This window comes from Arthrobacter sp. alpha11c (assembly GCF_054149985.1).
In genome coordinates this window covers 1,144,973-1,606,345 of the sequence record NZ_CP196747.1, presented here as the reverse complement: position 1 = coordinate 1,606,345, position 461,373 = coordinate 1,144,973, and the positions used below count along the sequence as shown (strand labels likewise).

Below are 461,373 nucleotides of genomic sequence, written 5' to 3'. Positions count from 1 at the left end.
CGGAAGGAACGGTGAGACGTGCAAGTCAAGCGCGTGCTCAACAACAACGCGGTGCTGGCGGTCGATGACGACGGCAAGGACCTCGTGGTGATCGGCCGCGGCCTCGGGCACGGCCGCAGGCCAGGTGACGAGATCTCCCGCGAGGTGGCGGATCAGGTCTTCGTTGCGGCGGAGAACGCCAATCTGGAACGGCTCGCCCGCTTCCTGGATGACATCCCCCTGGACTGTCTGAATGCAGCCGGCGAGGTTGCGGAGCTGGCGCAGAAGCGGCTCGACCTGCGGGTCAGCCAAGCCCTGGTGGTGCCGCTCGCGGATCACCTCAGCTTCGCCGTCGAACGGTTGCAAGAGGGGATCCCTGCCCAGTTCCCGCTGGCGTGGGAGGTCTCCCAGCTTTACCCGAAGGAGCTGGCCACGGGACGCGAGGCGTTGGGCCTGGTGGAGGCGTCCTTGGGGGTGAGGCTGCATGACGACGAGGCGGTGGCCCTGGCCATGCACTTCGTGAACGCTCAGTTCGCCACGCCCGGCATGGAGAAGGCCATGCAGATGACCGGTGTCATCGCGCAGGCATTCGCGCTGGTGGATAAGACTTTCGGCTTCACCGTGGACCAGCAGTCCATGAACGCGGCACGCTTCGTCACCCATTTGAGATACCTGTTCAGCCGAGTCGCCTCGGGCAAACAGATCTCAGAGAAGTCCTCCGTGCTGGTGGACGCGATCATTCAGAGCCACCCGGATGCCGTGGTGTGCGCCGCCAAGATCCAGTACCTCCTTGAAATGGGACTGGACACCAGCCTCACCCGGGACGAGGTGGCATACCTGGCGTTGCACGTCGCACGCCTGGTAGCGGACGTGAGTGAATACCGCTAAAGCCCAGATGCGTCGTGCCCCGCGGCGGTTGAGCCGATACAGACGAAAGAGAACTTCGATGGAAGCCATGGCGCTGAAATTAGCAGGAACCACAAGGTTTCAGGGGGTCGGAGTCAATCCGGCATGGCGAAGCCATCGGCGCGTGAGTCGTGAAGTGAAGATTACATCCTCACCATGGATGAACAACAGGCCGCGTTCCTCAATGATCTGACACAACCGGCAGTCTGAACCAGAGACAGACTCATATTGTGCTTGAGCTGAAAAGCCGAGCAAATCTCCATTCCCTTAACCAAAAGAAACACAAGATCCTGAAGGAGAACCCTATGCCCGAACGCAAAGCAGTCGTCGCCAGCGCCTCCGGCCTGCACGCCCGTCCCGCCGCCGTCTTCGCCGAGGCCGCCGCGGACCTGGACATCGAGGTCACCATCGTCCTGGACGGCACCCCCGAAGACGAGGCCATGGACGCCTCCAGCATCCTCTCCCTCATGACCCTGGGTGCCAGCCACGGCGACATCGTGGTGCTCCGCGCCGAGAGTCCAGGAAGCGAGGAGGCCTTGGACAAGCTGGTAGCACTGGTCGAAACCGATCTCGACGGAGTGTTGCCGCCTGCCTAATTCATCTGGTCGCCCGACCAGCCGGGGCTGTTGCGTTCCCGGGGCGCGTATTCATTACTCACGCGGGCGCGAAAACGCTGGCCCCGGGCACGCGCTAGAGTTAACAAGCACGTCATTCACCCTAAGGAGGGCCGTTGGGACTCTTGGAAACCATCAAGGATCCACAGGACCTGGCCAAACTGTCCGGCCAAGAGCTGGAACAGCTGGCCGGCGAGATCAGGAACTTCCTGATCACCAACGTAGCCGCTACGGGTGGACACCTGGGTCCCAACCTCGGCGTCGTGGAGCTCACGCTTGCTGTGCATCGCATCTTCGAGTCGCCCCGGGACAGCATTGTCTTTGATACCGGGCACCAGTCCTATGTCCACAAGCTCCTCACGGGCAGGCAGGACTTCAGTACGCTGCGGCAACAGGGTGGCCTCTCCGGTTACCCCGACCGCGCTGAATCCGAACATGACATCGTCGAAAGCTCCCACGCTTCCTCGTCGTTGTCCTGGGCGGACGGCATCTCCCGCGCCCGGCAGCTGACCGGCGAAGGCGACCGGTTCGTCGTCGCGGTTGTGGGTGACGGTGCACTCACTGGTGGCATGACCTGGGAAGCCATCAATAATATTGCCGCTGATAAGCGGCGCCGCGTGGTGATTGTGGTCAACGACAACGGCCGCTCCTATGCACCGACCGTGGGCGGTTTTGCCGACTACCTGGCATCGCTTCGCCCCACCATCGACACTTTGCGGACGACGCCGGCCTATGAGCGGATGCTTGACTGGTGGAAGAAGAAGCTCCAGAACGGCGGTCCCGTAGGTCAGTTCACCTACAAGAGCCTGCACGCCATGAAGAAGGGCATCAAGGACTGGTGGGCGCCCCAGGGCATGTTTGAAGACCTGGGCATGAAGTACATCGGGCCGGTGGACGGACACAACCTCCAGGCCATGGAGCACGCCCTCACTACGGCCAAAGCCTACGGCGGCCCGGTGATCGTGCATGCGATGACCGAAAAGGGCCACGGATATGCTCCCGCCCTTGCCAACGAGGCCGATCAGTTCCACGCTGTGGGAATCATTGATCCAGAGACAGGTGAGCCGACCGAAAGGCCCGGCGCCAGATCCTGGACGTCGGTTTTCGCCGAGGAAATCGCCGACATCGCTGATGAGCGTCCTGACATTGTCGGTATCACCGGGGCAATGCTGATACCCGTCGGTCTGCACAAGTTCGCGGAGCGCCATCCTGAACGCGTTATCGACGTCGGTATCGCCGAACAGCATGCACTCACGTCTGCTGCGGGGATGGCCTACGGTGGCCTGCACCCAGTGGTGGCGGTTTATGCAACGTTCCTGAACCGTGCCTTCGATCAGCTACTGATGGATGTCGCACTCCACAAGGCAGGGGTCACCATTGTCCTGGACCGTGCAGGCGTTACAGGGCCTGACGGTCCCAGCCATCACGGCATGTGGGACATGGCGATGGTCCAGATTGTCCCGGGACTCCATTTAGCCGCCCCGCGCGACGCCACCCGGCTCCGGGAAGAACTGCGTGAGGCGGTCGCCATCAATGACGCCCCCACCGTGGTGCGGTTCTCCAAGGGCAGCGTTGGCTCTGAAGTGGAGGCCATTGAGCGGCTCCACGACGGCGTGGATATCCTGGCTCGCCGTCCCGAGGGTTCCACCGAAAACGACGTCCTCATCGTCAGCGTTGGCGCGATGTCCGAGCTCGCCCTTGATGTCGCCGGCCGTCTTGGTGCCCAGGGAATCAGCTCAACGGTGGTTGATCCCCGTTGGCTCCTGCCCGTCCGCAGGTCAATCATCGCCCTTGCCGCCCGGCACCGCCTGGTCATCTGTATCGAAGACGGCGTCCGCGCCGGCGGCGTGGGTTCACGCATCCGCCAGGAAATGCGCGCAGCCGGCGTTGATACGGCTTTGAACGAGGTGGGCTTGCCTGTTGAGTTCCTGGTGCACGGATCCAGGAGCCAGGTCCTGGAGCGCGTCGGGCTTACGGCCCAGAAAATAGCCCACGACGTCGTAGCCCAAGTCCTGGGGACAAAGGTCCCCTTTGCACGGCCCCTGCCAGGTCAGGAACACCCCACCACCGGCAGTCTGCCCAAGCTGTGAGTCCCGATCGCGAGCCGGGCTCCCTGCAGCCCGGTGACCTCGTGGTGGCGAGAAACAGGAAATGGAACGGCAAGGCGCACTGGGTTGTGCCCGGCCGCTACCTGGGTGAGGACATCCACGGGTGGTGGATTTTCCAGGGCGCGGGGGAGTTCTGTTCGCGTCCCGGTGCTGCCTTCTACACAGCCTCGGATGCCGTCCTGCTGGTACCGCGGACGGGCGAATTCGTAGCCACTTTCTATGACGACACGTACCCGGGTGACTTCCGGATCTACGTAGACCTCGCAACCGGTCATGGATGGAACACCATCAGGCCAGGCGTTACCGAGTTCCACATGATCGATATGGACCTGGACGTCATCCGCTCCACCCTTCACGGTGTGTTTGTCGATGACGAAGACGAGTTTGAGGACCACAGGGCAGGCATGGGATATCCCGCAGAAACCGTGGAAACCATGCGTGCGGAGTGCGCAGCCCTTCGTGAAGCAGTGGACGCCATGAAGGCTCCATTCGACGTCGAGGGCACCAGCAACACCAGTGCAGAGTGGTTCAGGAAAGGACGAACATGAGCGGCATTATCCGCGCATACAAACGCGACGATGAGGGAGTACTTCACTTCCGTGAAGCCTGGTACGACGACGACGACCACCAGTTCGTGATCAATCACGGCGTGGTGGGCCACCAAAGCAAGACGGATGAAACAGACGTCGACGACGATTCTTCCGTAGATGGTTTGATGGCGGCTTTCGCTGCCCAGTGTGAAGAGGACGGATTCGCCGAGATCCCCGAGTCCGAGCAGTTTTGGGTGGTGGCACAGTTCGCTCTGAAGACCAAGGACGGCACCGAACGTGACCGTCATTTTGAGCGCAAGGCAAAGGCCGCGCTCACGGGTGAACTGGCTTGGCGAGGACTGGGAATCGTGGATCGCACGGAGATCGGAAACTCGCGCCTGAACGTCTTTTGCCTTTGCCCGGACGTCAACAAGGCTGTCAATGCCATCAAGATCTGCGTTCGCAATCGAGGACCTTGATTTCACCAAACTCTCCATCGCGGCGGCTCCACACAGCGACCCCACCGCATTCCGCCTGAAGCACTCGCCCAAGCAAGGTGTGGGCTTTACCCTCTAAGTAGGACCTAACGCACTCAGGAGGGATGTTCCATGTCGTCCAAGAGCAATTGGCCCGGACATACGCCGCTACCCAAGGGCCTTGCGGCGCCGGCAAACGCGCCCTGGCCCACGAAGGCATCGAAACTTCGGAACAGCTGGCCGAGTTTGGCGAACAGAAGGCCTCCAAGCTCCACGGCATGGGGCCGGTAGCCATTGCCCAGCTCGAGGAAGCAATGGAGGAATCCGGCATCACTTTCGGCTCGCGCTAACGTCGGCCTTAGTCCCCGGAAGAGCGTTATAGGCTGGGATCCATGACTGAATATCGACGCCTTGGCCACTCCGGACTGACCGTCTCAGCTGTAGGGCTGGGTTGTAACAACCTGGGGCGCGCCAACACTCCCACGGAGTCGCAGGAAGGCACGGATGCCGTTGTTCACGCCGCGATCGATGCCGGGGTGACGTTCTTCGACGTCGCAGATGTGTACGGCCGGGAGCCTGGCCTCAGCGAGACCATGCTGGGCAAAGCGCTGAAGGGGCACCGCGACGACGTCGTTATCGGTACCAAGTTTGGTATGGATATGCACGGAGCCAATGGCAACGACTTTGGCGCGCGCGGGTCCCGGCGCTACATTCTCAAGGCGGTGGAAGCCTCACTGCGCAGGCTGGGCACGGAGTGGATCGACCTCTACCAGTTCCACACCCCGGACCCACAGACGCCCATCGAGGAAACCCTTGCAGCGTTGGATGTCCTGGTCACCAGCGGCAAGGTCCGCTACATCGGACACTCGAACTTCGCAGGGTGGCAGATCGCCGAAGCCGAGTACGTTGGGCGGCAGTCTGGCGGGGCTCGCTTCATTTCGACCCAGAACCACTACAACCTGCTGGACCGCCGCGCCGAGCTCGAGGTACTTCCGGCTGCAGGCGCCTTCTCGCTTGGCGTGCTTCCTTACTTCCCCCTGGCCAACGGCCTGCTCACCGGCAAGTACTCCGCAGGTCATGCCCCCGAGGGCTCCCGCCTGAGCCACACACGGACCAATCTGGTGCATGATGCCGACTGGCAGCAGCTGGGCCGCTTTGGCCAGTTCGCCAAGGAGCGGGGCATCACCGAACTCCAGCTGGCATTCTCGTGGTTGGCAGCCCAACCCGGCGTCGGCAGTGTCATCGCTGGCGCGACGCGTCCGGAGCAGGTTCGTGAGAACGCGGAAGCAGTGTGCTGGGTCCCGAGCCAGGAGGAGCGCGAGGAACTGGACGAGATCTTCCCGCGTGCTCCCAAGGTGGCACTCTTCTAGACCGCAAAGCCTCATTAATGGGGAAGGGCAGTGGCGCGGACTTTCGCTCCGGCCACTGCCCTTCTTTCTTGCCGCTTAGGCTGGGGCGGAGGCGACGCCCGGTGCCAGGAAACGCTTGCCATTGACGCGTTCAGAGGAGCCAACACGGTCCAGGTATGGAGTGATGCCGCCCAGGAACATGGGCCAACCCGCTCCCAAGATGACGCAGAGGTCGATGTCCTCAGGCCCGGCAACCACACCTTCTTCAAGCATCAATCCGATTTCTTCGGCCAGTGCATCCTGGGTTCGGCGCAGCACTTCCTCGCGTGTGGAGGGAGTGTTACCGAAGGACATGATGGCCAGGGTCTCAGCCGGGATGAGTGGCTTTCCATCCGGACCGGGGACCCAGAGGGACTTCACGCCGTTGTCGATGAGCTTCTGCAGGTTCTGTGAAACGGGGAAACGGGGTCCAAAGGCATTATGGAGGGACTCCTGCACATGCTGTGCCACCGGCAGCCCCACCATGGCGCTCAAGGTGAAGGGAGTCATCGGCAGCCCCATGGGCCGCAAAGCGGTGTCTGCAACCTCGGCGGGGGTGCCTTCGTCGAAGGCGGCGATAACTTCGCCCATGAGGCGGAGCAGGATGCGGTTCACGACGAACGCCGGCGCGTCCTTAACCAGGACGGCGGTCTTCTTCAGGCCCTTGGCGAGTTCAAAAGCCGTAGCAAGTACGGCGTCGTCAGTCTTTGGCGCCCTGACGATCTCCAGGAGAGGCATGACGGCAACAGGGTTAGAAGAAATGGAAGCCCACCAGCCGCTCCGGGTGCCGGAGGTCCTCGGCCATGGCCGTAACAGACAGCGAGGACGTATTGGTGGCGAGGATGCACTCGGGGGAGACGATCGCTTCCACTTCCGCGAAGACCTGCTTCTTGGTGTGCAGTTCTTCAAACACGGCCTCGATGACGAAGTCGGCATCAGCGAAGACTTCCTTGGATACCGAACCGGTGACGAGCGCCTTGGTTCGGTTGGCGGCGTCGGCCTTGATGCGCTTCTTTGCCAGCAATTTGTCGACTTCTGCGTGGACGTAGGCAACGCCCTTGTCCACCCTGGCCTGATCGATGTCTGTCATCACGACAGGTACCTTGAGTTGGCGGGCGAAAAGTAGCGCCAACTGGCTTGCCATGAGCCCCGCACCTACCACGCCCACCTTGGTGACCGGGCGGGCCAGCTTGCGGTCCGGTGCGCCTGCAGGCCGCTTGGAGCGCTTCTGGACGAGGTCCAGGAAGGCGTACACGGTGGAGCGGAACTCATCCGTCTGCATCAGGCTGGCAAGGGTTTCACATTCCAGTTCAGCCGATTCGCCCTGGCTCATGGTGCGGTTTGCTTCCATGATGTCCAGCACCTTGGCAGGCGCGGGAGAGGCATTGGAGGTCTTCGCCTCCACAAACGCGCGGCCCGCGGCGACCGCTGCAGCCCAGCGGCGGGCGACGCCCTCGTCCGAGGGGTCGACGGCGTTCTTCCGCGCTGGTGTTTCTTCGGCGGCAATGACACGGGCAGCCCATGCCAGGGACTGCTCCACGAAATCGGCAGGCTCGAAGATGGCATCGGCAATACCGAGCTCAAACGCCTCCGGGCCGGTGAGTGTGCGGTTGTTGCTGAGCGGGTTCTCGATCATTACCTTGACGGCGTTTTCGGGTCCGATCAAGCGGGGGACAATGTACACGCCGCCCCAGCCCGGAACAAGGCCAATAAACGCCTCAGGCAGTGCGAGGGCACCTGCGCCGGTGGAGACGGTCCGGTAGGTGGATTGCAGGGCGATCTCCAGTCCGCCGCCAAGCGCCAATCCATTGATGAAGGCGAAGCTGGGCACCCCGAGGTTGGCCAGGGTGGAGTACACCGCGTGTCCAAGCTGGGCCATCCACAACCCATGCTCGCGTTCCTTGAGGGTCTTCACGGCGGACAAGTCTGCGCCAGCAACCAGGAAGTATGGTTTGCCGGTGACGCCGACCCCGACGATTTCGCCCTTGGCGGCGCGCTCCTTGAGCCCTTCGAGGACTTCGCCCAATTCCACCAGGGTGTTTGGACCCAGGGTGGTGGGTTTGGAGTGGTCCAGTCCGTTGTCCAGGGTGATCAAGGCAAAGGTGCCTGCACCGCCTGGAAGCTGGATGTCCTGGACGTAGGAATGCGTCACGATCTCGTCGGGGAAGAGGGAGGCGAGCTTCTGGAATTCTGTGGCGCTCATGCGGCGGCTCCTTCTGTGGTGGTCTGGCCTGAAGTCTGGACGGAGGATTCGAAGTCAGCGTGGTTCGGGTTTTCCCAGATCACTGTGGCACCCATGCCCAGGCCGATGCACATGGTGGTGATGCCATAACGGACCGTCGGGTCTTCCTGGAACTGACGGGCCAGTTGGTTCATCAGCCGAACTCCCGAGGAAGCGAGCGGATGTCCGACGGCGATCGCCCCGCCGTAGCGGTTGACCCGGGGGTCGTCATCAGCGATGCCGAAGTGGTCAAGGAAGCTCAGGACCTGCACGGCGAAGGCTTCGTTGATCTCGAACAATCCGATGTCTTCGATGGCGAGGCCCGCGTTCTTGAGGGCCTTTTCCGTGGCTGGCACGGGACCGATTCCCATGACTTCAGGTTCCACTCCCGCGAAGGCATAGGAAACCAAGCGCATCTTCACTGGCAGGCCCAACTCTGCCGCGGCTTCTGCCGAAGCGAGTACCGCAGCTGTGGCGCCGTCGTTCAAGCCTGCTGCGTTGCCCGCCGTAACCCGCCCATGGGCCCGGAACGGGGTGCGCAGTTCGGCAAGATCCTGCACCGTGGTTCCTGGGCGGGGCGGCTCATCTGTGGTATGCAGTGCCCAACCCTGCCCTGGCTTCATGGTGGCCACCGGGACGAGGTCCTCCTGGATCTGCTGGCGGGAATAGGCTTCGGCCAGTTTCGCTTGCGACGCGGCCGCATAGGCGTCCGTTCGGTCCTTGGTGATGGCCGGGAAGCGGTCGTGCAAATTCTCGGCCGTGTTGCCCATATTCAGCGCTGCTGGATCCACGAGCCGCTCGGACATGAACCGCGGATTGGGATCAGCGCCTGAGCCCATGGGGTGGTTGCCCATGTGCTCCACGCCGCCGGCAATGACGACGTCGTACGCGCCGAAGCCGATGCCGCTCGCCGTCGTCGTTACTGCTGTCATTGCCCCGGCGCACATGCGGTCGATTGCGAAGCCGGGCACCGTGCGGGGAAGGCCTGCCAGGAGGGCAGCCGTCCTGCCAATGGTGAGACCTTGATCGCCTGTCTGGGTTGTCGCGGCGATGGCTACCTCGTCAATGCGGTCAGCGGGCAACGACGGATTGCGGCGCATCAGTTCCCGGATGCATTTCACGACGAGGTCATCAGCCCGCGTACCCGCATAGATGCCTTTCTCGCCGGCTTTACCGAAGGGTGTCCGTACACCATCCACAAACACGACGTCGCGGACGCTCCTCTGAGCACTGCGTGATGGACTCATGTGTTAACTCCTCGTTGAGACATGGTGCGGATTCCGTAGGGAGGATCTCCGTTGGCATTGGATGCAATGTTACTCATGAGTAACTTAGGGTGCAAGGTGTTGTGGTCGTCAAGCGTGTTCCTGGGACGCAAAAGGCCCGCTACCTCGAACTGAAGTTCGGGTAACGGGCCTAGAGGCGGGGCAGTGATTCAGTCGGAGTCCTTGGATTGCTGTGTTTCCCTCGACTTGGAATCCTTGCCGGGGAGTGGCTTCGGGTTCAGGCATGCCTCGGTCAAGATGGGTGCGGCGAAGGATACTTGCCATTCCCGCGCACCCAGCGTGCGTAGCTCATCGGCTATCGATTCCAGCGAAACGTCCGACGGCGGCCGCCACGCAACGCGCCGGAGGTAGTCCGGGGTGAGCAGGTTCTCGATAGGAAGCTTGAGCTCGTCAGCCTTTTCCTGGAGCGCGGGGCGGGCTGTGGCAAGACGTGCCGCAGCTGCCGGATCCCTGTCCACCCATACGCGCGGCGGGGGCGGGGCGTTGGTGACCAGGTGCAGGGGAGGCAAGTCTGTGAGCGTGCGGGCTATCGTTATGCAGCGCAGCCATCTCGGAGCTTCGCGCTGGGCTGACCTGCCGTGGAAGCCCTTGGTGGCCAGAAGCTGGGGAACGGTGGTGGGAAGCGCCTTGGCTGCAGCGACAAGAGCGGAATCCGGGATGAGCCGCCCGGGAGCGACATCACGCTTGCGGGCAAGCTGATCACGCTCCTGCCACAGTTCCCGAACGGCGGCCAGCTGGCGGCGGTCACGGATCTGGTGCAGCCCTGATGTCTTCCGCCATGGATCTACCCGGGGCGGTGCAACACCCGCAGCAAGGATCCCCGCGAATTCCTGCTCGGCGAATCCGAGCTTGCCGTCGGCCTCCAGAAGTTCGATGAGCTCCTCGCGCAGTTCAGCCAGGACTTCGACGTCGAGTGCTGCGTAGCGCAGCCAAGGTTCCGGTAACGGCCGGGTGGACCAGTCTGCGGCGGAATGTTCTTTGGCGAGACCGAACCCCAGGAGCTGTTCGATGACGGCAGCGAGCCCCACACGAGGGAGTCCGGCGAGACGGGCCGCGAGTTCGGTATCAAAGAGTTTGTCCGGCCACATGCCCAGCTCCGAAAGGCATGGAAGGTCCTGGGTGGCAGCGTGCAGGATCCATTCGACACCCCGCAGAGCGTCATTGACGATGTCCAGGTTGTCAAAAGGTTCGGGGTCGATCAACCAGGTGCCGGCTCCTTCGCGCCGGATTTGTACCAGGAAGGCGCGCTGGCCGTAGCGGAATCCGGAAGCGCGTTCGGCATCGACGCCGGCGGGACCGGTTCCGGCCGCAATGGCCGCGGCACATCGCTCCAGGCCTGCCAGGGTATCGATGACCAGGGGCACACCTTCGCGCGGGGTATCGAGATCGATGACTTCAGGGACGTGGCTGTCGAAGCCTTCAACTTTGATGTGGGTCGTGGGATCAGCAACCGGATCGCCGGCTGTGGTTTTATCCAGGTTTTCAGGGGTCATGGTGGCTTAAGCTTACCGATTCCTGCTGCTGCAGGCCCTTGCGAACGAATTCAGGGCAATCAATTGAGCCTCCTGTTGGGTAGTCCAGTCACGCCTGGCGGAAGGGGCGGCAGTCCGGCGAACGTACAAACCATGTCAGACCAGGCCTCCAGGTGCGCTTGCACATTGGCCGTGGCAGGTGTCCAGGACGCGCGCAATTCGATATCTATCGTGTCGGGGCGATCGGACAGGGTGCCGAAGCTCTCCGAGAGAATCCTCGTTGCAGTCCCTCCGGCAGCGCGGTACTGGGCAGCATGGTTTTCAAGGGCTTCCACCAGCCAGGTCCAGGCGACGGAACCCAGCATGGTGTCGTTTCCCATTTCGGCATCCATCTGGGCACGGATGTAGGTGACAATCCTGAATTCGCCTTCCCACACGGCTGATCCATCGGGATCGTACAGCAGGATGAAACGGCCCGTGGCCAGCTCCTCGTCTTCTTCATCCGGAGGGCCGGCTTTCTGCTTTTGGGCGAAGGCTTTGGCTGCAGGGCCATGGACCGGTACTTGCCGGGTAGCTGCCGTGGGGCTGAAGACTTCCGCTCCAAGGGCCACAGCATATGGTGCCAGACGGGCGGGCGCGGGGATTTCGTCCAACCGCAATTCGCTGCGGCATTGTGCTTTTCGTAGCGTTCCCAAGGCGAAAAGAAATTCCGAGGGAACCTGGGCGAGGGCGTTCACCATCGCAGATTATGCGTCCGGGGCGGCGAATCCCTGTAGGCTCGCCGCCCCGGACAATTCCTTGTTCACTTGTTAGCTGGCCGCCAAATCGGTGGCCAGCTCTCGCTTAATGGCGGCGACAAAGGCGTCGATATCTTCCTCCGTGGTATCGAAGGAACACATCCACCTGACTTCACCGCGGGCAGCGTCCCAATCATAAAAGGCGAAGGATGAGCGCAGGCGGTCGGCGACTCCGGCGGGCAGAATCGCGAATACGCCGTTCGACTGTGTGGCCTGGGTGGGCTCCACGCCGTCGATACCCTCGATGGCCGAGCGCAGGCGTGCTGCCATCGCGTTGGCGTGGGCAGCTGACCGCAGCCACAGGCCGTCCTCCAGCAAGGCGATGAACTGCGCCGAGATGAAGCGCATCTTCGAAGCCAGCTGCATGTTCATTTTGCGAAGGAATTTCAGGCCGTCGGCGGCTTCAGGGTTGAGGGCAACCACGACTTCACCAAAAAGCAGTCCATTCTTGGTTCCGCCGAACGACAGGATGTCCACACCGGCGTCGCGCGTGAACGTACGCAGGGGGACGCCAAGGTGTGCTGCAGCGTTTGCCAGCCGCGCTCCGTCCATGTGCAACTTCATGCCCTTGGCATGGGCGTGGTCGGCGATGGCGCGCACTTCTTCAGGCGTGTAGCACGTGCCCAACTCCGTGGTCTGGGTGATGGAGACAACCAGGGGCTGAGCGCGGTGCTCATCCCCCAGCCCCAGGCTTCACGGTCGATCAGCGCAGGCGTGAGCTTTCCGTCTTCCGTGGGTACCTGCAGGAGCTTGATTCCGCCAACCCGCTCGGGCGCACCATTCTCGTCCATGTTGATGTGTGCTGTGGAAGCACAAATAACGGCACCCCAGCGGGGGAGGAGCGATTGCAGGGACAGGACGTTGGCGCCTGTGCCATTGAAGACCGGGAAGGTTTCGATGCCGCTGCCGAACTGCTGTTCCAGGACCTCCTGGAGCCGGGCGGTGTAAACGTCCTCACCGTAGGAGACCTGGTGGCCTCCGTTGGCGGTAGCCAGAGCAGCGAGGACCTCAGGGTGGACTCCGGAATAATTGTCCGACGCAAAGCCTCGAACCGAGGGGTCGTGGAGTTGGCCGTGGCCGGTTGTGGCGGGGGCGCTATGGAGCGCCTCTGTTGTGCTCGTCACTTGTTCATTCACGCTTTCAAGTCTATTTGGCCAGCAGGATGCGCTGGCCGTTGAGGGTGTCCGCCGGTTCGCTAAAGAGTTCGACGACGGCAGCAGCCAGTTCTTCGACGTCCGTGTAGCCGGGGAAGCGCCGCTCCGGGTGCTCGCGCCGCATGGCGGCATCGACGAGGGATTTGACCACGAAAATCACAGCGGCACTGTGCTGAGGTGCGGGGGCTTGCTTGTTTCCTGACTGGTCTTGCCGGAAACCGTCGGCTACCGCAAGGGTCCAGGCTTCCGCCGCGGCCTTGGCAGCTGCGTAGCTGGCTGTCGCGGCGGTCGGCGCAGACGCGGTAGTGGATGAGACCATGGCAAAGCGGCCATGGGGTGACTCTTCCAACTGGCGATAGAAGACGCGCGAGACGTTGCGCAGGGTGGTAATCGCGCCCTCTTCAAGGGAAGCCCAGTCGTCGTCGGACTGGTCCTCGATGCCGGCCGCGCTGCGCCAGCCGCCCACAAGATGGACGACGCCGTCTACCCGCTCGCTGCCGAGCTGACGAATCGTCTCTGCAAGTTCGTGGACGGCTTCAAGGCTTGCGAGATCGCAAACCAGCGGAGTCACGCCATCTCCGGCCTCCAAGGCTGCGGTCTTGATGCGGACATCGTCTGAACCGATGGTGAAAACCCTGTGACCGGCGGCCGCCAAAGCGCGCGCTGCGGCGACGCCGGACGCGCTGCTGCCGCCGGTCACGAGGACTGTCAGTGGGCTCATCAGGCCGCCGTCGCGCCAGTGATGCCGGTGGTGGATTCGATAACAGGGCGCATTTTCTTCTCCAATGCTTCGTAGAACATGGACAACGGGAACTCATCGTCCAGGACTTGATCGGTAAGGCCGCGGGGGGCACCGTTCAAAGGCAGGGCTTCAGGGCCCTTGGCCCAGATCGACGCCGGGTGTGGAGTTACTGTACCGGAAATGAGTTCATAGGCAGCAAGCCAGTGGGCGGCCTTCGGGCGGTCAATGGAACGCCAGTACAGCTCTTCGATCCTGGCACCGAGCTCCACAACTACGTCGGCTGCTTCATCCCAGTCGATGCTGAGCTTGCTGTCCGTCCAGTGCAGCACGTGGTGTTGGTGCATCCACGCGAACAGGAGCTGACCACCAAGGCCGTCGTAATTGCGGACGCGGCTACCGGTGATGGCGAAGCGGAAGATCCGGTCAAAAATCACGGCGTACTGCACGAGCTTGGCGTGCTTGCGGGCATCAGGATCGGCGTTCTCGTCCTTTTCGATGCGTACAGAATCGCGGAAGGCAGTCAGGTCGCATCGCAGCTCTTCCAGGGAGTAGAGGAAGAACGGCATGCGCTGCTTGATCATGAACGGATCAAAGGGAAGGTCGCCACGCATGTGTGTGCGGTCGTGGATCAAATCCCACATGACGAAGGTGCGCTGGGTGAGTTCCTGGTCTTCAAGGAGCTCCGCGGCGTCCGCAGGGAGCTCAAGCGACGTGGTGGCAGCCGCAGCTTTGAGTACGCGGCGGAAGCGGGCAGCTTCGCGGTCTGCAAAGATGGCGCCCCACGTGAACGTCGGCGTCTGGCGGACAGCCACTGTCTCCGGGAAGAGGACTGCCGAGTTGGTGTCGTAGCCCGGTGTGAAATCAACAAAACGGATCGGAACAAACAGCTTGTTGGAGTACTCGCCGGCCTCCAGTCCGCCAATGAACTCCGGCCAAATGACCTCGATCAAGACAGCTTCGACCAGCCGGTTGGTGCTGCCGTTCTGGGTGTACATCGGGAAGACCACCAGATGCTGGAGTCCATCAACCCGCTGTTCCTGCGGCTGGAAGGCCTGGAGGGAGTCCAGGAAATCCGGAACTCCAAAGCCGCCCTGGACCCAGCGGCTGAAGTCTTCCACCAAGAGTTCAAGGTATCGGGCGTCATGCGGGAAGTGGGGGGCCAGCGTGTTGATGGCGTCCGAAATCGTTGCTACCAGTTGGGCGGCTTCATCGTGGGCGGCCGGATCCGTAATGGAACCGTCCTGCTCCTGGTATGCCTGGAGTGCGGTGGCAGCGGCCTTGAGCGCAGTCCACTCCGGGTTGTCGGCAGTGACACGCGGGAGGGCGGCGGTGGCGGTGATGGTCATTGATGCTCGTCCTTTCAGAAGTCGTTCATGCTTCTGATGTGAGCGTAGCAACCGAAAAGTTTAGCTAATCCAAAAAAGGGTTGAGCATAAGAAACTCTGGTGCAAAGGGTTGTTTCGAAGTGTCCGAGATGCAGCAGCTGCCTTTCCGGGACGGGCACCGCATGCGCGCCCGCCCCGGAAAGGGCCTACTTCCTCTCGGATTCAGCGGGCTCCTGGAACTCGGCTGGTTCCTTGGACCCAACTGGCTCCTTCGATTCCACAAGCCGCAGCGAGATCGAGTTAATGCAGAACCGCTGGTCCGTGGGAGTGCCGTAGCCCTCGCCTTCAAACACGTGACCCAAATGCGAGTCGCAGTTCGCACACCGGACTTCCACCCGGTCCATCCCCATCGTGCGGTCATGGAGATAACGCACAGTGCCCTCAGCCAACGGAGCCCAGAAGGACGGCCAACCGCAATGGGAATCAAACTTTTCGTGGCTGGTGAACAACTGGCTGCCACAAGCGCGGCACTGATAAACGCCTTCCGTATGAGTGTCCCAGTACTCGCCGGTGTAAGGCCGCTCAGTACCGGCCTGGCGCAGCACGCGGTACTCATCCGGAGTCAACTCTTCACGCCACTGGGCATCGGACTTCTCCATGGGCACGCCCGTGGTCTTGCTGATGTTCTCAGGAGTGTTCATGTCTTATGCAACGCTCACGAGTCGCCGATAAATCCCGAACCCGCATACAAGTGAAGAACGGGAAGCCCCAACTGGTCCTGCGCCTTATTGGCCCAATCCGTGTGGAAAGTATCCGCGATTGCGTGCGGACGCGTTACCACCACAGCTTGCGCGGCATCCAAGGCCCGGACCTTCGCTACCAAGCCGGCCACGGCACCGCCGTCGACGATCTCGCCTGTGACACCGCCGCCCAAACCTTCCAGCGCTGCCAACGAAGTGGCCAGGGTTTCCGACGCCTCCGCCCTCTCAACATCCGGGTTGGGGGACTGACCACCAAGTTCCCGGAACGCTTTGGCAATATCGAGCATGGAAAGGTTCTCCAGGAAATCAACCAGGAGATGTCGCTCGGTATTGGCCGGGACCAGGACAACCAAGGGTGCGTCGCCGCCGTCGACCAATTTGGCGATGTTGACGCGGTCGTCGGGACCAAGGGGCTCTTCTGTCAGGATGACGATGGGATCGCTCATGGCTACAGCGTAGTCCCGCCGAACAAGACGACGCAGATTTTCGGCAGTCAATTCCTGCCAGGGCTCTTCCCGGCAACCAATCCGCCGCGCGGCCTCCACGTGCATGGACCACGGCCACTGAACGGCGACAATGGAGCCATGGCATTGAATACCCGGTCAGCGAGCGACGCTGCAGAGAAGAAAATGTCCCTGCGCACAAAATGGGCCATCGCCGGAATCCTCACCGGAGGGACACTCGCAGGACTCGTCGGTGCCGGATCTTCCGCGCTCGCAGTGTATTTTGCCCGCCGCGTCATTACACCCGCGGCCCGTCATGAGGACCAGGAGGTCCTCGCCGTCATCCGCAGCGACAAGGGACTGCAGGTCATCCTTGCGGCAACCCCTGACACCACCATCGACGGCGTGTTCAGCCTCTTCTTCGAGGGCGGTAAAGGCCATGCCAGGATTGGCAGGATCGTGTCCTACTCACCAGCTGAACAAACGGTGCTGCGCGAGGTCGAAGAGGTTTACAGCGGCAACCTGGCTGAAGCCCGCCGGGGATGGTGGAGCGGCGCAACGTACCCGGATCCCGCGGCCATCGGGCTAGCCGCCGAGGATGTAGAGATTGACCTCGACGTCGGAAAGGCTCCAGCATGGCTGGTCCGGGCGGATCCAGCTATCCACGCACCCATCTGGGCGATCATGGTGCACGGACGCGGTGCCACCAGGCTTGAAGGCCTCAGGGCTGTTCGGACCGCGCGGGAGCTGGGACTGGACAGCCTGCTGATTTCGTACCGCAATGACGGGCTTGCGCCCTCGGCACTTGATGGGCGGTACGGCCTGGGCTCCACGGAGTGGCGGGACGTGGAAGCCGCGATCGAATACGCGACGGCACATGGTGCCCGGGAAGTGGTCCTGTTCGGCTGGTCCATGGGCGGCGCGATCAGCCTTCAAACAGCAGATCTGTCCAAGCACAGGCACCTGATCCGTGCTTTGGTGCTGGACGCGCCAGTGATCAATTGGGTCAACGTGATGGCCCACCATGCAGAGATGAACAGGATCCCCTACAACGTAGGCCGATACGGACAGTTGATGCTCGGACATCCACTGGGCCGCAGGCTCACAGGACTTTCCGCTCCCGTGGATTTCAAAGCGATGGACTGGGAAGCACGAGCCGTTGAGTTACGAACCCCAACCCTGCTGATCCACAGCGTCGACGACGACTACGTCCCCTTTGAGCCTTCTGCGAGCCTTGCCGAGAAGAACCCGGACATGGTGACGTTCGAACCGTTCCACGGTGCGCGGCACACGAAGGAGTGGAACGTTGACCCGGAGAAATGGGAACGGCTGGTTCGCTCATGGCTGCAGCGTCAGTTGGCTCCCCGGAACAATCCCGGACAATCAGAGGGTGCTGGACAATCAGAGGGTGCTGGGCAATCAGAGGGTAACGCGCAGGCTGGGTGACGCTAGCCTTTGGGTGACGTTAGCCCTTGGCGCCGATTGGCGCCGTCACGGCCTTGGTCAGCCGGACCAGGTCCCGTGGGGCAAGCTCGATGTCGAGCCCGCGGCGCCCGCCGGACACCAGTATGGTGTCAAAGGACAAAGCCGACTCGTCCAGGACGGTGGGGGAGGGTTGGCGCTGGCCCAAGGGGGAGATCCCGCCCAAGACATAGCCGGTCCGGCGCTCGGCCGCCTTGGGGTCGGCCATGGCTGCCTTCTTCGAACCCAGGGCTGCCGCCACGGACTTGAGGTCCAGGTTTCCTGAAACGGGGACGATGCCCACGGCGAGTTTGCCTTCGACTTCCACCATTAATGTCTTGAAAACCCGCTGCGGATCGACGCCCAGGACTTCGGCAGCTTCCAACCCATAACTTGCGGCCGAGGGATCATGGGAATACGGGTGCAGCACGAAGGGAACGCCGGCCGCAGCGAGTGCTGCAGTGGCCGGCGTTCCCTGTGATGCCATCTTCTTGGCCATGTGCCGGGACGCCTCTCAGCTTTGCCGTACAGAAAGTGGCTTTTCCTTGCAGAAACGGCTTAGTGTTCCAAGCGGTTTGCGGCCGCCACTTTCCGCTTGATACGGCCCAGCATGGCGGTCATGCCGCGCATGCGCAGGGGAGTGATGGCCCTGGTCAATCCCAGTAACTCCGGCATGTCATCCGGAACGTCCAGAATTTCCTGGGCCGTCAATCCATCGAGTCCTTCGTGCAGTACCCCGGCGAATCCACGCGTGGTGGGGGCCTCCGGAGGAGCTTTGAAGAACAACCGGTAGGCGCGGGGGCCCTCGGCGTCGTCCTTGTTTTTCTCCGATTCGATGGTGAGGAACAAAGGCGACTGGCACTCCACAACCTGCTCCAGCAACTCCGGGTGGTCCTTGAGGCGCTCCGGAAGTTCCGGTAGCCCCCGGGAGAACTCGAGCAGCAGTTGCAGGCGGTCAGGCTCCGTCAGTGCCTGGAAGTCATCGACGATCTCCGCCAGTGCGGCGGGCAAAGTGTTGGTACTCATCACTTCCAGCTTACGCACAACGGCCCTGATTGCATTGCTAGTTACGTTGTATCGCTAGTTACGGACCAAGGCTGCCGGCACGGAACCGCGCTCGGCGCCCTTGACGATGGGTACGCGGACCGCGTTGCCCCATTCGGTCCAGGAACCGTCGTAATTGCGGACGGTCTCAAAGCCCAGCAGGTACTTCAGCGCGAACCACGTGTGGCTGGATCGCTCGCCAATGCGGCAGTAGGCCACGACGTCGTCGCCCGCCGTCAGGCCGGCTTCGCCCAGGTAGAGGGCTTCCAGTTCCTCACGGGAACGGTAGGTGCCATCCTCAGCAGCAGCGCGGGCCCACGGAATCGAAGCGGCCGTGGGGATGTGACCGCCACGCAGTGCGCCTTCTTCCGGGTAGGCGGGCATGTGGGTGCGCTGGCCCGTGTACTCCTCGGGGGAGCGGACATCGATCAGGGGGTTGCCCAGGTGAGCAAGGACGTCCTCCTTGAAGGCCCGGATGGGGGCGTCGTTGCGCTCTACTTCGGGGTAGGTGCCCGGGGCCGGCGTCGGTACGTCGGTGGTCAATTCGCGGCCTTCAGCGATCCACTTGTCGCGGCCACCGTCCAGCAGGCGGACATCCTCGTGTCCGAACAGGGTGAACACCCAGAGGGCGTAGGCAGCCCACCAGTTGGACTTGTCGCCGTAGATCACGACGGTGGTGTCGCGGGAGATACCCTTGGACGCTGCAAGGGCGGCGAATGCGGCGCCGTCCACGTAGTCGCGGGTCACTTCATCGTTCAGGTCCGTGTGCCAGTCGATCTTTACGGCACCCGGAATGTGGCCGGTTTCGTACAGGAGGACGTCCTCATCGGACTCCACAACCACCAGCTTGCCGTCGGCGATAGCGCCTTCGGCAAGTGCTGCGGCAAGCCACTGCGTGGATACGAGTCGTTCAGGGTTCGCGTAGGACGCGAACTTTTCGTTTTGTTCAACGGGGTAGGACATGATGATGGCCTTTCACTGACAACGGGCGGAGCCAGGCCCTGGAAGCTGCATCAGTTGCCGGCCCGGCGTGCTCCAACACTAACCACGGGCCGCGAGGAATGCTTCCCCGCTGGTCATATGGTGAAACATGGCCTTGGTCACGTCGCCGTTTTCGGGACGCCGGATGCCGGTATTCTTGCTGGGGACCCAAATACTCTAAGAACGGACCACCGTGGTACAGATCGAACAACTGGCTGCCCGCACACCGGCAGTCTCCGTAGAGGAACTCCTCAAGGGTTTCTACCCGTCTCCGCGATTCGGAGAGGTATCGTTCGATAGCTACCGCCCGGACCCTGCCCAGCCCAGCCAGGCCAATGCGGTCAAGCTGCTGTCGGCTTTCGCTGACGGTGTTGGAGCCGATGACGGCGGTGGCCTGTTCAAGAAGTTGTTCGCCAAGAAGGCTCCCGCCACCCGGGCCGGCATTTACCTTGACGGTGGCTTCGGCGTCGGAAAGACCCACCTTCTGGCCTCCCTTTGGCACCGGTCTCCGGGTCCCAAGGCCTTTGGTACGTTCGTTGAATACACCAACCTCGTAGGCGCGCTCTCGTTCCGCAAAACCGTGGAAGCCCTCAGCAACTACAAGCTTGTCTGCATTGACGAATTCGAACTCGACGATCCCGGCGATACCGTGTTGATGTCCCGCCTGATGCGTGAACTGGCCGACGCCGGCGTAAAGCTGGCCGCAACTTCGAACACCCTGCCGGGTTCCTTGGGCGAAGGACGCTTCGCAGCCGTGGACTTCCAACGGGAAATCCAGGTCCTTGCCGACCAGTTTGATGTGGTCAGGATTGACGGCGAAGACTTCCGCCACCGTGGCCTGCCCGCAGCTCCGTCACCGTTGAAGACTGAAGATCTCAAGCACCGCATGCACGCCGAGTTCGACGGTCAAACAGTTGCCGTGGATGACTTCGGCACTCTCGTGCACCACCTCGCCGGCGTTCACCCCAGCCGCTACCGCCAGCTGATCTCAGGCATCGAAGCCGTGGTGTGGCGCGACGTCGAGACGATTACCGAGCAGGCAGTAGCGCTGCGCTTCGTGGTCCTCGCCGACCGGCTCTACGACAAAGATGTGCCGATTCTTGCCAGCGGCGTCCCGTTCGACAAACTCTTCACTGAAGAGATGATGACGGGCGGGTACATGAAGAAGTACTTCCGGGCCGTGTCCAGGCTTACGGCTCTTGCCCGTGAGGGACAGAACCACGAACCTGCCTGAATCGGTTCCGGCGCTACTTGTGTGAAGGCGTCAGCGGTTCCCGGTCTTTAAGCAACCAGCGGACCAGGATGCCTCCCGCCAAAGCCCAGAAGGCGGCACCCACTCCTGCGAAGCTGATCCCTGAGGCGGCAAGCAGGAAAGTGATGCACGCCGGTACGCGCTCTTCGGCGACTGCCAGTGCGGAGGAGATGGCTGAGGCCAAGGTGCCCAGCAAGGCCAGACCTGCCACCGCTTCAAGCAAACCCGCCGGTGCTGCAGCAACGACCGTGACAAGGGCCGCGGAGAACGCTGCCAGTATCAGGTAGGCCAAGCCAGCCACGAATGCCGCGATCCAGCGCCTGCCGTGGTCTTTCCCGGCTTCCTCGCCCGCGGCCAACGCCGCACTCAAAGCAGCAAGGTTGATGGCGTGGCCTCCGAACGGAGCGCCCGCGATGGTTCCGGCCCCCGTGACCACCATCGATGCCCGCCAGGGCGTTGTGTAGCCAAAGGATTTGAGCACGGCGACGCCGGGAATGTTCTGCGATGCCATCGTGACAATGAACAGGGGCAGAGCAAGCCCCACCGCTGCCTCCACAGTAAATGTTGGAGTAGTCCATTCGAGCCGCGGCAACAGGTCGTCTCCGGGAATCTGAACGCCGTTCGCCACGATATGGATGCCGATGACGGCGAGGGCGACCACGAGTGACGCCGGGACCGCCCAGCGGGCCGCGAACTTCATCATCACCAACCAGCAAAGGGCCACCGGGCCAACCAGTAAGGGCACTTCTCCCAGGGATTGGAAAGGTGCGAGGCACAGGGGGAGCAGCACGCCCGCCAGCATTGCCTGCGCAAGCGCTGTGGGTATCTTCGCCATGAGCCTGCCAAGGCTGGGCAGTAACCCCGTCAGGACGATCAGCACCCCGACGACGACGAACGCACCCACCGCTGCCGGCCAGCCGCCGTCGACCATTCCTGCCGAGGCGAGGAGCGCCGCACCCGGGGTGGACCAGGCCAAGGTGACTGGCATTTTCGACCTCCACGCCAGCCATAAGATGCCCAGTCCGAACGTCAGCGTGAGGGCCAGGAGGCCGCTGGAGGCTTGCGCCTGGTTGGCTCCCACAGCCCGGAGTCCGGCAAGGACCACAGCGAAGGAGGACGTGAAACCGACGAGGGCGGTGACGATGCCAGCCGTAATAGGTGGCCCCAACGTGTCCTGGCGGGAGGGGCGCTGGACTGCGTAAGAGGCTGATGGCATAAGGACCAAAATACCGGACGGGAAGCCGGTTGCCGGTTAAACGCCAAGGGCACCGGTGGCGCCTCTCGGCGGGACCGGTGCCCCCTTGACGTATCTGGTACGGCGGGCTCAGGCAGCTACAGCTGCTTAGGCTCATCCGCGACGGGAGCCTGTGCGGCGTCCCCGTCTGTTGTAGCCACGAAGTCGGAAGCGGCATTCTGAACCGCGTCAACCTGACCTGCGAACTTGCCGCCTGTCTTCTGGTCGACGAAGTCTCCGGCCTTTTCGATGCCATTCTGAATGGCTTCTTCGTTGCCCTGAATGAGACCCTGAGCCTTACCCTTCAGGTCGTCAATTAAACCCACGGGCACCTCCCTTCCTTCGCGGAGCCAGTTCGCTCCTCCGCGTCCGACCCTAACACCAGATTCAGGGTGTGCCAAGGATTCCAGATGCGCTACGCCAAGGGCTTACTGAGCTCAAGGTGACGTGGGCTGTCCGGATTCATGAGCGAGTGCTTACGGCCGTAGGAGAAGTAGATGATCAAGCCAACAATGAGCCAGACCACAAATCGTAGCCAGGTTTCCCAATGCAGCTGGGACATCAGGAATCCGGAAGCCAGTACGCCGAAGGCGGGAACTACGGGCATCCATGGCAAACGGAAGGTACGGGGAGCCTCAGGCCTCTTGTAGCGGAAGACGATGACGGAAATGCAGACCACAACGAACGCTGCCAGGATGCCGATGTTGGTGAGGTCGGCCACTTCCTTGATCGGGAAAACGCCGGCCAGGAACGCTGAGGCGATGCCCGCGATCCACGTCACCCGCTGCGGTGTGCCGTGACGGTCGGTACGGGCGAACCAGCCCGGCAGCAGGCCGTCGCGGCTCATGGAGAACCACACGCGGGTAACGCCCAGAAGGAACGTGAGCATAACCGTCAGGATGGACAGGACAGCGAAAACCGAAATGATGGTGGCGATGACAGGCAAGCCCACCCCGGTGAACGCGGATGCGAAGCCAGCCTTGGGATCGATGTCCTTGTAGTTCTGCATGCCGGTCAGGACGAGCGTAGCTGCCACGTACAGCAGCATGGCAATAATCAGGGACAGGACGATCGCCTTGGGCATGTGCTTCTTGCCGTCCTTGGCTTCTTCCGCGGCTGTACTCATGGCGTCGTAACCAAAGACAGCGAAGAACACCGTGGCTGCACCGGCGAAGACCGGGCCGAAGCCGCTGGGCATGAACGGATTGAAGTTCTCGGTGTTGACGTAGAAAATGCCCAACCCGATGATGAACAGGATCAGCACCACCTTGATGGCGACAGCCACCAACTCGAAGCGGCCGAAAGCCTTGGTTCCCCTGCTCAGGATCCAGGTCACCAAGAGGCACACCAGGATCGCCGGGAGGTTGATGATGCCGCCCTTTCCTTCATCCGCTGTGGACGTCATCCAGGTGGGCATGTGGATTCCGATGCCGGACAAGAAAGCATCGAAGTAGCCGGAGATGCCGATTGCCACAACGGCAACAATGGCGATGTATTCAAGCAGGAGATCCCAGCCGATAAACCAGCCGATGATCTCGCCCAAGGCCACATAGCCATAGGTGTAGGCGGAGCCGGCCCTGGGGATCATGCCGGCAAATTCGGCATAGGACAGAGCGGCTGCGCCGGAAGCAAGTCCGGCAATAAGGAACGAGACGAGCACTGCCGGGCCTACGCCCGGATTGTTTGCGTCGCCGTGGGCTACGAGGCCGGCCAGCGAGAAAATGCCGACGCCGATAATGCCGCCGACGCCGATGGCCGTCAGTTGCCAGAGGCCAAGACTCTTGAAGAGTCCACTGTGCTTGCTTTCTTCCTCGATGTCGTCGATGGGCTTGCGCCTCATGACGGATTGGGAAGCCGTCTGTTGATTCATGGGGGTACTCCTGCCAGTTGGCGTGGAACGGTGATGAGCTCGCATTACATTCTGCGAGACGAATCACATTAGATAAAGCGACTTTTTCTTAGGTGTATCAGTTACTTCAAATAATGAATGGCATTTGGCTCCGCGTGTGGGCATAAAAAAAGCAGCTCCGAGGAGCTGCCTTTTTTCGTTGGAGCGGACGACGAGATTCGAACTCGCGACATCCACCTTGGCAAGGTGGTGCTCTACCAGCTGAGCTACGTCCGCACATGTTGTCTGCCAGGCAGATGCCTGGCCTTCAACAACAAACAAGTTGCCTTGTTCTGGTGGGCGATACTGGGATCGAACCAGTGACCTCTTCCGTGTCAGGGAAGCGCGCTACCGCTGCGCCAATCGCCCGTTTCCGGGTCCTTATGAAAGGAGAGCGGACGACGAGATTCGAACTCGCGACATCCACCTTGGCAAGGTGGTGCTCTACCAGCTGAGCTACGTCCGCACATGTTGTCTGCCCGGCGAATGCCTGGCCTTCAACAACAAACAAGTTGCCTTGTTCTGGTGGGCGATACTGGGATCGAACCAGTGACCTCTTCCGTGTCAGGGAAGCGCGCTACCGCTGCGCCAATCGCCCATGCATCCAGCCGTGACTGGAAGACATGGTTTTCACCGAGGTGGGTACGGGATTCGAACCCGTGTATACGGCTTTGCAGGCCGCTGCCTCGCCTCTCGGCCAACCCACCGTGTAAGCAGATTCCGAGGAATTCTTGCCTTGACAGTGCCTTGCGAGCGGACGACGAGATTCGAACTCGCGACATCCACCTTGGCAAGGTGGTGCTCTACCAGCTGAGCTACGTCCGCAGTGCCGTTGCGCCGGCCTGCCCAGTAGGCATTCCGTCGCTTTCCGACGAGTAAAAACTCTATAGGAGGTTGCTTCAAACTCCAAATCGGTTGGTTGCTTTGGCTTCTTTAACGGGCTCGGATCCTTGAATTTACGGGGCTCTTGGGGAGTTTCATGGCTGTAATTCCGGCCTTGTGATTCGGCCGTTTGAGCGCGTTTTGCAATCCAGCCAGGGTGGGCTAGTCTTCTGTATGCATCAGCGAGTTGATGCAGGTTTCACCCGGGCGATTGGCGCAGTGGTAGCGCGCTTCGTTCACACCGAAGAGGTCACTGGTTCGAACCCAGTATCGCCCACCAAAAGAAACCCCCGGATTTTCCGGGGGTTTCTTCGTTTTGCGCCCAGAGCGTCGCATCGATCGCTATCGCACGTGGATCATGAACCCGGAGTGGGCGAGAAGCTCCGTATGTGACTGCGCTCACTGCTACATTGTTTCCGATGGGGGTGCAAAGGGTGCTTCCTGCACGCCGAGGAGTTCCGTATGAGCCTTCAGATTCCGCGCCCTGGCGACCTACCCACAGCGACGGCTGACGAGGACCCGAAGAAAAACCGCAAAGCCCGTACTTCCATTGGCATCGGCCTCATCGCTGTCGCCGTGATCAGCGCGGCGGCAATGATTTGGTTGTATTCGTTGTATGGGGCTGGGCTGGCAACCCTCACCGAGAGCGATAGGTCTGGACAAGCAGTCTTCGTGACGCTCAACATCTTCTACTTCATGGCGCTGGCTGCAGTTGGCATTTGGAATATCACTGCCAGGCTTAGTGCATCCAAGGTGCCGCTCATTGCTGCGCTTGTCATGTCGTGCCTCGCGCTGACGTTCACTGTTATCAACATCCTTGACTTCGCGACGACCAGCGGCAGGATTCCGAGTCTGTTTATGTTGTTCCTGAATGTGGGTATCTGCGTTCAGACAATCAGGCTCTTGCTCGTGAAGCCGCAGCTGGACAGGTCCTCCGTTCGCCCATAATGCCGCATCAAGTCAGCAATTAGACGTGCGCCGCGGAGGGCACCGCCGCCTCCGGGAAGTACCGCGCGACGTCGTAAGTACGTGCAGTCTGCCATCCGCGGAGGGCGACGGAGGGCGACGGGCAGGTCCGCCACAGCGTTCCCTTCAGGGCGTGCTGCGGGGATCCGGGGATGTGAGTTCTTGGGGGCTCAGTTTCAACGCGAGCTCACGCAGCTGGCGGGGCCGGAAGGGCTTGATCAGGTACGCAGTGGCGCCGGAGGCAATGCCATGGAGTTCATCGTCCCGTTCAGCGAAGGCTGTGATCATCAATATCGGGGCCTGGGAAACCGCGGAAATCAGGCGGGCGGCTTCGCGACCGTCCATGTCGGGCAGTCCCAGATCAAGGGCGATCAGTACTGGGTTCAGCCGTTCGACTGCGGTCATGCCTTCATGTGCTGTTTCGTAGGCATGGACTTCGAAGCCGGCGCCGGCGAGGATCAGTGCGATCAGGTCGCGGATGTCAGGATCGTCTTCGATGACGACGCATGTTCGCTGTGAATTCACGTGGGCCCCTTTCGGGACAAGCTTAGGGCGGGATCGATCGTCGCGGCCGAGATGCGCAGGACCTCTTTTGTGCCGCGGCGCGCCATCCTCGCAGGGGACTTCGCTTCTAGGATGGTGACACGACTAGGTCTGCAGGGGGTGGCATGGCGTTTGCACTGGTCTTCATGGCGATTGGATTGGTGTGGCTGCCATTCAGGAAACAGATCGCTCGCCAGCAGTACGCGATCGCCTCACAAATGCTCGGCCGGAGGACCCATGACGTCCTCGACGAGTCCGAGTCCCGGCCTGGAGCTGAACGGGAAGTGTATGAGCAAGTGGTACGGGGATTCGAGTTATTCGGCGTGTTCTTCAGCTCATTGCTGATCGTTGCGGGCCTGCTCATTCTGGTGCTGACGTTCAGCTTCAGGCCGCCATGGACGGGAGCCTAAATGGGCGGGTCCTTCCCAGGCATCGTCGCAGCTTTCCTGATACTCAGTGCCGTGGTGCTGTACCTGATGCGCAAGGTCATGGCGCGTGCCGGCGTCGACGGTTGGGCGTGGCTGCCTGAGGACTCGCAGTTCAAGACATACGAGCGTCAGCCGTGTGGTCGAAATTGACAGCGGGAATAGTGGCCATCGCCGGACTGGTGTTCCTGGGCCTCTTCCCGTGGCAGAGGTAGAGACGTGGGCTGTGAGGAGCAAAGCTTGATTGGATCAGGCAGGTCTGTACCGGCAGAGGAAGCGAATGTCCTGCACCGGGAGATCGAGGAAGGGGTCAAACGCTGGCACGACCGCGCTGCCGCCGCGGGGGAGGACCGCATTCTTGCCTGGACTACGGACGGTGATCTCCACAGCTACCGCCGGGATGAAATCACCCTCGGGCGGGAAGTATGTGCCGGTAGTGGAGCCATGGTGGTCCATGACAATATTCGCCGGAGTAATTGTCGTTTTGGTTCTCTTCTCGCTGGTCATGTCAGTCGTGTTCTCTGCATCAGACGGTCAATGGGTCCGGCTGTTCCTGCCAGGTAGTTTTGGTCTGTTCGCTTGGCTTCTTGTCTTCTGGGCGCGTCAGGACTGGGACGCTCGGGCCCGGCGACGGGAACGGGGTGTTCCCGAGCCAAAGACGGGAAAGAGGCCAGTCCAGATTGATTTTCGATGGCCACCGCCACGGATGCGAGGCCGCAACCAAGCTTCCCAGCAGTGAACGTCAGGGATTGACGCTGCGATGTGTGGACGGCCATAACTTCAGATGGCGAATTCGTCTGTCCGTTAGACCGGGAGCAGCAAATCCGAGCATATGGTGACCGGAAGCAGCACTACGTTGGATCCTCCAGATAAGAAGCGATCTGAACAGTGAGCGTTTCAACCATCGCCAAAATCTATCTCCGGCTAACCCGAGTGTTCCCACCTATTCCTCGTCCCACGTGAAGCTTCGAATGTGCCAAAGTGCTTTGCGACATGGAAACATTGTCGCTGACCGCAACCGGAAGCGTTTCAGAACCAACCAACTTGTTCGCCCGGTGGAGGATCCGTTACCGCGACGGAACGTAAGAGCCCGACTTTCACGGTGTCATCATGGTCTTTGTGACCAAACAAGGGCCTTACGACTGCTCTCCCTCCAATCTCCGTGTGCTCATACACACCTATTGGTCCACAGCAGGCTGGCACCAGCCCCCAGCGCTACCAGATGAAGAAACGTTCGAGAGGTTGAAAATTGCTGGCATAATGTTCGGCCCAGACACTCCTAGGGATCACGACGATTGGGTAACGCGGGCACGAGGCGCAGCGCAAGGTCTCACTCTCAGCGAGGTTCGCGATGCTTTTCTCGCTAGCCTAACCAGCCGCCGATTGGATCTTAGATCGGCGCTGAGTTCCTACATCATCGCTAGATCGCTGCCCGACCATCCATTTGATGGAACTGCCGCACAATTTCGCTGCCTGGTGTGCGACGCCGTAGCCCATTCCAGTGCGGACCTGAATATCCTCAGCTTTGAACGATTCAAATGGGGAGGGGTAAGGAAACTGGATATTGGCTATATCGCCTTCGACCTTGAACAATTCGAACGAGCGCCAAAACTCGAGCCGTCCAGGGCAGACAAGACCCTTGCTCGCGAGATCTCCGCCTTCATTCAGAGCTGTCCACCCTCCACCACCCCAACCCAGTTGGCCCCAGCACTCAAGATGCTGCCTGGAAACAAGGATGAACGCGCCTCGTTCATAGACGCCCTCGGAATTGTAGGCATCCTCAATGCGCCGGAACATCCTGGATTTCTAACGCGCTTCGTCACTTCCGCAGATAGGAATCTACCTAACCGTCACTATGTCGACGACGGATACCCGGTCTGCTGGTGGACTGCAGCGAACGGTGTTGACAACTTGGCACTCCTCGAAGTGCTAGCGCTTGAGAGCTAGATGTACTGTCCCGTGGGTGCGTGCCTGCGCGGCAACGCTTGTGTCACTTCAGAAGGCGATTGCATAGAACGCCAGGGGTCATCTTCACAAGCGCAAACGACTTAGATTTGATGGTCGGCAGCCGGCAAGAGGATGAAATTGCGGACGCGGCAATGTGCCGACGAGGACATTGTCGTCGACCTTGCGCCCATCGCCCAGGCAACCTGTGAGTTGGGAGGCAGGCTACCTGTCGACTGCGATCACGTGCAGTGCGCTATTCAATACATGGCAGCGCCAAACAGCTCCGGCCGCGGTTGAGGCGTTGTTTGCGATCTCGGACGGTGCTGGCATGATCCAGGGCAAGCTCATTGAGCCCGCTGGCTGGGCATTCACGTCTGGCGACGTGGCAACCTGTCAGTTCCGTTGCGCCAGCACCAGCTTCGACGTCACAGATCCGGTGTTCCATCTGGGTGTCCTCACCCAGGTCCAGCGATTCAAGCCCGATCGAATAACAGTCCGGCGGCGTGCGGACCCAAACAGCCTTCCCCAATGGCTTCTGAGATACCGGTGCTCTGCTTCCGGCTTGGGCCTGCAGATGATGTGTGCGGCCTGCCGTGGTCAAGTGCCCTTACGGTCGCGAGGAAGCCGACATTGAAGAGACAAATGAAGCCGGAAGAGTCAGTTTGAGGAGGCGCGGCCGGCAGCGCAACGACCGACTATCCACAAGCGGAAACTGAAAGAAATGTAACAAATCTTTCAAGACTAGTGACTTTGGTTTGTTTGTAACGCATCATGGAATCAGTCGATCCCGAGGACGCGAGCGGCACGAACAAGAAGGGAGCGCAGATGACGCGCTTTGTTGATGTACACAACATGATCAGCTGGGTCAGATCCCAGGGTCCGGAGACGATCATCAAAGATCTGATCCACTACATGGAGGAAGACTTCCGCCGATGGGCGCGGTTCGATAAGACGCCCCGGGTAGCCAGTCATACCCCGTATGGCGTCATAGAACTCATGCCCACCAGTGATCACGAGACCTACGGATTCAAATATGTGAACGGGCACCCTTCCAATCCTGCACGCGGCTACCAAACCGTCACGGCATTCGGCGTTCTGGCAGATGTCCACAACGGCTACCCAACGTTTCTTGCAGAAATGACAATCCTCACCGCGCTGCGCACCGCCGCCACCTCTGCAATGGTTGCGAAGGCCCTGGCCCGGCCCGGTTCCAGGGTCATGGCCATGATTGGAACCGGCAGCCAGGCAGAATTCCAGGCACTGGCCATGAGAACAGCATTGGGCGTGGCGAAGCTGCGGGTTTGGGACACCGATCCCGCCGCAGTGAAGAAGTTCATCCGCAACATGGTTCCGCTTGGATTCGAAATAGATGTTGCTGCATCTGCCCTGGAAGCGGTTCAGGGCGCCGACGTCATCACGACCTGCACGGCGGACAAAGCCCAGGCCACGATCCTCAGCGTTCAGCACATTGCTCCTGGCGTCCATCTCAACGCGATCGGTGGAGATTGCCCCGGAAAGACGGAACTGGATCCGTTGATCCTGGAGATCGGTGACGTTTTTGTCGAGTACGAGAGCCAGACGCGGATCGAAGGTGAAATCCAGCAGATGCCGGCTGACTTCGCCGTTACCGAATTCTGGAAGGTCCTCCTCGGCGCCGCACCTGGGCGCACCTCAGAAGATCAAATCACCATCTTCGATTCCGTCGGATTTGCCGTGGAAGACTTCTCAGCCCTGCGTTATGTGCGGGACTCCGTGGACGGTTCCGAGTTCTTTGAAGATATCGACCTCGTTGCCAATCCCGACGACCCCAAAGACCTGTTCGGTCTTGTCGGTGCATTATCGCCCGTCGGTTAGGCGACTGACTCCATCGTCTTCACCATCCAGCAAATGTATCCAGATATGACTCCCAAGCCCGGACCAAAATCCCCATCTCCCACGGAGCGCTATGCCCACCTCAATCAAGCCCCACCTACGTTCCTCCCTACTCCTTTCAGCCGCTACGCTCATGGCCATCTCGATGGTGAGCTGTACCGTTCCCACCGGCGAAGGTGGTGACTCCGGGGCATCAGGAGAGACCATCACGCTCGGTCTATTGGCCCCGCTAACAGGCGTAGCCGCTGCCGACGGCAAGCTCATGGAACAGGGTGCACGACTCGCGGTCGATGAAATCAATGCCAAGGGCGGCATCGATGGGAGGAAGGTTGAACTCAAAGCCCTGGACGTACGGGACCAGAAGTCAGATGCGGTCTCGGCCGCTGTGACACAACTGACCTCAGACCCCGATGTTGCGGCAGTGATCACCGGCTACGCCAGCACGACGAACTTCGAAATCGATCAGCTCGCAGAAGCCGGGATTCCGTACCTGCTCAGCGGCAACAGCGGCCAGACGCTGGAGATCATTTCCAAGAATCCCGAAAAGTACCCCGGTGTTTGGTCCCTTGCCCCTTCATACGAGGGGTATAGCACTGGAATTCCTGAACAATTGGATGCATGGAACGCCGATGGCACGTTCCCGCTCACTAACCGCCGGGTTTACATCATCTCCAGCGACAATGCATATTCCAATGGCATAGCGTCAGGTCTGGACAAGAACTTCAAGACAAAAGGCTGGGAAGTCACCGGTCCTGACACTGTTCCGTTTGGGGAAGTGGACGACTGGACCACGCAGATCGCCAAAATTCGGCAGGTCGATCCGGCTGTAATCATCAACCTCGACTACCTGACTGCAAATGCGTCAAAGTTCCTCACCCAATTCCGCCAGAACCCCACGCAGTCACTGGTGTTTTCGCAATACGCCCCCAGCGTCCCGGAGTTCACTGAGCTTGCAGGGAAGAACGCTGATGGCGTGCTTTACAACCTGCCGTTTGCCCCGTTGCCGGCATTGCCGGAAACCAAAGACCTTACCAGGAAGCTTACGGAGGCATACCAGAACGAACCGAGCCTTTATAGCTATGGCCTCTACGAACAGGTCCATTTGTGGGCCGACGCCGTCAAGGAAGTCGGGGATCCCGACAAACGAGAGGAAGTCGGAGCTGCATTGGGCAAGCTGGACAAACAAACCACCCTCGGGCGTGTCCATTTTGATCCAACAACCCATCTGGCGGTAGCCGGCAAGGACGGTATCCCGATGACGTACTACCAAATCCAAAACGGCAAACGCCTGAACATTGCTCCGGAAGAGTTCGCCGACGGCAAGTTCCAGAGACCCGAGTGGATGAAATGAGGATCGCCAAGTCACCAGTCCCCGCCCCGTCCACAGGGCACCTCCTGGAATTACGGCAGGTCAGTCGACACTTCGGGGGGTTCGTCGCAGTGGACGACGTCACGCTGAATGTTCATGAGGGGGAGATCCTGGGAATTGCCGGTCCCAATGGTGCGGGAAAAAGTACTCTCTTCAACCTGATCTCCGGGGTGCCGTTCGGCCCGACAGGCGGAGAGATCTTCTTTGACGGTACGCGGATTGACAGGCTTCCCGCGCACAGAATCGCTCGTTCGGGAATGCGTCGAACCTTCCAGGCAGAACAGCTGTTCCCGTCGTTGAGCGTTTCGGACAACATCGCCGTGGCCAACCACTACCTCGGCGGGCGGCGCACCAAAGGGGACGTGGAAACTGCCTTGGAGACAGTCGGAATCATCAAGTACAGAGATGATCCGGCGGGGGACATACCACTGCTTGCAAAAAAGAAGCTAATGATCGCCAGCGCCCTCGTCTCACAGCCGCGGCTCTTGATGCTGGACGAACCAGCCGGGGGCCTCAACGATGAGGATCAGGCTGAACTAATCCTGCTTTTGCGTGAACTTCAGAAGGGCGGCCTGACACTGCTGATCATTGAGCATGTACTCAGTCTTATCCGCGATCTGGCCAAAAGAATGGTCATCATGTCGTCCGGCGAAGTCCTGATTGAAGGAACCCCCGACGCCGTTCTTTCGGATCCGCGGGTCATGGAGGCATATCTGGGGAAGGCCGCAGCATGAACGCCGATCAGGAGACCGTCAGCCCACTGCTCCGCGTCAGTGACCTGGCGGCCGGATATGGACGCCTGCCTGTCGTCAGATCACTTTCCATGGAGGTCGCCCCGGGGGAAGCCCTGGCCTTGTTGGGTCCCAACGGTCATGGAAAAACGACCGCCCTGCGCGCCATCTCGGGCCTTGGCAGGATCTCTTCGGGTCAGATTGTCTTCGATGGCAGCGATATCACCGGGATGCCCGCCTATAAGGTAGTCAACCAGGGAATGATGCATGTGCCCCAAGGCAATCAGCTCTTTCCCAGGCTCACCGTCAGGGAGAACCTGACATTGGCAGGTGGGATCCCGGCAGCCAGGGGCCAGCGGGAAGAGACTCTTGAAATGGTCCAGGGACTGTTTCCCAAGCTCCTGCAACGTCGAGGGCAACTTGTGGGCACGCTGTCGGGAGGCGAACGCCAAATGGTGGCCATCGGAATGGGCCTTATGGCCAAGCCCAAACTTCTTGTGCTGGATGAACCAACTCTCGGGTTGGCACCCAAGATCCGGTACGAAATCCTTGAGACACTTCACGAAGTCCGACGACTGGGCCTATCCCTGATAGTCGCCGATGGCGATATTGAGTTCCTCTTCGAACTCGCGGACCGGTGGCATCTTGTGGAGCTCGGGCGGATCGTCTCCAGCGGGACCACCGACATCAAGCCCAGTCACGAGGAAGTCATGGATATGTACGTCGGCTCGCACCCGTCATCCGCTACCAACAACATTGAGGGAGACAAGCATGTCTGACGCGCTCCTTTCCATCCTCGTCTCAGCCCTCGTGCTCGGGTCGCTGTACTCATTGATGGCAAGCGGACTGTCCCTCATTTGGTCCACGCTGGGGGTCTTCAACTACGCTCACGGCGCGCTCCTGCTGCTGGGCGCGTACCTTATCTGGACGTTCTCAGAGAAGGTCGGGCTCCCGGTACTTCTCGCTTTCGCGGCTGCGATTCCCTTGCTGGCCTTACTGGGTATGCTCCTGGACCTCGTCGCGGTCCGGCCTTTCATCAGCAGGGCAAACGGAACTCTCTTGGTCATGGTTTCGACCCTCGCCATCGCCAACGCCGTCGAAGGTGCTGCACAACTAATCTGGGGACCGCAGAACAAGCAGATAAAGGCCGTGAGCACCTCAACATTTGCCTTGGGCGACGTAAAAATCGCAAGCTCCACCCTCATTGCCCTGGCCCTGGCATTAGTTCTAGTCGTAGGACTGATTACGTTGCTGCGCAAGACGAAGTGGGGGATGGCGGTCCGGGCAGTGGAACAAAACCGGGACATGGCAATGCTCGTCGGAATCAGGCCAGCGCGCATATACGCCGGCGTATTTGCGGTGGCGTCAATTCTGGCCTGCGCCGCTGCCTTCGTCTACGGAACGACCACCACCATTACGCCCACCAAGGGATTTGAACCCCTGCTGACGGCCTTTGTCGTCCTGGTCTTCGGCGGGTCGGCGACTTTGTGGGGAACCTTGGTCGGCGCCTTCACCATAGGCCTGTTGGAGGCGGGCACAACGTACTGGCTCGGTCTGCAATGGAGCCCTGTAGCCGTATTCCTCGTGCTGGTCCTCATCATGCTGGTCCGCCCCCAAGGTCTAGTGAAAGGACGTTCGTGATGAACATTCTTGGATCCCTCAAGCGCTTCGCGACGTGGCCGTTGCTCTTGCTTGCCGCCGCCTTGCTGCCGTATGTCGTCATCAGCGGCTCTGCACGCCTGCTGGCCGCGACAGCTCTCATTTACGCCCTGCTCGCGGCCAGCTGGAACCTGACGCTGGGTATCGGCGGTATCTTCAACTTCGCACACGTTGGCTTCTTCGGGGTAGGTGGCTACGCGATGGCCGTTGCCACAGTGACATGGGATATGAATCCATGGCTTGGGCTCATACTGGCAACCGTTGCCGGTGGGCTGGCTGGTGCCCTGGCCTATGTCCCGGTGATACGCATGCGAGGCATTTATATCGCACTGATCACCTTCGTCTTCGTTCAGCTCTGCTACTACCTGGTGTTGGCTATTCCCGGAATCACCGGCGGATCCAGTGGGCTGACAGGCGTACCGGCACTGAGCGTAGGAGATTTTTCCTTCGCAAAGTACGCGGGATTGGGTTACCTATGGTTGCTCGGCGGGGCAGTGGTCCTGCTCCTGGTTCTGCTCCGGACCACCCTTCGCAGCCCGTTCGGCAAGAGCCTCATCGCACTGCGCGACAATGAAAACCTTGCCGTGAGCCGCGGAATGAACCGCATAAGGCAGCATCTCCTTGCCTTCATCCTCAGCGGAGCAGTCGCCGGCGTCACAGGAGCCCTTTATGTTGCGTACTTCCGCGTTGCGGACGTCACACTCTTCAGTTTCGGATTCGTCACCCTTGGCTTGAGCATGATCTTCCTCGGCGGTACCGGCCACATCTGGGGTCCGGTCCTGGGGGCATTGATAGTCACCGTCATCGACCGCCAACTCACTGACCTTGGGCCTGTGCGTGCGATCATCATCGGCGTTGGAACCCTTCTGGTTCTCATTTTCCTTCCACGCGGCATTTCCGGGCTCTTCGAAGACGTATGGACCAGAGCGCGGAGGCTACTTCCGGGAAACCCGAACAAATCCGCCCATAGAGCACTCCAAAAACCCGCAAGCCGGACTATGGAAGTCGAGGAGACCACGCATGTCCATTGATTCCACTGCCCGGGCAGAGCAGAACCAACGAAAGGCGGTCCTGGACGCTGTGGATCGTCTGGCGCCCAGGATCGTGCAGTCTGTCGCCGACGCAGTCAGGATCCCGAGCATAAACCCTAAGTATCCCGGTCAGGACTACCAGAAGCTTGTGGGCGGTGAGGGTGAGGTGAGCGCGCTCATGAACGATCTTCATCGCGAAGCCGGAGCCTCCACGGAACTCGTCACAGTTGAGAAAGGCCGGGACAATGCTTGCGGGCGGATTGCCGGAACGGGCGGTGGCCGCTCGCTGCTGCTCAACGGGCACGTCGATGTTGTGCCGCCCAACCGGGAAGGTCTTTGGGATCACGCGCCGTTCTCCGGGTTGATTACCGATGACGCGGTTCATGGCAGGGGAGCTACGGATAACAAAGCCGGCACAGTCGCCACGGCATATGCTGCCATCGCATTAGCCACCGCAGGTATCCGGCTCAAAGGAGACCTCGTACTGCAGGCGGTCGTGGGAGAAGAAGTCGGTGACCACCTCTCGGGTACAACGGCAGCCTTACAGGCGGGATATGGGGCCGACGCCGCAATCGTCTGCGAACCGTCGAACTTCTCGGACGCAGCCCCCAATCTGGTTCCCACCACGCCGGGCCTGCTCTGGTTCTCGCTGTCCCTTGTCGGCAAAGCTGCGCACTCCGGACTGCGGGGTCTTACCATTCATCCAACCCTTGAGGGCGAAGCTTTGGGCGTCAATACCATCGATAAGTTCTGGATCATTTATCACGCCCTGCGGCAGTTGGAAGATACTTGGGCGCGGCGTGACAGGCACCCCCTCTTCCAGCCGGGCTACTTCAATCTCTTGCCCGGGGTGATCCGTGGAAACCCGGAGGGCGTCCTGGTCCCGTTCTTCCTCGCCGACACGCTCACAGTGGAATACTGCGTCTACCACCACCCTGAGCGAAGCAACGACGAAGTCATCGACGAGATCGAACGAACCGTGCGTCAAGCTTGTGCCAACGATCCCTGGCTAAGCACCAACCGACCTGAATTCGACTGGAAGCTCCTTTGGCCGCCGTACACCGCGCCGGCCAGCCATGAACTCATCCCCGCGGTCATGAAGGCCCACAGTGATTCCGTCGGCGGGTTTGACCTGGCCACCCCTCCTGAACAAGAGGGGTTCCTCGGTGTCTGTGATCTCACATGGATGGATGCCCAAGGTATCGACGGGCTCGTTTACGGTCCTGGGGTTGGCCGAACCGCGCACGCGGAAAACGAGTTCGTGCCAATCCACCAGATCATTACCGCAGTAAAGACGTACGCCCTATCTGCAATGGATTATTGCGGCGTCTCGGGTACTGAATCCAGCATCAATCCACCCACGACTGGCCGGAGGCGCCCGTGAACACCCCCGATATCTTCGTTGCTACCTGCGATCTCGCTGGTCAGGTCAAAGGACGAGGCGCACCCGGCGAAGCCTACGGCTCCGTCCTTCGCTCCGGTCTGGGCTGGGTGCCGGCCAACCTTGGCATTTCGGCTTTCGGCAGCATTGCGCCGGGCAGCGCCTTCGGTTCAACCGGCGACCTGCGCCTTATGCCGGACGAGGCCACGGAAATCACCGTTGCCGATGGCCCCAAAGAGGCCGGACTCAGGATTCTGCTCGCCGACCAAACACAACCCGACGGAACTGACTGGGACTGCTGTCCCAGGACCTTCCTGCGCCGAGCCATCAGCGACTTTCGAGAGCAAACGGGCCTGCGCGTTATCGCTACTTTTGAACACGAGTTCGTTGTGGAGGGCCTGCCTCAATCGGCTCCGTTTTCCTTGCGCAGGCACCTGGACGCCGATCCGTTCGGAATGGACCTGCTGCGTCTTTTGACGGATTGTGGTCTCGCACCCGAGAACTGGTTGCCCGAATACGGGGCGAACCAGTTTGAAATCACGGTGGAACCGAGCGACCCCCTCACTGCAGCAGACAGGGCGGTACTCTTGCGCGAACTGGTCCGCGATTTGGCCATCCGACGCGGCCTCAGGGCTTCCTTCGCACCGCTTCAGGAACCAAACGGTACCGGTACCGGCGTCCATGTCCACATCAGTTTGGTGGACGACGGCGGTACTCCGGTTCTCTTTGACGCCACCCGTCCGGGGCGCCTATCCGAGGTTGGATCAAGATTCAGCGCAGGAATCCTGCGTCACGCCGAAGCGCTGACGGCCTGGACAGCGCCAAGCCCCGTTTCCTTCATGCGCCTGGCCCCGGATCGATGGAGTGTAGGGGGCATATTCCTGGCGGAACGAAACAGGGAGGCTCTTCTCCGAATCTGTCCGACCAGTTCGGCAGGTGGATCTGCTCCGGACCACCAGTTCAATCTTGAGTACAGGGCAGCGGACGCAACCGCCAACCCGTGGCTCACGCTTGGTGTCCTGCTCCGGGCCGGTCTGGCCGGATTCGTAGGGGGCGACGAGTACCCCGAACCTGACATTTTCCCGGAGACGGCAGACCCGGCTGAATTGAACGACGTACCTCGACTGCCTCGTACACTCGAGGACGCACTCCTGGCATTGGAAAAGGACCAGAGCGTGACGTCGTGGTTCCATCCTGATCTGTTGGCAACGTATTTGGCGGTCAAGCGGCATGAGCTCGCCCATGTGGCCACTCTCGACGATGCTGCCCGAGTCAAAGCGGTATCTGATGTCTACTAATTCCGTAGAAGATCTCCTGACCACCATCGAGGAAATCCCCTTGGTGGACCACCATGTCCATGGAGCGTTGAAGGATGACGTTGACCGGTCCTCGCTGGAGGAACTGCTGACGGAGTCGGACAGGCCTATTCCTGAATGGATGACGCAATTCGATTCGCAGTTGGGATTCGCGATTCGTCGTTGGTGTGCGCCGTTGTTGGGCCTATCTGCACATGCGAGTGCCGACGCGTACTTTGAACGGCGTGTGGGGCTCGGGACGTCGGAAGTAACCTCTCGCCTGCTCCAGTCTGCGGGGATAGGTCATTTCCTGGTCGAAACCGGATATCGCGGTGATCAAATCCACGGCCTTTCGGGGATGGAGCGAATCAGCTCAGCCACCGTAGGTGAGGTTGTCAGACTCGAATCCGTAGCGGAGTCTTTGGCGTGGGAAGGCGTATCAGCCGCCGATTTCGCTAACGCCTATGCGGCCCGGCTAGCGCTGGCAACGGAGAACGCCGTGGGAGTCAAGAGCATCATCGCCTACCGACATGGGTTCGACTTTGATCCAATCCGGCCGTCCAAAGAAGAAGTGGTGAAGGCGGCTGCTTCCTGGCTCCGTCTGGTAGCAGCCGGCTACTCGCTTCGTGTTGCGGATCCTGTGCTTTTGCGCTTCTTTCTGTGGTCGGGCGTCGACCGTGGTCTGCCCATTCAAATGCACACTGGATACGGTGATCCCGACTTGCGTCTGGACCGCTGCGACCCGTTGCTGCTGGTTCCCTGGTTGAAGCTGATTGAATCATTGAAGGTGGACGTACTCCTTCTCCACTGCTACCCGTTCCATCGTCACGCGGGCTACCTTGCGCAGGTATTCCCGCATGTCTACTTCGATGTCGGGCTTGGGACCAACTACACAGGCGTTCAGTCTCTGGAACTGATCAAAGAGTCTTTCGAATTGGCACCTTTCTCCAAGATCCTGTTTTCAACGGATGCGTGGGGACCTCCGGAACTCCATTACCTCGGGGCGCGACTATGGCGCGAAGGAATGGGCAAGGTCCTGGGGGCTTGGGTTCGCGATGGGGACTGGGCTGAGGAGGATGCCATTCGAGTGGTTCACATGGTCGGAAGGGATAACGCAGTGCGCGTCTATGAGCTGGGGGAGAAGTGAACTCTGAACTGTTTGAGGTGCTCAGGAGACGCATTGACCAGGAAATTCCGCGCGCAATAGAACTGCGCCATAAATTGCATAGCTTGCCGGATTTATCCGGTTCCGAGGGGCCGACCCTTGATCTGGTCTTGAACGCATTGCCTGGCGACCTGCAAACCAGGTTTGTGGCCGGAACAGGGGCAGTACTGCGAATCGGCGGCCCGGGCAAGGCCATCGCCATCCGGGCTGAGCTGGATGCGCTGCCTGCCCTGGAAGAGTCCGGACTCGATTGGGCTTCCCAAAGGCCGGGTGTCATGCACGCTTGTGGGCATGATATCCATCTGGCTGCCGTCGTTGCCTTGGCCAGGGCTGTCCACTCAACACCGGGCGCAACTCCCATGGCACTGGTCTTGCAACCCAGGGAAGAAACGTACCCGTCCGGGGCAAAGGACATCTGCGCAGCAGGGATACTCACGGAGGAAGACGTGCGCGTCACAGTTGCGGCTCATGTTCAGCCGCTGTTACCCGGAGGGACAGTGGCGTGCACACCGGGGGCCGTGAATGCATCATCGGACGAGTTCACCATCAACATTAATGGAAGAGGCGGCCACGCCGCCTACCCGCACATTGCAGCGGATCCTGTCCTGGCGCTGTCCCACGTTGTGGTCTCTTTGCAAAACATCGTGAGCCGGAACGTGGATCCCATGGATTCGGTAGTCCTCACCATTGCTACCCTTCAGGCTGGTACCGCGGCCAACGTCATTCCGGGTACCGCCGCCGCCCGGGGAACTGTCCGCACTATGGCCACGCCAGTGAGGGAGGAAGTGCTGCGGCGTCTTGCAGAGACAGTCCGCCTGGTTGCAGCTGCGCACGGCTGCAGCGGCGAAGTCAGCGTCACCGAAGGTGAACCCGTCCTGGAAAATGATGCGCACGTCGTCAAGGCGACTGCCCCTCTACTGCTGGCTCTGGGCTTGGAAGTGGACAGTAATCTCAGGTCTGCGGGTTCCGATGATTTTTCGTATTTTTCGGAAAGGATGCCTTCTTTGATGATGTTCGTAGGTACCAGCGGAACCGGGGAACGGTTGCACTCAAGCACTTTCGTGCCCCATGACTCTCACGTCCATGATGTAGCGCATGCGCTCCTGGCTGGATACGTAGGCGCCGCCAGGACGTTACTGCCCGCTCACGGGCTGCCCCTGGTCGCTGCCCCAACAGGCTGACGGCAGGCTAGCGCTCAAGCCGTTCTGGGTTTCCTGATTGAATGGGGATAAAAGCGGTGGAGTTCACACTAACTTCCAGCTTTGCCGTCTATGCAAAAAAGGAACGCCATGACGCAGTCCGGACAATTTGAACAGTCTGAGAACCAATCTGCCCGGTTGACCCTGGCGGACCGAATCCGTCAAATTCAGGGTTCACTTTCCCCGGCAGAGCACAAGCTGTCCCGCGTGTTCCTCGCCAACTACCCGACGGCAGGGCTCGAGTCCACCATTGAATTTGCCAAGAAAGGAAATGTCAGTGCCCCCACGGTGCTCAGGTTCGTCAGCAGATTGGGCTTCAACAAGTACCGGGACTTCCAGGATGCCCTACGCGACGAAGTGCAGGCGCGGCGGGCATCGCCGCTGACCCTCCAAGGCAAAATACGAGTTGATTCAGCCGCTCCAGAATTGGCTCAGTCAGTGGCAGAGACGGCGGTCGAGGGCATCGAGAGCACGGTCGCCTCGCTTCCGGAGCATGAGTTCGACCGTGCCGTTGCGCTTCTATGCAATACGTCACTGGACATTACTTCGATCGGTGGCAGGTTCTCTCACCTCCTGGCCACCTACTTGGACTTGCACCTTCGCCTGATGCGACCCAACACCGTGGTGCACGCCCAGCATCCTAACAATGACTCCACGTTCATAGCTGACCTCAGCAAACGCGATGTCTGCGTCTTCTTCGATTTTCGCCGGTACCAGAAAGACACCGTTGACTTGGCAAAGGCAGCCCGTGAGAAGGGGGCAAAGATTGTCCTCATCACGGACCCGTGGCTCTCTCCCGTTTCATTTGTCGCGGACGTCGTTCTGCCGGCGCGGGTGGAGGCGGCGGGTTCCTTCGACAGCATCGTGCCGGCAACGGTGTTGGTGGAAGCCCTCATAGCAGCTGTTCACGTCAAGCTTGGGCCGACGGCCGATGACCGTATGCGCATTTTGGAAGCCAGCCATGGCGCAGTGCTGGCCGATTAGTCCCCAACGCAAGTTTCTATCGGCCGCCGGAACTGAAACCTTCAAGCATGGAAAGTCCAGCCTCTGGGTCACTTTATGGCCTTCGAGGATCTTTGCTTCGAGGGCCAGAACTCAGGTCCAGAATTCGTCCGCCTTGGCGGTGTCCTCGAAGAACTCCCGGCCCTCGACAACCTTTCCGTCGCGGAGCACGAACACGATGGCCGACGCCACGTCCAAAGTCTTCCCGTTGTTTTCCGCGTGGCTTTGCTGGATCCCCACGGTGTGGTTTTCCCCGCCGACGATGTCCTGGACATTCGCCTGGAACGACCCCTGGGAGCGTGAGCCCAGCTCACCAAAGTAGGCCAGGATGGCTTCGCGTCCTTCTTTCTTGCCTGACAGCACGCCGCTTCCTGCCGCGTACCAGACTGCGTCCTCCGCGAACAATTCGCCAAGGGTCGCCAAATCCCCGGTGTTGAAGGCTTCGTACCCCCGCCGAACGAGTTCAGCGTTTTCTGCAGCTCCCATTTCGAACACCCCGTCATCCTTGTCGGTATTTTTACAACGGCCTAAGCCGGTTGACCCAACCAGTATCCGCTTCGGTATCCGGACGCTCAAGAGGAAGCGCTCGGTCAGGTCACGTCATAGGAGCTTCCCGGCGCCCTACTCGTTGACACGAGAGAATGACATGAATTTGCGCGTGTCCAAAAGAGGTTACCGGAGCGTGGACTACGCGTGCGGTTGGCTGCTACAGACACTCCGTATCGGCGATTAGTGTCCCACGAATGTCCGGGTTCCAAGGAAATGGGACGCCGCGAAATTTGACCGGTCGTTTGGGTGCGCATGTTTAAACAGGCAGTTACTCTTAGCTCTACAAGACTCTGGGGGAGCAAGAGATGAAACCAATCACCGTCGACGGCGGCAAGGGCACAGTGGAACTCGACGCCCAAGGAATTCTCTACCTGGTGTGGCAACCGGGGACTGTTCTGGAGGCCGATGACGTACATGCGGCGATGGCAAAGGTCAATGAGGTTGCCGACGGTGCCGAGTACCCGATGCTGATCGACATAGCCAACACTCAAGCTGTGACCCTTCAGGCCAAGTCCGTTTTCAGCGTCAAGTGCGCCGCTTCACGAATTGCCCTGCTTGGCTCAAGCCCGCTCAATCGGGTCATTGCCAACTTCGCCATGGCACGGCGGAAACTCCCGTGTCCCACTCGGTATTTCACCTCCCGCGATGAGGCGATGTCCTGGCTTCTCCAGGCACCCGTTTCCTGACACCACCGTGCCCATATCCAACGAAATCGGACAAGACTGACCGTCTGGGTCCGTTCAGAAGCGGCATTTGCGACGAACTGGACGCCTTTGTCTGTTCATTCGGGTGCGAATATTCAAGCAGGCAGTTAGTCTTAGCTCCATAAGACTCTGGGGGAGAAAATGAAGCCAATCACCGTTGATGGCGGCAAGGGCACAGTGGAACTCGATGCCGAAGAAGTTCTCAACCTGGTGTGGCAACCGGGGACTGTTCTGGAGGCCGACGACGTACATGCGGCGATGGCAACGGTCAATGAGCTTGCCGCCGGTGCCGAGTACCCGATGTTGATCGACATAGCGAACACTCAGGCGGTGACCCGTCAGGCCAGGTCAGTTTTCAGCGTCAAGTGCGCCGCTTCACGGATTGCCCTGCTTGGCTCGAGTCCGGTCACTCGTGTCATTGCCAACTTCGCAATGGCACGGCGGACGCTCCCGTGCCCCACGCGGTTTTTCACCTCCCGCGATGAGGCCATGTCCTGGCTACTCCAGACGCACCTTCGGTAGCACTGGCCATGGCTGTTGGGAGCCGGGGGAGTGACCGCGAGATCGAAACGACGGTGCTTCAGCTTCCCGGGACAGCTCATCGACCAGCCGACCGAAGACGAAGGCTAGAAACTGGGGCGACGCGAAGTCCATGGGGTGACCCTACAGGTCAAGGCCAGCGAGGCGAGAAGTTCAGTGTTTCCTGGAGGAATGTCTGAATGGCCCGCCCTCGAGAGCCAAGTAGTCAGCCTCAGTAGGAGCTGGTGTTTGTTCCGTCGGCTGTTCGTTGCTTTGGTCAATCTCCACTTTAAGGGCATAGGCCACTGGCGCCGCACCGCAGTTTCATCCCATCCTGCCTACAAAACGATTGTGAGCCCGGGGGCTAGCGTATCGAGCGACCGCACGATCTCTGCAGGTGGTTGTTCGGACCGACCCGCAAAGTAGCCCAGCAGTATATTTACGGCAGTGGCTCCCTTGGGAGTCATTCTGGCCATGAGACAAACCGTAGGGTTCATCGTCCAGGGAAGGAAGTGGCGCACTTCTTCGTGATTTCACTTCGTGTTATCACCTGCAGATCAATCCCCGCCGTCCGAAGGCCATCCGTTCCTCTCCCGAAGATGTCAGAATCTGTGCATGCCCCTTCTTCAGGTTCTCAATGCATCCCCCGCCTCGACTGAAAAGAAGCGTCAGCTGCTGTCTGCACTAACTGCCACGTACGCTGAGGTCATGGAGATCCGTCCTGACACGATCCGGGTGATCTTGCAGGAGCTACCCCGCGAGAACTGGTCTGTAGCAGGTATAACCTTGGCGGAGTCAGGACAGAACGAATCCGTCTGAACCCGAACGGCCTCTTGCCCGCGCCGCGCCAGGTGAAGGATCCGTTACCGGGCACCGCTGTAGCCGCCCATCTTCCGGCCAGATGCTCACCGAGAGGAGTGCGAGCCAGCTAGGCCGACGCGTGCCTGGGTAATTGTGTTCGGCCAGTCTCGTAATTAAGGACGGCATCGTGTTGCAAGGTGAAAAATTTGTCGGGGACGTCCTGCCCCAAAGATTCGTCGCAGGACATGGCAAAGAAACGCGGCGACATGACATCAAAGATGAATCCAAGTTTGGCGAGTTCAGGCCAGCAGCTGCCCTTCGGACTACACCACTCCGGATAGGGCCACTCGGGAGGAGCCCACTTTAGACGGCCCCTACTTGGTTGTGATGAGGGAGGAAATAAGCGCAGCAAACCTTTCATCCGAAAGCTTTGATCCAAGCCCTCTTTCGAGGGAACTTGTCTCCAAGAGATCAACGGCCCTTGCATGGTACTTGCGTACAGCTTGAACGACAGCATGATGATTCTTCTGGGAAATGGCCCGTATTATGGCCTCCCTGTCTTCGTAAGCGTTCCCGGTTAAGGTCCGCCAGAACTGCGCGTCGTCCGGAAACAGGTCGCTCTCTATGCGATCCAGAAGCTGGATGAGAAACCCTCCGAAGACTCTCAGGAGTGGCTCGTGGGCGCATTCCAGCAGTGCAGTGAGGAAAGACACGACTCCGTCCAAAATCTCACGGGAAGTGGAACCGCGGGCCACTGCATTGTTTGCTTCGCTGAGCGCCTGGAGGTTCTCGGGAGTTGCTCGTTCCACGGCCCTGGAGGCGGCTTGCTCGTTGATGAGTGATAGAAGCCGAAGCACTTCACTGATTTGCACACCCTCCATTTGCATGGCGGTGACCAGCGATGACCTCACAAGGGCGCCGGTGTCTTCGACCACATAGGTGCCGCTTCCATGTCGAACCTCCACGAGGCCCATTACTGCCAGCGCGCGGATGGCCTCCCGAATAGTGGAGGGGCTTACGCCATAGGTGCCGGCCAGGTCCCGCTCAGTCGGCAAGCGCGCCCCTTGCTGATCTTCCCCGTTGCGATGAGCCCGCGCAGTTCCTCGACAATTCGTTCCGCGGTGTTGGTGCTTCTTAGGGTGCTGGCGCCTGACAGGCTGACAGCTGGTGGACGCGAGGCCGCTCTCGAGGTAGGCATGCTGCAAGAATAGCGCACCCAGTCACCCAGTGACTTAACCAACATGATCGAGTACCGTAGTTAGTCAAAGTCACCCAGTGACCTTGACTCCTTGATTATCCATGAGGATACTTGAGGCCAACTTGAAAAACACGATGGAGTGTGCATTTGATGAAAAATATGGTTCTTTCGACGTCCTTGGCCGCGTTGGCTCTTTTTGCAGTCTCGGCCTGCGGGGCAGGTCCGGCGCCGACCGCAACCCAGGCGGGGAGGCCCAACCTCCATTACGGTTGGGGTGAGCCCATCCACAGCTTCGGCAGCCGTATATCTTGCCGCTGAGCAGGAATTCAAGGAGCAGGGCCTCGAAGTCAAGACGGCCACTATCCAGTCCGGGGCTGAGGCAATTCCCCGTCTGCTGAACGGAGAGTTGGCCTTCGCCCTGGGGGACGCCGCCGGCACAATGACAGCGGCAGCAAACGGAGTAGGCATAGTGGCTTCCGGTGTTGCCACGACTTCGCCCTCCCATCCTGGCAAGGACTATTCAGGCATCGTCGCTGACGACCCTGCGATCACCAACGTAAAGGCCCTTGAGGGGAAGACGGTTGCGGTAAACCAGTTGAAAGGCATTTCCGAGCTCACGGCTCGTGCTGCCATAGACAACCAAGGTGGAAACTCGGCAGCTGTCCAATTCGTAGAATTGCCTTTTCCGCAGATGACCGAGGCCGTAGTTACAGGCAAGGTCAGCGCTGCACTCTTGGTTGAGCCCTTCTTGTCCGGAGCTAAGGCCAAAGGTCTCCACGTAGTCATAGCGCCGCAAGCATACGCAGTCGCCGACCTGCCGTCGACCATTTTCGTCTCGTCGTCGCAGTTCGCCTCGGCCCACCCCGAAGTTGTTAAGAAATTTCAGGCTGCCATGAGCAAGGCATCAACTCGAGCGAATGCTGACGCAGCTGACACACGCCGAATCACGGCCACTTACACCAAAATTGCCCCGGAAGTCCTGAATGTCATCACGCTGCCCATCTATGCCGAAGATGCAGCCGACACTTCGGGAATGCGGACACTGGCAGGGCTCATGAATAAGTACAAGCTTCTGGACAATCAGCCCGACCTCAACACTCTCCTGCTCGGCGGGAAATAGGGCTGGAGGCCAGGCATGGTTCTGAAGAATTCGAGTAGAACAAGGACATCCTTGTCCATGGAGCGCGGTCAGGGCGTCGATTGGAGAAGGCCCGTCCTGAGAGCTCTTGCATTCGCCCTCTTTATGGGTCTTTGGGAGGTGCAAGCCCTGAGGTTCGGGCCCGGGATTGTTCCTTCACCGGCGGAGGTCGGTACGGCTCTGGTCCGGCTCCTGCCCGAGCAGGATTTCTGGGCCGCCGTGTGGGCGACAATCAGTGGCTCCATTATTGGACTAGCTATTGCTGCAGTTCTGGCAGTTCCTCTCGGGATGTTGGTAGGCGCGAGTCCCTTCTTTGGGGCCAGCACACGCCTTTCCGTAGATTTTCTCCGGACAATCCCACCAGTCACACTCATTCCCCTGATCGTTCTCCTATATGGCCCAAGCACTTGGATGAAGATTGTCCTCATTGTTTTTGGCTGCATATGGCCGCTCTTTGTGCAAGCTACGTACGCCATACGCGAAGTGGACCCTGTTCTTCGTGATTTCGCGCGTGCTTTCCGCTTGCGGACACGGTTCCTGTGGCTGAATGTTCTGCTGCCCAGTTCGGCGCCGTTTCTGTTGACAGGGTTTCGAATTGCCAGCACGATCGCGCTGCTGCTGGCGGTCGCCGCTGAACTCATCGGGAATGCACCTGGAATCGGGCGTGAGATCACCTTGGCACAAATGGGCGCGCAAGTACCTACGGCTTACGCCTACGTCGTGATCGCCGCGCTTCTCGGTGTCGCGGTCAACCTTGGGACGGGCCTCGGTCAGCGCAAGGCTCTTTTTTGGCATCCGTCTGTACGTGGAAGGTGAGAGAACCATCATGACAAATAGGACAGAGCGAGGTTTTCTTAGGGCAATGAAGGGCCTATTGCTCGAGCTTTGGCTACCTGTGATCGCGGTGGCTCTCTGGCTGGCGATTAGTGCATCCAGCAAGTCGCCCTTCTTTCCGCCTTTGCAGACGATCCTAACGAAGGCAGTAAAAGTATGGATCACAGATTCACGCCTCACAAGTGACCTGGTCCCCAGCCTCCTGAATCTCCTGATGGGCTATGGGATCGCTGTCCTTGCAGGAGTCCTGATCGGCACAGCTTTAGGGCTGATGCCCATGGTTCTTGAAGCGATAGAACCCGAGCTGGAATTTCTGCGCGCGGTTCCTGCCGTTGCAATACTGCCGATCGCGATCATAGCTATGGGTCTCGGGGACGACATGAGAATTGCTGTCATCGCCTTCGGGGCGGTGTGGCCAGTCCTGCTCAATACCATCGCGGGCATCCGCGCGCTCGATCCCGTAGTGAAAGATATGAGCACAGCGTTCTCGCTTTCAGCTGCAACGAGACTGTTCGTCGTGCGCCTTCCGTCTGCTGCTCCGCAAATCTTCGCTGGTGCGCGAACAGCGCTCTCGATAGCAGTGGTTCTGATAGTCGTCAGCGAAATGACAGGGGCCCACCGCGGCGTCGGATACTTCATTTTGGCGGCCCAAAGGAACTACGCCATCACGGACATGTGGACCGGGATGCTGGTCCTCGGGATCCTCGGCTACTTGCTGAATCTTGCCTTCAGAATTCTTGAAGGCCGCCTGTTGCACTGGCACCCCAGCTATCGAACGCAAAACCAGTCGCGGGGAAAGGTTGTGTCGCCAAAGACTGCACTTAGCCAGCAGGCCACGACAGGAGCTGTCACCTTGTGAATCAGACAAAAGCTACCAGACCGATCGGAATTGAAGCCGTGAGTACATCGAACAGCACCAATGAGGCCGCTATTGTCAAAGCGGCGAAAACTGAGAGTAGGGATAGCGTCAACGCCGTCATCGAAGCTGTGAACCTTGGGCATTCCTACAATACTTCCGTGGGAAGCGCCGAAATCCTTGCCTCTGTTGAATTTTCAGTGCTGCCAGGGGAATTTGTTTGCATCGTCGGTCCATCGGGCGTGGGCAAAACAACTCTTTTGCGTTGCCTGTCGGGTCTGCAGCAACCGACGGCCGGCCACGTTGCGGTTGACGGCATCCCACTCGCTGGTCCATCGACAGCAATCAGTCTCGTCTTCCAGGACTACAGTCGCTCCCTGCTGCCCTGGCTGAGTGTTATCGACAACGTGACGCTTCCGCTGAAGGGCAGGGTCTCCAAGGGTGAACGGCGGGCAAGGGCGGAAAAAGCCCTGCGGGAAGTGGGGCTTCGGGAGGCCGCCAATCGCTACCCCTGGCAGCTTTCGGGGGGGATGCAACAGCGAGTAGCGATCGCCCGTGCCCTCGTATTCGAACCGAGAGTAATGCTCATGGATGAGCCCTTTGCCTCGGTTGACGCACAAACACGAGAAACTCTCGAAGACCTGGTACTTCGGATCAGGGAAGACCAGGGGCAGGCAGTTGTCCTGATAACGCATGACATCGACGAAGCAATCTACCTCGCTGATCGGGTGATCGTCTTGGGGGGCCGGCCTGCCAATGTTCGCGCCAATCTTTCGATTCCACTTGGCTCCTCCCGCACCCAGCTCCAAACCAAGGCCCGCCCCGAGTTCGCTGAACTCAGGGCCCATGTACACAGGCTCATCGGAGGCTAGATGCTGCATACGTCGAAAGTGGTGTATCCGGGGCACGCATAGCTAATTTGAGCCGAATGTTTAATGAAAGAGTGTGAATTCCCAATGAAGTTGGTTAAATACCTGCATAAGAACAAAATACGTCTGGGCGTCAGAGTCGATGATGGACTCGTTGCTGATAGCGGCTTCGCCGACCTCAGACAATTTCTGGAGACCCCTGCCGCGCGCAGGTCCGAAATCCTAACTGAGGCCTCAGGTCATGGCCGCCCTGTCCGTCCGGAAAAACTCCTCGCACCAGTGGCCGAACGCTGCCAGATCATTTACACCGGTGGAAACTACGCAAGCCATCTTGCGGAAGTCGCCCACCTTGTAACGCCCAAAGAACCGGTCTTCTTCCCCGGTCTCTGGTCCTCCGTAATAGGCCCAGGCGATCCCATCGCCATCCCAGAACCGGATAGCACCGTTGATTACGAGGTTGAACTCGCGTTTGTGATCTCGAAGACCGCCAGTAAGGTCAAAGCTTCCGAAGCATGGGACTACGTGTACGGCTACACTCTCGTAAATGACGTGAGCGCGCGAGACGTCATGCAGCGCGAGGCCATGCAAATCATGCTCTGCAAGAGTCCCGATACCTTTTGCCCGGTGGGCCCGGAAATAGTAAGTCGCGACGAGATCGCCGACGTTTATGGGCTTCGGATCACCTCCACGGTCAACGGCGTCCTAAAACAGGACTCGACAACCGGCACCATGCTCACGAGAATCCCGGAGTTGCTGGAATTCCTGTCCCGGACGGTCACTCTTCAACCCGGCGATGTCGTTACTACAGGAACACCTGGCGGAGCAGGTGCCTTCCGTAACCCGCCTGAGTTTATGTCCCCCGGAGACACTGTCACAGTCGCGGTCGAACAAATTGGTGAACTTACCAACCCGCTGGTAGCTGGGTGGCTCCAGGAAGAAGGCAACCGAGCCCAGGAACATGAAGCAGAAGGAATACACGCATGACCCCACGAACCCTGGCAGCAAGCCTTTCGAAGTATTTCGGTGAACGGTTCCTTACACCAGGGGACCGGCGCTACGACTCCGCGCGAAAAGTGTGGAACGGCATGGTCGATAAACGACCCCTTGGGCTGGTCAAGTGTGCCGACGGACGAGACGTATCAATAGCGCTGACCGAGTCCGTGGCAGCCGGAGTGCCCATTTCAATTCTCGCCGGAGGACATCAGATTGCCGGTGGCGCCGTTATAGAGGATGGCGTTGTCCTTGACCTTAGCGCCATGCGTTCGGTGAATGTAGACAGACAAAGTTCCAACGTTTCAGTGGGTGGAGGTGCACTGCTGGGCGACCTCGACCGTGCTGCATCCAGGTACGGTCTCGCCGTCCCGGCAGGCGTTGTCTCCCATACGGGAGTGGGGGGACTGACCCTGGGCGGGGGCATTGGATGGCTCTCGCGAAGTAGGGGACTCACCTGTGACCGGCTCCTCTCTGCTCGCGTCATTGACGGTACGGGCAGGGAGAGGTTGGCCAGCAGCACCGAGAATCCCGACCTCTTTTGGGCCATGCGGGGAGGCGGTGGGAACTTTGGTGTCGTCACAGAATTCACCTACGAAGCCGCGCCGATTGGGTGGGTGACGTTTGGAACGCGGACGGTGGGTCTGCAGCAGGCGCGAGCCGCGTTAATCGAATATGGGAGCCGCGCCGACACGCTGCCCCGACAACTTCAAGTCATGGTCAAAGTACAAAAAGCGCTGAGCCAGTCGGGTCCAAATCACCGGCGAGGTGAACCCGTGGTCACGTTTGAATGGATGTGGTCCGGGGACCCAGTTGACGCTTTCTCGGCGCAAGAATCGCTTGGGCTGGAGCACCTCGGGTCTGCCCAGGTGGCCCGCCAACGGTTTGCGGAAGTTCAAAGCCACCAAGACCACAGGTACCCCCATGGCTTCAGATACTTCCTCAAACCCGGTCACTTCAACGCGCTGACAGCCGAGGTTGCGGACGCCATGCTCAAAGCAGCCGAATCAATGCCGAGTGAAGACGCTCAAATTGAAGTTCTCCTTCTCGGAGGGGCAATTGACGATGTGCCTGAAAGCGAAACGGCCTACCCCAAACGGTCAGCACGCTTCGCCTACAACGTCACAGCCGGCTGGGAAAGTGACCTACTCGACCAGGAACATATCGGATGGTGCCGTTCAACACATCAATCCCTCAACCGTCTGGCAACTGAAGGCGCCTACATCAACTTCCTCGGTGCTGATGAAGTTGTAGATCTGTCAAGCATATTTGGGGCAGCGAAATATGCCCGGCTCCGCGAGGTCAAAGCACAATACGACCCCGGCCAGATCTTTCAACCGATGGTGCCAATACCCCCAGCTGATAGCCCCCTCGCCGCGACAAATTCAGGAACCAGGTAAATGATGACAAACGATATAAAAGCATCCGAAGTATCTCTTGCTGGTATCCACCACCTGAAAATTCCGGTTACCAATCTCCAGACGAGCTTGAAATGGTACGAGGAGATCCTGGGAGCTAAACGATGCGCAGAATTTGATCACTTCGACCGGGAAGGGAATCTCTTTGCCTACATCGTTACGATCCCGGGTATCGATACATACTTTGAACTTCGCTTGGCCCCCAAAATCGCGGAGCGCATGAAAGGGTTTGATCCGACAATCCTCAGCGTTGGGACCCTCGAGGAACTTGAACTGTGGGAACAGCACCTGAACCAACAAGGAGTAGCAAATTCGTCTGTCCTCCGCGGCATCGTCGGCTGGCTGCTCGTCTGTCATGATCCCGACGGGCTGGCTATCCGTTTCTACACTTTGGAAACCCATGAGTTCGACGCTGCAGGATCCGACATGGATTCTCCCTGGGTGGTCTACCCCGAATAAGGATCGGCGCCGTTCCACTCCGGACGCCATGTAAAAGCTGCCACGCGGTGGGGCGCTGTGCGCTCTCCGCGACCCTGGCCCCGCCGCCGCCCTATTCATCGGACCACGGTTCCGCCGGAAGCCCACAGCGAAGGCATCCCACCTTCAAAGGCAAGCGCCACGCATTCGCGGAGACTAACTCCGCCCCGACGGTTCACCCTGCAGCATCCGGTCGGCGCACCATTTCCACGTCAACACCACGGCGGACGACCACCACCCCAGACTCCTTAAGCGGTCACTGCGGCATTCGCAGCGCAGGCACTGCATATCCCTCTCTCACCGGGCCAAGGCCCACGATAGGAAACCGCATGACAACGCCCATCCCACCCACCGCCAGCCCGACGGTGTCCACAGCAATCGCGGACGTGGTGGCCGACCGCGCCGGCCATCTGTTCGGCCTAATGGGCAACGGGAACGCCCACCTCATCAGCCACCTCACCAGCCGGGGATTCCCCTTCACCTCTGGACGCCACGAGGCTGCCACTGTCGCGATGGCCGACGCGTACTACCGCGCCGGCGGCCAGATTGCGGCGGCGACCACGACCTACGGGGCCGGGTTCACCAACGCGTACACGGCGCTGGCCGAGGCTAGGCTCGCCCGAGTACCATTGGTGCTCATCGTCGGGGACGCGCCAAGCACCGGGCCGCGGTCGTTCGACATCGACCAAGTCACAGCGGCAGAAGCGGTAGGAGTCGTCACGCTCGTGGCGCACCCCACAAACGCGGTACTAATTGCTCACCGCGCCTTTGACCTCGCGCTGCGCACCGTCCAACCCGTGGTCCTCGCCATTCCGTACGACCTGGCCACCGAACCCTTGGAGGAGCAGGCCCACCTCGAACCTTTGCCAGCCAAGCCCGTCTGGAATGCGTCCGGGAAGGAGCTCGACCGGGTCGCCGCCATCCTGCGCAACGCTAAGCGACCGCTCCTGCTGGCCGGGCGAGGGGTGCTGCTCGGAGACGCCGTCGGCCCTTTCAAAGAGCTCGGGGACCGGTTGGGGGCCATGTTCATGACCTCCGTAATGGCCGTCAACATCGTCGACAGCCCATGGAACCTCGGCATCGCCGGAGGCTTCGCCCGCGAGCACCGCCTCGACCTCGCCCGGCAGGCCGACGTCGTGCTCGTCGCCGGCGCCTCCATGAACTCCTTCCAGCACCGCTACGGGACCCTCTTCGGACCCGACACGCGCGTCGTCCGCATCGACAACGAGCCCCCCAGTGATCACCCACACGTCGACAAGTACATCCGCGCCGACCTTGCACCCTTTCTCGAAGCACTGAGGGGCCGCATACCAACGGTCAACGAGCACCGGACGTGGCGACATGCCGCGACCGAGGTCGCGGGGGACGACTTCCGCTCGATCGGGCCCTACGAGGACCCGGAGGAGTTCGGCCCCGACGGACGCCTCAACCCCCGCACGGTGGTCGCTGCCCTGGAGCGCATCCTCCCCGCCGAGAGGTCAATCGTCATGGACGGCGGGCACTTCATGGGATGGGCCCCCATGTACCTCTCTGTCCCCGACCCCCAAGCAATGGTCCTGGTGGGAACCGCCTTCCAATCTATAGGCCTCGGATTCGCCTCCGCGCCCGGAGTTTCAATAGCCCACCCCGAACGGACCACCGTGTTCATCACCGGCGACGGCGGAGGTCTCATGGGACTGGCAGACTTCGAAACCTTCATCCGGACCACCCGCAGAGGCGTGGTCATCGCCCTCAACGACGCCGCTTACGGAGCCGAACTCCACCAGTACGCTTCCAAAGGCCTCGACCCGACCGCGATGCTAATCGATGAAGTCGACTTCTCCGCCATCGGCCGCGCTCTCGGCGCAGACGGCCAGAAGGCGATAACTCTCGCAGACCTGAAGATCCTCCAGGATTGGCTCGCAGAAGACGACAAAGGCGTGTTCGTGCTTGACGTCGCCATATCCCGGGAAATCGTCGTCGAATGGATGTCCGCCTCCCTCGCAGTCAAAAAGGTCCTCTAGACCCGGGGGCCGCAAGGCCAGCCTAGACGATATGGCTAGGAGGAACTCGGCCGCCCGTGGGCTCGGGTGCGGTTCCTTCTGAAGGCTATTTTCGCCTGGCCGGACACCGGTGCGCCCTGTTTGATCGGGCAGGGTTACGGTCCGGGGGATGGGGGCGCTCCGGGTCCGCGCCGGGGCGGTGATGGCCTCTGTCAGAAGGACCCGGGAAGTGTGTTCAAGGTGGGCTGGAACCTCCTTTTCAAAGCAAGACGTGGGTTGCCTGCCACACTTGGCGGACAAGTAGAGCCACATTTGAAGTTTGGAGGTTCCAGCTATGTTCGAGCGTACAAGCGTTGGACTGGATGTCCATGCCAGGAGTGTCGTAGCCTGCGCGTTGGATGGTCTGAGCGGGGAAGTTTTCCGGCACCGTCTGACGCCGGACCGGGATGAGATCCTCGCCTGGATCATCTCGCTGCCTCCGCCGGTCAAGGTCGTTTACGAGGCGGGTCCGACCGGTTTCGGCTTGGCCAGGTTCCTCCTCTCTTCCGGCATCGATACCGTTGTCGCGGCCCCGTCTAAGCTCCAGCGCCCCTCGGGTGATCGGGTCAAAACCGACGCGAAGGATGCCCTGCACCTGGCCCGGTTGCTCAAACTCGGTGAAATCACGGCAGTCCAGATTCCCTCGGTAGAGCAGGAAGCAGCTCGCGATTTGGTCCGCTCCCGTGAAGATGTCCGCGGTGATCTGATGCGATGCCGGCATCGGATCTCCAACCTCCTGTTACGCCAAGGCATCGTCTATTCCGGTGGGCAGGCGTGGACCGGAACGCATGACTTGTGGCTCGCCCGGCAGCGTTTCGATGCCCCCGCCCGGCAACTGACGTATGAGTCATCGCTCGAGGCGATGCATCAGATCTCGGACCGCCGCGACCGTCTTGATCAGGCAATCGCCGTCATGGCCTATGCAAGCGAATACATGACAAACGAGAACTACATATCAGCTGTACGGCGACCGGACTTTGATGAAGGATCATCCCCACCGGCGCCATGAGGGGGTCGGCGGGAGCCGCTGTGAAGTAAGAACTGGTCCTGGATGGCCTGGCGGTAGATGTCACCTCGCACTAACTGAGGGATTCAAGTTGCCACCGGTCAGCCAAGGGCTCGCGGCGCCGCGTGAACGTATGCAGCTTTCAGGGTCTGCCAGGAATTGCTCTTACCTCAGCCATCGCCCTCCTCGCCTCGCTGGCTCTTTTCCCCTTGAAGGTCCAAGCCTGCCATTGGCCTTCAGCCCGGCTACTGGAGCAAGGGCGAAACCCCCTGAGGAGCAGCATCGAGATAGATGGCCCCATTCCTTGGCTTGGTTTGTGGGTTTCTGTCCAGCTTGGTATCTGGGCACGATCTACGCCCGGTTTGGGTAGGGATCTCTCAGCAGCATGTGTGGCCCGAAGGCATTCAGCCGTCTGCGTTCATACGTCCGCTGGCTGCAAACAACGGATTCACAAACACATGGGCTTTCGCTGGTGTTGCGTGTTTTCCGTGATGTATAAATACGGATCAGAGAGGACGAGTATGTTCTGGAACCAGCGTCTCCCGGCAGCGGTTGTCACGTCCATACTGGCGCTTTGTAGTCTGGTGCTGATTGTGGTCGCGGCACTCCAACCTGGAGCCGGCCCCCTGAACGCCCTCTGGCTTGGGTTTTCGTTAATGGCGATCTACACGCTTGTACGAGCATGGCAGCTAGGTAGAAGACAGCACTCACCCCAGGTGCTTAGTACCAAGCCGTGGAAATGGCTGGTCTTCGTTGTGGCCCTTATCGGTTCAGGTGTTTTCGCGGCTTTTACCTTAGACACCCCACGAGTTTTTGACATCAGTGGCGTGCTCCTGCTGTTGATAGCGAACCTGATTCCAATGCTTCTTTTCGAGGCTGATACTGGGCCCGCTCAATAGACCGACGACGCGACGCACTTAGACCCTTCGGTCAGTGGATGGCGCTCACTAAAGACCCCAAACCCCGAACCAAAGCCACTGTTTTGTCGAGTCACCCTTGCATTCAAAACAACATCGAGGCTTTGCACAAGAGGACCCCGGCAGCCAAGGAAATGTGATCAGAGCCAAGGCCGAGTTCCCAAGTTTCTAGGGCTTACCGAAGGGGGGAGGGTACCTCCTCCCAACGCAACTCCGGTCTGGCACCTGGCGGAGTCCGTTATTCGGAACCGTAACTATTCCTCAAAATATTGCTCTCTAGTGCTCAAATCCGTCAGACTAACCTGCGCCTGCCTACGGGGGTATTCCGTGCTGCCGTGGAAGAGCAGGCGGGTAGGCAAGGTGTGGAAGCTGGGTAATTGCTCCTACCGACCTTTATTGGCCGACTCTTGGGTATGTTTTCCAGCGGGCGGTGTCCCGATGACTGGTATAGGCGCCGTGTCGAAGAATCGGTATTCCGTGTCCGGAATCCGGATGGTGCCAGCGGCCTCCGCTTTGTCCCGGAGGAAATCGTGATCATCGCGGGTAAGCACAACCTGCCCGTGCACGTCGTACTCGACGTCCTTGTATTCTTCGTTGCTGATCCTGCTCGATAGGGCTTGGGGCAGAACGAGGCTTGCCGGATTCTCCAAGAGCCATGTCCGGATCTCGGAGTCGAGCCGATTCCATTCGTGCTTAATGCTCATTGCCGTGGACGTCCCCTTCTGCTGGTTTTTGCCGGGTGGTAGTGAATTCCACTCAGATTACGCCTGCCGTTTAGCCGACGATAGAGCTGTGGGCCACCCGCTTCAGGGGTCTCCAGCCCAATTCTCATGCCGAACCCGCCCTTGGGGAGGCGGCCTCGCGGCGCAGCAACGAACGCCAGCACGCCCACAAGCGCACTCGCCAGGGATACGGTCGTGGAGATGGCGAAGGCATCTGCTGAGAACTGTTGAAGCCCAAATGAGAAGGGCAACCAAATGACAACCCACAAGAACACGTCAACAATGCTGCCCCAGCGCCTTCCGCGGCTTAATCCGATAAGGGCCACGACGGAGAGTCCTGCTATTCCAAGGCCGCCAGCCATGCCGACGAAGAACCCGCGTGTTACAGTCAGCGGATTTCGTCGCAAGCACACGCAGTACTGGTTCCAACGCAGTACCGCCCACTAAAAGAAACCCTCGGATTTCTTGGGTTTCTTCCTTTTGTCGGCGGGGCATCTCAGCCATCCGATCGCTTCCAACGAATGCGCCACGCTGGTTTCCGGCTGGCAGCAAAGCGCGGTCCAGACCAGTGCCTGACGGTAGGGTGGGTCGGCCAGGGCTGGAATGTTATGAACATGATCGTATGAGCTGCCTAAGCGAGCGGCACTAAAAACAGGGGAGTTTGCTATGGGAACTTGGTCGACCGGTAGCTTCGGAAATGACGAGGCCCTCGATTGGTTTGGGGATCTGCGGGAAGCCCCTGAAACAATGCCCTTCATTGAAGAGACTGTGGCTAACGGCTCGACCGAGAGCATTATTGCCGCCGGAGCGGTTTTGGCCGTGCTGAGCGGACACCTACATACAGACGTTCACCCGGATGTTATCGAATGGTGTGCTGGCGGACCGGCCCCGTCATCCGCCTTGAAACTGGCGGCAGCGGATGCGATCCAGGCCGTCATCGATGACCCGGAAGTTGACGGTCACGACGCATGGGCGGAGCTCGGCGAAGATGACGATGACTACGTTGGATGGATTGCAAACTTAGAGAGCATTCAGCCTCCTTGCCCGCGAGCTCCAGCTCCATGCGGATCCTGGACGGTCTGCCAGTGACCTCATAGTCAGCGAGGTCTGGCCGTCATCGTGTGAATGCTTTCGGCTTTGCAGGAGAACTGCTCAAGCCTCATTTCCGTCTCATCCCGCGACGTGATCCCTCATGGGCCCGTCAGTACTATTTTCCCCACGATGCTGTGAGGCTCTGCTGGTTTCGCTCAGCAGCTCCATCCACGGTCCGAGCTCTGGCGGCAGCCTTCCCGGCAGGAGCCTCGGGGCCTTTCTCTCAAAGAGTTTCGCTTTTTGCGACATGAACTTTTCCAATCACGCACTCCTTTGACTGGAGACCGACCTTGCCGGACGCAATCGGTCGGTCTCCGCAACATATGTTTGGCCGTCGGCTGTGGGGTCTGTCGGTCACTGTTCATTGGAGAGAATCCCTTGAAGTATCTGCTTGGGAAAATAACTGCCTTCGTTACCGTTTTAATGGTCGTTTTTGGCGCACTTTTATTGGGGGTGCTCCACCTGACTGCACCAGCTCAGGCCTACGAAGTAGCAACCAACCAGGCAAGCGTCACCGGTGGGGCGGCTATTTTGACGATGCCGGGATCCGGTCTAACCACCACGTATGACCAGTCGGGCTATACCGACCTCGTGGGGCAGACAACGATGGGCAGCCGTGGATATGTCGCCTCTGATTTCTCACAAAACGTAGGAACCGGGGCCCCGGCTGTTGAATTCGCAACCAACGCAATCAACGACTGCCCAGCGGTAGGCACCTGTACAGGCTTGGGGACCATCACTATCACTTTCAGTCAGCCGGTGAGGAATCCTGTGCTCAACATCGCTGGCGTCGGTGGAAACGTGAACTGGTACGAAAACAAGAAAGGACCTGTCGACAAGCAGTCCCAGCTCCACGCCGTGTTGAATCTCGCAACCACGGGGTTGACCATGACCAAGCTTTCCGGCGGAAACCTCAGCGTGTCGGGAAATGCAATCACGGCGACCAACGACAACGCGGGTACTCGGTGCGAGACGACTACCCAAACGAACGATCCTCAGCCCGTGAATGCACAGGCGACCGCAGCCTGTGGGTCTGTCCGTATCAACGGAGTCGTCACCTCTCTGGCTTTCGACATCAGCGCGGTCTTCGTGCAGGCCACCAGCGCGCTTCCGCCATACACCAACAACGACGTCCAGAATCCAAACCATAACGCGGACAACTACGTCATTGCGATGACCGTTCCTCAGGATTTCGGTGATGCGCCTGTTTCGTACGATCAAAACAACCTCGGCCAAAACGACGCGGCGCGGGCTGTTCTGTCGGATGTGACGCTTGGGCCGAACGTGACTGAGGATAACGCGACGGTGGCCAATGGCACCGCCTCGCCGAATGCGGGTCTGACGGCGGCCCAGGACCTGATGGACGACGGCGTGGTCCTGGCACCGATGGTGCAGGGTGCTACCAGCTACTCGACAACGGTGGCGATCAGCGGGGCCAGCAAGTCCGGCACGACCTGCGGCTGGATCGACTTCAACAAAGACGGACTGTTCAATAACACTGCCGAGCGGGCCTGCGCCTCCTTCCTCGCCGGTGCCACGACCGCCACGCTGACCTGGACGTCGATCGCTCCCGTGACTGCGGGGACGACGTATGCGCGGTTCCGGGTCGGTTACACCATCAGTCAGGTCCAGCTTCCGATCGGACCCTCCGATTCCGGCGAAGTGGAAGATTACATCTTCACGGTTGCTCCGGCGGCTGCTCCGGCCATCACGCTGGTGAAGACGGTGAACAAGACCATCCTGGTGGCCGGTGAAACGGCCACGTACACGTTCGTGGCGAAGAACACGGGAAACGTGACGCTGACCTCGGTGGTCATTACCGAGACCCAGTTCTCCGGAACGGGCACCATGTCCACGTTGTCGTATGCCTGGCCCGGTCTTCCGGGCATCCTTTTGCCGGGGCAGTCGGTGACGGCGACGGCGACGTATGTGGTCACGGCGACGGATGTGACCACGGGGTTGTTGACGAACACGGCGAAGGTCACCGGGAACCCGCCCCTGGGTTTGCCCGTCACGGCGGTCGATGATGCGCAGGTCACGGCCCCTGCTGCGTGGAAGATCAAGAAGACGGCGACGGTGAACGGGTCGGTTCCGGCGAATGGGTCCGTGAGCCCGGGGCAGACCATCGTGTACACGGTCACCGCGACCAGTATCAGCGGCACCATCACCGGGGTTGTGCTGAAGGACAACCTGGCGGAGGTCCTGGATGACGCGACGTTCGTGTCAGGGTCCGCGACCCTGGTCATCGGCACGGGAACACCTGTGGCGGTGGCCAACCCGGTGCCGCCCTCCACGCTGCTGGCCACCGCGGCGTTCACCCTGCCGGCCGGGCAGACCGCCACCTTGAGGTACAGCGTGCTGGTCAAAGCCGACGCCTGGAACGAACAGCTCGTGAACGTTGTGACGGGCACAGCGACCACCACCGCACCGCAGACCTGCGCACCAGGCTCCAGCGCCCCGGGTCCTGACTGCACCACCACCCACCGAACCCCGGCCAAGGTGTTGATCGAGAAGATCGGCGAGTCCTCCGGCGGCACGTGGGTGCCGATGGCCGGGTCCACCTGGGCGGTGCACGTCGATAACAACGGCGCACCCGGTACCGTGCTGGGAAGCCCGGCCGTGACCGCTGTGGCCGGGCAAACGGGTCGGTTCCAACTCGAAGGGATCCAGCCCGGAACGTACTGGCTTGAGGAAACCACGGCCCCGGCCGGGTTCAGCCTGCTGGCCGAACCGGTGAAATTCACCATCGCCGCCACCGGTGCCGTGACCCTGGGCCAGGGTTCCCAGGGACAGGGTGCGGGAGGTGGGGTGGTGACCAGCACGGACGCGGACGGTGACGGGATTTTCCTGCTCACGGTCCGGGACGTGCCGGCACTGGAGTTGCCTGAGTCCGGCGGCATCGGCTGGTGGCCCTTCACCACCACAGGATCGGTCTTGGTGCTGGCCGCCCTGGCCTTGGCCCTGGCCGCCAACCGCCGCCGCCAGCGGGAGCCAATTACTACCTGACACCGGCCCACTACTACCCGGCACGAGTCCGTCAGTATCTGACACGAGTCGGTCACTACCTAGAAGAAGAGTTCCCCCAATCCCCGCCGCGTGTGCGGGGTGGGGCGGTGCATGTCCATTTCCAAGTACCACCAGCATGAAAAACCATCACGATGAAAGAGGAAAACACAGTGAGTAATCACCACACCGGGCGGGTTTGGAAGACCGCCGCCGCCACGATCGCCGGGGCGGTGTTGGCGATGTCCTTCTCCGTGGCCCCGGCTTCGGCCGCACCGTTGGTTGACGGGGACCAGACCGGTTCCATCACGGTCCACAAGTTCGAACGCCCCTCCACCCCGACGGGCCTGCCGAACAACGGCACGTCCGTGGACACCACCGGCCTGACACCGTTGGCCGGTATCGAATTCACGATCCAGCAGGTCAACACCATCGACCTGTCCACCAACGCCGGCTGGGACGCAGCGCACAACCTCTCCAGCGTGTTCGCCCCGGCCAACGCCGCGGGCTCGATCACCGGTGCCGGCTACACCCTGGGCGCTGCCCAGGCGAAAACCACCGACGCCGCCGGGACCGCCGGTTTCACCGCGTTGCCTGTTGGCCTGTACCTGGTGACCGAAACGAACTACCCGGCCGGTGTGACACCCTCGGCCCCGTTCCTGGTCTCCGTGCCGTTGACGGACCCGGATAACAAGGACAACTGGATCTACGACGTCCACGTCTACCCGAAGAACTCCGTTGCCGGGGCCGAGAAGACCGTCACGGATGCCCCTGACGTCAAACTCGGGGACCAGATCGACTTCACCATCACCGGTGACATCCCGAACGAAGCCGTCATCGATGGCTACAAGATCGTGGACGTCCTGGACCCGAAACTGACCTACGTCGGCGCGTCCGCGACCCTCGTTGACGGCACGCCCATCACGGCCGGCACGGATTACACCGTGAGCTTCGACGCCGCGACCAACACCGTCTCGGTCATCTTCACCGCCGCCGGCCGGGCCAAACTCGCTGCACACACCGACACCCGGGTGCAGGTCATGGTCAACACCAAGGTCAACACCATTGGTGAGATCGAAAACGAAGCCCTCGTGTACCCGAACGCTGCCAGCTTCACCACCACCCCGGGCCAGCCCGGTGGCCCGGTCGTGACGCCCCCGGTCGTGACCAAGTGGGGCGAAATGACGCTGCAGAAGGTCAACGAGAACGGTGCAGCCCTTGCCGGTGCCGCGTTCTCCGTCTACACCAACGAAGCCGACGCGAAGGCCGGCACGAACCCGGTTGACCTCAACGGCCAGACGGTCTTCACCGTCGCCGCTGACGGCACCCTGACGATCTCGGGCCTGCGGTACTCGGACTGGGCCAACGGCGCAGCCGTGGCACCCGGAACCCCGGACTACCGCACGTACTACCTGGTAGAGACCACCGCCCCGGCAGGGTACGAACTGCTCGCCGAGCCGGTGTCCTTCCTGATCAACGGCACCAGCACCACGGTCGGTATCGACCTTGAAGTGAAGAACATCCCCTCCAACAGCGGCTTCCAACTGCCGCTGACCGGTGGCGTGGGAACCGGCATTCTCTACGCAGCCGGTGCCCTCCTCGTCGTCGGCGCGGCCCTGATGTTCCTCCGCAACCGCCGCACCAGCAACAACTAACACCAACACCAACCAACACCAGCAACAGCACCACAGCCGGTAAACAACACAACTGGTAAACAACACCGCAGGGGCCGCTACCCGCGGCCCCCGCAGTGACCCCAAGTGGGGAAGAACGCCAACCACGCGCTCTTCCCCACTTGCATTCCCCCTTTGCACTCTTCATTCCGCCGCCGCCTGGTTGATGGTCAACTGCTGCTCTACCTTTGCCTGGCCAGCGCCCGTACCAGGGCTTTTGTCATTGGGCAGCGCTGCCATGTCAACGACACTGTCGATTGTGCCGTCGATGCCCTGCAGACTGCCTTGAGTGCAAGTTTCGGCGGGAACGAAATCTTGCGAGCCACCATCGGTGAATACAGAGCATTCCGCGTCACAAAATTGCCCGCCCGTGCACAGCATCAGCATGAATGGATCAACAGAAGCCGAAGACCCCAAGGCATTCCTGGAAGACCTGGCCGCAACGTCGCCCATTCTTGCGGCAAAGCTCGCCCGCCTGCCGGCTGAACAGGCAGCCATGATTTTTGGGGAACGGCCCGCTGAAAGCGGTATAAGCACAGGCACGCCTGGCAGCTGAGGGGAATTCTGTCGGTGCTGTGTGTCAGAGTCTTTATATGACTGCTCCACTTCTTGCCCACGCTACCGACTACGGACGTATGTACGCCCGCTCCACAACAGAGCAATTCTCTGTCCCCTCAATCACCACGGTGATAGGGCAGCAGGCGCATTCGCTGGACGGTTGGTTCAGTTATATGGGAGCAAGCAGCTTGGCCGCAGATCCCGAACTTCCCGCCGTGCTTGGCAGCCCGGCAAGAATCCGGCAGGCGGTCAACAAGGCCTCCAAAGCTGCCGAGACCTACAGGGACCAAGCCGCGGCAAGAGGCGATCGCGTCCACAATTACTGCGAGCAGGTAGCCCTGCGCGCCCTGGGTCGTCCGCACCGGATGCAGGAATGCCGCGATGAGCTTGCCTCCCACGGTGAGCAGGCCTTCGCAGCCCGCTTCGACGAATGGTGGGAGCTGTACAGGGTGGAGCCGCTGGCTCCGGAAATCACTGTCTGGAACAAGACCGTTGGCTACGCCGGCACTCTGGACCTCGTTGCGCGGATTAACGGGCGCATCTGCCTGATCGATTACAAGACCAAGGGCACCACCCGCGACGGCACTGTTAAGGCACTCGACGACAAAGTCGTGATGCAACTCGTGGCGGGGATGAAGGCGGAAGAGAGCCTCGTGGACCCGGTAGCGGGGGAGTGGGAGCCATGGAAGTTTGGTGAGAACCCCATGTTGTTGGCGGTCGCCATCGGAGAAACCGAAGTAAGGCCCCAACGAGCCAATCCGGACGTCCTTAAGCACCATTGGTGGAAGTTCTGTGCCCTGAGGCGCGTCTGGGAGATGTCAGCCGATGTAACTGCGGCCGGGCAGGCACTCATGCCCGTCCCACCGCCGTCGTTCGTGTCGCCGTCGTTGGAGTCCGCGTCCCTGGTGCCTGCCGGCGCTGGGACTGCCGCTGCTGGGGCTGGGGACAACGGCAGCAGCCTGCACTCAACTAAACTGGCTTAGGCTCCGCAACAGCCGGACCAGAGTGTGACGATCGTGAGGACTGACAGCAGATGGCAATTTTGAGTATCCGAATCATTGGGGATCCGGTGTTGCGCACCGTAGCCGATCCCGTCACTGAATTCGGTCCCGAGCTCGCCAAGCTGCTAGCAGACATGATGGAAACCATGGAGGACGTGGAAGGCGCAGGCCTTGCCGCTCCCCAGGTGGGCGTCAGTAAGCGGGTCTTCACCTATCGCATTGGTGGTGTTGAGGGCCACATCATCAACCCGGTCCTGGAAAACAGCGAAGACTTCCAACCGGACGAAGTTGAGGGCTGCCTCTCCATCCCCGGCCTTGGTTTCCCCGTGCGCCGTCACCGGGCAACGCGCGCCACGGGTGTGGATCTCAATGGCAATCCCGTAGAGGTTGAGGCAGAAGGTATGTTGGCACGTTGCTTCCAGCACGAGACCGATCACCTTGACGGCGTCCTTTATACGGACAGGCTTGAGGGCGAAGACCGAAAAGCCGCGCTGCGTGCCATCAGAAACGCGAACTACCACGCTGTGACCGAGCAGACCACGTCCAAGCGGGCAAGCTCTGTTGGGTCCAGCTTCGGTGGCGGTAGTTTCGGGGCTCCCGAGTGAGGGTCCTCTTTGCAGGAACCCCCGCCGTTGCCGTCCCATCCTTGGACGCCTTGGTGAAGGCCGGTTTCGACGTCGTTGCAGTCCTGACCCGCCCGGACGCACCGTTGGGACGCAAACGCGTCCTGACGCCGTCGCCCGTTGCCGCCCGAGCAGAGGAACTTGGCATCGAGGTCATTCGCGCTGCCAAGGTGGATGCTGACACTACGGCTCGAATTGCTGAAATTGCTCCAGATGTAGCCGCCATCGTGGCTTATGGGGGGATCGTGCCTCGCCCTGCCCTGGGCGTTCCGCGGCATGGCTGGGTCAATCTCCACTTCTCGCTTCTGCCCGCTTGGCGTGGCGCCGCTCCAGTGCAGCGCTCCATCATCGCAGGTGACGACGTCACTGGGGCGGCTACCTTCCAACTGGAAGAAGGGCTGGATACCGGGCCGGTGTTTGGCACGCTAACCGAAACCGTGCGGACGGATGACACTGCTGGCGATCTTCTTGGGCGTCTTTCCCTCAGTGGCGCCGTCCTCCTCAGCCAGACGCTGTCCGCCATCGACGCCGGTCAGGCGGCACCGCAGCCGCAGACCGGCGAGGTGTCCCTGGCCCCCAAACTGTCGCTCGAGGACGGACGGTTGGACTGGCAGCAGCCGGCCCTTGCCCTGAATCGAAGGGCACGTGGCGTGACGCCCGAGCCGGGCGCGTGGACAACGCTGGAGGGTCAACGGATCAAGCTTGAACCCGTAGGGCTCCGGCCCGACGTCACGGATATTGCTCCCGGAGCCGTCCGCGTCGATGGAAAGTCAGTGCTGGTAGGCACTGGTTCCCATGCAGTGGAATTGGGGCGGATTCAACCCGCCGGCAAAAAGATGATGTCGCCGGCCGACTGGGCCCGCGGCTTGGCTGCACTTGAGAAAGTGGTATTCGAATGAGCGAGTCCGGCCGGCGAGGCCCCAACAACAGCGGGAGCCGGGACGGTGGCGGGCACGCCAATCGTGGAGGCCGCAGCGACAGCAAGCGCAATGCCCAAGGCAGGGAACGAAACAGGGGGCCCCAGAGGGGCTACTCCAACAATGCCCCATCCCAACGCACGCGCCGTGCTGATCCTGCGCGCTTGGTAGCTTACGAAGTCCTCCGCGCCGTCGCCTCGGAAGACGCGTACGCCAATCTTGTCCTTCCCGCCAGAATCCGGGAACACCGGCTGGACCGCCGCGACGCTGGTTTTGCCACCGAGCTGAGCTATGGTGCCTTGCGAGGTCAGGGCACGTATGATGCCATCCTGGCCCGCTGCGTGGACCGGCCCCTCGAGCAACTCGATCCGGCGATCCTTGATGCCCTACGCATCGGTGCCCATCAGCTGCTCTCCATGCGTGTCCCTGCACATGCTGCGCTGGACCAAACCGTTGGCCTGGCCCGCGCGGTCATCGGCGCCGGGCCGTCTGCGCTCATCAACGCCGTCCTGCGCAAAGTCACCGCGCACACCATGGCTGAGTGGCTGGACATCCTGCTGGAGCAGGAGACCGACGAGACCAAGATTGCTGCCCTGCGTCACGCTCACCCGGAATGGATCGTCCGCGCACTTCGCCAATCGTTGGTGAATCATGGGAGATCCAAAACCGAGATTGACGCCCTGCTGGAGGCCGACAACGCGGCGCCCGTAGTTAATCTGGTTGCCCTGCCAGGGTTGGGGAACCTTGATGAAGCTTTCGAGAACGGGGCTACAGCCGGAGAGCTGGTAGAGGACTCCGCGCTGTCAGCCGGAGGCGACCTTGGCCGGCTCGAGTCCGTCCGAAAGGGCACTACCCGCGTTCAGGATGTTGGCTCACAACTCGTAGCCCGCGCCGTTGCAGGCGTCGATCTAGGCACCCCTGCCCGGGAAGGAGAGCGCTGGCTGGACTTGTGCGCAGGTCCAGGAGGCAAAGCTGCCTTGCTTGCCGCCTTGGCTCACCGCGATGGCGCCACGTTGCTGGCCAACGAGCCTGCCCCGCACCGCGCCAAGCTGGTCCAGCAGGCGCTGTCTGCGGTGCCTGCGGAATCCTGGGCGGTGCGGACCGGTGATGGCCGGGAGGTTGGCGGCGAACAGCCCGACTCCTTTGACCGGGTGTTGGTGGACGTTCCCTGCAGTGGTCTTGGTGCCTTGCGCAGGCGTCCCGAATCACGGTGGCGTCGCGCACCCAAGGACATCGCGGACCTTGGTCCACTGCAGCGTGAACTGCTGGCGTCGGCGATCGACGCCGTCAAGCCCGGTGGCGTGGTGGCCTACGTGACGTGTTCACCCCACCCGGCGGAAACCACCGCCGTTGTGGGTGACGTCATGGGAAAGCGTGATGACCTTGAGATGCTCGACGCCGGACAGGCACTGGACGCTGTTAGCCTCACCGGAGGCCTTGGGGCCGGGCACGAGCTTACGGCCCAGCTTTGGCCGCACGTTCACCACACGGATGCTATGTTCATGGCGCTCATCCGTAAGAAGTCTTAGCTCCGCAAAAAAGTACTGGTTCCGCAGGAAGTCCTACCCAGCGGCCACCCTCGCTTGAACTCAATCGATAAAACAACTGACCCAAAGGGGCTGCCTTGTCTCAGTGCTGTATCAACCCGAGCATCCTGTCCGCAGACTTCGTCAACCTCGAGGCGGAGCTGCAGCGGATCGGCAATGCCGATGCCGTGCACGTGGATGTCATGGACAACCACTTCGTTCCCAACCTGACGCTTGGCCTGCCCGTGGTACAGCGGATCCAAGCTGTCAGCCCGGTTCCCTTGGACGCGCACCTGATGATTTCAGACGCTGACCGGTGGGCACCTGCCTACGCGGACGCCGGCGTCGCCTCGGTGACATTTCATGCCGAGGCTGCCATGGCGCCGGTCAAGCTTGCCCGTGAACTGCGGGCCCGGGGCTCAAAAGCCGGTATGGCATTGCGGCCCGCCACTCCGGTTGAGCCGTATTTGGACATGCTCAGCGAACTGGACATGCTCCTGATCATGACGGTTGAACCGGGCTTTGGTGGCCAGTCCTTCCTGGATATCACCTTGCCCAAGATCCGACGCGCCCGCACAGCCATTGACGGATCCGGAATCGGCGTGGCCATTCAGGTGGATGGCGGGATCACTGAAGAAACCATCCTGCGCGCAGCTGAAGCGGGCGCGAACGTGTTCGTGGCGGGCTCAGCCGTGTACGGGGATGAAAACCCCGCGGCGGCAATTGATCGGCTCCGCGCAGCCGGATCCAAGGCCGCAATGGCGGGCGGCTCGGCAAAACCGTGACGACCGTCATCAGATGTTACGAAGATTGCGGGGAATAGCTCAAGCATCTCCGCAGTTGTGGCAGAATAGCAACACACATACGTGCTCCGGGGTCGGTGTAAGTCCGAACCGGCGGTTATAGTCCGCGACCCGCGCGCCTTGGGATCCAAGTAATTGGAAACCGCTGGCAAACGGTTGAACCGGTGGAATTCCGGTACCGACAGTTAAAGTCTGGATGGGAGAAGCACGTACAGTCATGCTGTGTGCGTCCTTAGAGACGCCGCGCAGTGTGCTGTCGTACACCCCCGGAGCCATCGCGGCTTACTGGGAAGGAACGGCATGGACTTTCTGCGATGGCTCTTCGAAGCACAGATTCCCGTTGGAGGATCTGCGCTTGTCTTACGCGAAGTGCTTGGCAACATCTTTGGGCTCGCCAGCGCCCTCGGCGGAATGCGCCGCAAAGTCTGGGCGTGGCCTATAGGCATCGTGGGGAATATCCTCCTGCTGACGGTCTTCCTCGGCAACGTTTTCGGCGCAGCCGCTCCCGCAACCCTATGGGGACAGGCTGCACGGCAGATCATGTTCATAACCGTCGCCGTCTACGGCTGGTACCGCTGGCAGCAAGGCCGGCAGGCCAGCACCCAGGGGCGCGCAATCGTTCCGGGCTGGGCCAGTACCAAAGTCCGCATCGCCCTGATTGGGGCAATGGTGGCTGGAACGGCCGCGTTGACTCCGCTCTTCGACGCGCTGGGCTCCTACCCGCCCGTGTGGGCTGATGCCTGGACATTCACAGGTTCCCTGCTGGCCACGTACGGTATGGCCCGGGGATGGACGGAGTTCTGGCTCATCTGGGTAGCCGTTGACATAGTTGGCGTCCCACTCCTGTTTAGTGCCGGATACTACGCCAGCGCCGTCATGTACCTCTTCTATGGATTCTTTACGTTGACCGGTTTCTTCGTCTGGTGGCGGGCAGAGAAGCGCGAACGCGCCTCGGCTGGCCCCGTCCCGGCGGTTGTGGGAGTCGCTCCGTGACTCTGAACCCCAAATTCTTCAATACCGCAGAGTCTGCGGCCATGGACGTGGCCCTTTCAGCGGCTTTGGGCGGGCCGCGTGGAGCCAACCCGTTGGTGGGCGCCGTTGTGCTCAGTCCCGAGGGCGAACAGCTCGCCGTCGGCTACCATCGGGGAGCCGGCACGGCCCACGCTGAGGCAGATGCCATTGTGGAGGCACGTCGTCAGGGCGTGGACCTTGCGGGAACCACCATGGTCGTCACCCTGGAGCCCTGCAACCACGTGGGCCGTACCGGCCCCTGCGCACAGGCCATCATTGACGCCGGGATCTCAAGGGTGATTTACGCCATCGATGATCCCCACGATCCCGCCGCGGGAGGCGCCCGTACCCTGCAAGCAGCGGGAGTCGACGTCGAATCCGGTCTCGCCGCCGACAAGGCCTTTGACCTGAACCGCGAATGGTTCGACGCCGTCGCAACCAAACGTCCCTTCGTCACCTTGCACATTGCCCAGACGCTGGACAGTCGCATCTCCGCAGTGGACGGTACCAGCCAATGGATTTCCAGTCCTGAGTCCCTCGCGGACAACCACGGATTGCGGGGCCTCATCGATGCCATCCTGGTGGGCACTGGCACGGTCCTCATCGACAACCCCCGTCTGACGGCCCGGGCATCCGACGGCAGCCTGGCGCAGCGCCAGCCGCTCCGCGCCGTCATGGGTTTGAGGGAAGTTCCCGAAGATGCAGCGGTACGCGGAACCGATGGCCTCTTTGTGCACCTGCAAACCAGGGAGCCGGCGGAAGCGCTCGGCCAACTGTTCCACCAAGGTGTCAGGCACGTCATGGTGGAAGGCGGCTCCAGCATCCTCAGTACGTTCCTTGCTGCTGGATTGGTGGACGAACTGATCGTCTATCTTGCTCCAACCCTTTTGGGATCCGGAACGCCTGCGCTGAACGATCTCGGCATTACCACGTTGGCCGATGCCCAACACTGGGCCTGGGACGACGCCGGTGGCGGGGCCGTACAGAACCTCGGCAACGACCTTCGGCTGCATTTGCGGTCAATGAGATCAGCGGTCGCTACAGCAGCGGCCAACACAACCAAGAATTCCATTCCGCGCAGTGAAGCTGCGGAATACGTCACAGGAGGACACTGATGTTTACCGGAATCGTTGCCGAACAGGGCACCGTCCTGGGTATTGACCGCGACGGCGATGCCAGCGCGACGCTGCGGCTGAAAGCCCCGACGAGCACTGAGGGCCTAGCCTTGGGAGGTTCCATCGCAGTCAATGGAGTCTGCCTCACCGCAACTCAGATTGACGGGCAGGATTTCAGCGTCGACGTCATGGGGGAGACCCTGGTCCGCACCACCATCGGCGAGTTGGCCGCGGGCGATACCGTGAACCTTGAGCGCTGCGTCCCTGCCGGCGGGCGCCTGGACGGCCATGTGGTCCAAGGACATGTTGACGGCGTGGGTGAGCTGCTGGAACGGGAGCCGCTGGGCAACTGGGATCGTTTGCGGTTTGGCGTCCCTGGGCCGCTGGCACGCTACATTGCCGAGAAGGGTTCGATCGCCGTCGACGGTGTTTCTCTGACCGTGACGGCCGTGAGCGCCGCAGCTGAAGCGTCTCCATGGTTCGAAGTAGGCCTCATCCCTACGACTCTTGAGGAGACAGGACTCGGAGCTAAGCCGGTTGGTGCACGGGTGAACCTGGAAGTGGACGTACTTGCCAAGTACACCGAGAGGCTCCTTTCCTTCGCTCCGCAGGGCTCCCCGGCGCACCGCGCCAGCGCGGAAACGGCCAGCGAGGAAACGGCCAGCGAGTCAGCCGGAAACCAGGAGGCTGCGCGATGAGCACCCCGACCAAGACGGTCTCGGCGGCGACGGGCCGTACAGGCCTGGATCCCGTGGAAGCTGCGATTGCGGCGATGGCTGCCGGCCAAGCAGTCATCGTGGTGGACAACGAAGACCGCGAGAACGAAGGCGACATCATTTTCGCTGCCGAACACGCCACGCCCGCCCTCATGGGGTGGACCGTCCGGTATTCATCGGGCGTCATCTGCGTTCCGCTTGAAGCGGAACGTGCGGATGCCCTGGCGCTTCCGCCCATGGTGGCAGTCAATGAGGACGCCAAAGGCACTGCCTACACTGTTTCCTGCGATGCGGCCATCGGAGTGAGCACTGGTATCTCGGCCACGGACCGCGCGTTGACGGCCCGGATCCTCGCCGACCCGCAGAGCACTCCGGCGGCGATTACACGCCCCGGGCATATTTTCCCGCTTCGGGCGGTTAAAGGGGGAGTGCGTGAACGTCCGGGACACACGGAAGCAGCCGTGGACCTGTGTCGGCTTGCCGGGCTTGCTCCGGTGGGCGTGATCGCTGAGTTGGTACATGACGATGGTGAAATGATGCGCCTGGACAGCCTGCGCGATTTCGCCGCCCAACACGGATGCCCCCTCATCTCCATTGAGGATCTGGTGGCATACGTTGACGCGGTAGAGTCCCAGACGGCACACGTTTCAGTGGCAGACGAGGAGAAGCGATGACCGCACCGACAACGCGCAGCAGCGGCGACACCGAGCCCACGCCCCACCCGGTGAGCGGCGGCCCGATTGTCCAGCTGCCCACAGCCTTCGGGGACTTTGTAGCCCAGGCCTGGACGGACCACGTTACGGGCGTGGAACACCTTGCCGTGAGTTCCCCCAACCCGCCTAGGGATGGCCAGGCACCACTGGTGCGCCTGCACTCCGAATGCCTCACTGGCGACGTCTTCGGATCTTATCGCTGCGATTGCGGCGAGCAATTGGCCTTTGCCCTGGAACTCATCCACGCTGAGGGTGGAACGCTGTTGTACTTGCGCGGCCAGGAAGGGCGCGGCATTGGCCTCGCCAACAAGATCAAGGCCTACGCGCTGCAGGAAGCCGGTTTCGATACCGTCGAGGCCAACGAACAGCTGGGCCTGCCGGTAGACGCGCGCTCCTACAGTGCCGCGGGTCAGATCCTGGCCGAGATGGGTCTGCATGAAGTCCGGTTACTCAGCAACAATCCGGACAAGCAGAACCGCCTGGCCCAGGCTGGCGTCGCGGTGGTGGAAATGGTTCCCACCGAGGTTCCTTCGCGTGAACAGAACGTTCGCTATTTGCAGACCAAGAAAGACCGGATGGATCACCGTCTGACGCTCGAAACCGAGCCTGTCGGCAATGGAAAGACCCCGTCCCGAAGCCCCTTTGACAACGAACAAGACTGAACGGAATTCCAGCAAACAATGAGCGGACACGGCGCACCCACCATCGACCTCACCACCCTCAGGCCCGAGGAAACCTCGCAGCTCAAGCTCGCCATTGTGGCAGCAAGCTGGCATACCCAGATCATGGACGGACTGGTTGATGGTGCACTCCGCGCGGCCAAGGAAGCCGGCATCGCCGAGCCCACCCTGCTGCGCGTCCCCGGCAGCTTCGAACTCCCGGTTGCCGCGGCCCGGCTCGCACCGCACTTTGACGCCGTCGTGGCCCTCGGTGTTGTAATCCGCGGCGGAACGCCGCACTTTGAGTACGTATGCCAGGCCGCGACGTCGGGACTCACCGATGTCAGCGTCCGCACCGGCGTTCCGGTCGGGTTCGGCGTCCTGACCTGCGATACGGAGCAGCAGGGCTTGGACCGCGCAGGCCTCCCGGGCTCCAACGAAGACAAGGGACACGAGGCAGTGACTGCGGCCCTTGCCACGGCAGTGACGCTGAAACAGTACAGCTGACACCGAAGCGGCACAGCCGGCGCTGGGACAGCAGGCTTGAAGGGGATGTGGGTGTGTCTTCACTCACATCCCCTTCGTCATGCAACGCCCCAACAAGCGGTGCCAGCCCCGAAGCAAGTAGTCTGTAGGGCGTGAAGAATTTCGAGACGCTGTTCGCAGAACTGAGTGAGAAAGCAGCGACCCGCCCGGCAGGCTCGCGTACGGTTGCCGAACTGGACTCCGGAATCCACGGCATCGGTAAGAAAGTGGTCGAAGAGGCCGCCGAAGTCTGGATGGCCGCCGAGTACGAATCCGATGAAGCCGCTGCCGAGGAAATCTCCCAGTTGCTGTACCACCTGCAGGTCCTCATGCTCGCCAAGGGCCTCAACCTGGAAGACGTTTACAAGCATCTCTAGCCACGCCACTCCGCCTTCATTAAGCGGAGCCAGCTGCGTGGCCGAAGTGCCTGAAAACCTCCATTCCAAACAGAAAGTCTCACCATGCTCCGTGTAGCAGTCCCCAACAAGGGATCCCTGTCAGAAGCCGCCTCTGCAATGTTGTCCGAGGCTGGGTACCGCCAGCGCCGCGACACCCGCGAACTGGTCATGGTTGATCCCGACAATGACATTGAGTTCTTCTTCCTGCGCCCCCGCGACATCGCGGTGTATGTGGGCCAGGGAACCCTGGACGTCGGAATCACCGGACGCGACCTCCTGCTTGACGCAAAGGTGGAAGCCGAAGAACTCCTTCCCTTGGGCTTTGCCCCTTCCACCTTCCGTTTCGCTGGCCCCGTAGGTGACTTCACCGGCGTCGAGCAGCTCGAAGGCAAGCGCCTCGCCACCAGTTACGACGGGCTCCTGCGCGACTACCTGGCGGATCGGGGTGTGAACGCCAAGGTGGTCCGACTGGACGGTGCCGTCGAGTCATCGGTGCGGCTCGGCGTCGCCGACGCCATTGCCGATGTCGTCGAGACGGGCAATACGCTCAAAGCAGCCGGCATGGAAATTTTCGGCGATCCCATTCTTAAGTCCGAGGCCGTGCTGATCAGGCGCACGGGTCCCGGTGGTGCCGCGAACGGCACTGCCAAGGAAATCGACGTCCTCATCCGTCGCCTGCAGGGCGTCCTTGTAGCCCGCCAGTACGTGCTGATGGACTACGACATCCGCAAGGACCTGGTGGAGGACGCTGCTGCGCTCACCCCGGGCCTTGAATCACCCACCGTTTCTCCGCTGCGCGATTCGGAATGGGTGGCCGTGCGTTCCATGGTCCCCAAGAAGGAAACCAACCGCATCATGGATGAGCTGTACGATCTTGGCGCCCGCGCCATCCTGGTCAGCAGCATCCACGCCTGCCGTATCTGACCGGATCCCCTGAGCAGCGCACAGCAGAATTAGCGCACAGCAGAATTAAGGAGCAGCACATGGCTGTAGCCGTACGCGTCATTCCCTGCCTGGACGTCGACGCCGGCCGCGTGGTCAAAGGCGTCAACTTCGAAGGCCTGAGGGACGCCGGAGACCCGGTGGAACTGGCCCATCGCTACGACAATGGCGGTGCAGATGAACTGACGTTCCTGGACGTCACCGCGTCATCGGGCAACCGCGAAACCACGTTCGATGTTGTGCGCCGCACCGCCGAGGAAGTCTTCATTCCGCTGACTGTGGGCGGCGGCGTCCGCGGCGTGGCAGAGGTGGACAAACTTCTGCGCTTCGGTGCGGACAAGGCATCGATCAACACCGCCGCTGTTGCCCGGCCTGAGGTCATCGATGAAATCACGCGCCACTTCGGGTCCCAGGTCCTGGTGCTCTCCGTGGATGCGCGCCGAACCCGCGAAGGCGACGCCCCGACGTCGTCCGGTTTTGAAGTCACCACCCATGGTGGCAGGACCGGGACGGGAATCGACGCCATCGCCTGGGCCAAGGAAGCCGCAGATCGGGGCGTGGGAGAAATCCTGCTGAACTCGATCGACGCTGACGGCACCAAGGACGGATTCGATCTTGAACTGATCCGCCTTGTTCGTGGGGCCGTCAACATTCCGATCATCGCCTCCGGTGGTGCCGGGAAGCCTGCGCATTTCCCGCCAGCCGTGGAGGCCGGCGCAGACGCCGTGCTGGCAGCTTCGGTGTTCCACTTCGGTCCGGATGACATGATCGCCCAAGTCAAAGCGGCTATTCGCGAAGCTGGCTTCGAAGTCCGCTAAGTCTTAAGCAACGCGGGGTCACTTTTGGCCCATCTCCGCAAGGATGATGGGCCAAAAGTGACCCCGCGTTGCTTGTCTAAAGGCCGATGTCTGCAGTTTGCAAAAGCGCGACGGCGTCCGGCTGGCCTTCGAAGGTGACGAGCGCCTGGCTGGTGCGTCCATGGGCATGCATCAGCAACTCGCCGGGTTCGCCCACAATCGCTACCGAAACTGGAGCGCGTTTGGCCACGTGCCGGGGGCCGGAAGGCCGCACCAGAACGATGCCGAGGTCTACGCCGCGGTAAAGGAAAGCCGCCCGCTTGATCAGTTCATCCCACAATGCATCCGAGTACGCTTCGTCGAGGGCCCGAGGTGCCCAGCGGTCACCCGCGCGGCGAATGTCCTCGGTGTGGACGAAATATTCGATGAGATTCGACGTTTCGTCCAGCGCCTTGATCTTCAAAGGGGAAAGGGCTGGGGGACCCGCGCGGAACGTCTTGACGAGCTCCGCGTAGTCGTCAGTGGTCTTGAGCTTGGCGGCGAGTTTGGCCGTCGCTTTGTCTGAAGCCTTGCCGAGGCTGGGGATCAGGAGGCCAATCCCCACGGCCGCTTTACGCTCGCGCAGGTAAAGGTGCGCCGCAAGATCCCGGGTGAGCCACCCTTGGCAGAGCGTGGGGGAGTCAGGTCCGGCCGCCAGCAGGGTTTCGGCCAGTACTTCTCGGGAAGGATCGACGAAATGCATCACTTGTGAAACTAGCACGATCAGGGCAAGGTTGCGCAGTGGAACCGCCGCAGAATACGGCTCCCATCAAAGGCACTAGACTTGATCTGATGTCAGAGCAGTCCGCCCCCAGTCCAACTCCTGCCGTGGAGCTCTCCAGCGACCCCGCGGACACCCTGCCGCAGGAGATCGCCAGCGCCCTTAAACGCGACTCGGCAGGCCTTGTAGCCGCCATCATCCAGCAGCACGATACCCATGAGGTCCTCATGCTGGGCTGGATGGATGACGAGGCACTTCGCCGCACCATGACCACGGGGCGCGTGACCTTTTACTCGCGCTCCCGCCAGGAATACTGGCGCAAGGGCGACACTTCCGGGCACGTACAGTTCGTGAAGTCAGTCGCCCTTGACTGCGACGGCGATGCCCTCCTGGTCCGCGTGGACCAGATCGGCGCAGCCTGCCACACCGGTACCCGGACCTGCTTCGACGGGCGCGACTTTTCGGTCGTAACGGGCCACCGCGATTAAGGCATCCCCTAGTTTCCCTGACGCACCACCTAAGACCAAAGGCGGAGAACAATAGCCATGCAGGACCTTGGAATCATCAGCCCGGGCCTGGAAGAGTTCCGCGAACTCGCCGTCCACAGCCGTGTCATCCCTGTCCGACTCAAAGTCCTGGCCGACGCCGAGACTCCCATCGGCCTGTACCGTAAGCTCGCCAAGGGCCAGCCCGGAACATTCCTCCTTGAGTCGGCAGCGGTTGGCGGTGCCTGGTCGCGCTATTCCTTCATTGGCGCCAAGTCCCGCGCCACGCTGACCACCAAGGATGGCCAGGCACACTGGATAGGTGAGCCGCCAGTCGGCGTTCCCGTGGCCGGCAACCCGGTGGAAGCAGTCCGCGACACCATCGCCGCCCTGCAAACGGACCGTTTTGAAGGGCTGCCGCCCTTTACTTCCGGCCTCGTTGGGTTCCTGGGTTGGGAGGCCGTGCGCCATTGGGAGAAGCTGACGGCGCCGCCGGAAGACGACCTCCACCTGCCTGAAATGGCCCTGAACCTGGTCACCGACATGGCAGTTCATGACAATGTGGACGGCACTGTCCTCCTGATCGCCAACGCGATCAACTTCGACAACAGTTCCGAGCGTGTGGATGACGCCTGGCATGACGCCGTGGCGCGGGTTAAGGCGCTTCTGGACCAGGTCAGTACGCCTGTTGCCCAGCCGGTCTCGGTGCTGGAGCCAGCCGCATTGGATTTTGCGTCGAGCGTGCAGGAACGCTGGGACGAGGCCAAGTACCTGGAAGCCATCGATCGCGGCAAGGAAGCGATCGTCGATGGCGAGGTCTTCCAGGTAGTCATTTCGCGCCGCTTCGAGATGGAGTGCAAGGCCGACCCCCTGGACGTTTACCGCGTACTGCGCAACACCAACCCGAGCCCGTACATGTACATCTTCAGCCTCGAAGATGCGGACGGCCGCGAGTACTCGATCGTGGGTTCCTCGCCGGAGGCGTTGGTGACGGTAACCGGCGGCGAAGTCATCACGCACCCCATCGCCGGCTCGCGTCCCCGTGGCAAGACTGTTGAAGCTGACAAAGCCCTGGCCACGGAACTGTTGGCCGACCAGAAGGAACGGGCCGAGCACCTCATGTTGGTGGACCTGTCCCGTAACGACCTCTCCAAGGTCTGCGTTGCCGGCACGGTTGACGTCACCCAGTTCATGGAGGTGGAGCGGTTCAGCCACATCATGCACTTGGTGTCCACCGTGGTAGGCGAGTTGGCTCCGCATGCCAAGGCCTACGACGTCCTCAAGGCAACGTTCCCGGCAGGTACCCTTTCCGGTGCCCCGAAACCACGGGCGTTGCGCCTCCTGGACGAACTCGAACCCCACCGCCGCGGTATCTATGGTGGCGTTGTGGGTTACCTGGACTTTGCCGGTGATATGGACATGGCAATTGCCATCCGTTCTGCGTTGCTGCGGGAAGGCCGTGCCTACGTGCAGGCCGGAGGCGGGATCGTTGCTGACTCACACAAGCCGTCGGAAGCACTTGAAACTGTGAACAAGGCCGCTGCGCCGCTTCGGGCCGTGCACACGGCCGGATCGCTGCAGAATATTTCCGCCGAGTCAGTGCGGGACGCAGGAACCGTCGACGGCGGGACGCCCACCTCATGACCGCTGAAGCACCGGGACCGTCGGCGACCCCATCGCCGCGTTGGGCACGGAAGTCAACTCTTGTTCTTGCAACGGCACTCCTGGCACTCGCTGTTTTTGGAACCACCACGCAGACCTGGATCGAGGTCCGTCTTGATCCCACGGCCGCCTCCAGCAGCGACCTCCACGTTCAGGGCAGCAAGGCAGCCACAGCCGTTACCGCACTGGCACTTGTAGCACTTGCCGGTGGGTTGGCGGCCTCCATCGCGGGGCGGATCGCCCGCTGGATCATCGCGGCCCTCCTTGCCCTGTCCGCTGCCGGGATTATCCTGGCAGCCGCCACGGTCCTGTCCGATCCTCTCGGCGCAGCCCAGGGTTCCATCGCTGCGGCAACCGGCATCTCGGGAGGTCAGGCGAGCGTGGCCACAACGGTCTTCCCCGTGCTGGCAATCGTGGCGGGTGCCCTGCTTGCAGTCTGTGCAGTGGTCTTGCCGCTGGCGGGACGGTACTGGAAAACCCGCACCAAGTACGACGCCGCTGCCGTCAAGGAACGCGGTAGCGGACCTGTGGACGAGATCGACAGTTGGGACAGTCTTTCCCGCGGCGAAGACCCAACCTAGGCCGCCCAGCAATCTTTCGGGCCGGTACGGCGCAACATAAGCGTCAGCGCCGGTCCTGACGTCGGACGATGTCCCGGCCGCCGTCAATAAATGGCAGAATGTAAGCAGTATTCATCCTGAGGAGATTCCACATGAGCAAAACCACAGTGTCCGCAAACCAAGCTACCTCCACCATGGCCAGCCACGCTGATGCCATCGGCCACGGTAACAGCCCGGCTGCCTGGACCTGCGTGATTGTGATGCTGGTCGGTGCCCTGATTTCCTCCATTGCTTTCGTCATCGCCAGCACCCCCATCTTCATCGGTGGTGTTGTGGTCATGGTGGCCGGCCTCATCGTAGGTTGGGCCATGCGCAAGGCCGGCTACGGAGTGGGTGGCAGCAAGCTGCAGAACAACGGCCACTAATCGTGACCGTTCTTGACGACATCATCGTCGGCGTCAAGGAGGACATGGAGGCCCGCCGCCGGCTTGTGTCCCTCGTTGAGCTGAAGGACCGTGCTGCAGGCGCAGTACCCGCGCGTGACGCTTGGGCTGCCCTGGGTGGTCCTTCCTCGAACCGTGACGATCTCAAGGTCATCGCTGAAATCAAGCGTCGTAGCCCCTCCAAGGGCGATCTCGCACCCATTGATGACCCCGCCTCGCTCGCGGTGCAGTATGAGCATGGCGGAGCTTCGGTCATCAGCGTCCTTACCGAGAAGCGACGTTTCGGCGGGTCGCTGGCAGATCTCGATGCCGTACGTGCCGCCGTCGATATTCCCTTGCTGCGCAAGGACTTCACGGTGGACGAGTACCAGATCTGGGAAGCCCGCGCCCATGGTGCGGACCTCATTCTGCTGATCGTTGCGGCCTTGTCTGATTCGGAGCTGGCTGACTTCAGCGCCCTCAGCCATGAGCTTGGCATGAACGTGCTGGTGGAAACGCACACCGAAGAGGAAATTGAGCGTGCCGTCGCTGCGCAGGCCAAAATCATCGGCATTAACGTCCGCAACCTGAAGACGCTCGACGTCGACCGTTCAGTTTTCGGTTCACTGGCTGGTTTGATTCCGGCTGAGGCAGTGATTGTTGCGGAGTCCGGCGTGCGGACGGCCGAGGACGTCACGCACTATGCCGCGAGCGGCGCCAATGCCATTTTGGTGGGGGAGGCGCTGGTTAGCGACTCAACCCCCCGCGAACGCATCACCGAATTCAAGGCAGCTGGAGCTGCCGCCATCGCCGTCAGGAACTGAGGCAGTACCTGAAGCAAGGCGACAGCCATGAGGCAGCCCGGGCATGTGCCTGCGGCTGCCTTGTGGCACGTGGAACTACCCGATGAACTAACTGGAACAGGACGGTGAGACTGATGGTGGACGCGCCAACAGCCAGCTCGGAAGAGAATGCGGCCGACGCATTCCTGCAAGGCGGCCATTCGCTGCGCAACGCGAGCGGGCCGTACTTCGGTAACTACGGTGGCCGTTGGATGCCCGAGTCACTTATCGCCGCACTCGACGAAGTCCAGGACACGTTTGAGAAAGCCAAGGCCGATCCCGAGTTCCTCGCGGAGTTGAAGGACCTCAACAAGAACTATTCCGGGCGTCCGTCGCTGCTGACAGAGGCCAAGCGCTTCTCCAAGCACGCTGGTGGTGCGAGGATTTTCCTGAAGCGCGAAGACCTCAACCACACCGGTTCCCACAAGATCAACAACGTCCTGGGGCAAGCCCTCCTGGCCAAGCGCATGGGCAAGACCCGGGTTATTGCTGAAACCGGCGCAGGCCAGCACGGCGTTGCCAGTGCCACGGCAGCAGCCCTCCTGGGCCTGGAGTGCGTTGTCTACATGGGCGCGGAGGACTGCCGCCGCCAGGCGTTGAACGTTGCCCGCATGCAGCTGCTCGGCGCCACTGTTGTTCCCGTGACCAACGGTTCGCAGACCCTCAAGGACGCCATCAACGACGCCCTGCGGGATTGGGTTTCGAACGTGGAGACCACCCACTACCTGCTGGGTACCGCGGCCGGAGCCCACCCGTTCCCTGCCATGGTCCGCTTCTTCCACGAAGTGATCGGCGAGGAAGCCCGCGCCCAGATCCTGGATCAGACCGGCAAGCTGCCCGACGCCATCTGTGCCTGCATTGGTGGTGGCTCGAATGCCATCGGCCTGTTCCACAGCTTCCTGGACGACGCTTCCGTGAAGATCTACGGCTTTGAGGCAGGTGGCGAAGGCGTTGAGACCGGGCGTCACGCCGCAGCAATCTCCCTGGGACGTCCCGGTGTGCTGCACGGTGCCCGTTCTTACCTGATGCAGGACGAAGACGGCCAGACCATCGAATCACACTCGATCTCTGCCGGACTGGACTACCCCAGCGTGGGACCCGAGCACTCGTACCTCGCGGACATCGGACGCGTGACATACGAGCCCATCACGGACACCGAAGCCATGGACGCCTTCAGCCTCCTGTGCCGGACCGAGGGCATCATCCCCGCCATCGAGTCTGCGCACGCGCTTGCCGGTGCCATCAAAGTAGGCCAGCGCCTCACCGAGGGCAAAGAGGACCCCTCCGAGATCTCCGTGATCGTGAACCTGTCCGGTCGCGGGGACAAGGACGTGGAAACCGCAGCGGCTTGGTTCAACATGTTGGACGAAGAAGGTCACGTCAAGGGCACCACCCTGTCTACCCGCAAGCCTAAAGGTCCTGCAGAACGCACCTCCGAAGCAGCCGTGGACGTAAACGAGGACCAGAACTGATGACTGAACAATTCGCCAGCAAATCCGCTGCCGCCATCGACCGCGCCAAGGCCGAGGGCCGGGCAGCCCTTATCGGATACCTTCCGGCGGGCTACCCTACGGTCCAGGACAGCATCGAAGCAGGCATTGCCCTGGCACGGAACGGTGCCGACCTCATCGAGATCGGTATTCCCTACTCCGACCCCGTGATGGACGGACCTGTCATCCAGGCTGCTACCACCGAAGCCATCAACAACGGTTTCCGGGTCGCCAATGTCTTCGACGTCGTTGCGGGGATCACTGCCGCTACTGACGCCGCCGTGTTGGTCATGACCTATTGGAACCCCGTCATGCGCATGGGCGTGGATGAGTTCTCCCGCCGCTTGGCCGAATCCGGGGGAGCGGGCCTCATTACTCCGGACCTTATTCCGGATGAAGCCAGTGAGTGGTTCGAGGCCTCCGACAAGTACGGACTGGACAGGGTCTTCCTGGTGGCTCCGTCATCCACGCCCGAACGCCTGGATATGACTGTCAAGGCCAGCCGCGGCTTTGTGTATGCCGTCTCCATCATGGGTGTGACCGGTACACGCCAGTCGGTCAGCAGCACAGCCGAAGATGTGGTGGCACGTGCCCACGCTGCAGGTGCTGAACGAGTTTGCGTTGGCCTCGGTGTTTCCAACCCGGATCATGTCCGCGAGATAGCTGCCTACGCTGACGGCGTGATCGTCGGCACCGCGCTCGTGGCGGCCCTCCGCGACGGCGGCGTTGACGCCGTCGGCCAACTCACCAAGAACCTCAGCGCCGGCTTGGGCCGCGCAGCTGCAGACGCCTAGGAAAAGGAAACAGCGAAGCCCAATGCAGACCGTCCTCCACGCAGCGGCAATGGTTCCACTGAGCATCCCGAGCCCATCGTGGTCCGGTTTCGACATTCCGCTGCCGTGGGGGACGCTGCGTATCCACGCATACGCCCTCTGCATCCTGGCGGGCATCATCATCGGCCTATGGTTGACGTCGGCCCGATGGAAGCGCCGTGGAGCCCCCGACGGGAGCCTGTGGGATATCGCCATTTGGGCGATTCCTTTCGGCATCATCGGTGGCCGGCTTTACCACGTGTTTTCGTCCCCGGATGCGTACTTCGGCCCTGGGTTCGACGGCACAGGTGACCTCTCCCTGATTCCGCAGATACAGCGGGGCGGCCTGGGTATTTGGGGAGCCGTGCTGCTTGGCGCCGTGGGTGCCTGGATCGGTTGCCGTCGGGCGGGCGTCAAGCTCACGGCGTTCCTGGATGCCGCGGCTCCCGGATTGCTGCTTGCCCAGGCGATCGGACGTTGGGGCAACTGGTTCAACCAGGAACTCTTCGGTGCCCCCACAACGTTGCCGTGGGGCCTCCAGATTGACCCTGCCAACGCCAACTTCCCAGCGGGTATGCCTGCGGACACGCTCTTCCACCCGACGTTCCTCTATGAATTCCTGTGGAACATCCTGGGCGTCGCAATTCTGCTCCTGCTGGACCGGAAGTTCCACTTCCGCCGAGGACGCCTGTTCTGGCTCTACGCGATGTATTACACGCTTGGCCGCGTGTGGATCGAAGCGCTCAGGATTGACGACGCCGAGCAGATCAGCCTCTTCGGGATCACCACCAGGCTGAACGTGTGGACGAGCATATTCGTCTTTATTGCAGCGCTGGTTATCTTCCTTGTTCTCGGCAGGGGAGGACGGCCGCAGCCGGATACCCCTTATTTACCGGGCCGGGAACCTGAAGCGACGCCGTCCAAAGATGAGGCTTCCGTGACGAGCGTCACCAGTCATGATGTGGACCCATCTGTCTCGGATAGTGGTTCCCGTGGTAATCTCCCAGATAACCAAAGCGATCCGGGCCACGTTGACGAGCCGCAGGATGCAGCAGGAGATTCCGCAAAGGACACAACGTCCAAGGCGGAATCGGAATCTGCTGCGACTGCCGCAAGGAAGGCCCCCGGATCCTCGCTGGAAGCTGACGACACCAAGTAGTCGCTTCCGGCAAAGGGGCAACAGAGTCACCGCTCGTAGGGCCCAGTCCACAGCGTCGTGGCACCCCGGAAACCGGATCGCAGCATACCGATGTTCACTGGTCAAGCCGGGGCCAGTGGTCTGCGTAACTGTTAGTTGCGTTTGATTGGCTGGCCTACAATTCCAATAACTAGCGCTTTGTTGTGCCCATCACAAGGGCATGCAAGGTGGGGCCAACGTTGTCCCTTCCATACGCACGATCACGAGGAAGGACGTCTCCCATGACCCATCTTCATAACCCCGGTTGGTCCGAAAATATCGAACCGCAGGGTGCCATGTCTCCATTCAAGCGCTTTGCTGCGCTTCCGGAGGCCCGGGGTCTTTACAACCCGGACAAGGAGAAGGACGCCTGCGGCCTGGCAATTATCGCCACGCTCCGCGGGGAACCGGGATACGACATCGTGGAAGCGGCTCTGACTGCCCTCCGCAATCTCGAACACCGCGGCGCCGTGGGCGCCGATGAAGGTACTGGCGACGGTGCGGGCCTGCTCATGCAGGTTCCGGACGAGTTCTTCCGGGCCGTCACAGAATTCGAACTGCCCGGTCCGGGCCAGTATGTGGTGGGTACCGCCTTCCTTCCTGCTGAATCGCGCGAAGCAGCTACGGCCAAGGCCGGTATCGAAGCTCTTGCAGCGGATGAGGGCCTCACGGTCCTTGGCTGGCGTGAAGTTCCCGTGGTCGCAGACCTCGTGGGCGCCATGGCACGGGCCTGTATGCCGTACTTCTCGCAGCCCTTCTTTGCATCCGCTACCGGCGAGCAGCTTGAACGCAACGAACTTGACTCCCGCGCCTGGCGAATCCGCAAGCGGGCCCAGAACAAGTACGGCGTCTACTTCCCGTCGCTGTCCTCGCGCACCATTGTGTACAAGGGCATGCTGACGACAGCCCAGTTGGAGCCGTTCTACCCCGACCTTTCGGATCAGCGCTTCAAGACGAAGCTGGCCATTGTCCACTCACGCTTTTCCACGAACACGTTCCCGTCGTGGCCTCTGGCGCAGCCGTTCCGCACCATCGCCCACAACGGCGAAATCAACACGGTCAAGGGCAACCGCAACTGGATGCGTGCCCGCCAGTCCCAGTTGGCAAGCCCGCTGCTGGGCGACACCCCCGAAGAGCTGTACCCGATCTGCACCCCGGGTGCCTCGGACTCTGCTTCCTTCGACGAAGTAGCCGAGCTCCTTTGGCTCTCCGGCCGCCCGATCACGCACTCGATCATGATGATGATCCCGGAAGCGTGGGAGAACCACGCCACCATGGATCCGGCCCGCCGCGCCTTCTACGAGTACCACTCACTGCTCATGGAGCCGTGGGATGGTCCCGCCGCTGTGTCCTTCACTGACGGCAACCTCGTGGGCGCAACGCTGGACCGTAATGGCCTGCGTCCCGGACGCTACTGGATCACTGAAGACGGCCTGATCATTTTCGCCTCGGAAGTGGGCGTCATCGAGGTCGAGCCTTCCAACGTGGTCAAGAAGGGTCGCGTTGCCCCTGGCAAGATGTTCCTGGTGGACACCGAGGCCGGCCGCATCATCGACGACGCCGAGGTCAAGGCCGAGGTCGCTGCAGCCAACCCGTGGGCCGAATGGCTCAAGGACAACCTGATCGACATCAACGAGCTCCCCGAGCGCGAGCACGTACGCCACACCGCTGCATCGGTTAACATCCGCCAGCGGACCTTCGGTTACACCACTGAAGAACTGAAGATCCTGCTCGGCCCCATGTCCCGCACGGGCGCTGAGCCCCTGGGTGCCATGGGTTCCGATACCCCGGTTGCCGTACTGTCCAAGCGTCCGCGCTTGCTGTTCGACTACTTCGTGCAGTCCTTCGCCCAGGTCACCAACCCGCCGCTGGACGCCATCCGCGAAGAGCTGGTCACGTCACTGAAGTGCGCCATCGGACCCAACGGCAACCTTTTGGATGGCAAGCAGGTCCGCCAACCGCAGATCTCCCTGCCGTTCCCCGTGATCAACAACGATCAACTCGCCAAGATCTCGAACATCGAAAACGCCGACGGCGATCGCATCGCCATGAAGGTACGTGGCCTTTACCGCCCGGAGGGTGGGGAAGCGGCACTGCGTGCCCGTCTGACAGAGATCTGCGAGCAGGTTTCCGGCGCGATCAACCGTGGCGTGCAGTACGTTGTGCTGTCCGACCGCGACTCGAACGCGCAGTGGGCACCTATTCCGTCGCTCCTGCTGGTCAGCGCTGTCCACCACCACTTGCTCCGCAGTGCCAACCGCACCAAGACGGCACTCGTGGTTGAGGCCGGCGACGTCCGCGAGACGCACCACGTTGCCGTGCTTATTGGCTACGGCGCATCGGCAGTGAACCCGTACCTCGCCATGGAATCGGTTGAACAGTTGATCTCCAACGGCGACGTCGAGGGCGTGACTCCGGAAGACGGCGTTTACAACCTCATCAAGGGACTCGGCAAGGGTGTCCTGAAGATCATGTCCAAGATGGGCATCTCCACCGTTGCTTCGTACACCGGCGCCCAGACCTTTGAGGCACTGGGCCTGTCGCAGGAGCTCGTTGACGAATTCTTCTCGGGTACGCACTCCCAGCTGGGTGGCGTGGGCCTGGACGTCATTGCCGCGGAAGTTTCGGCACGCCACCAGATGGCGTACCCGGAGGGTGGCATCGAGCACCCGCACCAGCCGTTGCTCGGCGGCGGCGAATACCAGTGGCGCCGCGACGGCGAACCGCACCTCTTCAACCCGGAGACGGTGTTCCGCCTGCAGCACGCCACCCGCGAACGCCGCTACGACATCTTCAAGGCCTACACCAAGGGCGTTGACGATCAGTCCGAGAACCTGATGACCCTGCGTGGGTTGCTCAAGTTCAAGAGTGACGTCCGCCCGGCCGTGCCGCTTGAGGAAGTGGAGTCAGTCTCCAGCATCGTCAAGCGTTTCTCCACCGGCGCCATGAGCTACGGCTCCATCTCCAAGGAAGCCCACGAGACTCTTGCCATCGCCATGAACCGTTTGGGCGCCAAGTCCAATACGGGTGAAGGTGGCGAAGACGTTGACCGTCTGCTGGATCCGGAGCGCCGCTCTGCCATCAAGCAGATTGCTTCCGGCCGCTTCGGTGTCACCAGCCTGTACCTGACCAACGCTGACGACATCCAAATCAAGATGGCACAGGGCGCCAAACCCGGCGAGGGTGGCCAGTTGATGGCCCAGAAGGTCTACCCCTGGGTAGCCCGCACGCGCCACTCGACGCCCGGTGTCGGACTCATTTCCCCGCCTCCGCACCACGACATCTACTCGATCGAAGACCTCGCGCAGCTCATCTACGATGCCAAGCGCGCCAACCCTTCGGCCCGTGTACACGTGAAGTTGGTTTCGGAAGTCGGGATCGGCACTGTGGCCTCCGGCGTGACCAAGGCGAAGGCCGACGTCGTGCTTGTTTCAGGTCACGACGGCGGTACCGGCGCCTCGCCGCTGAACTCGCTGAAGCATGCAGGCGTGCCGTGGGAACTTGGCCTCGCCGAGACCCAGCAAACGCTCATGCTCAACGGTCTCCGCGACCGCGTGGTGGTGCAGGTGGACGGCCAGCTCAAGACCGGCCGTGACGTGGTCATTGCTGCCCTGCTGGGTGGCGAAGAGTTCGGTTTCGCAACGGCTCCGCTGGTTGTCTCCGGCTGCATCATGATGCGTGTCTGCCACTTGGACACTTGCCCCGTCGGTGTTGCTACCCAGAACCCGGAACTGCGTTCACGGTTCAACGGCAAGCCCGAGTTCGTGGTCAATTTCTTCGAGTTCCTCGCAGAAGAAGTCCGCGAAATCCTGGCAGAGCTCGGTTTCCGCAGCCTCGAAGAGGCGATCGGCCACGCCGAGGTACTGGACACCCGCGAAGCGATCGACCACTGGAAAGCCGAAGGGCTGGACCTGGATCCGATCCTGCACGGTCTTGAGTTTGACGACGACGTGCCGCTGCGCAACATGACCACCCAGAACCACGAGCTGGACAAGCACTTCGACCAGCGGCTCATCACCATGGCCGCCGAAGCGCTCAGTGACCGCATGCCTGTCAAGATCACCCTGGACGTCATCAACACGGACCGTTCCGTGGGCACGATGCTCGGCCACGTGGTGACCAAGACGTTCGGTACCGATGTGCTGGCGACGGACACCATCGACATCACGCTCAACGGCACCGCTGGCCAGTCACTTGGCGCCTTCCTGCCTGCCGGCATCACGCTGCGCATGTACGGAGACTCCAACGACTACGTGGGCAAGGGCCTCTCAGGCGGACGGATCATCGTCCGCCCGGACCGCACCAACGTGTTCCAGGCGGAGCGCAACGTCATTGCCGGCAACGTCATCGGTTACGGCGCAACGAGCGGCGAGATGTTCCTGCGTGGCCAGGTTGGTGAACGCTTCCTGGTGCGTAACTCGGGTGCGACCGCCGTCGTCGAAGGTATTGGCGATCACGGATGCGAGTACATGACCGGTGGCCAAACACTGATCATTGGCCGTACCGGACGCAACTTCGGTGCCGGCATGTCCGGTGGTACTGCTTACGTGCTGGACCTGCAGCACGAGAGGGTCAACAAGGATGCGCTGGACTCCGGTGAACTTCAGCTCCTTGAGCTGGACGCCGAGGACCGCGACATCGTCCACGGCCTGCTCACCAAGCACGCCGAGGAAACCGAATCCGTCCTGGCCGGCCGTCTGCTCGAGAACTTCGACGACACCGCCGCCCGCATCACCAAAGTACTGCCGCGCGACTACGCCGCAGTCCTGCAAACCCGTCTCGACGCCATCGAAGAGGGCCTTGACCCCGACGGCGAAGAAGTATGGTCTCGAATCCTGGAGGTAACCGGTGGCTGATCCACGCGGATTTCTGAAAGTCCGGCAGCGCGAGACGCAGCCACGCCGTCCCGTTCCGGTCCGCATCATGGACTGGAAGGAAGTGTATGAAGCCCAGGAAAAGGGTGTCCTGAAGAGCCAGGCAGGCCGCTGCATGGACTGTGGCGTACCGTTCTGCCACCAGGGCTGCCCGCTGGGCAACCTCATTCCCGAGTGGAACGACCTCGTGTGGCGGGACAAGGGTGAGGAAGCGATTGAACGCCTCCACGCCACGAACAACTTCCCGGAGTTCACCGGCCGTTTGTGCCCGGCACCCTGCGAAGCGTCCTGCGTGCTGGGTATCAACCAGCCTGCCGTGACCATCAAGCAGGTTGAGGTTTCCATCATCGATGAAGCCTTCGACAACGACTGGGTCCACCCCCTTCCGCCGACGCGCCTCACTGGCAAGACGGTTGCCGTGGTGGGGTCCGGTCCTGCAGGCCTCGCAGTTGCACAGCAGCTGACCCGCGTTGGTCACACGGTTGCCGTGTACGAACGCGACGACAAGATCGGCGGCCTGCTCCGCTACGGCATCCCCGACTTCAAAATGGAGAAGGAACAGGTTGACCGCCGCCTGGAGCAGATGAAGGCCGAAGGCACCCGCTTCCGCACCGGCGTCGCGGTCGGCACGGACGTGACTTGGGAGCAGCTGCGCCGCCGTTACGACGCCGTTGTGATCGCCACCGGGGCTACAGTTCCGCGCGATCTGCCCATTCCGGGCCGTGACCTTGAAGGTGTTCACTTTGCCATGGATTACCTGGTTCCTTCCAACCGCGTAGTAGCGGGGGAGAGCCCGGAAAATCACATCGATGCCCGTGGCAAGCATGTGGTCATCCTTGGTGGCGGCGATACCGGCGCGGACTGCATCGGTACAGCGCACCGTCACCAGGCGGCTTCTGTTACCACGCTGGCGATCGGCAAGCAGCCGCCTCTTGAGCGTGCAGGTCACCAGCCGTGGCCGACGTTCCCCACGCTCTTCGAGGTCGCCAGCGCCCACGAAGAAGGTGGCGAGCGTACGTACCTGGCCTCCACCGTGGAGTTTGTTGGCGAGAACGGCAAACTCACCGGGGTCAAGGTTGCCGAGACGGAGTTCGTGGATGGCAAGCGCCTCCCGAAGGCCGGGACGGAGCGGATCATTCCTGCTGACCTCGTCTTCCTGAGCCTCGGCTTCACCGGTGCTGAACCGGCCGGTATCACCGAGCAGGTCAGTGCAGAATTCGACGGTCGGGGCAACGTAGCCCGCGACGGCTACTACATGACGAACACCGAGGGTGTGTTTGTTGCCGGCGACGCCGGACGTGGCCAGTCCCTGATTGTGTGGGCCATTGCCGAAGGCCGTGCGTGTGCGGCAGCAGTGGACAAGTTCCTCATGGGAAGCACAATCCTTCCGGCACCGGTCGCCCCCACCGACCGGGCAATCGCGGTCTTATAGCGACGGCAGGAATGATCTTTAACTCAATCAGCAGCACACTACTTAGGGTAGGTATATGAGACGCGCGAAAATTGTGGCAACTTTCGGTCCGGCAATCTCCAGCTATGACAACACTCTTGCAGTGCTGGAAGCCGGCGTTGACGTTGCCCGCATGAACATGAGCCACGGCGACTACTCCGTGCATGACATCACCTACGAGAATGTCCGCAAGGCTGCGGCGCAACTGCACAAGCCCGTGGCCATCATGGCTGACCTCCAGGGTCCCAAGATCCGTCTTGGCCGCTTTGTTGACGGCCCGCACGAGCTGGCTGTTGGCGACATCTTCACCATCACCACCGAAGACGTCCCCGGCACCAAGGACATCTGCTCCACTACGCTTAAGAGCCTCACCGAAGACGTCAACGTGGGCGACGCCCTGTTGATCGACGACGGCAAGGTTGCCCTTCGCGCCATCGAAGTTGACGACGTCAAGGTTGTCGCCACCGTTACGGTCGGTGGCAAGGTGTCCAACAACAAGGGCATCAACCTGCCCGGTGTTGCCGTCAACGTCCCCGCACTGAGCGAAAAGGACGAGGACGACCTCCGTTGGGCCCTCAAGCGTGGCGTGGACCTGGTTGCCTTGTCCTTCGTCCGGGATGCCTCCGACATCAAGCGCGTCCACGAAATCATGGACGAAGAAGGCCGCCGCGTTCCGGTGATCGCCAAGATCGAAAAGCCCCAGGCCGTGGACCAGCTCCACGAAATCATCGATGCGTTCGACGCCATCATGGTTGCCCGTGGTGACCTCGGTGTTGAGCTCCCGCTCGAAGAGGTGCCGATCGTCCAGAAGCGCGCCATTGAACTGGCACGCCGCTGGGCCAAGCCGGTCATCGTGGCAACTCAGGTCCTGGAATCCATGATCGACAACCCGCGTCCGACGCGTGCCGAGGCTTCTGACTGCGCAAACGCAGTTCTCGACGGCGCCGACGCAGTCATGCTGTCCGGCGAAACCTCAGTGGGTCAGTACCCGATCGAAACCGTCAAGGTCATGGCCCGGATCATCGAGTCCACCGAAGAGCACGGCCTCGAGCGCGTCCCCCCGCTGGGCACCAAGCCCAAGACCCGCGGTGGCGCCATCACCCGTGCCGCCGTCGAAATCGCCGACCAACTGGACGCAAAGTACATCTGTACGTTCACCCAGTCCGGTGACTCGGCACGTCGCCTCTCGCGTCTGCGCCCGGTCAAGCCGGTCTTCGCTTTCACGCCGGTTGAACACGTCTGGAACCAGCTCGCCCTCACCTGGGGCATCCAGCCGGTACTGGTCCCCACCGTTGGCCACACCGACGAAATGACCGCACAGGTTGACCGCAGCCTCCTGGACATGAAGATCGTCGAGGAAGGTGACCTGGTGGTCATCGCTGCCGGTTCCCCTCCCGGACAGGCCGGTTCCACGAACTCGCTGAAGGTCCACAAGGTGGGCGACCTCGCCGACACGTCCTCCGTGGACGCGTCGCGCAAGGAGCCCGTTGGCCCGTGGCCTGAAAAGAAAAGCAAGACCAGGGCCTAGGTTCCTGGCTCAGGCTTGAGTGAAGCGGGTCCTGCCAACTTTTTGTTCGTGGGGCCCGCTTTGTTTTGCGTTCTTTTAGCCCTTGGGCGGGGTTCTGCCCTTGGGCGGGCACGACGGCGGCCGGCCACCTATCGCGTAGGTGACCGGCCGCCGTCGTTGACTGCTTGGTGCTAGTTGACCTGGTTGATGATCGTTTCGGCAACCTCACGCATGCTCAGGCGACGGTCCATGGACGTCTTCTGGATCCAGCGGAAGGCCTCCGGCTCCGTGAGGCCCATCTTGGTGGTCAGGAGGCTCTTGGCGCGCTCCACGAGCTTGCGGGTGGCGAACTGCTCCTGGAGATCGGAAACCTCGTTCTCGAGGGCCTTGATCTCCTCGTGGCGGGACAGAGCGATCTCGATGGCCGGGATGAGGTCCGCCGGCGTAAACGGCTTCACAACGTACGCCATGGCGCCGGCGTCGCGGGCACGCTCCACGAGTTCCTTCTGGCTGAAAGCAGTCAACAGGACAACGGGAGCGATGCGGGCCTTGACGATTTTCTCTGCCGCTGAGATGCCATCCATGACGGGCATCTTCACATCCATGAGGACGAGGTCCGGCTTCAGCTCTTCGGCCAACTGCACGGCCTTCTCGCCGTTGTCTGCCTCGCCGACGACGTCGTACCCTTCGCCCTTCAGGATCTCAATAATGTCCAAGCGGATGAGGGTCTCATCCTCGGCTACGACGACGCGTCGGGCCAGTTGGGCTGCGGGTGTGGACTCCGTCTGTTCGGTCACGGGATCTCCTTGAAAAGGTTCGGCGGGTTCATGTCCATCTTAGTGTGGACCGCTGCGGCACATGATTTTGTTGCACTCGCGCGCCCAGTTCTGAAAAACAGCCTATCTGCATGTAGAGTAGTTTCGCGTGCTGGGAAAGGATCGCGTTGCTCACAGCAATGAGAGCAGTCAGCGAGAATTAACTTCCCGGTAATCCGCGCCCGAGTGGCGGAATTGGCAGACGCGCCGCACTCAAAATGCGGTATCGAAAGGTGTGTGGGTTCGAGTCCCACCTCGGGCACGGCATACCCCCTCGTCAGAGGGGGTTTTTGCTTTAACGTGTTGACAGCTGTTGACAGGAGCCTCTGATGTGGTGCCGGCTGGTGCCTGGCCGCCGGTTGGCCTGTTCAGTTACGGGGGAGCGGGCTCAGGGTATTGGCGGGTTGACCCTCCGCTTGCTCTGAACTGGGTTTATGCGATCCTCTCTTTGGTGCGTCCGGTAGGTCGTGGTTGGCCTACACCTCTTCATGGGTAGGCCCGCGAAGCACAACATGATGTAGGGGAATCTTCGTCGGAAGTCGCTGAAGGCTCGTGTCTATCAGGACATTAGGCCCTCGTGTCCGACCGCTTGTGCGATCGGAGGTCCTGTGGATGCTGTACACAGCTGAATTGTTCGACTGCCCGCATCGCCAATGGCTTAGGAGGTCGACGATGGGGCGCCCTCCGTGAGCGCTCGAATCGCGCTGCAGATATCCGATTCGGTGCTCACCAAGTTTTTTTGATTGGGCGATGGGGACGGTGACGGCTTGGGCCACAGCACTTGTGAGAAAAAAGGGACCTCACGCTGGCTCGCCACCTGGCCGGGAAAGGCGCAGACGTGGATGCAGGAGAGAATGCTGTCGCCAACTGCGCCGCCGCTGGAAAGTACAGAGCGCTGTGAGGCACCTCGGGGTGAAGGAGCGCGGGGGATTATCCCTGCTTATGGTTCCGCCGACTTTGCAGTCTGTGCCACTGTCACGCTGATGTCGTCTCCAGCTCTGAGGGGTTGGCGGGCGAAGATCCCCTCGTGCGCCAGCACCGGCCGATTGTCTCCAGCAAGTTCGGTGTACTGTTCTTCGAGTTTTTCCCTTTTCTCGATGCTTCGTTGCCATGCGCGGACAGTCTCCGGGTCTCCACCGTTAGCCTGTTGCCAGCTGCGGGGACGGTCCTCTTTTGATGGCCCGGGATCGACTCGGCCACTCAGGCCTACACGTGGAGGTCTCCTTTTGGCTGCAGAAGAGCAGACGGGGCAGGCGGGATCGTTGGCAAACATCGAAGTGAGGCCTGCTTCGAAATCGTGTCCATTGGCGCAACGGAAGTCGTAGAGAATCACTGGTAGTGCCCTTGCTGTGCCCACCGGATCTGGCTGGTCTGCCCGGACTCGTGCCCGAAAATCATTTCGGCATTCGTCCGCTCTTGTATTCGCCGCAGCTTCTCTACTGATTCAAGCCAGAGGAGGTTGTTCCACACAACGGCGGCACCAACTGCTGGTGGGCCGAAGGAGTCCCGCAAGTAGACTGCGTCCGAGGTAAAGATCTTGGTCCCGTCCTCCGCCAGGTCGACCTGAAGCGACATTGTTCCCCAAGTGTGGCCGGGGGTGTCTATGACGGAAACCCCAGGGACAATTTCCGTATCGCCCTCGATGGCATCGATGTTGAGACCTTCGAAGTCCGCTTTTAGGTGTCCTCCCAGGTGCGAGCCCATTATTTCCTTGACTCCCTCCAGTTCCTTACGGTTCGCGACGATTTTGGTCTTGCCGTTGTCGAAGAGCCGCGCGTTACCTGCGTGATCAAGATGCAGGTGGGAAAGGATGAGTAAGTCTATGTCCGAGGGTTCAAGGCCGACCTGTGCGAGCGAAGAGTCCAGGAAACCAGATGCGCTGGATGCATCAGTCTTGACCGGAAAGAAATTGTCCATGCCGCTCTCTTGCCAGCGCGAACTCCAATCACGGGGGACGCCGGTGTCCCAGAGAATGCGTCCTTCGGGGTGTTCAATCAGGACTGCATGCGTTGGGATTTCGCCCCACTCACGCTGACGCTCCTTATTGTTGCGGTCCGCGATGATCCTTCCTGGCTTCAACAGGAGCCACGCCATGTCGGCTTCCATCACCCCGGTCTCCAGAACACGGACCTTCAACTGATCTGTCATCGCACTCCATTCCCTAATCAAGGTCACAGCAGTAGATCGCCATACTGTCAGACGATCGGCCGATCATCAAGACTGGCACTTGCACACAAAAGCTATTGCGCGTGACCTGCCTCATACCTATACTCATGGAACAGCTCGTTATGATTGTCATACATTCGTTCTTCATACAAACGAGTTGGTGCGTATCCGTCGCCGGCTGACGTTGAAGTGGCTGTCAGCCAACCTATAAGGAGTTCAGAATGGTCAAAGAAGACCACGATTGCGTTTCTTCTCCCGGCAGCGGGAAGAAACTGGCCAGGCGTGCGGGGTGGGCCTTTGCCGTGGCATCGGTCTTGGCGCTCACTGCCTGTGGCGGCGGCGGTAATGACTTTGGTCCGGCGGGTGGTTCTGGGACTTCAACGTCTTCCGAGTCAGCATTGTCATCCCTTCCGCCTGATGCACAGACCGCTTACCAGAATGCTGACGCGTTGACCGGAAAAACGCCGTACGGTGAATCATGGCAGCCCAAGGGGCCTGCACCATGGACCATTGGCTATACAAGTCCCTATGCGGGCAATTCCTGGCAGACAACGGCCATGGACCACCTGATGAAGGATGTAGTTCCGCGGTACCAGAAGGCTGGCCTCATCAAAGAGGTGATCGTCGCCCAATCGGGGGGCGACGACACGGTGCAAAACCAGCAGATCCGGCAACTCGTAGACCAAGGTGCCGACATCCTGATCGCTTGCTGCTCAGCAAAAACCGCCCTGAACCAGTCCATTGAGTACGCTCATGAAAAGGGTGTACCTTTCGTTGCATGGAGTGGGCATGTGGATTCACCTTATGCCGTCAGCGCCGTGACCAACTACCGTCAGGCCGGAAGCGTCTTTGCGAAGTCAGTCTTCGACAAGATCGGTGGCAAGGGCAACGTCCTGGATGTTCAGGGTGTGCCGGGAGCCACAAATGCCATCGATTTCGAAGCCGGGGTTCAAGATGCGCTGAAGGAATACCCCGAGGTTAAGCTTGTAGGCTCTGTAAACGGGATGTGGTCAGCGCCGGTGACAAAGACCGAGGTGCAGAAGTTTCTAGCGACCCACCCGGGCCAGCTCGACGGCATCGTCGCTCAGCCTGCCTCCGCTACCGGCGCCTTGCAGGCACTGCAGCAGTCTGGCCGTCCCGTGGTTCCGATTAACATCGGTGGCGAAACAGGAGCTGCGTGCTATTGGGTGAACCATCCGGAATTCGCTGACACTGGCTACAACATTTGGCCGCCCAAGGGTGAGATGGAACTTGGCATCGAGACCGCAGTCCGGATCCTTCAGCAGCAGGGGGCCGAAAATTCAATCCATCGTTCTCAGCGTGTCTCCCATAAGTTACGACGAAGCCAAGGAGGCGCTTGGGTCGAACTGTGACCCCAACGCCGACGGCTGGCTGGAACCCAAGGGCGGCTGGCTTACAGGAACCAAGCTTGACTCTTTCTTCGAGAAGCCAAGTGATCCTTTTGCTTGGAAGAAGCCGTAAGTCAGGCATTCGCCGCTCCTGAGGTAGCCGATCACCGGAAGCGGTAGTCAACAAAAAACAAACCCAAGAAGCTGTCAGATGCGCTGACAGACATCAAAGATGATGGATGGAGAATACGAGAAATGTCTGAGTATGATCTGGTCGTAATTGGTAGCGGTTTTGCCGGGGCCTCCGCGGCTCTGAGCTACTGCGAAAAAGCAGCCGACGAAGGACGGTCAGGCCGGGTAGCACTGGTCGAAGTTGGAGCAGAAGACGAACGGTCTGGAGGGTCCCGCTGGACCATGGCTTGGCTTCGCGTCTACGAAGACGGCAGGCTCGACGAATCCTGGAAGGACCGAGTGCAGGAAACTTCCAAGGGGCTGGCTGACCTGGAATACTGCCTTGCACTCGAGCGCGAAGTCCCCGGAACCATCAAGTACCTGGAAGCCCACGGGGTTGAGCTGTACCAGCATTGGGAAAACGACGTCGCTCTTGAATACGAAACGGACAAGAGCATCAAATGGCCGGTCGGAGGCGGCCTTCAAATCGTCAATAACCTCCTCGCGCATTTCAAGAAGTTCGATAATTCCGAAATCCTCTACGAAACCGAGGCAGTGAAGCTCAGCATCTCGGATGAAGGGCGTGTCAACGGCGTAGTGGTCCGCGGTAAGGACGGGCTTCTTCGAACGCTCAGCTCAAAGGCCGTCGTCATTGCATCGGGCGGGTTTGAAGGCAACCCCGAAATGTTGACGCAGTACCTTGGCAACAACGCCGTCGACATTAAGCCAATCGTTCCGGGGCTGCACCGCAACAAGGGCGCCGGGATCCGCATGGCCATGGACATCGGGGCCGACACCGCCGGACAGTTCGACATGTTCCACTCGGAGGTAGTCGACTCCCGGACCAGCCGCCCTGACTCTGTAATTTGGGGCCACAACTACGGCATCTGTGTCAACCAACAGGGCAAGCGCTTCTTCGATGAGGGCGAAGACTACTTGTTTGCCCACTTCGAACTGCTGGCATACGAAGTCTGGAAAAACCAGAACCAGAAGGCCTACTTCATCACTGATAAGCCAGTCATGGAACGCATGCGTCCAGGTTGGGTCTACGAGACCACCGATATGGAGCCTGAGGAGGGCGCGACGCTGGCTGAACTGGCGGGCAAGCTGGGTCTCAGCCCGGAAGCACTCGAAGCCACCGTTCAGGAATTCAACGCCGCCACCGCCGGCGGACCATTCCAACCAGAAATCCTTGACGGGTTGAGCACCCAAGGTCTCGTCCCGCCAAAGTCCAACTGGGCGAATCGGATCGAATCCGGGCCATACTACGGATATCCGCTTGAGGCGAGGATCACGTTCACCTTTGGTGGGCTCAAGACAGACACCGAGGCGAGGGTCATCTCCGGCGGGGGAGTGCCGATCCCAGGCCTCTACGCAGCGGGCGAAATCACGGGGTTGTTCTACCACGAGTACCCGCCGGCGACGTCGTCAATTCGCTCCATGACCTTTGGTCGAGTCGCAGGGGCAAACGCTGTGAGCTACCTGAACGAGCTGGAATCAAGCGACGCTTCCGTTTCGGGACCGGCGACTCCACCTGCCAGCCGTGCTGCTGAGGCGGCAGACAGCCAAGGCTCGGCCATCCCCGCAGTGCCGGAGTCCGAAGCTGCATCGAAGGCTGCTGAGGCAGCCGGAAGCAGACGGTAGCTGATGCAGGTGAGAGGCCTGCCGCGGGGCTACCTCGCCAAGTCCCCATGCGGGGTCAAAACTAGATAACAGGAGTTGGCACGCCCCGGGAATGGGGCGTGCCATTCCCTATTGGAGGAAAGAATGAGTCAACCACGTGTCTTCGACATGCCGCGTATCGAACGAGTCATCGAGGGCGGTGGTGCTATCCAACAAATTCCCGCTGAACTGGAGCGGCGAGGACTTTAAACGTGCTCTTCTCGTAGCAGGCAAGTCAATCAGCGCCACCCAACAATTCGATGATCTCGTCAGTGAGCTGGGAGCCAGAGCCGTCGCGGTTTATGGCAGGGTCGAGGCCCATAACCCAGTCAAGCGACTAGCTGAGCTTGTGGAGATTGCTCAGAACGCAAATGCCGACGTCGTGATAGGCGTCGGCGGAGGGTCCGCTGTTGACGCGGCAAAGCTCACCGCCTTGGGAGTGGGGGAGGGTATTCATTCGGAGCAGGACTTCCTGCGCTACAGCATTTCCCACGGGCTGCCGGAGCTGCAAGGTATCCCGCTTCCTGTCATCGCCGTGCCGACAACGTTATCGGCGGCAGAGTGGAATGGCGTTGCCGCCTTTGTCGACGACACGACCAACACCAAGGAACTGACCAGATACCTCGCCCTTACACCCAGGATTGTTGTGCTGGATCCGGAGCTGTGTGCCTTAACTCCCAGGAAATTGTGGATCACAACCGGTGTCAGGGCCATCGATCATGCGGTCGAAATTGCTTATGCCACGAATGCACATCCGTTCACCACCGCGCTGTGCACTGCGGCCCTCCGCACCCTGGCCGAGGATCTTCCTCTGACGGCGTCTGACCCTCATGACTACGAAGCGGCTCTGCGCTGCCAGCAGGCGGCCTGGATGTCACTGGTCGGAGTTCACAACGTACCAGTGGGGTTATCCCATGCTATAGGCCACCAGTTGGGTGCGGCCGGCGTTCCTCACGGCGTAACGTCCTGCATCACGCTGCCGCACGTTATGCGGTTCTACGCTGAAGCGACCGCAAGCCAACAGGCCATTATGGCCACCGCCATGGCGGCGGCAAGAGGAGCAACGAACGCGATGCCGGCTCCTGAGGAGCTGGAGCTACTCTTCGACAAGCTGGGAGTACCGCGGCAAATCCGTGAATTTGGTCTGAGCCCGGAGGCGTTGGAGAACGTTGTTCGCGCGACGATGGGCGAGGCGGAAGCCGTCATTCGTCAAGCACCGCGGCCGGTATCAGCCGATGATGTAAGGGAGCTCTTACAGAAGGCCTATTAGCGAGCGGCATATAAAGCTGAGAACACGTGGTTCTCATTCGTGCAGCGCAGCAGATGCCCAAGCTCGCAATCAGCGGTTCCTGTCGATCGTCGCGACACCCAAATAATTGGGGTCGCGGCGACCGACCTCTTTAACGTCGACAGGGTGGGTTGCATAAGCCGAAATACGGCCAAAACTGTCCGTTGCATAGCCGCTGCTTTGGCGCAACCCGCCTCAGTGCCCAAGCGACTTGAGGACTCAGCGTGAATCGCGCAAAGGGGCACGCAAAAGCCCGGCGGGGGTTCCCAGCCGGGCTTGAGCGCACTTTCGAACGCCGGCGATCATGTCATTGTGGGGGCCTAGATTGCCTTGATCTCGTCGGCGTCAGCCTCGGCGCCAGTGACTTCGTCGGCGCCGGCGGAGCGGGCAACTTCATTGAGCGTTTCCTGGACGACACGCATCGCTGCGAGCCCCGCAGGTGCGCCGCAATAGGCGGTGGCCTGCACGATTGACTCCACGATCTCGCTTGGTTTTAAACCGTTCCTTAGGCCGCCCCGGACATGTACAGAAAGTTCGTGGTGCTGGTTGAGCGCGACCAGCATGCCGATATTGAGGAGGCTACGACTTCGACGGTCCAGGCCGGGCCGCGTCCACACGGCACCCCACACTGTTTCGGTGATGTGGGTCTGCAGGGCTTCACTTTCGGTTCCGGCTGTGCGCTCGAGGGAACCAGCGACGTATGAATCCCCGAGAACCTCCCGGCGTACCTTGATTCCGGCATTCCATAGTTCGCTGTGTTCGTCTGCTTCATACTGGTTAGTCATTTCGGTCCTTCATGTATTCACTCGATCCCGGGTTGCGGCGCCACTGCCGGAGTTTCCCTTGGGCGGACAGTTGATGTGGATGTCTCGGGATTAGATTTGCTGTCTGATGTGGGGATTGCGCGCGTAGAAGCCGACGAGGGGCACGATCAGGAGGCCGAGTACAAATTGTTGTGCGTTGTTGTTCAACCCGTAGCCCACCAAGAGCGAGGTCAGGGCGATAAGGACGAGCACGCCGACCAGAGTGCTGCCATATCCTCCCCTGCCGCCAAGCAAGGAGGTTCCGCCCACGGCAACTGCGGCCACGGTGAGGAACAGGTAGGGATCGCCCACACGCACGAATGCTCCACCAGTGAAGCCGAGCAGGAGTATTCCTGTGGCTCCTGAGAAGAGGCCGCTGAGCGCGTAGACAGTGACCCACCGGCGCGGTTCGGAGATGAGCATGAGCCGTGCGGCTGAGCGGTTTCCACCCAAGGCGTATGTGCTCCGACCAAACCATGTTGAACGCATGATGAAGATCAGGGCAGCGGCGAGAACAAGCCAGATGAGGATGACTGGAGGTACAGGGAGACCCAACGTTTCTCCGCTCAGTGAGGAAATGTTGGCGAGCCAATCAGGTACCACTCCGCTCGTGCCCCCGGCATTCGATGCGCCGGCGCTGGTGAGAACCTGTGTTGCCCCTACCGTGGCGAATCCAACACCCAGCGTCACGATGAGAGCTTGATTCTGGAGATGGAGACTTATGAGGCCGTTTATCGTTCCGATAACGATGCCGAGAACAAGAGTTATCGCGATCGCCATGCCGGCCGGTACGCCAGAGCTGATCATGTAGAGGGTCCCGATGTTGGCCGAACCAATCAAGTAGGGAATGGAGAGGTCAAGCCCGACCGAGCAACGCGCAGAGAGTCTGCCCAACCGATGCCAGGCCAAGGAATGCGCCGAGTAGCAGCATGGAGCGAACATTCGAGCCGGAGAGGAAACCTTGTACTGTGGCGGCGCCGACGGCAAGTAAAGCCGCCAGCATGATGAGCCCGAGGATGACGTTCTTTTGCCCCGAGGCCTTGGACAGCAGCGGTACCCGGATGGTGCGTTGTTGCGCTTTGACGGTGGTCATGATGCTTTTACCTCCTGGCGCTTGCGCCACAGTGATGGAATTATCACGCTGATCAGGAGTGCTGCAACCAGGATAAGGCCGTACGAGAGCTGCACAACGAATGAAGCCAATGACCCCAGTGAGAACGTGGTCAGCGTGAATGAGATAAGCGTGACGGCGATGGCCCCGGGAATGGAGCCCAATACGCCGCCGCGGCCACCCGCAAGGCTGATACCTCCAAGCACCAGGGCCGTGATGGCTGCGAGTGTGTAGGTGCCTCCTTGGGTGGGGTTTCCCGACGCTATCTGACCGGTGTAGGCCAGGCCACCCGCACCAATCAGCAACCCGGAAATACCGTGAGCGACGACGCGGATCATTGTTACGGGTACTCCGCTGACAAACGCGGTGCGTTGGTTCGACCCGACGAGCCTTAGATTCGTGAACAGTTGGGTCCTGGTGAATGCCCACCAACCCAATATTGCCGTGATCAGAACGATCGTCATTGGGGCGAGTATCGACCTGCCGGACCCCCATTCAGCGAGCCACCTCGGAGCTTGTCCGCCAGGCTGTGCCAGAATAACCAGGTTGATGCCGGACAATGCCAGGAATGCACTCAGAGTCACGATCACAGGTTCGATGCGGGCGACCGTAATGACGACGGCCTGGATGATTTGTATCAAGACTCCAATGCTAAGTGCCCACGCGATGACAGCAACGGGTGACCCTATCTGTTGGTCGAAGAGGACTTTGACGAGGGTGACATTGACGAAGATCATCAGCGGACCAGCGGACAGATCGACACCGCTGCCCACCAGGGCCGTGACGGTAATTCCCATCACCACAAGGATCAGAGGTACGGCCGAGACCAGCAGCCCTCCGATTCCGCTGGCGGTGAAGAGGTAAGGCGCGCGTACTGCGCACACGATGAGAAGGACGGCAAGCAAACCCCACGCGGCGAATGCGTAGGCAGATTTGCTGGTGAATCTGCCGAATCGGCTTTGTTGTTTCATTGCTGCTCCACCAGTGCTTTCTCGACGTCGAAGTCTGCTTCAAGGTGACCGAACATTCCGGCAAGAACGCGGTCGGAGGTGATGTTGTCGCCGGTCACCCAACCAAGGAGTGCGCCGTCGCGGAAAACGGCCACACGGTCGCAGAGCCCGATGAGTTCATCGATCTCAGTAGAGAGATAAATGATTCCGGCCCCTTCCAAGGCGAGATGTTCCAACTGGGCATACAGTTCACGCTTTGTGCTGATGTCGACTCCCCGTGCGGGATCGTTGAGGGCAACAACCTGCGGATCTTGAGCCAGTTCCCGACCGATGAGGACCTTTTGTTGATTACCGCCGCTGAGGGAGGTGATGGGATTCGACGATGCGCCTGCCCGTAGCTTCAGGGTTTTGGACATGTCATCAAAGCGCGCGGAGATGGCCGTCCTGTCGATGACGCCGGCACGGCGGTCATGACGGTACAACGGCATTCCGAAATTCTCGAAAACGCTGAGGTTTGGGAAAATCCCCTCCTTGCGTCGATCGCCTGAAATATAGGAGACGTTCGCTGCTATAGCCCCTGCCAGGTTGCTGATTGGGTGCTCCGCGCCGGTCCTGGCAACGGCGGTAACTTCGCCGTTGATCGCCTGTCGAACGCCCGTGAGGGTTTGGAGGAACTCAGCCTGACCTTGACCATCCAGCCCGGCAAAGCCGACGATCTCCCCACTATGCAGCACAAAGTCCGAAGGCCGTGCTCCCTGCGTTGCCACGAGACCGGCGGCTTGAAGGACGATGTCTGCCGTTCCGCCCTTGGAGAGCCTGCGCGATTGAGTTGCCAGGCCGTTCCGCTCCTTGACGCCGGTCATGAGTTCAATGAGACGGGATTCGGTGATCTCGCTGCCTCTGAGGATCCCGACGTCGATTCCGTCGCGCAGAACAGTTGCACTGTCGGCGAAAGTCGTGAGCTCAGCGATACGGTGAGTAACAATCACGACGCAGACACCGTCGGAACGGAGCCTCTCCATTTGGGCGTAAAGCCGTGCGGCCCCCGATAGGTCGAGTGCCGCCGTGGACTCATCGAAGATCACTACTCTCGGGGAACGGACAAGGGCGCGCGCAATGGTGACCCATTGCCGGTCTGCCAGACTCAGGGTTTCCACCAATGCCGAGGCGTCGACGGGATGGCCCATAAGCTGCTCCAGCACATCGGTTGCACGTCGGTGCTGCTCGCTCCTGGACATGCGGGAGCGCCATACGCCCTGCGATCCGATGAAAACGTTGTCCGAAATACTGGCGCCTTCTGCGACGAGGACTTCCTGGAACACGGTCGCGACGCCTGTCTTGAGTGCCTCGGCGGGACTCGACACGTGGTGACCATGGATGTCCACGGATCCCTCGTCGGGGAGAACGATGCCGGACATGATTTTCGCCAGCGTGCTCTTCCCGCTGCCGTTCTCACCGACAATCGCGTGGATTTCCCCAGCACGCGCGGAGAAGCTGGCTCCTCGCAGGGCCTGTGTCTCCCCGAAGGACTTCTTCACGTCCTGGATTGCTACAGCTGTCTCGTGATTTTCGGCCGCCATTGCTCTCGGGGCCGAATCGAGGTTCAGGTCTTCATTGACCATTACTTTGTCCTTACGGTCGGTATCTGCTCCATCCCCTCCTCGGGAAGTGCAGATCACACCAAAACTGCTGAGTACGATTGTCTCAATGCATTTTTGTCATACAAAACAGTTCTTTGGATGAGTATAGGGGTGGGAGGGTGTCAGGGCAATAGACTTTTGGCGCGGTTTCGTCCGCCTTCTCGGGGGGGTGGCGTGTCGGACAATCGGATCGCCAGTCATTATGGCCGGTCTGGCCCTGCCCGTAGTACCCTAGGTCAAGGCATATTCACGACGGGGAGGGGAGGTTGTCATGGAGTCACCACTGGGTTTGAGGCTGCAGCGCGACGACATGTCGCTGCGGAAACTAGCCGAAAACACGCTGCGGGACGCTATCTTGTACGGCGCCTTCACACCCGGGCAAAAGCTTATAGAACGGGACCTCTGCGACAGGCTCGGTGTTAGTCGTACTCTCCTGAGGGAAGCGCTGAAGCAATTGGAGGCCGAAGGGCTGATAACCAACGTGGTCCACAAGGGCCCGTCAGTTGCGGTGATCACCGAGGAAGATGCCCGTGAAATTTATGAGGCCCGGGGGCTCATTGAAGGGCACCTCGCATATTGCTTCACGATTAAGGCGTCAGACGCCGAAATCGACAAGCTCGCCGCCTCTGTTCGAACTCTCCACGAGTCGGACATTGCGTCCAATCAGATAAACGTACTCCAGGCGAAGAACGGCTTCTATGAGGTTCTCTTGGCTGGGTCCGGAAACCACGTACTCGCGCAGATGCTCCAGCAGTTGAACAACCGTGTAACCATGCTGCGCAGGATGACCCTGTCCTCTCCGGGTCGATTTGACCAGACGGTGGCTGAGTTGGACGAGATCGTTCGGGCGGTCCGTAGCCGAGATGCGGATGAAGCCAGCAGGCTGTGCCGTGCCCACGTTAAGAACGCGGGTGACATTGCGCTTGCCAGTTTCACGAATGATGCCGAAAGTGCGCCCCACGGGCACACTGCCGTGGGGGCAAATTAGTTCGATCTGGGCACTGTCACTTCCCGCTTCGCTGCAGTGGGGGAGTAGTGGTAGGCCTTTCAGTCGCTCACCTCAATACCCGAATGTCCGTCCGGAAAGTCAATCCCCGGTGCGTTCCGTCGTCGTTGACGCGTCCGCCGACGACAGTAGTACGGCATCCAGCAGTCCCGGGAATCTCGCCTGAAGGTCGTCGTTGCGTAGTTTGCTGATCCGGGATGTCCCCCGGTAATGCTGTTGAATGACGCCAGCCTCCCGAAGCACGCGGAAGTGGTGCGTCGACGTGGATTTGCTCACGGGCAGCTCAAATGCGATGCATGCCATGTCGTCGTGCCCCATGGCCAGGTCGCCGACAATTTTCAGGCGAATGGGATCCGACAGTGCGTGTAGAACTGCCTCGAGTCGAATCTCTTCAGGCTCGGGGTGATCCAATAGTCGCGCCTCAGATGTAGCTGCGGCAGAGCGCATGGTGCCCCTTTCGTTGGTCAACATCAAAGGTACGACACTCATCGTAGTTTGACAACCGACATACTACGAGGCTTATCGTACTTGGGTCGGCTCGTGCACAACGCTGGCCGTCGTCCTCCACACAGAACCAAGAAGGAGATTTCCTTGAGTAGCCTTTTCGCTCCACTTAAGCTGCGGGATCTAACAATTCCGAACCGGGTTTGGATGTCCCCGATGTGCATGTACTCGGCCGCTGCCGAGGGCCCGGAAACCGGCGTCCCCACGGATTTCCATTTGACCCACTTGGCCAGTCGTGCGGCAGGCGGTGCCGGCCTGGTCATGGTCGAAGCAACCGGTGTGAGGCCCGATGGGCGCATCAGCCACTGGGATCTGGGGCTGTGGAATGACAAACAGCAAGAGTCTTTTGCTCGCATCGCGGCAGCAATCCGTTCTTTTGGGTCGGTGCCCGCTATCCAGTTAGCGCATGCGGGGCGAAAGGCGTCCGTTGACAAGCCCTGGATTTCTGATGGGTACTTGGGCGAACGCGACGGCGGCTGGACTGCGGTCGGCCCCAGCCCGGAAGCCTTCCAAGGACTGTCTCAGCCAACGGAGCTGTCCGTCGCCGAAATCAAGCAGCTTGTCACCGATTTCGCCGAATCCGCGAAGCGGGCTCTCAAAGCTGGGTTTGAGGTTGTCGAAGTCCACGGCGCTCACGGATACCTGATCCACTCCTTCTTGTCTCCGGCGTCCAACAAACGCACGGATGCCTATGGTGGAAGCTTCGAAAACAGGATGCGTTTTGCGCTCGAGGTAGTGGACGCCGTCAGGGCAGTCTGGCCTCAGGACCTCCCCGTCTTCTTCCGTACCTCAGCCACCGACTGGCTAAGCGAGAACGACGATGATCCCCGCGAGGGTTGGACCGCCGACGACACCGTCCGTCTGGCCAAAGAACTACAGGCTCACGGGGTTGACTTCCTTGACGTTTCCAGCGGAGGCATTGTTCGGGACGCCAAGATTCCGGTCGGTCCCAACTATCAGGTTCCCTTTGCGGGGCAAGCACGCGACCAAGCTGGAATTGCTACCGGTGCTGTGGGACTTATCACCGACGCCCACCAGGCTGAGGACATTTTGACGGCTGGACAGGCAGATGCCGTATTCCTGGGCCGCGAGCTGCTCCGCAACCCGTACTGGCCGCAGCAGGCTGCCAGTGAGCTCGGCATCGAACCCCAGTGGCCCGCACAATATGGCTACGCCGTACAACGTCGTAAGAAGTAGGAAGGTCTCTCCATGAATCACTTGCTCAACAAGACCATCATTGTCACCGGCGCGTCATCGGGCATCGGTGCCGCAGCAGCCAAGGCACTGGCAGCACATGGCGCGAAACTGGTGCTCGCTGCCCGGGACCAGAACCGCCTCGACGCCCTCGTTGAGGAGATTCGTGCCTCTGGGGGAACCGCGGCAGCGCGTGTCGCCGACGTTACGGATTCTGCAGATATGGAGGGTCTGGCCCTGTATGCCGTCGAGACCTTCGGCGGCATAGACATCTTGGTCAACAGCGCAGGGCTAATGCTATTTTCCGCTTGGAAAGATCTGGCTGTGAACGACTGGGGCCGGATGATCGATACGAACATCCGGGGGTATCTCAACGGTATCCAGGCCGTCCTGCCAATCATGCTAGAGCGTCAATCGGGCTACATCTTGAACATGGCGTCAGTGGCGGGTCATCAGATTGGTGAATCTGCCGGCGTATACAGCGCAACCAAGTTCTTCGTACGAGCCATCACCGAAAGCATGCGCAAGGAACTGGGAGTACAACACGGTATTCAGGCCAGCACTATCAGCCCCGGAGTCATAGACACCGGGTGGGCGGACAAGGTGGGCGACCCTGCGGGACGAGCAGCGGCCAAGGAGCTCAATGCACTGGCTATTACCCCGGAGGCCGTGGCCGACGCCGTGGTTTATGTCCTAAACCAACCAGCAAATACCACCGTCAACGATTTGGTGATCTCCCCAACCCGCCAGAATTGGTGACATCAGACCGGGAAAGGACCGTTCCTTGGGCCGGTCGCTTCCCGGTACAGTCAGTATCGCTGGTGAGGTGGTGTGCGTGTCCGCCCTGAGGCGAGCGTTAACCCCAGCAATGCTGCCGCACCGGTCGCCGATGGCAATAGATTGAGTGCACTCACAGGACCGGCTAGGTCCTCACCACTAAAAGCCAACGCCAGCAAACCGGATATCACGGCCCCGGTTGCTGCCACAGACAGCGACTCTGCGGCACTGGTACGACGACGGAGAGACGGAACGGACAGGACCACCGAAGCAACACCCGCACCTATCCCCAGGAAAATCATCACCGTCTGCATGGATCAGCCCCATATTCCTGGTCGAACTGAGCGACTTCCATCCGGTTAAAGCTGAATTCCGGTGTATTTGGTTTCTTGGTAGGCCTCGAGGCCTTCGGTTCCGCCCTCGCGTCCCAGGCCGGAGGCGTTGGTCCCTCCGAAGGGTGCGGACGGGTTGGAGACGAGACCCCGGTTGATCCCGGTCATACCGGCATCGATGGCGTCTGCGACACGCAGCGCACGGGCGAGGTTCTCCGTGAAGACGTAGGAGGCCAGTCCGTAGGGGGTGTTGTTGGCTTCGTGGATGGCTTCGGCTTCAGTAGCGAACTCGTATATTGCTGCGACGGGACCGAAGATTTCCTCGGTGCGGATGTCTGCGTTAGCTGGGATGTTAGTCAGGACCGTCGCCGGGTAGAAACAACCAGGGCCCTCGGGAATAGTTCCGCCCGTCAGGCAAACGGCGCCCTTGGCGATGGCGTCGGCCACCAATGCAGCCACCGTCTTTACTTGTTTTGCATCCACAAGCGGACCCAGATCCGTGTCGGGGTGTGCGCCGTCGCCGAGACGAGCAGCAGCCATCCGCTCGGTGAAACGGGCAGTGAATTCGACAGCAATGCCGTTTTGCACATAGATGCGGTTGGCGCCGACGCAGGATTGGCCGCCGTTGCGGAGTTTGGCGAGCATGGCGCCTTCGACAGCCTGCTCAAGGTCAGCGTCATCGAACACGATCAGTGGAGCGTTGCCCCCGAGCTCCATGGACGTGTTCATGACGTTCTCGGCTGCTTGGGCCAAGAGCGCTCGCCCAACCTGTGTCGATCCGGTAAAGGAGATCTTCCGGACTCGTGAGTCCTTCATAATTGCGGCGATAACGTCGCGGGAATTGGAGGTGGTGATGACGTTGACAACACCGGCAGGGGCGCCTGCTTCTTCAAGAACCCGCGCCAGTAACAGCGAAGTCAAGGGGGTCAGCTCGGCGGGCTTAAGAATCGTTGTACACCCTGCGGCGAGGGCCGGGGCGATCTTCCGTGCACCCATCGCGAGCGGGAAGTTCCAGGGCGTGATCAGCAGGGACGGTCCCACGGGGCGTTTGGAGACGGCGATCTGGTAGTTGCCTCCGGGTTCGACGCCGAACTGGCCTTCGGTGTGTATCCTGCCGGCGGATTCGGCGAACCAGCGGAAGAACCCGGCACCGTAATCGACTTCGGTCTGGGCTTCCGGGAGGGGCTTACCCATTTCCGCGGTGATCAGTGCCGCGAACTCGTCGCGACGGGTCAGGATTCCTTCGTAGGTGCGGAAGAGGATGTCGGCGCGTTCCCGGGCAGGGGTCGCAGCCCAGGCTGGCTGTGCGTCGACCGCGGCATCGACGGCAGACATGCCGTCCTGAACGGTTGCAGAGGGAACTTCCGCGATGGGTGCTCCAGTGGCTGGGTTGGCGACTGTGAGAGTTGCAGCGTTGCTCGAGGAGATCCATGAGCCGCCGATGGGCATAAGCTTCTCCGGAAATCCAAGCGGGGGAGCGGAGGCGGTGGTGGTCATTTCCATTGAAGTTCTCGTGCTTTCAGCAGATGGGCACTGCCGGGCCCGCTCGGGCCCGGCGAGTGTTTGATTGTTGGCTACTTTGACTCGGTGAGTTGTGGGGTGAGCCAGTTTTGGAAGCGGTTGCCGTGGGTGACGGGGTCGATGAGGAGGAGTTTGGTGCCTGGTTCGTTGCCGGGTTCGGTGCGGGTGTGGATGAACCAGGGTCCGTCCTGGGTGAGGGTTTGTTTCAGGGCGAGGGTGAGTTCTTCGGTGTTGTTGGCGCGCAGGACCTTGAGGTCGACGGATTCGGCGAAGCGTCCGAGGTCGATGGTGACGGCTTGGGTGGGGATGGAGGCGGTGGAGGCGTAGACGCCGTTGTCGAGGAGGATGATGACGAGGTTTTCGGGGGCGAGGTAGCCGGCGGTGATGGCTGAGCCGGGGTTCATCAGGAGGGATCCGTCGCCTTCGATGACGACGGCGCGGGTGAGGGGGGTGTTTTTGATGGCTTGGGCGATGCCGGTGCCGACGGAGATGGCCAGGCCCATGGCGTCCAGGAGGTAGAGGTGGTTGTCGCGGTCGGCGATGGAGGCCAGTTCGCGGGAGGTCGCGGCGCAGGTCGCGATCACGGGGACCTCGGCGGTGGTCTCAACAATGGCTCGGAGGGCTTCGATGCGTTTCATGCTTTTGCCTTTGCGTCTTTGGGGTCGAAGAATTCCATGAGGACCACGACGGGTCGGTAGGTCATGCGGGCGTGGTTGCCGGCTTCGGCGACGGTCGCGCCCCAGTCCTGGGCCGAATTGCGGCGGTCGATCTGGAAGACGGGGATGTTGGTGGAGGCCAGCAACGCGGGGACGGGCGCGGAGATGGTGTGGATCATGGAGTTGTACTCGCCGAGCCCGCCGCGGGTGTTCGCGACGATCAATAGGGGCAGGTGGTAGGACACGGCGAAGGTGGTCAATGCGGTCAGGGCGTTGCCGAAGCCGTTGTCCTGCATGATGATGACCCCGAATTTCCCGGCGAACGGGTAGGCGCCGACGACGCCGATGGCTTCCTCTTCGCGGGAGACGGGGTACACCAGGGGCAGGTCCCCGTTGGTTTGGGCGTCCAGGACGCCGTTGATGATCGGGGCGATGGACGCGGAGGGGACGTAGGCGACGCCGTCGGGGGCCAGGCGCACGATCGCGTCCACCACTTCGGTGTGGCGGTCCTGGGTAATAGTCGTAGTCATGGGTGGTCAGGCTCCCTTGGGGTGTGGTGTGGTCAGGGTCTGGACGATTCGTCGCAGGCCTTCAGTGAGGTCGTCGATGTGGCAGGCGTAAGAGATCCGGATGGAGTGGGTTCCACCGTCGGGGTCGAACGCGGTCCCTGGAACGACGGCGACGCGTTGTTCCTCGAGGAGTCGTAGCGCCAGTTGTTCGGCTGGTTCGGCGGTCTCCGGTGTGTAGGTGAGGTAGAAGTAGAAGGCGCCGTCGGGTTGGCTTACCGTGACGCCGGGAACGCCGGTGAGGATCTTGAGACCGGCTTTGCGTCGTTCCTGGAATTGCATGCGCATCGCTTCCGCCTCGGGGCCCGCGTGGCGGAGGGCTGCGGCCGCGCCGGGTTGGAGGAAGGTAGGGGCGCAGACGGTGGTGTACTGGCGGACTCTTAGTGCCGGTGTGATGAGTTCTTTGGGGCCGGCGAGCCAGCCGAGGCGCCAGCCGTCCATGGCGAAGGCTTTCGCAAAGCCGCCGATGACCAAGGTCCGTTCGCGAAGGTTCCCTACGGCGGCCGGGGACTGGTGGCGGATCTCGTCGTAGACGAGGTCGGCGTAGATTTCATCGGACATCAGCAGCGCGTCGGTCCGTTCCAGGACGCTGGCGAGTCTTTCGATTTCCTCGGCCGTTGCGACACCGCCGGTGGGGTTGTTCGGGGTGCAGAGGATGACCATGCGTGTCACGGGGGTGATTGCGGCGGCGATCGCGTCGATATCGAGACGGTAATCATTGTCCGCGTCGAGCCGGACAGGGACAGGGGTGGCGCCGGCCAGACGGATGCAGGACTCGTAGTGCGCCCAGGCCGGGACGGGGAAGATCACTTCATCGCCGGGGCCGCAGAAGGCCATCAATGCAAGGAACACCGCTTCGTTCGCGCCGATCGTGACGAGTACTTCGGTGCCCGGGTCATAGCCGGTCCCGCGGCGCTCTTGCAGATACCCGCTGATTGCCTGGCGAAGATCCATCGTTCCTGCGTTAGGGCCGTAGTGGACTTCCCCGCGGTCCAACGATGCAGCCGCTGCGTCCTTGGCTACCTGCGGGGTATCAAAATCCGGGCGTCCGATCTCGAAGTGATACACCTTCTCACCTGCAGCTTCCAACGCCGCAGCCTTATCAAAGATCGCCCGAATAGGCGACGGACCAATATCCCGCAACCGATCAGCAAACCGTCCAAACCGTGTAGTGGTAGCGGTACTCATAGGGATACTCCAATTTCAGGGGATACAGGTGGTGGAATCGAGCCTGCATCGAAAGCAGGCGGTCTTCTTGAATGCAGCATCCCGCGATCCGGACAGGTTCCGAATGGAGTGCTGGGATAGTGTGGTAGACGTGACCAGCAAGCCTCCAACTGCAAGAATGTTAACATTATGAAATCTGACACCACAGCAAATGTCAAGAACGGAACCCTTCGTGCACCCCTGAAACGTCGCGGTATGGCCCAGGATGTCGCGGACCGGATCCGTGACGCGATTCTGGCCGGTGAAATACCTCCCGGGGAGCGGATCAATGAAGTGGAGATGGCTGCGTCCTTATCCGTTAGTCGTGGACCAGTGAGGGATGCCATCGTTTTGCTGCGGCAGGAGGGCCTGCTTCAAGGCGACTGGCACCGGGGATCGCGGGTTACCGTCTTTACGCACAAAGACCTCGAAGAGATCTACTCGCTCCGGTACTCGATAGAGCTGCTCGCCGTTCAGCGGCTGATTGCACACCGCACCGAGAGGGATTTGGACCTACTTCAGGTGCGTGCCGAGGACATTGAACGGGCTGCCGCCCTGGGGGATAGGGGCGACATGCTCCAATCGGACATTGCGTTTCATGATGCGATCTACGCCTGTGCCGGTCACGAGAGATTGGAGCAGGTTTGGTTGGGCCTGCGTTCGCAAATCGCGCTGCTTCTCCTTAATCGACAGCAAGGCCATGATGACTACAGGACCCGCATCGGCCCTGAGCATTGGGAAATGTTCCGCGTGATCCGCGACAAGGATGGTGCGAAGGCCGAAGAGCTGGTGCGTGAGCACATCGAGACTGCGTTCGAAAGAATCAAAGCCGACCTCGACAGCAGGGAACACCTCGAAGGGGCGGGCTAGTCACATGTCCTTCTGAAAGTCCGCCGGTGGACGAAGCCCCGGTGCCGGCTTCGTCCAGGTTTGGAGCTCTCTCGGCGGACTTGCCCTCTCAGTGTCTTTGCAGTACAAATGTTAACATTCTTACTTTCGTAACTTAGGTCACATGGGAATTCAGGGAAGAAGCCTTGCACCTCCCGCCACGACCGTCGAGACGAAATATCCCCGAATGAATGGCGAACATGGAACTGCAAAAGTTTGTTGACAGCACTTCTGAAGCTGCTGGTGATGAGAAGAAGGCGATGATCTCCATCCGGGGGGTCAACAAGCATTTCGGACCTCTGCACGTCCTCCGTGATGTCAATCTTGAGGTTGCCCCGGGTCAGGTTGTGGTTGTCTTGGGTCCCTCTGGCTCGGGAAAATCGACTCTCTGCCGAACTATCAACAGGTTGGAGACCGTCGAAGCCGGCTCAGTCGCCGTCGACGGCAAGCCTCTTCCCAAGGAAGGCAAGGCGCTGACGCGCTACAGGGCCGACGTCGGAATGGTCTTTCAGTCATTCAACCTCTTTGCCCACAAAACCATTCTCGAAAACGTCATGCTTGCGCCACTCAAGGTGCGACGAATCGGAAAGGCCGAGGCTCAGACGCGGGCAATGACCCTGCTCGAGCGAGTAGGAATAGCAAATCAGGCGCATAAGCTCCCCGCCCAGCTTTCGGGTGGGCAGCAACAGCGTGTTGCCATTGCCAGGGCGTTGGCCATGGAGCCGAAGGTGATGCTTTTCGACGAACCTACCTCGGCTCTTGACCCGGAAATGGTCACCGAAGTACTGGATGTCATGACGTCGCTGGCACAAGGAGGCATGACGATGCTCGTAGTCACGCACGAGATGGGCTTCGCTCGACGCGCCGCCGACCGGGTGGTGTTCATGGCCGATGGTCAGATCCTCGAGGACACAACCCCTGACCGGTTTTTTGACAACCCAACCACCGAGCGGGCCAAAGAGTTCCTCGGCAAGATCCTCAGCCACTGACAAGCCACCCCAATCTAGAAAGCAGCACATCGTGAAGCTCAAGTTCCTGGCCATTCCGGCCGCAGCGCTGTTCCTTGCCAGCTCGATCGCCGGTTGCTCCGGTGCTTCCGACAAAGCGAAAACAGTTGAAGCAAGCGCTCAGTCGGGCCACCTCACCATCGGTATTTCCTTTGATCGCCCAGGGCTTGGAATCAAGACTCCGGACGGATCATTCAAGGGTTTCGATGTTGACGTTGCCAAGTACGTCGCCAAGAAGCTTGGCGTTGAGGAGTCTTCCATCACCTGGAAGGAAGCGACTCCGGCGCAGCGCGAGAGCCTGATCCAGAACGGGCAGGTGGATTATGTGGTGAATACCTACAGCATCAACGACGCCCGAAAGGAGAAGGTCGCCTTCGCGGGGCCTTACTTCCTGGCTGGCCAGTCGCTCCTGGTTCGTTCTGACTCCACGGATATCACGGGCCCGGAGTCCCTGAATGGGGGCAAAAAGTTGTGCTCGGTGACCGGTTCCACACCAGCACAGAACATCAAGAAGAACTACAGCAAGGACGCGCAGCTTCAGGAGTACGACACCCCTTCCGCATGCGTTGAAGCCCTGAAGAGCGGCGCCGTTGACGCAATGACCACGGATGATATTCAACTTGCCGGTTACGCAGCTGCCAATCAGGGAAAGCTGAAGCTTGTTGGCAGCACTTTCAGCAAGGAGAACTACGGCATCGGTCTGAAGAAAGATGACACCGCGGGCCGTGCCAAGATCAACGACGCCATTCAGTCCATGATCGACGACGGATCGTGGGCCAAAGCGTTTGAGAGCAACGTTGGACCGTCCGGTTATGCATTGCCCGCCACGCCAGTGGTAGACCGCTACTAGTCGAAGCAGCCAGACAAGAGACTGGATACTTAACATGAACATCCTCAACGAATACGGGGATCAGATCCTGGCGGCCTTCCTCATCACCCTGCAACTCACGGCGCTGTCTGCACTGGGCTCGTTGGTAATGGGCACTGTACTGACAGCCATGCGGGTTTCACCAATTTGGGCGATGCGGACGCTTGCTACCGGGTACGTGAACATCGTCCGGAATACCCCTCTGACCCTTGTGGTGCTTTTCGCATCGTTCGGGTTGGCGCAGCAACTCGGGATTACCTTGGCAGATCCAAAGTCACCCACATCCATCACAGACAGCTCGTTCAGGCTGGCCGTCCTGGCCTTCAGCCTGTACACGTCGACGTTCGTATCCGAAGCGCTAAGGGCCGGTATTAATACGGTCCCTCCCGGCCAGTCGGAAGCAGCCCGGTCGTTGGGCCTGAACTTCATGCAGGGATTGAGCCACGTCGTCTTGCCACAGGCGTTTCGGGCCGTCATTGCACCGCTGGGCAGCATCCTCATTGCGTTGACCAAGAACACAACGGTTGCCTCCGTCATAGGCGTGGCTGAAGCCGCTCTTCTGATGAAGGAAATGATCGAGAACACCTCCGCCCTCATCGTCGTTGGGTTGATCTTCGGGGCCGGCTTCATGTGCCTGACTCTTCCGACCGGCGCGGCTTTCGGATACCTAAGTAGGAAGTTTGAGGTCAAGCGATGAGCAACACTCGAGCGGCCATCAGCAATCTGTATGACGTGCCGGGCCCCAAGGGCCGAATTCTGAACATCGTCATCAGTGCTCTGTGCGTCGTTGGGCTGGCAGCGGCCGGATGGTTCGTCATGGCAGCCCTGGCAGAGAAGCGGCAACTGGCGCCGGAGAAGTGGCAGCCGTTTCTCACGCCTGAAATGTGGCAGACGTACCTTCTGCCCGGGATTGTGGGAACGCTGCAGGCTGCGGTGTTAGCCATCGTCCTCGCCATAATTCTGGGTATCCTGCTCGGCGTCGGACGTCTCGCCGACAATCGATTCGTGCGCTACGGGTGCGCCGCCGTGGTGGAGTTCTTCCGGGCGATTCCGCTGCTGATTCTGATGATTTTCTGCTTCCAGCTCTTCGCCGACTACGACCTGTTCCCGTCAACCGATCTTGCAGTGGCGGCAGTAGTTACAGGACTTGCCCTGAGCAACGGGGCCGTGATTGCAGAGATTGTGCGCGCAGGAATCAAAGCCATTCCGCGAGGCCAAGGGGAAGCTGCTGTGGCTCTTGGGCTGGGCAGTGGACAAACCCTCCGTATGATTCTTCTGCCCCAGGCAATCACGGCAATGCTCCCGGCAATCGTCGCTCAATTGGTTGTGGCGCTGAAGGACACTGCGCTTGGTTATCAAATCACCTACGTGGAAGCAGTGCGGCAAGGAATCCAGGCCGGCTCTGCGTATTCGAATTACATACCGGCGCTGGTAGTGATCGCGCTTGTGATGATTGTCATCAATCTGGGACTATCGCGACTGGCAACGTACATTGAGCTTCGACTCCGAAGCGGCCGCAAGGCCCCTGCCGAGTCAAAGGTTGGCGACGTCCTGGTTCCCCAGACCTAGATGCGGGCGATCATACGTCAGGATGCTCGTTGCCTCAGTCCGGAATTGCGTTCAGCCGCAATGACGACATTGAGCAAACCTGGAAACAGCGATTCCATAACGCCGGTCCGAAGCGTGTTGAGAATCGCCGTTCCCTGGTAGTGCTGCTCTATGATTCCCGCTTCGCGTAGCACGCGGAAGTGATGGGTGGACGTGGACTTGCTCACGGGCAACTCAAACGCGATGCACGCCTGGTCGTCATGGCCATCGGCCAGTTGGGTCACGATCCGACGCCGGATGGGATCGGCCAGCGCCGACAGCACGCCATCGATGTGAATCGCGTCGGGCGTAGGGTGGTCCAGAGTTCGCATGCTTCGATTATCCAAGAAGTTCGAGGACCTGGCGATTTACAAATCCTACGCTTGTCGTACTACGATGAATATCGAACTTAAAGTGAAGGGAGACGCACATGAAGGTGTTCCAAGTAGGCGCAGCCGGGGGAGTAGGCCGACGTCTGGCCCAGCGCCTGAGCGGCCGCGGTGACACCGTCACGGGAATGTTCAGGAATCCCGCTCAAGCTGACACCGTTGCCTCCAGTGGCGCGACACCCGTAGTGGGAGACCTGATTAAGGACTCCATTGAGGCGTTGGCCGGAAAGTTCAAGGGACACGATGCCGTCGTCTTCTCTGCGGGCGCCCATGGCACCGGGATGGACCAAACCACCCTCATCGACGGCAAGGGGTTGGAGAAGGCCGCCGATGCGGCCGCCCTCGCTGGAGTGTCCCGTTTTGTCCTGGTATCTGCCTTCCCGGAGTCAGGGCGGGGTGAATTGGTGAACGAACGTTTTGAGCACTATATGCGCACGAAGAAGACAGCAGACGTCTACCTCACGCGCACTGATCTGGATTGGCTGATAGTTCGCCCGGGGCTTCTGACCGACGCCCCAGGAGATGGGCGGGTAACGGCCGGTCCTGCGATTGAGTACGGAGACATTCGACGCGATAACGTCGCGGCGTTCATTGACGCTGCGCTCCATAACCCGCAGTTGAGCCGGACCATTGTCGAGCTAACCGATGGCGATACCGCGGTGGCAGAGGCTGTGTCCAGGCTGGTTGGCTAACAAGCAGACGAGCTTTTTGCAAGAACGGAGGGGAGGCATGCGAATCGCGCGCCTCCCCTCCGTCCTCGTGTTCATTCATGAATTCACGGGTGCCCAGGCTTACGGGTCGACTCCATGGCAATGAGTGCGGCTTCCGCGGCGTTGGATGCATGCACTTCACATGCTCGCCGGGCCGCCTCCGGATCTCTAGTGATGGCAGCTGACGTTGTGATGTCCGTCAGCTCGGACAACATGTGCGGACTCCGCCCAGGGGAACTCGTTGATAGGGCCCGAAGTACTTGAGTGCGGGCATTGATTTGCCGAAGCATGCCCGAGATTTCTTTGTTGCCAGCACCAGCCAGAAGCACTTCGTAATAGCTGTCTTTCGCGGCCAGCAACAGCTGCGCCCCGCCAGCTGACTCTGCTCTACGGATGTCAAAAAGTCTCGCAACGAGTTGCCCACGCTGAGCCTCTGTGGCTCGTTCAGCGAACAGGCTTCCAGCGAGCGATTCCAAAGCGCCGCGAACTTCATAGAGACTTCGGGCTTCGGTGGGTGTGAGGGTTGCAACTTCAGGACCCTTGTTCGGCACCGTCACTACCAGCCGCTCGGATTCCAGCTGCCGCAGTGCTTCACGAACCACTGTTCGGCTGACGGAGAACCTATCGCAAAGCGCAGTCTCGACCAGCCTCTCTCCAGGACTGTACTCGGAGGTAACGATCGCCCGGCGAAGGGCGGCGACCACCTCTTGGCGCAATGGCGCGGCTGTTCGCTGGATTGTTTCCGAAATCATTCTCGCCCCTCGCGTGCTGAATACCAGTACGAACGAAAAAACCGGGGGAGGCGGTGAGCCTCCCCCGGTTCTGTTCGACTAGGCCTCGTACTGGTGGTAAACCTTGGCGATGATCTTCCAATCGCCGTCCTGCTTCAGCAGGGTGTGGAAGTCGGTGTAGTCAGCACCAATGGCGTCATTTTCCATGTCAACCTTCACCACGGCAGTTGTCTGGGTGATGCCGATGATGTCCACGCGGGTCTTGACATCAGGAGCCGCGCCGTTGTCGGCGACGAAGTCGTACAAGTTCTTGATGGGGCCGCCCAGAAGCTGGCCGTTGGTAAAGCCGTACATGGTGGCGTCTTCATGGAAGGCTTCTGCAACGCCTTCGGGGCTGCCAACGCGCAGGCCTTCGACATACTTCTGAACTGTGGTGACGATCTGGTCATATTCGTCGGTCGGGACGACTTTGAGGTTCTTGGGCATGGTTTCTCCTTGTGAATGAGCGGGTCCTACTGCGGCACCCTGGGATGGTTTGGCTGAAGAAAAGCCGCTAGCGCTTTCGAATCACGACGGTTTTGTTGTTGGTATGCGAAGCCAGGCCTTCATCACCGTGTTCGACGCTCAGGCCGGACTGTTTGTGGCCGCCGAACGGCGCATGATCCGGGTGGCTCTGGCCTTGATTGACCCAGACGTTGCCGGAGTCGATGCGGTCCGCCACGGCCAGTGCCCGCTCTTCGTCTCGCCCCCAGATGGTGGCACCAAGGCCGAAGATTGTGGCGTTGGCGCGCTCGATGACGTCCTCGACGTCGTCGTACACGAGTACGGGTACGATCGGTCCAAAAGGTTCCTCCTGGACGATGCGGCTGTTTTCGGGAGGGTTGTTGACGATGGTGACTGGAACGAAGTTGCCGTCCAGGGACTCGTCGATGGTGCCTCCGACTGGGACGTCGTACCCATGGCGGCGAGTGTCTTCGAAGAGGTCACGAAGCTTGTCGTACTGCATGCGATTGTTGATGGGGCCAAGATCGCTGGTGGGATCCATGCCGTCGCCGACCTTTTGCGTTTTGGCATAGTCCACGAGCGCGTTGACGAAGTCTTCATGGAAGGAACGGTGTACGTAGATGCGCTTGGCCGCGATGCACCACTGACCCGAGTTACCAAAGGCGGCGTTGAATACCTGCGGCACGGCGTCCTGCCAGTCCGCGTCCGGGAGTAGGATCGCAGGATCATTTCCACCCAGTTCGAGAGTGACCCGCTTGATGGTGCCGGCGGCTGAAGCCATAATCTTGGTCCCGGTTTCCGTGGATCCCGTGAACGTGATCATCCCGACGTCGGGGCTCTCGGTGAGGATCTGCCCAAGTTCGTTGCCGCCTGTGACGATGTTGAAGACGCCGGGAGGGAAGACCTGGGCTGCCAGCTCCCCGATCCGCAATGCGCAGAGCGGGGTATAGGGAGAAGGCTTGAGAACTACGGTGTTGCCGGTGATCAGCGCGGGCACGGTCTTCCACAGAACGTGGAGGTAGGGATAGTTCCAGGGGATGATGGCCCCCACGACACCGAGCGGTGAGCGGCGAAGTTCTACGCGCTTCTCATCGTCCTCCACCAGAACCTTGTCCTCCAGCCTCGACTTGGCGGTGTTGGGGATCCAGGGGTTGGCAAGGTTAACTTCGAACGTCGCCTGATTGTGTCGTGGCTTGCCCTGCTCCAGTGAGAGCAAGGTAATGAACTCCTCTTTGTGGACCTCGAGGGCCTCGAAGAATTCGACGATGATCGCTTCGCGCTCGTCCGCGGTCAGCGCAGCCCACGCGGGGAAAGCCCGCTTGGCGGCGCCGATGGCGCGTTCCATGTGTTCCCGTGTGCCCTGGGGTGCGGATGCGAGGACCGAGTTTGTGGCTGGGTTGTAGACGTCAAAATGGTCCTCAGTCTGAACGATGTTGCCATCAATGAGCAGTCCGTAGGGTCCGTTGAAGTTCGGGGGCGTGATGGTACGCGCGCCCTCTGTGATGGAAACTCCCATGTGATCTCTCCTGTCGTGCGGCGGCTTGCCGTGGAGCGGTGAACGAATCGAATGCTGAAACAGATTCATGTTTCAGTTTAGGGGCAGGGGCTTGGGCTTGCAAGACCTTTTGCCAAATTCTGAAATGCGATATTGTTTCAGTTTAGGGTGTGATGATCGACACGATAGCAGTGCGACCTCCCCTGAAGTCCCTTACCAATGAAGCTCAAGGAGCAGACATGAAACTCGACGGACAGTGCCTTTGTGGTGAAGTCACCTACACGATTGACAGCGAGCCGAAGTTCACGGCCTTGTGTCATTGCACCGATTGCCAGCGTCAGACAGGTGGCGCGTACTCGCTGGTCATCGGAGTTGACGACGAAAAGCTGAAAATCACGGGCGAGGCGGTGAAGACGTTCATTACCGTCGGCTCTGAGCACGAGACCAACACTAACCGTTCGTTCTGTGGGGAATGCGGTTCGCCAATTGTTGGGCGCATTGACGCGATGCCTGGATTGGCCTTCGTCAAGGCGGGAACACTCAACGACACGTCATGGCTCAAGCCGACAGTGGAAGTCTGGTGCCGGTCCGCGCAGCCATGGGTTGAGGCCCTCCCGGGTGCGGAACGTTACGACGGCGACATCCCGGCCTGATTCGGGCCTGCGCGCGGAAGGGCGCGCAGCATCGGGGTTGGGTGGATCGCTTCTTGGAGGCGGGCCATCCAGCCCCCTCTTCTTTTCTCGAAAGGAACCAAGGAATATGACGTCCATCGCGATTTCCCTCGGCGCCAACAGCATCGCTGATCGGCAGGAAGGACCCCTCACAGTCGCTGCTGCCGAGGAGTGGATTCAGCGCTCCTGCTTCTCGACCGGTCCTGCCGGGCGCATCGGACTTGAACTTGAGTTGCTCATGGGGCGAATCGGAGACCCGTCCCTGCAGCGTCCGTTTGCAGACGACAACTACCGGCGTTTGTTCTCAGAACTGCGTCATCTGGACGTTCGCGGAAGCCTTACGCTCGAACCCGGTGGTCAGCTTGAGCTCAGCTCGCACCCCGAAGCCTCTTTGCAGGAGCTCATTTTGTCAGTGCATGGCAGCCTCAAATTGTTGCGGGCGCAGGCCGCCGATCTGGACGCAATCCTGGTGGGTGCCGGAGTATCACCCCATCTCGAACCCAGGCGGATCACTCAAGCCCCCCGCTACGCTGCCATGGAGCAGTATTTTGAACCGTGGGCGCCGGCGGGCACCACCATGATGTGTTCCACCGCGTCAGTGCAGGTCAACGTCGAAGCGGGCGCGGACGATGTCGAAATCCGTCATCGCTGGAACCTCCTGTATTCAATGGGGCCAGTGGTGGCAGCGACGTTCGCGAATTCCGGCTGGATCGGTGGCCGGCGAAGCGGTTGGAAGGGCACACGGCTCGCAGCGTGGCTCGCTCTGGACCCGGCCAGGACTGGCGTACCGCATTTCAGCGCGGCCCAGGATCCCGGGGTGTCCTACGCTCGGTGGGCCCTGGACGCCCCCCTGATGATGATTCGACGTGTAGCGGGGGAGTGGCATGCCCCCGCCGGTCTGACGTTCCGTGATTGGCTCCGTCTAGGGAGAGCGGTGGTACCGGACCGGCCGCCAGCAAACCTTGAAGATTTGCAGCAGCACTTGAGTACACTTTTCCCGCACGTTCGGCCCAAAGGGTATTTCGAAATCAGATACATCGATGCCCAGCCCGGCTGCTGGTGGGCTGTCCCCGCCGCCGTCGTTTCCGCGCTCATCTCCAATCCCGCTGTCTCAGACCAAGCCAGAGGCATCTGCGCCGGCTCCCCGGACTGGGAAGCCGCTGCCCGGATAGGACTCGACGATCCGGGAATCGCATCCCGGGCCGTGCAATTGATGGCGCTGGCTGCGGACCAGCTTCGGCTCGACACTTCCACGAGGGCCATTGCCAGCCAGGTTGAGGAATACGCTGAAAAGTGGACGCTCCGAGGTCTATCGCCTGCGGATGACGATCCGTCCGCTTGGTCGGACCGCGATCAGGGCTGCGCTCTGGATGGTGGCATTTCATTTGGGGGACCGGGAGCTGACGGCTCCACGTCCCACCTAGGGATTCCTCGAGTACTGACGAATTCCTGGGGCGGCTTTCGCGCCCCGGGACCCAACTGAAATTAATACGGCTTTCTGGATCGGCCCGGGCGTTCGCGTCCGGGCCGACGCGTTGACAGCTGTCTCGGCCGGCCGCGGGCGCGGGATCCTACGGCAGATATGTGGACAGATATTCGATGCTGGAGCGTTTCATTTCCTGCAGCAGCGCCTCGTTGCCTCGATCAGGCGACTCTCGGTACGCAAGGTCAAATCCCTTGTCCAGCATGCCGACAAAAATCTGGGTCACAACGCCCAGCGGAACCTGAGGCGCTTCGGGCTTGACGTTGGTAATGGTTCGGGCCAAAAAGGCTGCCAATTCGTCGTCGTGCATACGGTTGGCCCGGATCATGCGGCCGGTGAACTCTGTGGAGAACCAGATAGCACGGAAGGCCGGCGTCTCGTTGAAGAATTCGATATGGGCCTCTACGCCGGCTTCGGCCTTCTGTTTCCAGTCAGGTCCGCCCAGGTCGAAATCAACCTTGTCCAGACGGTTATCCAGGTCCTGCAGGCAAGATACAAGGATTTCCTCAAGCAAGGCCTCCCGGCCATCGAAGAAGTTGTAGAGCCAGCCCACAGATACACCTGCCCGCGCCGCTACGGTAGTAGTAGTGACGGCCTCAGGCCCGCCTTCGACGAGAAGATCGATTGCGGCATTCAGCACTGTCTCCATCTTCGACCGGCTCCGCTTCTGTACGGCCGTCCTATGAGCGCCGACCGTGGCGGATGCTTCGGTCAGCAGCTCGGACAGGGAGTGCGGTGGTCCCGACGTCGCCAAGGGATCGACCCCGTCAGGGCTTGGCAGAAGTCCGTCTACCTCGTGCTGTGCTGCCTGACTCATCTGGCGCCCCCTTCGGCCTGCCCAAATACGTAGATGTTTCACCTTTAACCTCAGCCCAGTCTAAGGCGTTCATTACGGATCATGCGTCGCTGCCGGAAATTGCCTATTGCATGAAGTGTGAGCCATGCCTCATACTTCAAATATGAAAGATGAATGTGTTTCATTCTTTCGGACTCTCGCTGGACGCAGCGATGTCCTGCCTGACTACGACTGATCTGCCACCCCTATGTGCGGTAAACCCTCCACAGGAGGTGGCAGAACGATGCGGTCCAACTCCGTCTCATGACAACGACGGTTCCGCATCCTCCCAATGTTCTTTGTCGTGCTCCCCAACAGTGCGCCAAAATTTGAAGAAGGACCCCCCATGGCAACTTCCAGTGCCCTTTCCGCGTCATCTGAACAGACAGAAGTCCATCGCCTCAAGTCCGGTTCCCTTGGGCTGGTAGGCATTCTTCTGCTGGCTTTCTCCAGTGCAGCGCCCTTGGTGGGCTGCTTGGGCAACATTCCGCTTGCGGTCGCATTCGGCAACGGGGTTGGAGCTCCAGCCGGATTCATCGTCGCAATGGGCGTACTCCTTTGCTTCGCCGTCGGCTATGTAGCAATGACACGGCGTCTCAGTGCGACCGGCGGCTTTTACAGCTTTATCAGCAACGGTCTGAGTAAACCGCTCGGGCTGGCATCAGGGCTATCCCTGATGCTGGGGTACCTGTGCGTCCAGGTGGCAGTGTTGGGGGCGATCGGTTACTTCGGCTCTGCCGCACTGAAGCAGTCCTTCGGGATGGACGTGTCTTGGCTTGTCATCGCAGGTATCGCACTGGTCCTGGCCGCTGTGGCATCGTACTTCGGAGTCGAACTCTCTGCTAAGGTTCTCGGCGTCCTGTTCATCGGGGAAATTATCATTCTTGCCATCGTCAATGGTGCCATCTTCATCAACGGTGGACCGGAGGGCGTAAGCCTTGAACCGGTCAACCCCATCAACGCCTTCGGAGGAATCGCCCCAGGCATCGGGATCTTCTTCGCCTTCTGGTCCTGGCTCGGATTCGAAGTGGTACCCAACTACGCTGAAGAATCCAAGAACCCCAAGAAACTTGTGCCGCTGGCAACCTACCTTGCAGTCATTGGCATCGGCCTGATTCTCTTCGTCACGGCTTGGGCAACAATCACGGGTTTCGGAACCGGCAAAGTAGTCGATGAAACAACCGGCCTGTTGGGCCAGTCCTACATCTCTCTCGCACAAACGTATGTTGGCGCCTGGGCAGCCGACTGCATCAACTGGCTTGTGATTACCGGTTGTTTCGCGTCTGTGCTGGCATTCCACCAAACTGTTTCACGCTATATCTACGCGATTGCACGTGAGGGTGTTCTGTTCCCGGGCAAGCTGGGCCACACACACGCGCGCTATGGAAGCCCCCACCACGCTGCCGTTGCGACGTTCTTTGGAGCGGCACTCATTCTGGCACTTTTCACGGCTTTCTACTTTGCGGCTCCTTCGGCCCAGGAATTCGCTGGCAACGACTTCAACACGGCCGCCTACTCCGAGGTCTTTGGTTGGTTCGCCATTGCATGTACTTTCTGGGTCATGCTCAATCAGATTCTGTGTTCCATTGCGACCATCCGGTACCACCGGCTGCCAGCGCACCGCATGCACGCGCACTGGTGGCGGACCATGCTGGCCCCCGGAATCGGAGCACTCGGTTTGGGTGGCGCTCTCTACCTGCTGTGGTCGAATCTCAGCTCCCTCGGGGGCGATATCATCTGGGTCAGTCTCATCCCGTGGTTCTGCATCGGCTGGTTTGTCTTCAGCCTCCTCATCGCATTCTGGCTGAAGGCCAAGCGCCCTGCGGCATACGAAGGACTCGGCCGCGTGCTCTCAACGACGGCGGACGACGCCTAGGATCGACGCCTACTCCCGCATAAGAAAAGTAAGCCGCCCCGGGCTGGGGCGGCTTACTTTTCTTAGTCGTTTGGCGGACTTACGCATCGATGGCTCGCGTCAGCCTCTCATCGTGAGGATCAGTTTCCCACCAACAGCGCGATTCTCTAAACGGTCCAGCGCGACGGCCATTTCATCCCATGGCAGGACTGCGGCAACGTGCGGGTCGAGTGCACCTTGCACCATGAGTTCCAGGAGCTTCGCCAGGTCCCGTCCGAAGGGAAGAGGATCGAAGAACAGTTCGAAACCCAGGATCCTGACCAAGGCCCCGTTGTAAACATCACGGACATTGAACGTACTTGGCTCGTCGGACGAATTACCAAAGGCAACCAGGCGGCCCCGTGGATCCAGCATGGAAAGTGTGCGGCCAAGCACGTGGCCGCCCACCGACTCAATGATCACGTCGAAAAGATCGTGGACTTGCTCGATGTTGGATACGACCTGTTTGGCGCCCATGGCCCTGATCGCCTCAGCGTCGGTGCCCTTCGAGACCAGAGCCGTAACCATGGCTCCTGCTCGCGCGGCGAGTTGAACAGCGAACTGGCCAACACCGCCGGAGGCGCCGGTGATCAGGACATGATCGCCGAGGCCCGTCTCGCCCAGCCGCAATGTGCGTAAGGCGGTGAGTGCGGCCGTCGGCAGGGCAGCGGCCTGAGCGAACGTCAGCTCATCAGGAATGGCTGCAATCGAGTCTCGCTGCACGGCGACCATCTCTGCCCAAGCGCCATGTTCCACTATTCCGAGAACCCTCGAACCAGCCGTCAGTTCGTCGCTGGCGTCCTCCATGAGGACACCAGCGAAGTCCCAGCCTGGGATGATGCCTGCGGCCGCAGCGCGAAGTGCACGCATCTCGCCTCGGTTTAGGGAAATGGCATGAACCTCAACCAGGACTTCTTCAGGCTGTACTGAAGGCATGGGGACGTCCTGGATGGCGATTCGGCCGGGCGCCTCAGGGCTGACGGCCAGTGCACGCATTGTTGACGTGGCGGGTGGTGAGTGTTTCACGGTCCTCCGGGGGTGCGTTCTGCGGCGGGTTAATGACTAGGCCGGGGAGACGATGACGCCTTCGCGGTAGTCGAAAGCCCTGCGCTGGTGGGTAGTGTCGGAGAATACCCAGATGACAGTGCAGTCTTCGGTGATCGCGTCTACTGTTGCCCGATACGGCTCGCCAACAGATTCACTTACCAGGACGTTCTGGGTAGGCCGAAGCCCGGACCAGTTCTGACTGGTCCGGGCTTCGGTGGTGGAGGCTGTTTCCATCCGCGTGCCTTCCTAAGGAGCTTCTGCGGGGCTATTGGCAGTGACATAGGTGGAAACGGTCCGCGCTTCCAGCTCGGGGATGATATGTACAGCCCCGATGGTGAGGAAGTGTTGCGTCTGCCGATGCAGATCGAAGTCCTCGGCAGTGTGATAGCTCTCAAGGATGACAATCTTCCGGTCATCCTCAACTCCACGGAAGAATTCGTAGGAGATGTTGCCGGGTTCGTCGCGGGTTTGGGCTGCCATTCTTCCCAGATGCCCAAGAACCTCATCCGTGGTTCCAGGCTTGGTTCTGTATCTGGCAACGACATTGAAAGTGCTGGTCATGATGTCTCCTATTGGTCTTGGTGGGATGCGCCGATGGCCACGCCGGCCCCGGCGGGGAGCTCTTGGCAGGCGCGGAAACGCGTGAGCACGTCTGGATCATGGCCCGCGACGACGGTAAGTCCGCGCTGCCGCACTTCTTCCCGGATGAAGGCAAAGGCCTCGTACATGGCTGGCAGGTCACTGATTGCCGTAAAAGGCATGTCCCGCTCAAGCTCCTCGTAGAAATGGACAGCATCTGAGGCCAGCAGCACTTCGCCCTCCGAGGTGGGGACGTAGACAACTGCCTGCCCCGGCGTGTGGCCGCCGACTTCCACGAGCCTGAGTCCCGGCGCCGGTGATGTTTCGCCCGAGAATAGTTTCAGGCGCCCCTGGGCTTCTGCCAGGCGGAGCTGATCAATCTCGACGTCTTCTGAATAGAAGGAGAACTGGATGTGCCCAGCTGTGGCGGACGTCCAGAACTTGTATTCTGCTTCCGCCATATGTATCCGCGCGTTCGGGAACAGATCCAGGTTGCCAATGTGGTCATAGTGACCGTGGGTCACGATGACGTCATCAACACCGGCCGGGGCGATGCCCAGCAGGTTAAGTGCCTCGGCAGGGTGCAACAGCAGAGTGCGGCCACGTCGGCGGCCGGCATCTTCGCCAAAGCCGGTGTCCACGACAACGGTTCCTTCCGACCCTTGAAGGACCCAGAAGTAGTAGTCCACCGTGGTCGGGCCGTCGTCTTCCCCGTACAAGCGGTAGTTAAGGTAGATGTCGCTGCGTTCTGTGGCCCGGGTCCCGACGCGAACGGCGACAACCCGGTAGCCGCCGTCGTTCTTAGCCGGCGCCATTGCCGCCCTCGTGAACGGCCACGGAGGGTTCGATTCCGTCAGCGCCGACCACTTCGCGCCAAGCCTCGAAACCAGCTTGGAATGCTACGACGCCGGCTTCGGGGAGCGAAATCTCGATCGCTTCGAGGATTTCGGTCGGCGTGAGGCCAAGGTCGAGCGCTACGCGGATGTGGGACTGGATGTGGCCCTTGGAAGCGCGCATGACCGTGAGGCTCACAATGAAGATGAGTTCCTTTGTCTTACGGTCAAGGGTGCGCTCATCCAAGTAGGCGGCGGAAACGACATGGTTCGCCGCCTGAAGTACGGGAAAATCGTGCTTGGCCATTACCTTGTGGTAATCGAGGACGTACCCACGTTTGCGCGCCATGTCATCGATGTAGGTTTGGGCCTCGGCGGTCTGGTCGTTGAGGTCAATGGTCATACTGGTGTCCTTTCGGATGGTGCGGCGATCAGCTGGCGCGCAGCGGTGTGCCGTTGAGTTTTTCGTAATATCGGGCAAATTCGGTGTGGTCCGGCTGGTCACTGTCCAGGAGCTCCCGCGCTTTCTCGGCGGTTTCCTGCGCGGTGAGCACGATCGGCGCTTCAGCGGACTGCTGGGAAATCAGGTTCCGGGCAATCCTGAGGTCCTTAAGCATCAGGTCCATCGCAAAACCGGAATCGAAGGTGCCGGTCAGGATATGGCGCGGGTACTTGAACTCCGAAGCCTGGCTGCGGCCCGTGGAACCATTGATGACTTCAAGCATCTTTTCCGGGGCAATCCCAGCTGTCGCGGCCACCGTGAGGATCTCCGCCGCGGCGGCGAGATTGGTGGCCGACAGCAGGTTGTTCAGTGCTTTTGCCGCGTGTCCGGTTCCTGGAGGCCCGACGTGAGTGATGGACTCGCCCAGGTTACGCAAGTGTCGTTTGGCCCGTTCGACGGCGGTGCTTTCCCCTCCAACCATGATGGCCAGCTTTCCGCTCAGGGCCTTTGCGACACCACCGGACACCGGTGCATCAACGTAGTCGATGCCAAGCGCAGCGGCTTCAGCGGCAAGGGCTGCGGTGCTTTCGGGCTCCGAGGAGCTCATATCGATGATCAAAGCTCCAGCTGCCAGATGCTTCAGGAGCCCCGGGCTCGTGCGTAGGACGGACTCAATGATCCTGCTGTTGGGAAGCATCAGGATGACGGTACCTATGTGGGACGGGATGTTCTCCAGGTCCGGCAGCGCCGTGCCGTTCGTCGCTGCAGCTACCTCAGCGGCGGCTGCAGGATTCGTATCGTAGACGAACAGTTCCCGGCCGGGGGAGTAGTTGATGGCCATCGGCCGGCCCATGTTGCCGAGTCCTACAAACAAGGAGGCGTGAGTGTCGGCGATTACCATGTGGATGTTCCTCCATCAATGGTGAGCACAGACCCCGTAGCGAAACTGGACTCCTTGGCGGCAAGCCATACGATGGCTTCCGCGACCTCTTCCGGCCGCCCCATACGATGCATTGGCGAACGGCCGTTGAGCTCGTCAACGAGCTTTTGCGGGTTCGCTGACTCGGTGATCATTTTGTCGAAGTAGGGCGAGTTGATTGTTCCCGGAGCCACAGCATTGACGCGAATACCTTGATCCACATGGTCAAGCGCCATGGCCCGCGTCAGCGCTGATACGCCACCCTTCGAGGCCACATATGCGGCGCGATCGCGGATGCCGACGCTCGCTGTGTAGGAGGAAGTGTTCACGATCCGTCCATCACCTGTTTTCGCAAGTTCCGGGATGGCGTACTTGGAGCAGAGATAAACGCCCTTGAGGTTAACGGACATGAGGCGGTCCCAGTTGTCCTCGTCGATTTCCAGGACGTTCCCGGGGAAGCCGAACCCTGCATTGTTACAGAGGACATCGATAGCCCCGAAGTTATTGACGACAGTCTTGATCATTGAGCGGACGCTTGCTGAGTCGCTAACGTCAACGGTTACGGCCAGGGCCTTGGCGCCCGCCTCATCGGCAACTTCCCGCGCTGCCGTTCCGTTCTTGTCGGCGATGACCACGTTCGCGCCAAGCTCCGCGAATCGGAGGGCGGCTGCCCTGCCAATACCGCTTCCGGCGCCCGTGACGATGACTGTTTGGTCGGTGAAGTTCACGAGCCGCTTCCTTTAAGGTCGATGATCTGGCGGATGACGTTGCCTTCGCGCAGGGCATCCATGGCATGGTTGATGTCATCCAGAGCGATGGTGCCGGAGATGAGCTTTTCTACAGGTAGAACCCCATCGAGGTACATCTGCGCGTACCGGGCAATGTCTTCGGACGGAATGCCCGAGCCCATGTATGAACCGATCAGCTGCCGGGCCTCAACTACCAAGCTGAGGGGCGAGATTTCGAGACGCGCATCCGGGCGTGGAAGTCCGACGGTCACAGTTCGACCTCCCGGCTTGGTCAGGTCGATGGCTCCGGAAAGCGCGGCAGGGTTTCCCACGCACTCGATAACGGCGTCGAACCTCAGGCCGGCGGCTGCTGCGTCGGCTGGTGTATATGCAGCAGTTGCACCGATTTCCAGGGATGTTTCCAGTTTCGAGGGGAGCATGTCGATGGCAACAACTTCACCGGCACCAGCGGCTATGGCCACAAGTGCCGCGGCCAGGCCCACGCCACCCATACCGACGATGGCGACGGACTCACCTGCCCGAACTTTCGCTGCATTGATGACTGCGCCTCCACCTGTGAGGACGGCACATCCAAGGAGGGCCCCGACGTCGGCTGGTACTCCTTCGGGCAGTGGGACCACCGAGTGCTTGTCCACGACGGCATACTCGGCAAACGCCGATACCCCGCCGTGGTGGTCAAGGGGCTTGCCGTTAATGCGGAGACGCCGGTCGCCATGAAGCAGCGTTCCTTCCGCGTTGGCCTTGGTGCCCTCAAGGCAGAGTGCCCAACCGCTGGAGGTGCATGCAGCGCATTCACCACAGCGCGGCATGAAAGTCATCGTGACCCGCTGCCCGACCTTCAGATCGTCGCAGTCTTCCCCAAGCTCTTCTATGATGCCCGAGCCTTCGTGACCCAGGACCATCGGTACTGCGCAGACGCGTACACCACTGACGCGCGAGAGGTCTGAGTGGCACACTCCCGCGGCTTCCATTCGAATGAGTACTTCACCGCGGCCCGGGGCATCAAGGGTCAATTCAGCAACGTTGATGGGGGTTGTTTCCTCCCAGGGCGTGGGCGCCCCGATGGTTTCCAGAACCGCTCCTCTGAACTTCATCGTTCTACTCCAGTCCCCGCCGTCGCCGGCGGCATATTTCTCATGAGCTGCACTTCGCGCTAATCCAGTATTACAGTAATACTTGCGAGTGTGTCCAGTCCCACTATCGGCGTTATCGCGTATGATGATGAAACCCTTTAGAAGGAATGCCATGACTATTGACGCTATCCGCAGGACAGCAGCGCCACTCCGTACGGAAGTGGTTAACGCGCTACGCCGCGCCATTGTTGCCCAGGAATTTGCTCCGGGCGACCGACTCGTTGAAACGGTAATGTGCGAGAAATACTCCGTGAGTCGGACCGTGATACGCGAAGCTCTAAGGCAGCTCGAGTCTGAGGGCCTCGTGACAATGGTTCCGAATCGGGGTCCCGAAGTTGCCACGCTCAGCATCCATGACGCGGAAAGTCTGTACGAAGTCCGCCGCGCCCTCGAATCCCTCGCTGGCAGTCTCTTCGCGGAGCGGGCAAGCGATTCGCAGTGCGCGGAGCTGGTCTCCCGATTGGGCGAAGTCAAAGCCGCAGTGGCTTCAGGAGACCCCGAAAAGCGTCTAGCCGCGAAGGATCGCTACTACGACGTTCTTCTGGACGGCACGGGAAATGCTGAGATCGCACGAATGTTGCGAAGCGTCAATGCGCGGACGCAGATGCTCCGAACGCTTTCCTTGGCGTCACCCGGCCGCGACGCCCGCACCATCGCTGAGATAACCCGGATCACGGCTGCGGCGGCCGTCAATCGCGATCCTGATGAAGCCCGTTCGGCGTGCGAAGAGCATGTTCGCAATGCTGCCGAAGCCGCCTTGGGGGAGATGCGTAAACTTCGGGCGAATTGATTCCGGCACCTTTCTGGCCCCGTTCCGTCCGATGGCGGAAGCGGGGCCTTTTTTGTTTCGTCGCGGTTGACGTGGGTCACACAGGGCCTCTAAGCTCATAAGACCGTAATACGGTCTTATGACCTCCAGCTCTAGCTGGTTCTCCAACTCTGCTTCGAAAGGTTGAGCGTAATGCGCGCATCATCCGCGACACTGGCGTCGCCGCCTTCACCGGCCAAGGTCGCCATGGCCAGCTTCATCGGCACCACTATTGAGTGGTATGACTACTACATCTTTGGTGCCGCCACAGTCTTGGTGCTGAACAGCCAGTTTTTCCCAACCTTGGACCCGTTCACAGGCACGCTTGCCTCATTTGCCACCTTTGCGGTCGCTTTCATCGCCCGCCCTTTCGGTGGCGCCTTCTTTGGACATTTTGGTGACAAGATCGGCCGGAAGAAGATGCTCGTTTGGTCGGTGCTGGCGATGGGACTTGGCACGTTGGTCGTTGGCTTGCTACCCAACTACGCGACCATCGGTATCTGGGCTCCGATCCTGCTCGTCGTCTGCCGCTTCCTTCAGGGCTTCGCTGTCGGCGGTGAATGGGGAGGCGCCGTACTGATGTCTTTGGAGCACGCCCCAGCCAACAAGCGTGCATTCTTTGCCAGCTTCCCCCAGGCCGGCGTCCCGGCCGGCACGGTTCTCTCCAGCGGCACCTTTGCTCTTATTGCCCTCATGCCTCAGGACCAGCTTCTGTCCTGGGGTTGGCGGATTCCCTTTGTTGCCTCCATCTTGCTGGTCATCATTGGCCTATGGATCCGGCTCAAAGTCACCGAGTCTCCTGAGTTCCTGGAAATCCAGGAAAAGAACGAAGTCCCCAAGGTACCGGCGTTCGAGGTCTTCAAGCACCACAAGCGCTCACTCATGCACGGTATTCTCTGCGGGTTCGCTCCGAACTTTACGTTCTACATCGCAACCGTGTTCCTGGTCAGCTATGGCCCCAAACAGCTCGGCATCCCGTCAGGCACGATCTTCGTTGCGCTGATGATCGCCGCCTCACTTCAGGTATTCACGTTGCCCTTCTTCGCCACCTTCGCGGATAAGTACAGCCAGAAGAAGGTCCTGCTGACCGGCTGCGTCCTGGTGGGATTGGGTGCCTTTCCGGTCTTCGCTCTCTTCAGCACGGGAACCTTTTGGGGGATCCTTTTGGCCCTCGTGATCGCGCTTCCCATCCTTCATGGGGTCTCGTATGGTGTGATCTCAGGTTTCACGGCAGAACTCTTCCCCACGGAAGTGCGTTACACAGGGACGTCCCTCGCATATCAGCTCGGTGGCATCGTCACTTCCGCACCAGTGCCGATCATCGCGACCCTCCTGATTCAGCAGTATCAGTCCAGCAACGCGGTCGCTTGGTACATGGTCATCTCGGCAGCGCTGGGTTTCATCGCCATCGTCACTGCAAAAACAATTCGTGACAGCAGGGCCAACTCCGCCGTCCGCGTGGACGAACTAAGCATCTGAGTCTTATCGCGGTTGCAGGGCCGGGGCTATTGTCCGGGCCTCCCAACCGAGCACTGTGAGTCCGTCCCCGAACGCAGAAAGATATTTCATGACTTCAACTACCGGCACACCCCCTGCCATTTCGGAATTGTGGTTCACCCATCTAGCCAATGCAGTGCACGGTGATCGGGAGCTTCAGGTCATCGGCAGATACAGCAACTTCTGGATTGACGCCGTTTCGCCAGGCCATTGGCGGGTTGCCCTGAACTTCCACGGTTCCAGCCTCATTCCCACGCCCTGGAAAGACTTGCCGCTTGACCACATTGTCATTTCGGCCACACCAGTTGGCTGGGGACAGATCTTCGACCCCCAACCTAAACCGTTGCTGCATGATCTACTTGCGCTCGGAAAGAACAGCCCGGATGTAACGCTAGGCGGTTCCGACGTCGAACTCGTCCGCAACTTGCGGGTCCTCTCACGCCTCGTGGACCTCGGAAAGGCTCTCCATGTCCAGCACTGAGATTTCAGCAGCCCGATTCGAAGATGTCGTTGGCCGCTACGTGAACCTGCGCTCGTCGGGCCGGGAGCAGCGCATTTACTTCGAAGAAGCCGGCACCGGACCTGTCCTGCTTTGCCTGCACACGGCGGGAGCGGATTCCCGACAGTTCCGGCACCTGCTTAATGATCCGGAGATCACCAGCCGATTCCGAGTGGTAGCGTTCGACCTTCCCTGGCACGGCCGGTCACTCCCACCCGAAGGGTGGTGGGAAGAAGAATATCTACTCACCGCCGATGCTTACGTCGCTATTGTCCGCGACTTTGCCGCCGCCCTGAACCTGGATCAACCGACAGTGATTGGTTGTTCCATGGCTGGGTCCCTCGTGCTCGAATTGGCTCGCAGGCACGCTGACGAAATCGGCGGAGTCATTGGCCTGTCAGGAGCGCTCAAGGTCAACGGGCGCTTCCAGGACTGGTCCCTGCGGCCGGATGTTAATGCCCAGCAATCTGTGCCCACCTGGACGTCGAGCCTCATGGCGCCGCAAAGCCCTGAGGTTTCCCGGCGAGAGGTTTGGTGGATCTACAGTCAAGGTGGCCCGGGGATTTACCGGGGTGACACCTACTTCTACTCTCAGGATCTGGACCTGAGGGGAAGGGGCCACGAGATCGACACCGAAGCCTGCCCCGTGTACCTTCTCACGGGCGAATACGATCACGCCTGCACTCCAGCCGACACCGCAGATGCCATCGCCGAAATTCCGGGGGCCAAGGGTGGCGCGATGAAGGACATCGGGCACTTCCCGATGGCCGAGAACTACCCGCTGTTCAAGACTCACCTGCTGCCGATCCTTGATGAGCTCCACCCAGAGGTCGTCAGTGATCTCGACCCATTTGCCTTGGAAGGAACCCACAATGTCTGAAACGGCCACTGTCACCCCCGAACTCGAGCGCCTTCTGCTCTCGACTGTTCCCACTGGATTGCTGATCAATGGCCAGTGGCGCGATGCCAGCGGTGGCGGTACGTTCGTCGTCGAAGACCCCGCAACCGGAAAGAAGCTTCTGGAGATCGCAGACGCCACCAGCGCCGATGCGATGGCAGCACTGGATGCTGCCGACGCCGTTCAAGCGTCCTGGGCACGGACCGCCCCTCGCGTCCGGGCGGAAATCCTGCGTCGCGGTTTTGAACTTGTCACCGAACGGGCCGAAGACTTTGCGCTGCTGATGACCCTGGAGATGGGTAAGCCTCTGGCTGAGGCACGCGGCGAAGTGACCTATGGCGCCGAGTTCCTGCGCTGGTTCTCAGAGGAGACCGTCCGCGATTACGGCCGGTACCTCACGTCCCCTGAGGGGAAGAACAAGATACTGGTCCAGCGCAAGCCCGTGGGGCCGTGCCTGCTGATCACACCGTGGAACTTCCCGCTGGCGATGGCCACTCGAAAGGTTGCTCCGGCCATTGCGGCCGGCTGCACCATGGTCCTCAAGCCAGCCAAGTTCACACCGCTGACGTCGCTGTTGTTCGCCAAGGTGATGCAGGAAGCAGGCCTGCCTGCCGGTGTGCTGAACGTCGTCGCTTCATCATCCGCGTCAGCGATCTCGGGGCCCCTGATGAAGGACTCGCGCCTTCGGAAGGTCTCCTTCACGGGTTCGACGCCGGTAGGCCGACGGTTACTTGCGGACGCGTCGCACAACGTGCTCCGCACCTCGATGGAGTTGGGCGGCAATGCTCCGTTCATCGTGTTCGAGGACGCCGACGTGGACAAGGCTGTACAAGGCGCGATGGCAGCGAAGATGCGCAACATGGGCGAAGCCTGCACCGCAGCCAACCGTTTCCTCGTCCACGAGACAGTGGCCGGCGAATTCACCTCGAAGTTCGTTGCGGCCATGGGCGCACTAACGCTGGGCCGCGGCACGGACCCGGGCACCGCCGTCGGGCCCATCATCGATGGTGGTGCCCGCAAGGACATCCACGCCCTGGTCACCGAAGCAGTAGAGCAAGGGGCCACTGTGGCAACCGGCGGCGCACCGCGCGACGGCGCGGGCTACTTCTATCCGCCCACCGTTCTGGCCAACGTCCCGCACGATGCAACGATTCTGGCCAGCGAAATTTTTGGCCCCGTTGCTCCGGTCACCACCTTCCGCACTGAGGAAGAAGCCATCCGCCTGGCAAATTCCTCCGAGTACGGACTGGCTTCCTACCTCTTCAGCCGCGACCACGCCCGAATGCTACGGGTCGCCGAGCAGATCGAGTTCGGCATGGTCGGATTCAACAGCGGCATGATCTCCAACGCTGCGGCTCCGTTCGGTGGCGTCAAGCAGTCCGGACTCGGCCGGGAAGGTGGCGCCGAAGGCCTCGCCGAATACACCACTGCGCAGTACATCGCCATCCCCGACCCGTACGCAGTCTAAACGCGATGTCCTCGCGCTGATAAGCGCTGATCGTCGCCCTCACGCTGGCCCCCGCCCTTTGCTCGCAACAGGGGCGGGGGCCATTCCATGCCTAAGAAAGTCGTCGGGAAGGCTTTGTTGGTGTCAGTGGCAGCCACAGGATGTACGCAGTACGAGTTCGCTGGGGAAGATCTTGGTTTGGGTTTCGCTTCCGGCCAGGAGGGCTTCCAGGGCGGTTTGTCCGAGGTCCTTTACGGGCCCGGCGACTGTACTAAGCCGGGGCCAGGTGTATTCGGATTCGGGTGAGCCATCAAAAGCGAAAACCGCGAGGTCTTCCAGTACTCGCAGGCCAGCTTTGTGGAGGCGCAGAACAGCACACTGCCTGTTGGTCCGAACTGACGAAGACGGCGGTGGGCCGCTCCGCGACCCACGTAGCCCAATCAGGGCGACCGCTGGATCAAAAGCACTCTCACCCACGTGCGGACGGGGGACCCCGCAACCAAGGCCGGAGAGGCGGACTGGAATGCCGATCAGGGGAACTGCGTCGCAGATATCGCCGAAATGTGCCCTTGAGCGAGGTGTCGACCGGTTAGCGTCGGTTTAAGGGAGTTAGGTATTAGGCGTGATCCAAATACCTTAGAAGAATGGCGGGTTTGTGAGGTGATGTCAAGCCGCTGCGCTCGGCCTTCGGCTCCGACACTTAGAAGCCCTTGACACCTGAAACTGTGTCATGTTTCATAGTTTGCAGGCCAATGGACCATATCTAGGACCATTACGCCAAGGATGGGCTATCTATTCACTGCGGTCTCTGTCGCACCTTTAGGCTGCCGTCCTTTCTCACTACTCTCCTTGGGAGCATCCAGATGAAGAAGCACTTCCTTGCCGCCGTCGCTGTGACGATCGGGGCTCTCGCCCTGACCGCATGTGGTGGCAACGCAAACTCGAGCTCGTCCAGCAGCGCCTCCGGCTTCGGAGACTGCAAAGTCAGTGGCCAGCCGGACAGCATCAAGCTCAAAACTCAAAAGCCCGATGTCCTGACGGTCGCCGTCGTTCTGCCAAACCCTGGATGGTCCAACGGCACTAGCCCCGATTCGGTCAAGAGCGGATTTGAATACTGCATGGCCGCAGATATCGCCCACCGTGCCGGCCTCAAATCAGTTCAACTGAAAAACTTTGCATGGGATCAGTTCATCTCCGGAACGGCATCCGGCTACGACATTGGACTGGCAACAGTGACAATTACCGATAAGCGCAAGGAAGTTTTTGACTTCTCACGGAGGTATTTTTCCTCAAACCTTGGCATAGCGACCAAGAAGGATTCAAAAGTCACGGCCGACACCCTCCGTGACTCGAAGATCGCAGTCCTCCAGGGCAACGTAGGCGCACAGTGGGTGGCAGAAGTGCTCAAGCCCACCAAGTCCGCAGCAGTCTTCCAATCCGCTGCGGACATCTTCACTGCGCTCAGTGCCGGACAGGTCGACGCAGTCGTTACCGACACAACAATCGCCCTGACCAGCGTGAAAGAGACAGGGGGTGCTCTCGCCGTAACGGGTCAGATAGCTCTCGATCAGGGCTACGGCGTTGTGCTTCCGCGCAACTCGGAGAATACCGCGGCTGTCGACAAGGCCGTCGGCGACCTGGATTCTGACGGGACACTGAAGTCTCTAGCCGCTGACTACCTTCAGCCCACGTTCGGAGTTGACCCTAATTCCGTCCCGTTCTGGGTCGTCAAGTGACGTCGATTGCTGCCTCGCCTCTAGCGGCGGCGCCACGTCTCAGCCCTCCGCCAAGGAGTCTCGTTCTTTCGGCGGCGGCTGCAGTTTTCGCCCTGTTCCTCGTACTTTCAGTCGCGGCACTCGGTGCCGCCGCGATGAATGGCTCCGAAGAAGGCACCACCACGTATGTTGTCGGCTGGCTTTTGAGTACTGTCGGCGTATTGTCGGCAGCTGCAGTGTTGTGGATCGCGGTGCGGTCCTTGCGCCGGTCTCTCCGTGCTTCCAAGGAAGTGCGTGAAGGACGGATTCTCGACGCCCGGGCGAGTGGCGCAGCATCCCTGCATGATGCGACCTTCACCTTCGGGCTCGGCATTGCGGTCCTCATCGTCATCACAGGTGCGGTGCTGCTCACCGTAAACGAAGCCATCATCCAGAGGACTTTCCTGCGCTGGGACTTCATGGCTGAAAGCGTAGGTGACATCTTCGCAGCCTTCGGCCTGAACATTTGGATTGCGGTCATCACCGAGATCTTCGTTCTTACTTTCGGTCTGCTGCTGGCAGTAGCTCGCCTTGCCCCCGGAAATGCCTGGCGGCCTGTTCGGGCCATTGCCATCGCCTACATCGATTGCCTGCGCGCAGTGCCGGCGATCATCGTCATCTACTTGGTAGGTTTCGGCTTGCCTCTGCTGCAGCTTCCAGTATTGTCCGATCTGCCGCCGGAATGGTTCGCGATCATCGCGCTGACTCTGACTTTCAGTGCCTATACCGCCGAGACCTATAGGGCGGGCATAGAAGCAATCCATCCGTCCCAGTGGTCCGCTTCCCGTTCGCTCGGCTTCTCGTTCGGCAAGACGCTCCGATTTGTTATCTTGCCCCAAGCCGTGCGGGGCGTGATCCCGCCGCTGCTTAGCTTGTTCATTTCTCTTCAGAAGGACACTTCGCTGGTAAACATTATTGGCACCATGGATGCGTTCAACCAGGCCAAATTCTATTCATCGGCGAACTTCAACCTCTCGTCAGTAACAGTTGTCGCCGTACTCTTCATTCTGATCACTATCCCGCAAACCCGCTTCGTTGATTGGATGCTGGCGCGAGGCGTTACCCGCCGCGGACGAAAGGGAGGTAAATAATGTCGTTCATTGAGTTGGCCGGCCTGCATAAAAGTTACGGCGCCCACACCGTGCTGCAAGGCATCGATCTCCAGGTCGAGCGCCATCAGGTCGTCACCTTGATTGGTGCCTCCGGATCGGGCAAATCGACCTTGCTGCGCTGCATTAATGCTCTGGAGCCGATAGATACAGGCGAGATCCGCATTGACGGAGACGTGGTCAGTGGCCCCGGGGTGAACGTCAATAGTCTGCGCCGGGCGGTAGGAATGGTATTCCAGTCCTTCAACCTCTTCCCGCACATGAGCGTATTGGATAACGTTGCCCTTGGTCCGATCAAGCTCCTGGGACTTCGCCCTGATGTAGCGCGTGAACGCGCCTACGCTCTCCTCGAGCGGGTCAACCTCGGAAACCGCTCGAGCTATTTCCCGGAACAACTTTCCGGGGGCCAGCAGCAGCGTGTAGCGATTATGCGAACACTCGCGATGGAGCCCAAAGCTGTGCTTCTGGACGAAATCACCTCCGCACTTGACCCAGAGCTAGTCGCTGAGGTTCTCAACATAGTTCGTGAGCTCGCGGCAGATGGGATGACCATGATGCTGGCGACACATGAAATGCACTTCGCGCGCGAAGTTTCTGACCTTGTCGTCTTTTTGGAACAAGGACGCCTCTTGGAACAAGGCCCTCCCGAACAGGTGTTCGGCGACCCCGTGCAGCCACGGACGCGCGAATTCCTTCGCCAGATTGTGGAGGCCGGGCGCCTCTAAACCCTGGATCGACCCACGACACACGCTTCAACCGGCCGGATGGTTAGTCCGGCACTCGCGGGAGAGCATTCCACAAGTTCCCAAGTCTTTCCATGACTCGAAAACTGAAACATAAAGCTGCCCGGCAGGCTTCCTCACAAGAGGAGGCCGGCCGGGCCATCTTCGTGAATTGGATGCAGAGGCCATGCTGGCTGATTGCAGCCAGCATGGCGTCAAGACCGTTACTGTTCGCCGCGTTGCTGCCAAAGTCGCGGCACGCACTCTATGGCAACTCTCACGGTTGTAAGGTCGTCCAGCTGCTCTGCACTTCCAAGCATGCTGCGGCGCCATTCTGCAGCGGCTGGCTCCTGCGCTGGCAAAGTTGCCGCCGGTCTCTCTGGCCGGACGACAATGTAGCCATAGCGGAGTTGCCTATTGGACTCCCGATGTGGCTGCAAATGATTGTGATGGCCTTGGTGGGAGTGGGAACCGGATCCTTCAGGAGCCGGCTAGTTGCCCTAGTCCACAGCGCGGCGCCTACCTGCCAGACGGGAGCATCGACGCCACAGCCAGCCTTGTCAGGCAGGTGCGCTCAGCAGGCGTGGGTGCCTCCATCCGCTTCCCTTCTCGAAGAAGAGTGCCGAGGCGATGATCGAAGATCGAAGGTTTCGTTTATTGCATCGTCCTCTTGAGGAGTCGTAGGAACATCAGGTCGGACGATGTGATTGAGACGCCGTTGCCTGCCATCATCATAAGGTGTATGGTACAAACCTAATACCTTGTCTAATTTTGCTAAACAGAGCGCACAACAATGCGGTCGGCCGGAGCGCGGAGTGGCTCCTCCCGGCTGGTGTCTTGCAGGTCCACCCGGAGAGCCGCTGTTGTGACAAACCGCCGCGTGCCGACAAAGGCACGTTGAAAGGACTTCAGTGGGAACGATCTATACGGCAGAAACGCTGATCACGGCTGACCAGGGAGGAGTCTCCATTGAGTCTTTCCACGGCTCAGGGATTCTTGTGGACGGCACCAAGATCATGGCGCTGGCGCCTCTGGGCGACCTGGTCAGCGAAGGCCATTCCTTACGCGATTTCGGGCCGGGCTCCACAATTCTTCCCGGGCTGATAGACACACACGTCCACTTGGCCTTGGATGGGAGTCCGGACCCGCTGACCGCATTTAACAATTCAGATGACCGTCAAAAATTCGCATGCATGTTGAAAAACGCCCGGGAGTTGCTCAGCGCTGGTGTGACGACGGCGCGTGATCTGGGCGCGCCTGATCTCTTGGACCAGGCAGCGAAGAGGACAATTGATTCAGGCTACGCTAGAGGGCCCCGCCTCTTGACGGTCACGGCTCCTCTGACCATCACGGGGGGTCATTGCTGGTTCTTCGGTGGTGAGTGTGAAGGTGTGGAGGAAGTCCGGCGCAAGGTCAGAGCCGCCCGGCGTGACGGAGCAGACTGCATTAAGATCATGTCGACCGGCGGAGACCTGACTCCCGGAACGATGCCCTCGCAGCCTCAGTTCACGCTTGAGGAGCTGCGGGCCATCGTCGAGGAAGCACATCGCTATGGCCTTATGGTCACGGCGCATGCCCACGGCGAAGAAGGCATCCGTCGCGCCATCGAAGCTGGAGTGGACAGCTTGGAGCATTTCAGCTTCCGGATGGCGGACGGATCGCGGCAGGAACGTCCCGAACTTATTCAGCTGGCGGCGAGCCGTGGCGTTTTCGTCTGCTCAACCCTGAACATCGCGTGGTTCACGGTCATGGATGGCAGCGAATTTGTGCCGTTCGACATGATGCGTAAGTTCGTGGACCAAGGCATTCGGATTGTTGCCGGTACGGATGCCGGTATCGGTCACGCGAGCCATCTTGAGTATGTGGCTGGCCTGGAGGGCATGGCGGCACTGGGCATGACCAACGATGAGGTGCTGCTGGCGGCCACGGCTTCTGCGGCGACTTCCTTGGGTTTGAAGGGTGTGACAGGGGCCTTGTCCCCGGGCCATGACGCGGATCTCGTTGCCATCATGGGTGATCCCCGCAGGAACCTTGCCTCTCTTCGAAACGTGATGGGGGTCGTGACAAGGGGCGCCGAGTATCATCCCGAATTTACGTCCACAAGGTCATGGAACGATGCGGTTGTTGCGCCGAAGTACCACCCGCACTCCTAGCGCATGGCCTGCCCGGTTACACGTCCCAGCTGAATCAGGGGGTTCAGTTGGGACACTTGCGTACCGCCATCTGCTGCCCGACAGTGGATTCTACGGCTCGTCATGAGTGAATCTGTTGGTCGAGACTGCCATCGTATTTAGGCGGTGGGGTAGAGGCGGGAAGTCTCGAAGCTGCATGGATCCATGCCTAGATGAATCCCTATGCTGTCTTGATCGAAGGATGGCAGCGGAGGACTGGTCAGAATCGTTCTAGACAGTAAGGCACTGCGATGGCGCTGCCAGGGTGGCGGCGGGCACTGCCCAGGACGGCTTAGCGCGGTTCCCCCTGCCCCGCTCTGCTACTCGATCAGGGGACGGTAGTGGAAACTATTTGCCTCCGCTTTCGATGACTCGGCGGATCTCTTGCCGTGTGTGCTCAATGTGATCCTGCATCGCTTGATGTGCGCGTGAGGGATCACCGTCCCGTATGGCTTCGAACACGAGCTTGTGTTGCAGTTGATCATCTTCCATTGGATCGGGGTGGTCCAACATGTCCGCGGGGCTGAATAATTCACTGCGGGCGTGCCGGACCGCGTTTTCCAGCCTTTTGCTCCCTGCCGCCTTGGCAACTGCATCGTGGAAGGAAGCATCCGCCAACCGGAACTCGGTGTGGTTGGTAGCGGCGGCTTGCTGGTGAATCGCGGCGAGCATAGCTTCCAAGTCGGCTGATGTCCGACGCGATGCTGCCAAGCTAGCCGCGTGGCACTCTACGGCAACTCTCATCGTTGTGAGATCGTCCAGCTCATCTTCGCGTTCGAGCATGTTCCGGCGCCATTCGGCGAGCGGTTGGCTTAGGGCCGTAACGAAGTTACCGCCGCTCTTGCCCCGGCGGGCCACGATGTAGCCCTCTTCCTGAAGCTGTTTGAAGGCCTCCCGCAAACTTACTCTTGCCACGCCGAGAGATTCTGCGAGCTGCCGCTCAGGAGGGAGCCTGTCACCCGGGCCCAGTTCGCCGCGATGTATCAAGCCTTTGACGTATTCGGCCACGCCTTGGGGAACAGAGACGGAAGTTACTTGATCGGACATAGGTCCCAGCTTAAGGCCAAAGGGTGTCCTTTTGGTGGAGGTAGCCCAGACTTCAGCAAATTTTTTGTTTGCCTGCAACTCGTTGAGATCGCCGAGCACCTCCTCCACGGATAGCCGGCGGCGGTCCGGCGTCGGCCCATCGTCCTTCCGGAAGGACCTCGGACCATGGATTGCAGCAGTGGTCACCTCGGTCTTGTGGATGCCATCCTCTCCCAGAGGGTCATGGAAAAGGCCAGTTGTGACCCTACTCACTGCTTCCGGCGATAGTGGTGGCGTCGATGACGAAACGGTATCGGACATCAGAATCGATGACTCGTCGGTAAGCGTCGTTGACGTCCCGGGCTGAGATAACCTCCACCTCCGCGCCGATGGCGTGTTCGGCGCAGAAGTCGAGCATTTCCTGGGTTTCAGAAATGCCCCCAATGGCCGAGCCGGCAAACGAGCGGCGGTTGCGGAGCAACGAAAAGACGTTGACGGGCAAGGGCTGAGCTGGGGCTCCTACGTTTACCAAAGTTCCCTTGAACGCCAGCATCCCGAGGTACGCGTCAATGTCGGTCGGTGCGCTGACGGTGTTGAGGATAAGGTCGAAGACTCCGCTTAGCTCTTTGAAGGTCTCCGGGTCGCTGGTTGCCTTGTAAGTGGTTGCTCCAAAACGATGCCCATCCTCTTGCTTGGCGAGTGACTGGGACAGGACTGTGACTTCGGCACCTAGGGCGGCCGCAATCTTGATGGCCACGTGCCCCAGGCCGCCCATGCCAACAACGGCCACTTTCCGCCCAGCGCCCGCTCCCCAGTGGCGCAACGGCGAGTATGTGGTGATGCCCGCACAGAGCAGTGGCGCAGCCACGTCAAGGGCTAGCGCGTCCGGGATTCGAAGTACGAATGCCTCTGTCACTACAACGTGAGTGGAGTAACCGCCCTGTGTGATACTCCCGTCGCGGTCAATGGAACCATACGTGCCGACGCCACCGTTCAGGCAGTACTGCTCCTGACCCGCGAGACAGTGCGCACATTCGCGGCAGGAATCGACCAAGCATCCGACGCCCACTCTGTCGCCGACGGCGTACCGGGTCACGTCGGAGCCCTTGCCCGCAACGATGCCGGCTATCTCGTGGCCGGGGCAGAGTGGATACTTCTGGGCTCCCCAGTCGCCCCGAACCGTGTGAATGTCCGAATGGCAAATGCCGGCGTACTTGATTTCGATCAGGACGTCGCTAGGCCCAGGCTCCCGTCGTTCCACAGTGGTGAGAATGAGTGGTTCGCCGGGGCCGGCGGCGGAATAAGCAGGTACGGTGTGCAAAGTGGCTCCAGTTCGGGGAGGATGGGGCGGGCTGGTTCTTAGAGCAGGATTCCGGTGTATTTGGTTTCCTGGCAGGCCTCGAGGCCGTCAGTGCCCCCGTGCCCGTGGAGTCCGGATTGGTTTTTTCCACCGAGGGGCGGAGGGGCCGGCTGCAAGCCGGCGGTGGTGCGGTCATGCCGGCGTCGAGAGCGTCTGCCACCCGTCTCGAAGGTGTAAATCCCTGCGACGGGGCCAAGATTTTTTCGGTGCGGACATCCGCATTGGCGGGGATATCGGTCAGGACGGTGGCCGGGTAGTAGTTGCCGGGCTCTCAATCTGCACGGAACGATTGAAGACGGCCGCGAATGGTCGAAGGCCGGACGCTGTCCAGTCGCTCTGCGGGGCGGATGAAGCCCGCAATCTTGCTCATGATGTTAGGCCTCCTGGCATTCGAAGTTGGGAGTCGTCAGGGGAAGGAGCGTTAGCTCCGCCTCCTTTTTCAGTGCGGTGAAGAGGGGTTGCCCCAGTTCGGCCTCAGGCAGGTTTGCCTCCGGGTGCCACTGGATACCAAGTACCCAGTTTTCTCCGGTGAGTTCGATGGCTTCGGCGAGTCCGTCGTCGGCGTGGGCTGTGACGCGCAGGCCGTCACCGAGGACATTGATGGCTTGATGGTGGAATGACGCGACCTTAATCCGGGCTGCGCCTACAAAGACGGCTGAAACCCGGCTTTCGGCCTCCAGTTCAGCCTCGTGAACCGCAAAATCCATGGTGTTGTTATGGCGCAATTCGTAGTGGGAGACGCTGCTGGGACGCAGGTCGGTGTGCAGGGAACCGCCACGGGCAACGTTCAATAACTGCATCCCGCGGCAGATGCCCAACACAGGCAGGCCGTTGTCGAGGCCGAATCGGATGGCAGCCATGTCAATGCGGTCTTGTTCCGGGTCGACCCCGAACAGGGTCGGATCATCGTCCGCCCCGCCGAATAGAACAGGGTTGACATCTCCGCCGCCAGGCAGAACGAATCCGTGGCAGCAGGCGAACCTCTCCATGAGTTCCTCGTCGGTTCCAGGGCCGATGATGACAGGTTCGGCGCCGGATTCGAGAATCAGGGCGACTACTGAGTCAAAAGCCTTTTCTGCCTCTTGCATGGCCGGGTCAGTCGACCCGCAACCCAAGCGGGAGAGCCGGGCTGTAATGCCGATTCTCGGGCGAGTTGGTTCTGTCATGGTCAAGGTGTTCTCCTCAGGCGTTTAGCGAGCAATGAATTGGCTGCAGTCTTCTTATACTTAGGGTATGAGGTCTACACCACATACCTTAAAGGATGATCCTCAACCAGAGCACATGTCAAGGCGGTTGCCATGTCTCCGGCGAGCGAGTCTCGAGCTTGACCTGCGATGGTGTTGTTGAGGGGATTTTCGGGCCCAAAGCTCCGCCGGCGTTCATCCAGGGCAGGGCTGATAGGGCGATCAAGGCTCTGACAGTTTCTGGCCAGGGCCCATCAGGGATGCGCCAGAACAGGTGGTTCGATGCCACCAACGGCATCAAACCACCTGCTCTCGTGGCCAAACCATGGATCATGGAGAAGAGGTTCAGCTACTAGCTGGGAATTGGTTTGAACGCAGTTTCTTTCATGGTTGCGTAAAAGATGACTGAGATGACCATCAAACCGGTGAGGTACCACGGGAACGCGAGGGGTGCTCCCCAAGCGACAAACTGAGTGCCGACCAGTGGAGTGGTGCCGCCCACGAGGCCTACAGTGGCGGCGTATGGGAAGCCCAGTCCTGCTGCGCGGAACTTCTTCGGGAACATTTCAGCGAATGTCGGTGCAGCCGTTACGGCGATCAGAGCGAGGGTAGTCATGGCGATCGTCTGAAGGATAACCAAGGTAATGAGCTGGTCGTTGAGCAGCGCCAGGGCGGGTACGGTGCCGGCGGTTAGTAGGACACCTGCTATCAGCAGAATGGGCTTACGGCCGAAACGGTCGGTCAGTCGGCCGATCCCGATGGAAGCGACGCCGACTATGGACACTGCTATTGCCAATGAAACGAGCCCGTACTTGGGGTCCAGGCCCTTGTAGGTCGCCGCGTAAGTCGGCATGTAGTTTCCCCATGCGTAGGTCATCGCCGTGTAGCCGATTGTCAGGCCAACGACCTTCAGGGTCGCTTTCGGATGCTGGCGGATGGCGTCGAAGATCCCCAGCGGCTCGTGCTTGGCAGGCTCGGTGTCGATTGTCTCTGCCATTCCGCGCCGAATCCAGATACCGGCAAAGGACAGCATGGCGCCGAAGATGAAGATGGCACGCCATCCCCAGCTGGTCATGTCTGCCGGTGAGAGCGTCCATGTCGCGAGGGCGACAAGAAGCGTGACCAGAATTTGACCGGCGCACGCGACGGCGTAGATCACGCCCGAAATGAATCCGCGGCGTCCTTCGGGAGCGACTTCCATGGAGAAAGCAGTCACCGCGCCGAACTCTCCACCGATGCAGATCCCTTGGACCACTCTGGCAAGAATCAGGATGATGGGCGCCATTATGCCGATCTGGGCGTACGTTGGGGTCAGCCCGATCACGAGGGCTGCGCCGCCCATGCCGTAAACGGTCAGCATGAGGGCAAATCTGCGTCCGAGGCGGTCCGCGATCTTTCCGATGACCAGACCCGAAATCGGACGCACAAGGAAGCCTATGGCCATGATTCCGAAAGTGGCAATCAAGGCAGCCATCGGATCCGTATCCGCTGGGAAAAATTGCTTTGCAAAGTAGACCGCCAGAAAGACGTACGCATTCCAGTCGAAGAACTCAATGAGGTTTCCGACGGCTGCGGCGGCGAGCTGCCGGCGCGGGATGGAGCCTGCAGTAACTGGTGGTATGGCCGCGGTTGATGGAGCTTGGGTCACGATGACTCCTATAGGGTGGAGAACTGCGTTTTAGAACGGAGAAAAGTCCCTGACATTTGGGACCAGCGGGTGAACGGGGACTGAGGGCCATCGGGTTTGCCCATTAGGCTTGTGGTTCACACCTAATACCTTTAGGCATTAGAAATATGACACAGCACACACCCTTTGGTTGTCAAGGTCTCAACCAAACGTGAAGCGGGTCGCTGGGCAGGATTTAGGCGCTAGCGGCTCCCAGGCGTGTGGCGAACCGTTCGCCCGAAAACCGCCGCGGTGGTAATGGCAGGTCCGCTCGCCGAGCGAATCGACTTCGGCATGGTCGGATCCAGCACCGGCATCTATTTCCAACGCAGCGGCTCCGTTCGTCGTCGTGAAGATGCTGATTTACTTCTGTAGGGCCCTTCCACGGTCGAATCGCCTGGTGGAGGTTTTGTGAGTCAACTCGCGGTCTGGTCCCGGAAGACAGAGAAGCGTAGCGTCTGATACGTCAATGAATAGGGTGGCCGCAGTCGGGCCGGAGCTCGCGTCAATGGCCGCATAAAAACCCTGTCGAAGGGATCGAACATGGTGGGATGGAATGCCGAAACTGCGGCAGGGTCTTTGGGGAGCGGGGCGGTCACATTAGTGGAAGGATCGTCCTTCTGCATCTCCTCTTCGAACGGAGACATCCTGCCGGGCTACCCTCAGGGAGTTTTTGTTCAGGACACGCGGATTCTGTCCAACTGGGGCCTGACTATCAACGGCCAATCGCTTGAGCCACTGTCAGCGGAGACGAAGGAACCCTACCGGGCACTTTTTATTGGCCGCGTTCCCCGTTCAGACGGCTATGCAGACAGCCCGCTAATTGTTGAGCGGCTACGCGAAGTAGGTGCTGGGCTCTTGGAGCAGATCACCGTTCGGAATTATTCGGCAAGTCCAGTCGAATGTCTGATCCGCCTCAGCGTTGAGGCTGATTTCGCCGATGTGTTCGAAGTGAAGGAAGCCAAGATCGAGAGGCGTTGGGACGAAAGTCGACGACCGAACAGTGATTCACTCACCATTCAGGCAGTCTGGGAGGAGGTCAGCAAAGGTGTTGTTATTACTGCCATTGGTGCTCAGGTGGAGCCGGGTGCTCTGACATACCGGACGGTGGTGGGACCAGCGAGCGAATGGAAAGCTGTACTGAGCGTAGTGCCGTCTGGTGACCGAGCCGATCATGTGGAACCGTTCATGCATCCGGACCTCCGCGGACCGTCACCCAGCGATCTGCGCCGCCGGGGGTGGGTGGCCAAAATCCCGGTGTTGCAGATGGGCAACCATTCCATCGAGCGGACCTTGCAACGCAGTTACGACGATTTGGGGGCCCTACAAATCGAGGATCCGGATCATCCGGAGCGTGTGGTCGTAGCCGCGGGGGCGCCATGGTTCATGGCATTGTTTGGCCGGGACTCGCTTTGGACGTCTCTAATGGCGCTTCCCGTTGACCCATCCCTGGCTTTGGGCACCCTGCAAACGCTAGCGGACCGCCAAGGCAGAGTGGTAGACCCCGTGACCGAGGAGGAGCCCGGCAAGATCCTCCACGAGGTCAGGCTTGATGTCTCCAGCGGGCTGGCTTTGGGTGGCAAGTCCGCCTACTACGGCAGCGTCGACGCGACGCCGCTGTTCGTGATGATGCTCGGGGCGGTGAGCCGCTGGGGGTTTTCCCCGGATACCACCGCTGCTCTGCTACCCCATGCCGACCGTGCGTTAGCTTGGATCCGGGACTACGGGGACAAAGACGGCGACGGATTCGTCGAGTACGCGCGCCTCAACGATCAGGGCCTAATCAACCAGGGTTGGAAGGATTCGTGGGATGGCATAAATTTTGCCGACGGTACCCTGGCGGAGCCGCCGATCGCTTTGTGCGAAGTGCAAGCTTATGTCTACGGCGCGTATGTTTCACGGGCCTGGATGGCGTACGACGTCGGTGACGAGTCGCTGGGGGCCGAACTCATGGGCCGAGCGGAGCGGCTAAAGAAACAGTTCAATGAGCAGTTCTGGCTGCCAGAGCGTGGCTACTACGCCATCGCACTGGACCGCGACAAGCGTCCGGTCGATGCGTGCGCGTCCAACATGGGTCACTGTCTTTGGTTTGGCATCGTCGATGACGACAAGGCGCCGCTGGTGGCTGAAAGACTAATGTCTCCAGAAATGTTCAGCGGTTGGGGAATCCGGACTCTGGCCAGCGACATGGGAGCCTATAACCCTGCGAGCTATCACAACGGTTCGGTCTGGCCCCATGACAACGCCATCATTGTCATGGGACTAGTACGTTACGGCTTCGTTGAGCAGGCGCAACGTATTGCCACCGCGTTGCTGGAGGGCGCCGAGTACTCCAACGGACGGCTGCCCGAGCTTTTCTGCGGCTTTGATAGGGGACAGGTGGCGCAGCCCGTGCCCTATCCCACTGCTTGTTCGCCGCAGGCATGGGCAGCAACTGCTCCAATCGCGCTGGTGACGAGCCTGATGAGATACGACGCGCACGTTTCCCGTGGCGGTCTGTGGCTGGATCCGGTGCTCCCGGAGTCCTTTGGCCAACTACATATCGCCAACGCCCCGACGGGCCGCGGACCAGTCACTATCGATGTCTTCGGGTCCGAATACACAGTGAGCGGACTGCCCGAGGGCTTGACGCTTTACCGTGGGCACCGGCCATGGATGACCGAGCTTGTGGATCAAGCCAGGCAGCACTCCAAACGGATGCCAGGGGCTAAGTAAGCGCAAGGAGCAGGTTCAGCGTGCCCACGAGGTTGTCGCGTTTGTACTTCAGGGTTTCGCGCTTGGAATCGCCGACGGCTTTGAGGCTGGCCCGGCCCATGAGCAACCAGTCCGGCGCCACGGCACTCGGAGTGACGCCTCGAATCCAAGAGAAGCCATTGGCGCTGTCGTGAATCGCTTTGCCTCCGATAGATGAACGTGGGCAACGGTCTGGCATGACAAGGTGGCGTTGCGATCAGTAGCCAGTAACCTTACGTAGGTGCGAGGTTCCTCATCATGGTCTTGTCTCGTCTTTCATGGGACGGGGCACTTCGTAGACGGCGTCTACGTTTGGCCAGCCGATCCCCGTGATGAGGCGCAGCGACGAAGCGAAATGACGACAAGCGCACCGAAAACTCCTAGCCGCCGGCGTCCCGATTGATTGCACGTCTTCGAAGCAATGCCTCATGCAAGCTTCGGGGGTCACACACTGGGGGATCTGGAATTACGAGCTGAAACATGCGGCTGGGTTCCTAGCTCCGGAGGCTTGTGCGGCTGAGAACTGCGGGAGCGCTGGGCCGGACGATGCATCCTTATAGGACCGACCTCCGCTGAACTCCACCTGGGCAAATCCTCACTCGATCCAGTGAACCCGCGGTTGGCTGACCAGCGCATCGGGCTTCCGATGTGGCACACGAGTTGCTGATCTCCGTCATGTACTTCAGGACGTGCGCGCCATGAAGGATATGAAAGGAGGTGAATCGATTTGATGGAAATTGCTGCGTTGTTGCCCATCGGGAACATGGTGCTTTCGCCCGAACTTTCATGGCCAGTTACGGCCTCGGGAGTGGTCGCGACAGGGCAAAAAAGAAGTGTGAACAATGTCCACACTTTCCGCCCCGGATTGGCCCGTACAGCCATCGGACTGGCCCGGATTCCGTATGTTTCCGCAACTTCCCAGAGTTCGCAAAGCCTGGAATCCCGTTCGAGTCCCACCTCGGGCACGGCATACCCCCTCGTCAGAGGGGGTATTTGCTTTAACGTGTGTACAAATTAGGTGGTCAGTTCCCTCTGACATTGACCGCGGGGTGTGCCTGGCGCCGCGGTTCGCCTGTTTTGTTGTGGGGGAGCGGGTTCAGGGTCGTGGCTGGTTGGCCCTCCGCGTGCTGTGAGCTGGGGTTATATGTTCCTCTCTTGGTTCGTTCGGTAGGTCGTGGTTGGCCTACACCTCTTCATGGGTAGGGGTACTGAGCGCGACATGACTTCGAGAGCCTGCGTCAAAGTTCTTCAGTTCTGGCTCATTGCCGGAGCGGAGAGCCTTAGCTGGGGACGGCTTTGTCAGGCCAAAGGGGGTGTGTACATTGTCCACACTTTAATCCGCTTTTTCGTAGCTGTTCGCAGCCATTTGCCTAGTCCTCCTTCGGCCCACATTCTGCTCATCGCATGCGCGTGCAATGACGACATGACGCCGGTCTTGAATTTCATTGCGTGCGCGGTTCCGTCGCTGAGCCGACCGAGGGCATTCAGGCCGGATTTATCCGTTTAGTCGATGCGGCACTACGAATGCAAGGGGGGCGGCGCGGGCTCTTAGTCGTTGGCAGGGGCTGTGGAGGTTTGCCGGATCACGCGCTTGACGGCCGAGCGTGCGGAAGCGGCCAGTCTGCCGATAAGTGCCCTGTCGTCAAGCTAAGGAAGAGGGGACCGTCAGGGGCGTTGATTTCTCAGACTCGCCTTGGAACTCGGCCGACAGGGAAACCCCGAGGACGAATGCGGCACCATCGAAGACGTTCGTTTCGACGACCGCGCCCAGGTTCGAGTCGGTGATAATGCGGACAAGCAGGATCACGAACACGACGGCGCTGAGGACCGCTACGATGTGGGAGAACTTATGGATGCAGCGGTAGCCGATGATCGCCAAGGTTGCCGACATGAGGGCAACGTCGAAGTACCCACGGGACACAGAGACCGGGAGCATTGACAGCACGCGGCGAGGTTCTTGATGAGGATTGCCGTCGAAAATGCACAAACCCACTAGTAGCAGGTTTGTCTTTTCAGCCGATTTGAACCGGGAGTTAGACTAGGAGCTGGCGGAGAAACAGAACCTGCTTTATCCAGTGGTGTTCCTGCCCTCCTTCATGGTTGTTGAACCTGTACACCTCCATCTCCTTCGTTGGGCCGGGACGGGACGCGTCAGAAGTGCCCGAGCCGTACGCGTTGAAGCTGGCGAAGACAGTAGAGGGCGGGCAGATGTCGTCACTTTGCGCTGCCGAGTAGAGCGCAGGCGCCGTAGCCCATCGTCCGAGGTTGACGCCGTCGAAATAGCGCAGGACGTCAAGTACTTGCTCATACCGGTCCCGATGACGGGCAAGGAAGGCGGCGATTTCCGGGTACGGGCCACGCGGGGCGATGTCGATAGCGCGCGGAAAATCCTGCAGGAACGGGACGTCGGGCAAAGCTGCCACGACGCCGTCGAGCCGACCGGCCACCAGCCCGGAGACAGCTACCACAATGCCGCCGCCCTGACTTCCGCCGGCGAGGACGACTCGTGCCGCATCCACCTCAGGGTGGGATTGTGCTGCCTCCACTGCCCGGAAGGCATCCGTGTACACCCGCCGGTAGTAGTAGTCTTCGCGGCTGCCGACGCCCCGGGTCATGAAGCCGGCATAACCCACGCCGCCAGCCGACGGATGGGGATCAGCAGTCTCACCCACAGCAAAACCGTAACCCTGGCCACGGGTGTCCATGATGAAATGCGCGTACCCCGCCTGCGCCCACCCTGTTTCCTGGTTCGCCAGTCCCCGCCCACCGGAGTAGCCGACGTAGTGGACCACCACAGGCAGCCTGGAACCTGAGTCCCTGGTGGCAGGGAGGTGCAGCCATCCCTTGATGGGTTCCCCACCGTACCCTGCGAAGGTCACGTCAAAGGTGTCGATCACAGAAAGGTAGTTCTCGACGGGCTCAAACCGGGCGTTCAGGGGGTAGGCTCTGGCATCCCCGATCGTGGCATCCCAGAATTCGCGAAGGTCTTCCGGCATCGTCACATCGGAGGTATAGCTGCGGAGCTGGGCCAACGGGAGGTCAAAAAGTGGCATCGCGTCCGATTCTGTTGTTTTCTGGAGGGGCTGGCTGGATCTGGCTTGGCATTTCCGTACCAGGAGCAGGTCCGAGGGCGGCTGCGGCGGAGAAGGCACCATCGATGGACCAGGAGTGGAGGACGGCGGCCACGTCCTGCCGCTTCTCGTCCCGGACAGCCTCTTCATAGGAACGTTCCAGTAGTGCGTCGATCTGCACCCGCCAGCCGGTGGCTGCGCTTTCGATGGCTGCTTCCACCATGGCCAGGCTGAGGATGTTCGCGTGAACCTGACCCATGGGCGGAGTTCCTGTTCGGAGCGCTGAAACGAACTCGTGCAAGGATCCGTGGACGTCCGGGCCCGGCTCCTCCACCACTCTCGGGCCCGGGTGAACGGGGGCATGCACCTGAACAGTATCCTCTACAGCAATGTCAGCAGCGGCGTCTGCGGGGGAGGATGGGGTCACGGTCGGGGGATTATCACCGTCCCACACGACAGTCCCGTTTTCGCCGCCGAGCCGCCAGGCTGCGTTCCAGGAGGTTTCCTGCCCGGGGCTGCACCAGCTTCCGTTGAACACGAACCGCTCGCCGCCGGACATTTCGAAGGACGCTACGGCTGCCGCGTCCCCTCGATACCAGCTCCAAGCAGGGTTGTATTCCTCGCAGAATACGGAGACGGGGTCCGCGTCCAGGAGGAAGCGCGCCATGTCGAACTGGTGGATGGCCATGTCCAGCAGTAGCGGGTGCTCCATCTGGTCGCGGTATCCGCCGAAATGCGGTGCCTTGAAGAAATCGGCGGACAGCGTGCCCAGCCGGCCGAGCCCGCCGGCGAGAGCCTTGCCGGCGAACAGGTCGCGGTTGTAGCGGCGGACTGGCTGACCATGAACAACTGGCCGGTGAGCTCGGCGGCAGCGACCAGGCTCAGGCCCTGAGCCACGGTGGACGCAACCGGCTTTTCGCCCAGCACGGGAAGCCCGGCGAAGAGCGCCTCGGCGGATACGGGGTGGTGGGCGGCCGGAACGGTGACGTTGATGACCGCCTGGGCGCCGACGTCGGACGCCAGTTGCGCTGTTCCCCTCCCCACTGGAAGGTCAGGTTTGCCGATCGAGGCGGCGCTGGCACGCGCGGCGTCCAGGTTAAGGTCAACGATGCCGCTGAGCTCCACGAGCGGCGAGGCCTCCACCGCCCCCAGCCAGGTGTGGCCCATGGCTCCGGCGCCGACCAGCAGCACTTTTAGCGGACCCCGATCGTCCTCAATTGTCGCGAACGGGCGGCTCATGCCGTGGTTTCCTCGTAGATCGCGGTGGCGCCCTTGTAGTCGGCGCCCTTGTAGAACTCATCGGTGTCATATTGCAGCAGTTCCGGAAGTTCCCGGCGCGACCGGTCGGTGAATGCCCACTGGACGGCGTTGGAGATGACCCGGCGGATGTCCTTGTGGTGATACACCGGGAAGTCCTGATCGCCGGGGCTGAAGTAGAAGATCTTGCCGTGGCCGCGTCGGAAAGTGCAGCCGGAGCGGAAGACTTCGCCGCCGCTGAACGAACTGATGAAGACCAGTTCCTCCGGCCCAGGGATGTCGAAGAATTCGCCGTACATTTCCTGCTCATCAATGATGATGGGGTGCGGAACGCCCTTGGCGATGGGGTGGGTGGGGTCCACGGTCCACACCAGCTCGCGGTCCTGCTCGCTCCGCCAGCGCAGGGTGCACGTGGTGCCCATGAGCTTGGTGAAGATCTTGGACCAGTGGCCTGAGTGGAGCACGATCAGCCCCATTCCCGAGAGCACGTGGCGGTGCACCCGCTCCACGATCTCGTCATCGACATCGGCGTGGGACATGTGCCCCCACCAGGTCAGGACGTCCGTGGTGGCCAGGACCTCTTCGGTAAGGCCGTGCTCCGGCTCGTCCAGGGTGGCGGTGCGGACGACGACGGCGGCACCCAGGTTCTCCTCGATACCCTCCTTCACTGCGCCGTGAATGCCGCGGGGGTAGAGTTTTGCCACCTGCTCGTGTTCCTGCTCATGCCGGTTTTCGTTCCAAACTGTGACCCGGATCGGGGTGCTTTTACTCATTGAAGCTCCTTGTACTTCTGTCATCGCCGGACTCCACGGGAAAGTAGACGGTGTAGTCGCCTTCAGTTAGGTCGGAAAGGGGTACGAATTGTATGTCAGGGGTGCGGATGGTGCGGTACGTGCCTGCATTCCACCAGTGATGCGTCCTGGTCTCATCCGGCGCGAGAATAGTGGTGGCGTCCCCGCCATGTGCGCGTTCGACTGGCACGCGCCGTGAGGTCAATCCAGCGAGAACATAGGGTCCGTCTTCGAAGGACAGTACGCCAGGGTTCTCGGGAGCCGGGATGGCGCGAACCCGGGTCGGGAATTCGACGCGTAGGAGATCTCCCGCCGACCAGTCGCGATCGACGAGAACCCACCCTTCTTCCTCGACGTAAGCAAGCTCATTCCCGTTGCAATACACGCGAAGTGGGGCACGGACCCAATCTGGTATTCGTAGTCGCAAGGTGAATCGCGTCGTTTGGTCTGGACGCACCTTGATATCGAAGACCATTCGGTCGGGGCGTTCGGTCGGCAGATCCGGCTCCAGACGTTGGATAGCGTTTAGACCGTCCAGGGTTTCAGTTTGTCCGAACACCACACCGTCGAGAGGATCCTGCTGAATCCGAATGGCGACGCTTGTGTCGGCGACATCGTCCCAACGTGTGTCCGAGGGTATGTATTGGCTGATGCGGAGACCATCCTCGTCCCGCTGCACGGCAGCCGTCGCGTGGTGAGAGTGCGCTTGCAGGAGGGTGCCGTGGCAGCACCAGAAGTCGTTGGTGCGCGAACCCCATTGTTTCTCACTGCCAGGCGCGAGGGGAAGAAAGTAGGTCACCATGCCTGTCCTCTGATTTTGCTGCGCAAAAATTCCGTTTACGAGGTTCCGTTCCCAGTAGTCCGCATAGCTCTTTTCGCCCGTCCAGCTATACAAGGTTTGCGCCAAACGCATCATGTTGTAAACAGTGCAATGCTCCTGCACGCGGTGCAAACGCGAAAGTACAATTTTCGAAGGTTGCCAGACCTCTCCCGATGTAGACCCACCCGTACAGTAAGTGCCACGGGAAGTAACGGCCTGAAACCAAAACGCTTCGACGATGTCACGCCAGCGCCGGTCTCCCGTAACCTCCCACGCTCGGGCAGCGCCCAGTATTTCAGGGATTTGCGTATTGGCGTGCCTGTTGGTCAACACGTCCTCACCGCTGAGCAGACGATCGAAGAAGCGTGGGCGGTCGTAGCGGCTCATCAACACTGAGTATTTATTCTCGCCCGTTTCGCCGTAGAGATTCGCCCAAATCTCCAGCATCCCCCCGGTCTCCACATCCAGAACATCGTCAAGCTGCCCGCGGCTCAAATGATCCGTCCACTGCACGAACCAATCAGCGAAGTTCGTGAGCAGCTTCAGCGCTGCGGCGCTGCCTCCGATCGCGTACATGTCCCACAGCCCCATGAGGATCTTGTGAACCGTATATTGGGGTGCCCACACCTCCTGACCCTGCACAACCCGGTCCATATATCCGCGCGGAATCCCAGCCACCCACTGACCGCCATTCGCCTCCTGGCATCTGACCAGCTCTTTGACAATGTGGTTGGCTCGCGCTCGTACTTCCTCGTCGTGTGTTGACAGGTAGGCTGCGGCCGACAACCAGTGACCGAGGATATGTCCGCGAAGGTCACTCGTGGGCGATTCCCATCCCCAGTGCCAGTTTTCGGGGCCGTCGGCTGCAGTTTCTCCGACAGTTGTCCCTACAGAGCCGGAGTATCGCCACAACCCCGCCTCCATGCGATAGGGGCGAAGTAAGTTCTCAGCGGTGAGACTCATCAAATATTCGCGATTCACCTGTGCTCTGGACAGCGCGGGACCCTCAAGTAGTTCAGCATCACGAGGTCCTACGAAGCCAACGGAAATTCTCTGATTCACAAGATCTCCCGATCAGTTCAAAAAAGGACACTAAGGAAAGGTCGCCCGGCTAAGCCACTGAGGCGATTGTTTTGTTTAGTTGGAATAGTCGTCATTTGGAGCTGGGACCCGGTAGATCCCGTTGGTTTCGGCCACGCATCGGATCGTAAGCCTCTCAAAGGTCAGTTCATTGGGCTGGTGAAACACCAGAAAGCGGCTATTTCGTGTTGTGAGCAGCATTGCGTGTCCGCCATCAGATCCAACGAGGGGTTGCGATTCGTGCACCCAAGGTCCGGTGATGAGTCCGGTGGAGCTGCGGGCCACTCCGACTGAATAGCCTCCTTCGCCGCCGCTGGACCAGAGGAGTGCAAGCCCCGCGTCATCGTGGATCACGAAGGGACCATCAGTGATGAACGCGATGTCGTCGTAACCCGTTTCCTCATTGCGAAAGGGTCGTGTCCAGGGCGCCTCGGAGGCCGTGAACAGGAGAATCGGATCCCCTCTCGAGGTTCGCAAGTCGTCACTGAGACGCTGCGCATAAATTGCGCCATCCCCTGCCTGAAGCCATTCATGACAGAAGACCAGCCATGGCGCACCGGAGCGATCCTGGTACAGGGTGCCATCAAGACACATCCATCCACTCGGTGTGACAGGTCCGTCACTCCATGGTTGGAACAGCCCATCTGGGGCTGCTGCTGCCAGCACCTGGGTGCCGCGGCGGCCCGCGCGGTCGGCGAAGGTCGCAAACATCCACCATGTGCCGTTGTAGTAATGCACTTCTGGCGCCCAAAATTGGGTCTCGCCCCAGAATCCAGGACCCGGACGAAAGGCAGGGAAGGGTCCACTCCACTGCTCGAGGTCATCGCTCTCGTAACGGTCGAACCCGGCCCCCGGCCCGTGCCAGGGGCTCGGATCCGTCGTCCCGAAGAGCAGGTAGCGGTCCTCGTACTCCACGATGTACGGGTCTCGGATGCGCAATTCGGACCGTTCGATCGTGGCGTGGCGTGGGTTCGTTGTTTGGAGAGCGGTTGCCTGTTGTAAGTTGTTGTTCGCCATTGTCAGGACTTCACGGCACCCATCGTGAGTCCGCTTACGATTTGCCGTTGCAAGAAGGCAAACACGATGAGTAGGGGCGCGACGCCGAGCAACGCGGCGGGGAAGAGCAAACTCGGGTCCAGGGTGTAGCTGCCAACAAGGGAGTAGGCATTCACCATCACCGTTTTCAACGATGGATCCTGCACGAAGACCAGCGGAATGAGCAGGTCATTCCAGACACTGAGAGTCAGGAACGTGGCAAGGGTCGCAGTGACGGGTCGGAGGAGAGGGAACAGCACAACGAAGAACGTGCGCACCGGTCCCGATCCATCGATCGCGGCCGCTTCCTCCAGCTCGATCGGAATCTGTCGGAAGAACGACGTGTAGAAGAAGATCGCGACCGGAAGGTTGATGGCGGTGTAGGCGAGAATGATTCCCGCGTAGCTGTTCAGAAGGCCAACGTCTCGAAGCAAGAGGTATAGCGGTGCGATTAGTACAAAGATCGGGACCGTCGAGCCCGCAAGGAAGAGGCGGTACACCCACGTCGTCCACGAACGGGTGATACGTGCAAGCGGGTACGCGGCAAGCGCTCCGACGATGATGGTCAAGATCAACGCGCCCGCCAAGACAATGGTCGAACTGAGCACCCCCTGGGTGTAGTTCATCTTCGAATAGGCGTTCGTGATGTTATCGATCGTCAGGCTCGTCGGCCAGCCCAGCGGATCGTTGATCACGTCGGAAGGCGGGCGCAAGGATGTCACGACTGTGTAGGCGAACGGGACGAAGATCAGGATGACGGACATGGCCAGGATCACGTCGCCGACCAGCGATAGGGGCCCGCGCCGACGTCGTGCCCCGGCTCGACGTTCCGCTCGACGTTCCCCTCGGAATGCTGTCGGGGGTGTTGGAGCTGCGGTGATCGTTGTGTTCTCCATGTTAGATTCGCTCCTCGCGACGTCGAAGAAGGGATTGGGTGGCCCCGGCAAACAGCACGACGACAACCAGAAGCAGGACGGCAATGGTCGTGCCATAGGCGAAACTTCCCTGTCCTCCGAAGATCTTTTGGAAGATCAGCATGGTCAGGGTCGTGGTTGAACCGGCTGGCCCACCGTTCGTCATCACGAAGGGGAGTTCGAAAACTTTGAGCGACCCCAGAAGGGAAAGGGTGACGCTTACGGTCGTGGCCGGGGCGAGAAGCGGCCACTCGACCGAGACAAATCTGCGCCAGCCTGTCGCTCCATCCACGCTCGATGCGTCGAGGAGTTCGGCCGGGAGGTTCATGTACCCGGCTAAAAAGATGGCAGCTGAATAGCCCGAAAACATCCAAATGTTGACCAGCGCGATCGCCCAGAGTGCCGTTGACGGATCGCCGAGCCACACATGTGTGAGCGTGTTCAAACCCAGCGATTTAAGGAGGGAGTTGACAGCTCCGTCTGGTGCCAGAAGCGAGTTCCAGACGAACGCGGCCATCACGGCTGACATGAGAGTGGGAACGAGAATGATTGTGCTGCCCAGCTGGCGGACGCGCGGGCGCATGAACAGAGCCCTGGCCAGGACCAGACCGATCGCATTCTGTGCGATGACCACCACGACCGCATACGCCACCGTGACGCCCAGTGCTCGTATGACGTCGCCGTCCTTTGCCATGGCGGCGTAATTCGCCGCTCCGACGAAGTCGCCGGCATTGCCAATCTTGCTGTCCGTGACGCTCAACACGAGCCCCTGCACCAGCGGGTACACAATAATGGCGAAGTACAACGCCAGGGCGGGGGCCATGAAAGCGACGGCTACGAGCGGTCTGCGGTGGATCATCGAAATTCCTTCAATTGAACTGAACGGCAGGGGCCGAGCTGGATGCCACACGGCCCCTGCCGCCGTTGCCTACTTCTTGGGCTTGAGCTTCTCGTCGAGGTTCTTGACCGTCTGATCGATGCTCTGCTGACCAAGCCAGAGGGCCTGGATCTGCTCCTGCAATGTCTTCTCGCCCGCGGCATCCGCCCACGTGTTGGAAGGAAGGATGCGGTACCTTCCCTCGTTCACCGCCGCAACGAAGGCCTTTGTCGCGGCTCCGGACGGGTTCTCGCCGTTGGTGAACGGCGACACTGCATTCTCGGCCTCCAGATAAGGAGAGGCGTTCTTGCTCTCAGACCAGAACTCGACATACTTCTCTGCCGCCGACTTGACCTTCGACTTGGCATTGACGCTGAACATCGTCCCGACAAACAGGTTCGCGTTCGAATCGGCCTTGCTGGTCGCCGGCCACGGGATCAACGAGTCATCCAGCCCGGCCTTCGTGAACGCTGACTGGTTCCACGCGCCCTGCACATAGAATGCGCTCTTGCCCGCCTGGAAGTCAGAGATCCCAGTGCTCCACTCATCAACGCCAAGCTCGCTCTTGAAATCAACAAACCCCTTCGACTGCAGATCCATCAGTTGCTGCAGCGACGACTTCCACGTAGAGAAAGACGCCTTTCCTTGCACGAAGTCCGCGTCGAACGTCGGGTTGTCTTTGTACACGAGCGTGGCAGCAATGGCGTTGATCGCCGCGTCTCCCGTCCACCCGCCCTTGTTGGGCAAGGAAATTGGAGTGATGCCGGCGTCCTTCGCCTTCTGAAGGGCCGCCTCGAACTCGGGCCACGTCGCGGGCGTCGACGTGATTCCTGCCTTCTGCAGCAGGGCGTTGTTGGCGAACAGCGAAATGCCAATAACCTCCATCGGCATCGCATAGGTCTTACCCTCGTTCTCAACGAACGGCTTGATCTCCTTGCGCACCCCGCCCACCCAGGGCTGCGACGACAGATCCTCGAGGTATCCCGAGGATCCCCAGTCCTGAACCTTGGCCGAGTCGGTCATGATGACGTCGGCGGTGTTTCCGGCGAGAAGTTCGGACTGCACACGCTGGGGATATGCAGCTGACGGGATGAATTCGTACTTGAGCGAAATATCAGGATTCGCCTTCTCGAAGGCGGCGTTGATTTCTTTCACGTTCGCCGGCTCGGCGTCGCCGCCTTTCCAGCCATACACCTTCAGGACAGTCTTGTCGCCGGTTCCGCTTGCGCCAGTCGACGAGCAACCCGTCATCAGGAGCGCGGACAGGGCGAGAACAGCTCCCACGACCAGGCGTCCGCGACGGCCTCTAGTGCTGTCTGAAGGAGCAACATCCCTGCGAACAGGTCGGGTGCTGTGATTCATGGTGTCCTCTCCATTGAGAATTTGTAACGCTCCAAATGGGCGCATCTACAGAATGATCTCGCACCATGGATTTGTCAAGTCAGCGCTTTCGACTTCTCAGAGATGCCCGGGAGCGGTGTTCGAGGAATCCTCTGTGAATGTCCCGTAGCGGCGGGCGCCGTCTGGCGCGCGCCGCTACGGCACGCTCCACCGGGGAGCTTTCAAAAAGCGAACGCAGTGACGTCACGAAGGCGATATCGACCCGCTACGCCCGCTTCAATCTGGCAGCGAGAAGCAGGTTCCGGAGGAGTTTGTGTGCGAGGACCGGCTGCATCGGGACCATGGACGGAAGGCCGTGCGGATAGCACCGGAGGCTGAGGGCCGTGCACCCGCGGGCGCCGCAGCGTCCGCCCTTCGGGGAGCCGGTGATGGAGGCTCTGCGGTTCTGCTGGGCAGGGCAGGGGGCAGTCGCTGCGCAGGTGCCGGCGACAACTGATGTGGTTTCCCCGGGGTCAGCGGGCTAAGCGGTTGATTCGCGCGCGACGAGGTGGAACGGAACGCTGAGTTGTTCGGGGACCGAGTCCGGGTCGGTGAGTTGCTTGGCTAGCAGCCGGATCGCCTCACGCGCCATCCACTCTTTGTCGATGAACATCGTGGAAAGCGTCGGTGAAGCAAACCGGCCGTCTTCGATGTCGTCGATTCCGATCACCGCGACGTCCTCCGGGACCTTCAGGCCGCGTCGCCGAAGCGCCGACATCGCGCCCAGTGCGAGCAGGTCGTTCGCGCAGAAAACCCCGTCAAACTCGACGCCGGCGTCGACGAGCTCTTCGATTGAGCGGGCTCCGTCGTCGCGAGTCCAATCCCGAACGGCCGTGACGGGCCCTGCTTCGCGCAGACCGGCCTCCTCCAGCGCCAGGTGAAAACCGGCTTCACGCTCCGACACCACGAATGGGTCACCGAACGTCTTGTCCCCGATCATCACCAGTCGCGACCGGCCCTGATCCAACAGGTGCTTGGTGGCAGTGTGTGAAATCGCCACCGAGTCAATGCCGACGCGATCAACGGACGACAACTTCGATCGCTCACCCAACAGCACGAGCGGTGCCCGGCCACGCCTCAGTTCGATCTCTTCGTCCTCGATCACCGATGGGCTGAAGATGAGACCATCCGCGGAGCCCAGATTCCACGAGTCCGCAGCTTCTCGTTCACGCTCCAGGAGATTATCGGTCTGCTGAACGATCAGGCGCATCCCGGCATCGTCGGCTGCGGCAACCGCGGCCCGCGCCAACTCGGCGAAGTAGGGCTGCGCAAAATTGGGGATCGCAAGACTCACGAGACCCGTCCGCCCTGAGACGAGATTCTGGCCAATGGCCTGGGGGCGGTAGCCGAGTTTTTCGATGGCCGCGTTGACGCGCTGGCGCATCGATTCCCTAACATTCGGATGGTTTCGGATCACGTTCGAAACGCTGCTCTTCGAGACGTGCGCCTCGGCGGCGACGTCTTCCAGTGTTACTTGCCGGCCCATTCCCGTCCTTCGATAATTAACTCGCCGCGCCTGAAGATCCATCGGCCGGCGGCCGATTTGGAGCGTAACAAAGACAGTAGCGTACGAAAGACAGTAGCGCGATGTGGCTGTGTCGGCGATTTGCCGACACAGCCACAGATTGAGTTGGTGACTAGCCCACCTCTTTCAGCGCGAGGTCATCGCATGCCCCGGCCGCCGATCCCGCGTTCTTGTAGCAATAGACGGTTGCTTGCGTGCTGGCAGTGCCCGTGGTGAACACCACTGCCGCGGGAGCGTATGTCGCCCCGGCCACCGCGTGGAATGACTCGGCAGCGCCGAATGACTTGACGCCGAGAGCAATCTCCTCGCCCGCCACCGCATGCAGCCACCCCGTGAGAACGTACGTCGTGCCGGGCCGGAGCCCGTTGATCGTTTGCTGAACCCCACTGTTCGCCGGTCCCGTCGCGAGCCCGAACGACCCGCTGTGGGCGGCACCAGCGTTGAGGCTGACGGGGACTGACGACGACGGCGTCCAGGGTGATGGAGAGCCGGTCTCGAACCCTCCGTTAGACACCAGGCTTCCTGGGTTGGTGAGCTTGACGATGCTGAAGTCGTCACAGAAGCCCGGGCCGGTCCCGGCGTTCTTGTAGCAGTAGATCGTCGCGGTCGTGTTGGTGGATCCGGTCGTGAATGCCACCGTATTGAGCGCCCAGGCCGTGTCGGTCGATTTGCTGAAGGTCTCCGTTCCGCCGTAGTTCTTGACTCCTATCGCGAGCTGCTCGCCGACGACACCCACCTTGACCCATGCCGAGAGGAGGTACGCGGTCGAGGGAGTGAGCCCGCTGACAGTGTTTTCGGCTCCGCTGTTCGCATTGCCGGTCTGCAGGGCAGAGGGGCCGTTCGACCACGTACTTGTCGTCACTGACGATCCTGACCCACTCAGCGTCCAGGGCGTGAGGGCTCCCGAATCAAAGCTGCCATTTGGAACAAGATTCGTGCTGGCTGTCTCATAGGCACCGATACTGGGTACAGCCGCAACCGGGTTGCCGACGAAATCCCGGCCGCCGTTCGAGGCGATGGGGACGCCAGCGCCCAAGGCGGGCGAGGACTCGCGCGGCTGATAGGCCGCCGCGCCGCCCGATGCCTGCGTCGCGGATTGCAGCGGACCGACCAACTGTGGCGACAGATAGATGGTCCCCGTCGTCGGCTCATTGTTATTGCGCGGCCCATACAGCAGGTTGTTGGCGAAGACGGAACCCGTCGTCTGCAGGTAGCCCTTGGATCCGAAGTTCAGCACCAGGTTGTTTCGGAGCTTGTAGGAACCTGACTGCGTATTGCCGGTTCGCGTTCCGATCACCGATGTCGCCCGTCCGGATGAGATATAGATCGTGTTGTTGTAGATGTCCGGAAGGGGCGCGGCTGAGCCGCTCTGGTTGGGGATGGCCCCGGGAAAGTCAAACACGTTGTGAGCTCGGTTGAAGTTGCTGGTAATCGGGCAACCGGCCGTGTTCGTATCGTCTTCGCTCACGTTGTAGCGGACGACCGTTCCGTCGCTTGGGGGTTCGCTCCCGATCTGCTGCATCATCAAGAGAAAGCCACCGGAGTTATTGCGCGAGTAGTTGTACTGGATCGTCGTATTGTGGTTGCCCCAGTCGACGTCGAACGCCATGCCGTCCTGCTGGTTGATCGTGCACGCCACTGTGTTGTTCTGGATCGTCGTGTCGCTGCTGCCGGCCACCCAGATTGAAGCTGCGGCCGTATTGCAGATGTTCCCGGAGGGCGGGCAGCCGGTCGTCGCTTTGACCCCGCCGTATGCCGCATCATTCCCGTCAATCAGCGCTCCAGCGCCGTTGACGACCAGGATGTCGTCGCCGCCGGAGTACCGGATGTTGTTGTTCAGGATGCGAACGTTCGTCGTCTGGCCCGTACCACGAGCGTTGCCGTCTGGTGTGACAGCAATGGCGATGCGGTCGACGTGGTCGAAGGTGTTGTTGGCGATCGTGATGTCGTTCCAGGTGGAGACGGACGCCGTCTGGTCGGTCTGGACGCCGATTCCCGCGTTCGACGAGTACCAGCCGCCTGACCATCCGGAGATATTGCGAACCGTCATGTTGGTAATGGAAATGCCCGAGAGCGTCGTCCCCGACGAGTTCTCGACCAGCACTCCGCTCCTGAACGCGGGGGACGCCGCGGCGTTACGGACCTCGAGACCCGAGAGTTGCCACTGCTGGACGTTGAGGAGCTTTGATCACCGCACCCACCACGCCGTTGCCATCGATGGTCGGGCTGGCACCAGATCCATAGCTTGTGATGACGGCGGGGCTGCCTGCCGCTCCCGACCCGGACGGTGTCAGCTGACCAACGCAGGTCGTTCCCGCCTTGAACAGGACTCGTTCGCCAGGGCCGAACTGCAGGGAGTTCACCGGTGCCAGCGAATTCCACGGACTCGCCTGAGTCCCAGGCCATTCGTGCTGGCCGAGCAATCAACGAAGTGGTCTGATCCTGCAGCGTTTGCCACCCCGGCGTTGCTTTGTGCCGCCACCGTGAGGAGTACGGCGGCGAGGAGGGAAAGCATGGCTCGGGGACGTTTCGGACTTTTCAGCATGGGATTTCCATTCCATTCTCCTTTGAACAGTCATATCCTTGGAGCGCTCCAAGTTGAGGTACACTGTCCTGCAGAACGCCCAATGCTGTCAACCTTCCAACAGGTCGGCTTGGCCCAAAAACCTCGATTCGATGACGCTCGTGAGAAGGATCCACAATGACGTTGCCCTTGATCAACCCTGACGACCTCCCCGTTCCGGTCGATGTTTCTGATAACACCGCGGCGTTGGCGGGCGTGAAGCAGGTCATCGATGCCGGGCCCTACGACTCGACCTGGGAGTCGCTACAGAGGTACCGGGCACCGCTGTGGTACCACGACGGCAAGTTCGGGATCTTCCTCCATTGGGGAGTGTTCTCCGTCCCTGCGTTTGAGGACGAGTGGTACTCCCGCTCCATGTACCTGCAGGGTACGAAGTCATTCGAGCATCACATCGCCACATACGGAGCGCAGCGCACATTCGGGTACAAGGACTTCATCCCAAGTTTCACCATGGACAAGTTCCAGCCCGACGACTGGACCGCGCTGTTCAAGGAGGCCGGGGCGCAGTTCGTGGTGCCGGTGGCCGAGCACCACGACGGTTTCGCCCTGTACGACACCGGCCGTTCGCGGTGGAGCGTGACGCAGATGGGCCCGCGCCAGGACGTGTTCCGGCAGCTCGGCGACGCAGTGGATCGTGCCTGGATGGTTCTCGGCGCGTCGAGTCATCGCGCAGAGCATTGGTTCTTCATGAACGGAGGTGCCCGGTTCGACTCCGACGTTCGCGATCCCGCTTACGCGGACTTCTATGGACCGGCCCAGCGTGAGGAGATCGCTCCGAATGAGCGCTTTCTCGAGGACTGGCTTCTGAGGTGTGTCGAGATCGTCGACAAATACCGGCCGCAGATCTTCTACTTCGATTGGTGGATCGAGTCGGCTGCGTTCGAGCCGTATCTGCGTCGCTTCGCTGCGTACTACTACAACCGCGCCGCCGAGTGGGGCCGTGAGGTCGTCATCAACTTCAAGTGGAATTCATTCGCGCCCGGGAGCGCTGTCTACGACATCGAACGCGGGACGATGGGCGGCATTCGCGACGACATTTGGCAGAATGACACGTCGGTGTCGCGAACATCGTGGAGCTGGGTCGAAGGACACGTGTACAAAGGCGCCGACGAGCTAATTGCCGAACTGGTTGACACCGTCTCAAAAAACGGCGTTCTCCTCCTGAACGTCGGACCGAAGCCCGACGGCACCATCCCGGAAAGGGAACGACAGCTCCTCAAAGCCATCGGGGAGTGGCTGACCCGAAACGGGGAAGCGATCTACGGCAGTCGACCGTGGATCATTCCCGGGGAAGGTCCAACGGTGGTCACGGCCGGCTCGTTCGTCGACACTTCCTCGCCTGATTACACCGGCGCCGATGTTCGTTTCACGACTCGGAACGATGTCACCGGCGACTACGTTTATGCGACATTGCTTGCACATCCGCAGGATGGAAAGGCCAGAATCCGATCGTTTGGAAGCGGCGCCGGGCTCCTTACCCGAGGAATCCGGGAGGTTCGAGTCCTCGGTTCTGCCGACGACGTTGCTTGGCAGCGTTCCGCTGAGTCGCTTGATGTGACGTTGCCGCCCCAATCGTCGACGGCGGCGGGTCCGGTCGTGCGGCTCTATCTCGAAGACGAGGCTCGCCCACCCCGTCAAGACTTCTTGCACGGATGAGGAGGATATCCGTGCTGGGAGACTGCAGGACAGTTAGGGCAGGCGGGGGAGCGCGGCCTTCGATGGGCACCTAAGCGTCGGGGTGCAAGCTGTCGTCCGGGGCTGTCGTTCGCCAGGACGTGAAGAGCACGGTGAGGTTAGGGCGCGAAGGGGCGCAGCAGTAGGGCCCTGCGGTGACGACAGCTTCCGGGTCAAGAGGCGCTACCCTTACCAGCTGCCATAGGTCGTCATCAACTCGGGCCCGGACGGTCAGGGCGTTGCCGGACCTACTGGCCCGGACAGTGACGTACCGGCCATCCCAGCCGGGAACCGGGGACAAAGACCAATCAGATACACCACGCGTCACCACCGCTCCGAGGCTTCCCTCGCCGTCGCTCCACTCGATGCCCGTCTTGATCCATGTCGTGTCATCGACACGGACGAAGATCCCGGCCTGGTCGAACTGGGCCGAGAAATCGAGATGGAAAGACACCTCCATGGCAGTGTCCTGCCCGAAAGGGGCGAGGAGGGCGTGTTCGGTGTCGTGAATGAATCCGTACGAAGTGACGCGCCAGGCGTCACTCTTCTCGACGGCGGTCACCAGCATGCCGTCTTCGGCAAACTCCACGTTCGCAGGTTCGGTCGTCCAAGTTCCCTCGGTCCAAGCAATTTCAGTCATTGTGTCAATTCCTTTTCGCCGCAGTCGGCGTCGGCGTGGCTGTCTTGCTGGCAGGCTTGGACACGGCGTCGCTCGACGTGCCGCTGCCTCCGCAAGCCGTCAAAGCGATGACGATCAGTGCCGAGCCCCAAATCCATGCAGAGCGTTCTCATTCATAGATTTCCCCAGGAAAGTCGAGTGGTACGACGGCAACGGCAGATGAGATAACACTACTGCCTGCCAGAGCGAGGAACGGTACTCGGCAGCCTGACGCGCATGCACGGGTATTCATGACCCGGGAATTGCCGGCACAACCGGCCTAGTCAAAGCCGCAATCAAACGCTGCCCAGACAAATTTGACGAAACTTCAAATACGATCAAAAACCTGTAGGTTTTCCTATACGATATGAGATAGCATGATTTACATCACAGCAACGTGGATCGAATGAGCCGCGTCCCCACAAGGAAGGACTTGAGATGGCCATCAGCGACAAGACCGAGAACGACACGCAGGAAGCCCAGGCAACCAAGGCCACTGAGCACCCCGGACGCCGCGGGCTCATTGCCGGCGCAGCCGCTGGTGCTGCCGTATTTGGCCTGACCCGCCTCATTCCGGGCGCCGACGGCGGTGCGAGCTCTGGGGGTGCCGGCGCGCCGGACAAAGAACCTTTGGTGGACAAGTGGCGTCGTACAAAGGAAGCCAACCTGGGCTGGGAGTTCTCCACCCCCTTGATGCAGTTCCGCAACTCCGCAGGGGAGCCGGACGGGTTCAGCGTTGAAATGATCAAGATGATGATGGCGGACCTGGACAAGGACATTAAGATCAACTTCACCGAGATGCCCTTCGCTCAGCTGGTCCCTGCGCTGGTGTCGGGCAAAGTCGAAATGCTCGAACCGGTGACGAACCTGCCGACTCGGGCAAACGAGGGCATGTTCGCGGATATCCCGGCGAACTATGCAGCCATCTACGCTCTTCGTAGGCCTGGCAGCACTCTTGAAAAGGACGCCCAACTGAACGATCCAGCCGTGAAGATCGCTGTGATCCAGGGATCCTCGCAGGCCATTATCGGCGCCCAACGATACCCCAGGGCAACGTTCGTTGCTTTGGCCGATGCAACTGTGGCTATCGCAGAGGTTGCTTCGGGCCGTGCGGACATCACGTTGGCATCGATCTTCAATGTCATGAACGGGCTCCGCAACAACCCGGGCCTGACGGTGTTGCCCGGCGATCCGCTGTACGTAGACGTCAACACCTTCCTTCTGCCCCAGGGCGACTTCAAGTCGCAGGTCTGGGTTTCAAACTGGCTTCGCCACCACGCTGGCCGTGGCACGATCGCGACACTGTGGAACAAATGGGTCGGAGATGCGCTCCGGACCGAATTCAAGCTCCCGGTCGTCACCGTCGGACCCGGCGGCGCCCTCATTGAGGTCTAACCGGGATAGCCTCCCCACAGCCACTTAGGAAATAATGCCTGATATGAATTGGGGCGAAGTCCTCAGCCGGTATGACCTCTTCCTTGCCGGGGCAGCAGTGGACATTTACATTGCCCTTGCAAGCTTTGTGCTAACAGTCGTCGTCGGCCTCTGCTTAGCCTCGATGTCCCGCGGAAACGGTTCTTTCAGAACGATTTCCTACATCCTCGTCCAGTTCGTGCGCGGCGCCCCGTTGTACGTTCTCCTTCTCTGGGTCTATTTCGGCGTATCGCAGGTCATCGGATTCAACATCCCGCCGGTGGCTGCCGTGATCGTCGCACTAGGCATTGCAACGTCCGGAGTCACGGCCGAGGTCTTCCGATCCTCATTCCTTGCCCTCGACAAGGGACAGGCGTTGGCGGCCAAATCCTTCGGAATGACACGCTGGCAGGCTTACAGTTCCGTGCTGTTTCCCCAAGCAATCCGAATTGCCCTACCCCAGCTGGGGAACGTCTTCGTCATGCAACTCAAAGGGGCCACCTACGCTGCCGTCATCGGAGTCGCTGAAGCCGTTTTCGTAGCACAGGACATGTCGACAAGCCTGTTCCTGCCGTTCGAGGCCTACGCAGGATTGGCAATAATCCTGATCCTGATGGCCTTCGCGGCGTCCTTTGCCTTCAACCTCGCCGAAAGGGGGCTACGGATCAAATGAGCGACTGGTTCGAAAAACTATGGGCCACCTGGGGACCTGTTCTGGGTTCCACCGGTGCTATCTCCGAGGGCATCTACGTCACACTCGCGGTGACCTTCGCGTCGTTCGGCCTTGCCTGCATCGGTGGGCTCATCCTGACCCTGATGCGTCTGAGCGGCCTCAAGTGGCTGGAAAAGACCGCATTTGCATTGACGCAGATTTTCCGGTCGCTCTCGGCCTTTGTTTACATCCTCTTTATCTACTTCGCGCTCCCTGCCGTCACCGGCATTCCGATCCCACCCATAGTGGCTGGAATTATCGGTCTCACCATTCTCAACAGCGCCTACATCGCAGAGATCCTGCGCTCGGCCTTGTCCAGCGTTGGAAGCGGCCAGCGGGAAGCGGCGGCCGTTTTGGGCATGTCGGCCACCCGCACCTACACCGACATCATCCTGCCGCAAGGAGTCCGGGTGGCCATCCCTTCGTTGGTCAGTCAGTGGACGATCATCCTCAAGGATTCCTCGATCATCGGTGTTATCGGCGTTGCCGACATCATGTACAGGGCAAGCCACACAGCCGCCAAGACTTTCCAATACTTCGAGTACTACACCCTTGTGGGACTCATGTATGTGGTGGTCGTTTTCATCATGACTATCTTCAGTTCATGGGTCGAGCGAAAGCTGCGAATTCCGTGATCCTTTCCCTCACTCGTGCTCCCCGGCGGCCTTCCACGGCCGCCGGGCAGCAGATCTTCAAGCCAGCACCCCTTGTACGCCAGGCAGATGGTGGACATCAACCCGGAAGGTTCCCATGCGTTTTCAATCAAAGGTAGTCCTCATCACTGGAGCTGCCGGCGGCTTGGGGGAGGCTTCCACCCGACGCTTTGCAGCTGAAGGCGCCTCACTGATCCTCACCGATCTGGACCAGGACAAAGTCGAGACTCTGGCGGCCAAGTGCCGTGCCGAGTTCGGGACAGCGGTCGTGACTATGGCCGGCGATGTCTCGGAGGAAGAGGTCGTGAACCGGGTGGTGGCGACCGGCCTGGAGGCGTTCGGGCGCATCGATGTGCTGTTCAATAACGCCGGAATCAATCCCACTGGAAACGTTGTTAACACCCCGCTGGACGTTTGGGATCTGACCATGAAAGTCAACCTCCGCTCAGCGTTCATGATGACTTCACGCGTGATCCCGTCGATGATCGAAGCCGGAGGCGGCGTCATCGTCAACACAGCCTCCATTGCCGCGTTCAAGGCCTCCACCAACGAAGCCGCCTACAGCGTCTCCAAGGCAGCGTTGCTCCAGCTGACCAAAGTGACGGCCCGAGACTTCGCCGACGCCAACATTCGGGTCAACGCAGTCTGCCCAGGAATTCTGGAAAATTTCATGGCAGACCGCAAGGTCATTTCCTCCGACGAAATGATGGAAAAGCGGCGCGCCAGGGTCCGGGAAATAGTTCCCTTCAAGAGGGAGGGGCGCTATGAAGAGATCGCTAACCTCGTTGCTTTCCTTGCCTGCGATGATTCGTCGTATGTCACCGGCGCTGCCTTCACGGCTGATGGCGGCCTCACAGTATGAAAGGGCCACAAGCCATGAACGATCCGCTAGTCGAAAACGGCGAAGAACTCATGACGCACGAGGATATAGCCGTTGGAGACATTGAAGATCTCCCTGACGCGGACCCCCAGCGCGACGAAACTGAACAGCGCGTACCGATTCTTGCACTTCGCAAAGTGTCCAAGACCTACAACGCCGGCACCGCCAAAGAGGTCAATGTACTCAAAGGCATTAATCTGGACGTCTACGCCGGCGAAGTAGTGGTCCTTGTCGGCCCCAGCGGCTGCGGCAAGAGCACACTGCTGCGGTCCATGAACCTCATTGCGCCCCCAGACACGGGATCCATCACCTTCAAGGGCAAGACCTGGACCAACAGTGAGATCGACTTCTTCGATTTCAGGGGTCGCCGGGCAGAAATGCAGGCGATGGCACAGTGGCGGATGTCCATGGGTATGGTTTTCCAGAGTTTCAATCTCTTTCCGCACAAGACAGTGCTTGAGAACGCCATGATAGGTCCGCTCAGGGCTAAGAACATTGATCGTGTCGAAGCTGAGAAACTTGCCCTTGCCGGGCTGCGCAAAGTCGGCATGGAACAGAAGAGAGACTTCTTCCCCAGTTCCCTCTCCGGAGGTCAGAAGCAACGCGTTGCCATTGCCCGTGCGCTTGCTATGCAGCCTGACGTCATGCTCTTTGACGAAGCAACCTCCGCTCTGGACCCTGAGTTGCGGGTCGACATACTTGAGGAAATGAAGCAGCTCGCATCCGAGGGAATGACCATGGTGGTCGTCACCCACGAACTTGCCTTCGCGCGGGAGGTCGGCAGCCGCGTCATTTTCATGGAAAGCGGTCAAATTGCCGAGGATGGGCCAGCCAAAGAAACCATCGACAACCCCACGCACCCACGGTTCATCGAGTTCCTCCGTGCACTTCACCACTGACACGCCGGCCGGCTTCGCCCCAAGTCGAGCCCACAGCAGTTACGCAAGCAAAGGACGCATCACATGATCACTGTTCAGGGCGTCTCCAAATCCTACGGGGCTGTGGAGGTTCTCAAAGATTGTTCCCTGCAGGTGGAGAAGGGGGAAGTCGTCATTATTTGCGGCCCATCCGGCTCCGGCAAGAGCACTTTCATCAAGACCCTCAACGGACTCGAACCGATCAACGCGGGACGAATTGACATCGCCGGGTTCAAGCTGGAGCCGGGCAAAAAGGTGCCACGCAAACTCCACTTCAATGTCGGCATGGTCTTTCAACACTTCGAACTCTTCCCGCATCTCACGGCCCTGCAGAATGTTGCATTGCCCCAGGTCAAGGTTCTTCGCCGAAGCAAGGCCAAAGCCATGGAACGGTCGAAACAACTACTGGCCCGTGTCGGGTTGGAAGCGCACGGGGACAAATACCCGCAAAACCTCTCTGGTGGGCAACAACAGCGGGTGGCCATCGCGCGCACCCTGGCCATGGACCCTGAGATCATGCTCTTCGACGAGCCGACATCCGCGCTGGACCCGGAAATGGTCAACGAAGTGCTCTCAGTCATGACTGGTCTGGCAAAGGAGGGCATGACAATGCTGTGTGTCACCCACGAAATGGGCTTCGCCAAAAGGGCCGCGGACCGGGTGGTTTTCATGGACCAGGGCAGGATCCTTGAAGACCTGCCCGTTGAAGAGTTTTTTCAGAACTCCACAACGCAACGTGCCAGGGATTTCCTCTCGAAGATTCTGGTGCTGTAGGGCCGACGGGTCCTTTGGGCATGAGGTCCACGACTCGGCTGAGTCCACCAGCGTACGGTTCACATCAAATCCTGGGACCCCGCCGTCCAGAAAATCTTCCCAAAAGCAATTTCACTATTAAAGGATCTCCTATAGGATTTCCAATAGCATCATTCGCGTCGCAGTAGGTGCCGCAGAGAACAATCCGTTTGCCCTAAGCAGCCCGGGAGGGAAGAACCACCGCCGATGAAACCCGCAACAAGCACCGACAGCAGACAATCCAGCGAAGCAACAAAAGTGGGGCAACACAGGCGATGAGCAGATTCTTTTGCGACGTGGCCGTGGTCGGTTCGGGCGGCGCTGCGCTCGTTGCCGCATGCGCCGCGGCCGACCACGGTTTGTCCGTCGCCGTCCTGGAGTCGACGAGTCTGCTTGGCGGGACAACAGCGCTCTCTGGTGGTCAGATGTGGATTCCAGGGTCTCCGGCCATGACTCGTGCCGGCGTCGAAGACTCCGCTGACGATGCCCTGCAGTACTTGCGGCGCACCACCCTCCGAACCACCTCGGAGGCATCCCTGCAGTCTTTCGTTGCCAACGCGCCACGCTTCATTGACTACCTTGAGAACGAACTGGACATGCCGGTGGTCAGTATTGACCGTCCGGACTACCACCCAGACTGGACGGGCGCCGCCTCCGGTCGTTCCCTCGAGCCGTTGCCGGTCTCCACGGAGGAACTTGGCCCCTGGCGTGATCGCACCCGGACATCGCCGATAAGGGGACCCATTACCGGCCCTGAAGGACGTACCGGGGTCCAGGAGTCTGTCCTTCGTGAGCGCTCCGCTGCCGACGTGCGTACACAAGGTTCCGGGCTTGTTGCGGGTCTGGTGAAGGCGGCCCTGCGGCGCGGCGTCGATCTGCAGATTAATGCGCGGGTCACGGCCATCACAAGGGCATCCGAACAGTTTGTTCTGGACACTGCCAAGGGCAAGATCAGTGCAGGAACCGTAGTATTGGCCGCCGGCGGTTTCGCCAGGAATGCGACCCTTCGCTCCGCCTTCCTGCCCCGTGTTGACATCGTCCCCACCGCGGCACCTGGATCCTTGGGGGATGGTCTGAAGCTGGGCACCTCCCTTGGCGGGTCTCTGAGGGGGATGAGCGAAGCGTGGTGGACCGCTGCGATATCCATCGGCGGCGAGTCCATAGACAATGCGCCCCTGCATCGCAACGTCGTCCGGGAACTCGCCTACCCGGGATCCATCCTCGTCAACGCGTCAGGGGAGAGGTTCGTCAATGAAGCAAGTTCTTACAACGACCTCGGCAAAGCGTTCTTTGCGTTTGATCCAGCCAGCCACCGGTTCCCTAACCAACCTGCTTGGCTGATCTTCGACGCCGACTTCCGCAGCACCCGAACGGTTGCCGGAGTGGCCCCCACGGCGAGCCTTCCAAACGAATTTATCCAGGAAGAGGACCTTGAGTCCCTGGCCGACCGCGCCGGTATCGACGCAACGTCGTTGATTCAAACCGTCACCCAAACCAACCAGATGGCTGCAACCGGCACTGATATCCAGTTCGGCCGGGGGAACAGCCCCCACGACCGGTTCAACGGCGACGAAACACACAAGCCCAACCCCTGCCTGGGTCCTATCGCGCAGCCGCCATTCTTCGCTGTCCCAGTCGTCCTTGGTGCCAACGGAACCAAAGGCGGCCTTGCTACGGACCACCTCTCACGAGTCCTGGATCACGACGGCGTACCGGTCGAAGGACTCTTCGCCGTCGGTGAGAACGCAGCGGCATTAATGGGCCCGGGATACGCAGGATCAGGAGCCTCCCTGGGCCCGGCCCTCACCGCGGCCTTCACGCTTGCCGAACACCTGGGCCGACCCCGAACCAACTCCCAGGCCAGCGACCACAAACACTCAATAGCCCCGCAGGTTAAACCCTCCTGACCCGGGTTGCACCACAGAAAGGAGGCCACACGTGGCCACCCAAACCAACAACCTACCCCGGCCTAAACCGAGGATTGTTCTCGCCGCATGCTTCGGTCACGCCGTTGAATGGTTCGAATTCGGCGTTTACGGATACCTGGCGACGGTGCTGGGAAAACTGTTCTTCCCAAGCGCAGATCCGGCAACCTCGATCCTGTCGGCATTGGCGGTATTTGGCGTAGCCTTCTTGGCCCGCCCCGTGGGTGCTGTGATCTTCGGCAATCTCGGAGACAAACTCGGCCGTCGGGCCGTCCTTTCCACCACGATCTTGCTTATGGGCGGCGCCACAACAGCCATCGGCCTGCTGCCTACCTACGAGGCCATTGGCGTCCTCGCGCCCGTTCTGCTGATCTCCCTTCGTCTTCTTCAAGGACTCTCCGCCGGTGGTGAGACATCCGGTGCAGCAGCGTTCCTTGCCGAGTCAGCTCCCGAAGGCCGGCGTGCGCTGTGGACTTCCAGCATCCAAGCAGTGGGAATCGTTGCGTTTGTCTGTGCGGCGTCCCTTGTAGCGGCCCTGACGGCCGTCCTTGGTGAAGAGGCATTGATCGCCTGGGGTTGGCGGATTCCCTTCCTGCTGTCGCTTCCGCTGGCCGGCATCGGGCTCTATCTCCGATTCAAAGTCGAAGAAACCCCTGCGTTCCAGGCAGCCGTAGCCAAGGAGGAGTCCGAACACCGGCCCGTGCCGATCAGGCAGCTGCTCGGTCACCACAAAAAAGCACTGCTGCTCCTGATCTGTATCGTCATGGTCGAAGCTGTCGCCTCCTACGTGGCCAAGACGTACGCCTCCACTTACCTCATCTCTACGATCGGTCTGAGTTCCAGCGCGGCTCTGCTGTCCACTTCGGTGACTTTGTTGCTGGCGGCGGCGTTGATTCCCTTCTACGCCCTGCTCAGCGACAGGATCGGTCGTAAGCCTCTTCTCATCGGCGGCACCCTGGGGCTCATGGTTCTCGCCGTCCCGGCCTTCCTGCTCATCGGATCCGGCAGCCTCGTAGGGGCCATCGTCGGGCAGATCATGGCCATCGTCCCGGGAACAGCCATTTCCGTAGCCGTGGTCGTGGCCCAAACCGAACTCTTCCCGACTGAGGTCCGCTACTCCGGAGCGTCACTGGGCTACAACGTCGCCTACGCACTGTTCGGCGGCACCGCCCCATATATGGCGGCGTTCCTCGTCGCCTCCACCGGGCTGAAACTCATGCCGGCGTTCTACCTGATCGTGATCGGCGCTATCGGGATGATCGCGATCTTGAAGCTGCCGGAGACCTATAAGAGGAACCTCACCGTCACATCGACCAGCCTGGCGCGCGTTCCCGTGCATTCACAGTGATCCCTCAAAGGAGTGCCACACATGAGCGAAACAAAGAACCCGGCACTGACGCCGCATGTCAACGAAGTTGTCGTGCTCGGCTCAGCCGGCGGTCCGACCCCTAAACCCGGTCGACGTCCCGTTTCCCATGCACTGGTGGTTGACCAGGACATCACCCTCGTCGACTGCGGCAACGGGACAGTCAGCCAGTTCGTTAGTGCCGGGTTGAACCTGGGCCGACTCCGCAGGATCCTGATTTCGCATCACCACATCGACCACGTCGCGGACGTGGCCATGCTGCTGCACTTGGCATGGTCGCAACTGAGCGCCCCTGTCCACGTCATCGGTCCACCGCCCTTGGCACGTCTGTTCGAGCTGCATTACCAGGCCTTCGACTTCGATATACGGTCGCGCATGAACGATGAAGGCCGCCCCCACCTGCGCGAATTCGTCCGTGTGCAGGAAATAACCGGCCCTGAGACCATCAATGACGGCTCCACCACAATCACCGCGGCATTGGTGGATCACCCACCGGTTGAACACGCCTTCGGCTACCGGATCGACCAGGGCAGCCTGAGTGTGTGCTTCTCCGGGGACACACGACCCAGCGGAGCGGTCGCCTCGCTGGCACGAGGCGCGGACCTTTTGATCCATGAGACGACATACCTGACCAACGCCACTGACTATCTAAGCGCTGAACGGGCCGCTCTTGTGCTTCCCCGCATGCGCAGCGTCCACAGCGACCCCCGGGGAGCCGCCCATGTTGCAGCCGAGGCTGGGTCCAGGGAGCTTCTGCTAAGCCCGGTAGGCGCCTTCGGCCCGGCGTCCGACGACGAAATCCTCGCCGAGGCGGCCGGCGAATTCACCGGCAGGACCCAGGTCGGCAGCGACTTCCTACGCATACCACTTTCATAACCAGGAGAGAACTAATTCCATGACCACTTACAACACCGGCGGCGAAGCCGTCGTCAACAGTCTCAAGGCCAACGGTCTGACCACTGTCTTCGGACTGCCCGGCGTCCAGAACGACTGGTTGTACAACGCGTTCTACGACGCCGGAGATGACATCCGCATCATCCACACCAGGCACGAGCAAGGCGCCGCCTACATGGCACTGGGTCACACCATGGCTACCGGAAAGCCCAGTGTGTGCAACGTCGTTCCGGGCCCCGGCGCATTGAATGCAGGAGCTGCCCTGGCCACCGCCTACGGCCTGAACGCCAAAATGCTGTTCCTTACCGGCCAGATTCCCCAGAAGCTAATCGGCCGTGAACTGGGAACCCTTCACGAAGTCCCGGACCAGCCTGGACTGCTGCGCTCACTGACCAAGCATTACGACCGTGTCACCCACCCTGCCGAAGCTGGTACCAAAATCGCCGACGCCATCCGCGCCCTCAACACAGGACGGCCCCGCCCCGCTGCCTTGGAAGTCCCCATGGACGTTCTGGAACAACGCGCTCCTGTCCCGGACCACGTCCCGGTGGCCGACACGGCCGAAGACATCATCGACGAAGAGGGCATCGAAAAGGCCCTGAGCATCCTGGCCAGCGCAAAGAACCCCATGATCTTCGTCGCCAACGGCGCCCAGGATGTTTCCGCCGAAGTCACCAGGCTCGCCGAAATCCTTCAGGCGCCCGTGGTCGGTTACCGCACCGGACGAGGCATTGTTGACAGCCGCCACCCACTGAGCTGCTTCCTGCCCGAAGCCAAGCCGCTGTGGGCCGAAACCGACGTCGTCATCGCTCTGGGCGGCAGTGCCCGGTCTGCCCTGCAGGGCTGGGGACGTGGCAACCGTAAACTCATCCGCATCGACGTCGACCAGACGGTCCACGGACGCTACGGCCAACCCGATGCCGCCATCACCGGACGCCTCGAATCGCACCTGCCTGCCCTGATCGAGGGACTGGAAAAACGCGGTGTCCAGAACGCCGACATCACCGAACAAATGACACTGGTGCACAAGGAATGGAAGGAACGCAGCGCGGTCCTGGACCAGCAGACAGCCTACCTCGCAGTGATCCGCGAAGCCCTGGGCGTGGACGGGATCTTCGTTGACGAACTGACCCAAATTGGTTTCGCAAGCCGCATCCTGCTCCCTGTCTACAAACCCCGCACCTTCATCTCCACCGGGTACATGGGCACACTTGGATACGGGTTCCCGACAGCGCTTGGTGCGAAAGTCGCAAAGCCGGACACGCGGGTGCTTTCCGTTACCGGAGACGGCGGATTCATGTTCGCTGCTACGGAACTGGCGACCGCAGCCCAGCACAACATTGGCCTCGTAACGGTCCTGTTCAACAACTCCCAATACGGCAACGTCCAACAAATGCAGCGCGATCTCTACGGCGGCAAGGTTATCGCCACGGACCTCGTCAACCCGAACTTTGAACAGTTCGTCACCTCGTTTGGTGCCTCCTATGGCCGGGCGGCATCCCCGCAGGAACTGGGGCCGGTACTTGAAGACGCATTCCGGTCCGGCAAGCCCACGGTAGTTGAAGTTGTGGTTGGAAACATGATCAGTGTGGATCAGTTCCGGTGAGCCAGACGCTGAAAAGGCCGCCGGCGCCATACCTGGAAGAACTTTGGGGCAAGCTGGACGAGCTACGCTGCGTCGTCATCGTCGGGCTGCCCGGGACCGGGAAAAGCCTGCTGGTGCGTGAACTCGCAGCAGCCGTGGAATCGACCGGACGAACCAGTACCGTCCTGCAATGGGATGTCTCACGGGAGTCCTGGGATTCCCACCCCACGGCGTCGGCGCTCTATCCCGAAGTTGACGGGATCACCAATGCGGGGATCAGGCTCGCCATGGGCACCTGGGTCCGTTCGGCGGTGGGAAAGTGGTTCGCAGAACACCCCGGCGGCGAAGAAATGCTGATCGTGGAAGCTCCTCATATCGGGGGCAGGTTCTCTGAGCTGTCCCACATCACCGGCGATGAGGCAGAACGGCCCCTGGCCGGGCCAGAGACACTTTTTGTCGTGGTAGCTCCTACCAAGGAACTGCAGCTCACTCTCAAACGCCAGCGGGCTAACGACATGGAATCCAGCGAAGGCTCCTACGAGAGCAACAACGCTTCCCCTGACCTTCTGGATGAACTGACCAACTCGCTCCGGGCTCCTGCAGTAGAGTTAGGGATCTCCGGAGCTACCTCAACCGGGTACGACCCGGAACTATACGCCGGTCTTATGGAGCACGTCCTGCGGCACCGGCAGGTCCTGCTGGTCCGTCCGGACGCGCTGATGACGGTCACTGGTTCGGTTTACACACTGGGTACCAGCTCGAATAGGCTGTGGGCCACGGAGCAAGAGGTCAGTGAATCACTGCACTCTTTGGCCTCTCTTTCTTCGACGGAACTCATGCAGCGCACTGCAACTTGGTTCAGGACGTAAAGACGGCAACAGAAGAGAGGTGGTACCGGCTCTGTGGCTGGTACCACCTCTCTTTTGTCTTTTGATTTGCGCTCGTGCGTCCGGCGCTTAGGCTGCGGGCCGGGAACTCAATTTTTCCTGCACGCGGCGGACCAGAACCAGGGTGTGCTCGCGGCTGATTTCTTCAAGGTTGGAGTCGGCCTCTCCGTTCTCGATGGCATCAAGAATCCGGGTGTGGAAGCCAATGGTTTCCTTGCCCGCAGAAAGCCCAAGGGTCTGAATGATGATGCCCCGTTCGCGCGCGAACACAAGGCTGCTGACCGTGTCTGTCCACTGGGACAGCCGCTGCAGTTCCTGGATCAGCAGGGCATTGGGGCAACGGTTATGGATCATCTCGTGGAAGCGCCGGTTCAGGCTGGTCCAAGATTCAAAATCGAACTCATCCAATGCGCCCATGAGGAGGCCGTTGGTCTCCCGCAGTGCCGCAATCTCTTCGGCGGTGAGCAGCGGCGCCGCCGCCCGGGTCGCGTAGGCCTCCATGACGGCCTTCATCTCCATCAGGTTGAACCAGTGCGTCTTGTCCAGCTGCACGATGGAAGGACCCGAGTTCGCCCCGTACTCGACCAAACCTTCAGCCTCGAGCCGGCGCAACGCCTCGCGGATCGGAGCCTGGCTGACTCCGATGTCCTTGACAAGATTGTCAATGATCAGACGCTGGCCCGCAGCGTACTGTGAGCCAACTATGCGATTGCGAAGGATTTCATGGGCAAAATCAACCTTGGACTGGGTAGCAGCGGCTGGTGTTGTAACTGTCATGTCTCCCCCTCGGAGCGGTAACGACGAAAACTCGGGCATTGGCAATGCCCTTTCCCGCGACGGTCAGGGGCAGCTCACGACAACCCAAAAGGGTCGTATAGCCAATCCTATGCGATCGTGTCCGGCTGCGACGGGATCCACTCGCAAAATCTCCGCTCTTATGTGCTGTGCTGTGCCGTGCTGAGGATGACGCGGCCCATGGCGGCGATGGTTGCCTTCACCTGTTCCGGTGTTCCAACGGTGATCCTGACACTCTCGGGATCCCCCATGGCGTTACCGGGGCGAACAATGATTCCCTCGCCTTCCAGGGCCTTGGTGAATGCCTTGGCGTCGCCGACTTTGACGTAGACGAAGTTCCCATGTGACTCCAGGGGCTCAAATTCGAGCTCGCGCAGGCCGGTGGTGAGGGCGTCACGGCCGTCCTTGTTCAGCCCGACGCGGCGGGTGAGTTCGGCTTCCTCGTGCAGGCTCGCCAGGGCTGCAGCCTGGGCGACGTTGGAAACTTCGTAGTTGCTTTGCACCTTCTGGACAGCGGCGATGAGTTCGCGGGACCCCACCAGGTAGGCCACGCGCAGCCCGGCCAAACCGTAGGCCTTGGAGAACGTCCGGAGAGTGACGAGGTTGCGGCGGTTGAATGCGGGTTCAGCAATCGTGTCGGTGTATTCAGGGGACTGGGCGTATTCGAAGTAGGCTTCGTCCACAACAATGGTGACGTACTCGGGGACAGTATCGATGAAGCGGAGCAGCTCTTCGCGGCCTACGATGCCGCCGGTGGGGTTGTTGGGGTTGCAGACGTAGACGATGCGGGTGTCTTCAGTGATCAGGCCCAGCATCGCCTCGAGGTCGTAGCTGCCATCTTCGCGCACGGGCGTGCTCAGCGTGGTTGCTCCCTGCTTCCGTGCGTCGAGGGCGTAGGCGTGGAAGGTGGGGGTTGAAACCACAATGTTAGTCCCCTCATCGAGGAGGGCAACGGACAAGTGGTGGATCAGTCCGATGCCGCCGGCGCCAACGGCGACCTCAGCGACGTCGACGTTTAGCATCCGGGCCAATTCTCCGCGCAGGGTGCGGAAACCGGACTCTGGGTACAGGTTGGCCTTTCCTACCTGCTCCAGTGCGGCCTTCGCGGCGGACGGGAACGGGCCGTAGGGGCCTTCATTGGCGGCCAACCCGAGGAGCTCCAGTACGGCGCCTTCCCCAGCGGCATCACGAACGCTCCTTCCCGCACTGTAGGGGGGAAGCCCATCGATCGCTGCCCGGATCCTGGGGCCGGCTCCGTTTTCATTTGCGGTGGTCTGCATATTTACCAATCCTAAGTTCTCCTATAGACTTTCCTATATGATTCTATACACGGTAGGGGAAAAGGACAATGGCTGAAACCGCAGTGTTGAAGGGGATCTTCGTCGGCAACCACTGGCGGCCGGCTACTGGCTCGAATGTTCTGGGTGTGTACAACCCGGCCAATGGACAGCTCATCGGAGAGGTGGCCGCGGCCAGCCAGACGGACGTCGACCTTGCCAGCCTGGCCGCTCTTGAGGCCTTTCCATCGTGGAGCACCACGTCAGTAGGGGATCGGGCCGCAATCATCGCCCGGATTGCTGACGGCCTTGAGGCAAGTGCGGAGGAATTGGCCGATGGCATTACCGCTGAAGTGGGCACGCCGCGGCACAAATGTGTGCGCATGCAGGTGGTTCCAGCCCTGCACAGCTTCCGCAGCGCGGCCCGGCTCGGTCCCGGAGTCCTGGTTCCCGAACAGTTGGACTCGACCCAAATCCACAAAGTTCCAGTCGGGGTGGTAGCGTGCATCACCCCGTGGAATTACCCGCTGTACCAGATTGCATCCAAGGTCGCAGCGGCCCTCGTGGCCGGTTGCACGATCGTGCTCAAGCCCAGCGAGGTGGCGCCGAGCAACGCAGCGATTTTGGCAGATGTCGCCGCCGATGCGGGACTACCCCCGGGGGTCTTCAATGTCGTGTTCGGCGAAGGCCCGACCACCGGTGAGGCACTGATCAGCCACGCCGCAATCGACTTCGTGTCCTTCACCGGATCGACCCGGGCTGGTGGGCGGATCGCCAGCGTCGCCGGCGGCCTCATCAAGCAGGTCTCGCTGGAACTCGGAGGAAAATCGGCAAGCCTCATTCTCCCCGGTACCGACCTCCCGCACGCGGTGGGCAAAACACTCGAGAAGAGTTTCCAGAACTCCGGGCAAACGTGCGCAGCCCTCACGCGGCTTCTGGTCCCGTCCGAGACGCTGGAACAGGTCTCCTCGGCACTGAAATCACAGGTGTCTGCTTTTGCCGTCGGCAGCCCTCAGGATACGGCCACTGTCCTGGGACCGGTCGCCACGGCCGCGCAGCGCGACAAGGTCCTCAACCTCACCACCGCAGCCCGTGCATCCGGAGCTGAAGTTCTGGCCTCCGGCCCTGTTTCAGGGGATCCGGAAGGCTATTACGTCCCGGCTCAAGCTTTTCTCACCGGCGCCAATGACGAACTGGCCCAAGAGGAAGTCTTCGGTCCAGTGCTGGCCGTCGTCCCATACGCCGACGTCGAGGAAGCGATCTTCATCGCCAACAACTCACCGTATGGCCTAAGTGGAGCTGTGTGGGGGCCAAGTCCGGAAGAAGCTGGCTTGGTGGCCACAAAGATCAGGACCGGAAGCGTTTCAGTGAATGGGGCGGCCACCCATCCGGATGCCCCATTTGGAGGTTTCCGGATGTCAGGGTTTGGCCGGGAACGAGGAGCCCACGGCATTGAAGAATTCCTCACTACTCAGTCAGTACATTTCCAAGAACCTCACCAAGCGGAACGCGCAACATGAAGAACCCCGATGAGAACTGGCCAAACCACAGCCGACCGCCTCCTACGGCCGGAGAGCAATGGCGGCGACGACGACTGCCATTCCTGCACCGGACCGGAAATTGACCGGCTTCGAGCGCTGCGATAGCTATTTCCGCATGGCTGCCCATGCGGAACAGGTCGGTGACTCAGTCAGGGAGTGGGTCGGCTGGTCCAATACGTGTTCGAAAACTGGCCGTGGGGGCTTTGCCTGTCGTACTCGATCGAATCGTCAGCCCCGGTTCGAGGAGCAGATGGAGCGCTTGGTCAGGGGGGTCGATGATCATCTTCACGAGTTCCTGGGCGATGCGGGTCGAAGGCTGACGTACTGACGTGATGCCGATGGCGCCCAATGACGTCAAGGATGTGTCATCGAACCCGGTCACGGCCACGTCAACGCCTGGAACGAGACCGTGTGCACGCACCGCGAAGATCGCTCCAACTGCAAGGTAATCAGACGCGCAGATGATGGCGTCTGGAGGCGACTCCGACTGGAGGAGCTGCATGGCTATTTCTTCCCCTGCGGCGATCTCATCGGTCGCGAGGGAAACGCGGTCCGCGACGACGGAGCGCTGAAGCCCGTGCTTCCGGCACGCCGCGACGTATCCCTCGAGACGCGCCGCGCTCCACACGGCATCGACCCCGAGGCCGATGAAGGCGAGCTGCCGGTGACCGCGTTCAACGACGTGCTCGACTGCCAGCTCAATTCCGCGTGCTTCGTCGATCTCCACCCAACTCCAAGGCGCCGATTTTCCTTCCAAGGTCTGGCCGTACCCGGCGAAGGGAATGGAACGCGATACCAGCTGCGCAGGGCGGGGATCATGGGGGGCGATACTGCCCATGATGATGCCTGCGGCTGAGCCTCCGAAGTAGAGCGCATCGCATGCACTGAGCCAATCCTCAGGGTCTGCTGCGGCGATGAGGGTCAGATGCATGCCCTTTGCCTGGCACGCGGCCGCGAGCGAGTATAGGAAGTCATCCATATACCCGTCACCGCTGCGCTGGGTGGAGGGAAGCGCGTATCCGATCTGAGTCGGCTTGGACAGGCGCAGGCTCGTGGCGGCAGTGCTTTTCCGGTAACGGAGCTCTCTCATCGACGCGAGGACCTTTGCTTTGGTCTTCTCGGAGACGATATCCGGGCGATTGATGACATTCGAGACCGTCATCACCGAAACGCCCGCGTGTGAGGCTACATCGTTCATGTTGGTATGACGCGGGGCGCCCCCCGGTTCGTTGTAGTCGGCTGCCATTTTGCCCTCCCTGCCTGCCAGCTCGTAGTGGAACGCGATTGGCCCCAACCCTGCTTATAGAGACGCATTTAACCCCGGCTCGGATTCGAGTTCGCGAGCATTCAGCCTCAAGCCGGGCTCAATCAGCGAACCGGTTGAGCCCGACCTGACTCACGCGGTGTCCCCAGGGTGCTGGCTCGGCGACGAGCGGCAGTATGGATGGGGAAAACGCAGCGAGGGGTGTCGTGGCCACTACGCACCCACGGTGGGTGCTGGATTTATTGTAACGTCAAAAATTTTCTCAAAAAAGAATTGTAACGTCATTAAATTGTGGGTACGATCTCTCCTAAGTCCTCCCTATCCCGGTCGACCCTCCGTACCCGGTTATCCCCTCCTTATCCTGGTCATTCTCCGTGCCCGGTCACACTCCGTATCCCGGTCGACGATGCCTGGCTGTATTCGCGGCAGGCTCAGAACGACGCGTTCAGCAGCTGTAATGGCGCACCTGATCGAGCCCAAACGTTGTACCGGACCCGCATCACATGAAAGAGGAACTACCAATGAAGCTAAAACCCTTCACCAGACGGCTTGCTGCCGTGTTCAGCATCGCCGCCCTCGCCGCAACGGCACTCGCGGGCTGCAGCTCGGGCGGGTCATCATCCGGCGACGGCAAGACTCTCAGCGTCTGGACATGGACGACGGCGGGTGCGCTTCTCAAACCGGCCGCGGACGCTTTTGAGAAAGCCAACCCGGGAACCAAAGTCGACATTGTCGATGTAGGAAACCCTGCCATCTGGGACAAAATCACTACCGGCCTCGCTGCTGGCGGCCAAGGACTCCCGGACATCATGAACACCGCCATCGACCAGCTGCCCGGCTACACCGACAAGTTCCCGAACGGCTTCGCGGACATGGGCCCCCTGGGGGCCAAGGATCTCGCTGGCGATTTCGTACCTAGCGCCTGGGGTGGAGGACTGGGCAAGGACGGGCAGGTATGGGGTATCCCGTTTGAGGTGAACACGGCCGGATTTGCTTACCGCAAGGACCTCTTGGATGCCGCAGGCATCGACATGGCATCCATCAAAACTTGGGACGAGCTCATCGACGCCGGTGTTACGCTGAAAGCCAAAACCGGAGCGAGTCTCTTCGAACTCAACAAGGCTGCAGCGAATACGAACGCAGCCGACTTTTGGCAGACACTTACGCAGCAGCAGAACGCGTTCTACTTCAACAAAGACGGCGACATCACGCTGAATGGCCCGGAAGGGGTCAAGTCGCTGACACTGCTCAAGAAGATGAATGACAAGGGAGTCCTCGCGGACTCTGCATCCTTTACAAGTAGCAATGGGCTTAGGTTCGCAGACGGGTCGGTGGCGATAAGCCCGAGTGCGTCATGGTGGCCCGGTTACATCGAGGCCAAGCAACCTCAGCTCAAAGGAAAAATGGCCACCGCACTGCGCCCGGTGGTAGACGCAGGAGGCTCAACTGCTGCCCTGGCGGGATCCACCTACCTTTCCATCGCAGGCAATAGCGCCAACAAGGACCTGGCGTGGAAATTTGTTCACTTTGCCCTGGGCACACTGGATGGTCAGCGGGTGATGCAGACCGCACAGCCCTTCACCCCCGGCTTCGTACCGATGTATAAGACTCCAGGCTTCACTGACAATAGCGGCTACTGGGTCGGCGACTCTCCAAGCAAGGTCTTCGTCGACTCGATCACTCAGCCCGACCTCGCCGTGTCGAACTACACAAGCGACTACGCTCGCGCAATCAGAATCTACACAGATGCCCAGACAAAAGTGATGCTCTCCGGAGCAGACCCGAAGGCCGCGCTCGACGAGGCTGCCAAGCTCCTCGCCGCTCAAACTGGCCGAAAGATCGCCAGCTGAAACACCGGCTGAAGCCGCTTTTCACCAAATCCGATAGAGCGTCTGGCCCCGCCCCACCAGGTAGGCGTGGCGGAGCCAGGCGCCACCGAGGGAGCACCACGGTCATGACCGATACGCACGTCCAATCGCCACAAGTTGAATCGCCGCCGGTGGCACGACGAGTACCCCCTTCCAGGCGGCCCTGGCTTACTCCGGGCAAGGTGCCATATGTCCTGCTCTCTCCGGTGATCATCCTTTTCGCCGCGTTCAAGGTCTACCCCGTCGGCTATGCTGCGTGGCTAAGTTTCACGACCAACCGTGGGGGAGTGCAGGGCTTCGCTGGGTTCGCGAACTACGAGCGCATTTTTAGCGACCCCCTGTTCTACAACGCTCTGGGCAATACCTTAATCATCTTGGTGATCCAAGTACCGGTGATGCTCATTTTGGCGCTCCTGCTGGCTGTGGCTCTCCATTCGACCCTCCTGAAGTTCCGTGCGGTCTTCCGTCTCGGTTACTTCGTTCCGGTCGTCATGGGTCTCGTCTCTTATGGTGTTGTCTTCAGCATGATGCTTGCCACGGACAACGGCATCGTGAACGTCGCGCTTCAGTCGGTTGGTCTACCGGCGATCCCTTGGCTTCAGGACGCGTTCTGGGCGAAAATTTCGCTCGGAATCGCGATGACGTGGCACTACACGGGGATCAACGCTGTCATTTATCTTGCCCAGCGGCAGAGCATCTCCGGGGACCTCTACGAAGCGGCCTCCATGGACGGCGCAGATACAGTCAAACAGTTCTTCAACGTAACCATCCCGGGGTTACGCCCGGCAATCCTCTTGACGGTCGTCACCTCAACCATCGGCACACTTCAGCTGTTCGATGAACCGTACATCCTGACCAACGGCGGTCCCGACAACGCAACCATGACGATCGGCATGTATCTCTACCAGAACGCCTTCAAGTTCTTTGATTTCGGCTATGCCTCAGCTATCGGCTTCGTCCTTGTCGGAATGGTTGTCATCGTCAGCCTGGTCCAGTTCCGGTTCATTCAGGAGAAGAAAAGTTGAGCACTTCAGTAGAGAAAATGCGTACTTCCGCGCGCATCCGGCACACCAAAGCTTCGAGCGCACTGCTCACGGCAGTCATCTTCCTAGGGTTCATCTTGATGGTGGCACCCTTCTATTGGCTGGTCATCGGCTCAACGCACAGCTCAGATGAAATCTTCGCCAACCCTCCAAATCTATTGCCGGGAGATCAGCTGTGGACAAACATTCAGGTCCTGTTCGGTGACCTCGGATTCGGGCGTGCAATCGCGAACTCCGCTGCTGTCTCGGTCATCTTCGTGATTCTTGGTGCGTTGATCTGCCTCTGTGGCGGATACGCCTTCGCGAAGTTTCAGTTCCGAGGCCGAACGCTACTTTTCGGCGTGGTTATTGCGACCCTCGCCATCCCGAGCCAGGTAACCCTGGTTCCCCTGTTCCAGACGATGGTGACACTCGGATGGCTCAACTCATATCAAGGCCTCATCCTCCCGGGACTGGCCTACCCGTTTGGACTATTCCTAATGCGGCAGGCCATGGAATCAGTACCTGACGAATTGATCCAGGCCGGCCGCATCGATGGCGCGGGCGAGTTCCGCATCCTGTTCCAGATCGTGCTCCCAACGATCCTCCCGGCAATGGCCGCTCTGGCGATTTTCCTCTTCCTGGCGATCTGGAACGAATTCGTCTGGCCCTTGGTGATCCTGCGCGCAGAATCTGCTTACACGGTGCCGGTGGCCCTGGCATCCTTCCGTGATGTCAATCTGACCGACTACGGCACCCTCATCACGGCAACAACCTTCTCCATCATCCCCGTATGTCTTGTATTCATCTTCCTGCAGCGCTATTTCGTTGCCGGTCTTCTGTCTGGAGCTGTCAAACAGTGACCATCGATTCAAATGTTAAATCCGCCTCCGTCGTGTCGTGGTCGATCATCGCCTCTGGGCCATCTCACACCGAAACCAGCCCGCTCTGGGAGCTGACCAACAACAGCACTCAGATGCGCCTCATTATCGCTGCGCCGGTCTTTGAAATCGATGGACGAGCTGTAACGTGCACAGTTCGCGAATTTAATCGCGAAGTCAAACGCCGTATCTTGACCAGCCGCGCTGAGGAATTCCTATTCGAGGGCGAGGTCGACGGCGAGCCCGGGCTCCAGCTCGCGATGCGGCTGCGTGTGACACCGGAAAGCCCAGTGGTGCGCTTCCGCTACGAATTGCGCAGTTCGACGCCTCGGCGGCTCACCAAAAGTGCTGGCAAGGAAGGGATTTCATACGTCGAGTTGCTCCGTCCCACCAGTGCCATCACTGAAGTGAGGATCTCCGATTTCGTCGAGCTTGGCCACTCTTTCATGCCCAACGAGGTCCCCATCGATTCTGCGGCTGCCAAGGCATTGTCGCCTTTGATCGGCCCCATTCTGGTAGGCGTTGAGGACGGGGCTTCTTGGCTGCTGGCCTACGAGCATGGAACCTCTGGCGGGGATCTGTTCTGCGGGTTCTGGGTCGATGGCGCCCGCGGCGTTCGAATTGGCTCAGTCAAGGGTGCCTACCTTAACGGTCAGCGGCTGGACACGGCCCAGGGATTCCGGACTCCCTGGCTTCTAGCGGCCGCTGTCGAAGGCAATCTGGACGACGTGGCGGCAGCGTTCCGTACGTTTCTGTTGAAGTACCAGTCCGAAAACGCGGAGTCCCGTCGACCGCAGATCTTCTACAACACATGGAACTTCCAGGAGCGTGAGCGCTACTGGCACGACAGGACCTACATCGATGGTCTGACTGAGGAGCGCGTGCTCGCCGAGATGGAAGTGGCAGCTCGGATGGGAATCGATACTTACGTGATCGACACCGGCTGGTACACCGCAACCGGAGACTGGGAGGTGAACCCGGAACGTTTCCCTGGCGCCCTGCTGAATGTCAGGCAACGAGCAGGCGAACTTGGCCTCCGCCTCGGGATCTGGTTCGATCCGACGTTGGCGGCATTCTCGAGCCGCGCTCTGGCCGCGCATCCCCGTGACATGAAGACGTGGCAAGGAGAACCCCTTCGGCCACGAGAAGTGTGGGAGACCGAGCCCAGCGCCCCCATGTGTTTAGTTAGTGACTGGTTCGAGACATTCGTGGGTCACCTCATCCGGATCAATCGCGAACTCGGCATTACATACTTCAAACTTGATGCGGTGAGCCAGTACGGCTGCGACAGCCCGGAACACCATCACGGAGACGACACCAACACCCCGAGCGAACGAGCGGACCGTTTCGCTTTCATGATGAGTGAGAGGATGACGGAGATCGCAGAGCGGTTGATGACCGCGGTGCCCGGTTCAATTGTCGATTTCGACGTGACCGAGAATCACCGATCTTTCGGCTTGAGCTTCCTTTCGGCTGGCAAGTACTTCCTCGTCAACAACGGACCGTACTACTCGGACTACGAGTTGCCCGCGGACTTGAACGGGGTGAACACCAATATGTTCTTCCACCCGGGTCGTTCACGCGGTTGGATATGCCGGGAACCATATGCCTTCGACCGATGGATCCCGTCCGTGCTGACCCTGGTCCATTATTTCCCGGACGACCCGCACGGCCACCAGCAGGAAAGCCTCGCAGCGATCATGCTCGGACACCACGGAATCTGGGGGGACCTGCTCACCATCTCTGAGGACGGCGTGGAGGGAATCCGCTCAACGCTTGACCGGTACCGGGCAGTCGCCATGGACTCGGCCCGGGCCAGCATGGTTACCATCGGGCTGGGTGCGGGAGCCGCAGAGATACGGGAGAAGATTCTCCCGCAAACTGGTCGTGGCATCGTGTCGTTGTTCCCTGCCCGCGGGCAATCGATCCAACACGTGACGGCAGTTCCGGTGGATTCAGGCTATTGGAGCGGCGACGGCGTTGAGGTTTCCTTAAACCCGGACGGCCGTGCTGTCATCCGCGCGACTCAGTCCGGGTCAGCGATTTTCGGGACCATCGGAGTCTGACCCATGTCCAGTCAGTGCTCTTCCACCCCCTCAACCGACCTTGCAATTGAGTACTCTGTGAATCCCTTTGACCTCGAACACCTCCCGTTCGCCACGGCTGGCTCGTACTTCGCCGTGACATCAGCCGTGAACACTGAAGACGCCGGGAAATGGGTGGAGCTGCGGACGGTCCGGGGCAGGGCGGCAACGCGTGCACTTCTGCGCATCGCGCCTCGCGACGGACTTCACGGCAAAGCAGCGTTCGATATCGACCACCTTGTGCTTCCCGCAGCGGCAGGTCACGTCAGCGTCGACTTCAACACACACCGCGTTCTCAGTGTTTCCGGCGCAGGCGTTGGCTTCGAGCTCATCATGGAGGCGGCAAGCAACTACGACACGCTGGTCCGTGTGGCCGAAGATGAATGGCGCTACCTCAGATTCTCCTCACAGGTAACGATTGCCATCCGCGTTCTCAGGGGCAGAGGCATAGAGGAATCGACGTGGGCTGGAGAACGTCACACCATGGCTACACTCCAGTTCGCGCCCGGCAGCGTCGTGCTCATTGAGGAGACGAATGATGCGACGCCGACCGCTCGGAAACCCTGGTCGCCACCGTCATTCGATGTATTCGCCGCCGCTATGCCCGAGGTAAAACCCGAGCATCAGGCGGCGAAACAGCTCGCCAGCTACATCATGTGGTCCTCGATAGTAGAGCCCTCCGGAGCAGTGCAACGGCCGGCGATGTACATGTCGAAGGGAACGATGACCAACGTTTGGAGCTGGGACAACTGCTTCAACGCAATCGCATTAGCACAGCTTCCCGAGCTCGCTGAAGACCAGTTCTTCGTGCCGTTTGACGCCCAAGCGACAAGCGGTCGGCTGCCGGACTCCGTCAACGACAAGGTCATCGATTACACCTTCACCAAGCCTCCAATTCACGGATGGGCTCTGATGGCGCTATTTAGGGCGGGCGCGGTCAACGACGAGTGGCTGCTTCGTGCCTATGATCCTCTCCAACGGTGGACGCAATGGTGGCTGACGGAACGAGTCGCCTCCGGACGCATTCTGCCGCACTACTTCCACGGGAATGACTCCGGGTGGGACAACAGCACGATCTTCGCCACAACGGTGCCTGTAGAGTCTCCTGATCTCGCGGCCTTCCTGGTCCTGCAGACAGAAGCGCTCAGTGAGATTGCCTCGCGACTGTCGCGTCCGGACGAAGCCAAGAAATGGGCAACCGTTTCATCCTCTCTCCTCAATTCGCTGCTCAAGGAAATGTGGGACGGTAGCCGATTCATCGCCCGCAAGCTCGACTCAACAGTCATCGAGTCCGCATCGCTCCTTCACCTCCTACCGGTAGTGCTCGGATCCCGTTTACCATCAGAGGTCTTCAACACACTTGTCAGTGACCTGGGGCGGTTCCGGACGGAATATGGTCTGGCAACCGAAGCCACGGATAGCCCGGCCTATATCGCCGATGGCTACTGGCGAGGTCCGATCTGGGCGCCGTGTACCGCTTTGATCATTGACGGTCTCATCGATGGCGGGGAAGAACAACTGGCCCTGGATCTCGCCGAAAGTTTGTGCGCAATGGCCTCTGCCTCGGGAATGGCCGAAAACTTTGACGCGGTCACCGGCGCCGGTCTGCGCGATCGAGCATACACGTGGACCTCCAGCGTCTTCCTGACTCTGGCAGGACTGCTAGCTGCTGAAGAGCGAACGAACGACCCCTGCGCAGGGGTCTAACGAAGACGGAGTCGGCTGCGTCCCACTCAAACGCCGACAACGGACGTTCCCTCAACCTCCGTCAGGTGACTGCACTGTGTCCTCTACATCAATCATCCGCTGCACCACTCTGCCGTCCATCCAGAGGTTAGTGCTGTTGGCGGACCAGCCCGAACGGGACGGCCGGATGTGCCCGCACCATGTATATGCCAGCGTCGATGCGCGATATAAGAATCCCTGTTTTGTGTTCCATTGCGGCGATCTTGACGACGCCGATTGCTTTCGTAAGGGCCTCGTCTACTTCGGAAGCATGTTTGGCATGTACTTCCAGCATGCCCGGCGTTTCTGTTTGCTGACGGTTAATGTCCATGATCTTCCTCACTATCCGTTGATGTTTTTGTTTAGACACTCCGCAGGCCTGGGCGGGGGTGATCTTTTTTCACGGGCGGAGGGGTGTGCATACCGGGCAGGGCTCATCCGCCCGCGGGTAGTGATCCTGGGCTGGTGGCCTAGGCGGTCGACCGCTCGATGATGTCGATGTGAAGCTCGGGAAGGGGTTGGTCCGACTGCTGCTCATCCAAACGGTTAAGCAGCGACTGCATCGAGAGCTGACTGACCTGAGTGGGGTCGTATCCCATCGTGGTCAGCGGGGGGATGGTCAGCTGCGACAATGGGGTGTTGTCCATTCCGATCAGAGCGATGTCTTCGGGGATGTTCCAGCTTTTCTCGTGGGCAGCGTGCAAAAGTGCGGTGGCGACGTCGTCGTTGTAGCAGGCCACGGCAAATCCTCGGTGTCCCAATTCTTCCAGCGCCTTTCGGGCGTCCACGGGTGTGATATCAAGATGCAGAACGTGGGGTTCGTCAAGGCCCTGCCTAAGACACTCTTCCCTGAAGGTGCGTTCGCGGGGGCCGCCGAACGGGTCGCTGCGCGCGTCCCGCAGGTGCGCGTACGCAAGCTGTTGATAGCCGCGTTCGATGAGGTATCGCGCCTGCAGTCTTCCGATTTGCGCGTTGATGCCGTGACTGCCGGATTCGTCGGTCTCCAGCAGCTTGACGCCCCGGCGTTCAAGCAGCGCGCGCTGTCCCTCGGAAAGGGCAGCCAGCGTCAGGACTGCACGTGGCTTCAGCCCGACGATGAGCCTGTCGAAATCAGCGTCAGTACGGCTCGATAGACGCAGGACAAGTGTCAGGCCTCGTGCAGCGAGTTCATCCGTGAGCAGACCGTAGATGTCTTGAAGGTTGCGTCCGAAGGTTGTGTCAGGAATCAGCGCGATCACGATATCGCTGGCGCCGCGGGCCAGCGTACGTCCTGCTGACGATGGCTCGTAGCCTAGCTCAGCCACAGCTTTGGCAACACGGTCCCGCGTCTCCTGCGAAAAGGCCTTTTTCCCGTTAAGGATCATGCTGACCGTGGAACGAGCCACCCCGGCACGGTTGGCGACATCCTGGCTGGTGGGTATCACGACCGCCCGCCTTCCGTTGTTCGAGGTCTAATTATCATAGCTTCGGCTTCAGGGCGGGCTGCCCATGGCGGCGTTCCCCCGGGCCTGTCAGGACCCGCTGAGCCTCGCGCCGCCGGAGCGGGCGATGTTTCCGAGCCATCCGAGGCTTTCTTTGGGTTTACGTTCAAAGGTGGTCCGGTCTACGGCGACGAGGCCGAATTTCGGTTCCCAATGGCCCCATTCGTAGTTATCCAACAGTGACCAGTGCAGGTAACCGCGGACGTCGACACCATCTTCCATGGCCGCGGCCAGGTGCTGCAGGGCCTCGCGGGTATAGGCGATGCGCCGTGTGTCATCCGGGGTGGCGATACCGTTCTCGGTGACAAGGATGGGCACGTTTGCCACTTGGGCGGCGTGCCTTACCGCCATAGCAAGCGCGTCCGGCCGGTATGCGGTACCGATCATGGTGTTGTCCGGATGGGCCGGATGCGGCACCAGACCATTGGCGTCTACCTGCTGGGAGGTGTAGGACTGAACACCGACGAAGTCATCACCCTTCGCGGCCTCAAGGTAAAGGTCTTCAAAGTTCCACCGGATCTGCAGGAGGCGTTCTTCTCCTCCCGGTGCTGCAGTGAAGGACTGGTTTGCCACGCTCCAGCCAACTTGGGCGTCCGTGCGCTGGCGCAGTGCCTCGCGCGCCAGATGGTGGGCTTCGACGACGTACTTCCCGTCGTCTGGCACCGGAACCGGCAGCGGAGGCTGCTTATATTCGGTCTCACCCTGGTTTTCGACAGTGGGGCTCTGCCACGAGTCCAGTTCACCACGGCTGGCTGCTGCTTCCAGATTGAGCATCATGGCGAGCATGTTGGGTTCGTTGATGGTGATGACGTGTCCGACGTCGCCCAGAATGGACGAAGCGGCCTCCACGTAGCGTGAGAAGCGTTCGGGTGCAGCGGGGGCACTCCATCCGCCTTCGTCTGCGAACCATCGCGGGGAGCTGAAGTGGTGGAGGGTGATGACCGGTTTGATGCCCAGCTCCAGGGCGGTGTCAATCATGTGACGGTAATGAGCCAGCAGTGCAGGGGAGAACACTCCGGGCCGGGGTTCGATGCGCGCCCACTCGATTCCGAACCGGTAGGAGTTCAAGCCAGCCTCGGCGAGGAGGGTCATGTCCTCCCGGTAACGGTGATAGCTGTCGTTCGCGTCACCGCTGAGCTCCATACCAGGGAAGAGCCCTTCCCGGGCCCACCAGTCACTGTTGATGTTGTTTCCCTCGATCTGGTGCGGCGCCGTCGAAGCACCCCAGAGGAAATCCGGGCCAAACGTTGTCATTGGTGTCCTTTCGATGGGGCGTGGTGTCATGTGCGGGGTGGGAATCTCAGTCATGGGTGTGTTTTCCGTGGGTTTCAGGCCGGTGGGCTAGGCGGGGGAGGAAGTAGCCTCAGCGGGCTGCTCAAGCAGGGAGACAAGCCAATCGCCGTCAATGGCACCGCCGAGGATGCTCAGGATCTGGTTCATGGGCATGGAGAGCACCATGCGGGTGCCGTCGCTGTCGTCGTCCAGCTGTTGGCCGGATGCCGCCATGATGGGGTTGAGTTCGTTCGCCAGTGCCGGCCCCGCCGTGGGGTGTGCGAGCCACTCCGCAACGTCGGATTGCAGCGACAGGAGGCGTGGCAGTTCGTCACCGTCAAGTGCCACGTCCTGCTCCAGCAGGACGTGTGAGGCATTGTCGGATACTTGCACGGTGTAGCAGCCCGGGGCGACAACCCAGCGGTCAAGGATAACGTCCCAGTACCGAAGGTTCCTGCGGTCCAGGAGGAAATGGACCTCCCGGGTTTCGCCCGGTTGAAGGAGGACTTTGGTGAAGGCGGCGAGGATCCGTTCCGGGCGCAGGACCGGCCCGGCGTCGGTTGAAAGGTAGATCTGTATGACGTGTTTTGCCGGGATCTTTCCGGTGTTGGTGATATTCGCCGTAACAGCGATTTCGTCATGGCCGCGCGCTTCGGCCCGGAGGTCCGTTGTTTCGAAGGTGGAGTAACTTAGCCCGTGCCCGAAAGGGTACCGGACGGGCCGCTGCACCGTTTCGTAGTAGCGGTAGCCGACCATGACGCCTTCGGTGTAACGGACGTGGCCCTGCTCGCCGGGGAAGGACAGGTAAGTGGGCGTGTCCTGCAGCCGGAAAGGAATGGATTCGGCCAAGCGTCCGGAGGGACTCGTCACACCGAACAGCAGGTCAGCGATCGCTCTACCGCCGCCCTGGCCGAGGAGGAAACCTTCCAGGATGCCGTCCACCTGGTCATGCCATTCTTCAAGGGAGACAACACCCCCGTTCGCCAGGACAACGACGGTACGGGGGGCGGCGGCCGCGACCGCCCGGATGAGCTCGACCTGCACAGCGGCGAGTTCCAGCCTCGTCCGGTCGAACCCTTCGGATTCCTCCTCTTCGGGGTTGCCCGCGAATATGACAGCGACGTCCACGGTGCGGGCCGCCTCCACGGCGTGGGCACGGAGTTCAGCATCGTTCTCGCCGGGTTGGAGAGAGAAGCCCTGCGAGTAGTGGACGCTGCCATCAGAGACAGCGGCCCCCGCCTTGAGTTCCTCCAGGGGTATGTCGATGAGTGTGGCGTTGACGTGTGAGCTGCCCCCGCCCTGGTACCTGGGGTTGGTGGCGAATTCTCCGACAACCAGAAGGGATGTTCCTGGTTTCAGGGGCAGTACGCCGTCCTGGTTTTTGAGCAGGACAGCGCACTCGGTGGCGAGCTCACGTGCCAGTTCATGGTGCGCTGCGGAATCGAACTCAGTTGGGGCGGTCCCGGTGATGCGGGGTTCGCTGTAGGCGGCAAGGTCCAGAACCCGTTCCACTGCCAGATCGATCGCCGACTCGTTCACGCTCCCGTTTTGGACGGCCTTGATGAGCGCTTCGGTGGCGTACTGCCCTGGTCCGGGCATTGCCAGATCCAAGCCGGCGTTCAGTGCTGCCGGCCGTGTGCGGACCGCGCCCCAGTCGGACACCACAACGCCGTTGAATCCCCATTCGCCGCGCAGTACATCAGTGAGAAGCCAGCGGTTTTCTGAGGCGTGGACGCCGTTGATCTTGTTGTATGAGCACATGACCGTCGCCGGTTGCGCTTCGGTGACGACTCGTTCGAAGGCTGACAGGTGCACTTCGCGGAGTGTGCGTTCGTCGACGTCGGAGCTGATGACCATGCGCTCGGTCTCCTGGTCATTGGCCGCCAAATGCTTCACGGATGCTCCCACACCGTGCTCCTGCAAAGCCTTGACGTAGGCGCTCCCAAGTACGCCGGACAACAGCGGGTCCTCGGAGTAGTACTCGAAGTTCCTGCCTCCCAGAGGTGAGCGTTTGATATTCACGCCCGGGCCGAGGAGGATGTCCACGCCATGGGCCTGTGATTCTTTGGCCAAGGCGGCGCCGACGCGTGCGGCGACGTCCTCGCTCCAGCTGCATCCGATTCCTACCGCAGGCGGAAAACACGTTGCGGGCTGACTGCGGTATAGCCCGAGGTGGTCAGTCCCATGCTTCTGCATGCGGACGCCGTGGGGTCCGTCCGCCATGGTCACGGCACCAATGTGATGGTCCTTGATGGCAGTGGTTGACCAAAAGGTATCTCCGATCAACAGGGACGCTTTTTGCTGCAGCGTCAGCTGGCTGACGTCGATGTTCTGCATGGAATTCCTCTGTAGTAGGGGTGGCCCGGTTGCACGCTTGTCTGCTGCATTCCGTGTCGGACCGCGGGATCAGCGGACGGCTTTGACCTTCAGGACGACGACGCCGCCGAGGATCGTGAAGGCTCCGGCCAGCAGGTAAAGCAGGGAGTAGTTTTTGTCTCCTCCAGCGGCTACACCAATGCCCAGGAAAAGCGGTGCGATCAGCGGGGCGGCTGACTGTGCCAGGGAGTTAGCGAGTCCATTGATGCCTATGAACCGTCCGGCGTCGGTGTCCCGCTCGGGCAGTACGTCCAGGACCAGAGCCTGGTCAACGGCGGAAAAGATGCCAAGGCCCAGGTTTGAGATGGCTGAACCGATGAGAAGCATGGGCAGGTTGTCACCGAAAGCCATGACTACTGCGCCGGCGGAGAACATGAAACCGGCGCTGAGCACGAAGGGCTTGCGCTTGCGCAGCTTGTCGGAAAGGAAGCCGCCTCCGATGGAGCCGATGATCACCGTGACGATACCGAGCATCCCGCCGATTGCCACGAGGGTGCCTATTTCGGTGATCTGAACCCCGAGCCGCTGTGCGAAGTAGAACGCAGTGAAGGTTGAGCTCATGGTGAGGCCGAAGTAGAAAAGGAATCGTCCGAGCCAGTTCCACGAAAAGTCGGGGTGCGTGCGGGGGTTGTACACGAATTTGGACAGGACCAGGCGAAGGTTCAGCCTGTCCTCGAAGTTGCGGGTGCGGCTGTCGTCCTCACGGATGACGAATGTGAACAGAACGGTAAGGACCAGGCCGAGCACCGCGGGGATCATAAAGAGCAGCAAGGCGTCTTTGGCGAGGCTGCCGGCGAGGATGGCGCCTGTCACCGGTGCTGCCATGGTGACGAAGCCGACCAGGCCGCCGACTTTTCCGCGCTGGGACTCCGGCAGGCGATCTGCCTGGGAGTTGGTCAAGTTTCCAATGACGGTGTTCCAGCCCAGCGTCGTGACAACCCACCCCACGGTAACCATGGGCACGTCCGGTGCGAGGGCGATAATGAGCAGGCCCAGGGTTCCGAGAAGGGAGCCGGCTACGAGCCAGGGGCGGCGGCGCCCGAAGCGGCTTCGGGTGCGGTCACTGAGCACCCCGATGATGGGACCGGAGACCAGCGAGACTACGGCGGCGGCGCCGATGACGAACCCCAGGTACTCCTCGTGATCCGGTGCAATTGCTTTGATCTTGATGGCCAGGGACAGGGCAATGGGTGTCACGAGGGCGATGTAGGTTCCGAACATGCCCAGCAGCAGGAGCCAAATGTACTTGGCGCTGACCTTGGGCAGGTCCACCTGCCCGGTGACAGGAGGAGCAAGAAGTATTTGCTCCTCCGCCACCTCGGCTGGTGTGCCCCCGATGGTGGCGGTGGCCGGAGGAAGGTTGTTGTTGTTTTTCACGGCAGGACTCCGTCGTCTTGATGTACGGGTGTTGGGGGATTGAGGTGAAGTAAACACAGTTGGAGCGGTGGTGCTTGTGCTAGGAGACGAGCTGACGTTCTCCCGTTGCTTCGGTTGCGTTGGCACCGATGGTGACGGTGGCCGGTTGGCATCCGGAGGCTGTCACGGTGACGGTGACAGGGCCTTGCCCGGTTGGGCGGATGATGGCCAGGGCCCGGCCGTCAAAGGTTGTATGTGAGCCTGCTGTGAAGGGCTCGTCTGTAGCGGGATTGGCGCTTCCGAGGCCTTGGAGGACCGCGGGTCCGTCCACCGTTACGGCGACCTCGCGGTCCCGGCCGTTGTGAAGAACGCCGCTTCCGTCCGTGAGTGCTATTCGCAGGAAGGCGAGGTCCCCGGTGCCGGCTGTGAGTAGGTCGACGTCGGAGCTCACGTCAAGGTGCAATCGGTCGCGTGCCGTGGATAGCTGCACACGGGAATGCTCCTGGCCGTCCTTATACGCGACAGCGGTCAAGTCACCGGGGGTGTAGATGATGTCGAAATCGGTACGGAAGGCCAGGTTTTCTCCTACCTTGGATCGTCCGACAGGCACCCCGTTGAGGAGCAGTTCGACGTCGTCGGCGTCCGAGTACACCTCCACCTGGATCGGCTGTCCCTCGAATCCCTCCCAGGTCCAGCTGCTGATCGCATCACTCCAGGACCAAGGCGTCATGAGCGGTGTGCGCCCATGAAACTGCGGGCGCTGGACCGCGATGTATGGCGTTGACCGGAGCCCGAAGACAATCTCCCGGTAGTAGGAGGCGGGGCGGCGCTCACCTGTGATGTCGATGTCGCCTGTCCACGCGGTAAGCCACGGGTAGGGACGTGCCACGCTTGCTGCTGCACCATGGCCGCCGTCGGCGTATCCCACCGAGCCCAAGCCGGCTTCTCCCAGGTAGTCCCACCCGGTCCAGGCGAAGTCGCCAATAACATGATCGTTGGCTTTGACGAGGTCCCAGTTTTTGGCGATCTGCCCCGGAAAAGTCTCAGTGCCGGCAATGACGCGGTTCGGAAAGAGCGTCTTATCCAGCAGGTAGCGTCCGTCACCGTAGTTCATTCCTGCCACGTCAAGCACCGAAAAGGATTCGGCGGTCCGTTCGCTGACCATTTCGGAGGCCGAGATATGGTTCATCATGTCTCCGACCTGGGTCATCATCCCGTTCACGCCCGCTCCGGTGTCGCCAGCTGCGCCCTGGTGCTGTTTCATGCCGGCCAGGACAATGTCCAGACTCGATACAAAACCGTTGATACCGTTGGTGATGGGCCGGGTCCCGTCCAGCGACCGCAGTTTTTCGGCAAGCCGGCGGCTCCACACCCCGCCATCAGCAGTTCCGGTTTCCGGAATCTCATTGCCGATGGAGTACATGATCACACTGGGGTGATTGATGTCCTTGGCCACAAGGGCCTCAAGATCACGTTCCCACCACTGCGCGAAATCAGTGGCGTAGTCGTAATCGGATTTACCCGAGGTCCAAACGTCGAACGCTTCATCGATGACGAGCATCCCGAGCCGGTCACAGGCATCCAGGAGTGCCGAGCTCGCGGGGTTGTGCGAACTCCTGATGGCGTTGAAACCGGCTTCCTTCAGGACCCGGACCCGGCGCTCCTCGGCCGCGGCAATAGTCGCCGCACCCAAAGGTCCATTGTCGTGATGAACGCAGGCACCGCGCAGTTTCACCGTCTCACCATTGAGCCTCAACCCTCTCTTGGCGTCGACCTGGATCCGACGGATCCCGAACGTGACGGATTCCCTGTCGATGACCGCGCCTGCGTCTCGCAGCAGCAGGACGCACGTGTACAAGGACGGCGAATCGAATCCCCACAAGGCAGGATTCTCGACCATCAGCCGATGGCGCACCACAGCCGAGGTGCCTGGAAGCAGTGTGACAGGGGACTCGTCGCTGGCGACCTCGGCGATGCCTTCTTCATTGACCGACGCTGCTAAGTTGACCGTGGTGGTCACGGCGGTGGTGTTGGTGATCCTTGCAGTCACCTCCACCATCGCGCGATTGCTGTCGATGTCAGCAGTGGTGACACGGACACCATCTACCCCGATGTGGATAGGCTCCTTAACAATCAGGTGCACGTCCCGGTAGATCCCGGCACCGGTGTACCAGCGACTGTCCTTATGCGCCCGGCAGACCACCCGGACCTCGTTCGCGGCACCGAACCGAAGGAACGGGTCAATGCGCACGGTAAAGCGCGAGTAGCCATAAGCGTCTTGGCCGGCCAGGGCACCGTTGACGTACACCATCGCGTCCCGGTAAACGCCGTCGAACTCGAGAGCGAACACCTTGCCGCGATCTGCCTCATCAACATCGAGCATCCTGCGGTATTCGAAAGCACCACTGGGAAAATATCCGCCAGCCGCGCCGGCAGGAGCATCACCGCTTCTGGTCTTCGAGATCAGCGCATCATGCGGAAGCATTACATCAACCCACTGTTCACTTGCTCCGCCCAGTTCAGCGAAAGCACTGACCCTCGTCCGGACGGCCCATCCTTCGTTGAATGGTTTCCTGGCCATTAGCACTCCTAGAAAAATCAATAGCGATTGTCAGTGACTCGTCACGGCTTAACCACGCGCTGGTGCACGTCAACGGATGGTTGATTCCCGCGGTTGAGCGTCGTCGTCTCTCATGAAGCTCATGCTGCTGCCCAGGAGGCTTCAAGGAATCGGCGCGCCTGCTCGATCTGTTCTCGATCCTCCGGAGCCTCTCCCATGAACATGCCGTGCGGGGCACCTTCCCAGACATGAAGTTCGGCGCGGACGCCGGCCTGAAGGAGTTTGCGGTGCAACCGCACGGTATCCGAGAGGAGGAAGTCGCGCGTCCCGGAGGTCAGCATGACAGGCGGGAAGTCTGCGGTATATGTGCCGAACAGAGGTGAGATGTAGGGGTGCTCGAGTGACTGATCACCGCGGTATAGCTCGAGCATGTTCTTCGGGTGCCATTCGCTGAGGCCAAACCCGAGGGTGGTGTACGTGTCGCCGGCAAGCGTGAAATCGACACAAGGAGAAATGAGGCAGGCGGCGGCTGGCATTGGCAGACCCTCGTCTCGGGCCCTAAGGAGAAGGGCTGCTGAGAGATTGCCGCCTCCGGATTGCCCGGCGATGGCGATCGTCTCCGGCCTATGGCTCTTCAGCAGTTCGCGGTATACCGTCATGCAGTCATCCAGGCCAGCCGGGAACGGGTTGTCCGGGAGTTGCCGGTAGTCCATTCCCCAGGTGCGCACGCCGATGTTGCCGGCGATGAGCTCGGTGGAGCGGCGCGCAGTGGGCCCGCCGCCCCAAAGGAAACCTCCGCCGTGGATGTACAGAAGGACCCGCTCGTCGTCAGCTGCGATGTCCGACGGCTCAGCCATAAAGAATTTCGCCCCATGAACCTCGCCGGCTTCTACTGCTACTGCAACGTCTGATGTCACGGCGCCAGTTGTCGCTCGCGCCATGGTTTCGACGAAGACAGGGTCTGAGGATTCGGCGGCCGCCGCCAGGGCACGCCAGACCTCGACATCCTCAGGGGCGGGATCAGGCTGCGGCGGCCTTCCGGCGGCCATGGCCAATACATTCTGTGCCTCGAGGCTGATGGTGGTTGGAACAGGGTATTCGGTCATCGTGGAACGTTCTCCTCTGCGGGGATCGATCGTGAACTATTCGTGAAGTCAGGCGCTCTCGCGGTTAGTCGCGACATCGTGGGTGACGCGCGTCACCGATCTAATCACGCGTGGGTGACACGCGTCAATAGGGGCTGAAATTTCCCGTTGGGAATGCAGTGCATTGAGCGGCCGCGGCGCACAGATGGGTGTCGGCTGCAGCAAAGCCCTTGAAGAGCCACTCCAGTGGATCGCACCAGCTCAAGCATCGAAATGCGAAGCAGTTGATCCTCCGGGCCAAACTTTGACCCTGGAGCGTACGTCATCCGTCCAAGATGGGGGCGAAGACCTGGTTAGCCCAGCTGGAGGACGGCAAGCGCCCGCCGAAGGTAGGGGGCAGGGTCAGTGTCATCATTAGCCGCCCATTGCAGCCAGGCTTCGAATAATGCGCCAGCAAGAGCGGCGCACAGGTACCGGGCAGTGTCTTCAGGAATGCCACGGGCGGTGAGGTAGGAGCGGGTCTGGTCGTTGCGAGTCCCTAAGAATTCCTGGCTGCGGCTCAGCAGCTCCGGGTGTTCGGCGATCAATCGGAGTCTCCCGCGGGTCACGGCGAGGTCCGGGAGGGCGGCAATACCCGTAAGCACGGCTTCCCGAAGTCCGTCCAGAATCGCCTGTCGGGACAGGGGATGTGCAGGGGCCGACTCCAAGGCGGCGGCGGAGGCTTCTATTACAGGTCCCATCCCGCCCCATACCAACTCTGCTTTATTGGCGAAATGGCGGTACAAAGTCTTCCGCCCAACGCGGGCCTCCCGCGCAATATCCTCCATCGAGGTCTGCTCATACCCCCGCTCGGCGAACATTTTGAGGGCAAGGGCGGCAACCGCTTCAGGGTCGATGCTCACCGGCCGCCCCGGCGACCGGTGGATAGTGATTGAATCGTTCGAAAGCATCTCACCAGTATTCACCCTTCCATTATGACACTGAGTGTCGTAATCTTGGCTGCGACATCATCAGCGTCTGGAAGGACATCATGGGCAGCGAAGCCTCGTGGCAGGAAACCATCACTAATGGCCGCTTTGCGGGACAAACCGTCGTCGTAACGGGTGCAGCGTCCGGCATAGGGCAGGCGACTGCCATGCGCATCGCCAAGGAGGGCGGCAAGGTTATCGCCGCGGACATCAGCAAGCAGCGCCTCGACGCTCTCGTTGAAGAGAATAAGAACCTGGACCTGGTGCCAGTGGCCGGTGACATCTCTACTGAGGAAACTATTGCCGCTGTGGTTTCTGCCGCCGGCGGGCGCATCGACGCCTTGGCGAACATTGCCGGAATCATGGATAACTTCGCACCAATCCATGAGGTGGACGATGACCTTTGGGACCGCGTTTTCCGGATCAACGTCACCGCCCTCATGCGTCTTACCCGCGCCGTTGTACCGCTGATGCTGGAAGCCGGGGCGGGGTCGGTAGTCAACGTTTCCTCAGAGGCCGGCATCCGCGGTTCGGCTGCCGGGGCTGCATACACTGCCTCCAAACATGCCGTTGTTGGCCTGACCAAGAACTCCGCCGTGATGTACGGCCCGAAGGGTCTTCGCTTCAATACCGTGGCTCCCGGGCCCACACTCACTGGCATCGAGGCAAACTTCGGCTCCCAACTGGCCACCGAACGGCTCATCCCACTCATGCAGGCCAATATCCCCACGCCCGCTAACGCCGCACAGTTGGCAGCCTCAATCACTTTCCTGCTCAGCGACGACGGCACCAACCTAAACGGCGCGGTTCTGGCCTCCGACGGCGGCTGGTCGGCGATTTAGCCGCCAAACAAAAAACCCTTCAAACAGGAGTTTCTTCTAATGTCAGAAAAGTTCTTTGAGGCAGTCTCCCAGATCCTTGGTCAAGATGCCGTTGACGTTTCGGATGCTGGCCGCGCCTCATACAGCAGCAACCGGCTCCCTGGCGGAGACCGTCAAACCGATGGGATTGTTTTTCCTTCTTCCACTGAAGACGTTTCCACCATTGTTCGCCTGGCCGCCGAGCATGGAGTGTCTTTGTGGCCGACCAGCACGGGCCATAACTGGGGCATGGGAGAGTTTTCCCCAGTCCGGGAAGGCCAGGTGGTTATGCACCTGGGCAAACGGATGAACCGCATCCTGGAAGTTGATGAACGACTCGGCTACGCCGTCATCGAACCGGGAGTAACCTTCCGACAGCTTCGGGCAAAAATGGCCGAACTCGGCGACAAGTTCATGATCAGCGGAACCTCCGGTCCGCCCGATGGCAGCATCATCGGCAATGCCCTCGACCGCGGTGCCGGCTACACCCCTCACTTCGATCACTTCGGCACGCTCTGCGGGATGGAAGTAGTTCTGCCCAACGGGGAAATCTTCAACACCGGAGACGGGTCCCTTCCCAATTCCAATAGCCGCTTTACTAATAAGTCGGGGTTCGGACCGCTCCTGGACGGCATCTTCACTCAATCCAACTTCGGCATTGTCACGCAGACTGCTGTCTGGCTGATGCCACGCCCGCCGGTCATTGTGGGATTTGCTTTCTCCTTCGCGGAGGACGAGGACCTTTCCGAGATCTTTGAAATGGTGCGCCCGCTGAAGCTCAACTCGGTGGTTCCTACCCTCATCAAGGTGACCTCCGGCGGTTACGGCTTCGCTACGGAGGATACCTACCCTTATAACCGCACCGACGGTCAGGTGCCACTGCCGGATGCCATCCGCCGGGAACTGCAGGAAAAGCATGGCACCGGAGCGTGGCTCGTGTCCGGCGCCCTGTATGGGCCTTCCGAGGAGGCGCTGCAGCCCACGCTCGGTAGGATCCGCGCCGTTTTCGAGGCATCAGGTAAGGCCACCTACATTTCCCACAAGGAAATGCTGGATAACCCCATCTACAAGATCCATCTCGACACCTACAGTGGTGAACCCACAGACAGTGAAGTCGACATGCTCAACTGGCGCCCTGGCGGTGGCGCGACCTGGTTCCTGCCCGCCACACCTATGATCGGCGAAGCTGCTGAGCTTCAGCACGAAACCTCACGCCGCGTCCTTGCCGAGCACGGGTTTGAGTACTTCGTCGAGTTCGTTTGCAGCACCAGGGCAGCACGCGGCCTGCACCTCATCATCTTCAACCGTCAGGACGCTGATGAGGTAGCCCGCATGAACGCCGCCGATGCTGCCTTGGTCGAAGCATACGACGAGATCGGCTACCCCATCGGACGAACCCCGACTGACTGGCAGGAACGGGCCATGGCCCGTCTGCCGGTACTGCAGCAGGTCACGCATCAAATTAAGGCGGCACTGGATCCCAAGGGAACCATCGCGCCGGGCAAGTACGGCATCTCATGAGTGCTGCAGCCATCAGCCTCGGTGGCCGTGTTCTTGAGCTGACAGCACCCTATGAGATGGATACTGTCGTACGCCCTGACCTAGGTCAGCCCGGCCCCGGTCAAGTCGTTGTCCGCATGGTCGCTCTGGGCCTGTGCGGCACAGACCTTCACATCTACTCCGGTCGGGGATCCATGTATCCATGGGTAACGGGGCATGACGGAGCCGGAATCATCCAATCGGTAGGGCCTGGAGTCGATCTCCAAGAGGGCCAACGCGTTGCCGTTGACCCCGTCGTCCGATGCGGGAAATGCGCGATGTGCCGGCAAGGCAAGGTGCAGCTCTGCGCGGACGGCGGATACCTCGGCATGCTCGGCCCAGGTTTGGCCGCTGAATATGTACAGCTTCCGGCGGCCCAACTCATTCCGCTGCCGGACGCGGTATCAGACCTGGCGGCCACCGTCTTGGAGCCCGTCGCCGTGGCCCTTCACACACTTCGCCGGGTGGCGCCCTTAATGCCCGGCCAGGGGGCCGCCGCCATCATTGGTGGAGGCCCGTTGGGCATCCTGCAGGCACAGGTATCCCAGCACTTTGGATGGGATTGCGTTGTCTTCGAGCCCCAGAAGCGACGCCGGGACCTGGGCAGCTCCCTTGGCGTGAAGATGTTCGATCCGGCGGAAGCTGAGGACATCGAGACACTTAAAGGCGGCCCGATACTGGTGATCGAGACATCCGCGGCCGGCGCGGGCGTCGACCTCGCCGAACGGATAGCAGCCCCGGGTTCCGTTGTTGCCATCGTGGGCCGTGGGCCGCATTCCCCGTCGCCAGCGAGCATCTTGCTCAAAGAGCTGTCGGTGCTGGGAATCAAGGGAGGCCCAGGCATGTACTCCGAGGCGGTGCGCTTGGTCCAGGAGGGCGTGGTTGATCCGGCATCAGTTATCACTGACCAGTTCCCTTGGTCGCAAGGTGCCAAGGCGTTTGCGCACACCGTTCAGAACCCCGAAACCGTGGTTCGCAGCGTCCTCCATGGGGCGTGGCAATGACAAAGCAAGTCATTAACTACGGAAAGCATCCTTCTCAGTTTGTCGAAGCCTGGTTTCCCGAGAACTGGTCACAGGACAGTGCTGTCGTGCTGCTCCATGGTGGCTGGTGGCGTGCTAAACACGACCTGCATCTGATGGATGAGCTGGCTGCTGATCTGCATCAGAGGGGGTATTTGGTTTGGAACGTAGAGTATCGAAGGATCGATGGCGACGACGGCGGTTGGCCTGGGACATTGGACGACGTCCTGGCAGCCATTCACCACCTGACCTCAGAGCCGCTGCGGGTAAACCCGTCATCCATTGCGGTCATTGGACATTCCGCCGGCGGACACCTGGCCCTGCTCGCGGCCAAGACAGCGCGACTGGCTGCTGTCGTTGCGCTCGCCCCGATCACGGATGTCGCCCGCTGCGCGGCTGAAGGACTGGGAGAGGGAGCGACGCCGGTCTTCCTCGAAAAGGCTGGTCTTACCAAGAAAGTCTTTGAAGAAGCTTCGCCTTTGGAGCAGGCACCGATCCGTGTTCCCCAATTGGTCGTCCACGGCTCGGATGATGTCCGGGTCCCCTTGAGCCACAGCAAGGCATACGTCTCCAGAGCCGCCGGGGTGGGGGACAATGTTGAACTTCGGGAAGTTCAGGGGGGCGACCACATGTTCGTCCTGCAGCCCGATCATTCGTATTGGCCCAAAGCGCTGGAGTGGCTGAACGACGTAACCGCCGACTCAGCGCCCGTACCTTCCGCCGGAGAAGACAAGCTCTCATTATGACGGGGAGCACAAAGATCCTCGGACCCGGAGAGGGCGAAACGCATACCAACCATGCGATTCGGGCTGCGCATTCTCCGGGTGATTCCGATCCGGGCGGCGATGGCATCGGCAGCGAAACGCGCATCCGCCTCCAACTCACTAGTTATCGTCTCGTCGATGCAGTCAGGGACTCCTGACATTCTGTCTCTGACGTGATTCGTCCTGGAAGAAAAGTGGGAAATTCTAGGGAAGGGATCCGAAATCTCACTCCAGTTTTTGGTGGCGCTCCCGGGAAATGTCTCTAGAGCTACCGTTTGATTGCTGAGCCGCGGCGGGGACTTGGCCCGCCAGAGGTTGCGGTTCGAGTTCGGATCCGGTGCCCTCGTGGCTGAGGCGAACGACGGCAACGTGACGCGGGCGAGTGCGCAGCACCACGCCCGACCGGTTCCTTACCTGATCCAAAGAGTCGTCAGATAGCAGCCCACTACTTTTAGGCCAGGTCTCGATCAACCACTTTCGAGCGGTGAGCATTCTGGTTCGGTGCCGCAAAGAAATACGAGGCCACGGCGTGGCCGATCTGCTGTTACTCCTGGTAGTAGTGCTGTTCGAGACCCTTGATGAGCAGTTCGGGCTCTCCGCTCATTGCGGCGTCGACCAGCAGCAGATGCCTGTCCGCCTGGCTGTCGGCGGTTCCCACGCCGCGCCGCATTATCGGCACCATCATGACGGCGAGAAGCGACTCCAGGCTCTGCCATGCCTCCACCAGTTTGGCCTTTGGCTGCTGATTCATCAGCGTTCCGTGGAACTCGCGGTCCAACCTCATGAGATCGTCTACGTCCTCTGGCAGACGAAGCCCCCGCATGCGTTCGGCGATGCGCCTCAGTTCTTTCTCAACGCTTTCGGACGGCGGAAGCACGGCGTGCATGGCAGCTCGTCCTTCGAGGGCTGCGAAGACTTCCCCGATCTCGGCGATGTCGCCGTCGCTGAAGTATCGAACCCGGTTACCTGAACCCGGCGAGAATTCGACGAGCCCGGTTGCGGCAAGGCGCGTCAGGGCCTCGCGGACTGTGCCGCGGCTCACAGACAGATCTTCAGCGAGCCTCTTTTCTACGAGATGCCGACCCGGATCGAGGGTTCCCAGGATGATTTCCCTCCTGATTCGGTGCGCCACTTGATCCACGAGCGTTGTTCGCTCCGCAACCCGAGGCGCAAGCGTTCTCGCGAGAGACGTCCTTGCTGGCTCAGAGGTAGGTTGACTCTCCATTGCGCTCACACCCCTATCGGCTAATGGCAGCCACCCGCGCTTTGGAGTGGGCCTTGACACTAGATCACCAAACGATAGTATCAAACAATCATGTCGGACACGATTGTCGGACACTATGGTCGGATAGGACATCAAAATGCATGATGGCTTCAGAAGCCAAGAGGCCGTGGTTCGCGGCCACTTCCACATCGCTGCTCTCCCTGGCGGCGGTTTGGATCTGCCGTACATCGAGATCCATGGCGGGGAGCCCGGGCCGCGGCTGACGATGCTCGCGGGCGTCCATGGCTGTGAGTATGCGGCCATGGCTGCTCTGCGGGAGTTTGTTGCAGAGGTCAATCCTGCGGAACTGAGGGGGATCATCACCGCGGTTCCCGTGGTAAACCTCCCGGCTTACCTGAGCCGGACGCCCTTCATCGTTCCAATGGACGGCAAGAATCTGAACAGGTGCTTTCCTGGCGACCCGAACGGCAGCTTTTCGGACGTACTGGCACACCATGTGTTCGAACGCTTCATCCGGGAAGCCGACTTCGTCGTCGACCTTCATTCCGGAGACGTACCGGAAGCTATCGAGCCGGTAGTTATCTACGACGAGTCACCGGTGGGTGAGGCTGCACGGCGGATCGCGGTGGCGTACGGAACACAGCACGTGATCAGGCAGCCTGCCGCCTCACGGGTTACCACCGGCACCACGAGTTCTGCGGCCGCGGATGCCGGTGTCCCGGCGATCACCGCTGAGGCAGGAGGCGGCGGCATCATCGATCGCAAGGCTGTCGCCATTCATGTCAGGGGCCTGCGGAATGTGGCGGCGACCCTGGGAATGCTCCCCTATGACGTTGAGCAGACCCCTGGCCAGGCGGAGCACGACCAAGGCTGGAGCTGGATTCATTCGCCGGTGGGCGGTTGGTGGCAACCGAGCGTCGAACTTGGCCAGCCTGTTTCCAAGGGGGAGCTTCTCGGACAGGTCAGTGACCTCTTCGGCGACGTCATCCACAAAGTCAAGGCAACGCACGCCGGAATACCCATGATCATCACCACGAGTCCCGCGATCGCCGCAGACGGACTCCTTATGGTTCTAACCCAGGAGGTTTCAGAGTGAGCACCACCAAGAAGCGAGTGGCCGTCATCGGTCTCGGAACGGCAGGCAGCATGTCTGCCTGGCGCCTGGCTTCACGGGGCATGGAGGTAGTCGGTTACGAGCAGTTCGGAATCGCCCACGACCGCAGCGCCCACGCGGGCGAGTCCCGTATCTTCCGCACCGCCTACTTCGAAGACCCCGAATACGTGCCATTGCTTCGCACCGCCAAGGCACTGTGGCAACAGCTCGAGGGCGAGACAGGCACCAATCTCCTTACCCTTGCCGGCAATCTCATGCTGGGGGAGGCATCATCGCAGATGGCCAACGTCAGTGACTCCATCGACAAGTTCGGGGTGGACGCCTCCATCATTCCGCTCGACGAGGCGCGCACCCGCTGGCCGCATCATCCGTTCCACGAGGGCGACGCCGTTGTCCTGGACCGTGAGGCTGGCTATCTTCGCCCTGAGCTCGCGGTGCTGAAGGCCGCCTACCGGGCCATGTCGCTGGGCGCCCAACTCCGCACCTACAGCCCAGTTGAAGGGGTCGAAGTCAAGGAGGGCGGGGTCTGGGTCAGCGCCCATGGCCGGAGCGAGCGATACGACCACGTTGTGATCACCACCGGCCCCTGGGCTGCCAAGCTGCTTCCGGAACTCGCGCCACTCGTGCAGGTTCGCAAGGCGGTATCGGCGTGGTTCGTCACGAAGGAACGCGGAGCATTTGATCCGGCCAACTTCCCATGCTTCATACGCACAACGCCCGAAGAGTTTTATGGACTGCCCGCGATGGACGGGAACGGGCTGAAACTAGGCCTGTCCGGCACCGTCAACCGTCTGGTCGATGACCCTGACGCCCTCGACCGGACGGTCCCCATCGACGAAATGAAGGCATTCAGGCAACTCGTGGCCGATTCCTTCCCGGCACTCTATCCGGATCCTGTCCGTGTGGCCGCCTACATGGAGGGCTACACCCAGGACGGGCACGGGATCGTTGGGCGGCTTGGCGGCGAGGACCGCATCACTGTCCTCACGGGCCTGTCCGGTCATGGGTTCAAGCTTGCGCCGGCGCTCGGCGAAATCGCCGCGGACTACGCCCTTCACGGTGCCAGTGACAGCACGATCCCGCTCCTGAGCCCCGACCGGTTCCTTACCGTCCAGACCTCGATGGCGAACCCGTGAGGTGACGCAAGGCCCGTCCCAGCCATTAACTACATCCATCTGGCACCACTACACGGCTTTTTCTGTAACCGCACCATCCCCAACCAAAATAAATTCCAAGGAAAACACCATGAAGACACAAAACAAGGTCCACGCCGCTGTGGCCTCACTGGCCCTCCTCATTGGCTTGAGCGCGTGCGGCAGCGCCGCCGGTAGTGAACCTTCGGCCAGCCCCACTGAACTGGGCCTCAGGGACATCTCTGAGGGTGTCCAGCCCGATCCGAAGGCTGTGAGCCTCCTGCCGAAGTCGTACAAGGACAAAGGTGAGCTCACGGTGGCCGCGGACCTGCACTACCCGCCGACCGTCTTCCTCGCCGAGGACAACAAAACCCCGATCGGCCTCAACCCGGATATCACCCGGCTTATTGCCAAGAAGCTTGGCGTCAAGGTGAAGTTCGAGGACACGAAGTTCGACACCATCATTCCGGGCCTTGACGGTGGCCGCTTCGACTTCACGGTTTCGACCATGGCCAAGACCGAGGACCGGCTCAAGGTCGTGGACATGATCGACTACTTCAAGGCCGGCAGCTCCATTGGGGTGACCGCCGGAAATCCGCAGAAACTCACCAACGAGACCCTATGTGGGAAGAGCATTGCCGTCACCCAGGGCTCCACCGGTCAGCTGCTGCGCCTTCCAGCCCTGAACGAGATGACCTGCACCTCCAAGGGACAGCCCGCAATCAATGCCGTGACGCTGCCCAACATCCAGGAAGCCCTGGTCCAGCTGCACTCCAAGCGCATCGACGGCATCCTCTACGACACCACGGCACTCGCCTGGGCGCAGACGCAGCAGCCGGGCTCCTTCCAGATGCTCACCCCTCCGCTGAACGTCGGCGGAACCGGAATCACGGCAGTTGCGCTGAAGAAGGGGTCGCCCCTGACCCCCGCCATTCAGGCAGCAGTCCAGTCGATCCTTGCGGACCCGGAGTACAAGGAGTCCCTCAAAACCTGGGGCCTGGAGTTTGGGGCCATTACCGACGCCAAGCTGAACTAGCAGGTGCCTGAATGACAACGGCTATCAGCAAAGGAAACAAAGTTGCCATGGGAAGCGTAGATGCAGCCCTCAAGCCACGGCTTCGGCTTCGGACCCGATCGGAATACGCGGGGTGGATCCTTAGCATCCTCGTCGGCGTCGGGATCCTCACCTCGGTCCTCACCAACTCCAACTTCAAGTGGGAGATCGTCGGGAAGTACTTCTTCGCTGAGACGATCCTGCGCGGGCTCATGCTCACGATCTTCCTCACGGTTGCGAGCATGGCCCTGGGAACCTTGCTCGGGCTTGCCCTCGCGATCATGCGGGCTTCGCACGTGAAGCCGGTCTCCATGACAGCCGGGCTCTACATCACCTTGTTCCGTGGCACCCCAGTGCTGGTGCAGCTGATCTTCTGGTTCAACATCTCCGCCCTTTACCCGAACCTGAGCATCGGGATCCCGTTCACCGACATCAGCACCGCCATCGACGTCAACACGATCATGGGCCCGATCACCGCAGCGCTTGTGGGCCTGACCCTCAACCAGGCCGCGTACATGGCCGAGATCATCCGCGGCGGCTTCTCCGCAGTAGGCAAGGGCCAGCTTGAGGCCGCCGACTCGCTCGGAATGAGCGCGTCCATGAGGATGCGCAAGGTCATCATCCCTCAGGCCATGCCGTCCATCATCCCGGCGACCGGCAATCAGTTCATCGGAATGTTCAAGGAAACCTCGCTGGTCAGCGTCCTCGGCGTGGCCGAGCTTCTGCAGAGCACCCAGTTGATCTACGCGCGCACCTTTGAGACCATCCCGCTGCTCATCGTGGCGAGCCTGTGGTACCTGGTCATGACCCTGCTGCTGAGCTACCCGCAGTCCAAGCTCGAACAGAAGTACTCCCGCGCAACAGCCCGGCTTCCGCGGAAGTCGAAATCCGTTGTGCTGACCGACCCGGAAGGTATCGCGCGATGAGCACCGACGGCACTATCCTTGCCCGGAAAATCCGAAAGTCCTTTGGACCCAAGACAGTCCTGAAGGACATCGACCTGGAGATTGCCAGCGGAGAGATCTGCTGCATCATCGGCCCCAGCGGCTCGGGAAAGTCCACCATCCTGCGCTGCATCAACGGCTTGGAGACCGTGGATTCCGGAATCCTGAAAGTCAACGGCGAGGACTTCGGCTACTACGAAACCGACAAGGCCTACCACGCCCTGCCTGCGAAGAAACTGGCCCAGCAGCGCACCAGGGTTGGCATGGTCTTCCAGTCCTTCAACCTGTTTCCAAACATGACCGCCCGGGAGAACGTCATGTCCGGACCGGTCCTGGTCAAGCGCGCGGACAAGAAGGAATCAGCCAAACGCGCCCAGGAACTGTTGACAAGCGTGGGCCTCGGCGCTTTCGGGGACCGCTACCCGGCCGAACTCTCCGGCGGGCAGCAGCAACGCGTCGCGATCGCGAGGTCCCTGGCCATGGATCCGGACATCATGCTCTTCGACGAACCGACATCTGCACTGGACCCCGAAAAGGTCGGTGAAGTCCTGACCGTTATGAAGGAGCTCGCCAAGAAGGGCATGACCATGGTGGTGGTCACCCACGAGATGGGCTTCGCCCGCGAAGTGGCCGATTCCCTGATCTTCATGGACGACGGCTACGTCGTCGAACGCGGCGACGCCCGCGAAGTGCTCCGCAACCCCCAAGAGTCCCGCACCCAGTCCTTCCTCGAGAAAGTGCTCTGAAATGACAGATGGAAAGTTGGCCGTCATCGGCCTCGGCACCATTGGCAGTATGGCCCTCTGGCAGGCCTCCCGGCTATCCGATTCCGTGGTCGGATTCGAAGCGCAGCTCCCTGCGCACGGACGCAGCGCCGTTGGCGGAGACACCCGCCTGTTCCGCATGCTCAACCTAAACCCGGGCTTCAATCCCATCCTGCAGAGCTCCCAACGTCTCTGGGCCGAGCTTGAGGACGAAACCGGACAGGACATCCTCCTGCGCTGCGGCGGAATCTACATTGGTACGGCGAACGGGGCGTACATCCCGCAGCTGCTCGAGTCGGCGCGGGCGACCGGCGTAGCGCACCAGATCCTCTCCCGGACGGAGATGGCCGAGCGGTATCCGCAGCACAACCTGCGTGCCGATGACATCGGTGTGTTCGACCCCAACGGCGGCGCACTCAGGACGGATCGGGCCGTCACGGCTGCGGTCTCCGCAGCCCAGGCCAACGGTGCGACAGTGCTCACCAACACCCCGGTAGACGGGATCCGGGAAACCGTAGACGGTGTAGTGGTGACCTCCGGGGACAAGTCCTGGACGTTCGAGAACGTCATCGTCGCCTCCGGCGGCTGGTCGCAGAAGCTCATGCCGGAGTCGCTCCAAGCGCACACCCAACCGAACAGGGTCTTCCTCACGTGGTTCGTCGCCAAAAATCCCGCGCTCTTCTCCCCAGAGCGGTTTCCTGTCTTCGTCCGGCTCTCCGGAGACCGGTCCATGTATGGTGCGCCCGCAGTTGATGGGGTCACCGTCAAGGCAACCCTGAATTTCCGGCCAACGCCTACCGGGAACCCCAGTGCGGTTCCGAGGGAACTTACTCCGGCAGAGATTGCCGAGACGACCGAGACGGTGAGCGAGTTCTTCCCCGGCCTGTATCCAAACATCGTCCGCTCGGACGCGTTCCCGGACCTCTTCACGACCGACCGCAACCCGCTGCTCGGCCGCCTCGACGCCGGTAGCAGGGTCTACTGCGCAACCGGGTTCTCCGGCGGCGGCTTCAAAATGGCCACCGGATACGGCGAGATCGCCGCCCGCGAAGCACTTGGCTTGCAAACATTCGAGGGGCTGGACTTCGTGCGTCCGGAACGGTTCATGAGCGTCCACACCACGCAGGCTGCCGCGGCCGGACAATCCTCTTCCCACAACCAGTGAAAGCGTTGATATGAGCCTTCCCTTTGCCCCCACCGATTCTCAAGTCGGGCTGGTCGCCAACGGCGTGTCCGGCTCGCCATCACACCGGCTCCGTGCCCTCGGCCTGGAGCTGCCCAGCCTCGCTGACAACCCGTACTACCTGCATCACCGCTCGGTGGACTCCAGCATTCACATCTCAGGCCAACTGCCGTACAAAGACGGCGAACTCCTGGGCACCGGCATCGTCGGCCGCGACGTGCAGCTTGAAACAGCGCAGGAGCTTGCCCGGCACGCCGCGCTTAACGCACTCGCTGCCGCCGTCCAAGCGGTGGGGGACCTGGACAAGGTGCGCATCGTGCAGATGCTCGTCTTCGTGGCGAGTACACCGGACTTCGGCCTGCAGTCGCAGGTGGCTAATGCAGCCAGTGACCTGCTCATTGGGGTGCTGGGTGACAACGGACGGCACGCCCGTACTGCGATCGGCGTAGCCGGGCTACCGCGCAGGAGCCCCGTCGAGATCCAGATGGTCTGCACGGAGGCGTAGGGCATGCACAATAAGGAGCACAGCGTGAACCGCATTCAGCAAGCACTCGAGGCACTCCACGGCCGGATCGACACGCCCTCACCCATCGTGCTGTCCGACGTGATGCAGGACAACATCGATCGGATGCAGGCCTTCGCCGATGCGCGGCATCTGGTTGTCAGGCCGCACGTCAAAACCCACAAATGCGTCGAAATCGGCCGCCGCCAGCTCAAAGCAGGTGCGGTCGGAATCACCGCCGGCAACGTCGGCGAGGCCGAGGTCTTCGCGGCAGCCGGCTTCGACAACATCTTCATCGCCTATCCGATCTGGCCTGCTGGAACCAAAGGCCCACGGATCCGAAAGCTGGCCGAGACAACCCGGCTCCGGGTCGGCGTCGACAACGTCGCAGCGATCGATGCCCTGGCCGATGCGATGGGATCAGAAGCGGAACTGCTGCAGGTCGTCATCGAGGTCGATTGTGGTGCGCGCCGTTCCGGGGCGGCTCCCGAGGCCGCCGGCCACCTCGCCCAAGCCGCCCGCAAGCGCGGCCTGATCCCGGCGGGCGTCTTCACCTATCCAGGCCACGGCAGCGCCAGACCGGACGCCCGCAAGCGAGCGGCGGAGGACCAAGATGCCGCACTCATCACCGCGGTACGGAGCCTCAGCGGAGTGGGGATCACCGCGGAGGTGGTCAGTGCCGGCTCCACGCCGACCGTGGAATTTGCCACCAACAGCGTCATCACCGAGATCAGGCCCGGCGAGTACGTGTTCAACGACCTGAACAACACCCGCCTCGGCGCTTGCACGGAGGATCAGATCGCACTTTTCCTCGCCGGCACAGTGGTCAGCGACTGGGTCCCCAATCAGGTTCTTTTGGACATCGGAACCAAAGCCCTCGGCCGTGAAGGAAACCCCGAGATTGGCTATGGCGGAATCGCAGGCACCGCGGCCGTCCTGTCCAAACTCAACGAATACCATGGCTTCCTCCCCCTTCCCGCGGGCTTCCGCCCCGCCGTCGGGACCGTCCTTCCCGTCGTACCCAACCACGTCTGCCCGGTAGTGGTCAATTTCGAGGAGTACATCGTCACCGACAGCACAGGAACCACCCTGGAACGGTGGCCTGTGGACGCCCGGGGATTCCTCAACTGACTGGAGTGCCGGGGGACTGGGCATCCGTCCCCCGGCATTCCCCAGTCCCTATCCCAAACAACCAACCTCACGATGGAGTGTCCGACTTGAGACTTGATAAAACCACGGCCGTCGTCACCGGAGCCAGCAGCGGAATCGGCGAGGCAGTGAGTTCCCATTTCCGCCACGAGGGAGCCCGTCTCCTCCTCACCGGTCGCAGGGAACAACTCAACAACACCCAAGCCGTGGAGCTGTACGTTCCCGGCGACCTCAACGACGAAGCATTCGTCGAAAGCCTGGCGCGACAGGCGGCAGAGTCCTTCGGAACAGTGGATGTAGTCGTCCTCAACCACGGACTGCAGGTCACCGGGCCTCTCACGGAAATGGCCTATGAGGATGCGAAGAACGTGCTGCACAGTAACCTGCTCAGCTCGTTCCTGATGATGAAGCACTTCGCGCCGCTGATGCCCGCCGCCGGGGGTTCGTTCGTGCTCGTCAGCTCACGGCTCGGCATGGTCGGCATGGCAGATCAAGTCCTGTACTCCGCGGCCAAGGGCGGCCTCATCATGCTGGCGAAGGGCGCCGCTATTGAATGGGCCTCACGAAACATCCGCGTCAACGTCGTCGCTCCAGGCCTGACCGCTACCCCAATCATTGAAGCCTCTATCCAGCGCAGGGACGACCCCGAAGCGTACCGTCTACAACGCGAAGGCCAGATCCCGCTCCAACGCCTCGCCACCCCCGAAGAGATCGCAGACGCCATTCTCTTCATGGCCTCACCGGAATCCTCCTACATCACCGGAGCGACGCTCCCGGTAGACGGCGGATACACCGCCTTCTAGCAGCGCATGATCCACAAAAACGGCGGGGGCCCGGTCAACCGCCGGGTCCCGCACCCTTCCCAACAAAGCCTGAAACTGGAGCAACGCCCATGAGTACTGGAACCACACTGGACCTCACCGAAACCCGGCTGTTCATCGGCGGGGAATGGAAACCATCCGGCACAGGAGCCACCATGCCGGTCATCAACCCGGCCACCGGCGAAGCGATCGCGCACGTTTCCGACGGCTCAGTCCAAGACGGAGCGGCGGCACTCGACGCCGCCTGCGCGGCCCAGGACGCTTGGGCAGCAACACCGGCAAGAGACCGCGCCGACATCCTCGCCCGCACCTACCAGGGCATCATCGCCCGCCGCGACGATTTCGCCCGCCTGATCGTTGATGAAATGGGCAAGCCCTGGGCCGAAGCCCAATCCGAAGTCGACTACGGCGCAGGCTTCTTCCGCTGGTTCGCAGAATCCGCCGGACGCATCCACACCGAAGGCCATTTCGGCGTCGAACCGGGCTCCAACTACCACATTGCAGTGTCAAAACGCCCGGTGGGCCCCTCCCTGCTGATCACCCCATGGAACTTCCCCCTTGCCATGGGCGCCCGCAAGATCGCACCGGCCTTGGCCGCTGGATGCACCACCATCCTCAAGCCTGCCGCCCAGACCCCGCTGACGTCCCTGCTGCTCGCCCAAGTCCTCCAGGAAGCGGGCGTGCCCGCCGGTGTGGTGAACGTCGTCGTGACGAGCAACTCCCGGGATCTGATCGGCCCCATCATGAGTGACGCACGGACCCGAAAGATCTCCTTCACCGGCTCCACCGAAGTCGGCCGGGTACTCCTGGCCCAAGCCGCGCAGAACGTCATGAACACCTCCATGGAACTCGGCGGGAATGCGCCATTGATTGTTTTCGACGACGCCGACGTCGACACCGCCATCGAAGGCACCTACCTTGCCAAGCTCCGCAACGGCGGTCAGTCCTGCGTTGCAGCCAACCGGATCTATGTCCAGGCCGGCATCGCGGCCGAGTTCACCAAACGCTTCACCGAACGCCTCGCCGCCGTCACCGTAGGGAACGGGCACGAACCCAACACGGGCCTCGGACCACTGATCGATGACAAGCAACGAGCAACCGTCCACAACCTCGTTATCGACGCCGTCGCCAAGGGCGCAACCTGCCTTACCGGCGGCCAAGTCATTGACGGCCCCGGCTACTACTACCCGCCCACCGTCCTGACCAACATTCCAACCAACGCCAACATCAGGGAAGAAGAAATCTTCGGCCCCGTCGCAGCCATCTACACCTTCGACATGGAAGAAGAAGCCATCGTCGAAGCGAATGCCACGCCGTACGGACTGGCCTCCTACATCTTCACTCAGGACCTTGGGCGGGCACTGCGCGTCGCCGACGCGATTGATGCCGGCATGACAGGCATCAACCGCGGACTCATCAGCAACCCGGCCGCACCCTTCGGCGGGACCAAACAATCAGGCCTCGGCCGCGAAGGTGGCATCGAAGGCCTCGAGGCCTACCAGGAAACCAAATACACCGGCATACAACTCTGACCTGACTGGTCATGTCCGCCCAAACGCTAGAGAAACCATGGACGATTTCGCGGAGTGGAAAAGGGCTCATACGGCTGCCCATCGAAATACGAAAGGCCGACCAGCGGAACCGTGGATGGCGCGAGGACGCAACGAGATAGCGGTTCAAGACCCTCGGCGTCCCAAAACGGTTGATGCCCACCCTTGGAATGTCACGGCAGGCCGAGATGAGCCGTCTGAAGTGGGTGCATCCGGGTGGCCTCGTCAGGCCGCCTCGAGCCACACCAGCTTCGTTCCCGTTAGGCCAAAGCCTGGGTTGCCCGGATGATTGGTCGTGGGTGTTCGATGAAGTGCTGCGAAGGTGCAGAGCCTTCTTGGGGCCCTGACATGGGAAAACGCGCAAAAGCACGCCGAGACGGGTTCTCTTACGTGTTTCTACTCGTCCCACTGCGGGCCGATAACCGATGTTCTGTCGTCGGGCTGACCCCATGGCGTTGTCATGTTCCTCGGTGCCGCCTCCGCCATGTTAACGATGGAGGAGGTGTTGCCACCGTGTTGGACGTTGGCCCGTCGTTCTGCCGGGCAGAATGTGGTCGGATTTTGGATTGTCAATCGGCCGGTGGAGGTCGTGGCTTGGAGGTCACGGCCTCATCCCGGCAGGTGGCTTCAGGAGGGCTGAAGGTGCCATCAGCAGGCAATCTGCAGAGGTGACAGCGCCTATTTCAAGGTGCCGCATACCAGTGCTCAGCGCGGCGGGTCCGTTCTACGGTGGGCAATCGGCCAAAAAAGAAGTGTGAACAATGTTCACACTTTTCGCTTCCGACCGGCCCATATTGCCCTCGGACTGGCCCGGTTTCCGCAGGTTTCCGCCTCTTCCCAGTGTTTCCAATGCCTGGAATCTCGTTCGAGTCCCACCTCGGGCACGGCAGACCCCCTCGTCAGAGGGGGTTTTTGTTTAATGTGTGTACATTCTGGTTGGTCAGGTCCCTCTGACACTGGCCGCGGGGTGTGCCTGGCGCCGCGGGTTGCCTGTGAAGTTGTGGGGGAGCGGGTTCAGGGTCTTGGCTGATGGGCCCTCCGCTTGCTCTGAACTGGGGCTATAGGTTCCTTTCTCGATCCGTCTGGTCGGCCGTGGTTGGCCTGCACCTCTTCATGGGTAGAAGGACTGGGCACAACATGACTTCAAGATCCTGCGTCTCGATCGCTTGGCTTAGGCTCGTTCCTATAGCGAGAAGGCCGGGCAAGCGAACGCTTTGTCAGGCCAAAGGAGGTGTGGACATTGTCCACACTTAAATCTGCCCTTTGGCCGGACAAGTATGCTTCGGATTTCTTACTTACACAGCTTCATTGATGGTCGCAATCACTACGACATGATTGGGTTTGAGGACAGGGACTCTGCAGCGGACGGTTGGCCCTGGCCGTAAGCGCGTCTACAGAGCAACCCGTGCCCAAATCCCCTGCCAGTGGGCCTCTCCTAGGGCGGGCGAGAACATGATCACGGCAACGCCCAGCAGGCAGACCAGGGAACCAATGATGTCCCAACGATCGTGACGGAAAACCGTCCAAGATCATGCCACATGCGAGTGATTCTGCGACGAGAAAGCCACCATAAGCGGCTAGGATCCTGCCAAGGTGCGCGTCGGGCTGCTGGGTGGCGACGAAACCATAGATCCCCGAGGCTATGATGCCGAGACCGGACCACCAGGCTTTGCCTTCCCGCACCGCTTGCCACAGCAGCCACGCGCCCCCGATTTCAGCCATAGCAGCGAGTGCGAACAACAACACGGACTTGGCAATTGGGCATGACCCATCCTGTCATTTGTGGGGACTGGTCATGATTCCAGACCTTGATGGAGGATAAAAGCAGTAGGAGAACCAGCAGCGGCATAAGAACGAGACAGGGAACGAGTCCCCACCGACGATGGTCCTCGTGATGGAGCCTAATGTCATCGTGACCAAGAAGGGCTTGTTCTGGCCCAGGACAGCGAAGCTCTTGTCTCTACTGAAGCGGACGAAGGCCCCGAGCATGGGCGGGCAGGGACACCGGCAGGGAGAGTCTGTCGGCGATTTTGATGTCGGTGCCCTTGGCACCATCGCCGACCATGACCGTGACCAAAGAGGCTGGCTCGAGGCGCGCTCAATAGTGCTGCCGCACCAAAGACACCGCGGTATCGATCCGGGGATGGTGGTGAAGCAGAAATGCGTCGGCTGTTCAAACGACTTCGTTCCAAGCTATTTTACGGCGATACGGTCATTTCGGTGAACACCAGCTTGCAACAGAAAGCCGGGGCATCTCATCCCGGGAAGTCTTGCCAGCCATGTGGCCTGCTCCATTCGCAGTCCGTCGGCGGCAGCGGTCGAACCAGTTGGCAGCGGTTTCACATGCTGCGCCGAAAGAGCTTTCAGCCGGTCACAGCGGAGCCCGGAAGTGAGGGCGGCTATGTCGACGACGGTGCTTGTGGCTGCATTGGTTATCAGGATGTCCTCAACCTGTCCGAGATTAACGCGGGTGCGCCGCGGCTATAGATGTTCTCCGCTCACATCGACCCCAGCCTACGATTCCTTTGGAAGCAGCGTAACGACGGCCTGTCCAGATACTAGCTGCCCCGACTGCACGAACTTCTCCGGGCGACCGGAGAGTTCGGCGATCAGGCTGGCTCGAAGTTTAGGAGCTGAGTCCGGCAATCGGGATCTTCACTGAGATTCCGGGTCTCCCCGGGGTCGTTGTGGAGGTCGAAAAGTTGCTCGTTTCCATTCTTCGAGAACCAGATGTACTTCCAGCTGCCTGCTCGCACCCACTGGATGGACTGGCCGAGGAGTACGTGCTCACCATGTAGGTACGGTCGCAATTCAACATTGCTGCCCTCTTCGTCAGCTTGCGTAAGGCCGAAGAGGCTAATGCCGTCGATGCTTCCCGGCACCGGAAGATGTGCCGCGTCGAGAAGAGTAGGCATCAAGTCACGAAGTTCAACGAGGGCATCGACCCGCTGGCCGCCACGTATGCCCGGGCCGGATATCAGTAACGGCACGCGAGATGAACCCTCGTACGGATATCCCTTACGCCAGAGGTCGTGATCACCCAACATTTCACCGTGATCGGAAGTGAAGACGATGTACGTGTCGTCCTTCAACCCGAACTCGCGTAGGACCTCCATAAAGCGGGCAATCTGGTGATCGATATGCGTGATGTTGCCGTAGTATCCGGCGCGGGCCCGGTTCAAAGTCTGCTGATCGTATGTAGCTACGTGGGCGTCTGGCCGATGATCGGTTCTGTAGTCCTCAAGGTCAGCAACCCAGTCGCCCACAGGTGGGTCATGATCAGGAAGGTTCAAATACTGTTCGAAGGCCCATGCTGGCGGATTGTATGGCGGGTGCGGGCGGTGGAAGGAGAGGTACAGGAAGAATGGAACGGTAGGGTCTCGGCGGTATAACCATGAGATTGCTTCTGTCACGACCCAGTTGGTTGGGTGAAGGGATTCCGAACGGGACCAGGGACGTGCGACAACCGAGTTGCAATTTATGCCGTCGTCAAAATAGTCCGAAACTGCGCTTTCTCCCGCTTGAGCTCGCAGCCAAACCAAATAGTCGTCGTACCAATCGACTTCGCGGCCGCGTTTCCTGGCAAAGTTTAGGTATCCGTCATGCAGAATAACGTTGTTAAACCCAATTCGTCCGCGTTCAGGATAGTAATGCATTTTGCCGATCGCCTGTGTTTGATATCCAGCCTTAGTGAACTCTCCCGGGAGGGTTACGGAATGGTCGAAGTCAATGCCGTCGGTATAGCCAACCCGTCTGTGGGAACGGGCGGTAAGGCCGGTCATCAGGGCCATGCGGGCAGGAACACAGGTCGGCGTGGATGAATAAGCATTCGAGAAATTTGCACCTTCCGCGGCAATTGCATCGAGATAAGGCGTCCTAACAATTGGATGACCGTTGATAGAGAGACAATCTCCTCTCCATTGATCGGTGCAGATGAGTACTACATTGGGAGTGCGCGCCGTCGAACTAGCTTGAGCCATTCAAATTCACCTATGCATTCCGCTTCGCTTCTTCAAAGCTCGTACCGTTTATGTTTCCTGCGCGATTACTAACGTCGCGTCCGGATACCCGTCAGCTCTGACTGTGATCGTCACGGGGCCTGGCTGGGCTCCGGCACGAACGACCGCGAGGGCTTGGCCGTGGTACGTCAATGACACATTTCCAAGGTAGTCGCAGGGGGCTTCAGGATTGGCCGATCCTAATCCTTGCAGTGTCGCCGGCCCTTGGACGGTGACGGCTACTTCCACGTCTGTGGTCGGATTGGGGCGGTTTTCCTCGTCCACCAACGTGATCTCTAAGTGCACGAGGTCAACAGTGTTGGCGGTGATCGCGGTCCGGTCGGCTGAAAGACTCAGTTTGGTTGGCTTGTTGGCCGTTCTTAGCTCCCGGCGGCCCAGTTCGGTGCCATCGCGGTACGAAATGACTTCCAGGACTCCGGGTTCGAATGGGAGAGCCACCTGTATAAGGTAATCGCGGTTCGCTCCGACCTTTTCGGTGGCCACGACTGCTCCGTTCAGGACGAACTGCACTTCATCACCGGAGGCATAGGCTTCGACGTGGATGGGAGTTCCTGGATCGACATCCCAGGTCCAGGACGGTATCACGTCTGACCAGGTCCAGGCTTTGGGTTCGATCACGTATCCGTCGTCGCGGGGTTTTCGTACGGCGATGTAGGGGACATCGGTCAGTCCAAAGACGATTTCGCGGTAGTAGGAGATGGGCTTGCGGTGGCCGATGAGGTCGATGTCTCCGCATACGGCGGCGATCCATGGGTACGGGGCGCGATGTTCCTGGGAATCTTCGGGGTATACGTGCCTGCCCGTACCGACCTCACCCAGGAAGTCCCACCCGGTCCAGGTGAAATCACCGACTACGTTGTTTCTGGCCAGAATCATCTTCCACAGCCGATCAATGTGTGTCGGAAATGATTCGGAGTTGAAGTAAATGCGACGGGGGAATTCGTCTTGGTCGACTTCGTAACGCGTGTCTCCATAATTCAGACCAACGATATCGAGCACGGATGCCGGCTCCAGCAGCCGCTCTCCGAGAAGTTCCGAGGCCATGACCCTGTTCATGAGGTGTGTTACCTGGCCCAGGTAGTCGTTGAGCCCGCGAATCGTGGAGCTGTCCTGGTCTACCTCGGCGCGGAGTTCCGGGACTTTGTCCCTGGCCATGTACATGCCCTGCAAAGCATGGGTCACGATCCGGGTTGGGTCCTGCTCACGGGTACGCTCTGCAAGCAACCGCCCCCACCGGGCGCCATGCCGGGTTCCCGCCTCAATAATTTCGTTTCCGATGGAGTACATGATGACGCTCGGATGATTGAAATCCTTCGCCACCATGGCGTCGATATCACGCTCCCACCACTGGGGGAATGATCGGGAGTAGTCATCTGTGGATTTGGACACCGCCCACATGTCGAACGCCTCGTCGAACACCAGCATGCCCAGCCGATCACAGGCGTCGAGCATCGCCACACTGATCGGATTGTGTGCCGAGCGTATCGCGTTGAAGCCCGCATCCTTCATCCGCTGAACCCGCCGCACAGCGGCGTCGGCGAATTCCGCTGCTCCGAGCACCCCATGATCGTGGTGGACCGCCGCGCCTCGGAGTTTGATGGTCTCTCCGTTCAGGCGGAGCCCGCGGATGGGGTCAACTGCGAGGCTCCGGATGCCAAACGTCGTTGATTCACGGTCGATGGGTCCGTTCTCGTCCTGGAGGGTAACGGTTGCGCGGTAAAGAGCGGGGTTATCCGGGCTCCACAGGGACGGATGCCGCACATACGTCCGCTGATGGGAAGTCAATGTTTCGTATGGCAGGAGCGTGACACGGGATTTTTCTGAGACCACTTCCGCACCTGTGTTGTCACAAAGTTCGAGCACAACATCGACGGTACGAGTAGTTGCCCCTTTATTGGCGATTGTTGATCTGACCACGACAGTGGCAAGCTCTTCATCAACGTCGGGGGTGGACACCCGCAATCCGGTGGGGATGATATGGACAAGTTCACCGATAAGAAGATGCACCGGGCGGTAGAGCCCTCCGCCTGGATACCAGCGTGAATCTTCATGGGAACGTGCGTCAACACGGATGGTGTTGGTCTCTCCGTAGTTCAGGAAGGGGTCTGCCTCGATGTGGAACGAGGAGTATCCGTTGCTCCACTGGCCAGCAAAAGCTCCGTTGAGGTAGACCATGGCGTCCCGGTGAACGCCCTCGAATTCAAAAGTGATGCGTTTGGTCGCCCAGTCGGAAGGGACATCGAATAGCTTCTCGTATGTCCAGGAGCCGCCGTCGAAGTAGCCGGTTGGTGCTCCGCCTGTCCCATCCGCCGTTCGGCCGCTGGCGAGCATTGCATCGTGCGGGAGGTCGACGAGATTGTCACTTGGCGGGGCTACCCGAATCGCTTCATGGACTGAAACTAGAGGGCCAAACTGCCACTCTCGGTTGAACGGGATGCGTTTCATCTACTGTTCCTTCATTTCATGGTTTGCCGTCTTTGTTCAGACGGCACTTATTTCACTCCGCCTGCGGCGAGGTCGGAGCGCCAGTAGCGCTGAAGGATGGAGAAAGCGATGAGCAGTGGAATCACGGCCAGGAGGGATCCTGTGATCGTGATGTGGTAAGAGATTCCCTCGTTCAGACGCTCACGCCAATTGACAAGACCAACTGACAGGGGCTGAAGGGTGTCGTTGTTGAGCATGAGCACGGGCAGGAGGTAGTTGCTCCAGATTGCGACGAACTGGTACAGGAAAACAGTCACCAGGGCGGGCGACATGATGGGCAGACCGATCCGCCAAAAAATCCGGGCTTCATTGGCACCGTCGATACGGGCTGCTTCGAGGAGTTCGTTGGGGATGGCTTGTTTTGCGTACGTGGCAGCGAGGAATACTCCGAAAGGGCTTACGAGACTGGGCAGGAGAACTGACCAGTAGGTGTTGACCAACTGGATTTCGCTGAGCATCAGATACAGGGGGAGCGCGAAGAGGATCGCGGGCACGAGAACGGCGGCCAGGATGATGTTGAAGACCAGCTTTCGGCCGGGGAACTGATACTTGCCCAGAGCATAGCCGGCCATAGCTGCGAACACGGTGGCGATGGCGGCACCTCCGACGCAGTAGAGCACCGTATTTCCCGTCCAGACGGCGAAGATACCGTTTTGCTGCGCGAAAACGTCAGCGATGTTTTCCCATAAATTGAAGTCGGAGAACAGCATGGGATTGGTCGTGAACATGTCCCCCCTGCTTTTCGTTGCGCTGACGATAAGCCACCAGAGGGGCACCAGGCTGTAGACCGCGAATGCGGCCATCACGACGAAGGAGAACGTGCGCGCCGAGAACGGGACGCGTTGTTGGCGCCATGGCATTCGACTGGTTCCGCGGGACTGCGTTGGGCGCCGGACTGTCGTGCGCGGGGGAGCGGTGGTCATGAGTCAGCTTCCTTTCGCTGAGTGAATTTGAGGAATCCGAACGACAGGACCAAAGCAACTAGGGCCAGGATGACCGATTGAGCGGCTGCCAGGTTGTAGTTGTTGGATGCGGCCTGTTGTTGCGCCGCCATGATCGGCGTGAACGTCGAGGAGATTCCTGGTGCCACTTTGGACAGGATCGCGGGATCGTTGTACAGCTGGACAGTGCCAATGATCGAGAAAACGGCGGTGAGGATGATGGCTGGCCGCACTGCGGGGATTTTGATGTGCCATGCGGTGGCCCACCATCCGGCCCCGTCCAGGCTCGCGGCTTCGGTCAGGTCTTCAGGAACTGCCCGTAGCGCCGAGTAGATGATCAGCATCTGGAAGCCTGTAAAGCCCCAGGTCATCATGTTCCCGATCGAGAAGAAGACCATGTTGTTGGCAAGGAAGTTGACGTCGATGCCGATGGCCCTCAGCCATCCGCTGAGAGGCCCGAGATCCGGCTGATACAGGAACGACCACATGATCGCCGCGATGACGCCGGGGAAAGCGTACGGCAGGAAGTAAATCAGTCGGAATCCGCGCCGGAAGGGTGAGAAGGCAGAGTCCAAAAGAAGCGCCAGGAATAACGCAATGGTCAGCATGAGAGGGACCTGCACGATCCCGATCAAAAATACGCGTCCGAAGGAGGCTATGAAGTCGCCGTTCTGCAGCGCGACCAGATAGTTCCCGAAGCCCGCGAAGATGCTCTTGGAACTCCCGACGCCAAGGCCGCTGCGTTCCGTTTTGAAGAAGCTCTGGTAAATCGCGTAGAAGATGGGAGCAACCTTCATGGATAAGAACATGATCGCGAACGGTACCAGGAAGAGCAGCGCAGACACCGTGGTCTTCCGGCTCAACCGTGATTTGCGGGGCTTAGCTGTTGTCGTTCCTGGTTGCACGGGCCGCTGTGCGGAGAGGGTGGGTGCCTTCATGGCTAATCCTTTTGGTGATGAATGGAGCCCGCGGCACCCAGCTGGCTTCACAACTGGGCGCCGCGGGTTGGGGCTTTACTCCTTGACGCTCAAACCCTGGCTTTTCAGGTCAGCGATCGTGGATTTCTGGAGTGTGTCAAGCAACTCAGAGATGGTTCCCTGTCCCGAGCCGATGACTTTCAGACCGTCATTCAACTTGGGTTGAAGGCTGGTCATGTTCGGACCCCACACCCACTGCTCCGGTATGTTGCTCGCGGCTGTGGAGAAAATTTCAGCGGTCTTGTCAGAATTAATGAAGAAGTCCGACCCTGCTGTTAGCGCAGGCAATTTCTGGCCACTGATGGCAGCCGGGTAGATGCCCGTATCATTGATCAGGCTTGTCACGCTCTCCGCGTTGGTCGTCATCCATACCGCGGCCTCAGTGGCTTCTTTCGGGTTCTTGCACCCCTTCAAAACAGAGACTGACCCGCCGCCGCGGTTGCCGGAAACCTTTTCGCCTTCCTTCCACTGAGGCATGGGGGCTACTGCCATCTTGCCTTTGAGTCCTGGAGCGTTCTTCTCCAAGAGGGCGCCGGTCCATGCAGCACTGACGTAGGAAAGTATCCGTCCGCTCTGGAGGTTGGTGTACCAGGCCTGGTCGAAGGCTGGCTCGGGGACAACGAGCTTCTTGTCAGCCAAACCCTGCCAGTACTTTGCCACCTTCTTTGACGGGTCATCGTTGAGGGACACCTTCCAGGCATCATCTGCTGTACTGAACCATTGGGCCCCGGCCTGTTGAGAAAGCGCGCCGAGGTCGTAGGTGTTCAGCGGGAAGGTGGCCAAGTAGGCAGCAGGATCCTTCGCCTTCACCTTTTCGGCATCAGCTTGGAATTCGTCCCAGGTTTTCGGAACTTCAATACCGTACTGCTGGAACAAATCTGCCCGGTAGTAGAGTGCCATGGGTCCCAGACCCACGGGAATGCCGTAGACGTTTCCGCCGAGGCTGGAAAGCTGCCATGCCACAGGTGAGTACTGGTCTTTGCTGCCTTCGGCGTACTTGGTGATGTCCTCAAGCGAACCCGACGCCGCAAAGCTGGGAATGGTGTCGAAGCTGATCTGGCCAAGGCACGGAGCGTTGCCGGCTTGGACAGCGTTCAGCATCTTTGAGTAGCCGCCGGCCGAACCCGCGGAAATCTGGGTGTACTTGATCTGGACATCCTTGTGTGCAGCGTTGAAGATCGCGACTGACTTCTCCTGGCCAATCGCAGCCCCCCAGTACTCGATGGTCACTGGTTCACCGGCAGGGCCAGTCTCGGCCGGGCTAGAGCTGCTTGAACAGCCCGTTAGAGCGGTTGCAGTCAAAATGGCAACGGCTGCCGCCGCGCATGTGTACCAACGTGGTGCCATTGAAACTCCTACTATCTATGTCCCCTATGGGATTGGTGAGTTATTCGTGTAGCAGCGCTTGCCCGGATCTGGTGCCTGGCGGCCCCTAATCAGCCGTTCGATAGCATCTGGGTCGTGGTTTCGCTTCGTGGCCACCCGGTCGGCGGTCAGGTTCTGGCCGCCGGGGCGGTCCCAGAGGTTGGGAGCCGGAACGAGTTGAGATCCAAAACCTGTCTCTCATTAAGACGAGTATGAAGCTGTCGACCGCTACAAGGTACTGACTTCATCACGGCCATTAATTGTGAGATGAATCTCGTAATTGGGAAAACTATCTCACTCCGGGAATGCCTTGTCAATGCCTTTAGGCCGCTTCGAGGTTGTGATTGCTAGCGTCAGACGCCCTGGGCTTGTTTCACGAAAAAGGAACCCCGCTCGCGACGTGGCCTATCGCCACGCCGCGCCTGGCGAACAGCAATATTGGCCGCGGAAACGACGGCAAGGAGTCGGCCGAGGCCCTCCCGCAGCAATGACGGCTCTCCTCAAGTCCGCGTCTCTGCGGTCTCAATCTCTCGGTTATGGACGAGGGCCCCGAAGGGTCTTCGGGCCTCGCAACGTCCGTGTGCGAGTCCCTGAAAGCGCGCAGCCTCGAAGCCCGGCCCTGGCACCAGCCCTGGAAGTGAACTCATGCTGGACTTTGCTGTGGAAATATTGTACTAATTGGTAAACTATTCCTACTTTCCGCACCCACACTATCGATCTGCGACTCAGCAGGAATCAGGATGACGACATGACTTCCGAGAAGACCTTTGTCAACTACGGCTCGAACAGCTCAGACTCTGCCCAGCGCATGCTCTCGGCCTCCCGGCGACCGGCGTCCTTGGGATCGACACCTGCTGGCGCCATTGCCTTGTCGATGGGAGAGCCTGACGCAGGGACACCAAGTCCCATCGTTGAGGCAGCGGTTAGGGCCTTGCGTAACGGCAGGACACGCTACACAAATCTCAGTGGAGCCCCCGAACTCCGCCGCTCCCTGGCTGAAAGGCTGACAGTTAGGTCCGGTCAGAATGTCTCGCCGGAGCAGATTGTGGTCACCCATGGAGGAAGCGCGGGCCTGGCAGCTTCGATACTTGCCCTGATCAACCCGGGAGATCAGGTTTTGATTCCGGAACCTACGTACTCGTTGTATGCGGACCATCTGGCCATGGTCGGTGCCGAGGCAATCTGGGTTTCCAACCGTGCCGACGGAACGCTGGATCTTGAACGGCTGGCCCGCGAAGCGGCTGATACGCGCATGATTATTCTGTGCAATCCAGGTAACCCAACAGGCCGGGTCTACAGCATGGCGGAACTGCGGGAACTGGCAGTAATTTTGGAGGCACATCCTCATCTTCTGCTTCTTTCCGATGAGGCCTATGCCGACATCGTCTTTGACGGCATGAAGTTCCTATCTGCCTTGGAACTCCCTGCCGTTGCAGATCAGGTCATCTGCTGCAGCACATTCTCCAAAACCTACGCCATGACAGGATGGCGGCTGGGCTACGTAGTCGCTTCACGCAGACTGTCGGAGAAGATCAATCTTCTCCACCGAACAATTAACGGTTCCATCAATACCTTCGTGCAGGACGCCGCCCTCATCGCTTTGGAAACACCTGCTGAACACCTCCGCGCAATGGCTGAGTCATACCAGGCACGCCGCGACATAGTCGTCGCCAAGCTTTCCGGTATCCCGGGACTCAGCATGCTCCCGCCCCAAGGTGCGTTCTATGCCTTCGTCAAAATCGATTCAGTTCTCACCTCCGATGAAATGACCGCCCGATTCGCAGCGGCCGGAGTAATCGTCCGTTCCGGCAGCGAGTTCGGGCCATCCGGGGAAGGACACGTTCGCCTCTCATTCGCCACCGACCCTGAAAACCTTGAACTCGGCTTGGACCGGTTCGTGGACGCCGCGCGGAACTTCATGTGAGAGGAACTGCCCGGCTTTCAACCTCCCACCACCAAACCTGTACGGCCCTACGGACCGTACTGGGAAGTCCACGAAGTTCAACGCAACTTGTCGATGGAGGGGGTTGGCTGGGGCGGAAGTCCGTACGGGAAACGCTTGCCGCTATTTCTTGCGCTGGACAAGCTCCCGGAGGCCTGCATCATTAGCATTGCTGAGGGCTTCCGTGACTTAGGTCCACGGGCACTTGCGGTATTCCGTAGACTTGCGGGAATGAGCACGCCGGCCTACCAGCGTTGCGGTTCTTTAGGAAAATAGTTCCGGAAGAGTTCCCGGGCGCGTTTGCCGCGGTAGGAAAGGTCTCGCTTGCGTCAGAGGCTTAGCGGAGGTTCCCAGAAGCGGGTTTGGGCGCTTCTAGCCGAGGCACGCGACGGCTGGCTGTGGCCTGATTCAAAGGATCGGAATCCAAGGCGCACTCCGGCTTACCGAAGGCCCTGGGCATCGTTACTGAGCAGATCTCCACCCGGTCCTTCACCCATGGCGTTCGCCCATCCTTGGAGAGACCCGGAAAGTGCTTCCAGAAGCTGGTTCGCAATTTGCTCCGGCTCCAACTTCTCCGTTTCACTGAGGTCGAGGATTTCGCGGGGGTCCGAGAGAGCGTTGTTCAGGAACAGTGCCTGCCGAAGCAGCGTGTCCGGCAGGCCGAGATCTTGGAGAAGTCCCCTCAGGGGCTGTTCCCAGATGGCTCGGGAGGCGGCGATGACCGGGTCGCCTCGATCCAGTCGATCGAGGTATCCAAAGCGAGAGCGTAGCTGGACCATGACTTTGCCGTGTTCCAGCACCAAGGTGATCCAACGTGACAGTACGGCGTTGTACAGTTCGCTCCCCGTCAGGGGGCATTCGTGGGCGAATTGGCGGAGTTCCTCAGTCGTGTTGATGGTGTACGCCTCGAGCAGCTCGTCCAGCGACGAGAAATAGCGGTAAGCGGTGGCGGTCCCGATGCCCGCACGAGCCGCAGCGCTTTGCATGGTCACACCGGCTGGATTCTGATCGATCTCTTCACCCACGGCGCGCATGAGACTTTTCATATTTCGACGTGTGTCACTTCGCAACTGACCGCCGCCTTTCCTTCGGTTCTCGGCCGTACCGCCGGCAATTCTCCAGGGAAACGTTCGAGGACGCCCGGTCTAAAGAAACTGTACCCGCGTCACTTCCGCGCAGCGATTCCCCTGGGTCTTCGGCGCCTGGAAACGTGCTGCAGACTAACATGCAGCTTTCTCTTTCATGTCGAGTGCGTGTTGGCTTGCCCAACACGAGGAACCGTGTCAGATCTCAGCCATGACTGGAGAAGCCGGGTCACGACGGGCAGCACCCAAACTGTCATGATCGGCGTAAGTATGGTTGTAGTTACCAAAACCCTTGCAGTTGTCCACAATCCGCTCCACGCGGGGTACAAGGCTTCAACCAGAAGAGCAAAAATCAGGCTGACAGGGAAGAAAGCAAGCCAGACACTCACCGCTTGCTTCCAGCGGGCAGGTCGGGGTGGGGGAGAGGGAAGACCTTTGTCGGACTGAGGGATGGAATCAAACCAACCCTCGATTCCAGTAAGTTTCTCCACGCTCCGTTCCTCGATTAGCCCGACTCCTTGATCAAGCCATCCTTTGCGGGAGCTGGAACTCTCCCACTCGCTGAGGCAGGAGGAGTCTGCAAACCGGTAAAGCATGTACCACTCGTCGCCGCGGGTTGAAGACCGGATCCATCCGGATCCAAGGAAGCCTGGCCAGCGGCTGGCCAGATTTACCCCAGACTGAATCCAAGCCGTCACGTCATCGGCGCGTAAAGGGTCTACTTTTCTCGTGACAGACACAGTCACCGAAGAAGATTGAACGTCTTTAGTTGAAGCCATGTTCCTCCATCCACCGGGACTCTCTTGTGTGGTGCACTCGTGCTTTGCCTCCCATGCGGACCATGGAGTAGGCGTGGGACCAGATACCGACATGAACGCTGGCCCGAGCATTGGCTTGGGCTACGGATGCTCTCTCAAGGATCTTGAGAATCAAGCGGTAATTACATCTCAAGTAAGACTATGTTATCTTTAGAAAAATGGCTACCGGATCGAGATTCACGGCCTTCTCGGTAGTACTCTCGCCGTAGGAAGCAAAATGACCCTTGAATGTAGCCTTCTGCTCAGTTGACGGGCGGGAATGGGAAGCCTCCGCTCTGGAAGCGGTACCATATTCGCGTTCCATCTGGTTGCGTTCCGGCCTCGTCTGCATCGGTTGCGGAGTGGCGGCACGATTTCAACCGGCGCGCAAATCGCGCGCCGCGACGTTTCTCGCCGACCACAATCCTGAATGCCCTGCTGTAGCCCCTACTCAGAGCGCGTTTCGATTTTTGCAGTAGAAGAGATGCGCTCACAAATGATGCACGCGTAGTTCAGTGGCAGGTTGAGTTCTTGGGCGCTTACAGCCGGTGATACAGCGGTGACTTATCCCAGGAGCTTACGGAGAAACAGCAACTGCCTTATCCAGTGGTGTTCCTGACCCCCTTCATGGTTGTTAAACCTGTACACCTCAATCTCCTTCGTTGGGCCGGCGCTGGACTCATCCGGAGTGGCTGAGCCGTAGTAATTGAAGCTGGCAAAGACAGTGGACGGCGGGCAGATATCGTCAGTTTGCGCTGCCGAATAGAGCGCCGGCGCCATTGCCCACCGTCCAAGGTTGACACCGTCGAAATAGCGGAGGACTTCAAGTACGGGCTCATACCGGTCCCGGTGGCGGGCCAGGAAGGCAGCGATTTCCGGGTATGGACCACGCGGAGTGATGTCAATGGCTCGAGGAAAATCCTGCAAGAACGGGACGTCGGGCAACGCGGCCACGACGCCGTTGAGCCGGCCGGACACGAGCCCGGCGACGGCCACAACTATGCCGCCTCCTTGGCTGAGGCCGGCAAGGATCACCCGTGCTGGGTCCACCTCTGGGTGGGATTGCGCTGCCTCCACTGCCCGGAAGGCATCCGTATACACCCGCCGGTAGTAGTAGTCTGCGCGGCTGCCCACGCCCCGGGTCATGAGACCGGCATAGCCCACACTGCCGGCGGACGGATGGGGATCGGCCGTGTCACCGAGAGCAAAGCCGTAGCCCTGGCCGCGGGTATCCATGATGAAATGCGCATACCCCGCCTGGGCCCACCTTGTTTCCTGGTTCACCAGACCCCGCCCGCCGGAGTAGCCGACATACTGGATCACGACAGGCAGCCTGGAACCTGGCTCCCTGGTGGCGGGCAGATGCAGCCAGCCCTTGATGGCGTCCCCGCCGAATCCTGCAAACGTCACGTCAAAACTGTCCATGACGGAAAGGTAGTTCTCCACCGGCTTAAACCGGGCGTCCAAAGGGTAAGTTCTGGCGTCCCTGATCGTGGCGTCCCAGAATTCGCGAAGGTCTTCCGGCATGGTCACATCGGAGGTGTAGCTGCGTAGCTGGGCCAACGGGAGGTCAAAGAGGGGCATATGCGCCTTTTCTGTTGTTTTTGAAGTTAATGGCCCCCAAAGGGAGGTGGATCTCCCATCTGTCCCGCCGCGGCCACGGAGCCAGGAACCCAGCTCGCCTGCTGGGTCGCTCGACGCGGCCGTGGCTGATGTGTCTGCCTATTTCAGCGGCGATATCGAGAGCTTCGCCGCGTCGATCGAGTTTCTGGTACGACCTCTGGCTAGAACCGCGGGACTAACGGGAACTGTCACAGGATCACTTCTTAAGTAGTTGGCCGATCCGGTAGGGAACGAGTTTCTTCAATAAAAGTGAAGTCATGGTCCGACGGATTCCTGGGCAGTTGCTGATCTCCTGGCCCACCCGAAATAGATCTTCCGCGTGCTGGGCTACTACGCGGAGAAGAAGGTCAGCGTCGCCGGCCATCGCGTGAACCTCTATGACTTCTGGGATTCCATGCAGCGCCTGTACTGCGACATCCAGCGATGACTGTTCGACTTCGGCCGTCACAAGGGCCATCATCGGTAACCCCAGCGCTTCAGGCGTGATCCTGGTGCTGTTAGGGAGAAGGCAATCATCCGTAAGCCTCCGCTCGAGGCGGCTCTGCACCGTGCCCCGAGCCAGTCCCAGTCTTCTGGCGAGAAAAAGCATAGGAACGCGAGGGTCATCATCAAGGGCGAGGAACATGGCCTTGTCAGTGCCATCAAATGCGTGCATACCGCTCCATTAGTGATCAGGCGGACAGTGGGGTAACGACCAATGGCCATCCGGAAACATAGTGTCAGGGGCCCAAGTAGAAGGTGCGAGCTCTGAACGCGGTTAGAAGAATCAGGCCTTATCGCTGCCAGCCGCAGTGGTCGCTGAGCGACCGCGTCCGATCACTATGTCTTATTGCCGCCCCATGCAGCCTGCAGTCTTTGGATTACAGACATCGTGCTGCGCCAGCCGAACGGCGAGACGGTGGAAGGGACCATTCAACGATCTGGCGCGTTTGCGTCGTCTTTCCATTTCAGGGCCGCCCTGGTCATTCGGTAGGACATCTTCCCATCCAGTTGGCGGGGTTCAACCCAGACTTCAACGCCGTCAGCGGCATCAAAGAGAGCTCTGGTGTCCGGCCCGTCAGCCGCCAGCCATATCAATGAGGAGTCAGACATGGCGTCATCGACTCTGCCTGACCTGATCAGATCTCCATTTTTGTAGGTTTCTACGATGGCACCGATGAGCAGATGCCACTGGTCGTGTCGGTAGTTGGTCATTTTCATTTCCACGGATGGCGACGGCGTAATGGGGAAGATTGATGCGGAATCCCAAAGGATCCAGAGCGACGTAGTGCCCTGATCCCTGGTCCGCCTGGGCCAGTTCACTCCCTTGTCACAGGCAGTCCTTCTGGCTTGTACGGAGGAACATGCTTTTGAGGTGAAGGTCGGTTCGTCCACTGATCCGTGGCTGTATTTCCCGTGGCTTTGACGGCGAAGGCAAGCGCCGGGCCCGAACTGCTTTGACGTTGCGAACCGATATGTCGGTCAGCATTCCTGGTTTGAACGAGAGCTCTGCTTTTCATCTTCGGTGTGTTTTTCTATGCGAGGCCAAGAACGCCCATTGGCGGTGTGCTGAAGGGCGGTATTGAATAGTCGGGCGGATCTTTACATCTGCCGTGCTCGAGCTCGGACGCGGTGGTGGGGCTCGGTGGACATGTGCCCAGCCGGACTGGTTGCAGAGGGTGGCGAAGCCGTCCCGGGGGGCCGTTGATTGATGTTCCGTCTTGGTTCTGTTTGCGTTGCCTCCAGGTTCTTACAGCGCAGCGGCAGGGTTTTTGACGGAGTTTCGGATCTTTGCGCGGAGCTCGCGTTCAAAAATGTTGATGTCCCGGAGCTTGTCGAGGACGGCCGCGGAGATGTCGGAAGGGACTACTGCAACTCCGTCACCGTCTGCAGAGACAAGATCGCCCGGATTGACTACGACGCCTCCGCAGGCTATCGGGACATTGACCGCCCCTGGCCCGTACTTGGTTGGACCCGCCGGCGACACGCCTCGGGCCCATACGGGCAGAGCCATCTCCTCAATGTCAGCCCGGTCCCTGATTAGTCCGTCGATGATGACAGCTGCGATGCCTGCAGCTAGGCAGATTTCAGCGAGGAGATCGCCGAATACTGCCCGTGTTGTTCCACCCAAGGCATTGATCACCAGAATATCGCCGGGCTCAGCGTCGTCGAGGGCTCGGTGGATAGCAAGGTTGTCACCTTCACGGGTGAGTACGGTCAGTGCGGGTCCCACGCAACGGCCGCTGGTCCACTGCGCTGCGATTCCGGAGTCCATGAGGTTGAGGCGGTTCATGGCATCGCCGACGTTAGCTGTTGGATATTGCATGAAAGTTCGGACAACCTCCAAGGGGCCGGTGGCCGGGCGCGGACCCACGGTCAAGGAGCTGGTAGGGGCGTCGATAAACATAGATCCCTCTCGTAGACTCATCCCAGTGAAATTATTGTACCAATTGGTAATTACTTCTTATTTTGCACCGTAGTCGAGCTCCAAGCAATAGCTAAAGGCAAGTTGGCTCCGGATCCCATGGGGCCCACGGGTTCCAGCCGGCACATGGCCTCGGATCGGATTTTGCGGCTGAAGCACCAGGCCTTGGAGCTGATAGCCGTGTGCGCCTCTCAGCGGAGAGGCCCTTGCGTCGGAGAAGCCGATTGAATAAGGAATCGCGCGAGGCCCCTCGCGACTCTCAGTTTCTGGCGTTGCCGAACGCCATTTTCGCTCCTCATGGATTTGCCAGGCTGCATTAACTGGCTGATCCCGTTGTCGCTGGAGGACGAGAGGACCAACGATGATTGAAGCAAGTCCCTTGACGCGGAGTACCGAGGTTCCGCGTGTCCGTCCCGACGCATTTTGGCCTCGGGGCACGTAAGCAAGGCTTACTGGGGGTGAGTGGCCCTTTGGTGGGGACGGAGGGAACCGCTGACGGCGGCTGCCACGAGAGTAGTGACCTGACTGGCTGACATTCCGTCGGTCTCATGGAGGTCAAGGATCTCGCGAGGATCCGTAAGCACATTACATAGGAAAAGCGCACGCCGCATCGACACGTCGGCCAGTTCCTGATCGTCTAGCAGGTTGGCCAACGGACGCTCCCAGATCTCTAGTGAGGTCTGGATGACCGGGTCTTGTCGGTCCAGGCGCTCCAAATAGCCCGAACGGGAGCGAAGCCGGACGAGAACTTTCCCATGTTCAAAGACCAGTTCGACCCAACGGGATAGCACGGCTTCGAACAGTCTGCGACCCGATAATGGAGAAGTCGCCGAGAATTCGGCGAGTTCCTCCATGAGCTGATGAAGATAAGCGGAGAGGAGTTGATCTAAAGACGCATAGTAGCGGTAAGCACTAGTGACGGCTACTTCGGCCCTCGCTGCAATGCTTTGCAAAGACAAGGGCCCAGGGTTCTCACTGACCTCTTCGGCCACGGCTCGCAAGAGCCGCTGCTTGTTTCTTCGGGTATCGCTACGCACAAATGGGTCCTTCAAGCGGGGCGGAACGGGCACTACCCATAGCTAAGCTCCGGGGCAGGGCAGCTCCGTCGGGTTTGCTGTCTAGCGGGCCAACCCTCTGGCGCGGCGGCCTGCAATGGAACACCGAAACTCACCATGCTCTCAAAACCCTGTGGAGCTCCCCGGACGAAACTGACTGAACCGTGAAGGACTAATTCATGCCCGTTTATGATTTAGGACCAGTTTAGCAATTGACACTTCAGTTTCAACGACCCTCCCACACCGACGGGTCCGCCCGCCTCCCGGTCCGGAATTGGGGCTGGCGGTTGTCATAGAGGGAACCCGCGGTGTTCAGGACTGTCCGTTCTCTGTGCATAGGGATCGGACACCATGACCAATGTCGTGCGAGACAGAGCGTCCCCTTCAGACACGGTGTTCAGTGCCGCAGAACCGTGTTGTCTCGCGCATGACCGCGTGAGTAGCGTCACAGCTGCAGGGCAAGGCAGCCCCGTGCAGCAGGACCCGCCGCAGATTCAGGTCGCGCTGGGCAGAAGAAAAGGGTGTGAACGTTGCGTACAGATGAGGCAAGCCATTCCGCAGATCAGCAGGACTCCGGATTAAGAGGGGACGGCGGCGTTATTCAGTTGGTTAGTCCTGAAGGTGATCTGGTAGGCGATCTGGACTTTGACCCGTGGGTTGAAGACGTCTCTGACGAGCAGCTGTCTTCGCTGTACGAAGACATGGTTGTCATCCGCAGGATCGACACTGAAGCCACCTACCTCCAGCGGCAAGGAGAACTCGCCTTGTGGCCACCTCTTCTCGGGCAGGAAGCTGCACAGATTGGATCAGCGCGGGCACTGCGCAGCGACGATTTCGTCTTCTCCAGCTACCGGGAGAATGGCGTCGCATACTGCAGGGGAGTTGATTACGGGGACATCGTCCGGGTGTGGCGTGGGAACGCCCACTCGGGGTGGGATCCCTATGAGCTGAATATGGCAACACCCCAGGTCATCATCGGCGCCCAAACCCTGCATGCCACCGGCTACGCCATGGGCATCAAGAACGACGGCGGCACTTCTGTCGCCGTCACCTACTTCGGCGACGGCGCGACAAGCGAGGGTGATGTCAACGAGGCACTGGTGTTCGCTGCCAGTTTCCAAGTGCCTGTGATCTTCTTCTGCCAGAACAACCAGTGGGCCATTTCGGAACCGGTGGGGCTTCAGTCCCAGATTTCCATAGCGTCCCGCGCAAAGGGGTTCGGTATCCCATCACTCCGGGTTGACGGCAACGACGTCCTGGCAGTTATGGCCGCCACACGTCTCGCTCTGCACCGTGCTCGAAACGGCGGCGGTCCGACATTTATCGAGGCAGTCACATATCGAATGGGCCCCCACACCACAGCAGATGACCCAAGCCGCTACCGGGACGCAAACGAACTCGAGATCTGGGCGGCCAAAGACCCTCTTGCCCGTGTGAGAGCACTTTTGGAGAACAAGGGGATTTTCACGCCGGAGCTTGAGGCTTCAGTGGCCGCCAAGACAGACGCCGTCGCCAAGGAAATGCGAGAGGCGTGCATCAACATGCCGGACCCATTACCCATGGACGTTTTTGCCCACGTTTACAGCACGCCGAACACCACATTGGAAACGCAAAAGGAACACTACCTCCGTTACCTCGACACGTTCGCGGGTGAGCGGAGTGAGGGGATAAGCCGATGAGCACCATGACGTTTGGCCGAGCCATCAACGCCGGACTGCGCAAGGCAATGGAGGACGACCCAAAGGTTGTACTCATGGGAGAGGACATCGGCAAACTGGGCGGCGTCTTTCGAGTCACCGACGGTTTGCAGAAAGACTTCGGACCTCATCGGGTCATCGATTCCCCACTTGCGGAAGCCGGAATCGTGGGCAGCGCCGTCGGCCTCGCCTACCGGGGTTACCGACCCGTTGTTGAAATTCAATTTGACGGGTTCATTTACCCAGCATTTGACCAGATCGTGTGCCAGGTAGCGAAGCTGCACTATCGGACGCAGGGCAAAGTCAGGATGCCGATCACCATCCGGGTGCCCTTCGGCGGAGGGATAGGCTCGCCGGAACATCATTCCGAATCCCCGGAGGCCTACTTCACTCATACCTCCGGCCTGCGGGTGGTCAGCGTGTCCAACCCCCAGGACGCCTATACAATGCTTCGGCAGGCCATTGCATCGGAAGACCCGGTACTCTATTTCGAGCCCAAACGCCGGTATCACGTCAAAGGCGAAGTCGAACAAAACATTGACCTTGGAGAAGCATTTCCACTTGGCAGCGCCAGCGTGCGCAACGCCGGCAGCGACGTCACCTTGGTCACGTATGGTCCCCTCGTAAAAACGGCTATGGACGCAGCATTAGCTGCAGCCGACGACGGAATTTCAGTTGAAGTCATAGACCTCCGCTCACTTGCACCGATCGATTTCGCACACGTTGAGGCTTCGGTGCGGAAGACCGGCCGGCTGGTTATTACTCACGAAGCCTCGCGGTCGGGCGGCCTGGGAGCCGAGATCGCCGCGACCATCACCGAACGTTGCTTCAACCACCTTGAGTCAGCGCCGGTCCGGATAACAGGCTTCGACATCCCCTACCCGCCGTCAAAGCTGGAATCACACCACCTGCCCGATCTGGACAGGATTCTTGACGGCGTAGACCGGGCCCTTGACCGACCGAACTCTCTGACTGGACTGGGAGGACGAAAGAGATGACCACAAGGGAATTTAGGCTCCCGGACCTGGGTGAAGGGCTGACCGAATCGGAGATCCTCCACTGGAAGGTCGCCGTCGGCGACGCCGTCGAACTGAATCAGGTGATCGCCGAGGTCGAGACAGCAAAGGCGGTAGTTGAACTCCCTTCGCCCTACGCCGGAATCATCGCCGTACTCCATGAGCAACCGGGCACCGTTGTTCAAGTTGGTACCCCCATCGTGTCATTCACGCTCCCGGGAGATTCTGACGGCGGCCCGCCCTCAGATATCGCCAACGACGGGCCAGCAAAACGGATCCCGACTCTCGTTGGTTACGGGGCCGAAATTGACAGTGCCGGGCGGCCAGCACGCAAACCCCGCAAGGCTTTTCACCCACACTCGAATGCCCAGACCGCTCCTATTACCCCCGAAACTCCAGCTCCGACTTCCTGGAGTTCGGACAGCCCAGCAGATCGACCCCGCTCCACACCGCCGGTCCGCAAGCTCGCACGAGATTTAGGCGTGGATCTGGCATCAATGGTTGGCACCGGGCCACAGGGCCTGATCACCCGGGCTGACATCGATGCCGCGGGCGGGATACGCCGCCCGGCAAGCAGCGGACAGTCAAACGGCCGATATCGAGGCATCTGGGGAAAAGGAACGGGAAACCAGAACGCCCATCAAAGGCGTACGCAAGCACACTGCCTCTGCGATGGTGTCGAGCGCATTTACCGCGCCGCATGTAACTGAGTTCCTGACTATTGATGTCACGACGAGCATGGAGTTGCTTGAGACGTTGAAGTCCAGCCGTGAGTTCGCCGGCTACAAGCTCACACCGTTGACGCTTGTGGCGAAAGCCGTGCTCGTCGCGTTGGGCCGCAATCCCTCGTTGAACTCCCGATGGGACGAAGCTCGCCAGGAGATCGTCCAGTTCAATTACGTCAACCTGGGCATCGCCGCCGCAACACCGCGTGGGCTCACTGTGCCGAACATCAAGGACGCGGACCGCATGGGACTTTTGGAACTCTCCGCCGCCTTGAATCAACTCGCCCAGACGGCCCGGTCAGGCAAGACGGCGCAGGCCGAGCTGTCGGGCGGCACGATCTCCATCACAAACATAGGCGTCTTCGGCATCGACGCCGGGACACCCATTCTGAACCCCGGAGAGGCGGCTATTTTGGCTATCGGCTCCGTCAGGCGCCGACCGTGGGAGCACGCCGGCGCTGTCGCAATTCGGAGTGTCATGACCCTCAGCCTCTCCTTTGACCACCGGCTGGTTGATGGCGAACAGGGCTCACGATTCCTTTCCGACGTCGGGGCCATCATGTCCAATCCGGCAGTGCTCATCACGATGGTTTAGCCCGCCCCGTTCTGAACTGCCGCCGCCACTGATTGCGCTGGATCTCGCGACCATCTCCGCACCTGCTACTCACAGGGCAGGAACACCCATGCACGTTGAAATGGAAAGCCTATGCACACGATAAAGAGCCTGGTGGACACTACCAGCGAGGTCTTTGAAGCCAACAACATCGCCCAACGGGTGCTGGCAGGAGAGCTTCAAAAACGTCTGGCCCAAACGGCGTTGGGTGGACCGGAGAAGTCGCGTGAACGCCACGTAGGCCGGGGCAAGCTGTTGCCGCGTGAGCGGATCGACCAGTTGCTGGATGAGGGCAGTCCGTTCCTGGAGATCGCTGCGCTGGCAGCCAACGGTATGTATGGCGGTGATTGTCCGGGTGCGGGAGTGATTGCCGGCATCGGCCTGATCCATGGCCGGCATGTGCTGGTGATCTCCAATGACGCCACGGTCAAGGGCGGCACCTACTATCCCATGACGATCAAGAAGCACCTTCGCGCCCAAGAGATCGCCCTGGAGAACCGGTTGCCCTGCATCTACCTGGTGGACTCGGGCGGGGCGTTTTTGCCGAAGCAGGATGAGGTCTTTCCGGATAAAGAGCATTTCGGGCGGATCTTCTTTAACCAGGCGCGGTTGTCGGCAGCGAAGGTCCCTCAGATCGCGTCCGTGATGGGCTCGTGCACCGCCGGCGGCGCCTACGTCCCGGCGATGAGTGATGAGACGGTGATCGTCCGGAACCAGGGAACCATCTTCCTGGGCGGTCCGCCGCTGGTGAAGGCTGCGATCGGCGAAGTAGTCACCGCGGAGGAACTCGGTGGCGGCGAAGTCCACTCGAGGATTTCCGGCGTCACGGACCACTTGGCCGAAAACGATGAGCACGCCCTGCAGATCATCCGCGACATTGTGGCCACCCTGCCCGGGCCGGAGGCCCCCGCCTGGGATGTGGAAACCGCCGTCGAACCCGTGGCCGATCCCGCCGGGCTGTACGGGGCCGTCCCTACGGATGTAAACGCGCAGTATGACGTGCGTGAGGTGATTGCCCGGCTGGTAGATGGCAGCAGGTTCCACGAGTTCAAGAAGGAGTACGGGACAACCCTGGTGACGGGCTTTGCGAGACTGCACGGACATCCGGTGGGGATTGTGGCCAATAACGGGGTGCTTTTCAGTGAGTCTTCGTTGAAGGGCGCGCATTTCATTGAGCTGTGTGACCAGCGCGGGATCCCGTTGGTCTTTTTGCAGAACATCTCCGGTTTTATGGTGGGGCGGGATTCGGAGCAGGGCGGGATCGCCAAGAACGGCGCAAAGATGGTCACGGCGGTCGCGACGGCGCGGGTGCCGAAGCTGACCGTGGTCATTGGCGGGTCCTTTGGTGCAGGAAACTACTCCATGTGCGGCCGGGCCTACTCACCGCGCTTCCTCTGGATGTGGCCTGCCAGCCGGATTTCGGTCATGGGCGGCAACCAGGCCTCCAGTGTGCTGGCCACTGTCAAGCGGGACCAGTACGAAGCCGCAGGCGAGGAATGGTCCGCCGCGGACGAGGAAGCGTTCAAGGCCCCGATCCGGCAGCAGTACGAGGACCAGGGCAGCCCGTACTACTCCACCGCCCGCCTCTGGGACGACGGTGTGATTGACCCGGCAGATACCCGTACCGTGCTGGGGCTGGCGCTCGACGTCGTCTCCCGCACCCCGCTGCCGGAAACCTCCTTCGGCCTCTTCAGGATGTGAGCCCAGCAATGACTGAAGCACCCCAACTGACTCAGCCGACCGTGAAGCCGGCACTGTTCGGTACCGTACTGGTAGCGAACCGGGGCGAGATCGCCTGCCGGGTGATCCGGACCCTGCGTGCCCTGGGCATCCGGTCGGTCGCCGTGTACAGCGATGCCGACGCCGATGCCCGGCACGTACGCGAAGCCGACGCGGCCATCCGGATCGGTCCCGCCGCGGCGGCAGAGAGCTACCTGAAGATCGAGGCGATCATCCGGGCGTGCCTGGAGACCGGCGCCCAGGCTGTCCACCCCGGCTACGGGTTCCTGAGTGAGAACGTCGGCTTCGCGCGTGCCCTCGAAGCCGCGGGAATCGCTTTCATTGGCCCGGGGGTGGAGTCCCTGAACGTTATGGGTGACAAGATCCGTTCCAAAAACCACGTGGCCGGCTACGGAGTCCCCGTCGTGCCGGGCATCGCCGAGCCGGGCATGACCGACGCCGAACTGGTCGAGGCCGCGGACGCCGTCGGGTTCCCGCTCCTGATCAAACCCTCCGCCGGCGGCGGAGGGAAAGGGATGCACATCGTGGAACGTCCCTTGGACCTGGCAGCCACCCTGGTCACCGCACGGCGGGTCGCCTCCAGCGCGTTCGGGGACGACACGCTGTTCCTGGAGCGGCTGATCCGCACGCCGCGGCACATCGAGGTCCAGGTCCTTGCGGACAACCACGGCAACGTCATCCATCTGGGCGAGCGTGAGTGTTCCCTGCAGCGCCGGCACCAAAAGGTCATCGAGGAGGCACCCTCTCCGCTACTGGAATCCCTTCCCGACGGCGACGCGGTGCGGGAACGGATCGGCAAAGCCGCGTGCCAGGCAGCCCGCAGCGTCCACTACAGCGGCGCGGGAACCGTGGAATTCCTCGTCTCCGACGACGCCCCCGACGAGTTCTTCTTTATGGAAATGAACACCCGCCTCCAGGTCGAACACCCCGTCACCGAAATGGTCACCGGCGTCGACCTCGTCGAATGGCAGGTCCGGATCGCCGCCGGTGAGGTACTCACCGTGGCCCAGGCCGACGTCGAACTAACCGGCCACGCTGTCGAAGCACGCGTCTACGCCGAAACCCCCGAAAAGAACTTCCTTCCCGCCACCGGTACGGTCCTGCTGCTTGACGAAAAACCTACTGGAGAGGCAGGCAAACGCGTCCGCGTGGACTCTGCGCTGCTGCAAGGACTCGAAATTTCCTCCAACTACGATCCCATGGTGTCAAAGGTCATCGCCTGGGGCGAGGACCGCAAAGCGGCGATCCAAACCTTGAATGAGGCCTTAGCGGATTACACCTTGCTGGGCGTAGACACCAACGTCGAATACCTGAGACTGCTGATGAATGACCACGACGTCTACGCAGGGCGCCTCGACACAGGTCTGATCGAACGGAAAATGCCCGGTTTCACCTTCAGGCTCGTCGACGACGCTGAGTTGGCGGCCGCTGCCGTCTACATCTGGGCTTTCACCCAAGCAGTTTCCGGATCGGAACGGGACAGGAACAGTGCGTGGGGCAAAACTGACGGCTGGAGGCTGGGCAGACAGGCGCCATGGCGGGTGACCATGAAGACACCCTCCGGCGAATTAGCATCCGTACAGATAACCGGTATCCGGCCGTCGGCTTCGGTCCTGGTGCGCGTCAACGATGGCCCCGAACGGACGGCCTCGTTGGCGGCACTGGCAGATGCCAGGCTTCAGCTCACCCTGGATGGCGACGCCTCCATCTACGCGATGGTTCCCGGATCCGGTCCCGGCGAGCCCCAAAGTACCTCATCGGGCAGGGCCCGCTCCTGGGAAACAAGCTCAGCGCTTCCTGGCGAAATGTTCCTTGGTAACGGGGGGTGGGGATGCCGTTTGGAGATCCTCAGCCGGGAATCTCGGCTCGCATACGTGCTTGCCGCCATTGAGAGGGACGAAGGCAGAGCAGATCCGCAGGTCCGCGCGCCCATGCCCGGAACTGTGGTTTCGGTAGCCGTCAGCAACGGAGCAATCGTCGCCGAAGGCCAGCTGCTGCTGGCCGTCGAAGCCATGAAGATGGAGCACCAACTCCTGGCACCGCTGGCTGGCACCGTCCACCTCACGATCCGCACCGGTGACCTCGTAAAAGCCGAGGAAGTGGTGGCAACAATTCATCCCCACGATTCCGTTCCGGCCGAGGACCAACCATCGCATCTGCCAGCGAACCAGACACAAAGAACAGATCCCAATAATGAAATGGAGCAACACCATGGCTGATTTTGACCTCAGCGAGGAGTACCAGGAACTCAGCAAGACAGTCCGAGAGTTCGCGGACGAGGTCGTTGCCCCGGCCGCCGCCAAGCACGATGAGGAACACAGCTTCCCCTACGAAGTGGTGTCCCAGATGGCCGAGATGGGCCTCTTCGGGTTGCCGTTCCCGGAGGAGTTCGGCGGAATGGGTGGGGATTACTTTGCGCTGGCACTGGCGTTGGAGCAGTTGGCCCGGGTGGACCAGTCGGTGGCCATCACCCTGGAGGCCGGGGTCTCCCTTGGCGCCATGCCGGTCTACCGCTTCGGTACTGACGCCCAGAAGGAGGAATGGTTACCACTGCTGGCCTCGGGGCAGGCCCTCGCCGGCTTCGGGCTGACGGAACCGGAAGCCGGGTCCGACGCGGGCGGCACCAAGACCCACGCACGGCGTGAGGCGGGGAACTGGGTGATTAACGGGAACAAGGAGTTCATCACCAATTCCGGGACGGACATCACCCGGCTGGTGACCGTCACGGCGGTGACGGGCCAGAAGGAGCGCAAGGACGGGAGCGTCAAGAAGGAGATCTCCACCATCCTGGTGCCCACGGACACGCCGGGATTCAAAGCCGAGAAGGCGTACAACAAGGTGGGCTGGAACGCCTCGGACACCCACCCGCTGACCCTGAAGGATGTCCGCGTCCCGGAGGAGAACCTCCTCGGTGAGGAGGGCCGCGGCTACGCGAACTTCCTATCCATCCTGGACGAGGGCCGAATCGCGATCGCTGCGCTGGCCACGGGGGCGGCGCAGGGCTGCGTTGACCTGTCGGTCAAATATGCCAAGGAACGCAGTGCTTTTGGGCACCATATCGGCAAGTACCAGGCCATCTCTTTCAAGATCGCCCGGATGCAGGCCAGGGCCCACACGGCCCGGCTGGCGTACTACGACGCGGCCGCCAGGATGCTGGCCGGTAAGCCGTTCAAGACGGAGGCGGCCATCGCCAAGATGGTCGCAGGCGAGGCAGCCATGGACAACGCGCGGGATGCCACCCAGGTATACGGCGGCTATGGCTTCATCAACGAATTCACCGTGGCACGCCACTATCGCGACTCCAAGATCCTTGAAGTGGGGGAAGGCACCACGGAAGTCCAGCTGATGCTGATCGCCCGCGAACTCGGCTTGTAGCTGAGAGTAGCCACACTCATGGATGAAAAGATCAAAAACCCCGCCACTGCCCCTTGCCCCAGCAAGCGCATCATTGAACAGCGGGGGCTGTATTTCGATGAACTCGAAGAAGGCGTCGTCTACGCGCACCGGCCCGGCAGGACAGTAACGGAAACGGATAACGTACTGTTCACGACCATGACCATGAACACTCAGGCCCTTCATCTGGATGCGGCATGGAGCGCTGGGCAGCCCTTTGGTCAGCGACTGATGAATTCTATGTTTACCCTGGCTGTGGTCGTCGGTCAGTCCGTGCCCCAGCTGACGCAAGGCACCATCATCGCCCAACTCGGACTGACGGACATCGCTTTCCCTCATCCGCTCCACCACGGTGACACGCTCTACACGGAGACGGTTATCAGTGAAAAGCGCCTCTCTGCGTCCCGACCCGGACAGGGAATCGTGACGATGAAACACGTGGGCCGCAACCAGGACGGGAAGGTGGTTGCCGTCGCGACGAGGAGCAGCCTGATGTGGACCAGAAGAGCGCACATTTTGCAGCAGGGGGAGTAACATTACGACGAATCTCGTACCGGGTCCGGCTTTATTGTTTTGCCCAGCTGACAGGCCCGAACGCTACCAGAAGGCAGCCGAACGGGCAGACGCCGTGATCCTGGATTTGGAGGACGCCGTGGCGCCGGGAGATAAAGAACTCGCCCGCCTGGCTATCCTGAGGCAGGCACCCGGCTCCGCGCTCGACCCACGCCGTACGATTGTCCGGATAAATCCAGCCGGAACGGAAGAACTCACCAAGGACCTCGAGTGTCTGGCTCAGACGCCGTACCGCACCATCATGCTGGCTAAGGCTGAACAGGCTTCCCAGTGCCGAAGTCTGCATGGCTACGCCGTCATCGCCCTTTGCGAGACAGCTGCCGGCATCGTCAATGCATCCCAGATTGCAGCTGAGCCCAACGTCGTTGCCCTGATGTGGGGCGCCGAAGATCTGGTTGCATCGCTGGGCGGAACGTCAAGCAGGACTGGTCGGGGCCGATATCGTGCTGTCGCAATGCACGCACGGTCAGCGGTGCTTCTTGCCGCTGGTGCGGCCGGCAAAGAAGTCATTGATTCCGTCTTTGTTGACATCGCGGACCTTCGTGGTTTGGCCTTAGAGGCCGCCGACGCTGTCGCCTCCGGGTTCGGATCGAAGGCATGTATCCACCCAAACCAGGTAAGTATCGTACGTGGGGCCTACGCACCCACTCCTGATGAAGTCTTAGCCGCATCCAAGCTCCTTGGGGCAGCAGCGAAGGCAGGCAACGGCGTCTTCAGCTTCAACGGAAAGATGGTTGACGGGCCGATCCTCAAGCACGCCCATGCAACCCTCATCAGGGCAAATCTCATGAAGTAGGCAGGGCCCTCGTCGAGTTACGGGGGCCCTTCGCTTCTCCAGTTAACCGGAAGCGGGGAGCCCGCATTGTTGCGCTGGAGAAGACAACCCCGACGGCTCTGTCGCCGTCGGGGTTGTCAATGGATGTTCTTAGCGGGTGACTGAGCCTGTCAGCGCGGCCACGGGACGCAGGAATAGGGGCTTGGTCAGGAACCAAGCGGCGACCATAACGATCAGCGAAGCGCCGAAGATCCAGAATCCGGTCCAGTTGTCCTCGTTGCTTGATGCGTACATGTGATTAAGGTTGCGCAAGGCGCCTGTGGCGAGCACCAGGGCCACATGAACGACGACGAACCCGACGAAGTAGATCATCACCGGAAAGTGGAGAGCCCGGGCGACTTCCATGGGGTATATCCGGTTGAGGTTGCCAAGTTGTTTTGGCCACAGCGGGGACATCCGCAGTCCGGTGAGAAAAGCCAGCGGGGCCGCGATGAAGACGGTGACGAAATAGGCGAGTAACTGCAGCGCGTTGTAGCTGACCCAGCCGTCCTCCGTCGGCCAATCCAGGGCAAGGTACTGCAGCCCCGCTGACAGTGCGTTGGGAACAATATCCCAACTTGTGGGAACGATTCGCTGCCAACGCCCTGTCGAGAACAACAGGACGATGAAGATGATCCCGTTCAGAATCCAAAATACATCCAGGCTCATGTGAAGCCACAAGTTGAGACTGATTTTGGTTGGTGCCCTTTTGGTTCGGATAAAGCCTCTGTTGTTCCGAGTCCAATTCCCCTTTGGGCGGGTGTCAGTCCGAATTTGCCAGCCGCTCCTGATGATCAGCACTAGAAAAAACATATTGAGAAAATGCTGCCAACCGAGCCAGGCGGGAAAGCCGGTCTGCGATCCTTCCGGAGGCTGCATGTGCCCGGGGAATTCTTGGAGGAACGAAGCTGTACTGTCAAGGGCCGTGAACCATTTCGCTGCCAGGACGGCCGCAACGAGCAGCAGCAGAGCCGATGCCGCGGTCACGACCAGTCGTGTCCATTTTGTCTTCGTCGTTTGCCGACTTTTCACTGAGGTTGCCATGGCCTAGCTGCGCCCCTGTGACCGTGACCGGATGGCGTCCATCAGCTGCGGTACTACGTTGAAAACGTCCCCAACGATTCCAAAGTCAGCCACATCGAAAATTGGTGCGTCCTTGTCGGAGTTGATGGCCACGATTGTTTTTGCCCCCTGCATCCCCGCCCTGTGCTGAATAGCTCCAGAAATTCCGAGGGCGACGTAAAGTTGCGGCGTTACAGTGACTCCGGTCTGCCCGACTTGGGAGCTTTGAGCAACGTAGCCGGCGTCTACGGCGGCACGAGAGGCGCCCACCGCCGCGTCGAGCACGTCGGCGAGTTCTTCAACCAAGGCGAAGTTTTCCTTGGAACCCATGCCCCGACCGCCGGACACAACCTTCTCAGCCGTGCGCAGATCGGGACGGGACGAGGCGAGGACGGGTGTGGTTCCTTCGATGACCCCGGATGCCTCCACGCTGAGGGTCAAGTGATGGATGGTGACTCCAGGGACCGCTTCAGGTGCCCTGCCTTCCAGGGCGCCGCGGTGGACTGTGATGATGGGCAACCCGGATTCGGCAGTGGATTCCACAAAATATGAGGCGCCGAAGACTGAATGAGTGGCCAGAATGCGTTCACCTTCGAGTCGAACCGCGACAGCGTTGGTAAGCAGGGCTCCATTCGTGCGTGCGGCCAGTCGAGCGGCTGCTTCACGACCGTCAATTGAGCTTGAGGCCAGCACAGCGGAGGGCTCGAACTGTTGAACAGCATGCCAGAGAGCTTCAACCTGGGGTGTCAGGAGCAGCGTCGGTTCCGGTTCGGTTTGGCCAAGGAAAATGTGCTGGGCTCCGAGGGAGCCCAGCTCCGCCACTATCTCAGCTGCCACACGGGGTGTGGCCAGAACGGCGACAGGGGTGCCCAGTGTTGAAGCCAGGCCGAGCAATTCGCCGGCACTTTGGGAGATCTTCCCTTCGGTGGAAAGTTCAACGAGCACTAGTACGTTTGACATTTTTGTCCTCCTTTAGAGCAGCTGGCGGGCGCCAAGGTATTCCGCAAGCTCAACACCGGCGGTACCACTGTCGATGATCTTCTTGCCTGATTGACGGGCCGGGCGTGCTGCAACGGAAACGACCACTGAGCGTGCTGCGGCTGAACATTCGGAGGGATCCAGATTCAGGTCCGCCAGGGACAAGGTCTTCACGGGTTTTCGCTTCGCCGTCAATATGCCTTTGAAGTTGGGAAAGCGCGCCTCTGCTGAACGCTCAGTAACCGTGATAACTGCCGGCAAGGAAGCGCGGACGCTGAGCGTGCCTGATTCAACTTCACGCTGGCCCGTGACCGAGGTGCCGTGAATGTCCACTGCCCTGATCGAACCGAGAAGGGGAAGTGCAAGGCGTTCAGCCACCATGGCCGGAACGGATCCAGAGCGCCCATCGGTCGACTCGTTTCCGGCCACGACGAGGTCAAAGGCAGTTGTTTTCAGAGCGGCCGAAAGCGCCTTCGATGTCCAAACAGCGTCCGCGCCTGAAAGGTCATCGTCCAGCACATGAATGGCTGAGTCAGCTCCCATGGACAAGGCCTTTCGAAGAGCTTGACTGGCGCCCTGTGGCCCCATGGACAAGGCCACGACTTCAGTTCCTTTGTGGGAATCCTTGTACTGGAGAGCCACTTCCAGGCCGCGCTCGTTGACTTCGTCGATCACGCCTTCGGTTGAGCTTCTGTCAAGAAGGCCGGTTGCAGAATCAAGGCGCCTGTCCTCGGACGTATCTGGCACCTGCTTAATCAGAACGATGATCTTCATTGAACAACTCCTTGTGGAACTGGGTCTGCCACGGCAGGCACGTAATGAAACAGCTGGGGGCCTGGGTTGCCCGCCACACTAGTAACCCGCTTTCCAACAGGCAACAGGGGCGAACGCAGCCGGTCACCGTGCGTGAAATTTAGGGTTTGGCGATGGCTGGGTTGTGCATCGTGTCAGGTCGACGCGAGGTGGCCGGATACAAGTAGGGGGCCTGAGCGGGAAAGATCAAGACGCCTGAAAGTCAGTTCCTCAACGGCCATTTGGGCTGGGCTGCCGACACGGTTCGGACCGACGTGGCTGCGAACTAAGCCATAGCAATGGGGCCCACTTGTTCCACGAGCTCCGTCATTGAGGGCCGGTGCCCGCGGTGAAAGACTATTCCTTTGGGCAGTCCTCGGATTGACGGTTTGTTTTTGGTCACGTCTATGGAGATTCGGCCGCCTGCCATGGGTGCATTGAGGATGTGCAGGTCCCCGTAGGACTTGGGCAGCGCGGGATCTATCCAGACGCCGCCAAGGGAAACGTGAGCGTCATACTGCATCAGGCTCGTTACGAGCAGGATCGGCGCTGTGGCCGCCCAGGCTTGCGGTGAGCATGCCTTTAGGTAGGGGACCGGTGCCTTGAATTGCTCACGGCCTGAACCACAGAACAATTCCGGCAATCGGCCATCGGAGAATTCCGCTGCCTCCAGCAGCGCGGTGGAGATTCGTTGCGCCTCGGTCACAAAGCCGTAGCGCATGAGTCCTTGGGCGATGATTGCGTTGTCATGGGGCCAGACCGAGCCGTTGTGATAGCTGGCCGGGTTATAGGCGCCCATGTTGGTGGCGAGGGTGCGCACACCCCAGCCGCTGAACATTTCGGGGGACATCAGCCGTTCGGCCACCAGGGGTGCCTTGTCCTCATCCACGAGACCGACCCATAGGCAGTGGCCCATGTTGGAGGCGCAGGCGTCGACCTGCCGCTTCTTCCCATCCAGGGCGATGGCGTAGTATCCGCGGTCAGGCATCCAGAACTGCTCGTTGAACTGTTTCTTGAACTTTGCCCCGCGGTCGGCGAGTTCGTCTCCCAAGGCCATATCGCCGTCGTCGTACGCCATCCATGCCCGGGACATATGTGCCTGGTAGACGTAGGCCTGTACTTCGCAGAGCGCGATTGGCGGCTCGGTCAGTGTGCCGCCGGCGAAGTTGATGCCGTCCCAGGAGTCTTTCCAGCCCTGATTGATGAGCCCTCGGGGTTGAGGCGGTTGTACTCGACGAACCCGTCGCCGTCTTTTGTCTCCGTAGTCGCGGATCCAGTTCATTGCCCGGTCCGCGTGCGGTAGCAGGGCGGCGATGGTCTCCTTGGCGAAACCCCACCGGCTGACTGTGCCCAAGACGCAAACGAAAAGGGGGGTGGCGTCGACGCTCCCGTAGTGGACGGACTTGCCGCCCAGGGAAAGCCCACTGGAGACATCGAGCCTTACTTCATGCAGGATCTTGCCCGGTTCCTCCTCGCTCACCGCGTCCACTACCGTACCTTGGCGGTCGGCCAGCGTCTGAAGTGTACCCAATGCCAGGGAGGGATCCACGGCGCGGCCATGTGCGAGGCCAGCAGGGAGTCCCGGCCGAACAGGGTCATGAACCAGGGCGCCCCTGCCGCCACCACTACACGGTCCGGATGGTTTGGATCTTCGATGCGAAGGGCACCGAGGTCGTCATAGCTCCGTCGCAGCGTCCGTTCAATCGAGCGGTTTCCCACGCGGACCACGGGAATTTTCGCCACCCATCCCTGTCGGCGGCGGTCACTTGCGGACATGCCTTCTGCATCAAGATGAATGAACGACGGCGGCGGCGGCGGACTTGTCGCCTCACTGCTCGGCACCGCAGTGATGACGGAACTCCACTGGCTATGCGGGGCAACCGTGACTCGATAGCCTAGGCCCTCCGGCGTGATGTCGGCTCCTGGTGCCTGGATGAGGATGCCCTTCCGAACGTCCTGCCAGGCAGCCCTGATTGTCAGGGTGTCGCCGTTTACGTGGCACGTTTGGTCCCAACGCCGCTGAATTCGGGCCTCCTTGACTTCGAAAAGGTCGGCGAAGTCGGCTTCGACTTTCAGGGAGACCACACATTCGGCAGGCTCGTTCGAGAAATTGCGAAGAGTGACCTGCTCTTGAATGCCTGCGCCCACTTCGCGCAGGCGCTCGACGATCAGCGGACTGTCCGTGTGGCCGTCCAAACGAGGCACCCGGCCGGCAAACAGCGCCCGATACGGTTCCTTCGTCTCCGCGGCCAGTGGTTCAATGGGCTGGCCATCGATGGTCATCATCCAGTGGGAGAGGATGCGAGTGTCCTGAAAAAGACGCCGTGCGGATGTTCGGGGCGGATATCCCCGTTCGGGTCAGAAATGCAGAAGGAGGATCCTTCCACCAAAGTGACCGTTCCGGCCCCAAGGGGACCAGCAGCCGTGTCAGCATTCCATCCAGCCATCCCGTCCCCTCTATGAGACTGACTCTGGTGAGCACGGGCGCCCGGGAAGTGAGCAGCTTCAGAGGCGCCATTTCTGCTATGGACGCTACTCTTGCTCGTTAAGGGGCGCCATTGCCGCTTGGACGGCCCGATGTCAACGTGGGCCTGCGCCGAGCTCCGCCCTGGTCTACGATCTCATTTGGATCCGCGCACTCTGAAGCGCGGATTTCCGAAGGCAGCACTTTTGTCAGGTACGTAGCCGACTGCCGATAATGGACATCTGCCGTCGGACCGGCCCAAACGTCTTGTCATGATGCTCGATATAGTTTCCGCCATGCTCTTAATGAAGGAGGTGCAGCCATTGAGTTGGATATTTCTTTGTTCCGGGGGGCGGAGTGCAGTCGGTTTTGGGTTGTTCGACAGGGTCGGAAAGGGTGCCAAGGAGCAGGCAATCTGCAGAACAGTCGGCTCCGATTTTCAGGTGCTGGATACGACTGCAGGGATGAGCTGGATCTTCTCTTTCGGTGCCCGACCGAGCAAAAAAGAAGTGTGGACAATGTCCACGCTTTCCACCTCGGACTGCCTCGTACGGCCATCGGACTGGCCCGGATTCCGCACGTTTCCGCCACTTCCCAGTGTTTACAAGGCCGGGAATCCCGTTCGAGTCCCACCTCGGGCACGGCATACCCCCTCGTCAGAGGGGGTTTTTGCTTTAACGTGTGTACAAATTAGCTGGTCAGGTCCCTCTGACACGGGCCGCGGGGTGTGCCTGGCGCCGCGGGTCGCCTGTTTGGTTGTGGGGGAGCGGGTTCAGGGCCTTGGCTGGTGGGCTCGCCGTTTGCCTTGTGCTGGTGTCACGCGTTCCTCTCGCAATTCGTCAGGTAGGTCGTGGTTGGCCTACACCTCTTCATGGGTAGGCGTGCAGGTCACAACATGACCTTGTGAACCACGCGGGGACCACATTTTCGACTGGATCGTCCTGTGAGGAAGGGCAAGGGCATCTTGGTCCTGCCTCATGGGGTGCGTGGAGACCTAAGTATTCCTCTTACTGAGCAGCATGGATTTAGCTCTGATTGCCTAAAACCCTTCTACTGCTTGGACTGAGCAAAATGATTGTCAGCGGCCCTGGATGACTGCTGTGTTGCCCCTCTGTGGGCGCCGGCCGGCTGGTGGCCAATGCTGGTAGCGGAGGACTGATGCGAGCGGAAATCGACTGCCGAGTAGTGGGGCTTCCCGAAGGTCGTTCGTCCCTGGTGAGCGCAGCTGATGTTTTGCCCGTTTTCTGGGGTGACGGGTGGTGTGCGGCGATGGCCGGACAGCGCTCCCCAGGGGTGCTGTCCGGCCCTTTGCTCGGTGGTTACTAGAGAGCACTTTGCGGCGTGACGCGTTAGACCGAAGAGATAGATGGCCTGTTCACTTCAGCTTGCTCGTCGGCGAGGGGGCTACGTGCTGTCTCCGCGCTCATCAGCAAGCCCACCAGGGACAGTACGCCGATGCCCATCAGGAAGAACGCCGGCGAGCTGGGGTTGCCTGTCGTGGCGATCAGCCAGGTGCCGATAAGCGGTGCGACGCCGCCGAAGAGCATGGCGCCGACGTTGAACGGCAACGCGAATCCGAGGTAGCGCGAGCGGGTGCCGAACAGTTCGGTGAAGAAAGAAGGAAATACTGCATCGTTCATGGCGAAGAACATGAGCGAGACGATGAGGACCGCGGAGGCGAGTACCACGCCTCCCAAGGAAAGCAGGGTCATGATCGGGTAGCTCAAGATGATGAAAGCGATGCTTGAGATCATCAGGGTGCGCTTACGTCCGATCCGGTCGGACAGGCGTGCGGCAAGGGGAATGAAGATGATGTGCGCCACGAGGCCAATCGTGACAACCAGTGTTGCGGTCGCCTCGCTCATCCCCGCTTCTTCGATGAGGAACGAGGGCGTGTAACTGAGCAGGAGGTAGTAGGCGCCGGCATTGAGCGACATGACGAGCAGTGCCTTGAGCATCGAAGGGAGGCTCTTGCGGGTCTCGGACCAGCGGTTTGCGGCCGGAGGCTGATCAACTGTGCTCTGGCGGTGCTTCTTTTCGAGTTCCAGCACCCGGCGGAACTGCGGGGTGTCTTCCAATCGCAGGCGAAGCCAGAGACCAACGATGCCGAGGGGGCCCGCGATGAGGAAGGGGATCCTCCAGCCCCACTCCTGCATGAATTCCGGTGAGGTGCTGGCGTAGAGGATGGTGGCCATGAGCGAGGCTGCCAGGAACCCGGCGGCAGCTGCGATGGGTACAACACTCGTGAGCAGTCCGCGCTTGGCGGCGGGGGCGTACTCGGCGACGAAGGTGCCTGCGCCGGCGTATTCGCCCGAGGCTGAGAAGCTTTGTGTTACACGGAGCAGCAGGAGCAGGATGGGTGCTGCGATGCCGATGGTGGCGTAGTTCGGTATGAACCCGATGAGGAAGGTGGCTCCGGACATGAGGATGATGGTCGTGGCGAGGATGCTCTTGCGGCCGATTTTGTCGCCTAGGCTGCCCCAGACGAAGGCTCCGAGCGGGCGTACGAGGAACGATAGCGCGAACACTGCGAAGGTGCTCATCAGGGCAACAGCGCGGTCCTCCGGGGGAAAGAAGACTATTGCGATGGTGGTCGCGAGGTAGCTGTAGCTGGCGTAGTCGAAGTACTCCAGCAAGGTGCCGAGCCCGCTGGCGATGATGACTCGGCGGAGTATGGATCGGGGGACGGATTCTGTGGTGGCTACGGTGGTGGGCATGATGTCGTTCCTCGTTTGAGTACCGGATCTTCGCGGTGGGTCCGCAGGATGTGACGACCATCATGGCAGCTAACGTCAGCCCGGAATATGGCCCCGCCGGCGAACCCCCACTGTTAGTTATGGCCCTGGAGGCGAAGCGCCTACGCTGTCGCGGAAGCCCCTGACTTTCAGGGCGAGCCAGAGCTCGGTCTGTGCATCGATGCCGTCCAGGTCGTGACCGGTGATCTGGACGATCCGCTGCATCCGGTTCCGCACTGTGTGCCGGTGGACTCCCATACGTTCGGCTGTCGCTTCGACGGATCGGCGCTCGAGAAGCCAGGTGTGCAGTGTTTTCAAGAGGGCTTCGCCTCCGCGCGAGTTCTCGATGGGGGCGAGGACTGCGCTGGAGAAGGCTTCCAGGTATTCGGATGGAGCGGCGTTGATCAGGAACTCGTGCGAGGCTCCGTCGACGTACTCGATGGGGGTGCCGGCCCGACGGCTGGTCTCCAATGCCAGGGTTGCCTGCCTGATGCTGCGGGCGGAGTTCTCGGGAGCGCCCCTGGTGCCGATCCCCGTGGGGACGTCGAGACCGTAGTCAGCCAGAGCCTGTCGGGGGTCGACTGTTGCCAGACATTCGACTATGCGGTGACGGTGCCGTATGAAGGGGGCGGCGAGGACGACCGCGAGGTCGTCGATGAGCACTTCGGCATGGGTCTCATTGCGCGCTTCGATGCTCACGCCCCGCAGCGGGCCTGAATCGATGCCGATGCTCCGGAGGAATGTCCGGGCGCTGCCCGGCTCCGTGAACGTCAGGAGGCGCGCGAACCGTTCGGCGCGTTTACGGCGCGCAGATTCGTCGAGGAACCACACGCGTTCGAATTCGAGTGCCAGGAGCGAACGAAGTGCTGGCGCGGCGAGCTCTGCCGTCTCCTGGCCTGTCGGGATACGGACGCAGAACCCCCGGACAGTGTCATTGCCTGCGAACGGGAAGACCTCGACCGTCTCTTCTACGTCGGCGGATGTTTCGTCGGGATAGGCGACCAGCTCGGTGGCTGACAGGAGGAGTTGTTCTCCAAGTCGTGGTGCTTCGCGGCCGGCGAGGCGTTCGCTCAAGGGCTCGAGCAGGATCGAAGGAAAGGCCGAGCTTCTGGCCATGACCCTCCCGAGACGGTCGAATGCAGCCACTGGCTCCTCGGTCCTTTGCTGCCAGCCGGACAGCAGGTCCCCGAAAGAGCCGCCGCGGGCCACAATTGCTGTGATCTCCATCTGCAGGTCGAGCGGCCGTCTGAGCGCTTCCCGTTGTCCTTCCGCGTGCAGGACGGCGATGGTGTGCGCGATCCGCCCGAAGTCGGCGATGTCGCCGGTCAGCAGTGGGAGGTCATACTCGCTTGCCAGAGCCAGCAACTGCGGCGGGAGGCTTTCGAATGCGGCCTCGGCGCCGAGGCCTATGATGAGCCCCGAGGCGCCGGCGCCCGTGGCTCCTGACAGGAAGTCCTTCCAGGCTGTCCAGTCTTCACCGAGGTGCAGCCCGCTGGTAAGCACCATTTCGCCGCCGCGGAGCCTCGGAAACGGTCCTTCTCGCTCGACCGCAAGGGGGAGACCGGCGGCTCGTTCAACACCAATTCCTCCGTGCGCCGTCATCAGCCCAAGCCCTGGGGTAGAAGCAAGCTTGGCCACCGTGAACGCCCTCAATTCAAGTGCCATGGCCCCATGTTAGCGACGATCAGGCGGGATTTCTGTACGCCACGGCCACTATTTGGTATGCAAAGAGTACGCCCCGGCGATGGTATGGGAAGGGTGACTTCAATAGTGTGGTTCGCAGCAGGCCGCACCAGCGAGCCGAAGACGCAACTGCGAACGGGAGCATGTCATGATCGGCCAGAACGAGTACTTCGAGGGACAAGTACGAAGCCTTGAATTCAAGAACGAGCAGGGAAACTTCACGGTCGGGGTGATGGAGCCCGGTGAATGGAAGTTCGAAGCTCCCGTCAAAGAATGGATGCACCTTGTCCGCGGAACCTGGGACGTGCAGCAACCCGCCGGTCAGGGGGAATGGACAACCTACAGGGAAGGCGAGCGGTTCGAGGTCCCGGGTGGCACCGACTTCACCGTCCGCATAAAAGACACCGTCGCCTACCTCTGCCCCTACACCGGTGAATTCCTCGGTCACCTGGACATGTAGCATTCCCAACTGCCTGAGTACTGACACAAGTGAATATGTGTTGGACTGACCTCAACAAAAGGAGCCTGGCGCCAAGCCGGGCTCCTTTTAGTTGCGCCCGTGCGGGCCATCACCTCCAGTGACGGTTATGTGTGTCCGTAGCGTGACTCGACGGTTCAGTGAGCAGTCCGCCAAGCCGCTAATCAGTCAAGGTCCGTTCCGCTTGTCTCGAGGTAGACCCTGACTGCACCGATCAGGTGGCCGATATGTTGAGGCCTCGGCTGGTCCGCCATAACTGCGGTCCCTCCGCACCTAGGCCGCTGCCAGTTCTTCATGGTCGTCCGCCTGTTCGAAGACGAACTGCTCGTCGGCCGCGCATGTCGAAGCCGATCAGTTTGCCGATAAACACCCACAAGTCGTGCTGTCAACGTGAGTGAGATATCCACTGCGCATGCCTTTCCCGCATGATGCCTGGTTTTCATGCACCGGGGCATCCATCGCCGCTACGTACTGGTGATGGCGCCGCCGTCGGGCTGTATGACCAGTGCTTTGTGAAGCTGGTGAGCCGGGGTGGCCGGCGGCGAGGATATGGCCTCTCGGAGGAGAGCAGCGGTTCGTTGCCCGAATTCGTAGGGCTGAAGATCCAGTCCGGCGATGTAGGACTCGTTCAGGTTGTCCTTGGAGCTGAGCAATGAGGCCAACTTCACCTTCCCAAGGCCATGGCCGATCCGCGTGAGTGCTGCCTCGGCTCGCTGGGCGACGTCCTGCCACCCGAAGAGCAGCGAATCAACGTCACCGCCGGATAATGCATCAACCAAGGATGCTTCAAGCTGGGCATTGGTGGGAAAGCTGCTGACCACTTCAATGACCGGCCGGACATTATTCCGGTCGCAGCTCTCGGGCATTCTGTGTCCGGTCCCACTCCGCATGGGAGTTTCGAAGTAGCTTCCGGGAGCCGGCGGAAGGCTTCGCCTGCATCCTGAATCAGGATCCGGCGCTTGGACTAACGTGTCGATCTAGACCGAACGCCATATTAAGGTGAAATTACTTCATGACGATGAACCATAACCGTGGAAGAACTACGAACGACAAGCCGGAGTTCGTCCTTCCGCCGGAACGCCCCTACTACTACGCATGGGGTGGCGACAAGCGGATGTACGCCTACACCCGGGATGAGTGGGGCATGGGAGGTTCCTTGCCTAACGGTGGCAACAACACGGTACGTTCATGGGTGGTGCAGTTCATTCTTGCGATCATCATGATCCCGGCCGCGATCATCAGCGTCATCGTCCTTATCGCGGCGATAGTCAGCTTGAACTGGATCGTGATGATCTTCGGCCTGGTCTGTACCCCCTTATTCGCTGCCGCTCCTTATGTAGGGTTCACAGCAGCCAGGGATGAACGGAAAGCGCGGAAGGCGCGCAAGCTGAAGGACCTACCGAAACCTCAGACTTCCGTGGATGACGAAGCAGCCAGGCGATACTTCATAAAACACCCGGAAGCAGGGGTAGAGATCACCCCAGTGAACTTCCCCGACGCCACGTGGTGAAGAAGTATTTGCTGACGCTTTCGCCGCGACATCAGCACCGGCTTTTGCGTCCGGCGAACGTCCGTTCTCGGGAAGTCCGTGTGCTCGCCTGGGGCTAGTTCCTGAGGCGTAGTTTGGCAGCGCGCGCCACACAGGCACGGGCGGGCTGGAATGAATGTCTCGAGTACATGTTCGCCTCCCTTGCCGAGTACGAACGTTCCCGATTGTCGGAACGGACCAGGGACGGCCTCCCAGCAGCTAAACCGCGAGGCAGATTGGGCGTCCGACCCCGCGCAATCACCCCTGGGAAGTGCGAAACTGTCAAGCAGCTGCGCGGTGAGGGGAACCCTAAAGGAAACGGCAGAGCGACTCAGCGTCCACAATTCGTCTTTGACACGGGCCCTCAGCGCTCTCCGGGACGGGGGAGCGGCAAGTGCAGTCCCTCGGGACTGGGGTCCCAGGCCTGGGAACGGTGATGGGACGTTGCTGTCAACCACATCCCCGACCCGTTTCGGAGGGGATCAATGCGGGAATTACCACGGTCAGAATCATCGGCATCCGGCCAGAACGGATCGCCAAAGGAAACGATGATATCCAAATCCCAAACGCTGTTGGGCTTTAGGGGCGTACGGAGCATTTTCCCATCTCGACCGGAGCCCAATGTGGGGACAGTCGCTCGGGAAATAATATGGAACGAAACAATCAGATGACTGCGTCGCTGCAGAAGAGTGCTCGGTCAGCAGTCACCGCCTTTGCTGCCGTTCTGACCTTGGGGATGCACTCCTCAAATGCCCGAGACCCATAGGGATGAACTCGTGGGCACTTGGACATACTCAGAGTCCGGGCTCCCGACTTCATTGATGGTGGGTGTCCGTTTCGGGATCGTTCATCAGGCATCATGAGAGACATTTAGTGTTGCGCAAGGCCGCCGTTTATCGTTGTTTGGGGTACATAGTGTCAAGACTTTCCGTGCAAGGAGTCGATAGCGTAGCTCGCTTGTTCGTAAGCGCAAAGATCGTCCGATACGCCGATAACCTGAAGACGTGAAGCCTGAAGGGCTAGAGTCATCGGAGCGCGCAGTAATCAATCAGAGAGGCTCCGGTATGGACCCGTATCAGCAGAATCAACCGCCGTACCCTCCGCACCAGCCTCGGCAGCCGTACCCGCCCCAAGGGCAACACCCACGGGGGCAGTTTCCGCATCAGCCATACTATGGTCCATCTCAGCCTCAGTGGCAGGGACCACCTCAGCCAAAGAAGAGTGAGAAGAAGTTTTGGTGGATACTCGGCAGCATCGTGGCTGCGGTGACTCTGCTCACCATTCTTGCCTCCGCTGGATGCTCCGCTCTCGCCCAGGAGCTCAACAACGGCGGAGGCTCTCAGGCGGAGAAGGCCAGTAAGATGGTTGCGCGCGTTGACAACGTGCCTGAGAGTGACTGGACTGAGACGTTCCGTCAGAACCCCAAGGTTGATCCTGGCTGTCTCTCCATTGACACATCTTGTCTGAAGCTCACTGCAGCATGGTCGGTCGATCACCAAGTCAGCCTCACCGAAGTGGCCAGGCGGTTTGGAATGGAGGGAGTGTCAGATGGAGCCCCCTCAGGCAACTCTACCGGCTGTCTCACGAGAGAAGATGAAGCTGTTAGCAAAGAATCTCTCTGCATCGATGAGTCGCCTGACGATCCGGGCACCTACCTCGTCACCATCAGGATGGAGCGCGACTAGCGTCCAACGTTGACCATCAAAAGCCCGTATCACCGGTCCCCCAGGCCTGGTGAATCCTGGCTATGGGAAGATCATGCTGCTGGCTACTGCAGGCCGGGAATGGGAACAATCTGAAGGAGCTGCGTGGCACAAGTTCCAACCTTCGATGGCCGGGCGGTAGCGCGGCGTGGACGTTAGGGAATCGCGCTGGGGTGACATGGAGGCCATAGGCGAGCTCCTTACTCCGTGGGACAGGACTCCGTGGGATAGGGACACTGGGCGGAAGTACTTGAAGCGGCGTGGCGGGTCAGCGAGCGGGAGTTCGTTGCCGAGGATGCTGAGATAGTCCTTTTCGACGTGCGGGAGGGACGTACAGAGATGAGGTGCAGGAGGGGCGGAGCAGGTAAAGCAGTTAGCTGGCTTTCCGGGCGAAGAGCCGCTGCAGCAGTATGAAGACGAGGAGCAGGCCGCCGATGACGATCTTGGTCCACCAGGAGCTGAGGGTGCCGTCGTCGGCGATGAAGGTCTGGACGATCCCCAGCACGAGGACGCCGACGACGTAGCCGGTGCCGCCGGTCACTAGGGTGCCGTCGATGACCACGGCCGCGATGGCGTCGAGCTCCTTGCCCTGGGCTGCGAGGCTGTAGCCGGAGAGGCTGTAGAAGGAGAACAGGATGCCGGCGATGGCGGAGCACAGGCCGCTGAGGGCGTGGAAAAGTGTCAGGGCCGGCTGCAGTTGCAACCGGCCCTGACCGCGGTTCAGTTGAACTTGTTACTTGAGGTCGAAGCGGTCCAGCTCCATGACCTTGGCCCACGCGGCCACGAAGTCGTTGACGAACTTCTCCCTGGCGTCTTCGCTGGCGTAGACCTCGGAAAGGGCGCGCAGCTGTGAGTTGGACCCGAAGACCAGGTCCACCGGGGTGGCCGTCCACTTCAGCTCGCCGGTGGCGGCGTCGTTGATCTCATAGACGTTCTCCTCCGACTCCGACGCCCTCCATTTGGTGCCCGGCAAGAGCAGGTTGACGAAGAAGTCGTTGCTCAGGACCTGTGGCTTGTCTGTCAACATGCCGTGGCTGGAACCGCCCAGGTTGGTGCCCAGAGCGCGCATGCCGCCTACCAGCGCCGTCATCTCCGGTGCGGTGAGGTCCAGCATGTAGGCCTTGTCCAGCAGGAGGCTCTCCGGCGGGAGCTTCGAGCCGGGCCGCAGGTAGTTGCGGAACCCGTCAGCTTTGGGCTGCAGGTACTGGAAAGATTCGACGTCGGTCTGCTCCTGGGCGGCATCGGTGCGTCCCGGCCGGAATGGCACGGTGATGGGGAATCCGGCGTCGGCAGCGGCCTTTTCCACCGCGGCGGCACCGCCGAGGACGATCAGGTCTGCAAGGGAGACCTTCTTGCCGCCAGCCTGCGCAGAGTTGAACTCCTCCTGCACCCGTTCGAGCACCGGAAGAACGGTTGCCAGCTGCTCCGGTTCGGAGGCTTCCCAGCTGCGCTGCGGCTCCAAGCGGATCCTTGCACCGTTGGCGCCGCCGCGCCGGTCTGTTTTGCGGTAGGTGGCCGCCGAGGCCCAGGCCGTACCCGCGAGCTGCGGGATGGTCAGGCCGGAGCCCAACAGCTTGGCCTTCAGCGAAGCGATGTCCTGCTCGTCGATCAGTTCATGGTCGACGGCGGGAACGGGATCCTGCCACAGCTGGGCTTCCGGAACCCACGGGCCCAGCATGTGGGGACCAACGGGTCCCATGTCGCGGTGCAGTAGCTTGTACCAGGCCTTGGCGAACGCCAGGGCGAACTCGTCCGGGTTCTTGAGGAAGCGGCGACCGATTTCCTCGTAGACGGGGTCGAAGCGCAGTGACAGGTCCGTCGTCAGCATCGTGGGTCGGTTCTTTTTCTCCGGGTCGTGCGCGTCCGGGATGATCTTCGGAGCATCCTTGGCAACCCATTGGTGAGCACCGCCAGGGCTCTTGACCAGTTCCCACTCGTACTCGAACAGGATCTCCAGGAAGCGGTTGCTCCACTGGGTCGGCATGTCCGTCCAGGTCACCTCGAGGCCCGAGGTGATGGTGTCCGCGCCTTTGCCACTGCCGTAGGTGCTGAGCCAGCCCAGGCCCTGCGCCTCCAGGTTGGCGGCCTCCGGTTCGGAGCCCACATGCGCATCGGCGGGGCCGGCGCCGTGGGTCTTGCCGAACGTGTGGCCGCCGGCGATGAGCGCGAAGGTCTCCTCGTCGTTCATCGCCATGCGCTTGAACGTCTCCCGGATGAAGGCGGCAGCAGCTACCGGGTCCGGGTTGCCCATGGGGCCTTCGGGATTGACGTAGATCAGGCCCATTTCAGTGGAACCGACGTCCTCGGACATCTGGCCTTCACCCACGTAACGCTCATCACCGAGCCAGGCGTCTTCAGGGCCCCAGAAGATCTGCTCGGGCTCCCACACGTCCTCGCGGCCAAAGGCAAAGCCGAAGGTCTCGAAGCCCATCGATTCCAAGGCGACGTTGCCGGCCAGGACCAGCAGGTCGGCCCAGGAGAGCTTCTGGCCGTACTTCTGCTTGACCGGCCACAGCAGTCGCCGAGCCTTGTCCAGGTTGGCGTTGTCCGGCCAGCTGTTGAGCGGCGCGAACCGCTGGCTGCCGTCTCCCGCTCCACCGCGGCCGTCATGGACGCGGTAGGTACCGGCCGCGTGCCAGCTCAGGCGGATCATCAGACCACCGTAGTGGCCGAAGTCCGCCGGCCACCAATCCTGCGAGGTAGTCAGGACCGCCGTGATGTCACGCTTCAGAGCCTCGAGGTCGAGCTTCTGGAATTCCTCCTGGTAGCTGAACGACGGGTCCAGCGGATTGCTTGACTTGCCGTGCGTGTGCAGCACGGAAAGGTCCAGCTGGTTGGGCCACCAGTCCTGGTTGGTCCGCGGTCGGTGGCCTTTGGGCTGGGGGGAATCGATCGCCGGGTTTTCACTTTCGCTGCCCTGGTCCGTGGCACTGCCGTGGGCCACCGGGCATCCGCCTTCCACCTTCTGGTTCAAGCCCTGCGCGCTCCCCGGAGTGGGGGCTGGGGGATGTTCTTGGGGATCGGTCATATTTTTCTTCCTTTCATCTGGCCGAGTTCGCCGTCGGCTCGGGCCGGTACAAAGTTTTCTATTGCGCCCTGAACGCCCGTCTGGGGAGAGCCCATCGGGAGGGACCGTCCCTTGCCTGCCGCACCGAGAAGTGTTGTGTGACAGTACCCCCACCCGCGTGCTGTTCCGCAATGATCATCAAGTCTCGCCTTAGCCAACAGCGTGGTGCTAGGGCTGGTTTGTTGTCAACATATTCTTTGCTCGTTACGGATCTCTCGTCGGAGAAAACGCCTGTGAGGAGATTCCGTGAACCCGGCCGGCACGCTGAACCAGGAAAAGCGATCCTCCGTCCTACGGGAGGGCGCCCGGCAGGCCGGGTACGCTGGCCGAAGGACTTTCGCTGCGCATCTGCTTGGAGCCCTCCAAAAATCGACCGACGCCTGGTTCGCTGGATCGCAAGGGAAGAAGCGCCGCACCTCTGAGCGATGCGAAAGGCTATTGCCAGTCATGGCCTCTAAGGCCGGGCCCCGGATAGCCAAAGGGTAGGCAGCTGTCGCTGCGAGGATGCTGCAAGCCTCTTACGGTTGTGGATGCTGCTTCCTAATCGGTCGGTCTCGGTTTAGCCGATCACAACGGTCAGCTCCACTGGGACAGCACGGCGGATCGCATCGTCAACGGGGGAGTGCTCGTCTGCCCATTGAACGATGTCGCGGAGAGCGGCCTCTTCGGTGTCATTGGCTGCTATGCGAACCACTGTGCGGACACCAAGGGGTCCTGCAGGAGTGTCCTTACCGATTCCCAGCAGACCGCGGTCATCAGATTCACTGTCAACATCGACTTCGAGCAGGTTTAGGCTCACTCCCTTTTCGGCGGCACGCATGGCGATGAGCGAGACCAAGCAGGCGGCGCTTGCCGAGCGAAGCGTCCATCCAGGAGTAGGCGCCGAACCCTTCCCGCCAACTCCTGGTCCCATGTCCGTCACCAAGGACCAGCTGTGGGGGCCGTCAACGCGGACCCGGAGCCCTTCTTCCAGCACGGCCGTGGCCGTTGAGTCGCGGGAGCGGGCTTTCTCCGGGCTTTCGTTCAAGTACTGCCGGGACCTGCTGATGGCTTGGGCTACTTCCGATTGCGACATCTCTGGCACTCCTTTTCCGGTGCGGACCGAATCGGGCAAGAATACACCTCTACGAGTCGGTCGTGGGTGTCTCATGGCAGCGAAGTGCGAATCTGATGCGGCCATGCTTTAGTAACAACGTTGTTCAGATACTAGCTTGAGCTGCTCACACAATAAGGTCTGGTCCCGGTTCAGTACGGTGAGATTCACCGGGGTGGCAGCGCCCACATCCGCTTCTGGGGACCTTTGACCTGAGGTGCGGCTTGTAGGGCTGGTGGGCCAGGGGTTCGGCAGCGCAGTCCTGTTCAGTGATGGCGACCCGTGGCGGCGGCCTTGGCCGCGCGAACCGGGAAAAGGGGCGTCCACTCCGCAAGCGCCGCGGCCGACAGGGCCCTGGCTTATGAGTCCGGGACCCTGAGGCCATCCCGGACAGCCTGGAGGCGTCAGGCTTGATGGTTCAGTCGTAGTCGATGCGCCCGGATGCCGCTGCTCAGGGGGCGGACTGCTTGCGCAGTGTGTTGTCCAGCAAGGGTTCTTGCGGGCCTGAAGGAACACTGAACAAGGGCATGAGCCACTGAATCAACGGTCCGATCAGAAACGCTTCGGCCATGGTCCCGATCCCGAGGGTCCCGCCCAGCAACCAGCCAGCTGCAGCTACCGTTACCTCGATCAATGTGCGGCAAGTACGGATCGACCAGCCGGTCCGTTTGGCCAGGCCCGTCATAAGCCCGTCTCGTGCACCCGGGCCGAAGGAGGCCCCAAGATAGCAGGCGCTGGCGACGGCCAGGAGCATCAGTCCGCCGGCGAGAAAGACGATTTGCCAGAGTAGCCCGTTGGCTTGTGGGATCAATGGCATCGACAAGTCGACGAAAGCGCCGATCAGCACGGCGTTCGCCAGAGTGCCCCAGCCCGGGCGCATCCTCAGTGGGATCCACAAGAGGAGCACGAGAAAACTGACCGCGATGATGACCATTCCGGTGCTGACCCCCGTCAGCCGGGCCAGACCTTGATGAAAGATGTCCCAAGGTGAGATTCCAAGCCCAGCCTTGATGAGGACCGCGATGGAAAAGCCGAAGAGCGACAGGCCTGCGAGCAATTGAGTGATTCTGCGTATCAACATCACATCAGCCTCGCAGCAAACTGGCCCTGAAATATGTAGCCAGTTTGAACCTCTGGCTGTCTTCCGGGTTCACGCCTCATTGGTGGATCTCATACGACACCCGTATACCTGTCTGCGGCTGAAATCTAGGGCGCCTGTCCACGCGACGTTCACGCGACCGATCCTTTGATGAGAGGGACGAGAGCATCGCTATGGGTCAGTTGCGGATGGTGCGCGGCGCCCGGTACCAAGATCAGCTCAACATTTGGAAGTGACTCGAGCTGCTCAGCCGCGCCTGGCGCGATTGGGTCCTCGCTTCCTGTGATGATGCGGACCGGGCCGCTGAATCGCCTAAGCGCTTCCTGGAGTTCGGCACGCCACTGCTTCGATCCTGTAAGGGCGAGCTGCTCGGCCACCCTCTTGGCAGTGCTTCGCTTGAGGTCTCTAAGACTGGACTCGAGAGCGGCCGTACTCGCTCCTGACCCGGTTAGTTGGTGTGACAGCCGCGCCGGGTCAGTGTGTCGCAAGTAAGTGCATACGAGCGGCTGCAGTCTGGCCGAAGCACCCATCGGGGCTTGGAGGAAGAACGGTGCGATCAGCGTGAGGGACTTGACCTGCACCGGGAGCCGGTCAGCCGCGACTACTGCTGCAGCCGCACCGATCGAATGGCCGATGAGGTCAGCGGGTTCCCCACCCAGTAGAGCGGGTAGCCACTGTTCCCAGTCCTGAACGCCTGTTCCGCCGCTGAGGCCGAGTCCGGGCAGGTCCACGACGCGCGCGCCGATGCCCGCCGCCACTTCGGCCCACGTGTCTGCGTTGACCGGCAAGCCGGGAAAGACCACCTTGCTGGACCTGGGTACGCCGAGCTCGAATGTCCTCAGACCGCCAACGTCGACGAACCGACGGCCTTCAGCCATCACGGCGCCGAACCGATGCGCGGCCAGGTGGTCGGCCCACCGTTCCAGGGACACCAGCACGTCGGGCATTGGGATCCTGTGTCTTTCGGCGAACTCGATGGCGGAATCTGTCGGATAGCGGTCGGCGGACATGAAGCTGAGCGTTTCGGGATCTGCCTTGGTGATCCGCTGCGGGAGTCGCTTGATGACACCGATCGGCATTCTGACCCGCGGAACCTTGACCCCGAGATGCCGGCCCACGTGCGTGAGCAGATCTGCCAGCGGCGGGGTGGCGTCGTCAAGAATCCAATAGGCCTTGCCTGCAGCAGCCGGATCGACCGCTGCTGCCGTCATGAAGGCTGCCAGATAGTCGACCGTGACGACCGGGAGGAACGTCGTCTGGTTTCCAGGCAGTGCGGCAACGGTACCGTCCCAGATCTGCTCGATGGTGGTGGCCAGCCCGATGAGCTGGTCGGACTCCCCGGTCACGCTGTCGCCGATCAGGCTGGACGGATTGACGATGGTCCAGGGGACTCCGCGTTCCAGGGCCCGGGCCTGGAAGATGGCGTCGGATTCCAGCTTTGAGGCTTCGTAGGCGCCAAGTTCCTTGTAGACCGCGGTGCGGTGGTCCTCTGACCACGGGACGGTCGTGGGGTCCTGTCCGCCGACGCGGTAGCCCGACACATGGACGACGCGCTGCAGGTTGGGGAGGTCTTCGGCGAAGTCGATCAGCTTCTCGACGATGCCGACGTTCGCGCTGCGTGCCTCTTGGGCGGTCATTCCGAATCGGTAGGACCCGGCGCAGTTGTGGATCTCGGTGATGGACGGGAATGCCGAGGGGCCGCCCGCGATGATCTCGGGAGCATCGAAGTCGACGATCGTCGTGCTGATGCCCCGTGTCAGGCCATGCTCCCTCACCCATCGCTCGACACGCGCTCCGGACTCGGCTGTCCGAACTGCCACTGTGACGTTCGCGCCGGCCTCGGCAAGGGCAAGGACGAGGTGACGGCCGACCATTCCCGAGGCCCCGAAGACCAGGGCGTGACGGGAGTCTTCTTGTGGTGTCATCGTGTCCTCCCACCGGTCTCGCAGCGCAGGTTGATGAGCTCCGCCACAACGTCAGCGGCCGAAACCAGGGGTTGGGTGCTCTGCATGGCGCGAGAGACGATCACCGCCCCCTCGATCGTCGACACCACGACAGTTGCCAAAGACCGCGCCTCCTCGGCGTCAACACCACTTGCCTCAAGCAACGAGGACGTCGGGGCGATCCACGCCTCGAAGGCACTGGCGCACGCCCGCCGCAGTCGCTCGCTCTCCGCGCCCATCTCCAGGGTGACGACGGAGACCGGGCAACCCAACCGGAAGTTGCTCTCGCTGACGATGGTCGTCAGGGCTTCAATCGCGGCGCGGGCAGCCTCAGCTGCGCTGCCCGCTGAAATTGCGGCCTCTGCAATCAGCAGCTCGAATTCCTTCGCGGCTAGCTCGACCGCTGCGAGGCCCAGGTCCTCCTTCCCGCCGGGGAAGTGGAAGTAGATCGACCCCTTTGGTGCTGCGGCGTGTTCGATCACAGCGTTCAGGCCCGTGCCGCTGTAGCCGCTGGTCTGGATGAGCTGGAGCATGGACTTTGTAAGCCGTGCCTTCGTCAGGTTTCCTTTGAATGCCATGAGGAAATAATAGACCGGTCTACATATTTTGCAAACCCGTGAAAAGCCATCAACAGCGTCATGGCCCTGTGGCACTGGAATTCTTCGGCGGCGCTTCGCCTATTTCTTTCGAAGACTTCCCGGAGGTTGCCCTGGCGGGAGGAGCCAACCGGCGTGATGGACAGCACCACCTGGGAGACTGCTGAACAACGTGGTTGTGGGGCGGGCGGATCAGGGGCGATCTGGCCCGAGGGATACCCGCTATCGCTGCCGATGGCTACCATCGGGTATGCCAGCTACTACACGGAGGAAAAACCGACATTTCTCTCAAACTGGCTGACGCGCCCCGGTAACTACCGCAAGCCAACCGCATGCCGGTGGAAGGAGGAAGGTGTCGTTCTTTCAGCTTTCGCTGATCGCCGCGGTCGCGCTACTGGGACCACTGCTGGCGCTTCCCCGGAAATGGCATTTTCCCGTGGTGCTGGGGCAGTTACTGGCTGGTATGGCCATCGGGCGTACGGGTTTGGGTCTGGTGGACTCCTCGGACGCCACGTTCACCTTTGTGGCCGACGTCGGGTTTGCCCTCGTCATGTTCGTCGCCGGAACGCATGTCCCAGTGCGGGACGAAGCTATCCGCCCGGCACTGGGCGCGGGTGCTCTGCGTGCCGGCATCGCCGCAGTGTTGGCGGCCGTCGTCGGAATCGGCATTGCCTTTGCCTTCGGCACCGGACATGCTCCCCTTTACATCGTTCTGCTCGCGTCCTCGTCGGCAGCCTTGGTCCTGCCGATCGTCGATTCGCTGCGGCTGAGGGGACCAAAGGTTTTGACGACGACGGCGCAAGTGGCGGTGGCGGACATCGCCTGCATTGTGGCGCTTCCGCTTGCTGTCGACCCATCCAATGCGACGAGGGCAGCTGCCGGGGCAGCCGTCGTCGCGGCCTGCGCTGCGGTTTTGTTCTTCGTGCTTCGCTGGCTGGAGCGCAACGGCACGCGCGGACGGGTGCATGAGGTGTCCGAGGACCGGAAGTTCGCCCTGGAGCTGAGGATCCAACTTGCCGTGCTGTTCGCGCTCTCCGGTCTTGCTGTGGCGGGTCACGTGTCCATCATGCTGGCCGGGTTCTCCTTCGGCCTGGTGGTCGCCGCGGTGGGCGAGCCCCGGCGATTGGCTCATCAGCTCTTCGCCGTCAGCGATGGCTTTCTGGGGCCAGTGTTCTTCGTCTGGCTGGGCGCATCGCTGGATCTGCGCGCCCTCGCCGGAAGCCCCAGAATGCTTCTCCTCGGGATCTGCCTTGGTCTGGGTGCCCTGCTGGTCCATGGAAGCCTGCGGCTACTGGGCCAGCCTCTGCCGCTTGCGGTGCTTGCAGCGTCCCAGTTGGGAGTTCCGGTTGCCGCCGCTACGATCGGCTCCCAATTGCATTTGTTGGCGGCGGGGGAAGCCGCGGCCATAATCCTCGGAGCCCTCATCACCATCGCGGCGAGCACCGCCGCAGGCTCACGGGCCGCCCGCACGTTGACGCAGCCCGGCCCGGCGCCGGCGGGCAACGCATCCGGGGGCGGCCCGACGTCGGCTGCGTAGTTCGTTTGGGCTGGCAACTTCCGCCAGTCCGTGAGTTCGGCGCTGTTGCCATAGCGTGAGGCGATCGTACGTCTGGTGCGGATTGAGTACCAGGGCATCATCAAGTGGGCCACCCTGTTTCGTCGTCAAATCATGCCACGGCCGTTTAGTTCTGTTCCTTCGGGGGCGTGACGCTGTATTCGGCAATGATCACGCCGGTGGTGGTGGGGATGCTGCGTTCCAACTTTAGGTCGGTACGGGGTCCCTCCGGGAAGAGGCGGGTTCCTGATCCGAGCACGATGGGGTGAATAAGAAGTGCGTATTGATCGATCAGGCCTGCGGCGTGTAGCTGGCGCACTAATTTACCGCTGCCCATGATCATGAGGTCGCGGGGGTAGTGGTTCTTGAGCGCGGCTACAGTCGACGCTGCATCTCCGACGAGGAGTTCGCTGTTGGGGTAGGTCAGCTTGACGTCAGGGTTGTGTGAGACGACAAACTTTTCTGAGCCCACCAGTACGTCGACGAATGGGTTGGGCCCCATGGAGGTCCAGTATCCGAGGACGTCGTGGTAGGTGCGGTGGCCAAACAGGAGGCCACCCCCAGCGCTCATGCCCTCGCTGGCGTACTTCATTGACACCTCGTCCTGGTATCCATCGGCCCACCCGCACGTGGGTGAACGCGTCTCGGGTGTCTTCATCGGTGCGGCCGGGTCCCTGCATGACGCCGTCGAGGGTGATGCTTTCGAAAACAGTGATTGTGGACATTGCGTTCTTCTCCTTCTGACCGGATGTGCCATACGCCACGGTACAACCGGATATTGTCGCTCCACGCCCATTTGCGCCGCACCGTACGTCACGCGGCAATTCCCCAGATTGCGCGGGCGCACGGGCGGAGGGTGGAGACTTTAGTGCATGAAGATGACTGCGGGACGACGACCAGCGCTGACGCAAGAGCCGGCTTCATCGGAGACGATGACGGCGGAGAGCAGCGCGTACGGCGAGGCAGTCCGGGCAGTCCGGGCGGGTGAGATCAACGCGGATGAAGCGGCGAACCAGCTGATCGACCGGATGACGGATAGGGAGATCCTCGGGCTGCTCGACGGCGACTCGCCCAGGTTGCTGCTCCCGTTCATCCCGATACTGCTCGGTAGGCGCCCGTTCGTAGCGGGGGCGGTCTCGCGGCTCGGCATACCAGGCATTCGGTTCAGCGATGGTGGCCGTGGCGTCGTGATCGGCGCCTCCACGGCTTTCCCCGTGACGATTGCGCGGGCAGCGACCTGGGATCCATCGTTGGAGGAACGTGTCGGGATCGCTATCGGTTTGGAAACCAGGGCACGGGGAGCGGACTACTCGGCCTCGGTCTGCGTAAATCTGCTTCGCCACCCTGGGTGGGGCCGGGCGCAGGAGTGCTACGGGGAGGATCCGGTGCTCACTGGCCGGATGGGATCAGCCCTTACGCGAGGCGTACGTATGCACGTCATGGCGTGCGTGAAGCACTTCGCGCTCAACTCGATGGAGAACGAGCGCTTCGAAGTCGACGTGGCGGTGGACGAACACGCCTTGCACGAGGTCTACCTGCCGCATTTCAAGGCCGTTGTGGAAGCCGGCGCGGACTCCGTTATGAGTTCCTATAACCGCGTGCGAGGCGAATACATGGACGTCAATCGTGCCCTGCTCACGACCGTGTTGAGAGATGAATGGAATTTCTCCGGGTTCGTGACGAGCGACTGGGTGTTTGGCACCCACGACGCGGTCGTCAGCCTGGAGGCGGGAATGGACGTGGAGATGCCGCTGCGGCTGCTGCGCGCCCGCGAACTGCCGGCCGCGCTGCGGAACGGTGACCTGGCCCGCGCGACAGTGCTGCAGTCTGCGCGACGCATCCTGCGCACTTGCGTGCAGCATGCCGCGACCCGGGAGCTAGCGGCCCCAACCGCCGCCCTCATCGCCTCTCCGGCGCACCGGGCGCTTGCCCGCCAGGTAGCCGCAGAGTCGATCGTCCTGCTGAAGAACGAAACCGTCGGCGAGGCGCCGCTACTGCCATTGAGTCCCACTACCCGACATCTCACGGTGATCGGACGGCTCGCGGCGCGACCGAACCTTGGCGATCATGGCTCCTCACGCGTCCGGCCTCCTTCCACTGTGTCACCGCTGCAGGGGCTGCGTGAGGCGTTTCCCGGGGTGCGGATCACCACCACCACCGGTCGGAACGAGCGCGCCGCGGCCGCGATGGCAGCCGCGGCGGAGACGGCGATCGTCGTCGTCGGGCTGGACCAGCACGATGAGGGCGAGTCCGTCGTCACGGGAGGCGTCGACGTCGGCGTGCTCGGTCGGACCTTTGGCTCAGGTCCACTCCGTCGTGTGCTCATCGGCCTGGCACACCTGGCCTCGCGCTTCGTCCGGGGTGGCGACCGCAGCTCGCTCAGCCTGCGCCCCTCTGATGAGCGCCTCATCCACGCGGTCGTCGCCGCGAACCCCCGGACCGTCGTCGTGCTGATCAGCGGCAGCGCGATCCTCACGGAGACATGGCGGGGCCGCGTGCCAGCGCTCCTCCTCGCCTGGTATGGCGGCATGGAAGGCGGTCGCGCGCTTGCGGGCGTGCTGACCGGCAGTGAGGAACCCGGCGGTCGTCTGCCGTTTGTGCTGCCAACGGACGCCGCGCATCTGCCATTGTTCGACCCCGCGGCAAAGTCCGTTGTCTATGACGATAAATGGGGTCAGCGCCGGTTGGACGGCGAGGGACATATCCCCGCGTTTCCGTTCGGATTCGGCTTGGGCTACACGACGATCGAACACAGGCTTCTGGACCACGGATTCGACGACACAGGCGGCAACGCGGACGTGCTCGTAACGAACAAAGGAGACCGCGAGGGCTCGACCGTTGTTCAGGTCTACGCTGCGGATGTGTCCCTCCGCAGACCTGTGGCTCAGCTACTGGGCTTCCGTAAAGTGACGCTGCAGCCGGGCGCGGAGACGATAGTGCGGGTCGCCCTGGATGCTGGGCCCACCCTGCAGCGCGATCCGACCACGAGGCACTGGTCGCCCCGGGCGGGGGACTGGGCCCTGCTCGCCAGCCAACACAGCCCGGTCAGCTGGGAGAACGCCGTCCCCTTGCGACGCCGGGAGGCGCCGATCGACGAGGAAGGCATCTCGGACGGTCAGCCGGCCTGATGCCGATAGGGGTCTCGCGGATCACCGGGGTAGGTCGCGAAAGGGTGCCGGCGGCCCTTCGACGCTGACAGGCAGCGCGTCGTCGCCCCGCAGCATGGCGCGGAGCAACCGACGTTCCTCCCAATGGAGCAATAGGGACGCCTTGCCGGGCCGCAGCACCAGGTCCCCGTTCGGAGTCGCATACCGCTTCTGCAGATCCGCCAGCTCCTCGGCTTGCAGCAGAGCAACTGTGCTGCCCGAAGCCCGGTCGACCAAGCGGAGTAATGAGGAGGGTCCCGTGAGATCGGTCGCGACGAAGCGCTGCTCGCTGGCCGCAAGAACTGTCCTTTGCGCCGCGCGGGTCACGACCAGCGGACGGGACGGCCCGCCCAGCAGGCTGCTCATTACATCCGCCGCGGCGTCAGGGCGTCCGGTTCTCCGCGCGGCCGCCTGCATCCGCTGTAAGCGGCCGGGCTCGCGCAGCACCTCATCGATCTTCCAGCCGATCGTCGCGGCTGCGTTGCAGCGGACGGCCGCCCCCTGCTCCATGAGGTAATCGCCGTTGCGTACCTCCTGGCCCGGGATGGGGTTCACAAGTACCATGGGCAGGCTGGCAGCCATGCACTCCGACGCCGAGAGCCCGCCCGGCTTTCCCACGAACAGATCCGCGCGCTGCAGTAGCTGTGGCATTTCGGTCGTGAAGCCGAGCACGCGGTAACGGTCGCCAGCTGACGCAACCAGCGCCTCGATGCGCTTCCGCAACTCATCGTTGTGTCCGCACACGACGGTGGCCGTGAACGCCGAGCGCATATGCATCGTCTGCCGCACCACCGAGACAGCGTAGTCCCCGCCGGTCGCGCCCGCCGAGATGAGCAGCAGCGGTGGCTTGTTGGTATCACGTACGGGCGCGGGATTGGGCTGTTTGGTGATCGGGATTCCTGTGGCAGCGACACGATCGGAAGGAAGACCGAGCGCCAGCAGCTCCACCCTCCCCTCCTCCCTGGCCACAAAGATCTTGTGGAACGCGCCCGAGAGCGACAAACCTTGGAAGTCGTAGTCGGTGGTTACGACGGCGGTCTTCGCGTCAACCACGCCACGAAGGAGCAGTGAGGCCAACAGCTGGGCAGGGAGGAAATGCGTGCACACAATCGCCGTCGGCCGGAACCGCTTGATGGCACTGACGACCGGACTGGCGTTCACCCGCGTCCAGGGGTCGATCGGGCCACGGCGCCGGTACGGCGGATTGCTTATGTCGTAGCCCCACTCGACCAGCCAGGGCAAGCCCTCCACCAGGACGAAGTAACCCTTGCCCAGCAGCGCGCGGTAGAGCACGCTGCTCACCTGCAGCACGTCAAGCACCTGCACCTCGGCGATGTCAGCGCGTGCGCCACATGCTTGCTGTACCGCCGCCGCTGCGCTGTTGTGCCCCGATCCCACGCCTGCGGACAGGATTAGTACGCGCTGTCCGCCGGCGGTGGCTTTGGTTCGTGCCGACGTTGTGCGCATGAGGAGAGGCTAGCAGGCTGCACTACCTATAAGGCGAAGGGTAGCCGTGCTCTGCTGGCAACCTGATCCGCAAGGCGAAGGACGACACATCCTGCAGGCCTGCTGCACTGCGGTCCAGGAAGGTTGTCTCCTTCAGGAACCCCTGATATTCGTGAGTTCCCGCAGGATCGCAAGCTGCTCACGGTTGATGGTGATCAGGAGTTCGATCTCTTCCTTTGCTTTCAGGTTGGTGTCGTAATCGTGCTGGGCCATCAGGTTGCCCGCGAGTAGGTAGGCACCCAACAGCCCAAAAGTGTGCCTTCTCATTGATGAACGCGACGGCGCCAGGGTCCACAAGATGCCGGCCGCCCATGCGCCGGCATTTTGATGGGCAGCGAAGACTCGCACCCTCCTCAACGTGACTTGGGGTCGCATCGGGCCAGCCTGCTTCCTTGGTCGGCTGGACGGGGAGAGAATGAATTGGATCGCATCGTTCAAGCGGGCAGGGCATGGGCCATGACTGTAGGGGAGAACGGAGACGTGGTGGTTGCTGACGAGGAGATGCCGCTGCACTCCAGGATCCCGACAATCAAGTACATCTTTGTTGAGAACACCCCCGGGGCATTTCACCGGCCGCAGGTTTGCCACGGGCCAGAACCTAGGCGGTGAAGGGCACTGTCTGGGTCTCCTCCTCCGGCGCGGTTTGACCGGATCGTGCTGATATTCAATCCCGCCAGCAGCCGGGATGCGGGCGTCTTGGCTGGACGGTTGTGCGATGAGTTGGCTCGCAGACTGCCGACGATGCCGGTCAGCCTGAGGCCGACCGGCTTCGCCGGGCACGGCAGGCAAATGGCACGCGAAATGGCCTCTCCTGGTCGGCCGTTGATTGTCTCGGTCAGTGGCGACGGCGGGTACAACGAGGTGATCAACGGTGTAATGGATGCCGGGGGCAATGCCGTTTGTGCGGTTATGGCCGGGGGCAACGCCAATGATCACCGGCGCAGCACCCGCCAGATGCCGCTGATCGAGGCCATCGTCGCCGGCGAAGTTCGCCGAATCGATCTCCTGCGGCTGCAGGTAGGGGAAGGGGCCGATGCTTGGACGCGGTACGCCCACTCGTACATCGGATTCGGGCTGACGCCGGCCATGGCCATCGGCATAGCAGCAGGTACGAAGGGAGCACTGTCTGAGCTCGTGTCCGTCGCCCGCACCCTGTCAAGCCTCACACCCTTGGAGATTGCCCGTGCGGACGGTGCCCGCGCCAAGGTCGACAGCCTGGTGCTGGCCAACATCCCCTACATGGCCAAATACGGCAGGGTCAGTGAAACAGGGGAACCCAACGATGGATTGTTCGAGGTCATCATGCTTCCCCATGCCAGTAAATGGCGCATGGCGTTGATGACTCTTCGGGCGGTTACCATCGGGCTTGGCGTGCAACAAAGCCTCAACCGCTACGAATTCATCACGCTCGATCCAATCCCACTTCAGATCGACGGTGAAATCATGCAGATCAACGCCCACACGTCCGTCCTGGTCGAAGCCCAACACCAGGTCTTGGCCACGCTCGGGTAGACCACGGGCCACACCGTCGCGGCAACGCTGCAAGCAGCGGCCCCGTCGTCCTGTGGAGCAGCGGCTAGCTACGTTTGTGGAGCATCCGTACCTTGCGGGCGTTGGAGCGGAGTTGGATGATTCGTGCTGCGCCGGCAACCGCTACGACTATTCCCCCTGCGACGCTCGCGATGAACAAGGCCATTCCCAGGGAGAGCGTGCCCTCGAGGCCGAGGAACATTACCCTGGCAGGTTCCTGGTTCTGCAGGATGAAAATGATCAGCAGCACCAGCAGAATAAGGGCCGTGACCACAGCCACCCAGACCACCCCGGACCGTGTTGGCTTCGGCCTTGTCTCAGCGGGAAGGGAACGGGCGGGCCCTGGGGTTGATCCGTTCGGGGGCGTCTGCTCAGGCGGCAGCCCTCCGGGCGTGACTGGTTCCGATGTCATGATTGATCAATTCCTCTCCGTGCACTTCAATTCTCCGCTTTTGCGGCCCGCTGCGCGTAACGGAGGTCCGGCTCAGCGGGGATGCTTCGCATGGGCAACGGTCCAGGCTGTCTCCGATTCCCTTGAAGACCGATACGACTACCTTAGAAGCTTCCTCCTCGCTGCCTGGCGTGGCTAAATGCTCTTGCTGTCATTGGGTGCTGCTGATTGCGGCGCGTCGTCTCGCCGAAGGGGAACGAACCAAACCGATATGGCCGCGCACTACTAGATACAGCCGGGCTCCGCAAAGGGATGACAGGTGCTGAGCTCGCCGATATCTCGGGATGTTGTCGCTAAACCATGTCGAGATTTTTCGCCACTATGGCTTCTGATCATGCATATTCATTTGCGTCTGACTATGAACCGGCGAGAGCGGAGGTGACCCCGGTGAATGAAAGCGAGCCTGCAATGGAGCTGGCAACGGATGCACCGGTGCTGGCTAGCGGATCGGCTATGCCTACGCGCAGGAGTTTGGGGGAAAATTGCACGCGTCCTCTATCGACACGAGTCTGCTGGAAACCGGCAAAAAGAAGTGGGGAAAAATGTCCACACTTTCCGCCCTCGTACTACCTCGTACAACTACCGGACTGGCCCGGATTCCGCATGTTTTCGAGATTTGCCAGTGTTACCAAGCCCTGAGATCGCCTTGGTCAGGTCCCCCGTCAGCTGGACACTGCGGCTTCGCTGCGGTAATTGGCATCAGGATGGTGCCAATGGTCTGCAAGGCAGCGTCCAGACGTTCAGCGTGCAGCAGCAGCCGTTGCCCGGGAGATATCAGCTTCCTGGGCAGGCCCGACTCGTCAGCGAGCAGTGACAGGGTGATCGTGGAGACGCTTCCAAGGCGCTCCGGCGTCGAACTCCCATAGACATCGAGGTGTCTGGTTAAACATTCGACAGTGCTTGCGATGCCCCGCTCTGCGATCCCCAGCCGGGCAACCTGTGGGACGTCCGAAACCCGCTCGACCAAGGCAGCGAGGCTTCGGGCGTGGTACCCACAAGCATCCAAGAGTCCGATCAGGGAGCGGGCACGGGCCCGCCGGCGGCGTTGCGGGTTGGCCGGGTGAGCCAGCGGCAGACAGGACCTGCGGAAGGCCTCCAGCGCTTGATCGAGTTCCCGCAGATCCTGGGACAGCCCCCGGGCAAGGTGCCTCTCGTCGAGGCTGCCAACAGCGTGACGGGTGACGCGGCCGAGTGCGCGCAGAAGCTCAACCAGGCGCTCGTTGCTCACTCGTTCAGCAGTGATAGGCAGGACAACGACCGCAGCGATTACGCCGCAGGCGACGCCGAGCGCAGTCTCTTCGATGCGCAGCACGAGCAAACTGGTCGTGAGGGTGTGGAGGAGCGAAATGAGCACGCTGAGCGCGCCGGTGATGAAGAAGGTCACAGCCCAGTAAGCGGCCGGAGGGGTGTAGAACATCCCGAAGAGGCACAGCAGGAGCAGGCACAGTCCGCTGGACGTGCCACTGCTGGCCAGGGCTGCGAGCCCGAAGCCGAACACCACGCCCAGGATTGTGCCCGCCAATCGCCTGGCGCCTTGAAGCAGGATTTCGGCCGTGCTCTCCATCCTGACGAAGACGACCCAAACTGTGGCCACGGCCCAGTACCACAAATCTGGTGAGAGCAACGTTCCACCGGCTGCGGCGAGTGCAGCAGCTACCGCGACCTGGAAGGATTGACGGGTGGATCGATGCTCTGCGCGGGCTCGCCGCGGCTTCCCGGTAGCCCCTGCTGCGCGAGCATCTGGGGCCGGGTGATGGCCGAACACGGCCAGAGCCAGCTCCCCTAATCCCTGATAGCTGTGTTGCAGTTCCGGAGGGGCGAATGGCGGATGCGCCGAGTAGTCCAGCAGCCGTTCGCGTACTCCTGGGCGTGACGCATCATCGGAGTTGGCCATGTAGTCGTACAGTGCCCGTATCTCGCGAACCAGATGCTCGCGGGTGTGGGCCTGCCCATCGCGGAGCGGCTGGGGCATACGCGTCAAGCGCATTGCAAGAACGGCAAGTCGGCGCGCAGCGCTTTCGGTACGCGCGATCCTCAACTGCGTGTCGGCGGTGGCTTTATCCAGATGGCATCGGTCCATGACGTCTTCAATCAACAGCGCGCACACGTGCAGGCGCTTGATGCTGCGTTCCAATGCCCGAACTCTCCGTGTTTCGTCGCGCCCCGTTGCCAGGAGTTCGATCGTCGCGTCCAGCACAGAGCCCAGACGGCTGTCGAACGCCCGCTGCAGGCGTCGCAGAATGCTTGGAACGGTGGTCGGAACGAGCGCGAAGCGCACCAGGGCGTCAGCTGTGATGGCCACGCCGAGAGCCCCTGCCAGTTCCGGTAGTTGCACGGGCGCTGCCTTGGTGACCTGCGTCAAGAAGAGCATCATGGCGCCGAAGATTCCCAGTCCCAGTCCGCGCGGGCCGAATTTTCGAGCATAGGCGGCCGCGAAGATCAGCAGTGGGAAGACTACAGCCGCCGCGGCGGGATGAGGTGCCAGCAGCGTTCCAACTGTGAGGCCGGCGAGAGAGGTGATCAGACCGCCCAGCAGGGTGAGCATCTGGTCACGGGGGCTGAGGTCGCTGGTGGCGAGCGAGGCGACCATGGCGCTGAATCCACCAGTCACTACCACCTGGACAGGCTGCGCCAGGGCAGTCAGCATCCCCAGCGTAAGGAGGACTGCCAGAGTTACCCGGAGAGCTGAGACCAGGCGCAGTAACCCGGGGTCGGAGGCCAGGAACCGGCTCCATAAAGTCGCTGCCGATCTTTCCCGCACGGTCGTCGTCCCTTTCATTGGCGACGGCGACCCGGCCGCCGTCGAGCCGGTCATGGTTTCGATCGGCCTCTGACAATTCTGGTCTGCCTAGCGCGCGGGGCGGTATGCGTCAGATGACTGCTCCGTCGGCCGGTGGGGCGCTTTCGAGGACATCGCGGAGCTGTGAGCGGGCGGTGATGCCGAGCTTGGGGAACGTGCGGTATAGGTGCGAGCCGACCGTTCGGGGTGACAGGAAGAGTTTCTCGCCGATCTCCCGGTTGCTGAGTCCGCGGGCTGCAAGCCGGATAATCTGCCACTGCTGGGGCGTGAGCTCGGCGAGTGCGTCGGGCGCGGCATCGACGACGTCAACGCCGGACGCGCGCAGTTCCGCCTGTGCGCGTTCGATCCATGGTCGGGCGCCGAGGCGGCGAAAAGTCTCCACCGCCGAGGTGAATCCCGGCCGTGCTTCGGCGATGCGGCGCCTGCGCCTCAGCCACTCAGCGTGCTCCAGGAGCGTCTGTGCTCGTTCGAAAGGCCACTGCTCAAGCGTAGTGTCCGCCAGGGCGGCGTGGAAGAAGGATTCGGCCTGCTCCGGGTCGGAGAGCAGCGCACGGCTTCGGTTCATCAGCGCCTTCAGACGCCCTGAAGCGCTGCTGCCGAGCTGCTGTCCGCAGCGCTCCACGATCGCAGCGGCCTCGCTGATGTGGCCGCTGCGCGCGGCAGCGGCGGCCAGCTCGGCGAGCGCTGCGTAGGATGCTTGATAATGCAGGGGGGAGCCGTCAGAGCGAAAAACCATTCGCAGCTGCTTATAGGCGGCACCATAATCGCCTTCGGTCGCCGCGACTGCTCCAAGCGCCCGCCGGGCGTATACGGCGACGGACCGGCTCTCAAGCGGGTCGATCAGTGCCAGGGCATTTTCAGCCAGCGTACGCGCTTGGGGAGTATCGCCTTGCAGAGCGCACACCATGGCTTCGACGGCGGACGCGCACGCGGCGGCGTGCTCCAGTCCGGTCACCGCGGCCACAGAGGCGACCTCCTCGCACACGGTGCGGGCCTGCGCCCACCGGCCCTGTTCCAGATAGGCCAGGGCGGCGGCGCAGCCCAGTCCGTTCGGGAGTGGCCCGTGGGTCTGCCACAGGTCGAAGGCCATGTCGAAGGTCCTTACCGCGAGGGGAGTCTCATCCAGCAGCCAGGCCGTGATGGCAAGGATCATCAGCCGGTCGGGCCTGTCCTTCTCCTGACGAATCAGCCCTGGCAGTTCCGGGACAATGTCTGCACCGCTGTCGATAGGATCCGCGAGGGCCCGCACCCACGCCCGCAGGGATGCGTCGGGCGGGTTCTCGGCGATGAGCGAGAGGATTTGCTGGATCTCGTACCTCTGCGATTCCTCGCCAGAGTAGAAATGGGCCACGGCGGCGTCGCCAAGGATGTCCAGTGCCGACTCCGGTGCCACGGTGGAGAGCTCCAATGCGGTACGCGTGAGCGCAGCGTAGGCAACGTTGTGATGCATAGTCAGGGTTATGAGTTTGGCGGCCTGGTGCGACGCGGCCGCCTGGAGTGCGGAGTCGTCGGTGAGGCCTCGGGCTTGGGACGTGAGTTCCTTCACCCATGCGAGTTGGCCCGTGAAGACAGCCGCGCCTGCGGCGGCTACCAGCAACCGCGCGCGCTCTTCACGCTCCGGGGCGAGCTCGGCAGCCCGTACCAGAGCTTTGGCCGCCGCTGCATAACCGCCGCGACGCCGGGCCCGGTCCGCAGTCTCCTCCAATGCGGCGGACACTTCAGCGTCCGGGTGGGCAGTAGCCGCGGCCAGGTGCCAGGCGCGCCGGTCAGGCTCCGCGCGCAGTGCTTCGGCCAGTCTCAGATGGGCATCTTGCCGTGCATCGAAGGACACTGCATGGTAGACGGCCGAGCGGATGAGGGGGTGCCGGAATCTGATCTGCCGGCCGACCTGCCTTACTAGGCCCGCGTGCTGCGCAGGCAGCCATGCCTTGTCTCCCAGATCGGGCAGTCCGAGGAACACGGCCGTCGCTGAGTCCGCCGCGTCCGCAGCTGCCAATAGCACCAGAGCACGCTCAGTTTCCTCGGGCAGCTCGTCCAGGTGTGCGGCATAGATCCGCTCCAGCCGCTCTGTGAGAGGCAGGGGACCGGCTGCCGTACTGGAAGACTGTTCCCGCCCGCGAGTTGCGGCACCTGCCAGCTCCATCAAGGCGAGTGGATTTCCCACCGCCTGGTCGAGGATCTCCGAGCGCATCTGACCGTCCAGGATCTGGGGCTGCGCCACGTCGAGCAAACGATTGGCCGCCGCTTCGTCGAGCGGGCCGAGCATGAGCGTCTGGTGCTCCCTAAACCCCGGAAGCAAGTCGCCATTCCGAACAGCCAACAGCAGGGTGATCGGTTCGTCGGCCAGCTGCCGGGCGACGAACGCCAGGACGTCCAGAGACGCCCGGTCGATCCATTGCGCATCGTCGACCACGACCAGAAGAGGCCCGCGGTCGGCCAGATCACACAACAGGGTCAGGACGGCTACGCCAAGGAGCATCATGTCCGGAATGTCTGGAGCGGGCTCGAGAGCGAACGCCCCGAGGAGAGCTGCGCGCTGGCGGACCGGCAGGCTCTCGGCCATGGTCAGGGCGGGCCGCAGAAGCTGGTACAGCCCGGAGAAAGCGAGATAGGTCTCCGTCTCGCTGCCGGTCGCCGTCAGCACCTGGTGGCCCGCCGTGCGTGCACGCCCCGCGGTGCCATCCAAGAGGATGCTCTTGCCCGTGCCCGGGTCCCCGATCAGTACCAGGACTTGGCTGCTGGACAGCATGGACTCCACCAGGCCGCCGAGGCGCGCGGCCTCAGTCGCTCGCCCGATAAGCGGGTGACTGAGACCGCACTCGGCTCCCGTGATCGCGCCGTGTTGGGTCACGCGCTCATTCACACGAGCCTCCAAGGAGCTGAAAGATTAGCACCTGTAATCATAGCCAGCTACGGCAGCGCTGCCCACGTTTCAGTCGGTCAGTACCGCCAAGGCATCGATCTCAACAAGCAGCCCCGGGGGCAGCTGCATGTAGACGGTGGTGCGGGCGGGATAGGGCTCGCCCACAGCCTCGGCATACGCCGCGTTCATCTCGGCCAGGTGGGCCGTATCAGTCAGATAGACACGCAGCATGACGACGTCTTTCATGCTGGCCCCTGCTGCCTTGAGCACTGCGGCGATGTTGCTTAGGACCTGGGTTGTCTGCTCTGCCACGGTTGTACCGACGACGGCGCCGGTGTGGAGGTCGAACGGAAGCTGGCCCGATATCTGGAGGATGGGCCCCTTGCGTACGCCCTGGGAAAGGGGCGCGCTGATAACCGGCGCATGTTTTGTGCTGACGATTGTCCTGCTCATAGCGTTTTTTCCTTGAATAGGGGTGAGTGGATCGAATGGCTGCTGGGCGATGGGTCTTGCCGCTGGGCGGAGCCACCGGGGTTCAGCGCCACGCCTTGCGTTCCTCGCTGCGCGGGTCTTCTTCTACAGCCCAAACACCGTCGTCGATGCGGAGGGTTGCCCGGCGGGCGGTGTCGTACCGGTCCCAGCCTGGATCGCCGGTGCTGGCGAATGCCACCCAGGCCGCGTGCATGCGGGCGGCCAGTTCTGCGGGCGGATCATCCGGACCCAGGAGGGCTTTGTGGCCTTGCAGCTGCGGCAGCCCGATGTTGTCAAAGACGAACGGTAGCTCCATGGCGTGTGTGGCGCCGAGCTCTCCCTCAAGGCTGTTGGATCGCCATGCGAACAAGTAGCTGTACGTGCCGGAGGCGTCGTGTTCGGCATGCGCGTCGGCGAGTCGCCAGCTGCCAGCGCCAAACAGAGCGTCTCCCATGATGGCGGAGCGCAGTTCGCCGAAGGAAGCTTGCGGCCGGGCTTTGCGATAGGTCTCCACCAGTCGGACTGGATCCCGGTGGGAGCGCACCGCGGCCGCGTCGACGTCTGCCTCGGTCGAAGTGGAGAAGTTCCCAAACGGAGCCAGATAAAGATTGCCTTCCTCCGCGTTGATCCCCACAAGAAGGTCGACGGCGCCGCCCCATCCGGCCGCGACCGCCTCCGCCGGCTGCTGGTCGAGTACGACGCTGAACGGGCTGAGGCCGATGAGCGGGTCATCAGCGGTCTCGGTCTGCAGGTCGATGCCCGACAGCTTGGGCATGATGTCGACGAGGTCCTCGTCGGGGATGTCCGCGAACGCCTCGACGCTGGGCTCCACCCCCAACGCCTCGGCTGCGGCGCGGGTGACCCGGGCGGCCTGCTCCGGTGTGAAGGCCCCCCAGCCACTGCCGCTCTGGACGATTGCCCGGCGGAACAGGCCCTCGGCCTCTGGATCTGCCAACACTGCGCCGACTATCGTGGCTCCCGCGGACTGGCCGAAGAGCGTGACGCTGGAGGGATCACCACCGAAGCTGGCGATATTCTCCTGCACCCAACGCAGTGCGGCCATCACATCGAGCAGACCCCGGTTGGCGGGCGCGCCGGGAAGATCGAGGAAACCAGGGATGCCCAGGCGGTAGTTCAGGGTCACCAGGACGATGCCGTCACGGGCAAATCCTGTGCCGTCATAGAGTTCCGAGCGGGTGGACCCCGCCACGAATCCGCCTCCATGGACGAAGACCATTACCGGCAGCCGCTCGCCCTCTGTGTCAGGCGTCCAGACATTTACGGTCAGGTAGTCCTCTCCGCGGACCCACCCAGGTCCGAAATAGGCGGACATGTCCACGTTGCCGAGTTTGCGTTCGGACTGGGGCGCATTCGGTCCCGGATTGGTGGCGTCCCGTACACCCAGCCAGGGCGCGTGCGGCTGCGGAGCTTGGAACCGGCCGATGCCTAGCGGGGCTGCGGCGTAGGGAATATTCAGGAAGGCGGTCGTTCCGTCGTGCCGAAAGCCCCGGACCGCACCGTTGGCAGTAACGACTGTGTTTTCGGCGTTTTTGGTGTCCTCGCCGTTGTCAGTATGGTGACTCATGGTTTTCTTTCTGTGGTCTCAGCCTTCGGAGTATGGTGCGAACGGAGCCCAGCCTTTGATGGAGAACTTGCTCCCTTCCCGGACCACCTCGGCGGCGCCCGAACCGCCCAGGTGTGCGGGAACGACCAAGGCATTGTTGTCGGCTGCCCAGCCGAGAACTTTGCGCCGTGTGGCCCTGGCGCCGGCGGGATCCTCGCAGAAGCAGCTGTTCGAGTCCGGCTCCAAGATCTGTACAGGACTGTGCAGCATGTCGCCGACGAACACCGCACGGTCAGAACCGGAGTCCAGGGTGAGGACTGAAGACCCGGGAGTGTGTCCCGGCGCCAGATCCAAGCGCAGGTTCTCGTCGATCGTGTAGCCGTCCTCCCAGAGCAACGTCAGCCCTGCTTCGTGTACGGGCGCGACGCTGTCCTCGAACACATTCTGATTTCCCCGACCGAGCAGCGGTTTGTAGCCGTTGGCGGGGTTCCAGAAGTCGAAATCGGTTTTAGGCATCAGATAGGTGGCGTTGGGGAAGGTCGGCACCCACGTGCGGCCGTCCAAGTACGTGTTCCACCCGACGTGGTCGATGTGGAGGTGCGTGTTCACCACGATGTCCACGTCTTCGGCCCGAACGCCCGCACGGGCGAGGTTACTCAGGAAATCTGTGTCGAGGTGGCTCCAGACCGGCGCGTAAGGCCGCTCCTTGTGGTTGCCGACTCCCGTGTCGATGAGAATGTTCTTTCCCCCGCTGCGCAGCAGCCAGGTCTGGATCGCTGAATTGACGATCTGCGTCTCGGAGTCCAGGAAGTGCGGCGCCAACCATGAGGAGTTTTCCTCCCATGCCTGCTGTGGGCTTTCCGGGAAGAATGTCTGTGGTGTCATGTCGACGGGTCCGTAGTATTCCCAGACCCGGGTAATGCTCACATCGCCCAGGGTAATCTGGTCCATGATTAGTCCTTAGTCCTTAGTTCTTGAAACGGTACCGTTTGTCGCCCGGGAGGCACCCGGCACAACCGAGCTAACGGTGTCCTTAAATCTTGAACCGCTGACGTGTGCGCGGGGTATCCGTCAAGTGACTGCATCGAGCACTAAGACCTCCTGCGGGACCCCGAAAAGTAGGAACCGGGTACAGCTTTAGCCCTTGCTGAAGATCAGGCTGACGTTCTGGCCGCCAAATCCGAACGAGTTGGAGAGCGCTGCGGGAGATGTTCCGCGGCGTTGTTCGGTGACAATGTCCAGCCCGAGCTCCGGGTCCACGTTTCCCTGGTGAAGATTGCGGGTGGGAGGGATGACTTCATGCGCGACGCTCCGGACTGTGATGATGGCTTCAACTGCGCCGGCGGCTCCGAAGAGATGCCCCAGGGAGGCCTTGGGGGCCGTCACCGGAATGGTGTCGCCGAAGATGGCCTTGATGGCTTTTGCTTCCGCCAGGTCCCCCAAGGAGGTGCCGGTCGCGTGGGCGTTGACGTGGCCCACCTCCGCTGGGCCCATGCCGGCGTCGTTGAGTGCTTTGGTGATGGCGGTGATCTGGCCTTCGCCGTCGTCTGCCGGCGCCGTCATGTGGAAGGCATCGGAGGCAATGCCCACGCCCCGCAGGACCGCGTGGACAGTGGCGCCGCGGGCAATGGCGTGCTCGGCACTTTCCAGCACCAGAATGCCTGCGCCTTCGCCCAGGACGAAGCCGTCGCGGTCTGAGGCAAAGGGGCGCGATGCAGAGGCGGGGTCCGCCGTAAGGGTTGAGAGAGCCCTCGTTTGCAGGAAGGCAGCGACGGTGAAGGGCGTTATCGCGGCTTCAGCACCGCCGGCAATGACCACATCAGCTTCGCCGGAACGGATCAATCTGGCGGCCAGGACAATTGCTTCGGCGCCCGAGGAGCACGCCGAGACCGGAGTGTATGAACCTGCCTTGGCGCCGTAGCGGATGCTGACCGCCGCGGCGGGTCCGTTGGCCATGAGCATCGGTACTGCCCGCGGGGAGACGCGGCGCTGGCCGCGGTTTTCCAAGGTGTCGTCCTCCCGGAGGAGCGTGCCGATTCCGCCCACGCCTGTTCCTACCGCCACGGCCAGTCGGGTGCCGTCGACCTGGGGCGAACCGGCATCTGCCCAAGCTTCTGCCGCGGCAATCAGGGCGGCTTGCTGGACCCGGTCCAGTCTTTTGGCTTCGACGGCGTCAAGTCCGGTGGCTGGGTCGGTGGCCATGGGTGCGGCGATGGTTACGGGGAGCCCGCTGCCCTGCAACATATCCGGCCCGACATCCCGCACGCCTGAACAGCCCTCAAGCAGGGCGGCCCAGGTCGTGTCGACGGTGCCTCCCAAAGGCGTTGTGGCGCCTATTCCTGTCACAGCGATATCTCGTGCCTTCATGGCAACTCCTTTTCTTGTATGACATACAAGATATACAGATAGTTGTATGGAGTACAATTTCTTGCATGGTCACAGAACGCAAGGGGAAACGTCTTCCGGGGGGTCCATCGCAAGCTCGTGGCCACTCGACCAGGGGCCGGATCCTGGATAGCGCGGTGAAGCTTTACCTGGCCAACACTTCGGGTGACGTGAGCGTGGCAGCGATCGCTGCCGATGCCGACGTATTTCCCAACCAGGTGACCTACTACTTCGGTTCCAAAGACTCGCTCTTCATCCATGCTGCCTTTCTGGCATTGCTCCACGATGCGGAACGCGTTGAGGCCATCGGTCTCAGCGCAGGGAGTCCCGAGTCATTTCGAAGGAACATGGCCCGCACGGTACTGATGCTCCCGTCCATGCCGCTTGTGGTGCGCGCCTTGGCAGTGGGAACATCCCGGCCTGCTCTGGCGGCTGTAGTGGATCAGCATCTGAATCTGCTGTTCCGCCAGTCTGAGCGCTATCTTGCCCGTCTTATGAAGCACAGGCACTGGGAAGTGCAACGTCCCATGCCGGTGGAAACCAGGACGTTTTGGAGCGCAGCCTTCGGAGCCACCCTCCTGTCACAGGCCGGCGCCACGGGATCGGGGAGCGACGTGGACCTGTCCGGCACGTTGACTGTTCGTGGTGGGAGTCCGGGGGAGGATCTCTAGCTAGTGGGCACGATAGTCGTGAACGACGCACTCGACGCCGCGGCGTCGTTGGCGTTCGTGATGTTCAGCCGGCGTAGCAGGCGGGCGATGACCAGTGTGTCTTTGTCGCGTTCACCGGCGATTTTCGTGGCCAGGAGTGTCCGGTTCGCCCGCACGCTGTTCGAGCAGGCGCTCAACCGCCAGGCGCAGCGGCTGTCCCTCGACGACGAACAAAGTCTCGATGCCCTCGATCGTGAGGCCGTAATGACGCTCACCGCGGACGACATCGCCGAGGCCGCGCTGGTCTTGGGTGAGGAGCCAGAGCCTGAGACGGACCCGACGCCGGAACGGGAACAGTCACGCTGGTGGCGCTGGCTGGTCTGAGCTCCGATTCCGACAATTCAACGACCAGTTTGCGTTCGGCTACACTTCCGTGTTCTTGCCGCCCCATATCGGAGACCTACTGCAGGACGTCCCCGAACTGAAGGAGTCCGGATCGGCGACCCGAAGGAAGGTGGCCCGACATTCTTGATGAACGCCTCACCGGAGGCGTCCACTCCCACCGTCATCTCAGCAGGCACCGTGAGGTTCCCAAACGGCATGGAGGAGGGGCCATCGGAATCCAGCCGCCGTCATCGTTCGTCCGCGGGATGGCTCGGTGGTGTGCTGGTCCAGCTCCGTTCGATCTCTGAACAAAGATCGTTCTCCGGCGATTTGGGGGAGTATTAGAGGACGACTAGTGGTGGACTCTATGTGGATGGAAGATATCCACCCGCGGCAGGTACTCAATGTCGGTAGACGCCAAACAGGGATCTGAACAATGAGAGTGGGACTGCGGCTACAGGGAACCAGCTGCCGGACCGTTGTATTGGACGGGCGGACTGTAGTTTCCGCCGCCCGGGAGGTGCACGCCGACAGCTTGCCCGAAGCACTGGAATCGTCCCTGTCCGCTATCCGTCGGGAGTTCGCGTCGGGCATCACGGAGATCACTGCCGACGTCGGACGGGTTCTGGCGGAGCGGAAGCTTGCCTGCGTCCTCGCCATCCGTATTTCGCCCCGCCCTCCCGCGGACCGCTTCCATATGACCGTGCTGCCACCCCTTATCGAGCCGGCTGTGACCCGCACGGTGCACGTCGGCGGGGGTCATGACTTGAGGGGACGGCCCCTGGCCCGGTTGGACTTGGAGGCGTTCGTGGCTGTTCTCCCTGGCATCATCGCCAGTGGCGTACGGAACGTGGCGATTACGTCCGTCGGTTCGACGGCGTCAAAGGCGCATGAAACGCGCGTAGCAGATGCCATCCTCAGCAACGACAGGGACATGCGGATCAGTATTTCCAGTGATTTCTATTCCAGCGTCTTCCGGGACCGCGATTACACGGCCATCCTTAACAGTGCCCTGATGGAGACGGGGGAAGAGTTGGCTGCCCTGCTTGAGGAGGCAGGCCGGAGCCATTTCCCTGCCGCTCTCCTGTCGTTTGGAAAGAACGACGGGGGTCGGGCGCCTTTGTCACGGCTGGCGTTGGCTCCTGTGCACGGGTTGTACGCGGAGCCCGGGATGGCAATCCTTGGTGCGGCCGCGTTGGCGGGAATCCCCGATGGGGAAGTCGTTCTCTGCATGGAGGCCGGAGCCACCGTTGGCCACACCCGGGCAGGCTTGCCTGCCGCCAGAAGCCTCATCCGCCAAGGATTTGACGCGAGCATCGCCAGCAACGCAGCCATTCTTGAGCCCTATACTGTCCGCCATCCGGTTCGCACGGACATCCCCTCCGTGATTGCCGATCTCCGCGAGCATCAGGAGACTGCGCTTCCGTTCGGGCTGGTGCCGACTCTGCCGGCGTCGCAGGACGCCGCGCTGGTAGGGTCTGCCGCGGCGCCGCTGACGGCGTGGATCGACAGGCTCGCGACCGTCAGCGGCCGGGACGACCTGCAACGCGCACAGAACCTCGCCGAAGAGGACGCCTACTCAGCGGCGGTCCAGTTGGGTGCCAGCCCCGGGCAGACCCGCATCATTGAATCGAACGTCTACGCCATGCCCTATGGCAACCCGGGAATCGTTCGAATCCGGGTCCAAGCGGCAGGAGAAACATACGCCCACGAGGAACACATGCTGCCCACAGCTGCCCTGGGAGCAACATCATGAGCACAGTACTCACAACCGAAGACGTCCGGAACCTCCGCACCGGGGCACACTTCCTGACCTGCACCATCGACCCGACGGCCATCTACATCTACGCAGAAATGATCCAGCGTGCGATGGAGGGCCGGTCATTGGAACTCATCACCGTTGACGAGCTTGCTCCCGACGACCTGGTGGTGGCGGTCGGAATGGTCACGCAGGGCCTTTTCATCGCCGACATGCCTCCCGTGGGAGATGAGTTCCTTGGCTGCATCCGTGCCATCGAGGCGAATCTTGGGCGCTCGGTGCGGGCAATCTATTCACTTGCCGCCGCCAATGTCAACGGAATCGTCCCCCTCATGGTTGGACTGCAGTCCTCGCTGCCCGTCATCGATTCCGACCCCATGGGCCGCGTTTTCCCCTTGATCAGCCAAACGACGTTGAATATTGGAAAGGTGGCGATAGGCCCTATCGCGCTCATGGGGGTGACCGGGGAACGGGCGGTGGTCGAGGTCGAAAGCCCGCAGCGGGCCGAAACGCTTGTTCGTGCACTGGTGACCGAACTGGGCGGCTGGGCAGCCACCGCCATGTACCCGTGTTCCGCCCAACAGCTGAAGGAGCACGGAGTCCACGGGTCCATCAGCCGGATGATCCGGATCGGGCAAATCCTCGACGCGAACACCCCCGTCGAGAGAAAGCTGTTGATGCTCAGCGAACTCCTCGGCACCACGCGCATCGCCCGGGCCCGCGTGAGCCACATCGAAAGCCTCTCGCGGCCAACGGACCTCGGCCTGCCGGCGCAGCCGTCCAGCGTAACGCTCGATGACGAGACCACGGGGCGCATCGTCCGTCTCGAAATCCAGAATGAGATCCTGCTTGTCCTCGTGGATGGCGAAGTAACAGCAGCTGTCCCAGACATGGTGACCCTGCTCAATTCCGAGCAGGGCACGGTGGTCAACATCGACGACATCCAGGTGGGCGACGTCATGGACATCATGAAGATTACGGCAGCCGCACAGTGGTACACAGAGGCGGGGCTTGATCTCACTGAGCCTAAGGCCTTCGGCATCCCGATAGTGCACCCAAGGCGGCGACATGCGTAGGTCGAAAAATGAAATCCGGCTCGATCTCGCCGGGCTGTTGGCGCACGGCTCACTCCGTGGCACAACGCCGTTGTATCTCACTCCATCGAGCGGGTTGGTGGAGAGCGTGGTTCTGGTCTCCCAGCTTGAGGAAATCCGACAGGTGCGTCCCAACACTGTGGTCGTCCTCTCCCCGGAGATGGGATCAGGTGGCTGGCTGGTTTCCGCGGCACTGCGACACGCTTGGGAGCGGCGGGCCAGTGCCGTCGTCGTGGCCGGCAGTACCTATGCAAGCGGAGCGGTCGGACTGGCGGAGCGGTTGGGCACCACCCTTCTGGCCGCTGACGGGGACCCAGCGGAATTGGCGTTGGCTCTGTCGGCCGAGATCGGAGCTGCCCTGTCGGTGGTCGATGCGGAACTGGCCCGGGTAGCCCGGGCGGTCGCAAGGGACACCACCCTCGGTGACGTTCTCAAGACCATTTCCAGGGAACTGGACGGGGTGGGAGTTTTGCTGGGGTACGACGGCGTGGTGCTGGCCTCCGCCGGAATACCTCCACGGGAGACTGACGAAGTCATCACCGTGGAAGTCGGCGAGGCCAATAGTGCCCTCCGCTTCACCCTCACGGCAAGCGTGCCCACATCCGGGGTCCACAACCTGCGTCTGGTGCGCTCAATCCTTGAGGTAGCCACCCCGGCGGTGAAGGCCGCTTGGTTGTTGGAAGACCTACACAGCTCTGCCCGTGCCATTCCCACGGCGGCGATCGCCGGATTGGATCAGGACCTTGATGCGTCAGGGGCGGAGTTCGAGGAAAAACACCGACATCTGCTGAACCAGCTGGGCTGGCGCGAAAGGGAGCATTACGTGGCTGTGTGGTTCCGAAGCGGGCGGGTGCAAGACCATCGGCCCGAACTGACGGCTGTGCTGCGCCTGCTCTGGCGCAAGGTCACAGCACGCAGTCCCTTGGCCGAGGTTCAAGGTGGTTGGCTAACCCTCGTGCCGGCTGGGGACCAGGACGCCTCGACGCAGCTCGAAACCCGAATCAGGACACGTCTGGGACCGGCCCTTGCCGAGCTTGGGCTGGTGGCCGGACTGTCCCGGTGGCAGGAGGACGGCCCCGCGCTGGCGTTGATCGTGCGTGAGGGCCGGCTGGCTGCTGAATCGTCCCGGTCGATGGGACCGGGTACGGTTCTCGGCCTCGCCGGCCTCGGGGTGGCGGCGGCCACGAGCTTCGTGGACGTGGACGCCGTCGAGCTCGTGGCCGAATTAACACTGCCGCGGCTGATGGCATCTCCTGACCGCGACGTGATTATTACGGCGGTGGCCGTCTTCCTGGATCACCGCAGCTCAGTCAGCCTCGCGGCGAAATCCCTCAATTTGCACCGGAACACCCTGCAGGCCCGGCTTAACCGGGCACGGGAACTCGGTGTCCGGCTGGATATCCCGTCCGAGCTGCTGTCCGTCCACCTCATTGCCAAAGTGCTGCAGCGCTCCCTGCAAGACTAGGCGAGCACGCGGGCATACCGTTCCGCCAGCAATCCGTGACCGCGGTCCATGCCCGGGAACGGTCCCTGGTCCGTGTCCTTCGAACTGTTCCATGGACAACTGTTCTGTGGACACGGTATCCAGGGACCGCAGGGCTAACCGATCTCGACAACAATCTTCCCTGACTGTTCGTTCGACTCCATGTAGCGGTAGGCGTCGAGCACCTGGTCGAAAGCAAAGACCCTGTCTACCCTGGGCCGCAGCGCGCCGGAGCCAATCCGCTCGAGGATGAAGTCGACACCTCGCTGCCGCTCATCGGCCCGTCCGACGTGGTTGAACATTGAGTAGGGATGGAACACCGATTGAGTCCTGCACATTGCTGCCATGGGGATGACGGGCTGCTGATCGCTCAGCGTTCCGTACCCGAAAATCACTGCATTGGGTGCCAGGTGATGGACGTAGGTGCCGAGGGACTCTCCTCCTACAGGATCGAAAGCGACCCGCACGCCTTTGCCGTCGGTGGTGCGGTCAATGACCTCGCCGAGATCGTCGACTCCCACAAGGGCAACTTCGTTTGCGCCTGCTTCGAGGAGGAGCGACCGCTTCTTCTCCGTCCGTGTCGTCGCGATCACCTTCGCCCCCAGTGCGCGCGCAACCTCGATGGCGCCAAGCCCGGCCGAACTGGCGGCGGCCGTGACGAGCACGGTGTCATCGGATCCGAGATTGGCTACCTCTGCAAAGGCGAAATAGGACGTGAGATATTGCATCCAAACAGAGCAGGCCTGGGCATCCGAAAGCTCGGGTGGAGCAAGGGTTAGGTAGTCTCCCGGAAGGACGGCTGTCGTTCCTTGCACGCCGTCAGTCGTGGTGTAGAAGGGAATACTCGTCACACGGTCGCCGATGTTGAAGGCCGTGATGTTCTTGCCGATCTCGGTCACCGTTCCCACTGCCTCGGAACCGATGCGCGAGGGGAACGCCGGGATGGTGTAGTGCTCCCCGTGGATGAACATCAGATCTGCCCGGTTGAGTGCAAATGCTGCGACGTCGATGCGGACATCGTTGTCGGCGACCGGACGTGGCGAAGCATCTTCGACGCTCAGCACTTCAGGGCCTCCCAGTTCGCGGAAGACAACCGCGGATTCCGGCCTGCTCATGGCCGGACCATCGAGAGTTCAGTCAACGCGGACGCCGGAGTCATTGACACCATGTGCTTTGGCTTGAGGGCCGGGAAAAACCGCGCACGTTCTTGTGCCGTGGGCCCGTCGTAGCCCAGGCGCTTGCTGTGCGTCCAACCGAAACGGCGGGCCGAGTCCACGAGCTGCTCAGCGTGTTTGAGCGGGGCCACAGTCGCGTCGATCACGGGTACGCCAATTTCCTCTTGAACCGTTCGGAAGAATCCGAATTCGGCCGTGCAACCGAGGATGACGACGTCTGCGCCGTCTTCCTCCACGGCCTTGCGGGCTTCGGCCATGATCCGTTTCTCCGTGAGAGCCGGGTCCGCCTGGAAGTCGTCGACGCCCATCTCAAGCACGCGCCACGAGGCAAGACGGTCTGACGCGCCGCAACGGTGGACGTTCTCGGCCATCTCGGGAATCCACTTTTTCCGTCCAACGAGGATGGAGAATCGCTCGCCCAGGCTGCCGGCGATGCTCAGCGCCGAATGCGCCGGGCCCACAACCACCATGCGATCGGTGATTTCGCGTGCCGCCCGCAGCGCCGGGTCGTAGAAACAACCGATGACGGCGGCGTCGTAGCCTTCTTCTTCCGCCCAGCGCACCGTGCGCAGCAGCTGCGGGAGCATGAGTGCCTCGAAGGCGTTGTACTCAATGTGGGAGGGGCCCACGCCATCAAGTGAGACGACATCAACTTCGGTGCCCGGACGGACAATCTGGCGGAAGGAGTCCGCCATTGCGCGGTTGTATAGATTGGTGAACAGCGGGTTGATCCACAGGATCCGGGCACTTTCCGGGAGAACGTCGAGGGTTTCGGTTGGGCTGATCATTCCAATTCACTTCCTTCGGTTTCGGGCAAGAACAGGCCGAGGACGACCGTGGCAAACAAGAACATGTTGATAAAGAGGATTGTCGAAGTAGTTTCGGTGGCTGAGGCCAGGAGGAGCCCGACAAGACTCGGTGCGACCGTATTTGCGACGCGCTGACCGAAAAGCCCGGACCCGTAACCTGAGCCACGAAGCACTGAGGGGTAGAGCTCACCCATCCACGTGTCCCAGACACCCCAGGCTCCCAGGGCGAAGAAAGCCAGGGAGAACATGCCTACATACATCTCGGTCTCTGTGGAGGCTGTCCCGAAGAAGAATCCGCCGGCTGCAGCGGCGAGGACGTAGATCGTGAAGATCCACTTGCGCCCGAAACGTCCGGTAAGGTACGAGGCCGACATATAGCCGGGGATCATGAGCGCCGCGCTCAGTGCGATGAAGCCAAAGCTTGATGAGGCGCTCAGTCCTCGCCCTTCAAGCAACGTGGGCATCCACGATTGAAGTCCCCAGTAGCCCCAGGAGAAGGTGAAGTTGATCAGGACCTGAATAACCGTGATCCGGCCCATCCTCCCCTTGAAGAGGTTCCAGAAGGACAGCTTTTTGCCGTCCGAGACCGTCAACATGGTGCTCCGGGAGATGCCTCGTGCACCCAGACGCTCGAGGACAGCGTGTGCCTCTTCATTCCGGCCCCGCCTCGCGAGCCAGTAGGGGGATTCCGGTACGACCTTGTACAGAACGATGCCCCAAAGGCTGGCAAGCGAGCTAACAGCAATAACCCAGCGCCAGCCGTGCCCTCCGATCAGGGCAGCGGTGCCGAGGGCGGCAAGGATGCCAATCGGCCACCCTGCAGCCAGATATACAGTGGCCTTTCCGCGGACCTTCACGGGGAGCAGCTCTTCAAAATAGGGGAAAGTCACAGTGAAGACGCCGGAGAACAAAAGCCCGGAGAGGAAGCGAGCCACCGAGAGGACCTCAAAGTTCGGTGCGAAGCAGCTCAGGAGCGTAAAGACGCCGTAACCGAAGAAGCTCCACGCACAGGTGGCCTTCCTGCCGATCCGGTCAGAGATGGGTCCCCAAACGAGTGACCCGGGAATCATGCCAAGGAAGAGCGCCGAAATGGCGATTCCTACCTGCGTCATACCGACCTGCAGGCTCGTCGCCAGATCACTGGCAACGTAGGTGAGCATGAGCATTTCCCAGGCTTCGATTGCGAAAGCAACGAAGAGGACCGCACAGATTTTGACGTGAATGAACCCGAAGGGCATGTCGCGGAACGCGTGCCCCACGGCCATGGAGAGAGGTGGACTCGCCGTCCCGGGCACTTGCCCTGAAACGAGTGGGTCGATATTGGACATGTCGTGACCTCCGATATTGCGAATGGGATAAGAAGGACAAACAGCGTTTCTGTGCACGGAGAACAGTCCGGATCTCAAGGAATGCACGGTGCACCTCGGAGCAGCTCATCCAAGCCTTCACTCGGAGCAGGCTGTCCAAGCCTCCCGCCGAGTGATTGCCCTCACAGTACAAACCGAGAACTCACAGATGGTGTTCAGCATGCACTTTTCTGGCATGCAGGTTTGGGCGCCAAGCCCTACCGCCCAAAACGTGCACCCGTCCGGGCGTGGCGTAACTGCCATCGCTTTTATGCAGTCTGCCCGTCCAGCTTGAGCACAAGGGTGCAGTATGCCCATCCCCATGGTTGGCCCCGTAGGTAGCGTGTTGCCACACACAAAGTGCCATTCCCAGAAACCATGAGGAGATAAACATGCCGAACTACAGGGTGTCGATGGATATCGGCGGAACCTTTACCGACATTGTGGCGTACGACCAGGACGCCGGAACCTACGCGGCAACGAAAGCGTCAACCACGCCGGGGAACCTGAGCGCCGGCGTCATCGCGGGCCTCGAATCGATAGTCGATGATCTCTCGGACATCGATTTCCTGGTCCACGGCACCACGCAGGGCCTGAACGCGTTCCTCGAACGCCGTGGTGTTCCCGTGCTGCTGCTGGCCACCGCCGGCATAGAGGACACTTATCACATCGCCCGCGGACCGCGTCTTGAGCTCTACAACGCTCGAGTACCGCAAGCCCGCCCCGCTGGTCGAGCGCAAGGATGTCATCGGCGTCGAAGGCAGGCTGGACAGCCAAGGCGGGGAACTTGTGCCCCTGGACGAACTGGCAGTCCGCCAAGCAGCGCGCCGGGCAAAAGAGGAGGGCTATGGCGCCGTCGCCGTTGCGTTCCTGTTTAGCTACAAGAACCCCTCGCACGAACTCAGGGCCCGCGAAATCCTCATAGAGGAACTCGGGGAAGATTTCACCGTCTCCCTTTCGCACGAAGCAGCCAAGGAATGGCGCGAATACGAGCGCACGTCCTCTGCCGTCGTCGAGGCCTACACGGGTCCAGTCGTACGCAACTACCTTTTGGACTTGGAAGACAAACTCGCCGACCGGGGAGTGGAAGCCCCACTGCACATCATGCAGTCCTCCGGCGGTGTACTCACCGCCGAATCCGCTCGTAAGCGCCCGCTGCAGACACTGCTTTCCGGCCCGGTCGGCGGAGCCATGGGCGATGTCGAACTGGCGGGTGTCTCGGGAAACCGCAACCTCATCGGTGTGGACATGGGCGGCACATCCTTTGACGTTTCCTTGGTGGTCGACGGCAAACCGGACGTCTCCACGGAGGCCCACCTCGAAGGTCTGCCGATGCTCATGAGCGTTGTCAACATCCACACCGTCGGCGCTGGCGGCGGCTCCGTCGCCTGGCTCGAAGCCGGCGGCCTGCGGGTCGGACCGCGTTCCGCAGGAGCCACCCCCGGACCGGCTTGCTACGGCCGCGGCGGGACGGAACCCACCGTCACCGATGCCAACCTGGTCCTCGGCCGTGTCGACCCCGACTGGTTCGCCGGCGGACAGGTCGCCTTGGACCGCGAAGCCGCGATAACAGCCCTGAAAACTGTCGGTGACCAGCTCGGCCTGGACCCCATTGCCATGGCGGAAGGCATCTGCGACGTAGCCAACTCGCAGATGGCCCAGGCGATCCGGACCATCACGATCTCCCGCGGCATCGAGCCCAGGGACTTCTCCCTCGTGGCCTTCGGCGGAGCCGGACCCATGCACGCAGTCTTCCTTGCCAAGGAACTGGGCATCCCGGAAACAGTCGTTCCCCGATTCCCCGGTGCCTTCTCCGCCTGGGGCATGCTGCAAACCAACATCCGCAAGGACTTTTCCGAACCCTACTTCTACCTCGACGAAGACATTGACGTGGCCGACATGGCCGGCATCCTGCGCTCCATGGAAGTCGAAGGCTTGTCATCACTGGTCTCGGAAGGGGTCCCGGAGGAAAGCCGCGCGACGAAGGCGTCCGTGGACGTCCGCTATCAGTCACAGGAGTTCTCGCTGAACGTTCCGCTGACGTCCGCTGACGAGCCCGAATCTCCCGACTTCGTCGCCAACCTCGCCCGCCGCTTCTCCGCGATGTACCACGAGCGCTACGGCCACTCCAACCTTGGTGCGCCGATCGAAATCGTTACGCTGCGAACGCAGGCTGTCGGTGACTTGGGGCGGCTGGAAGCTCCGAGCTACGTCACTGCACAGGGGCCGGAGTTCAAGCACGAAATCCGCCAAGTGGTCTTTGACCACGTAGAGCACAGCACCACCGTGGTCCGCCGGGACGACCTCGGAGCAGGCCACACTTTCGAAGGTCCCGCCATCATTGTTGAGCAGACCGCCACCACCGTGGTTCCCCCCGGGTTCAACGTCAAGGTCGACGAGTTCGGCTCCCTGGTCATCCGCACTGAAAACGTCGAAGAAAACTGAGGTACCAAAAATGACAATTGCAGCAGTCACAACCCTGGATCCGGTCACCGTGGAAATCATCCGCAATGCGCTCACCAGCGCGGCGGATGACATGAACGCCACCCTGATCCGTTCCGCCTACTCACCCATCCTTTACGAGGGCGGGGACTGCGTCGTGGCCCTACTGGACACCGAACACCGAGTGCTCGGACAGTCCGCAGGCCTGCCACTGTTCCTGGGCAACCTCGAAACGTGTTCGATCGCCGTGGAGGAAATGTACGGCCGCGCGGTCTGGCAGGAAGGGGACATCTGGATCCTCAACGATTCATACCTGGGTGGCACCCACCTGAACGATGTGACCATTTTTGCTCCGATCTTCGACGACGGCGCCGTGGTCGGATTCGCGGCCACCCGTGCGCACTGGATGGACATGGGATCCAAGGATGTTGGTGGCTCGATGGATTCGACCGACATCTTCCAGGAAGGCTTCAGGATGGGGCCGGTCAAGCTGGTCGAAGCCGGTATTGAGACTTCTGTCGTTGACCTGATCCGGACCAACGTGCGCTTCCCCTACCAGACCATTGGTGACATGCACGCGATGATCGCAGCCCTCCGGATGGGGACCACCCGCATGAAGGAGCTCGTGGCCAGGTACGGGATGGAGCAGTTGGATGCCGCCCGGGATGAGATCTTCCGCCAAACGGAGGAAATCGAGCGTGCGACCGTCCGCAATATCCCGGACGGCGTCTACGAAGCCGAGGGTTTCCTGGACAACGACGGCATCGATCTGGACACTCCCATTCCAATCAAGCTGCGGATTACGGTAGCGGACGACACCGTTGACTTCGACGTGACCGGATCGGCGGACCAGACCCTGGGGCCGGTCAACTGTGGTGCCGCCCAGGCCGTCTCGGCACTGCGCGTTGGCTACAAGCTCCTCGTCAGCCCGGAGTCCAACTCCAACGGTGGTTCCTTCCGGCCAATGACCACCCAGGTGCGGTCCGGCTCGGTTCTGGGCGCCGTGACGCCCGCCCCGTGCCAGTGGTACTTCTCCCATCTTGGGCTGCTGATTGACCTTGTCTCCAAGGCAATGGCCCCGGCCATGCCTGAACGGGTCGCCAGCGCCAGCCACGGTGACTCCATGATTATCACCGCCGCCGGTTTCGACACCCGCTTCGGCCGGAACTTCGTCACGATGGAAGCCACCCTGGGCGGCTGGGGCGCCTGGCAGGGCACGGACGGTGAATCAGCCATGATCAACAACGTCAACGGCTCACTCAAGGACCTGCCGATCGAAATGTTGGAGACCCGTTACCCATTCCGGATCAACGAGTACTCCATCCGCCCCAACTCCGGCGGACCCGGACAATACCGCGGCGGTAACGGCGTAGTGCGCGAATACGAATTCCTGGCCGACTGCGTGGTGGGGCTCTGGTTCGAACGGTCGAAGACCCCTGCTTGGGGACTCTTCGGCGGATCGGACGCCCAGGGCCCGGAAGTTGTGATCAACCCCGGACGCGCTGATGAGGTCCGCACCCTGAAGGCGAACGCCCGCAAGGTCAAAGCCGGCGACGTCGTCCGCCTCGCTGTGGGCGGTGGCGGCGGCTTCGGAGACGTCTCCAAGCGCTCCCGCGAGGACATCACCTACGACATCGTCAATGGATTCATCACCGAGGACTTCGCCAAGACGCACTACGGCTACTAAGCCCCACCAGCGGATGGGTTCCCATCCAGAAGGGAGGACTCCATGAGTTCCCAATATCAATCCTTCGACGACGTTTACGAAAACGCCCGGAAGGAAGTCGGCGTCACCCTCTTTACCGTCTCAGTCATCGCCGACGACGGCGCCAGCATGGCCCGCGTCTACACCACCCATCCGGATGTCTATCCGGTAGGCGGGAAGAAGACGCTCGCCGGCGACACGAACCGGGTGTGGCTTGAACAGGTTCTCAAGGGACAGCAGCCGTTCCTGGGGGCGGACAAGGAAGCGGTCCGCGCATTCTTCTTTGATTCGGAAACGATCGAGTCATTGGGCTGCGGGGCTATCGTGAACGTTCCGGTCGTGAGCAGCGGCCGGACTATCGGATCGATGAACTTCCTCGCCCCTGAGGGCAGCTATGACCGGGACTCAGTAGAGGCAGCCGTGGACGTCGCCCGCCGTTCAGTCCATCTCCTTGAAGAAGCCCTTACCACCGCCAACTAGTTCCTTCGCGGGCGGGTACCAATTGGGGGCCCGCCCGCGCTGGACCACAGGAAGGACCTACACGTGACCACTCCGGGAAGCCTGACAATACGGAATGCCCTGATCTTCGACGGTGAATCACCTGAGCTGATTGAGGGCTCGATCAGCATCCGGGAAGGCCGGATCACAGGGGCAGGGCAGGAGGTGGAAGAGGCCGGCGTCGTCCTTGACGCCGGCGGCCGTACCGTGATTCCAGGACTTATCGATGCGCATTTCCATGCTTACGCGCTCAGCCTGACGTCTGCCACGAACGAGACGGGGCCACTTAGCTATTCCGCACTTACTGGGGCAAGGCGCCTCGCGGCTGCATTGCTCCGTGGGTTCACAGCGGTTCGTGACGTGGCGGGCGGCGACGTTGGCCTTGCGAGCGCCATCGAGGAGGGTCTGTACCCTGGTCCACGCTACTTCTTCACGGGACCGGCGCTAAGCCAGACAGGCGGTCACGGCGATATCCGGGCCGCGAACGACGGAGGATGCTTCCATGGCGGGCACATGTGCGAAGTGGTGGACGGCGCCGATGACCTGCTGCGGGCCGTGCGCCACCGATTCCGGACCGGCGCCACCGCGATAAAGCTAATGACCTCCGGAGGGGTAGTTTCACCGGTCGATCCGATTCGGGTTCCACAGTACAGCGCGGAGGAAATCCGCGTCGTGACGGAGGAGGCTTCCCGGCGGGGCAGCTACGCCACGGCTCACGCATATTCGCCCGAGGCCATTCGCCATTCAGTACTTAATGGGGTCCGCTGCATCGAACACGGCAATCTGATGGATGCGGAAACCGCCCAGTTCATGGCTGATAACGACGTCTATCTAGTCCCCACCTTGGTGACCTACGAGGCCATGGAACGACGCGGAGAGGAAGTGGGCCTCACTAAAGTGGGAGCGGCCAAGAACCGGGAAGTTCTGGAGGCCGGGAGGAACGCGCTGGCACTGGCCCGGGACGCAGGGGTCCGGATCGGATTCGGAACAGACCTCATGGGTGAACTGGAGGACGAGCAACTGGCTGGACTCCGCCTGCAGTGTGAAGTGCTTGGCGTGTACGGTGCCCTCCGGTCGGCAACATCCACCAACGCCACCCTGCTTCGCCGCGCTGACCTGGGACGCATCACCGAAGGGGCCTGTGCGGACTTGGTTGTGCTGGACGGGAATCCCTTCCGTGACCCCTCGGTCCTCTGGGACGAAAGTAAGGCGCGCACTGTCATCAAGGACGGGCAGATCGTGTCTCCCGGTGCCCTTCGGGGCGCGGCGGACTTCGCGTTGGAGGTACCGGTCGGCTGAAGGTGGGGCATGGCTGCTGCAGCTGCCGGACGACTTCTTCGTTATCGCTGGAAGTCGTGGCTCACGAGGCTACAACGTCTATGAAGAGATCGGCGAGGCGGCTTCGCTGCCACCGGGCGTGGATCATCCACAGGGGGGCCATGATGTCATCTGGGTCAATGTCTACGGCCACGACTCCGGTGCGGGAGATGTTCGCATTCGAGCTGGACAGGAGGGCGATGCCTACGTTGGCCGCTGTGAGCGCCAGTTGCGTCTCCAGGCTAGTGGCGTATCCCTTAACCAATGGCTCGAAACCGGCGGACCTGCATGCAGAGACCAGCAGGTCGTAGTACGAAGGGTTGTACTCGCGCGGCAGGAAAACCATCGGCTGCTCACGGAGGTCTATCAGTTTGAGGCTGGTGCGTGCAGCGAGGGGATGTTCCTCGGGCAGAAATGCCTTAAACGATTCGTCAAGAAGGTGTGTGGACACCACCTTGTTGTCCATCGCGGCCGAGCGTACAAATCCGATGTCGATGTTCCCTGCTACAACTGCGCGAACTTGCGCCCCGGCATCGAGGAAGTGCTGAAGCTCAACCATGCACCCTGGTTCTTTCCCGAGAAGGCGACGGATAAGGTCCGGCACGGGGCCGTTGGCAGCTGCGCCGAGACATCCGATCACCAGGCGGCCAAAAAGACCGTCCCTTGCATCGAGCACGGTTTCCCGCGCACGCTCCGCCTCGGCAAGAGTTCGACGGCATGACTGGAGGAACAGCTCGCCGATCTGGGTCAGGCCGACAGCCCGGCTCGTCCGTGTGAGTAGTTGAACGTTCAGCTCGTCTTCGAGCTTGCGGATCTTCTGACTGAGCGCCGGCTGACTCATTTCGAGCTGCTGGGCGGCCCTGCCGAAGTGCAATTCATCCGCGAGTGTACGGAAGGCCAGCATGTCCTTAAGGTCCATAAGAACAGGTTATCGCATCAGAAGCTGTACCCCATCGACTTATTGATCGGGGAGTTTCAAACTGGAGTCATGTTAGAGAAAATCTCCCGCCGACATGGGCTGGAACCGACATTCTTCGGAGTGAAAGGTCCTGTTGGCGGCTCCCTCGCTGAGTCATTCGTTCAATTGGAAAGAGGTGCATCTGATGTTGTGGACCAAGGAGTTTGAAGCTCCTCAGCGGCGGGCCGTCACGGAGGCCGGTCCTTCCCGCTCGGCCTCAACGTCCTCATCTGCGGGTCGACACGTCGGGTCGTGGTTCATGCGGTTTGGCCCGACTATCGCGTTGATCGTCCTCGGCCTGCTGTTTTGGCAGTTCGTGCTCACCCGGGTCAATTTCCTGGGGATTCCTTCGAGATATCTGGGTTCTCCTAAGGGGATCATCGACGCACTCGTCACGCTCGTACAGTCCGGCTACACCGGAACCCCGTTGTGGCAGCATTTCCTGGCAAGTATCAGCAGGACACTTTTCGGGGTGGGGCTGGCTACCCTCATCGGGGTGCCGCTGGGACTGGGTATCGGCCTCAACCGGTTCCTCGACCGGCTGTTTAGCCCGCTCATCGGGTTCCTTCGGCCCATCCCGGCGCTTGCCTGGATTCCTATTGTCGTGATCTGGCTGGGGATCGGTGAACAGTCGAAGGTATTCGTCATCTTCATGACGGCGGTTCTGTTCGTGTCGACCGGCGCGGCTCTTGGTGTTCGCGCAGTACCTCAGGATTTCTACCTTGTAGCCCGCAATTATGGACTGAGCCGGTTGCAGTTCCTGAGGAAAGTCGTGCTTCCACCGGCACTCCCGCAGATCCTTGCGGGGTTGCGGACGGCCCTGACTGTCGGTTGGGCGGTTGTGGTCGCGGCGGAGCTGATCGGCGCATCGCAGGGCCTCGGCTACATGATTCGTAACTCATCCCAGGTTTTCGACGTCAACACGGGCTACGTGGGGATTCTCCTTATCGGTGTGGTTGGCGTTGCCTTCGAGTACGGGTTCCGTTACTTCGAGAATCGCCTGTTGCATTGGCAGGTCTCCCGATGAACCAGAAGAACATCCTCTCGTCCCATCCCATCAGAGAGCAGACCATGAACGGCATGGACAAAACGCCGGCCCGCGCGATCGGCGACACGAAAATCACCTTGGCCGGTGCAGCCCAGGCATACTCCGTTCGCGGCGGACACCGGGAAGTACTCACCGGGATTGACATTGAAATCAAGACAAACGAGAGCGTCGCTGTCATTGGACCGACCGGCGTCGGTAAGAGCACGCTGCTCCGTCTGATCGCAGGATTCGAGAGCCCGACCACTGGCGAAGTGAAGCTTTGGAATGACGGCAGGAGTAGCCTCGCGGCGCCAGCGGCGGACATCGGGTACCTCTTCCAGCAGCCGGCTTTGTTCCCCTGGATGACAGTAAAGGAGAACGTGCTGTTTGGGGCCAGGCACGCAAAGACGTACGGCACCGATAAGCAGGCCATGTTCTCCCAAGCCGCCTACTTCATGGACCGGGTCGGGCTTTCGGACGCGGCGGACCTCTTCCCGTATCAGATCTCGGGGGGCATGCGGGCCCGTACGGCTCTGGCAAGGGTCTTCCTCACCCGGCCGAAGGTGCTGCTCATGGACGAACCGTTCGGCGCACTGGATGCCCTGACCCGCCGTGAGATGTACGTGCTCCTGCGCGATCTCGTGTCAACGTCACCAGAGCTCACTACAGTCATGGTCACCCACGACGTCGACGAGGCGATCACGCTGTGCGGCACCATCATGATCATCTCGGGCATTCCGGGAACCATCACCTCTGTATATCGCAGCGGACTCGCAGCGATGGCGGAGTCGGCAGAGGACCTGCAGCGCGAGCCCGACTACGTCGAGCTCAAGGCGGCACTCCTCAAATCGCTTAACGCGCGCCGGAATGAAACCAGAACAACCACCGGCGCCCCATCCTAGCCAAACCCATCACATTACTTACGAATCAACGGAGATCGAAAATGTTTACCTTTCGTCTGCGTCGGTATGCCACTGCCCTGGCGGCGGCCCTGACGCTGTCCCTCGGACTTGCAGCCTGCTCTTCCCCGGTTCATCCGGCGGGGGAGGGGGCGAGACGCCCACCATTCGGGTTGCCTACGCGCAGGGCCTGCAGGCCAACTTCTACTATGCCCTCCAGCACGATCTCTTCGCGAAGCACGGAGTCAAGGTTGAAGGAACGAAGTTCGATTCCGGGCCTGCCCTCATCTCCGCCCTGGTGGGCGGCAGCGCAGATGTGGGCTACTTCGGAGTTCCTGCCATGGCTACAGCCAACGAGCAGGGCGCACAGCTCCAAGTCTTCAGCATCGCAAACAACGCCGGAGACATGGCTGCCCTATACGTCAAGCCGGACAGCGACATCCACTCCATTCAGGATCTTCGAGGCAAGAAGGTAGCGACCACCCAGAACACAGTGGCGCACATCTTCCTGCTGATCGCCCTGGAAAAAGCGGGCATGACTCCCAGCGATGTTCAGATTGAGTTCTACGACCCGGCTGGCCTGGTCGCCGGCTTCGACCGCGGGGACCTTAGTGCCGTGTTCATGTTCGCCTCAGTCGGCGCCAAGTTTATTTCCAGCGGGGCGCAGATCGTGAAAGGCACGACGTCGACCGACCTCGGCGTCCCGGATACCGGCAACTTCATCGCGTCGAAGGACTATATCAACAGCAACAAGGCTGCTTTGCAGAAGTTCCTGGCGGCCGTGGACGAGGCGACTCCCATCGTCAATCAGGACAAGGCCACTTACATCGACGCGCTCCAAAAGGGCATCGGCCTTGCCGGCGATCAGGCTCAGATCATCTACGACAACCAGCCCTCGCCTTGCCTGGTCTCTTCCACGCTTGCTGACCCTGGTTCGCCCGTTTCTCTGGCGCCGGGCGCCGGCTTCACCAAGATCACCCAAAAGATGATCAAAACGATGACCAAACTCGGCATCCTCAAGTCCGCTCCGAACGTCGCCGACTTCGTCACATCCTCCGTTGTGGAAGGCATGGGCAAATGACACAACCATCACATGCCCGACCCAATGTAGTGATCATCATCTGCGACGACCTCGGCTACGGTGACCTCGCGTGCAATGGCGGCACAGTCATCGCCACACCCCGGCTCGACGAGCTTGCAGCAGACGGAGTGCGTGCCACGGCCATGTACAGCGGGGGGCCCACGTGTTCACCGGCCCGGGCGGCGCTGCTCACGGGCCGGGTGGCAGCGCGCACCGGCGTAGGCAGGGTGCTGTTCCCGGACGAGGATACCGGTCTCCATAAGGACGAGATGACGATCGCGTCCTACCTGTCCAGAGCTGGTTATGCCACAGGAGCATTCGGCAAATGGCATGTGGGACAGATGCCCGCAAGGGGTCCGCTCCGTTTCGGCTTTGATCATTACTTCGGCCTGCCGTTCAGTAATGACACTCCACCGTACTTCCTGTATCGAAATGAGGAAGTGCTCGAGGACGGCCCGGATATGTCTTCCCTGACCCGCCGCTATGTCGAAGAAGCCATCGGGTTCATTGACAACGTTCCTGAGGGGCAGCCGTTTTTCACCTATGTCGCCTTCACCACTCCGCACTACCCTGTTGAGCCGGACCCCGAGTTTGAGGGCAGGTCTGCAGGAGGTCCCTACGGGGACACCGTTGAGAGCATCGATCATCACGTCGGAGTGCTTCGTGACGCCCTTGAAGAGCGAGGCATTCTTGAGGACACCATTTTCGTGTTCACCGCTGACCACGGCCCATGGTTCGAGGGGTCAACGGGCGGCATGCGAGGACGGAAGTTCGAGACGTGGGAAGGGGGCACGCGTGTCCCGTTCCTGGCGTCGTGGCCAAGGCAGCTTCCGCGGTCAGTGGTTGTGAACTCGCCTCTGGCGTCGGTTGACGTGCTGCCGACCATTTGCCACTACCTCGGGCTGGATCCCGATGGCAAGCCAGTGGACGGCCAGATCATTGCGGACACCCTTGAAGGCAAGGAATCCGCTGAACACGACCCCATCTGGTATTTCGACGGATATGAACTGAATGCGGTCCGCAAGGGGAAGTGGAAGCTGCACCGCCGTCGACAGACCTGGGGAGCGGAGCGATTCGCCACCATGTCCCTGCCACAGCTGTTCGATATCGAGGCCGATGCCGGGGAGTCCTACGACCTCAGCCGGAGGCATCCCGACGTCGTCGCCGAACTCAGCCGCCTGATGGACCAACAGGAGGGAACCATCGACAGGTCCGACGACGATGGCCGCCTTTGGTGGCTCGAAGGCAATGTCGACGCCCGATGAACCGAAAATCCCAAGAGAGGACTAAAACCATGTATGCGTACCAAGTCAATGCCTGGGGTGACGTTGTGGGCACGCCGGGAGCCGTCACTGATTTGGCTTCCGGACACTATCTCACCCCGGGAGATTTGGACCCCGCGCTTGAAGCCATAGCAACAGCAGGGTTTTCCGGCGTCGAAATCTTCGACGGCAACCTGTTGGCCATGGGTCACGATGCGCAAGCATTCGGACGCCGCCTGGAAACCCATGGCCTCACACTGGCAGGTGTCTACTCCGGCGGCCACTTCATCTATCCAGACGCACACGAGGAGGAATACCTGCGTTTCGAGCGCTCCATCAAGGTGGCCGCTGCCGTGGGTGCCCGCCACTTCGTTATCGGAGGAGGTGGAGTGAGGGTACGCGGCCGGCTCGATTCCGACTACCGGGTTATGGCGGAGCTGCTGGAGCGTGTAGCTGAATGCGCGACGGTGGAGGGTCTCATCCCCAGCTACCACCCCCATCTGGGCAGCCTCGCTGAAAACCCGGACCAGATCGACGCCCTCTTCGCCGCCTCATCCATTGGCCTGTGCGCCGACGTCGCCCATCTCGCCGCCGGTGGTGGCGATCCGATCAAGATCATGGACCGCTACGCTGACCGGCTCACGTACGTCCATCTTAAGAACTACATCGCAGCTTCGGGCACGTTTGTCCCTCTGGCAGATGGGGATCTCGACATTCGTGCCATCCTCGCTGCGATAACAACCCTCGGTTACTCCGATTGGATCGGAGTGGAACTCGACGGCTATCCGGGTGATCCGGGCGTTGCAGCCGTCGAAAATTACAAATTCCTTCAGGAGGCTACCAATGCGTGATGTAAACATCGCCCTCATCGGCGGAGGCTTCATGGGCAAAGCCCATTCTCTGGCCTACGCCGCAATGCCAATGTTCTTCTGCGCCGAGCACCGGCCCGCCCCATCCGAAAGGTGGTGGTCGACGCGACCGACGAACTGGCCCGGACCGCAGCCGATCGCTACGGCTGGGAGCGGCACTCCTCGTCCTGGCAGGAGATCGTCGAAGATCCCACGATTGACGTCGTCGACATCGCCACGCCCAATCATCTCCACGCCGAAATCGCAATTGCCGCTGCCAAGGCGGGCAAGCACGTCATTTGCGAGAAGCCCCTGGCACCAACGGCAGACGAAGCACGGCTCATGCTCGACGCAGTCGAAAGGGCCGGAGTGGTCAATGCTGTCGCCTTCAACTATCGGCGAACCCCTGCCGTGGTGCTGGCCAGGAAGTACATCGAGAACGGCGAGATTGGTGACATCCTCAACTTCCGCGGTACCTACTTGCAGGATTGGAGTGCGGACCCCAACTCGCCTCTGAGCTGGCGCTTCCAGAAAAAGATCGCAGGCTCCGGTGCAATAGGCGACATCGGCTCGCACGTCGTGGACCTCGCACGCTATCTCGTCGGAGAAATTGCCGAGGTAAATTCCGTCGTCTCGACCTGGATCAAGGAGCGTCCGCTGCAAACTGGCGGATTGGACCACCCTCGGCACCGCCAAGGTCTCCTCTGGGCCAAGGGGAACTGTCGACGTCGACGATGAGGCGGTGACTCTGGTCAGGTTCACCAACGGGGCAGTCGGGTCGCTGGAAGCCACGCGAAATGCCTGGGGCCGGAACAATTTCCTGACGTTTGAGATCCACGGCACCCGCGGTTCCCTGGTATTCAACTACGAGCGCCGGGACGAACTCCAGGTTGCATTCGCAGATGATCCTGCAGACCGGCGAGGCTTCCGCACTGTATATACCGGGCCGGCCACGCCGTACGGCGAAGCGCTCTGGCCCATTCCTGCACTCGGCATCGGATACGGCGAGACCAAGATCATCGAGGCTTATGAACTCATGAAGGCCATAGAAACGGGGGAGCGGATTCGGCCGGACTTCGCTGACGGCTACCAGGCGGCCCTCGTCGATGAAGCGATCGCGACATCAGGAGCGACGCGCGAGTGGGTAAAGGTCGAATCTGTGCAAACGGGAGCCCACGCCCCAGCGGTGACGGGGAGGTAAGAAAATGGGAGAAGCGTGAAGGTCGGCTGCTGTTCCACATCCATTAAGCCGGGAAGCGAGAACAAAAAGCGTCCTGTGCTTCAGGGCGAGAATCCAACTCCTCGCACCTGCCTGCCAGCGCATGACGAAGTGCTGCTTCCCGGAGGAGTGTTCTCCATGGGGGACGCATTCGATGAGGGCTACCGGGCCGACGGCGAGACACCGGTTCACAGGGTGCGGCTGGACGCCTTCCGAATCGACGCGACAGCGGTCACCAACAGCATGTTCGCGTCCTTTGTGAAGGAAACCGGGTATCGGACTGAGGCCGAGCGGATCACGGCACCTCCGCTGTGTTCCATCTGCTTGTCCGTGCCCCGGAGCGGGATATCGTCGGCACCGCGGCGGGGGCGCCGTGGTGGCTCAACGTTCGCGGTGCCGACTGGGCCCATCCTTTCGGCCCGGATTCCCACTGGAACGAGCTACCTGATCATCCGGTGGTGCAGGTTTCCCACTTCGACGCCCTGGCCTATTGCGCCTGGGCCGGTCGGCGGCTGCCCACGGAGGCGGAGTGGGAATGACGCCGCCCGCGGCGGACTAGAAGGCAAGCGGTACGCCTGGGGTGACGAGCTCACCCCAGGCGGGGAGCACTACTGCAACATCTGGCAAGGCGTCTTTCCCGGAGCAAACACGAGCGAAGACGGATATCTCGGAACCTCGCCTGTGAAGACCTTCCCTGCCAACGGCTACGGTCTCTACGAAATGGCCGGCAACATCTGGGAATGGTGCGCCGACTGGTTCTTGCCCAAGTACTACCGCACGTCACCCATGGACAATCCGCAGGGGCCCACGATCGGTGCTGGACGGGTCATGCGGGGCGGCTCCTACCTCTGCCATGACTCCTACTGCAACCGCTACCGCGTTGCCGCACGCACCTTCAACACGCCCGAGTCCTCCAGCGGCAACTGCGGCTTCCGGACCGTTAGGAACGCTTCATAAACCGGCGAAGCGTTCACCAGCATCATCGAACAAGGACATGGAGAATTGAGAATGAAAGCAGTCATCCTTCCCGGTGACGGGCGAGTCAGCGTGGAAGACCGGAAAATCCCGGACCTCGGCCCGCATGACGTACTGGTCCGCACCCGTGCCTCGGCCATTTGCCGCAGCGACATGAGCCTCTACCATGGGAGCCCGATTGTCGGTGGTGAAGGCGTCCGGCAAGGATCGGTCATCCCGGGACACGAAGCCGCGGGTGAAGTCGTCCGCATCGGCGATTCCGTCACCCACGTAAAGGAAGGTGATCGCGTAGCCGGGTACCTCGCTCTGGGCTGCAACTTCTGCGAATACTGCCTCAGCGGCTACATGATGCTATGCAATCAGTGGAAGTGTTGGGGATTCGATGTCCACGGAGGCGACGCCGACTACTTCGTCCTGCCTGAACGGAACTGCTTACATCTCCCCGACGAGCTCTCCTTCCGGGCCGGAGCAGTCATGACCGACATGTTCGGCAGCCAGTACCACGCGCAGAAGAAACTCGGAGTGGCAGGCGGCAAGACCGTCGCCGTCTTCGGCATGGGCCCCATGGGATTGGCCGCGGTACTTGTTGGGAAGGCGTTCGGCGCCCGTATCATCGCCGTCGATATCATTGCCGACCGTCTGGAACAGGCTAGCCGGCTCGGGGCAGATGTCGTCATCAACAGCGCGAACGACGACGTCCTCCAACGGGTCCGTGACCTCACCCAAGGCCGTGGTGCCGAGATCTGCATCGATTGCTCCGGCAATCCGGCCGGGCAAAACTCAGCCCTGGATGCTGCGGCGAAGCTGGGAGCCGTCGCCTTCGTCGGAGAATCCCGAGCAACGGAAATCAACCCAAGCGAGCAGATCATACGCAAGCTTCTCACCGTCGTCGGGGGCTGGTATTTCCCTCTCGGTGACTGGGAAGGAATCGTCCGCCTTGTCCTTGATCAGAAGGTCCCGGTTGAAGAGCTCATCAGCCACGAATTCTCCATCGATCAGGCCGAGGAAGCCTTCCAAGCCTTCGATCTTCGCGAAACCGAAAAAGCCCTCTTTATCTGGTAGTCCCAAAATCAGTTTCTTCGAAAGAAAAGTTCATGTTCAGATATGCCGCCGAACTGGTCCCGTTTCACGACTACGACTTCGAGGATTCGATCCGCGATCTCGCAGACATCGGCTTCAAGGAAGTCAACCTCTGGTCCTCAGCTGCACCGCTGGCTCATCACGTTAACCCGGGCGACGACCCGGGCGCCATCCGTGGATTGCTCGATAAGTACGGACTCACCCCGTGCGGGCTGACCGTCTACGGCAAGACCCAGGACGAAATCCTCGAACGCGTCGATTTCGCCGCTGACCTGGGCATCGACACCCTGATCTTTGACTGTGAGGCGAACTATTCCGACTTCGTCTCCACCTTCCTGCCTCCAATCGTCGAGGCCGGAGCCCGCAGGGGTGTGCGGATAGCTGTTGAGAACCACCTCACAGTGCCTTTCGCCGAGGACTTCGAATCCGGCGCCAACGAAGACAAACGGTGGCACGAAGGCGTAGACACCCTGGCCCAGATGAAGCGCCTGATCCGAGACATCGACCACCCCTATCTTGGAATATGCATTGCACCCCCGCACCTATGGGTTATGGAAGAAACCATCAGCGAGGCCATCACCTTCCTCGCCGAACGCAAACGGCTCTTCTATTACTACATCTGGGATATTGACCGGGCCTACCGTCACGGCATGGACGGCCTGAACTTCGGCCCCGCTGAGCAACAACTCCCGCGCTCCGATGGAACCCTGGACCACTACGTCATGCTGAGCGCTCTTCGCCGCGTCGGATATCAAGGCGTGGCAAGCCTTAACGTGCCACGGAACCGGGGGCTGGAGTTTTGAAAAGATCAGCAAACACCTCCGCGCCTCTGACGCCTACATCAAAGACTGCATGAAAAGAGACGAGCTCTTCCCAGCTTCCAATCCCAGACAGGAGACACCGCAGTGAAAGACAAACCGCTTGGCGTGGCCGCGATCGGCTATGCCTTCATGGGGAAGGCCCACTCGAATGCGTGGCGGAATGTGGCCAGCTTCTTCGACGTCCCGGCCTTCGAGCAGAAAGTCCTCGTCGGCCGGGATGCCGGTGCCGTCGCGGAAGCCGCTGCCAAGTACGGTTGGACCGAGTCCGCCACGGACTGGCGTTCCGTCATTGAACGGGACGACATCCATATCGTTGATATCTGCGCGCCGGGCTGGATGCATGCCGAGATCGCCATCGCCGCCCTCCAAGCGGGCAAGCACGTCCTGGTGGAGAAGCCGCTGGCGAATACGATCGCCGAGGCAGAAGCCATGACCGCGGCCGCAGCCAAAGCCCGTGCCCGCGGCATCCAGTCCATGATTGGATTCAACTACCGCCGCATCCCGGCCTTGGCGCTGGCCCGTGAACTCATCGCCGAAGGCAGGCTCGGCACCGTCCGGCACGTCCGGGCCGCATACCTGCAGGACTGGCTCGCCGACGCCCAGTCCCCCATGTCCTGGCGGCTCCGCAAGGAAACCGCGGGCTCAGGAGCGCTGGGTGACATCGCTTCCCACGCCATCGACCAGATCCAGTACCTGACCGGGCAAACCATCCTTGAAGCATCAGGTGTCCTGAAAACCTTCGTTACCCAGCGCCCGGGCGCAGGTGGTCCGGCACGCGGGCTCGAAGATGTCACGGTTGACGACGCGGTCTGGGCTACCTTTTGGCTCACGGGGGACATGGGTGCCTCCGTCGAAGCATCCCGGGTGGCGACCGGTCAGAAGAACAGCCTTCAGATTGAGGTCTACGGCACCGCAGGTTCCCTGACGTTCGACCTGGAAAATCTCAACGAGTTGAACTTCCTGGACGCCACCGCACCTGTGCGTGAGCAGGGCTTCCGCCGGATCCTCGTCAATGAACCCGAACACCCTTACCTCGAAGCGTGGTGGCCGCAGGGTCACATCATCGGCTGGGAACACACCTTCACCCACCAGATCCGGGACTTCCTGGTGGCCATTCGGGACGGAAGCCAGCCGTCGCCGTCGTTCGAAGAAGGCCTGCAGGTCCAACGCGTCCTGGCCGCCGTGGAAGCCTCAGCCAGCAACAGAAGCACCATCACCGCCGTCGAACACAAGACACTACTAACTGAGGGAGCCTGACCATGTCCCGCCCGTACACCCTGTTCACTGGCCAGTGGGCCGACCTCCCCTTCGAGGAAGTCGCGCGCCTTGCCTCGGGCTGGGGCTATGACGGCCTGGAAATCGCCGTCTCCGGAGACCACCTCGACGCCTGGCGCTGGGACGAACCCGGCTACGTCGAGTCCAAACTCGCCGTCCTGGAAAAGTACAACCTGAAGGTCTGGGCCATCTCCAACCACCTCAAAGGCCAGGCCGTGTGCGATGACCCCATCGACTTCCGCCACGAAGCAATCGTCGGGTCCCGCGTGTGGGGTGACGGGGAGCCCGAAGGCGTCCGCCAACGCGCCGCCGAAGAAATGAAACACACCGCCCGCCTCGCCAAAGCACTCGGCGTGGACACCGTGGTCGGGTTTACCGGGTCCTCCATCTGGCAATACGTCGCCATGTTCCCGCCCGTCCCCGAAAAGGTCATCGACGCCGGCTACCAGGACTTCGCGGACCGGTGGAACCCCATCCTGGACGTGTTCGATGAATGCGGGGTCCGCTTCGCCCACGAAGTCCACCCCAGTGAGATCGCCTACGACTACTGGACCACCGTGAGGACCCTGGAAGCGATCGGCCACCGGCCCGCGTTCGGCCTGAACTGGGACCCCTCCCACTTCATGTGGCAAGGCATCGACCCCGTCTCCTTCATCTGGGACTTCAAGGACCGGATTTACCACGTGGATTGCAAGGACACCAAGCTCCGGCCCACCGGCCGCAACACCGTGATGGGCTCCCACCTGCCATGGGGCGATCCACGGCGCGGCTGGGACTTCGTCTCCGCCGGACGCGGGGATGTGCCCTGGGAATCCTCCTTCCGGGCCCTGGCCGCGATCGGTTACAACGGCCCCATCAGCGTGGAATGGGAAGACGCCGGAATGGACCGCCTGCACGGCGCCCCCGAAGCCCTCGCCGCCCTGAAAAAGTACGACTTCCCGGCGTCGCAGACCTCCTTCGACGCCGCCTTCAGCAGCAAAGACTGATCAATGCGGCTCGCGAACTTTGACTGTTCGCCAAACGGGACATCCCGGCTTGAGCACACGCCGGTACGTGAAGTACCTCCACGTACCGGCGTGCGCTCGAAGACAGACTTAAGCACGGCGTCGGGGGCCGTCCCAAACCGACCCAAAACTCCGGCTCCCGAAGTGCCGTCCCCGAACGTGACCGAACTCAATCAGCCACGCGCGCCACTGCGCGGGGCTGACGCGACTGTGATGGCCTGCAGCGCGCGCTCGAGGACACCGCTGATGGAACCGGTGCCGTTGGCTTTGACCAGGATGCCGCGCTCGGAGTAGCGCGAGACGACCCGTTCGGTTTGCTGGTGGTAGAGCTCGAGCCGGTGCTTGATGACCTGTTCTGTGTCGTCGGTTCGTCCCGATTCGGTTGCACGGGCCAGCAGGCGGGATACGAGCTCGGCGTCGGGGACAACAAGCTGTAGAACGGCACTGATTCCCAGTTCGTCAGCGTTGAGGATGCCATCAAGGTAGTCAACTTGAGCCATTGTCCGCGGGTAACCGTCGAGGAGGAATCCTTGTTCAGCATCCTTTTCGCGCAGGCGGTCCCGGACCATCTCGTTCGTGATGGCGTCAGGCACGAAGTCCCCGCTATCCATGAATGTCTTGGCCTTTTGCCCTAACGGGGTCAGGTTCTTGACGTTCTCCCTGAAGATATCGCCGGTGGATATCGCGGGAACTCCCAACTTTTCCGAGATGCGGGCAGCCTGCGTGCCCTTCCCGGAGCCCGGGGCGCCAATAATCAACAATCTCATCTCAGTCGTCCTTAGAAGTGTGTGTGAGGGGATGCCCAGCTGTGTTCTGTTTCGGGACATCCCACTGGTAGCGGGCGAAGACCTCCCGGCTGCCTGACTTTTCGACCATTTCCCGGGGCCATGGCCCCTCGGCTGAAAGCCAAATGATCGAGTTGTCGGGCATCACGGCGTCCACGATGCCGCTTCTGACAAAGTTTCCGGCCTGGCGGATTTCCACATGTTGGCCCAAGAGTCGGCCCCAGTCCGGTTGTGGGTGCAAGTCCACGGGTTGGCTCCTCTTTTCTTCAAGGGCTCTGGCTGCAAGGGCAGCATCAAAAGCGGAGGTGGGGCACCGCAACGTTGCGATAGGTGTGATGATCCGGGTGATCATCCGGTGCCCCACCACCAGTTCAGGGGCTCAACGGCGGCATTAGAGTGAGCGTTGCTCCGCACCGTTGTATGCGCTCAGGGGTCGGATGAGCGAGTTCGATGCCAGCTGTTCCATGATGTGCGCAGTCCAGCCGGTGATGCGGCTGGCGACGAAGATCGGGGTGAATGTCGGGGTGTCGAAGCCCATGAGGTGGTAGGCGGGCCCGGCGGGGTAGTCGAGGTTGGGTTTGATGGCCTTGGCTTCGTCCATGGCTTGTTCGAGTCCGTTGTAGAGTCCCAGGAGTTCGGGCCGGCCGTAGTGGGCGATCATTTTGTCCAGGGCGGCTTTCATGGTGGGCACGCGGGAGTCGCCGTGCTTGTAGACGCGGTGTCCGAAGCCCATGATCTTCTTCTTCTGTGCCAGGGCGTCTTCCATCCATGCCCGGGCCCGGACTGCGGCTTCCTCGAGGGATTCTTCGCTGCGGATGCCGATTTCGTCGAACGTGTGCATGACGGCTTCGTTGGCGCCGCCGTGGAGCGGGCCTTTGAGGGCGCCGATGGCAGCGGTCACGGCCGAGTGCAGATCGGAGAGTGTGGACGTGACCACGCGGGCTGTGAACGTGGAGGCGTTGAAGGAGTGCTCCGCGTAGAGGATCATCGAGACGTTGAACGCCTCCACCACCTCGTCCACGGGCTCTTCGCCGAAGGTCATCCACAGGAAGTTTGCCGAGTAGTCCAGGTCTTCCCGCGGTTCCACCACGTCCTGGCCGCGGCGGCGGCGCTGGTCATAGGCCACTACCGCGGGCATGGCCGCCCAGAGGTCGATCGCCTTCTTCATGTTGGCATCGGGGGATGAATCTTCGGCCAGCTCATGCCGGGCTCCCAAGACGGAAGCAGCTGTACGGCAGACATCCATGGGGTGCGAAGTGGTGGGCAGACCATCCATGACCTCCCTGACTGCAGGATCCAAGGCGCGGCCCGCGCGCTCCACGGCAACGAGCGCCGCGAGTTGTTCGTCGTCGGGCAGTTCGCCGTTCCATAGCAGGTACGCGACCTCTTCGAAGCTGCATTTGGCGGCCAGTTCCTGAACGGGGTATCCCCGGTAGAGCAGGGAATTGGTGTCTGGGTTGACCTTCGAGACGGCGGTGTAGTCCACCACGACGCCGGCAAGGCCTTTGCGGATTTCTGATTCAGCCATGTTTGAACTCCTTTGTTCTGTATCGAGTGCGTTATCGGATGCCCGGTACGGCGAAGTTGAATACGCCGGTATCGAATTGGTTGTAGGCCTCGTAGTCGACGAGTTCGTAGAGGCGCGCACGCGTGAGCATCTGCGGTACACGAACTTCCTGGGTGCCCAGCCTCTTGATTGTTTCCAAGGTGGCCTCTGCAGCGCCCATGGCAATGCGCAGGAGGGTGACGGGGTAGATGACCATGTTTACCCCGACGCTTTGGAGTTGGTCCACGGTGAAGAGGTCGCTTTTGCCGAACTCTGTCATGTTGGCCAGGATGGGCACGTCCACGGCGTCCCGGATGGCCTGGAACTCGCTCAAATCGGCCATGGCTTCGGGGAAGATCGCGTCGGCGCCGGCGTCCACGAGGGCTTTGGCGCGGTCCTGGGCTGCTTGGATTCCGTCGGTGGCGCGGATGTCGGTGCGGGCCATGATGAGGAAGTTAGGGTCCCGGCGGGCGTCTGCTGCGGCGCGGATGCGTTTGGTGGCGGTGTCGAGGTCCACGACGTTTTTGCCGTCCAGGTGCCCGCAGCGTTTGGGGTTGAACTGGTCTTCGATGTGGCAGCCGGCGAGGCCGGCGTTTTCGAGTTCCTGGATGGTGCGGGCCACGTTCATGGGTTCACCGAAGCCGGTGTCCGCGTCCACGAGGGAGGGCAGGTCGGTCATGCGGGCGATCTGCCCGGCGCGGGTGGCTACTTCGGTGAGGGTGGTCAGGCCGATGTCGGGCAGGCCGAGGTCGTTGGCCAGCACGGCGCCGGAGATGTAGACCCCGGCGAAGCCCTTCTCCTCGATCAGCCGCGCTGAGAGGGGGTTGAACGCGCCGGGGAATTGGTGCACGGTCCCGGAAGCCAGCAGTTCCCGCAGTTTCACCCGTTTCTGTTCGGGGGTGACTTTGGAGTACAGCATTTAGAACAGTCCCTTCGGCGCGTTGCTGGGGTCGATGATGCCGGGGGCTGCGGTGATGTTCAGTTGGTCCAGTTCGCCGGGGCCGAGTTCGGTGACGCGTTCGACGGCGGTGAGGAACCGTTCGATCTCGGTCTCCTCCACGAGACCGGCGGCGAGGGTGCGGAACTTGGTGATGTACTGCTCCCGGGCGAACGGCCGGGCGCCGAGCGGGTGCGCGTCGGCCACGGCGATCTCATCGGTAATGACCGTTCCGTCCGTGAGGGTGATTTCCACCGAACCGCCGAAGGCTTTCTCGGCGATGTCCAGGGAGTGGTAGCGGCGGGTCCATTCCGGGTCTTCGACGGTGCTGACCTTGTGCCAGAGGTCCACGGTGTCCGGGCGGGCTGCGCGTTCGGGGGCGTAGGAATCCACGTGGTGCCAGGTACCGTCCTGCAACGCGACGGTGAAAATGTACGGGATGGAGTGGTCCAGGGTTTCCCGGGACGCGGACGGATCGTATTTTTGGGGGTCGTTCGCTCCCGAGCCGATCACGTAGTGCGTGTGGTGGCTGGTCTTGATCAGCACCGAGGCCACGTTGGCCGGGTCCGTGAGCTCCGGGTGCTCGCGGTGGAGTTTGCGGGCGAGGTCGATCCACGCCTGGGCCTGGTACTCGGCGGAGTGTTCCTTGGTGTAGGTGTCCAGGATCGCGCGCTTGGGCTCCCCGGGCAGCGGCAGGGGGACTTCGTAGGAGGCGTCCGGGCCGTCGAGCATCCAGGCGATCACGCCGTCTTCGCCTTCGTAGATCGGCACGGGGGAGGTCTGTCCGCGCATGGAGCGGTCCACGGCTTCGACGGCCATTTTGCCTGCGAAGGCGGGGGCGTGGGCTTTCCAGGTGGAGATTTCGCCTTTGCGGGACTGCCGGGTGGCGGTGGTGGTGTGCAGGGCCTGGCCCACGGACTGGAAGATCGTCTCAACATCCAGACCCAACAACGTGCCGATACCTGCGGCGGCGGAGGGGCCGAGGTGGGCGACGTGGTCGATTTTGTGCTGGTGCAGGCAGATGGCCTTGACCAGGTTCACCTGGATTTCATAGCCGGTGGCGATGGCCCGGACCAGGTCCTTGCCGTTGGAGCCGACGTGTTGGGCGACGGCGAGGATCGGCGGGATGTTATCGCCGGGGTGGGAGTAGTCCGCGGCCAGGAACGTGTCGTGGTAGTCCAGTTCGCGGACGGCCACCCCGTTGGCCCAGGCGGCCCATTCGGGGGAGACCCGCTCGCTGATGCCGAAGACGTGCCCGCCCGTGCCGTTGGCGGACGGGGCGTGGGTCAGGGCCTGGGCGCGTGCTGCGATGATGGGGGCGCGGTTCAGGGAGGCGATGGCCACCGAGGCGTTGTCGATGATCCGGTTGATCACCATATCCGTCACCTCCGGGGTGACGTCGACGGGGTCGGCGGCGACCACGGCGATTTTGTGCGCGAGCTGTTCCTCACGCGGGAGGTTCTCTTCGGACTTGTACACGCGGACGTGGTGGTTCTTGACCATGGTGCTCCTTCTACTGGGGGTTTTCAGCGGGCCACGTGAGCGGCCTTGACGTGGGTGAGGCTTCGGTGCAAATGAACGGTGGTGGCGGCCTCGGCCAGCCGCGGGTTGCCTGCGGCGATCGCTTCGGCAATCGCGGCGTGCTCGGCGGCCGCGGCACGGAGCCTGGCGGCGTCATCGGCTGCCAGCCGGCGCACCCGGACCAGGTGCACGCGCAGGCTCCGCATGGCCTGGGCAAGGTAGGAGTTGGAGACCGCGGCGTCGATGGCCTCATCCAGGCGGCCCACCAACGCGTAATACTCGTGCCGGGCAGGATCGGTATCGCGAAGCAGACCCGGGGCCCCCAGCAGTTGGGCGTGCAGTTCGGCGAAAACGCCCGGCTCTCCGCGCTGCGCGGCCAACGCCGCGGCCCTGACCTCCAGCGTTTCGCGCAATTCAAACAACTCATCGATGCTGTCCAGCGAAATATCGGTCACGACGACGCCACGCCCACCGGCCGCCGTCGTCAATCCCTCAGCGGTCAGCCGTCCCAGCGCCTCCCGCACCGGCGTGCGGGACACACCCAGACGCTCGGACTGCTCCACTTCCGCGAGGACGGTGCCCGGCCGAAGGCGCCACTCAATGATGTCTTCACGAAGAGCCGCATAGGCCCGATCACTGGCGCGCATAACCACAGTGTATACACAGCATTAGTCAGGCGGCAATAAACGCGCAGATTGGAAGCTCTGTGTATACATTCAAGCCTTGTCGGCAACTACCTCCTTTGGGAGGTAGTTGGATGTCCTCGCTTCTAGCTAGGGTGCTCTGCATCACATTGTGAGAAATACGAGCCGGACATCAAAGGAGATTCCCATGAGCTCAGCTTCATCCGTTGCCTATTCACCGCCTCACAGCCGCAAGACGCTCAGGAAAGTAGCGTTCGCCAGCGCGGCCGGCACCACCATCGAGTTCTACGACTTTTTCATCTACGGAACGGCAGCGGCCTTGGTCTTTCCGGTTGTCTTCTTTCCCGCCTTGGGTGCTGCCGCCGGAACTGTCGCATCTTTCGGCACCTTCGCCGTCGCGTTCATCGCCCGGCCGGTCGGGGCCATCATCTTCGGGCATTATGGCGACAGGATCGGACGCAAAAAGACCCTCATCACCACGCTGCTCATGATGGGCATCGCCACGGTGATGATCGGCCTGATACCGGATGCGAGCACCATCGGCGTTGCAGCACCGATCCTGCTGGTGGTCCTTCGGTTCGTACAGGGCCTGGCTGTCGGCGGGGAATGGGCGGGAGCCACCTTGCTGACAGCCGAATACGCACCCCCAGGAAAACGAGGACTGTTCGGCTCTTTCCCGCAGCTCGGTCCCTCGGTGGCCTTCGCGCTGGCCAGCGGCACGTTTCTGGTCACCAGCCTCACCCTGGGCGATAAGTCGGAAGCGTTTATCACTATCGGCTGGCGAGTGCCGTTTATTCTCAGCGCCGTCCTGGTTCTGGTGGGCTTCTGGGTGCGGACCAGCATCGAGGAGACGCCGGTGTTCAGGAATGCCAAGCGCCCCGAAACCACTGCCAAGCTTCCCATCGTGGAATCCATCAAGGGCCAACCCAAGGAAATCCTCTTGGCAGGCGGCTCCCTGACGCTCCTGTTTGCCCTCTTCTACATTGGAACGGCGTTCCTGACCAGCTACGCCACCAGTCCCACCGGTATGAAGTTGAGCCGTCCGGAGGTCCTTACCACTGGAATCATCGCGTCAGTCTTCGTTGCCGCCGCCACGCTGGCCTCCGGTATCCTTTCCGACCGCTTCGGTCGCAAGAAGGTCATCGCGGCGTCCTGCATTTTCGCTGTGCCGTGGTCCCTGGTGCTGTTCCCACTGCTGGGCATGGGTACGGTTCTGGCCTTCGGTATTGGCCTCACCGTCACTCTCGTGATTTTTGCGATCGCCTACGGTCCGGCAGGTGCGCTCCTTCCTGAGCTCTTTGAGACTAAGTACCGTTACACCGGTGCCGGCATGGGCTACAACCTCGCCGGGGTCCTGGGTGGTGGCATTGTTCCGCTCGTCGCGGCACAGCTGATTACCAGCACAGGAGGCTGGGGCATCGGCGTTCTGCTCGCCGCCATTGGATTGTTCAGCATCGCCTGCACCATGGCACTACCCAACCGGGAGAGGTCCGGACTTGAAGAACGTCCCGTAGAAGGCGGAACCATGAAGAAGGACCGCACGACGGCGGCATAGGACGGCCGCTGGAAGGTGCGGGGCTGTCGACTCATCGGCAGCCCCGCATCCGTGGCGCTGGGGTATCTCGCGTACGTCCTGGAGTACTTGCCGATCAAAAGCAAACACAAGAACGTCCTCCCGGAAATCCGGGAGGACGTTCTTACAGCGGTTTCTGAAGACTCACTACGGCAGAAGGCCGAGCCTCCGTGCGGCCGATACCGCTTCGAGCCGGTTATGTACCGAAAGCTTGGCCATGGCGTTTTGAAGATAACTCTTCACGGTGACAGGCTTCAGACTCAGCCTGTCTGCCGTTTCTGCATAGGAGCATCCCAAAGCAAACTGAGCAAGCACATCAAGTTCCCGGGGTGCCAGCCGTACAGCGGGCTGCACCCCGCTGGCGGGGGACGGGGCCAGACGCGCGCCGATGCCGTCGAGCTGCTGTGCGAGTTGGACGTCCGTGACCGTGCTAGCCAGGGACCGCAACTCAGCGTGTGCCTGCCGGACTTCCTCCAACCAGTTGTGGTCGTAGGCCATGGCTGGTTCCGGATGGACACGATGCAAGACGGCCACTCGCCGGTCTACCTCATCCCTGACGCGGAGTTCCGATGCGACGGTCGTCGCCGCAGCCATCGCATCTTCCATGGCCCGCTCACCCAAGGGGATGCCCTCCCGGCTTCCGACATAAAGTACGGAACGCGGCTCGCCCCGAACCAGGACCGGCACCGCGGTCAGCGATCTGATGCCCTCGTTTTTGACGGCAGCATCGTATTCGTGGGTAATCCGGTCGGAAGCGATGTAGTCAGTCACCAGATAGGGCTGGCACTGACTGAAAACCCGCCCACCCAGCCCAGCGCCAGGAAGGACACTGACGTTGCGGAGACTAGCCGTGGCCGTGCCGAGGAAATCCGAGAGCTGGAGGCTTTTCCCGGCTACCATCCCGCCAAACAACACTGCGGGGCGGAACCGTTGGGCCAGCTCACGCATCGCGGCGCGGAGCAACTCCCGGTCATCAGGGCGGTAGTAGACGTCAGGCTGCATGACCCTACACGCTACTGGTGAAGGAAGCTCGGTGGAAGCTTCTCGAAGTTTGATTCCGCCGTCTTGGCCCGAATGGCGTTGATGATGGCAGAAAAGTCCTGCGTTGCACCGCCGTCGTCGGAAAACGCGCGATACATGTCCGTCGCCCTTCCTCCCAGCCCAACGTCCTGCAGGCCGGCGAAAGCCAAGGCATCCGCTGCCAGGCCCAAATCTTTGGCCATGAGGGCACTCGCGAAACCAGGACGGAAGTCGTGATTCGCCGGGCTGCCAGGCACGGGACCCGGTACGGGGCAGTTGGAGGTCAGCGCCCAGCATTGCCCGGACGCATTTGAGGTCACATCGAACAGTGCGTCGTTGCTGACCCCAAGCTGCTCTCCCAAGACAAAGGCTTCGCTTACCGCGATCATGGTGATGCCCAGAATCATGTTGTTGCAAATTTTGGCTGCCTGGCCCGCACCAGGACCGCCGCAAAACACCTTTCGTTTGCCCATGGTATCCAGGAGCGGGCCGGCTTGGGAAAAGTCAGCGTCAAGCCCTCCAACCATGAACGTCAAGGTGCCCGCAGCGGCGCCGGCAACCCCGCCGGAAACCGGGGCCTCCAAAGACCTTTGGCCCGCCGAAGTCGCCAACGCGTGTGCGGAGAGCGCATCTGCCACGGCAATGGTGGAGCAGTCAATGAAGAGGGTCCCTGGGGAGGCTGCCGACAACAGCCCAACAGAATCAGCTGTTCCTGAGTACAGTTCCAGAACATGGCGGCCTGCTGGAAGCATCGTGATGACCACGTCGGCCCTCTCAACGGCCGCTACCGCAGATTCCGCAATCCTGATGCCGTTGTCTCGGGCCTGGTCAAGGGACGAGGCTGCCAGGTCAAACCCGGTTACCTCGTATCCGTGCTTTGCCAGGTTGGCTGCCATCGGACCACCCATGTGGCCGAGCCCGATAAAAGCGATTCGTGGTGTCATAAGTTGTCCTCGCGTTTCGATTGATTTCTTTGGACGCGCATTGGGGGCGGAGCCCTCGAACCACGGGACGAACCCGCGTGCTCGATCCAGTATTAATTGGCGCCTTTACCTTGAAGTATTGGACTAAGTGAAGTGAAGACTTCGGGATTTTCGATGGTCGCCGGCAGCGCTTCATCTCGCCCTTCGGCAATTGCCCGCATGCTGCGGCGCAGGATCTTCCCGGAGCGAGTCTTGGGGAGGCCGTCCACCACGTAGAGCTCGCGAAATGCGGCCACCGGCCCGACTTCTGTTCGGACAGAGGCGATGATCTGTTCCCGCAAGGTGTCCTCGGTGATGCTGGCCCCGGATTTCAAGACCACGAAGCCCCGAGCCACTTGCCCTTTCAATTCGTCCGGCACCCCGATGACCGCGCATTCCGCGACCGCCGGATGGGCAGCCAGCACCGCTTCCAAGACCCCGGTGGACAAACGGTGTCCGGCTACGTTGATGACGTCATCCGTGCGGCCCATGACAAACACGTATCCGTCCTCGTCGATCAGACCGCTGTCGCCAGTGAGGTAATACCCGTCGAACGTGCTCAGGTACGCCTTGCGATAGCGTTCCTTATCCTGCCAAAGCGTGCTCAGCATGCCTGGGGGCTGTGGCAATTTGATACAAAGCATCCCTTCGGTGCCGGCCTCCACCGGCTTGCCGTCCGAGGTGAGCACCCGAATGTCGAACCCGGGAACAGGAACCGAGGGCGAGCCAGGCTTGAGGGGCATCGGTTCCAGCCCTCGCAGGTTCGCGCAAGCAGGCCATCCGGTTTCCGTTTGCCACCAGTGATCAACCACCGGAACGCCCAAAAGGTTGCCAGCCCATGCGTAGGTGTCCGGATCAAGCCTTTCGCCTGCCAGGAACAGAGCCTCCAGGCTGCTGATGTCCAGCCCGTCCAAGCACGTGGCCTCAGGGTCAACCCGTTTGATCGCCCGCATGGCCGTCGGTGCGGTGAGCAGCACTTTGACGTTGTACTTCTCGATGATGCGCCAGAACGCACCGGCGTCGGGAGTTCCAACCGGCTTTCCCTCGAACATGACCGTAGTGGCACCGCCAATAAGTGGCCCGTACACCGTGTAAGTGTGGCCCACCTGCCACCCCACGTCTGAGGCCGCCCACATCGTTTCTCCGGGGTGAACGTCGTAGACGTTGGGCAGGGACCAGGCAAGGGCGACAGCATGGCCGCCGTTGTCACGGACTACACCTTTGGGTTTTCCGGTGGTTCCAGAGGTGTAAAGGATGTAGAGGGGATCGGTCGACATGACCGGTTCGCAGTCGGCGGGTTCGGCAGCGGAAATAACGTCATCCCAATCGAACTCGGCTTCTCCCAGTTCCGACACCGCCTGTTCACGCTGAAGGATGATGGTGGAATCGGGACGATGGCGGGTCTTTTCCAACGCCGCCCGGATGATCGGTGTGTATTCCACAACGCGGCCTGGCTCCAGACCACAGGATGCAGCCACGATGACTTTGGGCTCGGCGTCGTCGATTCGCGCGGCAAGTTCCGGGGCGGCGAATCCGCCAAAGACCACCGAATGAACCCCACCGAGCCGAGCACATGCCAGCATCGCGATGGCGGCTTCGGGAACCATGGGCATATAGATCAGCACGCGATCTCCGCGGCCGACGCCAAGGTCACGAAGAGCACCCGCGAACCGGCTGACTCGATCCAGGAGTTCGGTGTAGGTATACCGCTCCGTCCGATGTGCCATGGCCGATTCCCAGACGAGGGCCAGGCGGTCACCTTTCCCTTGGGCGACGTGCCGATCCAGCGCGTTGTAACAGGTGTTGAGTACTCCATCCGGGAACCATGTGAAGAACGGCGCCTCGGAGGTGTCGAGCGCGCGGTGGGGCTTTTCAAACCAGTCGATCGCGTCGGCGGCTTCGAGCCAGAACGATTGCGGGTCGGCCATACTGCGTGCGTAGGCGTCAGCGTATGCAGACATGGAATGCGTCACACTCCTGAAAAGGTTGAGAATTGGACAGTGGGTGGCTTCGGAGTCGTCAACCGATTGCCACGCCCTCGGCGAGCCCAAGCTCACGCCCGCCGAGGGAGGTGAAGCAATCCGCAACCATGCTGGTGGTCACGTCGGCCGCGGTGGCTGGGTTCGAGCGGGGACTACGGTCCTTATCGATGACCTGTGCGCGGATGCCCTCACGGAAGTCATGGCCGGCAAGAAACCGGAGACCGATGCGGTATTCCACGTCCAGGGCTTCTTCAAGAGTCAGGTCACGCGCCCGCGCACGTCGTAGTGCCTCAAGGGTGACTTTGAGCGCCGTGGGTGACTTCGCCTCGATGGAGTCCGCTGCTTGGGCTGCCTCCGGTACAGGTGTGGACCGTAGACGACGCACGATTTCCTCGACGTCGTCGGCGGCGTGGGCGTGGTCAATCCACGTCCGGTCAGCCGCGAGGCTCGAGGGCTGCGGCTCAACGACGAACTTCGCAATGGCCTCGTCCGCCGCTTCCTCTTCCAACGCCGTCGCAAGTGCGTCCAGGCTGTCGCTCCGAACGAAGTGGTCCGCGAGGCCCAGATGCAGGGCGTCGGCGCCGTCGAGGTGGGCGCCCGTCAGGGCCGCATGAGTCCCGGACTCACCAGTGGCTGCCGCGAGCAAGAAGGTACCGCCGACGTCGGGAACGAACCCGATCGTCGTCTCCGGCATGCCCATCCGTGTGCGCTCCGTGATGATTCGGTGGGATCCGTGGGCGGAGATGCCTACGCCGCCGCCGAGCACAAGGCCGTCCATAAACGCCACGTACGGCTTGGGATAGCGGCTGATCAGCGAGTTGAGACGGTACTCCCTGGCCCAGAACTGCGCGGTGGCGCTGCCGCCGTCGTCGATCATGTCCCGGTAGATCGCCACGATGTCGCCGCCGGCGCAGAGGCCGCGCTCGCCGGCGCCCCGCATCAGGACCGTCCTCACCGCATCGTCTTTGGCCCACTCGCCAAGTTTGGCGAGCATTGCTTCCACCATCTGTGGGGTTAGCGCGTTGATGTTTCGGGGCCGGTTGAGCACGATGACGCCAAGCCGGCCTCGACGTTCGAAGAGGACTTGGTCGGTGGGCATGATCAGCTTCCGGCAGGCATGACGAAGCTGGCGCCTCCGCGGATCCCCGACGGCCAGCGGCTGGTGACGGTCTTGGTTTTTGTGTAGAAGCGGAACGCATCCGCTCCGTGCTGGTTAAGGTCGCCGAAGCCGGATGCCTTCCAGCCGCCGAAGGTGTAGTACGCAATGGGAACCGGGAGTGGAACGTTGATGCCGACCATGCCGACTTCGACTCGGCTGGAAAAGTCGCGGGCCGCGTCGCCGTCGCGCGTGAAGATTGCGACGCCGTTGCCGAATTCGTGCTCGTTGCACAGGCGCAGTGCTTCGTCGTAGTCCTCGGCGCGGACGACGCTCAGCACGGGGCCAAAGATCTCTTCCTTGTAGATGCTCATTTCGGGCGTCACGTGGTCGAACAGGGTGGGGCCCACCCAGAATCCGCCCTCATAGCCCTCGACGGTTGGTTCACGCCCGTCCACCACGAGGGCGGCTCCTGAATCCTGGCCGGCGGCAATGTAGGACTCGATGCGTTCCTTCGCTGATGCAGCAATGACCGGACCGAAGTCGCTGGCCTTATTCAGGCTGTGGCCGACGGTGAGTTTGTTGATGCGCTCTTTGAGCTTGGCAACCAGCGCGTCGGCCGTCTTTTCGCCCACCGGCACAGCAACTGATATCGCCATGCAGCGTTCGCCCGCGGAGCCGTAAGCCGCGCCGATCAAGGCGTCAGCGGTCATATCCAGATCGGCGTCCGGAAGGATCACCATGTGGTTCTTGGCTCCGCCGAAGCACTGGGCACGCTTGCCCTGTGCGGCGGCCGTTGCGTAGATGTACTGAGCGATCGGCGTGGAGCCAACGAAGCCAATTGCTTTGACGCGCGGGTCCTCAAGGAGGGCGTCAACGGCTTCCTTGTCGCCGTTGATCACGTTGAACACACCGTCAGGCAACCCGGCTTCGGTGAGCAGCTCCGCCAAACGCAGGGGGACGGAGGGATCGCGTTCGGAGGGCTTGAGGACGAATGCATTGCCGGCAGCCAATGCGGGGCCGGCCTGCCACAGCGGGATCATGGCAGGAAAATTGAAGGGGCTGATGCCCGCGACGACGCCGAGCGGCTTGCGCAGGGAGTGGACGTCGATTCCCGTCCCGACGCTGTCGGAGAACTCACCTTTCAACAACTGCGCGGCCGCTCCGGCTGAGAATTCCACCACCTCAAGGCCGCGCTGGATGTCTCCCTTCGCATCGGCAAACGTCTTGCCGTGCTCGGATGAGAGCATTTCCGCGAGCTCGTCCAGATGTTCATTGACGAGTGCCACAAACTTCAGCAAGATCCGCCCGCGGCGCTGCGGGTTCATCGCTGACCATTCCGCGTGGCCCTTTTCGGCATTGGCTACAGACTCGCTTACCTCTGCGGGTGTGGCAAGCGGGACACGTGCCTGCACCTGTCCGGTGCAGGGGTCATAGACGTCGCTGAAGCGCTTGGACGTGCCCTCCGTGCGTGTTCCGCCGATGTAGTGCGTGAGTTCGTTGACCATGAAATGCTCCTTTGCTTCTGGATCACTGGCCTCGGTTCCGTGGCTGGGTGATCCATCATCTGGTCGAAGGTCTGGGGGATTCCAGCTTTCTGCTGGGCCGTTGATTCAGCGTCCCACCGCCTCAACGGTGCGAACAAGCGCAGTTAAAGCAGATGCCATGTGCATACGTGCACATGGCATCAGCGATGGGTCGCCTCTTGTTCCGACCTTTAAGCCATCAGCTCGTCTTGGCGGCTGCGGACTTCCGACAGAACGGCCTTGATGACGGCCTGCACGGCAGGGGAGCGAAGTGATTCTGGTCTGGCCGCGGCCCAGAAACTGAGCCGCCGTTCAAAACCATGCGGCAGTACGGGGACAAAACCGGGTAGTCCATAGACCATGAAGGAGGGCAGGAGGCCGATTCCGCCGTTATGTCGAACCGCCTCCAGCTGGGCAAAGAGGCTTGTTGCCTGAAAGTTTGCCGGACTCTCTGTCAGGGTTTGCGACCGGTGGCCTATTTCAACAACTTGAAGAACGGATTCCACGTAGGAGACGAAGCTATGGCTTTGGAGTTCTGGAAGCGTTTGGGGCGTCCCGCGCTCCTTCAGGTAATTTGGGCTGGCGTAAAGGCGGAGGACGTAGTCGGCCAGGAAGATTGTTTCCGTTCTCCCCGCCTCCACGGCGCCTGCAACAATCTCCAGATCCACGCCCGACCTGTTCCGGCTGAGCTTGCGTGTGGCGTTGAGCATTTCGACCCGCAGCAAAGGGTTTCTGCGCTGAAGCCGTACGAGTGCGGGCGTCACGAACATGGGTCCGAACACGTCGGGGGTGCTGATTCTCACCAAGCCCGAAAGGGATTCGGACGTGCGCTCCAAGCTGGCCGTGAGGCCTCCCAGGCTTCGCTCAACGCCCTCCGCCGCAGCGACCGCCTTTCGTCCCAACTCGGTAAGCTCCCATCCATAGGGCGTGCGTTCCAGGGTGCGGCCGCCCAGGCGCTTATCCAAGGCGAGGATCCGCCGCGAAATGGTGGTGTGTGTGGTGTCCAGCGCTTCAGCGACTGCGTTGAATCTGCCCAACCTGGCAACAGTGAGCAGGACGAGAAGATCGTCTGCGCTTGGAAGTCCCTTAAATTCCACATTCGCCTCCTGTGCATCAACGCACACTATGTCTGCCAATTCAGGCATCTACTAGGACTTCCTAGTATCTACTAGGAAGTCCTAGTATGTAGTCCCTGGTGCGTTTCTGCTGTCAGTAAGCCCAGCCACGCTACTCCTGTCAAGGATGAAGGGACACATGCTCGTGAAACTGGAAGAAAGTGTTCGCAACCGGCCCGACCCGGCAAGGCCTGCGATAGTGCCGCCTTTTCCTGATGCAGACCTGATGTATGTCTGGGATCTGCTCTCGCCCACCGAGCGTTCGCGGCTGTTGAACATCCGTAACTTCCTTCAGGAACACGTCCGGGAAGCTTCCATTGACTACTGGAACAGGGAGGAGTTCCCGTTCGAGCTACTGGCCATGCTTGGCGCCTACGGTCTTGGAGGTTTGCAAACCGACGGAACGTCAGTCCTGTTTAAGGGGCTCGTATATGTTGAGGTCGCACGAGCGGACGTCTCACTGTCAGCCCTGGTTGGCATCCACAATGAACTCATTGTGGGCATGATTGATGCCTTGGGGTCGCAGGACCAAAAAGACCGTTGGCTCCCTGGCCTGACCTCCTTCCGGCAGCTCGGTGCCTTTGCCCTCACCGAGCCGGACCATGGCTCGGATATCGCCGGCGGACTTGAGACTACCGCCCGCCTTCACGACGGCGAATGGGTCATCGATGGTGCCAAACGCTGGATAGGCTCGGGTACTGTTGCCGATTTCGCTCTGGTGTGGGCGAGGGATGTCGCGGATGGGCAGATTAAGGGCTTCATTGTTGAGACGGATCGTCCCGGATACTCAGCCACGAAGATCTGCAACAAGATCGGTTTGCGGATCATGCAAAACGCCCACATTGAGCTCCGCTCCGTCCGGATTCCCGAAGCAAATCTCCTGCCGGGAGCCACCGACTTCTCCAAGGCAAACGACCTGTTGCGGGATTCCCGGGCTTGGGTTGGCTGGCAGGCCGCTGGCATTCAACTTGCAGCATTTGATATCGCCCGCGCTTATTCCTTGGAGCGAAAGCAGTTCGGCCGGGAACTCGCAAAGTTCCAGCTGGTACAGCAGCAGTTGTCCGAGATCCTTGGAAATGCCACAGCATCCCTTGGATTAATGGCCCACCTCGCGAGGATCCAGACTGAGGGAAAGCTGGAGATGGCCCAGGCCGCCATGAGCAAGGCAACCACCACCCGGATGGCAAGGGCTTCGGTGGCCATGGGCAGGTCCCTGCTTGGCGGAAATGGCGTAAGCACCGAGTACGAAATGGGCAAACTGCTGGGGGATGCGGAGATCCTCTACACCTACGAGGGGACATACGAGATCAATTCCCTGATTGTCGGACGTGCCGTCACCGGCAAATCCGCCTTCGTCTGAACTCGACGTGTCACAGATCGGGCCCGGGCGGTGTCTTCATGTCGTAGGACCCAGAACCGACCCGTAGGAGGAGTCATGACCAGCAGGATCCCGACCGCAGAGATCACCGGTTTCTACGGCGCACTCATTAAGAAGTTCAGCGCGAAGATGTTCGGCAAAGTCCCTGAATCGCTGGGCGTCATGTGGCACAACCAGCCCGTTCTCAAGGCATCCATGGGCTTCGGACAGAAGCTGCAGAGGTGGAACAGCTGCGATGAGTCGCTGAAGTCCTACGCTCACATGGCCGTGGCCTCGTTCATCGGCTGCAGCTGGTGCCTGGACTACAACTACTTCATGGCGCACAACCACGGCCTGGACCTGGAGAAGGCTCGGCAGATCCCGTGCTGGCGTGAGTCCGACGTCTTCACGCCGCTGGAGCGGGACGTCCTGGAGTATGCCGAGGCCATGAGTGCCACGCCCGTCTCGGTGACCGACGAACTGTCGGCCCGGGTGCTCGGGCAATTGGGCGCGCCAGCGCTGATCGAACTGACCAGCGTCATCGGCTTCGCCAACCTCACCACCCGCAGCAACGTGGCCCTCGGCATCGAATCCGAGGGTTTCGCGGAGTCCTGTGAGCTGAAGCCGCTCGCAGCACGCAGCGGCCGCGGAGTAGCCTGAGCGGCATGAGCAACCTCCGCGCCACTGACAGGCAGGATCCATTCGTTACCCACCGCAGCCTGTTCTTCACTGTCGCCTACGAGATACTCGGCTCCGCCGCGGATGCGGAGGACGTAGTGCAGGAGGCCTGGCTCCGGTGGGCCGAACTGGGCCTCGACGTCCGCGCGGGCGTCCGCGACCCGCGGGCCTACCTCGTTCGCACCGTCACCCGGCAGGCGCTCAACCGCCTCCGCACGCTGTCACGACGGCGGGAGGATTACGTCGGGGAATGGCTGCCCGAGCCCCTGCTCACCGTGCCGGATGTAGCCGAGGACGTGGAACTGGCCGAAAGCGTCTCGATCGCCATGCTCACGGTTCTCGAATCGCTCACCCCTGTGGAGCGGGCAGCCTTCGTCTTGCGCGAGGTTTTCGACGTGCCCTACGAGGAGATTGCCGAGGCTGTGGGCAAGTCAGGGGCCGCCGTGCGCCAGCTCGTCAGCCGAGCGCGCTCTCATGTGGCCGCCCGGCGGCCCCGCATGCGCGTGGACCGCACCGAGCAGCAGGAAGTCGTCGAACGGTTCCTCGCGGCGGTCACCACCGGGGACGTGCAGGGCTTGATGGACGTGCTGGCCCCCGACGTCGTACTCATCGCTGACGGCGGCGGCATCGCCCAGGCGGTTCGGGTGCCGGTGTACGGCGCGAAGAAGGTGACAAATCTGCTGAGGTCCTTCCCGCAGGCAGCGCTCAACCCGAAAATCGCTCTGCTCTGGCTCAACGGCGGACTCGGCATCCGGATCGACGACGAAGCAGGCGGTCCGTCACTCATCAGCCTGGTGGTGGAGGACGGCAGGATCGCAAGGATCTTCGCCATGCGAAACCCTGACAAGCTCGGCTACTTGGAGGAGGAGACCCTGCTGGCGCGTTAGCTGCTCGGACCCACATTGTTCAAGCTGCTTTTGCCTTCACAGCGCGGATTGTGTGCTTGCTGCCGACCATTTCATGTCCGACAACTTCGATCACTGCGGACAGTGCAACCAGCCCGATAACAGTGACTAATGCGAGTACGTCGGAGGGGTTATCCGGATTGATGTGGGCCTCGGAGCCGGCGACGGCACCGAGGATGACTGCTGCGGCCAACGGAATGAGGGTGACAATCAGCAGTGGAAGGTGCGTGAGGTCAAAGGACTTGAGGAGAACACTCCAGGTAACAAATATCATGATGATGACGGCCGCTACCGGAACGACGAGCGCTACGGCGATCAGAAGTAGTGACAGGTGACTGTCTTCGACGGCCAAGGCAGCAATGTGTAGTCCGGCGCCCACGGCTGAGATCGCGCCAAAGAGGAGCAAATGAGCGTACCGCCAGGCAAAGGTGCGTTCGGGCCATTCTTCAAGGATCGTCCGTGACGGGATGAGAAAGTACGCCCACCATAGTGCCGAGGCAAGAATAATGCCCGACGCCGCAATGACCACAGCGGACAACGTCCACCCTTGCACCTGAGTGAGAGCTGCGACCGCCATTGTGGTGGCCGCTACGACCTCGCCGAGCGTAATGATAGTAAGAAGGGCGAAACGTTCCGCGATGTGCCCTGCATTCCAGGGGGCGAGGCCGAATTTCCGTTCGATCAACACAGGTGCCACCATTTCTGCTGCCGCCAAAATAATCAACGCTGTGATGGTTGTCCCGGCAGGAAGGGGCAAGATCGCGGTGAGCAGCCATCCAATCTGGGCAACTCCGATGGCGACGCTGTATGCAATAGCGGTACGCCGTCGTGCGGGGTCCTGTCGAGCGGCTCGGAGCCACAAGGCCATGAGTGGGACCCTCATGATGACATAGCCGATCACCATAAGCATGTTGTTGGGGCTTTCCCCATCGGCCGCCGCCGAGAAGCTAACGGGCAACCCGAAGGTCAGGATCAGGACGCCGATCATTTGGACGAAAGTGGCAATGCGGAACAGTGCATCATCATTGCTGTAAGCGGATGCAAACCAGTTAAAGTTCAGCCAGGCCCAGCTCACCGCCCAGATGGCAAAGGTATATGCACCCACTGCTGGCCATCCAGAGCCTTCAGCGACATAATGGGCCAGTTCTCCCGCGGCGAACCCAAAGGCTATGACGTAGATCAGGTCGTAGAAGAGTTCCAGCGGGATTGAGCCTCGACCGCGCTCTAGGGGGTCGTGCCCGGGCATGGGACGAAACCGATGATAAAGGTCCTCCATCAATTGGTTGTGTAACGGCGATTCAGCGCTGGTTGCCATCATGCCCCTTCCTTGTGCACTACGGTTCCACTTCGTTCACAACGCAATACCTACATGGAAGCGTCCCGGATTATTCCGGAAGGAAATGCGTGAATACCCGGTATCCATCGGATCTAAGAAAAATCCGTCGTGAAGAAGCTCCTTCCGATGAAACCCATAATAGGGAGTCGTCAGGCATGACGGCTTCGACAGTTCCTTTACGGACAAATTTTCCGTCCTTCCAGATTTCTATGCGCTGCCCAACGGCACGTTGCCAATCTGGTTGCAAATGCAGGTCCACTGTTGCTCCTCAAGTTGATGGGAAATTCCTACAGAGTTCAATGGCGCGGCCCAAGTTGAACAAAACAGCGGGTCCGGAGCTGTCACCGCTGGAGACCGCGGAGGTGCAGGCAGATCTCCTCGATGGCCCGCCTCGCCTGGGTGAAAGCGCCGGTCTCCGTGAGGAAGCCGTGGAAGACCCCGCGATACCTGATCAGCGAGGCGGGGACGCCCTCGCGCCGCAGGCGTGCCGCATACGCCTCGGCGTCACCTCGGATCGGGTCGACCTCCGCAGTCAGGATCATGGCCGGGGGAAGGCCTCGCAGCGATGCGGCACGCATGGGTGCCGCAAGTTGGTCGTCCGCCCGGTGTCCCGGGCCGACGTACTGACTCCAAAACCAGCGCGCGTCCGCGGTGCTTAGCAGCGGTGCATCGGCAAATTCCGTCCAGGATGGAGTGGTGAACGTCCCGTCGACGGCGGGGTAGGCGAGCACTTGTGTCACGGGCAGCGGGCTGCCCTCGTCGCGTCGATGGAGGCAGAGGGCGGCTGCCAGATTGCCACCAGCAGAGTCTCCGCCGACTGCGATTCGTGCGGGGTCGATCCCGAGCTCCGTTGCTGTCAGGGTCAGCCATGCGTAGGCGTCGAGGCAGTCTTGCAGTGCCGCGGGGTACGGACTTTCCGGAGCGAGCCGATAGTCGAGGGACACGACCGTCCACCCGGATCCGACGGCGATCGCGCGGCACAGCTCGTCTGCTCCCTCGATGGTTCCAAGAACGAAACCTCCGCCATGCAGATAGACCAAGGCGGGCCTTGGACTATCTGTAGCGCCCTCGGGCCGGTATAGGCGTGCCCGGATCGCGCCTGCCCGGGTCGGGACATTCAGTTGTTCAACATGGTCAAGCGGCGTCATCGGCGCAGTGCAGGGGCTCGTGTTCAGGAGCGCGCGGGCCTGCTTCGCCCCCAATTCACGGATGGGTTTCGGCAGAACATGGTTGATCATCCGGGCCGCGGACTTCGCTTCGTCGTCGAGCAGGTTCCACCATGCGGGAGGGGTGTCGTTCATCTCGGTTGCCTCGCAGTCATTGACAAAGAATTGATCTGTACCTCATCATCATAGTCACATGATCAAGTCATTTGACTACATTATTCATGTTCCACTGGGATCGACCGTTGACGCTGTGCCGTGCGTCGATCTCGTTGAATCGAAAGGACAGAAGGATGACCGAAACGACAATCGGCCACGCTGCACGCGAGGCCGACGTGGTCGGCGGGGTCTGCGTTCGGATCGAGGAGGACGCGAGTCCGATCGTCCGGCTGATCGGCCGCACGATCACCGATTCCATCCGCGCCAGCCGGGAAGCTTCCCTCGTGGAGGGGGTGGAAGGCACCATTGCGGTCCGCTCCCATGACACCCCCCAGGCCGCGACAATAAGCATCTCCAACGGGGTCATAGCAGTATCGAGCGGTGTATTCGTCGAGCCCGATGTAACGCTGGTCGTAGACCTGAATGGGCGGTTCGCCCCGGTTGGCGGGCCTGTAGTTGAAGGTCAACATCACTTAACCGCCACCGCATTTGAACTGTTGTCACCGCCGCTGCCTGACTGGCGGGTTGCCGCCGAGGAATTCTGGGCCGCCACACGATTGATACCGGGGATCCCGGACGTACTCGTCGCGGTCTCGGATGGGCCCGATGGGCTGTCCGAGCTGGTGGTCGGCGAGGGCGACACGCAGTATGTCATCGCCGGCTCCCCGGATGGGCTGGCCGGCATCTTCTCGGGCGCCGATGATCTGATCGCCGCCCTGTCCACCGGTCTGATCGGCGTGCGCGGCACGCTCTCCCAGCTGTCAGTTATGGTCGGAGCATCCTGGAAGGTCCGTTACGATGTCTGAAATTGTTACCAATCCAAATACCCGTGACGACGTCCATACAGTCCGGCTTGAGGCCACCAATCACGAGGGCTCATTCCTCGGAAAGAACCTTTCGCCCAAGAAGTTCACGACGAACGCAGGTTCGGGGTTCGCGTTCGCTGATCTCCTTTTCGGCCTCGACCTGGGCAATGCCCCGACATTCGGTTTCGCCTATCCGGGGTGGCGTGGGCACCTGGCCGATGTGCAGTTTCGCCCCGATATGGCGACGCTGGTTCAGTGGGAGCCCGGTCTGCAGTCCGTCATCGGTGATTTCTGGCAAGCGGACGGCACACCGGTGGGGATATGCCCTCGTAACCTGGCCCGCAAGCTGATCGATCGGCTCGATAGTCGAGGCTTCAAGGCCACTGTGGCGGTAGAGATAGAGGCGACACTTTTCCAAGAGTCCATCCACGAGGCCCGCATCAAGGGATACCGCGACCTCACTCCGCTGGGCGGTTCCGCCGGAACCGCGTACCACCTGGCGAAATCGAAGGACTGGGTTGACTACATGTCGGCAGTAGCCCGTCGCCTCGACGAGATCGGTATCGAGTGGGAGGCGTGGAGTGACGAGGATGCGGCTGGCCAAGTCGAGCTCAACCTGGCTCCCGGTGAACCCCTCTCGGTCTGCGACGATTGGGCCCGTACCCGGCAGGTGATGCGCGAGGTGGCCTTCGAACTAGGTCACACAGTAACCTTCATGGCCAAGCCGACGGCGGGGTACGGTCAGGCCTCGCACGTCAACCTGTCGTTGCAGCGCGACGGCGTCAACGCCTTTTACGCCGAAGAGGGGCCCTCGCCTACGATGCGGCATGCTATCGGTGGACTCCTCGCGACGATGCGGGGCGCGACGTCGATCATGCTCCCGCAGATCACCTCGTACCGCCGACTGGTGGACCTGAGCGGTCCGCCGACGACGGTGACCTGGGGCATCAGCAACAAGACCACCGCTGTTCGTGCCGTATGCGGGCATCCGGCGTACTCGCGGCTGGAATACCGTGTGCCCGGAGCCGATGCGAACCTGTATCTGGCGGTTGCGGCCATTCTCGCTGGCGTGATTGCCGGCCTCGACGCCGCGATCGAGCCGCCCGAGCCGGTCACGGATATGGCGTGGTGCGTACCGGACCTCGAGCGTTTGCCGGATACCGTCACCAAGGCGGCCACTGCTCTTGAAGCGGACCCGATTCTGCGCGAACAACTCGGGGACGAGTTCGTCGACTACTGGGTAGGTACGCGGCGGTGGGAGTGGATGCAGTTCCATACGGCAGGTGGCGATCCATTCGCAGAGCTTTCCGAATGGGAGTCGGCGCGCTACTTCGAACTCCCTTGAGCGCAGGGAAATCCATGCCAGACGCCATCCGCCCGATGATCGGCATCACCGGCCGTCGGTTCCGTTTGGGGCTGGTCGACGGAATGGACAAGCGCTACGGCCATCTGTTCGCTGATGCCTTCATGACCGACTTCTCGGACCGGATCGCCAAAGCTGGTGGGATTCCGGTGAACCTGCCCTACGACGCCGATCCTGAGGCACTCTGCCACTGGCTGGCGGCCGTGGTCATCACCGGAGGACAGGATGTTCATCCGGCCTGCTGGGGTGGCGACCTGTCCGTGGTCCGCGATGTGGATCCGCGAGATGATCCAACCGTCCACGATCCCGACAGGGATCAGTACGAAATCGCCTTGGTGCGTGCTGCGCTGGCCAGGGGTATCCCGATCCTGGGAGTATGCCGGGGCCTGCAGATCCTGAACGTTGCTCTGGGCGGCACTCTCATCGCCCACCTGCCGTCCAGTTCCGTTCAGCATCTGTCCGGTTCGCGGGCGCCCGCCGATGGTGCTGACGACCACAAGGTGACATTCGAGCCCGGCTCCATCGCAGAGCGGCTGTTCGGAGCAGGCGCTGTGACCAATTCGTGGCACCACCAAGCGGTCGATAGCTGCGGCACCGGCCTGGTAGTCACAGGCCGAGCGGCCGACGGCGTCGTTGAAGCGGTCGAGCTCCCCGGAGCTGCAGTCCTGGGTGTTCAGTGGCATCCCGAATGGATGGAGCGTGACGATCCGGCTTTGAGCTGGATCGTCGCAGAGGGCAGGCGGCGCATCTGACCTGCGCGAGGATTTGTTCGGTCGGCGCCGAAGTTCCCGGGGCCGGCCGAACAAACCCTTTTGCCTAGACCTTCGAAGGCCTGGAAGCGCCAAGACTGGTGGCCATCCACGCGTCGAGTACGCCGAGAGCGAGCTCGATTTGCCGCTCAGCTGCCGCTCTGTCAGCAAACACCAGCCAGTTGAGCGCGAATCCGTCGGACAATGTGGACACGATGTATGTCAGTTCGTCAATGATCGTTTCGTTGATCGACTGTCCTGAAGTTTTCGCGGCAGCCTCGAGGATGGACCGCATGGTGCCGAACGCGTCGTTGTACACCATTTCAGCTTGCTTGCCCTCCTGACGCTGAGCCCAGCTGATCAACTCAACGATTGCCGGACCGAAGTCGGGATTCGCCAGGTACCACTCCAACAGGCCACGCAAAAGCGTTCGCGCGGTGCTCTCCAGGTCGCCGTCGACCTCGTTGCTCGTCAGCACCTCCCGGTACTGCCCTGAGACGTACTCGAAAACCGCAGCAAACAGAACTTCCTTGCCTGCGAAGCAGTAGTGCAGGGTGGCTAGCGGAGCATTCGCCTCCTGCGCGATGCGGCGCGTCGTGGCGCCCTCCACCCCGTGGGCAGCGATCATTCGAACGGCCGCAGCTACAAGTTCGGCGCGACGTTCAGCGGCAGGCATGTGGGCCATTTATTCTTCCTGTCGAATTCTAGACGGACGACTGATCAAGTGTCTTCCACGCTATCAGATCAGACTCCGAGGGGTAGTGATACTTCTCGATCATACGTCTTGATCAAATGACCAACTAGCGATATCGTCATGACTGGCATCACATTTCACATGGCGTTTCAGGAGACCATGCTCCTGCTGCGAGACGGGTCTGCGCCGCTTGCACGTCCATTGACGAAACCCGCCCCACCACCGCCTAAGCCACCTTGAAGAGGACGAGATGACCGAAGTTGAATCTGTTAACCGGGAACGCGGAGTTGCCCTCGATCGCATGGCGAGGAACCCACCCATCGACACCCTCCTCGGCCTGCTGGAATACCAGGCCGCCGGTTTCCCCAACCGCGAGTTTGTCCGCTTCCCGGAAGGATCGTGGACCTTCTCGGAAGTGGACGACTGGACCTCGCGTCTGGCCCAGCGCTTTGTCTCAGAGGACAGGATCCGCCCCGGCGACCGGGTCGCGATCATGCTGCCCAATGTTGTGCAATGGCCGATCGCTTGGCTGGCGATACTCAAAGCCGGAGGTGTCGCCGTGCCGGTGAACTCTTCATATCGCCGTGCAGACCTGGAATTCGTGCTTCGTGACTCCGGCGCTCGGGTGATCGTCACTGACCCCGGTCACGCCCCTCTTGTTAAAGAGGTGCTCGATGCTAACGGCGATCTGTGTGATGTCCGGATGGTTGAAGCGGCGTCGCGCAGCGAGCTCGCGAAGTATCCGGCGGACAGTCCGGGGACCGCCATCTCGGCGGACACACTCGCCAACCTCCAGTACACCTCGGGAACCACCGGATTCCCGAAGGCGTGCATGCTCACCCACGACTATTGGGTTCGGCTGGGGTGGATATGCGCGGGTGCGGCGGATCTCGGAAGGGATGACGTGGTACTTACCTCGCAGCCGTTTTCGTACATGGACCCGCAGCGGAACACCTCCTTGTGCCTCACGATCGGCGCGCCGCTGGTGGTGCTGCCTCGATTCTCCGCCTCTGGTTTCATGGCGGATGTCCGCCGGCACAGGGCCACGTTCTGCTACGTGCTCGGCTCGATGCCCACGCTTCTGTTCAAGCAGATGCCGAGCCCGCAGGACCTGGACAACGACCTCCGCCTCGTGCTGTGCTCGGCGATCCCCTCTGCGCTGCACGAGCAACTCGAAGAGCGCTGGGGAGCGCCTTGGCGGGAGATCTTCGGGATGACCGAAAGCGGGACTGACCTGATTAGCCTCCCCGAAAGCACGGGTGACGTTGGCAGTGGGCGGCTGGGACAGCCTGTACCCACGAAGCAGGTCAGGGTGGTCGATCCATCCGGCCGGGAAGTTGCGGTGGGGGAGCCCGGCGAGCTGATCACATCCGGTAAGCCGATGATGCTCGGCTATTGGAACCGACGCGAAGACACCGCGAAGGTCCTTCGCGATGGATGGCTGCACACAGGCGATGTCGCGGTCCGTGAGGCGGACGGCTACCGCCTGGTAGGTCGGATTAAGGACATGGTCCGTCGTGGCGGGGAGAACATCGCAAGCGCTGAGGTCGAACGCGTCCTGGAGCGCGACGCCGCCGTCGTGGCCGCAGCGGTGGTCGGCGTCCCTGACGAGCTGTTTGGCGAGGAGGTCAAAGCCTTCGTGCAGCTGGCACACGGCGTTGGGGAAACCCGCGCGACCGCAGAACGAATCATGGAGGGTGCGGGAACCGAGCTGGCACGCTTCAAAGTTCCGCGCTACGTCGAGTTCGTCGCCGACTTCCCGCGTACCCCGTCCGAGCGCGTGTCGAAGCCGGCCCTCAAAGCACGCTCAAGCGAATATCCGGGCATCACCTACGACCTGCAACGACCGCGTGCTGCGGGCAGCGGTAACTGAGGAGCAGACATGACCGACAACTACCTGAACGTGCACATCGAGGGGGAGGTCGCGGTACTCACCTTGAACCGGCCAGACAAATTGAATGCGATGGACGCGTCAACGCGCGTTCGGCTCGCCCAGACGATCCGCCGGTTCGGAACGGGTGACGTCGTCCGCGGGATCGTACTTACGGGCACGGGCCGGGCATTCTCCGCCGGCGAAGACCTGCAGACGGTACCTACCACCTATCCGGAGATCCGCGACGCCTTCGCAACCTTCCACGACATCACCCGCGCCATTCTCGAAACCAGGGTTCCCGTAATCGCGGCGGTGAACGGAATCGCCGTCGGCGGAGCCTCAGAGATCACGCTGTGCTGCGACTTGCGGATCGCCACCCCCGCAGCTGAGTATTACCAGCCCGAAAATCACCGGGGAATCATCATCTCAAATGCCTCGAGCTTCCTCCTGGGCCGCCTGGTACGCAACAACGCCATGCGAATCATTTTGGGTTCTGAACGGATCGACGCCTATGAGGCCCTGAAGATCGGGCTTGTCGATGAGATCGTGCCCGCGGAAAGACTGTTCGGGCGTGCGGCTGAGGTGATCGGGCAGTGGAATCCGGACCCCCGCATCACCGCGTTGCATCTGGATCTGCTGCGGCCACGCATCGAAGACATCGAGGACGCATTCGCCCGCGAGGACAAAGCCGCCCGCGAGGCGTGGGCTTCCGGTGCGTTCACCGAGGGCATCGAGAGCTTTTGGATATCAAAAAACGCGGCGACTTCGCCCAGGACGAGCAATTGAGATCGGAGACCATGGTGATCACCACCGAAGCAGCACTTCTCACAGCGGTGAACGAGCCGCTGGCACTTACCAGGATCCGCGTTGACGCCCCGGAGCCCAACGAGGTCCGCGTCGCCGTCTCGCACGTGGGCCTGTGCCACAGTGACCTGCACTATATGACCGGTACTGTGCAAACAGGTTTTCCTGTGGTGGTTGGGCACGAGGTAGCGGGCATCGTCGAGTCAGTCGGCTCGGCTGTAACCTCCATGCGACCGGGCGACCGGGTCGTCGGCGCCCTCACACCCTCCTGCGGACTGTGCCGCAATTGCGAGGCAGGCCACCCGACACAATGTCAACGCGCAGCACGCATCCGACAGCGTCCCCGCCCGGCTTTCCAGCTGCCGGGAGGCCAAACCGTCGAGCGGCTGGGTGATATCGGCGCTTTCTCGCGCCACATCCTGATGCGGGAGAACTCGCTGGTGAAGATGCCGGACGAGGTAGGTCTGCACGTTGGGTGCCTGCTCTCGTGCTGCATAATCACCGGCGTCGGGGCCGTATTCCGCGGTGCCAAAGTACGCCCCGGCTCCACCGTGGCCGTCATCGGGTGCGGCGGTGTCGGCTCGGCAATCATCCAGGGGGCGCGGCTTGCCGGAGCCTCGGCGATTGTCGCAGTGGATCTCGACGACGCCCGGCTCGCCGCGGCACGCAAGTACGGTGCCACTCATGTCGTTAACGGCGCCACCGACGTCGCAACTGAGATTCGGAAGTTCCTGGGCGACGGCGTTGACTACTCGTTCGAGGCCGTCGGATCTGCGCGCACGGCGGCCAGCGCGCTGTCCGTGCTCCGAAGCAGAGGTACCGCATGCCTGGTGGGCATCGCACCGGATGGCACGGAGCTCACCCTTCCGGCGTCGGATTTCTTCTTCGGCGAGAAGCGCCTCATCGGCTCGTACATGGGCTCGGGCCAATCACACGAGGACATTGCCCAATTCGCCCGTCTGTACCTTCAGGGCCGCCTGCTGCTCGACGAGATGGTCACCGACATCATCCCGTTCCGCGAGATTAATGAGGGCTTCGAAGCCATGAAATCGGGCGAGGTCACCCGCATCGTCGCCGACCTCACCGTCTGATCACACCAATCCATCTACACACACCTATGCAACGAGGGAGGCCGCAGATGACGAACACGCAACTGCCGCTGCCAATCAATTACATCGCGGACGAATGGTCTGGGTGCCTGCTTGTCCCGGACGCCTGGAATCTCGACCCCAACACAGGGCAACCCATCCACCGCGCCGTCACCACGGGCGCGGACGACGTGGAGCGCGCCCTGCGGCATGCCGAGCGGTCGTACCGTGTGGACCACTGGGATGACGCAGCGAAAGAGGAACGCGCGGCTGTCATCGAGCGTGCTGCCGCCATAATCCAAACCCGAATTGAAGACATCGCCCGAACCGATGCCCTCACCAGCGGGGTCCCGATCGCCATGGCGCGGAGGATTGCGGAGTTCCTCCCATACAGGATGCGCTCGGCTGCCGCAGAACTTCGGGTCCTCCCGCGCCGTAAGGCCCTGGCGGCAGGCGGCCGCGACGTGCGGCTGTACAAAGTCCCGTGGGGCCCGGCGGCGATCCTCACTCCATGGAACGGCCCTAGTTTCATCCCCGCGGCGAAGACGGTGAGCGCCTTGGCGGCCGGTTGCCCAGTCATTCTCAAACCATCGGAACATGCACCAAGCAGCGCTCAAATTATCGTCGAGTGCTTCATCCAGGCCGGGTTGCCCAACGGAGCGCTGCAGCTCGTCCATGGCGCCGGGGACGTGGGCGCGGTCATCACCGGTGATCACCGCGTGAAGATCGTCGCGTTTACCGGCGGCACGAACGCTGGTCGCGCCATTGCCCGTGCGGCCGCGGAGGACTTCAAGGTGCTTCAGCTGGAGCTCGGCGGCAACAACCCTGCACTGGTGTTGGACGACGCCGACATCGACGTGGCCGCCGACGGGATCTTGGAAGGGATGACCAAGCTTAACGGCCAGTGGTGCGAGGGTCCCGGAAAGGTGTTGGCCCACAAGAAGCTGGTAGAACCGCTCGTGGACGCCTTGATCGATCGCATCTCCCGCATCAAGATCGGACACTCGCTCGACGAAAATACGCAACTGGGACCCATCTCGAACGCTCCGCATTTCGCCACGCTGCGGAGCCGGATCGAAGGGCTGCGCTCCCACGGCGCAACTATCCATCAGCCAGCACCACTCCCAGCCTTCGAAGGGTTCTTTCTTTCCCCCACAGTCGCTTCGGGAGTCGACGCGGGCGTCGCGACCGCCGAGCTGTTCGGGCCGCTCGTCAGCGTCCACTCCGTTGAGTCCAATGAAGAAGCACTGCGCGCAGCCAACGCCAATCCGTCGGGCCTCGACGCCTATGTATTCGGTAGTGATCTGGAGCGCGCCATCGACATCGGATCCCGCGTGCTGTCGGGCGAGGTGCGCGTGAACGGTGCCAAGATCGCCGATCTGGGGGAGGATTCGGCCCAGAGCTTTTGGGGCACTTCCGGAATCGGCGGCCACGCCCCCGGCGAGTCTATCCGAGTGTTCTGCGGGGATCGCGTGGTCGGCGTTGATTCGCCGGACCTCCCTATCTAACGGCTAAAACTACCTGACCAACACCCCTTGACTGTGATACAGGCCACTGGTCTACTTGTACTAGATCATCTGATTCAGTCAGATGATCATATAGATGAAAGCGGCAATGCCCATGAATATCCCCTCCACTTCCGACACCGAGATTTTCGATGTCATCGGCGTCGGGGCCGGCTTCTCCGGCCTCTACCTGGCCCACCGACTTACCACCGGCGGATGGACCTTTGCAGGTTTCGAGGCCGGACCCAGCGTCGGCGGTACCTGGTTCTGGAACACCTATCCCGGTGCCCGATGCGACGTCGAGAGCATTTACTACTCGTACTCGTTCGACAAGGCGCTCCAGCAGGAATGGACCTGGAGCCAGCGATTCGCGCCCCAGGCCGAGATCCTCAGCTACATCAATCACGTCGCCGACCGGTTCGACCTGCGAAAGCACTTCACCTTCAACACCCGAGTGGTCGGCGCGACGTGGAATGCAACTGACCGGCTATGGAAGGTGCAGCTGGACAACGGCGAAACGCGCTGCAGCCGCTACCTGGTCTCGGGCGCCGGGGGGCTTTCTACTCCCAAAGACTTCGATGTGCCAGGCCTCCAAAATTTTGAGGGGTTACATGTATCCACCAGCCGGTGGAACATCGAACTGGACGAGCTCGCCGGCAAACGCGTCGCCGTGATCGGAACCGGATCTTCGGGCGTGCAAGCCATCCCACTGATCGCCGAGGTTGCGGAGCACGTGACGGTGTTCCAGCGAACCCCCAACTACGTGATGCCAGCACGCAACACTGAGCTCACTCCAGAGCAGGTGGACTCCATCAAGGGTGACTACCATGCGATTCGAGAGGAGTGCAGGCACTCCCTCGGTGGCATCCCCGATCGTCCCACGCCTGACAAGGCATTCGACGTATCGGCTGAAGAGCGCCAGCGTCGCTACGAGCTGGCCTACGAGCGCAGTGGTTTCAACGGGGTGGGGGCGGAGTTCGCCGACTTGCTCACCGACGTCGAAGCGAACAAGACCGCGTCGGAATTTATCCACAACAAAATCCGGGAGATCGTCAAAGACCCGGCAACCGCCGAATTGCTGGTGCCCAAGTACCACCCTCTGGGCGCCAAACGAAGCTGCTTCGGAACTGACTACTACGAGACCTTCAACCGTCCCAACGTCTCTTTGGTGTCGCTGCGCGACGAACCGATCGAGACGATGACCGCCAACGCGATCGTCACCTCGAAGAGGGCGTACGAGGCGGACATCGTGGTGCTCGCCATCGGATTTGACGCATTCACCGGCCCACTGTACGGGCTCAATCTCACGGGTGCGTCCGGCCGGAAGCTGCAGGACGCCTGGCGCGATGGCGTTCGTACCTACCTGGGAATTATGGCTGCGGACCTCCCCAACTTCTTCATGGTGGCGGGCCCGCAGAGCCCGGCGCTCGCCAGCAACGTGGTCATGACCATCGAGCAGGCGGTGGACTGGATCGCGGATCTCATGGAATACGCCCGTGATTCCGGTGCTTCGGTCATAGAAGCAACTGTTGAGGGGCAGAACGACTGGGTGGACATTTCGGAGGAGACCGTCGCCGGGACCCTCTACGCCACTACCGATTCCTGGTACCGAGGCTCCAACGTCGCGGGCAAGCCCAACACATTTTTGGGCTACCTGGGTGGGGTCGGCAAATACCGGCGGATGTGCGCCGAGATCGCCAGGCGCGGCTATCCCGGCGTCGAGATTGACGGCGAGGCAAGCGTGCGTCACCTCGGCCGCATTCACCAGGAGATCTCATGAGCAAGGCAGTCCACCGGCGCTACGTTGCTTTCTCAGACGCGCACTATGCGGGCAATTTGGTCGACGGCGCCTTCGCGCTGAAGCTCTTCGGCGACGTCGGCACGAATCTCTCCATCGAGCAGGACGGCCACGAGGGCCTGTTCGCTGGCTACTCGTCCGTCGAGTTCCTCGCCGCCGTCCGCGGTGGCGATGTGGTCGAGGCGGAGGCCAAGTTGGTGAAGAAGGGCAACCGCAGCCGGACGGTTGACTTCGAACTACGCGTGATCTGCCGTGCGTCCGACGACACCGGCCGATCCCAAGTCCTGACACCGCCCTTGATAGCCGTGCGGGCACGTGGCACCGCCGTAATCCCTTCAGCCCGAAAGTAGAAACAATGAAACTAATTCACGAAACCGGCTGGGCGGATCCGCCCAGCACTGCCGAGCAGCACCTGACCGGTGACATCGATTGCGACGTCGTCGTGGTCGGCGGCGGCGGGGGCGGCATGTCAGCCGCACTCCGCCTGGCCGAGAAGGGCGTCGACGTCGTGCTCCTCGAGGGACAGACCCTGGGCTGGGGTGCCAGTTCCCGCAACGCTGGCTACATTACGAACTCGATCGCCGCTGATCCCGAGATGCTGGGCCTCATGCTCAAGCCCGAGCGGCTGCGCAATCTCTACCAGTTCGCCGAGAACGCGGTGCACTTCGCCACGGACGCCATCAGCCATCACGGGATCGACTGCGGCTACCAGCAGGAAGGAATCGTGATGGCTGCAGTGTCCAAGGGGCAGCTGCGGCACGCGCGCCGCAACGCGAAGGTGATGGCCGACGCCGGCTCGTCTGCCAAATTTGTCGAGGGTCGCGAGGCGGGCCTTCCGGAAGGCTTCTTGGGCGGAGTGCGCGAGGGCGTCGGTGGCACACTCAACCCTGGCGAGTTCACCCTGGGCCTGCGGGCCGCGACGATCGCGTCCGGTGTGCGCGTCTACGAGCACACCCCCGCCCTCGATCTCACCGACACTTGCGGCGAGGTCAGGGTAAAAACACCGAGCGGAAGGGTTCGGGCCCGCAAAGCGCTGTTGACCACCAACGCCTATAGCGCTGACCTTTCCAGCGCGCCGAGGAACCTCGCGACCCCCGTGTGGACCTCACTGGTCGAGACTGAACCTGTCGCCCCCGAGCGCCTTGATGACATCGGCTGGACCAGCCGGGCCCCGATGGTCACTCTGCACATGATCCTGGAGAGCTACCGCGTCACTCCACGGGGCACCATCGTGTTCGGTACCCGTCGTTTACAGACGGGACGGAACCCGTTGCCTCACCGCACTCCCGCACCAAACGTGGCCGACGACCTCGTCCGCGGATTCCGCGAGCGGTTTCCAGGCCTGCGAGACATCAAACCGCAGAAAGCCTGGGGTGGCTGGATCGGGATGAGCTCGACGTGGCTCCCCGTTGTTGGCGAAGCGTCCGACAACGTCCTGTACTCGCTCGCCTGTAACGGCCACGGGTTCGCCCAGGCACAGTACGTGGGCCATCTGCTGGCGGACCGGATCAGCGGTGCGCCACTGCATGAGGACCTGGCCGCCATCTGGCACGGACGAAAAGGCTTCTCGCCCAGCTTGGTTGGCGGCGCTGTGCTGCACGCGGCTTGGCTTGCGGACCGCGCCTCCGACCGCCTGGCTGCCCTCACAAAATGACCATTCATCTCCGACCGACTGCTCGGCTTCTTTGCCGGCCAGCCGACCGGCTGAAGTCACCTTTCAAGGAGAAATCATGTCTATCACAGAACTATTTTTCGCGGTCGCGGACATCTGGATGGTCGCCGTGGGATTCACCTACGGGATCAAGTTCATCCGGAACTATAAGAATTATCTGCTGGGCATCGAGTGGATCGTCGTCGCCACATCAGGCACAAACTTCCTGATCTATGGCCTCATCAAAGCTGGCCATGACAGCCCGATGTACGCCTTCGCGTACTTCCTCGACGCCTTCTCCCGGTCCACCGGCATCACGCTAATCCTGATCCTCGGACTGCTGAAGGTCACCCACCGGTACAAGCCGTCAGTGGTGGTGGACGTCGGTGCCTTTGCCCTCGCCGCGGTGGCGGGTTTCCTCCTCAGCCAGTTCGCCGAGGAGATCGGCACTCCGGGCAAGATCTTCTACATCGTCGTCAACGTGCTCACTACGATCTTCCTGATTTTCTTCGTCAAACGCCTATGGGATATCAATGAGCGCGGGCATGCCGTGTTGGCCGCCGTTGCCACCGCGTGCGGATTCGCCATTGCCTCGATTTACGACTTCGTTCCCATTCCGGGTGACGACGCGGAGCACACGATTTTCTACATCTTGGCGCTTTCCACATGGGGCTTGCAGATGTTCGCGTACTACCGCGCCTACCGGGCCTACGACGCGTACAACAAGCGCACTGAGGACCCGGCGATCAGCGGCAGTGCTGCTGTTACGGCTTGATACGCGCATCCTCTTAAGCAAACTTAGTCAGGAGTTGTGATGACATCGCTGGAATTGCAGGAAACGAACACTGAGGTGGTCGTCATCGGCGCCGGGATGGCAGGGCTGATTGCCGCGACCACGTTGTCGCCGGAAACCAACGTGGTAGTGCTCGAGTCCAGTGATCGCGCGGGCGGACGAGTCGAGACAGTCAGGCAAGGTGACTACTGGATCAATGTCGGCACCCAGTTCACTGAGGGCACGGGTACGCTCATCGACGCACTCCACAGGCATGGCATCAAGATGGGCTCACTCGCGGGCAAGAGCATAGCGCTGTACCTCAACGGCACGCTGGTCGACACGTCGAATCCCATAGCACTCATGTTCGGTACACGGATGACAATGGTGGACCGTCTCGGCATGGCCATCGTGGGTGCACGCATCCTCTCCGTCATGCCGTTCCTCGAGTCGAAGAACCGTCTTGCACAACGGGTGCGTGCGAAACTCGACACCAGGCTCGGGTCTTATCTACTTAAAGGAGTCCGGTCGGAACTGGTACACGCCCTCGTTCGGTCCTGGTCTGCGCAGTGGATGGGATGCGAGGTTGAGGAGACGGCAGCCACCCAGTTTGTCACGTCGGTGGGGCCTACCCTGGCCGACCCGGAGAAGATCCCAAACTTCTCGCTACCGGTAGGTGGCAACCAGACGTTGACGGATGTTCTGGTGGAGGATCTCGGTGACCGTATCCGGCTGAACTCGGCAGTGCAATCGGTGAGGCAGGACGGAGACGGTGTAGTGGTTGACTACCACGACGATGGCCGTCCGGCACGGCTGCACGCCAAGCGAGCGATCCTGACGGCGCCCGGCGATGTCGCCGCCCAGATCATCCCGAACCTCCCTCAGCAGCACCGGATCGCCTTCAACGACATCACGTACGGCCGCTACGTGGTGGTCGGATTCTTCACCGACGAAGTCGGACCCCAACGCTGGGACGACTACTTCGCCGTTTCGTCGCCGCAGCTTGCATTCCAAGCGCTGTTCAACCACGCAGCGGCGATGCGAAGCGATGGCACTCGAAAGTCGGGAGGAGCGCTGGCCTGCTTTGCCGGAGGCGCCAAGGCCGACGCGCTGTTCGATCTGCCCGACGAAGAGATCGTGTCGCTATTTACGAAGGACCTGTTAGCCATCTTCCCCGAGTTGGAGGGAAAACTGGGCGAGGGGATCGTGCGGCGGCACCGCCGGGTGGTGCCCTTCTGGGCTCCCGGGCGGAGAAACTCGCTTGCCACATTGCGTGATCCGCTCGGAACCATCCATTTCGCAGGCGACTATCAGCTCGACCTGCCGTCCCTTGCTGACGCTGCCACGTCGGGCGAGCGAGCGGCAAGGTCGGTGTTGGCGAGCCTGAACGGTCAGCGCTAGAGGAGGCCCACGCCGCCCTTGCTAGTACGCAGGCCCGGGATTCAACGTGGATCCCGGGCCTGCGAGCGTTTAAAGACTCATCAACCCATGCAGAGACCCGAATTTGGTCGCTTAATCAAGTCAAAGGTCTTGATCACATGACCCAGATCACATAGTCTATGAGATGAATCACAACCAGTCGGTGAACCGAGCAGGATCTTGTACCTGCGCCCCCGATGATTCCCCCCAAAAAATGATTACCCCGCGCCGGTTTTCCTGGCGCTGGTCTGACAGCAAGGAATCAGGCATGACAGAAATAAATGACATGACCCGCCTCGGTCGGGAGCTCAATGCTCGTCCCAGCCCCCGCAAGGCACCGCTCATCGGAGTTGGGGCTTTGCTGGTCACGCTGACCAACGCGGTCATCTTCGTCCTGCCGCCGCTACTGCCAATCATCCAAGCGCAGTACGGCCTCGCCACAGTTTCGGAGACGACCTGGCTGTACACCGCCCTCACACTGGCCGGGGGAGCGGGCTTCATTCTGCTGCCACGCGTCGCTGACGTGTACGGCGACCGCAAAGCGTCCGTGATTGCATCGGCTGTCCTCATGCTCGGCGCTCTGGTCTCTGCCCTGGGTGACTCATACGGGGCACTGCTGGTCGGCTGCGCCCTCATGGGATTCGGAGGAGCAGCCCAACTTCTGCCCCTTGGGTTCCTTCGCCGCAACCTGGCCGAAAACGGCATCACCGTGGGTGTCGCCGTTCTGGTCATCGCTACCGGAATCGGCATCGTCGTCGGCATGATCGGTGGCGGCTTGGTCGTTGAGTTTCTGTCGTTGCGCAGCCTCTTCTGGATCCTTTCGGCTGCATTCGCCGCGTCCACTCTGGTGTCATACGTCGTCATCCCGCGGACCCCGCCTGCCGAGCCTTCCGGCCGTATCGGTGCACTTGGGACGATCTGGATGGTGGCCTGGGTGGCAGCGATCCTGTTGGCACTGACCCAGGGACTGGTCTGGGGCAACGCGGCGCTTATCCCACTGGTCGCCGGTCTCGTTGGTGGCGTCGCATGGGTGCGCGTGGAACGACGGTCGAAATCAGCCGTCTTCGACGTCGCCCTGCTGAAGTCTCCGTTCGTCACCGCCGCGTGCGTTTGCATCGCCCTGTTCGCATCTGTCAACGCAGCGTTTCTGTTGCTGCTAAGCACCTACAGCCAGGTCCTCCCGGAGGCTCTCGCCCCAGCGGATGCCTACGGACTGGGTCTCAATGCCCTGCAGACGGGCCTGCTCATGCTGCCCTTCGCAGGGATGTTTTTGGTGGGCAGCGTCGTTGCTGACCGTCCGGTCTCCCGGGGCAAGGGCGGGACCGCTCTGATGGTGGGTGCGGCGATCTGTGCAGCGGGGCTCGCTTGGATGGCTGTGGCCCATGATCAGCAGTGGCACTACCTCGTGGGCGCTGCCTTGATGGGACTTGGCTGCAGTATCGGCTATGCCGCCGGCTTCACCATGGTCCAGCTCGCAGCGCCGGAAGAGAAGGCCGGGATGGCAGCAGGGGTGGCGGGGACAGCGATGGCTGTGGGATTCGCCATTGGTACTGCGTTGGTCTCGGGTGTCCTCAGCGCCACGGTCGTTCAGGTTCCAGGGACGGAGATTGTGGTTGCCACGGAGGACTTGTACGGCACTGGATATTGGATCGCCGGCGTCCTTGCTGCCTTGGTGCTGCTCACCGTTTTGGTCTCCCGAGCTCGTACGGCCCGCCGAAACCGGCAATCCAAACCGGTCCAGCCGGTCGTTTCACCGAAGTAAGGATCCGGCACCCAGGTTCTGTTGCCAACAGCATGGGAAAGCGGTCCCGGGCTAGCACTAGCCCGGGACCGCTTTCTCTTTGCGCTTGGGAAAGACGTAGGTCCGTAGACCTAACCGTGGAAGTTTCTGCCATTGACCCTTGTTGAGGCGCCTGTCCTGTCGAGGTAAGGGGTGATGCCGCCCAGATGCAAGGGCCAGCCAGCGCCCAGAATCATGCAGAGGTCAATGTCCTCCGGACCGGCCACAACGCCTTCTTCCAGCATCAGACCGATCTCTTGGGCGAGGGCGTCCTGCACGCGCACCAGCAGTTCTTTGGATGTGCTGGACGAGCTTCCGAAGCGAAGCAGTTCGAGGGTGGAGGAGGAGATGGTTCTTGTTCCATCCGAGGTGTCGGTCCAGATGGAAGGGACGTCGTTTCGGATCAGGTGCTGCAGGTTGGCCGAGATGCGGAAGCGCGTGCCAAAGGCGGCGTGCAGGGACTCCGTGACGTGTTGCGCCACCGGAATCCCGACCAGAGCCAGCAGGTCAAAGGGGGTCATGGGCAACCCCATGGGCCGCAGTGCGTCGTCAGCCACCTCGGCGGGCGTGCCGTCGTCGAACGCGGTGATGACCTCACCCATCAGGCGCAAGAGGATGCGGTTGACCACGAAGGCGGTCGAGTCCTGTACCAGAACCGGGGTCTTTCTCAGCCGTTGGGCCAGATCAAACGCTGTGGCCAGAACCTCGTCGCCTGTCTTTGGGGTTCTTACGATCTCGAGCAGCGGCATGGCGGCGACAGGATTGAAGAAGTGGAAGCCTATAACCCGTTCAGGGTGGCGCAGTTCAGCCGCCATGTCGGCCACGGACAGCGAGGAGGTGTTGGTGGCCAGGATGCACGCGGGCGATACAACGGCTTCCACCTCGGCGAGGACTTCTTTCTTGACCGACAGTTGCTCGAAGACCGCCTCGATAACGAAGTCTGCGTCTGCGAAAGCCGCCGTTGATGCTGTGCCGGACACCAAGGCTTTTGTGCGGCTGGCCGCTTCTTCGGTGATGCGCCGCTTGGCCAGTTGTGTATCCACTGCTGCGTGTACGTGTGCCACGCCCTTGTCAGCCCGAACCTGGTCGACGTCCTTCATGACGACTGGTACCTGCAGCCGGTGGGCGAAGAGCAGGGCGAGCTGGCTCGCCATCAGACCGGCCCCCACAATGCCGACTTTCGTCACCGAACGGGGGGATGAACCATCCGGCGCGCCTGCGGGATGTTTGGAACGCCGCTGGACCAGATCGAGGAAGGCGTAGACGGAGTCCTTGAACTCCGGGGTCTGCATGAGCTCCGCCAACGTTGCTGCCTCAACCTCCGCGGATTCGTGCTGGGAGAGATGCCGGCCTCTCTCCATCAGGTCCAGCACCTTGCCTGGAGCCGGAGCGGCATTGGCCGTCTTGACATCCACGAAGCTTCGCCCTCGGGCAACAGCGGCGTCCCAGTCGGTGTTGGTGAAGCCGGCGTTCCCGGCGCGTCGGCTCTTTACCCCGTTGATTGCGTCGGGACGGTTGGTGATGACCTTGGCCGCCCAGACCAGGGAATCCTCAAGGAAGGCTGCTTGGCTGAAAAGGGTGTCGGCGATGCCAAGGTTGAAGGCTTCGCGGCCCTCGAGTGCCTTGTTGTTGTTCAGCGGGTTTTCGATCATGATCTTTACTGCGTTTGTAGGCCCTATGAGGCGTGGCAGTCGGTAGACCCCGCCCCAGCCGGGCACCAGGCCGATGAATGCTTCCGGCAGGGAGATGCCCGACGCTGCTTCGGAGACGGTGCGGTAATCCGTCGCGAGGGCGAGTTCGAGGCCGCCGCCCATGGCGGTTCCATTGATGAAGGCGAAGGTAGGTAGGGGAAAGGATGCCAACGCCGCGTAGACTTCGTGGCCAAGTTCCGCCATCTTGTGTCCCATGGCTGGGTCCTTCAGGTTTCTCAACACCGAAAGGTCAGCCCCTGCCGCGAAGCAGCCGGGCTTGCCGGTAATACCGATGGCTGTAATCTCGCCGGAATCGGCCCGTTCCCGTAGCTTCTCAAGCAGGGTCCCCAGCGCGACCAAGGATTTTGGCCCCAGCGTTGTTGGTTTGCGGTCGATCCCGTTGTCTAGGGTGATCAGGGCGAAGGTTCCTGCTTCAGGTAGCGGGATCTCGCTCAGGTGGGGGTGGGTGGTCGTCTCGTAAGGGATGGCTTCGACCAGTTCCTGGTATTCGGTGTAGCTCATGTTGTTGTTGCCCTTTCCGGAATCACACCAGCGGCGGGGGAGTTTTCTGCATACTGGGCGGCTAGTTCCCGTTTGAGGACCTTGCCGCTGGGGCCAAGAGGCAGTTCGGTCATGAGTTCGATGACCCGGGGGTACTTGTAGGCGGCCAGCCGCGCCTTGGCAAAGGTGATCAATTCTTCGGCCGTGATGGTGCTGTCAGGCGTTGGAACGATTGCGGCGGCTATTTCCTGGCCTTGGATCTCATGGGGAACACCGAAGACGGCAGCACTGATGACGTTTGGGTGTTGGCTAAGGATCTCTTCAACTTCGCGTGGGTACACGTTGTAGCCGTTGCGGATGATCATGTCCTTCGTGCGATCCATGATCCGCAGGTAGCCGTCGTCGTCCTTGATGCCGAGGTCTCCGGTGCGGAACCAGCCTTCCACCACCGCTTCTGCGGTAGCGTCGGGTCGGTTCAGGTAACCCTTGAAAAGATTGTGCCCCGGACTATGAGTTCCCCGAGCTCGCCCCGGGGCAAGATCTCGATGCGCTCGGTGATCTCTGGACGGGCGATCTCAATTTCCACACCCCAGATGGGGGTGCCGATGGTTCCTGGTCTCGGACTGACGCCGACGTGGTTGAAGCTGGCCACAGGGGACGTTTCGGTCAGGCCGTAGCCTTCGTAAATGTCAGCACCGAAGGATTCACGGAATTTTTCGAGTACCGCGACCGGGAGGGAGGAGCCGCCGGAGATCCCGTAGCGCAGCCCGTCAGGGCGGGCTGGATTAGCCTTGGCGGCCTCCAGCAGAGCAACATACATGGTCGGTACGCCGAAGAAGACCGTGATCTTGTGTTTGTGCACCAGTTCCAAGGCAGCGGCCCCGGTGAATCTGGGACACATGACGATGGTGGCGCCGGCGCGCAGGCCGGCGTTGAGCACGCAGGTCTGGCCGAAGGTGTGGAACAGCGGCAGGCCGCCGAACACCCTATCGCCGGGTCTGAGATCGAAGGTGTCGGTCAGCAGTACATTTACCTGTTCCATCAGGGAGAAATGCGTGCCGAGGGCACCTTTGGGTTTCCCTGTTGTCCCGGACGTATAGAGGATGGTCGCGGTGTCTTGAGGCTTGCGCGGGACATAGCCATGAATCGGGGCGGCGGCGGCGGCTTCGGATTCCAGCCGGGCCGGACCATCAATAGTTTCAGGGGCCATCACGGTCAGCACGTCGACCTCTGCCGCTACGGCGCCCGGGGCGCCCTCTCCCATCAGCGGCGCAGCACAGATCAGCAGTCTGGCCCCGCTGTCTCGGAGTGCGTACTCAATTTCGCGGGCCTTCAGCAGTGCATGGACAGGAACCACGATTCCTCCGAGGGCCAGGACCGCGTAGTAGGCGCGGGCGAAGTCGGCCACGTTGGGGATGAGCAGCGCAACGGGGTCTCCAGGTCCTACGCCGCGGGCGCGCAGGGCCCCCGCGTAGGACCGGGTTTGTTCCCAGAGCTGCCCGTAGCTGGTTTCTTCGTCCCCGACGATGAGGGCGATCGCCTCAGGGCGGCGGGCGGCGGACTCGGCCAGTATGGCCGCGACGGAGATCGTGCCGAAGCCGTCATTGGCTGGCGTGTTTGTCATATTGCTTGTCCTTGGTTGATGAGGGGGAGCGCCGTTGGTTATGCCTTGAGAATCAGGGCGTCGCCTTGTCCGCCGCCGCCGCACAGGCCGACGACGCCTGTGCCGCCGCCGAGACGCTTCAGCGCCAGCGCCTGGTGGAGGACCAGCCGGGCACCGGAGGCGCCGACGGGATGTCCGAGCGCGATGGCCCCGCCCTCGGTGTTGATGCGGTCTGTGCTGATCCCCAGGTCCCTGGCGGATTGGATGATCACGGCCGCGAAGGCTTCATTGATTTCAATAAGGTCCAGGTCCTCTGCGGCAAGTCCTTCACGCTTGAGGGCGTGTTCGATGGCCCGCGAGGGCTGGGAGTGCAGGGAGGCATCGGGGCCGGCCGTCTGTCCGTGGGCTCCGATCTCCGCTATCCACTCCAGGCCGGCAGCTTGGGCGGCGGCCTTGCTGGCAATGATCACCGCTGCGGCCCCATCGGAGAGAGGAGACGAGGAACCGGCCGTAATGGTTGCTTCCTCGTGTGTCGAGAAGGCCGGTTTGAGCTGGGACAGTAGTTCCGCCGTCGTTCCTGGCCGGACGCTCTCATCGGAATCCAGTACCAGAGCTGGGCCTTTCCGTTGCGGGATCTCAAGTGGGGCGATTTCCTCAGAAAGAATGCCGGCCTGGCGGGCTGCTTCGGCACGCTGGTGAGAGCGTGCGGCGACCTCGTCCTGTTCTTGACGGCTGATGCCGCGGGTGGTGTTTCCGCTGTCCGTGGCAGTGCCCATCAGTTCTTGGCTGAAAGGATCCTGCAGGCCGTCATGGTTCAGGGAGTCCACCATAGGCGTGTCTCCGATGGTGACCCCCGACCGGAGGCCCTTAACCAGGTGTGGGGCGTTGGTCATGGATTCCTGACCTGCCGCCACGACAAAATCGGCTTCACCGGCCCGAATCATCCGGGCCGCGTCGATCACGGCGGTCAGACCGGAGAGGCAGAGTTTGTTGACCGTCACGGTGGGCACGTCCCAACCGATACCAGCGGCCAGGCTCGCCTGCCTTGCCGGGCCTTGACCTGCGCCGGCCTGGATGACCTGCCCTACGATGACTGCTTCGATATGCTGGGCGGCGACGCCGGAGCGTTCCAGCGCGGCGCGGATGGCGTGCGCGCCCAGCTCGCTGGCGGAGAGGGAGGCGAGGCCGCCTCGGAAACGGCCGAACGGGGTGCGGGCGCCGCCGAGGATTACGGGAACATGAGCGTCTGTGGTCATTACGTTACCTTTGAGTGGGGTTTGACAGTGGGGTGGAATGGAATCTGTGCGCCGTGCAGCGTGAGTCGCTCAGGCGAACGCTGAGATCCCGGTGATCGAGCGCCCGATGATCAGGGCCTGCATTGTTTCGGTACCTTCGTAGGTGTGAATTGCCTCGACGTCGGCCATGTGTCGGGCAACACGGTTGGCCAGCAGTATGCCGTTGCCGCCGAGGAGATCCCGGGCGTTGGCGGCAATGGTGCGGGCGGTCCGTGTGCAGGTGAACTTGGCCAGCGAGGCCTGGCTGGGAGTTAGCTGGCCGGCTTCGTCCAAGCGCGTCATTTGCATCACCATCAGTTGGATGGTGACCAGTTCGCTCTGCATTCTTGCCAGGCGTTCCTGGATGATCTGGGATGCGGCAAGGGGGCGCCCGAATTGTTTGCGCTGGGCCGCGTATTGCACGGCGGTTTCATAACACGCGGTCGCGTGTCCGACAGCAGACCAACCCACTCCGACGCGCGTTGCCAGCAGTACCTTGGCCGTGTCTTTGAAACTCCGTGCCAAGGGCAGAACGTTCGCGGTTGGGACGAAGACGTTCTCCAATCGGATGTGAGCCTGCCAGATCGCACGCAGTGCCAGCTTGCTCTGGATGGTGCTGGCAGTGTAGCCAGGGGAGTCCTGCGGGACCAGGAAGCCGTGTACCTGGCCATCGTCTGCCCGCGCCCACACCACGGTTACTCCGCCGATTGAACCGTTGCCGATCCACTTCTTCTCACCGTTGAGGACGAAGCCGCCCGGGGCACGCGTCGCGGTAGTTTCCAGTCCCACCGAATCTGAACCGTGCGTCGGTTCGGTCAGCGCGAACGCGCCGTACTCCTCGCCACGGGCCAGTGCCGGCAGCCAGCGCTGCTTCTGTTCTGGGGAGCCGCAATAGGCTATCGAGCGCAGAGCCAAACCTCCCTGCACCCCTACAACGGTGCCGATGGATCCGTCGCCGCGGCTGAGTTCCATGGTTACCAATCCTGCGGCCATCCTGCTCATGGGTTCGAAGCCATCAGCGTCGATGCCGTCCCGCAGCAGATCCAGGTCCCCAAGACGCTTGATCAGATGCAGCGGGTAGTCGGCCCGGTCCCAGTAATCGCTGATGATCGGCAGGATCTCTTCCTTGGCGAACGTCCTGGCGCGGTCCCGAAAGGCCTGGTCCTCGGCGCTTACGTTACTGAAGATCCGGGCCGGATCTGTCTCGACCTCGCCCGTCAGCACGTAGTCGGGTTCGTGGGTTCCTGCCGAAAGACTTTCCGCTAAGCGGGGATCCGTTGCGGCCGGTATTGACTGCGTCGTCATTGTGGGAATCCTCAGATCAACTAGGGCGTGCCCCGAGCCTCCAGAGGTGCGGGGTCTATTTCACGTCCATAATGAGTTGAAACTGAGTGCCATGTCAAGAGACTCGGTGCCACGCTCAAGGGATGGCACGGTTTATCGCCTCGAGAATGTCCTGCTTGTTTGCGCCCGATTCAAAGACTGTGACAATGACGGCAGGCGGCCGATCCCCATCTGAGCCGGATCCGTAAAGCTCGCGGCGAAACGTCTCGGCCAATGCTGCAAGTTCGCCCTTGAGCCTGCTTCTCAATTCGACGACGGGTACGGCATCCGGGCGCGTAACCACTGGCGTAGGAACGCGTTGTGGACCGCCACCATCGAAGCAGCAACGGCAATCGCACCGATCATGCCGCGCATTCTCCGGAAGCGCGGCTTGGAGATGCAAGCGGAAGGCCCGCTCGTAACTGTGGGAAGTCACCAGCTCGCGGTCCCGCAATGCGGGCACCTGCTGGAGCAGCTGATATCTGGCCAGGGCTGTTCTTCGGTGATGCAAATGGTGGTCGAAAGCCATGGCCGCGGCATCGGCTACAGCCTGCAGCGGATCGCCGGTGCTGTAGCGTCAAATGATCGTTGAGTTGCCGGAGGATGCGGTCATGGTCAGCGGAAACCATACCCTCCTTGGATCCGTACTTCCGGAAGAACGTACTGACGGCTGATGCCTGCTCGCATCGGCCAGTTCCTCCACGGAGGTGGCCTCATAGCCCTGCTGGATCAGTAGATCAAGTACCGCGGCCACAGCCATGGACGGGTCGGTGGGGGTAACGTTCGGCATGCCCGTGAATCTAACACGTCTACAGTTGATTGGCGGTTCGCGACGGTGCGGTTGCCATGGTTGGGAACCTGCTGCAGGCCCTGCCCGGGGCAGCTTAACTGCCTGGGGCTGAAGTGTGCCGGGCGGCGTCCGGCGAGCAGGCGAAGAACTGCGGCTGCTCAACCGCTGCGATTGGAACAACAAGCCACCGGCCGCCATAGAACTCGACATAAGAGTCGGAGGGGCACCGCGCGTAGGCTTCTTCCCGAGTCGATGTCTTCCCTCTCAATCGGAGATGAACTGGATCACATGACCAAGTCTGAGTGCGACTTGATCGTACGATCAAGTCAAATGTCCCGTTTGGTGAGCTTTTTAGGTGAGGCCATTTCGCGTCGAGGCCCTGACGTGGACAAGCCGTTTGTGCTTTAGTAAAGCCATGGCTGCTCCCATTGAGGACTATGCTCTGCTCTCGGATCTCCAAACCGGGCCCCTGATCTCCAGGAACGGGAGCGTTGACTGGCTGTGTTTCCCATGGTTCGACTCCCCGTCGTTGTTTAGTTCCCTCCTCGGCCTCGAGAGCCATGGCCGCTGGCTCCTTTCTCCTCACCAGTCCGGAGCGGTGGTAGTGAAGCGGCAGTACGTCGATTCAACATTTGTGTTGGAGACAGTATGGAAAACGCCGACCGGTTCGGCACAGGTGACGGACTTCATGCCGCTGGGGCATACGGGGTCGTCGATTCTGCGTCGGGTTACGGGGCTGGATGGGCGGGTCGAGATGCGCCAGGAACTGATTATCCGATCCGCGCTACGGCACCGTGGTGCCGTGGTCCAGCCGAATCCAGGACGCCGCGGTTCCTGGTCGAATGGTGTTGTTGGCCATGGCAGGCCCGGATGCCGTTGCGCTGCGGGCACCGTATCTGCCTGAGGCCCATGCGCGTGGGCACTCGGGCGAATTCCATATAGCAAGTGGAGAAGTTGCCGACTTTGAGCTGACGTGGTTTCCTTCACACCGGCCTGTCCCTCCAGCGGTCGACGTCGACGCTGCCCTTGAACAAGCCATCGGTTATTGGACGCGATGGGGCAGCCACTGCCGTTCGGATGGTCCTTACGGAAGTGCAGTGAAGCGTTCCTTGTTGGTACTGAGGGCGTTGACGAATTACGAGACGGGTGGCATCGTTGCCGCGCCAACGACCTCCCTGCCGGAGGAGTTCGGCGGACCGCGGAATTGGGACTACCGGTACTGCTGGCTGCGGGACGCGGCTTTGACGCTGGAAGCCATGCTGACCCACGGCTACGAAACCGAGGCCCTCCAGTGGCGCAACTGGTTGCTCCGGGCGCTGGCCGGCGAGCCCGAAGACCTGCAGATCATGTATGGCATCGGCGGCGAACGGGACTTGCCGGAGCAGGTCCTGGATCATCTGCCGGGCTACCAGAACTCACGGCCCGTGCGCGTTGGAAATGCTGCGGTCGCCCAGTTCCAGGCAGACGTTGTGGGAGAAGTGATGGTCGCGCTTGAAAGGCTCCGCATGGCCGGAGGCAGGGAAGATCCCTTCTCTTGGGCGCTTCAGCAGATCCTGCTGGGCTTTGTCGAGAAGCACATCGAGAATAGGGACTTTGGCCTGTGGGAGATGCGCGGAGAACCTCAGTTCTTTACACACTCCCGGGTCATGATGTGGGCCGCTTTCGACTGCGGCATCCGAGCCGTGCGGAACCACGGCCTGAAAGGACCGAGCTGACCATTGGGACCATCTGCGTCAGCGTCTACGCACGGAAATTATGAGTAAGGATTCGACCCGGACCTCAATTCCTTCACTCAAATTTACGGCGGAGGGCAAACCGACGCCTCCTGACTGGTCATGCCCCAGGTTGGCTTTCTTCCCGATAACGATGAGCGAATGGCCGGGACAGTCGCGCGTCTGGAGGAGGAGCTCCTCACTGAACAACGGTCTGATTGTTGCGATACCGCACCGAAAGCGGCGTAGACGGACTGGACCCGGGCATGAGCACCTCATTCCTCGCATGCTCCTTTTGGCTTGTTGAACAGTACGCAAGGACAGGCCGAATGTACGAGGCGAAAAACCTGATGGACAAACTCGTGGGGTTCGAGTAACGCAGCTCGGTCTACTGAGTGAAGAGATACGCAGCCAAGGAAATGCATATGGCCGGCAGTTTTCCCAGGCGTTCGCGCATCTGGCGCTAGTCCGTGCCGCCGATGCCATCCATGGTGTGGACCTGCTCAGCTTGGCCGCGAGATGGTTAGGACAAGCTGCGGAGTGACAGTTCGAGCTGTTCGAGCAGTATGTCGGCGTGCTCCTTACCGAATACAAGTGGCGGACGCATTTTCAGGACGTTGTCGTGGGGTCCCACACGACTGATGAGCACGCCGCGTTCACGCATGTCCTCGATGAGGATTTTCGTCAGGCCCGGGGCTGGGGTCCGGCTGCCGTCATCTTCTATGATGTCTATTCCGAAGAACAGTCCGCGCCCCCTTACCGAGCCAACATTGACGCTGCCTTGGGCGATGCGTTCGAGGCGGGCACGAATGTACTCGCCCAAGTGGCTGGCTTTGGCCATCAGGTCTTCCTGTTCCATGAAGCGCAGCACGGCCAGTCCGGCGGCGGAAGAGACAGGGCTTCCTGCAAAGGTGTTGAAGAACATGTTGTTCTGGCCGAATTCGTCGAGCAGTTCAGCCGTGGTGACTACGGCGCCGATAGGGTGTCCGTTGCCCATGGGCTTGCCCATCGTTACGAGTTCCGGCTCTATGCCGAACATTTGGTAGCCCCACATGCCGGATCCGGTGCGGCCGAAGCCCGATTGCACCTCGTCGGAGATGATGAGGCCTCGTGCGGCACGGACGCGGGCGGCGACACCCTCGATGTAGCCGGCGGGCAGCTGCAGAAGCCCCTCGGTGGAGAAGAGGGGGTCAAAAAGGAATGCAGAGACGCCGTGCCCCGTGGCTTGAAGTGATGCGATGGCGGCGTCAACGTCAGACAAGGTACTGCTTAAGCAATGCGGGCACGTCGGCCTCTTCAACGCCGTGAGTGTCGGGAATCCGGAGGGGCCGGACATGGGAACCGAGCGGTTCGCGCACCGTCAATCCCGTTGTCAGCTCGGCCAGACTGGTGGTGTTTCCGTGGTAGCTGAAATCTGAAACCAGCACGCCGGTGTTCCCCGTGTGTTGTCGCGCGATCCGCAGGGCGAGCTCGTTGGCTTCCGATCCGCTGTTGGTCAGGAACAGCCGTTCCAGAGCGCCGTCAAAGGTGCCGAGCAGGGCTTCTGCGTATTCCACTACACGGTTGTTCAGGTAGCGGGTGTGCAGGTTGATGGTGAGCAGCTGTTGGTAAATCGCGTCAGCCACGGCGGGGTTCGCATGGCCCACGTGTGGAACGTTGTTGTAACCATCAAGGTAGATCTTGCCTTGCGCGTCGGTCAGCCAAACGCCAGAGCCGGAGACCAGTTCCAGCGGCTTCTCGTAAAAGAGGGGGGAGTGCGGGCCAAGTGTGGCGTATCGGCGGGCCAACAGGTCCTTGCCTGGCTGCTGCACCTGGGACTCAGTCTTAGTTTCCGTAGTCATGGCTGTCTTTCTGGCGCCTGCCAGCCTTAGCCGGCCGCGTTCTGTTTGCGGTGAAGGTGGAGTGGGGATGACTGGTTCTATGCCGGTTTAGTGAGGAGGCCTTCGACGAGCAGTTTTACGGCGGCTATCTGTTGCTCGGCGGTTCCGGGTGTCACGGCGGCCCGGGCGCCGGAGGCTCGAATGGCTCCCGACAGGGCCGTGGCCAAGGCATCACTGTCGGAGCCTTGGCGCAACTGACCTGCAGCGAGGGCAGTGGAAAGGTCGAGTTTGATCAGTGCCTCAAACGACTCGGATGTCCGCCGCACACCGGAAAGAACAGGTGTGACGTCCGGCCCCATAAGGCCATAGAAGCGTCCTGAAGGACTACTGGTCATTTCCACGTAGGCCCGTGCCAAAGCTGATATGCGGCCTGCTGTGTCGCTTGCTTCATCGCGGAGCTCCAGGCCTCGGGCGTGCACGGCGTCTGCGACCCGCAGGTACACTTCCCGGACTACATCATCGCGTCCGCCGGGAAAATGCGCGTACACAGTCCCCCGGGAGAGCCCAGCCCGCTGGCTGACTTCTTCGAGGGCGAGCCCGGAGTAACCACCCTCGCCCAACATCTCTGCCGCAGCGTCGAGAATGTCTGATCGCGTCCGAAGCCGGTTGCGCTCACGCAGCGACAGTTGCTTGTCCGTTCTCAGGTCCATGCGGTTATCCAACCTTCCCAAGGCCATCTGTTGTCTTGCTTATTCAATAATGACACATGGCACACAAAAACTAAACACGCTGTACAGTTGCCAAACTGTGTGTTCAGGATTTAGCTTTAGGTATGACCCCGCTCACAACCGGGCTCAGGAAGCAGGAAATCAGCATGACGACACAAGCAGCAATCCGAACAGTCAGGGGAGCGCTGGAGCAGTATGGTTTTGATCCAACAGCCCCCATTGAATTGGTCAAGTACCGGGAGAACTACGTTTTCCGGCTCATATCTGACTCCGGGGACAGCTATGCCATCCGCCTGCATCGGGCCGGGTACAGGACTGACGCGGAGATCAATACCGAGCTTGCCTATCTGCATGCGCTGGCTGAGCACGGGCTAAGCGTGTCCCAGCCGGTTGCCACCCTCAAAGGTGACTTCGTGTGCGTAGTCACAGCTGAGGACGGCACCGTCTTCCAACTGGACGTCTTGCGTTGGGTGGAGGGTGGAGTGCCCTTGGGTGACATCACTGAAGCGATGGCGGGGGAAAGCTCACTTGATCCGGCAGTATTCCGCCAGTTGGGCGTCCTGACCGCTGAACTGCACACATGCACTTCCGCAATCGGCCGTGTCGAAGCGTTTCGGCGCCAGGCCTGGGATGCCGACGGGCTGGTAGGTGACTCGGCCCAGTGGGGTAACCCGTTGGCGCTTCAGAGCCTGGGTCCCGAGGGCGAATCAATCCTGGAATCCGGGGTGGAGAAGCTGCGGCAACACCTGGCTGCCCTTCCAAAGTCTGTCGATGTGTACGGGGTGATCCACGCGGATCTGACTCCCGAAAACGTTCTGGTCAGACACGACGGCCAGATGGTTTTGATCGACTTCGACGACTTCGGTGAGGGTTGGCACCTCTTCGACCTGGCAACAATCATGTTCTTCTTCCAGCCGCACCCCCTTTACGAGAACTACCGCGGAGCTCTGCTTGAGGGCTATGCCTCGGCCCGAGCCTTGCCGGACGGACTCCTCCAGTCCTGGGACTCCATGCTGCTCTCGCGGGGCTTGACCTACTTGGGCTGGGCATCCACGCGCAGAGGTGACGAAGCTGCAGAATTCATCGTCGAACGCGTTGTTCCGATGGTCCTTGGACTCGCCCGAAGCTACATCTCCAAAAGCTATACGTCCGCAGCCTCCTAACCATCCTTCCCGGGAAATCTCCGGTCAGGCGGCCTGTCTCCCCACGCCCGTGCAGCTTTCCGGCTCTCCGGCGGGTACCCAGTTGTACCAAAAAGCACGACCTTCGCTCGTTCATCTCCCAGGAGTAAACCCCGTGAAACCTCAATTCCCAGAGCAAGGCACCGCCGGCACCGAGCTCTCTTCCAATGCCTTGGGCGTAGGAGGCATCGTTTTTCTGGTTCTGGCAGCGGTAGCCCCGTTGACCGGCATCATCGTTATCGCAACACTAGGCATTGCCCTCGGCAACGGAGGGGGCATGCCCGGTGCGTTTCTCATCGCAACCCTGATTTTGCTGCTCTTCGCTGTCGGCTACGCACAAATGGCCAAGAAGCTGGTCAGTGCCGGAGGGTTTTACGCTTTCGTCGTCAAAGGCCTCGGCCGTCGCATGGGCCTTGTGGCAGGCAACATCGCCCTGCTCGGCTACAACTGCTTTGTGGCTGGAGCTATCGGCACGTCCGGCTTCTTCACCGCCACAGTCATCAAAGAACTGACAGGACTGGACCTGCCGTGGTTCGTCTGGAGTCTCATCACTGTGGTGCTGATCTTCTTGCTGACACGCCGAGGCATCGATTTCAGCGCAAAAGTGTTGGGCGTCTGCCTGGTCCTGGAGGTGTCCATCCTCCTGATCCTGGACTTCAACGTTCTGCTCACGCACGGGTTCTCATTTGAAGCGCTGATGCCCCAGGCAGTGTTCTCGGGATCACTGGGACTGGCCTTGCTCTTCGCAGCCAATTGCTTTGTCGGCTTCGAAGCAACGGGCTTGTTCAGCGAGGAAGCCCGGGATCCTCACCGCACGATCCCGAAAGCGACGTACATCGCCATCTTGTTCATTGGCGCTTTCGCTGCATTCACGACGTGGGCCATCGTCAGCGCCCTGGGCGTCGCCCAGGCACAGGACACCGCCATCGACCACTTGCCCACAGGTGACCTGATCTTCATGCTCTCTGATCAATACCTCGGCGACACCCTCACCAAGGTCATGATGGTCCTGCTTCTGGTCTCACTCTTCGCTGCGCTGCTGGCACTCCACAACTCGGCCGCCCGCTACATCTACGCCTACGGCCGCGTCGGAATTCTCCCGAGAGCACTGAGCCGCACACGAAGCTCCAACGGATCCCCCCAGAACGCCAGTGCCGCGCAGCTACTTTTCGGCACGCTGGTTGCGGGAATCTACTACGTGGCTGGTTTGGACCCCATTACCGCCCTGACCGCTTCAATGACGGGGTTCGGCACCTTGGGAATCCTGACCCTTCAAATGCTTGCCGCCGTGGCCGTTGTCGTCCACTTCCGCCGCAACAGGGACCCAAGGCTCTGGAAAACCCTGGTGGCCCCGAGCCTTGGAGCACTCGGGCTTGCCCTGATCGTGCTGCTGGCGGTTCTAAACTTCACCACACTGGCTGGTTCGGACAATCCCGTCATCGGCGCGCTGCCGTGGCTGCTCGTTGTTGCGGTTCTCACCGGACTCGCCACTGCGCAGTGGCTCAAGTCCCGCAGGCCTGAGATTTACCACGAGCTGCTCAGCGACATGGAGCACTACGACAAAGCGCATCGCGACCTCGCCGATGCCACCAGCACATCTGGACCCGGCGCATGGTAGACCTCCGACTAGAGGGCCGGCGAGTCCTGGTCACCGGCGGAACGTCGGGCATCGGGCTCGCAGTGGCCGATGCCTTCGCCGGAGAAGGGGCCAACGTAGGCATTGTCGGCAGATCGTCCCAACGGCTCTCGACGGCGGTGGACGACCTACGTGCAAGACATCCCCACGTAACCGTCGTCGGAGGCGTCTGTGACATGTCCGACGAGTCAGCTGTACAGTCTGCCACCAGTGACCTGGTGTCACAATTGGGCGGCTTGGATCACCTTGTCAGCAGCGCCGGCATCTCAGGATCCCTCGGCAGCCCTGTGGATCAGGTTCCGGCCGAGGAGTTCATGGAGGTCCAACGGACCAATGTGCTGGGCCCGTTCCTGGCCATCAAGACAGCGTTGCCCTATCTTCGCGAGGGGACAGGTGCGACATACACGCTCATCGGCAGTGACTCCGGCTTCGTCGCCGTGCCAGGCATGTTGGCTTACAACGCATCCAAGGGCGCAATCGTCCAGCTGACCCGTGCTTTGTCGACGGAACTCTACAATGACGGCATCCGCGTCAACAGCGTCTGCCCGTCAATCGTGGATACGCCAATGGCCCGCGAAGGCCTGGGCATTGACTCATTTGAGGACGCCGAATACCCCGTCAGTAAGCCTTCGGATGTTGCCTGGCTTGTGCTCAGTCTTGCATCCCCTCTCTCCGGCCCTGTCAACGGTGTCTCCCTCATGGCTGACTACGGCTACCACGCACGGTCGTCTTTTCCTGCCTGAACGACTACCGCAACCACCACGAAAGGATTTCATTTTGAACACCACAACAACGCCCGAGTTTATTTCCGTCGGCGCCCTGGGTGAAGGTTTCGCCGTTAACAACAACATTCTCGAAGTGAACGAGGGCCTGAACGGCCAGGATTTCACGCTCCATTTCCCGGGCGGACGCACTCACGAGTTCCGGATCTTGAACAGCCAGACACTGGTCTGGGACGGCCGGGAGCAGGACGCACGCGTCACCTCCGTCAGGGACGGCATCTACTTCGTTGATTTCCTCATGGGCGAGTCGGTCAAGAAGTCAGTGAGCCTCGTACTGGACAACAACAGCGGGCAAGTGACCCTGATAGACGGAGCACTCCCTGACGAGCAAGCCACTTCCATCAATGCCTACGACAGAGCACGCCAAGGCACGGAACTAACCGGAGTTGAAGCAGCCATTCTTCACGGCTCAGTGGGCGGGAAGCAAGGCGGAACCGCGCACGCCCCCACCGACGAACTGATCGGGCTAAGGAACCGCTACCACTACAGCCCCGAAGAGGTATACGAACACGTTTACCTGAACAACAACTTCTACACGTGGCACTGGCATCAAGGGCTCAGAAGCCGGTCTGGGTGACACCGAACGCTGTCACTACATCAAAATCGCTGAGGCTCTGTATCTTTTCGTCTGGCGTGAAAAGATCGTCCCCACCCTCGGCGTCATTCTCATCGATATGAACCGACTAAAAACAGACGGCAAGATCTTTGGGTACAACGGCTTCGACTTCTCCAGCTACACAAACTTCCCCGTGGGTGCCATCACGGAAGCAGTCAACGTCACCACTCACTAATTCCATACCCAACCGGGACACCGGACGCTGGTTGACCGGCAAGCAACCGTCAAGACTCAGATCCTTCCAGTAGCTCCAGCCTGCCTGTGACCGACAAAAGCAGGCAGGCTGAGAGCTGAGGAATTGGGTGAAGCTATAGCGATCGAGCATCTCTGATGTCGATGCGGACCCGGGGGTCCAGGCTCAGCGATCCAGGATCGACAGCTACCATTCCACCATCGACCGGGATGACGGCCGCGTTGATATAGGACGCGTGAGGGGAGAGCAGCCAAGCGACGACGTTGCCCACTTCCTTTGCCTCAGCAGGCCGTCGACCAGGGACAAATGCCGTGGCAGTCGAATAAGCGTTTTCGCGTTCGAGGCCCAGCTCCGCCCCGTATTCCTCCATCTCCATGTCGGCCATTTCCGTGCGGGTCCAGCCTGGGCAAATGGCGTTTGCGCGCACACCCAGATGGCCGTAATCAATAGCGACGGACTGCATGAGCATGGTCAAGTCCGGCCTTTGAGGCGTTGTATCCGGGGATGCCTCCTGTTGCCCTCAGTGCTGCCGCGGAAGCCACTCCTACGATGGATCCCGACGTCTCCATGAGGTATGGCATGGCTGCCTTGGTCAGGAGGAACGGACCGGTCAGGTTGGTTTGGATCATGGCATCCCAGTCTTGACCGTCTAGTTCCCCTACCTTGCCGGGCCGGACAACGCCGGCGTTCAGGACCAGGCCATTGATGGATCCGAATTTGGTTAGTGTTTCTCGCACGACCTTCTGCACGCCCTCTTCTGTTGAAGCGTCGGCCACAACGGGGATCGCGCCAGTTTGCGAGGCGGTGTCTTCCAGGGCGGCTGGTCGTCGGCCGCAGATGACGACATCCCATCCGTCCGAGCGCAGGGCGGCGGTTGCGGCGGCGCCTATGCCTGTGCCTCCGCCGGTCACGATGGCTACGGGCTTACTGGTGTTCTTCACTGCGTGCCTTTCTGTCCGATAGCGGTGTGTGTAGTTTCAACCACAGCGGGAGTCCGGCCACTGGCAAGGGGATGCACGCCCTGTACGGATGTGCATCCCCTCACCTCAGATGACTCGCCTCAGATGACTCGTGTCAGCCGTTGATGACCTGGGGGACGCCCAGGGCTTTGAGGCCTTCGACGCCGAATTCGAGTCCGTAGCCTGACTGTTTTGCACCGCCGAAGGGGATGCGTGGATCCACCGCTCCGTGCCTGTTGATCCAGACGGTCCCGGCTTCCAGCTTGGCCGCAACCTCGCGTGCGGCGGACAGGTCGGAGGACCACACTGAGGCGCCGAGTCCGACGTCGAGCGCGTTTGCTTTGGCGACGGCCTCGTCAACGGTGGTGTACCGGATGATCGGCAGGGCCGGACCAAATTGTTCCTCTGCCACCAGCGGGTTGTTGTTGTCGATGTCCGCTACCAGGGTTGTTGGGTAGAAGAAGCCAGGCTGCTCATGGTCGGGGTTACCGCCGATCAGTACGCGGGCCCCTGACGCTTTCGCTGCCTCCACGAGTTCGTCGACCACGTTGTACTGCGCTTTGTTTTGCAGGGGTCCCAGGACATTGTTTTCGTCCAGGCCGTTGCCCATGGGCATGGCCTTGGCAACGTTGGTCAGTTCTTCGCACACGGCGTCGTAAATGGAGTCGTGAACGTAGAGCCGCTTGAGGGCAGCACAGGTTTGTCCGGTGTTGATGAAGGCACCCCAGAAGAGGTCCTCGGCAATGGCTTTGGGGTCGGCGTCGGGCAGGACAATGCCGGCGTCGTTTCCGCCCAGTTCCATGGTGAGCCGCTTGACAGTATCGGCGGACGACTTGATGATCGCCCGTCCAGCTGCGGTGGAGCCGGTGAACATGAGCTTTCCGATGGCCGGGTGTTCGGTGAGGCGGGATCCGACTTCGCGACCGCTGCTCAGAACTGCGAGCAGCCCCTCGGGTAGCTCTTCGTTGATGACGGCAACCAATGCCAGGACGCTCAGCGGTGTGTTCTGGGAAGGCTTCACGACGACGGCATTGCCCATGCGAAGCGCCGGGGCAATCTGCCAGACCGCGATCATCATGGGCCAGTTCCAGGGGCCGATGGCACCAACGACGCCGATAGGGCGGTAGTGAAGTTCAGCCCGGGTTTCGCCGTCGTCTACCACGGTTTCAGGTTCCAGCGGCAGCGCTGCGGTGGCGCGAAGCCACGCGACGCAAGCGCCTACTTCAAAACGGGCATTGGGACCGTTCAGGGGCTTGCCCTGCTCGCGCGAGAGGAGTTGAGCGAGCTCTTCGGCGGAACGCTCGACGGCGTCGGCGGCCTTCATAAGGGCAGCGGACCTGGCGTCGTGGCCCAAGGCAGCCCAGGCCGGCTGCACGGCAACAGCGGCAGCTACGGCAGTCTCGAGGTCATCGATGGTGTGGATCGGGGCTTCTCCCACGGGTTTGCCGGTAGCCGGGTCAAAAATGGTTCGGCTGGCTTGGCCGTGCGCCGGTTCAATTCGGGAAAGCAGGGAGTCGTAGGTTTCCAATTGAATGCTCCTCTTGTTGGTAAAGGTGGTCTGCGGCTGAGCGTGGACGGTTATCTGTCAGCTGAAATCCAGCGCGGGCATCGCTGACCGTGCCGTGTAGCCAAAATCTGCCACCAAGGTTGTTCCGTTGACAGGCGCGCTGACCGGAGAGGCCAGGAAGACGGCATGACGTGCAATCTGATCGGGACGGATCACCGGCAGGTTTGAGCCTGTGAAACCTTCCGGCCGTGATAGGTCTGTCCTTGACATTGGGGTGTCCACAACCCCGGGGCACAGGCAATTGAACCTGATCAGGGGATGGTCTACGGCGAGGGATTTGGTCAGCATCAGCACTGCGCCCTTGGACGTGCTGTAGGGCGTCATCCCCTCGAAGGCAACCAGCGCGGAGTCCGACCCAAGGAGGACCATGGACGGCTCCGGGCTTTTGGATAGCAGTCCGACGGAGTGCTTGGCTACAAGGAAATTTCCACGGACATTGACGGCCATGACATGATCCCAGGCTTCAACTGACACCTGTGTCGCGTTGAGTCCGACCGGCCCTGACACTCCGGCGCATGCGATTACTGAATCCAATCGTCCGAAGATGCGCTCAACGGTCTTGAGGGCCGACTCGACGTCGGCCTCGTTGGACACGTCGGTCTGCACGGATTCCACATGGTGGCCTGCCGCCCGGAGCTGGGCGGCGGCTTCCTCGCCTTCGGTGTTCCGGTCGACGATCAGGACCTTGGCGCCTTCAGCAGTCAGGGCCTCCACGCAGGCACGGCCTATGCCGGATCCTCCTCCGGTGACCATGACTACGCGGTCGGTCAAATGCATGTCCATGAAAGTGCTCCATCGCCGAAGTTGTGCCCAGGGTGCCCATGGCTGGTTGGGCATCCCCGGGGTGTGGCTAGTGCTTGCGTGTGTCCTGGGGGTATTCGGTGGTGTTCAGGACCGTCAGTCGGGAGTTGAAGGGCAGGACTACCGGTTCTGCGGCAGGATCGTCCCATCCGAACATGCGGCCGATGGATCGTTCTTCCCGCAGGTCAACCAGTAGCACGGCTTCTACCGTCATGACCTTTTCGGTCCAGAAGAAGATGAACAGGTCTTCGGCGACGTCCCAGGTCATGCAACGATCGGTATCGGCAAGTCCGGCTTCGCCGCCGCGGACACAGTTCCAGGTAAAGGTGCCGGGGTTCAGGTAGATGTGTTCGTAGGTCTCGACGTCGCTGTAGCGGTAGAAGACCCGCTTGCCCACCAGTTTCGAGGATCGTTGGTGGAGGACGTCGGTGCCGTGGATGTTGGTCTGGCTGAATTCGGTGGTGCTGCGGGTCTTGCCGTCGACAACCCGGAAGGTGGACACGCCACTGGTTACGGCGCCGGTGTTCCTGTCCACAACAATGGTGACGTTCTCGGCGTCGCTGCCTTCCCCGCGGACGAAGTCAACGATGAAGATCTCCGGACGGGCCTCGATAGCCTTGTAACTTGCCGTGCCGCTGGTTTCGCTGTCCGGGCCGGAATTGATCCAGATAACCGTGGAGGAATCCTGGAAGGAATACTCCGCCGAACTGCCGCCTTGGGCAGGGATGCGGAGTGTGGTTCCTGACAATGCCGGAGATGCCGGCAGTGTCTGGTCTCCGAATCCGTCAAGCATTGTCGAGACGGGGGGCCATTCGTTCTCTGGGATGTAATCCTGAATTTCGGCGAAGTTCATAGGTGTTTCCTGTCGTATTAGTGATTTCGTTCGTGGGAGTGCAGGAATTTGCCGGGGACTCAGACAATTTCCGCGGCGTAGTCGATGGACGGCTTTCGCAGGCCACGGGCCCAACCGGCCACGAAGAGAAGCGGGATGCCCAGGAGCAGCCACTTTGCGATCCCTCCGGCGCCGCCGAGCAGGACATCGTAGTTGTCCAGGGTGAGATAGCCGACGACGACGAAGGCGAGGAAGGACAACGCGGGTGCGATGACCGTGACCCAGATGTTGTCCCGGGTTCCTTTCCGCGCGAAGTAGACGACGATGGCCGCGGATGTAACCAGCAGTATGGAGATGAATCCAGCGGTGCCCAACGCGACGAACCATGCAAACACCGTGGTGATGGGGTCCGCCCCGGCTAGCAGGAAGATACTGATGATCACCAGAACGACCACCGCGTTGATGAGTCCTGCGAATGAGGGGGCTCCAGTCTTGGAGACTGAGCTGAGTTTGGCTGGCAACGCGCCGGCCCGGCCCAGTGCAAACAAGTAGCGGGAGAACATGTTGGACAGGCCCAAAAGCATGGCGATAAAGCTCGTCACTACCAGGATCTGCATGGCGATACTAAGCCAGGTGCCCGCGCTGGATTCGGCCAGGTCGAAGATCATCCCTGAGGGGTTCTCCGTGGCAACGGTCTGGATGTTGTCGATGCCGATGGCTCCACTGATGGCCCAGGTGGACAGTGCGTAGAAGACACCAATGAAACCGATCACCAGGTAGGCCGCCCTGGGAATGGTGCGGTGGGGGTTTTTGGCTTCCTCGGCGAAGACCACCGTGGCTTCAAAGCTGGTGAAGCAGGCGAAGGCGAACAGGAGCGAGATGCCCAAACCAGGCCCAAAGATGCTGGAGCCGGTGAACCCCTCGAACGTGAAGACTCCGAATCCTTTTTGCACGATGAGTGAAACAACCAACGCGGCCACCACCAGGGTTTCGCCGAGGATCAGGACGCCGAGAACCTTCAGGCTCGCGTCGACGCCGCGCATCGTGAGGAAGGTGGTGATGGCAAGGATGGCAACAATCCAGAAATAGACGGGGAGGCCGAGGCCGGTCAGGCTTTCCACGAGCTGCTGCGCAAAGACGCCGAACTGCGACCATAGACCAACTTGGAGGCTGAGGTAGGTCAGAATGGCGATTCCGGCGCCTCCTGTTGCCCACTTGTTTCCCAGGCCCTTCGCGATATAGGCAACAAAACCACCCGCGTTGGTGATGTGACGGCTCATCCTGAGGTAGCCAACAGAAAACAAAGCAACCAACAACGCGGCGATTGCGTAGATAACCGGAGTCCCGGGTCCGCTCGCTGAGAACAGGACCGGGCTCGCGCCGACGACTGCAGCCATCGGCGCCGCGGCTGCAATGGCAAAAAAGGCAACGGCGATGACACCCAGTTTGTTGGCCTTCAGGCGGATGGGCGGAGTGGTTGATGCGTGCTCATCGAGTCCAAGACTTGCCGAGGTGCGGCTTGATTCTTGATTCATGGATTGGCTCTTTCATAATGCCCGGCGCAACGGGCCATGTGATGGGGAGATGGGGAGGCCTGCTCTGCGCGCCGATGCGCAGTGCGAGAAGGGAAGTCGATCGATGCTGTGTAGGACAGGCAGCCTTTTAGTGATCCTGCCCACAATCGAAACTATACAGATGTTTAGTTTGGAGTGTCAAGGGTTGATTTCGGGCATCCGTGGACCGCTAAGTTCGACGCATCAGAGAGGCGAATCGGTCAGCGTGGCCCGACGCGTTTGAACCCCTCAGGGTGCTGAATCTGCGGCCGTCGGTGACAGTCCCTGCCGCAGTAGCACCCCGTGGACTTCCTCAAGGGACGCTTGAATTAGCTGGCGCTCAACTCCGGAAAGGTACTGAAGGACCAATCCGTCGAGTGTCGCGAAAAGCATGCGGGCCACAACCCGGGAATTGTAGGACGCGCCCGAAGCGTCGAGGCCTTCAGTGAGCGCTTCGATGTAGCTTTCGTACAACGCCAGCACCCCGGCGCGGAGTTCCGGGCGCCGCCGCGACTCAAGGATCATTTCGTACTGAAAAATCTGAAGCTCGGGATCCTCCAGGAGTAGATCGAGCAGCGAGTCCGTGAAGGACTGCCCGGCGGTGACGGCTTCCCGCAGCTTGGAAGCGCTGATGGACCGATCTGATGCCCATTCCAGTGCGGCCGCTATCAAGGCGTCACGAGTCCCGAAGTGATGGGCTACCAGGGAGTTATTGACTCCTGCGCACTCTGCGACCGACCTAAAGGTCAATCCGCGCAGGCCCTTCTCTGACACCACCACTACAACAGCCCTGAGGAGTGCGTCCTTGCCGGTTCCATATTTTGTTGCGCCGCTTGGATTGCCCATAGCACTGATCCTATCCACGTGGGCGGTGGCCTTGACAGGAAACTAAGCAATTGCTTAGATCATGGTGAGTGATGCCAACCACACTTGTGGCCAAAGGCACCGATTTCCCAAGCTCAAGAGAGCTTCTTACACCCATTTCTGGAGTCAAAATGACCAACGCCGCCTTCACTGTTTCCGATGCCCTTGACCGGGGCAAGAATGAAGCGTTCGAACTTGGTTCCGTTCAATGGATCCGCAGATTTGGTGACGGGGAACGACCCGCGCTGGCATGTGGATTCTGGCATGTAACCCCTGAGGAAGCCCCTGAACCCTTCGATCTGCTCATTGAGGCTGATGAGACCATCACGATTCTGGAAGGACATCTCACCATCGACGTCGAGGGCGGACAGTCTTACGACCTCACTCCTGGCGGCGCGGCGTCCTTAAACAAGGGGGCCACGACCCGGTGGTCAGTCCACGAGCCCACCGTTGAGTTCTTCGTCTACTCCTAACCGCCGGAAAGGAACCCACAATGGAGACCACCGACGTCGACGTTGTCGTTATCGGAGCCGGATTCGCCGGGCTTACAGCTGCCCGCGAGCTCGCACGCCAGGGCCTTACAGTGCGAATCCTGGAGGCGCGTGACAGGATCGGTGGACGCACCTGGCTGGACTGGCGTTTGGGCCGGGATCTTGAAATCGGTGGAACCTGGGTCCACTGGACCCAGCCCTATATCTGGGCCGAGCTGAAACGTTACGGGTTGGCGACGACGCCCAGCCCACAACCGCAGAAAGCCATGTGGTGGGCGGAAGGAGCTCGCCACGAGGGAGACCCTGAGGAGCTGCTGAATCTCATTGGGTCGGGCAATGAAGAATTCGTTCGGGAAGCTCGACACTACTTCCCCGAACCTTTCACGCCACTGGCCACTGACGCGTTCCGCGAAGTGGACGATGTAACAGTCAAGGATCGGATCCGCTCGGAATTCCCCCCGGGAGCCAGCCGGGAATTACTGGAGTCCTTCTGGGCCTTGAATTTCAACGGACCCCTTGATGAGGCCGCGTTTACCCAAGCACTCCGATGGGTCGCTTTGACCAACGGCGACTGGGCTGTCTCCTTTGAAGCGTGCGCCACCTACAAAATCGCAGGCGGAACAGGCGCCTTGGCCCAGGCCATCCTCCAAGACTCATCCGCGGAAATTGACTTCGGATTCACGGTTGCTGAGATCCGCGAAGACGGAGGCATCGTGACTGTACTCGATCGAAACGGGGAATCCGTGACTGCCGCTGCTGCCATCGTGACAATACCGCTGCCCGTGTTGCAAAAGGTTGCATTCCATCCTGAGCTCCCGGCTGTTAAACAGGAAGCGATGGTACGTGGCCAGGTATCGAAGGGGACAAAAATTTGGATACGACTACAGGGGATCCATCAACCGTTTGTGGCCATGGGCGGAGCTGAGTGGCCCCTTAACTTTTTCCAGAGCGAGTACGAAGTGAATGGTGACACGGTCATAGTCGCGTTCGGTCCTGATGCCGGCAATATTGACTCTACTGATGTGTCCGCCGTCGAGCATCAGCTGCGACGGCTTCTTCCCGCCGCCGAAGTTCTCGACGTCGCCACTCATGACTGGGCCGGGGACGAATATTCGGGTGAGACGTGGCCCATGCACAAGACGGGGTTCTTGTCTCGTCACTTGGCCGGGATGCAGAAGCCGCATGGGCGCGTCCTTTTCGCCAGCTCCGACATAGCCAATGGTTGGGGTGGTTTCATCGATGGTGCCATCGAAAGCGGAATGGAGGCGGCCCAGCAAGCCGGGATCCTGCTGGAGTCTGTAGCCCTGTCTGCTCCCCGGTAGGATCAATCCATGACTTCCCAGCCTCGCAAATTGCCTTATGGCGATGGCCGTGACGCTTTGTTGGCCGCTGTCATCAGCGTCGTAGCCGAGAAAGGGCTCCGTGGGGTGACCTACCGTTCCGTTGGCTCCCGGGCGGGGGTTAACCACGCTTTGGTGACTCATCACTTTGGATCCCTCGATGGCCTGCTCGCGGCCACGATGGAGTGGGCCGTGCGTCGCTCCATCGAGGAGACGGGCCTGGAAGGTATTGCGGACTTCGACGAGAGTTTTGCAGACGCCCTGATCGGCTCGGTGGGCGCAGAACCTGAACTTCAGTTGTTTCAATTCGAGATGATCCTCGAATCCCGCCGCAATCCCGAGATCCGGGAAATGGTTAGTCGGCTGTATGAGAATTACGTGCGAACCGTGGAACAGGCTCTTGTTAAGAAAGGGATCGATACACATAATGAGGTCTCCCTCGCCGCTTTTGCCGCCCTGGACGGTCTCATGCTGCAATTCCTCACAATTAGCGATGTGACGAGAATAAGGCCTGCGGTTGTGGAAGTCGGTCGCATGCTCGCCAGGCTTCAGAAGCCGGGATAGTTTTGTGCCAGCGATACGGCGGGCCCGGCTTTTGCCGGGCCCGCCGTATCTTACGGTGCGTACGGGTCGGCGAGGCCGATGTACTGGGTGGTGGTGTATTCGTTGATGCCTTCGGAGCCGCCTTCGCGTCCGAGGCCGGATTGCTTGACTCCGCCGAAGGGTGCCGCGGCGTTGGAGATGACGCCGGCGTTGAAGCCGACCATGCCGAACTCGATCTGCTCAGCGACGCGGAGGAGGCGGTTGAAGTCGCGGCTGTAGAGGTAAGACGCGAGTCCGTACTCGGAGGCGTTGGCCAGGCGGATGGCGTCCTCTTCGGTGTCGAAGGTGGTGACGGGTGCGACGGGTCCGAAGATTTCCTGGCCCAGGATCGCTGCGTCGTTCGGGACGTTGGCCAGGACGGTGGGTTGGTAGAAGTATCCGGGTCCGTCCACGGGCGCGCCACCGGTGACGGCGGTAGCTCCGGCGTCGACGGCGGCACACACCAAGGCGTGCACATCCTCCCGGGCGCCGGCGTCGATCAGCGGCCCAACCTGGGTGGTGGGTTCGGTGCCGCGGCCGGTCACCAGCGCGCCCATGGCGGCAGCGAACTTGGCCGTGAACTCCGCAGCGACCGAGGAATGGACGAGGAACCGGTTGGCGGCGGTGCAGGCTTCGCCCATGTTCCGCATCTTCGCCGCCATGGCGCCTTCGACGGCGGCATCGAGGTCGGCGTCTTCGAACACGATGAACGGGGCGTTCCCGCCGAGTTCCATGGAGGTGCGGAGGACGTTCTGTGCGGCGTCGGCCATGAGCCGCTTCCCGACGGGGGTGGAGCCGGTGAAGGAGATCTTCCGCAGGCGGGAGTCCTTTAGGAGCGGCCCGGAGATGCCGGACGCGCTGGAGGAGGCGACGACGTTCAGGACTCCGGCGGGCAGGCCGGCGTCGAGCATGGTCTTGGCGAAGTACTGGGCCGTCAACGGTGTGAGTTTGGCGGGTTTGAGGACCATCGTGCAGCCTGCCGCGACGGCGGGGGCGACTTTGCGGGTGGCCATGGCCAGCGGGAAATTCCACGGGGTGATCAGCAGGCAAGGTCCGACGGGTTTGTGCTGGACCAGGATCTTGTTTTTGCCCTCGGGCGTGGTGAGGTACCGGCCGTAGTCGCGCACGGTTTCTTCGGAGAACCAGCGCAGGAACTCCGCCCCATAGGTGACTTCGCCGCGTGCTTCGGCCAGGGGCTTGCCCATTTCCAGGGTCATCAGCAAAGCGAAGTCCTCGGCCCGTTCGGTCACCAAATCGAACGCCCGCCGCAGGATCTCGGCCCGGGTCCGGGGCGCGGTCCGTGCCCAGGAGGCCTGGGCGGCGTCGGCGGCGTCCAGCGCGGCGATCGCGTCGGCGCTGGTCGCGGAGGCGAGGGTGGCGAGCACCTCCCCGGTGGCGGGATCGTGCACATCGAACGTCCCGCCGTCGGACGCATCCCGCCACTCACCGCCTATCAGGAGGCCGGTAGGCACGGTGGCCAACAATGCCTCTTCTTCGGCTGGGATGGCTGATGAACGCTCTGATGAAACTGTCATTGAAGATCCTTGGGTAGCAATTCGCTGGCGCTAAAGGCGCGGCAAGATGGTAGGAAGCAACGATTCGTGGAGTTGGGTGCTCTGGCTGCCGGGCCGCAGGGCACGGCAGCCAGACGGGGCTAGACCTGTGCTCCGAGTTTGAAGCCCTCGGCCGCCTCGCCGGAGGCGCCTTCGGGGCGGGTGTAGGAGAAGCCGTCCGCGCCGACGGTGACGGCCATTTCGGAAGCGTCAGTGCGTTCGATGACGGGTTGGGGGTTGCCGTCCAGGTCCAGGACCAGGGAGGCTTCGGTGTACCAGGACGGGACGACGGGGTTGCCCCACCAGTCGCGGCGCTGGTTGTCGTGGACGTCCCAGGTGACGGTGGGGTTGTCCGGATCGCCGGTGTAGTAGTCCTGGGTGTAGATCTCCACGCGGTGGCCGTCGGGGTCAAGGATGTAGAGGTAGAACGCGTTGGACACGCCGTGGCGTCCGGGGCCGCGTTCGATGCGGTCGCTGATGCGCAGGGCGCCCATTTTGTCGCAGATCTGGATGATGTTGTGCTTCTCGTGGGTGGAGAATGCGATGTGGTGCAGGCGGGGTCCGTTGCCGCCGGTCAGGGCGGTGTCGTGCACGGTTTGCTTGCGGTGCATCCACGCGGCGTAGGTGACGCCGTCGGAGTCCTTGATGTCTTCGGAGACGCGGAAGCCGAGGTCTTCGAGGTACTTGCGGCCGCGGGGCACGTCGGGGGTGACCTGGTTGAAGTGGTCCAGGCGGACCAGTTCGCCGGCGGAGTAGAGGTCGTAGCGCTGGGTGAGGCGTTCGACGTGTTCCACGTCGTAGAAGAATTCGTAGGGGAAGCCCAGCGGGTCTTCGACGCGGACCGAGTCGCCCACACCCTTGGTGAAGCCTTCCGTGCGGCGCTCCACCCGGCAACCAAGTTCACGGTAGTACGCCTCGGCGGCGTCCACCTCGGCCGGGGACTTCACCCGGTACGCGAACGCTGCAGCAGCGGCAACCGGGCCCTTGCGGAGGACGAGGTTGTGGTGGATGAACTCCTCAAAGGAGCGCAGGTAAATGGTGTTCTCGTCCTCCTCGGTGACGTGCAGACCGAGCAGGTCCACGTAGAACGCACGGGACTTTTCGAGGTCCGTGACCACGAGTTCCAGGTAGGCGCAGCGCACGATGTCTGGCGCCGGGACCGTGGGGGTGGGGATGGGACCGGTAAAGGGGTTGGTCATGGGATTCTCTCTTCGTTGAAAGGCCGAGGGTCTACTTGCCCGTACCGAAACGGGGGGAGTGGGCCTCATTGAGGTTGATCTGCACCGACTGCTGGGTGGTGTAGAAGTCGACGGAACGGTAGCCGCCTTCACGGCCGAGACCGGAAGCCTTGACTCCGCCGAACGGGGTGCGGAGATCGCGGACGTTGTTGGAGTTCAGCCACACCATGCCGGATTCGATACCGTCAGCGAAGTTATGTGCGCGCTTGAGGTTCTCGGTCCAGACGTAGGCGGCGAGCCCGTACTTGGTGTTGTTCGCCAAGGCGAGGGCTTCTTCATCGGTTTCGAACGGGGTGATGGCCACGACGGGTCCGAAGATTTCCTCCTGGAAGATCCGCGCGTCAGGCGCGACGTCGGCAAACACGGTGGGTGCGACGTAGTTCCCGGTGGGAAAGCCTTCGGCGCGGCCGCCGCCGGCGAGGAGGCGGCCTTCGGATTTGCCGATCTCGACGTAGCTCATGACCTTGTCGAAGTGGGTAGGGTGCACGAGCGAACCGACCTCGGTGGCGGGGTCGCTTGGGAGGCCCACCACGATGTTTTTGGCACGTTCGGCGAAGCGGGCCACGAAATCGTCGTAAATGTCGCGCTGGACAAGCACGCGGGAACCGGCGGTGCAGCGTTCTCCGTTGAGGCTGAAGACGCCGAACACAGTGGCGTCGAGGGCGGCTTCGATGTCGGCGTCGGCGAAGACTATGGCCGGGCTCTTACCGCCGAGCTCGAGTGAGAGGCTCTTGAACTGCGGCGCCGCCGCGGTGGAGATGGTGGCGCCGGTGGAGCTGTCACCGGTAAAGGAAATGATCGGGACGTCCGGGTGCTTGACCAGGTAGTCGCCAGCGACGCTGCCGGATCCGAAGATGAGGTTGAAGACGCCGTCGGGCAGGCCTGCTTCGCGGAAGATCTCCGGCCAGAGCACGGCCGAGAGCGGAGTGTAGCTTGCTGGTTTCAACACCACGGTGTTGCCGGTGGCGATGGCGGGGGCGAGTTTCCAGGACTCCTGCATGAAGGGAACGTTCCACGGGGTGATGAGGCCCGCGACGCCGATCGGCTTGCGGTTCACGTAGTTGATCTGGCGGCCCGGGACCTTGAACGCATTGTCTTCCTGGGACACGATCAGGTCCGCGAAGAATCGGAAGTTCTCGGCAGCACGCCGGGCCTGGCCCTTGGCCTGGGTGATCGGCAGGCCTGAGTCGAAGCTTTCCAGGAGGGCGAGCTCGTCATCGCGGGACTCGACGATGTCGGCGATTTTGTGCAGGACACGGGAACGTTCACGCGGAAGCATCTTGGGCCAGGGGCCTTCCTTGAAGGCACGCTTGGCGGCGGCGACAGCGCGGTCGACGTCTTCCGGTTGGGCAGCGGCGACCGTCGCGTAGTTCTGGTTCGAGACCGGCTCCTGCACGTCGAACGTTTTGCCGGAGACTGAATCCACAAACTCGCCGTCGATGAAGTGCTGGAGATGCGTGGGCAGGTTTTCCGGGATGGGGTGTCTGGCGGTTTCTACTGAGGTCGTCATCGTTGAGGTCCTTACTGCTGAGCGGGAACGGCTTGGATGGCCTCGGATAGGCCAGAACACGAGTTCAGATCAAGTACGAAATCGTATACGAAACTATGCATCGAGAACGTGGCATGCGTCAAGGGCTTGGTGGCAGCCCTTGTGGCGTCAGGGCGCAGTGATCTAAGCTTTTGCTCAATTATTCTTTTATAGAATCTTCTGTTCAACTATAGAACAACACAAAATTGAGACCCACAAAGAAGTGAGGAAAGCCCGTGCAGTTCCACCACCACGGTTACGTATCCGGTGACCCGCGAGTCGAGCCAGCCGCCGGCGTCGGAATCAACCGCCCGGCCGAGCTTCCCGATGAAGTTGACGTTCTGATCGTGGGCACCGGTCCTGCGGGGATGCTGACGGCGGCGCAATTGGCCCAGTTCCCGGACATCACCACACGTATTATTGAGCGTCGCCCCGGGCGTTTGGCCATTGGTCAGGCCGACGGGATCCAGGCCCGCAGCGTGGAGACCTTCCAGGCTTTCGGGTTCGCGGAGCGCATCACCGCGGAGGCCTACCGCATCACGGAGATGGCGTTCTGGAAGCCGGACCCCGTTGATCACTCGCGCATCGTCCGGGCTGCCCGGGCAGTGGATGACCCCACGGGCATCAGCGAATTCCCGCACCTGATCGTCAACCAGGCCCGTGTGCTGGATTACTTCGCGGAGTTCATGGCCAACTCCCCGACGCGCATGACGCCTGACTACGGCTACGAATTCCGCAGCCTCGAGGTCACTGGTGTTGGTGACTACCCGGTGGAGGTGACCCTTGGGCACACCTCCGGACCCAACGAAGGACAGGAACGGGTTATCCGTGCCAAGTACGTCGTCGGTGCCGATGGGGCGCGCAGCAAAGTCCGCGAGTCCATCGGGTGCCACCTGGCCGGGGATCAGGCCAACCATGCCTGGGGTGTCATGGACGTCCTGGCCGTCACGGACTTCCCGGACATCCGCACCAAATGCGCTATCCAGTCCGGTTCCGGTGGCAGTATCCTGCTGATTCCCCGCGAGGGCGGGCACCTGTTCCGCATGTACGTGGACCTGGGCGAGGTGAAACCCGAGGATCACGGCGCCGTGCGGAAAACGACCATCGAGCAGATCATCGGCAAGGCCAACGACATCCTGCACCCGTACACGCTGGATGTCCGCAACGTCGCCTGGCACAGCGTTTACGAGGTAGGCCACAGGCTCACGGACAGGTTCGACGACGTCCTGCCGGAGGACCGCGGCACACGGAGCCCACGGGTGTTCATCACAGGCGATGCCTGCCACACCCACTCCGCGAAAGCCGGGCAGGGCATGAACGTTTCCATGCAGGACGGCTTCAACATCGGCTGGAAACTCGGACACGTCCTGGAAGGCCGCAGCCCCGAGTCCCTGCTGGACACCTACTCTGCCGAGCGGCAAGTGGTGGCGAAGAACCTGATCGACTTCGACAAGCAGTGGTCCACGCTCATGGCCAAGAAACCCGAAGAGTTCGAAGACCCGGCAGAGCTGGAGACTTTCTACACCAGCACCGCGGAGTTCCCTGCCGGTTTCATGACCCAGTACGCCCCCTCGATGCTCGTGGCCGAAGCGCAGCACCAGGAGTTGGCCACCGGCTTCCCGATTGGCAAGCGCTTCAAATCAGCCCGGTCCAGCGGGTCTGCGACACGAACCCGATGCACCTCGGCCACCACGCGAAAGCAGACGGACGGTGGCGCATCTACGTCTTCGCCGACGCCGCCCCTGCAGACGCCGAAGGCCCGGTGGCGGACTTTGCCGAGTGGATCGCGACCTCGCCGGACTCGCCGCTGGCCGCGACGCCGTCGGACGCTGACCGCGACGCCTGGTTCGACGTGAAGGTGATCTACCAGCAGGACCACACCAACGTGGACATCAACGCCGTCCCCGCAGCGTTCAAACCCACCGTCGGACCGTTCAAGCTCACCTACCTCGAAAAGGTCTTCGGCACCGACCCCAACAAGGACATCTTCGAACTGCGCGGCCTCAACCGGAACGGCGTAGTGGTAGTCGTCCGCCCCGACCAGTACGTCGCAAACGTCCTGCCCCTGACCGCAACCGCGGAACTGAAAGAGTTTTTTTGCACCACTGTTCACGGGGCTGAGGCCTAAACGATAGAGGCGACGCCTGAAAACGGTCTAACTGCCGGGGGATCCTATGGATTCCCCGGCAAGACTCGGGGTTTAGAGGCGGAGCCCCAAAGCCCCATGTGTCAGGCGGGTCTCGGTGGGGCCCCGCCAGGCATTCTGCGCGGCCTGCCTATACTCAAATCATGACAACTGAGAGCGCCCCGAACACATCCTCTGCGGGGGACTCGTCTCCTCCGGAAAGTGGTCAGCAGGGCGCTCTGGAAGCCATCATCGCGCTGCAAGTACGGCGCCACAGAGTCGAAGCCGGCATGTCCGCCGCCGAACTTTCCATCCGCACCGGGCTTTCCAAGGCCATGGTTTCCAAGATCGAGTCAGCGAGCACTTCATGTTCGCTGACAACCCTTCAGCGGCTGGCGTTGGGGCTTAACGTCCCTGTCACCGCCCTTTTCCAGGGGGCTGATACCGAGCGCGAGGCCTCGCTCACTCGTGCCGGGGAAGGGAGCGTCACGGTACGGACCGGGACCCGGCACGGGCACGAGTATCGTTTGCTGGGCTCTCTTAAGCGGCGGGAGCATGCCGTCGAACCCACTCTGGTCACCCTTTCGAGTGCCTCTGATGTTTTCCCGCAGTTCCAGCACACGGGTACCGAATTCATCTACATGCTCGAAGGTCGAATGGTTTACAGTCACGGATCCTACGAGTATGAGCTCGCAGAAGGAGACTCGTTATTGTTTGAGGCTGAGGGACCGCATGGCCCACTTCGGCTGATGGAACTACCCATTCGTTTCCTGGCAGTTGCCTCGCATTAATTGCCAGTAGCTGAAAGCGGGAATGTGCCCCACGCCGGTTTGGCGGCGTGGGGCACACCTCTTTACTTATGGACCGCAATCACTGGGCGCGGCCCAGGTAGGAAGCGCTTGGGTTAGGCGAGAGCCGGGGTGTCCCAAAGGTTCAGGACGGTACCGATGTTCTTCTCCTCGGCAGCGTAGTAAAGATCGGTGGCCCAGGCGACGTCCTCAATGGGCATGCCGCCTACTGAGTACAGAATGACTTCCTCATCGTCGCGGCGGGCAGGGAGCTTGCCGGTGGCAATGTCCGCGATCTCCTCGATTTTCGAGGCCGGAATCTCTCCTTCCTCCAGTAGCCCGAACCAGTGTGATCCCGGAATGCCGAGGATTTGGTAGGCGGTGGGTCCATATTCTTCGAGCCACGCCTGGTAGAGGCCTTCGGCGTCGATGACCAAGCGGGCATCGCCCTGCAGGAAGTCGTCGTCGAAACGGGCAGCAGCGGGAAGGAGCAGCAGTGCACCGGGCTTGATGGCTGATTTCGGGAAGTACGGGAAGGCGTCGCTGCCGGCGGCATCGGTGGATGTGGTCGCCATAACCACATCGGCGTCGGCGATGGCGTCTTCGATGGTTTCAGTTGCGGTGACGTTGGTGAGTTGGGGGAAGGTTGCTTTCGCCCAATCCACAAAGGTGCCGGTGCTTCCTTCGCTGCGGCCCTTCACGTACAGGGTGTCGATCGAAGGGCGCAAAGCCAATGTGGTCGAAAGGACCGAGCGGGCGATGACACCGGGGCCAACCACTGCGGCGACTTTGGCGTCGGCCTTGGCCAGGTGCTTGACGCCGACGCCGGGAACGGCGCCTGTGCGGTATGCGCTCAGCAGGTTTGCGCTCATGATCGCGAGTGGTGCGCCAGTGTCGCTGTCGTTCAGGACGAACACGTGGATCGAGCGTGGAAGTCCCTTTTTGCGGTTTTCAGTGTTGGAGCCGTACCACTTCACGCCTGAGGTGCCGAAGCGGCCACCCAGGTAGGCGGGCATAGCCATGAAACGGCGATCCGGTCCATCCTTTGGCATGCCTTCGAACTCAGGAGCGGCGGGGAAGGTGATCATGGCGCCGTGGGAGTTGCCGTTCTCGCCGGCCATTCGATAGTCCCCTTGACGCAGTAGAACAAGGGCTTCCTCCATGACGTCCGTGCATCGGACGAGGTCGCCGACGCCGGCCTCAATCATGTCGGGCTCGCTGAGGTAACGGAAGTTGATCTGTGTGGACATGACACTCCTTAGTAATTGACCTTCATGAAACATGAATTACTGACAGTAAACTCGGTAGGGATTTCTGATGAGTCAAGCCAGTGTTTCCGGCTTGTTACTTCTTTCTCGGGGACAATCTTTTTAAGTCCGGGCGTTTTGGTGAACGCCTCAGTTCATGAGGCTCGCGAGTGCGTCGGCCAGGGCCTGCGCCCCGATTTCGGCGTCCTTGTCCACCACGTGTTCTTCGGGGGAGTGGGAGACGCCGCTGGGATTCCGGACGAACACCATGGCGGTGGGCACGAACGGTGAGAGGACCCCTGCGTCGTGGCCTGCTCCGGTGTCGAGGATGGGTGCATCCGGCAGCGCGTGCCGCAGTTGATTCTGCAGGCCTACGTCGAAGTGAACGGTGGGGCTGAGGGATTCTTCTGTCAGTTCTGCGGTGCAGCCTTCTTCAGCAGCGATCAACTGCGACTGGGTGTGGATTGATTGGACCAGGGCGGCGGTGATGGCGTCGTCCGGGTGCCGGACATCGAGCCAAAAGTCCACCTTGGAGGCGATGACGTTGGTTCCGCCCGGGATCGGCTGAAGCCGCCCGACAGTTGCCCGTGCGTGGGATTGGTTCTTCGCGGCGTCGCGGATGGCGACGACCATGCGTGAAGCGGCGACCATGGGGTCGTTGCGGTCGGCCATGAGCGTTGTCCCGGCGTGGTTGCCCTGTCCGTTGATGCTGAGCCGCCACCGGCCGTGCCCCAGGATGGAGGAGGCGATGGCGATGGGCCGGTCGAGATCTATGAGCCCGCGGCCTTGTTCCACATGGAGTTCAACGAAGGCCCCGATACTGCCAAGGAGCTGGTCATCCTTGCCGATGTAGCGGGGGTCCAGGCCGTTGGCGCGGGCGATGTCCGCAAAGGTGTTGCCGTCCGGATCCCGCAGGTTCCGGGCTTTGTTGGGGTCGATGGCCCCCGTCATCAGGCGTGAGCCAAGGCAGGCAACCCCGAAGCGGGAACCTTCTTCTTCCGGGAATACCGCGATGGCCAGTGCCCGGGCCGGAGCGGGGTTTCGGGCTTTGAGGATGTCGACGGCGACCAGGGCCGAGGCGACGCCGAGTGGTCCGTCAAACGGGCCTCCTCCGGGGACGGAGTCGAGGTGGCTGCCGGTGACAAGGCTGTTGCTTCGATCCCCGCCGGGGGTGTCCCACCAAGCCCAGATGGTGCCGTTTCGGTCCGTTTCCACGGACAGGCCGCGTTTGGTGGCTTGATCGATGAACCACGTCCGCAGGTCCAGTTCGGCGGTCGAATAGACGGGACGGGTGTAGCCTCCGCGCAGTGGATCGGTGCCAATGTCGGCGATGTCGGACAGCAACCCGGTGACGGTGGCCGCCGTCGTGCTTGTCTCGGCGGTGACAGGGGTGACGTGTTGCATTTAGTGGGCTCCTGCTGATGCGGCTGCGAGGCGGAACTGTTCCGGGACGGTTCCCGTGCCAGTGGCCAGGTCTGCGGCCAGTTGGCCGATAAGCGGCGCGAATTTCGCGCCGTGGCCCGAACAGGGGGAGAGGAGGGTGATGCCCTCCGCGCTGTCCAGGAGGAAGTCCTCGGTGGGCGTATTGGTGAAGAGGCACGTGGTCTCGGCGTACGGTTCGGGGACCAGCCCCGGGAGGTATTTCTCGACGTAGTCGATGACTCGACGGCGGTTTGCCGGGTGGATCTGTCCGTCCTGGTCCGCTGCGGAAGGCAGGACTTTGCCGCCGTTGTACTCGGCGACCTTTTGTCCGCGGAAGCCCGCATCGCGGCCGCCGGGCAGACCGTAGGCCTGCCAGCCTTCGCGTTTGTGGATGAACGTGGGCCACGGCGAGCTGCTGTCGGCGTAAGGGAAGTGGTATGCCTGCTCCTGCCGCACTTCAAGGGCAGGGATGCTTTTCAGGAATGAAGACGGCAAGGACAGGGAGCCCAGCAGCTGCGGGAGCCAACCGCCGACGGCGACGATCACCTTTGCGGCCATCATTGAACGGCCGTCTTCGGAAGTCAGCGTGTAGTGGCCGGCTGATCCTTTGATGGAGGCCACGGCCCAGTTGGTGTGAAGTGCTGCGCCCTGGGCCACTGCCTGGTCAACCATGGTGGCCACTGATTCGTGAGCGTCGATCACCCCGGCGCCGGGGTGCCACAGTACTTGGGTGTCGAAGGCAATCTGCGGCCATCGTGCCTGCGCTTCGTCGGGGGACAGGAGTTCATGGTCAATGCCGTGTGCGAACAAAGCCGCGGCAAGGCGTTCGGGTTCCCTGACGGTTCCGTAGTCGACGGCGCCGGTAGGTGTAATGAGCTGCTTCTCGCTCAGGCGGGCGAGCTCGTCCCAACCTGCCTTGGCTTCTTTTACCAGCCCGGTGTAGAAGGTGCCCGGATAGGCGTAGCGGAAAATCCGCGCCGATCCATGCGAACTGCCAGCGTCGTTGGCCGGAGTTGAGCGTTCCAGTACTGCTACCTCGTGGCCGCGGGCGGCAAGTTGCCAAGCCGTGGCCGCACCTGACAACCCTGCTCCGACGACGACGTATTCGATCGATTCCATGGACGGCTCCCGTACGTGGTTGTTGATGCGTTGTTTTGCTTCAACCAGTTACCCATCTCCCATTGGGGTGCGTCCAATATCATTTGTGTAGCAATTATTAGCGTCAATCGAAAGAATCATCATGGAACTGCGACAGCTCCGCTACTTCCTCGTGCTCGCGGAGGAGCTCCACTTTGGCCGGGCGGCAGAACGCCTGCACCTTACGCAGCCACCGCTAACTGTCGCCATCAGGCGACTGGAGCGTGAGCTCGGGGTTCAGTTGTTTGACCGGACCACACGACGCGTTGCGCTGACCCATGCTGGGGAAGCGTTCAAGCGGCGCGTTCAAGACGCAGTGACCGAACTCGATGAAGCGGCCGGTGACCTTGCCAGTGTCGCGGCGGGCCTCAGTGGCCGGATCAGGGTGGGCTTCGTCAGTTCGGCCAGCTACACCACCATCCCCGAAGCCATCAGGGCCTTCCGGCAGCAACGTCCCCGCGTGGAACTGATCCTGAGTCCGCTCACCAGCGGTGAACAGATCGAACAACTCCTTGACGGCGACCTGGACATAGGGCTTATCCGAGATCCCGGAGAAGTTCCGGGACTGACAATGGAGCTCGTGGGCACCGAAGACCTGGTTGCCGTCCTGCCTGAGGCGCACCCACTGGCTTTGCAGGAGGAAATCCGGCCCGCAGATTTGGAAGGGGAACCGATGATCCTGTTCCCGTACCGCCTGATGCCTGGATTCGTGACCCGGGTACACCGGTTGTTTGACGGATTGGACACTTCCCCGCAGGTTGTCCAGCAGACCATCCACCAGGAAACCGTCCTCGGACTGGTAGCTGCGGGTTTGGGAATCTCCATCCTTCCCGAATCCGTCCGGCGCTTCCAGATGCCCGGCGTCGTGAGCCGACCCATCGCCGGGAATCCGCAGACAGCTCTCTACGCGGCCAGGGGGCGTAGCCACTCGCCCACCGTGGACCATTTCTTGTCCGGCCTTCTGAATAGCGCGACGTTGCGGGGCTGAAACTTATGAACGAGGAGGTCGAAACTCTAAGGCCTGGGCGCAGGTGCTGTCGCCTTTGTACGCAGCAGAACCCGTAAACGATCTTCGAGGTCATCCTCGATCCGCTCGATGAGTACCGGAGCATCTACGCGGGCAGACATCGCCGCCAAGATGTCTGTTAAGATAGCGATCGCGACCGGGGCGTTGCGCCCACGCAGGATCGGACTCCTGGAGCCGGCTGCCCTCGAGCGCGGCGCGGAGAATGCTCATAGGCTCGTCCTAGCGGCCATCGCCAGCGGGAAGCGCGGTGTGTGTCTAGCTTCGCTCCTGCAACGCCAAGGATTCAGTCCTCTGTTTCAGGTCTGAGTGTAATAGCGGCGTCGAGTGCGTCGTCGACGACGATTAGGTAGTTCTCTCGCCTGGCGGCGAGGGGGATGGAGTGTTCGCCGTATTTGCTGTAGGCGAGGTCGACGGCGTCGTTGGCGTTCGTGATGTTCAGGAGTTGAGCCAGTCGGGTGCGAGGTCGAGCTCGGCTGCCATTTCAGTGACGACGTCGTCGACTTCGGCTTTGTCAGCGTAGCTGGCGTCGATGTCTGCAGTGGGGCGGTTTCCGATTCCTTGAAGGACAAGTGCAGCTCCGCCGACGAGTTTGATGTCGCCGTGGACCCCTTTGGCGTGCAGACGTCGGGCGAGTTCCTGGAGTAGAGCACGTATTTGCGCGCCGGTGAGTTCCCCGCCGCTCATGCGGTGGCCAGGCTGCGTTCGCGGATGTAGACGTTCATGGCCGCGAGCTCCTGTGGCGTTTCGGACATGGTGAGTTGCTTCATGGGTTCACGGACGTGACGGTAGGACTCGGCGGGCATCCATGGCTCGTTGAGGGGTTTGATGCGTTTGGTCCAGGATGGTGCAGGTTGGCCAAGACGGTGTGCGGTGTATTTTGTGATACCGGCGAGAGCGGCAGACCAGTGGGGCTCCTTCAGCCGCGGACTGCGCTGGAGCAGGGGCTTGCCGGCTTTAAGGGATGCCGTGGCGTAGTCGGCGAGCATTTTGATGGCGAACTCGAAGTCCCGATCCGCGAGAAGCCGTGTAAAAGTTTGGGCGTAGTCGCGCCGTTCGGGGTCGTGCGCACTGCCGCGGGGCAGAGCGTCTGTGGCTTCCATTGACAGGCCGAGGGCTGCCAGAATGGCCATGGATTTGCCGAGTTCGGCGCGGTCGTGGCCGGCTTCGAGCTCCATCAGGAACTTCCTTGAAACCCCTGCCTCGTCAGCAAGTGTCTGCTGTGACAGTCCGCGGTCCTGGCGTCGGGCTCGGATGATGGTGCCGAGTGCCGCAGGGGTGCGGATGCTGGTTCCTGATGCCATAACACCCTCCTTGTTCGTTCCAGTATGTCACCGAACGGTGACAAACGGCATATTCAATGTTCGGAGTTCTTGGGGGCGGAGTCGCCCATCGTCAGGTGCCTTCGGCCAGGTCCTGGACGTCGAAGGTCTCGCGCGCCTGTTCGATGTGGGGCATGTGCGCTGCGGCCCATTGCAGGAGCACGTCGATGGGGTGGCGGAGTGTCTTGCCTAATGGTGTGATGCGGTACTCGATCGCCACGGGGCGCGAGCTTAGCAACTCGCGTTCGATGATGCCGTTGCGTTCGAGGCGACGCAGGGTCGCCGTCAGGGACTTCTGCGACACCACTGGGATCGCGCGCCGCAGTTCGCTGAACCGGGATGGCCGCTCGCAGGGTTCGTTGAGCACGCTCAATGACCACTTGTCCAGAACTTGATCGAGCAATTCCCGGTGCGGGGTGCTGATCTCCAGAGGGTCAGCATGGCTGGTGGTATCCGGCATGAAACCTGGTCTCGTTGAAGTGTCCTGCATGTACCAGGTATCAAAGATATACCAAGTTCATTTCTTTTGTCAGGAGTCTCATGTCTGTTCAGCGTTTCAGCCCGGAAGGCTTGATGCAGCCCGCCCCGTACCACCACGTCGCTGTCGGCACCGGCACCCGTCACGTTCACGTCGCCGGCCAGATCTCGCGCCTGGCCGATGCCACGCCCGTCGCTCCGGGCGATCTGGCCGGCCAGGTCGCCCAGGCTCTGCGCAATACCGCGATCGGGCTCGCCGGAGCGGACGCGAGCTTCGACGACGTCGTGCGTTTGACGTTCTACGTCACTGCCTGGGCTCCGGAGAAGATCACCGCTTTCATGGAAGGTATTGAAAGTGCCGCCGCGGAGATTGGACTGCCCACGCCGATGCCGCCGACCTCGCTGATCGGCGTCGAGTCTCTGTTCGAGCCCGATGTGCTCGTTGAGGTCGAAGCAACCGCGGTACTGGATTAGCAACACCATCAGACCCGGCCCCTGCGCACAGAGTGCGCGGCAAAAATTGCCCCGGCCCCCGCTGGCTGCCATGCCGCTCTTAATGTGAGGTAGCGGGCATGCGGGGGACCCGGATGCAGAAGCATGCACCGCTGTCAGGGGTATGGGTGGGTTCTGCGGTGAGCGTGAGTCCCATGCGGGCTGCGAGCCGTGCTGCGATGGAGAGGCCGAGGCCGCTACCGGTGGGGCGTTGTCCGTTGTAGCGGTGGTAGAGGACGCCGCGGTCGAAAGCGACGGAGGTGTCGTCGGCCGTGAGGCCGGGACCGCTGTCGCGCACCTCGATGAGGATCATGCTGGCCGTGCCGGGAGACTGGTCCGCAGGTTGCCCCGGGCCGGCGGTTGTGGCTGGTTCTTCGACCTTGACACGGAGGGTGAGCGGTTTCCCGCGTGGGGTGATGCGCAGTGCGTTGCCCACGAGCCCGTCGATGATTTGGCGTAACCGCTGCGCGTCCGTGGTGGCCAGCAGGGGTTCACCGGTGGCTGCTTCGGGCAGCTGGAGGGTGAGTTCCACCCCGGCCTCCGTGGCTGCCCCTTGCCATGTCCGCTGTACTTGTTCCAGGAGGGCTGCGACGTCGACGGGTTGGAGGTCGAGGGTGAAATCGTCCGCTTCCAGTCGGGCCAGTGCGAGCAGGTCGCGGACAAAACCATCGAGACGGTCAGTCTCCGCGGACAGAGTTCGCCCGATCCGGGCGCTGTCCTCCGGGGGGATCAGCCCGTCTTCGAGGGCTTCGGCGTAGCCGCGCATGGCGGTGAGTGGCGTGCGGATCTCGTGGGAGATGGACAGCAGGAATTCACGTTGCCTGCCTTCGCTGGCCAGCAGGGCCTGATCGAGGGTGTTAATGGCTTCTCCAACGTCGCGGACCTCGGTAACCCCTGCTGGGTCAACGCGAACGGTCCGTTCGCCGGCAGCCATCCGCCGAGCGGCCGCTGCAGTCCTCACCAGGGGGCCGGAGAGGCGCCGGGCCAGCAGTGTTCCGGCCAGCACTGCGATCAGCAGCCCGGCCGCGAGGGCCAGCAGGGTGCGTTGGAGGAGCTGGGATGAGGCGGCATTCACGTCTTCGATGGACCTGCTCAGCACGATCCCGCCGCCCCTGGGGAGGGCCCTTGCCTCCACGAGGAGCTGGGCGCCGTCATGGGCAACTGTCGCGGACACCTTGTGCCCGGAAAGCACTTGTTGAATGTCGGTGGGACTCAGGAGCTGCGCGGCTGGCCCGCGGACGGTGCCAGTGGCGGTGACAGTGGACAGTTCGTAGGTGTCCGGTCCAAGAAGGTGCCTCTCGCGAAGATCCAGCGCCTGGGAGGCGACGGGGGCCGCGGCGAACGCGTCGGCTTGGCGGGAGAGCTGCTGTCTGGCCTGCTCAACCGCTGCAGAGCGGATCAGTGGGTAGGCGGTGCTTCCGGTGACCAGTACGGCCAGGACAGCCACCGCTGCGGTGACGAGCGTGATACGTCCTGCCAGTGAACGCAGCCAGCCCGTCGCGGGGTTCCTGCCGTTGTGGTCAGTGTGACGCGCAAGCTCCCCGTTGCCAGCGTCACGGGTTTTCACGTGCGGCCGCCATCGACAGAGTATCCAACACCCCGCAGGGTGCGGATGGGGTTGCTGCCGCCTAGTTTGGAGCGAAGCTGGGCGATGTGTACGTCCACGGTGCGCCCTGCCGTGTAGCTGGCCTGCCCCCAGACGGAAGACAGAAGCTGTTCGCGGCTGAACACCCTCCCCGGGCTGGCCATCAAATAGGCGAGCACGTCGAATTCCTTCGCGGTTAGCTCCACCGCTGAACCGTCCACGCTGACGGTGCGGTGGCCCTGGTCCAGGGTTACGGAACCAACCTGCAGGACGCCGCTGCTGGGGGCGCCCGCGCTTCGGCGGAGGACCGTCTTGAGCCTGGTAACCAGCTCCCGAGGTGAAAACGGTTTGGTCATGTAGTCGTCCGCGCCCAGCTCCAATCCCAGCAGCATGTCCACCTCTTCGTCGCGGGCCGTGACAAAAATGATCGGTGTCCAGTCCTCCTGGGTGCGCATCCGACGGCATACCTCGATTCCGTCGATGCCAGGCAGTCCGATGTCCAACACGACAGCGACAGGTCGAAGACTCCTGATCCGTTCCAGCGCGCCTTCACCGGTGGGTTCCACGTGCACGCCGAACCCCGCTTGGCTCAGATACAGCCGTTGCACGTCGGCGATCGCACGCTCATCTTCCACGATCATCACGAGACCACGTGACGGCGTCGCGGCGGGAGTCGACGGTTGTTCCATGTCTCCATTGAACGCTCTGTCGGGGTCGGTAACGCAGCAAGGACCCATACTTTACCTTCCCCTTACATTCCCCGAACGTGTCCCGGACGTGGGCAGGCGATAATGGAATGGTCACGGGCGATGCTGGCCCAATCCAATGGTGTCCCACCGGTCATTCAGGAGAAGTCATGGAAAAAAGGCAAATGCCAAGCGGCGACGTTATCCGTCGATGGCGGATTCGCGGCGCCTCCGTGGCGGCAGGAGCTGTCCTTCTCGGTGGAGCTGCAGTTGGGGCAACAGCTGCGTCGGCAGACGGTCAGAGCCCATCCCCTTCCCCAAGCGCGTCGTCCTCAGCCTCGACGGCGGGACCGGACAGCAGCGGTAGCCACGCCAAACATCCACTTGCCCGAGCACTCTCAGCGGTGCTGAGGGTCAGCATCCGGGCCGAGGCCGGTTTCGGGGATAAAGCCCACCAGGTCGCTTACCTCCTGATCTACCATCCCAAAGCGTTCAGCAACCTGCCCGCAAATCTGCAGACAGACTTGAAGACCTTGGAAGCAGCTCCGGCGTCAGAGCGCGACGCCGATGCGTCAAGAATCAAGGACACCGCCCTTAACGGAGGCTACGGCGAGCAGATACAGAAACAAGCAAAAAACATCCAGACGAAACTAGCCCAGACACCAGCCAAGCCCCAGTAGAGGGCTTAGGTCAGCGCAATCCAAAGGCTCAAGTACCGCAACGATGGAGCATGAAATGGCGACTGGTACGGTCAAATGGTTCAGCACGGAAAAGCGTTTCGGGTTCATTGCCCCCGACGACGGCTCAGATGAGGTTTTCGCCCACTACTCGGCGATCGTCAGCGGCGGGTACCGCTCCTTGGAAGGGAACCAGCGTGTCCAGTTCGATGTTGTACAGGGCTCCAAAGGACCCCAAGCGGACAATATCCGTCCAGTGGGGTGGCCGCGATAGCCAAGTTCCATCATTCCGGATGGCCCTACACGGTGCGCAGCGCTGGGGCCTTCGCCATCCCTCGTGGAGGACATACGCATAGACGCCCAATGGATCTCTTCGGGACCCTCAAGGCGACTGGAGGCGATGATCTTCTTTACATTGGCGGTTGGCTTGACCTGGGCATGGGGCCGCAGGTTCTGCACGCACCGGAGATGGCCGGCTGCTATTTCAGGGTACAGTTCACAGATCCGTCGACAAGCGCCAATTTTGCTTAGATCGGCAAACGGGCCACGGGAACCGAAGCCGCCGACTACGTTCTTGGGAACGACTAATTTTCCATGAGCCAGGACTTTGTTACTGGCGAGGCACACTTCACCCTGCTTGGAAATCGAGTACTACAGTTGATGTATGGCTGCCAGCCGCAATCCACTCGATGACCTGCGCGAAACCATCGGCCATCTGGCCAATCAGCTCAAGCTGCCCGGTTCGGAACGCGTCGACGACCTGGTGGGCGATCTCATCGGTGCGAGGCCCGGGCCGGCCCGGCCGCTGTCCGAGGTACAGGCCGAACTCGATGCGCTCGTTGGACTGGAGACCGTGAAGGAACAGGTGCGGGGTCTTGTTGCATTGCTCCAGGTTCAGGCCCGACGCAAGGCGCACGGCCTTCCGGAGGTTGCCACATCCCAGCACCTGGTGTTCCTCGGAAACCCGGGCACGGGCAAGACGACCGTGGCGCGGCTCCTGGCCGAGATGTACCGTGCGGTCGGTCTGCTGCAGAAAGGACACTTGGTCGAGGTCGACCGTTCGGGCCTGGTGGGGCAGTACGTCGGGGCGACCGCGATCAAGACGGACCGCGTGATCCGGCGTGCGCTGGACGGTGTCCTGTTCATTGACGAAGCCTATGCGCTGGCCCCGGAGGACGGCCGGATGGACTTCGGACCGGAGGCGATCGAGGTACTGCTCAAGCGGATGGAGGACCACCGCCACCGCCTGGTGGTGATCGTCGCCGGGTACCCGCGGTTGATGGAATCCTTCTTGCTCTCCAACCCCGGACTGCGCTCCCGGTTCGCCCGCGAGATCACGTTCCCCGACTACCCCGTCGACGAACTCCAGACGATCTTCCACCAGATGCTGGCCCAACACGAGTACACGCTGGAGCCGGGTGCGGACCAGATGCTGCGTCGTATCCTCACCGGGCTCCACGCGGGCGAGGACTCCGGCAATGCACGGTTCGCCCGGACGCTGTTCGAGCAGGCGCTCAACCGCCAGGCGCTGCGGCTCTCGCTCGACGAGGAACAAAGTCTCGACGCGCTGGATCGTGAGGCCGTCACGACGCTCACCGCGGACGACATCGTCGAGGCCGCGCTGGCCTTGGGTGAGGTGCCGGAGCCCGAACCGGAACCGACGCCGGAACGGGAACAGTCACGCTGGTGGCGCTGGCTGCTCTGACCGGATCTGTGGTGGCTGTCAAGCCGAATGCCCAGCACCCTGGACGCGCAACCATTCCAGCTCGACGCGAACCGGAAACTCGCCGATGTTGAGCTGTGCGCCTGTCAGTGGCTTGCCGTCAACGCGGATGGATGCGGTACGGGGGAGCCGCACCCGCGTCCCCGCCGCCGGTGCCAGCCAGTCGGCTCCAGGAAGTCGACGCACCGTGAAGGAGGCACCTTGCGTGTCCCAGTCAAGACGATCGACGGCGAGGCCTCCGCGTGCGCGAAGTCCCGTCACGGACCCGCGTGGCCATGCGGGTGGTACCGCCGGCAGTACTGACAGCGAGTCGGTGGTGGACCCGAGCAACATCGAGGCAACGAGTCCTGGAAGACCTCCGCTTGCGTCCAGGTTGAAAATCCTGCCCGCATCGTGCGTTGTTGTCAGCGTCGGGCTCCAGTGATCAATCGCGAGCCAGTTGACGCAGGTCTCGGCCGCCGCTGCATCCCCGAGCGCTGCAGCGGCCATCCCGAGCTGGACGAGGCCGAAGGCCATCTCCATGTGTCCAGGGGGAGACGTGGGCGCCTCAGCACGCCAAGCTATCTTGTTCCTCACGGTTCCAGAGGCGGCTGCCCGCAATCGCGTCGCTTCCTCGCCGTCGCCGTCAAAGGCGGGATCGATCTCGTACCACAGCGGATATAGCTGGGACGCGTGGCGATGTTCAATGTTCTCCGTCCACAGTGGGTCGAGCCATTCGGCGAGTGTGCCGTCGCCTGCGACGCGATAGGCCGGCAGGTGGTGCAGGACACGTGACCATCGTTCATCCAGGGAGTGGTCGCTGCGGGCTCGGCCAAGCAGCGCGGTCGCCCGGGCAGCATCGCGAAGAATCGCGACGTCGATGGTCGCGTCCGTCGCGAGGGGGATTCGCGCCGTTCCCGGTGTGTTCTCGGGTGAATAAGAAGGGACAATCCTGCGCACGCCGTCGACCTCAGGAAATGCGGTTTCAGCAAAACGGAGGACGCCTTCGGCCAGTTCCCACACTCTGTCATCCACGATTGATCGATCGCCGGTAGTGGCCACCGCATCGGCTACGATTCGCAGAACCCAGCCGCCGCACCCGGTCCAGAAAAGGTGGGGGTATTGCTCGTTGAAATGGTCTGCGCGGCCGTGTGTCGACATCCGCGAGGGCAACAACATTCCCTCGGCGCCGAAGACCAGTCGTGCATTATCGCGGTAGTCCTCGAGGTGCGGGAGTACGAGGTTGAGGAGTGACAGGGCAAGCTCCGGGGTGCCTGTTGGAGTCATACCTGCCATGGCGCCATTCTGTACGTTGCCGTTCAGGGTGTAGTCGGCCGACCAAGCAGGCCGCCAGGTTCCCTGCCAGACACCCTGGAGGGTCGGTGGCAGCTCGCCCGTGGAGGCGATGATGTTCGCCCGTCCGCTCAAGTACGCTGCCTCGACCACCCGGCGTCGCGCATTTTCGTCACCGATGCGGGCCTTTGCCCAAAGTTCCTCGGTTCGTGTCTCGGACGAGCCGGTTTGCAGATCGAGCATTGACGCGGCAGTGAGGGGATAACGCGCTTCCCGTTGCTCGTCCCGGACTTCATCCCACGACGTCGGCATGCCACCGGCCGCGTCAGCGTTTCGGGCGTTGGTCGGCAGCGTGATGTCGACACGGATCAGCCGCGGGACCTCGGGCCCCGTCTGTGCACCCGAGCGTGTAACGTCTCCATCGACCTCCCACGTCGTCCCCGTCACGGCAGTAATGTCAGCGCGGATGGCAGTCGGTCCATCGCCTGCATCAGCCACGAGTAAGCCACGGGCCCCACCTTCTAAACTCGCGGTGACCGCGGTGGAAGCGTCTGGAACCCCGGTGTCAAAGGACGTTGGCGCGCCGGCATCCAGACCTAGCTCGAGAATGCTGGTGCTTTGGCAGTCCGCCTCGAGCGCAAGCAGGACAGACTCGCTGCCGTGCGGGGCGATGAGCCGGAGTGCGTGCCGTCCACCTTCGAGATCGGTCCACTCGATGGCGACCTCGCCAAGAAGCGGATCGATGGTCCGCTGCGACTCAGAGACGCCGCCGGGGGTACGTATGGTCAGTGTCGCGCAGAGACCGAGGGGGTCGGTCCAGATCAGGCCGTCGCCGTACCCGCTTGCGCGGACGCCGTCACTGAGCGTGCTGCTTGCGGTGTCAGCATCACCAGAGAGGAGGGCGTCCCGCAGCCGCCCCCGCACAGGAGCGAGATCGGGTGCGTCAGGTCGCGGATTCACGGGGAGGAAGTAGTTCTCGTGCGCGAGGGAAATGGTGATGGCGTCGGCCGGACCGTACGCAACGGCACCGACCCGACCACTGCCGACGATAAGCCCTTCCTCCCAGGTAGGCGCGTTCGTGGCCGTCACGAAGACGAGTCCCTGGTTTGCGGTGGCAGCGGGAAGGCCAGTCATTAAGCCGACTCGCGCTGGACCAGGGAAGTGCTCAGAACTGGCCGTCGGTCGACGTCGCGCCCACGCAGGACCGCGAGTATGGTCTCGGCGGCGACGCGGCCCATATCCTCCAACGGCTGTCGAACTGTCGTGAGTGTGGGGTCCATGGTAGTCGCAATGGAGACGTCGTCGAAGCCGATCACGGCGACATCGGACGGGACCTGCCGACCCGCGGCCTGGAGGACCCGAACCGCGCCGCTCGCCATCAGGTCGGAGGACGCGAAGACGCCGTCGAGGTCCGGGTATCGCTTGAGGAGCCGCGCCATCGCGGCTGAACCGCTCATGAGGGTGAAGTCGCCATGCACGATCGGGCTGTGGTCGATGCCGAGCTCCGTGAGCTCGTCGCGCCAGCCCCTGATGCGCTCGCGGGCTGGCTCCATATCGTTCGGTCCTGCAATGATGCCCAGCCTTCGCCGTCCGGCGTCGGCCAGCGCACGGGCAGCGAGCCTTCCGCCACCGTAGTTGTCAGAGTCGATGACGATCGCGTCGGGAGCAAGTGGGACGCGGGGTTGCCCAACCCACGCGATCGGAATGGGGGAGTCGGTGAGCGCCTGCGCCAGATGCGTGATCTCGTGCTGAAGGATGACGATCGCACCGTCGATCGCCCCCGAGCGCAGAAACCGTGGGATACGGTCGCCATCGTCGTGGTCGGCCGGGACCAGGATGGGTTGAACCTCGCCGGCGTAGAGGCCCTTCGCAGCGCCCTTGAGTACCGAGGTGAAGAACGTGCCCGTTAGGCTGTCCAGCTCGTTGAAGGCGACGATGAGCGCGATGGCCCCCGCGCGCCCGCCGCGCAGCATGCGAGCTGCGCTGTTGGCTTCATAGCCCAACTCCTTGGCGGCGTGCTCGACTGCCGCGGCCATCGTGGCGTCGACGTTCATTTCACCCGCAAGCACCCGCGCGGCAGTGGCTCGGGACACGCCTGCGATTTTGGCAACATCCACCAGAGTGGGTCTTGGCATTGTGCATCCTTCTGAAGGTTGTCGACGGTAGGTCTTGGTTCATTGAAGCGCATCCCACTGGCGAAACTTTGTTATCCAACAGTATAGAGATCGATACCCCGACGATTGAAGTGTTGTCCCCAAAAGCTATTGCGTGGCGTGAAACCGCAAGCTACGGTTGGGCCAGAGATCGTTCTCTGACTCCAGACCGAACGCTCTGATATCACTTCCAAGGCCCCAACGAAGAGGAATTGTCGTGAAAAGAACCTCGACGGCGATAGCCGCCACTGCAGCAGCACTTGCCCTCGCTCTCGCCGGATGCTCCTCCGGTGGCGGCGGAAAATCAGCCGACCCGAATGCGGAGGTATCCTTCTGGTCCTTTACAGGGATCAACGCGAAGGACAGCGTCAATGAGTACGCAAAGAAGGTGCCCGGCGCGAAGGTCAAGCTGACTGAGGTCGGAAGCACCACCGAGACCGCAACTGCTCTCACCGCCGCGCTGGCCGGGGGCAAGGTCCCGGACCTCGTCATGATCCAGAATGACGACTTGCCCAAGTTCGTAGAGAACAGCTCCAACTTCCTGGACCTGCGCAGCCTGGGCGGTGACAACATCGCGCACGACTACCTCGGCTGGGCCGCCGGTGCTGCGACCGCGCCTGACGGCTCCGTCATTGGCATTCCGACGGATGTCGGAGGACTGGGTTTCGCCTACCGTGCGGATCTCTTCGAGCAGGCCGGTCTGCCGACGAACCCCGAAGAGGTCGCTGCCATGTGGAAGGACTGGCCCTCGTTCATCGAAATGGGGCGGAAGTACACGGCCGCCACGGGTAAGCCCTTCGTGGACAACATTGAGACCAGCGTCTTCTTCTCCACCGTTAACCAGGTCAGCGAGAAGTACTATTCGGACGACGGAAAGCTCGTCTACGACACGAACCCCCAAGTGAAAGACGCGTTCGACGTCGCAGTCAAAACCCACGACGCCGGCATCAGTGCAGGTATTGCGGCGTGGTCCTCGGGCTGGGCTCCAGGCCGTGCGAACGGTGCCTTTGCCGTCACCATTGCTCCCTCATGGATCCTCAAGGGCATCAAGACCGATGCCCCCGACACCGCAGGCAAGTGGCGCATAGCCAGCGTGCCCGGCGTCGGTGGCAACTGGGGTGGCAGCGTAATTGCCATCCCGGCCCGCGCGGAGCACCCCGAGGCCGCCTGGCAGTACATCAAGACAATGATGTCGGCTGAGGGTCAAACGGACCACTTCACGCAGTCGGGCACTTTCCCGGCGGCGACCTCCGCCGTCGCAAGCCAGTCAGTCCTGGACTACACCGACCCCTTCTTCGGAGACTCGAAGATCGGAAAGGTTATGGCCACCTCCGTCCAGCAGTTCCCGTCGTTCTATAACGGCCCCGACACGACCCCGATCAACGGTGCGCTCCTGAACACCCTCGTCCAGCTGGAAGCCGGCGGTGTCACTTCCGATAAAGCCTGGACGACCGCCCTCCAGACGGCCAAGCAGGCCATCGGCGGCTGATCGTCCCACCCACCCGAGTGGCTCGGCACGGACAGGGCCGGGCCACTCTTCGACGGAGGTACACCTATGTCATCGGCGACAGCCACTCTCTCCCGCAAACAGCGCAAAGCCCCGATTCAGAAGGCCAGGCGGATCCGTAACCCGCTCGCTGAGCGAATCGCCCCCTACGCGTACGTTGCACCCTTCTTCATCATTTTCATTGTCTTTGGGCTTTTCCCCCTCGTCTTCACCTTTTACGTCTCGCTTTTCGACTGGAATCCCATTGGAAAGCAGACCTTCGTCGGCTTTAAGAACTTTGAGCAGCTCTTCGCCGACGGACGGTTCTGGAATGCGCTACTGAACACGTTCGGGATCTTCCTGATCTCGACGATTCCGCAGCTGCTTCTAGCGCTTTTTCTCGCGCACCTGCTCAACCATGCGCGTCTTCGCTGGGCGAACTTCTTTCGCATGGCACTGCTGGTTCCTTACATCACCTCCGTCGCAGCGACCGCGATCGTCTTCGCTCAGATCTTCGACAAGAACTTTGGCCTCATCAACTGGTTCCTGGGGCTGTTCGGGCTCCCATCGGTGAACTTCCTTGCCACCAACTACGGCTCCTGGATCCTTATCTCGGCAATGGTCATGTGGCGTTGGTTCGGGTACAACACACTGCTTTACCTGGCTGGATTGCAATCGATGCCCCGGGAGATGTTCGAGGCGGCCTCCGTGGACGGCGCTTCGAGCTGGCAGCAATTCCGGCATCTGACGATCCCGTCGCTGCGCCCCATCATCGTGTTCAGTGTCATCATGTCAACCATCGGTGGGCTGCAGATCTTCACGGAGCCGCTTCTCGTATCGCCCGAATCCGGCCTCACCTGCGGGGCGGGGCGACAGTGTCAGACTCTATCCCTCTTTCTCTACGAGCAGGGCTTCGGCCTCTTCAAGTTTGGTTATGGTTCCGCAATCGGCGTCGTGCTGTTTGTGATCGTCGTTCTCGTCTCGCTCCTTAACTTCTTCCTGTCCACACGTACGAGAAAGGCCAGCTGATGTCCGATGTCATCGATGAGGTTATCCAGCAGCAGCTGCCCGCACCTGGAGTGAAGTCGGTCCGCCACCCCAGGCGACGCGGCAAGCGCGGAGTTAGCCGGCGCGTGTATGTGTTCCTCGCCCTCGCCGTCATCGTGTCGGTGTTCCCGTTGTACTACATGTTCGTCATCGCGTCTGCGGGAGCCACAGCTGTGACCTCAATCCCGCCGCGAATGTATCCGGGCACGCAGTTCTTCGACGTCGCCGCGAAGGTGTTCGACACCGTCCCGTTCTTCGCTTCGCTGATCAACAGCATTCTCGTCTCGCTCACAATCGCGATCGTTTCCGCGATCATGTGCGCGATGGCGGGCTTCGCGTTCGCCAAGCTTCAGTTCCCCGGCCGGAATTTGTTGTTCCTCATCGTCCTGTTGACGATGACTGTTCCTGCGCAGCTCAGTGTGATTCCGCAGTATCTGATCATTTCCGGACTTGATTGGGTGGACACGCTGCAAGCAATCATCGTGCCCGGGCTGGCCAGTGCGTTCGGTATCTTCTGGATGCGTCAACATATGGCTACCACGGTGAGTGACGAGCTTATCCAGTCAGCCCGAATTGACGGTGCCAATTCGTGGCAGATGTTCTGGGCGATCGCATTCCCGGTGGTGCGTCCGGCCGCGTTCGTGCTTGGACTGATTACGTTTACCAGCGTGTGGAACGACTTCATGTGGCCGTTCATTGTGCTGAAGTCCCCGGAGCTGTTCACTGTGCAGATCGCGCTGAAACAACTCCAGGCCAACCGTACGATTGACGTTGCGTTGGCCATGGGCGGCTCGTTCCTGGCTACGCTGCCCCTGCTGATCGTGTTCTTTTTTGTCGGTCGGCGCATGGTGTCCGGAATCATGGATGGGGCGTTCAAGGGCTGATGCTGCACAATATTTCCAGCGCAAATGCATGGCCCATCACCGGTTCTACTGATACCCCGATGCAGCAGGGCTGGCGGGATCGCTCTCTCCCTGCCTGGGAACGCGCTTGCTTGCTTACCGCCGAGCTGACCCTTGAAGAGAAAGCGGCCCAGCTAGGATCCGTTTGGCTTACCGATTCCGCAGACGATTTCGCGCCCAAGCTGGAGGGCGGTGTTGAGTCCGGCGCCGATCCGTTTGAGGGTGGACTCGGGCAGCTGACTCGCGTTTTCGGCACGGAACCGGTCACCGTCGCGGAGGGAGTTCGCCGCCTCCGCGAATTACAGGAGCGTGTCGTTGCCTCCAACCGCTTCGGCATTCCAGCCATCGCACACGAGGAGTGCCTCACCGGGCTTGCAGCCTATGGCGCCACTGCGTTCCCGACGCCCCTCGCCTGGGCGGCCACCTTCGACGAGGAACTGGTCCACCGGATGGCGGAAGCGATCGGCTCCGACATGCGCGCACTCGGCATCCACCAAGGTCTCGCTCCCGTGGTGGATGTGGTGAAGGACTACCGCTGGGGCCGCGTTGAAGAGACCCTCGGTGAAGACCCTTACCTCGTGTCGCAACTTGGTGCCGCGTACGTAGCCGGACTGGAGAGCACGGGGATCATTTCGACGCTGAAGCACTTCGCCGGCTACGCAGCATCCCGCGGTGCCCGCAACCACGGGCCTGTCAGCATGGGTTCGCGCGAGTTCGCTGACACTGTACTACCGCCATTTGAGGCCGCACTGCGCCAAGGAGGTGCCCGAAGTGTCATGACCTCCTATACGGATATCGACGGCGTGCCGAGCAGCTCAAACGGGCAACTCCTGACCACGTTGCTGCGGGAGCGTTGGGGCTTCGAAGGCACAGTGGTCGCCGACTACTGGGCCGTGCCGTTCCTCTCAGCGATGCATCACGTCGCGGTTGACACGGCTGACGCGGGCCGCCTTGCACTCAGCGCAGGAGTCGACGTCGAACTTCCGCAGACAGCGGCGTATGGTGAGTTGCCGCGCTTGATCCGAGAAGGCGTCGTCGACGAACACGACCTCGACCGCTCAGTCCAGCGACACCTCCGGCACAAGTTCGAGTTGGGGCTGCTGGACGACGTGCACCTGGTCCCGGTCGGTGCTGAAAGCGTCGATCTCGACAGCGACCACAATCGGGAGATTTCTTCGCGCATCGCAGAGGAGTCCATAGTGCTGCTGCGTGACGAGGACGCTCTTGCGCTTCTCGCTTCGGGGAACATCGCGGTCCTCGGCCCCGCGGCTGACCAATTCCGCAGCCTCATTGGGTGCTACGCATTCCCCAACCATGTGCTGTCGAAACACCCCGGCCACGATCTTGGCATCAAGATTCAGACTGTGCTGGCCGCTATTTGCGACGAGTTCGGAGCGGACCGGGTGCAATTCGAGGCTGGTGCTGAAATCACGTCCGAGGACTCCGACGCCCTCTCCGCAGCTGTTGCGCTTGCCCGCGACAGCGACGTAGCGATCGTGGTGGTTGGAGACATTGCCGGGCTGTTCGGCGACGGCACCTCAGGCGAAGGCTGCGACGCCGCGGACCTTCGGTTGCCCGGGGGACAGGACGCGCTCGTCGCTGCTGTCCTCGGCACTGGAGTGCCCACCGTCCTGGTTGTCTTGTCCGGCCGCCCTTACGCCCTTGGTGCCTACGGGAAGGCGCGTGCGATCGTCCAGGCATTCTTTCCCGGAGCCGATGGCGCCGCTGCAGTCGCCGGAGTGCTGTCCGGTCGCGTCCCGGCAACTGGACGCCTGCCCGTGCAGATCCCGCGCTATCCCTACGCCTCGACGACGTACCTGCAGCCAGCGCTCGGGCTGTCGAATCCCGGAATCACCGCACTGGACAACACGCCGCTGTATTCCTTCGGGTTCGGGCTCACCCGGGGCGCGATCGTCTACGAAACCATCACCGCCGCCGCGAACCTCAGCACTGATGGCTCACTCGTCGCGGACGTGACGATACGCAACGACGGCGATAACACCGTGGAGGTCGTCCAGCTCTACGCCGCGTTCCCGTCCGCCCCAGTGGTTCGCCCGGCCGTACAACTCATCGGATACGCCCGGATTCCGATCGGATCCTCTGAATCGCGGACAGTCTCCTTCCACGTAGATGCAGCCCGACTCGCGGTCACAGGTGTTGACGGGACGCTGGGCGTGGACCCCGGCCCGCTGCGGCTCATCGCCGGCCCCTCGGCTGCCGAGGCCGCAGTAACAGCTGAGGTGACCATCGTCGGCGAACGACGACTGCTGGCCGAGCGCGTCCTGCGCACACCATGGTCGATCGCCGCCGCGACTGGCTAGAGAGACGTCCGGCCCGACTCGGGCTGGAGTGTGTGGCAGGCTTCCGGAAAGCCTTCAGTCACGACAGTCGGGCCAGAGTTGGCGGCACGTTTCCTGAATGCCAGAGCCACAAGATTTGGGTCGCGGGTCTGTCTCGGAGGGAGTCCTGCACCCCGTCGTCGGATGTGCAGCTCCGCTCGACACTTTGACCGGTGAGCTTCCCTTGGGGGCTCCGCCAAAGTTAGGGGTGACTGTTATCCGCTTCATGGCTCCTCCTGCATCCTTGCTGGTTCAACCATGCTGCAGCTGGATCAAGAGTTCCCTTGGTTTTGCGCAGCTTCGGCGAAGTTTATGGACAGGAAAAAGGGGCAAGTCATAGGGGAGGGTCAGGGCGTAGCGTTGTAGCAACGCCATCTTGTTCTTCCGGCCTGCTAGATCCCGGACAAAGTGCTGACTGCGCAGATTGCTCCTTCGGCGCTGCGCGCCTCGGCGCCGTTGGCCAGGCCATCCGGCCCAGGGACGATCGAGAATGTCTGGGGCTTGGTCATCGGGGAGGCCAGCCGGTAGCTAAAGGTTTTACCCATCAGGCCGATTCCTTCACGACGCATGTGCTCGCCCATCATCAGAGCCAGAAGAGGCCCGTGGATCACCAGTCCGTCGTAGCCCTCATTCAGGCACCAGTCGAGGTCGTAGTGAATCCTGTGCGCGTTATACGTCAGTGCGGAGAATCGGAACAGCAGGCGTTCATCGGCGGCTTGCTCCAGCACAGCGCCCCCGGGTGGGGGCGGCGGTGTTTGCGGGTTGGGCAGTGAGCCGCTACCAGGGGCCCGGTAAACAATGTCCTGTTCTTCGCGGATCACCAGCTCGTCGGCTTGGAAGATCTCGTGGCGCACAGTGGTGAATGTCAGTGGCCCGGTGCGGCCCGCCTTCTCGACTGATCCGGCCACGGCAATGACTTTTGTGGCCGGGGTTCCGATCTTGAGTTGGCCGAAAGTGGAGACGCGACCCCCGGCAAACATCCTGCGCCGCCCGGGCCCAGGTGGGGCGGGAATACCCACAGTGGGATGACCATCCGGCCCCAGCTCGCTCTGCCGGTTGCGCTCCAGAAGGTAGAGCCAGTGCCAGAGCGGGGGGACTGTTGTGCCCTCGTCGAAGGGGACGTCTATGTCCAGTGCGGCCGCAAGGGATTCAACGGGTTCCGCGGCGATGAGTTCAGTGCGTTCGACCCGCTCGGTCAAGGTAGTTGTTGTCATAGTGAGTCTCACTCCAGATGGGTAGAGGGGTTGCGCTGAGGGCGTTGATCAGTTTGTCGAGGGTGGATGCTGAATCCAGGTTCTCCACCGCCTCGATTAGCTGCGCTGCGGCCTCGTTGCCATAGGGGCGCAGAAGGGCCTGTGCTTTGGCGACGACCTCAGCGTGGGTCATGGGGTTCTTTTCGGAGCCTTTGGCATCGGTGGGGTTTCCGGCGAGGAGCGTGATTTTTTCGCCGGACTTCAGGTCAAAATCGAGGCGGGGCCCGTCTTCCAGTTGGATCGAGGAGTCCAACACCATCGAGATCCTGGCGAAGGTCTCTTGGATCCGGGGTTCCGAAATGCGTGGTGGATCGAATTGCTCCAACCCTACTGAGCGGTTCTCCAGCGCCACGCTGATGGCGTAGGGCAAGCTGAACTGCGCATCAAACACGGTCTCAATGGGGTCAACATTGAGCATGTTGATCGCAGTTTCGCCCGCGGTCACGGTGATGGAGAGTACATCGGAGGGTTGGAGATCGCGTTCGGCGATCAGCTTCAGCACCGCGTCAACCGCTGAGTGGCTGCCTCGGCAACAGGCATAGGGCTTGAGATAGGACGTGGAGACGTTGAAGATCTCACCAAGACCTGCGGTGACCCGTTCCGGGAAGCCCCGGCCGTCCCCATAGGTGGCAAAAATCCCACCCCATGGAGCCTCGAAGAGCCGATGAGGGCCGGTAATGCCCGCTCGGGCCAAAAACGCTGCGTCGATTCCTGACTCGCCGGCTTTGCCTGGGTGCACCCGCTTGGTCCAGGCGCCATCTTCTATGAAGGCCCAGACCCCTCCAGTGAATGAGCCTGCAACGCCGAGTGCATTCGCGAAGGTGGCCGCGTCAAGATGCAGGATTTTTGCGGACGCCGCAGCCGCAGCAAAGGTGCCAAATGTGCCCGTAGAGTGCCAGCCCCGGTCGGTATGCGCGGCAAATCCGCCGATGCCCTGCAAGAGCCGATAACTGACGTCATAGCCCGCACAGGCGGCGACAATCAAGTCCTGGCCGCTTGCGCCGACCAGTTCTGCGGCAGCGATCGCGGCTGGCAAAGTTGCCGAGCCGGCGTGTCCTGGTCCGCCGCCGTCGTCGAAGTCCCGTGCGTGGGCCGAGGTTCCATTGGCAAGAGCCGCGTGGGCCGGGTTCAGCCGTTCCCGGGTGCCCCAGACGAGGCATGGACCACCGTTTGACATGCCGGAGAGGGCATTGCGGACACGGCGGGATTCCTCCGAGGGGATACCGGCCATAGCCACGGCCAGTGTGTCGAGGATGTGGTCTTTCATAGCGGAAACCACATCCCGTGGGAGGTCGTCGTAGGTGGTTCCGGCCCAGTATTCGGAGAGAACTTCTGTGATGGATGGTTCGGAGTGGGATTCAGGTGACATGAATGACCTCAGCTTCTGCCGCCAAGATCGACGGTTAGTTTCTTTATCGTCCACCGTCCGGCGGTCTGGCTTATTGCTGATTCGGATTCCACAACGCTGGCCTGGGGGTAATGGCGCGCGAGGTGTGAGACGACCTCTTCGATTTCCACCTTGGCCAGTCCTTGACCCAGGCAGTTGTGCGGGCCCGTGCTGAATGTGAGTGGCTGGTTTCGCTCGCGGCCCAGGACGAATTCGCCGGGGTTTTCGAACCGTTCAGGGTCTCGGTTGGCTGACCAGACGGCCACGTGCACATCGGCGCCGGCCGGGATGGTGATCCCGCCAACCTCCATGTCCTCAGTCGCAATCTTGCTGATAACGCCGGTCCGGGGATACAGGCGGAGCGCTTCGACCACTGCGCTAGGTATCCACGTAGGGTCGGCAACAATTTGATCCCAGACTTCCCGGTTGCGCAGCAAATTCCAGACGACGAGGCCGATCTGGTGGCCCGTGTTCACGGAACTTGCTTCAAGCATCGAGGTTGCCTCGTCGAACAGTTCCTGTGCGGTGAGCTTTCCCTCGTCTGCGAGTGCCATCAGGTGGGAGAGCATGTCGTCGCCAAGGCCCAGGCCACGCTTTCGCTCCATCAGATCGTTGAGGTACCGGAACAGTTCGTCGTAGGCCGCGAGGATGTCGGGTTTCAGACTGGGATCCCTCGCCAGAAGCGCCAATGTCCGTTCTGACAATTCCTGTACCTTGGGTGCGTCGGATTGCGGAGCTCCCGCTAAATGGCAGTAGACCAAGGAGGGGATTCTGCGATCAACCCCGGCATGGAAATCCACCGGCTTCGTGTCCTCGAGGTCGTTGAAGATGCCTGTCACGATGTCCGTGAGGACGTCGCGGGTGTTCTGCACTGTTGTCGGGCCCATGAAACGGGCAAGTGGAGTCCGTAAGCGCAGTTGCTGGGCTCCGTCTTGCATGATGATGCTGCGGGCTCGAAATCCGTGGACGGAGCCGTCGTTGATGCCGAACTCTTCCATCAGCCGCAATGCTGAGTTGGCAAACCGTGGATTGCGCAGCACCTCGGTGGAGAGTTGGTAGGACAGAACGGCGTAACCATCGGATCCTACCGCGATTCCTCCATCGGGAAGCGCGCCGCCCTGGTGGCCGGTGGCCTGTGGAGAGAACAGTTCGAATGCTGGCACTGTGGTTGTCATGACCGCGAAATCGCTCCCATCGGGCAGCAAAGGATGACTTCTTCAAGTTCGCTTTCGCGATCGTCTTCGACGTCGGAAGCCAGCTGTACCAGCGTGCCATCCTTCTCTATGTGGAACACGTCCGGCATTAAGGCTGCGCAGGTGCCGTTGGCATCGCAGCGCTGCAGGTCCACGTTGACTTTAATCATGGGGGTGCCCTTCCTCGGAATCATCGGGTCGGAGCAGCCCGGGTTTCCGGGCAAGGGGTGCGGCGACCATCTCGGTGTTTCAAGGTCTACCTTGCTGCCGCCCGCGACATTTCACAAATACCTAAATTCCGGGATACTCATCTATTTCGCATATACCTTCGATCGGAGTCGCATCGGCTCTAGACCGAAGGGCCGTTCTCTTACGCCGGGGTTTGATCGCCGGAAAACAGGGCTGTAAACCGCTCAGCTACCGGAGTTACTACGCCGTCGCGTCGCGTGACGATGGCAATTGGCACGTTGGGCCAGCCCCCAACCACAGGAATTTGTGCGACATCCGGATGGAGGCGGGCCATCTCCAAGCTGGAGAGGGATACTCCGACTCCGGCACCCACCAACTGCGCGGCAGTCATGACGGTCGGTACTTGGATCACCTCTGTCGGGTTTGCCCCCGAGGATGAGAACTTGTCGGCCCAGATTCGCCAGAGGATGCGCACTCCCGGAATTCGGGCGGGCAGGATCCAGGTGGCATCCGTCAGAGTCGCAACGTCCACTGGCGTGGTTTCCGAGAGACCCCAGGATCTGGGCGCGATGAGCGTCAGCGGCAGTTCGTCCACAACCGTGATGTCGAAATGCACTCCGTTGATGGGTTGCAGCGGCTCCTCGGCCACTATGGGCATGATCGCCAGGTCAAGGGTGCCATCGGCCAGCCGGTCCAGCTGCACTTTGGGATTGGCGTCTGTCAGGTCCAGGGTCACGTTTCGGTAGATCGAGAGGAACTCCGAGATTTTGGTACTGCCGATCCGCCATAGGCACATCGGTTCGCACCCGAGGTGGAGTTCGCCCGCAAGCCCCTGCCCCATGGCTTTGAGCGTGTCTGAGATTCTTCGCTCTTCAGCCAGAAGCCGGCGTCCGGCATGGTGCAGATACTCGCCCGCGGCGGTCAGTTCGATGCCTCGGGGCTTCCTGTCGAACAGGGTCACTCCGAGCTCTTTTTCGAGCTTCGCCATAGCCATGCTCAAGGGCGGCTGGGATATCCGCAAGGCTTGGGAAGCCTCGGTGATGGAACCGTTCTCCGCCACGGCGATGAAGTATCGAACATTCCTGAGATCCATGCATTCAGTATATGGAAACCTCTACTAATTGGTATTTGATGTATGGCCGGATGTGGACGACCGTTGGTTGAGGGCAGCGACGCTCACGTCATTTCGCAGGTTTACAACGGAGGCATCATGGAATACCAGCAGCAGGTAATTGTGGCCGGAGCCGGTCCTACTGGTCTGCTCAATGCACTGGGCCTGGCACAGCAGGGACTGGACGTTACCGTCGTCGAACGCTCAAGGGAGCCAAGTGACGCCCCGCGGGCGATTCTCTACCACTGGTCCACACTCGACGGCCTTGAACGTCTCGGACTTTTCGACGACGCTTCACGGGCCGGGTTCCTGAAGCAGGATTATGCCCATCACGTCCGGGACACCGGTGAAACCATCAATTACGGTTTGAAGGCGCTGGAGGGTCGCGTAACCCACCCCTACAACCTGCACCTCGGCCAGGGTGCGCTGGCCACGATCATTCTTCGCCACCTTGAGCAATTTCCCAACGTCCGCGTCCTCTGGGGACACCAGATCGCGGGGCTGACGCAGGATGAGGCAGCAGTGACAATCACGGCGGAGCACGAAGGGAATTCGGTCCAACTGCGGGCTCCCTGGCTCATAGGCGCCGACGGTGCGGGCTCTGCCGTAAGGAATGCCTTGAACCTGCCTTTTGAAGGTTTTACGTGGCCGGAGCGCTTTGTGGCTGCCAACATCCGTTTCCCCGACGACCGCAAGGGCTGGGCCCAAACGACGTTCTACGTCGACGATGTTCTCGGAGCAATCATCGTGAAGATCGATAACTCCGGGCCCCACGGGCTGTGGCGCTACACCTACATGGAGGATGCCGTTCTACCCGAAGCAGGCGTGGTGGACCGTCTGCCTCGGTTCCTGGAACAGATATTCGGCCCTGAGGTGGCTGCCAGCACCACCATGGATGCCATTGCGCCCTATCGTATGCACCAGCGGAGTGCTCCAACCTACCGGCTTGGCCGCGTTCTGCTTGCCGGTGATGCTGCGCACGCAACAAATCCGACAGGCGGCTTCGGGCTGACCATGGGGCTGTTCGACTCCTACCTGCTGAACGAGGCATTGGGCGCCGTGATCGCGGGAAATGCCGATGAGTCCGTTCTTGATGCCTACTCCGAACTACGACGCGCCGCTTTCATTGACAAGGCCAGTCCCCGCGCCACCGCAAATAAGCGGTTGATCTTTCACTCGTCAGACCCTGTTCAGAGGGATAAAGACCTGGAGCTGTTCCGGAGGATGGGCAACGATCCAGAACTGGCCGCAGAGGTCCTCTACTTCACCAAAACACTCGAGACACCCTCGCTTGTTGACGCATAGGCCGCCTTCGCGTCCGTCAACAAGCCGGCACTATCTACTTCAGGAGTTACCTCATGCTTCCTCTGAGCGGCATCACAGTCGTCTCGCTTGAGCAGGCGGTCGCAGCACCGTTTGCTACACGCCAACTCGCCGATTTGGGGGCCAGGGTCATCAAGATCGAGCGTCCAGACGTGGGAGACTTCGCCCGCGGGTACGACGAAACCGTCAAGGGCATGGCGAGCCACTTTGTTTGGCTGAACCGGTCCAAGGAGTCAGTCGCCTTGGACCTGAAGAGCCCGGAGGGTCACCATGCCGTGCACGAGTTGGTTCGCAATGCTGACATTTTCGTGCAGAACCTGGCCCCGGGTGCGGCAGAACGTCTCGGGCTGGGCGCCGATGCCTTGCGTGCTGAGCGTCCGGAGCTGATCCACGTCTCAATTTCCGGCTATGGTGCCGACGGCCCGTATTCGTCAAAGAAGGCTTATGACCTCCTGGTGCAGTGTGAAGCCGGTCTGGTGTCCATTACCGGCTCTGAAGAGACCCCCGCCAAAGTGGGGATTTCAATTGCGGATATCGCCTCCGGTATGTACGCGTACTCAGGCATCCTGACCGCGCTGCTTCAGCGCGGGCAGACCGGGGAGGGGGCAACCATCGAACTGTCGATGCTCGAGGCGCTCGGTGAATGGATGGGATACGCCATGAACTATGCGGTGTACGGCGGAACCGCACCAAAGCGGACAGGTTCATCACATGCAGCCATCGCCCCGTACGGTCCTTTCACGTGTGGTGACTCGCAGCAGGTGTTCCTGGGAATCCAGAACGAACGTGAATGGGCAACCTTTTGCGATCGGGTCCTTGGCCGTCCGATGGTCGCCATGGATGCACGCTTCGCGCGAAACTCCCTGCGTGTAAGGCACCGTGCGGAGCTCACGCTGGTGATAGAGGAGGGGCTCTCCCGGTACACGGCGGACGAGGTTGTGGACTTGCTTGAGAAGGCCGGGATAGCGAACGCACTGCTGCGTGACATGCAGGGCTTCGCTGACCACCCCCAGCTGGCGGCACGCAACAGATGGCGGGAATATGATTCACCGGTCGGGCCCTTACGTGGCCTGATTCCGCCGGCCACGTTCGTTGGGCAGGAGCCTGTGATGGGTCGCGTTCCCAACGTGGGAGAAGACACCGATCGCGTTCTGGCAGAGTTCAAAGTGCTGGAAACAAGATGAGCAAGGACTCTTTAGCGATGCTTCAGAGCGCTCGCTCGTTCCTGTTTGTCCCGGGCGACCGGCCTGAACGGTTCTCAAAGGCGCAAACTTCCGGGGCTGATGTGGTCATCCTCGATTTGGAAGACGCCGTCAGCGCTCGCAATAAGGATTCGGCCTTGCTGGCCGTCACCTCCTGGTTGTCAGGAACAGGTCAAGCCGTGGTTCGGATCGAGCGGGACCAGGAGGTTGCTTCTTTGAGGGGCATCCCCGGACTTATTGGGGTAATGGTGCCCAAGTCCGAAAACCCGGACCACGTGTCCAGAGTCCATCAAACGCTGGGATGCCCTGTCATAGCGCTCATTGAGTCAGCCTGCGGCGTTACGGCCGCCCACTCACTGGCGAGTGTTCCGGGCGTGGCCCGACTGGCTTTTGGCGAGCTCGATTTCGCGGCCGATATTGGTGCGCAGCCGAACCAGCGCGCAATGTTGCTGGCGCGTTCATCACTGGTCCTTGCCTCCCGCGCCCATGGCCTTCCAGGTCCCCTGGATGGCGTGACGCCAAAGTTCGACGACGACTCCGCGCTGACGCAGGACCTGCACGCCGCCCTCGAGTTGGGAATGTCGGGAAAACTCCTTATTCATCCCCGTCAGGTCGCCGTAACGCATCACGTCTTTCGTCCCAGCGACCACGAGGTCGCATGGGCGCACCGGATTGTGAAATCCATCAGCGATGGGGGAGCCGTGGTCAAGGTCGACAGTGCCATGGTGGACGCCCCTGTGCTGCGGCGCGCGCAAGCTATCCTCGCGTGTCTCGCGTCAGACGCAGGCGCGCTGGTCAATCACGGGGAAGTAAACGCCGGCGGCAGCCTGGCAGAGGAGGACAAATGACTCACCCTATGAATCATCGGCCTGTTGCCGTCATCACCGGCGGCGGCGGTGGCCTCGGAAATGACATCGCCGATCGCCTGGCGGACGACGGGTTCGACCTTGCGCTCCTTGACGTCTCGTCGTCGGCGCTACAGAGCGCGGCAGCCCGACTCTCGGAGAGATCGCCGAAGCTCAAAGTGCTGACATACGCGGGGAACCTGGCCGAGGAATCAGTGGTCGCCGAGACCTTCACCCGTATCGAGGAGGAGTTTGGGCGCATCGATGTCCTCGTCAGCGCGGCTGGAGGCAGTGGCACTGCCAAGGTCCGTGAACTGTCAGAACTGAGCGGCGAGGTGTGGCGTGCAGTCATCGAAAGCAACCTCACCAGCACGTTCCTGTGCGCGCGGCAGGCTGTCCCGATCATGCTCAAGCGCGGCTATGGACGGATCGTAAATTTCTCGTCGCTGGTTGCCGACGGTCTCGATGGGCCGTCAGGAACTGTAGGCGCCCGGCTGGCCTATGCTGCGTCCAAGGGAGGCATCGTAAGTCTCACCAAGCAGCTCGGCAAAGACCTCGGTGGCACCGGGATTACCGTGAACGCCGTAGCTCCTGGACTCATCCTCCCCACCACTGGGCGGGTCCGGGACACCTTCGAGGTGATGGGGGCGGAAGAGAAGGCCGCCACCTCTGCCGCCATACCCGTTGGCAGGCCAGGAACCGGCCGCGAGATTGCCGCCGCCGTGGCATACCTCGCCTCAGCGGCAGCTGCATTCACCTCAGGCACCGTCCTGCACGTCGACGGAGCAGCATCTTGACCACCAACCCCACTTGCAACGGAGACTTCAGATGACACACCCCCCGCTGATCATGCTTCCGGCTCGGGTGCCGACTCCCGGCTATGGCAGCCGGTGATTGACGAACTCGGGGCAGAGTTCGAATGCTCGGTGGTTCGTGGTGAGGGGCAGACGATCCAGGCCATGGCGGACCATGTGCTCTCAGCAGCCCCCAACGAATTTGTCCTGGTTGGAATTTCGATGGGAGGGTATGTCGCCCTTGAGATAGCGCTAAGGAAGACCGGAAGAGTCAAGGCTTTGGCGTTGTTCAACACCTCGGCCATTGCCGCGCCGCAGGATCGTCGGAAGAACTCCGAAGGCCTTATCTCGCTGGTGAATTCCGGGGGATTCCTGGAAGCGATCACCCGCACGGCCCCGGCCGTATCGCGGGGGATCCCCGAGGTCCAGCGGGTTGTGGAGGCGATGACCGAGGATCTGGGCGAGCACGTTTTCGTCGATCAGCAGCTCGCCGTGATGAATCGTTCGGACCGACGCGCGGAACTGGTCGCCATGGACTGCCGCACCCTGGTGGTGGGCGCTGCCGAAGACATCATCACGCCGCCGGCTTTGAGCGAGGATCTCGCTGGACGACTCCCTGATGCGCGCTTTGTCCTTATCCAGGAGAGCGGGCATTTCGTTCCACTGGAGCAACCACAGGCGGCCGCAGCCGCGCTGCAGGCTTTCCTTCGGAACCAGCCGGAAGGTTCGCCGCAGGAAGTCGGCAGGTGAGCATCACTTCCCTTCTTCCATCCTGAGATGGAAGACCACACCATTGAAAGGAAGTCCTCCATGAGCAAAGACCTAGGTCCGGAATCGCTCACTGAGGCTGTCATCGACAGTTTCAAAGACACTGCTGACCCGCGCCTTAAAGCCATTCTGGAAAGCCTCACCCGCAACCTTCACAACTTCGTTCGTCAGGTGAGTCCCAGCATTTCCGAATGGGAAGCGGCAATCAACTTCCTTACCGCCACAGGCCGGAAGTGCGATGACGTGCGCCAGGAGTTCATCCTGCTTTCGGACGTACTGGGAGTTTCCATGCTGGTGGAGACGATCAACGATCAGGAAACCCCGGATGCTACGGATTCGACCGTCCTCGGGCCCTTCCATATGGTCGAATCACCCGAACGGCATCTGGGCGACAACATCTCTTCCGAAAGCGAAGGTGACGTGTGCGTTGTCAGGGGGAGAGTCCTCTCAGTCACCGGGCTGCCTATCCCCAATGCCCGGATCGACGTGTGGCAGGCCAACACGACCGGCTTCTATGACGTCCAGCAGCCGGGCATTCAAAGCGTCGGCAACGGCAGGGGACTCTTCCGTACTGACGAAAACGGTCTGTTCCATTTCCGCAGCGTTGTACCGAGCTTCTATCCGATTCCAACCGATGGTCCGGTTGGAGGTCTGTTGAAGGCCAGCGGAAGGCACCCCTACCGTCCAGCCCATATCCACTTCATTGTCACCGCGGCGGGTTTCAAGGAGCTGACGACCCACATCTTCATTGGGGGAAGCGAATACATCGACTCGGATGCGGTCTTCGCTGTCAAGGAAAGCCTCATCAAATCCTTCACCCCCAACGAGGACCCTGTGGCGGCCGCAGAGTTTGGGGTGGATTCCCCATTCAACGAGGGAGTCATCGACATTCTGCTGCACCCGGAGAGCCAATCTCCCAGCTCAGGTTTCCAAGTATCCGAGGAGGTAGTCCGGTGAAGGAATTTCGTTATGAAGCCCTGCCGATGCGAGTAACTTTCGGCGCAGGGTCGCTCAAGACTCTTCCCGAGGAGGTCCGTGCGTTGGGCCTCAGGCGTGTACTGGTCCTGTCCACGCCGTTTCAGGAAGATCTGGCCAGGAACATATCCAGGCAATTGGGTGAACTGAGCGCCGGGGTGCATGCCGACGCCGAGATGCACGTCCCGATTGAATCAGCCCACAGGGCACGTGATGCGGCAAGGGCAGCTGATGCCGATGGTTATGTCGCGGTAGGGGGTGGATCCACTACGGGACTTGGGAAGGCAATAGCTTTGGAGTTTGGGGCGCCCATCATCGCTGTGCCCACCACTTACGCCGGATCGGAAATGACGCCGATCTGGGGGCTGACAGCCGACGGCGAAAAGAAGACCGGCCGTGACCCGCGAGTGTTGCCTACAAGCGTCATTTACGACCCCGATCTTACCCTGACCCTTCCTGTGGGCATGTCCGTCACCAGCGGTTTCAATGCGATAGCCCATGCAGTGGAGGCGCTCTACGCCCCTGACGGATCTCCTGTGATCTCGCTGATGGCAGAGGAAGGAGCGCGTGCAATGCTCAACGCCTTGCCGAAAATCGTCAAGGATCCAGCCCATGGGGAGGCCAGGTCAGATGCGCTGTACGGGGCATGGCTTTGTGGTGCCACTCTGGGAGCGACCACGATGTCGCTGCACCATAAGCTCTGCCACATCCTCGGCGGGACCTTCAATTTGCCCCACGCTGAAACCCATACTGTAGTGCTGCCCTATGCCCTGAACTACAACGCTGGGCATGCACCCGATGCCATGGCTGCATTGCAGCGGGCCACAGGGGCGGAGGATCCTGTCCGCCACATACGTGAACTCGCTGTGAACCTGGGCGGTCCGCGTTCTCTGCGTGAACTCGGTTTGAACGACGAAGACATCGACACGGTCGTCGAACTGGCAACCCACAATCAATATGCCAATCCCCGTCCATTGACGGCATCAGGCCTCCGCGGCCTCCTCACCGCCGCGCTTAACGGTGATGCCCTGACATCTCCCTAGGCATACATCAAATAGATGCCTAGCGGAATTAATTGGTATTTGTGCAATACCACCTGCGGTCACAGAGTAGAGGAAAGCAGTGATTCACGTCACGCAAACTCACAACAGAAAGACAGGCCATGGTCCAAACCACTACCGACATTGTGATTGTTGGGGGATCGACGGCGGCACTTAGGGCGGCTGAGACCGTCAGCCGCCGGGCACCGGGCTTGAAGGTCACGGTGGTCAGTGCCGAGCAGCATCTGCCCTATGAATTGCCCCCCTTGTCGAAGATCCCCTTGAAGGAATCCGTTGACATTGAAGCGTTGATCTACCCCTCTGCGCGCGCTCTGCAGGAGAGCGGCGTGGAGTTCCGACTCGGAGACACGGCCACGGCCCTTGACCCGCAACGTCAGGTGGTGACCACAGGCAGTGGCGATATCAAATACCGGGCAGCAATCATCACCACAGGATGTCAACCGATCATGCCTCCAATATTCGATGGGGAACGGGACGTGTTCGTCTTACGGCGCTTTGAAGACTCCGTAGGACTCCGCGAAGCCCTCAACGATCGCCGTCGCTCCGTGGCCATCGTGGGTGCAGGATTCATTGGTGGAGAATTCGCCTCGACCTTGATCGGGGACGGCCGCAAGATATCCCTGATCGATCTCTCCGAACACCCGCTTATCCGCTTCGGTGAAGAAGTTTCCAGGGTTTACGAGGACCTGCATCGAGGCAAGGGAGTGGAAACATTCTTTGGATTGGGCGCAACGGGCACCATCGAACGGAACGGCCGTCGATTCCTGAAGCTTAGTGATGGCCGTGAAGTTGCTGCTGATGTGATTGTGGTGGGAGTCGGGGTGCGGCCCGCCGTTTCCTGGTTGGCTTCTTCGGGTATCGAACTGGAAAACGGCATTCTTGCCGACGAATATCTGCAGAGTACCCGGGGCGTCTTCGCCGCAGGTGACGCCGTCCGGTGGCCCAATAAACGATTCGATGCAGCCATGCGCATTGAGCACTGGACCACCGCAGCCGAACAAGGGCGAGCAGCCGGACTGAACGCGGTGAACTATCTTGAGGGATCACCACTGGTGCCCTGCGCTACTGTTCCCTTCTTCTGGTCCGACCAACATGGTCAAAGGGTGCAGTGGGCCGGACATCAGTCCGGAGGGGAACAAGTGTATTCCAGCCAGAATGACAACGGATCACTTTTCCTCTTCCGTCAGGGAGGTTTCCTCGCCGGGGCCTTGGCCTTCGAACGGCGCCAGGAGTTCGTGCAATTGCGCGCAAAACTACGCCAGCCTCTCGCCTGGGAAGTAGCCATGGGCATGGTCCCGGGGCTCGAGCCCATGAGCAGCGCGGTCCTGGTGCCATGACTGTTAATCGGCGCCGCTATGTCTCATGCCCGTGCGGCATCCTCCTGGATGGGGTGGACGATGAGGAGCTGGTCATCGCGGTGCGTGCCCACTTGAACGAATCTCATCCAGGACTGGACTACACACGGGACCAGATCCTTCTCATGGCTTATTGACATCAAACAAAGGAGTTTCAATGTCTGTTAAAACACCTGGCCGAATGAAATCGGTACTCTTTTCAAGTTTCATGGGAACAGCCATCGAATTTTACGACTTTCTGCTCTATGGACTGGCTGTCAGCCTGGTTTTCGCTCCGCTCTACTTTGCCAATCTCTCACCCGCTTTGGGCATCGTGGCATCATTCGCGACCCTGGCAGTGGGGTACCTGGCGAGACCACTGGGTGGTCTGATCTTCGGCCACTTCGGTGATCGGATCGGACGAAAGCAGATGCTCGTCCTGACCATGCTCCTGATGGGTGGTGCAAGCTTCTGCATCGGTCTCCTCCCAACCCAGGCAGCAATCGGCCAGCTGGCGCCCCTGCTGTTGATTGTGCTCCGCGTGATTCAGGGCATCGCTGTCGGAGGCGAATGGGGTGGGGCTGCCCTTATGGCCATGGAACACTCGACGCCGGAGCGGCGGGGCTTCTCCGCCAGCTTCGCCAACATGGGTGGCCCTGCCGGCGCTGCCTTGGCAACGGTGGTCTTCAGTCTCTGCAGCATGATGCCTGAGGAACTGTTCATGACCTGGGGGTGGCGGTTGCCGTTCCTGTTCAGTGCAGTCCTGGTTGGAGTCGGACTCTTCGTGCGCCTCAAGGTCGCTGAATCGCCAGTCTTCCTTGAAACGCAGCGCAAGGAAGCTGCGTCGCAACACCGCAGGGTGCATCCGCTCCTGGAGGTAGTCCGGAAGTATCCGCGCGCCGTCGTGATCGCTTGCCTGGGTACGATCATGGCCTTTGCCATGCAGTCACTTCTCGCCACGTTTGCCATGCCGTATGCCGTTGCCGCCGGGCACAACCGCTCGGAAGTCCTGTGGATCAGCCTCGCAACGCAGCTAATCCATGTGTTCACGATCCCTATGTTTGCAGCCTTGTCAGACAGGGTAGGGCGACGCAAAGTGATGATGACCGGCGTAATCGGCATGATTCTGCTCATCCATCCCATCTGGTTGATGATCGCTGCAGACAACGTTGTGCTGTTGTTCGTGGCTTTCCTGATTGGAAATCCACTGCTCCAGGCCATGGTGTACGGACCCACAGCGGCCTATATCTCCGAGATGTTCGGCGCCGAATCCCGCTATACGGGCGCATCCTTGGCGTATCAGGTGTCCGCGACGTTGGGTGGCGGACTGGTTCCCCTTGCGGCAACCGCGTTGTTGGCAGCCCGCGGTGGAAACGACCCGGTCTACGTGTCGGGCCTGGTCATTGTCGTCGGCATTGTCAGCCTGTTGGCCTTGTTGGTAACCGGCCGTCGTCAGAACAAGGATCGGTTGCCGGCGGACACGGAGGCGTCGATTTCAGTGCAGTAATCGGAACAAACGAGAGGATCAAAATGATCTACGAACATGCCGATCTCCGGATCAATCCTGACACCGAGGAGAAATTTGTCAGGGACTTCAGTGCCGTCAGGAAATTACTGGTCGAGGCGGAAGGGTGCCATTCAGTTGAGTTGCTGGTTAGCGTGGACAGCCCTAATACATATCTTTTGCGGGTAGGTTGGGAGAATATTGAAGACCACACCGTAAGATTTCCAGGTACCTCGGAAGCAAACGAGCTACGCCGGGTCCTGATGGAACACTGCGTCACTCCGCCACAGGTTCTCCATTTCGATGGACAGGACGTTTTGATCTCACTGTGAGGCAGGTTTCTTCAGCTCAAATCCAAGCGTGTATGCATCGTTTTGCAGCTCTTTTCTGGCATATTCTCAACGTATGGCCCATCAATGAATATTGTATTTGTGCTCAAGGCGGATGAAGCACAGGCTGGACTTAGTCCCGCATTGTTGCGAGGCAATCACCACACTCAATGAGGAGTACAAATGGGTACCATCGGCATTTATCTTGGAACAATACTGAGCTTGCATTCCGTGTCACCCTCCAACCCGGGCCCCTCGTCCTGGAACGTGGGCCACCACGGGCCCTCGGGGCGCATAGTGGCCCATCCATGGGCAGGCTGGTTCATCGAGGACAGTGCCGAGGCAGAACCAGAAACCGACATCGTCGCGTAACGCGGAAGGATCCGGTCCGCTATTGCGCCGTGGTGCGACCGGCCAGCCAGGATGCGACTTGGGTTCGTGAAGTGAAACCAAGTTTGGACAATATTCGCTCGATGTGGCCACTGACCGTCCTTGGGGACAGAACCAGTTCGGCAGCGATTTCCTTGTTGCTGCGCCCTTGGGCGACAAGGGCCGCCACTTGCGTTTCCCGCTCGGTCAGCTGTGGCCCGCCGGGGCTGTATAGACCAACAAACTCCGCCTTGTTGGTACGACGCACTGCAGCACTGTGCCCGCTGTCAACGGCGTCTGCGCGGGGCGAAACATAGGAGCTTTTGGCCAGGTTCAATGCGATCTCAACAGCCTGGTCCTTGGACAGAGCCGGCCCGCCGTCGAGTATTGACCGGAACCGCGCCTCCCCGAGCTCCCGTCGAATCTGGCCCACAGTCTGCTTGAAATCTGTTTCCAGCGGACCGAAGGCAGAAACGGTGGTACCGATCCCTTTCCAAACCGATTGAGCTGCGTGAAGAAGTGCTGCTGCCGATTCAAACTGCCTGTTCGAAGCGGCTGTCCACGACATTTGCTCGATGGTCAGGGCAATGCAAAGCCCATCGTGAAAATCGCGTTGAATTTCCAGCGCGGAGATCTGGCATCGGCGGGCATCCTCGAGCTGACCAAGGTGCCAGTGGCAAAGGCCCATGACCGCGTGCCCATACGCACGGCTCCACCGCTCACCGTGCCTGCCGCTTTCAGTCAGTACCCGCTGGCAGGTCGCGAGGGCTTCCTCTATCCGCCCGGCATACATCTGTGCCCAGGCCAAAAGGAAAGTCGCCGTAAGTTCTGAAGCGCAGTCCTCCTGCAGCCGGTGGACGGCTGCTGCCCGGCTAAAGAGCCCTATAGCCTCTTCGAGCCGACCTCCGAGGACTTCGCTTAAAGCCTGCCAATGGTCGGCATGAGCTGCCAGCACCGGATCATCCAGGTCATGAGCGATTTCACGGCATTCGGCCAAGTACCCCTGTGCGGGTTCCGGATCGCCCTGAAGCAGGGCTACCCAAGCAGCTACCCATAGGACATTTCCACGTTCTCGCGTTCTGCCCGTAGCCAGACCAAGCATCCGCTCAAGCCACCGACGGCCATCTGAAAGGTTGCCCCCAGCGATCCAGTGGTACCTGAGAAGGGCCGCCAGATTCATTCCTGCCAGCTCCTCACCCGGAGTGGTTGCCGACCATTCCAACGCCGAGAGAATATTCGTATGATCCCGCCGCGCGGCAGCGAGGCGCGCTGATTGTTCCGGACCGCACCAGAGCGCAACAGTTTCGGACGCCTTTCCGAGATAGTGGTCGCGTTGGCGACGGCGGAGCTCGGAAGACTCGCCGTTGCGGTCAAGCAACGCCGCACCGTATTCCCTGAAGGTCATCAGTTGCCAGTACCGCCTTGGCTGGTCGCCCGCAGACATGACGTCAATGACGTTTTCTGCGACCACCAGAGACTTTGCGACGAGGTGATCCAGAAGGTCCAGGACATCCACTTTGTTGATCTCGCCGAATCCGCAGACCTCCTCCGCGGCCTCGACGTCGAAGCCGGCCGGGAAGACCGCAAGCCTGGCCCACAAAATCTGTTCCTCCCGGGTACAGAGTTCATAGCTCCAGTCCACCAGCGCCCGCAGCGTCTGCTGCCGGGGAATTGCTGCCCTGTTTCCGCCCTTAAGGATGTCAAAGCGCCGGTCCAGCCGTTCCACGAGTTGAACAACCGATAATGAGCGCAGTCGGGCAGCTGCAAGTTCAATGGCAAGAGGTATGCCATCCAACATCTGGCACAGTTGGGCAACAGCCTGACGGTTGCCATCGGTGATCTCAAATCCAGCGTTTATACTTTTCGCTCGATCAACCAACAACCGAACAGACTCAAAAGCCTCAATCGTTCCGGCTTCGATGTCGGACGACGAAGGGGCACTGAGCGGCGGAACTTGGTAGACCTGCTCACCGAAGATCCCCAGAGGTTCCCTGCTGGTCGCAATGACACGCAGCTCTGGTGCAATTTCCAGGAGCCTTGCCACCAAGGCCGGTATTGCATCCAGAAGATGTTCGCAGTTGTCCAGGACCAGGAGCAGCTGCCGTTCCTGGACGTAGTCCGCAATCCTCTCTGCGGGTGATCGGTTCGACTGGTCGGGCAGTCGGAGGGAAGCGGCAATCTGGGAAACAACCAAAGAGGCGTCTTCCAAGGCTGCAAGTTCAACTATCCAAACGCCATCGCGAAACGCCTTCCGGGTTCGTGTGGAAAGCTCCGCAGCGAGGCGCGTCTTACCAACGCCTCCGGGTCCGGCGAGCGTAAGGAGGCGGGAGCGTGACATCAGCTCCCTTGCTGCGCCGAGCTCATTGCGGCGTCCAATAAAGCTCGTTAGGTTATGGCCCCCCAAGGAGCCAATGGTCACTGCTTCGGTACTCATGACCCTCCTGTGATGCAGATAACAATACAGGTAGCGGATGGGGTCATTTGACCCGTCCGCTGCCAGTCGTAGCGGCGCACACTGAATGCAGTCAGAACGACTCTTTGGAGCAATCGGAAGGCAAGCGCGATGAGGCGCAGAGCAGCAAATCCAAGCACCTGCCGGAACGGCGGCAATGGATCAAGTCCAAGCACTGATCCAGCCACTGTACTTTCCGGTTTCTCCAAAGACGGCAGTCGTGCCAGCGCCGTTTCCAATCCGTGGGCGGCGGACAATTTCTGGCCGGACTGCGTTGACAGACACCCCCGCGAATTCCTACCTGTGTTCCCCACAGGATACAGCAGTAAGAAACGCTATCTCGATATCTGAGGGCTATTTCCTCAATCCTTAGGACAAAATGCGCGGCGTGAATTCGCCCGTGTTATTCCATGGTTTACCACAATTACCCAGCAATGAAAGAGGCGCCATGACAGCGACGTCAATCACCGAATTGTCAGATATCAACGTTCCGGATGCTGAATTGGTGGCCCGCGCTGCCAATTTGGTGCCGTTGGTCCGGGAGTTCGCAGCGCAGGGTTCCGAAGCCCGCCGCGTTGCCCCGGAAGTGGTATCGGCACTGGAAGGCGCCGGACTTTTCCGGATGTTGGTTCCGAAGCGATACGGGGGCATGGGTGCTTCATTGCGCACAGCCGTGGAAGTGACGAAGGAAATATCCCGCGGTGATGGTTCCACGGGGTGGGTCACCACGCTCATGATGGTGGGAACAGGTTTCGCCTCGACTTTTTCGGAGCAAGCCCAGGAAGAGGTCTTTGGAAGCAATCCCTTGGCGAAGGTGGCTGGCACGTTCAGCCCCGGAAGCAAGAGTGAACGCGTTGACGGTGGCTATCTGATCAGTGGCCGGTGGCCATATTCCTCCGGTTCCTTTGCTGCGGACTGGGCGACGCTTGGTGTGTTGCTTGATGGCGATGACCCGATGGCGCTGGCCCTCATCCCCGCCGAAGCGTGGACCATCGAGCCGACCTGGTTTGTCGCGGGTATGAAGGGCACAGGCAGTGACACGATCGTGGTGGAAGACCACTTCGTCCCGGAGCACCGGGTGCAGCGACTCAGCAACATGCTCACCTCGAATTTCCTGTCCCCGTACAAGGACGACCGCATGGCAAATGTGGCCTTCAACGCCGTGGCAGCCGCTATCCTCATTGCCCCGCAGATTGGCCTGGCACGGCACGCACTGGAAATCACCTTGGCCAAGCTGCCCGGCAAACCGGTGGCCTACACCATGTACAGCAACGCCAAAGATTCCCCCACCCATCAGTTGGCTGTTGCGAAGGCAGCTTCAAATCTGCATATCTCTGAGCTCCTGCTGAACAGGATGTGCCTGGACATAGACACAGCGGCCGACGCCGGTGAGAAATTGGACCTTCCCACAAGGGCCCGCATCCGCAACGACACTGGAGTTATCGCCGAATTGATCGGGCAGGCTATCGATGCGCTGATGACCGCCAACGGTGCAGGATCCTTTGCCGAAGCCAACGTCCTTAACCAGATCTGGCGCGATTCCGAAATTGCCGCACGGCATGCCTTTGTGACTCCTGAAATCGGTAAAGAAGCCTACGGCCGGGTCCTGATGGGCCTGGAACCCACCATCAACCTCTAAGGCAAGGTCAACATGTCCATTCCCACGATCCCCGAAGCGCCCGCTGAAGACCCCGCACGAACCTACCGGCACGTTCTCGGGCACGTCCCCACGAGCGTCGCGGTAGTAACAGCCGGCTTAAGGTCCGGGCCTGTCGGCATGACTGTGGGCTCCTTCACATCGGTGTCACTGGAACCACCCTTGGTGGCGTTTTTTGTAGACAAGTCGTCCAAAACGTGGCTTCGGCTCTATGAGGCAAGCCACTTTGGCGTCAATATCCTCGGCCAGGACCAGACCGAGCTCTGCAAGGCGTTTGCCCGCCGTTCGGAAGACCGCTTCAACGAAGTGGACTGGACGCCCTCCGAGCGTGGGGTGCCGCTGCTGAACGATGCCATAGTCACGCTTGAATGCACCCGTTACAAAATCGATCTCATTGGAGACCACTACCAAGTCGTTGGGCGGGTCGAGTCCCTGGAACTGCGAGCCACCAACCCACCCTTGATCTTCCTTCAAGGCAGCTTCCTCAACCTCTCGGTTTAGTGGCGAAGAACGCCGCCGGAAGGACCGCCCAGGCAATTTTGGGCAGCCCTTCGTCCCAACAACTTTTAGCAAGGAGAACGCATGTCTCTCATCGTTGAGAAGCCAAACGATCTGGACCGCAAGCATTTCTTTATCGACGGCCGTTGGGTCAAGCCCACAGGGGGTCGGACCCGAAACCAGGTGGAGGCAGCAACCGGAGAGGTCATCGGCATAGCCGCTATGGGTTCGGAAGCAGACATCGACGCCGCGGTCAGGGCAGCCCGGCGAGCCCTGGACGATGGGCCTTGGGGTAAAACCTCTCCCCAGGAACGCGCTGAGGTGATGCGACGATTTGCCCGTGAGCTCGACCTCCGATCCACCTACACATCCGAGCTGGTCTCTCGCGAGAATGGGATGCCAATCGGGTTGTCGCAGATGTTGAACGGCGGGGCGCCATCCGTCCTCCTGAATATCTATGCGGACGTCATCGAGAACCTCGCCTTGGAAGAGGTGCGCACCAGCCAGGCTGGCTCGACCATTGTCCGACGAGAGCCCGTCGGCGTGGTCGGTGCGATCGCGCCATGGAACTTTCCACAAGCGTTGGCCATGTTCAAGATTGCGCCAGCCCTTGCGGCCGGCTGCACGGTGGTGCTCAAGCCCTCGCCGGAAACAGCATTGGATTCTTATGTCTTTGCCGATGCTGCAAAGGCCGCCGGTCTGCCTGATGGCGTACTGAACATCGTCCTGGGTGATCGGGACGCAGGCGCAGCGCTCGTCTCGCACCCTCTGGTGGACAAAATCGCATTTACAGGTTCAACCGCAGCGGGCAGAATTATCGGCGCCGAGTGCGGGCGTTTGATCCGCCGTTGCACGCTTGAACTTGGCGGCAAATCCGCAGCCGTCTTCCTCGAAGACGGCGACGTCAACACCCTGCTGGCTGGCCTGGACAACGCCTCCTTCCTGAACAACAGCCAAACCTGCACCACCCAATCACGAATTCTCATCGCTCGATCCCGATACAACGAAGTCGTTGACGCGATCGGGAGCTTCGCCGACTCGTACAGGTTGGGGAACCCGCTCGATCCAACAGTGACCATGGGGCCAATGGCCACACATGAGCACCTGGAACGGGTGATGGAGTACATCGATATGGCAAAAGCCTCCAACGCCCGTTTGGTGACAGGAGGCAGCCGCCCTGATGGTCTTGATAGCGGGTGGTTCGTTCAGCCCACAGTCTTTGCCGACGTCGACAATAATGACCGCCTCGCACGTGAGGAAGTCTTTGGTCCCGTCATGGCACTGATTCCTTTTGACGATGACGACGACGCCGTTCGGATGGCAAACGACAGCAACTACGGTCTTGGAGGATCGGTGTGGAGCGCCGACGAAGACAGGGCCTTGTCCGTTGCGCGGCGGGTAAGGACCGGAACCATCGGACTCAATTACTACACGTTGGACCTGGGAGCGCCGTTCGGCGGATTCAAGGATTCCGGTGTCGGCAGGGAGCTGGGGCCCGAGGGTATTAACGCATACCTGGAATACAAGTCAATCTATGCCTCTGCCAGGTATCTCAGTGTCTGACCCCAAAAGCCAAGTAACAACGCCAGGCAACCTTCAACGGGTTGCAGTGGAAGGAGATCGAACCGCATGAGTAATTCAGCGGAGATTGTCGCAGCCTATTTCGACGGCGTGAAAGCGGGCGATGCGGATGCAGTGGCCGACCTGTTTGCCCCTGATGCGCAGTTGATCAATGCTGCGGGGATCCTCAAAGGGGCTGATGCCATCAGACGGATGTACCAAAACGGACTGACGCCCGGAGCGATGACGCCAAGCCCGCATCCGCCGGTGGTGACCGGAGAGCACGTAGCCGTCGAGATAGACCTGAATGCCAACGGAGCCAGCCTCAAACTCGGAGACTTCTTCACCATTCGCGATGGGAAGATCCACAGTCTGACCATTTATAGCCTCACCCCATCCGACGCGCGCCTCTTCGACGACGTCGGAGTAGACCCTGCGCGGTAGGGCCGGATCCATCCGCCAACCGCAGCCAGTCCAAGATCATGAAAATACCAGGAGAAAACATGAAAATAGCTGTCTTTGGCCCTCATCGTCGCGTGGGTGTCATCAAGGACGATAAGATCGTCGACGCCAATGGAGCCTACGCAAAGTTCCTGTCCGAAACGTCAGAGCTGACGCGCCCCCAGGCACAAGCCGACGCTGACGTCCCTTCGGAACTTGGGGCGTTTATCGCAGAGGGGGACCGGGCCCTGGAAGGCGCCCAAGCCGCCGTCGAGTACTTATGGGCCAAAGCCCAGGACGATCGTGGGCTCGCGGGGGAGCCGCTCTTCTTTGGCCTCGGTGAGACCGAACTGCATGCCCCGGTGGCCCAAGGTTCCCGGATCTTTTGCGCTTTGGCCAACTTCTTCGATCACATGGAAGCCGCCAGCAAGAACAGTGCAGGGAATGACACAGCTGAAGTCCTTGACCGGCTGGTCCAGGGTGGACCCAAATACTTCCTGAAGGACCACCGGGCAGTAGGAGCTGACGCCCAGCCGGTGCGTTACCCCGCAAGGACCCGTCGCTTGGATTACGAGGCCGAGGTGGCGATTATCGTCGGGAAACAAGGTCGCGATATCGGCCGCGACGATGCTCTTCCCTATATCTGGGGATACACATTGCATAACGACTGGTCGATCCGCGACAACGTGTCCTTCGGGCCGGACTTCATGCACTCCAAGAACTTCGATACGTCGGCAACCATTGGGCCCTGGATCGTTGTCAATGAAGGCATTGACCCGCAGGACATTCCCATTGAGTGCCGTGTCAACGGGGAGGTCCGGCAAAGCGGCAACACCAAATCAATGGTGCACGATTTCTCCGCCTTCATCCAACACCTCTCAGCTGACACCACCCTGTATCCGGGCGATCTCATCAGCAGCGGAACGCCAAAGGGAACCGCCGTCGATTCCAGCCGGCAACAAACTGATGGATCTCATCCGGACACGCTGTTCGTGAAGCCCGGCGACGTCGTCGAGGTGTCCTCGAGTCTCATCGGCACCATCCGGAACGAAGTTATCAGCCCCGCCACGTGAGATTTCAGATCAGCGTGAAGTCTTCAGCCATTGCTCCCCTTGGCACACATAAAGAAAGATGACCATGAGCGAACAGCAGCACAACGTGGGCGGTGTTCTCTACGACCGCCCCTTCAAAATCCGCCGGCTCAACCATTTTGGCATCAGCGTCGAAGATACAGGCGCGTCGCTGGCCTTCTACCGGGATCTCCTCGGATTCCAGGTGGCCGATGCCCTTGACCTGGAAAAGTATGACCCAGGGGTATGGCTTGATGGCCTCGCCGACAAACATATCTATTTCCTTCGCCACAACAGCGATCACCACACCTTCGTCCTGATGCCGAAGGCCTGGGTGGACCATATGGATTCCCCGGCCAGGGGTGACCTGACCATCAACCAGATCACGTGGCAAGTTGGAAGCCTTCGCGAGGTGGTCCAGGCACGGCTATGGCTTGAGTCCCTGGGTAACAAGATCGAACGCTATGGCCGGGACCCCGGATCCAATTGGCACACTTACTTCCCCGATCCCACAGGGCATACCAACGAACTGGAATATGGCATCGAACAGGTCGGTTGGGATGGCCGGAGCAAACCCGAAGTCTTGTGGCCATGGGCGAATGAGCATCCTTCGCTTCCCACGACGTCGGAGGGCAGCGAGCTGGCTGCCGCCGAGGCAGATGGTGTGGATCTCACCAGCGGTTACCGGTGGGTGGACGAGTTGCCGAAGACGTTCGATGTAGGCGGTGTGCTCCTTTCCCGCCCGTTCAAACCCGTTCGCATCGGCCCTGTCAGCATCTTCGTTGAGGACGTCGCCAGCGCAGAGGAGTTCTACACGCAGCGGCTTGGCCTGGTAAAGAGCGAGGAAACGGTGGTCCATGGTCACCGTGCCGTCTTCCTGAGGGCAAACACGGAACACCACAGCCTGGGACTCTTCCCGATGGAACTCCGGAAAAACCTGGGCGTCAGCGAACACACCACGTTGCTCTCCTTCGGCATCCAACTCTGCTCGTATGAACAGTTGCGAGCAGCGCGAAGCTACCTCGAAGAGCGCGGTGTCAAGCTCCTGGACCTGCCACAGGAGATCCACCCCGGTGTCGACTACACGCTTCACGCAGTCGATCCCGACGGCCACGTCATGGAGTTGTACTACTACATGGAACAGGTGGGATGGGACGGGACCGTGCGGACACCAGCACAACGACGCGTTATCGATCCCGAGGTTTGGCCCGAGGCGCTGTCTCCCATGTCCGATACGTACGGCGGCGAAACCTTCTGGGGTCCCCTCGGCTGACGCCGGATCACTTGCACCACCGTTCCCGCCAAAGAGGCCGGGAGCAAGAAACTACAAAAAGGAGGCCTGAAGTGGGCCGTATCATCATCAGTGGGGCGTCGGGGGATCTTGGGCGCAGAGTCACAGAACTGCTTCTGGCGGCTAACCCGGACATAGAACTAACGCTGGTATCACGTACGCCGGAAAAGCTGGACAAACACAAGAATCCGGGCATCCGCGTGATGCGTGGCGATTACCAGGAACCTGAATCCCTCAACGAGGCCTACATCGGCGGCGAAGTTCTGTTCCTCATCAGCGGACTCAATCTGGGCCGTCGGGTTTCCGAGACGAGGAACGCGATTGCCGCGGCACAGCATGCCGGTGTCCGGCACATTGTGTACACGTCCGTGGGCGGCATTCACCCTAACAACCCGGCTCTTTCAGCCAGGGACCACTATCAGAGCGAATTGGATCTCCGGAATTCGGGCTTGGCCTACACCTTCCTCCGCAACGCGCTGTACGCGGAGATCATCAGTAACATTCTTGTTGCTCCTGCGGTAGCCAGCGGAGTGATGGCACAGGCAACGGGTCATGGACGGCTGGCGCCGGCCGCCAAAGCCGATGTCGCCCGCAGCGCAGCCGCTGTATTGCTTGCTGCAGAAAGGCATGCCGGTGCTGTCTATGAGATCACCGGACCTGAACTGCTGACTTTTGAAGACATTGCGCGCATTGGTTCGAAGGTACACGGCGCGCCAATTGATTATCAGCCGATTTCCGATGATGAGCGGCTCGCCTTCTTCGATTCAATCGGTATCCCAAGGACTTACGACCCCTCCATGCCGCCGAGTGCCGACGGCCACATGTGGGCAAGTGATGAGTTGGTTACTGCTGAAGTCGCCATTGCCGAGGGGTATCAGACCGTTCTCTCAGGACACGTTCAGCTGATCACCGGGCGCAGTCCCGAACCGCTGCAATCGGTGATGGAAGCCGTCAAATCCGTGCCGTACGACCAAATCCCGGCACAGGTGTCCTAACTCTTTACTTCAGGCATGCGTTCCACAGGACGGCTTCGCTCATAGGGATATGGGCGAGGCCGTCTTTGCATTCCTGCCGGGCCCAGACCAGGCGAGTCGTCCCGGTAGCCCGGGTCTTGTGCAATACGATACGGTTCGTATAAGTTTGGTGTACTGGCATACAAGAGCGGGGCTTGACTTTAGGAAACCTGCGTTTTCAATCTCGTCCCTTCTCGGGCCAAGGGAGCAGCGGCCTGCCGGCGGTCCCCAATGAAAGGAAAGCATGATCGTGAAGACTGCCTTGGAGCCACGTGATGCTGTGGTGGTCGCCTACCGTCGAACACCGATTGGCCGGGCCCGTAAGGGTTCATTGGCCGCCGAGCGTCCCGAGGATCTGGCCCTCGCAGCCATTCGGGGAGCACTCGCTGCCGTTCCACAGCTGGGCTCTGACGCGTTCGCGGATGCCTATGTGGGGTGCGCTGTCCCACAGGGCGCACAGGGCGACAACATCGGACGTCGAATCATGGTGCTTGCAGGAATGGACACCGTCCCGGCGGTCACAGTAAACCGCTTCTGCGCCTCCTCGTTGCAGGCTACGGCAATGGCAGCACAGGCCGTGCGCGCGGGCGACGGCGATGCCTTCCTGGTTGCGGGTGTCGAATCGACCAGCGCAGTTCCTCCAGTGACTGATAACCCCCACCCGGCCTTTGCCGAGGCAGCGCGACGGGCCGATGCCAGCTTCGAAGCCGGTCAGCCGTGGGTCGACCCCCGGGATCGTGGCGAGCTGCCGGATGTGTATCTTTCGATGGGCAAGACTGCGGAGTTCGTAGCCCGTCTGACCGGAACCTCGCGCCGTGACCAGGACGAATGGGCTCTTGAGTCTCAACGCCGGGCGGAGCGGGCTGTCCAGTCCGGGTATTTTGCGCGAGAGATTGTCTCAGTGACCACGGCTTCCGGCATGGTGGTCAGCGCCGATGACGGCCCGCGACCGGGAACCACCATGGAAGCCCTGTCAGGTCTGAAGCCTGTGTTCCACGAGTCCGGAACTGTCACGGCGGGCAACGCCAGCCCGCTGAACGACGGCGCGTCGGCCTTGGTGGTAATGAGCACCCGCCGAGCCGGCGAACTTGGATTGCGGCCGTTGGCCCGGATTCTGGGCAGCGCCGCCAGCGGCCTTTCACCAGAGATCATGGGACTGGGACCGGTTGCTGCGTCCAGTCGTCTGCTTGATCGTTTGGGGCTCTCGATCGGTGACATTGACGTCGTCGAACTGAATGAAGCCTTCGCCGCCCAAGTGGTCCCAGTGGTCCGCAAGCTCGGGGCGGATCCGGAGCGCGTCAACCCCTTTGGCGGCGCAATCGCCCTGGGCCACCCCTTCGGTGCAACGGGTGCGAGGTTGGTTGGAACACTCATCAATGGTCTGCAAACCACTGACGGATCCCTCGGCCTGGCCACCCTGTGCGTGGGCGGCGGCCAGGGCATGGCCATGGTGCTGGAGAGGCTCTCATGAAACCGATAGCACTTATTGCAGACCCGGCCCGCTCAATGCTCGCCGCAGACCGCTCCTTGGAAGGCCTGGGTATTCAGGTGCTGAGTGCAAGTGACGGGCGGGCCACTGCAGTCCTGACCGTTACGCCACAGATGGCCAACGGGCATGGGATTGCCCACGGCGGCTTGGTCTTCGCTTTGGCAGACACGGCATTCGCCATGGCCGCAAACACGTTCGGCGCCGGAATCGCGACCGCCGAGGCTTCGATCTCCTATGTTTCCCCGGCCCGCATCTCCGAGGAGCTTGTTGCCTGCGCTGAAGTGACATTTCACGAGGGCCGCCGGATGATCGTCGATGTCATGGTGCGGGCGGGGGAGCGGACTGTTGCCATCTACCGCGGAACAGGCAGGGCGCTTCGCGCAGCGGACTAACTGTCGTGCACGGCGTCGGGGCCACGCGGTGGTCCATTCACGCACAAGGAAGCCCCTTGGATCACCGGGCAAAAAACAAAGTCGGCGATCCAAGGGGCTTTCCATGCCAGCTCACGGCCGGCACACTCTATGCGCTGACGCGTCCGCGGAGAAACTCGGAGTCAGGCGAGTCCGTGACGGGAAGGCCCGAAGCTTGCAGGCTGGCGCGTAGCTGCTTCATGAAGCGGTCGGGCAGCCTGACTGCCGGAGGACGCAGCGCGCCCCCATTAAATCCGGAGAGCCATTCCTGGTATTTCCACTGGGTGCGGTTGATGGAGCTCGTTCCCGGAGTGGAAGTGGACGACACCGCAATATTCGCGGCCCGGGCGGGCTGCACCTCCCAGTACCGTTCCATGGCCTCCTCCCACTTGCCCGTGCGCGCAAGCTCAAAGGCCTTCGGGTAGTAGTCACCCATCCAGTTAGTGTTCGCGGTACCGGAGAATTGAACGTCCAGGACCGACATGAGGGGGATCAACTCGGCCTCAATGGGGCAGGAGATCACTACTTCATCGCGGAAGTGATGGTACATCTCCATGACACCTGGAATGCCCGGGTATCCCTGTTCGGCCTTGATGGCAACAATGCTGGGCATGGCATCAAGGACGCGGCGCACGAAATCAACGCTCATGCCCGCGGGGTGAATTCTCGAACCCCCAAGCCGGCAGCGGGAACAACATGGTGGCAAGGTCGGTTTCGTCGGTAAAACGCTTGGTGTAGTCGAAAACCTCGTCGTATGAAGTGGGCCAGAACGAGGAAGGATAGGCCAGCAGGGCACGATCGGCGCCGGCCTTGGTCGCCAGGTTCGCGGCGTGGATGTTTTCTTCCAATGTCCCGAAAATGGCGTGGAAAAAGAGGCCGAAGTCTTCCCCGGCGGCCTCCCGGGCCACCTCGGTGATCCGGGCATTCTCCTCCGGAGTTATGTTGGCTTCGGCGATCAGCAGGGAACCCTTGTAGCCGCGTTCCTTGAGCAGGAGGATGTCGTGCCGGATTGCATTTTCGTTGATGCCGGAGAAATCCGGCGTGAAGGATGGGTGCGTGACGGCGACAGTGCCGACAAAGTTTTCCCGGGCCCAGGAACGTGCCTCGGATTTGGTGTAGTCCACCATGATGTACTCCTTGTTTTTTCAGTTGGTTCTGGACTGGGGCACCTATTTGCGGCTGGTGACGATGCCGACCGGCAGGACCGTGCCAACGCCCTCGGCACGGGCGCGATCCACGAGCATTTCGGCCACCACGATGTCCTGCAATCCGGAACCCGTTGACTTATATATCCGGATCCCGCGCTCCACATCGATCGGAGTTTCCCCGCTGAGGACCGCATTGAGCGTGACCACGAGCGAATCGACGTCGACGCCGTTTGCCCGGGCCGTGATCATGTCCCCGCTGCCGTGCACTACCTCGTCACGGGTGTCCACCACTACTGTTGTGGCCCGTGCGATCAGCTCCGCAGGCAGCTCCCGTTGGGCTGGGGTCGTGGAACCGATCGAGACTACCGCGGAGTCGGGGCCGACCCATTCGGCCTGCAGCGTGGGGGACTCGTCCCGGGAGCGGGCCGCGCACAAAATCAGATCAGCCCCTTCCGCAGCCTCGCGGGCGGAACCGACAGCGCGGACGGGGGCGCCAAAGGCGCCGTCGAACTCGGCGGCAAAGGCCTCGCGATTGGCGGCCGTTGGGCTGAACACGCGAACGTCCGCGAATTCAAGGACATGCGAAAACGCGGTCAGATGGGAACGTGCTTCAAAGCCGGAGCCGATCACCCCGACGCTCAGCGGCCGTGGCGGGACAATGCTGGAGGCGCCCACTGCTGTGGTTGCGGCGGTGCGCAGGGCGGTCACACGGTTTCCGTCCACCAGCGCCACAAGATCCGCGGTGTCTTTATCGAAGAGGGAAATCAAGTAGCTGACGCGGAGTCCATCCGCGAAGGACCCTGCGATGGATTTCGCGCCGAACAGTTGCCCGCTTGGTGGGACCGAGGGCATGACCCGCAGCCACTCCCGTGGCGTCTGGGCGAATATGCGTCCAGGCGTGCCGGCGTCGTCAGCGGGATTCTTATAAGCGGCGCGGATTGCTTGGATCGCCGCAGGCCAGTCCGAAATGCTGGCCACATCGGCGTCGGTAAGAAAGAGTGGAAGGTTCGTCGGTAGTTCACCGTCGGTGCTCACGGGCACTCCTTTGTGTCGTGCAGCCGAAGCGGCTGCTGGGTGGTCGGGATAAATCAGGAGAAACCTCGAGGATTGTGTCCGATACGCATCGTATCCTATAGTCGTGACGAAGAACACGTCTCGAGGAAGAGGACCCACGTATGGCAATCGCAACCGTCAACCCCACCACCGGTTTGACCGAATTGATCATTGAGGCGCACACCGCGGAGGAAGTCCAGGAGCGCATTGCGGAATCGGCCAAAGCAGCGCAAGTGCTGCGGGGGACAACCTTTGCCCAGCGTGCGCGGTGGATGCTCGCTGCGGCGGAAATTCTCGAGGATCAGGCGGAGGGCCTGGGGGAGCTGATCACCGTTGAGATGGGTAAGCCAATTGCGCAATCCATTGCCGAAGTGCACAAGTGCGTTAAGGCCATGCGCTTTTATGCCGCGCGGGCCGAGGAATTCCTTGCTGACGCTCCCTTGGACAACCCGTCATCGGTGGGCGCCAGCAGGGCGTGGACCCACTACGAACCGTTGGGGACCGTCCTGGCGGTCATGCCTTGGAACTATCCGTTGTGGCAGGTCATTCGTTTTGCGGCCCCGGCGCTCATGGCAGGAAACTCGGGCCTGCTCAAACACGCATCAAACGTGCCGCAGGCCGCGCTCTTTCTGGACACGCTCTTTGAGCGGGCGGGTTTCCCGATTGGCTCTTTCCGCATCCTGCTGATTGGCGGCTCTGCGGTGGCCTCCGTGCTGGCCGATGAGCGGGTCAAGGCCGTCACGCTGACCGGATCCGAGCCGGCAGGACGTTCGGTCGCTGCCATCGCCGCCGATCACGTAAAAAAATCCGTGCTGGAGCTTGGCGGCTCAGACCCCTTCATTGTCATGCCTTCGGCCGATGTTGCGGAGGCAGCAGCGACCGCCGTCCGTGCGCGTATCAGCAACAATGGCCAGTCATGCATTGCCGGCAAGCGCTTCATCGTGCACACCGAGGTCTACGACGCTTTCGCCGCCGAATTCGTGAAGCTGATGTCGGAGCTTTCCGTGGGGGACCCACTGGACCCCGCAACCCAGGTGGGACCGTTGGCGACCTTGTCCGGACGCGACGAGCTGGCTGAACTCGTCGAGGACGCACGCGCTTTGGGCGCCCAGGTGCTGACTGGCGGGACAGTTCCGGAAGGTCCGGGCTTCTTCTACGCCCCGACGGTGCTCGCTGGGCTCACTGAAGAGATGCGGATCATCCAGGAAGAGGCCTTCGGCCCAGTCGCGTCGCTGTACCGTGCCCATGATCGCGAGGATGCCTTGCGGATTGCGAACCAGACTACCTTTGGGCTTTCGAGTTCAGTCTGGACCGCCGATGTTCAGGAGGAGGAATGGTTCCTGGCGAATCTCGACGCGGGGGCGGTCTTTATCAACGGCATGACGGTTTCGTATCAGGAGCTTCCTTTCGGCGGAATCAAGCGCTCCGGCTTTGGTCGTGAGCTGGCTGCGGACGGCATCAGGGAGTTCTGCAACCTCAAGACAGTCTGGAAGGCCTAAGCCGGCAGGCGAGGTTTTAAGCGCTTCCGTGCACCCTTGTGCCCCTGCGTGATGCATGTTACTTTTTATTCGAAACGATACGTACTGAACTTGAAGGAGCGAGATGACTAACGTCAACGTCGACGTCGTAGTGATCGGGGGAGGGCCTGTTGGAGTCACTGCCTTGGCCTTGTTGGGGCGCGCGGGTCTGACCGCCGTCGGCGTGGAGCGGGATGCCCAGGTTTGGCCAACCGCCCGCGCAGTGCATTTTGATGGTGAAACGTTCCGTACCCTCCAGTCGCTGGGGGTAGCAGAGCGCTTTGCCGAAGCAACTTTGCCGATGTCCTCCTTCCACATTGAGAATGAGGAACGGGAAGTCCTCGTGTCCGTGCCCACTGGCCAATTCGGCACTCAGGGCTGGCATGATGACCTCACTTTTCACCAACCTGACATCGAAGTTCTGCTACGGGGCGTGGTGGAAGAACTTCCCGGTGTTGAGTTCCGACAAGGCGCCAACGTGATCTCAGTGCGCAACCAGGGAGGCGGCGTCGCGGTGGCGGTGCGGGACGCTGACGGCACGGAATCACTCATCCATGCCCGCTGGGCCATTGCTGCGGATGGGGCCCGTTCGTCAATCCGCCAGGCGTTGGGAATTGAGTGTGAAAAGCTGGGTGAAGATGCGCAGTGGCTGGTCGCAGACGGCATTTTGGAAGAAGGCCCTGGGTTGTCTTCCGACATGATCTTCCTGGGCCATCACACCCGGCCCTCCCTGTGGATCCGCCTGCCCGGCAAGCGTGTTCGCATGGAGTTCATGTTGATGCCGGGGGATGACCCCGAAGAAATTGCAACCCCCGCGGGCGTTGAAAGAATCAGCCACGGCGTCCTGCCGGCAGGGAAGTTTGTGGCAGACCGCCTCGCCACCTATACCTTCCGCGGCCGCATCGCGCAGCAGTGGCGGGCCGGCAACATATTCCTGGCAGGAGATGCAGCCCACCAGGCACCCCCGCTTTTTGGGCAGGGACTTTGCGCAGGAATGCGGGATGTGGCCAACCTCGTCTGGAAGCTTGGCGCTGTCAAGCGGGGCACGGCCAATGAAAGCCTGCTCGACACCTATGAGAGTGAACGCATGCCGCATGCACGGTTCTGGGTGGAGCAGGCAACAAGAGCGGCGGGTTTCATGCAAACAACCGACGCCGAGATCGCCAAGCAGCGTGACGCCTTCATTCGCGCAAACCCTGCTGCCTCCGCCCCGGTAGCCCCCGCACTGGGGCCGGGCCTGCACGAAGGTGGCGTCGATGAACGTGCCGGCAGGCTGGCCATTCAACCGATCCTCAGCGACGGAGTGCGTCTGGATGACATGGTGGGAAGCCGGTTCCTGGTGGCAACAACACACAAAATCTATTCCGCAATCCCATCCCAACTCCGCGAACAACTCGAGGATTCCGCCGACGTCGTGGTCCTGTTTGATCCGGCAAAAGTGGGCCAGATCCTTCAGGCCACCGGCGCCCAGGCTGTTGTCATCCGCCCCGACCGCTACATCCTGGGCTTAGGCGATACGCCTGAGGCCCTCGAGCGCCTCATCAGCAGAATCCCGGGCCTTGCCCGGGAAGTGCCGGCATCCCTCTAAAGCAAAATTCGACAGACCACACAAGGACAGGAACACAGGAGCGCATCATGGCATTCAGCCCGATCACACACCTCAGGCACTTCGACATCGCAGTGCCTGATTACCAAAAGCAGGTTGAGTTTTACAAGAACCACTGGGGACTCACGGAAATGGAGAACGACGGCGACGTGACGTACTTCGCCGCCGAAGGCTCACCGGAACAGTACTCGGTCCGTGTTCGTAAGGCCGAGGAAAAGCGGCTCGATATGGTCGCGTTCGGTGCAGCTGACAAGGCCTCAGTGGACCAACTCGCCTCGGACCTCATTGCCAAGGGCGTAAAGCTGATCGGCGAACCCGATGACGTCAAGACCCTTGGAGGTGGGTACGGCTTCCGGTTCTTCGACCTGGAGGGACGCACCATCGAGGTCTCCTCAGACGTAGATGTACGCAAGCACCGCAAGATTGAGGAACGCGAGGCGATCCCGGTACGGCTCTCCCACGTGGTGCTGAACTCTCCTGAACCCGAGAAAATGCGCGCCTGGTATGAGCAGATGCTTGGCTTCCGCCTCTCCGACACCCTGAAGCACCCGCACATGGGGGACCTCTTCTACTTCATGCGCTGCAATGCCCAACACCATTCCATAGCGATCTCCCGCGGCCCGCACGCTTCACTGCAGCACGCATCCTTCGAACTGCGCGGCATTGACGAGTACATGCGCGGCAGCGGCAAACTGCTGCGTTCGGGATTCAAGAAGATCTGGGGCCCTGGCCGCCACAAAGCCGGAGACAACACCTTCACCTACTTCCACGATCCCAACGGGAACACCATGGAGTACACCACCGAGCTGGACTCGGTGGACGAGGATACGTGGCATCCAAGCATCTTCGACACCCGCGATCCTGAGACGTCTGATCAGTGGGGAACCGGGGGCGACATGGACGAATTTATCGCCCGCGAGATGTTCAACGACAAAGACAAGGGCCTTTATGTCGCCCCGCCGGTATAACGGCACCAGATGATGGCCATTGGAGGATTCATGGAAGGAAAGCATGTGAACGGCTTCACGCTGGGCACTTTCGAAAAGGCCGGGGAGAGCTTCCCCGGTGCGGTCTTTGGAGACCGGGTAGTTGACCTGCGCATCGTGCTGCCGGGAATTTCACGCATCGGCGATCTCTTCGCCGATTGGGATGCACACCTGGATGCGCTCGGTTCCCTCGATGTGGCCGCCGCGGGTGCCCTCCCGCTCGAAGGACTGACCGTACAGGCGCCCGTCCAGCCGGTGGGCAGCATCATCGCTGCCGGAGCAAACTACCGCGAGCACGTCGTGCAAATGAGCGTCGCCCACAAGCTCGGCAAGGAAGGCGCGGACCCAGCGCAATTAGCAGCTGACGCGGCGGCCGAAATCGATGAGCGGGGCCGCTCGGGGGATCCGTATGTCTGGACGGGTATACCCTCGGCGGTGTGCGGAGCCTACGACGACGTACAACTTCCTGATGTGGGTGGCAACGTCGACTGGGAATTGGAGCTGGGAGTGGTCATCGGACGCAAGGCCCACCGGATCTCAGCCAAGGACGCTTTTGACTACGTGGCCGGATACACCATCGTCAATGACATCACCGCCCGCACGTTGGTCCCGCGCAACGACATCGCGATGATGGGTACGGATTGGTTTCGCGCGAAAAACCAGCCCACGTTCTTCCCTATGGGCCCCTACCTTGTGCCGAAGCGGTTCGTCCCGGATCCGGCAAAGCTGCGGATTCGCCTGAGCCTGAACGGCAATCCAATGCAGGATGCCCTGGCCGATGACCTGGTCTTCGACATCCCGAGCCTGATCGCCTACGCCTCCTCGGTAGCCGTCCTGTTGCCCGGCGATGTCCTCATCACCGGTTCCCCGGCCGGCAACGGTTCTCATTGGGGCCGTTTCTTGAGGGACGGCGACGTTATGGAGGCGGAAATCAGCGGACTGGGCACCCAACGGTCTACTGTTCGCGGGCCCAGCGGACAGTTGCCCCCCTGGTATGTGGATCGGCCGCTCGCCGTCGCTGCTGCTGGCGGAGCCGCCCAGTGACCCTGCGCCCGAGGACCCTGCGCCAGAGCCATTTTGTTCCGCCGGTGTCCTATCTGCTGGCGGAAGATCTTGGATTCCTGCGTGGATCAGATGTGGTGCTCACCCGCACCACCTCAAGCGCCGAACAGCTTCGAGCCCTGCTCGCAGGGGAACAGGACATGGTTGTCACGGCAATCGACAACCTGTTCGAGTGGGTCCTGGCCGGGGCCGACCTTCGCCTGGTGGCCCAGGTGGAGGCGACCACGCGGCTGGGCATCCATGCCCGCAGTGGCCTCGAGACGATAACGGATCTGGCTGGTTGCCGGTTCGCCGTTGACGCTCCCAACAACGGTTTCGCGCTCATCGCGAGGCGCCTGCTGCGGGACGCCGGCGTCGAGGTTGACTACAGGGTAGTAGGTGGTGTGCGCGAACGCCTGGATGCAATGCTCGACGGCGAAGTGGACGCGACGCTGCTCGGGGCGCCGTTTGACAAACTTGCGGAAAAGGCCGGATTCGCCCGCATCGTGGACATCAATGCATGGCTGCCGGAGCTGCCGGGTCAAGGGCTGGTGGTCCGTGCCGACGTCGTCGGATCCGTTGAACTGGAGCGCTACCTCAGGGCCTTGGCGCGCGGCGTGGAGGCAGGAGTTCCGATGTCCGATGCGCAGGGCATCGAATTACTTGAACGCTGCGGTTTCCAGGCCGGGGCTCCGAGCGCATGGGATTCACGGGCGCGGACGCTCACCGTGGACCAGCGCGGGCTGGAGCTTTTGACCGGGATCCGACGAAGCCTGGGTATGCTTCCGCCGGGCATCGGTCTGGAGGAGCTCTACAACGGCGAACCGCTCCTGCGGGCCAGCCGGTCCGCCCCTATCTGTAACTGAGCATGATCCCCACGAAGTTGCCTATTGCAACTCCACCAACCCGATACGATACTGTACGTATCGTATGTGAAATCTAAAGGAGCAACCATGAAATTGGGAAGAATTGCAGTGCCAACGCCTGATGGCGAACAAATTCGACTCGTCGCGGTCCAGCCCGAACAAGGCCGGGTAATTGACCTTGCCCGTGCCTACGCCCTGACACTTCAGCGCAAGGCCGCCGAGTCGGATCGTGCCCGTGCACTCGCGTTGGCGGTGCTTCCAGGAAGCCTGGCAGCGGGAATCGGAGGAGGCTCCATCTTCCTGGACGCCGCGCACGATGCGCTCGCTGCGGCAGACGACGCTTCCTACAACATCGACGACGTTTTGTGGCGCGCAGCTGTTGACGCCCCAGTCATCCGCGACGGGCTGACTTTCGAAAAGCACATCCAAAACTTCCACCGTATTGTCGCCAAGGCCCAGCCGGCACGCTCGATTTACGAGCGGCCGGGTTATTTCAAGGGAACCACGGCCATGTCCTACGGGCACAACGAGGAGCTGCCTTACCCCGACTTCACGGAGGCCCTGGACTGGGAACTTGAGGTCGGGTATGTGGTGGGCAAGTCGGGAAGCGACCTGACCCCTGACACGGCGATGGACCATCTCTTTGGCATCACCGTCTTCAACGACTTCAGCGCACGCGATGTCCAGAGCGCGGAAATGGCGATCGGCATGGGCCCGCAGAAGTGCAAGGACTTCGGTTACGGCATCGGCCCCTGGGTCACCACGATGGACGAAATCGATTCGATCGAGGGGCTGCGCGGCCAGGTCCGTGTCAACGGCGAGGTGCTCTCCGATACCAAGGTCGAGGACTTCGTCTACACCCCCGCGGAGTTGCTGGCCTACGTCTCGATCTCCGACCGCCTACAGCCAGGGGACATTATCGGGTCCGGCACCATGGGCTTCGGCGCCGGCGTGGAGATCGGAAAATTCCTAAAGCCCGGCGACGTTATTGAGTTGGAACTCGAGGGTGTGGGCACACTGCGCACCCCGATTTCCACTGAACGCCAAAAGGCCCCCTGGTGGCCCGAACCCCGCACCTACCCGCATGAAGAATGGGTGGCCTGATGACCCGGCCCGCAGTCCGCCGCATCGTCACCGGTCACGACGACGAGGGACGCGCCATCATCCTCTCGGATGGAGCGGCACCCAACAACTGGTCCTCGGACATGATTCCGGGATTTGGTGCCACAGTCCCCTGGGTGACCGAGGCAGGGGCGATCGATCATGTGAGCGACGAGGATCCGGCTGGCGCGGACGTCGAGATCCCCAGCTTCCCTGCCCCGGGCCAGACGATACTGCGCATCGCCGATTTTCCGCCGGACTCTGTGTACCCGGACGAGGCTGGCTCGGTCATCTTCAACGAGATCGACGGACACGAGGAGGCTGAAGCCGGGGCCGAGCACAGCGGTTCCAGGCATTTCTGGTTCCACCGCACTGACTCGCTGGACTATGCGGTCGTTCTTGAAGGTGAAATCACGCTGCTGGTTGACGAAGGTGAGGCAACCATGCGCGCCGGTGATGTGGCCGTGCAACGTGCCACGAGCCACGCCTGGTCCAACCGCACGGAGCAGACCGCCAGGGTCCTGTTCGTACTGATCGGAACCGAACCGCTGACCGCGGCACAGATTGCCGAGCAGCGCAGGAAGGCCTCCCGGCACTTGGAGAGGGCATGATTACCAACGCGCAGGCCGCAGATGGCGAATTGATCTGGCAACCTGATCTGGAACGGGCGCCCGAGACCGGCGTTGGCCGATTCGCCGAGTTCCTGGCCGGCCACAGCGTCGGGATTGGGGCGGGCTACGACGAACTGTGGCAGTGGTCAGTGGATGAGCCCGGGAAGTTCTGGGAGCTTTTCGCCGAGTTTGCCGGCGTCGATTTAGGTGGAACTCCGGGGCCGGTGTGCAGCAGCGACCCCATGCCACACACGCGCTGGTTCCCCGGCCGCACGCTCAACTTTGCAAAGCATCTGCTGCAGGGCCACGAGGGAGTCGCCCTCATCGGCATCGATGAGGATGGGAAGCGCGAGGAGGTCACATGGGCTGCTCTGAGGCGGGACGTTGCCTCCTTGGCTGCCCATCTTCGTAGTTGCGGCGTAGGCCAGGGGGACAGGGTTGTCGGAATACTTCCCAACGTTGCCGAGGCCGTCGTCGGGCTGCTTGCCAGTGCGTCCGTCGGCGCTATCTGGTCGGTCTGTGCCCCGGAGTTCGGCCCGGGTGCAATCGTTACACGCTTTGCCCAGCTCGAACCAAAGGTCATCCTTGCCGCGCCGGGCTACCGACTCGGCGGGAAGGACCGGGATCGTCGTGGTGAGCTGGTGGAAATCATCGCAAAGCTGCCTACGCTCGAGCACATCATCTGGGTGGGGCGGCATACTTCCATTCCAAGTATCCCCACCCAGATCCCGGGCACGGCTTGGGAGCAGGCCATCGCCGATCCAGCGGAGCTTGTCTTCACCGACCTCGAGTTCAGCCACCCCCTGTGGGTACTGTTTTCTTCGGGGACCACAGGGATTCCCAAGGGGATCGTTCACGGTCACGGCGGAGCGCTGCTTGAGGAGCTGAAAATGCTCCTTATACATTCCGACCTGCGCCCGGGGGATCGATACCTCAATGTTGCTTCAACGAGCTGGGTGTTGTGGAACTCGCTGGTCTCTGCGCTCGGAGTTGGTGCCACGGCGGTCCTGGTTGATGGAAACCCCACTTTCCCGTCCTTGGACCGGGTATGGCAGATCGCCGCAGCAGAGCAGATTGCTGTCCTGGGCGTGGGTGCTGGTTTCATCCACGCCTGCGCAAAGGCTTCCCTGGCACCGATGCGCGACCATGACCTGGCTGCCTTGAAATCCGTTCAGGTCACAGGTTCACCGCTCTCCGCTGACGGCTATCGCTGGGTTTACGGCAATGTGGGCGATGTCTGGTTGAACTCGATGAGTGGCGGTACTGACATCGCCTCGATTTTCGTAGGGGGATGTCCCACACTGCCCGTCCACGTCGGCTATATCCAGGCGCCTGCCCTTGGGGTACGTGTGGAGTCCTGGGATGAAGCCGGCAATCCCACGCGTGGCAAAGGCGAACTGGTGGTTACCCAAGCAATGCCATCGATGCCCCTGAGCTTCTGGGGTGACGACGGCAGCCGCTATCACGACAGCTACTTCGCGACTTATCCGGGGGTGTGGCGGCATGGGGATTTCATCGAGTTCACCCTCCACGGCATCCTCATCCACGGCCGCTCCGACTCAACCCTCAACCGCAATGGGCTGCGGCTCGGTTCGGCGGATATCTATGCCGTGGTTGAATCGCTGCAGGAGGTCGCCGAGGCCTTGGTTGTCGGTGCGGAACTGGGCGTTGATTATTACATGCCACTGTTTGTCCATTTGGCCAACGGAGTAGACCCAAGCATCGCCCGGGAAGCGATCACCAGATCCATTCGGGAGAACCTGTCCGTTCGGTACCTTCCCGACGACATTGTGTTCATGCCCGGAATTCCGCATACCCGCACTGGAAAGAAGCTGGAGGTCCCCGTAAAGCGGCTCTTGCAGGGTGCGCCACTGGAATCCGTCGCGGATCTCGGGTCAGTGGACAACGCCGCCCTGTTGGAAGAATATGCAAGGTTTGCCCTTAATCGGCAGACCGTATCACCGTAAGCGGCACTGCTTCAGCCTCGCCTCGGACAGGTTCAGCCCGCCGTGATGGGCGTTGGCTGCGGTCACTGCCCGCCATCATCGGCCGCTTCCCTTGCATGACCTGCGGCGGCCGCACGTGCAAAACGTGCGGCCGCCGCATCCACTAATGGAGCATGGACGAGCGTTTCCCGAGATTTTGGTGCTCCCGTCTCCGACTGGGACAGCGACGTTGCCAGGCAAGCAATTCGTGGCCGCTGCCAGTCCCTTCGGCGTGCGGTCGATGCGCAGTTCGCCTAGATCGTGATGCCATTACCAGTAGGATGCTGGCCGCTGTTTCTAGCCGGATCGAAGCGTGAGGCCGTTCAGCTCTGGAGCTGTGCTGCTCTGAGGGTGTTGCGGAGCAGTTCAGCGATGGTCATCGGACCTACCCCGCCGGGGACAGGGGTGATTTTTGAAGCGATCCTCCTGGCTGCGTCGAAGTCGACATCACCTATGAGCCTGTCGTCGGAGCGGTGGATGCCCACATCGATGACAACGGTTCCAGCCGAAATGTGCTCGGCGCCGATCAGATGTGGGACACCGGCGGCCGCAATCAGCACATGTGCGTGCCGCGTCACGGCAACCAGATTCTTCGTCTTCGAGTGCGCCACTGTTACAGTGGCGTCCCTTTGCAGAAGGAGTTGGGCCAGCGGCTTTCCAACGAGGTCGGAACGCCCGACAACAACGGCATTTGCGCCCTGAAGTTGGACCCCTTGGTCCTCCAGCAGAGAAATCACGCCAAGAGGGGTGCAGGGCAGCAGTCCCTCGACGTTACGGGCCAGCCGGCCAGCGCTGGTGGTCGTGAGACCGTCGACATCCTTGTCCCAAGGGATCCGGTCTATCAGCGCCTTGGCCTCCAAGTGGGCGGGCAGTGGAAGCTGGAGCAGAATGCCCGACACCGCAGGGTTGGCTGCCAGTTCATCGAGTGCGTGAGCTACATGTTCCTGGGTAGCGTCTTTGGGGAGGCGGCGGTGGTGGTCCTCAATTCCTGCCTGCTGGGATAGTCGGCGCTTACTGCCCACATAGACCTCGGAGGCCGGGTCGTCCCCAACAAGCACGGTCGCCAGGCCGATGGAGCGGCCAAAGGACTGTTTGAATTGCTCGACGTCAGTCCGGAGTTGTTCCCGGAGGCGGGCCGCAAGGGCATTGCCGTCAATAATCTGGGCTGCCATGTCAGAAGATGATCGTTGTGTTGCCGTCGCGCATGACTTTGTCCTGGCAGTGCCAGGTTACGGCCCGGGAGAGTACGCTTCGTTCAACGTCGGCGCCGGAGCGCATGAGTTCCGAGGTGGATTCACGGTGGGAGACCCGGATGACGTCCTGTTCGATGATCGGGCCCTCGTCGAGGTTCTCTGTCACGTAGTGGGCTGTCGCACCGATCAGTTTCACGCCGCGGTCCTTGGCCTTCTGGTAGGGGCCGGCACCGATGAACGCGGGCAGGAACGAGTGGTGGATATTGATCACGGGCACCTGGACATTGGCTAGGAAGTCAGCGGAGATGATCTGCATGTAGCGGGCCAGAACCACGAGATCTACATTGCCATTTAAGAGTTCCAGGTGCCTGCGTTCAGCGTCTTTCTTGTCTCCCGTAACGGGGACATAGAAGTAAGGGATGTCAAACGGGCGGACCTGGTCTGCAAGGTCGGGATGATTGGAGATGACCATGACGATGTCCATGGGGATTTCCCCGCGCCCCTGCCGCCAGAGCAGGTCCAGCAAGCAGTGGTCCGTCTTCGACGCGAAGATGGCGACGCGTTTACGCCTGGATGCGTCGGTGAGTTTCCATTCCATCCCGAGGGGCCTGGCGAGCTTGGCTTGGATTTCCGCTTCAAGGGTCTCACGCTTCGCGGCAAAGCCTGGAAGGTGGAATACCGTGCGCTGGTAAAATGTGCCCCCTTCGGCGCCGGTCGTGAACTGGTCTAGGGACACAATGTTTGCGCCGTGCTCTCCCAACAGCTGCGTCAATTGGGCGACGATGCCTGGCTTATCAGAGCAGCTGACTGTGAGTCGGCCGATTTCAGCGGTTCCACTAGCCGTAAGCGGCGTGGAGGGAAGGGTGGTGCTGGACGGTTGCAAGAAGATCACCTCGGGAAAACGATTGGTTGAGTAATGGGTTCCGCCGGACCAGGAAACTCCTGGTCCGGCGGGCGCGCACGGTTTACGGGCGGCCGGTGAGTGTCGAGGTCGCGCCGGCGCCTAGGTCGATTCCCTTAGGTTCTCTAACAAGAGCTGCGCCGATGTACGAGGCAACGCAGAGAATCATGATGTAGGCGGCGATGGAAAGCGAGCTCTGCGTGGCTCCGAGAAGCCACTCCGCTGCGAGGGGGGCGAAGGCTCCGCCCAGGATAGCGCCGATGGCGTACGCGATCGATATTCCCGAATAACGAATTTCTGCCGGAAACATCTCAGCGAACAGGGCTGATAGTGGCCCGTACGTCAGACCATTTCCGATAGTCATCCCCACCAGGGCCAGAAGGTAGAGCCACAGGTTCGCGGCATCTATCAGCAGGAACAGCGGGACCATCCAGACGAACATCAAGATATATCCGACCTTGACGGTCTTGATGCGTCCCCACCGATCGGAAAGATGGCCCCCTACCATCGTGAAGACAAGCCAGCTCACGCCCGCGACCGTGGAAGCCAAAAGTATTCCTGGCCTGTCCATCTTGTGAACTCGGATGGCGTAGGAGGAGAGGAAAGCAATCAAGAGGTAGCCGGCGGCGTTGCTACCGATGAAGACCAGCGCTGCCAAGGCGATCGCTTTGGGACTCCGCTTGATGAGTTCGTGCAGCGGAGAGGCCGTCTCACGTTTTTTGGCCACGAGTTCCTGGAATACAGGACTCTCGGAGACCGCCCGGCGGATGAAGTAACCAACAACAATCATCACGACGGAGAAAAGGAACGGTATTCGCCATCCCCAGGCAAGGAATTGTTCCGGAGTAGTTACCGACGTCATGATGAAGACGACAAGCGTTGCCAAAATCATGCCGGCCGGTACGCCGATCTGTGGGTAGGAACCGAATATGCCTCGCTTGCTAACAGGTGCGTGCTCGACAGCCATCAATGCGGCACCACCCCATTCGCCACCGGCGGAGATACCCTGAATGATGCGCAGGAGCACCAGCAGCAGCGGAGCGGCGATTCCGATCTGGGCATGCGCCGGCAGTACGCCGATAAGGGTTGTGGCAGCGCCCATCAGGACCAGTGTTGCGACCAGGACTTTCTTGCGTCCGAACCGATCGCCGAAGTGCCCGGCAATGACGGCACCCAGTGGTCGGAAAAGGAAGCTGATGCCCAGAGATGCCCAGGACACCATCTGGGCAAGGACGGACCCTTGACCTAGGGGTGCGAAGTACAGCTGAGCAAAGACCAATCCGGCTGCTTGGGCGTAGATGAAGAAGTCGTACCATTCGATTGTGGTGCCGATCATCGTGCCGGTAAGTACACGCCGGTCTTCGGTCGTCATTTTCTCTTTTGCCCCGGCTGGGACGAATACTGACATCTTGGGCTACTTGCTGCTGGTCATAGCGATACCGGAAGCGACGCTGGCCAACTCCGTGCGCCGGTTGTCCGGCTTGAACGGGTAGGTATGAACGGTGGCGCGGATCTTCTTCTGGCGATGTCCCGGATCACCCCACAGGACTTCTACCTCCGTGCCGGGTTCCGTGTAGGCCAAGTCGAGCACGCCGTGGGAGAGAACCTTGCGATAGTAGTAGCTGTAACCACGCGAGGTTGTTGAGCCGATAGTGGTTTCGCCGTCCAGCACGGTGCTGGTGTACATCGCGAACCACTGGCCGCGCGGCCAGTCCATGAAATCGTACGGTTCGCCGTCCTGGAAGAAGGAGTCGTAGACGTCCTTGACGTCCTCTTCATTCCAGACGAGCGTGACAATCCCGCGCTTGGGGTCGGCCGTCTCCCTCTCCAGAGCTGCCCGACCGTAGAATTCGTGATCGAACTTGACGTTCCTGGTCCAGCCAAGTTCTACCGGACTACGGAACCAGGCGCTGGCATCCTCGCCGTCAAAGCTTCCTTTGACCTTCATGCACCGCTCGAAGCTTTGGTACCACTCAGGGTTTCCGTCATCTGTCACCTTGACGTTGTACAGCTCGTAATACTCCCGTTCAGCTTCGCCGGTAATGGCGGGGAGATAGTCATGGGTTACGGTGGGGAAACCGGCCTCCAGATGGTTGACCATGGCTGTTCGGGCACCCATGCGGCGGATGTTGAACGCCTTCCCTGCTTCAAGCACGGCAGCCCGGATGACTTCGGCGATCGACCCGGACCCTGCAGCTCGAACCCGATTTCACCGGCCATTCCTTGGCGGAGCAGGCGTACCGGGTGTCCGGCGATTGTGGCTTCCCGGAAGTGCATAAACTTGATGTCCCGGAGAGACTCGTCGGTCAGGAGTTCGAGGAGTTCAAGGGACTTCGGTCCCGAGACCTGGAACTTGAACTCGCTGATTTGCAGTGACAGGTCCGCCTTGTAGGCGCCCTTCGTGAAGTTGTATTCGAGCCAGGTGCTGACTGGTCCGCGTGCGTTGAACAGGAAGTCGTCCTCTGCCCAGCGGGCCAGAATGCCCTCTCCGATGACTTTGCCGTCGAGATTGCAGAAGATGGCGTGCTTGGCTTGTCCGATAGCGAATTTGGCGAAGCTGTTGACCGCGAAGTCCGAAAACAACTGCAGGGCATCTGGTCCTGTGACGCGCAGTTCGTCCAAATAGGACCAGTCTCCGAGGTAGACGTCTTCCTTCCATGACATGTTCTCGTCCTGCCATCCCGAGTACTCGAGCCTGCCCCAGGACGCGGCAATGTCGAGCCCTGTACGTATGGTCTGAATGTTTGATCCCACGGTTTCTCCTTTGAATCTGGGTCTCGGCTCCGGCGATGCGTGGGTGCCGATGCAAATCACGTTAGAGGCCCGCAGTTCCTTTGAATAACGGAAAATAGTTGAGGTATTCAGAACTAAAAGTTCGGTATGACCGGTGCTACTCGCAAAATCCCCGAGTGAGGTCGGTCGAAACCAAACCGTGGCTATTCCTTCACCAAGCTTGCGGTCATCCTGTCGAAACCAACTAGCATTTCGGTATGCCGTCGTTCAACCTGGTCCAATTGCAGTATTTTTGTTCCGTGGCCGAGACCGGATCGTTTGCCGGGGCAAGCATCCGTGAAAATGTTTCGGCAACTGCCATCGCCACTTCCATCTCACAGCTGGAACGGGCCATGAAGACTCAGTTGTGTGTGCGGCGGCGGGCCCATGGAGTGGATCTCACTCCCAGCGGGCGCCTACTCCTTGACGAAGCGAGAGCGCTTCTGCGGGCAGCCGAGGAGGTTGACCTGACGGTAGCCGGTCAAGGCAGAGATTTTGTGGGCCCCATTACAGTGGGTTGCTACCCGACGTTTGCTCCGACTCTTATCCCTGCGCTCATCGACGGTTTCGCAGCCCTACATCCGCGCGTGGACGTCGACTTCCGGATCGCACCCCAGGGTGGGTTGATGGAGCTCCTCCGCGAGGGGCGGATAGACCTGATCCTGGTCTACGATCTGAACCTGCCTTTGGACCTGGAAGGAGTCGTCCTTTATGAAACGCCTGTCCACATCATTGTGGGAGCCCGTCATCGGCTGGCGGGGAAAGGATCCGTGGCACTTACAGAGTTGAAAGACGATCCGTATGTGTTCTTCGATTCCCCGCCGGCGAGCGACCACGCGCTGGAGATTTTCAAGGACTTCGGCATAACACCCAACATCCGGTACCGCAGCGAACAGTATGAGCTGACTCGTGCTTTGGTCGCTAGGAACCTCGGTTACTGCATGATGATTCACCGCTCCCGCTCCAAGTCGAGTTATGAGGGCTTGCCACTCGCAACGTTGGAGCTGGAACCGGCAATGCCGCTCGAACGCGTGCAGGTTGCTTGGCTCCGCCGGGCACCGTTGACGAGCAGGGCTGCTGCACTTACGGAGTTCGCTCGCGATTTTGTCGGTAAAGAACAGCAGCGCTGGTTCGACTCAGTTCGGGGTGTGGGCGGCAGAGGTTGAAATTAGGTCCATGGTGGACGTCTGCCGCAAGCGGGCGGACTTTCCGATTACCAGCGGTGCGATGTCGCCCTCATAGCCGAGGAGCTCGCAGGTGCGTCTACCTTTGGTCTTCATCTTCTGGCAACTCGCGGTCATTATCCGGGTTCAATGGCGTCCAGGACCTCGACAGCATATTGAGTGACGGCCAATGCCCGGGCAGTCAGCATCGTTTCTTTTGGCCAGACCGCGACGACGGAGGTCTGACCGGCGCGGGGGCGGAGGTGCCTGGTGACGAGACCTTTGCCTTCGCTCGAGACGGGGATCTGGTTGGGCCTTGACATCAGCAGACTATAGCCGAGTCCCCGCCCGACCATTGCCCGGACCAGATCGATTTGCGGTACTACGGCCCCGAGCTGTGGTTTGAGGCCGCGTTGGGCGAACATCAACTGCGTATATTCGGTGCTGGGTGCCGTGTTGAGCATGATGAGCGGCTTGCTAGCCAAAGCTTCCAGTTCAATGTCCTCTTCCTGGGCAAGGGGGTCGTCGGCGCCCAGGACTGCCATGACTTCGGTTTGGTAGATGACTTTGCGTTCCACGTCCGCGGGAAGGCCGATGTCATAGACGATCGCAGTGTCCAGGCTTCCGTCTTCCAGAGCGGGCAGCAGGTCGGCATGGTCTCCCACCGTGATGCTGATTTCCACTTTTGGGTGGCGTTTTGCCATGCCCTCGAGAACGGCGGGGAGCACGTTGCTTGCCAGGCCTGTGTAGCAGCCCAGTGACACAGGGCCTTTGAGCTCACCGCGGAGCTCACCCAACCCGTCTGCCAAAGCACTGGCTTCCCGAAGCAATTCCCGGGCGCGCTTTGCGAAGTGGCGTCCAGTGGGTGTCAGGTGCATTCCCTTGGCTTTCCTGCGGATGCACAGCTGTTCCCCCAGTGCTGCCTCCAGTTCACTGATGGCGTGGGAGAGCGCGGATTCGGAGATGTGCAGTTGTTGCGCCGCTGACCCCAAAGTGCTGTGTTCCGGGAGTGCGGCGAACAGTTCGAGTTGCCGAAACGTGAATTTTGGCACTTCCGCCTCTTTCCCTAAGAAATCGAATTACTTCCACTGATATCCGCAGTTTACTGGAGAATGTTTTCCCGTGACACTGATTACACGACGACGTACCAGCAGCACCGGTACACAATGACGTGCCAGTAGGAGAGCAAGCGATGACGACACAAGCGGGCGGGTGCCCGTTCCACGGGAACGCGGCGATTACCCAGACGACAGCAGCCCCGGTTCGCGGCAGCGGGGGAGAGGAGCCTGCAACCGTTTCACCGGATGCCGCTGACTACCCGGTGGCTGATTGGGTTGACGTAGCCGCCCTTGCAACTGATCCTTACCCGACTTATGCCCGGCTCCGGGCCGAGTCTCCAGTGGCGTGGGTTCCTCAGCTTAACAAGCTTCCTGGTGACGACTTACGCCGGTTGCCACACGGTTGAACAGGACCAGGAGCTGTTCAGCGCGAACGTTTCGGGTGCAACGATGACGCGGGCGATCGGCGCCCAGCCAATGTTGCGCAAGGACGACCCGGAGCACGCCGCAGACCGGGCGCCTGTAAATCCCGTTCTACGTCCCAAGTCCATCAAGGAAGTCTGGGGACCGGTTTTTGAGCGTAACGCCGAGACCTACCTTCAGAAAGTCGCCGAGCTGGGGCCGGAGGAAGCAGACCTGAACCGGGATTACGCAGCTCCCGTGGCATCGCAGAACCTTATTGACCTCCTGGGATTGAAGGACGTTTCCGTGGAGCAGGTGCGGCGCTGGTCTCACGACTTCATCGCTGGGATGGGAAATGTTCTGGATGATCAGTCGATCTGGGACCGGTGTGATGCTGCCACCGCCGAAGCCGACCGATTGCTGGAGGAGCTCATCCCCTATTACCGGCAGAATCCGGACGCCTCGATGGTGTCCGCTTTTGCCAACAGTGGACTCCCCACCGCCAATGTTGCAGCCAACGTCAAACTGACCATTTCCGGTGGCATGAACGAGCCGCAGCATATGGTCACCAACATGGTGTGGGCGCTGAGCAATCATGGGGACCAACGCGAGCAGGTCCTTGCTGATCCAGCTTTGTGGGCATCAGTGTTTGATGAGGCGGTCAGATGGCAGTCACCGATCGGAATGTACCCCCGGGAAACGACACGGGAAACTGTCCTCGAAGGCGTCCGTATACCTGCCGGCGCCGGTGTCGGCGTCGTCGTGGCATCTGCCAACCGCGACGCGGGCCACTTCGGCGCTTCAGCTGCAGAATTCGATATCAATCGGACCAAACGCCCCCACCTCGCCTTCGGCAGCGGCGTCCACCTCTGCGCCGGTCACTGGGCGGCGAAGACCTCCATTGGCCAGATCGCCGTGCCGATGGCCTACGAGCGCTTTCCGGGCCTGCGCGTGGACAAGCGACGGAGTGAAAGCTGGGATGGCTGGGTCTTCCGCGGACTGACCAGCCTGCCCGTCACCTGGAACTAACCCAACTACCCATTACCAAAAGGAGCAACGATGCCCAGCGTCACCTACACCCAGCCCAATGGCACCCAACAAACCCTCCAGGTCGAGTCAGGCACTACCCTGATGCGCGCCGCCGTCAACAATGGCATAGATGGGATCATCGGCGAATGTGGAGGCCAGGCCATGTGCGCCACCTGCCACGTCTACGTCCGCCCGGAATATGCGCAAGCGCTCCCGGACATCAGCGATGACGAAGACGAAATGCTTGACTGCGCCACGGCCGAGAGGACGGACAGCTCCCTGGCTCGCCTGCCAGATCCAACTCAACGCGGGAGCTCTCGGAGATTGTCGTGGACATCCCGGTCGGCCAACTCTAGAACGGGGACAGTGATATGAGCGTTGTCATCATTGGTGCCGGACAGGCCGGCCTGCAGCTCGCCGACTCTCTGCGGACAGAAGGATACGACGGCAAGATCGACGTGATAGGCGAGGAATTCGGTGTGCCCTATCAGCGCCCCCCTCTGTCAAAGGACTACCTCGCTCCGGGTAAGGAAGCAGCTCCCTTGCCGTTGCGCGGCCCATCGTTCTTCCTCGATAAGCACATCACGCTTCATGCAGGGGTTCGGGCACTGACTGTTGACCGGCCTGAACGCACGGTGAAAACCACTGAAGGGATGCTCGAATACGACCACCTCGTCTTCGCAACCGGCGCCAGAAACAGGATGCTGAGCTGCCCGGGCGCCCTCCTGCCCGGCGTCCATGGTCTAAAAACACTCTCGGATGCAGAGGCATTGCACATGGCGCTGCCCGCGGCCCGCAACATCGTGATCATCGGTGCCGGATTTATCGGACTCGAATTCGCGGCGGCGGCCTTGGCACACGGATGCAACGTCACAGTCCTGGAATTCGCTCCCCGTCCAATGGGACGGGCGCTGACTCCCGTCATGAGCGAATGGTTCGCAGGCGCCCTTCGCTCCCAAGGCATAAGCCTGCGCCTCGATGAAGGAATTGAGCGCTTCGAGCCTGGAACTGATGGCCGGGTAGCAGCCGCAATCTCCACCTCAGGGGCTTCCTACCCAGCAGATCTCGTCCTCGTCGGCATTGGCGTACAGCCCAACGACACCTTGGCTCGCGACAGCGGAATCGAAACAAGCAACGGAATCGTCGTCGATGAAACACTCCGCACAGCAGACCCCGCTATTCTGGCAATCGGCGACTGTGCGAATTTCCCCAGCGCGCATTCCTTGGGCAATTTGCGCCTGGAGTCCGTCCAAAACGCCACCGACCAGGGACGTCACGCGGCACGTACAATCCTGGGAACAGAAAGCCCCTACAACGCACTCCCGTGGTTTTGGTCCACCCAGGGCCCCTACAAGCTGCAGATGGCAGGCATTCCACAACCCAATGACGACATTCTCATCTTGGGCGACCAGAGCGAAGCAAAGTTCTCCGTCCTCTGCTTCAGGCAAGGCATCCTCGCAGCTGTGGAATCGGTCAACAACGCCGCGGACCATATGGCGGCCCGCAAACTACTCTCCGCAGGCACCGCCATCACCCGTACCCTAGTGGAAAGCGAGGGCTTCACCCTCAAGGCTGCCACCAGGGAGGTATCGCTTGTCAGCCCAGTCCCCTAATGGATGGACCCCCACCGGGATGGACCTGAATCTGTTGATGCCCCTGCGTGTGTTGCTGGAGGAGCGCAACGTCAGCGCGGCCGCTCTTCGGTTGAATGTCAGTCAGCCCACCGCTTCCACATTTCTTGCCAAGCTTCGTCGGTACTTTGATGACCCTCTGCTGGTGCGGGAAGGCAATATCTACAGATTGTCCCCTCTGGCAATGCGCTTGAAGGAAGAGCTACCGGGCGCCCTGCGGTCTCTCGAACAGATCATGAGGGCCAAATCGGAGTTCAATCCTTCCACCAGCGATCACGAATTCACCATTTTGGCCACGGACTATGCCAGTTGGCGCGTCGGCACCCAGCTGCTTCCCCGACTTGAGTCCTTGGCTCCGGGGATCAAGATCAGGTTCGACCATGTCCTTCCCGCCCACGTCGACGGCGCGCCCGAATCCCTCAAAGATGTGGATGGCATGCTGCTGCCGCACGGCTACCTCGCCCAACAGCCCTACTTGGACGTCCTCCTTGACGATTGGACATGCTTGGTCGCCAGCGACAACCCGCACTTGGGGGAGCGCCCTTCACGGGAAGAACTTCTGGCGATGCCCTGGATCATGACCATCAGTGGCAGGGGAGCGTTTACTCCCGCCGCACGGCAGTTTCAGATAGCCGGGATCGACCCAGTGGTAAGCACCATTACCCCAAATTTCTTCGTCATTCCTTCCCTGATTGAAGGATCCAACAAGGCCGCCTTGATGCCCGGGGCGTTAGCCCGGAGGGCAGTCCAAAGCTCAAGCCGACTCCGCCTTGTGGACCCTCCTATCCCTCTGTCTGCGCTTTCAGAGGCCTTCTGGTGGCACCGGGACCGAGAACACGAGCCCGCGCACCGCTGGTTCCGCCAGCAGTTGGAACTGGCCTGTGCGCCGCTGCTTCAAGCGCCCTCGAAAGAGTTTTAACACCGCACAAGGTAGACCTTCCACTATCTGGTATTCCAATAGCTCCTATTGGAAAATCCCGCTTCCCAATAGTTATGACCCAACTCACACTGAAATAGCCGGCAGATAACAAGCAATGGAAATTTGATACGGCTTTACAGAAAGGATCGACGATGATCCACCTCCTCTCACATCTTTCCCACATCGAGATTTTCGCGAGCGATCTCGAGGAATCCGTCCGCTATTACGAAGAGCAGGTTGGTCTTCGTGTCGTGGACCGTGCAAACGGCAAGGTGTATCTCCGTTGTTGGGGTGACTACTACGCGTACAGCGTGGTCTTGACTCCCGGAAATGAGCCTGGAATGGTCTCGATGGCCTGGCGCACGTCAAGCGACGAGGCACTTCAGGAAGCTGCCCGCCGGCTTGACGCCACCGAGTACGCCGGAAAATGGAAGGATGCAGGAGAAGGCCTCGGGCGCTCCTACGTCTTTACCGGACCGTACGGCCACACAATGCAGCTTTTCTGGGAAGTCGACCTGTACAAAGGCGAAGGCGAATTCGCTTCGACATACCCCGATCGGCCTTCGAAAAGAAGCAACCAAGGCATCGCGCCCCGCCAACTGGACCACGTCACGATCGCCGCTTCCGATGTTGAGGGATTTGCCACGTGGTACAACGAGACGCTGGGCTTCCGCATCATGGCCTTCGCAGGCTTGGAGCACCCGGACATCACTTTCTTTGGGGTCCTGACCACCAACGAGAAGTCACACGATCTGGGAATTCTGCTCGATGCTTCCGACCGTCCCGGTCGCATTCATCACTACGCCTTCTGGGTGGATAACCAGGCTGAGCTGGCCCGCGCGGCGGAGCTCCTCATCGAGAACGGCACACCTATGGAGTTCGGTCCAGGCATTCACGGTATCGGTGAGCAGGATTACCTGTACTTCCGGGAGGCTAGCGGCCTACGTATTGAGGTCAATACCGGCGGATACCGTAACTACGTGCCTGACTGGAAGCCAAACCGCTGGACCCCTGCCCTCGGGGCGAACGATCTCTACCGGAACAGGGAACTGCCGCAGTCGATGCTGGAGGCCTTCCCGCCCGCAGCCGCACCGGCCGCTACCGAGCAGGGTCTCGTTCCCGGCACCGAAGCCGAACTTATCGAACAAGCGGCGCTGCGAACAGAGAGGTTCATTGGATCATGACCGCATTCCCGGAATCAAAGCAGAGTTTGTCCTCTTTCACTGACTCCGTCGGCCTTACCTGGCGCCATTGGGCCTACTTCACACTCATTACGCTCGTCCTCCTGGCAGACGGGATGGAAGTTACGATTATCAGCCACACCTTCCCTTCGCTTGTGAAGGAGTGGGGTGTCTCTGTGGGCGGCGGTATCACCCTCATCGTGACTGCTGGCTTCATCACTATGGGAATCGGCGCGATCATCGCCGGACGTCTTGCTGATGTGCTGGGAAGAAAGACAGTGTTGACCAGCGCCGCCGGCCTCTTCTCCATCGCAACGACGCTAGGGGCAACATCCCCGGATTTCACCGCTTTCACCATGTGGCGGCTCGTGGCTTGCTTCGGCATCGGCGCCGTAATGCCAACCGGCGTCACTCTCCTTGCTGATCTGGTTCCAGCCAAGCGGCGCGGGGCAATGGTTGCGGCAGCATATGCGGGCGTAGGACTGGGAACGACGGTTGGTGCAGCACTCGCCGGCCTGCTGATACCCAGTGGCGGTTGGAGGGCGCTTCTCGTTGCAGGCGGCCTTGCCCCGGTGGTCATCATCATTGTGCTTGCATTCCTCGTGCCCGAACCGCCTGCTTTCCATGCCGCCCGTGGGGCGACTGAGAGAGCGAAACAGGGACTGGCGCGCCTTGTTCCGAAGGTTGATCTCGCACATGTCGATCTGACGCCACCGGCAAAGGGAGACACTAAGGAAGCCCTTAAAGTCGTTGTCTCCAAACGCTTTGCCGTCACGACCATACTCCTCTGGGTCTTCGGGTTCTTCTCCCTCGGTACGCAGTTGCTGATCGCCCAGTATCTTCCGACGCTCCTCCAGCAGCCCGTCCCCGGCCTCAACACAGTGCAGAGCAGCACCATCGTGGGTGCATATGGATTCTCCAGCGTTCTTGGTGGACTGGTCCTTGGGGCCATTTTGACCAAGGTATCCCGATACTTGACCATTGGCCTCGTCCTTGGAATGTCCGTAGCAATGACCCTGGTCATCGCTCTTGTACCGAGTCCCGGGTTTTCCACGTTGTTGCCGCTCTTCACGATCGCCGGCTTCATCCTGCCGACAGGCTTCGGTCCTACACGCAACATCCTCGCCACTGCTGCTTACCCGACGGCGGTCCGCGGCACCGGCGTCGGAATGACAGAACTCGGAGCACGCCTTGGTTCGGCCGCCGGAGGAGCGGCCGGCGGCACGCTGATAGGTGCCGGACTGAGTCTCTCGGCCATTTTCCTCGCGCTCCTTGTACCTCTCGCAGTCCTGCTTGGCGCTCTCGTCGTCTTGAGAGCCGAAGCGAAACGAACGGGAGAAACCGGGGCGGAGGCCTCCGAAGAAGTAGCCGGTCCGGTCCTTGCCGCACCTACCGTTGCCAACTGACGCCGACGTCGTTCCTCTGCCTTGGATTATTTGATGGCGCCTGCCCCGATTCCTTTGACGATGTGCCGCTGCGCCAGCAGATAGAAGACTATGACGGGAACAATCGATATCGCAGTTGCCGCCAGGAGGATCTGTTGTTGCGGTGTTTCTGCCGAATCGAAACTGGTCAGGCCTCGCTGTATGGGCATGAGTGAATTGTCGTCGAAGAGAACAAGGGCCATTAGATATTCGTTCCATGCAGCCAGTCCTTGGATTACAGCTACCGCCGCCAAGCCCGGCTTGGCCAAGGGGAGGATGACGCTGGCGAAGATCCTGAGGGAGGAAGCGCCATCAAGAGCCGCCGCTTCCTCGAGATCCTTGGGCTGGCTGGCGAAGAAGCTGCGCATGATCAACGTGGCCATGGGAACACCTGAAGTGATGAGGATCAGGACGTAACCTACCCGGCTGTTGGTGAGCCCGAGGTCGGTCAGTAGCCGGTATTGGGCGAGGAACATAGCCGGGGCCGGGATAATCATGACGGCGAGAATCACGACTGTGAAGATGCCCTTGCCGCGGAACTCCATGCGAGCAAGCGCGTAGCCGGCCATGCTCGATGCCACGAGAATCCCTGCGACTGCCGCCAACGTGTACGTAATGCTATTGAGCAGGTACATGCCCAGATCGCCCTGCACCCATGCCGTGACGTAATTTTCCCAATGCGCATCAAGGGGCACGAGGCTTTTTCCCGCAAGCAACTCCTCCAACGACTGGAGGGAGCCGGAAACCATCCACAGGAGGGGGAAGAGCGCTATGAGGGCTGCGACGATCAGCAGTCCGTACAGACCGATTTTGTCAGGCCGGATCCGACTCCTGCGAACGCGCACGTGCTGATCCTGGGGTGCAGCACCGGCGGGGATGCGAGCCCGATGTTCGGCGACTTCAGTGTTCTTCAATGACATCAGAGGCTTCTTTCGGATGATTGGTGTGTCCTCATGCCCGGGACCGCCTGGCTGAGACGGCAAGCTGAACCAGAGAGAGCAGCACGAGGGCACCGCCGAAGACAACCGACATGGCGGCAGCGCTGCCATACTCGTGGTTGGTAAAAGCTTCAGCATAAATTTGCAGGGTCGGAACCATCGTGTGATAGCCCGGTCCTCCGTTCGTCAGCACCTGGACGGTGCCAAAGACCTGCAGTGCCGCCAAGAGGGTGAGCAGGCTGACAATGGTGGTTACAGGCGCCAGCTGCGGCCAGGTGATGAACCGGAATTTCGACCACGCCCTGGCCCCGTCCAATTCAGCGGCTTCGTAAAGTTCCGAGGGAATGTCCTGGAGTCCTGCGAGGAAAAGCAGGAATCCGAAGCCCCAGTGGAACCAGATGAACACCGCAATGACCGATGGCAGCGCGAGGGCAGGATCGCCGAGCCAGTTTTGTTGGAAGGCGCCGAGTCCCACGATCTCGAGCATGCGATTGAGGACTCCGGATTGCGGTGAGAAGAGCGAGGTAAAGATCAAACCAACGACGACGACCGAGAGGACTCCGGGAAGATAGAAGACTGTCCGGAAGAAGGTTTTTCCTCGTACCACTTTGTTGACGGCCACGGCCATGGCGATCGCGAGACCGTTACCGATGAAGAAACCGACCAGAGCGAAGACTGCGACGTTCTGCATGGATGCCCAGAACGCTTCGTTCTTAAACACTGACTCGTAGTTCTTCCAGCCGATAAAGGGCGTGTCCGGGCTGACACCGTCCCAGCTCTGGAAACTGAGCAGGATGGCTTGCGCGAATGGAGTGATGGTGAACGTAGCTATCAGAACGATTGCAGGCGAGAGGAAGAAAAGCCCGAGCAGCGTCTTGCGCGCGCTGCCTCTGCGTCGCGGCGCCCCGAAGGAGCGCCGCGACGCAGATGTCGCGAGGTGGGGGGACATCAGCTCTTATCCTGGGCAGCCTGCAGGTCATCCAGGACCTGGTCGATCGTAAGCTCGCCGAGGACAAGGCCCTGCGCATCCCGGATGATAGCGGTGTTCACGTTGGTCTTGATGGTGTTCGGCAGAACCTGCATGTCCTTAACACCTGCCCCAAATCCGGAAAGTTGGGGCGATAGTGTCCCGCTTGCCAGCAGCTCAGGGTTCGATGGCATGATGTGACCCACTTCAGCGAAGACCTTCTGCTGTGAAGGAGCAGTAAGCCATTTGACGAACTCCAGCGCTTCCTTGGGGTGCTTACCCTTCGGATTGATGACTGCGCCCTTTCCAGGAAGGCCCGGTGAGCGGGGTGCAAGCTTGCCGTTGGCGGCCGGCGGAACGGTCAAAGAGATGAAGCTGTTGTAGTCGGGGGCGGTCTTGAATCCGACCGAGACTCCGGGGGAAGCGTCGAAAATGGCGCCAACTTCATGCTTGCTGAAAAATGATGCTTCCACGGTGGGGTTGTCATTTTGGCCGCCTGTAAGGGAGCCGTTGGCAATGACGCCGGCCTTTTTCAAATCCACGAGCAGTTGGAAGGCATTGCGCCACCCCTCGGACTTCCAGCTGGCCTTGCCGTCAAAAGTCGCGGAGATCTCATCGTCCGTCAGCCAGTTTGAGGCGAACCCCTGGATAAGCTGGGGTGTCAGCGAGGCTGCGACAGAGAAGGTGCCCTGGCCGTTCTTGCTGGCCGCTGCGAGTTTTGAGATGAGTTCACTGGACGTCTTTGGCAGGGCCTTGGGGTCGATGCCGGTCGCTGCCGTGTCCAGGAGGAGCCCGTACGTCTGGGTTTCCCAATGCGCCGTGTAGATTCCGGCGGGAACACCCAGGTTATTCCCATCTGCGAACGTAGACATCTTGATCACGGCGGGGCTGAAGTTCTTGCCCCAGTCTCCCTGCAACTCCGATTGAAGGTTCATCGCCCAGCCGGCCTTGTAGAAGGGCGCCATGTCCGTTGCATTGAATGAGGAGTAGATGTCAGGCATCGATTTCGACTGTGCCTTTGCCTGCAGCTTGGGCAGATAATCTGTCGGGCCGGGCGAATCAACGGTAATCTTGATGCCCTTCTCCTTGGAGTACTGCTCCGCGAGCTGATTCAGGGCTGCTTCCTGTCCACGGGATTGGTTAAGGAAGGTCAACTCAACGGCACCAGAGCTGTCACCGGAAGCGCTCGTTGAGCCGCCGCCGGCGGAACAGCCTTGGAGGAAGAGTGAAGCGGCTACCGCGACGGCGCCGACGGTAACAGCCCGACGCCGGACGGCTGCCGGACTTGCTGAGGTACTGCTGTTTTTACGCATGGATTCTCACCTTTGAAAAGGACGTAAGGATCTGGGGAGTTTTGGATTCTGTTGTTCAAGGAACGAGTCAGGATGGCCTTGGCGGAGCGGAGGTGCCGGGCCTCCTGAATGGCGGAACAGGCGTACAGCTAATTTCATAGGCACGTTGGTTGCTCCCGCAGTGCCGAAGATGGTCCGACGTACGCGCTGGGTGTGATCGCTTGGTGCTCGATAACCGCCACACCTTGCGGCTCAAGGACCATTCCAGCTGTCGGGCTTCCGCTTAGCAGGTCCCTGCCTCTGGCGGTGAGAGACACAGGAACGGAGCCATGGTTGATCAGGAAGGTAACTTCGCCGCGCCGGACGGTCTCAACCCATCCCGTTCCGTCAGGTATCTCCGTAGCCGTATCGAATGCGATGCCTGCCTCGGCGAGCAGTGTGTGGACCAGATCCGTCATCGCGCGGGGTTCCAGACGGGTGGCCAAATACCACGCTGCGCCGTTCCCCGTGGATCGACGCGTGAGGGCAGGCATTCCCTCAAGGTGGCCTTGTCCGAAGTGCGCCTTGACCTCTGCGTCGAGGATTCGTACCGCTTCGCTCCATCCAAGACCCGTGGCGCGGCCGCTGGGAAATACGTCACCGAGAACTTCTACAGTTGGAGGGATGGTCGTCTCCGCCCGGACCGGGATGGCGCGGGGTCTCTGCCATGCAGCCGCAAGGGGTACGAACTCTTCGACCCACACCCCCAAGGTCTGCTGCAGCTTGCCAAGATAGCCGTTCAGCCGGACGTGCAGGGACTCATCGAGGATCGCCGATTGGGCTGTGACGAAAACGGTCGATCCGGAGTTGGCGGCCTTGTCCAGAGCATCAAGTTGGGCGTCTGTTGCTACGAGGAGGTTGGGCACGACGATGAGGGGATACTCGGCGAGGTCCTCATCGCCGCGAACGAAATCGACTACGATACCGGCCCTTGTCAAGGCTGTGTGCCAAGGAGCTACGAGGGCGAGATAGCTGGATTCTGTTGGTTGGCCGCGCTGCTCCAAGGCCCACCAGCTGTTCCAATCGAAAACTATCGCCGCTTGGGCGGGCACCTGTTTGCCCATCAGCTGGGGGAGCCTGCCCAGTTCTTGTCCGAGCTGCTGGACTTCCTGCCAAATGCGGGTGTCGGTTCCGGAATGGGGCAGCATCGCCGAGTGGAATTTCTCTGCGCCCGCTGCGGATTGGCGCCACTGGAAGAAGAGTATTCCGTCGGCTCCGCGGGCCATGGCCTGGTAGGACAATGCCCGCATCTGCCCTGGCGCCTTGGGGGCGTTCTCTGGCCGGGTGATAACAGCGCCGGTGGATTGTTCCATCAGGATCCACGGCTTGCCCCTGCCCAGGGACCGCATGAGGTCCCGCGCCATGGCCGCGCCGAGCGGCGCGTCAGGGTCTGCAGGATCGGGGTACAGATCATCCGAAATGACATCGACGTGTTGCGCCCATTGCCAGTAGTCGGCACCGCGGAAGACACCCATGAAGTTGGTGGTCACAGGTATGTCCGGCGTTACTTCGCGCAGGATGGCTTTCTCGGCAAGGAAGCACTCGAGCAGTTCGTCCGAGCTGAAACGGTCAAAGTCGAGCAGTTGGGTGGGGTTTGCGAAGGCTGCTGTCGTCCGCGGAGGCAAGACCTCGGCGAAGGACCCATAGCGCTGGGACCAGAAGGCTGTGCCCCAAGCATGGTTGAGTCCGTCGACGTCGACGTACTTCTCTTCAAGCCAGCGGCGGAAGGCTGCCGCCGACTCGTCGCAGTAGCAGCGGGCTACATGGCATCCGTACTCGTTGTTGATATGCCATAGCGCCAGCGCAGGATGCTGACCATACCGCTCGGCAAGCTTTCGTGCGAGCCGTCCCGCAGCTGAACGGTAGGCCGGCGAGCTTGGGCAGTATGTCTGGCGCGAGCCCGGGGCCAAACGGACACCGTCGGCTGTCACCGGAAGTGACTCCGGATAGGCCAAGGAAAACCATGGCGGAGGTGAAGCCGTCGCCGTGGCAAGATCGACGCGGATGTTCCCAGCGTGGAGGTTGTCCAAGGCCCGGTCGAGCCACGCGAAATCGTACTGATTCTCTTTCGGCTCCAGCATGGCCCAGGAGAAAACGCCAACAGTTGCGAGATTGACTCCTGCAGCCTTCATCAGGCGAACGTCTTCAGGCCATGTCGATTCGGGCCACTGTTCGGGGTTGTAGTCACCGCCGTACCACGGGGTGGTTGAGAACGCGGAGCGCATAGGTGCCTCTCTCATTGGTGATGGAAGGAAAAAGCGTGGTTCTAGCGGCTTGGATGGGGGGAGACGGCGTATCCGCTGAAGCGGGGCAGAGTGTTGAAACCCTCGACGGCGAGTCGCCAGCCTGTTGGGGAGTGCTGCTCCACGTTCAACGGCAAGGGCCAGATGGGCTATCGCAGCCAGGAGGCCACCGTTGGCAGGAAGGTAAAGAGTGAGGAAGCCTGGGATCTGGGGATTGTGCCCATTGACGAGGAACTGGTTCTTCGGCGACGGCAGAAGCAGTGCCTGAATCGCCCTCTCCATGTCTCCCAGCCGTGCTGCCGACATCGACATGACGGGATAGTCCCATCCCCAGGTGGATTGAAGGTCCCAATTGAGCCACACGGAGTC

The 461,373-nt window shown here is 61.1% G+C and carries 404 protein-coding genes, 8 tRNA genes, 13 pseudogenes and 1 riboswitch (1 of these 426 running past the window's edge); of the genes and pseudogenes, 239 read left to right on the top strand and 186 right to left on the bottom strand.

What is annotated here, in order from left to right:
* Positions 1-18: 18 nt before the first annotated feature.
* The 7 genes and pseudogenes from ACTAQJ_RS07375 to ACTAQJ_RS07345 all read left to right on the top strand — a co-directional run bounded on the left by ACTAQJ_RS07375 (position 19) and on the right by ACTAQJ_RS07345 (position 5,983).
* Positions 19-867 (top strand): PRD domain-containing protein, encoded by an 849-nt coding sequence (locus tag ACTAQJ_RS07375; protein ID WP_498701573.1) that lies wholly within the window; start codon positions 19-21, stop codon positions 865-867.
* 323 nt (positions 868-1,190) lie between these two features.
* Complete coding sequence (locus ACTAQJ_RS07370) at positions 1,191-1,481, top strand: HPr family phosphocarrier protein (protein ID WP_498701572.1); 291 nt, start codon at positions 1,191-1,193, stop codon at positions 1,479-1,481.
* Between the two features lie 134 nt (positions 1,482-1,615).
* Positions 1,616-3,589 (top strand): 1-deoxy-D-xylulose-5-phosphate synthase, encoded by a 1,974-nt coding sequence (gene dxs / locus ACTAQJ_RS07365; protein ID WP_498701571.1) that lies wholly within the window; start codon positions 1,616-1,618, stop codon positions 3,587-3,589.
* Entirely contained in the window at positions 3,586-4,155 is a 570-nt protein-coding gene (locus ACTAQJ_RS07360; RefSeq protein ID WP_224089625.1) for a DUF402 domain-containing protein, read from the top strand. Before dxs ends, ACTAQJ_RS07360 begins: the two co-directional genes overlap by 4 nt.
* A pseudogene (locus tag ACTAQJ_RS07355) lies at positions 4,152-4,713 on the top strand (hypothetical protein). The gene ACTAQJ_RS07360 and the pseudogene ACTAQJ_RS07355 overlap by 4 nt, the downstream one beginning before the upstream one ends.
* A 25-nt stretch (positions 4,714-4,738) precedes the next feature.
* A complete protein-coding gene (locus tag ACTAQJ_RS07350) occupies positions 4,739-4,963 on the top strand; it encodes a helix-hairpin-helix domain-containing protein (RefSeq protein ID WP_498701570.1) in 225 nt (74 codons plus the stop codon).
* Between the two features lie 42 nt (positions 4,964-5,005).
* Positions 5,006-5,983, top strand: a complete 978-nt coding sequence (locus ACTAQJ_RS07345; protein ID WP_498701569.1) for an aldo/keto reductase — start codon at positions 5,006-5,008, stop codon at positions 5,981-5,983.
* Between the two features lie 75 nt (positions 5,984-6,058).
* Here the strand turns inward: ACTAQJ_RS07345 and ACTAQJ_RS07340 are convergent.
* From ACTAQJ_RS07340 to ACTAQJ_RS07300, 9 genes and pseudogenes are all read right to left on the bottom strand, one after another.
* A pseudogene (locus ACTAQJ_RS07340) lies at positions 6,059-8,204 on the bottom strand (3-hydroxyacyl-CoA dehydrogenase NAD-binding domain-containing protein).
* The gene (locus tag ACTAQJ_RS07335) at positions 8,201-9,469 is read right to left on the bottom strand and encodes a thiolase family protein (protein ID WP_498701568.1); all 1,269 of its coding nucleotides are present in this window, start codon (positions 9,467-9,469) and stop codon (positions 8,201-8,203) included. Before ACTAQJ_RS07335 ends, ACTAQJ_RS07340 begins: the two are co-directional and overlap by 4 nt.
* 188 nt (positions 9,470-9,657) lie before the next feature.
* The gene (locus ACTAQJ_RS07330; RefSeq protein WP_498701567.1) at positions 9,658-11,001 is read right to left on the bottom strand and encodes an HRDC domain-containing protein; all 1,344 of its coding nucleotides are present in this window, start codon (positions 10,999-11,001) and stop codon (positions 9,658-9,660) included.
* Positions 11,002-11,060: 59 nt separating this feature from the next.
* Positions 11,061-11,720 carry a DUF3000 domain-containing protein gene (locus tag ACTAQJ_RS07325; protein WP_498701566.1) on the bottom strand — a complete coding sequence of 220 codons (660 nt, stop codon included), beginning with the start codon at positions 11,718-11,720 and terminating at the stop codon, positions 11,061-11,063.
* A gap of 69 nt (positions 11,721-11,789) precedes the next feature.
* Positions 11,790-12,901 (bottom strand): annotated as a pseudogene (locus ACTAQJ_RS07320) (threonine aldolase family protein).
* Between the two features lie 22 nt (positions 12,902-12,923).
* A complete protein-coding gene (locus ACTAQJ_RS07315) occupies positions 12,924-13,652 on the bottom strand; it encodes an SDR family NAD(P)-dependent oxidoreductase (protein ID WP_498701565.1) in 729 nt (242 codons plus the stop codon).
* The gene (locus ACTAQJ_RS07310) at positions 13,652-15,019 is read right to left on the bottom strand and encodes a DUF6421 family protein (RefSeq protein ID WP_498701564.1); all 1,368 of its coding nucleotides are present in this window, start codon (positions 15,017-15,019) and stop codon (positions 13,652-13,654) included. The genes ACTAQJ_RS07315 and ACTAQJ_RS07310 overlap by 1 nt, the downstream gene beginning before the upstream one ends.
* 185 nt (positions 15,020-15,204) lie before the next feature.
* Positions 15,205-15,699, bottom strand: a complete 495-nt coding sequence (gene msrB / locus ACTAQJ_RS07305; protein ID WP_477516263.1) for a peptide-methionine (R)-S-oxide reductase MsrB — start codon at positions 15,697-15,699, stop codon at positions 15,205-15,207.
* 14 nt (positions 15,700-15,713) lie between these two features.
* The gene (locus tag ACTAQJ_RS07300; RefSeq protein WP_477516264.1) at positions 15,714-16,205 is read right to left on the bottom strand and encodes a hypothetical protein; all 492 of its coding nucleotides are present in this window, start codon (positions 16,203-16,205) and stop codon (positions 15,714-15,716) included.
* A gap of 138 nt (positions 16,206-16,343) precedes the next feature.
* Between ACTAQJ_RS07300 and ACTAQJ_RS07295 the strand changes: the two genes are divergently transcribed.
* Positions 16,344-17,648 (top strand): alpha/beta hydrolase family protein, encoded by a 1,305-nt coding sequence (locus tag ACTAQJ_RS07295; RefSeq protein WP_498701563.1) that lies wholly within the window; start codon positions 16,344-16,346, stop codon positions 17,646-17,648.
* A gap of 19 nt (positions 17,649-17,667) precedes the next feature.
* On the opposite strand, the gene ybaK is transcribed toward ACTAQJ_RS07295, so the two are convergent.
* Genes ybaK through ACTAQJ_RS07280 form a run of 3 tightly spaced genes read right to left on the bottom strand, consistent with a single transcriptional unit; the run spans position 17,668 to position 19,670 of the window.
* Positions 17,668-18,162, bottom strand: coding sequence for a Cys-tRNA(Pro) deacylase (ybaK, locus tag ACTAQJ_RS07290; protein WP_498701562.1), 495 nt, complete (start codon positions 18,160-18,162; stop codon positions 17,668-17,670).
* Positions 18,163-18,221: 59 nt separating this feature from the next.
* Positions 18,222-18,689: a SufE family protein gene (locus tag ACTAQJ_RS07285; protein WP_498701561.1), complete on the bottom strand. Its 468-nt coding sequence runs from the start codon at positions 18,687-18,689 to the stop codon at positions 18,222-18,224.
* Positions 18,690-18,743: 54 nt separating this feature from the next.
* Positions 18,744-19,670 (bottom strand): sulfurtransferase, encoded by a 927-nt coding sequence (locus ACTAQJ_RS07280; RefSeq protein ID WP_477516268.1) that lies wholly within the window; start codon positions 19,668-19,670, stop codon positions 18,744-18,746.
* A gap of 211 nt (positions 19,671-19,881) precedes the next feature.
* On the opposite strand from ACTAQJ_RS07280, the gene zapE reads away from it, so the two are divergent.
* Positions 19,882-20,922, top strand: coding sequence for a cell division protein ZapE (zapE, locus tag ACTAQJ_RS07275; protein ID WP_431119793.1), 1,041 nt, complete (start codon positions 19,882-19,884; stop codon positions 20,920-20,922).
* A gap of 13 nt (positions 20,923-20,935) precedes the next feature.
* Here the strand turns inward: zapE and ACTAQJ_RS07270 are convergent, their stop codons facing one another.
* The 9 genes from ACTAQJ_RS07270 to ACTAQJ_RS07230 all read right to left on the bottom strand — a co-directional run bounded on the left by ACTAQJ_RS07270 (position 20,936) and on the right by ACTAQJ_RS07230 (position 24,887).
* A complete protein-coding gene (locus ACTAQJ_RS07270) occupies positions 20,936-22,156 on the bottom strand; it encodes a benzoate/H(+) symporter BenE family transporter (protein ID WP_498701560.1) in 1,221 nt (406 codons plus the stop codon).
* A 116-nt stretch (positions 22,157-22,272) separates the two neighbouring features.
* Positions 22,273-22,506, bottom strand: coding sequence for an antitoxin (locus tag ACTAQJ_RS07265; protein WP_223936935.1), 234 nt, complete (start codon positions 22,504-22,506; stop codon positions 22,273-22,275).
* Between the two features lie 83 nt (positions 22,507-22,589).
* Entirely contained in the window at positions 22,590-24,044 is a 1,455-nt protein-coding gene (locus ACTAQJ_RS07260) for an amino acid permease (RefSeq protein WP_431119798.1), read from the bottom strand.
* 179 nt (positions 24,045-24,223) lie between these two features.
* Positions 24,224-24,299: transfer RNA gene (locus ACTAQJ_RS07255), tRNA-Gly, on the bottom strand.
* A gap of 57 nt (positions 24,300-24,356) precedes the next feature.
* A tRNA-Val gene (locus ACTAQJ_RS07250) sits at positions 24,357-24,431 on the bottom strand.
* Positions 24,432-24,455: 24 nt separating this feature from the next.
* Positions 24,456-24,528, bottom strand: a tRNA-Gly gene (locus tag ACTAQJ_RS07245).
* 57 nt (positions 24,529-24,585) lie between these two features.
* A tRNA-Val gene (locus ACTAQJ_RS07240) sits at positions 24,586-24,660 on the bottom strand.
* A 38-nt stretch (positions 24,661-24,698) separates the two neighbouring features.
* Positions 24,699-24,769 (bottom strand) — tRNA-Cys (locus ACTAQJ_RS07235).
* A gap of 45 nt (positions 24,770-24,814) precedes the next feature.
* Positions 24,815-24,887 (bottom strand) — tRNA-Gly (locus ACTAQJ_RS07230).
* A 262-nt stretch (positions 24,888-25,149) separates the two neighbouring features.
* Here ACTAQJ_RS07230 and ACTAQJ_RS07225 point away from each other — a divergent pair.
* A tRNA-Val gene (locus tag ACTAQJ_RS07225) sits at positions 25,150-25,224 on the top strand.
* A gap of 182 nt (positions 25,225-25,406) precedes the next feature.
* Complete coding sequence (locus ACTAQJ_RS07220; RefSeq protein WP_498701559.1) at positions 25,407-25,892, top strand: hypothetical protein; 486 nt, start codon at positions 25,407-25,409, stop codon at positions 25,890-25,892.
* Positions 25,893-26,036: 144 nt separating this feature from the next.
* On the opposite strand, the gene ACTAQJ_RS07215 is transcribed toward ACTAQJ_RS07220, so the two are convergent.
* Entirely contained in the window at positions 26,037-26,435 is a 399-nt protein-coding gene (locus ACTAQJ_RS07215; protein ID WP_498701558.1) for a response regulator transcription factor, read from the bottom strand.
* 143 nt (positions 26,436-26,578) lie between these two features.
* Here ACTAQJ_RS07215 and ACTAQJ_RS07210 point away from each other — a divergent pair, with 143 nt between their 5' ends.
* Positions 26,579-26,863, top strand: coding sequence for a hypothetical protein (locus ACTAQJ_RS07210; protein WP_498701557.1), 285 nt, complete (start codon positions 26,579-26,581; stop codon positions 26,861-26,863).
* Positions 26,864-27,031 (top strand): hypothetical protein, encoded by a 168-nt coding sequence (locus ACTAQJ_RS07205; protein ID WP_498701556.1) that lies wholly within the window; start codon positions 26,864-26,866, stop codon positions 27,029-27,031.
* A gap of 96 nt (positions 27,032-27,127) precedes the next feature.
* Here the strand turns inward: ACTAQJ_RS07205 and ACTAQJ_RS07200 are convergent, their stop codons facing one another.
* Positions 27,128-27,385: a hypothetical protein gene (locus ACTAQJ_RS07200; RefSeq protein ID WP_498701555.1), complete on the bottom strand. Its 258-nt coding sequence runs from the start codon at positions 27,383-27,385 to the stop codon at positions 27,128-27,130.
* A 603-nt stretch (positions 27,386-27,988) separates the two neighbouring features.
* Between ACTAQJ_RS07200 and ACTAQJ_RS07195 the strand changes: the two genes are divergently transcribed.
* The 12 genes from ACTAQJ_RS07195 to ACTAQJ_RS07140 all read left to right on the top strand — a co-directional run bounded on the left by ACTAQJ_RS07195 (position 27,989) and on the right by ACTAQJ_RS07140 (position 41,511).
* Positions 27,989-28,825: a hypothetical protein gene (locus ACTAQJ_RS07195; RefSeq protein ID WP_498701554.1), complete on the top strand. Its 837-nt coding sequence runs from the start codon at positions 27,989-27,991 to the stop codon at positions 28,823-28,825.
* An 825-nt stretch (positions 28,826-29,650) separates the two neighbouring features.
* Entirely contained in the window at positions 29,651-30,679 is a 1,029-nt protein-coding gene (ocd, locus tag ACTAQJ_RS07190) for an ornithine cyclodeaminase (protein ID WP_498702161.1), read from the top strand.
* A 91-nt stretch (positions 30,680-30,770) separates the two neighbouring features.
* Positions 30,771-32,048, top strand: a complete 1,278-nt coding sequence (locus tag ACTAQJ_RS07185) for an ABC transporter substrate-binding protein (RefSeq protein WP_498701553.1) — start codon at positions 30,771-30,773, stop codon at positions 32,046-32,048.
* Positions 32,045-32,800, top strand: coding sequence for an ABC transporter ATP-binding protein (locus tag ACTAQJ_RS07180; protein WP_498701552.1), 756 nt, complete (start codon positions 32,045-32,047; stop codon positions 32,798-32,800). Before ACTAQJ_RS07185 ends, ACTAQJ_RS07180 begins: the two co-directional genes overlap by 4 nt.
* Positions 32,797-33,576, top strand: a complete 780-nt coding sequence (locus tag ACTAQJ_RS07175; RefSeq protein ID WP_431119837.1) for an ABC transporter ATP-binding protein — start codon at positions 32,797-32,799, stop codon at positions 33,574-33,576. Before ACTAQJ_RS07180 ends, ACTAQJ_RS07175 begins: the two co-directional genes overlap by 4 nt.
* A complete protein-coding gene (locus tag ACTAQJ_RS07170) occupies positions 33,569-34,438 on the top strand; it encodes a branched-chain amino acid ABC transporter permease (RefSeq protein ID WP_477516277.1) in 870 nt (289 codons plus the stop codon). Before ACTAQJ_RS07175 ends, ACTAQJ_RS07170 begins: the two co-directional genes overlap by 8 nt.
* Complete coding sequence (locus ACTAQJ_RS07165; RefSeq protein WP_498701551.1) at positions 34,438-35,487, top strand: branched-chain amino acid ABC transporter permease; 1,050 nt, start codon at positions 34,438-34,440, stop codon at positions 35,485-35,487. Before ACTAQJ_RS07170 ends, ACTAQJ_RS07165 begins: the two co-directional genes overlap by 1 nt.
* Positions 35,477-36,871, top strand: a complete 1,395-nt coding sequence (locus ACTAQJ_RS07160) for a M20 family metallopeptidase (protein ID WP_498701550.1) — start codon at positions 35,477-35,479, stop codon at positions 36,869-36,871. Before ACTAQJ_RS07165 ends, ACTAQJ_RS07160 begins: the two co-directional genes overlap by 11 nt.
* Entirely contained in the window at positions 36,868-38,166 is a 1,299-nt protein-coding gene (locus tag ACTAQJ_RS07155) for a type I glutamate--ammonia ligase (protein WP_498701549.1), read from the top strand. The genes ACTAQJ_RS07160 and ACTAQJ_RS07155 overlap by 4 nt, the downstream gene beginning before the upstream one ends.
* Positions 38,156-39,310 (top strand): amidohydrolase family protein, encoded by a 1,155-nt coding sequence (locus ACTAQJ_RS07150; RefSeq protein WP_498701548.1) that lies wholly within the window; start codon positions 38,156-38,158, stop codon positions 39,308-39,310. The genes ACTAQJ_RS07155 and ACTAQJ_RS07150 overlap by 11 nt, the downstream gene beginning before the upstream one ends.
* On the top strand, positions 39,307-40,509 hold the full coding sequence (locus tag ACTAQJ_RS07145) for a M20 metallopeptidase family protein (RefSeq protein ID WP_498701547.1): 1,203 nt from the start codon (positions 39,307-39,309) through the stop codon (positions 40,507-40,509). Before ACTAQJ_RS07150 ends, ACTAQJ_RS07145 begins: the two co-directional genes overlap by 4 nt.
* A 108-nt stretch (positions 40,510-40,617) precedes the next feature.
* Entirely contained in the window at positions 40,618-41,511 is an 894-nt protein-coding gene (locus tag ACTAQJ_RS07140) for a MurR/RpiR family transcriptional regulator (RefSeq protein WP_498701546.1), read from the top strand.
* Positions 41,512-41,622: 111 nt separating this feature from the next.
* On the opposite strand, the gene ACTAQJ_RS07135 is transcribed toward ACTAQJ_RS07140, so the two are convergent.
* On the bottom strand, positions 41,623-42,015 hold the full coding sequence (locus ACTAQJ_RS07135; protein WP_431120188.1) for a nuclear transport factor 2 family protein: 393 nt from the start codon (positions 42,013-42,015) through the stop codon (positions 41,623-41,625).
* Positions 42,016-42,383: 368 nt separating this feature from the next.
* Here ACTAQJ_RS07135 and ACTAQJ_RS07130 point away from each other — a divergent pair, with 368 nt between their 5' ends.
* From ACTAQJ_RS07130 to ACTAQJ_RS07120, 3 genes are all read left to right on the top strand, one after another.
* Positions 42,384-42,764 carry a DUF7793 family protein gene (locus ACTAQJ_RS07130; protein WP_431119850.1) on the top strand — a complete coding sequence of 127 codons (381 nt, stop codon included), beginning with the start codon at positions 42,384-42,386 and terminating at the stop codon, positions 42,762-42,764.
* A gap of 159 nt (positions 42,765-42,923) precedes the next feature.
* A complete protein-coding gene (locus ACTAQJ_RS07125; RefSeq protein WP_498701545.1) occupies positions 42,924-43,304 on the top strand; it encodes a DUF7793 family protein in 381 nt (126 codons plus the stop codon).
* Between the two features lie 612 nt (positions 43,305-43,916).
* Complete coding sequence (locus ACTAQJ_RS07120; protein WP_498701544.1) at positions 43,917-44,120, top strand: tautomerase family protein; 204 nt, start codon at positions 43,917-43,919, stop codon at positions 44,118-44,120.
* Between the two features lie 356 nt (positions 44,121-44,476).
* Here ACTAQJ_RS07120 and ACTAQJ_RS07115 read toward each other — a convergent pair whose 3' ends face one another.
* Entirely contained in the window at positions 44,477-45,157 is a 681-nt protein-coding gene (locus ACTAQJ_RS07115; RefSeq protein ID WP_498701543.1) for a FadR/GntR family transcriptional regulator, read from the bottom strand.
* A gap of 417 nt (positions 45,158-45,574) precedes the next feature.
* On the opposite strand from ACTAQJ_RS07115, the gene ACTAQJ_RS07110 reads away from it, so the two are divergent.
* From ACTAQJ_RS07110 to ACTAQJ_RS07070, 9 genes and pseudogenes are all read left to right on the top strand, one after another.
* Positions 45,575-46,420 (top strand): ABC transporter substrate-binding protein, encoded by an 846-nt coding sequence (locus ACTAQJ_RS07110; protein WP_498701542.1) that lies wholly within the window; start codon positions 45,575-45,577, stop codon positions 46,418-46,420.
* A 15-nt stretch (positions 46,421-46,435) separates the two neighbouring features.
* Positions 46,436-47,254, top strand: a complete 819-nt coding sequence (locus ACTAQJ_RS07105) for an ABC transporter permease (protein WP_498701541.1) — start codon at positions 46,436-46,438, stop codon at positions 47,252-47,254.
* 10 nt (positions 47,255-47,264) lie between these two features.
* Positions 47,265-48,131 (top strand): ABC transporter permease, encoded by an 867-nt coding sequence (locus ACTAQJ_RS07100; RefSeq protein ID WP_477521662.1) that lies wholly within the window; start codon positions 47,265-47,267, stop codon positions 48,129-48,131.
* A 158-nt stretch (positions 48,132-48,289) separates the two neighbouring features.
* Positions 48,290-49,000 carry an ABC transporter ATP-binding protein gene (locus ACTAQJ_RS07095; protein WP_498701540.1) on the top strand — a complete coding sequence of 237 codons (711 nt, stop codon included), beginning with the start codon at positions 48,290-48,292 and terminating at the stop codon, positions 48,998-49,000.
* Positions 49,001-49,084: 84 nt separating this feature from the next.
* Positions 49,085-49,981, top strand: coding sequence for a fumarylacetoacetate hydrolase family protein (locus ACTAQJ_RS07090; protein WP_498701539.1), 897 nt, complete (start codon positions 49,085-49,087; stop codon positions 49,979-49,981).
* On the top strand, positions 49,978-51,387 hold the full coding sequence (locus ACTAQJ_RS07085) for an FAD-binding oxidoreductase (protein WP_498701538.1): 1,410 nt from the start codon (positions 49,978-49,980) through the stop codon (positions 51,385-51,387). The genes ACTAQJ_RS07090 and ACTAQJ_RS07085 overlap by 4 nt, the downstream gene beginning before the upstream one ends.
* Entirely contained in the window at positions 51,388-51,864 is a 477-nt protein-coding gene (locus ACTAQJ_RS07080; protein WP_498701537.1) for a VOC family protein, read from the top strand.
* A gap of 47 nt (positions 51,865-51,911) precedes the next feature.
* Entirely contained in the window at positions 51,912-53,885 is a 1,974-nt protein-coding gene (locus ACTAQJ_RS07075; protein WP_498701536.1) for a thiamine pyrophosphate-binding protein, read from the top strand.
* A 313-nt stretch (positions 53,886-54,198) separates the two neighbouring features.
* Positions 54,199-54,837: pseudogene (locus tag ACTAQJ_RS07070) on the top strand (IS110 family transposase); the annotation flags it as partial.
* 1,372 nt (positions 54,838-56,209) lie between these two features.
* Here ACTAQJ_RS07070 and ACTAQJ_RS07065 read toward each other — a convergent pair.
* The gene (locus tag ACTAQJ_RS07065; RefSeq protein WP_431119853.1) at positions 56,210-56,530 is read right to left on the bottom strand and encodes a hypothetical protein; all 321 of its coding nucleotides are present in this window, start codon (positions 56,528-56,530) and stop codon (positions 56,210-56,212) included.
* Between the two features lie 684 nt (positions 56,531-57,214).
* Between ACTAQJ_RS07065 and ACTAQJ_RS07060 the strand changes: the two genes are divergently transcribed.
* From ACTAQJ_RS07060 to ACTAQJ_RS07050, 3 genes are all read left to right on the top strand, one after another.
* A complete protein-coding gene (locus ACTAQJ_RS07060) occupies positions 57,215-57,637 on the top strand; it encodes a DUF4259 domain-containing protein (protein ID WP_498701535.1) in 423 nt (140 codons plus the stop codon).
* 426 nt (positions 57,638-58,063) lie between these two features.
* Positions 58,064-60,646: a CLIPPER-2 domain-containing protein gene (locus ACTAQJ_RS07055; RefSeq protein ID WP_498701534.1), complete on the top strand. Its 2,583-nt coding sequence runs from the start codon at positions 58,064-58,066 to the stop codon at positions 60,644-60,646.
* 170 nt (positions 60,647-60,816) lie between these two features.
* Positions 60,817-62,298 carry a SpaH/EbpB family LPXTG-anchored major pilin gene (locus tag ACTAQJ_RS07050; RefSeq protein ID WP_498701533.1) on the top strand — a complete coding sequence of 494 codons (1,482 nt, stop codon included), beginning with the start codon at positions 60,817-60,819 and terminating at the stop codon, positions 62,296-62,298.
* 162 nt (positions 62,299-62,460) lie between these two features.
* Here the strand turns inward: ACTAQJ_RS07050 and ACTAQJ_RS07045 are convergent, their stop codons facing one another.
* Positions 62,461-62,703 carry a hypothetical protein gene (locus ACTAQJ_RS07045; RefSeq protein WP_498701532.1) on the bottom strand — a complete coding sequence of 81 codons (243 nt, stop codon included), beginning with the start codon at positions 62,701-62,703 and terminating at the stop codon, positions 62,461-62,463.
* Here ACTAQJ_RS07045 and ACTAQJ_RS07040 point away from each other — a divergent pair.
* From ACTAQJ_RS07040 to hisF, 15 genes are all read left to right on the top strand, one after another.
* Positions 62,702-62,872, top strand: a complete 171-nt coding sequence (locus tag ACTAQJ_RS07040; RefSeq protein ID WP_477521684.1) for a hypothetical protein — start codon at positions 62,702-62,704, stop codon at positions 62,870-62,872. The two genes, ACTAQJ_RS07045 and ACTAQJ_RS07040, sit on opposite strands and share 2 nt — an antisense overlap.
* 37 nt (positions 62,873-62,909) lie before the next feature.
* Entirely contained in the window at positions 62,910-63,857 is a 948-nt protein-coding gene (locus tag ACTAQJ_RS07035; protein WP_498701531.1) for a cytochrome, read from the top strand.
* Positions 63,858-63,907: 50 nt separating this feature from the next.
* Positions 63,908-64,480, top strand: a complete 573-nt coding sequence (gene def / locus ACTAQJ_RS07030; RefSeq protein WP_498701530.1) for a peptide deformylase — start codon at positions 63,908-63,910, stop codon at positions 64,478-64,480.
* A complete protein-coding gene (gene fmt, locus ACTAQJ_RS07025) occupies positions 64,477-65,397 on the top strand; it encodes a methionyl-tRNA formyltransferase (protein WP_498701529.1) in 921 nt (306 codons plus the stop codon). Before def ends, fmt begins: the two co-directional genes overlap by 4 nt.
* Positions 65,394-66,944, top strand: coding sequence for an RsmB/NOP family class I SAM-dependent RNA methyltransferase (locus tag ACTAQJ_RS07020; protein WP_498701528.1), 1,551 nt, complete (start codon positions 65,394-65,396; stop codon positions 66,942-66,944). The genes fmt and ACTAQJ_RS07020 overlap by 4 nt, the downstream gene beginning before the upstream one ends.
* 95 nt (positions 66,945-67,039) lie before the next feature.
* Positions 67,040-67,726 carry a ribulose-phosphate 3-epimerase gene (gene rpe / locus ACTAQJ_RS07015; RefSeq protein WP_498701527.1) on the top strand — a complete coding sequence of 229 codons (687 nt, stop codon included), beginning with the start codon at positions 67,040-67,042 and terminating at the stop codon, positions 67,724-67,726.
* A gap of 77 nt (positions 67,727-67,803) precedes the next feature.
* A riboswitch (FMN riboswitch) is annotated at positions 67,804-67,957 on the top strand.
* Between the two features lie 87 nt (positions 67,958-68,044).
* A complete protein-coding gene (pnuC, locus tag ACTAQJ_RS07010) occupies positions 68,045-68,737 on the top strand; it encodes a nicotinamide riboside transporter PnuC (protein ID WP_477521689.1) in 693 nt (230 codons plus the stop codon).
* A 41-nt stretch (positions 68,738-68,778) separates the two neighbouring features.
* Entirely contained in the window at positions 68,779-69,870 is a 1,092-nt protein-coding gene (ribD, locus tag ACTAQJ_RS07005) for a bifunctional diaminohydroxyphosphoribosylaminopyrimidine deaminase/5-amino-6-(5-phosphoribosylamino)uracil reductase RibD (RefSeq protein WP_498702160.1), read from the top strand.
* Entirely contained in the window at positions 69,870-70,568 is a 699-nt protein-coding gene (locus tag ACTAQJ_RS07000) for a riboflavin synthase (RefSeq protein WP_498701526.1), read from the top strand. The genes ribD and ACTAQJ_RS07000 overlap by 1 nt, the downstream gene beginning before the upstream one ends.
* Positions 70,565-71,260: a 3,4-dihydroxy-2-butanone-4-phosphate synthase gene (gene ribB, locus ACTAQJ_RS06995; protein ID WP_498701525.1), complete on the top strand. Its 696-nt coding sequence runs from the start codon at positions 70,565-70,567 to the stop codon at positions 71,258-71,260. Before ACTAQJ_RS07000 ends, ribB begins: the two co-directional genes overlap by 4 nt.
* Positions 71,257-71,961 carry a GTP cyclohydrolase II gene (gene ribA, locus ACTAQJ_RS06990; RefSeq protein ID WP_477516463.1) on the top strand — a complete coding sequence of 235 codons (705 nt, stop codon included), beginning with the start codon at positions 71,257-71,259 and terminating at the stop codon, positions 71,959-71,961. The genes ribB and ribA overlap by 4 nt, the downstream gene beginning before the upstream one ends.
* A gap of 18 nt (positions 71,962-71,979) precedes the next feature.
* Positions 71,980-72,465 carry a 6,7-dimethyl-8-ribityllumazine synthase gene (gene ribH, locus ACTAQJ_RS06985; protein WP_442002992.1) on the top strand — a complete coding sequence of 162 codons (486 nt, stop codon included), beginning with the start codon at positions 71,980-71,982 and terminating at the stop codon, positions 72,463-72,465.
* Positions 72,466-72,596: 131 nt separating this feature from the next.
* Entirely contained in the window at positions 72,597-72,860 is a 264-nt protein-coding gene (locus ACTAQJ_RS06980) for a phosphoribosyl-ATP diphosphatase (RefSeq protein WP_326335399.1), read from the top strand.
* A gap of 84 nt (positions 72,861-72,944) precedes the next feature.
* Complete coding sequence (gene hisG / locus ACTAQJ_RS06975) at positions 72,945-73,805, top strand: ATP phosphoribosyltransferase (RefSeq protein ID WP_224089667.1); 861 nt, start codon at positions 72,945-72,947, stop codon at positions 73,803-73,805.
* A 59-nt stretch (positions 73,806-73,864) separates the two neighbouring features.
* Entirely contained in the window at positions 73,865-74,641 is a 777-nt protein-coding gene (gene hisF / locus ACTAQJ_RS06970; RefSeq protein ID WP_216923206.1) for an imidazole glycerol phosphate synthase subunit HisF, read from the top strand.
* A gap of 76 nt (positions 74,642-74,717) precedes the next feature.
* Here the strand turns inward: hisF and ACTAQJ_RS06965 are convergent, their stop codons facing one another.
* Positions 74,718-75,362, bottom strand: a complete 645-nt coding sequence (locus ACTAQJ_RS06965) for a TIGR03085 family metal-binding protein (protein ID WP_216923805.1) — start codon at positions 75,360-75,362, stop codon at positions 74,718-74,720.
* Positions 75,363-75,451: 89 nt separating this feature from the next.
* Here ACTAQJ_RS06965 and hisI point away from each other — a divergent pair, with 89 nt between their 5' ends.
* From hisI to pyk, 11 genes are all read left to right on the top strand, one after another.
* Positions 75,452-75,868, top strand: a complete 417-nt coding sequence (hisI, locus tag ACTAQJ_RS06960; protein WP_224089670.1) for a phosphoribosyl-AMP cyclohydrolase — start codon at positions 75,452-75,454, stop codon at positions 75,866-75,868.
* Positions 75,869-75,925: 57 nt separating this feature from the next.
* Complete coding sequence (locus ACTAQJ_RS06955) at positions 75,926-77,509, top strand: anthranilate synthase component I (protein WP_498701524.1); 1,584 nt, start codon at positions 75,926-75,928, stop codon at positions 77,507-77,509.
* A complete protein-coding gene (locus ACTAQJ_RS06950; RefSeq protein ID WP_498701523.1) occupies positions 77,506-78,108 on the top strand; it encodes a Trp biosynthesis-associated membrane protein in 603 nt (200 codons plus the stop codon). The genes ACTAQJ_RS06955 and ACTAQJ_RS06950 overlap by 4 nt, the downstream gene beginning before the upstream one ends.
* Before the next feature lie 131 nt (positions 78,109-78,239).
* Positions 78,240-78,512: an HGxxPAAW family protein gene (locus ACTAQJ_RS06945; protein ID WP_216923214.1), complete on the top strand. Its 273-nt coding sequence runs from the start codon at positions 78,240-78,242 to the stop codon at positions 78,510-78,512.
* Positions 78,513-78,514: 2 nt separating this feature from the next.
* Positions 78,515-79,333, top strand: a complete 819-nt coding sequence (gene trpC, locus ACTAQJ_RS06940) for an indole-3-glycerol phosphate synthase TrpC (protein WP_498701522.1) — start codon at positions 78,515-78,517, stop codon at positions 79,331-79,333.
* A gap of 113 nt (positions 79,334-79,446) precedes the next feature.
* The gene (trpB, locus tag ACTAQJ_RS06935; RefSeq protein ID WP_431120192.1) at positions 79,447-80,823 is read left to right on the top strand and encodes a tryptophan synthase subunit beta; all 1,377 of its coding nucleotides are present in this window, start codon (positions 79,447-79,449) and stop codon (positions 80,821-80,823) included.
* On the top strand, positions 80,823-81,635 hold the full coding sequence (trpA, locus tag ACTAQJ_RS06930) for a tryptophan synthase subunit alpha (protein ID WP_431119885.1): 813 nt from the start codon (positions 80,823-80,825) through the stop codon (positions 81,633-81,635). Before trpB ends, trpA begins: the two co-directional genes overlap by 1 nt.
* A 22-nt stretch (positions 81,636-81,657) precedes the next feature.
* Positions 81,658-82,812, top strand: coding sequence for a prolipoprotein diacylglyceryl transferase (gene lgt / locus ACTAQJ_RS06925; RefSeq protein WP_498701521.1), 1,155 nt, complete (start codon positions 81,658-81,660; stop codon positions 82,810-82,812).
* Positions 82,813-83,072: 260 nt separating this feature from the next.
* Positions 83,073-87,686, top strand: a complete 4,614-nt coding sequence (gltB, locus tag ACTAQJ_RS06920; RefSeq protein ID WP_477517073.1) for a glutamate synthase large subunit — start codon at positions 83,073-83,075, stop codon at positions 87,684-87,686.
* Positions 87,679-89,136, top strand: coding sequence for a glutamate synthase subunit beta (locus tag ACTAQJ_RS06915; RefSeq protein ID WP_442003002.1), 1,458 nt, complete (start codon positions 87,679-87,681; stop codon positions 89,134-89,136). Before gltB ends, ACTAQJ_RS06915 begins: the two co-directional genes overlap by 8 nt.
* Positions 89,137-89,191: 55 nt before the next feature.
* Positions 89,192-90,682: a pyruvate kinase gene (gene pyk, locus ACTAQJ_RS06910; RefSeq protein ID WP_431119891.1), complete on the top strand. Its 1,491-nt coding sequence runs from the start codon at positions 89,192-89,194 to the stop codon at positions 90,680-90,682.
* 170 nt (positions 90,683-90,852) lie between these two features.
* Here pyk and ACTAQJ_RS06905 read toward each other — a convergent pair whose 3' ends face one another.
* A complete protein-coding gene (locus tag ACTAQJ_RS06905) occupies positions 90,853-91,458 on the bottom strand; it encodes an ANTAR domain-containing response regulator (RefSeq protein ID WP_431119893.1) in 606 nt (201 codons plus the stop codon).
* Positions 91,459-91,656: 198 nt separating this feature from the next.
* On the opposite strand from ACTAQJ_RS06905, the gene ACTAQJ_RS06900 reads away from it, so the two are divergent.
* Positions 91,657-91,738 (top strand) — tRNA-Leu (locus tag ACTAQJ_RS06900).
* Between the two features lie 1,067 nt (positions 91,739-92,805).
* On the opposite strand, the gene ahlD is transcribed toward ACTAQJ_RS06900, so the two are convergent.
* Positions 92,806-93,624 (bottom strand): N-acyl homoserine lactonase AhlD, encoded by an 819-nt coding sequence (gene ahlD, locus ACTAQJ_RS06895; RefSeq protein WP_498701520.1) that lies wholly within the window; start codon positions 93,622-93,624, stop codon positions 92,806-92,808.
* A gap of 239 nt (positions 93,625-93,863) precedes the next feature.
* On the opposite strand from ahlD, the gene ACTAQJ_RS06890 reads away from it, so the two are divergent.
* The 3 genes from ACTAQJ_RS06890 (at position 93,864) to ACTAQJ_RS06880 (ending at position 98,094) form a co-directional block, all read left to right on the top strand.
* Entirely contained in the window at positions 93,864-95,015 is a 1,152-nt protein-coding gene (locus tag ACTAQJ_RS06890) for an ABC transporter substrate-binding protein (protein WP_498701519.1), read from the top strand.
* Positions 95,016-95,246: 231 nt separating this feature from the next.
* On the top strand, positions 95,247-96,806 hold the full coding sequence (locus ACTAQJ_RS06885; protein WP_442017905.1) for an FAD-binding protein: 1,560 nt from the start codon (positions 95,247-95,249) through the stop codon (positions 96,804-96,806).
* A gap of 136 nt (positions 96,807-96,942) precedes the next feature.
* On the top strand, positions 96,943-98,094 hold the full coding sequence (locus tag ACTAQJ_RS06880) for an iron-containing alcohol dehydrogenase (RefSeq protein ID WP_498701518.1): 1,152 nt from the start codon (positions 96,943-96,945) through the stop codon (positions 98,092-98,094).
* A gap of 338 nt (positions 98,095-98,432) precedes the next feature.
* Here ACTAQJ_RS06880 and ACTAQJ_RS06875 read toward each other — a convergent pair whose 3' ends face one another.
* The 5 genes from ACTAQJ_RS06875 to ACTAQJ_RS06855 all read right to left on the bottom strand — a co-directional run bounded on the left by ACTAQJ_RS06875 (position 98,433) and on the right by ACTAQJ_RS06855 (position 102,598).
* Complete coding sequence (locus tag ACTAQJ_RS06875) at positions 98,433-98,897, bottom strand: carboxymuconolactone decarboxylase family protein (protein WP_442017907.1); 465 nt, start codon at positions 98,895-98,897, stop codon at positions 98,433-98,435.
* A gap of 90 nt (positions 98,898-98,987) precedes the next feature.
* Positions 98,988-99,722 carry an ABC transporter permease gene (locus tag ACTAQJ_RS06870; protein WP_498701517.1) on the bottom strand — a complete coding sequence of 245 codons (735 nt, stop codon included), beginning with the start codon at positions 99,720-99,722 and terminating at the stop codon, positions 98,988-98,990.
* A gap of 49 nt (positions 99,723-99,771) precedes the next feature.
* The gene (locus tag ACTAQJ_RS06865; protein ID WP_498701516.1) at positions 99,772-100,008 is read right to left on the bottom strand and encodes a hypothetical protein; all 237 of its coding nucleotides are present in this window, start codon (positions 100,006-100,008) and stop codon (positions 99,772-99,774) included.
* Positions 100,005-100,997 (bottom strand): ABC transporter permease, encoded by a 993-nt coding sequence (locus tag ACTAQJ_RS06860; protein WP_431114732.1) that lies wholly within the window; start codon positions 100,995-100,997, stop codon positions 100,005-100,007. Before ACTAQJ_RS06860 ends, ACTAQJ_RS06865 begins: the two co-directional genes overlap by 4 nt.
* Complete coding sequence (locus tag ACTAQJ_RS06855; protein ID WP_498701515.1) at positions 100,994-102,598, bottom strand: sugar ABC transporter ATP-binding protein; 1,605 nt, start codon at positions 102,596-102,598, stop codon at positions 100,994-100,996. The genes ACTAQJ_RS06860 and ACTAQJ_RS06855 overlap by 4 nt, the downstream gene beginning before the upstream one ends.
* A gap of 289 nt (positions 102,599-102,887) precedes the next feature.
* Here ACTAQJ_RS06855 and ACTAQJ_RS06850 point away from each other — a divergent pair, with 289 nt between their 5' ends.
* Positions 102,888-103,604, top strand: coding sequence for a GntR family transcriptional regulator (locus tag ACTAQJ_RS06850; RefSeq protein ID WP_442017911.1), 717 nt, complete (start codon positions 102,888-102,890; stop codon positions 103,602-103,604).
* A gap of 99 nt (positions 103,605-103,703) precedes the next feature.
* Here the strand turns inward: ACTAQJ_RS06850 and ACTAQJ_RS06845 are convergent, their stop codons facing one another.
* Positions 103,704-104,111, bottom strand: coding sequence for an ArsR/SmtB family transcription factor (locus ACTAQJ_RS06845; RefSeq protein WP_498701514.1), 408 nt, complete (start codon positions 104,109-104,111; stop codon positions 103,704-103,706).
* A gap of 102 nt (positions 104,112-104,213) precedes the next feature.
* On the opposite strand from ACTAQJ_RS06845, the gene ACTAQJ_RS06840 reads away from it, so the two are divergent.
* The gene (locus tag ACTAQJ_RS06840; protein ID WP_442017913.1) at positions 104,214-105,323 is read left to right on the top strand and encodes an NADH:flavin oxidoreductase/NADH oxidase; all 1,110 of its coding nucleotides are present in this window, start codon (positions 104,214-104,216) and stop codon (positions 105,321-105,323) included.
* A 12-nt stretch (positions 105,324-105,335) separates the two neighbouring features.
* Positions 105,336-106,079 carry an SDR family oxidoreductase gene (locus ACTAQJ_RS06835; RefSeq protein WP_498701513.1) on the top strand — a complete coding sequence of 248 codons (744 nt, stop codon included), beginning with the start codon at positions 105,336-105,338 and terminating at the stop codon, positions 106,077-106,079.
* 377 nt (positions 106,080-106,456) lie between these two features.
* On the opposite strand, the gene ACTAQJ_RS06830 is transcribed toward ACTAQJ_RS06835, so the two are convergent.
* The 4 genes from ACTAQJ_RS06830 to ACTAQJ_RS06815 form a co-directional block, all read right to left on the bottom strand.
* Positions 106,457-107,926: an NAD-dependent succinate-semialdehyde dehydrogenase gene (locus tag ACTAQJ_RS06830; RefSeq protein WP_442017915.1), complete on the bottom strand. Its 1,470-nt coding sequence runs from the start codon at positions 107,924-107,926 to the stop codon at positions 106,457-106,459.
* A 77-nt stretch (positions 107,927-108,003) separates the two neighbouring features.
* Entirely contained in the window at positions 108,004-108,588 is a 585-nt protein-coding gene (locus ACTAQJ_RS06825) for a thiamine pyrophosphate-dependent enzyme (protein WP_442017916.1), read from the bottom strand.
* Positions 108,585-109,136, bottom strand: coding sequence for a thiamine pyrophosphate-binding protein (locus tag ACTAQJ_RS06820; RefSeq protein WP_442017917.1), 552 nt, complete (start codon positions 109,134-109,136; stop codon positions 108,585-108,587). Before ACTAQJ_RS06820 ends, ACTAQJ_RS06825 begins: the two co-directional genes overlap by 4 nt.
* 6 nt (positions 109,137-109,142) lie before the next feature.
* Positions 109,143-110,360 (bottom strand): pyridoxal phosphate-dependent aminotransferase, encoded by a 1,218-nt coding sequence (locus tag ACTAQJ_RS06815; protein ID WP_498701512.1) that lies wholly within the window; start codon positions 110,358-110,360, stop codon positions 109,143-109,145.
* A 168-nt stretch (positions 110,361-110,528) separates the two neighbouring features.
* Here ACTAQJ_RS06815 and ACTAQJ_RS06810 point away from each other — a divergent pair, with 168 nt between their 5' ends.
* From ACTAQJ_RS06810 to ACTAQJ_RS06790, 5 genes are all read left to right on the top strand, one after another.
* Complete coding sequence (locus tag ACTAQJ_RS06810) at positions 110,529-111,248, top strand: GntR family transcriptional regulator (RefSeq protein ID WP_498701511.1); 720 nt, start codon at positions 110,529-110,531, stop codon at positions 111,246-111,248.
* Between the two features lie 278 nt (positions 111,249-111,526).
* Complete coding sequence (locus ACTAQJ_RS06805; RefSeq protein WP_498702158.1) at positions 111,527-112,255, top strand: amino acid ABC transporter ATP-binding protein; 729 nt, start codon at positions 111,527-111,529, stop codon at positions 112,253-112,255.
* Positions 112,256-112,286: 31 nt separating this feature from the next.
* Complete coding sequence (locus ACTAQJ_RS06800; RefSeq protein WP_039240846.1) at positions 112,287-113,123, top strand: glutamate ABC transporter substrate-binding protein; 837 nt, start codon at positions 112,287-112,289, stop codon at positions 113,121-113,123.
* A gap of 34 nt (positions 113,124-113,157) precedes the next feature.
* The gene (locus ACTAQJ_RS06795) at positions 113,158-113,838 is read left to right on the top strand and encodes an amino acid ABC transporter permease (RefSeq protein WP_477516953.1); all 681 of its coding nucleotides are present in this window, start codon (positions 113,158-113,160) and stop codon (positions 113,836-113,838) included.
* The gene (locus ACTAQJ_RS06790; protein WP_498701510.1) at positions 113,835-114,710 is read left to right on the top strand and encodes an amino acid ABC transporter permease; all 876 of its coding nucleotides are present in this window, start codon (positions 113,835-113,837) and stop codon (positions 114,708-114,710) included. Before ACTAQJ_RS06795 ends, ACTAQJ_RS06790 begins: the two co-directional genes overlap by 4 nt.
* 17 nt (positions 114,711-114,727) lie before the next feature.
* On the opposite strand, the gene ACTAQJ_RS06785 is transcribed toward ACTAQJ_RS06790, so the two are convergent.
* Complete coding sequence (locus ACTAQJ_RS06785; RefSeq protein WP_477516951.1) at positions 114,728-115,060, bottom strand: ArsR/SmtB family transcription factor; 333 nt, start codon at positions 115,058-115,060, stop codon at positions 114,728-114,730.
* Between the two features lie 98 nt (positions 115,061-115,158).
* On the opposite strand from ACTAQJ_RS06785, the gene ACTAQJ_RS06780 reads away from it, so the two are divergent.
* Positions 115,159-115,809, top strand: a complete 651-nt coding sequence (locus tag ACTAQJ_RS06780; RefSeq protein ID WP_498701509.1) for an SDR family oxidoreductase — start codon at positions 115,159-115,161, stop codon at positions 115,807-115,809.
* An 83-nt stretch (positions 115,810-115,892) separates the two neighbouring features.
* Here the strand turns inward: ACTAQJ_RS06780 and ACTAQJ_RS06775 are convergent, their stop codons facing one another.
* The 3 genes from ACTAQJ_RS06775 to ACTAQJ_RS06765 form a co-directional block, all read right to left on the bottom strand.
* On the bottom strand, positions 115,893-116,579 hold the full coding sequence (locus ACTAQJ_RS06775) for a GntR family transcriptional regulator (RefSeq protein ID WP_498701508.1): 687 nt from the start codon (positions 116,577-116,579) through the stop codon (positions 115,893-115,895).
* A 78-nt stretch (positions 116,580-116,657) separates the two neighbouring features.
* Positions 116,658-117,044 (bottom strand): nuclear transport factor 2 family protein, encoded by a 387-nt coding sequence (locus tag ACTAQJ_RS06770; RefSeq protein ID WP_431114747.1) that lies wholly within the window; start codon positions 117,042-117,044, stop codon positions 116,658-116,660.
* Positions 117,045-117,111: 67 nt separating this feature from the next.
* Positions 117,112-118,578: an aldehyde dehydrogenase family protein gene (locus ACTAQJ_RS06765; RefSeq protein WP_477516091.1), complete on the bottom strand. Its 1,467-nt coding sequence runs from the start codon at positions 118,576-118,578 to the stop codon at positions 117,112-117,114.
* Positions 118,579-118,796: 218 nt separating this feature from the next.
* On the opposite strand from ACTAQJ_RS06765, the gene ACTAQJ_RS06760 reads away from it, so the two are divergent.
* Together ACTAQJ_RS06760 and ACTAQJ_RS06755 are read left to right on the top strand one after the other, a co-directional pair.
* Positions 118,797-119,210 carry a GFA family protein gene (locus tag ACTAQJ_RS06760; RefSeq protein ID WP_498701507.1) on the top strand — a complete coding sequence of 138 codons (414 nt, stop codon included), beginning with the start codon at positions 118,797-118,799 and terminating at the stop codon, positions 119,208-119,210.
* A 106-nt stretch (positions 119,211-119,316) separates the two neighbouring features.
* Complete coding sequence (locus ACTAQJ_RS06755) at positions 119,317-120,711, top strand: glutamate-cysteine ligase family protein (protein WP_498701506.1); 1,395 nt, start codon at positions 119,317-119,319, stop codon at positions 120,709-120,711.
* 88 nt (positions 120,712-120,799) lie between these two features.
* On the opposite strand, the gene ACTAQJ_RS06750 is transcribed toward ACTAQJ_RS06755, so the two are convergent.
* The gene (locus ACTAQJ_RS06750) at positions 120,800-121,528 is read right to left on the bottom strand and encodes a TetR/AcrR family transcriptional regulator (protein WP_442017934.1); all 729 of its coding nucleotides are present in this window, start codon (positions 121,526-121,528) and stop codon (positions 120,800-120,802) included.
* A 364-nt stretch (positions 121,529-121,892) separates the two neighbouring features.
* Between ACTAQJ_RS06750 and ACTAQJ_RS06745 the strand changes: the two genes are divergently transcribed.
* Positions 121,893-123,422, top strand: coding sequence for an APC family permease (locus ACTAQJ_RS06745; protein WP_498701505.1), 1,530 nt, complete (start codon positions 121,893-121,895; stop codon positions 123,420-123,422).
* Positions 123,423-123,521: 99 nt separating this feature from the next.
* Here ACTAQJ_RS06745 and ACTAQJ_RS06740 read toward each other — a convergent pair whose 3' ends face one another.
* The 8 genes from ACTAQJ_RS06740 to ACTAQJ_RS06705 are packed head-to-tail and all read right to left on the bottom strand — an operon-like array spanning position 123,522 to position 129,103.
* Positions 123,522-124,466, bottom strand: a complete 945-nt coding sequence (locus ACTAQJ_RS06740; RefSeq protein ID WP_498701504.1) for a zinc-binding dehydrogenase — start codon at positions 124,464-124,466, stop codon at positions 123,522-123,524.
* Positions 124,467-124,502: 36 nt separating this feature from the next.
* Positions 124,503-124,721, bottom strand: coding sequence for a hypothetical protein (locus ACTAQJ_RS06735; RefSeq protein ID WP_442017937.1), 219 nt, complete (start codon positions 124,719-124,721; stop codon positions 124,503-124,505).
* A 12-nt stretch (positions 124,722-124,733) separates the two neighbouring features.
* On the bottom strand, positions 124,734-125,048 hold the full coding sequence (locus ACTAQJ_RS06730) for a putative quinol monooxygenase (protein ID WP_431114755.1): 315 nt from the start codon (positions 125,046-125,048) through the stop codon (positions 124,734-124,736).
* A gap of 8 nt (positions 125,049-125,056) precedes the next feature.
* Entirely contained in the window at positions 125,057-125,881 is an 825-nt protein-coding gene (locus ACTAQJ_RS06725; RefSeq protein ID WP_442017938.1) for an N-acyl homoserine lactonase family protein, read from the bottom strand.
* Positions 125,868-126,302: a carboxymuconolactone decarboxylase family protein gene (locus ACTAQJ_RS06720; protein ID WP_442017939.1), complete on the bottom strand. Its 435-nt coding sequence runs from the start codon at positions 126,300-126,302 to the stop codon at positions 125,868-125,870. Before ACTAQJ_RS06720 ends, ACTAQJ_RS06725 begins: the two co-directional genes overlap by 14 nt.
* 28 nt (positions 126,303-126,330) lie before the next feature.
* Positions 126,331-127,242, bottom strand: coding sequence for an NAD(P)-dependent oxidoreductase (locus ACTAQJ_RS06715; RefSeq protein ID WP_442017940.1), 912 nt, complete (start codon positions 127,240-127,242; stop codon positions 126,331-126,333).
* Complete coding sequence (locus ACTAQJ_RS06710; RefSeq protein ID WP_498701503.1) at positions 127,236-127,988, bottom strand: SDR family oxidoreductase; 753 nt, start codon at positions 127,986-127,988, stop codon at positions 127,236-127,238. The genes ACTAQJ_RS06715 and ACTAQJ_RS06710 overlap by 7 nt, the downstream gene beginning before the upstream one ends.
* Entirely contained in the window at positions 127,985-129,103 is a 1,119-nt protein-coding gene (locus tag ACTAQJ_RS06705) for an alcohol dehydrogenase catalytic domain-containing protein (protein WP_498701502.1), read from the bottom strand. Before ACTAQJ_RS06705 ends, ACTAQJ_RS06710 begins: the two co-directional genes overlap by 4 nt.
* Positions 129,104-129,254: 151 nt before the next feature.
* Between ACTAQJ_RS06705 and ACTAQJ_RS06700 the strand changes: the two genes are divergently transcribed.
* The 5 genes from ACTAQJ_RS06700 to ACTAQJ_RS06680 all read left to right on the top strand — a co-directional run bounded on the left by ACTAQJ_RS06700 (position 129,255) and on the right by ACTAQJ_RS06680 (position 134,312).
* Positions 129,255-129,932, top strand: a complete 678-nt coding sequence (locus ACTAQJ_RS06700) for a GntR family transcriptional regulator (protein ID WP_442017943.1) — start codon at positions 129,255-129,257, stop codon at positions 129,930-129,932.
* Positions 129,933-130,103: 171 nt separating this feature from the next.
* Positions 130,104-131,429, top strand: a complete 1,326-nt coding sequence (locus ACTAQJ_RS06695) for an MFS transporter (protein ID WP_498701501.1) — start codon at positions 130,104-130,106, stop codon at positions 131,427-131,429.
* A gap of 88 nt (positions 131,430-131,517) precedes the next feature.
* The gene (locus ACTAQJ_RS06690) at positions 131,518-131,928 is read left to right on the top strand and encodes a hypothetical protein (protein ID WP_477522695.1); all 411 of its coding nucleotides are present in this window, start codon (positions 131,518-131,520) and stop codon (positions 131,926-131,928) included.
* Positions 131,915-132,826, top strand: coding sequence for an alpha/beta fold hydrolase (locus ACTAQJ_RS06685; protein WP_498701500.1), 912 nt, complete (start codon positions 131,915-131,917; stop codon positions 132,824-132,826). The genes ACTAQJ_RS06690 and ACTAQJ_RS06685 overlap by 14 nt, the downstream gene beginning before the upstream one ends.
* Complete coding sequence (locus ACTAQJ_RS06680) at positions 132,819-134,312, top strand: NAD-dependent succinate-semialdehyde dehydrogenase (RefSeq protein ID WP_498701499.1); 1,494 nt, start codon at positions 132,819-132,821, stop codon at positions 134,310-134,312. The genes ACTAQJ_RS06685 and ACTAQJ_RS06680 overlap by 8 nt, the downstream gene beginning before the upstream one ends.
* A gap of 123 nt (positions 134,313-134,435) precedes the next feature.
* Here the strand turns inward: ACTAQJ_RS06680 and ACTAQJ_RS06675 are convergent, their stop codons facing one another.
* Positions 134,436-134,768, bottom strand: coding sequence for a substrate-binding domain-containing protein (locus tag ACTAQJ_RS06675; protein ID WP_498701498.1), 333 nt, complete (start codon positions 134,766-134,768; stop codon positions 134,436-134,438).
* Between the two features lie 386 nt (positions 134,769-135,154).
* On the opposite strand from ACTAQJ_RS06675, the gene ACTAQJ_RS06670 reads away from it, so the two are divergent.
* From ACTAQJ_RS06670 to ACTAQJ_RS06655, 4 genes are all read left to right on the top strand, one after another.
* Entirely contained in the window at positions 135,155-136,027 is an 873-nt protein-coding gene (locus ACTAQJ_RS06670) for an ABC transporter substrate-binding protein (RefSeq protein ID WP_498701497.1), read from the top strand.
* Positions 136,024-137,136: an amino acid ABC transporter permease gene (locus ACTAQJ_RS06665; RefSeq protein ID WP_498701496.1), complete on the top strand. Its 1,113-nt coding sequence runs from the start codon at positions 136,024-136,026 to the stop codon at positions 137,134-137,136. The genes ACTAQJ_RS06670 and ACTAQJ_RS06665 overlap by 4 nt, the downstream gene beginning before the upstream one ends.
* A complete protein-coding gene (locus tag ACTAQJ_RS06660) occupies positions 137,136-137,879 on the top strand; it encodes an amino acid ABC transporter ATP-binding protein (protein ID WP_442017951.1) in 744 nt (247 codons plus the stop codon). Before ACTAQJ_RS06665 ends, ACTAQJ_RS06660 begins: the two co-directional genes overlap by 1 nt.
* A 908-nt stretch (positions 137,880-138,787) precedes the next feature.
* Positions 138,788-140,029, top strand: coding sequence for a metal-dependent hydrolase family protein (locus tag ACTAQJ_RS06655; RefSeq protein ID WP_498701495.1), 1,242 nt, complete (start codon positions 138,788-138,790; stop codon positions 140,027-140,029).
* Positions 140,030-140,395: 366 nt separating this feature from the next.
* Here ACTAQJ_RS06655 and ACTAQJ_RS06650 read toward each other — a convergent pair whose 3' ends face one another.
* The 4 genes from ACTAQJ_RS06650 to ACTAQJ_RS06635 form a co-directional block, all read right to left on the bottom strand.
* Entirely contained in the window at positions 140,396-141,280 is an 885-nt protein-coding gene (locus ACTAQJ_RS06650) for a FadR/GntR family transcriptional regulator (protein ID WP_498701494.1), read from the bottom strand.
* Between the two features lie 58 nt (positions 141,281-141,338).
* The gene (locus tag ACTAQJ_RS06645; RefSeq protein ID WP_498701493.1) at positions 141,339-142,394 is read right to left on the bottom strand and encodes an NAD(P)-dependent alcohol dehydrogenase; all 1,056 of its coding nucleotides are present in this window, start codon (positions 142,392-142,394) and stop codon (positions 141,339-141,341) included.
* 413 nt (positions 142,395-142,807) lie between these two features.
* Complete coding sequence (locus tag ACTAQJ_RS06640; RefSeq protein ID WP_498701492.1) at positions 142,808-143,599, bottom strand: gamma-glutamyl-gamma-aminobutyrate hydrolase family protein; 792 nt, start codon at positions 143,597-143,599, stop codon at positions 142,808-142,810.
* Positions 143,600-143,969: 370 nt separating this feature from the next.
* Positions 143,970-145,265 carry an MFS transporter gene (locus ACTAQJ_RS06635; protein WP_498701491.1) on the bottom strand — a complete coding sequence of 432 codons (1,296 nt, stop codon included), beginning with the start codon at positions 145,263-145,265 and terminating at the stop codon, positions 143,970-143,972.
* A 561-nt stretch (positions 145,266-145,826) separates the two neighbouring features.
* Here ACTAQJ_RS06635 and ACTAQJ_RS06630 point away from each other — a divergent pair.
* Positions 145,827-147,998, top strand: a complete 2,172-nt coding sequence (locus tag ACTAQJ_RS06630) for an amylo-alpha-1,6-glucosidase (protein ID WP_498701490.1) — start codon at positions 145,827-145,829, stop codon at positions 147,996-147,998.
* Here ACTAQJ_RS06630 and ACTAQJ_RS06625 read toward each other — a convergent pair.
* The 12 genes and pseudogenes from ACTAQJ_RS06625 to ACTAQJ_RS06570 all read right to left on the bottom strand — a co-directional run bounded on the left by ACTAQJ_RS06625 (position 147,991) and on the right by ACTAQJ_RS06570 (position 162,870).
* Complete coding sequence (locus ACTAQJ_RS06625) at positions 147,991-148,119, bottom strand: hypothetical protein (RefSeq protein ID WP_498701489.1); 129 nt, start codon at positions 148,117-148,119, stop codon at positions 147,991-147,993. The genes ACTAQJ_RS06630 and ACTAQJ_RS06625 overlap by 8 nt on opposite strands.
* 1,539 nt (positions 148,120-149,658) lie before the next feature.
* On the bottom strand, positions 149,659-149,961 hold the full coding sequence (locus ACTAQJ_RS06620) for a hypothetical protein (RefSeq protein WP_441437372.1): 303 nt from the start codon (positions 149,959-149,961) through the stop codon (positions 149,659-149,661).
* A gap of 88 nt (positions 149,962-150,049) precedes the next feature.
* Positions 150,050-151,069 (bottom strand): acetylxylan esterase, encoded by a 1,020-nt coding sequence (locus ACTAQJ_RS06615; protein WP_442003118.1) that lies wholly within the window; start codon positions 151,067-151,069, stop codon positions 150,050-150,052.
* Positions 151,056-152,326: pseudogene (locus ACTAQJ_RS06610) on the bottom strand (Gfo/Idh/MocA family protein). Before ACTAQJ_RS06610 ends, ACTAQJ_RS06615 begins: the two are co-directional and overlap by 14 nt.
* The gene (locus ACTAQJ_RS06605) at positions 152,323-153,117 is read right to left on the bottom strand and encodes a ThuA domain-containing protein (protein ID WP_441437369.1); all 795 of its coding nucleotides are present in this window, start codon (positions 153,115-153,117) and stop codon (positions 152,323-152,325) included. Before ACTAQJ_RS06605 ends, ACTAQJ_RS06610 begins: the two are co-directional and overlap by 4 nt.
* Positions 153,110-155,017 carry a beta-L-arabinofuranosidase domain-containing protein gene (locus tag ACTAQJ_RS06600; RefSeq protein ID WP_441437368.1) on the bottom strand — a complete coding sequence of 636 codons (1,908 nt, stop codon included), beginning with the start codon at positions 155,015-155,017 and terminating at the stop codon, positions 153,110-153,112. Before ACTAQJ_RS06600 ends, ACTAQJ_RS06605 begins: the two co-directional genes overlap by 8 nt.
* A 75-nt stretch (positions 155,018-155,092) precedes the next feature.
* Positions 155,093-156,052, bottom strand: a complete 960-nt coding sequence (locus ACTAQJ_RS06595) for a glycoside hydrolase family 43 protein (RefSeq protein WP_441437367.1) — start codon at positions 156,050-156,052, stop codon at positions 155,093-155,095.
* 2 nt (positions 156,053-156,054) lie between these two features.
* Complete coding sequence (locus tag ACTAQJ_RS06590; protein WP_441437366.1) at positions 156,055-156,966, bottom strand: carbohydrate ABC transporter permease; 912 nt, start codon at positions 156,964-156,966, stop codon at positions 156,055-156,057.
* A 1-nt stretch (position 156,967) separates the two neighbouring features.
* Complete coding sequence (locus ACTAQJ_RS06585) at positions 156,968-157,843, bottom strand: carbohydrate ABC transporter permease (RefSeq protein ID WP_441437365.1); 876 nt, start codon at positions 157,841-157,843, stop codon at positions 156,968-156,970.
* Between the two features lie 69 nt (positions 157,844-157,912).
* A complete protein-coding gene (locus tag ACTAQJ_RS06580) occupies positions 157,913-159,145 on the bottom strand; it encodes an ABC transporter substrate-binding protein (RefSeq protein WP_477516068.1) in 1,233 nt (410 codons plus the stop codon).
* A 577-nt stretch (positions 159,146-159,722) separates the two neighbouring features.
* Positions 159,723-160,727 carry a LacI family DNA-binding transcriptional regulator gene (locus ACTAQJ_RS06575; protein ID WP_441437363.1) on the bottom strand — a complete coding sequence of 335 codons (1,005 nt, stop codon included), beginning with the start codon at positions 160,725-160,727 and terminating at the stop codon, positions 159,723-159,725.
* 151 nt (positions 160,728-160,878) lie between these two features.
* Positions 160,879-162,870: a carbohydrate binding domain-containing protein gene (locus ACTAQJ_RS06570; protein ID WP_498701488.1), complete on the bottom strand. Its 1,992-nt coding sequence runs from the start codon at positions 162,868-162,870 to the stop codon at positions 160,879-160,881.
* Positions 162,871-163,467: 597 nt separating this feature from the next.
* On the opposite strand from ACTAQJ_RS06570, the gene ACTAQJ_RS06565 reads away from it, so the two are divergent.
* Positions 163,468-165,006: an alpha-L-fucosidase gene (locus ACTAQJ_RS06565; protein ID WP_498701487.1), complete on the top strand. Its 1,539-nt coding sequence runs from the start codon at positions 163,468-163,470 to the stop codon at positions 165,004-165,006.
* A 70-nt stretch (positions 165,007-165,076) separates the two neighbouring features.
* On the opposite strand, the gene ACTAQJ_RS06560 is transcribed toward ACTAQJ_RS06565, so the two are convergent.
* Positions 165,077-165,664 carry a DUF1349 domain-containing protein gene (locus ACTAQJ_RS06560; protein ID WP_441437360.1) on the bottom strand — a complete coding sequence of 196 codons (588 nt, stop codon included), beginning with the start codon at positions 165,662-165,664 and terminating at the stop codon, positions 165,077-165,079.
* 456 nt (positions 165,665-166,120) lie between these two features.
* On the opposite strand from ACTAQJ_RS06560, the gene ACTAQJ_RS06555 reads away from it, so the two are divergent.
* The 11 genes from ACTAQJ_RS06555 to ACTAQJ_RS06505 all read left to right on the top strand — a co-directional run bounded on the left by ACTAQJ_RS06555 (position 166,121) and on the right by ACTAQJ_RS06505 (position 177,688).
* Entirely contained in the window at positions 166,121-167,077 is a 957-nt protein-coding gene (locus tag ACTAQJ_RS06555; RefSeq protein WP_441437359.1) for a transporter substrate-binding domain-containing protein, read from the top strand.
* A 34-nt stretch (positions 167,078-167,111) separates the two neighbouring features.
* On the top strand, positions 167,112-167,768 hold the full coding sequence (locus tag ACTAQJ_RS06550) for an amino acid ABC transporter permease (RefSeq protein ID WP_498701486.1): 657 nt from the start codon (positions 167,112-167,114) through the stop codon (positions 167,766-167,768).
* Complete coding sequence (locus tag ACTAQJ_RS06545; protein ID WP_498701485.1) at positions 167,765-168,442, top strand: amino acid ABC transporter permease; 678 nt, start codon at positions 167,765-167,767, stop codon at positions 168,440-168,442. The genes ACTAQJ_RS06550 and ACTAQJ_RS06545 overlap by 4 nt, the downstream gene beginning before the upstream one ends.
* Before the next feature lie 115 nt (positions 168,443-168,557).
* On the top strand, positions 168,558-169,322 hold the full coding sequence (locus ACTAQJ_RS06540) for an SDR family NAD(P)-dependent oxidoreductase (protein ID WP_498701484.1): 765 nt from the start codon (positions 168,558-168,560) through the stop codon (positions 169,320-169,322).
* A gap of 14 nt (positions 169,323-169,336) precedes the next feature.
* Complete coding sequence (locus tag ACTAQJ_RS06535) at positions 169,337-170,239, top strand: amino acid ABC transporter ATP-binding protein (protein ID WP_441437355.1); 903 nt, start codon at positions 169,337-169,339, stop codon at positions 170,237-170,239.
* 63 nt (positions 170,240-170,302) lie between these two features.
* Positions 170,303-171,031: an amino acid ABC transporter ATP-binding protein gene (locus ACTAQJ_RS06530; protein ID WP_441437354.1), complete on the top strand. Its 729-nt coding sequence runs from the start codon at positions 170,303-170,305 to the stop codon at positions 171,029-171,031.
* Positions 171,032-171,324: 293 nt separating this feature from the next.
* Positions 171,325-172,956: an FAD-dependent oxidoreductase gene (locus tag ACTAQJ_RS06525; RefSeq protein ID WP_498701483.1), complete on the top strand. Its 1,632-nt coding sequence runs from the start codon at positions 171,325-171,327 to the stop codon at positions 172,954-172,956.
* 31 nt (positions 172,957-172,987) lie between these two features.
* Positions 172,988-174,322, top strand: coding sequence for an MFS transporter (locus ACTAQJ_RS06520; protein WP_498701482.1), 1,335 nt, complete (start codon positions 172,988-172,990; stop codon positions 174,320-174,322).
* A 21-nt stretch (positions 174,323-174,343) separates the two neighbouring features.
* Positions 174,344-175,216: an MBL fold metallo-hydrolase gene (locus ACTAQJ_RS06515; RefSeq protein ID WP_498701481.1), complete on the top strand. Its 873-nt coding sequence runs from the start codon at positions 174,344-174,346 to the stop codon at positions 175,214-175,216.
* Positions 175,217-175,235: 19 nt separating this feature from the next.
* Positions 175,236-176,840: a thiamine pyrophosphate-dependent enzyme gene (locus tag ACTAQJ_RS06510; RefSeq protein ID WP_498701480.1), complete on the top strand. Its 1,605-nt coding sequence runs from the start codon at positions 175,236-175,238 to the stop codon at positions 176,838-176,840.
* Entirely contained in the window at positions 176,837-177,688 is an 852-nt protein-coding gene (locus tag ACTAQJ_RS06505) for a hypothetical protein (RefSeq protein WP_498701479.1), read from the top strand. The genes ACTAQJ_RS06510 and ACTAQJ_RS06505 overlap by 4 nt, the downstream gene beginning before the upstream one ends.
* Before the next feature lie 87 nt (positions 177,689-177,775).
* On the opposite strand, the gene ACTAQJ_RS06500 is transcribed toward ACTAQJ_RS06505, so the two are convergent.
* Positions 177,776-178,483, bottom strand: a complete 708-nt coding sequence (locus tag ACTAQJ_RS06500; protein ID WP_498701478.1) for a GntR family transcriptional regulator — start codon at positions 178,481-178,483, stop codon at positions 177,776-177,778.
* A 158-nt stretch (positions 178,484-178,641) separates the two neighbouring features.
* Complete coding sequence (gene hisC / locus ACTAQJ_RS06495; RefSeq protein WP_441437347.1) at positions 178,642-179,781, bottom strand: histidinol-phosphate transaminase; 1,140 nt, start codon at positions 179,779-179,781, stop codon at positions 178,642-178,644.
* 68 nt (positions 179,782-179,849) lie between these two features.
* Here hisC and ACTAQJ_RS06490 point away from each other — a divergent pair, with 68 nt between their 5' ends.
* On the top strand, positions 179,850-181,298 hold the full coding sequence (locus ACTAQJ_RS06490; RefSeq protein ID WP_441437346.1) for an aldehyde dehydrogenase family protein: 1,449 nt from the start codon (positions 179,850-179,852) through the stop codon (positions 181,296-181,298).
* Between the two features lie 166 nt (positions 181,299-181,464).
* Here ACTAQJ_RS06490 and ACTAQJ_RS06485 read toward each other — a convergent pair whose 3' ends face one another.
* Positions 181,465-182,565, bottom strand: a complete 1,101-nt coding sequence (locus tag ACTAQJ_RS06485) for a LacI family DNA-binding transcriptional regulator (RefSeq protein WP_441437345.1) — start codon at positions 182,563-182,565, stop codon at positions 181,465-181,467.
* A gap of 539 nt (positions 182,566-183,104) precedes the next feature.
* Here ACTAQJ_RS06485 and ACTAQJ_RS06480 point away from each other — a divergent pair.
* The 5 genes from ACTAQJ_RS06480 (at position 183,105) to ACTAQJ_RS06460 (ending at position 190,145) form a co-directional block, all read left to right on the top strand.
* Complete coding sequence (locus ACTAQJ_RS06480; RefSeq protein WP_441437344.1) at positions 183,105-184,433, top strand: ABC transporter substrate-binding protein; 1,329 nt, start codon at positions 183,105-183,107, stop codon at positions 184,431-184,433.
* 104 nt (positions 184,434-184,537) lie between these two features.
* On the top strand, positions 184,538-185,476 hold the full coding sequence (locus ACTAQJ_RS06475; RefSeq protein WP_441437343.1) for a carbohydrate ABC transporter permease: 939 nt from the start codon (positions 184,538-184,540) through the stop codon (positions 185,474-185,476).
* On the top strand, positions 185,473-186,336 hold the full coding sequence (locus ACTAQJ_RS06470; RefSeq protein WP_441437342.1) for a carbohydrate ABC transporter permease: 864 nt from the start codon (positions 185,473-185,475) through the stop codon (positions 186,334-186,336). The genes ACTAQJ_RS06475 and ACTAQJ_RS06470 overlap by 4 nt, the downstream gene beginning before the upstream one ends.
* Positions 186,333-188,420: an alpha-galactosidase gene (locus ACTAQJ_RS06465; RefSeq protein WP_442003125.1), complete on the top strand. Its 2,088-nt coding sequence runs from the start codon at positions 186,333-186,335 to the stop codon at positions 188,418-188,420. The genes ACTAQJ_RS06470 and ACTAQJ_RS06465 overlap by 4 nt, the downstream gene beginning before the upstream one ends.
* A gap of 57 nt (positions 188,421-188,477) precedes the next feature.
* Positions 188,478-190,145: an amylo-alpha-1,6-glucosidase gene (locus tag ACTAQJ_RS06460; protein ID WP_442003126.1), complete on the top strand. Its 1,668-nt coding sequence runs from the start codon at positions 188,478-188,480 to the stop codon at positions 190,143-190,145.
* A 127-nt stretch (positions 190,146-190,272) separates the two neighbouring features.
* Here ACTAQJ_RS06460 and ACTAQJ_RS06455 read toward each other — a convergent pair whose 3' ends face one another.
* From ACTAQJ_RS06455 to ACTAQJ_RS06420, 8 genes are all read right to left on the bottom strand, one after another.
* Positions 190,273-190,494 carry a hypothetical protein gene (locus ACTAQJ_RS06455; RefSeq protein WP_441437339.1) on the bottom strand — a complete coding sequence of 74 codons (222 nt, stop codon included), beginning with the start codon at positions 190,492-190,494 and terminating at the stop codon, positions 190,273-190,275.
* A gap of 139 nt (positions 190,495-190,633) precedes the next feature.
* Positions 190,634-191,587 carry a LacI family DNA-binding transcriptional regulator gene (locus tag ACTAQJ_RS06450; protein ID WP_441437338.1) on the bottom strand — a complete coding sequence of 318 codons (954 nt, stop codon included), beginning with the start codon at positions 191,585-191,587 and terminating at the stop codon, positions 190,634-190,636.
* A gap of 87 nt (positions 191,588-191,674) precedes the next feature.
* Positions 191,675-192,952 (bottom strand): glycoside hydrolase family 1 protein, encoded by a 1,278-nt coding sequence (locus tag ACTAQJ_RS06445; protein ID WP_442003127.1) that lies wholly within the window; start codon positions 192,950-192,952, stop codon positions 191,675-191,677.
* 33 nt (positions 192,953-192,985) lie between these two features.
* Entirely contained in the window at positions 192,986-195,253 is a 2,268-nt protein-coding gene (locus ACTAQJ_RS06440; RefSeq protein ID WP_476900898.1) for a glycoside hydrolase family 3 C-terminal domain-containing protein, read from the bottom strand.
* 69 nt (positions 195,254-195,322) lie between these two features.
* Positions 195,323-196,669, bottom strand: coding sequence for an MFS transporter (locus ACTAQJ_RS06435; protein ID WP_441437335.1), 1,347 nt, complete (start codon positions 196,667-196,669; stop codon positions 195,323-195,325).
* A gap of 79 nt (positions 196,670-196,748) precedes the next feature.
* Positions 196,749-199,229, bottom strand: a complete 2,481-nt coding sequence (locus ACTAQJ_RS06430; protein ID WP_441437334.1) for a glycoside hydrolase family 2 TIM barrel-domain containing protein — start codon at positions 199,227-199,229, stop codon at positions 196,749-196,751.
* A gap of 119 nt (positions 199,230-199,348) precedes the next feature.
* The gene (locus ACTAQJ_RS06425; RefSeq protein ID WP_441437333.1) at positions 199,349-200,314 is read right to left on the bottom strand and encodes an alpha/beta hydrolase; all 966 of its coding nucleotides are present in this window, start codon (positions 200,312-200,314) and stop codon (positions 199,349-199,351) included.
* A 332-nt stretch (positions 200,315-200,646) separates the two neighbouring features.
* The gene (locus ACTAQJ_RS06420; RefSeq protein ID WP_442003129.1) at positions 200,647-201,243 is read right to left on the bottom strand and encodes a TetR/AcrR family transcriptional regulator; all 597 of its coding nucleotides are present in this window, start codon (positions 201,241-201,243) and stop codon (positions 200,647-200,649) included.
* Positions 201,244-201,323: 80 nt separating this feature from the next.
* On the opposite strand from ACTAQJ_RS06420, the gene ACTAQJ_RS06415 reads away from it, so the two are divergent.
* The 5 genes from ACTAQJ_RS06415 to ACTAQJ_RS06395 are packed head-to-tail and all read left to right on the top strand — an operon-like array spanning position 201,324 to position 205,604.
* Complete coding sequence (locus ACTAQJ_RS06415; protein WP_441437331.1) at positions 201,324-202,103, top strand: SDR family NAD(P)-dependent oxidoreductase; 780 nt, start codon at positions 201,324-201,326, stop codon at positions 202,101-202,103.
* A gap of 39 nt (positions 202,104-202,142) precedes the next feature.
* Positions 202,143-203,642, top strand: coding sequence for an FAD-binding oxidoreductase (locus tag ACTAQJ_RS06410; protein ID WP_498701477.1), 1,500 nt, complete (start codon positions 202,143-202,145; stop codon positions 203,640-203,642).
* Positions 203,639-204,664 (top strand): zinc-dependent alcohol dehydrogenase, encoded by a 1,026-nt coding sequence (locus tag ACTAQJ_RS06405; RefSeq protein WP_441437329.1) that lies wholly within the window; start codon positions 203,639-203,641, stop codon positions 204,662-204,664. The genes ACTAQJ_RS06410 and ACTAQJ_RS06405 overlap by 4 nt, the downstream gene beginning before the upstream one ends.
* On the top strand, positions 204,661-205,428 hold the full coding sequence (locus ACTAQJ_RS06400; protein WP_441437328.1) for an alpha/beta hydrolase family protein: 768 nt from the start codon (positions 204,661-204,663) through the stop codon (positions 205,426-205,428). The genes ACTAQJ_RS06405 and ACTAQJ_RS06400 overlap by 4 nt, the downstream gene beginning before the upstream one ends.
* Positions 205,425-205,604, top strand: coding sequence for a hypothetical protein (locus tag ACTAQJ_RS06395; protein ID WP_442003130.1), 180 nt, complete (start codon positions 205,425-205,427; stop codon positions 205,602-205,604). Before ACTAQJ_RS06400 ends, ACTAQJ_RS06395 begins: the two co-directional genes overlap by 4 nt.
* A gap of 386 nt (positions 205,605-205,990) precedes the next feature.
* On the opposite strand, the gene ACTAQJ_RS06390 is transcribed toward ACTAQJ_RS06395, so the two are convergent.
* On the bottom strand, positions 205,991-206,671 hold the full coding sequence (locus ACTAQJ_RS06390) for a GntR family transcriptional regulator (RefSeq protein ID WP_441437327.1): 681 nt from the start codon (positions 206,669-206,671) through the stop codon (positions 205,991-205,993).
* A gap of 136 nt (positions 206,672-206,807) precedes the next feature.
* Here ACTAQJ_RS06390 and ACTAQJ_RS06385 point away from each other — a divergent pair, with 136 nt between their 5' ends.
* From ACTAQJ_RS06385 to ACTAQJ_RS06340, 10 genes are all read left to right on the top strand, one after another.
* On the top strand, positions 206,808-207,767 hold the full coding sequence (locus tag ACTAQJ_RS06385) for a succinylglutamate desuccinylase/aspartoacylase family protein (RefSeq protein WP_498701476.1): 960 nt from the start codon (positions 206,808-206,810) through the stop codon (positions 207,765-207,767).
* Positions 207,764-208,921, top strand: a complete 1,158-nt coding sequence (gene solA, locus ACTAQJ_RS06380) for an N-methyl-L-tryptophan oxidase (protein WP_498701475.1) — start codon at positions 207,764-207,766, stop codon at positions 208,919-208,921. Before ACTAQJ_RS06385 ends, solA begins: the two co-directional genes overlap by 4 nt.
* A 109-nt stretch (positions 208,922-209,030) precedes the next feature.
* Positions 209,031-209,954: an ABC transporter substrate-binding protein gene (locus ACTAQJ_RS06375; protein ID WP_441437324.1), complete on the top strand. Its 924-nt coding sequence runs from the start codon at positions 209,031-209,033 to the stop codon at positions 209,952-209,954.
* A 47-nt stretch (positions 209,955-210,001) separates the two neighbouring features.
* The gene (locus ACTAQJ_RS06370) at positions 210,002-210,898 is read left to right on the top strand and encodes an amino acid ABC transporter permease (protein WP_442003132.1); all 897 of its coding nucleotides are present in this window, start codon (positions 210,002-210,004) and stop codon (positions 210,896-210,898) included.
* Positions 210,895-211,662, top strand: coding sequence for an amino acid ABC transporter ATP-binding protein (locus ACTAQJ_RS06365; protein WP_498701474.1), 768 nt, complete (start codon positions 210,895-210,897; stop codon positions 211,660-211,662). The genes ACTAQJ_RS06370 and ACTAQJ_RS06365 overlap by 4 nt, the downstream gene beginning before the upstream one ends.
* 1 nt (position 211,663) lies before the next feature.
* Complete coding sequence (locus ACTAQJ_RS06360; protein ID WP_498701473.1) at positions 211,664-212,845, top strand: FAD-dependent oxidoreductase; 1,182 nt, start codon at positions 211,664-211,666, stop codon at positions 212,843-212,845.
* A gap of 10 nt (positions 212,846-212,855) precedes the next feature.
* The gene (locus ACTAQJ_RS06355) at positions 212,856-213,368 is read left to right on the top strand and encodes a RidA family protein (protein ID WP_431117996.1); all 513 of its coding nucleotides are present in this window, start codon (positions 212,856-212,858) and stop codon (positions 213,366-213,368) included.
* Positions 213,369-213,392: 24 nt separating this feature from the next.
* On the top strand, positions 213,393-214,496 hold the full coding sequence (locus ACTAQJ_RS06350; RefSeq protein ID WP_498701472.1) for an alanine racemase: 1,104 nt from the start codon (positions 213,393-213,395) through the stop codon (positions 214,494-214,496).
* An 86-nt stretch (positions 214,497-214,582) separates the two neighbouring features.
* Complete coding sequence (locus ACTAQJ_RS06345) at positions 214,583-215,317, top strand: SDR family NAD(P)-dependent oxidoreductase (RefSeq protein ID WP_498701471.1); 735 nt, start codon at positions 214,583-214,585, stop codon at positions 215,315-215,317.
* A gap of 89 nt (positions 215,318-215,406) precedes the next feature.
* Positions 215,407-216,867 carry an NAD-dependent succinate-semialdehyde dehydrogenase gene (locus ACTAQJ_RS06340; RefSeq protein WP_498701470.1) on the top strand — a complete coding sequence of 487 codons (1,461 nt, stop codon included), beginning with the start codon at positions 215,407-215,409 and terminating at the stop codon, positions 216,865-216,867.
* Positions 216,868-218,276: 1,409 nt separating this feature from the next.
* Here ACTAQJ_RS06340 and ACTAQJ_RS06335 read toward each other — a convergent pair.
* From ACTAQJ_RS06335 to ACTAQJ_RS06310, 6 genes and pseudogenes are all read right to left on the bottom strand, one after another.
* Positions 218,277-218,607: pseudogene (locus tag ACTAQJ_RS06335) on the bottom strand (YnfA family protein).
* Between the two features lie 887 nt (positions 218,608-219,494).
* Positions 219,495-220,865 carry an arylsulfatase gene (locus ACTAQJ_RS06330; protein WP_498701469.1) on the bottom strand — a complete coding sequence of 457 codons (1,371 nt, stop codon included), beginning with the start codon at positions 220,863-220,865 and terminating at the stop codon, positions 219,495-219,497.
* A gap of 48 nt (positions 220,866-220,913) precedes the next feature.
* Positions 220,914-223,349: a glycoside hydrolase family 2 TIM barrel-domain containing protein gene (locus tag ACTAQJ_RS06325; RefSeq protein WP_442017881.1), complete on the bottom strand. Its 2,436-nt coding sequence runs from the start codon at positions 223,347-223,349 to the stop codon at positions 220,914-220,916.
* Positions 223,350-223,396: 47 nt separating this feature from the next.
* Entirely contained in the window at positions 223,397-224,311 is a 915-nt protein-coding gene (locus ACTAQJ_RS06320) for a carbohydrate ABC transporter permease (protein ID WP_498701468.1), read from the bottom strand.
* The gene (locus ACTAQJ_RS06315; protein ID WP_442017883.1) at positions 224,308-225,267 is read right to left on the bottom strand and encodes a carbohydrate ABC transporter permease; all 960 of its coding nucleotides are present in this window, start codon (positions 225,265-225,267) and stop codon (positions 224,308-224,310) included. Before ACTAQJ_RS06315 ends, ACTAQJ_RS06320 begins: the two co-directional genes overlap by 4 nt.
* 75 nt (positions 225,268-225,342) lie before the next feature.
* Entirely contained in the window at positions 225,343-226,536 is a 1,194-nt protein-coding gene (locus ACTAQJ_RS06310; RefSeq protein WP_442017884.1) for an ABC transporter substrate-binding protein, read from the bottom strand.
* Between the two features lie 883 nt (positions 226,537-227,419).
* On the opposite strand from ACTAQJ_RS06310, the gene ACTAQJ_RS06305 reads away from it, so the two are divergent.
* Complete coding sequence (locus tag ACTAQJ_RS06305) at positions 227,420-228,595, top strand: pyridoxal phosphate-dependent aminotransferase (RefSeq protein ID WP_498701467.1); 1,176 nt, start codon at positions 227,420-227,422, stop codon at positions 228,593-228,595.
* A 458-nt stretch (positions 228,596-229,053) separates the two neighbouring features.
* Here the strand turns inward: ACTAQJ_RS06305 and ACTAQJ_RS06300 are convergent, their stop codons facing one another.
* The 7 genes from ACTAQJ_RS06300 to ACTAQJ_RS06270 form a co-directional block, all read right to left on the bottom strand.
* Positions 229,054-229,659 carry a TetR/AcrR family transcriptional regulator gene (locus ACTAQJ_RS06300; RefSeq protein WP_477516789.1) on the bottom strand — a complete coding sequence of 202 codons (606 nt, stop codon included), beginning with the start codon at positions 229,657-229,659 and terminating at the stop codon, positions 229,054-229,056.
* Positions 229,660-229,853: 194 nt separating this feature from the next.
* Positions 229,854-230,294, bottom strand: coding sequence for an antibiotic biosynthesis monooxygenase (locus ACTAQJ_RS06295; RefSeq protein WP_498702157.1), 441 nt, complete (start codon positions 230,292-230,294; stop codon positions 229,854-229,856).
* Positions 230,295-231,059: 765 nt separating this feature from the next.
* Positions 231,060-232,079: an acetylxylan esterase gene (locus ACTAQJ_RS06290; RefSeq protein WP_498701466.1), complete on the bottom strand. Its 1,020-nt coding sequence runs from the start codon at positions 232,077-232,079 to the stop codon at positions 231,060-231,062.
* A gap of 235 nt (positions 232,080-232,314) precedes the next feature.
* Positions 232,315-232,773: an Lrp/AsnC family transcriptional regulator gene (locus ACTAQJ_RS06285; protein WP_498701465.1), complete on the bottom strand. Its 459-nt coding sequence runs from the start codon at positions 232,771-232,773 to the stop codon at positions 232,315-232,317.
* Positions 232,774-233,030: 257 nt separating this feature from the next.
* Complete coding sequence (locus ACTAQJ_RS06280) at positions 233,031-233,312, bottom strand: hypothetical protein (protein WP_442017889.1); 282 nt, start codon at positions 233,310-233,312, stop codon at positions 233,031-233,033.
* Between the two features lie 535 nt (positions 233,313-233,847).
* Positions 233,848-234,423: an RraA family protein gene (locus ACTAQJ_RS06275; RefSeq protein WP_477516785.1), complete on the bottom strand. Its 576-nt coding sequence runs from the start codon at positions 234,421-234,423 to the stop codon at positions 233,848-233,850.
* 548 nt (positions 234,424-234,971) lie between these two features.
* A complete protein-coding gene (locus ACTAQJ_RS06270) occupies positions 234,972-235,559 on the bottom strand; it encodes a TetR/AcrR family transcriptional regulator (protein ID WP_442017891.1) in 588 nt (195 codons plus the stop codon).
* 548 nt (positions 235,560-236,107) lie between these two features.
* On the opposite strand from ACTAQJ_RS06270, the gene pdhA reads away from it, so the two are divergent.
* The 8 genes and pseudogenes from pdhA to ACTAQJ_RS06230 all read left to right on the top strand — a co-directional run bounded on the left by pdhA (position 236,108) and on the right by ACTAQJ_RS06230 (position 246,130).
* The gene (gene pdhA, locus ACTAQJ_RS06265) at positions 236,108-237,256 is read left to right on the top strand and encodes a pyruvate dehydrogenase (acetyl-transferring) E1 component subunit alpha (protein WP_442017892.1); all 1,149 of its coding nucleotides are present in this window, start codon (positions 236,108-236,110) and stop codon (positions 237,254-237,256) included.
* Complete coding sequence (locus tag ACTAQJ_RS06260; RefSeq protein WP_442017893.1) at positions 237,253-238,272, top strand: alpha-ketoacid dehydrogenase subunit beta; 1,020 nt, start codon at positions 237,253-237,255, stop codon at positions 238,270-238,272. Before pdhA ends, ACTAQJ_RS06260 begins: the two co-directional genes overlap by 4 nt.
* Positions 238,269-239,610, top strand: a pseudogene (locus ACTAQJ_RS06255) (dihydrolipoamide acetyltransferase family protein). The gene ACTAQJ_RS06260 and the pseudogene ACTAQJ_RS06255 overlap by 4 nt, the downstream one beginning before the upstream one ends.
* Before the next feature lie 111 nt (positions 239,611-239,721).
* Positions 239,722-241,329: a carboxyl transferase domain-containing protein gene (locus tag ACTAQJ_RS06250; protein WP_442017895.1), complete on the top strand. Its 1,608-nt coding sequence runs from the start codon at positions 239,722-239,724 to the stop codon at positions 241,327-241,329.
* A gap of 8 nt (positions 241,330-241,337) precedes the next feature.
* Complete coding sequence (locus tag ACTAQJ_RS06245) at positions 241,338-243,587, top strand: acetyl/propionyl/methylcrotonyl-CoA carboxylase subunit alpha (protein WP_498701464.1); 2,250 nt, start codon at positions 241,338-241,340, stop codon at positions 243,585-243,587.
* Complete coding sequence (locus ACTAQJ_RS06240; RefSeq protein ID WP_498701463.1) at positions 243,580-244,743, top strand: acyl-CoA dehydrogenase family protein; 1,164 nt, start codon at positions 243,580-243,582, stop codon at positions 244,741-244,743. The genes ACTAQJ_RS06245 and ACTAQJ_RS06240 overlap by 8 nt, the downstream gene beginning before the upstream one ends.
* 18 nt (positions 244,744-244,761) lie before the next feature.
* Positions 244,762-245,295 (top strand): MaoC family dehydratase, encoded by a 534-nt coding sequence (locus tag ACTAQJ_RS06235; RefSeq protein ID WP_442017898.1) that lies wholly within the window; start codon positions 244,762-244,764, stop codon positions 245,293-245,295.
* A 1-nt stretch (position 245,296) separates the two neighbouring features.
* Entirely contained in the window at positions 245,297-246,130 is an 834-nt protein-coding gene (locus ACTAQJ_RS06230) for an HpcH/HpaI aldolase/citrate lyase family protein (protein WP_498702156.1), read from the top strand.
* 129 nt (positions 246,131-246,259) lie between these two features.
* Here ACTAQJ_RS06230 and ACTAQJ_RS06225 read toward each other — a convergent pair whose 3' ends face one another.
* The 6 genes and pseudogenes from ACTAQJ_RS06225 to ACTAQJ_RS06200 all read right to left on the bottom strand — a co-directional run bounded on the left by ACTAQJ_RS06225 (position 246,260) and on the right by ACTAQJ_RS06200 (position 255,844).
* Positions 246,260-247,192 carry a cytochrome b/b6 domain-containing protein gene (locus ACTAQJ_RS06225; RefSeq protein ID WP_442017900.1) on the bottom strand — a complete coding sequence of 311 codons (933 nt, stop codon included), beginning with the start codon at positions 247,190-247,192 and terminating at the stop codon, positions 246,260-246,262.
* A gap of 3 nt (positions 247,193-247,195) precedes the next feature.
* Positions 247,196-248,170: an electron transfer flavoprotein subunit alpha/FixB family protein gene (locus tag ACTAQJ_RS06220; RefSeq protein WP_498701462.1), complete on the bottom strand. Its 975-nt coding sequence runs from the start codon at positions 248,168-248,170 to the stop codon at positions 247,196-247,198.
* Between the two features lie 12 nt (positions 248,171-248,182).
* Complete coding sequence (locus tag ACTAQJ_RS06215; protein WP_477522768.1) at positions 248,183-248,962, bottom strand: electron transfer flavoprotein subunit beta/FixA family protein; 780 nt, start codon at positions 248,960-248,962, stop codon at positions 248,183-248,185.
* 304 nt (positions 248,963-249,266) lie between these two features.
* Positions 249,267-251,427, bottom strand: a pseudogene (locus tag ACTAQJ_RS06210) (amylo-alpha-1,6-glucosidase).
* A 1,366-nt stretch (positions 251,428-252,793) separates the two neighbouring features.
* Entirely contained in the window at positions 252,794-254,161 is a 1,368-nt protein-coding gene (locus ACTAQJ_RS06205) for an MFS transporter (protein ID WP_498701461.1), read from the bottom strand.
* A 117-nt stretch (positions 254,162-254,278) separates the two neighbouring features.
* A complete protein-coding gene (locus ACTAQJ_RS06200) occupies positions 254,279-255,844 on the bottom strand; it encodes a helix-turn-helix domain-containing protein (RefSeq protein ID WP_498701460.1) in 1,566 nt (521 codons plus the stop codon).
* A 166-nt stretch (positions 255,845-256,010) separates the two neighbouring features.
* Here ACTAQJ_RS06200 and ppnP point away from each other — a divergent pair, with 166 nt between their 5' ends.
* The gene (gene ppnP / locus ACTAQJ_RS06195) at positions 256,011-256,322 is read left to right on the top strand and encodes a pyrimidine/purine nucleoside phosphorylase (protein ID WP_498701459.1); all 312 of its coding nucleotides are present in this window, start codon (positions 256,011-256,013) and stop codon (positions 256,320-256,322) included.
* Positions 256,323-256,804: 482 nt separating this feature from the next.
* On the opposite strand, the gene ACTAQJ_RS06190 is transcribed toward ppnP, so the two are convergent.
* The gene (locus ACTAQJ_RS06190) at positions 256,805-257,206 is read right to left on the bottom strand and encodes a hypothetical protein (protein ID WP_431114778.1); all 402 of its coding nucleotides are present in this window, start codon (positions 257,204-257,206) and stop codon (positions 256,805-256,807) included.
* A gap of 146 nt (positions 257,207-257,352) precedes the next feature.
* Between ACTAQJ_RS06190 and ACTAQJ_RS06185 the strand changes: the two genes are divergently transcribed.
* Both ACTAQJ_RS06185 and ACTAQJ_RS06180 read left to right on the top strand, forming a co-directional pair.
* Positions 257,353-257,850 carry a hypothetical protein gene (locus tag ACTAQJ_RS06185; protein WP_498701458.1) on the top strand — a complete coding sequence of 166 codons (498 nt, stop codon included), beginning with the start codon at positions 257,353-257,355 and terminating at the stop codon, positions 257,848-257,850.
* Positions 257,851-259,133: 1,283 nt separating this feature from the next.
* Positions 259,134-259,553, top strand: coding sequence for a hypothetical protein (locus ACTAQJ_RS06180; RefSeq protein ID WP_498701457.1), 420 nt, complete (start codon positions 259,134-259,136; stop codon positions 259,551-259,553).
* 391 nt (positions 259,554-259,944) lie between these two features.
* Here ACTAQJ_RS06180 and ACTAQJ_RS06175 read toward each other — a convergent pair whose 3' ends face one another.
* The 6 genes from ACTAQJ_RS06175 to ACTAQJ_RS06150 form a co-directional block, all read right to left on the bottom strand.
* Complete coding sequence (locus tag ACTAQJ_RS06175; RefSeq protein ID WP_498701456.1) at positions 259,945-260,274, bottom strand: ABC transporter permease subunit; 330 nt, start codon at positions 260,272-260,274, stop codon at positions 259,945-259,947.
* 30 nt (positions 260,275-260,304) lie between these two features.
* Complete coding sequence (gene katG, locus ACTAQJ_RS06170) at positions 260,305-262,599, bottom strand: catalase/peroxidase HPI (protein WP_498701455.1); 2,295 nt, start codon at positions 262,597-262,599, stop codon at positions 260,305-260,307.
* Positions 262,600-263,197: 598 nt separating this feature from the next.
* Positions 263,198-263,713, bottom strand: coding sequence for an OsmC family protein (locus ACTAQJ_RS06165; protein WP_431114783.1), 516 nt, complete (start codon positions 263,711-263,713; stop codon positions 263,198-263,200).
* A 469-nt stretch (positions 263,714-264,182) separates the two neighbouring features.
* Complete coding sequence (gene yczE / locus ACTAQJ_RS06160; RefSeq protein ID WP_431114784.1) at positions 264,183-264,812, bottom strand: membrane protein YczE; 630 nt, start codon at positions 264,810-264,812, stop codon at positions 264,183-264,185.
* Positions 264,813-264,961: 149 nt separating this feature from the next.
* Positions 264,962-266,755: an alpha/beta fold hydrolase gene (locus tag ACTAQJ_RS06155; protein WP_498701454.1), complete on the bottom strand. Its 1,794-nt coding sequence runs from the start codon at positions 266,753-266,755 to the stop codon at positions 264,962-264,964.
* A complete protein-coding gene (locus ACTAQJ_RS06150) occupies positions 266,752-267,351 on the bottom strand; it encodes a TetR/AcrR family transcriptional regulator (RefSeq protein ID WP_498701453.1) in 600 nt (199 codons plus the stop codon). Before ACTAQJ_RS06150 ends, ACTAQJ_RS06155 begins: the two co-directional genes overlap by 4 nt.
* Positions 267,352-267,721: 370 nt before the next feature.
* On the opposite strand from ACTAQJ_RS06150, the gene ACTAQJ_RS06145 reads away from it, so the two are divergent.
* On the top strand, positions 267,722-268,906 hold the full coding sequence (locus ACTAQJ_RS06145) for a cation:proton antiporter (RefSeq protein ID WP_498701452.1): 1,185 nt from the start codon (positions 267,722-267,724) through the stop codon (positions 268,904-268,906).
* 145 nt (positions 268,907-269,051) lie between these two features.
* Here ACTAQJ_RS06145 and ACTAQJ_RS06140 read toward each other — a convergent pair whose 3' ends face one another.
* On the bottom strand, positions 269,052-269,582 hold the full coding sequence (locus ACTAQJ_RS06140; protein WP_498701451.1) for a dihydrofolate reductase family protein: 531 nt from the start codon (positions 269,580-269,582) through the stop codon (positions 269,052-269,054).
* A gap of 214 nt (positions 269,583-269,796) precedes the next feature.
* Between ACTAQJ_RS06140 and ACTAQJ_RS06135 the strand changes: the two genes are divergently transcribed.
* A complete protein-coding gene (locus tag ACTAQJ_RS06135; RefSeq protein WP_498701450.1) occupies positions 269,797-272,052 on the top strand; it encodes a beta-glucosidase in 2,256 nt (751 codons plus the stop codon).
* 21 nt (positions 272,053-272,073) lie between these two features.
* Here the strand turns inward: ACTAQJ_RS06135 and ACTAQJ_RS06130 are convergent, their stop codons facing one another.
* A complete protein-coding gene (locus ACTAQJ_RS06130; protein WP_431114790.1) occupies positions 272,074-273,537 on the bottom strand; it encodes an MGDG synthase family glycosyltransferase in 1,464 nt (487 codons plus the stop codon).
* A 132-nt stretch (positions 273,538-273,669) separates the two neighbouring features.
* Positions 273,670-273,843 (bottom strand): hypothetical protein, encoded by a 174-nt coding sequence (locus ACTAQJ_RS06125; protein WP_431114791.1) that lies wholly within the window; start codon positions 273,841-273,843, stop codon positions 273,670-273,672.
* Positions 273,844-274,230: 387 nt separating this feature from the next.
* On the opposite strand from ACTAQJ_RS06125, the gene ACTAQJ_RS06120 reads away from it, so the two are divergent.
* Complete coding sequence (locus ACTAQJ_RS06120) at positions 274,231-275,088, top strand: diacylglycerol/lipid kinase family protein (RefSeq protein ID WP_431114792.1); 858 nt, start codon at positions 274,231-274,233, stop codon at positions 275,086-275,088.
* Positions 275,089-275,152: 64 nt separating this feature from the next.
* On the opposite strand, the gene ACTAQJ_RS06115 is transcribed toward ACTAQJ_RS06120, so the two are convergent.
* Positions 275,153-275,386: a lipopolysaccharide assembly protein LapA domain-containing protein gene (locus ACTAQJ_RS06115; RefSeq protein ID WP_498701449.1), complete on the bottom strand. Its 234-nt coding sequence runs from the start codon at positions 275,384-275,386 to the stop codon at positions 275,153-275,155.
* Here ACTAQJ_RS06115 and ACTAQJ_RS06110 point away from each other — a divergent pair.
* Entirely contained in the window at positions 275,373-275,696 is a 324-nt protein-coding gene (locus ACTAQJ_RS06110; RefSeq protein ID WP_498701448.1) for a hypothetical protein, read from the top strand. The two genes, ACTAQJ_RS06115 and ACTAQJ_RS06110, sit on opposite strands and share 14 nt — an antisense overlap.
* 486 nt (positions 275,697-276,182) lie before the next feature.
* Here ACTAQJ_RS06110 and ACTAQJ_RS06105 read toward each other — a convergent pair whose 3' ends face one another.
* The 6 genes from ACTAQJ_RS06105 to ACTAQJ_RS06080 all read right to left on the bottom strand — a co-directional run bounded on the left by ACTAQJ_RS06105 (position 276,183) and on the right by ACTAQJ_RS06080 (position 285,622).
* Positions 276,183-278,318, bottom strand: a complete 2,136-nt coding sequence (locus tag ACTAQJ_RS06105) for an FUSC family protein (RefSeq protein WP_498701447.1) — start codon at positions 278,316-278,318, stop codon at positions 276,183-276,185.
* 109 nt (positions 278,319-278,427) lie between these two features.
* Positions 278,428-281,208 carry a helix-turn-helix transcriptional regulator gene (locus ACTAQJ_RS06100; RefSeq protein ID WP_498701446.1) on the bottom strand — a complete coding sequence of 927 codons (2,781 nt, stop codon included), beginning with the start codon at positions 281,206-281,208 and terminating at the stop codon, positions 278,428-278,430.
* A gap of 81 nt (positions 281,209-281,289) precedes the next feature.
* Positions 281,290-281,673, bottom strand: a complete 384-nt coding sequence (locus ACTAQJ_RS06095) for a RidA family protein (RefSeq protein ID WP_498701445.1) — start codon at positions 281,671-281,673, stop codon at positions 281,290-281,292.
* Positions 281,674-281,755: 82 nt separating this feature from the next.
* On the bottom strand, positions 281,756-283,276 hold the full coding sequence (locus ACTAQJ_RS06090; RefSeq protein WP_498701444.1) for a carboxylesterase/lipase family protein: 1,521 nt from the start codon (positions 283,274-283,276) through the stop codon (positions 281,756-281,758).
* An 18-nt stretch (positions 283,277-283,294) separates the two neighbouring features.
* Positions 283,295-284,206 (bottom strand): MBL fold metallo-hydrolase, encoded by a 912-nt coding sequence (locus ACTAQJ_RS06085; protein ID WP_498701443.1) that lies wholly within the window; start codon positions 284,204-284,206, stop codon positions 283,295-283,297.
* 186 nt (positions 284,207-284,392) lie between these two features.
* The gene (locus ACTAQJ_RS06080; RefSeq protein ID WP_498701442.1) at positions 284,393-285,622 is read right to left on the bottom strand and encodes a beta-ketoacyl-[acyl-carrier-protein] synthase family protein; all 1,230 of its coding nucleotides are present in this window, start codon (positions 285,620-285,622) and stop codon (positions 284,393-284,395) included.
* Between the two features lie 155 nt (positions 285,623-285,777).
* On the opposite strand from ACTAQJ_RS06080, the gene ACTAQJ_RS06075 reads away from it, so the two are divergent.
* From ACTAQJ_RS06075 to ACTAQJ_RS06055, 5 genes and pseudogenes are all read left to right on the top strand, one after another.
* Positions 285,778-286,311 (top strand): TetR/AcrR family transcriptional regulator C-terminal domain-containing protein, encoded by a 534-nt coding sequence (locus ACTAQJ_RS06075; protein WP_431114800.1) that lies wholly within the window; start codon positions 285,778-285,780, stop codon positions 286,309-286,311.
* 135 nt (positions 286,312-286,446) lie between these two features.
* A pseudogene (locus ACTAQJ_RS06070) lies at positions 286,447-286,674 on the top strand (AAA family ATPase); the annotation flags it as partial.
* A gap of 535 nt (positions 286,675-287,209) precedes the next feature.
* On the top strand, positions 287,210-288,430 hold the full coding sequence (locus ACTAQJ_RS06065; RefSeq protein ID WP_498701441.1) for a hydantoinase/oxoprolinase N-terminal domain-containing protein: 1,221 nt from the start codon (positions 287,210-287,212) through the stop codon (positions 288,428-288,430).
* Positions 288,427-289,509, top strand: coding sequence for a DUF917 domain-containing protein (locus tag ACTAQJ_RS06060; RefSeq protein ID WP_498701440.1), 1,083 nt, complete (start codon positions 288,427-288,429; stop codon positions 289,507-289,509). The genes ACTAQJ_RS06065 and ACTAQJ_RS06060 overlap by 4 nt, the downstream gene beginning before the upstream one ends.
* Entirely contained in the window at positions 289,502-290,992 is a 1,491-nt protein-coding gene (locus tag ACTAQJ_RS06055; RefSeq protein WP_498701439.1) for a helix-turn-helix domain-containing protein, read from the top strand. Before ACTAQJ_RS06060 ends, ACTAQJ_RS06055 begins: the two co-directional genes overlap by 8 nt.
* A gap of 134 nt (positions 290,993-291,126) precedes the next feature.
* Here the strand turns inward: ACTAQJ_RS06055 and ACTAQJ_RS06050 are convergent, their stop codons facing one another.
* Genes ACTAQJ_RS06050 through ACTAQJ_RS06040 form a run of 3 tightly spaced genes read right to left on the bottom strand, consistent with a single transcriptional unit; the run spans position 291,127 to position 294,322 of the window.
* The gene (locus ACTAQJ_RS06050; RefSeq protein ID WP_498701438.1) at positions 291,127-292,125 is read right to left on the bottom strand and encodes a zinc-dependent alcohol dehydrogenase family protein; all 999 of its coding nucleotides are present in this window, start codon (positions 292,123-292,125) and stop codon (positions 291,127-291,129) included.
* On the bottom strand, positions 292,122-292,973 hold the full coding sequence (locus ACTAQJ_RS06045; protein WP_498701437.1) for an aspartate/glutamate racemase family protein: 852 nt from the start codon (positions 292,971-292,973) through the stop codon (positions 292,122-292,124). Before ACTAQJ_RS06045 ends, ACTAQJ_RS06050 begins: the two co-directional genes overlap by 4 nt.
* Complete coding sequence (locus ACTAQJ_RS06040) at positions 292,970-294,322, bottom strand: MFS transporter (protein WP_498701436.1); 1,353 nt, start codon at positions 294,320-294,322, stop codon at positions 292,970-292,972. The genes ACTAQJ_RS06045 and ACTAQJ_RS06040 overlap by 4 nt, the downstream gene beginning before the upstream one ends.
* Before the next feature lie 410 nt (positions 294,323-294,732).
* Here ACTAQJ_RS06040 and ACTAQJ_RS06035 point away from each other — a divergent pair.
* From ACTAQJ_RS06035 to ACTAQJ_RS06015, 5 genes and pseudogenes are all read left to right on the top strand, one after another.
* Positions 294,733-294,987 (top strand): annotated as a pseudogene (locus ACTAQJ_RS06035) (hydantoinase/oxoprolinase N-terminal domain-containing protein); the annotation flags it as partial.
* Between the two features lie 40 nt (positions 294,988-295,027).
* Positions 295,028-296,785 carry a hydantoinase/oxoprolinase family protein gene (locus tag ACTAQJ_RS06030; RefSeq protein WP_498701435.1) on the top strand — a complete coding sequence of 586 codons (1,758 nt, stop codon included), beginning with the start codon at positions 295,028-295,030 and terminating at the stop codon, positions 296,783-296,785.
* A gap of 10 nt (positions 296,786-296,795) precedes the next feature.
* Positions 296,796-298,469 (top strand): hydantoinase B/oxoprolinase family protein, encoded by a 1,674-nt coding sequence (locus ACTAQJ_RS06025; protein ID WP_498701434.1) that lies wholly within the window; start codon positions 296,796-296,798, stop codon positions 298,467-298,469.
* Between the two features lie 42 nt (positions 298,470-298,511).
* Positions 298,512-298,967, top strand: coding sequence for a GAF domain-containing protein (locus ACTAQJ_RS06020; protein WP_498701433.1), 456 nt, complete (start codon positions 298,512-298,514; stop codon positions 298,965-298,967).
* Between the two features lie 63 nt (positions 298,968-299,030).
* Positions 299,031-300,284: a metal-dependent hydrolase family protein gene (locus tag ACTAQJ_RS06015; RefSeq protein ID WP_498701432.1), complete on the top strand. Its 1,254-nt coding sequence runs from the start codon at positions 299,031-299,033 to the stop codon at positions 300,282-300,284.
* Between the two features lie 61 nt (positions 300,285-300,345).
* Here ACTAQJ_RS06015 and ACTAQJ_RS06010 read toward each other — a convergent pair whose 3' ends face one another.
* On the bottom strand, positions 300,346-301,221 hold the full coding sequence (locus ACTAQJ_RS06010; RefSeq protein WP_498701431.1) for a LysR family transcriptional regulator: 876 nt from the start codon (positions 301,219-301,221) through the stop codon (positions 300,346-300,348).
* Between the two features lie 184 nt (positions 301,222-301,405).
* On the opposite strand from ACTAQJ_RS06010, the gene ACTAQJ_RS06005 reads away from it, so the two are divergent.
* From ACTAQJ_RS06005 to ACTAQJ_RS05950, 12 genes and pseudogenes are all read left to right on the top strand, one after another.
* Complete coding sequence (locus ACTAQJ_RS06005) at positions 301,406-302,287, top strand: ABC transporter permease (protein ID WP_498701430.1); 882 nt, start codon at positions 301,406-301,408, stop codon at positions 302,285-302,287.
* Positions 302,284-303,189 carry an ABC transporter ATP-binding protein gene (locus tag ACTAQJ_RS06000; protein ID WP_498701429.1) on the top strand — a complete coding sequence of 302 codons (906 nt, stop codon included), beginning with the start codon at positions 302,284-302,286 and terminating at the stop codon, positions 303,187-303,189. Before ACTAQJ_RS06005 ends, ACTAQJ_RS06000 begins: the two co-directional genes overlap by 4 nt.
* A complete protein-coding gene (locus ACTAQJ_RS05995; RefSeq protein WP_498701428.1) occupies positions 303,155-304,267 on the top strand; it encodes an ABC transporter substrate-binding protein in 1,113 nt (370 codons plus the stop codon). Before ACTAQJ_RS06000 ends, ACTAQJ_RS05995 begins: the two co-directional genes overlap by 35 nt.
* Positions 304,264-305,532: a sulfatase-like hydrolase/transferase gene (locus tag ACTAQJ_RS05990; RefSeq protein ID WP_498701427.1), complete on the top strand. Its 1,269-nt coding sequence runs from the start codon at positions 304,264-304,266 to the stop codon at positions 305,530-305,532. Before ACTAQJ_RS05995 ends, ACTAQJ_RS05990 begins: the two co-directional genes overlap by 4 nt.
* A gap of 29 nt (positions 305,533-305,561) precedes the next feature.
* Complete coding sequence (locus ACTAQJ_RS05985) at positions 305,562-306,380, top strand: sugar phosphate isomerase/epimerase family protein (protein WP_498701426.1); 819 nt, start codon at positions 305,562-305,564, stop codon at positions 306,378-306,380.
* Positions 306,381-306,494: 114 nt separating this feature from the next.
* Positions 306,495-307,115 (top strand): Gfo/Idh/MocA family protein, encoded by a 621-nt coding sequence (locus tag ACTAQJ_RS05980; RefSeq protein WP_498701425.1) that lies wholly within the window; start codon positions 306,495-306,497, stop codon positions 307,113-307,115.
* A 4-nt stretch (positions 307,116-307,119) separates the two neighbouring features.
* A complete protein-coding gene (locus tag ACTAQJ_RS05975; protein ID WP_498701424.1) occupies positions 307,120-307,578 on the top strand; it encodes a Gfo/Idh/MocA family oxidoreductase in 459 nt (152 codons plus the stop codon).
* Positions 307,579-307,653: 75 nt separating this feature from the next.
* Positions 307,654-308,553: pseudogene (locus ACTAQJ_RS05970) on the top strand (formylglycine-generating enzyme family protein).
* Between the two features lie 51 nt (positions 308,554-308,604).
* Positions 308,605-309,633, top strand: a complete 1,029-nt coding sequence (locus tag ACTAQJ_RS05965) for a zinc-binding dehydrogenase (RefSeq protein ID WP_498701423.1) — start codon at positions 308,605-308,607, stop codon at positions 309,631-309,633.
* 32 nt (positions 309,634-309,665) lie between these two features.
* Positions 309,666-310,454, top strand: coding sequence for a sugar phosphate isomerase/epimerase family protein (locus ACTAQJ_RS05960; protein ID WP_498701422.1), 789 nt, complete (start codon positions 309,666-309,668; stop codon positions 310,452-310,454).
* 147 nt (positions 310,455-310,601) lie between these two features.
* Positions 310,602-311,729, top strand: a complete 1,128-nt coding sequence (locus tag ACTAQJ_RS05955; protein ID WP_498702155.1) for a Gfo/Idh/MocA family protein — start codon at positions 310,602-310,604, stop codon at positions 311,727-311,729.
* Positions 311,730-311,731: 2 nt separating this feature from the next.
* Entirely contained in the window at positions 311,732-312,733 is a 1,002-nt protein-coding gene (locus ACTAQJ_RS05950) for a sugar phosphate isomerase/epimerase family protein (RefSeq protein ID WP_498701421.1), read from the top strand.
* A 191-nt stretch (positions 312,734-312,924) separates the two neighbouring features.
* On the opposite strand, the gene ACTAQJ_RS05945 is transcribed toward ACTAQJ_RS05950, so the two are convergent.
* The 6 genes from ACTAQJ_RS05945 to ACTAQJ_RS05920 all read right to left on the bottom strand — a co-directional run bounded on the left by ACTAQJ_RS05945 (position 312,925) and on the right by ACTAQJ_RS05920 (position 318,187).
* Positions 312,925-313,518: an adenylate kinase gene (locus ACTAQJ_RS05945; protein ID WP_498701420.1), complete on the bottom strand. Its 594-nt coding sequence runs from the start codon at positions 313,516-313,518 to the stop codon at positions 312,925-312,927.
* 1 nt (position 313,519) lies between these two features.
* Positions 313,520-313,783, bottom strand: coding sequence for a hypothetical protein (locus tag ACTAQJ_RS05940; protein WP_498701419.1), 264 nt, complete (start codon positions 313,781-313,783; stop codon positions 313,520-313,522).
* A 144-nt stretch (positions 313,784-313,927) separates the two neighbouring features.
* Positions 313,928-315,064: a bifunctional 2-methylcitrate synthase/citrate synthase gene (locus ACTAQJ_RS05935; RefSeq protein ID WP_498701418.1), complete on the bottom strand. Its 1,137-nt coding sequence runs from the start codon at positions 315,062-315,064 to the stop codon at positions 313,928-313,930.
* A 31-nt stretch (positions 315,065-315,095) separates the two neighbouring features.
* Positions 315,096-316,001, bottom strand: a complete 906-nt coding sequence (gene prpB / locus ACTAQJ_RS05930; protein ID WP_498701417.1) for a methylisocitrate lyase — start codon at positions 315,999-316,001, stop codon at positions 315,096-315,098.
* Positions 316,002-317,522 (bottom strand): MmgE/PrpD family protein, encoded by a 1,521-nt coding sequence (locus ACTAQJ_RS05925; protein ID WP_498701416.1) that lies wholly within the window; start codon positions 317,520-317,522, stop codon positions 316,002-316,004.
* Positions 317,523-317,545: 23 nt separating this feature from the next.
* Complete coding sequence (locus ACTAQJ_RS05920; protein WP_498701415.1) at positions 317,546-318,187, bottom strand: GntR family transcriptional regulator; 642 nt, start codon at positions 318,185-318,187, stop codon at positions 317,546-317,548.
* Between the two features lie 184 nt (positions 318,188-318,371).
* Here ACTAQJ_RS05920 and ACTAQJ_RS05915 point away from each other — a divergent pair, with 184 nt between their 5' ends.
* Positions 318,372-319,739, top strand: a complete 1,368-nt coding sequence (locus ACTAQJ_RS05915; protein WP_498701414.1) for an MFS transporter — start codon at positions 318,372-318,374, stop codon at positions 319,737-319,739.
* Positions 319,740-319,904: 165 nt separating this feature from the next.
* Here the strand turns inward: ACTAQJ_RS05915 and ACTAQJ_RS05910 are convergent, their stop codons facing one another.
* From ACTAQJ_RS05910 to ACTAQJ_RS05885, 6 genes are all read right to left on the bottom strand, one after another.
* A complete protein-coding gene (locus ACTAQJ_RS05910; protein WP_498701413.1) occupies positions 319,905-320,759 on the bottom strand; it encodes a LuxR C-terminal-related transcriptional regulator in 855 nt (284 codons plus the stop codon).
* A gap of 11 nt (positions 320,760-320,770) precedes the next feature.
* The gene (gene mmsB, locus ACTAQJ_RS05905) at positions 320,771-321,721 is read right to left on the bottom strand and encodes a 3-hydroxyisobutyrate dehydrogenase (RefSeq protein WP_498701412.1); all 951 of its coding nucleotides are present in this window, start codon (positions 321,719-321,721) and stop codon (positions 320,771-320,773) included.
* 92 nt (positions 321,722-321,813) lie between these two features.
* Positions 321,814-323,700, bottom strand: a complete 1,887-nt coding sequence (locus ACTAQJ_RS05900) for a propionyl-CoA synthetase (RefSeq protein ID WP_498701411.1) — start codon at positions 323,698-323,700, stop codon at positions 321,814-321,816.
* Positions 323,701-323,758: 58 nt separating this feature from the next.
* Positions 323,759-324,820, bottom strand: a complete 1,062-nt coding sequence (locus tag ACTAQJ_RS05895) for an enoyl-CoA hydratase/isomerase family protein (protein ID WP_498701410.1) — start codon at positions 324,818-324,820, stop codon at positions 323,759-323,761.
* A 2-nt stretch (positions 324,821-324,822) separates the two neighbouring features.
* Positions 324,823-326,325, bottom strand: coding sequence for a CoA-acylating methylmalonate-semialdehyde dehydrogenase (locus ACTAQJ_RS05890; RefSeq protein ID WP_498701409.1), 1,503 nt, complete (start codon positions 326,323-326,325; stop codon positions 324,823-324,825).
* A gap of 209 nt (positions 326,326-326,534) precedes the next feature.
* Positions 326,535-327,488, bottom strand: coding sequence for a LysR family transcriptional regulator (locus tag ACTAQJ_RS05885; protein ID WP_431114832.1), 954 nt, complete (start codon positions 327,486-327,488; stop codon positions 326,535-326,537).
* A 196-nt stretch (positions 327,489-327,684) separates the two neighbouring features.
* On the opposite strand from ACTAQJ_RS05885, the gene ACTAQJ_RS05880 reads away from it, so the two are divergent.
* The 3 genes from ACTAQJ_RS05880 to ACTAQJ_RS05870 all read left to right on the top strand — a co-directional run bounded on the left by ACTAQJ_RS05880 (position 327,685) and on the right by ACTAQJ_RS05870 (position 330,380).
* On the top strand, positions 327,685-328,818 hold the full coding sequence (locus tag ACTAQJ_RS05880; RefSeq protein ID WP_498702154.1) for an acyl-CoA dehydrogenase family protein: 1,134 nt from the start codon (positions 327,685-327,687) through the stop codon (positions 328,816-328,818).
* A 75-nt stretch (positions 328,819-328,893) separates the two neighbouring features.
* Complete coding sequence (locus tag ACTAQJ_RS05875) at positions 328,894-329,475, top strand: carboxymuconolactone decarboxylase family protein (protein ID WP_498701408.1); 582 nt, start codon at positions 328,894-328,896, stop codon at positions 329,473-329,475.
* 5 nt (positions 329,476-329,480) lie between these two features.
* Complete coding sequence (locus ACTAQJ_RS05870) at positions 329,481-330,380, top strand: RNA polymerase sigma-70 factor (protein ID WP_431114834.1); 900 nt, start codon at positions 329,481-329,483, stop codon at positions 330,378-330,380.
* 19 nt (positions 330,381-330,399) lie between these two features.
* On the opposite strand, the gene ACTAQJ_RS05865 is transcribed toward ACTAQJ_RS05870, so the two are convergent.
* Positions 330,400-331,716, bottom strand: a complete 1,317-nt coding sequence (locus ACTAQJ_RS05865) for a low temperature requirement protein A (protein WP_498701407.1) — start codon at positions 331,714-331,716, stop codon at positions 330,400-330,402.
* Between the two features lie 359 nt (positions 331,717-332,075).
* Complete coding sequence (locus tag ACTAQJ_RS05860) at positions 332,076-333,035, bottom strand: alpha/beta hydrolase (protein WP_498701406.1); 960 nt, start codon at positions 333,033-333,035, stop codon at positions 332,076-332,078.
* Between the two features lie 155 nt (positions 333,036-333,190).
* On the opposite strand from ACTAQJ_RS05860, the gene ACTAQJ_RS05855 reads away from it, so the two are divergent.
* The 3 genes from ACTAQJ_RS05855 to ACTAQJ_RS05845 are packed head-to-tail and all read left to right on the top strand — an operon-like array spanning position 333,191 to position 335,977.
* On the top strand, positions 333,191-333,862 hold the full coding sequence (locus ACTAQJ_RS05855; RefSeq protein ID WP_498701405.1) for a hypothetical protein: 672 nt from the start codon (positions 333,191-333,193) through the stop codon (positions 333,860-333,862).
* Complete coding sequence (locus tag ACTAQJ_RS05850) at positions 333,855-335,207, top strand: glutamine synthetase family protein (RefSeq protein ID WP_498701404.1); 1,353 nt, start codon at positions 333,855-333,857, stop codon at positions 335,205-335,207. Before ACTAQJ_RS05855 ends, ACTAQJ_RS05850 begins: the two co-directional genes overlap by 8 nt.
* Before the next feature lie 14 nt (positions 335,208-335,221).
* Positions 335,222-335,977, top strand: a complete 756-nt coding sequence (locus tag ACTAQJ_RS05845; RefSeq protein ID WP_498701403.1) for a gamma-glutamyl-gamma-aminobutyrate hydrolase family protein — start codon at positions 335,222-335,224, stop codon at positions 335,975-335,977.
* 64 nt (positions 335,978-336,041) lie between these two features.
* Here ACTAQJ_RS05845 and ACTAQJ_RS05840 read toward each other — a convergent pair whose 3' ends face one another.
* The gene (locus tag ACTAQJ_RS05840) at positions 336,042-336,659 is read right to left on the bottom strand and encodes a TetR/AcrR family transcriptional regulator (RefSeq protein ID WP_498701402.1); all 618 of its coding nucleotides are present in this window, start codon (positions 336,657-336,659) and stop codon (positions 336,042-336,044) included.
* A gap of 259 nt (positions 336,660-336,918) precedes the next feature.
* Between ACTAQJ_RS05840 and ACTAQJ_RS05835 the strand changes: the two genes are divergently transcribed.
* The 10 genes from ACTAQJ_RS05835 to ACTAQJ_RS05790 all read left to right on the top strand — a co-directional run bounded on the left by ACTAQJ_RS05835 (position 336,919) and on the right by ACTAQJ_RS05790 (position 349,340).
* Positions 336,919-338,541 carry a class I adenylate-forming enzyme family protein gene (locus ACTAQJ_RS05835; RefSeq protein ID WP_498701401.1) on the top strand — a complete coding sequence of 541 codons (1,623 nt, stop codon included), beginning with the start codon at positions 336,919-336,921 and terminating at the stop codon, positions 338,539-338,541.
* Positions 338,542-338,550: 9 nt separating this feature from the next.
* Entirely contained in the window at positions 338,551-339,327 is a 777-nt protein-coding gene (locus ACTAQJ_RS05830; RefSeq protein WP_498701400.1) for an enoyl-CoA hydratase/isomerase family protein, read from the top strand.
* Complete coding sequence (locus ACTAQJ_RS05825; RefSeq protein ID WP_498701399.1) at positions 339,282-340,436, top strand: Zn-dependent alcohol dehydrogenase; 1,155 nt, start codon at positions 339,282-339,284, stop codon at positions 340,434-340,436. Before ACTAQJ_RS05830 ends, ACTAQJ_RS05825 begins: the two co-directional genes overlap by 46 nt.
* Before the next feature lie 47 nt (positions 340,437-340,483).
* Positions 340,484-341,941, top strand: coding sequence for an aldehyde dehydrogenase family protein (locus ACTAQJ_RS05820; protein ID WP_498701398.1), 1,458 nt, complete (start codon positions 340,484-340,486; stop codon positions 341,939-341,941).
* A gap of 94 nt (positions 341,942-342,035) precedes the next feature.
* Positions 342,036-343,718 carry a flavin-containing monooxygenase gene (locus ACTAQJ_RS05815; protein WP_498701397.1) on the top strand — a complete coding sequence of 561 codons (1,683 nt, stop codon included), beginning with the start codon at positions 342,036-342,038 and terminating at the stop codon, positions 343,716-343,718.
* Complete coding sequence (locus ACTAQJ_RS05810; RefSeq protein ID WP_431114846.1) at positions 343,715-344,086, top strand: hotdog fold domain-containing protein; 372 nt, start codon at positions 343,715-343,717, stop codon at positions 344,084-344,086. The genes ACTAQJ_RS05815 and ACTAQJ_RS05810 overlap by 4 nt, the downstream gene beginning before the upstream one ends.
* A gap of 5 nt (positions 344,087-344,091) precedes the next feature.
* Entirely contained in the window at positions 344,092-345,390 is a 1,299-nt protein-coding gene (locus tag ACTAQJ_RS05805) for an NAD(P)/FAD-dependent oxidoreductase (RefSeq protein ID WP_498701396.1), read from the top strand.
* Between the two features lie 76 nt (positions 345,391-345,466).
* The gene (locus ACTAQJ_RS05800; RefSeq protein ID WP_431114848.1) at positions 345,467-346,162 is read left to right on the top strand and encodes a hypothetical protein; all 696 of its coding nucleotides are present in this window, start codon (positions 345,467-345,469) and stop codon (positions 346,160-346,162) included.
* Between the two features lie 39 nt (positions 346,163-346,201).
* Positions 346,202-347,560, top strand: coding sequence for a flavin monoamine oxidase family protein (locus tag ACTAQJ_RS05795; RefSeq protein ID WP_498701395.1), 1,359 nt, complete (start codon positions 346,202-346,204; stop codon positions 347,558-347,560).
* 286 nt (positions 347,561-347,846) lie between these two features.
* Complete coding sequence (locus tag ACTAQJ_RS05790; RefSeq protein ID WP_498701394.1) at positions 347,847-349,340, top strand: MFS transporter; 1,494 nt, start codon at positions 347,847-347,849, stop codon at positions 349,338-349,340.
* A gap of 110 nt (positions 349,341-349,450) precedes the next feature.
* Here the strand turns inward: ACTAQJ_RS05790 and ACTAQJ_RS05785 are convergent, their stop codons facing one another.
* From ACTAQJ_RS05785 to ACTAQJ_RS05760, 6 genes and pseudogenes are all read right to left on the bottom strand, one after another.
* Positions 349,451-351,571 (bottom strand): 3-hydroxyacyl-CoA dehydrogenase NAD-binding domain-containing protein, encoded by a 2,121-nt coding sequence (locus tag ACTAQJ_RS05785; protein ID WP_498701393.1) that lies wholly within the window; start codon positions 351,569-351,571, stop codon positions 349,451-349,453.
* Positions 351,568-353,174: pseudogene (locus ACTAQJ_RS05780) on the bottom strand (long-chain-fatty-acid--CoA ligase). The gene ACTAQJ_RS05785 and the pseudogene ACTAQJ_RS05780 overlap by 4 nt, the downstream one beginning before the upstream one ends.
* Before the next feature lie 38 nt (positions 353,175-353,212).
* Positions 353,213-354,409, bottom strand: a complete 1,197-nt coding sequence (locus ACTAQJ_RS05775) for an acetyl-CoA C-acyltransferase (protein ID WP_498701392.1) — start codon at positions 354,407-354,409, stop codon at positions 353,213-353,215.
* A 69-nt stretch (positions 354,410-354,478) separates the two neighbouring features.
* Positions 354,479-355,732, bottom strand: coding sequence for an acyl-CoA dehydrogenase family protein (locus ACTAQJ_RS05770; protein ID WP_498701391.1), 1,254 nt, complete (start codon positions 355,730-355,732; stop codon positions 354,479-354,481).
* A 115-nt stretch (positions 355,733-355,847) separates the two neighbouring features.
* Entirely contained in the window at positions 355,848-356,279 is a 432-nt protein-coding gene (locus ACTAQJ_RS05765) for a hypothetical protein (RefSeq protein WP_498701390.1), read from the bottom strand.
* 48 nt (positions 356,280-356,327) lie between these two features.
* Complete coding sequence (locus ACTAQJ_RS05760; RefSeq protein WP_498701389.1) at positions 356,328-356,540, bottom strand: hypothetical protein; 213 nt, start codon at positions 356,538-356,540, stop codon at positions 356,328-356,330.
* A gap of 415 nt (positions 356,541-356,955) precedes the next feature.
* Here ACTAQJ_RS05760 and ACTAQJ_RS05755 point away from each other — a divergent pair, with 415 nt between their 5' ends.
* Both ACTAQJ_RS05755 and ACTAQJ_RS05750 read left to right on the top strand, forming a co-directional pair.
* Positions 356,956-357,444: a trehalase-like domain-containing protein gene (locus ACTAQJ_RS05755; RefSeq protein WP_498701388.1), complete on the top strand. Its 489-nt coding sequence runs from the start codon at positions 356,956-356,958 to the stop codon at positions 357,442-357,444.
* The gene (locus ACTAQJ_RS05750) at positions 357,398-358,255 is read left to right on the top strand and encodes a glycoside hydrolase family 15 protein (RefSeq protein WP_498701387.1); all 858 of its coding nucleotides are present in this window, start codon (positions 357,398-357,400) and stop codon (positions 358,253-358,255) included. The genes ACTAQJ_RS05755 and ACTAQJ_RS05750 overlap by 47 nt, the downstream gene beginning before the upstream one ends.
* A gap of 520 nt (positions 358,256-358,775) precedes the next feature.
* Here the strand turns inward: ACTAQJ_RS05750 and ACTAQJ_RS05745 are convergent.
* From ACTAQJ_RS05745 to ACTAQJ_RS05735, 3 genes are all read right to left on the bottom strand, one after another.
* Positions 358,776-359,513 carry an aspartate aminotransferase family protein gene (locus tag ACTAQJ_RS05745; RefSeq protein WP_498701386.1) on the bottom strand — a complete coding sequence of 246 codons (738 nt, stop codon included), beginning with the start codon at positions 359,511-359,513 and terminating at the stop codon, positions 358,776-358,778.
* On the bottom strand, positions 359,506-360,093 hold the full coding sequence (locus tag ACTAQJ_RS05740) for an aminotransferase class III-fold pyridoxal phosphate-dependent enzyme (RefSeq protein ID WP_498701385.1): 588 nt from the start codon (positions 360,091-360,093) through the stop codon (positions 359,506-359,508). Before ACTAQJ_RS05740 ends, ACTAQJ_RS05745 begins: the two co-directional genes overlap by 8 nt.
* A gap of 77 nt (positions 360,094-360,170) precedes the next feature.
* Entirely contained in the window at positions 360,171-360,782 is a 612-nt protein-coding gene (locus ACTAQJ_RS05735) for a TetR/AcrR family transcriptional regulator (RefSeq protein ID WP_431114859.1), read from the bottom strand.
* Between the two features lie 164 nt (positions 360,783-360,946).
* On the opposite strand from ACTAQJ_RS05735, the gene ACTAQJ_RS05730 reads away from it, so the two are divergent.
* From ACTAQJ_RS05730 to ACTAQJ_RS05710, 5 genes are all read left to right on the top strand, one after another.
* The gene (locus ACTAQJ_RS05730; protein ID WP_498701384.1) at positions 360,947-361,963 is read left to right on the top strand and encodes a phosphotransferase enzyme family protein; all 1,017 of its coding nucleotides are present in this window, start codon (positions 360,947-360,949) and stop codon (positions 361,961-361,963) included.
* Between the two features lie 133 nt (positions 361,964-362,096).
* Positions 362,097-363,599 carry an APC family permease gene (locus ACTAQJ_RS05725; protein WP_498701383.1) on the top strand — a complete coding sequence of 501 codons (1,503 nt, stop codon included), beginning with the start codon at positions 362,097-362,099 and terminating at the stop codon, positions 363,597-363,599.
* On the top strand, positions 363,593-364,360 hold the full coding sequence (locus ACTAQJ_RS05720; RefSeq protein ID WP_498701382.1) for an SDR family NAD(P)-dependent oxidoreductase: 768 nt from the start codon (positions 363,593-363,595) through the stop codon (positions 364,358-364,360). The genes ACTAQJ_RS05725 and ACTAQJ_RS05720 overlap by 7 nt, the downstream gene beginning before the upstream one ends.
* Before the next feature lie 34 nt (positions 364,361-364,394).
* The gene (locus tag ACTAQJ_RS05715) at positions 364,395-364,976 is read left to right on the top strand and encodes a MoaF N-terminal domain-containing protein (RefSeq protein ID WP_498701381.1); all 582 of its coding nucleotides are present in this window, start codon (positions 364,395-364,397) and stop codon (positions 364,974-364,976) included.
* Positions 364,948-365,190 carry a MoaF C-terminal domain-containing protein gene (locus tag ACTAQJ_RS05710; RefSeq protein WP_498702153.1) on the top strand — a complete coding sequence of 81 codons (243 nt, stop codon included), beginning with the start codon at positions 364,948-364,950 and terminating at the stop codon, positions 365,188-365,190. The genes ACTAQJ_RS05715 and ACTAQJ_RS05710 overlap by 29 nt, the downstream gene beginning before the upstream one ends.
* Positions 365,191-365,323: 133 nt before the next feature.
* Here ACTAQJ_RS05710 and ACTAQJ_RS05705 read toward each other — a convergent pair whose 3' ends face one another.
* The 7 genes from ACTAQJ_RS05705 to ACTAQJ_RS05675 all read right to left on the bottom strand — a co-directional run bounded on the left by ACTAQJ_RS05705 (position 365,324) and on the right by ACTAQJ_RS05675 (position 371,766).
* Positions 365,324-365,671 (bottom strand): SDR family oxidoreductase, encoded by a 348-nt coding sequence (locus tag ACTAQJ_RS05705; RefSeq protein ID WP_498701380.1) that lies wholly within the window; start codon positions 365,669-365,671, stop codon positions 365,324-365,326.
* A complete protein-coding gene (locus ACTAQJ_RS05700; RefSeq protein ID WP_498701379.1) occupies positions 365,652-366,149 on the bottom strand; it encodes an SDR family NAD(P)-dependent oxidoreductase in 498 nt (165 codons plus the stop codon). The genes ACTAQJ_RS05705 and ACTAQJ_RS05700 overlap by 20 nt, the downstream gene beginning before the upstream one ends.
* A 133-nt stretch (positions 366,150-366,282) precedes the next feature.
* Complete coding sequence (locus tag ACTAQJ_RS05695; RefSeq protein ID WP_431114865.1) at positions 366,283-367,695, bottom strand: aldehyde dehydrogenase family protein; 1,413 nt, start codon at positions 367,693-367,695, stop codon at positions 366,283-366,285.
* 57 nt (positions 367,696-367,752) lie between these two features.
* Complete coding sequence (locus tag ACTAQJ_RS05690) at positions 367,753-368,517, bottom strand: SDR family NAD(P)-dependent oxidoreductase (protein WP_498701375.1); 765 nt, start codon at positions 368,515-368,517, stop codon at positions 367,753-367,755.
* A 67-nt stretch (positions 368,518-368,584) separates the two neighbouring features.
* Positions 368,585-369,388 carry a MoaF C-terminal domain-containing protein gene (locus tag ACTAQJ_RS05685; RefSeq protein WP_498701373.1) on the bottom strand — a complete coding sequence of 268 codons (804 nt, stop codon included), beginning with the start codon at positions 369,386-369,388 and terminating at the stop codon, positions 368,585-368,587.
* Between the two features lie 59 nt (positions 369,389-369,447).
* Positions 369,448-370,902, bottom strand: coding sequence for an APC family permease (locus tag ACTAQJ_RS05680; RefSeq protein ID WP_431114868.1), 1,455 nt, complete (start codon positions 370,900-370,902; stop codon positions 369,448-369,450).
* A 267-nt stretch (positions 370,903-371,169) separates the two neighbouring features.
* Positions 371,170-371,766 carry a TetR/AcrR family transcriptional regulator gene (locus ACTAQJ_RS05675; protein ID WP_431114869.1) on the bottom strand — a complete coding sequence of 199 codons (597 nt, stop codon included), beginning with the start codon at positions 371,764-371,766 and terminating at the stop codon, positions 371,170-371,172.
* 149 nt (positions 371,767-371,915) lie between these two features.
* Between ACTAQJ_RS05675 and ACTAQJ_RS05670 the strand changes: the two genes are divergently transcribed.
* From ACTAQJ_RS05670 to ACTAQJ_RS05660, 3 genes are read left to right on the top strand one after another with little or no spacing between them, the layout of a single operon-like run.
* Positions 371,916-372,257: a cupin domain-containing protein gene (locus tag ACTAQJ_RS05670; protein ID WP_498701368.1), complete on the top strand. Its 342-nt coding sequence runs from the start codon at positions 371,916-371,918 to the stop codon at positions 372,255-372,257.
* A 20-nt stretch (positions 372,258-372,277) separates the two neighbouring features.
* Positions 372,278-373,597: a flavin monoamine oxidase family protein gene (locus ACTAQJ_RS05665; protein ID WP_498701367.1), complete on the top strand. Its 1,320-nt coding sequence runs from the start codon at positions 372,278-372,280 to the stop codon at positions 373,595-373,597.
* 9 nt (positions 373,598-373,606) lie between these two features.
* Positions 373,607-374,179: a TetR/AcrR family transcriptional regulator gene (locus tag ACTAQJ_RS05660; protein WP_431114872.1), complete on the top strand. Its 573-nt coding sequence runs from the start codon at positions 373,607-373,609 to the stop codon at positions 374,177-374,179.
* Between the two features lie 50 nt (positions 374,180-374,229).
* On the opposite strand, the gene ACTAQJ_RS05655 is transcribed toward ACTAQJ_RS05660, so the two are convergent.
* From ACTAQJ_RS05655 to hpaE, 3 genes are all read right to left on the bottom strand, one after another.
* Positions 374,230-375,732 (bottom strand): NAD-dependent succinate-semialdehyde dehydrogenase, encoded by a 1,503-nt coding sequence (locus tag ACTAQJ_RS05655; RefSeq protein WP_498701365.1) that lies wholly within the window; start codon positions 375,730-375,732, stop codon positions 374,230-374,232.
* A 119-nt stretch (positions 375,733-375,851) separates the two neighbouring features.
* Positions 375,852-376,949 carry a 3,4-dihydroxyphenylacetate 2,3-dioxygenase gene (gene hpaD, locus ACTAQJ_RS05650; RefSeq protein ID WP_498701363.1) on the bottom strand — a complete coding sequence of 366 codons (1,098 nt, stop codon included), beginning with the start codon at positions 376,947-376,949 and terminating at the stop codon, positions 375,852-375,854.
* 31 nt (positions 376,950-376,980) lie between these two features.
* Positions 376,981-378,498, bottom strand: a complete 1,518-nt coding sequence (gene hpaE / locus ACTAQJ_RS05645) for a 5-carboxymethyl-2-hydroxymuconate semialdehyde dehydrogenase (RefSeq protein ID WP_498701361.1) — start codon at positions 378,496-378,498, stop codon at positions 376,981-376,983.
* 254 nt (positions 378,499-378,752) lie between these two features.
* Between hpaE and ACTAQJ_RS05640 the strand changes: the two are divergent.
* Positions 378,753-380,644: pseudogene (locus tag ACTAQJ_RS05640) on the top strand (FAD-binding monooxygenase).
* A gap of 161 nt (positions 380,645-380,805) precedes the next feature.
* Entirely contained in the window at positions 380,806-381,432 is a 627-nt protein-coding gene (locus tag ACTAQJ_RS05635; RefSeq protein WP_498701359.1) for a helix-turn-helix domain-containing protein, read from the top strand.
* Positions 381,433-381,545: 113 nt separating this feature from the next.
* Here the strand turns inward: ACTAQJ_RS05635 and ACTAQJ_RS05630 are convergent, their stop codons facing one another.
* The 3 genes from ACTAQJ_RS05630 to ACTAQJ_RS05620 form a co-directional block, all read right to left on the bottom strand.
* Positions 381,546-382,679: a tyramine oxidase subunit B gene (locus ACTAQJ_RS05630; RefSeq protein WP_498701357.1), complete on the bottom strand. Its 1,134-nt coding sequence runs from the start codon at positions 382,677-382,679 to the stop codon at positions 381,546-381,548.
* A gap of 147 nt (positions 382,680-382,826) precedes the next feature.
* Positions 382,827-384,080 (bottom strand): allantoate amidohydrolase, encoded by a 1,254-nt coding sequence (locus ACTAQJ_RS05625; RefSeq protein ID WP_498701355.1) that lies wholly within the window; start codon positions 384,078-384,080, stop codon positions 382,827-382,829.
* On the bottom strand, positions 384,081-385,217 hold the full coding sequence (locus tag ACTAQJ_RS05620; RefSeq protein ID WP_498701353.1) for an FAD-dependent oxidoreductase: 1,137 nt from the start codon (positions 385,215-385,217) through the stop codon (positions 384,081-384,083).
* A 121-nt stretch (positions 385,218-385,338) separates the two neighbouring features.
* Here ACTAQJ_RS05620 and ACTAQJ_RS05615 point away from each other — a divergent pair, with 121 nt between their 5' ends.
* A complete protein-coding gene (locus ACTAQJ_RS05615) occupies positions 385,339-386,223 on the top strand; it encodes a LysR family transcriptional regulator (RefSeq protein WP_498701351.1) in 885 nt (294 codons plus the stop codon).
* Between the two features lie 474 nt (positions 386,224-386,697).
* On the opposite strand, the gene ACTAQJ_RS05610 is transcribed toward ACTAQJ_RS05615, so the two are convergent.
* The 3 genes from ACTAQJ_RS05610 to ACTAQJ_RS05600 form a co-directional block, all read right to left on the bottom strand.
* Complete coding sequence (locus tag ACTAQJ_RS05610) at positions 386,698-386,946, bottom strand: DUF6036 family nucleotidyltransferase (protein ID WP_498701350.1); 249 nt, start codon at positions 386,944-386,946, stop codon at positions 386,698-386,700.
* Positions 386,943-387,563 (bottom strand): helix-turn-helix transcriptional regulator, encoded by a 621-nt coding sequence (locus ACTAQJ_RS05605; RefSeq protein ID WP_498701349.1) that lies wholly within the window; start codon positions 387,561-387,563, stop codon positions 386,943-386,945. The genes ACTAQJ_RS05610 and ACTAQJ_RS05605 overlap by 4 nt, the downstream gene beginning before the upstream one ends.
* Positions 387,564-387,654: 91 nt before the next feature.
* Positions 387,655-388,071: a winged helix-turn-helix transcriptional regulator gene (locus ACTAQJ_RS05600; RefSeq protein ID WP_498701347.1), complete on the bottom strand. Its 417-nt coding sequence runs from the start codon at positions 388,069-388,071 to the stop codon at positions 387,655-387,657.
* A 50-nt stretch (positions 388,072-388,121) separates the two neighbouring features.
* Between ACTAQJ_RS05600 and ACTAQJ_RS05595 the strand changes: the two genes are divergently transcribed.
* Positions 388,122-388,532 (top strand): RidA family protein, encoded by a 411-nt coding sequence (locus ACTAQJ_RS05595; protein ID WP_498701344.1) that lies wholly within the window; start codon positions 388,122-388,124, stop codon positions 388,530-388,532.
* A 79-nt stretch (positions 388,533-388,611) separates the two neighbouring features.
* Here ACTAQJ_RS05595 and ACTAQJ_RS05590 read toward each other — a convergent pair whose 3' ends face one another.
* Together ACTAQJ_RS05590 and ACTAQJ_RS05585 are read right to left on the bottom strand one after the other, a co-directional pair.
* A complete protein-coding gene (locus ACTAQJ_RS05590) occupies positions 388,612-390,117 on the bottom strand; it encodes a sensor histidine kinase (RefSeq protein WP_498701342.1) in 1,506 nt (501 codons plus the stop codon).
* Positions 390,114-390,824 carry a response regulator transcription factor gene (locus ACTAQJ_RS05585; protein ID WP_498701340.1) on the bottom strand — a complete coding sequence of 237 codons (711 nt, stop codon included), beginning with the start codon at positions 390,822-390,824 and terminating at the stop codon, positions 390,114-390,116. Before ACTAQJ_RS05585 ends, ACTAQJ_RS05590 begins: the two co-directional genes overlap by 4 nt.
* Positions 390,825-390,991: 167 nt before the next feature.
* Between ACTAQJ_RS05585 and ACTAQJ_RS05580 the strand changes: the two genes are divergently transcribed.
* The 4 genes from ACTAQJ_RS05580 (at position 390,992) to ACTAQJ_RS05565 (ending at position 393,203) form a co-directional block, all read left to right on the top strand.
* The gene (locus tag ACTAQJ_RS05580; protein WP_498701337.1) at positions 390,992-391,501 is read left to right on the top strand and encodes a hypothetical protein; all 510 of its coding nucleotides are present in this window, start codon (positions 390,992-390,994) and stop codon (positions 391,499-391,501) included.
* 55 nt (positions 391,502-391,556) lie between these two features.
* Positions 391,557-391,772 (top strand): cold-shock protein, encoded by a 216-nt coding sequence (locus ACTAQJ_RS05575; protein ID WP_498701334.1) that lies wholly within the window; start codon positions 391,557-391,559, stop codon positions 391,770-391,772.
* An 89-nt stretch (positions 391,773-391,861) separates the two neighbouring features.
* A complete protein-coding gene (locus ACTAQJ_RS05570; RefSeq protein ID WP_431114888.1) occupies positions 391,862-392,029 on the top strand; it encodes a DUF1254 domain-containing protein in 168 nt (55 codons plus the stop codon).
* Between the two features lie 133 nt (positions 392,030-392,162).
* Positions 392,163-393,203 carry an AAA family ATPase gene (locus tag ACTAQJ_RS05565; RefSeq protein ID WP_498701331.1) on the top strand — a complete coding sequence of 347 codons (1,041 nt, stop codon included), beginning with the start codon at positions 392,163-392,165 and terminating at the stop codon, positions 393,201-393,203.
* An 18-nt stretch (positions 393,204-393,221) separates the two neighbouring features.
* On the opposite strand, the gene ACTAQJ_RS05560 is transcribed toward ACTAQJ_RS05565, so the two are convergent.
* Complete coding sequence (locus ACTAQJ_RS05560; RefSeq protein ID WP_498701330.1) at positions 393,222-395,627, bottom strand: glycosyl hydrolase family 95 catalytic domain-containing protein; 2,406 nt, start codon at positions 395,625-395,627, stop codon at positions 393,222-393,224.
* The gene (locus ACTAQJ_RS05555; protein ID WP_498701328.1) at positions 395,627-396,628 is read right to left on the bottom strand and encodes a LacI family DNA-binding transcriptional regulator; all 1,002 of its coding nucleotides are present in this window, start codon (positions 396,626-396,628) and stop codon (positions 395,627-395,629) included. Before ACTAQJ_RS05555 ends, ACTAQJ_RS05560 begins: the two co-directional genes overlap by 1 nt.
* Positions 396,629-396,863: 235 nt before the next feature.
* Here ACTAQJ_RS05555 and ACTAQJ_RS05550 point away from each other — a divergent pair, with 235 nt between their 5' ends.
* The 4 genes from ACTAQJ_RS05550 to ACTAQJ_RS05535 all read left to right on the top strand — a co-directional run bounded on the left by ACTAQJ_RS05550 (position 396,864) and on the right by ACTAQJ_RS05535 (position 402,402).
* The gene (locus ACTAQJ_RS05550; RefSeq protein ID WP_498701326.1) at positions 396,864-398,135 is read left to right on the top strand and encodes an ABC transporter substrate-binding protein; all 1,272 of its coding nucleotides are present in this window, start codon (positions 396,864-396,866) and stop codon (positions 398,133-398,135) included.
* 66 nt (positions 398,136-398,201) lie between these two features.
* Positions 398,202-399,161, top strand: a complete 960-nt coding sequence (locus ACTAQJ_RS05545; RefSeq protein WP_498701324.1) for a carbohydrate ABC transporter permease — start codon at positions 398,202-398,204, stop codon at positions 399,159-399,161.
* A complete protein-coding gene (locus tag ACTAQJ_RS05540; RefSeq protein WP_498701322.1) occupies positions 399,161-400,063 on the top strand; it encodes a carbohydrate ABC transporter permease in 903 nt (300 codons plus the stop codon). The genes ACTAQJ_RS05545 and ACTAQJ_RS05540 overlap by 1 nt, the downstream gene beginning before the upstream one ends.
* Positions 400,063-402,402: a beta-glucosidase gene (locus tag ACTAQJ_RS05535; RefSeq protein WP_498701320.1), complete on the top strand. Its 2,340-nt coding sequence runs from the start codon at positions 400,063-400,065 to the stop codon at positions 402,400-402,402. The genes ACTAQJ_RS05540 and ACTAQJ_RS05535 overlap by 1 nt, the downstream gene beginning before the upstream one ends.
* 410 nt (positions 402,403-402,812) lie before the next feature.
* Here ACTAQJ_RS05535 and ACTAQJ_RS05530 read toward each other — a convergent pair whose 3' ends face one another.
* The 5 genes from ACTAQJ_RS05530 to ACTAQJ_RS05510 form a co-directional block, all read right to left on the bottom strand.
* A complete protein-coding gene (locus ACTAQJ_RS05530) occupies positions 402,813-403,634 on the bottom strand; it encodes an HTD2 family dehydratase (protein ID WP_498701317.1) in 822 nt (273 codons plus the stop codon).
* The gene (locus ACTAQJ_RS05525) at positions 403,594-405,042 is read right to left on the bottom strand and encodes an MmgE/PrpD family protein (RefSeq protein ID WP_498701316.1); all 1,449 of its coding nucleotides are present in this window, start codon (positions 405,040-405,042) and stop codon (positions 403,594-403,596) included. The genes ACTAQJ_RS05530 and ACTAQJ_RS05525 overlap by 41 nt, the downstream gene beginning before the upstream one ends.
* Positions 405,043-405,050: 8 nt before the next feature.
* Positions 405,051-406,235, bottom strand: coding sequence for a cytochrome P450 (locus ACTAQJ_RS05520; protein WP_498701315.1), 1,185 nt, complete (start codon positions 406,233-406,235; stop codon positions 405,051-405,053).
* Positions 406,232-406,423 carry a ferredoxin gene (locus ACTAQJ_RS05515; RefSeq protein ID WP_442005081.1) on the bottom strand — a complete coding sequence of 64 codons (192 nt, stop codon included), beginning with the start codon at positions 406,421-406,423 and terminating at the stop codon, positions 406,232-406,234. Before ACTAQJ_RS05515 ends, ACTAQJ_RS05520 begins: the two co-directional genes overlap by 4 nt.
* A 200-nt stretch (positions 406,424-406,623) precedes the next feature.
* A complete protein-coding gene (locus tag ACTAQJ_RS05510; protein WP_498701312.1) occupies positions 406,624-407,535 on the bottom strand; it encodes a LysR family transcriptional regulator in 912 nt (303 codons plus the stop codon).
* A gap of 117 nt (positions 407,536-407,652) precedes the next feature.
* Here ACTAQJ_RS05510 and ACTAQJ_RS05505 point away from each other — a divergent pair, with 117 nt between their 5' ends.
* The 12 genes from ACTAQJ_RS05505 (at position 407,653) to ACTAQJ_RS05450 (ending at position 418,060) form a co-directional block, all read left to right on the top strand.
* Complete coding sequence (locus ACTAQJ_RS05505) at positions 407,653-408,858, top strand: FAD-dependent oxidoreductase (protein ID WP_498701310.1); 1,206 nt, start codon at positions 407,653-407,655, stop codon at positions 408,856-408,858.
* 53 nt (positions 408,859-408,911) lie between these two features.
* The gene (locus ACTAQJ_RS05500; RefSeq protein WP_498701308.1) at positions 408,912-410,060 is read left to right on the top strand and encodes a CaiB/BaiF CoA transferase family protein; all 1,149 of its coding nucleotides are present in this window, start codon (positions 408,912-408,914) and stop codon (positions 410,058-410,060) included.
* A gap of 17 nt (positions 410,061-410,077) precedes the next feature.
* Positions 410,078-410,926 carry an HpcH/HpaI aldolase/citrate lyase family protein gene (locus ACTAQJ_RS05495; RefSeq protein WP_431114903.1) on the top strand — a complete coding sequence of 283 codons (849 nt, stop codon included), beginning with the start codon at positions 410,078-410,080 and terminating at the stop codon, positions 410,924-410,926.
* On the top strand, positions 410,923-411,720 hold the full coding sequence (locus ACTAQJ_RS05490; protein ID WP_431114904.1) for an SDR family oxidoreductase: 798 nt from the start codon (positions 410,923-410,925) through the stop codon (positions 411,718-411,720). Before ACTAQJ_RS05495 ends, ACTAQJ_RS05490 begins: the two co-directional genes overlap by 4 nt.
* 93 nt (positions 411,721-411,813) lie before the next feature.
* The gene (locus ACTAQJ_RS05485; protein ID WP_498701305.1) at positions 411,814-412,467 is read left to right on the top strand and encodes an alpha/beta fold hydrolase; all 654 of its coding nucleotides are present in this window, start codon (positions 411,814-411,816) and stop codon (positions 412,465-412,467) included.
* Between the two features lie 60 nt (positions 412,468-412,527).
* Positions 412,528-413,442: a dioxygenase family protein gene (locus tag ACTAQJ_RS05480; protein WP_498701303.1), complete on the top strand. Its 915-nt coding sequence runs from the start codon at positions 412,528-412,530 to the stop codon at positions 413,440-413,442.
* On the top strand, positions 413,439-414,503 hold the full coding sequence (locus ACTAQJ_RS05475; protein WP_498701300.1) for a maleylacetate reductase: 1,065 nt from the start codon (positions 413,439-413,441) through the stop codon (positions 414,501-414,503). The genes ACTAQJ_RS05480 and ACTAQJ_RS05475 overlap by 4 nt, the downstream gene beginning before the upstream one ends.
* 119 nt (positions 414,504-414,622) lie before the next feature.
* Positions 414,623-415,858 (top strand): NAD(P)/FAD-dependent oxidoreductase, encoded by a 1,236-nt coding sequence (locus ACTAQJ_RS05470; RefSeq protein ID WP_498701297.1) that lies wholly within the window; start codon positions 414,623-414,625, stop codon positions 415,856-415,858.
* Positions 415,855-416,013 carry a hypothetical protein gene (locus ACTAQJ_RS05465; RefSeq protein ID WP_431114909.1) on the top strand — a complete coding sequence of 53 codons (159 nt, stop codon included), beginning with the start codon at positions 415,855-415,857 and terminating at the stop codon, positions 416,011-416,013. Before ACTAQJ_RS05470 ends, ACTAQJ_RS05465 begins: the two co-directional genes overlap by 4 nt.
* A gap of 20 nt (positions 416,014-416,033) precedes the next feature.
* On the top strand, positions 416,034-417,362 hold the full coding sequence (locus ACTAQJ_RS05460) for an MFS transporter (RefSeq protein ID WP_498701295.1): 1,329 nt from the start codon (positions 416,034-416,036) through the stop codon (positions 417,360-417,362).
* Between the two features lie 23 nt (positions 417,363-417,385).
* Positions 417,386-417,691, top strand: a complete 306-nt coding sequence (locus ACTAQJ_RS05455) for an antibiotic biosynthesis monooxygenase family protein (protein WP_431114911.1) — start codon at positions 417,386-417,388, stop codon at positions 417,689-417,691.
* A gap of 180 nt (positions 417,692-417,871) precedes the next feature.
* Positions 417,872-418,060: a hypothetical protein gene (locus ACTAQJ_RS05450; protein ID WP_431114912.1), complete on the top strand. Its 189-nt coding sequence runs from the start codon at positions 417,872-417,874 to the stop codon at positions 418,058-418,060.
* 19 nt (positions 418,061-418,079) lie between these two features.
* Here ACTAQJ_RS05450 and ACTAQJ_RS05445 read toward each other — a convergent pair whose 3' ends face one another.
* Positions 418,080-420,491, bottom strand: a complete 2,412-nt coding sequence (locus ACTAQJ_RS05445) for a LuxR C-terminal-related transcriptional regulator (RefSeq protein WP_431114913.1) — start codon at positions 420,489-420,491, stop codon at positions 418,080-418,082.
* Between the two features lie 466 nt (positions 420,492-420,957).
* Here ACTAQJ_RS05445 and ACTAQJ_RS05440 point away from each other — a divergent pair, with 466 nt between their 5' ends.
* The 9 genes from ACTAQJ_RS05440 to ACTAQJ_RS05400 all read left to right on the top strand — a co-directional run bounded on the left by ACTAQJ_RS05440 (position 420,958) and on the right by ACTAQJ_RS05400 (position 429,920).
* Entirely contained in the window at positions 420,958-422,148 is a 1,191-nt protein-coding gene (locus ACTAQJ_RS05440; RefSeq protein ID WP_431114914.1) for an acyl-CoA dehydrogenase family protein, read from the top strand.
* Positions 422,149-422,160: 12 nt separating this feature from the next.
* A complete protein-coding gene (locus tag ACTAQJ_RS05435) occupies positions 422,161-422,667 on the top strand; it encodes a flavin reductase family protein (protein ID WP_431114915.1) in 507 nt (168 codons plus the stop codon).
* 81 nt (positions 422,668-422,748) lie between these two features.
* On the top strand, positions 422,749-424,227 hold the full coding sequence (locus ACTAQJ_RS05430; RefSeq protein ID WP_498701287.1) for an aldehyde dehydrogenase: 1,479 nt from the start codon (positions 422,749-422,751) through the stop codon (positions 424,225-424,227).
* A 66-nt stretch (positions 424,228-424,293) separates the two neighbouring features.
* Complete coding sequence (locus tag ACTAQJ_RS05425; protein WP_498701285.1) at positions 424,294-424,668, top strand: nuclear transport factor 2 family protein; 375 nt, start codon at positions 424,294-424,296, stop codon at positions 424,666-424,668.
* Between the two features lie 59 nt (positions 424,669-424,727).
* The gene (locus ACTAQJ_RS05420) at positions 424,728-425,738 is read left to right on the top strand and encodes a fumarylacetoacetate hydrolase family protein (RefSeq protein ID WP_498701283.1); all 1,011 of its coding nucleotides are present in this window, start codon (positions 424,728-424,730) and stop codon (positions 425,736-425,738) included.
* Positions 425,739-425,802: 64 nt separating this feature from the next.
* A complete protein-coding gene (locus ACTAQJ_RS05415) occupies positions 425,803-427,008 on the top strand; it encodes a VOC family protein (RefSeq protein ID WP_498701281.1) in 1,206 nt (401 codons plus the stop codon).
* 71 nt (positions 427,009-427,079) lie between these two features.
* Entirely contained in the window at positions 427,080-428,021 is a 942-nt protein-coding gene (locus tag ACTAQJ_RS05410) for an SDR family oxidoreductase (protein ID WP_498701279.1), read from the top strand.
* Positions 428,022-428,283: 262 nt separating this feature from the next.
* Entirely contained in the window at positions 428,284-429,510 is a 1,227-nt protein-coding gene (locus tag ACTAQJ_RS05405) for an acetyl-CoA C-acyltransferase (RefSeq protein ID WP_498701278.1), read from the top strand.
* Complete coding sequence (locus ACTAQJ_RS05400; RefSeq protein ID WP_431114922.1) at positions 429,507-429,920, top strand: hotdog fold thioesterase; 414 nt, start codon at positions 429,507-429,509, stop codon at positions 429,918-429,920. The genes ACTAQJ_RS05405 and ACTAQJ_RS05400 overlap by 4 nt, the downstream gene beginning before the upstream one ends.
* A 127-nt stretch (positions 429,921-430,047) precedes the next feature.
* Here the strand turns inward: ACTAQJ_RS05400 and ACTAQJ_RS05395 are convergent, their stop codons facing one another.
* Genes ACTAQJ_RS05395 through ACTAQJ_RS05385 form a run of 3 tightly spaced genes read right to left on the bottom strand, consistent with a single transcriptional unit; the run spans position 430,048 to position 432,121 of the window.
* Entirely contained in the window at positions 430,048-430,587 is a 540-nt protein-coding gene (locus tag ACTAQJ_RS05395) for a hypothetical protein (protein ID WP_498701276.1), read from the bottom strand.
* On the bottom strand, positions 430,577-431,065 hold the full coding sequence (locus tag ACTAQJ_RS05390; protein WP_498701275.1) for a dihydrodipicolinate synthase family protein: 489 nt from the start codon (positions 431,063-431,065) through the stop codon (positions 430,577-430,579). Before ACTAQJ_RS05390 ends, ACTAQJ_RS05395 begins: the two co-directional genes overlap by 11 nt.
* 42 nt (positions 431,066-431,107) lie before the next feature.
* On the bottom strand, positions 431,108-432,121 hold the full coding sequence (locus tag ACTAQJ_RS05385) for an ornithine cyclodeaminase family protein (RefSeq protein WP_498701273.1): 1,014 nt from the start codon (positions 432,119-432,121) through the stop codon (positions 431,108-431,110).
* 140 nt (positions 432,122-432,261) lie between these two features.
* On the opposite strand from ACTAQJ_RS05385, the gene ACTAQJ_RS05380 reads away from it, so the two are divergent.
* The 8 genes from ACTAQJ_RS05380 to ACTAQJ_RS05345 all read left to right on the top strand — a co-directional run bounded on the left by ACTAQJ_RS05380 (position 432,262) and on the right by ACTAQJ_RS05345 (position 441,834).
* Entirely contained in the window at positions 432,262-433,638 is a 1,377-nt protein-coding gene (locus tag ACTAQJ_RS05380) for an aldehyde dehydrogenase family protein (RefSeq protein ID WP_498701270.1), read from the top strand.
* Between the two features lie 103 nt (positions 433,639-433,741).
* Complete coding sequence (locus ACTAQJ_RS05375) at positions 433,742-435,244, top strand: bifunctional 3-(3-hydroxy-phenyl)propionate/3-hydroxycinnamic acid hydroxylase (RefSeq protein WP_498701267.1); 1,503 nt, start codon at positions 433,742-433,744, stop codon at positions 435,242-435,244.
* Positions 435,245-435,291: 47 nt separating this feature from the next.
* A complete protein-coding gene (locus tag ACTAQJ_RS05370) occupies positions 435,292-436,230 on the top strand; it encodes a VOC family protein (RefSeq protein ID WP_498701264.1) in 939 nt (312 codons plus the stop codon).
* Positions 436,231-436,260: 30 nt separating this feature from the next.
* Positions 436,261-437,292: a fumarylacetoacetate hydrolase family protein gene (locus tag ACTAQJ_RS05365; RefSeq protein ID WP_498701262.1), complete on the top strand. Its 1,032-nt coding sequence runs from the start codon at positions 436,261-436,263 to the stop codon at positions 437,290-437,292.
* Complete coding sequence (locus tag ACTAQJ_RS05360; RefSeq protein ID WP_498701260.1) at positions 437,289-438,155, top strand: ABC transporter substrate-binding protein; 867 nt, start codon at positions 437,289-437,291, stop codon at positions 438,153-438,155. Before ACTAQJ_RS05365 ends, ACTAQJ_RS05360 begins: the two co-directional genes overlap by 4 nt.
* An 87-nt stretch (positions 438,156-438,242) precedes the next feature.
* Positions 438,243-439,259: a fumarylacetoacetate hydrolase family protein gene (locus ACTAQJ_RS05355; RefSeq protein WP_498701258.1), complete on the top strand. Its 1,017-nt coding sequence runs from the start codon at positions 438,243-438,245 to the stop codon at positions 439,257-439,259.
* Positions 439,259-439,867, top strand: coding sequence for a cupin domain-containing protein (locus ACTAQJ_RS05350; protein ID WP_498701257.1), 609 nt, complete (start codon positions 439,259-439,261; stop codon positions 439,865-439,867). Before ACTAQJ_RS05355 ends, ACTAQJ_RS05350 begins: the two co-directional genes overlap by 1 nt.
* Complete coding sequence (locus ACTAQJ_RS05345; protein WP_498701255.1) at positions 439,864-441,834, top strand: acetoacetate--CoA ligase; 1,971 nt, start codon at positions 439,864-439,866, stop codon at positions 441,832-441,834. Before ACTAQJ_RS05350 ends, ACTAQJ_RS05345 begins: the two co-directional genes overlap by 4 nt.
* A 341-nt stretch (positions 441,835-442,175) precedes the next feature.
* Here the strand turns inward: ACTAQJ_RS05345 and ACTAQJ_RS05340 are convergent, their stop codons facing one another.
* From ACTAQJ_RS05340 to ACTAQJ_RS05320, 5 genes are all read right to left on the bottom strand, one after another.
* The gene (locus ACTAQJ_RS05340) at positions 442,176-443,024 is read right to left on the bottom strand and encodes a bifunctional 5,10-methylenetetrahydrofolate dehydrogenase/5,10-methenyltetrahydrofolate cyclohydrolase (RefSeq protein ID WP_498701254.1); all 849 of its coding nucleotides are present in this window, start codon (positions 443,022-443,024) and stop codon (positions 442,176-442,178) included.
* A 1-nt stretch (position 443,025) separates the two neighbouring features.
* Positions 443,026-443,928: a formyltetrahydrofolate deformylase gene (purU, locus tag ACTAQJ_RS05335; protein ID WP_498701252.1), complete on the bottom strand. Its 903-nt coding sequence runs from the start codon at positions 443,926-443,928 to the stop codon at positions 443,026-443,028.
* Between the two features lie 82 nt (positions 443,929-444,010).
* Positions 444,011-445,318, bottom strand: coding sequence for an MFS transporter (locus ACTAQJ_RS05330; protein ID WP_498701250.1), 1,308 nt, complete (start codon positions 445,316-445,318; stop codon positions 444,011-444,013).
* A gap of 42 nt (positions 445,319-445,360) precedes the next feature.
* On the bottom strand, positions 445,361-446,065 hold the full coding sequence (locus ACTAQJ_RS05325; RefSeq protein WP_498701249.1) for a hypothetical protein: 705 nt from the start codon (positions 446,063-446,065) through the stop codon (positions 445,361-445,363).
* Positions 446,011-446,700 carry a hypothetical protein gene (locus tag ACTAQJ_RS05320; protein ID WP_498701247.1) on the bottom strand — a complete coding sequence of 230 codons (690 nt, stop codon included), beginning with the start codon at positions 446,698-446,700 and terminating at the stop codon, positions 446,011-446,013. The genes ACTAQJ_RS05325 and ACTAQJ_RS05320 overlap by 55 nt, the downstream gene beginning before the upstream one ends.
* A 236-nt stretch (positions 446,701-446,936) precedes the next feature.
* Between ACTAQJ_RS05320 and ACTAQJ_RS05315 the strand changes: the two genes are divergently transcribed.
* The gene (locus ACTAQJ_RS05315) at positions 446,937-447,884 is read left to right on the top strand and encodes a LysR substrate-binding domain-containing protein (RefSeq protein WP_498701245.1); all 948 of its coding nucleotides are present in this window, start codon (positions 446,937-446,939) and stop codon (positions 447,882-447,884) included.
* A gap of 134 nt (positions 447,885-448,018) precedes the next feature.
* Here ACTAQJ_RS05315 and ACTAQJ_RS05310 read toward each other — a convergent pair whose 3' ends face one another.
* Positions 448,019-448,933: a LysR substrate-binding domain-containing protein gene (locus ACTAQJ_RS05310; RefSeq protein WP_498701244.1), complete on the bottom strand. Its 915-nt coding sequence runs from the start codon at positions 448,931-448,933 to the stop codon at positions 448,019-448,021.
* A gap of 140 nt (positions 448,934-449,073) precedes the next feature.
* Between ACTAQJ_RS05310 and ACTAQJ_RS05305 the strand changes: the two genes are divergently transcribed.
* The 7 genes from ACTAQJ_RS05305 to ACTAQJ_RS05275 all read left to right on the top strand — a co-directional run bounded on the left by ACTAQJ_RS05305 (position 449,074) and on the right by ACTAQJ_RS05275 (position 455,507).
* The gene (locus tag ACTAQJ_RS05305) at positions 449,074-449,346 is read left to right on the top strand and encodes a hypothetical protein (protein ID WP_498701242.1); all 273 of its coding nucleotides are present in this window, start codon (positions 449,074-449,076) and stop codon (positions 449,344-449,346) included.
* Positions 449,315-450,370, top strand: a complete 1,056-nt coding sequence (locus tag ACTAQJ_RS05300) for a cytochrome P450 (RefSeq protein ID WP_498701240.1) — start codon at positions 449,315-449,317, stop codon at positions 450,368-450,370. Before ACTAQJ_RS05305 ends, ACTAQJ_RS05300 begins: the two co-directional genes overlap by 32 nt.
* Positions 450,371-450,400: 30 nt before the next feature.
* Positions 450,401-450,745 (top strand): 2Fe-2S iron-sulfur cluster-binding protein, encoded by a 345-nt coding sequence (locus ACTAQJ_RS05295; RefSeq protein ID WP_498701237.1) that lies wholly within the window; start codon positions 450,401-450,403, stop codon positions 450,743-450,745.
* Positions 450,742-451,983, top strand: a complete 1,242-nt coding sequence (locus ACTAQJ_RS05290) for an NAD(P)/FAD-dependent oxidoreductase (RefSeq protein WP_498701234.1) — start codon at positions 450,742-450,744, stop codon at positions 451,981-451,983. Before ACTAQJ_RS05295 ends, ACTAQJ_RS05290 begins: the two co-directional genes overlap by 4 nt.
* Positions 451,984-452,002: 19 nt before the next feature.
* The gene (locus tag ACTAQJ_RS05285) at positions 452,003-452,920 is read left to right on the top strand and encodes a LysR substrate-binding domain-containing protein (RefSeq protein ID WP_498701232.1); all 918 of its coding nucleotides are present in this window, start codon (positions 452,003-452,005) and stop codon (positions 452,918-452,920) included.
* A gap of 152 nt (positions 452,921-453,072) precedes the next feature.
* Positions 453,073-454,104 carry a VOC family protein gene (locus ACTAQJ_RS05280; protein ID WP_498701230.1) on the top strand — a complete coding sequence of 344 codons (1,032 nt, stop codon included), beginning with the start codon at positions 453,073-453,075 and terminating at the stop codon, positions 454,102-454,104.
* Complete coding sequence (locus ACTAQJ_RS05275) at positions 454,101-455,507, top strand: MFS transporter (protein WP_498701227.1); 1,407 nt, start codon at positions 454,101-454,103, stop codon at positions 455,505-455,507. Before ACTAQJ_RS05280 ends, ACTAQJ_RS05275 begins: the two co-directional genes overlap by 4 nt.
* A gap of 26 nt (positions 455,508-455,533) precedes the next feature.
* Here ACTAQJ_RS05275 and ACTAQJ_RS05270 read toward each other — a convergent pair whose 3' ends face one another.
* The 4 genes from ACTAQJ_RS05270 to ACTAQJ_RS05255 all read right to left on the bottom strand — a co-directional run.
* The gene (locus ACTAQJ_RS05270; protein WP_431114937.1) at positions 455,534-456,445 is read right to left on the bottom strand and encodes a carbohydrate ABC transporter permease; all 912 of its coding nucleotides are present in this window, start codon (positions 456,443-456,445) and stop codon (positions 455,534-455,536) included.
* A 31-nt stretch (positions 456,446-456,476) separates the two neighbouring features.
* A complete protein-coding gene (locus tag ACTAQJ_RS05265) occupies positions 456,477-457,412 on the bottom strand; it encodes a carbohydrate ABC transporter permease (RefSeq protein WP_431114938.1) in 936 nt (311 codons plus the stop codon).
* Positions 457,412-458,743 carry an ABC transporter substrate-binding protein gene (locus tag ACTAQJ_RS05260; RefSeq protein WP_431114939.1) on the bottom strand — a complete coding sequence of 444 codons (1,332 nt, stop codon included), beginning with the start codon at positions 458,741-458,743 and terminating at the stop codon, positions 457,412-457,414. The genes ACTAQJ_RS05265 and ACTAQJ_RS05260 overlap by 1 nt, the downstream gene beginning before the upstream one ends.
* A gap of 134 nt (positions 458,744-458,877) precedes the next feature.
* On the bottom strand, positions 458,878-461,373 hold the 3' portion of the coding sequence (locus tag ACTAQJ_RS05255) for a beta-galactosidase (RefSeq protein WP_498701223.1). It continues 1,827 nt past the right edge of the window; 2,496 of the gene's 4,323 nt are visible here — the last part of the coding sequence; the start codon falls outside the window, past its right edge — the gene reads right to left on this strand; the stop codon is at positions 458,878-458,880.

Coding starts and splice junctions, on each gene's coding strand:
- ACTAQJ_RS07370 (WP_498701572.1), top strand. CDS start 1,191: ATGCCCGAACGCAAAGCAGTCGTCGCCAGCGCCTCCGGCCTGCACGCC.
- ACTAQJ_RS07350 (WP_498701570.1), top strand. CDS start 4,739: ATGTTCCATGTCGTCCAAGAGCAATTGGCCCGGACATACGCCGCTACC.
- ACTAQJ_RS07345 (WP_498701569.1), top strand. CDS start 5,006: ATGACTGAATATCGACGCCTTGGCCACTCCGGACTGACCGTCTCAGCT.
- ACTAQJ_RS07335 (WP_498701568.1), bottom strand. CDS start 9,469: ATGAGTCCATCACGCAGTGCTCAGAGGAGCGTCCGCGACGTCGTGTTT.
- ACTAQJ_RS07330 (WP_498701567.1), bottom strand. CDS start 11,001: ATGACCCCTGAAAACCTGGATAAAACCACAGCCGGCGATCCGGTTGCT.
- ACTAQJ_RS07325 (WP_498701566.1), bottom strand. CDS start 11,720: ATGGTGAACGCCCTCGCCCAGGTTCCCTCGGAATTTCTTTTCGCCTTG.
- ACTAQJ_RS07315 (WP_498701565.1), bottom strand. CDS start 13,652: ATGAGCCCACTGACAGTCCTCGTGACCGGCGGCAGCAGCGCGTCCGGC.
- ACTAQJ_RS07310 (WP_498701564.1), bottom strand. CDS start 15,019: ATGACCATCACCGCCACCGCCGCCCTCCCGCGTGTCACTGCCGACAAC.
- msrB (WP_477516263.1), bottom strand. CDS start 15,699: ATGAACACTCCTGAGAACATCAGCAAGACCACGGGCGTGCCCATGGAG.
- ACTAQJ_RS07300 (WP_477516264.1), bottom strand. CDS start 16,205: ATGAGCGATCCCATCGTCATCCTGACAGAAGAGCCCCTTGGTCCCGAC.
- ACTAQJ_RS07295 (WP_498701563.1), top strand. CDS start 16,344: ATGGCATTGAATACCCGGTCAGCGAGCGACGCTGCAGAGAAGAAAATG.
- ybaK (WP_498701562.1), bottom strand. CDS start 18,162: ATGGCCAAGAAGATGGCATCACAGGGAACGCCGGCCACTGCAGCACTC.
- ACTAQJ_RS07285 (WP_498701561.1), bottom strand. CDS start 18,689: ATGAGTACCAACACTTTGCCCGCCGCACTGGCGGAGATCGTCGATGAC.
- ACTAQJ_RS07280 (WP_477516268.1), bottom strand. CDS start 19,670: ATGTCCTACCCCGTTGAACAAAACGAAAAGTTCGCGTCCTACGCGAAC.
- ACTAQJ_RS07270 (WP_498701560.1), bottom strand. CDS start 22,156: ATGCCATCAGCCTCTTACGCAGTCCAGCGCCCCTCCCGCCAGGACACG.
- ACTAQJ_RS07260 (WP_431119798.1), bottom strand. CDS start 24,044: ATGAATCAACAGACGGCTTCCCAATCCGTCATGAGGCGCAAGCCCATC.
- ACTAQJ_RS07220 (WP_498701559.1), top strand. CDS start 25,407: ATGAGCCTTCAGATTCCGCGCCCTGGCGACCTACCCACAGCGACGGCT.
- ACTAQJ_RS07210 (WP_498701557.1), top strand. CDS start 26,579: ATGGCGTTTGCACTGGTCTTCATGGCGATTGGATTGGTGTGGCTGCCA.
- ACTAQJ_RS07205 (WP_498701556.1), top strand. CDS start 26,864: ATGGGCGGGTCCTTCCCAGGCATCGTCGCAGCTTTCCTGATACTCAGT.
- ACTAQJ_RS07200 (WP_498701555.1), bottom strand. CDS start 27,385: ATGACCAGCGAGAAGAGAACCAAAACGACAATTACTCCGGCGAATATT.
- ACTAQJ_RS07195 (WP_498701554.1), top strand. CDS start 27,989: ATGGTCTTTGTGACCAAACAAGGGCCTTACGACTGCTCTCCCTCCAAT.
- ocd (WP_498702161.1), top strand. CDS start 29,651: ATGACGCGCTTTGTTGATGTACACAACATGATCAGCTGGGTCAGATCC.
- ACTAQJ_RS07185 (WP_498701553.1), top strand. CDS start 30,771: ATGCCCACCTCAATCAAGCCCCACCTACGTTCCTCCCTACTCCTTTCA.
- ACTAQJ_RS07180 (WP_498701552.1), top strand. CDS start 32,045: ATGAGGATCGCCAAGTCACCAGTCCCCGCCCCGTCCACAGGGCACCTC.
- ACTAQJ_RS07175 (WP_431119837.1), top strand. CDS start 32,797: ATGAACGCCGATCAGGAGACCGTCAGCCCACTGCTCCGCGTCAGTGAC.
- ACTAQJ_RS07170 (WP_477516277.1), top strand. CDS start 33,569: ATGTCTGACGCGCTCCTTTCCATCCTCGTCTCAGCCCTCGTGCTCGGG.
- ACTAQJ_RS07165 (WP_498701551.1), top strand. CDS start 34,438: ATGAACATTCTTGGATCCCTCAAGCGCTTCGCGACGTGGCCGTTGCTC.
- ACTAQJ_RS07160 (WP_498701550.1), top strand. CDS start 35,477: ATGTCCATTGATTCCACTGCCCGGGCAGAGCAGAACCAACGAAAGGCG.
- ACTAQJ_RS07150 (WP_498701548.1), top strand. CDS start 38,156: ATGTCTACTAATTCCGTAGAAGATCTCCTGACCACCATCGAGGAAATC.
- ACTAQJ_RS07140 (WP_498701546.1), top strand. CDS start 40,618: ATGACGCAGTCCGGACAATTTGAACAGTCTGAGAACCAATCTGCCCGG.
- ACTAQJ_RS07135 (WP_431120188.1), bottom strand. CDS start 42,015: ATGGGAGCTGCAGAAAACGCTGAACTCGTTCGGCGGGGGTACGAAGCC.
- ACTAQJ_RS07130 (WP_431119850.1), top strand. CDS start 42,384: ATGAAACCAATCACCGTCGACGGCGGCAAGGGCACAGTGGAACTCGAC.
- ACTAQJ_RS07125 (WP_498701545.1), top strand. CDS start 42,924: ATGAAGCCAATCACCGTTGATGGCGGCAAGGGCACAGTGGAACTCGAT.
- ACTAQJ_RS07120 (WP_498701544.1), top strand. CDS start 43,917: ATGCCCCTTCTTCAGGTTCTCAATGCATCCCCCGCCTCGACTGAAAAG.
- ACTAQJ_RS07105 (WP_498701541.1), top strand. CDS start 46,436: ATGGTTCTGAAGAATTCGAGTAGAACAAGGACATCCTTGTCCATGGAG.
- ACTAQJ_RS07100 (WP_477521662.1), top strand. CDS start 47,265: ATGACAAATAGGACAGAGCGAGGTTTTCTTAGGGCAATGAAGGGCCTA.
- ACTAQJ_RS07090 (WP_498701539.1), top strand. CDS start 49,085: ATGAAGTTGGTTAAATACCTGCATAAGAACAAAATACGTCTGGGCGTC.
- ACTAQJ_RS07085 (WP_498701538.1), top strand. CDS start 49,978: ATGACCCCACGAACCCTGGCAGCAAGCCTTTCGAAGTATTTCGGTGAA.
- ACTAQJ_RS07080 (WP_498701537.1), top strand. CDS start 51,388: ATGATGACAAACGATATAAAAGCATCCGAAGTATCTCTTGCTGGTATC.
- ACTAQJ_RS07065 (WP_431119853.1), bottom strand. CDS start 56,530: ATGAGCATTAAGCACGAATGGAATCGGCTCGACTCCGAGATCCGGACA.
- ACTAQJ_RS07060 (WP_498701535.1), top strand. CDS start 57,215: ATGGGAACTTGGTCGACCGGTAGCTTCGGAAATGACGAGGCCCTCGAT.
- ACTAQJ_RS07055 (WP_498701534.1), top strand. CDS start 58,064: ATGGTCGTTTTTGGCGCACTTTTATTGGGGGTGCTCCACCTGACTGCA.
- ACTAQJ_RS07040 (WP_477521684.1), top strand. CDS start 62,702: ATGAATGGATCAACAGAAGCCGAAGACCCCAAGGCATTCCTGGAAGAC.
- ACTAQJ_RS07045 (WP_498701532.1), bottom strand. CDS start 62,703: ATGCTGATGCTGTGCACGGGCGGGCAATTTTGTGACGCGGAATGCTCT.
- ACTAQJ_RS07035 (WP_498701531.1), top strand. CDS start 62,910: ATGACTGCTCCACTTCTTGCCCACGCTACCGACTACGGACGTATGTAC.
- def (WP_498701530.1), top strand. CDS start 63,908: ATGGCAATTTTGAGTATCCGAATCATTGGGGATCCGGTGTTGCGCACC.
- ACTAQJ_RS07020 (WP_498701528.1), top strand. CDS start 65,394: ATGAGCGAGTCCGGCCGGCGAGGCCCCAACAACAGCGGGAGCCGGGAC.
- pnuC (WP_477521689.1), top strand. CDS start 68,045: ATGGACTTTCTGCGATGGCTCTTCGAAGCACAGATTCCCGTTGGAGGA.
- ribD (WP_498702160.1), top strand. CDS start 68,779: ATGGACGTGGCCCTTTCAGCGGCTTTGGGCGGGCCGCGTGGAGCCAAC.
- ACTAQJ_RS07000 (WP_498701526.1), top strand. CDS start 69,870: ATGTTTACCGGAATCGTTGCCGAACAGGGCACCGTCCTGGGTATTGAC.
- ribB (WP_498701525.1), top strand. CDS start 70,565: ATGAGCACCCCGACCAAGACGGTCTCGGCGGCGACGGGCCGTACAGGC.
- ribA (WP_477516463.1), top strand. CDS start 71,257: ATGACCGCACCGACAACGCGCAGCAGCGGCGACACCGAGCCCACGCCC.
- ribH (WP_442002992.1), top strand. CDS start 71,980: ATGAGCGGACACGGCGCACCCACCATCGACCTCACCACCCTCAGGCCC.
- hisG (WP_224089667.1), top strand. CDS start 72,945: ATGCTCCGTGTAGCAGTCCCCAACAAGGGATCCCTGTCAGAAGCCGCC.
- hisF (WP_216923206.1), top strand. CDS start 73,865: ATGGCTGTAGCCGTACGCGTCATTCCCTGCCTGGACGTCGACGCCGGC.
- ACTAQJ_RS06965 (WP_216923805.1), bottom strand. CDS start 75,362: ATGCATTTCGTCGATCCTTCCCGAGAAGTACTGGCCGAAACCCTGCTG.
- hisI (WP_224089670.1), top strand. CDS start 75,452: ATGTCAGAGCAGTCCGCCCCCAGTCCAACTCCTGCCGTGGAGCTCTCC.
- ACTAQJ_RS06955 (WP_498701524.1), top strand. CDS start 75,926: ATGCAGGACCTTGGAATCATCAGCCCGGGCCTGGAAGAGTTCCGCGAA.
- ACTAQJ_RS06950 (WP_498701523.1), top strand. CDS start 77,506: ATGACCGCTGAAGCACCGGGACCGTCGGCGACCCCATCGCCGCGTTGG.
- ACTAQJ_RS06945 (WP_216923214.1), top strand. CDS start 78,240: ATGAGCAAAACCACAGTGTCCGCAAACCAAGCTACCTCCACCATGGCC.
- trpB (WP_431120192.1), top strand. CDS start 79,447: ATGGTGGACGCGCCAACAGCCAGCTCGGAAGAGAATGCGGCCGACGCA.
- trpA (WP_431119885.1), top strand. CDS start 80,823: ATGACTGAACAATTCGCCAGCAAATCCGCTGCCGCCATCGACCGCGCC.
- lgt (WP_498701521.1), top strand. CDS start 81,658: ATGCAGACCGTCCTCCACGCAGCGGCAATGGTTCCACTGAGCATCCCG.
- gltB (WP_477517073.1), top strand. CDS start 83,073: ATGACCCATCTTCATAACCCCGGTTGGTCCGAAAATATCGAACCGCAG.
- pyk (WP_431119891.1), top strand. CDS start 89,192: ATGAGACGCGCGAAAATTGTGGCAACTTTCGGTCCGGCAATCTCCAGC.
- ahlD (WP_498701520.1), bottom strand. CDS start 93,624: ATGACAGATCAGTTGAAGGTCCGTGTTCTGGAGACCGGGGTGATGGAA.
- ACTAQJ_RS06890 (WP_498701519.1), top strand. CDS start 93,864: ATGGTCAAAGAAGACCACGATTGCGTTTCTTCTCCCGGCAGCGGGAAG.
- ACTAQJ_RS06885 (WP_442017905.1), top strand. CDS start 95,247: ATGTCTGAGTATGATCTGGTCGTAATTGGTAGCGGTTTTGCCGGGGCC.
- ACTAQJ_RS06875 (WP_442017907.1), bottom strand. CDS start 98,897: ATGACTAACCAGTATGAAGCAGACGAACACAGCGAACTATGGAATGCC.
- ACTAQJ_RS06870 (WP_498701517.1), bottom strand. CDS start 99,722: ATGATCAGCTCTGGCGTACCGGCCGGCATGGCGATCGCGATAACTCTT.
- ACTAQJ_RS06865 (WP_498701516.1), bottom strand. CDS start 100,008: ATGACCACCGTCAAAGCGCAACAACGCACCATCCGGGTACCGCTGCTG.
- ACTAQJ_RS06860 (WP_431114732.1), bottom strand. CDS start 100,997: ATGAAACAACAAAGCCGATTCGGCAGATTCACCAGCAAATCTGCCTAC.
- ACTAQJ_RS06855 (WP_498701515.1), bottom strand. CDS start 102,598: ATGGTCAATGAAGACCTGAACCTCGATTCGGCCCCGAGAGCAATGGCG.
- ACTAQJ_RS06850 (WP_442017911.1), top strand. CDS start 102,888: ATGGAGTCACCACTGGGTTTGAGGCTGCAGCGCGACGACATGTCGCTG.
- ACTAQJ_RS06845 (WP_498701514.1), bottom strand. CDS start 104,111: ATGAGTGTCGTACCTTTGATGTTGACCAACGAAAGGGGCACCATGCGC.
- ACTAQJ_RS06835 (WP_498701513.1), top strand. CDS start 105,336: ATGAATCACTTGCTCAACAAGACCATCATTGTCACCGGCGCGTCATCG.
- ACTAQJ_RS06830 (WP_442017915.1), bottom strand. CDS start 107,926: ATGACCACCACCGCCTCCGCTCCCCCGCTTGGATTTCCGGAGAAGCTT.
- ACTAQJ_RS06825 (WP_442017916.1), bottom strand. CDS start 108,588: ATGAAACGCATCGAAGCCCTCCGAGCCATTGTTGAGACCACCGCCGAG.
- ACTAQJ_RS06820 (WP_442017917.1), bottom strand. CDS start 109,136: ATGACTACGACTATTACCCAGGACCGCCACACCGAAGTGGTGGACGCG.
- ACTAQJ_RS06815 (WP_498701512.1), bottom strand. CDS start 110,360: ATGAGTACCGCTACCACTACACGGTTTGGACGGTTTGCTGATCGGTTG.
- ACTAQJ_RS06810 (WP_498701511.1), top strand. CDS start 110,529: ATGAAATCTGACACCACAGCAAATGTCAAGAACGGAACCCTTCGTGCA.
- ACTAQJ_RS06805 (WP_498702158.1), top strand. CDS start 111,527: ATGATCTCCATCCGGGGGGTCAACAAGCATTTCGGACCTCTGCACGTC.
- ACTAQJ_RS06795 (WP_477516953.1), top strand. CDS start 113,158: ATGAACATCCTCAACGAATACGGGGATCAGATCCTGGCGGCCTTCCTC.
- ACTAQJ_RS06790 (WP_498701510.1), top strand. CDS start 113,835: ATGAGCAACACTCGAGCGGCCATCAGCAATCTGTATGACGTGCCGGGC.
- ACTAQJ_RS06785 (WP_477516951.1), bottom strand. CDS start 115,060: ATGCGAACTCTGGACCACCCTACGCCCGACGCGATTCACATCGATGGC.
- ACTAQJ_RS06780 (WP_498701509.1), top strand. CDS start 115,159: ATGAAGGTGTTCCAAGTAGGCGCAGCCGGGGGAGTAGGCCGACGTCTG.
- ACTAQJ_RS06775 (WP_498701508.1), bottom strand. CDS start 116,579: ATGATTTCGGAAACAATCCAGCGAACAGCCGCGCCATTGCGCCAAGAG.
- ACTAQJ_RS06770 (WP_431114747.1), bottom strand. CDS start 117,044: ATGCCCAAGAACCTCAAAGTCGTCCCGACCGACGAATATGACCAGATC.
- ACTAQJ_RS06765 (WP_477516091.1), bottom strand. CDS start 118,578: ATGGGAGTTTCCATCACAGAGGGCGCGCGTACCATCACGCCCCCGAAC.
- ACTAQJ_RS06760 (WP_498701507.1), top strand. CDS start 118,797: ATGAAACTCGACGGACAGTGCCTTTGTGGTGAAGTCACCTACACGATT.
- ACTAQJ_RS06755 (WP_498701506.1), top strand. CDS start 119,317: ATGACGTCCATCGCGATTTCCCTCGGCGCCAACAGCATCGCTGATCGG.
- ACTAQJ_RS06750 (WP_442017934.1), bottom strand. CDS start 121,528: ATGAGTCAGGCAGCACAGCACGAGGTAGACGGACTTCTGCCAAGCCCT.
- ACTAQJ_RS06745 (WP_498701505.1), top strand. CDS start 121,893: ATGGCAACTTCCAGTGCCCTTTCCGCGTCATCTGAACAGACAGAAGTC.
- ACTAQJ_RS06735 (WP_442017937.1), bottom strand. CDS start 124,721: ATGGAAACAGCCTCCACCACCGAAGCCCGGACCAGTCAGAACTGGTCC.
- ACTAQJ_RS06730 (WP_431114755.1), bottom strand. CDS start 125,048: ATGACCAGCACTTTCAATGTCGTTGCCAGATACAGAACCAAGCCTGGA.
- ACTAQJ_RS06725 (WP_442017938.1), bottom strand. CDS start 125,881: ATGGCGCCGGCTAAGAACGACGGCGGCTACCGGGTTGTCGCCGTTCGC.
- ACTAQJ_RS06720 (WP_442017939.1), bottom strand. CDS start 126,302: ATGACCATTGACCTCAACGACCAGACCGCCGAGGCCCAAACCTACATC.
- ACTAQJ_RS06715 (WP_442017940.1), bottom strand. CDS start 127,242: ATGGTAATCGCCGACACTCACGCCTCCTTGTTTGTAGGACTCGGCAAC.
- ACTAQJ_RS06705 (WP_498701502.1), bottom strand. CDS start 129,103: ATGAAGTTCAGAGGAGCGGTTCTGGAAACCATCGGGGCGCCCACGCCC.
- ACTAQJ_RS06700 (WP_442017943.1), top strand. CDS start 129,255: ATGACTATTGACGCTATCCGCAGGACAGCAGCGCCACTCCGTACGGAA.
- ACTAQJ_RS06695 (WP_498701501.1), top strand. CDS start 130,104: ATGCGCGCATCATCCGCGACACTGGCGTCGCCGCCTTCACCGGCCAAG.
- ACTAQJ_RS06690 (WP_477522695.1), top strand. CDS start 131,518: ATGACTTCAACTACCGGCACACCCCCTGCCATTTCGGAATTGTGGTTC.
- ACTAQJ_RS06685 (WP_498701500.1), top strand. CDS start 131,915: ATGTCCAGCACTGAGATTTCAGCAGCCCGATTCGAAGATGTCGTTGGC.
- ACTAQJ_RS06680 (WP_498701499.1), top strand. CDS start 132,819: ATGTCTGAAACGGCCACTGTCACCCCCGAACTCGAGCGCCTTCTGCTC.
- ACTAQJ_RS06670 (WP_498701497.1), top strand. CDS start 135,155: ATGAAGAAGCACTTCCTTGCCGCCGTCGCTGTGACGATCGGGGCTCTC.
- ACTAQJ_RS06660 (WP_442017951.1), top strand. CDS start 137,136: ATGTCGTTCATTGAGTTGGCCGGCCTGCATAAAAGTTACGGCGCCCAC.
- ACTAQJ_RS06640 (WP_498701492.1), bottom strand. CDS start 143,599: ATGACAGAACCAACTCGCCCGAGAATCGGCATTACAGCCCGGCTCTCC.
- ACTAQJ_RS06630 (WP_498701490.1), top strand. CDS start 145,827: ATGGTGGGATGGAATGCCGAAACTGCGGCAGGGTCTTTGGGGAGCGGG.
- ACTAQJ_RS06615 (WP_442003118.1), bottom strand. CDS start 151,069: ATGCCACTTTTTGACCTCCCGTTGGCCCAGCTCCGCAGCTATACCTCC.
- ACTAQJ_RS06605 (WP_441437369.1), bottom strand. CDS start 153,117: ATGAGTAAAAGCACCCCGATCCGGGTCACAGTTTGGAACGAAAACCGG.
- ACTAQJ_RS06595 (WP_441437367.1), bottom strand. CDS start 156,052: ATGGCGAACAACAACTTACAACAGGCAACCGCTCTCCAAACAACGAAC.
- ACTAQJ_RS06590 (WP_441437366.1), bottom strand. CDS start 156,966: ATGGAGAACACAACGATCACCGCAGCTCCAACACCCCCGACAGCATTC.
- ACTAQJ_RS06585 (WP_441437365.1), bottom strand. CDS start 157,843: ATGATCCACCGCAGACCGCTCGTAGCCGTCGCTTTCATGGCCCCCGCC.
- ACTAQJ_RS06575 (WP_441437363.1), bottom strand. CDS start 160,727: ATGGGCCGGCAAGTAACACTGGAAGACGTCGCCGCCGAGGCGCACGTC.
- ACTAQJ_RS06565 (WP_498701487.1), top strand. CDS start 163,468: ATGACGTTGCCCTTGATCAACCCTGACGACCTCCCCGTTCCGGTCGAT.
- ACTAQJ_RS06560 (WP_441437360.1), bottom strand. CDS start 165,664: ATGACTGAAATTGCTTGGACCGAGGGAACTTGGACGACCGAACCTGCG.
- ACTAQJ_RS06555 (WP_441437359.1), top strand. CDS start 166,121: ATGGCCATCAGCGACAAGACCGAGAACGACACGCAGGAAGCCCAGGCA.
- ACTAQJ_RS06550 (WP_498701486.1), top strand. CDS start 167,112: ATGCCTGATATGAATTGGGGCGAAGTCCTCAGCCGGTATGACCTCTTC.
- ACTAQJ_RS06545 (WP_498701485.1), top strand. CDS start 167,765: ATGAGCGACTGGTTCGAAAAACTATGGGCCACCTGGGGACCTGTTCTG.
- ACTAQJ_RS06540 (WP_498701484.1), top strand. CDS start 168,558: ATGCGTTTTCAATCAAAGGTAGTCCTCATCACTGGAGCTGCCGGCGGC.
- ACTAQJ_RS06535 (WP_441437355.1), top strand. CDS start 169,337: ATGAACGATCCGCTAGTCGAAAACGGCGAAGAACTCATGACGCACGAG.
- ACTAQJ_RS06530 (WP_441437354.1), top strand. CDS start 170,303: ATGATCACTGTTCAGGGCGTCTCCAAATCCTACGGGGCTGTGGAGGTT.
- ACTAQJ_RS06525 (WP_498701483.1), top strand. CDS start 171,325: ATGAGCAGATTCTTTTGCGACGTGGCCGTGGTCGGTTCGGGCGGCGCT.
- ACTAQJ_RS06515 (WP_498701481.1), top strand. CDS start 174,344: ATGAGCGAAACAAAGAACCCGGCACTGACGCCGCATGTCAACGAAGTT.
- ACTAQJ_RS06510 (WP_498701480.1), top strand. CDS start 175,236: ATGACCACTTACAACACCGGCGGCGAAGCCGTCGTCAACAGTCTCAAG.
- ACTAQJ_RS06500 (WP_498701478.1), bottom strand. CDS start 178,483: ATGACAGTTACAACACCAGCCGCTGCTACCCAGTCCAAGGTTGATTTT.
- hisC (WP_441437347.1), bottom strand. CDS start 179,781: ATGCAGACCACCGCAAATGAAAACGGAGCCGGCCCCAGGATCCGGGCA.
- ACTAQJ_RS06490 (WP_441437346.1), top strand. CDS start 179,850: ATGGCTGAAACCGCAGTGTTGAAGGGGATCTTCGTCGGCAACCACTGG.
- ACTAQJ_RS06485 (WP_441437345.1), bottom strand. CDS start 182,565: ATGGCAGCCGACTACAACGAACCGGGGGGCGCCCCGCGTCATACCAAC.
- ACTAQJ_RS06480 (WP_441437344.1), top strand. CDS start 183,105: ATGAAGCTAAAACCCTTCACCAGACGGCTTGCTGCCGTGTTCAGCATC.
- ACTAQJ_RS06475 (WP_441437343.1), top strand. CDS start 184,538: ATGACCGATACGCACGTCCAATCGCCACAAGTTGAATCGCCGCCGGTG.
- ACTAQJ_RS06455 (WP_441437339.1), bottom strand. CDS start 190,494: ATGGACATTAACCGTCAGCAAACAGAAACGCCGGGCATGCTGGAAGTA.
- ACTAQJ_RS06445 (WP_442003127.1), bottom strand. CDS start 192,952: ATGACTGAGATTCCCACCCCGCACATGACACCACGCCCCATCGAAAGG.
- ACTAQJ_RS06440 (WP_476900898.1), bottom strand. CDS start 195,253: ATGCAGAACATCGACGTCAGCCAGCTGACGCTGCAGCAAAAAGCGTCC.
- ACTAQJ_RS06430 (WP_441437334.1), bottom strand. CDS start 199,229: ATGGCCAGGAAACCATTCAACGAAGGATGGGCCGTCCGGACGAGGGTC.
- ACTAQJ_RS06425 (WP_441437333.1), bottom strand. CDS start 200,314: ATGACCGAATACCCTGTTCCAACCACCATCAGCCTCGAGGCACAGAAT.
- ACTAQJ_RS06420 (WP_442003129.1), bottom strand. CDS start 201,243: ATGCTTTCGAACGATTCAATCACTATCCACCGGTCGCCGGGGCGGCCG.
- ACTAQJ_RS06415 (WP_441437331.1), top strand. CDS start 201,324: ATGGGCAGCGAAGCCTCGTGGCAGGAAACCATCACTAATGGCCGCTTT.
- ACTAQJ_RS06410 (WP_498701477.1), top strand. CDS start 202,143: ATGTCAGAAAAGTTCTTTGAGGCAGTCTCCCAGATCCTTGGTCAAGAT.
- ACTAQJ_RS06405 (WP_441437329.1), top strand. CDS start 203,639: ATGAGTGCTGCAGCCATCAGCCTCGGTGGCCGTGTTCTTGAGCTGACA.
- ACTAQJ_RS06400 (WP_441437328.1), top strand. CDS start 204,661: ATGACAAAGCAAGTCATTAACTACGGAAAGCATCCTTCTCAGTTTGTC.
- ACTAQJ_RS06395 (WP_442003130.1), top strand. CDS start 205,425: ATGACGGGGAGCACAAAGATCCTCGGACCCGGAGAGGGCGAAACGCAT.
- ACTAQJ_RS06390 (WP_441437327.1), bottom strand. CDS start 206,671: ATGGAGAGTCAACCTACCTCTGAGCCAGCAAGGACGTCTCTCGCGAGA.
- ACTAQJ_RS06385 (WP_498701476.1), top strand. CDS start 206,808: ATGCATGATGGCTTCAGAAGCCAAGAGGCCGTGGTTCGCGGCCACTTC.
- ACTAQJ_RS06375 (WP_441437324.1), top strand. CDS start 209,031: ATGAAGACACAAAACAAGGTCCACGCCGCTGTGGCCTCACTGGCCCTC.
- ACTAQJ_RS06370 (WP_442003132.1), top strand. CDS start 210,002: ATGGGAAGCGTAGATGCAGCCCTCAAGCCACGGCTTCGGCTTCGGACC.
- ACTAQJ_RS06365 (WP_498701474.1), top strand. CDS start 210,895: ATGAGCACCGACGGCACTATCCTTGCCCGGAAAATCCGAAAGTCCTTT.
- ACTAQJ_RS06360 (WP_498701473.1), top strand. CDS start 211,664: ATGACAGATGGAAAGTTGGCCGTCATCGGCCTCGGCACCATTGGCAGT.
- ACTAQJ_RS06355 (WP_431117996.1), top strand. CDS start 212,856: ATGAGCCTTCCCTTTGCCCCCACCGATTCTCAAGTCGGGCTGGTCGCC.
- ACTAQJ_RS06340 (WP_498701470.1), top strand. CDS start 215,407: ATGAGTACTGGAACCACACTGGACCTCACCGAAACCCGGCTGTTCATC.
- ACTAQJ_RS06330 (WP_498701469.1), bottom strand. CDS start 220,865: ATGGCTCAAGCTAGTTCGACGGCGCGCACTCCCAATGTAGTACTCATC.
- ACTAQJ_RS06325 (WP_442017881.1), bottom strand. CDS start 223,349: ATGAAACGCATCCCGTTCAACCGAGAGTGGCAGTTTGGCCCTCTAGTT.
- ACTAQJ_RS06320 (WP_498701468.1), bottom strand. CDS start 224,311: ATGACCACCGCTCCCCCGCGCACGACAGTCCGGCGCCCAACGCAGTCC.
- ACTAQJ_RS06315 (WP_442017883.1), bottom strand. CDS start 225,267: ATGAAGGCACCCACCCTCTCCGCACAGCGGCCCGTGCAACCAGGAACG.
- ACTAQJ_RS06305 (WP_498701467.1), top strand. CDS start 227,420: ATGACTTCCGAGAAGACCTTTGTCAACTACGGCTCGAACAGCTCAGAC.
- ACTAQJ_RS06300 (WP_477516789.1), bottom strand. CDS start 229,659: ATGAAAAGTCTCATGCGCGCCGTGGGTGAAGAGATCGATCAGAATCCA.
- ACTAQJ_RS06295 (WP_498702157.1), bottom strand. CDS start 230,294: ATGCTTTACCGGTTTGCAGACTCCTCCTGCCTCAGCGAGTGGGAGAGT.
- ACTAQJ_RS06290 (WP_498701466.1), bottom strand. CDS start 232,079: ATGCCCCTCTTTGACCTCCCGTTGGCCCAGCTACGCAGCTACACCTCC.
- ACTAQJ_RS06285 (WP_498701465.1), bottom strand. CDS start 232,773: ATGCACGCATTTGATGGCACTGACAAGGCCATGTTCCTCGCCCTTGAT.
- ACTAQJ_RS06280 (WP_442017889.1), bottom strand. CDS start 233,312: ATGACCAACTACCGACACGACCAGTGGCATCTGCTCATCGGTGCCATC.
- ACTAQJ_RS06275 (WP_477516785.1), bottom strand. CDS start 234,423: ATGCAATATCCAACAGCTAACGTCGGCGATGCCATGAACCGCCTCAAC.
- ACTAQJ_RS06260 (WP_442017893.1), top strand. CDS start 237,253: ATGAGCACCATGACGTTTGGCCGAGCCATCAACGCCGGACTGCGCAAG.
- ACTAQJ_RS06250 (WP_442017895.1), top strand. CDS start 239,722: ATGCACACGATAAAGAGCCTGGTGGACACTACCAGCGAGGTCTTTGAA.
- ACTAQJ_RS06245 (WP_498701464.1), top strand. CDS start 241,338: ATGACTGAAGCACCCCAACTGACTCAGCCGACCGTGAAGCCGGCACTG.
- ACTAQJ_RS06240 (WP_498701463.1), top strand. CDS start 243,580: ATGGCTGATTTTGACCTCAGCGAGGAGTACCAGGAACTCAGCAAGACA.
- ACTAQJ_RS06235 (WP_442017898.1), top strand. CDS start 244,762: ATGGATGAAAAGATCAAAAACCCCGCCACTGCCCCTTGCCCCAGCAAG.
- ACTAQJ_RS06225 (WP_442017900.1), bottom strand. CDS start 247,192: ATGGCAACCTCAGTGAAAAGTCGGCAAACGACGAAGACAAAATGGACA.
- ACTAQJ_RS06220 (WP_498701462.1), bottom strand. CDS start 248,170: ATGTCAAACGTACTAGTGCTCGTTGAACTTTCCACCGAAGGGAAGATC.
- ACTAQJ_RS06215 (WP_477522768.1), bottom strand. CDS start 248,962: ATGAAGATCATCGTTCTGATTAAGCAGGTGCCAGATACGTCCGAGGAC.
- ACTAQJ_RS06205 (WP_498701461.1), bottom strand. CDS start 254,161: ATGCCCACCACCGTAGCCACCACAGAATCCGTCCCCCGATCCATACTC.
- ACTAQJ_RS06200 (WP_498701460.1), bottom strand. CDS start 255,844: ATGGCACTTGAATTGAGGGCGTTCACGGTGGCCAAGCTTGCTTCTACC.
- ppnP (WP_498701459.1), top strand. CDS start 256,011: ATGATCGGCCAGAACGAGTACTTCGAGGGACAAGTACGAAGCCTTGAA.
- ACTAQJ_RS06190 (WP_431114778.1), bottom strand. CDS start 257,206: ATGCCCGAGAGCTGCGACCGGAATAATGTCCGGCCGGTCATTGAAGTG.
- ACTAQJ_RS06185 (WP_498701458.1), top strand. CDS start 257,353: ATGACGATGAACCATAACCGTGGAAGAACTACGAACGACAAGCCGGAG.
- katG (WP_498701455.1), bottom strand. CDS start 262,599: ATGACCGATCCCCAAGAACATCCCCCAGCCCCCACTCCGGGGAGCGCG.
- ACTAQJ_RS06165 (WP_431114783.1), bottom strand. CDS start 263,713: ATGTCGCAATCGGAAGTAGCCCAAGCCATCAGCAGGTCCCGGCAGTAC.
- yczE (WP_431114784.1), bottom strand. CDS start 264,812: ATGTTGATACGCAGAATCACTCAATTGCTCGCAGGCCTGTCGCTCTTC.
- ACTAQJ_RS06155 (WP_498701454.1), bottom strand. CDS start 266,755: ATGACACCACAAGAAGACTCCCGTCACGCCCTGGTCTTCGGGGCCTCG.
- ACTAQJ_RS06150 (WP_498701453.1), bottom strand. CDS start 267,351: ATGGCATTCAAAGGAAACCTGACGAAGGCACGGCTTACAAAGTCCATG.
- ACTAQJ_RS06140 (WP_498701451.1), bottom strand. CDS start 269,582: ATGAAGACACCCGAGACGCGTTCACCCACGTGCGGGTGGGCCGATGGA.
- ACTAQJ_RS06135 (WP_498701450.1), top strand. CDS start 269,797: ATGAAGATGACTGCGGGACGACGACCAGCGCTGACGCAAGAGCCGGCT.
- ACTAQJ_RS06130 (WP_431114790.1), bottom strand. CDS start 273,537: ATGCGCACAACGTCGGCACGAACCAAAGCCACCGCCGGCGGACAGCGC.
- ACTAQJ_RS06125 (WP_431114791.1), bottom strand. CDS start 273,843: ATGAGAAGGCACACTTTTGGGCTGTTGGGTGCCTACCTACTCGCGGGC.
- ACTAQJ_RS06095 (WP_498701445.1), bottom strand. CDS start 281,673: ATGAGCAGGACAATCGTCAGCACAAAACATGCGCCGGTTATCAGCGCG.
- ACTAQJ_RS06090 (WP_498701444.1), bottom strand. CDS start 283,276: ATGAGTCACCATACTGACAACGGCGAGGACACCAAAAACGCCGAAAAC.
- ACTAQJ_RS06085 (WP_498701443.1), bottom strand. CDS start 284,206: ATGGACCAGATTACCCTGGGCGATGTGAGCATTACCCGGGTCTGGGAA.
- ACTAQJ_RS06080 (WP_498701442.1), bottom strand. CDS start 285,622: ATGAAGGCACGAGATATCGCTGTGACAGGAATAGGCGCCACAACGCCT.
- ACTAQJ_RS06060 (WP_498701440.1), top strand. CDS start 288,427: ATGAGCACAGTACTCACAACCGAAGACGTCCGGAACCTCCGCACCGGG.
- ACTAQJ_RS06055 (WP_498701439.1), top strand. CDS start 289,502: ATGCGTAGGTCGAAAAATGAAATCCGGCTCGATCTCGCCGGGCTGTTG.
- ACTAQJ_RS06050 (WP_498701438.1), bottom strand. CDS start 292,125: ATGAGCAGGCCGGAATCCGCGGTTGTCTTCCGCGAACTGGGAGGCCCT.
- ACTAQJ_RS06045 (WP_498701437.1), bottom strand. CDS start 292,973: ATGATCAGCCCAACCGAAACCCTCGACGTTCTCCCGGAAAGTGCCCGG.
- ACTAQJ_RS06040 (WP_498701436.1), bottom strand. CDS start 294,322: ATGTCCAATATCGACCCACTCGTTTCAGGGCAAGTGCCCGGGACGGCG.
- ACTAQJ_RS06025 (WP_498701434.1), top strand. CDS start 296,796: ATGACAATTGCAGCAGTCACAACCCTGGATCCGGTCACCGTGGAAATC.
- ACTAQJ_RS06020 (WP_498701433.1), top strand. CDS start 298,512: ATGAGTTCCCAATATCAATCCTTCGACGACGTTTACGAAAACGCCCGG.
- ACTAQJ_RS06010 (WP_498701431.1), bottom strand. CDS start 301,221: ATGGACCTTAAGGACATGCTGGCCTTCCGTACACTCGCGGATGAATTG.
- ACTAQJ_RS06005 (WP_498701430.1), top strand. CDS start 301,406: ATGTTGTGGACCAAGGAGTTTGAAGCTCCTCAGCGGCGGGCCGTCACG.
- ACTAQJ_RS06000 (WP_498701429.1), top strand. CDS start 302,284: ATGAACCAGAAGAACATCCTCTCGTCCCATCCCATCAGAGAGCAGACC.
- ACTAQJ_RS05995 (WP_498701428.1), top strand. CDS start 303,155: ATGAAACCAGAACAACCACCGGCGCCCCATCCTAGCCAAACCCATCAC.
- ACTAQJ_RS05990 (WP_498701427.1), top strand. CDS start 304,264: ATGACACAACCATCACATGCCCGACCCAATGTAGTGATCATCATCTGC.
- ACTAQJ_RS05985 (WP_498701426.1), top strand. CDS start 305,562: ATGTATGCGTACCAAGTCAATGCCTGGGGTGACGTTGTGGGCACGCCG.
- ACTAQJ_RS05965 (WP_498701423.1), top strand. CDS start 308,605: ATGAAAGCAGTCATCCTTCCCGGTGACGGGCGAGTCAGCGTGGAAGAC.
- ACTAQJ_RS05960 (WP_498701422.1), top strand. CDS start 309,666: ATGTTCAGATATGCCGCCGAACTGGTCCCGTTTCACGACTACGACTTC.
- ACTAQJ_RS05955 (WP_498702155.1), top strand. CDS start 310,602: ATGGGGAAGGCCCACTCGAATGCGTGGCGGAATGTGGCCAGCTTCTTC.
- ACTAQJ_RS05950 (WP_498701421.1), top strand. CDS start 311,732: ATGTCCCGCCCGTACACCCTGTTCACTGGCCAGTGGGCCGACCTCCCC.
- ACTAQJ_RS05945 (WP_498701420.1), bottom strand. CDS start 313,518: ATGAGATTGTTGATTATTGGCGCCCCGGGCTCCGGGAAGGGCACGCAG.
- ACTAQJ_RS05935 (WP_498701418.1), bottom strand. CDS start 315,064: ATGGCTGAATCAGAAATCCGCAAAGGCCTTGCCGGCGTCGTGGTGGAC.
- prpB (WP_498701417.1), bottom strand. CDS start 316,001: ATGCTGTACTCCAAAGTCACCCCCGAACAGAAACGGGTGAAACTGCGG.
- ACTAQJ_RS05925 (WP_498701416.1), bottom strand. CDS start 317,522: ATGGTCAAGAACCACCACGTCCGCGTGTACAAGTCCGAAGAGAACCTC.
- ACTAQJ_RS05920 (WP_498701415.1), bottom strand. CDS start 318,187: ATGCGCGCCAGTGATCGGGCCTATGCGGCTCTTCGTGAAGACATCATT.
- ACTAQJ_RS05915 (WP_498701414.1), top strand. CDS start 318,372: ATGAGCTCAGCTTCATCCGTTGCCTATTCACCGCCTCACAGCCGCAAG.
- ACTAQJ_RS05910 (WP_498701413.1), bottom strand. CDS start 320,759: ATGCAGCCTGACGTCTACTACCGCCCTGATGACCGGGAGTTGCTCCGC.
- mmsB (WP_498701412.1), bottom strand. CDS start 321,721: ATGACACCACGAATCGCTTTTATCGGGCTCGGCCACATGGGTGGTCCG.
- ACTAQJ_RS05900 (WP_498701411.1), bottom strand. CDS start 323,700: ATGTCTGCATACGCTGACGCCTACGCACGCAGTATGGCCGACCCGCAA.
- ACTAQJ_RS05895 (WP_498701410.1), bottom strand. CDS start 324,820: ATGCCCACCGACCAAGTCCTCTTCGAACGTCGAGGCCGGCTTGGCGTC.
- ACTAQJ_RS05890 (WP_498701409.1), bottom strand. CDS start 326,325: ATGGTCAACGAACTCACGCACTACATCGGCGGAACACGCACGGAGGGC.
- ACTAQJ_RS05885 (WP_431114832.1), bottom strand. CDS start 327,488: ATGCCTGAATTGGCAGACATAGTGTGCGTTGATGCACAGGAGGCGAAT.
- ACTAQJ_RS05880 (WP_498702154.1), top strand. CDS start 327,685: ATGTATGTCTGGGATCTGCTCTCGCCCACCGAGCGTTCGCGGCTGTTG.
- ACTAQJ_RS05875 (WP_498701408.1), top strand. CDS start 328,894: ATGACCAGCAGGATCCCGACCGCAGAGATCACCGGTTTCTACGGCGCA.
- ACTAQJ_RS05870 (WP_431114834.1), top strand. CDS start 329,481: ATGAGCAACCTCCGCGCCACTGACAGGCAGGATCCATTCGTTACCCAC.
- ACTAQJ_RS05865 (WP_498701407.1), bottom strand. CDS start 331,716: ATGATGGCAACCAGCGCTGAATCGCCGTTACACAACCAATTGATGGAG.
- ACTAQJ_RS05860 (WP_498701406.1), bottom strand. CDS start 333,035: ATGAACGACACCCCTCCCGCATGGTGGAACCTGCTCGACGACGAAGCG.
- ACTAQJ_RS05855 (WP_498701405.1), top strand. CDS start 333,191: ATGACCGAAACGACAATCGGCCACGCTGCACGCGAGGCCGACGTGGTC.
- ACTAQJ_RS05850 (WP_498701404.1), top strand. CDS start 333,855: ATGTCTGAAATTGTTACCAATCCAAATACCCGTGACGACGTCCATACA.
- ACTAQJ_RS05845 (WP_498701403.1), top strand. CDS start 335,222: ATGCCAGACGCCATCCGCCCGATGATCGGCATCACCGGCCGTCGGTTC.
- ACTAQJ_RS05840 (WP_498701402.1), bottom strand. CDS start 336,659: ATGGCCCACATGCCTGCCGCTGAACGTCGCGCCGAACTTGTAGCTGCG.
- ACTAQJ_RS05835 (WP_498701401.1), top strand. CDS start 336,919: ATGACCGAAGTTGAATCTGTTAACCGGGAACGCGGAGTTGCCCTCGAT.
- ACTAQJ_RS05830 (WP_498701400.1), top strand. CDS start 338,551: ATGACCGACAACTACCTGAACGTGCACATCGAGGGGGAGGTCGCGGTA.
- ACTAQJ_RS05820 (WP_498701398.1), top strand. CDS start 340,484: ATGACGAACACGCAACTGCCGCTGCCAATCAATTACATCGCGGACGAA.
- ACTAQJ_RS05815 (WP_498701397.1), top strand. CDS start 342,036: ATGAAAGCGGCAATGCCCATGAATATCCCCTCCACTTCCGACACCGAG.
- ACTAQJ_RS05810 (WP_431114846.1), top strand. CDS start 343,715: ATGAGCAAGGCAGTCCACCGGCGCTACGTTGCTTTCTCAGACGCGCAC.
- ACTAQJ_RS05805 (WP_498701396.1), top strand. CDS start 344,092: ATGAAACTAATTCACGAAACCGGCTGGGCGGATCCGCCCAGCACTGCC.
- ACTAQJ_RS05800 (WP_431114848.1), top strand. CDS start 345,467: ATGTCTATCACAGAACTATTTTTCGCGGTCGCGGACATCTGGATGGTC.
- ACTAQJ_RS05795 (WP_498701395.1), top strand. CDS start 346,202: ATGACATCGCTGGAATTGCAGGAAACGAACACTGAGGTGGTCGTCATC.
- ACTAQJ_RS05790 (WP_498701394.1), top strand. CDS start 347,847: ATGACAGAAATAAATGACATGACCCGCCTCGGTCGGGAGCTCAATGCT.
- ACTAQJ_RS05785 (WP_498701393.1), bottom strand. CDS start 351,571: ATGAGCTACACCGAATACCAGGAACTGGTCGAAGCCATCCCTTACGAG.
- ACTAQJ_RS05775 (WP_498701392.1), bottom strand. CDS start 354,409: ATGACCACAGACGCTCATGTTCCCGTAATCCTCGGCGGCGCCCGCACC.
- ACTAQJ_RS05770 (WP_498701391.1), bottom strand. CDS start 355,732: ATGACGACGCAGTCAATACCGGCCGCAACGGATCCCCGCTTAGCGGAA.
- ACTAQJ_RS05765 (WP_498701390.1), bottom strand. CDS start 356,279: ATGGCTTTCGACCACCATTTGCATCACCGAAGAACAGCCCTGGCCAGA.
- ACTAQJ_RS05760 (WP_498701389.1), bottom strand. CDS start 356,540: ATGCCGAACGTTACCCCCACCGACCCGTCCATGGCTGTGGCCGCGGTA.
- ACTAQJ_RS05755 (WP_498701388.1), top strand. CDS start 356,956: ATGGCTGCTCCCATTGAGGACTATGCTCTGCTCTCGGATCTCCAAACC.
- ACTAQJ_RS05750 (WP_498701387.1), top strand. CDS start 357,398: ATGGCAGGCCCGGATGCCGTTGCGCTGCGGGCACCGTATCTGCCTGAG.
- ACTAQJ_RS05740 (WP_498701385.1), bottom strand. CDS start 360,093: ATGACTACGGAAACTAAGACTGAGTCCCAGGTGCAGCAGCCAGGCAAG.
- ACTAQJ_RS05735 (WP_431114859.1), bottom strand. CDS start 360,782: ATGGACCTGAGAACGGACAAGCAACTGTCGCTGCGTGAGCGCAACCGG.
- ACTAQJ_RS05730 (WP_498701384.1), top strand. CDS start 360,947: ATGACGACACAAGCAGCAATCCGAACAGTCAGGGGAGCGCTGGAGCAG.
- ACTAQJ_RS05720 (WP_498701382.1), top strand. CDS start 363,593: ATGGTAGACCTCCGACTAGAGGGCCGGCGAGTCCTGGTCACCGGCGGA.
- ACTAQJ_RS05705 (WP_498701380.1), bottom strand. CDS start 365,671: ATGCAGTCCGTCGCTATTGATTACGGCCATCTGGGTGTGCGCGCAAAC.
- ACTAQJ_RS05690 (WP_498701375.1), bottom strand. CDS start 368,517: ATGGACATGCATTTGACCGACCGCGTAGTCATGGTCACCGGAGGAGGA.
- ACTAQJ_RS05685 (WP_498701373.1), bottom strand. CDS start 369,388: ATGAACTTCGCCGAAATTCAGGATTACATCCCAGAGAACGAATGGCCC.
- ACTAQJ_RS05680 (WP_431114868.1), bottom strand. CDS start 370,902: ATGAATCAAGAATCAAGCCGCACCTCGGCAAGTCTTGGACTCGATGAG.
- ACTAQJ_RS05675 (WP_431114869.1), bottom strand. CDS start 371,766: ATGGGCAATCCAAGCGGCGCAACAAAATATGGAACCGGCAAGGACGCA.
- ACTAQJ_RS05670 (WP_498701368.1), top strand. CDS start 371,916: ATGACCAACGCCGCCTTCACTGTTTCCGATGCCCTTGACCGGGGCAAG.
- ACTAQJ_RS05665 (WP_498701367.1), top strand. CDS start 372,278: ATGGAGACCACCGACGTCGACGTTGTCGTTATCGGAGCCGGATTCGCC.
- ACTAQJ_RS05660 (WP_431114872.1), top strand. CDS start 373,607: ATGACTTCCCAGCCTCGCAAATTGCCTTATGGCGATGGCCGTGACGCT.
- ACTAQJ_RS05655 (WP_498701365.1), bottom strand. CDS start 375,732: ATGACAGTTTCATCAGAGCGTTCATCAGCCATCCCAGCCGAAGAAGAG.
- hpaD (WP_498701363.1), bottom strand. CDS start 376,949: ATGACCAACCCCTTTACCGGTCCCATCCCCACCCCCACGGTCCCGGCG.
- hpaE (WP_498701361.1), bottom strand. CDS start 378,498: ATGACGACCTCAGTAGAAACCGCCAGACACCCCATCCCGGAAAACCTG.
- ACTAQJ_RS05635 (WP_498701359.1), top strand. CDS start 380,806: ATGACAACTGAGAGCGCCCCGAACACATCCTCTGCGGGGGACTCGTCT.
- ACTAQJ_RS05630 (WP_498701357.1), bottom strand. CDS start 382,679: ATGTCCACACAGATCAACTTCCGTTACCTCAGCGAGCCCGACATGATT.
- ACTAQJ_RS05625 (WP_498701355.1), bottom strand. CDS start 384,080: ATGCAACACGTCACCCCTGTCACCGCCGAGACAAGCACGACGGCGGCC.
- ACTAQJ_RS05620 (WP_498701353.1), bottom strand. CDS start 385,217: ATGGAATCGATCGAATACGTCGTCGTCGGAGCAGGGTTGTCAGGTGCG.
- ACTAQJ_RS05615 (WP_498701351.1), top strand. CDS start 385,339: ATGGAACTGCGACAGCTCCGCTACTTCCTCGTGCTCGCGGAGGAGCTC.
- ACTAQJ_RS05610 (WP_498701350.1), bottom strand. CDS start 386,946: ATGAGCGGCGGGGAACTCACCGGCGCGCAAATACGTGCTCTACTCCAG.
- ACTAQJ_RS05605 (WP_498701349.1), bottom strand. CDS start 387,563: ATGGCATCAGGAACCAGCATCCGCACCCCTGCGGCACTCGGCACCATC.
- ACTAQJ_RS05600 (WP_498701347.1), bottom strand. CDS start 388,071: ATGCAGGACACTTCAACGAGACCAGGTTTCATGCCGGATACCACCAGC.
- ACTAQJ_RS05595 (WP_498701344.1), top strand. CDS start 388,122: ATGTCTGTTCAGCGTTTCAGCCCGGAAGGCTTGATGCAGCCCGCCCCG.
- ACTAQJ_RS05585 (WP_498701340.1), bottom strand. CDS start 390,824: ATGGAACAACCGTCGACTCCCGCCGCGACGCCGTCACGTGGTCTCGTG.
- ACTAQJ_RS05580 (WP_498701337.1), top strand. CDS start 390,992: ATGGAAAAAAGGCAAATGCCAAGCGGCGACGTTATCCGTCGATGGCGG.
- ACTAQJ_RS05575 (WP_498701334.1), top strand. CDS start 391,557: ATGGCGACTGGTACGGTCAAATGGTTCAGCACGGAAAAGCGTTTCGGG.
- ACTAQJ_RS05570 (WP_431114888.1), top strand. CDS start 391,862: ATGGATCTCTTCGGGACCCTCAAGGCGACTGGAGGCGATGATCTTCTT.
- ACTAQJ_RS05565 (WP_498701331.1), top strand. CDS start 392,163: ATGGCTGCCAGCCGCAATCCACTCGATGACCTGCGCGAAACCATCGGC.
- ACTAQJ_RS05560 (WP_498701330.1), bottom strand. CDS start 395,627: ATGACTGGCCTTCCCGCTGCCACCGCAAACCAGGGACTCGTCTTCGTG.
- ACTAQJ_RS05555 (WP_498701328.1), bottom strand. CDS start 396,628: ATGCCAAGACCCACTCTGGTGGATGTTGCCAAAATCGCAGGCGTGTCC.
- ACTAQJ_RS05545 (WP_498701324.1), top strand. CDS start 398,202: ATGTCATCGGCGACAGCCACTCTCTCCCGCAAACAGCGCAAAGCCCCG.
- ACTAQJ_RS05540 (WP_498701322.1), top strand. CDS start 399,161: ATGTCCGATGTCATCGATGAGGTTATCCAGCAGCAGCTGCCCGCACCT.
- ACTAQJ_RS05535 (WP_498701320.1), top strand. CDS start 400,063: ATGCTGCACAATATTTCCAGCGCAAATGCATGGCCCATCACCGGTTCT.
- ACTAQJ_RS05530 (WP_498701317.1), bottom strand. CDS start 403,634: ATGACAACAACTACCTTGACCGAGCGGGTCGAACGCACTGAACTCATC.
- ACTAQJ_RS05525 (WP_498701316.1), bottom strand. CDS start 405,042: ATGTCACCTGAATCCCACTCCGAACCATCCATCACAGAAGTTCTCTCC.
- ACTAQJ_RS05520 (WP_498701315.1), bottom strand. CDS start 406,235: ATGACAACCACAGTGCCAGCATTCGAACTGTTCTCTCCACAGGCCACC.
- ACTAQJ_RS05515 (WP_442005081.1), bottom strand. CDS start 406,423: ATGATTAAAGTCAACGTGGACCTGCAGCGCTGCGATGCCAACGGCACC.
- ACTAQJ_RS05510 (WP_498701312.1), bottom strand. CDS start 407,535: ATGGATCTCAGGAATGTTCGATACTTCATCGCCGTGGCGGAGAACGGT.
- ACTAQJ_RS05505 (WP_498701310.1), top strand. CDS start 407,653: ATGGAATACCAGCAGCAGGTAATTGTGGCCGGAGCCGGTCCTACTGGT.
- ACTAQJ_RS05500 (WP_498701308.1), top strand. CDS start 408,912: ATGCTTCCTCTGAGCGGCATCACAGTCGTCTCGCTTGAGCAGGCGGTC.
- ACTAQJ_RS05495 (WP_431114903.1), top strand. CDS start 410,078: ATGCTTCAGAGCGCTCGCTCGTTCCTGTTTGTCCCGGGCGACCGGCCT.
- ACTAQJ_RS05490 (WP_431114904.1), top strand. CDS start 410,923: ATGACTCACCCTATGAATCATCGGCCTGTTGCCGTCATCACCGGCGGC.
- ACTAQJ_RS05480 (WP_498701303.1), top strand. CDS start 412,528: ATGAGCAAAGACCTAGGTCCGGAATCGCTCACTGAGGCTGTCATCGAC.
- ACTAQJ_RS05470 (WP_498701297.1), top strand. CDS start 414,623: ATGGTCCAAACCACTACCGACATTGTGATTGTTGGGGGATCGACGGCG.
- ACTAQJ_RS05465 (WP_431114909.1), top strand. CDS start 415,855: ATGACTGTTAATCGGCGCCGCTATGTCTCATGCCCGTGCGGCATCCTC.
- ACTAQJ_RS05460 (WP_498701295.1), top strand. CDS start 416,034: ATGTCTGTTAAAACACCTGGCCGAATGAAATCGGTACTCTTTTCAAGT.
- ACTAQJ_RS05455 (WP_431114911.1), top strand. CDS start 417,386: ATGATCTACGAACATGCCGATCTCCGGATCAATCCTGACACCGAGGAG.
- ACTAQJ_RS05450 (WP_431114912.1), top strand. CDS start 417,872: ATGGGTACCATCGGCATTTATCTTGGAACAATACTGAGCTTGCATTCC.
- ACTAQJ_RS05445 (WP_431114913.1), bottom strand. CDS start 420,491: ATGAGTACCGAAGCAGTGACCATTGGCTCCTTGGGGGGCCATAACCTA.
- ACTAQJ_RS05440 (WP_431114914.1), top strand. CDS start 420,958: ATGACAGCGACGTCAATCACCGAATTGTCAGATATCAACGTTCCGGAT.
- ACTAQJ_RS05435 (WP_431114915.1), top strand. CDS start 422,161: ATGTCCATTCCCACGATCCCCGAAGCGCCCGCTGAAGACCCCGCACGA.
- ACTAQJ_RS05430 (WP_498701287.1), top strand. CDS start 422,749: ATGTCTCTCATCGTTGAGAAGCCAAACGATCTGGACCGCAAGCATTTC.
- ACTAQJ_RS05425 (WP_498701285.1), top strand. CDS start 424,294: ATGAGTAATTCAGCGGAGATTGTCGCAGCCTATTTCGACGGCGTGAAA.
- ACTAQJ_RS05420 (WP_498701283.1), top strand. CDS start 424,728: ATGAAAATAGCTGTCTTTGGCCCTCATCGTCGCGTGGGTGTCATCAAG.
- ACTAQJ_RS05415 (WP_498701281.1), top strand. CDS start 425,803: ATGAGCGAACAGCAGCACAACGTGGGCGGTGTTCTCTACGACCGCCCC.
- ACTAQJ_RS05405 (WP_498701278.1), top strand. CDS start 428,284: ATGATCGTGAAGACTGCCTTGGAGCCACGTGATGCTGTGGTGGTCGCC.
- ACTAQJ_RS05400 (WP_431114922.1), top strand. CDS start 429,507: ATGAAACCGATAGCACTTATTGCAGACCCGGCCCGCTCAATGCTCGCC.
- ACTAQJ_RS05395 (WP_498701276.1), bottom strand. CDS start 430,587: ATGAGCGTTGATTTCGTGCGCCGCGTCCTTGATGCCATGCCCAGCATT.
- ACTAQJ_RS05390 (WP_498701275.1), bottom strand. CDS start 431,065: ATGGTGGACTACACCAAATCCGAGGCACGTTCCTGGGCCCGGGAAAAC.
- ACTAQJ_RS05380 (WP_498701270.1), top strand. CDS start 432,262: ATGGCAATCGCAACCGTCAACCCCACCACCGGTTTGACCGAATTGATC.
- ACTAQJ_RS05375 (WP_498701267.1), top strand. CDS start 433,742: ATGACTAACGTCAACGTCGACGTCGTAGTGATCGGGGGAGGGCCTGTT.
- ACTAQJ_RS05370 (WP_498701264.1), top strand. CDS start 435,292: ATGGCATTCAGCCCGATCACACACCTCAGGCACTTCGACATCGCAGTG.
- ACTAQJ_RS05365 (WP_498701262.1), top strand. CDS start 436,261: ATGGAAGGAAAGCATGTGAACGGCTTCACGCTGGGCACTTTCGAAAAG.
- ACTAQJ_RS05355 (WP_498701258.1), top strand. CDS start 438,243: ATGAAATTGGGAAGAATTGCAGTGCCAACGCCTGATGGCGAACAAATT.
- ACTAQJ_RS05350 (WP_498701257.1), top strand. CDS start 439,259: ATGACCCGGCCCGCAGTCCGCCGCATCGTCACCGGTCACGACGACGAG.
- ACTAQJ_RS05345 (WP_498701255.1), top strand. CDS start 439,864: ATGATTACCAACGCGCAGGCCGCAGATGGCGAATTGATCTGGCAACCT.
- ACTAQJ_RS05340 (WP_498701254.1), bottom strand. CDS start 443,024: ATGGCAGCCCAGATTATTGACGGCAATGCCCTTGCGGCCCGCCTCCGG.
- ACTAQJ_RS05330 (WP_498701250.1), bottom strand. CDS start 445,318: ATGACGACCGAAGACCGGCGTGTACTTACCGGCACGATGATCGGCACC.
- ACTAQJ_RS05325 (WP_498701249.1), bottom strand. CDS start 446,065: ATGGGTGCCCGAACAGCCATGGTCAACCATCTGGAGGCCGGTTTCCCC.
- ACTAQJ_RS05315 (WP_498701245.1), top strand. CDS start 446,937: ATGCCGTCGTTCAACCTGGTCCAATTGCAGTATTTTTGTTCCGTGGCC.
- ACTAQJ_RS05305 (WP_498701242.1), top strand. CDS start 449,074: ATGACGACACAAGCGGGCGGGTGCCCGTTCCACGGGAACGCGGCGATT.
- ACTAQJ_RS05295 (WP_498701237.1), top strand. CDS start 450,401: ATGCCCAGCGTCACCTACACCCAGCCCAATGGCACCCAACAAACCCTC.
- ACTAQJ_RS05290 (WP_498701234.1), top strand. CDS start 450,742: ATGAGCGTTGTCATCATTGGTGCCGGACAGGCCGGCCTGCAGCTCGCC.
- ACTAQJ_RS05285 (WP_498701232.1), top strand. CDS start 452,003: ATGGACCTGAATCTGTTGATGCCCCTGCGTGTGTTGCTGGAGGAGCGC.
- ACTAQJ_RS05280 (WP_498701230.1), top strand. CDS start 453,073: ATGATCCACCTCCTCTCACATCTTTCCCACATCGAGATTTTCGCGAGC.
- ACTAQJ_RS05275 (WP_498701227.1), top strand. CDS start 454,101: ATGACCGCATTCCCGGAATCAAAGCAGAGTTTGTCCTCTTTCACTGAC.
- ACTAQJ_RS05270 (WP_431114937.1), bottom strand. CDS start 456,445: ATGTCATTGAAGAACACTGAAGTCGCCGAACATCGGGCTCGCATCCCC.
- ACTAQJ_RS05265 (WP_431114938.1), bottom strand. CDS start 457,412: ATGTCCCCCCACCTCGCGACATCTGCGTCGCGGCGCTCCTTCGGGGCG.
- ACTAQJ_RS05260 (WP_431114939.1), bottom strand. CDS start 458,743: ATGCGTAAAAACAGCAGTACCTCAGCAAGTCCGGCAGCCGTCCGGCGT.